The following is a 461,373-nucleotide window of genomic DNA, read 5'->3' on the forward strand; positions in this document are numbered from 1 at the left end:
TGGGTCGACTTCACCGTCGAACGCAACGAAGGCCGCCCGGACTCGAAGGTCTACCGCGTCACGGAAGCGGGCGAGGAAGTGCTGCGAGCCCGTCTCGTCGAGCCGTAGACACCCTCGCCGGAGTTCGGTGACCCCGAGTTCCTGATCCGCTACACCTTCGCGATCTTCCTGGGCAAGAAGGAGCAGATCCGCCTGGTGCGTGCCGAGTTGGCGGCCCGGCGTGCCCAGGCAGAGCGGTTCCACACCCGCGAGGTTCGCGAAGAGCCGTGGCTGCCGAGCGTGAACCGTGCCCGGATGGCACAGATCCTCGACCACGTCCACGACTACAAGGGCCGCACTCTGGACGCGCATGTGCGGTGGCTCGAAGAGGTCCTAGCGGAACTGACCTAGCCCTTCACGAGGTGAGCCGTCCGCGGTTTGATCAAAAGAGAGAAGTGCTCCTGACCTGAGGCTGGGCAAGTGCGACACGTTGGCGACCGTCCGCTCGTGATAGCCGTGTACCCGCGCCGCCTCAGCGCCGCGCCGCAGGCACGCCACCGGCACCTCGGGCATCTGTGCCCGCACCGGATCAGCTTGCTCTCGTCCGTCACGTCCGCGATGACCTTCGGTGACAACCCTCAAAACTCCAGGCACACAAGCTCACTGGTGTGATCCACAACTCATCGCGACATGGCGCAACGATCCGACACCACCGACCCCTCGACAGAGCCGTCGGCTGCACAGACCCGCAGAAGCAAGGGATCCGGCGAGTGAGGAGCATCGGTGTGACGTCAAGTTAGACCTCCGCGTTCAAGAAGTGAATATCCCGGACTTGTTGACACCTGGAAGCAAGTGCTGGCTTTATAAGTGCAGCGCCGAGGAACGCGGACGCTCCTCGGCGCCAACGGGCCGGTCTTTGGCCCTAGTTGCTCGCTTCAGACCACGAAGTGCCAACTGCCTGTCGCTTTCACCGGAAGGGGCGTCCTTGTCTACGGCTAGACGGGAGTGCCCCCCAGACTCTCTTCCTTGAACTTCAACGGCCTGGATACGTCGGATCGAGTTCAAGTATCGAAAGGACCACCGTGAAAAGCTTCCTCAGCCGACCGCGGCACAGGGGCGGGGTGTTAACGGCCCTGCTGGCTGCCGCACTGCTGTGCTTGTCGTGGCTGGTGGTGACGCCGTCGGCGTCAGCCGGTACCACCACCATCTGTGACAAGTCCGGCAGCACGACGGTGCCGGGCGGAAAGTACATCGTCCAGAACAACGAGTGGGGCGACTCGATCCCGCAGTGCATCGACGTCTCCGACAACGGCTTCAACGTCACCACCGGCGACCACAACCTGGCGGGCCATGGCGCGCCGGCGGCCTATCCGTCGATCTACGCAGGCTGCCACTGGGGCAGATGCTCCACCGGCAACGGCCTCCCGCAGCAGGTGTCCTCCTTCACCGACCCGCAGTCCAGCGTGAACTTCACCACTCCCAACAGCGGCCAGTGGGACGCCTCCTACGACATCTGGTTCGACACCAACCCCAACCCCACGGGCCAGAACAACGGTGAAGAGCTGATGATCTGGGCCAACCACGCCGGGCCACCGCAGCCGTTCGGCTCGAAAGTCGGCACCGTCCGGCTGGAAGGCGCCAACTGGGACGTGTGGTACGCCCGACAGGGCAGCAGCCCCGCCTGGAACACCGTCTCCTACGTCCGCCAGCAGCCCACCAACGCGACCACGGTGCACATCAAGGACTTCACCGACGACTCGATCGCACGCAACTACCTGCAGCCCTCCTGGTACATGACCAGCGTGCAGTTCGGCTTCGAGCCATGGGTCGGCGGCCCCGGCCTGGCCGTGAACTCCTTCTCCTACACCCCCAACGGCGACGGTACATCCGCCGCGCACACGGGACAGGCAAGCGGGCACTGACTGGACATCAGCGGCTCCGGCACGACCGACGGCACACCCGTCCAACTGCCGGGCCGCTACGGCGGCCGGAACCAGAATTGGACGTCGCCAACAACACGGTCACTAACCCGCAGTCGGGCAAGTGCCTGGACGCCGGTTGGTCCGGCAACGGTGCCTGTTCCAGATCTGGGACTGCTATGGCAGCGGAGCCCAGCCCAGCCAGGTCCGGTCGCTGAAGTAGCACCGAATGGGCACTCAATGGAGCCCTCCAGCACAGCCGGGCCCCACACCTGGCGCTGCGGCGCGGCGCGGGTGGCCACCGACAGGCCCACCGGGTCGGATCACGAGGAGGAAACATGTACGAGGACAACACCCCAGCCAACCCGATCAACCGCAGGAGCTTCATCGCGCGGGCCGGCGCCCTGGCACTGGTCACAGGGACAGCCGCGATAATGCTGCCCGAAATCGCCGACGGCGCCACGGCCATCACCACGAATCAAACCGGCACCAACAACGGCTACTACTATTCGTTCTGGACCAATGGCGGCGGATCGGTCTCCATGACCTTGGGGTCCGGCGGTAATTACCACACCTCATGGTCCAACTGCGGGAACTTCACTGCGGGTACAGGATGGAGCACTGGCGGACGCATGAGTGTGAACTACTCAGGCAGCTTCAGTCCGTCCGGTAACGCATACCTGTCTCTCTACGGGTGGACGACAAACCCACTCGTGGAATATTACATCGTTGACAACTGGGGCACTTATAGGCCCACGGGAACCTACAAGGGCACAGTCACCAGTGACGGCGGTACGTACGACATCTACGAGACGACTCAAATCAACCAGCCCTCCATCCAAGGAACGGCAACGTTCAATCAGTACTGGAGTGTCCGGCAGACGCAAAGGACCGGTGGAACTATAACTACCGGCAACCACTTTGACGCATGGGCCGGCCATGGAATGAACCTGGGCGGTTTCAATTACATGATGCTCTCAACAGAGGGATATCAAAGCAGCGGGAGCTCCAACATAACGGTGAACTGACTCCCCTCCGGCTGCCGCAGCGGCAGCCGCACCGCGACGCGCTGCCGCGGGAAGACAAGGAAGACGAGTTGGAAGACGAGCTGGAAGACGACCTGGTCGACTACGGCCCCGCGGTCTCCGCTGAGGATGCGGAGTGGACAGCTGGGGCATTGGTGCGGGTGACAGCTGTCTTCCTGGATGTCCTCTTGGATGCCCTCTTGGATGCCCTCTTGGATGCCCTCTTGGATGCCCTCTTGAGCGAGGTGCTTCAGGATGCGTGTGCGCTGGGCCAGGAGGAGACGTCGTCGGGTGGCTCGGGTTCGTCCGCGAGGCGGTCGTGTGCGGCATCACGGGTGGATGATGCCGATGCCGTGCTGCGGGACGCATGCCGGGCTGTCCAGGGTGCGTCCCGTAAGCGGTCGGCGGGATCAGATGCGGTCGGCGGCGATCAGCAGGTACTGGAAGCTGCCGTTCTTGTACGCGGTCAGGAACGTGTCCTCGATACCGGTGACCAGGGAGGACTTGGCGCGCAGCTCCCAGTACGGGATGGTCGCCGCGGTGAGGTCCACCACGCTGATCGGCACGAGCCGGTTGTTCGCCATCTCCTTGAAATAGGCGGAACGGGGGTGGATATCGCAGATGTAGTGGGCGTTGATCGTCGAGACCTCGCGGGAGGGCAGCCCGTAGGTGTCGTTGTAGCAACCGGTGATGGTGACGTACCGGCCGCCGCGTGCCAGGAGGCGGGCGTATTCGGCGAACAGCAGCGACAGGTCGACGTACATCGTGGACTCGTTGTTCCAGATGCCGCGGAACGAGCCGGTCTCGAAGCCGGTGTCGAGCATGTTCTTGAGGCGGAAGCGCACCTTGTCGTCCACGCCGTGCTTCTTGGCCTGCTCGTTGGCGAAGGCCACCTGGGTCTTGGAGATGGAGATCCCGTCGACGTGGCAGCCGAAGCGCTTGTTGGCGACCAGGCTGCCGCCGCCCCGGCCGCATCCGGAGTCCAGGAGACGGTCGTCGGCGGCGACGGCGCCGAGGTGGTCGGCGAGGAAGTCGGCCTGGGCGCACTCCAGGCGGTGCAGTTCGGCGATGATGCGCTCGTCGCGCGTGTCCTCGGGCCCGTCCAGGACCGACCAGTCGGCGTCGCCGATGCCGTAGTGGTGATGGTAGAAGCCGTCGACCTCTCCCAGACGGAGGTTGACGGGGTTCTTCTCGTGGTTCCAGTAGTCGGCCACCGACTCCTGGTAGGGACTGATGGTCGGGGCCGGGGCCGCGCTGACGCGGGGCGCTGTGGTGGTCATGCGGTTGCCTTGTCTCTCACCAGTAGTTGGGCAGGGAGTAGCGGTAGGTGTTGGTGCGGTGCCATTCGTGGTTGCCGGCGACCCAGGCGGCGAGACTGGTGGTGTAACGGGCCAGGGCCGGTTCCTCGGCGGCGAGGGCGGCGGATTCGTCCTCGAAGGCGTGCATGATCTCGTTGTGGATGTCGACGGCCTTCAGGTAGGCGTTCTTGAGGCCGTTGCGCTCCTCGGCGGCGATCACCACCGGGAGGTTGAGGTGGTGCTCGTCGTTGGCCATCTCTTTGGTGAAGGAGTACAGGTCGTTGACGAGTGTGGTGGCGTTGCAGGCCAGCGCCGTGACGCGCTGGACTTCAGGCCGGGAGTAGAGCGGCTCGGGCAGCTCGTAGCCGTCCACGGTGTCCACGATGGACAGACAGGGGCGGAAGTTGTTGAACTGACGCATCGTCAGGTACTGCCACACCGGCGGAGTGGTGTGGGTCTGCGCCCACGCGCCCTCGGCGAGATACCCCATGTGCAGGCGCGCCATGTCGTGGATGAACCGGGTGGCCTGACTGGGCGTGGCGACGTCCCGGAAGGCCCGCATGGCATCGGCGTAGGAGCGCAGCGAAGCGTCCGCGTCCAGCCCCTCGAACCACTGCTGCTGGTACGCGGCGGCGGTGTGCAGGGGGTCCAGGGCACTCTGCGCGATGATGAGCCGGCCGCCCAGGCCGATGGGGGATCCGCCGTAGTCCTCGCAGTAGCAGTCGTCGACGACGTTCTCCGCGACCAGCAGTTTGCCCGCGATGACCAGTCGCTCACGGTCGGCCGCCGCGGGGTGTTGCAGGACGACCGCACGGCCGACCTGGAAGCCGGCGAAGTCCCCGGCCCATTCGGGGGGAAACAGGGTGAGTTCGTGGGCCCAGGCTTCGAGTCGCCGGTCCACCTCGGCGACCTTGGCCGGGTCGGCCGGCACGGCGGGCGGGCAGTACAGGCCCGGAATCGGGTCACCGGCGCGGGGCGGGGTCGCGGGTGCGGACCGGCCCTGGCCCACGGGTGCGGACCGGCCGTGGCCCACGGGTGCGGACCGGCTCTGGCCCACGGCTGCGGACCGGCAGTGGTCTGCGGGCGGCGGAAGGAGGGCCCTTGCCGCTGACGTGCCCAGGCCGGTCGGGCCGCCGGGGAGCCACGCCACCTCCTTCGCCGGCTGTACGGGCGGCTCGGCCGCCGGTACAACCGGTTCCGCCGGTTCCGCCGGTTCCAGCGTCTCCGGCGGCGAGGCGAACAGATCCCCCTTCCCGCTCCCGGGACGTGCCGGATCGGACAGCAAGGCGCCCACCAGGCCCGCCGCCCCTTGGGCGGCCGGGGCGGCGAACACCCGGGACAGCATCGACACCGTCTCAGCCCTCCTTTACGCGCCGGACCGGGTGCTCAGTCACGCGACTCACGCGGGCGTACCTCGACGTTCTCCAGCATGCCGATCGCGTCCGGGACGAGTACGGCAGCGGAGTAGTAGGTGCTGACGAGGTAGGAGATGATGGCCTTGTCGTCGATTCCCATGAACCGTGCGTTGAGTCCGGGCTCGACCTCGTCGGGGATGCCGGTCTGGTGCAGGCCGATGACGCCCTCGTTGTCCTCGCCGGTGCGCATGGCGATGATGGACGAGGTCTGGTGTTCCGTGATCGGGATCTTGCCGCACGGCAGGATGGGTACGCCCCGCCAGGCGGGAATGTGGTGGCCGTCGACGTCGACGCTGCCGAAGTAGATGCCCCGCTTGTTGCACTCCTTGCCGAACGCGGCGATGGCGCGCGGGTGGGCGAAGATGTACTTGGTCCCACGGCGCATGCTGATCAGGTCGTCGAGGTCGTCCGGGGTGGGCGGGCCGGACTGTACGGGGCGGTCTTGGCGTTCCTGATCGGGTACGCGCCCTCGGCCGGATCGCTCACGGGGATTCGTTGGGGTGGGGCACTGGTGCGGGGTGTTGATCGCCATGTCCGGCGCCGTCGGCGATATCGGTGCGTAACGGTGCATAACAGTTGCATTCGCCAGCTTTCCGCGGCAGCACCTTGCTCAGGGAAACTGCCGCCATCAGCAGGGTCGTTCCCGCGACGACGGTGGCGCCTGCGCTTGCCGGAGACGAAGGCCCGCCTGCCGCGCCGGTTGGCCCCGGGGCGCCGGACCTGGCTCTCGGTGCCGTCGATGCGCAGGGTGATGTTCTCGGCGGCGGCGTAGGCAAACACGTCCTCCAGGGTGCGCAGTCGCAGGCCGAGCCGGTCGGGGACGGCACATCCGCGCTCCGCCAGGAGCGGACGGATCTCGCTGATGGCGCGGCCGATGGTGGAGGAGCCCACCTCGTAGATCACGCCGAGAGCCTCGTGGCTGAGGCCGGTGCGCAGGCGAACCAGGGTGGCCAGCAGCCGGTCGGTGAAGACGAGTTCGTACTTCGGCCCGGCACCGGCCTGCCGCCGGCGCGCGCCCTGGCGCCGTTCGTGCAGCGCGGACCCGCAGCGCGCTTCCCAGCATGGCGCGAGTTCTTCGATCAACTCGCCGAGATGGTGGCGCGCGACGCAGCAGAAGGCAGGATGGACTATGGCCGCGCGAGCCTGCTTGATCTTTCACACCTCAAGAACCCGCGCGGCCGTCGTCATGTCACGGCCCGCCCGGGAGGCTGGTCAGACGCTGCCCAGGGGTCGGTGCGGACCGCTGGGAAGTTCCATTTCGATCGTGTCGCCAGGGCGCACCACGCCGCCTTCCCTCACGATGCTCATGATTCCGGCTTTGCGCACGACGTTCCCCGCCTCGTCGCGGCCGACGACCTGCTTCAGCAGCCCGTCCTGGAAGTTGTCGATCTGCAGGCAGGGATTGCGGAGGCCGGTGACTTCCAGGACCGCCGAGTCGCCGACGCGCAGCAATGCGCCGACCGGAAGACCGAGCAGATCGATGCCGCGCGTGGTGATGTTCTCACCGAGTTCGCCGGGCGCCACGGCGAACCCTTCTTCGCCGACCTCGGCGAAGAGCTCTTCATGAATGAGGTGGACCTGGCGCAGATTCGGCTGGGTGGGATCCTGCGCGACGCGCGAGCGGTGCTTGACCGTCACACCGGCGTGCACGTCTCCCTCCACACCGAGCCCGGCGAGCAACCTGACGCTGTCCCGGTTCGGCTTGGTGAACGAGTACTCCCCGTTGCTGCTGACCGCCGTCACTCTCCCGCTCATACCTCGAAACCCCCTCGTCGGTAACCGTGATCAGCCACGAGCCTAGCCCTCGCTGCTCAAAGCACAGCATCCACAATCAATCCCGGGTGGGGTCATAAGCGGTCGGCTCCGGAAGTCCCTCGGAGGTTGACTTTGAAGCCAGTGGCATGCTTGTCGTCTGGTCAGACGTCGGGTGCAGCGAGGTGGTCCCCGCAGCGCAGTCGAGGGCGTCTTCGGGGATACCGGCGAAGGCGCCGGGGGCAGGATGGCGGCGTCCTGGTAGCGGTCGCTGCTGGCGTGATACGGGGCGAAGCCCCACCTGGTGGCAGTTCCGCCGTAGCACAGGCGCATCAGCGTGGCAGATCCGGCGTAGCGCAGGCGCATCAGCTCGGAGGTCTCGCCCCCGGGCAGTTCGCCGTCCAAGTAGACGAAGCCCCGCGGTGGCAGACTCGCAGCCGCGTCAGCTGGGGCCAGGTGGTACGGGCGTGCCCGCCGAGCTGCTGCTCCCGTGAGAGCCGGGTCGATTCCGAAGGTGTGGCCATAGCAGCCACCTTGCCCAAGGAACCCGGGAGACGATGCGGCAGGCTATCAGCCATCGTGATCCACTTCTCCCGATCGGCCCGCCTGCCTTGCCTGTTGCCTCGGCCCGCCCGATTGCCCCGACCGCCCAAGAGCGCGAGCGGCTGAAGAAGATGGCCTACGGCCGCAAAAACGAGCACCGGCTGCGCACGCGTGCACACATCGTGCTGCACGCGGCGCGCGGGTCGGAGCACACGATCAGACGAAGGCCGCCTCAGCATGCGGAGAATACCCAGGTCAGCTACCTAGTTCGCGTTGCATTTCGACACCGGACCCGCCGCAGTGCCGAGTGCCGGTGATAAGGCCAGCCAGCAAACTGGTCGAAGCCTTATGCGCCCACCGCGCCTTGCACGAATCGCCGAAGGTGCGCACGTACGGCGTCGGGCTGCTCCAACCAGGGTTCGTGCCCAGCACCCTTGATCCGCGTCAGCGGAAGATCGAGCCGGAGCGCGACGGATTCAAGTGCCGACACAGGGCGAGGATCATCGGCACCACCGAGGAGCTCTGCTCGCGCGGGCAGACACGCGCGCAGCTCGGCCAGATGCGCATCAAGCGGGTCCGCGCGTCCTTCCCTGCCAAGTTCGCCGTTCATAGCCCAGTTGATGGGGCGACGCCGCCGGGCGCCCTGCGCGGCCCAGCGCCACCCGAGTTCCGGATCGGCGTGGTCGGTGAACCAAGCCAGCGTGAGCAGCTCGACTTCCTGCTCCTCCGTGCGGTCCGGCGTCTCCTCCAATGCATGGAGCCGCTCCTGCTGTAATGCGGACATGCGGCGATCGCGCTCCGCCCGGTCCCTGGTGCGCCAATCACCGACGAACGGCCCGCACATCAGCAGCATCGCGGCAACTCGGTCAGGGTGCTTGAGGCAGAACCGGCTCGCCAGGTCGGTGCCGTAGGAGTGCCCAATCAGCACGGCCTTTGGCACGTCCCATGCGTCGAGCAGTTCGGCGAGATCGTCGACATGCCGGGCGAGGGAATGGCGTCCCTGCCAAGGGGACCGGCCTGTGCCACGCTGGTCGTACCGGTACACGGGCGCAAGGTCCCCGACCATGGCGGCGACATCGCCCAGGTAGTCCGGCAGCCCCGGACCGCCATGGAGCATGACCACGGGCAGCTTCCGGGTCGTGTCTCCCAGCGCTATCCAGCGCAACTGGGCCTCGTCGGTCATCGACGTGAGGCCCTGCGTCTCCATCAAGGTCACTGCGGAGAACTTACCGGTCTCACTGAAGCTCCGCCAAAGGTTGGAGAACAAGCTGAGTACCTACCCCTGTTCTGGAACCGGTGACGAGCTGGTGGACGACTCGTTGAGCCGACATGATCGATGGTGTGACGGATCTAGATGATCGATTCCAAGCGGTTTAGTGGTCGTAGGCGGTCAGTACGCGCATGACTGGTTGGCCGCGCATGAACCTGGCTCCCCTCATCAGGCCCCCTGGAGTCGATCATCTAGGCTGGCGCGGTGACTGATGAGCAGGAGCGGGTGCAGCCGTCGGGAGTGTGGGCCACGGCAGTGGGGGTGGCCAGGGTGCGGGCGCTGGAGACCGAGCGGGAGAACGCGCTGTTCCGCGACCCACTGGCACAAGCCTTCGCCACCGCCGGCGGCCTATGGCCCTCATCGCCGCCGCTGCCCGATGACGAGGCCGCGCGGCGCCGCCGGCTGGCCGTGTCGTTCTCCATCGTCATCAGGACGAAGTTCCTCGACGACCTGTTGCAGCGGGCCTCCGCGTCCGGGGTCCGGCAGGTCGTACTGCTCGGCGCCGGCATGGACAGCCGGGCCTTCCGGATGGACTGGCCCGAGGGCACCCGGCTGTTCGAGGTCGACACCGCCGCGCCACTGGACTTCAAGGATTCGGTGCTGCGCCAGGAGCAGGCCGTCGCACGCTGCGAGCGGATCACCGTCGAGGTGGATCTGCGTGAGGACTGGCCAGGCGCGCTGGCCGCCGCAGGGCACGACCCGGCGTTGCCGACCGTGTGGATCGCCGAAGGACTGCTGATCTATCTGCCCGAGGACGCGGTGGAGCTGCTGCTGGCCCGGATCAGCGCGCAGTCGGCGGCAGGCAGTCGGATGGGGCTGACGTTGGGCTCGCGCGGCGTGATCGAGCGCTTCGGCGCGGACGCCGTGCCGGGATCAGCGGCGTCCATGTGGGTCTCGGAGATGCCCGACGACCCGGTGGGCTGGCTGGCCGGGCACGGCTGGGAGGCCGACAGCCACACCCTGCGCGAGCGCGCTGCCGCCTACGGCCGCCCGATCAACACCCCGCCGGAGCGCGAGGAGCGGCCCGGCGGACTGATCTCGGCGGTCCGCCGGTAGAGCGTCTCCCGGTTCCCCAGATGATCGATTCCAAGGGGGCCTGATGAGTGGAGCCAGGTTCATGCACGGCCAGCCGGTCATACGCGCACTGACCGCCTACGACCACTCATGAGGAAAGCCGGTCGGCTGCCGGGGATTGGCGGCCAGCTCCCCGGCAAGGAGAGGCCCGCGGTGCCGGAGAGCGGAACTTGCGCGGCCAGGACCTGTCCGGCCGATCATGTCACTGCCCCGTGCCTGGGTCGTTGATGTGGGATGGGGCGGATGTGGGTTGAGGCGGGGTGATCTGACGGATGCGGAGTGGGAACGACTGCGGCCGTTCCTACCGGTCAGCAATGGACGTTGTGGCCGGTGGCGGGATCACCGTCAGGTGATTGACGGATCCCGCACCGCGTGCGGACCGGAGTGCAGTTGCGGGATCTGCCCGAACGGTTCGGGTTCGGTTCGGGCCCTGGAAGACCGTCTGTGAACGCCACCGGCCGTGCTCGGCCGACGGCACCTGGGAACGTCTGCTGCGGCAGGTCCAGGCCGTGGCCGACGCCGCGGGCGAGATCGACTGGGACGTCTCGGTCGCCTCCACCATCGTGCGAGCCCATCAGCACGCGGCTGGTGCCCGTACCGACCCTCCGCCGGTCCTTGCGTCAAAGGGGCGCGGGTGGTCAACAGGCTGAAGCAGTGCCGGGCCGTGGCACTCGCTATGACCTATGGCAAACGCGGCTGCATCTTCCTTGGCAATGCCACCACAGCATCCCCGGTCGTCTGGCCCCGCACGTGATCCGATCGTCCGACCAGACCTAATCCAGATCCAGATCCAGATCCAGATCCAGATCCAGCAGAGAAGGTACCGGGGCATGCAGTTCACCCGATGCCACCGCCAGGACCGCTTTTCCGGAGACACGGCGCCCGCGGAGGGCCTCGGCGGCCTCGTCGAAGCGGTCCCAGGATTCTTGCCAGCCGATCTCGACGGTGAGGACCCCCTCAGCGGCCAGCTCGGTGAGAACCGCCAGGTCCGCGCCGACGCCGCCCTCGATGACGAAGGAGGTCAGCGATTTGGCCGGGCCGACGGTCGCATACGGCGGAAAGACCGCCGGCTCCCCCGATGTCCAGCCGACGCTCTGCACACTGCCCCCGGGACTGAGCAGGTTCCATGCCGCGACCAGTTGAGGTCCGCCGACGCTGTCGATAACCACGTCGACCGGTCGCTGGAGTCCTTCCAGTCCGATCAGCACCTCGTCGGCGCCGGCCTCGGCCAACCCCTCCCCGCGGGCTGCCGAGCCCACGGACGCGATCACGTGGGCACCGGCCCGCGCCGCCAGCTGGACGGCGAACCGGCCAACCCCGCCGGAGGCCCCGGTGACCAACACTCGCTTGTCCGGTCCGAGCCCGGCAGCGCGCAGCGAGCGCAGTGCCGCCACACCGGCGACCGGCAGAGCCACCGCCTGCGCCAGGTCCAAGCTCTTCGGCACCTCGGCGAGCGCACCCACGTCGATCGCGACGCGTTCGGCGAACGCCCCCGAGGTCAGGGCCACCACCCGGGTGCCGACCGCCGGGCCGGTTCCATCGCCTGCGGCCTGAATGACCACTCCGGCGGCGTCCGAACCGAGCACCGCGCCCACAGGGATCCGCCCTGAGCGGGCGTCGTTGAGGTCGCCGTAGTTCAACGAGGCGTGGGAGACAGCCACCAGGACCTGGCCCGGCCCGGGCACGGGGTCGGGAACCTCGGCGAGGCGGACGGCGGTGGATGCGGACGGATCGACGACGAGAGCACGAACAGACATGTCTTCCCCCTTGGTTGACGACTTGTAACAGCAGCCATCATCGATAACCTTGCTGCTCATCGGAAGGAGGCACTTTCATGTCACGCAGTCACACCCGTGTTACCGAAGCGCTGAGGGACGAGGCCTGCCCGGTCACCGAGGTGCTCGACCGTGTGGCAGGCAAGTGGAGCATCGGGATCCTGATCGCCGCCGCCCACGGCCCGGTCCGCTTCACCGAACTCGAACGCTCCATCAACGGCATCAGCAGGCGGATGCTCACCCTCAACCTGCGCAGGCTGGAGCGGGACGGACTGCTCGTTCGCACCGTGTATCCGACCGTGCCGCCCAAGGTCGAGTACACCCTCACGCCCATGGCCCGAGAACTCCACGACTCGCTGACCGGGCTGGTGGGCTGGGCCGAGCGTCACCGGTCTGCCATCGCCGAAGCTCGCGCCGCCTACGACACCGCGACAGAGCAGAGACCCGACGCCGACTGAACGGGCCCTGGACGGCTCGCGCTTCTGCGAATCCGCAACAGTCGACCGGGGGCGATGAGCACGTCATCGGCATCGCGAGACCTGCGTGATCGGCCGGACTGGTCCTAGTGTCCTGAGTCGGAGATTCGTCGTTGGTCTGGTGTGAGTCGTCCTGGACCGAAGATTCCGCCTGTGGTGCTGTCTGATGCTGAGCGGGCGATGTTGCAGTCGTGGGTGCGTCGTCGTTCGAGTGCCCAGTCATTGGCACTGAGATCGCGGATCGTCCTGGAGAGTGCGGACGGACACGCGATCGCAGAGGTCGCCCGACGGCTGGGCATCACCACCGACACGGTCCGGGTCTGGCGCCGGCGTTTCCTGGAGCGTCGACTCGATGGCCTGTGCGACGAGCCACGACCCGGCGTCCCACGGAAGATCACCGATGCCGACGTCGAGCGCGTCATCGTGAAAACGCTGGAGGAGGCACCGAAGGACGCCACCCACTGGTCGACCGGTCGATGGCCGCAGCGACCGGGATGTCGCTGTAGGCGGTCTCGCGGATCTGGCGGGCCTTCGCTCTCCAGCCGCACTGGGCTGAGACGTTCACGCTGTCCAAGGACCCGTTGTTCATCGACAAGGTCCGTGATGTGGTCGGTCTGTATCTCGACCCGCCCGAGCGGGCCCTGGTTCTCTGCGTGGACGAGAAGTCGCAGATCCAAGCCCTGGACCGGTCCCAGCCGGTCCTGCCGATGATGCCCGGGTGCCCGAGCGCCGCAGCCACGACTACGTCCGCGCGGGCACCACCACCCTCTTCGCCGCCCTCGACACCGCAATCGGCAAGGCCATCGGCTCACTCCACCGCCGCCACCGCGCCGTGGAGTTCAAGAAGTTCCTGCTCAAGCTCGACAGGGAAGTGCCGGCAGACCTCGAGGTCCACTTGATCCTGGACAACTACGTCACCCACGGGGTTCTGGCCGTGAAGACATGGCTGGCCGCATATCCGCGCTTCCACCTGCACTTCACCCCGACCGGCTTGTCGTGGCCGAACCTGGTCGAGCGATGGTTCGCCGAACTCACCACGAAGAAGCTCCGCCGAGGCATCCACCGCTCCGTCCAGGCACTCGAACGCGACATCCGAGGCTGGCTCACCGGCTGGAACGAGCACCCCAGGCCCTTCGTCTGGACGAAGACAGCCGACGAGATCCTCGACAAGGTCGCCGCATACTGCCGACGAATCTCCGACTCAGGACTCTAGGAGCTGTCCGGCCGATCATGTGCGGAGCCAGATGACCAGCGCGGCTGCGGTGACTGTGTCCAGGAAGACGTAGCCGCGTTTTGTCATAGCGGGTGGCGACTGCCCGACAGCGGGTCGAGCGCGCCGCCGCCGAGGCGGCAGCGCACCACACGGACGCGCTGGACAGCGTGACCGAACTCATCACCGCGCTGGCCGATCACCGCAGTACCACCGCTGCCAGAAGCACGAACCACATCCCGCCCTTCGGCTCGTGTAGTTAGGGGCCGGTCGCGGTTCGTGACACAGGTCCGGTTCACCGCTTCTCCGAAGCATCGGCGGTCGCGGTTCAGGGCCGGCCGAGGCGGTGGCGGTTCCGCTCGAACCCAGGTGGGATTCCCGGTCGCGCCGTCGGCGGGCGGCGCGACCGGGACGCGGCTCAGCTGATCGGGCCGAAGATCTCGGTGCGGTCGAAGTCGGCGTCCATGCCGTCCAGCACCGCTCCCAGTTGCTTCTCCTCGTACGTGAAGTGCGTCTCCATGACCGCCTCGATCCCGTCCAGGTGGCGGTGTGCCACCTCCGGGTCGGTCGAGTCGGCCACCGCTTTCTGCAATCCACCGATGAGGTGCTCGATCATGTTGTGGTCCTGAGTCAGCTTCGCGACCACCGACGCCAGGTCGGGTCGCGCCCGCACCAGTTCCGGGAACAGCGAACCGTCCTCGGCGCGGTGGTGGCCGGACAGGGCAGCGCAGAACCCGTGGCAGAACAACAGCAAGTCGGTGGCGGCCTCGGCAGGGTCGCCGCCGTCCAGTCTCGCCCGCGCCAGCGCCAGCGCATTGCGCAGCGTGCCGTGCACCCGCCGCAGTTCTGCGCCCCAGGCGGTGACGCGGTCAGTCGGCAAGAACGCCCTCCCGTCGCAGCCAGGCCGCGCACGCGGTCGTCCAGGACGCAGTGTGCGGCTCGCGTGCAATGAACTTGTGTGGCTCGCCGCCGTATTCCACGCCGTCAGCCAGGCCGATGCCGTGGCTGCCGCCCGGGTAGACGTGCAACTCCACCGGTACCGCGGCGGCCGCCAGCGCCCGGGTCCACTCCAGGGCATTGGGCAGGCCCGGCGGGTCCTGAGCGGTGGCCCATACGAAGGTCGGGCACACCGACGCGTCCACGTGCTTGGCCGGGGACAGCTCGTCCTTGATGGGCAGCAGGTCGCCGAGCAGGTTCTCGACCACCGGCGGTGGCAGCAGGTCGAGGTCGGCCAGCGCGTAGGCCAGGATCGCGAAGTCCGGTCGGGGCGGGTCGGTGACGCCCTCCTCGATGGACAGGACCCGGCCGGTCATGAGCAGGCCGGCGAGTTGGCCGCCCGCGCTTGATCCGATGACGCCGACCCGGCCGATGTCGAGGCCGTGGTCGCCGCCTCGGATGTGGTCCAATGCGGCCCGGGCGTCTTCGAGCGGGGCCGGGAACCGGTCCGGCAGCAGCCGGTAGGACAGGACGAAGGCGTGGATGCCGAGGCCGGACAGCCAGCGCGCGTAGCCTTCGCCTTCGTGCGGTGGAAGTTCCCGGAAGCCGCCGCCGGGCAGGACGAGGACGGCGGGTCGGGGGCCGAAGAACCGGTCCTCGGCGGGGTAAAGCGTGATCTTCTGTGAAATTGGGGTGGGAATGGCCGTAGCCACCTTTCGATACGACGCCTCCATGCCTGACGATCCATCCGCCACCGGCACGCGACGCTGCCCGGGAGTATAATCGCGAAGATCGCTGGGGCCCGCTGTGGTCTCTGTGCCGCCATCACGGCCTTATGCCTGAAGCAAGGCACCAGGTCGGCGTCCTCGTCGGCCAGATGGGCGGCCGCGTCGCCGCCGCCGCCCTGACCGTCTTCAAGCAGGTGACGCGCCGACCTCCCTAGCCCAAGAGGCGGGACGCGGGACGCGAGCGAGTTCTTTACGCAGGGTTTCCCCTGGGCTGCTTCGTTTGGATCACCGAGACACCTGGTTGAGGCGGGTCACTGTGTCGTTGGGGAGGTGAACCGCCTCGCGCGTTCTTCTTCGAGCGTTGGGTAGTCGGTGTAGCCCTGTGCGCCGTGTGTGTAGAGGTGCTCCATGTTGATCGGTGTGGCGAGCGGATCGTTCGCGGCGATGCGCGCGGGCAGGTCGGGATGAGTGAGGAATGTGCGTCCGTAGGAGACCAGGTCCGCGTGGCCCTTTACGAGTACGCGTTCGCCCTGTTGTTGGGTGGTGGGCGCGCGGTTCTCGCCGACGTTGGCGATGAGCGTGCCGTTCCAGCGGGGGCGCAGATCTGCGAGGGCCGGGTAGTCGTCGTTGTCGGTGACGTGGAGGTAGGCCAGGCCGAGTGGGTCGAGTGCCTCGGCCAGCGCGCGGTAGAGGGGGGCAGGGTCGTGCTCGGACATGCCGAACTGTGGGTTGCCGGGGGAGAGCCGGAGCCCGAGCCGGTGCGCTCCCACGGCCTCGGCGACTGCGGTGACCAGTTCGATGGCGAAGAGGGTCTTGTCGCGCCCGTACGCGTCGTCGCGGCGGTTGGTGTTGTCGGCGAGGAACTGGTGGGTGAGATAGCTGTTGGCACCGTGGATCTCCACCCCGTCGAAGCCGGCCCGCAGGGCGTTGTGTGCGGCGGCCACGTGATCAGCGAACGCGGTACGGATGTCGTCCGTCGTCATCTCACGCGGTATGGGCGCCTCGGCCTTGCCGTCCTTGACGTGCACGGGGCCTGGGACCGGCACGGCCGACGGCCCTGCCGGGATGTCGCCGAGTAGCCGCGAGCGCGGGTGCCCCTGGCGTCCGCCGTGCATGAGCTGCGCGAAGATCCGTCCGCCGCGCGCGTGCACGGCCTCGGTGACCGCACGCCAGCCGACGACGTGGGCCTCGGTCTCCAGCCCCGGGATGCGCCAGCCGCTCTGGCCCCGGCGGTGCGGCCAGATTCCCTCCGTGATGAGGAGCCCGGCTCCCGCGCGCTGCGCGTAGTAGTCCGCGACCACCGGGAGCGGCGTGCCGTCCTCGTGTGCACGGAACCGGGTCATGGGGGCCATGACGATCCGGTTCGGGAGGGAGAGGCTGTCGGAGGAGTAGGGGGCGAGGAGAGGGGAAGTGGCCGTGTTCGTCATGCGGGAACCGTAGGATCTGACACCGATGTCAGATTCAACCCTGGGCCGAATGGGGGCTGGAGAACGCATGAAGATCGGCGAGCTGTCCCGGCGTACGGGAGTGAGCGTACGTTCCCTGCGCTACTACGAGCAGAAGCACATGCTCGCCTCCGAGCGCACGGCTGGAGGGCACCGGGAGTACCCGGAGGCGGCCGTTGACCGCGTGGTCCTGATTCAGCATCTGCTCGCCGCCGGGCTGTGCGGTGACAAGATCGCGAGCCTCCTTCCCTGCATGCGCGACCACGACGGAGGCCCGGCAGAGATGGCGACACCGTGGCTGGTCGAGCAGCTGAAGGCGGAGCGTCACCGGATCGACTGCTCGATCCAGGACCTGTATTACACACGCGAGGTCCTGGACGAGGTCATCGCGACGGCAGCGGGCTAGGTAGTTTCCGCTTGGATCAGCAGGTCGTTGGTCCGGGTGTGCCGTTGACTGACGCGCAGTGGGCGCGGATCGAGCCGTTGCTCCCGGACCGGGCGCCGAAGCGTGGTGGTCGGTGGAGAGATCACCGGGAGGTGATCGACGCGATCGCCTTCAAGTTCCAGACCGGAACGCCAGCGGAAACAGGACCGGGACGGGGCCCCGGGGAGGGCGGCGTCCGAGCAGGGCCAGGAGCAGGCGGATCAGCAGCATGGTCTTGCCCCCACCAGGGTCGCCGAGGACCACTAGGACCTGTCCGCCCGATCATGTACGGGGCGGACGGCCACTCGCAGTCTGCCGACGGCGAGGGCGATCAGTAGAACAAAGGCTGCGAAGGCGGTGAACGTGCGCATGTTGTTGAACAGTTCCCAGCGCCGCAGGATCTCCGCATGATCGGCCGGGGCCGAGGTGAGCGCCCACTGCTTGATCCGTCCGTTGATCGGCACGTTGCCGAATCGGGTTATCAGAAAGGACACGAGGGCCAGTAGACCTGCCACACCCGCGAGCAGTCGGGCGCGCCCCGCTGTCAGGGCGGCGAGCGTCAGGGAACTCAGGATCGACGCGCCCATCGCCGCTTGCATGGTGATGCCGTTCATCTTCATCAGTTCGGCGTGGAATGACAGCCGCATCTCAAGTGGTACGGCGTTGAAGGTAGGGACGAGATTAGCTGCGCCGTAGCCGAACGCGCCGGCGAGGAGGCCGGTGGAAAGCAGGGCAAAACCATGGACAAGTCTGATGCGCATGTTCGTCGGCTCCGGTGTATTGGCTTGGGGCGGATGAGTTGCCCGTGGGGTCGGCCCCGATAGACGATGAGCCGGGAGCCGAGGCTGGCTTCAAGGGTGGCCGGGTATCCGTCAGAAGTCCAAGATCCTTCATTTCTGGCACCTAGAACCATCTGTTCTGAACCATCGGCAGCTGGGGTATTCGCCACTGTGGCACCGGATCCAAGCCCTGGGACTTGCGTCCGGTCGATCACGTACGGAGCCAGATGCCGAGGGCCGCGACGGTCGCGGTACCGAGGAAGACGTAGCCGCGTTTGTCGTAGCGCGTGGCCACGGCCCGGGACTGCTTCAGCTTGTTGATCGCCCGTTCGACGGTGTTGCGCTTCTTGTACCGCTCTTCATCGAAGGCGGGCGGCCGTCCACCGCGTGAGCTTTTGCGCAGTCGGGCAGCCGGGCTGTCCGACTTCTCCGGGATGGTGTGCCGGATGCCGCGACGCCGCAGGTACTCACGGCATGGGCCGTTGCTGTACGCCTTGTCCGCCGCAAGGCTGTCGGGCTTCTTGCGCGGCCTGCCCAGCCCGATCCGAGGGACGCGGATCCTCTCCAGCACGGCCTGGAACTGCGTGCAGTCCGCCCGCTGTCGGCCGGTGACAATCTAAGGACAGCGGGCGGCAGTGGCCGTCCGCGCTCAGGTGGAGCTTGCTGGTCAGCCCACCACGCGAGCGGCCCAGGCCCTCACCTCGTGCACTGCCTTCACCATGCGGGCGAGCAGACTCTGCCACGGTGTTTCGCCCTGGTGTTCCGCCGCTTCGGCCCCCTTGGGCGCAAGATCCGGCGGCGGGGTGGTGCGGGCGCCGGCCGCGTGCTGATGAGCGCGCACGATCGTGGAATCCACCGAGATGTCCCAGTCGATCTCCCGTGCGGCATCGGCCGCGGCCTGCGCCTGGTGCAGAAGATGCTCCCAGGTGCCGTCTGCCGACCACAACCGGTGTGTGTGGCGTTCATAGACCGTCTTCCACGGTCCGAACCGCTCAGGCAGATCCCGCCATTGAACGCCTGTCCGTACCCGGTGCAAGATCCCGTCGATCACCTGCCGGTGATCCCGCCACCTGCCACAACGACCATTGCTGACCGGCAGGAGCGGCTGCAGCCGTTCCCACTCCGCGGCCGTCAGGTCACCCCGCCCCATGCCCACATCAACGATGCGACCACAGGGCGGTCACATGATCGCCCGGACAAGTCCTAGCCGTCGACGAAGGTGACCGTCTCGGCGAGCGGGGCCCGGTCGATGAACTCCTCCTGACACGCGGTCGGGTCCTCGAACCCGATGGACACGCCGCAGAACAGGATCAGTCCCGGTGGGGGCAACACGGCCTCCGCCACGCTCCGGCAGTACACCGACCACGCCATCTGCGGGCAGCTGTGCATCCCTTCGGCGCGGAGCAGCAGCATGACGGTCTGCAAGTACATGCCGAGGTCGGCCCATTGGGCCGGTCCCATGTCGCGGTCGATGTAGCAGAACAAGGCCGCGGGCGCACCGAAGCAGTCCCAGTTCGCGGCGACGGCTGCCTCACGTGAGCGTCGGTCCTCGCGTGGGATTCCGAGTGCGGTGTAGCGCTGCTCCGCGGCGGCGGCTCGACGCTCCCGGTACGGAGACTTCAGTTCGGGCGGGTACATCTGGTATTCCCGCTCGTCCCCGGTGTCGCCTGCGGCCACCCGCTCGGCGGTGCGCTTCTTGAGCCCGGCCAGCGGCCGGCCGGTCAGCGCGTAGATGTGCCAGGGCTGGAGGTTCGCCCCGGACGGTGATCGGGCCGCGGCGGACAACACACGTTCCAGTTGTTGCCGGGGGATCGGCTGCCCGCTGAACCGGCGTACCGCCCGTCGGCTCGCAACCGCTTCGTAGACGTCCAAGACAAGCTCCCTCGCGCATCGAGATTCGGCCCCGTCGGCCACGTGGTGTCGGGACCCTCTACGGTGGTGACGGTCGGCGACGGGGAGAGGTGACCGGTGAGCGCGCACGGCGATCTCGCGGAGGGCTTTGAGACGCACCGCAGCCGACTGCGCGCGGTTGCGCAGCGCATGCTCGGCTCGCACAGCGAGGCGGAGGACGCGGTCCAGGAAGCCTGGCTGCGGCTGGCGCGGACCGAGGCCGACGCCGTGCGCAATCTGGGCGGCTGGCTCACGACGACGGTCTCTCGTATCTGCCTCGACATGCTGCGGTCCCGCGCATCGAGGCGGGAGGACCCTGCGGGCCACCCGGTGCCCGATGAGGGCCCAGACCCCGCTGCGGATGGCCGCCCGGAACAGGAGGCGGTGCTGGCCGACTTGGTGGGCCGCGCCCTTCTGGTCGTACTGGACAGGCTGGGCCCCGCCGAGCGCGTCGCGTTCGTGCTGCACGACATGTTCGCCGTGCCGTTCGACGAGATCGCCCCCATCGTGGACCGCTCCCTCGCCGCTGCGAAGCAGCTCGCAAGCCGGGCCCGGCGCAAGGTCCGAGGCACTCCCTCCGTTTCCGGTGCGGAGCTCGCCCGACAGCGGCTCGTGATCGAGACGTTCCTGGCGGCCGCGCGGGCGGGTGACATCGACGCGGTCCTCGCGGTGCTGGCGCCCGACGTCGTACGGCGGGCAGACCGCGCGGCCCTTCCGGAGGGCAGGCCGGTCGAGGTACGCGGTGCACGGACCGTGGCGGAGGAAATCGTCGTCTTCGGACGGAACGCGCACGTCGCGGAGGCGGTACTCATCGACGGCGCCGTGGGGATCGCGGTCGCGCCGTACGGACGACTGCGACTCGCCCTCACCCTCACGACCGCCCGCGAAAGGATCACCGGGTACGAACTCATCGCCGACCCGAACCGACTTCAGCAACTTGATCTGGCCGTCCTCGACGAAGCCATCACCCTCGGCGGCTAACCAACAGCCACATCCCCCCGGCCCTCGGACTACTGGTGCTGGGGCCAGCCACGAGGGCTGACCGCCCAGGCGGTCCTCGGCCTCGGCGTCAGCGGGTTTTGAGTACTGGCCGGTCGGTGCCGTACGCCGCGGCCGTGGGAGCCGTGCCCGTGGTGACAAAGTCCCGGATCGCCGCCAGGTAGGCGTCGCGGTCGATCAGTCCGTCGCGGTCGGTGTCGAGGCCGTCGAAGGCCGTCGAAGGCCGTATCGGTGTCGATTTCGGCATTCCCAGCTGCCGTGCACAGGCGGGTGAACTCCTCGCGGTCCAAGCGTCCTTCGGCGTCGGCGTCGGCGTCGGCGTCGGCGTCGGCGTCGGCGTCGGCGATGTGGAACAGGAAGCCCGGAGCAGGCCGACAGGATCGTTCGAACGCATCGTGTCCCACCCAGGTGCGGTACTGCTCGAAGGTCACGCGACCGTCGTGGTCGGCATCCATGTCCGCAAAGACCGCCTCATGGGCAGCCCGCGAGGTCGTGACGACGGGTTGTGGGCACCGCGCCTCATGGCCGACGCCACGCGATCGCCGGTGCGAGATATTCCGCATGAGTAATGGCGCCATCGCCGTCGCCGTCGCCGTCGACGTCGACGTCCAGCATGGCGAAGATGCGATGCGGTGGTGAGTCGGACATGGGGTGGGCCACTGCGCTTCCTCCCAGCCGCTTCCATGGTTTTTCAGCCGTCAAGATACCCACGAAAAGCACAAAAAACGCCCATCCAGCAAGGGCAAGGAAAGATCGCTCACTGGGGATCAGTGGCGCCTTACCCGTTGCCCAGCAAGCACTACCGACGGCGTTGACGCGCTCAGGGCGTGGTGAAGAAAGCGCTCATGCCGTCGACGTTCGGCAGATAGCTGTCAGTGGCGGTGATGCGGCCGTGCCGGATGGTCAGCACGGTCGCGAGGTGTTCGTCGAGGCGACGTCCGCGGCGGGGTTCGGTCAGCCGCTTTCCCGGTAGTTCATGAACCAGTGGGTGTCGAAATAGCTTGCCATCGTGAACGGGTGGTGCGGGTCGATGAGGATGCGGCAGACGAACTCCGCGGCCTGGCAGTCGAAGGGGGCGTCCTTGTTGTCGAAGGACCGGACCACGACGGGCCAACGGTCGGGGTCGTCGCCGTCGGCCCTCCAGCAGTACAGGTCCTCGTGCTCCGTGCCCGCCCAGATGAGCAGCCCGTCCTTCCTGAGATCCGTCCACGGCTCCTGGTTCAGGTCCAGGTATCCGTCGAAGGCGCCCACGCCGAACGCTTCGACCATGCGCTTGTAGTCGTTCGGCAGCGCGGTGCCCAGGCTCGACTCCACCTCAGCCCAGTCCACGTCCGGCCGCTGGGCGGGCTGCGTCCAGCCGGTGATCCGTATGAGCCGCTCCATCTAGTCGACGTCCTCGTCCTCGTCCTCGTCCTGGTCCTCGTCCTGGTCCTGGTCCGAAGCGACCGCCAAAGGTTCTGGCACCTCCCTGTGAGCGACCACCAGGACCGGCCGCTCGACCCCTTCGGCGTCTCGCGCCGTACCTGTGCCGACCCACTGATCCCCGTATGCCCACGCCCGTATCTTCACCGCCCGGTCCCCGAAGGGAACGAGTAGGGCCGCACCCCTGGAATCGTCGACCGTCGGATCGGTGAAACCGCCGAGGACGAGAGTGCGCGGGGCGCCGTACCTGCTGGCGAGCAGGTCGGTCAGGGCCTGCGGGTCCAGGTCGCTGGGCAGGTACATGTAGCCGTCCCTGGGGCCGAGCTGGGCCAGCAGGTCGTTGACGGTCGCTTGCGTGAGATCCATGACGAACAGTGAAGCGCACCGCACTGACAACAGGCATCGTCCAACCTGAAGCTGCAGGTCATGGAGCTGGCATGAACCGAGGACGGGGTGCTCGCGCTGGCCGCGGCGTCTTGACTTCGCAGCATGGGGTGATCGCCCGTCAGCGTTTGACCTCGGCAGTCCTCAGCACGAGGAGGGCCCGCAGGAGTGAGGGGCCGTGGTCGCGTGCCGGACATTCATGCCGACCTTGCGTAATAAGCGCACCTCACCGCGCCCCGTGACCGCACGGCCTCCCTCGCCCCGGGCCGTCGCCGGGTGGATCCTCCGCCGCCCGGAAACCCTCGGCGAGGCCGAACAGCTCCAGCTCAAGACCGTCCGGGCCCACTGCCCCGAACTGGACGCCCTCACCCGGCACGTCCGCTCCTTCGCGACCATGCTCACCGAGCGCCAGGCGAACGCCTGCCGGACTGGCTCACCGCCGTCCGGCAGGACGACCTGCCCAGCCTCCGCACACTCGCCACCGGCATCGACCACGACCGCGACGCGGTCACCGCCGGCCTCACCCTGCCCTGGAGCTCAGGTGCGGTCGAAGGGCATGTCAACAACCGAATCGAGATGCTCAAGCGCCAGATGTTCGGCCGCGCAGGCTTCCAACTCCTCCGAAAGCGCGCCCTATTGGCGTGACGGATAGTGACTGCGGCACAAAACCGGCGGCGGCGGGACCTTAGTTGCCCGAGAACCAGTCGTGACCAGGGTTCAGGGCCGGTAGATGCACTCCGCCAGCGTCGCGTGCTTCTTCCATCCCAGCGTCTCGTACAGGGCGCGCCCTGCGTCGGTCGCGCCGAGAACGCCGAGGGCTGCGCCCTGCTCCAGGGCGCGGTCGGCGAGCGCACGCATCACGAAGTCGCCCAGCCCTCGCCGTCGATGAGCCTCCTCGGTCACCACTCGGTCCATGACCACGGCTTCCCCGAGGGCCGCCAGCTGCCCCTTGGCCGCCTGCTCACCCTGCGCATCCAGCACCCGGACGCAGGTGACGGCTCCCGTGGTCCTTACGGTCGCGGTGTACCCCTTGGGTGCGACCGGGTTCGTGGCCATCAGGTCAACGGCCATCAGATGTCCGGTCTCCCCCCAGGCCACCACCCACCCCTGGGACAGCCAGGGCTCGACCTCGTTCGGCTCCGCGGGCATCTTCATCCAGGTCCGCGGCACGGACACCGAGGCAGCGGCGCTGCGAACCCACGACTCCTCGGCCTCGGGCAGCACATGGCGTCCCACTTCGTCGGGGTTGCCGGCCACCTCGATATAGAACCCCCAGGGCTTCTTGACGGGCGGGGGCGTCCCCCGGGACACGGCCCAGCCCACCGCCCAAGTCCCGACTATGTCCGCAACCATCAAGACCTCCCGATGCTGTGACCGCACCAACGGCCGGGTAATAGGCAACATTCGGGAGGACACATTACGTCGTCGTGCAACCTGCGGCATCTGTTTTGCCGGAGGAACGCATCCTGAAGGGCAGTCGTGAGCCGAGAGAACATGGATCGAAGTGTGCTCGGCCTGCCCGTCTCTCCCCTGGCGCCAGACGGGCACACGAGCCGTGAGGACGCCTCTGCCCGCCTGTGGGCAACCAACCTCGTGAGAATCGGCAAAGCATCGTCGCCGCGGGCATCGACTGCGACGCCGTCATCGCCGGCCTGACCCTGCCCTGGAACTCGAGTCCCGGCGAAAGTGCCCTACTGGCTTGACGGAGCGCGGCTGCACTACAGAAGTTGAGCCAGAACCCGAGAACCGACAGCGCCTGGACACGAGATTGAGCAGCACCCGAAGCACTGCAGAAATCGAACAGTTCACGGCTTCGGGCAGCGCGGGTCCCTGTCGAGTTGGCAGGGGCCCGCGGCATGAACAGCAGAGGAGCGCCGGGACGTGCCTCTACGAGGGACATCCCGGCCAACACGGCCTACCGTCGACTGGTGGCCTGACGGCCCGGCCTCACTTCAGATGCCGGGCGAAGAACTGGGCCGCGGCGTTCCCCGCGAACTGCGGGACGCCGGTGTGCCCGCCCATGTTGGCGTGCAGGGACTTCTCCTTGGAGCCGAAGGCGTCGAACAGGTCCAGGGCCGCCTGCCGGTCGTTCCCTTCGTCGTCCCACTGCAGCAGGACGTGCAGCGGAATGGTGACCTGGCGGGCCTCCTCGAACATGGCGCGAGGCACGAAACTCCCGGCGAAGAGACCGGCGGCCACGATGCGCGGCTCGACCACCGCCAGCCGGACGCCGATGGAGATCACTCCCCCCGAGTAGCCGACCGGGCCGCCGATCTCGGGCAGCGCAAGGAGGGCGTCCAGGGCGGCCCGCCATTCCGGGACCGCCTTGTCGACCAGCGGGAGGATGAGGGCGTCGATGATCTCGTCGGTGACCGGCTCGCCGGCCTCCATCGCCCGGCGCAGGTCGGCGAGGGCCTGCTCGGCGGCGGCCCAACGGGGCCGGTCGCCGCTGCCAGGGAGCTCGATGGTGGCCGTGGCGAAGCCATCCGCCGCGGCGTGCCGGGCCCGCGCCACCAGTCGGGGGTACACCTTGCGCAGTCCGAGCGGCGGGGGGCCGAGCAGAATCAGCGGGACCTGTGCGGATGCGGATGCTGACGCGGGTGTCCACAGGACGCCGGGAATCTCGCCGAGGGTGAATTCGCGCTCGAGGAGACCGTCGTCGAGACGCTGTTCAGAAGTGAAGTGCATGGTCGTGCCTTTCGGGAGTGCACTGGAACGGCACTCCCGGACGACCTGTCTATCGTCCGACCGTGACCCCGGAGGGGAGCACCCATGTCGATACTGCGTTCACGGGTACCACCTCCTCGATCTCTCGCACGGCCTCCGGGAAAGTAGCAGTGGTCCCCGTGGTCCGCCAAACGGGTTTTTGCGGAGGCTCCGTGGCCGGATGCCACGGAGCCGGAACACTACGCAGAGCTGCTCGGGGCCACATCACGGCTACCCATGGCGAAGCCCTGCGACGGCGGGGGGCTGGGGGCGTTGTCGCTTCTCATGAACATCGAACACGACGCGCCGCCGACGCCTCCCCATCTGCCGACGCCTCCCCATCTCATGTACTGGTGCTGTCGGTCCTCGTGAACAAAGCCACCCGACCAGGATCTGAGCCGAAGCTCAGTAGTTGTCACCGGCAGAGCTGGACGACGTGGCGAATGGGACCGGTCGAAGCAGCCTGATTGTCACCTGAGGCACGCGGCTTGTCGCAAATGCTTATTCGGCAGCCTTTCTGTCACCAGTAACGAAGGTCGAGAGCCTGCCGCCTCCCGCTGGCACCCTGTCTCCCGCACATCGCGTAGAACCCCGAACCCCGCGCAGTCCGGAGCCAGCAGAAGCACAGCATCTTCCACTGGCTCACGACGCCCGCCGATCACCCCAGCTGTTGCGGTGTGTGCGGCCCCCGGAAAGAGGAGTCAGCGACAGCTCACTGGATCAGGTCGGTGTGCGGATGCTCCGGAGATGCCGGGCAGACATAGAGCTGGAGATTGTCGGCGCTGCCGACTTCGACCGCGGTCGGCTGCGCGGGGTTCTGGCCGGCAGCAAACGCGGGGGCTTGATCCTCGTACGGCGCCCAGCCGCACGTACCGCCGTCCCATTCGAAGGAGGCGATGGTCAGCAGCGGAACCATCTGAGCGTCGCAGACAGCGCAGAACCGGCGGTACGGGTCGGTGCGGCCCCACGGGGGCCAGCCGCCGACCTTCCAGCCGGGAGCGTCAGCCAGCTCACAGTCATAGAACTCCGCCGGATAGGCCGCGTACGAGCTGTCCACACCGACGTCAGCTGCCTGCCATCTGCTCCAGTCCCCCAGCACCTGCCGCACCTCCGCGCTCAGATCGAGGCTGTTGGGGTACTCGGTGATCTGCTCCGGCGCGAGCGAGCACGGCTCCGGCACGTAGCCGTCGTAGTCCGCCTCATACGGTTCCGGCGGTGTGGCGAGGATGTCGACGACCGCGGCGGCGGATCGCCAGAACAGAGCGGTCGACGGCTTGTAATCCGGTTCGTGGTCGTAGGGGCACCAGAGAACCTGGAGCAGATCGGCCTGGCCGGGCGGACGCAACAGGGGTATGTCCCGCAGATACAGCTGGGCCACGGGCAGCATGGGGACCGGGCTCTCCGCGGACCACGGGAGGCCGGTGTCGAGGCGCTCCATGGACACCGCGTCGTTCCGCTCCTTGATCGCCTCTTCCTCGGGCGTGTACTGAGGGCCGTGGGGATCACGATGCAGTCGGGCCCGCCTGCGCCGCTCCAGCCTTACTTCTACAGGTGACCTTGACATGCCGCTGCCCGGGTGCGAGCCGTCGCAGTGCGGCCATGGCTCATCAGCGGGCCACAGCAATGGACCCCCCACTGAACTCTCGAACACCGAAGGCGACCCGGCACGAGGATGCAGCCGAATCGCCGCTCGCGCCAACGGAGCCAACTCGGGAAAGACCGCGGCGACGTCAACCGGCCGCGGCGGAGTGGTACGAACAAAGCTCATACCAGCGATCCTGCCACCAGCCACCGACAAGTCCCCGGCCGGCACGAGCCGGTCGAAGACGATCGCGTCCGCAATCCGCGCATTGTGGCACCCCAGCAGGTGCGCGTCCGCACGTTCGGGCAGCAGCCTGAGGAACTCCTCACGGATCGGCGAGATGATGGACGCAGGCACGACAGACACGAACTCTCCCGATGGTCACAGAGCCCGGGAGCGCGGCGCATCGGCGCTGTGCCGTGCCGCCTTCCAGCTGGCCCATCCGCCGACTACGGCTCCGATGATGGCTGCCGCGAAGCCGATGATGGCGGCGTATAAGGCTGCCTTGCCCTGATCCATGATTCTCTCTGTGCTATCTATTCGTCGTTGCTGCGCATGGGTGCTGGCTCTGGGCCGGTCTACTCGACGGTCGGTGGTTCGAGGAGGACTTCGCGACTCGCGCGAGTGAAGGACGTCAGGTGGCTGCCCATTTCATTTCTGGCGGCAGACAAGTCGCGTAGGGCGTCGGCGCGCTGGATTGCGTTCCCGTTCACGGCGAGGAAGGCGACGGCCTTGTGTGCTTCAACGCCTGTCTGCGCGGCCTCGGACAGTTGGACGGCGGCCTCGTGCACCGATGCGGGGCCGAGCAGTCGGGTGTTGTAGCAGCTGATGTGAAGCAGGGCTCGCTCTTCTACTGCGGCTTCGATCAGTTGGTCGGTGGTTTCGTCCTCATGGATGGCGATCCGGAGTTTGGTGAGTGTCTGCGCGAGCTGACTGTAGGCGCGGAGCGTTTCGCCGAAGATCTGCCGACGCTCTCGGCGAACCCAATGGGCGTATTCATTCTTTGCTTGGTCGTCGACCTGTTTGCGCAGTGCGTCTGCTCCGATCTTGGCGCCCATCTTGCCGCCGAAGAAAGCCAGAACGGCGCTCGCGGCAGCCATGATGCCCACGATGAGCGCCGCTGTCCCCTCGTCCACCCGTCCCCCTGGTGTGGTGCGTGGCGGGAGACTATCGGCTTCATGCGGGTGAAGCGACTGCATCACGAAATGCCCCCGGCTTGGCGGGGGCTTCGTCACGTCAGTCGTCTGCGGGGTCGTCGACGTGCTTGAGTCGCTTGCGGGCTTTGACGAGGTCGGGCCCTGTGAGGGTGTCCCTGTGGGGGCGTGTAGACCTGGTAGCCCGCCAGCTGCGGCGCCGATGATGGCGGAGTAGAGGCAGCGTGCGCTTCGGCTGTGATTCTCCACCTCCTCATGTCAGAGGTGTTCAATGCCGTCGTGACCGAGAGCCTTTTGGAGCTGTGCGTCGGCTTGGATGCGGGCTTGGACTTCGGTTTTGCGGCCAGTGATCCAGGCTGAGGCAGTAGCTCCTAACGCTCCGAGGGCGGCGCCTCCGAGTCCTCCGACGAGTCCGACCAATCCCGCGTCCATAGTCCCCCTGTGGTGGTGCGTACCAGGAGGCTATCTGCCGATTTGAGTGCGGGCGGGTTGGGTGTGGGGCGGGCAGGCTGCAGGTACGTTTTCCAGCCAGGGTGCGGTCCGTCGTCTGCACCTGATGGCGTCGCCAGCGCTGTTGGCGTGGCTGGTCAGTCTCGGGGCTGGTGGCGCCGGGGCGCACTGGCTGCTCTCACTCGAAGTCTGCGAAGCCCCGCCCTCCCAGGCAGGGCTTCTTCGCCTCTGCGCGCCCCGTCTTGGCGACCGCGCGCCCTGCAGATAGGCGCGGGCGGTCGTCCGAGGCTCCACCCGCCCAAATCGTCCCTCGATCCGGGCCATGACGTGGTCGAACATCGCCCACCAACGGACAGGGTCTACGCCATGACCCGCGGCCACCGCACGATCCTCAGGAGTCCACACAACGCCCGATGATCACACGGTGGCCATCCCCGTCCGCACCCGTGTCCGTGTGCCGAAGTTGTCACCGACGACAGCAGCCGATCTGCTGGTCTGCCAGTGGCGGAGGCAGGGTGGTTGTCACCGGGTAAGCACGCTGCTTGTCGCCATCGGCTCGGGCAGCACGGCATAGTCACCGGCTGCAGCTGCCACGTTCACGTCACCGCCGGCGCAACTCACCGAACCAGCGCACGATCGCCGAGGTGGCCGCGACATTGGACCCCAGATGACGGGATCCGTGGTAGTCGACAGCGCCAAGATCAACGGCCGGGGCGTCCACGCCATTCCTGAGCAGAGCATCCTGGCAGTGCTCCGTGTTGGCGGTGTCGGCCTGCTCGTCACCAGTCGCCATATAGAGCCGGACCGGGGCGCGGGGGGCCCAGTCGGTGCATACGGCATCGGTTGCGTGCAGCGCCGCTGCCAGCGGCCCCGTCGGATGAGCGAGCAGCTCGCGGCCGTGCTCGGTCAGCAACTCGTCGACAGTGCCCGGGGTACCCCGCATCAGCTGCTCCCCGGTGTGCGCGCCATCGAAGAGCGCCTCCACGGTGCTGTCATACGGGGCTTGAAAGACCTGGCCAGGGCTGTCGTAGACGTGGTGGAGGCGGTTGAACGCCACCAAGGTGTAGGCCGCGTACAGCACACTGGACTTGGGTTCCAGCCTGCCTTCGAGCAAGGCGGGCAACTCCGTGCCACTGAAGTCGTAGGCGCCGCTGACCGGTGCCAGCGCGCCCAGCCTGAACCAGCGGTCCTCACCCGCCTGAAGAGCCCGGCCCAGCCCCAGTGCAGCCGAGGCGCCCTGCGAGAAGCCGGTGACCATGACCTTGCGCGCCAGCACATGTCCGGTGCGCGGCGCGAAGGCGCGGGCCGCCCGCAGCATGTCCAGGGATGCCGTGGTCTCGGAGCCGATGTCCATCCAAGGGTGCAAACCGGGCCCCTTGCCCATCCCCAGATAGTCGGGCGCGACACCCGCGGCACCCGCCGACGCATGCGCGATCACCGGCGCGGACAGGAAAGCGCCGCGTCGCATGGACGGGGAGTCGTCCTTGTGACTGCCCGTGCCGTGCGCGAAGGAGACCGCCTGCAACCGCCTCTCGCTGTTGCGCGGGAGCACGAGCAGCCCGCTCGCTGTGGTGGGCCGTCCGTGCGGATCGACGGTCCGGTAGACCAGCCGGTACGCGACCACGCCGTACCGGACGGTGCCGTCATCGAACCCGGCACCACCCAGCTCGGCGGCCACGGCCTGCGGGGTCTTGAGCGTGTACAGCTTCTCGGCGGAGACCAGCGTGCCCCGACCACGCTCCTCGTGCTGCGCCTGGGTATGGGTGGCGGGTGCAGTGGCGGCGGTGGCGGCGGCTGGCCCGCTCAGCATCAGGCCGCAGCAGACGGCTGCCCCTACTGCCCGGAGGCCGCCGCGGTACCGCGTTGCGGTGCGCGAGGATGGTGAGGCGGAGATGATCACAAGTTCCTCCAAACGTGGCTCGTCAAAAGCCAGTTCAGCCTCACGCGTTCCGAACTACGACGCACTGGCGCAGGCCCCCGGGTCCTCCTGGTGCCTACCCCCGTTCGCGTCACCGCCCGAAGACGGCCAGCACCATGCTCTGTTTGGGGAGGTGCAGCTGACCCCTCCGACCCCGCACGGGGTCTCTCCTTGATGCGCCTGCTGCGATCTTGGTGACAACAAGTCCGCCTGTGAGACAACCATCGTGCGGTCCAGTCCGCCGCAAGATCGCGAAGCCAGACTGGAGTACTAGACACTCCCTGGGCATCAAAAACATGCAACGGATCCAGAGAGAAGGTCGGCGGGAGGGGAGGCCCGCTCCCCCGCCGGCCTTCCTTAGCAAGCGCTATTTCCGCAGCTCAAGGGCATGCTAGACGACCAGTCCGGGGGCGTAGTCGACGCCGTGCCCGGGGGCGATGGGCCCGCTCGGTCGTGGCGTCAGTGCCCCTTACTCAGGTGTGTACGGATCGCTTCCGCCGTGCGCAGGGCGGCGGCTCGGAAGCGGGGGCCCAGGGCGTAGAAGTTCAGGTACCCGTGAATGAGGTCGTCCATCCGGTCCAGGGTCACTGTTGCTCCGGCCTTCTCGAGGGCGGTCGCGTACGCCTCCCCCTCGTCGCGCAGGGGATCGAAGCCGGCGACGGCGACATAGGCGGGAGCGATCCCGGGGGAAGCCTCCCCGAGCAGCGGGGACAGCCGGGGATCGGACCGGTCGGCGGAGGCCGGGGCATATTGGTTCTGGAACCACTCGATGTCGTCGTCGGTCAGCAGGAAGCCGTTCGCGAGCCGTTCGCGGGAGGGATGGCGCCGAGTGAGGTCGGTGGACGGATAGAACAGGAACTGGTGTGAGGGACGGGGGCCCTGTCGTTCCGTCACGGCCTGGGAAAGGGCTGCTGCGAGGTTGCCGCCGGCGCTGTCGCCGCCCACGGCGATCCGCTGGGGGTCGACGCCCAGCTCGGCGGCGTGGGCGTGGGCGTGGTCGAAGGCGGCGAGTGCGTCGTTGAAGGGGGCCGGGAATGGATGCTCCGGTGCCAGCCGGTAGTCGACGGCCAGTACGCGCACCCCGGCGTGGTGGGCAAGGAAGCGCGTGAGGGGAGCGTCTTCGGCACGACTGCCGAAGACCCAGCCGCCGCCGTGGAAGAACACCAGCAGCGGTGAGGGGTCGGGGCAGCCCGCGGGTGTGTGGAGGGTGGCGAGGATCTCGCCGTCCGGCGTATCGATCCGGATGTCGCGGTCGGTGACGGTGCCGTCGTGGGGCCCGGCGAGGATGTACTGATGGGTCCGGACGGCATCACGGGTCTTCCCCGGGGAGTCGCCGACCACCATGCGGTCGACGCCCAGCCGCTTGCCCAGCGCGATCAGGAGCTGGGCGTCGAGGGCGAGTTCCCGGCCGTCGATCCGCACGACAGGGCCGGCGATGCGGCGCTTGACACCCTCCGGCAGCCGGAACGCCAGGTGAATGACACCCTTGCGGAGCCGGGTCGCCGGGGAAGCGACTCCGGTGCGGCTCGATGGCTGGGGCATGGCCTAGCTCCTTCGATGGTGAACGGGCGTGCTCCCGGACGTACGGCTTCGCTCGCCCGCCCATCCTGGCGGACGGTCAGCCGACACGCCCGCCGACCTGGTGTAGCAGGAAGGGCGTGACCCCATAGAAGGCGGAAATGGGGATGCTGTGGCCGCTTGTCGGCGGCGGTCGAATCCTGGTTCTGGATCACTTTCAGTGCCAGGATCACGGCTGGGCACCGAAACCGCGATCGCGAACGGCCATGGGTGATGTGCTCTTTGGCCGAACGACAGGCAGCCTTTCCCGACTGGCGGGACTGGATACAACTACCACCCACCCCACACCGGAATCAGCGGCCACACCCCAGCCAGCCGCGTCACCAACCTCTCCGGTCAGCACAGCTAGAGCGAGGTCTAGATCAAATCCGGGAGTGCGCGGGCATGACGACCACCGAGGCTGCCATGCAGTCGCTGAGCATCGGCGAGGTGGCCGAGCGGACCGGACTGAGCGTGCATGCCTGCGCTTCCACGAGCGCGAGGGCCTGCTCGTCGGACCGGTCCGGCGCACGTCGGGCGGCCGACGGCGCTACACCTCCTTCGATGCGAGTGGCTGCTGATCTGCGTCAAGCTCCGCGAAACCGGCATGCCGCTCGCCGACCTCTAGAACTTCGCCGAACCGGTACGCCACGGACCGGGCAACGAGGCAGAACGCCTACGGCTGCTCGACGACCATCGATGGCGCGTCGACGCACAGATCCGGGCCCTCTATCGCACCGCCCGGCCCCCTCCCACGGTCGCATGCCCAACCAGCCACAACCAAAAAACAATCACGTGCAGAAGGGCCGATGCATCAGTCCCTCGGATGACGTGACATTCGCGGTGGTTCGTGCGGTGCACGGGCCCTGGTCAGCCGGGAAAGGATGAGGGCACGTACCCTTCGGAGCGAAGTAGGGGCCCACCAGTTCCAGTGGCCTGCCAGGCCCATGAGGGCCGGCACGAGCAGGCACCGTACGAGCGTGGCGTCGACGGCGATCGTGAGGGCCAGGCACACTCCGATTTCTTGCAGAACGGCCAGCGAGGAACCGGCCAGTGCGCCGAGGACGATGACGATGGCGAGCGCTCCGACCGTCACCAGTCGTCCGGTGCGCTGCAATCCGGTGACGACGGCCCGTTCGTTGTCCCCGGTGCGCAGATATTCCTCGCGGATGCGCGCCATCAGAAAGACCTCGTAGTCCATGGACAGGCCGAAGGCGATACAGAACACCACCGCCGGAATCAGCGGATCGACATGACCGGTGGCGGTGCCGCCCAGGAGGCGGGACAGATGTCCCTCCTGGAAGAGAGACACCATGGCGCCGAACGCCACTGTCAGGCTCAGCAGATTCATGACCACGGCCTTGACCGGGATGAGTACGCTCCCCGTGAAGAGGAACAGCAGCACCGCAACAGCGGTCATGATCAGCGCGGCAGCCCAGCCCAGGTACCGGGCAAGGGTGTGCTTCATGTCCACCAGCGCGGCCGTCTCCCCTGCCACCAGTACCGGGCCCGCCCCCTTTTGCGCTCTGACCGCGCCGACCAGCCGCTGAGCCGTCGCACTGTACGGTCCGGCTTGTGTGGTGAGGGCGTACCAGGTCCCGCGCCCCACGTTGCCGGCAGGCCGGGCGGGCGGCGCGGCGATCCGGTGGCCCTCGCGGAAATTCCCCTCGGCGCCCGTCACCAGGTCGGTGCCCACCAGCTTGGAGAGGCCCCGGCCCATGCGGTCGGCGGCCGGCGAGCCCGGCGGGATCTGGGGGGCCAGTGCCGTGAGTGTGGTCCCGTTCAGCAGCGGGAACTCGGCGCGCGCCCGCTCCGTTGCGAGGCGCGGAGCCGCATCGCGGGGCAGCCAGTCCTCGTCGATGAACCCCAAGCGCAGCCCGGAAGCAGGTACGGCGAGGAGTACGAGGAACACGGACACTGTGATCATTACGGCCAGTGGGCGCCGCAGCACCGCGCGGGCCAGCCGCTCCCAGAAGTCCGGAGCACCGGCACTTCGGGCTCGCCGCCGGCGCAGGCGCACGGGGCGGCGGCTCAGGCGGCGCCCGAAGAGCGCGAGCAGTGCCGGCTGGACCACCAGCGCGGCCACCCCGGCCAGGCAGACCACTGCCACGGCGCCGGCGCCCAGCGAGCGGTGGAAGGGGGTGGGCAAGAACAGCAGCGCGCAGAGGGACAGCGTCACCACGGTTACCGAAACCGCGACGGTGCGGCCCGCCGAGCGCACGGTGGCGCGCACCGCGTCCGGCACCTCCAGACCGCGGTCCAGCTCTTCTCGGAAGCGGCTGACCATGATCAGGCTGTAGTCCACCGCCAGTCCGAATCCCAGGGCGGTGAGGATGTTGAGTGCGAAGACGTTCACCGGATAGTGCCGCGCCAGCAGGTCCAGGGCGGCCATCGCGCCAGTGACGCTGACCAGTCCCATGGCGAGTGGTAGCGCACAGGCCAGCACCGAGCCGAACACCATCAGGAGCACGGCGGAGACCAGCGGAAGACCGATCATCTCGGAGCTGACGAGGCCGCGGCGGCTCTGCTCTTCGACGTACCGGTTGACGGACAGCCGTCCGGACGCCTCCACGGTCAACGGAGCCCGAACACCGGCGTACTTCCGGATCAGGCGCTGCGCGGTGCGCGTCATCTGCTGGTCGTCCCCTGCGACGGCGAGCATCAGCAAAGCGGCATGTCGGTCGGCCGACAGCAGGGACGGGGTGGGCGGGGACCAGGGGGCACGTACGAAGACGACACCGGGCTCGGCGGCCAGTTCGGCGACGAGGCGCCGACCGGCTGCCGAGGCCTGCCGATCGTTCACCGTTCCCGTCGAACGGGCCACGAACATCAGCTTCGGGGTTCCGGATCCGTAGCGCTGCGTCAGCAGTCGTTCCGCGCGGCTCGACTCCGCCGACTGGTCGAAGTATCCGCCGTCCACCAGGCGTCCGCGCACGTCGCCGGCGGCGATACCGGAACCGAGTACGGCCACCAGAGCCAGGGCCAGGATCAGCCATCGATACGTCACGGCCCAGTGTCGAGGGACCGCGGCGGGCCGCTCCCTCTTCTGCTCCCCGACCGCTTCTCTGCTCGCCATCACAGTCCGGCGCGCGCTGTCATCTCGTCCAGCTCATGCATCCACAGCTGCACCAGGCCGTCGCAGCCGCCGACCGTTCGGTCTGCGACGAAGCAGATCTGTGCGGTGTCGGCATAGCTGGAAAAACACGCTGCGAGCGCATGGCCGGCCGGGAGGAGATTCAGCGGTACGACGTCGGTGATGAGCCGGCCGCCGAGGCGGAGACGTTTCTCGGGTCCGGGAACGTGGGATGCCAGTACCGTTGTGCTCCGCGGGTGCAGATCGAGTTCGAGAAGCCAGCGGCCGAACCGGTCGGGGACCATCCGCCCCAGGGCGCCGGCGTGGGGATTGAACAGCATGGAACGGACCTTGCGCGTACGGGATTTCACGTACTCCAGTCGCTCCACGGGATCGTCCAGGCCGACGGGCAGCCGTACTCCCGCGCCCAGCACCAAGTTTCCTCTGTTGCCGGCGTTGTCCCGACGCCGCAGGGTGACCGGCACCATCATGCGCACCGGTTGCCGGCCGAGGGACTGGCCGCGTTCCTCAGCCCAGCTCTTGAGCGCGCCGGCCAGGGACGACAAGTACAGGTCGTTGGGGGTGGCTCCGTGTGCGGCGGCGATTTTCCGGAAACGGGCCAGCTCCACGCTGCCCCACGCATAGTGCGGCTTGCCTGTCAGCGGAAAGCCGTTCGGTACGAGACGAGCGGCCCGGCGCAGCCCGCTCAAGGCGCCGATGCCTTCGCGGAGGGCGGTTGTCAGTTCGGCTGCGGTGCCCCGGCGGGCTGTGGGGCTGCGCGGGGGGACACCTGGCTTCGGGGAGGCGGCGGGCTCGCTGAGAGTGCCACGGAAGAGTTCGCTGAGCAGCATGCCGTCGAAGTGCGCGTGATGCCCCCGCAGTACGACGGCGAACTCGTCGGGGGCGTAGCCGTGCAGGATCCACACTCCCCACAGACGTTCCGGCAAGGGGGCGGCGGCAACATCCCTCAGCGCGGCGCGCAGTCCGTCCAGCCCTGTCCCCTCGGCGACGGGCGTACGAAAGACATGGTCTGCGGCGGCGAACGGGGCCCCCGCTCCTCTGCCGGCCTCATCCGGTGGCGCTTGTGCGAGTTCCGGATAGCGGGCTGCCGCAAGGTCCACCAGGAGACACATTTCCTCGTGGTCGGGCACGTCCCCGGTGATGCGGCTGACGCCCCCCACCGCGACCGATGTGCCCGGGTGTGCCGCTGCGTAGTCGAAGAAAGCTCCCTTCCACTCCCTGACGCCGGCCTGCCGACCTGCTGTGGGAACCGGATCCCGTCCGGCAGCGGCTCGACGAAGGGCGTCTCGGAGACCCATCTCGGTCCTTCCTGAAAGAGGACGAGGACGTGAACATATGTGTCGGCAACATATCTGTCGGCCCGTCAAATATCGGCGTGCTCACTGGTATTCGACATCCGCCGCGCTCGGCGCCGGAAACATCCGGCACAGATTCAACAAAGGTCTAAAGAAGCTTGCCGCGACGCTTGGAGAGGACACTGAGAGTATGCAGGGAGTTTCCGGATCCCCCCAAAAGCGAGGGGCCGTCACCGACGAAGCGTTCACATATATCGATGTGAGCGGTGTACACCTCGTCCACGGCATCCAGCAGACGTCGGCGGATTTTGCAGGAATCCCTGCATATTTCATTGTGCATTGCACCCCAGGCGCGCAATCGGGTGATGAGCACGCGGTGATCGGCCGACCAGAGTCCGGAGAAGCCTTGGGCGGAATGCTGGGGCGGTGACATGGAGGGCCGCACGATGTGCTCATACGCGGACCGGGGAAAGGAAGTGGTCAGGCGCATGGCGGCGGCACTCGCATGCAGGAAGACGCGAGTGGCCTGAACTCCCGGCCCGCAGGAACGGGCGCGTGGTGCGGCCAGGGCGTCCTGCAAACCCACGATGGCCGCTTGGGTGAGTGTGAAAAACAGGCGGTGCCCGTGTATCCAGCGCTGCTGAGGGGGCGTATCCGACGTCAGTCCCGGTTCCGCGACGGGAGCCAGGCGGGCCGCGTCCAGTGCCTGGTGGAGTGCCGGTTCGGCGGTGGCTTCGGGCAACGAGGCCATTGTGCTCACCGTGGTGGCCAGCGCCCCCGAAAGCAGCCGGGCCGGCGCACCGGAGACCCGGGTGACACCGAAAAATGCGTCGTAATCGGCTTCCCGCAGGTCGGGCAGCGGGCATTGGACCGAGCGAACCGGGGGAGCCTCTCGAACGGATGAACGCCACAGCGACTCAAGTTCCTCGGGCAGCTGCTCCGGGTCGGGAAGCCGGAGTTCGACACAGCCAGGACGCATAAGCGACATAATAGACAAAGCACAATAAGGTCGCTACTTTTGCGCGATGGGTGCTGAGTTTGAAGCGGCGATAGAAACGGCCACCAGACAGCTGGTCGCCCATTGGCGGGCATTGGCAGCCCGAGAGGTGCCGGTGACGCCGCCGTGTGAACCCGGCTCGCTGCTCACCGCATTGCCGTCCGCGCCTCCCGAGCAAGCGGAGAGCCTCGAAGAGCTGCTGGCCGATACTTGGAAGGTCATCGTCCCCGGCCTGACCCATTGGCAGCATCCGGCGTTCCTGGGCTACTTCCCGACCAACAACTCCCCCGCGTCCGTGCTCGCCGAGTACGTCACCGCCGGGCTGGGCGTACAGGGCATGATGTGGTCGACGTCTCCGGCGGCCACGGAGCTGGAGCAAGTGGTCACGGACTGGTTGGCCCAGGCCCTCGGCCTGCCGGAAGTCTTCCACCATTCGGGTGGCCGCGGAGGCGGAGTCATCCAGGACTCCGCCTCATCGGCGGTACTCGTGGCCACTGCGGCGGCCCTTCAGAGAGCGTCGCAGGGGCGATGGCGTACGGCCGGAACCGAGGGCCGCTACCGGATGTACTGCACGGAACGAGCCCACTCCTCCGTCCCCAAGGGCAGCCGGCTCGCCGGTCTGGGCGAGCCGCAGCTCATCGCCACACTGCCGGGCACCGGCCGGATGGATCCCGACGCCCTCAGCGCGCGGATCGCCGCCGACCGTGCGGCCGGTTTCGTCCCTGCCATCGTCGTCGCTACGGTCGGCACCACCGATATGTGCGCCGTGGACCCCGTACCGGACATCGGGCAGCTGTGCCGGCGGGAGAACGTGTGGTTGCACGTGGATGCCGCCTACGCGGGCTCCGCGACACTATGCCCGGAGTACCGGCACCTCATTGACGGCATCGCCCTCGCCGACTCCTATGCCGTCAACGCCCACAAGTGGATGCGCACGGGGACCCCGTGCGACGTCATGTGGACCTCCGACCGTGCCGCACTCACCGATGCCATGAGCATCTCCCCCTCATACCTGCGGAATTCTGCGACCGACTCCGGTCAGGTCGTGGACTTCCGCGACTGGCAGGTGCCCCTCGGCCGCCCCATGCGTGCCCTCAAACTCTGGTACGTGATGCGGGCCCACGGCGTACAAGGTCTGCGCGATGCCATCCGCCACGACATCCGCCTGGCGGCCGAGCTGGCCCGCCTCATCACGGCCGAGCCCGGATTTCACCTGGAGGTGCACGAGCTGGGCCTGGTCGTCTTCCGTCGCGACACCGACGACGACACCCGCGACCTGCTCTCCCGCCTGCAGACCGACCCCACCCTCCTGTGCACCCCCACAAGCGTCAACGGCCGTCCCGCCGTGCGGGCCGCCTTCGGATCTCCGTACGTTGATGCGGACACACTGCACTACGTCTGGAAACGGATCCGCACCCACGCCCAGTACCTGGAGAACCCCGCAACCTCCCCTTCTTGACACGGCGCCCCGCAACGCCGCCTCAGCCCCGTCGATCACGTCGCAGAGAGCCGGTTTCGGTACCGGTGCCGATCTCGGGCACGGGGACGCCCTTGTCCTTGAGCGCCTGCGCGAACGTCAGCATGTCTTCGTCGATGACCTTGGGGCGTCCGCCGTGGTTGCCTTTCGCCGCGGCGATGGCTTGGCCTTCGAGAGTCTTCTCGCGGATGTAGTTGCCTTCGGTCTGGGCTGCGGCGGCCAGGACGGCAATGGCTGGGCCCGCCGGTCAGTCGATGCCTTCGATGATGCGGAAGTCGCGCTCGTAGCCGTCGGGGAGGGCCACCAGCGCCTTCTGGTATGCCTCGCTCTCGTATGCCGCGACGGCCTGTTCAAAGCTGTCGAACTCGATCAGAACGGCGCGTTGCGTGATTCCGGCCTCGTGGGCGACGACTCGACTGCCACGGGACAGGCTGCGCCCGCCCCCAGCCTGGACAGCGGGACCGGCCAGCTTGTCGTAGGCAGTCAGCCTCTCCGGGTCGGAAATGGCGGGATAGACACTGACCCATTTTGAACTTCACCCGCGCGGCCGCACGGATCGGTATCGCACAGCCCGCACTCAGCGCCCGGATGCGCCGATTGGAGGCGGAACTCGGTACGGCCCTGCTGGTCCGCAACACGCGTAGCGTCGTATTGACCACGGCCGGTGCGGCTTTGGCGGAGTCCGCGCCGCCCGCGCTGGCGGCGCTGGACCGGGCATGGGACACCGCCCGGAGCGCGGCGGCCGGTGAACTGGGCACGCTGCGCATCGGATACAGCCTCAGCGCCGGGGCCGAGACGGCACCGGCCCTGGTGGACAGGCTGATTCGCGGCAACAGCGGACTCGAGGTCGGCGCGGTCCCGATGGCGACACCGGAGATCTCCCCCGCGGTCGCCGACGGCCGCATCGATGCCGGGATCACCCGCGGTGAGCAGCCGGGCCGTGGCGTGCGCCGGTTCCTGCTGCGGCGTGCGCGCATCGGGGTCCAGCTGGCGCAGCACCATCCGCTGGCCGAACACCCGGAGATCGAGATCGCCGACGCGGCCGCGTATCCGCTGCGACTCCCGGACCGTGCGACCAACCCCGTGATCCACGATCAGCTGTCCGCACTGTTCCGAGACACCCGACCACACCCCCGGTTCCACACGCCCGCAGTCTCTTTCGACATGTCTCAGCGCGACCTGCGCGACGGGGTCACCCTCGCCCCGGCCGGAGAAGCCGCGGCCACGGCACAACCGGCCGGTCTCACCTGGCGACCGCTGCGGGGCGCGCCCAGCCTGACGATCCACCTGGTCCTCCCACGCGAGCAGTCGCCACTACACCGCCGCATCCGTGCCGTCGCCAAAACCCTGGCGCACGAGCTGCACTGGCTGCCGGGCTCGGGTAGCGCCGAGGTAAGCCCAAAAGCCGCCAGTACTTGATCTTGGCAGGTGTGGCGCCCGGTCCGCTCAACGCAGGCCGGCAGTCGGGAGTGCGTTGACGCGGTTCTCGTACTCGCGGCGAGCCTTGCGCTGGGCCGGGACTGCTGCGGTGCCGTCGAGGAGTTGGCGGTGGACCGCAGGCGCGGCGGTGATGCGCAAGGTGTAGCCCTGGCCGCGTCGTACGGTCACGCCCTGGACGAGCGTGGCGCGCTCGGCGGGGTCCAGGTCGGTGGCGCGGAGGAAGTCCGCGATCTTGCCCGGCATGTCGAGGACCTCCGACACCTGCCGGGCCAGCACGCTCACCCCCGGCAGCAGCACCCGGTGACGGCGCAGCCAGCCCACCGCCTGGTTGAACAGCGCCACCGGCCCCTCGGCGTGCGTCCACGCCCGCCCGTGCACGAACGTGCGAAACCGCCGGGACCACTCCGCGTCCTCGTACTCGCGGTACTCGTAGGCGTCCCGGATCTCCCACGCGTGCTCGTAGGCCGTCTTGGGCCGCTCGGTGTACCGCTTCACCACCGACGCGTCCTCGATGCCGAGCTGCGCGGCCAGATGCTCATCCACCGGCCACGGCGCATCGAGCGGATCGTCGGGGAGGAACCGATCGATGTAGCGCACGGTGCACATCTGTAGGGCGAAGCCAAGCTGGTGATGCTTTGAGCGCCGTAGCGCGATCAGATCCCGGTACCGATGTTCCCCGAGGCCGTTATCGCCTGATGCTCCGGTGCCATCGGATCTCGCCTTCTTGCCATTCGTCGGTGGGTGTGAGCCCGGCGGCAGCGGCGACGGTGGCGGATGCCCGATGTCCGGGGTGGATGTGGGCGATGACGGTCTGCACCGGCTGCCGACTGAGCCAGTCGACGAGTCCTCGGGCTGCTTCGCTGGCGATACCTCTTCCCTGCCAGGGGGTTCCCACCACCCAGGCGATCTCCGCGGTGAGTCGGTGGCCGGAGGGACCGACCGTCGCCTGGACCGTGCCCGTCAGGCAGTCATGGTCACGGAGCCGGATCACCCAGTTCAGCCAGGAGACGGCCGGGTCGGGGGAGCCGGCGGTCATGCGCTGGTAGCGCGAGCGCAGGGCTTGCGGGGTGTCCGGGGTGCCGCCGATGAAGGTGTGCAGGGCCGGGTCGGACAGCACTGCGGCCATCTCCTCGGCGTGCTCGACGTGCAGCGGCAGCAGGTCCAGCCGCCTGGTGCTGATGGCCTGGGCCGCGAGGGTGCTCACGCCGCGACCGCCTCGGGGCGTTCGACGAGCTGGCCGCGTTCGAAGCGGGCTCCGGCGCGGACGAGGGCGACGAGGTGGGGCGCGTTCACGGCCCGCCACCGCTGCTGGGCGGACTCGACGAGCTTGAAGACCATGGCCAGGGCGGCGGTGCGGGAGCCGGCGCCGCGGGTGACCTTGGTCCGTAGCCGGACGGTGGGGAAGGTCGACTCGATGGGGTTCGTGGTGCGCAGGTGGATCCAGTGCTCGGCCGGGACGTCATGGAGCGCCAGCAGTTGGTCCTGGTCGTCGATGATCACGCGGTGATGACCTGCCGGGGCTGGTGATAGCCGTTGCGGACCACCAGACGCCGCCCCTTGCCGTCGCGCTCATCGGCCACCTCGGCTATGTACGCGTTGACTTCGGCCTCCAGAGCGGCGGCCGGCATCCGCCGAGTGCCTTCCCGAACGACCTCATCCAACAGCGAACTGCCGCTTGGCGTGGTGCCGTCCCCGTTGACTACCGTGAGCACGGGCGTGCCTTCCCGACCGACGCTGCAACGTCGGCCTTGCTCGGTGACCTATCGATCGATCCATCGGGAAGGTACTCCTCCTTCCGTCAGGAGTGATCCACAGGTACTGAGCATTGCTCTCGCCGAGGAGTCCGGTGAGGTAGGGCCCGGCGAAGCCGACGAGGCCGCTGACCGCATTGATGCCGGCGATGGCCGTTGCCGCATGGGGACCAGACAGGACAGTGGTGCACTGGTTCCAGAAGGCGGGAACGACCGCCAGGACCCCCGCCACCGCCAGGGCCAAGGCGGCCAGGGTGAGAACCAAGAGGGGGCCGCGGTAGCGGGTGGCGAAGATCTTCCGGTCCTTAAGGTGGGCGATGGCCCGTTTGACTGCTGCCCGGCGCGTTTTGACGGATCTCCCTCAGCCGGATTACCGCCGCTGAATGGGACTCTTCGTCCCGGTCGGCGACGAGGTCATCGACCGCACCGTGGGATTCCCGACAACATCGGTACCGGCCTCGCCGCCAACCACACGCCAGGAGCAGGGGAACGCTGTCGCATCGCACCCCCACGCTGGGCCGGATCGGATTCATGGCCAGATACGTCCTACGTGACGGATTGGCCGGTTTTAAAGCCATGGAGTTGTCGGGGAGTTACGACGGGGACATGCTCACTGCTCGTATCAACCTGATCACTCATCCAGGAGCCGAGACGTGATACGCCGAACCGCTTTCCGCGCCCTCACCACGGTCGCCGTGACCGCGGCCGTCGCTCTGCCCCTCACCCAGGGAGCCCAGGCGGCCGCCCCGGATACGACCGCCCCGGCGACCGCTGCCACCGCCGCAACCGCTGCCCCGATCAACGCGGACGACGACAACCCCTTCCGCTGGATGGAACTGGACGGCCTGCGGGCCGACTTCCAGTTCATGTGTCCCGCGGGCCACTGTGCGGGCTTCTGGTCCCTGGTCCTGACGGACAACGCCGCGCAGCAGAAGTTCGAGGGCGGCAAGTTCTTCGTCTACGCCCCGGCCACGGGTGAGTTCAGCTTCTTCCTCGACACGGACATCGCCGTGCGCACGGTCGATCACTCCAGCCAGGTCCGCCTGGTCGACACCGACTTCATGCGCTCCCATCCGCGCGTCGAGGTCCGCTACGGCGACCCCGACGACCCGGACCGTGCCCGCGTCGTCGCCTCGGCAGCGACGCTGATGTAGCGAACCACCGGTCTCGCCCGCCCCGGGCAGCCAGCCCCGCCGACGGGCGACCTAGTCGCGCCCAGCCCGCCCGGCGGCCACCACGGTCATGACCGGCGACGACCGGACTGCCACCGCCGTCTCGCGCAATTACTGCATCTCCTTCCGCCTCGCGGCGGCGGCCTTCCTGCCGCGGACGCAGCGACGCAGCGACGCAGCGACGCAGCGGCGAGAACAGCGCGGCCAAGGCCCTGAACAGCAGCTCGCCGCAGACCCCTCCATTGCGTCGTTCTCTCGCATGCCCTCGCTTCATGGGATTTCACCTCAAGGGAGTTATTGATTTTCATGCATAAACGTCGGAAATTTCTCGCCTTCGCCACTGTGGGCGCGGTCATGTGCACCGCTGGATTCATGCCGTCGGTCAGCCAGGCTGCCAGCAGCAGCAGCGGCGACGGGGAAAAGAAGGGATCCTACGCCAAAACGCACGGCCTCACGGCGGATGACGTCAAGAACATCAACGCACTGAACGAAAAAGCTCTGACTCTGGGGCAACCTGGCAAGTTTCCGGTGGAATTGCCGCCGAGCGCCAGCGCGTTCTTCCGGTCCCCCGGCTTTGTCAACGATAGGGAAACCCCTCCCGCCGAGCCACTCAACAGGGTGCCTGATGCGTACCGGGCCTACGGAGGTAGGGCCACTACGGTCGTCAACAACTACATACGCAAGTGGCAGCAGGTCTATAGTCAGCGTGACGGCAAGCAACAGCAAATGACCGAAGAGCAGCGAGAGAAGCTGTCCTACGGTTGCGTCGGCGTGACCTGGGTCAATTCGGGCCCCTACCCGACGAACAAATTGGCGTTCGCGTTCTTCGATAAGAACAAGTACAAGAACGACCTGGAAAACACCAGCCCCCGCCCCAACGAAACGCGGGCGGAGTTTGAGGGACGCATCGCCAAGGACAGTTTCGACGAGAGGAAGGGTTTCAATCGGGCGCGTGATGTGGCGTCCATCATGAACAAGGCCCTGGAAAATGCCCATGACGAGGGGACTTACATCGACCACCTCAAGACAGAGCTCGCGAACAACGATGACGCTCTGCTCCACGAGGACAGGAGCTCGAACTTTTACTCGGCGCTGAGGAATGCACCGTCCTTCAAGGAAAGGGACGGAGGCAACTACGACCCGTCCAAGATGAAGGCGGTGATCTACTCGAAGCACTTCTGGAGCGGGCAGGACCAGCGAGGCTCCTCCGACAAGAGGAAGTACGGCGACCCGGATGCCTTCCGCCCCGACGAGAGTACGGGCCTGGTCGACATGTCGAAGGACGGAAATATTCCGCGCAGTCCCGCCAATCCTGGCGAAGGTTGGGTCAATTTCGACTACGGTTGGTTTGGGGCTCAAACAGAAGCGGATGCCGACAAAACCATATGGACCCACGCCGATCACTATCACGCGCCCAACAACGGCCTGGGCCCCATGCACGTATACGAGAGCAAGTTCCGGAACTGGTCTGCCGGGTACGCGGACTTCGACCGCGGAACCTACGTAATCACGTTCATACCCAAGAGCTGGAACACCGCTCCGGCCAAGGTGGAGCAAGGCTGGCCGTGACAGAACCGGGTAGGAGGACAGGGCCGCCCGGCCCTGTTCAGTCCTCCCCCGCCCACCACACACCGGCGGCCATCCCGGCTGTACTACGGCCTCTGGTGACTTCTGCCCGGTCAGCCCAAGCCTCTCGACGCGGACCGTCGGCGCGGCGACACCCTCAGCACAACCGACACCCGAGCAGACTTGCCCGGACAAGAACGACCACTGTCCCTGGAGGCCTGTTTACGGAGGTTTCGGCTCGCTGTACTTGATCACGAGGGCGGCCCTGCTCGGTAGCGCGACGTGTGCGACAACGTCAGTTTTCAACCGGGGCAGGGCCGTTAAGCTGGAATGGAGGATACGGTCTTATGCGGGCAGCCACCGCATTCGTCGCGGTCCTCACCCTCGCGGCCGCCCTGACCGGAACATTCGCTCAGGGCGTCCCCTGAACCCCCGTCAAGCCCGCAGCACCGCGCCGTGCGTGTCGTCCGGTCACACCGAGAAGCCCCTCACAGTTCCTTCGGTGAGGGGCTTCCGGGTGTATGAGGAGGTCAGTGGGCCTTGGCGTACGCTTCGCGGACCGCTGCCGGCACCCTGCCGCGATTGCTGACCTCAAAGCCGGCTTCCTTGGCCCATGCGCGGATGGCGGCGCTGTCGTCACGGCTGACGGCGGTGGCCTTGTGGGACTTGCGGGCCCTACCGGTCTTTCGCCCCGCCTTGGTGAAGGGAGCCATCGCCTCAAGCAGTTGGTCGTAGCTGTCGGGAGCCAGGTCAATCTCGTACTGCACACCGAGCGGCTGATCAACCGGTTGAAGATCTACCGGGCGGTGGCCACACGCTTCGATGAGAGGGCGTACGTCTATCACGGCACCGTGACCATGGCAGCACTTCGCCTTTGGCTTGCCTCCTGACCCAACGCAGAGCCTGTAGTGCTCAGCTTTGCCGGACGAGTCCGATTGCCTCAATCTCGATCATCCACTCAGGGGCGGCGAGGGAGGAGACCTCTACGAACGACTCCGCGAGGTGGGGCTTGTCCGGGAAGTGCTCCGCGCGCAACTTGGCGTAGATGTCCTGCTGCGCAATGTCGGTGACGAACACAGTCGCCTTCACCACGTCAGCGAGGCTGGAGCCCGCGTTCGTCAGGACCGTCGACAGATTTGCGAGCGCCTGACGGGCTTGCGCCTCGAAGTCCCCAGCCCCGACCGTGGCCCCCTGGGCGTCAATCGGGGCCTGTCCGGATGTGTAGACCAAGCTCCCGACCCGGATGCCGAGCGAGATACCGGCCGACTCGTACCAGTCGGGTTCCGCGGAGACACGTACACGCTCGGCGGCGGGCTGTATAACGGGCATACTGCTGACACTCCCTCAAAAAATGGCACACATTAAACCGGACGGACGCAAGCGTCACCCGGCATGACCCATGCACAACAGCAACGGGATGTCGCGATCCATTCCCGAAGGCCCGCAGACCCGCAGACCCGCTTCGGAACCAGGTCGGGCGCGGCACGGCTATTGCCCTTGTATGCCAGGGCGCGTCGTACCCCAGACATGATCCGTCGGACAGGCCCTGGCCCATTGTGGGTCGCGCGCCAATTCGCATGCCACAAGAAATACCCATCAACGCGCCGAGTCGGGCGGCTGCAAGCCCTGCGCGGGTAACCTGAACGCCCTTCACCTCGAATCAGGAGACGCAGCATTCGCGACCTGCCCCACAAGTCCGCGAAGTGCGAGCAATGAGCCGCCTACTCCGGCGCACTGCCGTCGGTGATGTCCGACGCCTTCCCGGCACAAGCCCGCGCCACCGGGCCGCGTTCAGCATGTGGACGAGTTGGCCGAGGCAGCGGTGGACGACGCAAGTTGCCGGCCTGCCGTGCCTCCCCGCAAACACGAGGGAACGTTCGCGAGGGCGGGTGCCTCCTGGCGGATGTACGTGGCTTCTCGTATCCGGCGAAGGGATCTCCTCATGAACAGCAGCGACCGCCCCATGCCCCCTCTGGAAGGGGCCGAACACCGATGGGTGACGGTCCGCGGGGCCCGGCTGCACATCGCCGAGTTCGGCACCGGCGAGCCCGTGGTACTGCTGCACGGCTTCCCGCAGCACTGGTACGCCTGGCGCGCACTGGTCCCGCTGCTCGCCGGCGATCACCGGCTGACCTGCGTCGATCTGCGCGGCTTCGGCTGGTCGGAGCAGACCGAGCGCGGTTATGACACGGACGGACTCGGCGATGACATCCTCGCGCTCCTTGACGAACTCGGCCTCGACCGGGTGACCCTGGTCGGGCACAACTGGGCTGCCGGGGTGGGCTTCCGGCTCTGTCAGCGGGCCCCGGAGCGCTTCCGCGCCTTCCTCGCGCTGAACATGGCGCACCCGTGGACACGTCACCGTGACGGCCTGCCGAATCTGTGGCGGATGTGGTTCACCGCCTTCATCGAGTACCCGGTACTCGGACGGCTGGTCCTGCGGCACTGGCCGGCCTTCACCCGGTATCTGCTGCGGCGCGCGGTCGCCGACCCGGCGGCGTGGCGGGACGCGGATCTCACGGAGTTCACCGCGGCCACACAGGTCTCGGCCCACGCCTGGCAGGCGATGTTCTGGCAGTACGTCATACGGGACATTCCGGCGGGCTTCCGAGGCACCCACCGCCGGCGGCGGCTGACCGTCCCGACGTTCGTCCTGGGCGGCGAACACGACCCGGTGATCCCGCCGGCCCTGCTGCGCGGCGGCGATCCCGATGCGGACGACCTGACCGTCAGGATCGTGCCGGGCGCCCGGCATCATCTGCACGAGGAGCAGCCCGCGCTGGTGGCCGAGGCCCTGCGGGAACTCATCGCGAGGACCAGATGACAGGTCAGCGCATGGCGGCGCGGCGCTCCACCGCACGGAAGAAGGCACGGGTGCGGCGCTTCCCGAGCAGCCTGCGGTAGACGTGCTGCACCGGGCCGAGGACGGCGGGGCGCGCCGCGCCGCACACCGCGAGCCGCGTCCCGGCACCGTCCGGCTCCGCGGCCATGCCCATCGTCACCAGGCGGGACTGCATCAGGCACCACCCGGAGCTGAGCCGCACATCGAACGGACCGCGCAGGCCGAGGACGTCCACGGCCTGCGCCGCCTTGCGCTCGCTGTCACCGGGCGGAACCCTGAACTCGCGGACGAAGGGGATCAGATGGGTCAGCTCGCCCTCCAGGTCGGCGATGACCGCCCACACCTGTTCGAAGGGCAGAGCGATCCGGGCCTCCGCGTACAGCGGGGCGCGCAGTCCGGCGGCCAGCACGCGCAGCCGGGCGACCGGGGCGGGGGCGGTCACCGCGTCCACGCCTTCCGGAAGGAGGAACGAGCCCTGCTCAGCCGTGACTTCACGGTGCCCTCGGGCACGCCGATCAGCGCGGCCATCGTCCGCTCGTCCAAGCCTTCCAGTTCCCGCAGCACCAGTACGGTGCGGTGCTGTACGGGCAGTCGGGCCAGCAAGTCCCGTACCTCCGTGGTCAGTTCGCTCCCGGCATGGGGTAGCAGGTCCCGCAGCCGGGCGATCTCCTGGGGTTCGGCGGGCGTCTCACTCGCGGTGCGTCGCGCCACCCGGGCGGCCTCCCGCACGGTGACCGCACGAACCCACCCGTAAAACGCCTGGGGATCCCGCAGCCCGCGCAGCCCGCGGAACACCGCGAGAAGGGATTCCTGCACGGCGTCCGCGGTGTCGCGCGGGGCGATCGAGGTGCACAACCGCGTGACGTACGGCGTCACCAGCTTCAGCAGGTCGTCCATGGCGAGGGCATCGCCACGCTGCGCGGCCCGTACGAGCGGTGCCGCCGCGTCCCAGGGCCGCACGTCGTCATCCATCGCCGGACACCGTACCGTGACGGTCTCCGAAGCGGGGCGGTGAGGGCCGACTTAGGTATTCGCCCCCTGTCAGGGCAGCAACGAGGACAACTGGGCACTGGCTCCCCTCAGCCACGGTCCTGCAAGGCGCCCCGGTCACGACCTCGTCCTCGCCGCCGCTCGCGATCACCGTCCGTCGCTCCGGTGCAATGAGCTTGAAGCCATGCTGATCTACTCGATGAGCGTCTCGGTGGACGGCTTTATCGCCGACCGCGATGGCGCGCTCGGGTGGACGGCCCCTGACGAGGAGCAGTTTCGTTTCCACCTCGCGCAGACCCGCGAGTTCGGCGGCTATCTGTGCGGCCGCAGGCTTTACGAGACCATGCTGCCCTGGGAGACGGATCCGTCGATGCGCGACAACGAGCTCGGGGCCGCGGTCGCCGACGTCTGGTGCGCTCTCCCGAAGGTCGTCTTCAGTCGCACGCTCGACAGCGTTCAGGGCAACGCCCCGCTCGCCGAGGCGTCGGTGGCCGAGGAGGCCGCTGCGGCGCTCGACGCGACCGACAAGGACGTCTCGATCGGCGGCGCCCGCCTGGCCGCGGCGCCGCCCCACTTCTCCGGCTCGGAGAATGCTCAGTCGATACAGAACTCGTTGCCCTCGATGTCCTGCATCGGGATGCACGAATCATTGCCGTCATACAGGGTCTGCACGTGTACCGCGCCGAGCGGGACCAGTCGTGCGCACTCGGCTTCGAGTGCGGCCAGTCGCTCTTCACCCACGAGCCCGGTGCCGACCCGCACATCGAGATGCACCCGGTTCTTGACGACCTTGCCTTCGGGGACCCGCTGGAAGAACAGGCGCGGGCCCACACCTGATGGATCACTACAGGCGAACCATGCATCCCGCTGCTCAGGCGGCTGCGAGCTCTTGAAATCGTCCCAAGTGGCAAACCCCTCCGGTGGCGGTGGTACGACGTACCCCAACACCTCGCACCAAAAGCGAGCGAGGCGCTCAGGTTCCGCACAGTCGAAGGTGACTTGGAACTGCTTGATCGATGACATCAGCGCACCATAACAGGGGGGGCTCTGTTGCCCATCTCCCGGTAGGACTCCGCACGTTGACGGGGGGGCGGCCCCTGCTAGCCGCTGCTGTGTCGTGCAGTCGCAGGGGGGGGAAGAGTGAACCAATGCCAGTGCCTCCAAAGGGCGGCCCCAGGATCCAATCCCGGCCAACCACCCTCGTGCCATGGATCAGTTACGGGACAGCCTTTAAAGGGTGTTGCCGCTGGCGGATCGGGTGCTGCTGGTGGCCGTCTCCTCCCGCACGAACCTCACGATGCGGCAGCGCGCGCCGCTCTTCGGGGTCTCCTGGCGCCCCATGAGTAGGTGTCCGAACCGTAGTCGTCGGACCTGCCGGCCTGCCCGTGGTAGACGACCCGGTCATCGTCGAGATCGAACCCTGTCTGGCTCACCGGGGAGGAGGTCGGCTCCGGAGAGTTGTCCACGTGGTGGCCCGCTGATCCGGCGGACCGCGATCCGGAACGGCTCCATCGCCGAGCATCTGGCAGGCATTCCCCCGATGGTTGCCCAACAGGGTGACGACTGAAGGTGAAGAGCGGCAAGTACCCTCAACACCCGCTTGTTTCACAGCGATTTCATCGGCCGCTCCTAGCGTCAGACCTGACGCGTCCGCGGCCATGGTGAACTGGATCGTGTTTCTGCCGCTGATCGCCGCTTCCCGGCGCTGACGCGACAGACGAGGGCGTGCACGACATCCGGTTCCGCGGGCAACTGACGAACCACCACACGCTTGACCACGGAGGCCAAGGAGACCAAGGAGAACACGGTGAGCGAGCACCGGCCCGCCCGCAGGAGTGTCCGAGGGCCGTCGGCGGTGGGTCCGCGGGCGTCGGCCGTCGGCCGTCGGCGGCGCGAGCATCCTCGCGACCGCCTCGGCGGCGAGCGCGTCCGATAACGGGTATTCCGTACAAGGCGCATGAGGAGCCCGGCGGACACATCATCCGCGAATCAATGTTCCGTCTCGACACCGACACCGACACCGACATCGACGGCATCGTCGTCCGTCTCCGGTAAGGCGTGGCCAAGCCGCTGCGTATGCCGGACGGGACAGGACCCAACCCCCACTCGAAGGAAAAGGAAAAGGACATACACATGCGCAGACGGAAAAGCTTTGGCGCGCTCGCCAGTGTGTTGGGTGTCTTACTGGCCATCACCGGCGCCACGGGGGCGGCCAGTGCTCAGCCCGAATCCGGCAAGCGCGTCTTCAACGCGATGCAGATCGTCTTCTCCCCCGACACCCCCGACGCGTTCTGCACCATCGGGGCGGTCGGCAACGACAAGTACGGCCGGAAGATCGCTATTTCGGCGGGACACTGCATATCCGACCCCACCCACAAGTACGCGGACCGCGAGATCCCCGAGGACATCGAACCCGTCTACGACCGGAACGACCTGGGTTTCGGACCCATCGGCCACGTGCGGTACTTCAAGGATCCGGAAGGCTCGACGACGGGGCACCCCACCAAGGACTACATGGTCATCGAGCTGCTGCCGGCGGTGACGCTCTCCTCGCAGGGCCCGTACCTGAAGGAAACGGGTGAGGTGGAAGTGCCCGGCGGGCACCCCAGCCCGAATGCCCCGACTCCGCCGCTGAACAACGAACGCCTCCTCGGAGCCGCCCTCAACAACGACAACGAGCTGGTGGTATCGGGCCAACTCGGCGTGCTCTACGGACGCATCACCAACAACTCCAAGGGCATCTACCAGTCCTGGGCCGGACACAAAGCCGGCGACTCGGGAGGCCCAGCGATCTGGCACGTGCCGGGCAGCGCCTACCCGTCGTCCGCGAACAGGTTCCAGGCGGCGGGCCCCTGGGCCGGCATCACCAAAGCCAGGGTCCTGGGCGTTCCCCCCTACGTCTACACCAGCTCGGCGAACATCCTCGCCGATCTGCGGGCACGGGACACCGCACACCCCGGCATCTTCGGCGCCGGCTTCCACGTCACCGACAATCCGTGAACGGCCCGCGGTTGCGGGCGGACACGATGCCGCCCGCAACCGCGCCCCGTCGGACGGCCGCCGGCCGTCCGACCGACCGACCCGGCCATCCTTGTGGGAAAGGGAACACACCGTGAGATCACTGCTGTCCGGGGCGCTTGTCCGGGCCAAGGCGGCCGCCGCCGCGACTGCGATGGCCGCGGCGCTGACCGTGTTCGCCGCACCGGTCGCGCACGCCGACGCTCCGGCGATCCCGAGCTTCACCGACGGCTACGGCCTGACCCAGGTGGCAGGCGCCAGCGAGGTGCACTCCGCAACCGACTTCACTATCACGGTGACCACCCCACAGCTGTCCGGCAGGCACAAGATCCGCATCTTCCTCCCCAGCGGATACGCCGCCGACCCCGGAAGGCGCTGGCCGGTGGCGTACTTCCTGCACGGCGGGGGCGGCACCGTGGACGACGCGGCCGCCGCTCCGGCCCTGCACTCCGACTCCATGATCACCGTGGTGCCGGACGGCGGTCTGAAGGGCTGGTACGCCAACTGGGCCATGCAGAACACCGCCTTGGGCGCGGCGCACTGGGAGACCTTCCACATCGCGCAGGTGGTGCCCTTCATCGACGCCAATCTGCGCACCATCGCCGACAAGTCCCACCGGGCCGTCGTCGGCCTGTCGATGGGCGGCTACGGCGCCCTGCACTACGCCGAGTTCCACCCCGACCTGTTCGGCCACGTCGCCTCCCTGTCGGGCGGCATCGACTTGGGCATGCCGGCTGTCCGCGCGGCCGTTGTGGCCACGGAACTCAACATCACGGGCGCGTGGTGCGCCGTCAGCACGTCCGGCACCGGCCGCTGCCCGGCTTACGGTCCCTACGTCGACAGCGACGCCATCTTCGGCTCCCCGTATCCCGTGCTGGGCGCCGATCGCCTCTGGAACGAGGTCGATCCCGCCGCCACGGCCAACCTGGCCAGGCTGGCCGGGCACGACATCACCCTCTACACCGGCAGCCAAGGACCCGTCGACCACTTCACCGAGATCGCCGCCAAGAACGTCAAGGCCCGCCTGGACCGGCTCGGCCTCCCCAGCCGCTTCGTCGACTACGGCAACGGCGCGACGATGGGTTCCACCTGCAACGGCGGCCACAACTACGGCTGCTGGGCCCCCGCCCTCGCCGACTACATCCCCCGTCTTGAATCCGCGTTCCGCACGACAAGCTGATCCCGGCCCCCCTCTGGTCTGTCGGCTTACTCGCGCTGGTCGAGGGCGGCCGCCCGCGGAGTAGATCGTTCGTCAGAAGCCGTGCGAGAACCTGCGATTCGTGGGCAGCTGTCGTCCTGTACACGGCCGAGGACAGGGCCGTGGGCTGCACGGCCTGCCGCCGGAGCCCAGCACCAGGCGTTCCCAGCGGGGCCGATCGGGCCGGCGTCGGTACGGGCGCGGCGACGGCGACGGCGATGCACTGGGATCCTGGGTGTGGGGGCTTGAAGCTGCCGCAGCGGAAGCTCCTACCGTTCTGACCAGGGCCGGAAAGACTGGCCCGGTGAAGCACTCGTAAGGGGAGGCGGCGATGGCCTGGCCGACTGCGGAGGTCGCCCGGATGTCGGGCGTGACGGCCCGGACACTGCGGCACTACGACGAGATCGGTCTGCTGCCGCCCGCCTGGATCGGTACCAACGGCCACCGCTACTACGAGGAAGCCGAGCTGCTGCGATTGCAGCAGATCCTCGTGTTGCGGGAGCTGGGCCTGGGGCTGCCCGAAATCGACAAGGTCCTGGCCTCGCAGGTCGACGAGGTGGAGGCCCTGCGGGGCCACCACCGTCGCCTGCTCGCCGAGCGCGACCGGCTCGACGCCCTGGCTTGCACCGTCGCCCGCACCATCACCGAACTGGAGCATTCCAGGAGGGACGCCAGACCCATGACCATCAACCGACCGGAGAACCTCTTCGAGGGGATCCAGCCCGCCCAGTACCAGGAGAGCCTGCAACACTTCCCGGATCTGGCCGAGGCGATTGACCGGCACACCGCGACGATGAGCGACGCCCAGATCGAGGCCGGACACCGCGAGCGCACGGCCCAGATGATCCGGCTGGCCGAGCTGATGGCCGCAGGCACCCCGGCCGACGCCGAACCCGTGCAGGCCGAGATCGACGCCCAGTACCAGGCATTCGCCCGGCTCCGCGCGGTATCCGCCGAGGAGTACCGCGCGATCGGGCGTTCCTGCCTGGAGAACGAGCCGTGGCGCGCGGCGTACGAGGCGATCGCGCCGGGTCTGGCCGCCTACCAGCGGGACGCCATCGAGGCGTACGCCACGACCCGGCTGACGTGAGTAGGGAGAGCAGCGGCAGGACCGGGAGGGTGAGTGCGTAGGCGGCGGTCCAGCGGGGGGAGCGCTGCCAGCGGGGGGGCGGGCCAGGCGTCGCGGGCGTTCCGCGCGCAAGGGCGGGCCGGGGAGCCGGTCCAGCTCTCGCCGTCGGGAATCTCGCCGTCCAGGCGTCCGCCCGGCGCGAGTTCGGCGCCGCGGCCCAGGACGGCGCCGGGCATCAGCATGCCGCGGTGGGCGACCCGCGCTCCGGCGCCGATCCGGACGGCTCCGATGTGCAGGATGTCGCCGTCCAGCCACCAGCCGGAGATGTCGGTGCAGCCGAGCGCCGTGAGGTGTAGCGATCTCGTGGAGGCCGAGACCGCGCCTACCGCCGTCAGCCGTCGGCGGTTGGCCCCTCCATATGTGCGCTGATCCATTGCAAGCTGCTGTCAGCCATTCCCTGCACGTACTTCTTGGCGTCGTGCTGGCCGCCCGGGATCTTCAACAGGCGCGTCTTGACGGGGCCGTGGCCGTACTGGGCGATGAACTTGTCCACCTTCGGCATCACGGTTCGTTCGAGGGTGCCGACCTGGAAGTCGAGGAAGACGTCGGGGCCCTTCTTGGCTATCAGTTTCTGGGCCAGCCTTTCCGGGTTGTTCGCTTGCTCCGCCGCTCCATAGCCCGCCCACAGTGGGGAGTCCGGCACGATGTCCGGTCCGGAAGCAATCACGGCCTTGAACTTTTCCGGGTACTTCAGTACGGCCTTCAACCCCGAGAAGCCACCGGAAGAGGAGCCCATGAAGGCCCAGCCGTCACGTGACTTGAGGGTGCGGAAATTGGCCTTCATCAGGTTGGGAACGTCCTCGGTCAGCCAGGTGCCCATCTTGGGCTGGCCGGGTATGTCGCTGCCGTCGTAATAGTTTTTGTCATTCGGGTTCAGCACCGGCATGGCGAGCAGGAAGGGCAGGCTCCTCCCCTCCTGCGACAGCTTGGCGATGGTCGCCTGGAGCTTGAGGTCGGTGCCCATCCAGTAGTTGTACGGGAAACCCTCGCCGCCGGGGAGCGCCACCATCACCGGGAAACCGCTCCTCGCGTACTTCGGCTCGCTGTACTGCTTCGGCGCCCACACCCACACCTTGCCGGTGAACCCGGACTTGGGGCCTTTGAGCGTCACCACGCCGACCGTGGTGCCATCGGGCAGGCGGTTTTGCACCCGGAAGTGGGCCTGGGGGCCGGTCGGCATCAGCGTTTTGGCCGGGTTGGCGGCGCCCCCGCCGTTCCCGCCGGATCCCGATGCCTGCTGCCCGTAGGTCACCTGGTCACTCTGGTCCGACTGACCATTGAAGTGGTTGATCACGGGCCACGCGACACCACCGAGAGCCGCCAGGACGGCGATCCCGAGGACAAAGAGTTTGGCCCGAGAGGCCCTCCGATGGCCGCGGGACCGGTGGACTCCCCTGGAAGCATGACTCATCGTGGCCCTCCGGATGCGGCTGCCCCGAAGGGCAGGACTGACGGTTCCCTTCTCCTTGAGGGGCGAATCCGCCGGAGGGTTCCAGCCCCGAAACATGAAATGAATCATGGCCAGATGTCGGCAGACGCCCGCTTGGTCCCCCTGCCCTGCGCGGTGCAGCCGGCCGCGGCACACCGACCCGCCTCCAGGCTTCGCGTACGGCGCGGTGCTGGAAGCTGTCCGCGCCGTGGCGCGCGGGCTGAGGCGGCGCGGAAGCGGCGCGCAGTCCGGATGCCCGGTCCTTCGCACGCTCCCTCACCGCTGGCTACCTAACGGTGAACGTTCCCTGAACAGTCACCGGACCAAGGCATCCCGACGGGCAGTCCGGCCCTCTGGCACACCGAACGGTAAGTCCCCCCAGGGAAGGTTCGTCCATGGTCAGCGCCACCACAGCAACCACCGCGTCGGCCCGGCGTACGGGCGACCGGCGGCTCGCCCGGAGCGGGACGCCGGGCCCGGACCCGGTGGGTCGGCCGGGTTACGCCCGGCCCGCCCTGCTGGCGATCCTCGCGGTGGCGGCGGTGCTGTTCACGTGGGACATCCAGCACAGCGGGTATCACGCGTTCTACTCGGAGACCGTGCGCAGCATGACCGAGAGCTGGAAGGGCTTCCTGTTCGGCTCGTTCGACCCCGGCAACTCGATCACGATCGACAAAGTGCCGGGCTTCCTGTGGCCGCAGGCACTGTCCGCGCGGATCTTCGGATTCCATCCGTGGGCGCTGACCCTGCCCCAGGTGATCGAGGGCGTACTCAGCGTCGCGGTCCTGCACCGTGCGGTGCGCCGCTGGGCAGGGGAGAACGCCGGCCTGCTCGCGGCGGGCGCCTTCGCCCTCACCCCGGCAGTCGCCGGGCTGTTCCGTACGGAGGTCGAGGACCCGGCGTTCACCCTTCTCGTGGTGCTGGCCGCTGACGCCACACTGCGCGCGGCACGCGAGGCCCGGCTGCGCCCGCTGCTGGCGGCCGGGATCTGGGTCGGCCTGAGCTTCCAGGCCAAGATGCTGGAGGCTTGGGCGGTACTCCCGGCGCTCGGCCTGCTGTACGTGATATCGGCCCCGGCAGTGCTGCGCCGCCGGCTGGCGCACCTGGCGGTGGCGGGCGCGGTGTGCGTGGCGGTGTCGGCGTCGTGGGTGCTGCTGGTGACGCTGACCCCGGCCAAGGACCGTCCGTACGTGGACGGTACGACGAACAACTCGGCGGTCAGCCAGGTGGTCGGCTACAACTTCGTCAGCCGCTTCTCCTCGCTCGGCATCAGTGCCAAGGACACCGGAAGCGTCTCCGTGCTGACGATGGCCGGGGCCGCTCCGGCGCATGCATCCAGCCGGTCCGGGCCCCATGCCACCGCCGCGCGCTGGGGCAAGATGTTCGGCCCGTCGCTGGCCTCGCAGGTCGGCTGGCTGTACCCGGCGGCGGCACTCGCCGTGGTGTGCGGTCTGGCGTGGCGGCGTGGCAGACCGCGTACGGACCCGTTGCGGGCGGGCTTCGTGCTGTGGGGAGTGTGGCTGACGACGTTCTTCCTGGTGTTGAGCGCCGGGGCGGTCGGCGGCCATACGTACTACATGGGTGTGGTGGCCGTGCCGCTGGCAGCGCTGTTCGGTGCCGGGATGGTGCAGTTCTGGCATGCCTGGCGCCGCGGTGGCCGGGCACGGGCATGGGCGCTGCCGACGGCGGTGGTGAGCACGGTGGCCTGGTCGGCCGGCGTCTCGGAGCTCTTCCCCTCGTTCCTGCCATGGCTGGCCCCGGCCGCGATCACACTCGGTGCGGGCGCGCTGGCGCTGCTGGCGCTGTCCCGCACCGGTGACGAAGGGACGCGGCGGCGGTTGGCGGTGCTGGGCCTCGGCGTGGGCATCGCGGCCATGCTGCTTCCGTCCGCCGCGTGGGCCTCGTCGGTCCTGAATCCTGCGTACGGCCACTCCGGTATGGGCTCGACCGGGCCGGTGGCCACCAGGCACCGCGCCATGCATCACCGGGCCTCCGCCGCCCCGGCCTCCTCCCGCCGGACGGCGGCCAAGACCCCGGACGGGACCTCGCTCAGCCGGAATCAGCGGCAACTCCTGGCGTACACCCGGGCCCACCAGGACGGCGCCACCTACCTTTTCGCGACGACCAGTTGGCGGGTCGCCTCCCCGTACGTCCTCCATGCGGGCGCCAACGTGCTCCCCATGGGCGGCTTCACCGGCGCCGTGCCCACGCCCACCGGCGCGGAGTTCCGCCACCTCATCGCCACCGGCCGGCTGCGTTACATCGTGCTCGGCGGACCGGCGACCGCCCCGGGCCGTTCCGTCGCCCGCTGGGTACGCGACCACTGCCCGCCCGTACCCCACCAGCCGTCACAGCTCTACCGCTGCTCGCCATCGTCCGCCGCGTCCCTCGCGCCCCAGGACCGGTAACCGGCGAAGAACGCCGCGGCCACGCGGTCGGTCACGACGGCCTCCTCTCCCGAACGGCGGCGATGATTTCGACAGCTTGACGCTGCGCGGGATGGCCTCACCGTGATCTACGTCCGCGACCACCTCGACTCCTCAGCCGGACAGGTGCCACTGGCACTCGGCGCCTACGGAGTCGGATCCATGGTCGTCGCGCTGATACTGCCACGCGCCCTCGACCGGATCTCCGAGGCGGCGGGGTGCTGGCGGTACGCCTGTGGCCGTCGCACAACGCGGGCCACGTCGCACACCTCCACACCACCTGGCCGACAGCGGGCGGGCACGTGCCGGTCCGCTGATCCACCTGGGCGGAACACCAGGCGAAGACAGCGGGTGTTGCAGTTACCTCGCGTACATCAAGCGGCATGGGGCGGATGCGGGAGGGTGGGGAGGGTGATCCATACGACGGCGCCGCCGTCGGGGTGGTTGAAGGCGCCGTACTCGCCGCCGGCGGCGCGCGCTGTGGCGGCGGTGATGGCCAGTCCGAGGCCGGTGCCGCTGGTGGCGCGGGAGCGGTCGGCCTGGGTGAAGCGGTCGAAGGCGTGCGGGAGGAAGGCGGGCGGGAAGCCGGGGCCGTGGTCGCGGACCTCGATGCGGACCTGGTCCCCGTCGGGGCGGGCGGTCGCTTCGACGGGGCCGCGGCCGTGCTGCTGGGCGTTGTGGATCAGGTTCGTGACCGCTCGCTCCAGGCGGTCGTGCGGGACGGCGGCGGTCAGCCCGGCGGGGCAGCCGATGGTGACGGCCTTGCCGGGATCGCCGTTGCGCAGGCGGGCGGCCACGCGCTGGAGAAGCCGGGCCAGGTCGGGCACCGTCACCCCGGCCGGGCTGGTCTCGCGGCGGTCGGTGCGGGCGAGCAGCAGCAGGTCCTCGGCGAGCTGGACGAGCCGTTCGGTTTCCTCATGGGCGGAGACGAGGGCGGCATGCAGTTCGGCGGCGTCGCGGGGACGGCGTAGGGCGAGCTCGATTTCGGTGCGCAGCAGGCTGAGCGGGGTGCGCAGTTCGTGGCTGGCGTCGGCGACGAAGAGCCGCTCGTGGTCGAGGGCGGTCTGGAGACGGGTGAGCATGTCGTTGAGGGTGGCGGCGAGGCGGGCGATCTCGTCGCGGCTGGGCGGTACGTCGAGGCGGTCATCGGGGGTGTCCTCGGTGACGGCGGCGGCCTGGGTGCGCATCCGTTCCACTGGGCGCAGGGCTGCGGCGGCGAGAAGGTAGGCGCCGAGGGTGGCGAGGACGAAGACGATGGGCAGGGCGGTGAGCAGTTCGCGCAGGAGGTCGTCGAGGGCCGCCTGCTGGGCCTGGTGGGCGATGCCGGTGGCGGTGCCGTATTCGCTCTGGGACTCTCGGAAGCGGCTGAGGGTGAGGTAGCCGGCGCCGACCAACACCAGGGCCATCACGGCGGCGAAGATCGCGGTGAGGCGGATGCGGAGCGGGATGCGGTTCATGGCGTACGGGTGGTGGTACGGCCGCCGTCGCGGCGGATCCGGTATCCGGCGCCGCGGACGGTCTCGACGGCCCGGGTGCCGTAGGGGCGGTCGATCTTGTCGCGCAGGGCTTTGATGTGGGCGTCGACCACGTTGGAGCCGGGGCAGGTGCCCAGGTCCCAGCAGTGCTCGACGAGCATGGCGCGGGTCAGCACGGTGCCGGGCCGGTGCATCAGCGCCTCCAGGAGGGCGTACTCCTTGCCGGTCAGGGGGATCTCCTCGTCGCCGCGCCGCACGGTCCGGGTGGCCGGGTCCAGTGACAGGTCGCCGACGGTCAGCACGGTGGGGCGTTCGATCGGGCCGCGGCGGATCAGGGCCCGTAGCCGGGCCATCAGCTCGTCCAGGCTGAAGGGTTTGGTGAGGTAGTCGTCGGCGCCGCCGTCCAGACCGTGCACCCGGTCGGTGACCGCGTCCTTGGCCGTGAGCATCAGCACGGGCAGCCAGATACCGCGTCGCCGGAGGGTCGCGCAGACCTCGCAGCCGTCCAGGCCCGGCAGCATCACGTCCAGCACCATCGCGTCGTAGGCGGCGACGTCGGTGAGGGCGAGGGCCTGTGGGCCGTCGGCGGCCGTGTCGACGGCATATCCCTCCTCGGTGAGGGCCCGGCGTAGCAGGTCCCGCATCTTGGGCTCGTCCTCGACCACCAGGATTCGCATCGCACCTTCCCTCGTCCGCCGCTGCCGCGCACGTCGCCGTGCCTTTCACGATCCCTGCCACTGATGAAGGTGGCATGAAGTCGCCCGAGCGGGTGGGTCTTCATGGCAGCTTCATCTGGGGCGGCTTCTCTGACCACATAGGCACTTCGACATCGACACGATTCGACGAGGAGTGGTCATGTCACCCCGTTCGATCACCAAGCCGGCCGCGGCGGCCACCGCAGCACTCCTCCTGGCAACGGGCGCCGGCCTGCTGACAGGCTGCGGCACCCAGCCGAAAAGCGACGCCGCTGGGGGCACGAGCGCGGTCGCGGCGCAGGCCGTCTCCCAGCACAGCAACCTTCAGCAGCCCGTGCAGACCACGCAGGCGGACTGGAAGCCCGTCGCCGATGCTCTCGGCCGCACCGGAATGCTGATGAAGGGCACCGTCTACCGTGTCCCGCTGCCCCGAAAGGACCTCAAGGTCACCACCCAGGGCGTCACCGTCAAGCCGGGCCTGTCCCTCGGCGGCTACGCGGCGTTCGTCAAGTACCGGCACACGACCATGCTCATGGGCGACCTTGTCGTCACCGAGCACGAACTGCCCAAGGTCACCGACGCTCTCCAGGCCGCCGGCATCCAGCAGACCGCCCTGCACAAGCACCTGCTCCAGCAGTCCCCGGCGATCTGGTGGACGCACATCCACGCCATGGGCGATCCGGTGAAACTCGCCAAGGGCCTCAAGTCCGCCCTCGCCGCGACCTCCCTCCCGCCCGCCTCGCCGCCCCCGGCCACCCAGCCGCCGATCGCCCTGGACACCGCCGGCATCGACAAGGCACTCGGCCGCAAGGGCACTGCCGACGGCGGTATCTACAAGTTCACCATCGCCCGCAAGAACACCGTCAACGACGGGGAGTACGTGCTCCCGCCCGCCCTCGGCCTGACCACCGGTATCAACTTCCAGCCCCTCGGCGGCAACAAGGCAGCCATCAACGGCGACTTCGTCATGACCGCGCCCGAGATACAGAACGTCATCCAGGCGCTCCGCAAGGGCAACATCGACATCGTCGAGCTCCACAACCACACCCTGAACGAGCACCCGCGCCTGTTCTACATGCACTTCTGGGCCACCGCCGACGGAGTCACCCTGGCCAGGGCACTGCGCCCGGCCCTGGACGCGACCACGCCGGCTCCCGCGTCCTGATCGGCTGAGGCCGGATCGGCCAACTACCTGTACGGAACAACCCGACCGTCCCGCCGCCGCTCGCCACCCACGGGCAGCGGCGGACCGCCCACGCCGCTTCGCCGCCGACCCAGGGAAGCCCGCACATGATCCGTCGTCTCAGCCCCCGCGCCCTGCTGGCCCTGACCGTGGGCCTGGTCCTCGCTGTCGTCGCCGTCGTGGTCGGCGTATTCCTCACCCGCGGGGACGGCCAGCCGCCCAAGGTGACGCTGCCGCTCCACCCGGTGAAGGAGATCGCCCTGCCGGGTGACAGCTCCCGCTTCGACTACGCGAGCCTCGATCCCGGCCGCGGGCTGCTGTTCATCGCCCACCTCGGCGCGAGCCAGGCCATCGAGGTGGATGTGCACGCGGGGCGCGTCGTACGGACCATCGACGGCCTGCCCGGCGTCCACGGCGTGCTGGTCGTCCCCGCCCTGCACCGGGTGTACGCCACCGCCACCGACGCCAACCAGGTGGTGGCTCTCGACGAGACCACGGGCACCGTCCTGCACCGGAGCCCCACCGGCGACTACCCCGACGGGCTGGCCTACGACCCGGTGCACGGCACGGTGTGGGCCACCAACGAATCCGGCGGCTCGGAGACCGTCGTCGACGCCGCCACCGGAGCGGCCCGCGGCACCGTGCCCGTCGGCGGCGAGGCCGGCAACGTCGCCTACGACCCCACCACCCGGCGGATGCTCGTCGACGTCCAGACCCGCAACGAACTCGCCGTCATCGATCCGGCCACCCTCCGCATCACCCGCCGCGTCCCCCTGCCCGGCTGCGACCACGACCACGGACTGATCCTCGCCCCCGCCGACCGGCTGGCCTTCGTCGCCTGCGACGGCAACGCCCGCCTGCTCACCGTCGACCTGACCACCTGGCACGTCACCGCAACCGACCAGGTCGGCGAGGATCCCGACGTACTCGCCTACGACCCCGCCGCCGGCCGCCTGTACGTCGCCGCGGAGTCCGGCTGGGTCACCACCGCCGACAACCACAACAGGCGCCTCACCATCACCGGCCGCGCCCACCTCGCCGACGGCGCCCACGTGGTCGCCGTCGACCCCACCACCCACCTCAGCTACTACCCCGTCCCGCACGGCTCCGCCGGACACCCCACCCTCCTCGTGTACCGGCCCGGACCATGACCCCTGTGACGCCGCTCCATCGCAGTGGCCGTTGACTGTGTCGTGGCCAGGACCAGGCGGTGGAGACGGCCGGAGAAGTTGTTGTTCATGCCGTACGTGAGGTGTCCGCCGTGGGCGACGTCCAGGGCGAGCACGGTGTCCCCCCGGCCGAGGCGCGCCATGTAGGCGGCCGCGTTGGCCTGGGCGCCGGAGTGCGGCTGGAGGGTGGCGTGCTCGGCGCCGAAGAGGACCTTGGCGCGTTCGATTGCGACGCTCTCGACGACGTCCGCGTGCGCGCATCCGGCGCAGCTTTTCGTCGCGAGGACGATGCCCTCACCCAGCCCCGCGGCCCGGCAGCGGTCCGGGAGTGCTGCATACCGTCCGGACTGCTCTCCCCGGCTCACTCGGCGATGCTCCAGCAGTTCTTGCGCGGCAGGTCCGACAGCAGCGCCAACACCATCGCGCTATACGGCTAGAACACGAGGTCGCGCTGATACCAGGTGCCTGGCTTGCCGCTGAGGTGAGCCGGGTCGGCCGGGCCGACAGGGACGAACCCGGCCTTGGTCAGCACCTTCTGGGACGCGGCATTCTGCCGGGCGGTGGCCGCCCGCAGTGTGCGCAGCCCGTGCTGGGCCGCCGCCAGCCGGCACAGCTCCCGGACGGTCGCGGTCGCCACGCCACGGCCGGCAACATGCTGGGCGACCCGATAGCCGAGTTCCGCAGTGTGGTCTTCGATGTCGACCAGATTGAACCTGCCGAGTACCGAACCGTCCTCGGCGACGAGCACGTGGAAGGCGCAGATGCCGGCCGCCTGCTCAAGCCAGCAAGGCGTTGTACCGGGCGGCGAACTGGTCGAAGAAGTCGTCGCCGCGGTCGGGGACCGAGGCAGCGAAGTAGGCGCGGTTCGCCAGCTCGAAGGCCAGGACCGCCGGGGCATGACCGGCATGCAGCCGCTTCAGCTCGGGCATTGCCCGACCTTACCCAGACAGCGCGCCGTGGCCACCTGAGTTTCCGCCAGTGGCAGACAAGCCCCAAGCCCAAGGCACATAACGATCTACGGCTGGAGTACCAAGAGCGAAATCGCCCCCCTTGTGACATCCGCCATAGGCGTTTGAGGTGGCAACTAAGGCAGATAGCAGATGAATCTCCTACGACATATGGGATTTGTCCGTCTTGGTTGAGGAACGGCCCATGGATGCCTGGATCGCTATCCGACCGGCCCCGCCGGTGGGGCCCGCCTCGGCGCGTAGGGACTTCTGACGGAGAAGCACCAATTCGCGGAAGATCCACACCATGGAAAGCATGTCCGCACGTCCGCGGCAAGTGGCATCCACTACTACTAGACACAATAGTATTGAGGTTTCTTGCCCTGCGCGGCGATGGTCCCAAGAATGACGACCCCACGGCATCTCCACGGCTCAGTGAGGTAATCGATGACAAAGCACCGCCGAAAGCGGAACTACCGGAAAATAACGATTGCCGCTTTTGCCGTAGGTGCCGTGGCCGTGCCCTCCGTCGCACTGGCGTGCCTGAACGGGCAGGGGGACGAAGACGGTCAGGCCGACGCTCGATCGAAGAGAGACTTCTCCCAAAGCCGGCACCAGCACCACCATTGGTCGGCGACGGACGCCTGGAGCCCGACGCCGACGGTGAAGCCGGCGCAGTCGACGAAGGCCCCCTCGCCGTCTTCGGACGCCTCGCACTCCGCACCCCCCTCCAAAGCCCCCTCTCCGTCCTCGCCCCCCTCGCATTCCGCACCCCCGACGAAGGCCCCCGTCCCGCCTTCACCCGCTTCGCCATCCGCACCCCCGGCTTCCGGGACCGCGGCCCGCATTCTGGAAATCGTCAACAGTGAGCGCAGCAAGGCCGGATGCTCACCGCTGACCCTGAATGCGAAGCTGAACAAGGCCGCGCAGGACCACAGCAAGGACATGGCGGGCCACAGCAATATGTCCCACACCGGTTCCGACGGCTCTTCTCCGGGCGACCGGATCACGCAGGCCGGCTACAACTGGACCGCCTACGGCGAGAATGTCGCCTACGGCTACTCCACTCCCGAGAGCGTGATGAGGGGCTGGATGTCCAGCCCCGGCCACAAGCGCAACATCCTCGACTGTTCGTTCAAGGAGATGGGCGTGGGGCTCGCACAGCCCGGCGATTACTGGACGCAGGATTTCGGCACGGCGGGATAGCGGAATTCCGGCGCGCCCCGTCCATCGGGGCGTTTCGTCGATCATGCGGTGAGCCAGATGAGGGTGCCGGCGGGCGGATAGCGACGAAGCAGCGGTCTGGGTTCTTCTCGTAGCAGTTCAGGGCCGTCGCCACCCGCTACGACAAGCGCGGGTACGTCCATCTTGGCACCGTCACCGCTGCCGCCCTCCTCATTTGGCTCCGGTCGTGATCGGAGCCAGAACGCGGGCGGGCCGGCTGGTCGCCCTTGCAGCGATGGTCTGTCGGCTCAGGAATCGAGCACGGCGGCAATGGCTTCGATCTCTACGAGCTGGCCGTCGTAGCCGAGCACGGTGACACCCATCAACGTGCTGGGCACGTCGTGGTCGCCGAACGCAGTCCGGACAACCCCCCACGCCGTCACCAGGTCCTCCCGGCGGTGAGAGGCAACGAGAACGCGTGTGCTGATGACATCCTGCAGTGACGCACCGGAGTCTGCCAGAGCGGTCCGCATATTCTCCACGGCCTTGGCCGCCTGCCCCGCGACGTCTCCGATTGCCGCAGTGGAGCCGTCCTCATTCAGCGGACATGCTCCGGCCAGGAAGATCAGCCGCGACTCGGCCGGGGCCGTGGCCGCGTAGGCGTACTCGGCAACATCGGACAGGGACGCAGAGCGAATCAACGTGACGGCACGCGGCACGGGCTTCCTTTCGCGGTAGATCCGGGACACTCACGACCTTCTCAAAGATCGACTCCGCGTTCGACCCAATTTCCTGTCCGCCAACTCCCGCGATGGCCACTGCCGTCGGCCGCCGAATCGATCGGCATCGTCAGCCCATCAGTACCCGTCACATGCTGATCCCCCTACCCAAACCCGACGAATCACGTGATCGAAGAGACGCCGCCTGGGCAGGCGGACCCCAACTCCCCCTCCATCAAACGTTTTTCAAGGAGATCCCGCTATGGCTGTTGTTGGTGAGCCCGGCTATCAATCGTCGCGGAATGGCTTTGGGTGCGGATCCTCTGAAGTGACGGTGGGGATCAGGCGGTGAGGCTGTAGTTCCGCTGGTCGGGGCCTGGGTCAAGGCGTTGATGTTCGCGGGCCGCGTGAAAGTTCCAGTAGTCCTCGAAGTCGCCGTTCGTGATCGGTGCGCGGAGTTGGTGGGAGCGCTGCTGGCTCCCGATGGAGCTCTCAGTGCGTGGGTCGAGTGCCATCACGTCGGCACCCCGGGCCTGGAGACCCGAACCGGGCCGGCCAGGGCCCGGCGGCGTCACTCTGGAGGGCCGCTGAGGATGCGGGAGACCAGGCGAGCCAGATCGCGGAGCAGACTGGTGGATGTCGCCTGCTTGGTCACCCGGAAGCGGAACTCCGACTTCCCCTCGGTGCGCTTGATCTCGATGTCTATCTTCGTCTGAAGCCAGGACACCAGGGCGCCCAACAGCACTGCGGAAACAACGGCATGCTCCACGCTCATCTGCTCGTCCGCGGGCGGATCGGCCAGGACGGCCGCCGTGAGCTGCGCTGTCTCGGCGTCACGGGACAGCTCGGCAAGGAGTCGGCGTGTGGCGGCATGGTCGTGCACGCCCTCCATCGCCGCGGCCACGGCCTCGGGCGACCGGCCACCCGCACGGAGCAGGGCCTCGATCAGGGCTTGGGCCTCGGAGGCGTCCAGGGGCGTCTGGATCGGGTCGGAACCGCCGAGGTCCTCGGCGATCTCCTGGAGGGAGAGCTGCACCACACGGTCGGTCAACTTGCCGAATTCCTTGACGGGTTCGAGCGGAGTGGTCACAGTCGGCTCCAATCGCCGGAGAGGGAAAGCGCAGCCCAGTGGTAGGGGTGGGCCTGCCAGTGGTGGTCTGGCCGCGCGAGCATGTTGCGTTGTGCCTGCCAAAAGGCGCGCCAGACCGGCTTGTGCGGGTCGGCGGCAAGACGCTGGTAGAAGTCCGCGAGGAAGCGTCGGGAGCTCGTCTCGTCGACGTTCCACAGCGCGGCCACTACGCTGCCGACGCCCGACCTCAGCAGCGCCTCCACCAGGTCTTCGACGTCGCCAGCGGCGAACTCGTCGTATCCGGTAGCGCAGGCACGCAGAGTGAGGAGGTCCAAGTCCAGTACATAGCGGGCAAAATCTCGGACCGTGATCAGGTGGTCGAGACGCGCGCGGACCGAGAGCTGGCCCGGGGTCTTGCTCGGGAGCTTCCCGTCATGGGAGACCAGGAGTCCGGAGTCCAGAGGCTCGCGCCGGTCGAAGTATCCGTGGCAGGTGAGGTGGGCGATCTGGGCTGTGGCCAGGCGCCGGAGGACCGTATGTCGGTCCGCAGCCGTTCCGGTCAGCCGGTCCACCGACCAGGAGGGGGCCGTCAGCAGGTCGGCGTCGTTTTCGAAACGCTCCGGGGCGGGATCCTCCCGCGCAGCCACGCCCGCGCAGAACACCGGCCGGGTTCCAGCTGTCGTGAATCGGGGCCTGCCACCGGCGACCAGAGCTTGGGGGTGTGGCACCCGGACAACGGCGTGGGCGGCGGCGAGCGGTCGGCCGTCCGGCATCGGGACAGCATGCAGTGGGATTCTCCGCATCGGCCCTTCCCCGGCGACGAGCAGGAGTTCCCGGTCGCGCACGTACGGCAGGAAGGCCGCGATCAGGGGCGTGAGCGAGTCAAGGAATGGGGTAGGTCGACGCCATGGCCGGCGCGGATGCAGTGGTGGCAGCGGCGGGAAGGTGTGCGGGTCGCCGTCGAAGGCGCGGTGCAGATCGGTGACCGCGTCAGTGAGCTGCTTGCGTCCGATGGGCACCCGGTTCACGCGGAGCGCCTCGGTGGCCGGGACGTACGTGAAGACCGTGGTCTGGTCCTCTCCGGGGAAGAACGCCAAAAACGCGCAGTGCTCGGCCGAATGCTCACTCCGCAGACGCTCGCGAACGGACGCGAACCCGGTGCGGCGTCCGGGCTGCGCGACCTCCTCGTGGATGTCGAAGGCCAGTTCTTCCGGGGACAGGGCGCTGGGCACGTGCAGCTCCCGCCCATGGTCGAGCAGCAGGTCTGCGAGGAGGTGGTGGAGGGCCCGGTGCTGCCGGACGGCCGCCCGCATGCTCTGCGGGTCCGCGACGCCGGTGTCCGCGTCCGCCTCTGCGGCGAGGCGGCGCAGGAGTGCTGTACGCGACTGCCACAGCAGATCGACGGCGAGTTGGCGGTCTGCGTGCGAACCGGCTGCAAGCGTCTCGGCCAGGTCGGCCGTCACTGCGTGGTACTGAAACTGCTCCGGATCCTCCTGCGTCTGCTGGCGAAGACGGCTGAGCAGTGTTGCTGCTTCCTGACGTCGCCCCTGTCGACGGTGCTGGAGGGCCAGGGCGCGATCAAAGAGCAGCGAGACGCGCCGGTACCCGGGAGAGGAAGGTGCTTTCGGGCCGGCGAAGCCGTCGAGAAAGATCTCAACGAGCGAGATCAGCAGGTCTGTCTCCGGGACGTCTTGGGTCAGCCGAGAGGCGAGCCGACTCAGGCCAGTGCCGAGCGACTGCAGATCGGGGGTGAGCGTAACGATGAAGCCCTGGAAGAGGTTCTCCACCATCTCCTCCCCGCTGCCGGACTCCAGGGCCGCGTCGCTCAGCCCGAACCGGGCCGCCGACTCGACGAGAGCCCAGCCGTCTTGGCCACCCACCAGCTCCAGCGCGCGCTGGTGGCAGGAGCGGGCCCCCGCTGCGTCGCCGGCCATGCGCAGAGCCTCACCGAGGTGGTTCAGCGCGTGGGCCAGCGCCACGTCCTCATCGGGACGCCGGGTCTGGATGAGGTCGATGACCCGGCGGTGTTCGCGCACTGCGTCGCGGTGCCTGCCCACTGCGGAGAAGGCATCGGCCAGCCCCGTCCGAGCGAGTGCCTCCACCAGATCGTCGCCGATCGGCTCGGCCAGTTGGCAGGCACTCGCGAAGGCGTGCCGCGCGCGGCCGTGCAGCCCGAGGCTCTGGTACAACGATCCGCGCTTGAGGTGGAGATGACCCGCGGCAAGGTAGGCCGAGCCGCCGTGCGGCAGCAGGTCCGGGCCCTCCGGGTCGGCGTCGACGGACTCCAAGATATCCAGCGCCTCGCGGTTGCGGTGCACACGTTGCAGCGCATAGGCGAGATGCACCCGCACCTCAGCGATGCGGGCCTGCTCGTCCCGGTCCGTGCAGGGCAGGGCATCTGTTTTCCGGGCACTGGCGAGCGCGGCCTCAAGGTCACCGCGGTCGAGGTGTTCCAGCACTATCTGTTCCAGGACCATGCGCGGTTTCGTGGGCGCGGCCGGGAAGACCTCGTCGATCCGGGAGCGCTGCCTGCGCCGGTGCGCGAGGAGTTCCCAGCTGCCCCGGCTCTCCTCCACCAGTCGCACTACCTGGAGTGCGGCCTGCTCGGCGGCCGGGCGCCCGGTCGCACGGAGCCGGTCCCTGCGGAGCAGGAGCGCCCCCCAGAGTTTGTCCCACGCGCACGCGCCGGCGTTGTTGAAGAGCAGGGACTCCGCCTGGAGGAGCGACGAGGCGGCGAGGAGTTCGTCGACCAGGCGCTCGGCGGGGTCTTTCATGCACCGCGCTCCCCGCGCCGCGGGCGATTCTCTTCCAGCAGTGACTGCAGATCGCTCCGTGCCCGGCGGACCAGGTCCAGAACGGGTGCTTCTGGCGCCCGCGCCTCCAACTCTCGTGTAGCTGCGTCCAATTCAGCGTCCCACCGGGAGTCCCCGGCCCCCACTCGTGCCACACAGAGCGCCCCGACCAGGACCTCCAGCGGCTTCGGATCGCTGGGGTCGGCGGCGTGCGCCCAGCGCACGGTCTCGAGCAACTCCTCGTCGGTGACCGGGCTCAGCACCATTGACTTGAGCTCGTACATGGCCGTCGCCAGGCGGCCCGCATCGCCAGGCTTCGCCCGGCCCTGCTCGATCGCCTCACGCAGCGCCTCGATCCTGCGCTCGACGAACCTGCGCTCCTGAGCCAACCGCATCTCGATATCGGACACTGCTCCCCCATCTCAGATCACCCAGCGGCCAATCGGGTCTGCTGACTCGGACGCCTCCAGGAAGCAAAGGGTTGCAGGAGGGCGCGAAGGAGGCAGTGGAGGCTGCCCGAACCCAGCAACTTGGCCAGCCGCTGCGGGAGTTCCACGTCATCGACGATGACCTCCGTGCCGCACACCGGGCCGAGGCCGGGGAGGCTCTCCCTGCGCAGACCATGACGATCAAGCCCTGGTGGAGACTCCGGTAAGAGCACATGCCACGGACTACTCGTGACCGCACTCACCGACGATCGTGGCCGGCTGCTCTGGGTCTCCGCGGCCCGGCCCGGACGCACCTCGGAGATCACCGCCTGCCGGCACGACCACCTCACCGCCCATCTGCGCGCGACCGGCCTCGGCGCCATCGCCGACCTGGGCTAAGACAGTCACCCGCTTGGTCACCGAGGCCGACGGCACCTGGAGCCGATACGCCCCCGGCGACCACACACGGTGATTGACTGGCCGATCAATCACCGCTGCGTGGGCCTTGCACGCTGGGTAAGACGGTCGACGGTCAGGCGACGGCCGGCTGAACCGTCAAGGTTCCTTCGGCGGTGTCGATCGTGGCCTGAGTGCCAAGTGGGATGGTCGGAGGGTGCGGGCCGTGTCCGGCAGGGAGTCCGCCGAGAACAGGAACACCCAGGCGCGTCAGCCGGTCGCGTAGGACGTCGGCGATGCCCCATCCACCCAGGGTTGGATCACCGGCATCCTGGTCGAAGCCGAGGAACTGGCCAAGTGCGACACCGCACAGCCCCTCCAGGACCCCAGTACGGGTCAGCTGGGTCAGTGCGCGGTCGACCTCTCCCAGCCCTGTGCCTCTTTGGTGTTCGAGAAAGAGGATCGCCCCCTCAAGGCTCGGCAGACCGGCTCCGGCCTCGGTGCGGATCGCATCAAGGTTGCCGCCGACCAAGACACCGGTCGCGGTTCCCTCGACGGTGACCGCCGCGCCGGCTTGGCCGGTGTCCCGGTGGATGATGACAGGGTCGGTGGTCATCAGCGCGCGGCGAAGCGCTTCGGCCGACGCCGGCCCGGACCATTCGTCGCTCCAGTTGGCGAACGGGCCATGCAGCGAGGCCAGACCGCATCGCGCCCACAGGGCGAGGTGGAGGTGGGTGATGTCGCTGAAGCCGACCAAGGGTTTTGGGTCGCGCCGCAAGGCATCGATGTCCAGATCGTCGACGATGCGGTAGGCGCCTTTGCCGCCCCGGGTGGCAATCACCGCGCGGACTCCCGCGTCACCGAACGCGGAGTTCAGGTCGAGAACGCGATCCTCATCTCGGCCAGCCATATACCCCCATTGGTCGAAGACGTGCTCGCCCAACTCGACCCGAAGCCCCCATGACGTCAGTAGCTCGACGCCACGGGCGACTCCCTCGCGGCTGGGAGGACTGGCTGGAGAGACGATCCGCACCCGATCCCCGGGCCGTAACCGCGGCGATTGCACGGTCTGATGACTGTCGCAGTTGTTCATGCCGGGGCCTTCCTCCAACCCGCCGAGCCGAAGGTGTGCCGTCTACATCAATCACTCACCGTCAACGCAGCCAGCCAGCCAGCCGTCAGCCGTCAGCCGTCAGCGAATACGCGACACCTGAACATGCGAGCTCACCAGTCTCGCCACCCAATAGGGTGCGCACATCGTTGTTTGACGGACCGCCAGGCCCCGGGGCCTGGCGCACCCCCTCGGCACCCGGCCGAGAGCACTGTAGTCCTCCCCCGGTATCGGCTGCACCACGGATACGGCACGCAGATCGTGATCATGCGGGAGGTGAGAGCCGGCCCCTGGCGACGGCCATCGACCCGGTCGGGAAGCTCGATCTGGAGGTCGTACCACCACGTGCCGGAGCGGTCCCGGCGCCGGCGGGTCACCGGCGCTGTAAGGCGCTGGCCGTCAGGGAGGGTGACCTCCGCCCGCGGGGCCGAGGCGCCTGGTGGGCCCTCGCATTCGCCGTCCATCACGGGGCCGAGGCTGTATCCACTGCCTCATCGTGGCCGACGCGCTTGAGCCCCGAGCGTGCGGTGACCGGGTCGCCGCACGTAGCCCAGAAGGGGTGGGGAAAGATGTGGTCGACGAGCTCCATCTCACGGGCTCGTAGCGCAGCCACCTGCGCTTTCTGTTCCTCCGTCCATCCCGGGGAGTCGGGCCGCGAGGACTCGCAGGAACGACCGCCCTCCTTGGTGTGCGTCAAGCCGGGTTAGGGACTCCACCGACCATGGCAGCCGCTTGTAGAGGGCGGACAGCTCTGGCCGGACCTTGCGCAGCTCCCTCCGCGCGTCCAGCAGATCGCGCGGGAAATCGAAAGCATTGGGTGTCTTGGCCACACCCAAGGAATACGCTCACACATTCGATTGCCTGGTCGTGGTGCTACCCGCGTCTGCTTGATTCCCGCGTGCCCTGTGTCATCGAACTTTGAGCGCGCGCCATCGGAGCTTGATCAATTCGCCGCCCGCCTGCTTACCCACCAGATCGCCGACTCCGGCTGGCACGAGCGCTGGAACTGCCTGCCGTTCCCGAACAGCATCCAGGTCAGCGACCGGGACGACTCCCCGAGCGTGTCGATGACCTTTCGAACTGCCGAGCCGTACCTCAACAGCACACCCCTCTGGTACTCCATGTCCGTGTCCGCTCACGAGCCCGTCGAGGACCAGGTCCGACAGTTCATCGAACAGATCACGACCACCGACCCCCGCGAGGCCGCACAACGCCACTGACGGGCCGACGATGACCCCTGACCGGGCCAGGTTCAGCCGCCCCTCCGAGATTCTGCAGAAGCCACCTCTATTGAGAACGCGGCCCAGCGGGATTTCCAACCGGCCTGACAGGTAGGCAGCCCACGGTGAGCTCCACGGACAACTTCGATGCGACGGGACAGACGGTATCGCCTGATTGGGGTGAGTTCATCGGGAGCGGCTGATTCCTCATGCCTGTCATGAAATATCTCGCTAGTCTGCGGACTCCATAGACGATCACCCGAAGCGGGAGAAGCGCGTGTCTAAGATCGCCCTGTTCGGCGCCACGGGAACCATCGGATCCCGCATCCTGGACGAGGCGCTCCGTCGCGGCCATCAGGTTACGGCCGCCGTACGTGACCCAGCGAAAGTCACCACGACCAGCCCTGCGCTGACCGTTATTTACGGTGACGTTCTCGACCCTGAGTCCGTCGCAGAGGTGGCGAAGGGACAGGACGTCGTAGTCAGCGCGGTCGGCGGCGGCGGCGGACCGGGCCACATCGCCACCATCCAGCCCGCCGCCGAGGCACTGGTCGAGGGCCTGCGCCTGCTGGGCGGGGAGATGCCCCGACTGATTGCGGTCGGCGGCGCCGGCTCGCTCCGCAAGCCCGACGGCATCCAGATCTGGGACACCGAGGGTCTCCCGATCCCGCTGCTGCAGATCATGCACGCCCACGGCGACGCGCTCGACTACTACCGCACCGTCTCCGACATCCGGTGGACCAACATCAGCCCGGCCGCGTCCATCGAGCCCGGCGAGCGCACCGGCACCTACCGCACCGCCCTCGACGACCTGATCGTCGCCGAAGACGGCAGCAGCCGGATCTCCACCGAGGACTATGCCGTCGCGCTCCTCGACGAGCTCGAGCAGCCCGCCCACCTCGGCGAGCGCTTCACCGTCGGCTACTGACCGCGGATCCGGCGTTGGTGCTCAAACATCGGTGACACGCGCTCAAAGTTCCCTACGTTCTTCTCCGGGACCGGGCGGCTGCGTGGTGGTGCCGCCGGGGTAGCCGGGCTCCTTCGTGATGCCGCGGTGGTCAGCGGGCGCTTGAGGCGGCGGGGCCCCGGGCAGCCGGGCCAGTGCACCCACCGCAGCGACTCCGCCTCTTCCGGCGGCAGTCGCCGACTTCCTCCGCCTCATCGAGTTGGACGAGCTCGACCAGGGCCAGTTGCACGACCGTCCTCGTTCGCGGCGGACCCCATCCCTTCGGGCTTGCCGTCCGCCCGCTGTTGTGCGCAGCAGGGGGGAGGGCCCGCCTCCGTGATCAGCGGCGGGAGCGGAGCGCCGCGAGAACGGCGTAGCTGCTCGCGAGCAGGTCGGTAGCGACCCGCCCGTACCAGGTGTTGGCTGCGGCGGTTCCCGTCGCACTGCATCTGGCAGTTGGTGGCCCGCAGGCCTGTGAGGCTGCCATGCCGAATGAGGACTTCGGCCTTCGTCGTTCTCAAACGACATGGCTTTCGAAGAAGTCGCCGATGGCTGAAAGCGGCGCCAGGCTCCCATCGGATCCGATCCTGGTGGCCGCGCCGGATCATCCGTCGGCGGCGACCTGGTCGGCCACGGAGAAGTCCGTTCCGCAGTCGGGGCAGGTAGCGTGGCCGAAGAGGTAGGTCATCGTGGCGGCGACGTCTTGCCGGCCGTCGGCGAGCGCCACGCCGTGGAGGCGTCGGCCGATTCCCTCCAGATCTGCGGGATGCGCCGGACGCAAGGAGGTCTTTTCGACATCGTCCTCCAAGGCGTAGTCGCCGCTGGTGGAGAAGTGGCCGTACTCGCCGATGGCGATGAACAAGCCGGTCTCACAGCCGGGGCAGGAGACCCCGTATCCCCCGTTCACAAGCCCCCACGCCAGGACTTCGCTCCATACCGGGATGCCTTCGAGGGCCAGAGCGGCTTCCAGCAGGTAGATGTACTCATCGCTGTCGGGAAGTGTTCGCAGGTGCTCGTTCGCCATTCGCAGCAGGGCTGCGACCTCGATCGCGTACGTGTTGCGGACATCGCCGGCCTCGTGCGGCTGTCCAGCGCCTGCCATGATCGCGCCGGCCAGGACCAGGGCATTCAGCCGCTCCTGCTGGTCGTCCCCCGCAGCGATGACCGTCAGCCAGGGCAGCGCTGCGAAGCTGGCCGAGTAGACGCTGCCCTGATGGCACAAGGCTGACCAGAGATCGTTCCAGAGCTCGGAACTCGGTTCCGATGCGATCCGATCCAGGAGCGCCGGTATGTCTTCCGCGGAGCCGTAGGCATGGCTGAGTTGCGACCAATCCGTCATACGAAGATCCAAGCAGGTCGCCGGAACAGCCGACCAAGCCCCTCGAAGTACGACCCGATCCAGTGAGAATCTTCCAGCGCGGATGAGATCGAGTGAGAATCCGCCACCTCGACAAGCGCTCCTGGGCGCCTGAGCCGTGACACGGTAGTTGGAACCGACAGACGTGGTGACCTGACCGTTATCGGCCTGCATGACACGCTTGTTGGAACCGTTTCGCCAAGTTTCTTGGAACCACGCGGTCAATTGTCATCCTTATTGGAACCGCTTTCGAAGCTCCCTCCCCGGCAGCGGAGACGGCCGCTCTCCTGGATGGCTGGTAAGAGCGAGGTTTGACCATGCGGCGTCTGACCTGCGCGTTCCCGTGTTTATCTCCTTGGCGCTGCCGTGCTGATCCTCGGTGTTCCCCGTGGTTCCCGCTCGGTCCGGCACCGCTGTGGCACGGTCTGGACGTGTCATCGGCCCGCGCCTGTCCCGGGCCCTCGTTCCGACTCGGCCTCTTCCGGCGGCAGATCAGCTTCCGGTTGCCCAGCGGCTTCTTGCGGCTGGGGCGAAGAAGAACAGCATCGAGTTGTGCTTCACCCCGACCTACGCCTGGTGGGCGAACCCGATCGAGGCCCACTTCGGACCGCTGAGGCAGTTCACCATCGCCAACTCCAACCACCCCAACCACACCGTGCAGACCAGGGCCCTGCACGCCTACCTGCATTGGCGCAACGCCGGCGCCCGTCACCGCGACGTCCTGGCTGCCGAACGCAAGGAACGCGCCCGCATCCGCAGTGAGAAAGACATCCGCTGGGGGGCGGACGCCCTCTCAAAGCCGTCGCCTGACCAACCCGGCGAACCTGTGCCGCCACGGCCCCGCAGTTGGCGGGGGCGAAGTACCGGAAGTGTGGTCCTGGTGCCGGATGGGGCCTCAACGACGAGAGTGGCGGATCTTCAATCGTCCGAATCCCATGGTCCCAGAGATTCGGATCTTCGGCCCGCCGGGGCGGAAACGCTGCGGGGCCTTGTAGCGCAGGTCCTTCCATCCAGTGTGCAATCCCTCAACGTCGACGACCGCGTCGCGAGGCACCGTGATCTTGGCCCTGCCGGTTCCGAGTTGCAGCTCGATGTCGATGACCGGATGCTCGATGATCGCCCGGGACAGATCCAGGCGTACCCTTCCGAACGCGGACGCGACCTTGAGGATCCGAGGTACCCGCCATGCACCTCGCCGCTGGATCCGTCCGCCAGCGGCGGCGATCGTTGACGCGGTGCCCGGGTGCGTCTCCGGGAGTGAGGCCAGGGCCGACGCGAGCTCGCTGTGCGCCTTGGCGGTGAGCACCTGGTGGAGGCGTTCGTCCAACACCTCGTGCGAGATGAGCCCTTCGGTGTACGCCTCCTGCAGGCGCTGCACGGCTGTATCGCGGTCATCTTCGCCGATCAGCGGCGGCGAGTCTTCCGGTAAGGAGGTCACCGTTTCAGCCTACTGCCCGTGCCGGCGACGCGAACGCGTAAAGGTCCATAGCAGAAAGCATCCGATGGGAAGGCCAACCGCTCGTCATCCTGGCCTTGATCGTCCAACCCGGCGAACCTATGGGGTCACAGCACTGGGGACCCCGGCGAGTCAGCTCAGCACCTTCTCGGCGCAACATAGCGATCAGCCTGCGGAAGTCGCGCGGTTGCAGCCCGCTGAACGGGGCTATCCGATGCGGTTCCGACGCCGTGATCACACCAACCACGTGCAGAGATCGTTCCACACCTATGGACCTCTGAAAGCCGCGAATCAGCCACAGCTGCTCTGCCGTGGCTCCACGGAACCCACCTGTTCCATGCGCCGGATCTCCCGCTCTGCCGCTTCCAAGTGCCCGAGGTCGAGGGCCATAGCGGCGCGCCCGGCGACGTAGAAGACGTCCTGGCGGATCCGACAGCCCAACCCCGGTTGGCGGCATAAGGCCAGGAACCGCACCTCGAGACTGAGTTCGATGCGGCCCATCTCGTCCCGGACGCGGACCGAGAGTGCGGCGTGCCGGAGGTCCTTGGCGTAGTCACGCGTCTGACGGTCGGCCTCGTCAGGCCGGGCTTCCACCGGACGATAGGGGTGATCGGCCCACTCCGTTTCAGCCCACCAGACGAGTTCGTCCAGGTACTCCGAGGCGACCACCAAATCCGGGGGCGAGGCGGAGAGGGCCGCGTCCGCGCCGACGACCAGCTGGTTGAAACGGCGTTGCGCGTCGTTGTCCCCCGCCACGCACATCGCGATGAAGCCCGACAACACGTCGAGCCTGCGCGACACCTCTGCCCGCTGCCAGATCTCATACAGTCCCGCCATCCACCGTTCCCTTTTCGCCGACCGCGTCTCCGCGCCCCGAACCCTATGACGCGCCCCCGTCAGCGGATCCAACGGTTTTCCGGACTCAGCGAACGCACATCATGCCGGCTCGGTGCGGCGCACGGTCTCCTCTCACAGCTCGTCTGTCCGCGAGCGGGGGCCTTTTGATCATTGCGGGACAGCCCTTGGCCCAATTGGCAGGAGGCGCACGGCTTAAGACCTGTAGTGTTCCCGGTTCGAGCCTGGAGCGGGTACATGACACCTTCTCACGTAAGGAGGTGACGGCCGCATCCTCACATGAGGATACGGCCCGAAAAGGGAGGGGCTCCGCTGAAAGGGGCAAGGCGGGCGTATGCGTTGCCTTGGCTGCCCGAAGTGGACCACGTATAGGGGCCGTTGTGCTTAACCCGCGTCCCGGCCAGGTCCGCTGAACTGAGTTCCCGGCGGGACACTGCGGGCGCTACCGTCACAACGTGCGATACATCCACTACTGCAAAGCGATCGACTTCATCCCGCTTCCGTCTGGCCGCGCCGTCCACTCGAACTCACCCAATCCGTACGGTCCTTCACACGTCACGGCTGATCACTCAAGTCCGTCACGGCGTGCGACGCGTCAGGGTCGTCGTATGACCGTCAACCCTGCTCAGAACACGGGACGCCGAGTTGCTGCCCAAGGCTGAATTCGCCTTCCCGGGGCCGTTACGCGACCGGCTCGTTGCTGCGATCCTCGACGGATCCAAGACCGCGACTACCGGACTGCTAACCGAGTACGAGCACGATGGGGAGCGATTGCCGTGCGACGGGCACTTGGCGACCCTCGTTTCACTGTGCACGACGCCACCCCGGTCGTTCTGGAGCGCTTCCGTGTTGTTGCCCGCCTTCACAGCTTGTGCTGATCAATCACTATTGCACCCCACCGTCGTTACTGAGTGATGAGGAGTCACAGCCGGGTGGTTACCAGCGGAGAACAACAACACATACAGGGCCAGCGAATCTGGGCGGTTCGCGCAGCGCGGCTGTTCGACGGGTACACATTGCGAGCGGGGCGCCCGCTTGTGCTCATCGAGGGTTCGCGCATTGCCGGTATCGATCTGACAGGAGCGGCCCCCTCTGCGGATCTGCCCGTTCTCGATCTCGGCGACGCCACGCTGTTGCCCGGGCTCATCGACTCCCACGTACACCTCGCCTTCGACCCCGACGACAAGTCGAAGCAGGCGATGGCGGACGAAGATGACCACACCACCCTGATGCGCATGCGCTTCCACGCCGGGCAGCAACTGCGGGCGGGCGTCACGACCGTACGGGACCTCGGCGATCGTCGCTTTCTCGCGCTGTCGCTCCGTGAGCGCTACATGGCAGGCATGGAGATGGGCCCGGAGGTTGTTGCCGCCGGGCCTCCCATCACGCGAACTGGCGGACACTGCTGGTTCTTGGGAGGCGAAGCCGACGGCATCGCGGCTGTGGAGGCCGCGGTCAGGGAGCGCGTCGCTCGCGGCGTCGACGTAGTCAAGGTCATGGCGACCGGTGGTGTGACCACTCCTGGATGGGGGCCGCATCAGTCGCAGTACACACGCGACGAACTGGCCGCGATGACCGGGGTCGCCCATGCGCATGGCAAGCCGGTCACCGCGCATGCGCACGGCCGGCAGGGGATGGCTGATGCCGTCGCAGCCGGCGTCGACGGCCTCGAGCACGCCTCCTTCTTCACCGAGGACGGCGTCGAGCCCGACTGGAAGACCGTTGAGGCCGTAGTGGAGGCAGGCATCTTCATCGGCGCCACCGAAGCATGGCTGCCGACAGGCTCGATGGTCGCACCACACATGGCCGAGCGAGTGGAGCAGCGCAGCGCCAACTTCGCACGGATGCACCGCGAAGGAGCACGGCTGGTCTGCTGCTCCGATGCCGGCGCCGGCCCCCGTAAGCCCCACGGCGTGCTCCCGTACGGGATCATCCACTTCGGCTCTCTCGGCCTCACCCACACCGAAGCCTTGGCTTCGGCCACCTCCCTTGCCGCACAGGCATGCGGACTGGACGATCGCAAAGGAAGGATCGCCGTCGGCTACGACGCCGACCTCATCGCAGTGGCCGACAACCCCCTGCACCGTCTGGAGACTCTGCTCGACATCCGCACCGTGATCCGGGCTGGAAGGACATTCAAGGGCTGATCCCACTCGCCTGCAACGAGATCCAGCGCCTGTTCACGACGCTCGTCGCCCAGCCCGTGAATGACGTGGCCCCACCAGCTCGATTGGTGCGGGCCTGGCGACGCCGCCACCAGGCCCGCACCCAGGGCCAGCCACTACCGTCGATATGCCTGCAGCCAGCCGACGAAGTACCTGCTCGTGACCCTCTGGCTGGTCAACGGCAATCACGCAACGTCGCTAGCAGCGCTCGTACCCGTGGTGGCAGCGGTGAAGCGGACCCGGGGGCGTGGCTGAGGGCCTGGGTCGTGGTGTCCAGCGCGTCGGGCCTGACGGCCAGCCAGATCAAGGCCTCGGCGCGTACGCCCAGGAGTGTCAGGTCGACCTCGGTCGCCAGGCGTACCACGCCCCCGCATACCAGCGCGTCCAGTCGGCGGCGGGCGGTGAGTGCGGTGGTGCGGACGGCGCGCATCAGGGAGTGGGCGAGTGGGCGGTCCATGAGTCCACGGCCGGCGTGGCGGGGAGGTCGCGTAGCAGCAGGTTGTTGCGTGCCTCGGGGCCGTTGAGATGGCGGACGGTGCTGATCTCGTCGCCGCCGCCGAGGAACCGCCGCCGAGGAACCGCCGCATACGGGGATGTCGGCCTCCACGACCACAACCAGGTCTTGAAGGCCGACGTCACACAGGACCCTGCATTACCCCCATGACGGCCGGGGGTGGTTCCGGGGCCCGGTGGATGAGCACCGTGCTACAGCTGTATCTCAGCTGTGGATCGGGCCCAGGGGGATGTCGGAGACCGTGAGGCTGACGGACTTCACGGAGCCGCCGGTCAGGATCGGGATGCCATTGGGGCCCGGGGCGAACGTGGCGGTCAGGCCGTTCACGGAGCCGCTGACGGAGAGACCACCCGCGACGCCGTCGAGGTCGTCGTCGGCTATCTCACGGGTCTCAATGCGGGGCGTGCTGCTCATGGTGTTGAGCGTCCTTCCTCTGTAGTGGTGGGTCGCAATGCGTGGCGCACTGCAACGGGAACCCACGGACGGTGCTGACGCTAACCACGGCCGATCAAATCGCGATGAAATATCGCTGGTGGGCATGGTGCGTGTAGCGACGTGGCGGAGGCTGCGGTGCTGAATCCTCGCGGGCATGCGGGGGACCGGGCTGCTCCTCCCGCACCGGCGTGCCCCAGGCGAGGAGCTTGTGGCATGAAAGCAGCAACACCACGCCGCACACCGCCACGTCAGTGCTCGCGTCGAGCACGCCTTCGCCCGCATCAAGACCTGGAAGATCCTCCGTGACTGCCGACCGAAAGGAGCCGGCCTTCACCACGCCGTCCAGGCGGTCGCCACCTGGAGGGATATCTCATCTGCTGCGGTCCGTATGCTGTGCCACATGAACGTGCTTTTTGTCACGAGTGTGGCGATTGTTACCGCTGATCCCCCTCGGAGCCGCAGGCTGTTCATTGATGCCCTCGGCCTCCCGTTGGAGGGTGAAGAGGATGGCTACTACTCCAGCGGGAGCATTCCGGGCAGCAAGCACTTCGGTGTGTGGCCACTCTCGCAGGCGGCAGAGGCGTGCTTCGGCACACCGAAGTGGCCCGCCGACCGAGTGGTTCCGCAGGCCTCCATCGAGTTCGAGGTGGCGGACGCGGAAGCTGTCGCAGCGGCAGGCGACGAGCTCCAGCGCGCGGGCTTCGAGCTGTTGCACCCGGCCCGCACAGAGCCGTGGGGGCAAACAGTGAGCAGGCTTCTCACGGAGGACGGCTTGATCGTCGGCATCTCCTACGCTCCCCCGCTGCATGGCGAAAAGCCTTCCTGAGCGTCAGGGCCAGCAGGACGCGACGGAGCGCAACGCGACACCGGTCGCCCGATGAGTTCCCCTGTGGCGAGGTACTGCCCGCATGAACATGTCGTGCGAGGCATCGGCCGCCTGCACAATCTCGCACTCGGAGCTGAGGAGCTGAGGAGCCGAGGAGCCGAGGAGCCGAGGAGCCGAGGAGCCGAGGAGCCGAGGAGCCGAGGAGCCGAGGAGCCGAGGAGCATAAGCCCGCCAGGGTGGCAGATGGCCTTGGCGGGACACCCCTTAGCGTAGCCCGCATGATCAGAATGGAGTGGGACGGCCTCACCGACCGCGAGCGCTTCAACGACTGGTATCTACAGGCGCGGGACCGGTTCTCGGACACGGCCCGGGACGCCGGCTGGAACAGCCTGTTCGAGGAGTTGGGGAAACATCCGGGGTGGGTCAACCTCCCCCGGCCCGGGAACCACAGCGGCTTCGCCCCGCTGCATCAGGCGGCCTGGCACGGCGCGGACTTCGCTGTCGTCTCCCGGCTGCTCGCGCACGGTGCCTGGCGCACACAGCGCACCCGGGACGGGCGGCGCGCCGTGGACATCGCGCGGGAGCAGGGGCACGCACATCTGCTGGAACTCCTGGAGCCGGTCGTGGTGCGGCGACTCCCCTCCCCTGCGGAGATGCTGGAGCACCACTTCCATGCGCTGCTGCGGGAAAGGACCGGCCGCTGCTTCGAGGAAATCGAACACCTGCTGCCGCCGCTGGCTCCCCTCACGGAGGGACCGGCCGTGGAGATCTTCTTCGGGGTGGTCGGCATGATGGGCGGCTTCACCTACCACCTCGAGGAGGACTACCTCGATGTGCACGGCCACTCGCGGATGGACGCCGACGACGGGGATTACTACCGGGTGACCCCTGAAGGCTGGTCCAGGGTCCAACGCTCCCCCGTACCGCCGTCTCCCCCACCCGCCCCGCAGCGCCCCGCGTCCTGACCTCCGGGCGGACCCGGACGTCGGGCCACCATGCCCGGCGGCCACGGGTCCAGCCGATGATGCGGTCGCCATCGATCCGCCGGCATAGGCGTGCCCGGCGGGTGAGTTGGTGGACCTGTTTGGTGTCGATGAGCACGGCGAAGTCAGGATCGACCGATTGACGGCGTACGGCGTCAAGAGGTCCGCCGCCGGGCGGTCCTGGTAGGTGCCGGCGGATACGGGGATGGGCCGGCGCTTTCCTTCCTCCGCCTCGCTGATGAAGGTGCCCGAGGTGAACGCGGTGGCGTGGGACCGAATTCCTGATCGAGGGTGCTGGATCGGGCTGGGTGGCGCTGTCCTCGCAGGTCAGCGCCACCGAGCCGGATAGTCGGTCCTGCTGCTCCTGATGGCTCATGCTCCACCGTCCGTGCACGCATCGCTCACGTATGACGGACGGCCGGCCAGGCATGTGGCACGCCATGGCCTGTGAGTGGGCGTCACAGGTTGGCAGCGGCGGGTGGCCACCCGGTCGGTGTTGCCCTTTGTGGCTCGCAAAGGCTTCGGACTCCGTGGGCGTTCCCGGCGGGCGACACGTGCGCTCTATCGGTGTGGCGCAGTCCGAGAACACCTTGGGAGCGGGGTGGCTCCCCAAGGGCCCCCAGGGCCTCAGGACCCCCAGGGCCAAGGGCTCCCGGAAGGGTCTCAGGCGGTCAAGCTCGCGCATGGCCGGCACGGATCCGTTCAAACGGCGCCGATTGCCTCGCGTGGAGCGGGAGTTCGCCGTAAATGAGGTGCGCGCATGCGCTGCCGTTGGCACGCTGCCCCGGTGAATCGCGAACACATCTCCCGCATCGCTCATACCGAGCACCCGATCAAGTCTCCGCTCGACGACGAGTCGGTCCGCCGCCTGCTGGAACGCGGCCTTACGAGGGGCGAGGACCGGGTGCTCGACCTCGGCTGCGGCACAGGGGAATGGCTCCTGCGCGCTCTGGCCATGCGGCCGGGCGTGCGCGCCGAGGGCGTGGACATCTCCGAGGACTCCCTGGCCCAGGCGGCCGCCGCGGCACACGACCTCGGCGTCCAGGACCGCCTCGTCCTGCATCACCGGAATGCCGAGGAGTTCGTGTCCGAGGAGCCGTTCGACGTAGTCCTCAGCTTCGGGGCCGCGCATGCCTTCGGCGGCCTGCTCCCCACCCTTGCCGCGGCCCGCAGACACCTGGCGCCCGGCGGGCGGGTCCTCATCGGCGACGGGTTCTGGGAGCACCCGCCGTCACAGGAGGCCGTCGAAATGCTCGGGAACTTCACCGACTTGGCGACCACCGTGGACCGTGTCGTCGCCGACGGCTGGACTCCCGTCGGCGGGCACGTCAGCACGCGTCAGGAGCTCGACGACTACGAATGGGCCTGCTGGGGTTCCCTGGCCGCATGGGCCCTGGACCACCCCGACCATCCGGACAGCGCACAGGCGCTCGAAACGGCCACGGTCCGGCGCGCCGAATGGCTGCGCGCCTACCGGGACACCTGGGGTTTCGTCTCCCTGGTCCTGCGCCCGACACCTGACTCCGCCTGAACCGGCCCGCGTGCCCCTGGATGTCGAGCTGATGCCAGGTGCCCGGCTTGGCCGCGAGACGGGCTGTGCCGCACATCACATCCGTCCCATGTCACGTGCAGACCGTCCGCTCCCATCTGGTGGGCGTCAGCAAGCGAGACGAGGAGGACGCAGCGATGAGCACACGGCAGGAAACCGGCACGGCGACCGCGCACCGCGTGGTGATTCTGGGGGCGGGTTACGCGGGGATGGCCGCGGCCGTCCAGATCGCGGCCCGGGTGAAGCAGCGCGAGGGCGTGGAGGTGACCGTGGTGAACGCACAGGAGCGGTTCGCCGAGCGCATGCGGCTGCACATGACGGCGACCGGGCAGCGGCTCGCCGAGCTGAGCATCCCGGAGCTGCTGGAGGGCACGGGCGCACGGTTCGTGCGCGGCTGGGTGACGACGGTGGACGCGGACGCGAGGACCGCGCGGATCGACGACGAGCGGGTCCTGGACTACGACACGCTGGTGTACGGGCTGGGCAGTGTGGCCGACACCGCGGCGGTGCCGGGGGTCGAGGACCACGCGTACGCCCTGAGCAGCGCCCAGGACGCCGAGTTGCTGGCCGATCGGCTGGCGCGGCTCGGCGGCGGCACGGTGCTGGTCGCGGGCAACGGGTTGACCGGCATCGAGTCCGCCGCGGAGATCGCCGAGCGGCACCCGGAATTGAACGTCGTACTGCTGGGCCGGACCGAGCCCGGTGCGGCCATGAACCCGAAGGCCAAGGCGTATGTGCGCGCCGCGCTCGACCGGCTGGGCGTTCAGGTGCGCGCCGGCGTCGAGGTGGTGAAGGTGCTGCCCGGCGCGGTGGAGCTGGCGGGCGGGGAGAGCGTCACTGCCGACGCGGTCCTGTGGACGAGCGGCACGCGCATCTCGCCGCTGGCGGCCGCCGCGGGGCTGGCCGTCGACGCGCACGGACGCATCCTCACCGACGCCGCGCTGCGGTCGGTGTCCCACCCCGAGGTGTACGCGATCGGCGACGCGGCCGCGATCCGCCAGGGCTACGGCGTCATGCACGGCACCTGCCAGGGCGGCATGCCCAGCGGGGTGCATGCCGCCCTGTCGATCGATCGGGTGCTCAAGGGCAAGCAGCCCAAGCCGTTCCGCTTCGGCTACTACCACACGCCGGTGAGCCTGGGACGGGGCGACGCAGTCGTGCAGTTCACCCGCCCCGACGACAGCCCGCGCCGGATCTGCCTGACCGGCCGCATGGCCGTACGGTACAAGGAGACGGTGACCGCCTCCCCCTGGCCGACGTACGGCCGTACGTCCACGTTGCCCGCTGTTCCAGGCGGGTGATCTGGTGTTGGAGTTCGTCGACGGCGGCGGGGGCACCCAGGCCGAACTCTCGCCAGACCTGCTCCCCCAGCTGGGTCTTGCCCGGATCGTGGTCGCCCCGCGGCTTGCGCCACGGGGCGAGCGCGGCCGATATTGCCGTATCCAGATCGATCTGACAGATCGTCTGCACCAGCAATATCGCCCCGGCCTGGGAGACACCCCACGAACATCGTCCTCGACGCGCACACGCGGGTAGGGCCCTAGACGCTTCTTCACCTGAGAAGTGCTCCAAATGCTCCATTCCCCGCAGCCAACGGGACCTCAGTGACCTCAGTAAGCCCTACTGTTACAGGGAAGGAGCACCTTCCGTATTTCTGATCAAGGCTCGGACAGCTCACCTGCGAAAGAGCGAGGTTGGGTCAGAATTCCACGATTGCTCGACCTGGCCACGGCGGCCGTCGTAGCCAGGACAATGTGCGTCAGCGCAGAAATCCCTCGTAATTGCGCTGCTGGAGCTGACTCTCGATCTGCTTCACGGTCTCCAATCCGACGCTCACGATGATGAGGATGCTCGTGCCGCCGAACGGGAAATTGCTGCCGTTGAACAGCACCAGTGCCGCTGTGGGCACAAGGGCGATCAGCCCCAGGTAGAGGGCTCCCGGCCAGGTGATCCGGTTGAGCACGTAGCCCAGGTAGTCAGCCGTTGGTCGGCCGGCTCGGATACCGGGGATGAACCCGCCGTGCTTCTTCATGTTGTCGGCAATTTCTTTGGGGGTGAAAGAGATGGCGACGTAGAAGAACGCGAAGAAAACGATCAGCAGGAAGTAAAGTATCAGATGGATCGGTTGGTCACCTCTGGCGAGATTGGTGGCGATCCACCGGGACCATCCTGACGATGAGTTACCGCCGAGATCAATCAGACTGGGGATGGAGAGCAGTGACGAGGCGAAGATGACGGGAACTACACCCGCCTGGTTCACCTTCAGCGGGATGTAGGTCGAAGTGCCGCCGTAGGAACGGCGGCCGATCATTCGTTTTGCGTACTGGACCGGGATCCGGCGCTGCGCCTGCTCGACGAAGACCACGAGGCACACCATGCAGAGGCCGACCGTGATCACGATGGCGAACTCGCCCCAGCCGTCCAGGATTTTTCCCGACTTCTTGATCCCCCACAGGTTGGCCGGGAAGCCGGCGGCGAGCGAGGTGAACATCAGGATTGACATGCCGTTGCCGATGCCGCGGTCGGTGATGAGCTCTCCGAGCCACATCACTACGGCGGTGCCGGCGGTCATGGTGATGACCATGACGGAGGTCCGGAAGATCGAAGTGTCCGGGATGATCTGGGTGCGAACCTGGCAGGTGGAAAAGAGCCCACCGCTTTGGACTTTGGCCACCAAGGCGGCGCCCTGGAGCACCGCCAGGCCCAGCGTCAGGTACCGGGTGTACTGGGTGATCTTCGCAGTGCCCGCCTGGCCCTCCTTCTTCAGCGCCTCCAGGCGCGGAATGACCACCGTCAGCAGTTGAAGGATGATGCTCGCCGTGATGTACGGCGTGATCCCCAGGGCGAAGATGGTGAGCTGCAGTAGCGCACCACCGCTGAACGTGTTGATCAGGCCGAAGAGGCCGCCGTTGCCGACCCCCTCCTTGATGCACTGCGTAACGCTTCGATAATCCACCCCGGGGACCGGGACGTTCTGCCCCAACCGATAGATGAGCAAGATTCCCAGTGTGAAGAGTATCTTCTTACGAAGGCCGGGCGCTTTAAAAATTCTGAGGACAGCGTTAGACATTTTTCGAAATCGTCCTTATTCTCGCAAGCTGAAAGGGCATTTGCGCCGATTGCCGACTGTCCTTGCCCGCCGAGTTGCTTCCATTCCGATGGCCGGAACACTCATTACGGCAGCTCGCTGGATACGGTCATTCGGCGCCTGAAGTAACCGGTACCACAGGGCGCATGGGTAAGAGTTAGGCCGAGGTCGAGGTCGAGCACGGCTGTCTCCGCGAACCGATCACCAGTTGATTCCGTCAATCTGGATGCGTCTCGATATTCCAGTTGCAGGCAGCTGTCGTCGCTGGCCAAGAGCAGGTTTCTGAGTGCAGCCAAGACTGACGTGAAGTCATGGAGATCGTGGCGCTGGGCACGTCTTTGACGGCGGAACCGCATGGTGATCTCTTGGGTGGCGCCTTCGCCGGCGGCGACCATCTCAGTGACTGGTGGCCTGTGAATTAAACAGCTCTGCGCGGTTGCTGTGGGGCCAACAGGCACCGTGGCAGCGCCGTTGTTGTGATGTGGAGATTCTGGTGATCGTATTCCGTCGTGCCGTCATGCCGTCATGCCGTCAGACAGTTGCTGCCGTAGGAGCCCAGCATGTAGATGTCGACGGGAAGTTGGTTCGGGTAGTGGCCTGACCCGCTGCGGCCCGGTGGCTTGGTCGCGGCGTGGGCAGTGGCCTGGTCGCGGCGTGGGCAACCGACACAGCGGGTAGCGCGGGTATCACCGGTGGCTCGCAGGTCTGCAGGTAAGCGGCGAGTTTCGAAGCATGCTTACGGCACTCCCGTTCTCTCTCCTCCATCCCGGGCGCGCGCTGTCAGTTCGACGTCAGGCTGTTTCCGTCGGCGGGTCGATCCCGCTCCAAGGTCCCCGGTCCTTGGTCTCGGTATTCCTGCCATTACCGTCCACTCCTGCGCCATAGCCCGAACCTTGGCCGGTGCTACTTGGTCGTTGAGGCGTGGGTCGGGATCGGGGCTGGCGCGATCGTGCAGGTGCGGGTGGGGATCGGGACCTGCACGGTCGTTGAGCTGTGGGCCGGAATGGGGACCGGCACGGCCGTACAGGTGTGGGTCGGGATGGGGACCGGCACGGTCGTGGAGGTGGGTTGGTGATGAGGAACGGTGGGCCCGCCCTGAGCGAAAGCGCTCGGCAGGACTTCCAGCCCGACTCCGAGCCCGGCGATCGTCAGCGCCGAGCCGGTGGCCATCCAGACCGTCCGAGCACGTCGACGGGCACGGACCCCGGCTTGCAGCCGCTGCCGGTGCTGGTCCTCAAAGGGGGTGTTTGCCTGGGTATCGCGCATCATCCGCGCGAGTTCGTGTTCGAAGTCTTCCATGATGTCTCCTTTCACTTCACCGGCTCGATGGCGTCACCCAGGAGCTGCCGCAACCGCGTCACGCCCCGTGACGTAAGGGATCGGACGGTGCCCACCGGACACCCCAGCGCCTCGGCAACCTGCACCTCGGACAGGTCCTGGTAATAGCGCAGCACCACCGCGGCGCGCTGACGCACCGGCAACAATGCCAAGGCGGCCTCCAACCGAGTCCGGTCCTCCACGGCATCGGCCACATCGCCGGCGTCGGGAAGCTCCGGCAACCGTTCCACCGGACGCTCGCCCCACCAGCGACGTCGCGCCGAGCGAGCCGCCGCACGTGCCAGCACCCGGCGCACATACGCCTCCGGCGCCTGCTCGGCCACCCTCGGCCACGCAAACCACAGCTTGACCAGCGCCTCCTGCAGCAGATCCTCGGCCCGATGCCGATCTCCACCCGTGAGCAGATGCGCCAGGTGAAGCAGTGCCGACCAACGAGCCGCGACGAACCGGTCGAACGCATCGGCCCGCAACTGCCCCATCAACGCCATCCCTCGCCTCGATCACTCGCCTACACCCCTACAAAGGCACTGACCCACGTCCCGCTATGCAGTTCCCGAGCGTGAGCTGCCTCACATGCCCACCTCAGCCCCGTGCGTAAGCTCCCACACCGAAGCGCACATGCCGTGGGCGTTCATCACCATGTCCCGCTGCCTGTCCCGACCCCACCGGCAGACGACCCAGCTTCGAGAGCCTGGCAATCAGAGGCGCCACTGACCTTGAATGACTGGAGTTACGGCGATTCGAGTACGAAGCCGATCTGAGCGATGAAGCCTGGTCCGTCAGCGACGGACCAGGAACCCGGCCGATTACCGCTGGACGACGTGCGTGTCCGCAGGGGTCTTGTTCGTATCGGCGGCACACTCAACTAGGGCCTGTCCGATGCGTCGGCCGGGCGGTCCGCCGTGACCAGCCACGATGTGCTGCGCAGCCGGACCGTGCCGTCCGTCGCCTCGTGGTCGTGCAGATGGTCCGTCAGGGTGCGGCGGGCGAGGACCCGTGCAGTCGGGTCGGCCTGCTCTATCAGGTGGCGACCGGGTCCCGTTCCCAGCAGGAACTCCGCCGCATCCTCGGCTCCGTGCCCCCATGCCCCGTACGCCTGCGCCTGCGCCTGCGCTTGGTTGACGGTGATGCCGGTGAATCCAGCCGCGGTGAGGACGTCGCGGATGCGGTCCGGCGCGGCCAGGGAGAACATGCCCTCCGCCCGGCCGGCAAGACGAACTCGCAGCCGCACTGAGGCACAACGCCCGGGACGCCCGCCGACCGTTCACCCTGCTCGGCCTCACATGATCACGATCTGCACATCACGAAACTCCGCCGAAACCCTGAGGAGATGCTCACGCGCACCATCAGGATCCGACGCACAGTTATGCAACAGTAAGCTGCACCCGATTATCCCAGCCTCATCCGCAACATTGGATTTTTCTCTTGCGGCACTACTCGGCCAACTGTAGCCTGCGGTACGCAAAGTTAAGGGCACGCCAAGTGGCATACCCATCGCGTGGAACGGTCAAGTCTCAGGCTGCTTCAAAATTGCTCTATGGCGTTCAGTGAAAAGCTGCCATGGGGCCTGCTAGCGGAAAGACTCTGCATCGCGCGCTTTCCGGGAAAACGGGGGGACGAAGGGATGCATTCCCTATTAACGAGAATATGGGAATGGTGTCGACTCGGGCACCTGATTCAGAGTGTCATCGCAAGCCTGACGGCGTTGTCGTGCGTCACTCTCCTCGCCGCCGCGTCCCGAGGGCGAAAACATGAGTCCGAGATGATCGGTTCGCCTGCCCTGCCCGGCAGGCGTGTGACACCGCCGGAGTCCCGCGGGGCTGCGCGTCGCCTGGGAAGTCGTGTACGGGCATGGGTTCTGATGAGCATTCAGGTCACTGCAACTCGCCCGGTCAAAGGGAGTCCCGTGACTGCCCGCGCACCCTCCTGACCATGCCACGCACGTGGCTCACGAGATGCCTGCCCGCCGTGCGGTCGCCAGGGTGCGGGCGATGGGCGGGTCGCGCCCAGGTCGACCGAGTAGACCGGAACGCGCCCACGGCCCACTCGGCGATCTCGATGGTTCCCGCGCATCGCTGGTGACGCGGCAGTGGTCTTCGCGTCAGGTGCCACCAGCAGCTGTACCAACTCGCAGCCTGACATCATCGAAATCCCTATGAACAACCTGCACCCTCTTCCGCCGTCCATCCGGTTTGCTCGCCCCGGAATCCCACGCACCCCGTGGGGGCAACTCATGGACACTCTCGGTTCCAAGCCTTTCGATCCACGCGATCAGGGCGCCAACCGAATCCGATAGTTCCGCTCGAAAGACATCGGGGGAATTCAGCAATGCCAGAATCCACCAACACGCCCGCACGCACGAACCGGCCGGCCGACACTTCCCGAGCGCGGGCGAACATCCAGATCTCCTTTGCTCCGGGAGCGGTAGATCTGCCGTCGCTCGTGCCGATCATGTACACCTTCATGTTCCGGAACATCGCCAGTGACGGCTTCGTCTTCAGCGATCCGCAGTCGCCGGGCGACATTTCCCGGAACTCGAAGCCGGGGTGCATCATCGCCGCCCCGTCCTTCCCGGCCGACACCCCCGGCATCGACGAGGACTACGTCTTCAACTGGGTGCGCGACGGGGCCATCACGGCCATGGAGGTGGTCAAGGCCGACATGCCCACCCGCCCGGGCGGGACGGTGCAGACGCTCAACGATTACGTGCAGTTCGCCGACCTCTGCCACTCCAACGCCCAGCCGCCGTTGACCAAGGGGCACGCCTGCTTCAACATCGCCGGCGACGCCCGCCCGTGGACCGAGCAGAACGACGGTCCGGCCTTGCAGACGATCACCATCCTGGCCGCCTACGACCAGCTCGACGTCGGCACCCAGAAGCGTGCAGTCGACCTGGTGAACTCGAACGTGGCTTACCTCCTCGGCGTCTACCAGGGCCCCACCACGAACCTGTGGGAGGAACACAGCGGGTACAGCTTCTTCGCCCGCTCCGCCCAGCTGCGCTGCTTCGAGGAGATCCAGGCCTCGACCATCGTCGGCATCGACAAGCCGACCGGACTGCGGCCCGCCATCAAGTGGCTGCGCAAGGCCCTTGAGGGCCACTGGGACGGGAGCACGTACGTGAGCATGCTGGCCGACCCCGGTGACGGGGCTCAGCCATCGCCCCAGAATCCGGTCGTCAGCGGTTACGACCCGAACATCGACATCGTCCAGTCGGCCGTCTACGGCGCGGTTCCCGTCACCGACACCAAGCTGCTGGCCACAGCGGCCCAACTGCGCTCGCAGTGGGAGGAGGGCGGCATCGCCTTCTACCCGATCAACAAGGCCGACAAGGAAGCGTTCGGTATCGGGCCGCTGTTCGGCCGCTACCCGGGCGACGTCTACAACGGTGACACCGCGCACCCGGAACTCGGCGGCCACCCCTGGGCCCTCTCCACGTGCAACGTCGCTGAGCTGCACTACAAGCTGGCTGCCACGATCAAGTCGAGCGGCAAGGTGCCCATGGACGACCTGTCCGCACCCTTCTTCGCCCAGTCCGGCATCGACGCGTCGACGGCCCCGGCGGCAGCCGCCGCCGCTCTGGTGGCGACCGGTGACGCCATGGTGCAGGCCGTCGTCTACCACAGTGACAACTTGGAGCTCTCCGAGCAGTTCGACGGCGCCACCGGCTTCGAGCGCAGTGTGCACAACCTGACGTGGAGCTATGCCGCCTACCTGTCCGCCATGCGGGCCCGGGCCGAGGCCGTGTGACCCATGGCCGACCGACTCGAATCGCCACCATCACACCGGCCCCGGCCGCGCCCGGCAGCGGAGGAGTGACTGCCCCATGTACGCGAAGTTCCCCGAGGGGGCGGCGAAGCGCACCGACCCCACCGCGGCGTCCGAGGTTCTCTACGACGCCGTCATCGTCGGCGGCGGGATCGCCGGCGCCCTCATCGCCTCGCGGCTGGGCGACGCCGGCAAGAGGGTACTGATACTCGAAGCGGGCCCGGCCGAGGACCTCACCCTGAGGGGCTACGAGAGCTACCTCGATCGCTTCTACTCGGCTACCAGCAAGGACAACCAGTCCCCCTACCCGGTCGCCGCCAACGCCCCGATGCCCCGCGGCACCGACGCACGGCGCATCGTCCCGGGCGCGCCCGACGCCTCGGCCTACATCGTCCAGAGCGGGCCCTTCGCCACCGACACCACCTATACCCGGGTCCTCGGCGGCACCACCATGCACTGGGAGGCCAAGACGCTGCGGATGCTCCCCGAGGACTTCCGGATGCACACGCTCTACGGCGAGGGGGCCGACTGGCCGCTCACCTACGAGGACCTCGCCCCGTACTACAACGAGGCCGAACGCGAGATCGGCGTCTCCGCCGACGTAAAGGACCAGGCCTACCTCGGGATGACCTTCGACGAGGACTACGTGTTCCCGATGAAGGGGCTGCCGCTGTCGTACCTGGACCGGATGGTCGCCAAGGACCTCGACGGGATGCCGGTCGAGCTCGACGGCGAGCGGCGCGAGCTGCGGGTCCGGCCGTTCCCGCAGGGGCGGAACGGGATACCGAACCCGGCCTTCGACGGTGGGAAGGGCTATGTGCCGCGAGGGGCGGTGAGCACGTACCAGGTGGAGGTCGGCGGGCGGTGCCAGGGCAACAACAACTGCGTGCCCATCTGCCCGGTGCAGGCCAAGTACCACGCCGGCAAGACCCTCGCGGTGGCCCTACAGAGCGGCCGGGTCGACCTGGTCGCCCAGGCAGTGGCCTACAAGGTGCACGTCGATGAGCAGACCCGCCGGGTGACCGAGATCGAGTACCGCCGCTACGACCGGCCCGACAGCCCCGGCTTCACCACCATGAGGGCCCGGGGCCGGCTGTTCATCCTGGCCGCCAACGCGGTGGAGAACCCCCGGCTGATGCTGGCCTCCGGCCTGCGCAGTTCGAGCGGCCTGATGGGGCGGAACTTCATGGACCACGCCTACCTGTTGGCGTGGGCCCTGCTACCCGAGGTGGCCGGCACCTTCCGGGGCACGAACTGCACGGGCGGCATCACCGACCTGCGCGGGGGCCGCTTCCGCCGCCGCCAGGCGGCATTCAGCGTCGACATCCACAACGACGGCTGGGGCTGGGCCCGGGGGGCGCCGATGACCGACCTGATCGACCTGGTCGACGCCGGTGGCCGCTACGGCGAGTCCCTCCGCCAGGGCCTGGTGGACCGGGTGTCCCGCCAGCTGCAGTTGGCGTTCATGGTCGAGGTCCCCGCCAACCCGAGCAACCGGATCACCGTGGACCCGGCCTACACCGACCACCTGGGGAACATGCGGCCCATCCTCACCTACGACATCCCCGACTACACGATGCGCGGGGTGGCGTACGCCAGGCAGCTGTCGCGACGGATCTTCGCCCGCCTCGGAGCCGAGGACCACACCGCGTACGACCCGAACTTCTGGGGCTACGCCGTCCACGCCGGCGAGGGGTACGAGATCCGAGGGGGCAACCATCTCGCCGGCACCCACACCATGGGCCGCGACCCGTCGACCTCGGTGGTCAACCCGGATCAGCGGTGCTGGGATCACGACAACCTCTACCTGGTCGGCGGAGGAAGCATGCCCACCGTGGGCACGTCGAACGTGACGCTCACCATCGCCGCCCTGAGCCTGCGCAGCAGCCGCGCCATGCTGGCCCAGCTCGACGCCGAGACCGCACCGATCACCGTCACCTCGACCGGCGCCGGCCGGCGCCAACCTCAGGAGGTGGCCCGGTGACCGCGTCGACCATCAACAACCGTGACGACCTGATCAGCTATCTGCACGTGGCGATGGCGCTCGAGCACGCGACCATCCCTCCCTACCTGACCGCGTACTACTCCATACAGTCCACCACCAACTCCGACGCCGCCCACATCATCCGAGTGGTCGCGGTGGAGGAGATGCTGCACCTGACCCTCGTCGCCAACATCCTCAACGCCATCGGCGGGAGGCCGGACCTGACCCGCCCCGGCTTCGTGCCGTCCTACCCGGCCTACCTGCCCGACGGGGAGGACGACTTCACCGTCGACCTGCGGCCCCTGTCCCCCGAGGCGGTGGAGACGTTCTGCAAGATCGAGCGGCCGGGCCAGGCCCCCCGTGCCGACGGACGGCTGCTGCGCACACCGGACAGCGGGAGTCCGGTACTGGCCTTCAGCCCCACGGCCGAGGGGATGCGCTTCTACAGCATCGGTGAGTTCTACGCAGAGATCATCGAAGGACTCGAGAAGGTGGCGGCCGACGACCCCAAGCTCTTCTCCGGAGATCCGGCCCTTCAGGTGGGGCCCGAGTACTTCTACTCCGGCGGCGGGGCGGTGATCGTCGTCTCCGACCTGGACTCGGCCTGCCGGGCGCTGCGCTTCATCGCCGCTCAGGGCGAGGGCCTCGATTCGGGCATCTACGACGCGGACGGGGAGCTGGCCCACTACTACCGGTTCCGGCAGTTGCAGCTCGGCCGCTACTACCAGATGGGCGACGCCCCCGACGCACCTTCGGGGCCGCCGCTCAGCGTCGCCTGGGACGATGTGTACAACGTGAAGGTGAGTGCCCGGCTGGCCGACTACCCGGCGGGTTCGGAACTCGCGGGTGTCGCCCGGGACTTCAACGCCGCCTACGGGGCCTTCCTCGCCCTGCTCACCAGAGCGTTCAACGGGCATCCGGGCCTCTTGCAGGACGCCGTCTGCGACATGTTCCGCCTGCGCGACGGGTTCAACCTGCTGGTACGCAACCCCCTGCCGGGCAGCGACGGTCTGCACGCCGCTCCTACCTTCGAGATCCCGGCCGCGTTCGGGGCCGATCCGGAGGCCGCACCGGCCGCCGGCGCGAGTGCCCGGGGGGTGACGCGGTGACCGCCCCGTCGTTCGAGGAGTTCCTCTCCCTGTCGGTCGACGTGACCGCCTTTGAGGAGACCGTTCTGCTCGGCACCGGTCTGGCCCGCCATTACCTGGCCAAAGTGCAGGCGGCCTGCGGCGACGAGGTCGTCACCGCCCTCTTGGACGCCCACCGGGCGGCCCGGGCGGACGCGGCCGTTGATGCCGACGGCCATGACCGGGCCCTGCCCGAACGGGCCTTGCCCGACCGGGCGCTGCTCGACCGCGCCCTGCGCCACCGGATCTTCAGCGACGACCGCCTCGGCCCGGTGGCCCGTAATGTGATCAAGCTCTGGTACGCCGGGATGTGGTACGCGCTGCCACCCGAGTGGACCGACTGCTACGGGGCCCACGCTGCGGGCGAAGCCTCCACGGTCACCGCCGCCTCCTACCAGGAGGGGCTGCTGTGGCGGGCCATCGGGGCCAATCCGCCGGGCGCAAAGGCCCCCGGTTACGGCTCCTGGGCTCAGCCACCCCGCATCGAGGACCGCTACCTGAATGGGGCGACGAAATGACCGACTTGGCGAACCGCCTCGGCCCGGACAAGGTGAAGCTCGGCGTCTGCTGCACCCTGTGGTGGAACGACGACTTCCCCGCCATCGACGCCGACATCTCCTTCGGCCAGGCCGTGAGCGAGATGGCGCTCGCCGGCTTCCAGGGCTGCAGCATCGGGCACAAGTACCCCTCGGACGCCGCCGCGCTCAAGGCCGCCCTCGACCTCCGCGGCCTACGGGTGTCCGAGCCCTGGACGAGCACGTACTTCACGATCGACAAGATGCGGCAGAAGACGATCGCCGCCTTCGAGGAGACACTGGCCCATATCAAGGCGCTGGGCGGGACCGAGTTGGTCGTGGCCGAGTTCGGAGCGTCGTCGCACCTGCTCCCCGTCGACGTGTTCGCCAACCGCCCGGTTTTCACCGATGCCCAGTGGGACGCCCTGACGTCGGGCCTGGACGAACTCGGCAAGATCGCGGGCTCGGCCGGGATGAAGCTCAGCTATCACCACCACATGGGTACCGGCGTCATGACCCGGGCCGATGTCGACCGGCTGATGGCCTCGACCGATCCGGCCCTGGTCCACCTCCTGCTCGACACCGCCCACATCGCCTTTGCCGGCGACGATCCACTGGACCTGGCCCGGGCTCACGCCGACCGCATCGGCCACGTCCACATGAAGAGCATCCGGCCCGAGGTCGTGAGCCGGGTGCGGGAAGAGGGCCTCTCGTTCCAGGAGGGCGTCGAACTCGGCGTCTTCACCGTGCCCGGAGACGGCGCGATCGACTTCCGGCCCATCCTCGAAGTGCTGGCCGACGCCGATTACCGGGGGTGGCTGGTCGTGGAGGCCGAGCAGGATCCGAACAAGGCCAACCCGCTCGAGTACGCCAAGAAGGCCCGCGCCTACCTCGCAGACGTCTTGGGCTGGTGACGATGAACGCGACATTCGGACGAGACGTCTTCTTCAGCTTCTTCATGTTCACGGCCGATCTCAGGCCGCAGGACTCGGATTACACCCGGATCCTGATCCGTCATCTGAAGGCCCTTACGGACATGGGCTACGACGGCTTCGACGTGCACATCGCCTCCCGGCCCACGACCGTCGATCACAAGCGCGAGGTCGACAGCTATATCGGCCTCAAGAAGGCATTCGACCAGGCAGGGCTACAGGAGGTGAAGTTCACCACCAACGTCGGGACCACGCGGACCTTCGACCCGACCTCACCGTATGAGGAACAGCGCAGACAGGCCCTGTCCTACCTCAAGTCACGCGTTGACATCACGCGGGTCCTGGGCGGCGACTCGATCATGTCAGGGCCCTTCCTCTACCCCTACGGCGTCTTTCCGGTCACGGACGCCAATGAACCGCTATGGAGCGACGCCCTCCAGGACTGGATGAAGCCGCGCTATCACGCGGCCCGTTCCGTCTTCGAAGAGCTGTCGGAGTACGCCGCGGCGCGCGGAGTGCAGCTCGCCATCGAGCCCGTCAAAAGCTGGGAGACGCCCCCGCCCAACATGGTCTCCGAGGTACTCGATTTCCTCGATGGCCTCCAGCACGCGCGGGGCGGCGTAACGATCGACACCGCGCAAGTCGTGATGGAAAGCCAGGGGCCTTCGGTCTTCAAAAACAATGTCGCGCGAGCCGTACGGCAGAACCGACTCTCCTACGTCCACATATCCGCACCCGATCGGGGTGCGGTGAAAGACAGCTGGATCCCGTGGGACATCATCCTGAACGAGATCGACCCGGTCTACCGCGGCCCGTACCTGATCGAAGTGTTCAACGCCATCCCGCCGTTCGACAGCTCCATGCGCATGGCGCGCCGGCGCTTCTGGCGGCCGGGCGAGGACGACCCGGTGCCGGGCGTTGACAGCGCTTACGACGTCGCGAGGGCTGCGTTGGCGGAACTGCGAGAGCACACCACATAACCTCGGAAAGGTCCCGCATGCTGGCTCAGGTGTCAGATCCCATCGTCATGGTCGTGAAGCAGGAAGGCGATGTCCGTATTCACACCTTCGTCGCCTCCTTCGCGTACAGCAACATCGCGAACGCCACGCACATCATCGAAACCAGAAACCAACTGGTCCTCGTGGATGGGCAGTTCCTCGTCCCGTACGCACGGGCATTCAGGGACTACGCCGACAGCCTGGGCAAGCCGATCGAAAGGCTGTACCTCTCGCACCGGCACCCTGACCACTGGTTCGGCTTGGGAGCCGCGTTCAGCGACATCGAGATCCACGCGTTGTCCGAAACCATGGACTTCATCCAGGAGCACGGGGAGGACTCGCGAAGTGACCACTGGAAGCTCGGCGATCTCGTTCCGGAGCACATAGTCGTTCCCAAGCAGGTCGTCAGCCCCGGTGTCGAGACGATCGACGGGGTCAGGTATGTCTTCGACCGCGTAACAGACACCGAAATCGACTATCACCTCACCATCAGGCTCCCTGAGCTGGGAGTGTATTTCGCTCAGGACCTGCTCTACAGCGGCACCCATCTGTACCTCACGAAACACCTGGACCACTGGATTCGGGTGCTGCAAGAAATGCTGGTGTCGGACTACGAGTTGTTCATGCCGGGCCACGGCCTGCCGGCCGACAAAAATGAGGTCGCCCGTAACGTCGAGTACCTGTCGACCGCTCGGCAGGCAATCGGCAACGGACTGGCGGACAACGCCTTCAAGGCTTTCATGCTCCAGCGGTATCCGGAACGTAAATGCCCGGGGATCTTCGACATCTACATGCCCCGGCTGTTCGGCAGTGCGAGCGACTACTGACAACGGAGGGGGTCACACCATGAGCGAGGGTTCCACCGTTGGGCGGTACCTGGTCGACCGGCTCCGTCAACTGGGGCTGGGGCATCTGTTTTCCATCGCGGGCGACTATTCGATCGAGTGGTTGAACCGGTACGTCACACCGAGCAGCATTGAAATCATCGAGGAAGTCAACGAGGTAAATGCCGGTTATGCGGCGGACGGGTACGCGAGGCTGAAGGGTATCGGGGCTCTCTGTGTCACCTACTCCGCGGGCGCATTGTGTGCCGTGAACGCGGTCGCCGGCGCTTACGTCGAGAAGGTGCCGCTCGTACTGATCAATGGCACACCGAGCATAAAGAAGACGCTCACCTTCGAGCAGACCGGCTTCAGTGCGCATCACTTCATCAGCGGCCGTGAAACAGATATGCAGTCGTTCGAACATATAACGGTCGCAACCATACGAGTTGACAACCCGGACCTTGCGCCGACGCTGATCGATTATGCACTGACCAGGTGCATAACCGAACGACGCCCTGTCTACATTGAGCTTCTCCAGGACATGGTCGACTTGGAGTGCGAGCCGCCGAGGGGCGTTCTGAAGCCGGCCAGGATCCTGTCGGACGAGACCAGCCTGGAACAGTCGGTCGCACAGATCTGCGCAAAGCTTGAAAGCGCCGAGAACCCGCTCATCTGGCTGGGTGTGGAGATCGACCGGTTCGGCCTTCAGGACAAGGCCATGAGCCTGGTACAGCAACTGAACGTCCCCTTCGTCACGGAACTCCTCAGCAAGGCCGTCCTCTCCGAAGATGACGCGCTGTTTGCCGGCGTGCTGGACGGCCAGGCATCATCGGCCGCCGTTACGGAGCTGGCCGCGACATCGGATTTTGTACTGGGCCTCGGCGTGTGGCTGACCGACATCAACTCGTTGGGCTGGGAACCGGACTACGACAAGACCGCATTTGCGTCGTTCGACGCGGTCAAGTTCGGAACCTTCTTCGGCGGACAGGTCGCGTTGGAGCACCTGATCGACGGCATACTGGCCGAAAAGGTGGTGCCCAAAACGCGGAAGCTGCCGGAGAATTCGACGCGGAGCGCGCCGACCGTGGGCTCGTCCGACGTGATCACGTACCAGGGGTTCTACAACTTCATCCAGCAGTACGTCGACAGGAACACCATCGTCGGCGCCGACGCGAGCATGAACTACTTCGGCAGCCTGCTGCTCGATGTGCCGGGGCCGGGCGGGTTTGTCGTTCAGTCGTCCTACTCATCGATCGGCTACAGCGCGCCGGCTGCGACGGGTATCTGCCTGGCAAAGCGGCCCGACCAAAGGGTCATGGTCTTCACGGGTGACGGCGGCTTCCAGATGACCGCCCAGTGCCTCTCGACGCAGACGCGTTTCAAGCTCAACCCGATCATCTTCGTCATCGACAACGGCGTCTACGCCGTGGAGCAGTGGCTCGCCGATGCATCGGTCTTCCATACCGACAAGCCGTTCTACAAACCCTGCATCCTGCACCGGTGGAATTACAGCCTGCTGTCCGAGGTGTTCGGTTGCCGGGGGTGGGAAGTCGGCACGTACGGAGAGCTGAGGGATGCCGTGACGGGTGCTCTGAAGAACGCGAGCAGCCCCTCCATCATCCAGGTCCACGTACCGAACAAATCAATTCCCGACAATGCGAAGTGGAAATCCCAGTAGCAGGACACGAGGAGAGAATAATGCCGACGAAGATCACTGCAATCTACGAGAACCCGAAATCCGCCGAGGCCTTCGAGGCCGGTCACCACGAGCAGATCGACCTGGCGCAGAAGATCCCCGGGGTCCAGCGGATCGAGAGCGCGAAGGTCTGGCCGAAGGAGGACGGCAGCGAGACGCCGGCTTATCGCGTACTCGACATGTACTTCGCCGACTACGATGCGGCCAGCAGGGCCGTAACGACCCAAGAGGCATCGGCGTTTGTCACCAAGGCCTTCGAGCTGGCGACGGGCGGTGTGCGGCTCCTCTTCACAGATATCGAGGAGGTCTGACCTCGATTCTTCCGAGGCCCGGCGTCCTCGCCGTCAGCGACTGACTGCCCGATATGTCCCGTGACTGGCCGGGCTGTCGCATGACGCTGCGGGGGCGTCGGGTCCACGGGCCCGAGTTTGCCACCCCCAAGGCCGGCAGCCGCTCCAGGCAGCCGGGACCGGGTAGGCACGGTCGCCGGCCCGGCCTTCGGGAAGCGACCCGGGCGGGGCGCGCGAGGCCCCGACCGCTCCCCCTTTCCCCGTCCTGATCAGGTCACCTGGAAGTTGGCCATCATCGCCATGTCCTCGTGTTCGAGGTTGTGGCAGTGCAGCATGTAGCGGCCCTTGTAGCCGGTGAACCGTACGAGGACTTCGACCACTTCATAGGGGCGGACGTCCACGGTGTCCTTCCAGCCGGCGTCCGCGTCCCTTGGTGGTCTGCCGCCGCGGGCGGTGACCTGGAACTGGGCCAGGTGCACATGGACGGGATGGTGGAAGTCGCTGCTGAAGCGCCAGCGTTCCACACTGCCCAGCCGCGGGGAGGCCAGCACCGCATCCGTGCTGAACGGCCGCCCGTTGACCGTCCACATCTGCCGCTCGTCCGAGCCGTCAGCGCCGTGCGTGCGGCGGAAGTCGAAGGAGCGCACCGGCAGTGTGCTGTTCGGGGAGAGGGCGGCGAACGAGGGTGACAGACGGGCCGGTATCCGGCTGTCGTCCTTCGCCCTGCGCACGACGTGGAAGCGCATGACGTCGCGCATGCGGCCCTCGGCCGCGGTGTTGTGCACGGTGACCGTGCTGCCGAGGGGAAAGGAGGAGAAGTCGACGACGACGTCGAAGCGTTCGCCGGGCGCCATGTTCACGGCGTCCAGCGGCTGGGGTGCGGCGAGCAGACCGCCATCGCTGCCGATCTGGACGAACCTCCCGTGCGTGCTGCCGCCGGGGTCGAGCCGCAGCCGGTAGCGGCGGGCGTTGGAGCCGTTCAGCAGCCGGAAGCGGTAGCGGGCGGCGGCCACCTCCATCAGGGGCCACGGGGCGCCGTTGACGAGCTGAACGTCCCCGAGCACCCCGTCCGGGAATGCGTCACGGTCGTGATGGGACGGGTAACGGAAGGAGCCGTCCGCGGCGAAGGACCGGTCGCACAGCATCAGGGGAACGTCCCGGTCCCCGTCCGGCAACGGCAGCCGGTCCTCCTCGGCGTCGCGAACGAGGAAGAAGCCGGCGAGGCCGCGCCAGACCTGCGGGGCGCTGAAGTCCATGCGGTGGTCGTGGTACCAGAGTGTCGCCGCCCGCTGCGGCAGCGGGTACTCGTAGCTGCGGTAACCCACGGCGGTCCGCCCGGGGTGGGCACCGGCCATGCCGTCGTGTGTCCGGCCGGGCGCACAGCGGGTCGGCAGCAGCAGGTCGGTGGGGTAGCCGTCGGACGCGGGCGGGGTGACGCCGCCGTGCAGATGCGTGACGGTCGGCACGGCAAGGCTGTTGAACATCTCGATGACGGTCCGGCGCCCGGACCTGGCGGCGAAGGTCGGGCCGGGGAAGATCCCGTCGTACCCCCACACCGTGGTCTTCCGGCCGGGCAGGATCTCCACCCGGCCCTCGCGCTGCTCGACTCGGTAGAAGTCGGCGCCGCGCTCGCTGCGCACCGGCCGGGCCACCGGCGGTACCGGCAGCGGCACGCCGAAGGGCCGGGGCAGCGAACCTGCACTGGCCAGGACGCGCCCGGTGGACGCCCCGGCAAGGCGGGACCAGCCGGCCGCGCCCACCGTGATCGCCGCACCGACGCTTGCCGACGCACCGGCGCCCCGCCGTTCCCGGTCATCGAGGACCGGCCCCGGCCGCGAGGGCCCGCTCGTACGCGGCGAAGCCGTCCTCGACGCCCAGGAAGACCTCGCCGAACGTCAGATAGCCCTCGGCGATGACCGGGGTGTCCCGCAGCGCCTCGATGAGGAAGTAGTACCCGCCCAGGTCATCCGTCTCCAGCACGGCGAAGTCCGAGATACGCCCGTGAAACGCCTCGGCGTCGAAGAACCGGGCCGTGACCCGGTCGGCATAGGCGGCGAAGACCGGCTCCAGGTGCGCGGCGCGCATCGCGTTGCGCTGCTCGCGCGACAGCGCCAGCCAGCGCGGAGTGACCGTGTACGTGAGCACGATGCCGTAGGTCATCAGAATCCCCCGAAGAGAGTTGCTAACACCGTTAACTTTCGGAGGAAGCTAAAGTTATAGGCGTTAACTTTGTCAAGGGGAAGGTGGGTGCACGACCGTGCCCAGCGCATCGGGAACCGCTGCCGGAGGACGTCGTCACCGCGTCCGCGAAGAGGCGCTGGCCGAGATCCTCCGCACCGGCCGCCGACTGCTGGTGGACGAGGGACCGTCCGCCGTCACACTGCGGGCGATCGCACGGGAAATGGGCATGACCGCACCCGGCCTCTACCGCTACTACGGCAGCCACCGCGACCTCATCCAGGCGCTGACCTCACACCTGTACGACGAGCTGGCCGCGGCCCTGGCGCAGGCGCGCGAACGCCATCCGGACTCCGAACCGGGCCGACGGCTGCGGGAGGTGTGCCGGGAACTGCGCCGCTGGGCCCTGGCCCATCCCCGCGAGTTCGGGCTGCTGTTCGCCAAACCGGTCACCGACGCCGACACCGCGCCCGGATCGGCCGCACACGACCCCAGCTGGCGCTTCGGCACCATCCTCCTGGACCTGATGGTCCAGCTCTGGCACCGCGGCGACATCCAGCCGCCCAACGACCTGGACCCCTCGTGGATCGTCCAATTGGAGGAGGTACGCGAGCACCTGGGGGGCGAACCCGTGCCGCTGGAGATCCTCTACGTCTTCGTCTCCTGCTGGGCCCGCCTGTACGGAGCCGTGGCCGTAGAGGTCTTCGGCCACCTCGACTTCGCCCTCACCGACCCCGAGCCACTCTTCGAGCACACCCTCCACGACGTCCTGACCGCCTTGGGAGAGTCGGGCACCGCCAGGCGCGCCACTCGGGCACATGATCGCTGATACCTCTCCGCGACAACGGGTTCGCACGCCCCACGGATTCACCGGCACCGGCATGTGGATCTGGATCTCACCGTCGAAGAACCGCTGGGCCATCATGCTGACCAACAAGCACTGCTGTTGTCAGGGTCGGCGAAACGGCTACGGGCCCCGGCACCACGGGCGATACCGTTCACCGGACTTCACATGATCTCTCGGCCCGCTTCGGAGCAGCCCGTGAGCAACGCTTACTCTCCCGTCCCGGAACTCAATGGCCTCAAGGAGTTCGACGAGCGCTGTGGAAGCGAGTACTACGCCAACGGATTCGAGCTCGTCGAGTTCGGCAGACCCAGCGGTGCCGAGACATACTCGGACGAGCAAGAGTTCATCGACAGCTTCGTGTGCTTCGCCCGCGCCAACAGATCCGGTTCGGACTATGCGTTCTGGCGCGTCGACCACGGTGCTGACCTGGCCACGTCGCCCGTGGTGGTCTTCGGAGACGAGGGCGGAATATGTGTCGTCGCCGGCAACCTCCGGGATCTGTTTCGGCAACTGGGATGTGACTGGTGGCAGTGGCCTTCTTTCAGCGGGGCAAGAAGGGACTCGGCGAACACCCGACACAGGCGGTGCGGAAAATGTTGGGTGATCGGGACCGGTGCCGCCGCACGATGGGGGCATGGATGACACGACCTTGGTATCCCGATTCCTCCGCGACGGCTTCGTGAAGTTGGAGGGCGCCGTCGCGCCGCGAGTGGCCGCGGACTGTGCACGGCTGCTGTGGCGAGAGACCGGCTGCGACCCGGATGATCCGGCGACGTGGACACAGCCCGTGCGATGGGTGGCCGGCATGGCACAGGGGCCGTTCGCCGCCGCACCCAACTCCCCTTCCCTGCAACGCGCGTACGACCTGCTCGTCGGCGCGGGACGCTGGGAGCCGCGCTACTCGCTGGGCACGTTCCCCCTGCGCTTCCCGCACGAGGAGGAACCGGACGACGCGGGCTGGCACATCGAGGGGAGCTATCTGCCGGAGGGTGAGAGCTGGTACTTCACAAATCTGCGCTCCCGGGGCCGGGCGTTGCTGATGCTGTTCCTGTTCAGCGAGGTCGGTGAGGAGGACGCCCCGACCCGGATCCGGGTCGGCTCACACCTCGACGTGCCGAAGGTGCTGGAGAAGTACGGGGAGGACGGGGCGAGCGGGCCGGCTCTTGCGCCCGATCTGGTGGCGGCGTCCGACCACCGGCCACTCGCCCTCGCCACCGGGTCCCCGGGCGACGTTTTCCTGTGCCATCCGTTCCTGGTGCACGCGGCGCAACCGCACCATGGGGTGCGGCCACGCTTCATGGCCCAGCCGCCGCTGATGCCGGCCGCACCGTACGAACTGGAGCGGGCCGACGGCGCGTACTCACCCGTGGAGATCGCGATCCGTCGGGGCCTGGGAAAGCACACTTCGGTCACCAGTCCTCGCTGAGCAACGCTCAACCAGGTGAAGTACCGACTGCCGCCTCGGGATGGGAAATGGACGACCCTTCTGTTGGGTGAGGCGGACGAGGGCGACGACACCGCCGAGACAGTGGGCAGCGTCCGGCTGAAACAGGCGTCACGGACATGTCCCAACTCACCTGTCAGTGCCGCTGGTTGACCGTTTCGTCAGGAGACGTAGGGGAGCATCTGGCGGGATTGCCCGTCCGGTTCCACGGCCAGGGCGTTGGCGAGGCCGCAGACAAGACGGTAGTAGCCGACCAGGACGAGGGTCTCGGTGACGACCTGGGCGCCGCAGAGTTGGTAGGCCCGCCGGATGGTCCCGCCGGTGCAGGTGGCGCCCTGGAGGAGTTCACGGCCTGCTGCCAGGAGCGCGGCTTCTTGTGGCGGGAAGGGGCCGGGTAGCGGCTTCCGCTGCCGTATGAGCAAGGCTTGCTCGCTGGTGATGCCCGCGGCCTGGCCGAGCGGGATATGGGCCTGGGTCACATAGGCGGATGCGGTGCTGGTCGCGGTGTCGAGGATCAGCAGTTCGCGTTGGCGTGGGGTGAGGTGGAGCCGGCCGAGGCCGGCGAGTCCGAGGCTGATGAGGCCGCCGGCGTAGGCGGGAGCGTTGCCGAAGGCGCGGAACAGGTTGAGCGGCGGCACTTGTTTCAGCGGCTCGGGGAGGTCCTCGGGGCGTGGGTAGGGCAGGCGCACGGCGGTCACCACCCGCTCGCGGGGCGGTCGGCGAAGGCCGTCCGCAGGCTGGTGATACGGGTGCCGAGGGCCCAGGGGACCTCGGAAGGGTCCACGTGAACGTCGATGAGGAAGGGGCCGTCGGATTCCAGGGCCTCGCTGAGGGCTTCCGTGAAGGAGTTCAGGTCTGCCGCGGTGCGGGCTTGGGCACCGAGTCCGCGGGCGACGGCCGCGGCGTCGATGGGCTGGTCGAACATCGAGCGGGAGCCGTGGCCGTAGATGCTGTCCTGGATGTTGACGACCATGGCGTTGCCGCCGTTGTTGAGCACGACCCAAATGACGGGAAGGCCGAGTTCGGCCGCGGTGTGCAGTTCCATCCCGCTCATCGCGAAAGCGGCGTCGCCGATGACCGCTACGACGGTGCGGTCCGGTTGGGCGAGCTTGCCGCCGATGGCGGCCCCGGTGCTGTATCCCATGGACGCGACGTTGAACGAGAAGTGGATCTGCCCGCCGGGGCGGGACCGGTGGTGTTGGCCGACCCAGCTGAGGCAGTTGCCGTTGTCGGTATAAAGAACGGTGTCCTCCGGCAGCCGCTCGCTCATCCGGCTCACGACGGCCGACGCGGAAAGGACCGCGTGGTCCTTCTGCAGGGCGGAGGCCGGAACGCGCACCAAGAGCCGGTCCTGTGCCCCGGTGAGCACAGCATCACGGACACGCGGCGCGGCGGGAACATCTGCCAGTTCGGCCAGCAGCGCGCGCAGCACGGTGTCGGCGTCCCCCGCGATGGGCAGGTCGAGGTCGCAACCGGCGCCCAGACGCAGCGGGTCGAGGTCGATCTGGATCACCTGGCGTCCCGTCACCAGCCGGGAGTCGAAGACGTTGGCGGCCGCCTCCCCGAGTCCGCTGCCGATGATCAGCAGCAGGTCCACTTCGGGGGAGAGCAGATAGTCGAACGCGGCGGGGGTGCCGCCGAGCCCGAACACTCCCAGCGCCCATGGGTGGTCTTCGGGGAAGACACCCTTGCCTTTCAGCGTGGTCGCGACCGGTATCCCTGCACTCTGGGCGAGCTGTTGCAGCGAGCCGGCCGCGCCGGACAGCTTCGCTCCCTGCCCGGCAAGGATGACGGGCCGCCGCGACCGTCGAAGCTTCTGCGCGAGCAACTGCACCGCGGCCGCATCCGGTGCCGTAGACGCCGCGTGGTAGAGCGGGGGCAGGGAGGCGTCGGTCACGGGGCTGTTCATCATGTCGGAGCTCACGCTCAGATGGGCTGCACCGGGACGCCCGCTCCATATGGTCCGCATCAGGTGGCGGAACAGCCACGGCAACTGGCCGGGATGGGCGAGCCGTGTCGACAGCTTGGTCGCGGTCCGGAACATCTCCACGGTATCGACGGACCAGTTCCCGCCGCTGCTGTCCTGTAGTCCACTCCGGCCGGACATCGAAGCCATGGTCTGCGCGGTGATCACCAGCAGCGGCATCGAGTCGCTCGTCGCGCTGGCTACGCCGGTCAGGGCGTGCATCGCGCCCGGTCCCGTCGTCGCACACACGACCGCCAGCCGGCCACTCGCCTGCGCGTACCCGTCCGCCATGAAGGCCGCCGCTTCTTCATGCCGTGCCAGGACCAACCGCAGCCCCGGGGAGTTCTCCAACTCCTCATACAACGACAGCAGCGGCCCGCCGGGGACACCGAAGACGTACTCCACTCCCTGGGCACACAACGCATCCACCAGCCAGCCGGACACCGACAACGCCTTCCCCGCCCCACCGCATCGCCCATCGGGCGTCAGACCCGGCATCACCCACCCCACCTCCCCCGGCAGCTCCCTGTGTTCAACACGGTGATCACATCCACGACAGGCTCCCTCGTAGTGCTTCGTCAGGCTGCTTCGGGCGTGTGGTCCGGCGTGCCGGAGTGGTGCATGCTGCCGCTCGAGAATCTCGGGGAGGTTGATCAACTGCGGGAGGACCTGGGCGAGTTCGTGGCCGAAGTGCTCCCATCACCAGAGCGCTGGAACCAGCGCGGGTGGTACCACCTCCCTCCACACAGCTGACACATCTCACCTACCAGGCCGGTCCGCAGCGGCTCGTCGGTGCACCACGGCACCGGAGCGGCGACCGAGCGGGCCCCCGCACCGCTCGGGAATCCACACCGGCGACCACGCACCCGCCGCAGCTGCCCTACGCTGCCGGGGCAGCAACGGGACACTTCAGGCCGGCAATCCGCAGCAGGTAGTTCCGCTTTCTACGACACTCGACGCGACCCGACCTGGCAACACCCGGCCCAGGGCGCACAGAATCGATACGACACATTCAGACAGTCCTACACATGACAGGGGCGTGTCTCCTACAGGCGTACGCCGACGGTGCTTCCGTACGCCGCGCAGCGCAGGGCGACACGTCGCACCCGCCCGCCCACCCGCGAGTGCGCCGCCCAGGTCGATCAGATGGCTCATGGTGACGGTGCTCCGTGTCCGCGCAGCAAGGTGGGCTGGGCGGGGATGCGGGGGACGGAGCCGTAGCGGCGGGTGCGGCGGGCGTACTGTTCGATCGCCTCCCACAGGGTGCGGCGGTCGACCGCGGGCCAGGGGGTGTCGAGGAAGAGCAGTTCGGCGTAAGTGACCTGCCATGGAAGGAAGTTGGAGGTGCGCTGGTCACCGCCGGTGCGCAGCAGCAGGTCGACGTCGGGCAGTTCGGGGACGTGCAGGTAGCGGGCGAAGGCGTGCTCGGAGACCGAGCTGGGGTCGATCCTTCCGGCGGCTGCTTCCTGGGCGAGTTTCGCTGCGGCTGCTGTGATCTCGGCGCGGCCACCGTAGTTCACGCACATGGTCAGGAGCAGCCCGGTGCGTTCGCGGGTGGCCCGCTCGGCCTGGAGGAGTGTCTCGATGACGTCGGCCGGCAGGCGGGAGCGGACCCCGGCCCAGCGCAAGCGGACGTCCAGCGTCTCGTCCACCATGCGGTGCATGGCCTGGGGGATTTCGTACATCAGCGTCTGTAGTTCGTCGGCGGGGCGTTTCCAGTTCTCGGTGGAGAACGCGTACACGGTCAGGTGTTTCAGGCCGATCTCCAGGGCGCCGTGGACGACGTCGATCAGTGCTTCGGTGCCCGCGCGGTGGCCGTCGGTGCGGGGCAGGCCGCGAGCGGTGGCCCAACGGCCGTTGCCGTCCATGACGATCGCGACGTGGCGCGGCATGGCTTCGGGCGGGAGCCGGGGCGGGCGGGCGCCGGACGGGTGGGGAGGCGGAGATGTGGTGGCCTGCTGCTGAACGGCGCGTGCGCGCGCCTCATCGGCCCGGCCGTGCCCTTCGGGTGCGTCGGCCGGTGCGGGTGGTGGCGGCGGGCTGGGCTGGATGGGGAAGGGGAAGAGGCCCCGGGCCAGTGCGGCCTTCGTCCGGGCGGGCAGCAGCAGGCGCAGCCGGGCGTTTCGCGGCAGGGCCGGGCGGCGGTGCAGCAGCGCGGCGGGGGCGTCGGCGGCGGCCTTGAGGCGGAGCCGGTACAGGTCGGTGTAGGTACCGAGGGTCACTGCGACTGCGGGGTGCAGTACGGGTGGGAGTGGGCTGTGATCCAGCCAGCTTCGGGCGCGGGCGGCCAGGCGGCGTACCAATTCCTCGAACGCCGGGGTGGTGTGCCGGGCCAGCAGGTCCGCCCGGTGTACGCCGGCCTCGTCCAGGGCTTCCTGCGGCAGCGGTACGTGACCGCGGCCCAGGTCGTCGGAGAGGTCGACGAGGGCGTCGGTGAGGTAGATCGCATCGACGGCGGTCTGCCACGCCACCGCCGCCTCCGGCACGCTCGCGGCGATCGCCTCCGGTTCGGCGGACAGGCCGGCGGCCCGCATCAGCAGTGAGCCCGCGCGCAGCACGAGCGGGGTGTTGATCAGGCTGTTGTAGCGCCGCCACTCCTGCCAGGTGGCGAACTGCCGTCCGTGAACGTCCTGGCGAAGCTCCTCGAACAGCGTGTGCAGGAACCCCGGAGGCAGGTTCCAGGTCAGCATGGTGTGGATCAGCGCCTGCCGTACCGGGTCGCTGCCGCGACCCTCGCGCAGGTCCGCGTCGAAGGCCGAGATCCATGCCTCCAGCCGTTCGGCCCGCCCCGGATCCGACTCATTGGTGGACCGGTTCTCCCTGTCAGGAGGGCCGGCTGCGTCGGCCAGGTCATCAACTGCCCGTACGGCGCCGTACAGCGCCCAGGTGGCGATCCGCAGCGGGGGCGGCAGCAGCAGCGAGACCGCGTACTCGATCTCGCCCGTCGCGCGGGTGGCGCGGCGGCACGCCTCGTAGCCGCGGAACAGGGCCGGGTCGTGAATGCCGCTGCGCCGGTAGACACCGGTGGGTGGCACCGCGAGGGAACTCACCTCAGGACTCCTCTGGGTTCGAAAGCGCCTGCTGGGGGATCCAGGCCAGGGCCAGGGCGCTGCCGACGGCGGTGAGCAGGAAGCCCAGCAGCAGGCCGCCGAGGTTGGCGGCGACCAGAGTGACCAGGGACAGCACGGCGGCCAGGACGCCGGAGAAGTAGCGCAGGGCCGGGTTGCGCCACGTCGTCACGCCGGAGACGACGAACACGGCGCCCAGGGTCCACGAGGCGGCGCCCGCGGTGCCGGTGAACCGCAGGAACCCCAGCCCCACCCAGGAAACGCAGATCAACTCCAGCCCGCCCAGCCCCAGCAGCAGCCCGGCCGCGAACGGGCGGTTCCGACGCCACCTGCGCCACCGGGGCCGCCAACCGGGTCGCAGCGCTGTGGTCATCGGGTCGCTCCCGGTTCGCAGCCGCCCTCTCCCCGGCGTAGCTCGATCGCGACACCCTGGGATGTGATCGTCCCGGCCGTGAAGGCGTGCGGCTGCACGGTCACCCCGCTGCCGCTGACGGTCTCGGCACCGACGGTGAACAGGCCCGTCGGCCGGTCCAGTGACACCTGCGGGGTGTTGAACTTCGCGCCGGAGAGCTTCACCGACCGGGCCGTGGCCATGCCTGCCTCCACCGTCAGGTCAGTGGCGGAGGCTCGCTTGATACGCACGACGGCCGTCACCGCGCCGGCGAGCGGCAGGTGGGCGGTGGAGGTCACGCAGGCGTCCTCCACGGTGGCTTTCTGCATGCCGGTGGCCAGCGTCGGCAGCAGCCCGCCGTGCCCGGAGGCACTCGGAGAGGCCGACACACCTGACCCGGACATCCGCTCGGCGTGGACCGTGACCGGCAGCTCCCCCGCGAACGCCACGGAGACGGCCCCCGCGGCGCTCCCGGCCAGCAGAACGGAGGCGCCTACGAGCAGAGGCGCCAGCGCCAAAGCGAATCGCAGGCGGCTGGTCCGGCCGGTAGGCGTCAGAGCGGAGGAGTCGCTGACGACGGCGTCCGGCCCAACGGCCGTCTCAGGCGGGAGCACCGATCCTCCCTTCACCGGCTGAGTGCACCACACCGGTTGTCATCGATGTCGCCGGAGGGCTGATCTCTCTGGACGGCCAACCCTGTGGTCCGGACCGGCTCTTTGGTCTCGGCCGTACCCCGCAGCATGATTTCGCCCAGCCGGGCCGGCACCGGCACGCTGACGCACAGGCCCCCAACGAGGCAGCCGCCGTCCCCTGCGTGACCAGACCCGTTACCCCTACCCCTGCGGTTGCCGGAGCAGCCGGGACCAAAGGCGACCGGAACCGACGCCAGCGGTGTCCTTCGTGCCCCATCCGGTGATCTTCAGCGTCCGTACCGTCCCGGCCGACGACCTGCGTACCCATGTCCACGCCCGCGTAACGTCGCCCGCCACATCCCTGTTACGGCCGCGTTGTGCATACAACCGTGAAGGATGATCTACCGTCGTCAGGTTGTCTGCCAGGGCGGCCCGTCCGGCCGCATGCGCTGCTGCCCATACCCTCCTTCGCTGCGGGGGTGGCAGGCCATGGGCATCGGGCCGGGGGAGATGACGATGCGGGCGTGCGGCCGATAGTGGTGTCCTGGCACGGCGCGCAGTTGCCAGCGGGCCGCGATGGTGGCCACGGCGGTCAGAAGCTGGTTCATCGTCAGGGTGTCGCCGATGCATTTGCGTACCCCCGCGCCGAAGGGGATGTCGGCGCAGCGGGCCAGGGTCTTCGCGCGGTCGGGCAGCCAGCGGTCGGGGTCGAAACGCAGCGGGTCGGGGTGAACGGCGGGATTGCGGTGCAACGCGTAGGTGCAGTAGGCAAGTTCGGTGCCGGCGGGGAGTTCGGCCGTGCCGAGGCGCACGGGGACGAGGGTGCGCCGGCCCAGCATCCAGGGGGCGGGGTGCAGCCGCAGCGTCTCCTTGACGACGCGCCGGGTGTACTCGAGCGCGGTGAGGTGCTCGGCCTGCACGGGGCGGCCCTGGATGACGGAGTCGATCTCTTGGTGCACTCGCCGTTCGATGTCCGAATGGCGCGCCAGCTCGTGGAAGACGTGGGGCAGCACCTCCTTCAGGCCGTGCGTCGCGGCCCAGATGAGGAACAGAATGTCGGCGATGATCTGCTGGTCGTCGAGCGGTTCGTCCGTGTCGGTGTAACGGGCTTGCAGGAGCTGAGACAAGACGCTGCCATCGGCCGCATCCTGACTGCGCTGGTGGGTGAGCGCCGCCGTGACCGCGGTGCGCAGGTCGGACAGCGCCCGCAGGAACCTGCCTGTGCCCGGCACGTGCTTGAGGTGGGCGAACTGCGGGAGAGCAAGGCGCCAGTACAGGCCACGGGTGGTCTGGGAACTCACGGCCGAGAGAGCGGCCGTCACCTGGTCGAGGGCCGGAGTGTCCCCGCACACTGCGCGGGCGTTGACCCGGTAGGCGAGGCCGGCCATCTCCTTGTCCAGCCGGATCGTCGCGCCAGGGCGCCAGCGGGCCATGGCCTCCTGGGCGGCCCGCCGCAGTGCAGGTGTTCCGGCGACGATGCGGTGAGGGTGGAAGGCCGGCTGCACGGCACGCCGGTGCCTGCGGTGTGATCCGAACAGCGTCAACCCGTCGAAGTCCATATCCATCACAAGGCTGATGCCGAACTGGGAGCCGATGCCGGCCGTGATCCTCGCCTGGGCGTAGTTGCGGGCATCGGTCACCAGCAACTGGTGGAGGAGTTCAGGCGAGTTGACCAGGTAGACGTCGGGCGTGAAGGCGGGGCCCCGCATCCGTACCAGAGGACCCAGCTCGTTGAGCGACGCCATGAAGTTGAGCGGGTCGGTCAGGAGTTTGAGGCCGTGCCCGAGCAGGGGCAGCGAACCCGGAGCGGTCGGGACGACGGGGGGAGGCACGGAAACAGCCACAGGCCCTCTCTCTGACTGATCGAATGATGGGCGCACACTGCAACCGATAATGTACTGATCGTGATGAGGGGTGCGGTTGGGTCATGCTCGTGTGATGTGCTTGTCGTGGGCTCGGGGTTCGGCGGGAGCGTCGCGGCACTGCGTCTGGCGGAGAAGGGCTACCGCGTCACGGTCGTCGAAGCCGGGCGCAGATGGCGGCCGGAGGACTTCGCCACCTCCCCGTGGCAGGCGCACCGCCTGCTGTGGGCGCCCTGGCTCGGCTGGCACGGCATCGCACGCCTACGGGTACGACGCCGGCTGGCCGCACTGATGGGTGTCGGGGTCGGCGGCGGATCCCTTGTCTACGCCGGCGTCCACTACCGGCCCGACGGGGCCGTTTTCCGCGAGGCTTCCTGGGATCCGTCCCTCGACTGGGAGCAGGAACTCGCCCCGTACTACGCGCTGGCGGAACGGATACTGGGCACCACACTCGTTCCCCGGCAGGCGGCAGGGGACGACGCACTGCGCGAAGTGGCCACAGCACTCGGGGTGCCCGGCGGCGTCCATGCCACCCGGGTCGGCATCCACTTCGGCCCCACCGGGCGTACGGTGCCGGACCCCTTCTTCGACGGCCGGGGCCCGGCACGGGCCGGCTGCACGGAATGCGGCCGGTGCACGCTCGGCTGCCGCGTCGGCGCCAAGAACTCCCTGGACCACAACTATCTGCACCTCGCCCAGCGAGCCGGAGCCGACATCCGGCCCCTGGCCGAGGCCCGCAGACTCATCCCGCAACCGGACGGCACCTGGCAGGTGCACACGCGCCACGGCACCGGTATCACCCGGTCCCACACCGTACTGACGGCGCATCAAGTCGTTCTCGCTGCCGGGGCCTGGGGCACCGCAGAACTCCTGCACCGCTCACGCCCGTACCTGCCGCACCTGTCCCCGGCGCTGGGCACCCGCACACGTACCAACCGCGAGGTGTTCGCCGCCGCGTCCACCGACAGCTTCGACGTCGGGCCCGGTGTGGCGATCAGCTCCGCGCTGCGACCGCGACCAGACCTCCTCGTCCAGCTGTGCCGGCTCGGGCCCGGAACCCATCCGGCCGCTCTGCTCGCACGGCCGGGCGGTCTTTCGTGGCGGGACTTCGGCCGACGTACCGCCATCCTCTTCGCCATGGAGCAGGGCGACTCCCACCTGACCAGCCGCTACCGCCACGGGAGACTGACCTTCCGTCCGGGAAGCCCGCAACCTGAACCCGTACGGCTGGCCGCTGCCGAGGCGGTCGCCCACCACTACGCCCGGCGCATCGGCGGCCGGTCGACACTCCTGTGGAACACCGCCCTGCAACTGCCGGTCACCGCCCACCTGATGGGCGGCTGCCCGATCGGCAGCCACCCGGTCACGAGCGTCGCCGACCTCTATCACCGCGTCCACGGCTACCCGACCCTGCATGTCATCGACGCCTCCGCCGTCCCCGGCAACCTTGGCGTGAACCCCGCACTCACCGTGACCGCGCTGGCGGAACGCGCGTGCGCGGCCTGGCCCGCCTCAGGCCGACCAGACCAACGCCCCGCCCAGGGCGAGCCGTACCAGCACGTACCGGACCCGACAACCGAGGCCGCCCCGTGAACCACACCCTCTTCACCAGCATGGCCACCAACCGCGCCGTTCTCCGCATCGCCCCCTATGTGCTGCCGCGCTGCGACCTGTTCATCCATCGCCTGACCCGAGGACGGCTGCTGCCGAGCAAACTCGTCCTGGACACGATCGTGCTGGGCACCACAGGTCACCGCACCGGGCGCCCACGCGCCACGCCCCTGGCCGCGCATCGGGCCGCGGACGGAACCTGGCTGGTCATCGGCAGCAACTTCGGCCGCCCCCACCACCCGGCCTGGAGCACCAACCTGCTCCACCAGCCCCAGGCCACCGTCACCGCCCAAGGACGCTCCTGGCAGGTTACGGCTCGCCGGCTCACCACCTGTGAAAAGGAACGACAACGCAACCGCATCCTGCTCGCCATCCCCTTTTACGACACCTACGCCGCCCGCACCAGCCGCGACATCCGGGTCTTCAGCCTTGCCCCGCTCACTGCCCCACCCGTCGACCGCCCCACTGACGGCACCGGCACCCCCTGCGCAACGTTCCCAGCTACGCCACCGACCGCGCTTGGCCGCGAGCCGGACGGACTCCGCCCTTGATACGCCACTGACTGAACCCGGCATACAGAGCCCAAGACCGGCCCGTCACGCGCCGGTTCTCGCACCCGCTGCCCCGGCATCCGGACAAGGCTGATGCCACCGGTCGGCTGCCCAAGGTCACGAACGGGCCGGCTGTCAGCCGGGCAATGCCGGGGAGCCGGACCGTCGTGTTCGCTCACGGTCACCGGCACTTGTGGTGGCGGCACTTGGGACTCGTTGTCGGAGCGCCCGGCATGGGGGTGGGAGTGGCGGCCGTCCTCTTGCCGGCCTTGCCGGTCCTGCTGGTCTTTCCGCCCTTCTTGGCGGGGGTGGCGGACGGGGAAGGTGCGGGGCCGCCCGGCTCGTTGGCACCATGGCCAAGGGAGACGGGGGTGGGGAAGGGGGCGTCGGGGAGGCCGACGAGGGCGTCGCTCATGTACTGGGTCCAGATTTCGGTGGGGATGTCGCCGCCGAACACCTTCTGCAGGCCGCCGACGCCCACCAGGGACTGGAGCTGGGGGTGGGCCGCGTCCTCGCGGAAGAGGACCACGGAGGTGGACAGTTGGGGGGTGTAGCCGACGAACCAGGCCGAGTGGTAGTCGTCGGTGGTACCGGTCTTGCCCGCGGCCGTCCTGCCGAGGGCCTGGGCCTTGGTACCGGTGCCCTTGGCTATGACGCCGCGGAGGACGTCGGTCACGTTGTCGGCGATGGCGTTCGGCAGCGCCCGTACGGGGGCGGGGGCGGCGAAGCCGGGGAGGGCGGAGCCGTTGTGGGTCACCTTGGTCACCGAGTAGGGGGTGGCCCGCATACCGGAGGCGGCGAAGGTCGAGTAGGCGCCTGCCATGCGAATGGCGCTCGGTGTCGAGGTACCGATGTAGAAGCCGGCACTGGGGGCGGCGAGGCTGTCGGGGCGCAGACCGAGGGCCTGCGACGTACTCACCACGTTGGGGTAGCCGACGTCCTCTCCCAGTTGCACGTACGGCGTGTTGACCGACTGCTCCATCGCCTTGCGCAACGAGATGTATCCCCAGCGCTTGGGGGTGTCGTTGTGCTGGTGGAGGAGGCCGGTGGGGTCCTTGTCGTCGGTGACGTAATTGCCCTGCTGGTCCTTGATCTTGATGCCGTCGTCACCGTTGAACTTGCTGGCCGGGGTGATCGGCGCCGGGGGCTCGCCGGGTTTCAGTACGGCTCGGTGCTGGAGCGCGGCGGCGAGGACGATGGGTTTGAACGTCGAGCCCACCGGGACGCCGGAGGTGTCGGCGTTGTCCGAGTAGTGGGCGTGCTCGTAGCCGGGGCCGCCGTAGACGGCGACGATCCTGCCGGTCGTGGGATCGACCGAGGAGGCTCCGACCTGGACGTCCCGGTCGACCGACCGGTGGGCGGGGTCGAGGCGTTGTGCACGGACCTTGGCGACGGCCCTGGCCAGTGCTGCGGTCCGTTTCCGGTCGAAGGTGGTGTGTATCTGGTAGCCGCCCCTGCTCAGGCCGGCGTCGGTGATGCTCGGGTTGTGTGCCTGGGCGTACGACCGGGCGAGCTGAACCAGGTAGCCGGTCTGACCCGGGAGACCCGAACCGAGGTTCCACTTCCTGGGTGTCGGGAATCCTGCGGCCGCGTACCGTGCGCGCCGCCCCGGCGTCAGCTTGCCGGTCTTCACCATCCGGTCGAGCACCCAGGACCAGCGCGCCTTGGCCGTTGCCCTGGCCGTGGGGTCGGAGTCCGCGTGCTGGAAGAGGCTCGGCTCATTGACCGCCGCGGCGAGGAAGGCTCCCTGGCTCGCATTGAGCTTCTGCACCGGAAGGCCGTAGTACGCGCGGGCCGCGGCCTGGATGCCGTTGGCCTGCCGGCCGAAGAAGCAGGTGTTCAGATAGCCCTGGAGGATCTGCTGCTTGGTCATGGCGGCACCGATCTTGGTGGAGATCAGCAGTTCCTTGAGCTTCCGCGAGACCGTCTGCGACTGGTCCAGGTAGGTGTTCTTGACGAACTGCTGGGTGATCGTCGACCCGGACTGCACCGTGCCGCCCTCGGCCATGTGGAAGACGGCACGGAGGATGCCCTGCGGGTCGATGCCCGGGTCGGTGTAGAAGGAGGCGTTCTCCGCAGCGATGAAGCCCCGCCGCACGTCGGCGGGGACCTGCGAGAGCGGGACGTTCTGCCGGTTGACGCTGCCGTCGGTCGCCAGGACCGTGCCGTCCGACCAGTAGTAGACGTTGTTCTGAAGGAGTGTTGTGGGGTTGGGGTCGGGGATGGTGACCGTGGCGTAGGCATAGCCGACGGCCGCCGCCGCACTGCCGAAGAAGAACAGGAAGAGCGCCAGCAGTTGGCGCACCGATGGCAGCCAGCGGCGCGGGCCCGTCCTGCCCTGGTGCGGGTAGTCGATCCACCGTCTCCCGCGTCTCTTCTCCGGCGCCGCTCCGCCGTTGGACTGCTGCGACGGTCGGCGCCGGCGTCCGCTCATGGGCTCGGATCACTGTCCTCTCAGAACAACTACTCAGTACAACTGCTCGGTACAACTGCGATGTCTCGTGTGGTGCGGGCTACCGGTAACCGTTGTGGGGCGGGGGCTGCCGGTAACCGTTGTGGGGTGGGGACTGCGCAAGGCCGTCGTACGGTGCCGGCTGGTGGAAGGGGTCGTACGGCACCTGCTGCGGCAGACGGTCGTAAGGCACCTGCGGCGGCAGACGGTCGTACGGTGCCGAGGGCGCAGAGCCGGGATCCTGCGGAGGCAGGCCGTGGCCGGGATCCTGCGCGCCCGCCGGGGCCCAGAGGCTGCCGTACCGCTCCATGCGCTGCCATCTCAGGCGGGAGCCCGAAACGGCGGTGAAGACGGACTGGATCACCACCAGGTACATCAGCTGCCGGTAGACGAACTGCTGCAACGGCAGGCTCCACAGCGGTCCTGGCCGTTCCCCGTCCAGGTGGAACGCGTACCGGCCCATCAGGAGTTGCAGCAGCAGGAAGGCCAGCCAGAGCCCGGTGATCCGGACCGGGTCGAGGAAGAGCAGCCCGTACACGGCGAAGATGTCGACGACGGGGGCGAGCAGCGGCAGCAGGACCTGGAAGAGGAGGAGGTAGACCAGGCCGCGTCGGCCGAGTTTCCCGGCGGCGCCGCGCTGCACCAAGGCGCCGCGGTGCTTCCACATCGCCTGGAGGGTGCCGTAGCACCAGCGGTACCGCTGCCGCCACAGGGCGTTCAGTGACGCCGGCGCCTCGGTCCAGGCCACCGCACCCTCCTCGTAGACCACACGCCAGCCGGCGCGGCACAGCGCCATGGTGAGGTCGGTGTCCTCGGCGAGGGTGACGTCGCTGACGCCGCCGAGGGCGAGCAGCGCCCGGCGGCGGAACGCGCCGACCGCCCCCGGGACCGTCGGCATGCACTCGGCGAGGTCGAACAGGCGGCGGTCGAGGTTGAAGCCGACCACGTACTCGATGTGCTGCCAACGGCCCAGCAGGCCACCGCGGTTGACGACCTTGGCGTTGCCCGAGACGGCGCCCACCCGGGGGTCGGCGAAGGGCTGCACGAGCGTGCGGACGGTGCCGGGTTCGAAGACCGTGTCGCCGTCGACCATGACCACCAGCTCGCACGAGGCGGCGGCGAGTCCCGTGTTGAGCGCGGCGGGCTTGCCCGCGTTCCGCTGCCGGATCACCCGCACCCCCGGCAGGCGGAGCGACTCCACCAGGTCGGCGGTGCCGTCGGTGGAACCGTCGTCCACCACGATGATCTCCACCGGATGGTCCGAGGCGAGCAGTGAGCGTACGGCCGCCTCGATCCCGGCGCTCTCGTTGTACGCGGGGACGATGACGCTGACCTGTGCGGTCACCGGCGGCCCCCAGGAGCGGCCACGGTCCCCCGTCCGCAGCCGCCGGTGCCGACGGGCCGCGATCAGCACGACCGCCGCGCGGAGCACACTGATCGCTCCGGCCACGCACATCAGCACGCCGAGCAGCCACACGGTCCAGTCGCCGGCCCGCAGCAGCCCGATGAGGGCCATGCCTTGCAGTTGGTCGCCGGGCCCGGCGCGCCGGAGCTCCCCGGCCATGCCGACCGAGGCGCCGACCGTGGCGAACCGGAAGCCCTGAGCCTTGAGCCGTGGAATCAGGGTGCTCAGCGCGGCGACGGTCTGCGACCGGTCACCGCCGCCGTCGTGCATCAGCACGATCTGCCCGGCGTGGCCGTGGGGTGTGGCATGGGCAAGGATGCGATCGGCACCGGGGCGCTGCCAGTCCTCGGCGTCCTGTGTGGAGAGCACCGTGACATAGCCTGCCGCGTCCGCCTGCTTGAGGACGGACCAGCCGGCATCGTCCAGCGCATCGTTCTCCGAGGAGTACGGCGGCCTGAGCAGTGCGGTGGTGACCCCCGCGGCACCGGCCACCGCCAGCTGCGTCTCCCGCAGCTCCAGGGAACGCTGCCAGGGGGCGAGGCGGGCCAGGTCGGGGTGGGTGAAGGTGTGGACACCGATCTCGTGGCCCTCGGCGACGATCCGGCGGACCAGCTCCGGGTGGGCCACGACCTGGGTTCCGACGACGAAGAACGTCGCGTGCACATGGTTGCGGTGCAGTACGTCCAGGACGCGCGGCGTCCAGACGGGGTCGGGGCCGTCATCGAAGGTGAGCGCGAGGGTGCGGTCCTTGACCCGGGCGGTGTGCGCGGAGGTGGCGGCGTCCGCGATCACCGGGCCGCCGTGGGTCACCTGACGGGGCACCGCGTTGCTCCGGCCCCGGGCACCGGTCACGGCGTCCGAGGTGATCCCGAACATGTGGTGGGTGTAGCCCTGGAGCAGGAGGGCCGTCGACAGGGTCACCGCGATCACACTCAGCAGGAGCCAGTGGGCGCGGGGTGTGATCTGTCGGGTGCGTCCGTGGCGGCGGGCAGGAGCGTTGCGGTGTCGGCGGTCGGTCACGTCAGAGCCTTGGATCACTTCACGGGCTTGTGGGACGTGCCGAGGGCGCGCCCCTTGGAGGAGGGGGTGGGGGCGACGGTCGGGGTAGGGGCGGCGGTCGGGGTGGGCGCAGCCGACTGCCCGGACGGGGCCGCAGGGGCGGTGGAGGCTGTCGGCCGGCCGGTGGGGCTGGGGGACTCGTGCACCGCTGCGCCGGAGCCCTTCCGCGCCGCGGTGGGGCTCGCGCTCCGTGCCGGGTGTCCGGTGCCGGACGAGGGGTCGGGTGCCGTCGCCCTGGGGCCGGCCGAGTGCGCGGAGTCCGCGTGCGGGACGAACGGGGAGCTGATGCCGGGACCGCCCAGCATCGCGCTGATCAGCACGGCGACATAGCCGCCGGCGGGGATCATCATCAGCCGGGCGGCGCGGAGCACGCGGCGCTGGCGTCGCCCCGAGGAATCGACGAAGACGGGCCGCGCCGACTCGCTCCGGCGCGTGTCAGGTTCCGGCACGGGGTGGCCGGGTGCGTCGAACACCGGGAGCGGCGCCGTGTCGAATACGGGGAGCTGCGCCGTGTCGCACACCGGGAGCTGCTCTGTGAGGACGTCACCGTACGGGGAGTCCCACGCCGTCGCGGTCTGCCCCGTCGGATACGTCCACTGCGCGGGCGGTACCCCGTCCCAGCCCGGCGAGGCCGTGTCGGTGGTGACTCCCCCTGCGTACTCGTCGCCATAGGGATAGCCGTACTGATGGCTGTAGGCATAGGCGTAGCCCGGCCCGCCCTGCGGATCCTCGCCGTACACCGCTCCGCTTCCGTCTGTCCACCGCACGAGTCGCGTCCCCTTGTCCTGGCCGACCGACGCGGTCGCCCACATGGAAAGAGCGCACTCGGCCGGAAGTGTTACACCTGGCACTCAAAGGACGGATGAATCCCCTGAGAGAGCGCGATCCCTGCCATGAGTTCACAGATCTGCCGATACCGGACTCGGACTCAGATCGACAGGTGGCCACACCGGAACCCGGGATCGGCGGACGCGGCGAGATCCGTGCTCCGCGCCCAACCACGCGCCGCACCACACGCCGCCGATGCTGTGCGCGTGGGACCGGTGCGGCGAGGTTCTCCGCGCCACACCGCAGGTCTTCTCGTTTCGACGGCGGCACGCCGGGGGCCGCGGCGACGTGTGAAGGAACACGGGTCGTTGTGACACTTCTGTGAGGGCGGACGCTGTTCACCATGAGGCCGTCCATGCGTCCGGAACGCGGCGGACGACACAGACCCGCAATGAACCCGGTGCGAACGAGGACAGTCTTGGGCCAGCTACGGCAACCCCGGCGCGCAAAGCCGTACGACGAGGAACTGGGCGCGGCGGTCACGCGGGCCCAGGACGGCGACGACGCCGCTTTCGCGCTGGCCTATCGAATCGTGCAACCGGGCCTGCTGGGCTATCTGCACGGGCTGGTCGGCGAGGACGCGGAGGACGTGGCCTCCGACGCCTGGCTGGAGATAGCCCGCGACCTCGGACGTTTCAAGGGCGACGGGCCCGGGTTCCGCGGCTGGACCGCGACCATAGCCCGGCACCGGGCACTGGACCACCTGCGCCGCCGGCGCGTGCGGCCCCGGGCGGGCGGGACCGAACAGGACGTCCTGAACCTGCCCGGCCCGCACAACACCCATGACCAGGCCCTGGAGTCCCTCTCCACCGAGCGGGCCCTGGAACTGGTCCGCGGGCTGCCGCGGGACCAGGCCGAGGCGGTACTCCTGCGGGTCGTCGTGGGTCTGGACGGTCCCGCCTCCGCACGCGTCCTCGGCAAGCGTCCGGGAGCGGTGCGTACGGCCGCCCACCGGGGCCTGAAGCGTCTGGCGTGCCAGCTGGGGGTCGGCGAGGTGGACGAGGGTGTGACGGATGAGGCGTCCCCAACGCTGGGGAAGTCGACATGAACGACGAGGACGACAGCGGGCGGCCAGAAGCGTCCGGCCTGCACCTCGGCGCATCGAAACGGCCGGACAGGAACGGAAGCGGACATGGGTGAACGGCTGAGCGACGACGGAGCGCCGGTCCGTCACTGGCATGGGGACCCTGACGGCGCCGTGTCCGGTACGTCGGACATATCTGACGCCGCCGCGCTGGAAACGGTGCTGGCCGACGCCATACGTCGAGACCGCCTCGATCCCGAGGGAGAGCAGCGGGCCCTGGCCGCCTTCCGGGCCGCCGCCCCTGGCGCGGGCGCACGCCGGCCACGTACCCGACGCCGGGACGACTGGCGGCCGCGCGCGGAGCGGAGCGTCCGGCGCCCGGTGCGGATGACTCTCAGTGTGGTGTTCGCCGGCCTCTCCCTGGGCGGTGTCGCGGTCGCAGCCATCGGGTCGGCCGGCCCGTCCGCCGACAGCGGCGGTACCGGCCGGGGGACCGCGCACCCCACTGCCATCGCCCCGGACCGGCCGGGCGGTACGGCCTCGTCGGCACCCTCCGGCCACGCCGGACACAGGGACCGCCCCTCCCCCGCCCAGGACACCGAGGCCCACTGCCGCGCCTACAAGCAGGTCGAAAGGCGCGGCAAAGCACTCGAGGCGACGGCCTGGCAGCGGCTCGTCGCGGCGGCCGGCGGAAAGGACAAGATCGCCGCGTACTGCTCCGAGCAGCTGAGGCGGGCGACGGCCACGCCAAGCGTGCCGGCCGGCACGAACAAACCCGGCAAGGGCGCCGCGAACGCCGGCAACGGGACAGCGGGGAACACCGGCTCCTCCGGCAACGACACCCCCGGCGCCAACCCCGGCGGCACGCACGACGCGACCGGGAACGACCAGGCAAACGGCGGGACGGGCAGCGGGAAGCACCCGTAGCCCCGCGCCGTGCCCCATCCCTGCCACGACCGCACCCGGAAGCGGCGGAGAGCCGCCCACACTGGTAGCGGTTCCGGTGTCGTGCCCCCTCCCCCATACGGCGCCATCCAGACCTTCCGCGAGGCGGTGCGCCCTCCGGATGCCCTCAATCGCCCCCCTGGTGGTGGTCACCAGCGTGGCCGCCGGCACCCGGGCACCCCGCTTCACCAGCAGCACGGCCGCGCTCACCAGGCCGCCCATCGCCATCAACAACTCGGGCTCAGGCAGACGGGCAGCCACCCATGCGCCGGCAGGGACAGTGCATGCAGACGCGACGACCAGGGGAACCATCGCAGTCAGCCGCACCCTGCGCCGGCCTCCGGCAAGCCCCGCCAAGCTGATGGCACCGGCAGCACGGTTGGCCAGCACCACCCCCTCGGCCGGGCCAAGAACCAGCACCAGCGCAGGAACTGCGACGAGCGCGAACCCCATACCTGTGAGCCACTGCACCGACGCGCCCAACAAGACAATGCCGCCCAGCAAGAGATCGGCTGCCCAACTGCTCGTCACAGACGGCTCCTTACGGGGGTCCTCAAGATTGATCCCGCACAGCTTTCCTTCCGTCAGGCCGCAATGATCAATGGCTGTGGCGGCGGCAGCGCAGTGGTTCCCGCAATACACGGGCAACAGGCGACAACGTGGCTCATGCGCAGCACCGCCAGCCGCGTCACCCTGCACCCATGACCGACGCCCGGCACCGGCCCCGCGGCCGCGCCCGCCGCCCGCCCCTTTCGCCGCGCACCGGCGTCAGGCCGCGGCTCTGGCCACGGCAACGGCCCAGGTGCGAGGTCCGCCGGCTGCTCGCCGCGCTCGGAACCGCCGATTCCGACGGCCCTGGCTCGCACGTGGATCTGGCCGCCGGGTACACCGAGCTAAGGGCAGTCGCGGGGCGCCCGGCACCGCTCGACCCGAGAGTCGCCCACGCCCTCCGCGTGAGCAAGCGCCGGAATCCTCTGCCGCAGCATGTGCATAGCGAAGATCCGCCCACGAGTTGCCGTGGCCTGGCGTATCTCGTCGTGCAGGTCATCCACCGCCGTTCGTGTCGCCGTCTTCCGGATGCGAGTCCGGTAGTCCGCTTCCCACGCACCGGTGACCGCGGACACCACACCGATCGAATGCAGTCCGCCGTCAACGCGGTCAACGAGAAACGGGCCATTGCCCACCAGCTGCTGAGAAAAATCTCCCGTGCGCACATACTCGGCGGACTGGTAGGAGACGATCCACACCAGTTCGTGCTCCTCGACATGCGCCACCAGCAGCTGCCCTGGCGACTCGCGCTCCAGCTGAGCCTCCACCAGCCGGACGGCGAATTCACGGTCGATCATTCAGGCAGCATCTCCCACCGGAGAGCGAACGACCAGCGGATTTCCTTCTCGCCTCGGGCCGGAGGGCTTCGCGATCACGAGCATGCCGAGGTCGCTGGGACCGCCCCGTCGGTGCTGCGGTCGCGTTCCGGACTGCGATCGAGAGCAACGAGCTTCTCCTCGGCTCGACCGTTTCTCCGCTCGGTGCTGCACCTGATGACGCTCGGCGCCGAGCTGCGCGAGAGAGGGACCCACACCGTCCCAGCAGCCCAGCGGACCTGCTTGCTCCCGGCCGTACGAGCCGTCCGTGATCGGCTGACGCCCTGGACCATGCTTCAGCGCTACTGGCGGGCATGGTCGACGACGCCACCGCCCGCCGATCTCCAGCACCTGATCAACGCCGTTTCCGCAGACAGCCCCCTCGAACTCTACTGCCCGTCCAACAAACCACCGCTAGAGATACCGAGAGCGGCTGATCGACTGGCAGGTGCTGCACACAGCGCTGATGCTGGGAGCGTGGGGTCTGTTCGTCAGGAGGCGGCAATGGGCCTTTACGTCAACCACGGCTCCAAGGGCTGGACCGAGCTGCGGGTCCACGGCGTGTCGGGCACCCCTCCGGAGTCCTCACTCGGTCATCCGTGCGTCGCTCGCGTCGCGGGGGACGAGCGGGCCGGCTTCTACCGACGTGAATGGGAAACCAGGCGAGTCTCCGAGGACACCAAGAAATTCCGCCGTGAGACCTACTCCTGGGGCGGGCTGACGTCAGGGGACAATCAACGGGCCCTATGGCTCCTTCTGTTGCCGTTCATGCTCCTCAACCTGGCCTTCTTCACTGACCGCGGCCATCAAGCCAGCGACACGACTTGGCATGTGGCCTTCCGAACCGTCGTCCAGCGGCTACTGGCCATTTCCCTCACCGGAGCCTATGTCCTCGGCGGGATCTCGGCCTCGGTCGACCTGGTCGGTTGGCAGTGCGGCAACGCGGCCCTCGGCCGCCCAGCCGGGGCGAAGGCTTGCGCCGGAGGTACGGGCTGGCTTCGGTGGCTGCAGTACGGCTGGCTCGACTCGCCCGGACGCCATCTCACTGTGACGGCCGTTTTCCCGATCGCTCTGATTGCACTGCTGTGGTATCTAGGCAACAAGACGTGGCGGGTCGCGGAGGCACAGCCGGTATCGCAGAGCCCCGGCACTCCCGACGTCCGAACACCGCTCGAAGACCGCCGCATGTGGAACGGGCGCGGGCCGGTACGCCGTCTGCGTGCCCTGCACATCGCGGGCGCGTTCGCCATCACGACGGTGTTCATCCTGGCCCCTCTGGTCGACCCTGCCCGGCGCGGCCTCAACGCCTTGACGGACAACAACCGTTGGGAGGCGGGGACGGCGTTCTTCCGCAGCCTGTGCCTGGTGGTGGCGCTGGTCTTGCTGGCGTTCGTCATCGTCATGGTGGCACTCCCCGGGACTGCGAGACGTATCCGTCCGAGCGCCCAGGATCGGGTCTCTTCCGAGCGTGATCTGTACGGGTTTCTGCCTTGGGGAGCGCTTGTCCTGGTCGTCGGTGCAGGGGTGGCGGCTTCGTGGGGTTCCAAGGGCGGTGAGAATTCGGCCGCGAGCCAGCTGCCGTGGGAAGTGGCGTGGATCCACGTACTGTTCATCGCCCAGGCTGCGATGCTGGTTCTCCTTTTCGTCTCCCAGCTTCTCTCCAGACTCCTGGCCTGCCCGCCCGCCACAGCATCTTCCCTCAAGGATCTCCCGCGGCAACCGTGGGGCGGCTTCGTTCTGACCGGCGTCGCGCTCCTCAGCTGGGCGCTCGCCGGTGCCCTGGCCTCAGGACTGATGATGCGCACGGCCGAAATTCTGGGTGCGCCCACGGTCGCTCAGCGCTGGGACAAGGCAGCGAAGCAGGCCCAACTGATCGTGCCGGATGCCTACTTCTGGACGGGCACAGCCGTGTCCCTCCTCGTCGCCGTTGCCATCGTCATCGCCGTGATCTCCTGGCTGGCGCAGCGTGGCGCCCGAGGTCACTTCGCCCACGAGGTCGACAGGGTGTACCGCCCCACCAGCGGAGATCCCCGCCGATGCAAGGAAATCGCCACGTCTTGGGCACTGGGGCAGTTGATCGAGCGCAGAGGACAGCGCGGCCTCGGGAGCTTCGTACTCGTAGCCGCGACTGTGGTCGTGGCGGGCACCATCGCGTTCGCGCTCGATTCCAAGCCGGTCACGGACCAGCAGTGGTTGGTCCTGCTGTCCAACCTCGTCCTGAGCGCCGGGTTCCTGGGGATGCTCTGGGCAGGCAAACAGGCGTACAGGAGCCCGCGCTTCCGCCGGACCGTGGGCATCCTGTGGGACATCGGTTCGTTCTGGCCGCGCGAGACCCACCCGCTGGCACCCCCCTGCTATGCCGAGCGCACCATCCCCGATCTTCTGAAGCGGGTGGAGTACTTGACCGCGAACCGGGGGCTGCTGGCGAGGAAGGGGCATGTGATCCTCTCCTGCCACTCCCAGGGTTCGGTGATCGGGGCGGCCCTGGTCTTGCAGACGACGACCGCAGCCGACAGTCGCGTCCGGCTGCTCACGTACGGCTGCCCGCTGACCCACATGTTCGTCCGGTTCTTCCCCGCATACTTCAACGCGAGCAGTCTCGAACGTATCGGTACCCTGCTGGTCGCGGGAGCGCCGGATGCCGACGCCGACCATTGGCCATGGCGCAATCTGTATCGTCTGTCAGACCCGATCGGCAGTTGGGTCCTCGCACCGGCCCAACTACCGAAAGCGGGCGAGCCGGTGAACCCGGTTCCGCCTCCCGTCGACCGACAGCTCCTCGACCCGTCTGGCTTCGCACGCCAGCCGGGCGACCCCTGCTATCCAGCAACCTTGGGGCACTCGAACTACTTTGCCGACCCCGCTTTCGACGAAACCGTGCGGGCCTTTTGCAAAGGCGCGATCCCCTGACCCCGGCACCGCTACGGTGAACGGCCGCTCCTGGGACCGCCCTTTCGACCAGCGGGGCGATGAAGGACTCGACCATCTCGTCGACCGGCTCGCCGGACGCCATCGCCCGGCGGAGGTCGGCGCGGGGCTGCTCATCGACGGCGCACGGGGCCGATCACCGTGCCCGGGCGCGTCGTGTTCGTTCCTTTCGGGAGTGTTCTTGAACGGCGCTCCCGGACGACCTATCGCCCGACCGTAACACCCCGGAGGGGACACCAACGCCAATGGTTCGGCCGAAGGCAACGGTGTATACGTGAAAACACGTCCCCGAAGGGACGGTTACCTCTACGGCTACGGGCTGCCGGCCTTCACGGAAGGTGTCGTCACGGCCGATCCCGGTTTGAAGGGCAAGGCCGGCTTCACGTACCAGGCCACCGCCTCATCCGGTGCGGTCGGCTCTCCCCCTACGACGCCCGTGGAAGCCGCGTTGCCGTGGGTGTCCTCGAAGCAGCTCATCTGGGCGGCCGCCCACTCCGTGGCCGAAGAGAAGGTGGCGGATGCGGGCAACAGCAACCCTGCCGACGATGTGGCGCTGGTGCAGGACGCACTGGAGAAGGTCATGGGTGTCGCCCCGGGCGACCCGCACGGCGTGTTCGAAGCTGAGACGCAGCAGCTCTACGACAGATTCCGCAAGGAGAAGCTGGGCTACTCCGGGGCGGAGGCCACAGGCGTCCCCGGAACGCAGTCGCTCGTCGAACTGGGAAGGCGGTCAGAGCTGTTCAACGTACGCGCAGGCTCGACGCCGGCGCTGGTGCTGCCCTGGATCGACATGAACCAGGTGGTGTGGGCCGCAACGCACAGCGTCCAGGAGCAAGAGGCGCAGCCAGCCGGGTCTGCCAGCGCCAAGGTCGATGTGGCCCTGGTGCAGGAGGGGCTGGAGAAGGTCATGCATACGGTGGTGGCCGATCCAACCGGAATCTTCGAGCAGGCCACGCAGTCCCTCTATGACGACTTTCGCCGTACTGTGCTGCATTTCGCCGAAGGCGATGCCACGGGGATACCCGGTGAAGCATCGCTGAAGGAACTCGGACAGCGCTCGGGACTGTTCCAGGTCCGTTTCGGTTCCACGCCTGCGGGCGGGCCGACGAGTGGCACCGGCGTCGACATGTCAGGGGAAATCAGCCCGAAGGAAGTGACGTTCAACCGGCATGTGAGCGGTGGCACCCTCGAGGAATGGATCACGCAGGGGTGTTCGGCGGCTGGAGTTCCCGCGAACAGCAACTGGATAAGGGGGTTCAAGACTGCCGCCGCTCGCGAGGCGTCCGGCAACCCGAATGTCTGCAACCTGTGGGACAGCAACGCCATAACTCCGCACGGCTTCAGCGAGGTCCATGACTTCGGAGACGGTCAACGACGCAGTGGGCCACCCCGGAAGATCAACGGCGCGCTGGCCCCATTCCAGTGCTCCCGAGGTATCGTGCAGCTGATTCCGCAGTCGTTCGCATCGCAGCACGTCCCCGGTACGTCGGTGAATATCTACGATCCGGTGGCATCGATAGCTGCCGCAATCGGGTGCCTTCGCAACAATCACGGCGTTGCTGCAGACGGCTCCAACCTCGCCTCGAAGGTCCAGCAGTTCGACCCCAACCGGCCGAGCAGGGGCTGGGCCTGCTGACCAGGCCGCTTTTCGGCCGGGCAACCGTCGACGGGTTGCGGGCCGATACCGCGGCGAACGCAGGCTCACCCAAACCAGCAGTTGCCAGGGGCACAAGCGAATCAGCCAACAACCGCAGCGCTCTTGGGTCACGAAAAGAGTTGGCGACATCCAGTCATACGACGCTATGGGCCCTTTCCATAGGGTCCATGTGCGCGCTTCACATTCAGGAGCTCCCCATGCTCAAAGGTATAGACGTATCCAGTAACAACTCGTCCTTCAGCATCAGCGGAATGGACTTCGTGATCGTCAAGGCCAGCGAAGGCCACACTTACCCCAACCCCGAGCAGAAGAAGCAAGCGGCGATCGCCCGGTCCGCCGGACTCGTCGTCGGCTTCTACCAGTTCCTGTGGCCGGGCAACGTGGACGCACAAGCACAGTACTTCGTCGAGCAGTGCGACAGCCGCGAAGGGGACATACTCGCCGTCGACTGGGAGACCACCAAGCCCGGCACCCGTGCATCCAGCGACGAGAAGGACGCCATTCTCCGCAAGATCAAGGCGCTGCGTCCCAACCACCGCGTGATCCTTTACTGCAACCGGGACTTCTGGCTCCACCATGACACGAGTTCCCACGCGGGCGACGGCCTGTGGATCGCCGACTACGACACCCCTCCCGGCCACCCCCACATCACCGCGCCCTGGCTCATCCACCAGTACACACAGCACCCCCTCGACACCAATGTCGCCCGATTCGACAGCCGTGCGGCGATGTCGAACTGGGCCAGCGGCACCGCGATCCACGCCCCGGCGTGACCCTGCCCTTCAACGAACGTTGCGTTGCCAGGTCCACGCGAGCCGCCCGAAGTGCCGGGCGGCTCCGGTGAAGTTGTGCGGGTTCGTCGGGTGGTGAACGCCGCTGTTCAGATCGACGCCCTCGCCATAACTCGGCACCGCTTCCACGGCGAGTGCCCGATCGGACACGAGAGGTAGATATGCCCATGCTGCTCATTACGGGCTCGTACCGCATCCTCGGCGACCGGCCCGACGGTGACACCGTCCACTTCACCCCGCGCGACCCGGGGTTCTGGTGTGAGGTCCCCGGCCAACACCGCGTCAAGCGGGACGAGCACGGCGGTGCCTCGATCCGGCTGGACGGAATCGACGCCGCCGAGACCCACTACAAGGGCGTCGGGCCCGACTTCGTCCACCAGCCACTGAACCTCGGCGCGCACGCCGCCCGGGATGAACTGCTGAACTGGCTGGGCTTCACCGACGTCACCCAGGACACCGAGGAGAAGGTCACTGCTTCGGCCCCCGAGACCGTGCCCGGCTACATCCTCACCACCGGCGCCGACGTTTACGGCCGGTGCGTTGCGCTGATCGGGCGCGGCGACCCGCCGAAGGTCGGCAACCCCCCGAAGCCCGCGAAGAGCGGCGCCCGGATCGACGTCGCCCTCGACATGCTGCACCAGACCGTCAACCACCACCTGCTGTCCCTGGGCCTGGTCTACCCCACCTTCTACAGCAGCCTGTTCAAGGAGCTGCGGGCGGACATGACCGCCACCGCGCAGCAGGCCAGGGCGGCCAAGGCTCCCAACAGCGTCTGGCTGTACGACGTGACCACCACCGGCGCGAAGATCGAGGGGCTCGCCTCTCTCACGGACGAGCTGGTGATCGTGCCCAAGCTGTTCCGCCGCCTGGCCGACTACGTCCGGCTCTTCGGCCCGCCGCTCGCTTGTCTCCCCGCCTACCTGGCCGGTGGCGCCGACGAGTTTCACGTCCCCGGACAGCGCGACAGCATCACCGGCCTCCATCACGTGGTCGAGGTCACCAACGGCACCTTCCGGATGACCCGTCCCATCGAAGACCTCGTGTTTGTCGAGAAGTAGACCGGAGAACGAGACGCACCATGAGTGCCGACACCAACTTCCAGGCACCGGCTGCACTTCTCGCCGTCGTAGCCTCGTTGGACGCCCGGGGCGCCGAAGGCACACCCGCGCAGTACCAGGACGGCCTGATCTGGCCCCTCCTCAAGGCTCATCCGCCATCTACCGCGCCCAACCGCCGCCACCAACTGATTGGCGACCAGGATCGCTAACGCGGTGACGTCGACCAGGTACGTGCACTGTTCTGCGCCAGAGCCCTCCCTCCATCGCGTAGCTCTTGTGGAATGCCGCCCAGCTCCGCACCAGGCAGGGGGGACGGGTTGATCGGTGGGCGTGTTCAGTCGGCCGCGACGGGGGTGAACCGGATGCTCCGCCAGCTCGCCCCGCCGCATCGCATTCACCTGCTGCCGGGTCCGCCCCAGTTCAGCCCACCGCCGTGACCTGCACCACCCAGACCACAACACCGCCCCCGCAGCCATCGTCACCGGACCACCACACCCCGGCAGCACCGCCGAGCCGTCCCGCCAACCCCCACACCAGATCATCCAGGCCTACACACCTCACGACCACAGCTGAACGGCACCTACTTATGCCCGACTGCTCACCTTGAGCAAGGCAATCGAACTCCCGACACCTCAGTCGATCCGAACCATCGCAGGTCAGAGCCTCACGTTGGTACACCTTGACTGAGAGGGGTCACGGGCAGTTCACAGCTATTGCTCCACCTGGCCGCTCAACTGTGCCCAGGTATAGCTGTCCATACTGTCGTGAGGGCCGATCCTGGAGAGTTCCGAGCCGTCGCGCCCCACTGCCACGATGAGCGGTCGTATCCCCCCGTGGCCTGTATACGGGGACTTCCAGACGACGATGAACCTGCCGTGTCCGGGCACCTCGATCCGTCGATCGCCGAGGAGGAGATGATCCACTTCGGCCGCCACCTGGAGCATGTTGGAACCGACCCACGGGGCCGTCCCGATGATGTCCGGATGACAAGACCCCCGCAGGCGATAGGCATAGCTCAGACCACCTGTGCCTTCGCCGACCTCGATCATGCCGACCTGCCCCGGCTGGCCCACCGCCAGCCTCCCGGCAGGCAGGTCACCGTCCGACGCACTGCCGCCGCCTGTGTACTGCCACGTCTCGCCGCAGCGCTCGATCAGTGCGGTGTGCGTCTCCGCTTTCGCGGACCTGGGACGCCGGACGAGCCAGACTGCGCCGACCCCCGCGTCCAGGTCGACGTCACCGGACACCAGGGTCATCCAGCGGTGAGGCAGCCAACCGGGCTGCGATACGTCGCCGTTGACCACGCGTCTGACCACCCTCGGCAGAATGATCTGCATCCAGCGGTGAATACGGCGAATCCGACGCAGCTCAGCGCGAGTGGACATGTTCACACGGTACCCAGGGGCGAAGCCCGCCGCGCCAGTGACGCCGAAGGCGTGGCCTTGACCGCTGCAGATCCCCATCCCTGGTACGACGACGGAGCACGACCTGCGAACGCATTCCTTCAGGTGAAGTGCAGTTAACGACACGGAACTGTTCCCCGAACCAACGACCCGCGCAAAGCTGATGGCCAGCAGATGAGCCCGGTATGTGTCGACGCCTACCGCGAATCTTTCGGGGTCGACGACGACCCGGGTGCCCTGGCTGAGGGTCCGCAGCGCCTCGATGTGGTAGCTGCCGGGCCGGCGGTCGATCTGCGCGTACCACACGTACAGATCCAGCTCGTTCAGACACAACCCGCCGTGGCACGCCCGACCACCGCGGATGTGGGTGCGGTCGATGTTCAGATCGTGGACGAAGTCCACATCCGCCATGCCCGCGAGGAGTTCAAGACATCGCTCCCCGGCTTCAGCGGGGACGGTGGGGCTGCGCGGCAGCCGCCGCACGGCCTCGGACATCCCGATGGGTGCGCTGGACAAGAACGTACCCACCCGCAATGGCCGAATGCCGACCCACTCCCCCAGAACTGTGCAGTAAGCGACAGGCTGCCCGAGACCTGCCGGAGCTACGCGTACGACCTGCTGCGGTGGTTCCGGGTCCTGTGGTCCCTGGAGTTGTGCAGAGGGCGATCCGGCCTGCGGCCGCGGTCGGAATTTCGCCGGTTCGTCATCTCCAGGTCGCCATTGGTGCCATGTCGCGCTCCCTGAGTATCAGTTCACTGGAGCGCCCCCCGCACACCGGACCTGAAAGAGGGACGCATGCTAAGACGCGGGCTTATCACGCTCGTTGCCGTCGGCCTTGCCATTTCGGTGGGGTCGGTGGGGTCGGTCGCCACGGCATCGGCAGCCGGCAGCCCGGTGACACTCGCCGTGTTCGGCGACTCGCCGTACGGCAGGTCGGCGTACGCGCCCGCGGGCCAGACCGCCGACACCTCGCAGTTCCAGAAAACCCCGGCGTTCATCGGCACCATCAACAGTGACCCGACGATCAGCGACGCCATCCACGTGGGCGACATCCACTCGGGCAAGGAGTTCTGCACCGAGGACTACGACGCCTCGATCGCGTCCGTGTGGAAGACCCTCACCAAGCCGCTCGTCTACACGCCGGGCGACAACGAGTGGGCCGACTGCCACAAGGCGTCGAGTCTCACCTCGCCCGGTCAGGGCGGCGGCTTCTACGACTCGGCCTCGGGCACGACCAACTACATCGGCACGAGCGGCCTGTCGACCAACACGGCGGACTGCGTCAGCTACCACTGTGGCAACCCGCTCGACAACCTGGCCAAAGTCCGGCAGAACTTCTTCGCGCAGCCCGGCCGCACCCTCGGCAGCGGGACACTGAAGGTGGTGTCCCAGGCCACCGCCTACGACCCGAGCCACCCGGGCGACGCCCAGTACGCCGAGAACGTGAGGTGGGCACAGAACGACATCGTCTTCGTGACCATCAACGTGCCCGGCGGCTCGAACAACGACGCCGACCCCTGGTACAAGGTGCCGACCGCGACTCAGGCGCAGACCGACGAGCGGACCAATCGGACCGCGGCCGACGTCCGCTGGCTCGATGCCGCCTTCGCCGACGCGGCGGTCCAGCACGCCAAGGCCGTGGTGATCACGTCGCAGGCCGACGTGTGGGACCTCGACGGCAAGACCAAGGACCACCTGACGAACTACGAGCCGGTCATCAGCGAGGTCGCGGCGAAGACGACCGAGTTCGGCCGTCCGGTGCTGATGCTCAACGGTGACTCGCACCTGTACCGCTCGGACAACCCGCTGTCGCCGACGGCGACGTGCACCGGCGAGACGGACCCGGCCACCGGGGCCGGCGTGTGCGCCCACGACCCGGGTGACAACGCTTGGAACGAGCACCCGTACTACAACGTCTCGAACTTCCACCGGATCGTCGTGCACGGCAGCACCACTCCGCTGGAATGGCTGAAACTGACAGCCGACCCGAACGCCAACTACGCCGTCACCGACACAACCTACGGCCCGTTCAGCTGGCAGCGGATGCCGCAGCCACAGCTGTAAAGCCCGCTGAGAACACACGACCGGCCAGGTGTCCGATGTGGACCCCCGGTCGGTCGCATGCTGCTGGAACGACGCCTGATCGATGGTGCTTGGCGCGCCGTGCCTGTGGGCCGCGTCCTTCGGTGCCAGCGTGCCGCACGACCTCGTCGCCGTGTTCGCGGGCGCTCTCAGCTCCACCGCGCCGGTCCTGCGTCGGGTGCTGCCCGAGAGCACGAGGGACCGGCTCCTGCGCGCTCCGGCGGGCTGGGCGTCGGCCCCACCCCCCTACGACGCACGAAGCCCGGCCTCCCTGGCAGGGAGGCCGGGCTTCGTGTTGTGCTCTGACATGCGGGATATCGCGGCTTCACACCCCGGAGCCAGAACGTGATGGTGCCCCCGACCCACGGGGTTGGGAGCACCAGGTTCGGTCCCGGCCGCCCCAGGCGAGTGGGCACCGTGCCGCCCGGTCGTCGAGGCCATGGGCGAGTCCACTGGGAAGTGGGCGAGTCCACTGGGAAATGTGAATGAGTAGTTCACCGACGTGTGGGGTTCCCCGCCAGCCTGTGACCGGCAGGGAACCTGATGGGTTGATCGAGTCGGGAAAAGGGTCAGCAGACCGGGGGGTCGGGGGTCCCCCACTCGCGCAATACCTGGTCCGGCTGCCATACCCAGCCGGCGGCTTCCGGGGCATTGAGGTTCCACCAGTTCCCGTCAGCCGTTTGACAGTTGATGGTGACTTGCTGGCCGTTCCGGCCTTTGCCCACGATCGCTCCGTCGGGGGCTGCCAGGATGTCGGCGTCTGCGATGAAGCGCCCGGGCACTCCTGCCGCGGCTTGGGCCGCCTGTGCCTGCGGGGACAGGAGCGCTCCTCCGAGGAAAGCGACGGACAGGCCAACCAGTGTCAGCTTTGAAGCGAGTTTACGCACTAGGTCTCCATGGCCGGAGGCGATATTCGCGAATACCGGAATATCGCATGGTCAATTCCCGGTGCACGCTAGTAGGCGGCGATGAAATTCCGGTGTAACGGCTGGTGCTTCCCATTTATGCATAGGGGCCTCTCCTAACGCCCTCTTGCACGGTTGGCCGTGGCTTGGTGCCCCGGTAGCTCGCTGACTGTGCATGACGGGGGCTGGGGCGCGTGAGCGCATCGTGGCGGAGTACCGGGCCGCTGGGCAGCCGGCCGCGGGCCGCAGGGACCTGGACAGTTCGCCTCCGGCAAGACCCAGCAGAACGCCGTGAACGGGTGGTGAAGCCGCCACACCACAAGTTCAAGAAGAACGCTCCCGCCTGATACGAGGCACGGCACGAACAGCAGCGCAAAGCCCACTCCTCACGACGCATCCGAATCGAGCACGGCAATGCACACATGAAGAACTGAAGGGCGCTTACCCAACACCACGGTGTCGGTTGAAAGCCAGTAGCCAGATGTCAACCCTGAGCCGCCATCAGCCATTGTCCTCTACCTGCTCGGCCTGGTGTTTTTCTAGCGCTACTACTGGCAGGGGATGAGGTTGAGTTGTGGCGAGCAGTGACCTCACATCGGACAGCCTGGTGACTCTTCCCGAGAAGGCCCACGGAGGCAGGCAGACCGCTGGTGCTGCGTCATGGCAGGATCCCCGCATGGATGACCGACGACGGACCGCGGCACGCAGGAGCATCGAGGGGCTGGCGTTCGGCGATGCCTTCGGGGAGCGCTTCTTCGGGCTGTTCCGCCCCGAGGCCGAGGCCCGCCGGCTGATCTCGGAGCGCATCGCACCGCCCGACCCGCACTGGCACTGGACGGACGACACCGCCATGGCGCTGGAGCTGCTCGCCGTCCTGGAGACACATGGCGAGGTGCGGTCGCAGACGCTCGCAGAGCGCTTCGCCGCACGCTACAAGGCCGACCCCGGCCGCGGTTACGGCTCCGGTATGCACGCCCTGCTGCCCCGCGTCGCCGCCACCCCCGGCGAATGGGAGACGCTGGCCACCACCCTCTTCGGCGGCGAGGGCAGCCTCGGCAACGGCGCGGCGATGCGGGTCGCCCCGCTGGGCGCCTGGTTCCACGACGACCTCGACCGCACCGCCGAACAGGCCGCCCGCTCCGCCCGGGTCACCCATGCCCACCCCGAGGGCGTCGCGGGCGCGGTGGCGGTGGCCGTGGCAGCCGCCCTATCGGCCCGCGGCGAGCCGCCGGCACCCGCCGCGGTCGCCGACCGCACCCCCGACGGCGCGGTACGACGGGGCCTGCTGGCCGCCGCCGGATTGCCGCCGGACACCGACCCTGTCGCCGCCGCGGCGGCCCTCGGCAACGGCCGCATGGTCCGCGCCGACGACACCGTCCCGTTCGCGCTGTGGTGCGCCGCCCGGCACCCCGACGACCTGCCGACCGCACTCTGGGCGACCGCAGCAGGCTTGGGCGATGTGGACACCACCTGCGCCATCACGGGCGGGGTGGTGTCGGCCCGGACGGGCACCGGCGGGCTGCCGCCGGAGTGGTCCGAGCGCCGGGAACCGCTGCCCCACTAACGCCTGCCCGAGTGCGCCGGCCACCGCCCCTCATGCCAGGACACCTCGATCGGCGGGCCGAAGCACGCGCGCCGGCCTGCTGACAGGCTGTGGCGCCCAGACGAGAAGCGACGCCGCCGGTACCAGTGCGGTCGCGGCGCCAGCCACCGCCCAGCACAACCACCTTCAGCAGCCCGTGCAGACCACCGCGGCGGACTGGAAACCGGGCGCCGGCACCCTCGGCCGCACCGGCACGCTGATGAAGGGCGCCGTCTCTCAGAAGCTTTCTGCTTACCAGTCAGCCGAGTTGTCCGATCGAGCAGCTGAGTTGCCTGATCGAGCAGCTGAGTTGTCCGATCGAGCCGGGTTCCGGATCGGGCGAACGGGCGGCGTCCGTACATGACCGGGCCCCCCTTCCTCGTGTCAGCCCAGCAGCCCGGCCAGCACCGCCGTTGTCGCGTTCAGCAACTGCTCGGAGGACGGGCCACCCGCGGCGGTGCGGGCGAGCAGGCCCTCGCGTGCGGCCAGGATCACCTCGGCGGCCTGCTCGGCGGAGGCCCCGGGCGGCACCAACTCCGGCAGGACCCGCTCCAGCAGGGCCGCCAGCGCCGCCGTCACCGTGCGGTCGTGTACGGCGACCCGCTCGGTGACGACTCGGTGCCCTGCTGCGAGAGCCGTCCCGACTTCGCCCGGATCGCGGACGGCGTCGACGCCGTCCGCGCGGCGGCCCGGGACGAGTTCCGCAAGGGCGCCGCCCATCTGAAGGTGTTGCTCTCCGGCGGGGTGGCCTCGCCGCACGACGAGATCGCGGCCGTCCAGTACAGCGAGGACGAGATACGCGCCGCAGTGGAGGAGGCGGAGAACCACAACCGGTACGTCACCGCGCACGCCTACCACCCGCGCGCCATCGATCGGGCCCTGCGGGCCGGCGTGCGCTGCGTCGAACACGGCAACCTGATCGACGACGCGACCATCGCCCTGCTGCTGGAGCGGGACGCCTTCCTGGTGCCCACCCTGATCGCCTACGAGCAGACGGCGAAGCTCGGCCGGCAGTCCGGCCTGCCGGAGTCGTCCTACCGCAAGCTCACCGAGGTCCGCGACCATGGGCTGGCCGCCCTGGAGAAGGCCCATCGCGCGGGCGTCAATCTGGTCCACGGCAGCGACTTGCTCGGGCCGCTGCACCCGGCCCAGTTGGAGGAGTTCACCCTGCGCGCCGAGGTCCAGCCCGCTGCGGATGTGATCCGTTCCGCCACGAGCACGGCGGCCCGCCTGCTGCGGATGGAGGGCGAGATCGGCACCCTCGCGCCGGGCGCGCACGCCGACCTGCTCGTCGTGGACGGCGACCCGCTGGCGGACCTGGCCGTCCTCACCCGCCCCGAGCGCCACCTGCGGCACGTGGTCAAAGCCGGTGCCGTCCTCTGAGAAGGCTTCCGCTCACCGGCCGGTGGGCCTGATCAGTCGGTTCTGGATCGGGTGATCGCGACAACGTCGGCGCATGAACACAGGGCCCCTCGGTAGCTCGGTTCACGACGCCACTCGAGCACCAGGGCCCCTGTTGTCGCACTCTTGCGCGTCCACGCCTCGCCACACATCCAACTCCCATGCGTCACCGCGCGATTGGCTCATGCTCAGCTTCGACGACGCGGCGGACAGAAGGGACCACACGCAAAGCTGCGGCTCCGAGGGTCGTTCACGCCCGTCACGACCGTGGGGCCTTCTCGCCGTGCACAGCTGTGTATTCGGCTGTGAGCCAAGGGCCGAGATCGTTGATGAGCATCCCGAGCACCGCCGGGTCGGGTGAGGGCGCACGGCCAATGGACGCGGCGACGCGCATCTGCTCGACGCGCTCTGGGTAGTAGCGGCCGAAGAGCTCGGCGGACTGGTCGAGGTCGCTGGTCCAGCCGCCCCATCGGGGCATGATCAGGGTGAATCCTGTGCGGACCGTACGACGGCCGACGAGCCGGCTGAGGGTCCGGCGATCGGCGTCCGTGGTGGCTTCGGCTGCTTTGGCACGCCAGTATGGAAGCACGCGAGCGAGGTCACCGTTGGTCTCCCGCGCGAGTACGACTGTGGGGCGGTAACGGGGCAGTTGTTCTGCGAGGTCAGGGCCCAGCAACGGGGTGCAGAGGCAGGCGATGAAGAATCCGCCGTCGTGACGTTCGACGTCGCTGAGCAGAACCCGCGTGCTGCTCAGCAGGATCCCGACGCCGTCGATCTGCGGGAATGCACGGTCGAGTACAACCTCGATCGCTTTGGCGTCAGCCCGATCGCCTTCGGTGGGCTCGTCGTGGAGGGCGAGCTGGAGGTCGAGGTCGGAGACTCCGGGCGTGGCGGTGCCACGGGGGATGCTGCCGTAGAGGTAGGCGCTGTGCAGGCGCGTTCCGCCGAACGTCTCGGTGATATGAGCGCGGGCGGCATCGACGACGGGGACGAACGCTGCCGGCACTCGGTCCAGTGCGCCTTCACGTGCGATCGTCCCGTCACGGTCCAAACCACGATCATTCATGCGCCCACTGTGCCTTGTGCCGCTGTGTGCTGCCGAGCGGATTTCCGAGACTGTGAGGCGTCCGCGAATCGCACTGCCCACCCATCCGCGAGCGGGCGGCGCAGCACCGGTCCGCCAGGATCGACAGACGCGACCTCGCCGCCCTCGTTCGTTCGCCAACCCGCAGGGTTGCGTCGCCGTCACTACTTCCTGATTGCCCATCAGCAGGGCATCGCGCGAAAGCCGTTTTACGAGAGGTTATGAGAACGAAGATCAAGGCCAAACCGGACACGATCCGACGGGGCCCGTGATCTCTCAGCACTACTCATGTATGAGAATCGCGTTTCACGCAGCTCTGGCCCCAGGTGGGGTTGGGTCGAAGCGGCCTGCCCCGGTCCCATTTCGTCTGCCGATATCGGATTCCGTAAGACGTGCGCCGCGCCGCCGAAGGAGTGGGGCCATGAACAAGCCATCGGCCGCCGGCATCGTGCCGGACGAGTTGCACCGGCAGCTGGGGGTGTCCGACGCCGTGGTCATCGGCCTGGGGTCGATGATCGGTGCCGGGATCTTTGCCGCGCTCGCTCCGGCGGCTCGCGCGGCCGGGTCCGGGTTGCTGCTCGGTCTGGCACTGGCGGCCGTGGTCGCGTACTGCAACGCGACATCGTCCGCCCGCCTTGCCGCGCGCTATCCAGCGTCGGGCGGCACCTATGTCTACGGCCGTGAGCGCCTGGGCGATTTCTGGGGCTACCTCGCGGGGTGGGGCTTCGTCGTCGGCAAGACCGCCTCCTGCGCGGCGATGGCGCTGACGGTCGGTTCGTACGTGTGGCCGGGCCAGGCCCACGCGGTAGCGGTCGCGGCGGTGGTGGCGCTGACCGCTGTGAACTACGCCGGGGTACAGAAGTCCGCGCTCGACTGCCGCAGTGGGCGCTGCCGGCCGCTGGCCGTCTCCCGGACTACGGGCGTCGTCGCCGAGGACTTCGCGGGCCAGTTCCTTGAGCGCCTGCCGGACCTCGGCCAGGGCCGGCTTCCCGGCCTCGGTCGGCTTGCAGACGCGCCGGGTGCGGGCGTCGACCACCCGCTGCTCGGAGGTCAGCAGCCCGTCGTCCTCCAGCCGGTGCGGCGTCGGGTACGAGATGCCGGGGCTGATCTCGTAGCCGTGGGTGGCGAGTTCCCCGGTCATCCATGCGCCGTGGATCTCTTCTTCGGCGGCGTGGTGCAGGGTCAGACGGAGCACCGCGCACCGCTGGAACCCTCCGTAGCGTGGCCCACCTCCGGCAGCGACGAACCCGCTCCGGTCCCCGCATGGACGTCCCCCTTCGCAGAGCCACGGCCCTCCACCCCCAAACGGTCCACAAGAGAAGCACTTAAAGATGCCGAACGCCTCGCCTACGGCCAAACTGGCCACTAAGCGCATTTTCTCCGGTGCGTTCTCCCCGCCTCCGAGCCCGAACCGGCGGCGGGGAGAAAACGTCGTGCGAAGCGCGGAGACGGCAACAAGACGGGAACCTGGTACTGGCGGAAGAGCGACGGCCCCCACCGGACGCCGCGGCATCCGCTCGCTGACGCGCCCGGTAGCCGGTCCACCTGGTACGCCTCCCCCGACAGCCGCCGCAGCAACACCCGGTGAGGTTCGGGGGCGGAGCCACGGAGCGGTGCACGGACTTCGTAGGCGGCTGAGAGTCTGGACCGGTGCTGACAGAGAGCCGATGCTGATGGAGAGCCGGTGCTGACAGAGAGCCAGTGCTGGCAGAGAGCCGGTGCTGGCAGAGAGCTGGTGCTGACAGAGAGCCGGTGCTGAGGCTGATAAGAGGATCCGGGAACGCGCCCCTTGCCGCAGGTGGGAAACTGCCGGCTGGTGGGGCGATCCGGCACTCGTGGTCGAGTGTGCGAACGTCACGGCGGCAGCGGTGCGGCACGGTCAGGGCCGAGGCCGTCCCGCCACACCGGCCGGAGTGCTCGGTGGCCCGGCCAAGTGCGTGGCAAGGTGGTGGCCCGGAGAGCGGAGTGTCAGATTCCGTAACCAGCCGTGAGGGCACGGAGTGAAGGGGTGTCAGGTGCGGGCACTGGACATCGCGGGGGCGTGGATCACTGAGCCAGACGTCTTCGGAGATCACCGGGGCACCTTCCACGAGTGGTTCCGCGCGGAACGGTTCCGTGAATGCACCGGCCATGACCTGAGGGTCCTCCAGGCCAACTGCTCGGTGTCCCGGCGCGGGGTGCTGCGCGGGGTGCACTTCACCGATGTGCCGCCGGGCCAGGGGAAGTTCGTCACCTGTGTGCGGGGGGCGGTGCTGGACGTGGTCGTGGACATCCGGCTGGGCTCGCCGACGTACGGGCGGTGGGTGGCGCAACGGCTCGACGACCGGACCCGGCGTGCCCTCTATGTCGCGGAGGGACTGGGCCACGCCTTCATGGCGCTGTCCGACGACGCGACCGTGGTGTATCTGTGCTCCGAGGGATACGCACCGGGGCGCCAGCACGGCATTCATCCGCTCGATCCCGAACTGGGCATCGACTGGCCGGCCGGGCTGAAACCGGTCCTGTCCGAGAAGGACGAGGGCGCCCCGTCGCTGGCCGAGGCGGAACGGGCCGGACTGCTCCCGTTCTTCGACCGGTGTCTGGCTCACTACGAACGACGCCCGGCTCGGTCGGAATCCCGGTCAGAGCGGCAGTGAGCCTACGGACCGGTGCCCGGCGGCCGCTGCCGCTCGGCGGCGAGCAGGGCAGGGAACGCCTCGGTGAGCGCGGCCCTCCAATGCCGGATCGGTTCGATCCCGGCAGCCCGCCAGGCCGCGTGGCCCAGCACGCCGTGGGCCGGCCTGGCGGCGGGGCGGGCCAGTTCCTGGCTGGTGATGCTCTCCACCCGCCCCGGGTCCGCGCCCAGCAGACGGAACGTTTCCTGGGCCAGGCTGTGCCACGTGGTCGCGCCGCGGCTGGTGCCGTGGTAGACGCCGGCCGGTGCGGTACCGCGCAGCGCGCCGAGACCGAGCCGTACGAGCAGGTCGGCGAGGTCGACGGTCCAAGTCGGTTGGCCTCGCTGGTCGTCCACGACCTGGACGTGGTCGCGTTCGCGCTCCATCCGGATCATGGTGCGGACGAAGTTGCGGCCGCCCGCGCCGAAGAGCCAGGCGGTGCGGACGACATAGCCGGTGTGCGGCAGACCCGCCAGCACGGCCTGTTCCCCGGCCAGCTTGCTGCGTCCGTAGGCGTTCCGTGGGCCGGGACGGTCGGTTTCGGCGCGGGGGCCCTCCGGGTCGCCGGAGAAGACGTAGTTCGTGGAGAGGTGGAGCAGCCGGGCACCGGACTCGGCGCAGGCTTCGGCGAGATGGCGTGGCCCGTCGCCGTTGACGCCGGCGGCGGCGTCCTCGTGGGTCTCGGCGTCGTCCACGGCGGTCCATGCGGCGCAGTTCACCACCATGTCAGGCCGGTGTGCATGCAACGCGGCGCGGACGGCGCGGGCCTGGGTGATGTCGAGATCGCGGCGGAGCAGCCCGGTGACTTCCGTACCCTCCAGCCGGGCGAGCCGGGCGCACACATCCCGCCCGAGCAATCCGCCGGCCCCGGTCACCAGCCAGCGGACTACCATGTCTGCTCCCACCAGTGGCGGTTGTCGCGGTACCAGGCCACGGTCTCGGCGAGGCCGGTGGCGAAGTCCGTGCGCGGGCGGTACCCCAGCTCTTCCCAGATCTTCGTGGAGTCGAGGGAGTACCGCCGGTCGTGGGCCTTGCGGTCGGCGACCTGCTCGACCAGCTCCCAGCCCGCCCCGCAGGCGGCCAGGAGCCGACCGGTCAGTTCCCGGTTGGTGAGTTCGGTGCCCCCGCCGACGTTGTAGATCTCGCCGGGGCGGCCGGCGGTCCGGACCAGTTCGACGGCGCGGACATGGTCGTCGACGTGCAGCCACTCGCGGACGTTCAGCCCGTCGCCGTAGAGCGGCACCTTCTGTCCCCGCAGCAGCCGGGTGACGAAGAGCGGGATGAGCTTCTCCGGGTACTGGTGGTGTCCGTAGGTGTTGGAGCAGCGGGTGATCCTGACGTCCAGGCCGTGGGTGCGGTGGTAGGCGAGGGCGGTCAGATCGGCGGCCGCCTTGGAGGCGGCGTAGGGCGAGTTGGGCAGGAGGGGCGCGGTCTCCGTCCAGGAGCCCGTGGTGAGGGAGCCGTAGACCTCGTCGGTGGAGATCTGGACGAAGGTCCGCACGCCCGCGCGCAGGGCGGCGTCCAGCAGGGTGTGTGTACCGAGGACGTTGGTCGTCATGAAGTCCGCGGCGTCGGCGATGGACCGGTCGACATGGGATTCCGCGGCGAAGTTGACCACGTACTGGTGATTGCCCATCAGCTCTGCGACGAGCCCGGCGTCGCAGATGTCCCCGGTGACGACGGTGCAGGCGGGATGGTCGCGGACGGCCGCCAGATTGTCCGTGTTGCCGGCGTAGGTCATCTTGTCCAGCACGGTGATGCGGGGTGTACCGGCCGCGTCACCGTGTCCCGGCTCGGCGGCGAGCAAGGTGCGCACGTAGTGGGAACCGATGAACCCGGCCGCTCCGGTGACGAGGATCGCCTCGGCGCTCATGAGCAGATCCTGGCCGAGCTGTGGTCGCCGAGGACGAACCGGTGGGCGCGTGGCGTCGTCGATGCCGGGGCGACGTCGACGGCGCGTCCGATGAGGGACGCCTCGATCCGCCGGACACCGCGGATCGAGGAGCCCGGGAGCACGATGGAGAACTCGATCTCGCTGTCGTGGACGTGGCAGTCCTCGGCGACCGAGGTGGACGGGCCGATGTAGGAGTCGGCGACGGTCGTGCCGCGGCCGATGATCGCCGGGCCGACGATGCGGGACCCGCGGATGCGGGCGCCCTCGGCGATGGACACCCGGCCGATGATCTCGCTGTCGCTGTCGACGGATCCGTCGGTACAGGGCTCGACCGTCTCCAGCACGGCACGGTTGACTTCCAGCATGTCCGTGACGTTCCCGGTGTCCTTCCAGTAGCCGGAGACGACCGTGGAGCGTACGTCCTTGCCGTTGTCCAGCAGCCATTGGAGGGCGTCGGTGATTTCCAGCTCGCCGCGCCGGGAAGGCTGGATGGCCCGTACGGCGGAATGGACCGCGGGAGTGAAGAGGTAGACCCCGACCAGCGCCAGGTCGCTCTTGGGCCGGGGCGGTTTCTCCTCCAGTCGGATGACCCTGCCGGAGCCATCCAGCTCGGCCACACCGAAGGCGGTGGGATCGGTCACGGCGGTGAGGAGGATCTGCGCGTCCGGGCGTTGCCGGCGGAAGGCGCCGACGAGGCCGGTGATGCCACCGATGATGAAGTTGTCACCCAGATACATCACGAAGTCGTCGTCCCCGAGGAAGTCCCGGGCGATGAGCACGGCGTGGGCGATCCCCAGCGGGGCGTCCTGGGGGATGTAGGTGACGTCGAGGCCGAACGCCGATCCGTCCCCGACGGCCTGCCGGATCTCCTGGCAGGTGGCACCGACGACGATGCCGACGTCAGTGATTCCGGCCTCGGCGATTGCCTCGAGACCGTAGAAGAGCACCGGTTTGTTGGCGACCGGGACCAGTTGCTTGGCGGACGTGTGGGTGATCGGCCGGAGCCGTACGCCCGCGCCTCCGGCCAGCACAAGAGCCTTCACGGCGGTGATCATATGGGCGGCTTGCCGTCAACCGGAATCATCGGCTCATCTTCGGCGAGCCTTCGGTCCGCGCGCGAGCCGACAATGCCGGTGGCAATATGCGTATTCATGAGCGCAAATACCCATATAGGCGATTTTACCGTCCGTACCCTGTCGCGCCGCCATCAGCGGATCCTGAACCGTGCGGAACACGTCCTCATAGGCCTGAGCCCGTTCAACGGCTACTACAAGCCGCGGCTCGTCCGGGACCTGGTGGCCTGGGGTCACCATCACTTCGACCGTACGGACGTGTTCATCCCTGGCTGGGAGACCGCCCATACGCTGACCGGCGCCGGCATGAGTCCCCGCGACGCGGTGCACCGCTCCCGCCGGGCTGCCAAGCGCCTCCGCAACGCCGCCGTCGACGCCCTGCGGTCCTGCGGCGACACCGAACCGCATACGCGCGTCCACACCTCCACGACGCTCGCCAGCCGGGGGGCGTACACCCGACTGCACGAACGGGTCCGCACGGAGTACGCGCGCGATCCGGTGGTCCGCGCCGCCTGCCGGGAGACCGCCCGCGAGGCCCTGCGGACGCACTGCGACGGACAGCCGTCCGAGCAGCAGGTCGACCTCGCCGTCAGCTATCCGCTCGCCGAACTCCCGCTGATCCTCGACAGCCCGGCGATCTTCGCGACGGAGTCGTCGGTCGTCGTCTACCACCGCGAACTGGGCCCCTTGACCCCGCTGATCCTGGGCCGCTCCCCGACCGTGTGGCCGGTCGCCGGACAGGGCTTCGCCGTCGTCACACCACCGCCGACCGCCCTCGAAAGGAGGGAAGGATGAGCCGCGTCGACGATTTCAGCCCACCCCTGCGCTACCCCTTCGCGCTGGGCCCGCACGGCACGCCGCCCCCGGTCATCGCATGGGCGCGCAAGCACCACCCGGTGTGCCCGGTGCTCCTGCCCAGTGGCCAACAGGTCTGGATGGTCACCCGGAAGGACGACATCACCCGGCTGCTCACCCAACCGGTCTTCTCCCGCGACCTGGTCTACCCCGGCGCGCCGCGCTTCGTCGGCGAGGACTTCACCGCCGTGCCCGGCGGCATCTTCAATCTGGACGGCGCCGACCACGCCCGGATCCGCCACATCCTCGCGCCGCACTTCACGCCCTCGGCGGCGGCCCGGCACACGGAGATGATCGCCCGGCACGCGGAGGGCCTGCTGGACGCCATGGAGACCGGGCTGAACCCCGCCGATCTCGTCGAGGCGTACGCGGCGCCGCTGCCGCTCAGGGTGAGCTGCGAAGTTCTCGGCATACCCCTGGAGCAGCGGGCCGCGTACCTGGACGCCTTCCGCACCCAGACGAGCCTGGTGGTCAGCGCCGCGGATGTCGCCGCCGCGACCGCCGCGACGCTGGATCTCACCGAGCAGATCATCAAGGCCAAACGAGCGGACGGCGACCACAACGGGCCCCTCGGGGCGCTGGTCGGGGCCGAGGCCGAAGGCGTCCTCAGCGACGAGGAGTTGCACGGCACCGCCAGCTATCTCCTCGTCACCGGGTCCGAGCCGCTGGTACCACCGCTGGCCACCGGGGCGGTGACCCTGATGCGCCACCCCGACCAGCTCAACGCCTGTGTCGCCGAAGAGGAGTTGTGGCCGCAGGCGGTGGACGAGGTGCTGCGCTACCACCACAACGGAGTCCTGGGCCTGCCCCGCGTGGCCACCGAGGACGTCACCCTGCACGGTGTGCGCATCGCGGCGGGCGACGGGGTCTGCGCACCGATGCTCGGCGCCACCTGGGACCCCAGGCACTACCGGCACCCGGAGAAGTTCGACATCCATCGCAGCGGAGACATGTCGGCGACCTTCGGCGCCGGACCGCACTTCTGCCTGGGAGGCGCGTTCGCACGGGTCTTCCTGACCACCGCCTACGCGGCCCTGTTCCGGCGCTTCCCCGACCTGTTCCTGGCCGTGCCCGAGGACGACCTGCCCTGGCAGGTGGACATTCAACTGATCCGGCCGGCCAGGGTGCCGGTCTGCTGGTGACGCGCCCGCAGGGCTCGCCGTCCCGCGGGGCGGCGGGCAGCGACAGCGGCCCGGTGACGGCCTCCCGTACGGACCGTTGCCCTGCCGCTCCGCCCGTGCGCTCAGGACGCCGCCGCGGCGAGCCGCCGGACGAACGCGTCCGGTCCCGGCATGGCGGCGATCTCCTCCCGCACCTCGGAGCACGCCTGGCGGATCTCCGCGTCACCCAGCGCCCGCTCCACGGCTTCGCGCAACTCGGCACGGCCGGGGCGGGTCTTCTCCAGGGCCGTGCCGACTCCTCGGCCGAGTACGGCCTGCGCGTTGATCGGCTGATCCGCGGCGTGTGGCATCACCACCTGAGGGATACCGAGGGCGAGCGCGGTGAACGTGCTGCCCGAGCCTCCGTGATGGACGACCGCGGCACAGCCCGGCAGAAGCGCGGTGAGCGGAACCCAGCCGACCGTCCGGACGCCAGGCGGAAGGGTACGCCCTGCCGGCGGTGTGGCGGAGCCGACGGCGAGGACGACCTCGGCGTCGATGCCGTCCAGGGCCTCCAGCACGGTGGCCAGGGTCTCGTCCATGCCCAGCTCCGGGAGAACCGATCCCCAGGTCACGCAGATCCGCGGGCGCCGGGGACGGACGAGCAGCCAGTCGGGTACCACCCCGCCGCCGTTGCACGGCACGAACCGCAGCGGCACACCGGGCTTGGCACCGGGCGGGTGCAGACTCGGCGGGCAGACGTTGGCGGTGAGCACGGGCGGGGCGGGCGGGTCCGGCAGCATTTTGGAGAGGTCGGGGTGGGGCATGCCGATGCCGATGTGGACGGAGGCGACACCCGCCTGGTCGGCCGCGGACTGTCCACCGCCGATGAAGGAGGTGAACACCAGCAGGTCCGGCGCCCAGTCACGGATGGCGCGCAGAATCCCGTCGGTCATCTGCCGACCCACCTCCAGCGCTTCGGAGACGTCGTCGTTCTGGCCGCCCTCGGCCTGGTCCTGGCCACCCTCCGGCCGCGGCGGACGCGTGAACCGCTGCCAGGCGGTCGACAGGTCGTGGGCCGCCGGCCGGGCGGCCATCGCACGCTCGGCGAGGCGGCGGTAGGCGTGGGCGGCGGTACCGTCCGAGACCTCAACGGCGGCCAGTCCCAGCCGGGTCGCCATGTCCAGGCTCGGGCCGGTCGCGGCCACCCGCACCTCATGGCCGGCGGACTGCGCCGCCCATGCCGTCGGTACAGCGGGCAACAGATGGCCGACTCCGGGTGCTGCCACGAAAAGGATGCGCACGGCGGGCTCCCCTGCGGAGGTGGGCGGCGGTGCCGAGGTGGTCGCGACTATACGGGCGAGGTACGGGTCGGCAACGCAGCCGCGCCCCCGCACCGGGGAGTTTCACCATGACGCCGACGACCTCGCCGCCCGAGCGGTTGCCGTCCCTGACCGGTCTGCGGTTCGTCGCCGCCTTCGGGGTGTACCTCTGCCACGCGGTCTTCCTCGGCCTGCGGGGCCGGGCATGGATACCGACCGAACTGCTGGGCCCGCTGGCGGTGTCGCTCTTCTTCATCCTCAGTGGTTTCGTGCTCACCCGGTTCGCCCGCCCCGGGGACACGGCGCGCGCTTTCTGGCGCCGACGGGTCGTCAAGATCTACCCGAACCACCTGACCGCCTTGGTGCTGTTCATGATCTATTTCCTGGTCATCGGCATGGCGGTGCAGCCGTCCGGCTCGGTCCTGTCGCTGGTACCGGGCATTCTCCTGGTGCATACCTGGCTGCCGAACTACACCCTGATCGGCAGCGGAAACATCGTCTCCTGGTCGCTGGCGTGCGAGGTCTTCTTCTATCTGCTGTTCCCGCTCCTGCTGACCCTGGTCCGCAAAATCCCACCACGGCGGCTGGCGGCCGCCGCGGTCTGCATGGCGGCGGCCGTGTGGACCGTACCGGTGGTCTCCTACGCGCTGCACGGCGCGCCGCTGCCCGGATTCCCCTGGCCGGTGCCCCGGGACCAGCTGTGGTTCGCCTACTTCCTGCCGCTCTGCCGTCTGCCGGAGTTCGTCCTCGGAATCATCCTGGCCACCGGTATGCGGTCCGGTGACCGTAAGCGGCGCACGGGTGTGTGGGCCTCGTCCGCACTGCTACTCGCCTCACTGGTCCTCGGCGCGACCGTGCTGCCGCCGGTCTTCCTCTTCGCCGCGGTCGGAGTGGTGCCGCTGACACTGCTGATCCGGGCCACCGCCTCGCTGGATCTGCGCGGCGCCCGGTCGCCGTTGCGGACGCCGGTGATGGTCTTCCTCGGCGAGATCTCGTACGCCTTCTACCTGGTCCACACCCTGGCGCTGCTGGTGGTCGACCACTTCACCGGTGCCGCCTGGTCCGGCCTGGCCACGGGCGTGCTGGGGCTGCCCGTGGCGCTGCTCATGGCATGGCTGCTGTACGCCCTGGTGGAGCAGCCCTGCATGCGGCGATTCGCGCGGCGGCGGAGACCCGCTCCCGGCTCCGCGCCTGCGCCGGCCACGGCGGAGTCCGAGGAGCCCGGGAAGGCGGTGTGAGTCGGGGGGCGAGGAGGACGCACGGCCCCGGGCCCTCTCGTCGATGCTCCGCGACGCCGTGTACACCGTCTCCCTGGCCGTCCTCGCCGCCGGAGGGTTCGAGGACCGCGCGGCCCGTGAGGCTGCTGACGGCCCGGCTGCCCGACGTGAGGGCCGCCTTCTCGTCCCACCGGCCCAGTAGCGCGCGTACGTATCGCCACCGACAGGACCGGGGCGCATCACCGAGCAACGGTCGGCGGAACCTCTGAAGCCGGCCAGGCGGTTCTTCGATCTGCCCGAGGAACGGCGGCTCGCGGTGGAGAGCATCCCGCCCGCCGCCGCGGACCGTGGTCCCCAGGCCCGGCACGCGCTGGGGCCGGGCCGGGATGAACCCTGCTCACGCTGCAAGGAACTCCGCCCACCGTGTGACACCGGTCTCGTGGACCCGCGTGCCGCACTCGGCCGCCAGGGTGGTGACGATGCCGAGCCCACGGCCGTGCTCGTCCATGGGCTGGGCGGACAACCGGCCGGTGGACACGGGCCCCGCGTCGGTGACCTCGACGCGCAGGGCGCTGCGCCCGCCGACCCCGAGCCGTGACAGCCGCAGCGCCGCCGGCGGCAGGGCGTGGACGACCGCGTTGGTGATCAGCTCCGAGATCACGAGGAGCGCGTCCTCGGCGAGGTCCGGGGTCAGGTCCCAGTCGGCCAGGACCGTACGCATCCGCCGGCGTACGACCGAGACGGCCTCGGGGATGTGTGGCAGCGGACAGACATGCTCGGCCACCTCCCGGAACACCACTTCAAGCTGTGCTGTCATGCCGCCTCCTCCGAGGCCCGCTACCGGCTGAACACCGGTCTTGAGGGCGACGCTATGGGCGACGGCGGAGGCGGTCAATGAACACCGGTCGGCATTACCGAACGCCTGTCTGCGGCAAGCCGTCCCTCCCGGCAGATGCCGACCGCGGGACTACGATGGCCTCATGGCCGGCCCGGTCCAGTCGATCGAACGGGCGGCGGCAATCCTGCGTCTGCTCGCCAGCGGGCCCCGTCGGCTCGGACTGGGTGAGGTGGCCGCCTCGCTCGGACTGGCGAAGGGCACCACCCACGGCATTCTGCGCACCCTGCAGAACATCGACTTCGTCGAGCAGGACCCGGCGACCGGGAAGTACCAGCTCGGGGCCGCGCTGCTGCACCTGGGCACCAGTTACCTCGATGTGAACGAGCTGCGGTCCCGCTCCATCAACTGGGCCGACGCCCTGGCCGCCCGCAGCGGGGAGGCGGTCCGCCTGGGCACGCCCCTGGAGGGCAAGGTGCTCATAGTCCACCATGTCTTCCGCCCCGACGACACCTTCCAGACCCTGGAAGTGGGCTCACTGCTCCCCCTGCACGCCTCCTCGCTCGGCAAGGTGCTGCTGGCCTTCGGCAGCGTGCCCCTGGAACCGGCCGTGGAGGCCGGGCTGGAGGCGTACACCCGGCACACCCTGGCCGCCCCGGAGAACCTCACCCTGGCGCTCACCGAGGTCCGGGAGCTCGGGTGGGCTGCCGAAGTACAAGAGATGATCACGGGCGAGGCCGGTATCGCCGCGCCGATCCGGGGCCACGGTGGACTCGTGGTGGGCGCCATCGGCGTCTCCGGCACGATCGAGCGGATCTGCGACTCCAAAGGGATCCCGCTGCCGGCCATGGTGACCCAGGTCCGGCACGCCGCGCGGGCGATCTCCAGAGATCTGGGGGCCGCCCGCTGGTGAGCCCCGCCGCCGTCCTTACCGCAACGGAAGGCTGATCATGGTTGAGCGGTATGTGATGTCCATCGACCAGGGCACCACCTCCACCCGATGCATCCTTTTCGACCACGGGGGTCGGCTGGTGTCGGTCGCCCAGCAGGAGCACGAGCAGCACTTCCCCCGGCCCGGATGGGTCGAGCACGACGCCGTCGAGATCTGGCACACCTTGCAGCGCGTGGTACCGCAGGCGCTCTCGCACGCCGATGTCAGCCCCGATGAGGTCGCCGCCATCGGGATCGCCAACCAGCGCGAGACGACCGTGCTGTGGGACCGGCGTACGGGCACCCCGCTGGGCAGGGCGATCGTCTGGCAGGACACCCGAACCGCCCCGCTGGTCGAGGACCTCAGAAACCGGCCCGGGGACGAGTTCTTCCTCCGGCGCTGCTGCCTGCCGCCCTCCACATACTTCTCCGCCCCCCGCATCCGCTGGCTGTTCGACCACGTCGACGGGCTGCGGCAGCGCGCCGAGGACGGCGAGGTGCTGTTCGGCACGATGGAGAGCTGGCTGATCTGGAACCTCACCGGCGGACCGGCCGGCGGCCTGCACATCACCGACGTCACCAACGCCAGCCGCACCATGCTGATGAACATCAGCACCCTCGACTGGGACGAGGAGCTGCTGGAGTTCTTCGGCGTCCCGCGCCAGATGCTCCCGGAGATCCACTCCTCGGCCGAGACCTATGGAGCCGCCCGCACCGTCCTGCCGGGCGTCCGTATCACCGCGGCACTCGGCGATCAGCAGGCGGCGCTGTTCGGACAGACCTGTTTCGCCCCCGGGGAGGCGAAGTGCACCTACGGAACCGGCAGCTTCCTGCTGCTCAACACCGGGACCGATCTCGTACGGTCCCGGCACGGACTGCTCACCACCGTCGCCTACAAGATCGAGGGCCAGCCCGCGGTCTATGCACTTGAAGGCCCGATCGCCGTCACCGGAGCGTTGGTCCAGTGGTTCCGCGACCGGCTGGGGCTGATCAGCACCGCCCCCGAGATCGAGACCCTCGCGCGCAGCGTCGAGGACAACGGAGGCTGCTACATCGTCCCGGCGTTCTCCGGCCTGTACGCGCCGCGCTGGCGCAGCGACGCCCGTGGTGTCATCGTCGGGCTCACCTCGTACATCACCAAGGGGCATCTGGCCCGAGCCGTACTGGAGGCCACCGGCTGGCAGACCCGGGAGGTGGTGGACGCCATGAACGCCGACTTCTCGCTTGCGTTGAAGGTGCTCAAGGTGGACGGCGGCATGACGTCCGACAACCTGCTCATGCAGTTCCTGGCCGACGCGCTCGACGTGCCCGTGGTGCGCCCCATGGCCGTCGAGACGGTTTCCCTGGGCGCCGCGTACGCCGCTGGGCTCGCCGCCGGCTACTGGCCCGACCTGGAGGTCCTGCGCCGCAACTGGCACCGGGCCGCTCAATGGCTGCCGGACATGTCCCCCGAGCGGCGGCAGTCGGAGTACGAGAACTGGAAGCGGGCGGTCGAGCGCTCGCTCGGCTGGATCGCGCCGCCGAGCCCGCCCTGACGGCGCGCCCTCGTACGCGCCGAAGTGCCCAGGCGCAGGGCCGCATCGCCTACGGCTGGGTCCGCAAGGGCGAGTGCAAGGGGCAGCCAGCTCCTTGGCAACCCACCGATCCGTAGGCGGTGTCGGCGTACGCCTGGGGTGTCGGCGTACGCCTTGACTTCCTCAGTTGCGTACGGATGAGTGGGGTCGGTTGGTGGTGTGTGGGGGGCAGGGGGCGTCCATTGCCGCTGCTTGTTCCTGGAGGGCCTGCATCAGGGTGCTGACCTGGGGGTGGTTTCGGCGGTGGATCGTGGCAACGCCGATGTGCCGGGTCGGAGTCGGCGGTGTGATCGGGATGGTGCGTAGTCCTGGGATCGGCGGGGTCTGCGCGATGGAGGGGATCAGCGAGATCCCCGTGCCCGCGGCGACGAGGGAGCGGGCGAAGAAGTAGTCGGTCGTGGTGCCGCGCACCTCGGGGTCGAAGCCGGCGTGTTCGGCGTAGCGGCGCAGGTAGGTCTCGGACTTGAGGCAGCCGAGTACCCAGGGCTCGGCGGCCAGTTCGGTGATGTCGAGCGCCCGGCGGCCGGCCAGGGGATGTGTCTCGGGCAGGACAACGTGCAGGGGGTCCTCCATGAGGGCCGTCCACACCAGGCTGGAACTCCGGCCGGGCCGGCCGGGCAGCGGGCCGTCGAAGTGGTAGGCGAGGGCGAGGTCTACGGCGCCTTGGCGGACCAGCGGCAGGCTGTCTTCGGGTTCGGCCTCCCGCACGTGGACGACGGTGTCGGGATGGGTGGTGGTGAGGCGGGCGAGTGCGCCGGGCAGCAGGAGCCTTCCTCCGCTGGTGAAGGTGGCGATGGTGAGCTGGGAGCGGCCGCTGCCGAGCCGGTCGACCTGCTGCTGGGCGTGTGCGAGTTCCGCGGCGACCGATTCGGCGGCCCCGACCATGATCCGGCCGGCCGGGGTGAGGGTGACGCCGCGGGTGCTGCGCGCCACGACCTGGGCGCCGAGGCTGCGTTCCAGGGCGGCGATGTGCTGGGAGATGGCGGAGGGGGTGAGGTGGAGTGCCTGCGCTGCCTGGTTGAAGCTGCCGTGTTCCGCCACCGTCCGCAGGACACGCAGTCGCTGTACATCGATCAACAGTATTCCTTAATGCGTATCCAGTAAGTGGGCACTTCTGCTGATGATGGCAGGTGTCCAGGATGGGGGCATGCACAAGATCTGCGTTATCGGCGGAAGCCGTTACTTCGGCAAGCTCCTGGTGAAGCTTCTGCAAGCGGCCGGCCACCAGGTCACGGTCATCAACCGCGGCTCGACCCCGCCGCCGGCCGGCGTCGAGCACGTCGTCGTCGACCGCAACGACGAGGCCGCCCTGAGCGCTGCGCTTGGCCCGGCCACCTTCGACGTGGTCATCGATCAGGTCTGCTACACCCCGGTACAGGCCGCGATCGCCGCCGGCGCTTTCCGCGGCCGCACCCCGCGCTACGTCATGACCTCCACCATCGAGGTCTACGACCCGGCAACCGCCGCGCTGGCCACCGTTCCGCACGGCACACCGGTGCCGGAGGAGAGTGTGGACCCGGCCACCTGGCTCGTGGCCATGGACCTGCCCTGGCACGACACGGCATACCTTCAGGCTCACTACGCCGAAGGCAAGCGCCAGGCCGAGGCCGTCTTCACCCAGCACCAGGGGTTCGACTTCGCCGCCGTGCGCAGCGCCCATGTGCTCGGTGGCGGCACGGCGGAGTTCACCGGCCGGCTGGCGCACTATGTCGAGCGCATCACCCACGGCAGGGAGATCGCCGTGCACTCCGAGGCGCTGCCCACGGTCTTCATCCACTACCAGGAGCTGGCGGACCTGCTGGGGTGGGCGGCCACCACCACCGACGCCATCGGCCCCGTCAACGCCTGCTCCGACGGCCCGCTCGACGTGTACGAGCTGGGGGCCGTGATCGCCGCACGGGCCGGCCGGGAGCCCGTCTACCGCAGTGTCGCCGCGGGCGAGCCGGCCTCGCCGTTCTCCTTCGACCGTCACTACGCCATGAGCAACGCCCGCGCGAAGAACCTGGGCTTCTCCTTCTCCCACACCACCGACTGGCTGCCCGGCGCCGTCGCCGAAGCACTCAACACCATCCCCGCCACCACCGCCTGAGGAGCAGTCACCCACCATGCAGTACCGCACGATGGGAAACACCACCGTCAGCGCCGTCGGCCTGGGCGCCATGCCGCTGTCCATCGAGCACCGCCCGGACGAACCACAGGCGATTGCCACCATCCACGCCGCGCTGGACGCCGGGATCACGCTCATCGACACGGCCGACAGCTACCACTGGCACGCCGGCGAAGCCGGTCACAACGAACTTCTGGTCGCCCGCGCCCTGGCCCGCTACGGCCGGGACACCTCTCATGTCCTCGTCGCCACCAAGGGCGGCCGTGGCCGCCCCGGCGACGGCAGCTGGACCGTCACCGCCACCCCCGCCCACCTCAAGAGCGCCGCCGAAGCATCCCGTAAACGCCTGGGCGTGGAGGCCATCGGCCTGTACCAGCTGCACAAGCCGGATCCGGCCGTGCCCTGGGCGGAGTCAGTGGGCGCGCTGCGCGAGCTCCTCGACGCCGGCACCATCCGCGCCGCCGGGATCTCCAACGTCACCACCGGCCAGATCCGCCAGGCCCACGCGATCCTCGGCAACGACCTCGTCTCCGTGCAGAACCAGTACTCGCCCGCCGTGCGCGACAGCGAGCCCGAGCTGCGGCTGAGTACGCAGCTGAGGCTGGCCTTCCTGCCCTGGAGTCCGCTGGGCGGCATCTCCCGCAGCTCCCTCGACGGACCGTCCGGTCCAACCTCTGCGAGCACCGCATTCCACCGCATCGCGGCCGCGCACGGCGCCAGCCCGCAGCAGATCGCCCTGGCCTGGCTGCTGACCCGTTCCCCGACGGTGATCCCGGTACCGGGCGCCAGCCGCCCGGCCTCCATCCAGGACTCCGCCAGAGCGGTGGAGCTCAAGCTCAGCGAGGAGGAGCAGGCACAGTTGGCAGACGCACTGCCACTGTCCGGCTGAGCCGGCCCACTCGTCGGCCGCTGTGACACATGAGCGCGGCGCTCGACCGCTAAAGGTGAGCACCGCCGCACGGCATGGGGCGGGCCGCGGATCCGGCCGTCGGCAGGACGGACTGCCTCCACGCTCGTCGAACGGCACCTGCCCGACCAGCCCCGCGAGCCACGACGATCCGGGGAGGCACCGCAGGTGTACTGATCACGAGCGCTGCACTCGCCCAAGCATCACGCTGCTACAAGTCGAGCTACCTACTCCACCGCGTACAGCAGCCTGTACTCAGCCCCGTCCGCCCTGAAGCGCAGACTGCGCTCACCAGGCGTATCCGTGATCCGCTGCTCCCCGAGCTCGCCATCCCCACCCGAGGCGCCGAGCTCCCCAAGAGAGACAGCAATCGTCCCCGTGAAGTCGCAGTCGTACTTGACGGTGAACATCCGGTCCCCCAGCACCGTTCCATTCCACACCGTGCCGCGGTCCTGGACAATGAGCCTCGGCTCATCGAAGCCGCTCCAGCCCTCAGTCGTGACGCACTTGAGCTTCTCCAGATACAGCCTGGCCATACCGTTCCCCTGTGATGGATCCTTCTCGACACTTCACATCCTGCCGAGCCCCGATAAACGATCACTAAATGGTCTCTGCGCGGCTACTGCCTCAGCGGCCCGGTCGCCGTGGCCAGACGCCCGGTTCGTAGGCCGAGGGCGGAAGTCGGATACGGGTCTGCGGGCGCCGGTAGGACTCTGGGGACGGCCTGGCCGACATCGGCGTGCTGCACGCAGCGCCACCGGGAGGCCCGCACGGAGAGCCAACCGCGTTTCGAAGCATGGAAGACGGCGCTCACCGTGGTGCGGTCGGTGAAACGTGTGTAGTAGTCGGGGACGGCAGCGCGAACCGGGGAAAGTCTGGTCCCCACAGGGAACAGCAGGGGCTTCTGGCCGGCAGTGGCGCCGGCCAGAGGCCCCTTGACGCGCGCAGCCTTCGTCAGCCGTCGGACTCCGCCGACGGGATGTAGGCACCCGGCACGTCCTTCGGTGCGTAGATCTTGGACTCGCCGGGGTAGGGCTTGGCCCAGTTGTGCGTCTGGTACCACGTGAGGTGGTTCATCTGCGCGGGGTTCGCGAAGTCGGGCACGGCGTGCGGGCCGGTCAGACGCTGGTGGGACTCCCATGTCTTCCACTGCGCCGCGAGCGTCTGCTTGTCCGCCGGCACCTTCGTCGTCGTCGGCGCGAGCACCGCCTTGCTGTCCTGCGGGGCCGGGGTGTCCGCGCCGCAGGGAGGCGGGGTGCTCAGGCCGTCGGTCAGTGAGATCCGGTTGGGCTGTGCCGTGAACGGGGTGTTGTCCGGCTTCCGGGTGAACGCCCCGTACATCGGCGTCGCCGCGCTGTCCTTCTGGTTCATCGGGTGGATCCCGAGGATCTGCTCGACGGTGCGGATCATCGTCATCTGCGAGTAGTAGTGGCTGTCGACCTTGCCGTGCTGGGCCCACGGGCTGATGATCTGGACCGGGGCACGGTGCCCGTCGACGTGGTCGATGCCGGCCTGGGAGTCGTCCTCGACGACGAAGATCGCAGAGTCCTTCCAGTACTTGCTGTGCGAGATCTCGTCGACCATCTTGCCGACCGCGAGGTCGTTGTCCGCGACCTCGGCGGCCGGGCTCGGCGGGCCGCCGGTGTGGTCGTTGGAGAACCAGAACATGTTCAGGTTCGCCGGGCCGTTCTTCTCGAATTCCTGCTTCCAGATCTGGTACTTGTACACGTCCGGGACGTCGAGGTCGAACAGCGGGAAGCCGGGCACCGACACCTTGTTGAGCGACGGGATCGCCGAACCCGTCTGCATCGGGTACGCGGTCTGCTGACCCGTCGCGTCCATGTTCTTGGCGTCGCAGTACAGGTTCTGCCACGTCGCACCGGCCGGCTTGCTCTCGACCGACTGGAACTCGCCGTAGTCCTTCACGGACTTGCCGACCGCCTGCGCACCGGACCATATGAAGCCGGTCTTCTGGTGGCCGAGGACGTCGTTCTCAGTGTCGTAGCTGCGCGCGTACTCACCGGCCGAGGACTCGGTGTACTCCGGATTGTCCGACTGCATCAGCCAGTTGTGGCCCTCGGCCGAGTTCGTGCCGATGTCGTAGAAGTTGTCGTAGAGCCCGAACTTCCTGGCCAGCGCGTGCTGGTTCGGCGTCACGTTCTCGCCGAACTGCGTGAACGTCGGGTCGCCGTCGCCCTGCGACAGGTCGCCGTAGACCTGGTCGTAGGTCCGGTTCTCCTTCACGAGCAGGAAGACGTGCTTGATCGTCGAGGGGTCGCCGAGCCGCACCGGGACCGGCAGCGGTTTGGCGTGGCTCTTGCCCGTGGCCGTCGTGACCGAGCCGGGCGTCCAGCCGTTCTGCTTGAAGACCTTGGCCGTCTGGGACCTGATGACGCGGTCGTCCGGCAGCGTGAACTGCGTCAGGCTCGACGTCGTGTCATGGGTGCCGTGTCCGCCGGTGGTGGAGGGGCGGCGGGCGTCGATACCACGGGTATGGGAGACGACCACGTGTTTGCCCACGGCGGCGATTCCGGAGGGGAAGTAGTCCGTCGGCAGCAGGCCGAGGTAACTGGCGGGCTCCTGCGGGGACTTGTAGCGGTAGACGGCGACCGCGTTGGCGCGGCCGAGCGTCACCAGCAGGTGGCCGTCGTCGGTGAGCGTCACCGCGTTCGGCTCGTAGCCGACCCGGGCCTCCGGCCACGGCTGGGTGGAGATGGTCTGCACGACCTTGTCCTTGCGGCTGTCGATGACCGACACATTGTTGTCGGCGGTGTTGGTGACGAACACCGCGCCCTTGGTCGCGTACACGGCGGTCGGGTGCAGACCGACGTCGATGGTGCCGACGGCGGCGTCGGGGTATCCCCTGCTCGAAGAGCTTGGGGAAGGGTCCGTCACGTCGATGACGCTGACCGTGCCGGTGGTGCTGGCTCCGGTGTGCGGGTTGGCCACCACCTGGGTGCCGTAGGAGTCGATCGTGGTGTCGCCGGGCTTCGCCGGGCGCCCGCCCTCGTTGCTGACGTACAACTTGCCACCGACCAGGGCGATTCCGCGGGGAGCGTTGCCAACTGGCCAGCTCTGCTTGAGGGTTCCGGTCGCCGCGTCGATGGCGACCACCCGGTTCTGGCCGTTGACCGCGGAATACACGGTGGAGCCGTCGGCGGAGAACACCGCAGCGCCCACGAGCGCGTGCTTGGTTCCGTCGACCGGGATGGAGACGGTCACCGGGCTGGAGAGGGTGCCGTCCGCGGCCACGGTGAACTTGGTGTAGCCGTCTGCCTGGCCCAGCCACAGCTGCTTGCCGTCGGGCGAGTACGTCGGGCCCTCCTGGCCGACGGCGCCGCTCTTGATCCGCAGGTCGTCCGCCGCGTTGGTGCCGACCTTCTGCTTCACCTGCCCGGTCGCGAGGTCCATGACGACCAGCGACGCGTCACCGTCGGCGACCGAGGCCGCGAGGTGGGTGCCGTCCGGGCTGACCGCGGACGACATGATCTTGCCGTCGTTGAGGACGGTGCGACTGCCGTACGGCTTGATGTACTGGTCGCTGGAGATGACCTGGCCGTCGGCGGTGACCTGGGCGACCTGCTGGGTGCCGAACTGGCACGTCGAGGCGACCGCGGTACCCGTGACCCCGAGGGCGACGGCGATGCCTGCCGTCACCAGCAAGGTCCGGCGGCCGACGCGTCTGCCGAAGAGGTTGACCTGCGCCTTCTCGTCAACCCGGCGCTGCCGTGTTACCTGCATGGAACTATCCCTTCGAGGTGGTGTCGAGCAGTTCGACGTTGCCGTCGAACTGCCACAGCGGATTCGGGGAGTCCCCGGTCGAAGTCCGCAGCAGGAAGTAGCCGTTCACTTCCTTCGGTCCGTCACCGTCGGCCACGAACCGACCGTCAGGGCCGACGTCGAGCTGGTAGATGGCCGTCCCCGCGACGGCGATGCCGGGCAGATGCCAGGTCACGACGCAGCGCCAGTCGTTGCCCGCCCCTTCCTGGGCGGCCTGGCCGTCGCTCTTGGTGCACGCCGCCGTGGTCCGCAGCTGCGCCTCCGTGACGGCGGGGCGGTGGAGCTGCCGGGTCTGGAGGCGATAGAGGTGGGCGAACGCCGTGGCGACGGACCGCTGGACCGTGCCCTGCTCGATCCCGGAACCCGCCGAGGGGGTCGCCACGGCGAGGGCCACAACGGTGAGAGCGGTCAGTCCGGCCAGTGGCAGGAGCCCGACGGTGAGCGCACGGCGCCCGGAACCGTCGTGGACGAGATTGGTGAAGTCCCGCCGCAGGAACAGCACATGGGCCAGCGCGGTCGCGAGCACGGCCCACACCAGGCTGACGACGATGCCGATCAGGAGCGGGCCGAGCTGCATGGGGCTGGTGAACAGACCGTTCCAGGCGATGAAGGCGTAGCTCGGCAGGGCGAGGCGTACGGCGACGGGCAGCGGCAGCATCTGGGCGAGCTGCATCGCGAGCGCGAGGAGGCCGGGCAGCAGCAGTCCCATCGGGGACCGCCCCAGCGCGATGGACCCGAGCAGTCCGACCGCGGCGAGGGCCAACGTCGGGGCGAGTACGCAAATCCAGGCGAGCAGGACCTTACCGGCGGCGTCCGCCGGCGCGAGCAGATGGCCGTCGAGGCCGACCAGCGGCTGGTTGCCGACCGCCACCACGCCGCCGGCCGCGCTGGAACAGCCCAGCCCGGTCACGAGCAGCAGCAGGACGGTAAGACTGGCCAGTGCCTTCGCCGCGAAGATCCGTCGGGGCGACCGGACGGCCACGAGGAGGTGGCGCCAGGTGCCGAGCCGGTCCTCGGAGGCGAACACGTCGCCGGCGACCACCGAGGTCAGCAGTGGGAGCGCCCAGGTGCCCGCGAATCCGAGCATCACCAGCGGACCGGCCCACCCGGTGGAGTGCATCCAGCGGCCGAAGAGCGTGTCGGAAGGGAGCGTGCTCTGCTGACTCACTGCGGCGACGAAGAGCGCCGGCGCGATCCAGCAGGCGAGGACGAGCAAGCGGATGCGCCCTTGCGAGACCAGCTTGACCAGCTCGAAGCGGTAGCTGCGCGACACCGAAACGCGCCGGGCACCGGCGACCTCGCGCGCGGCGACGGCCGCGGTCATCGGCCCGCCTCCTGCTGCTCGGTGAGAGCGAGGAACGCGGCCTCGAGCGGCGACACCACAGGTGCGAGCTCGCGCACCGCGACACCCGACTGCACGAGCCGCACCACCAGCTCATCCAGAGCCGGCAGCAGCGTGCGCACCACGAGCACCTCGGCGTCATGCCGTGCCCCGGCGTCGTCGACGACCCGGATACCGGCCGTGTCGGCGGCCAGCCGGCGCGCGGACTGCGGGTCGGAGGTGCGCAACCGGTAGTCGAGGTCACGGTTCTCGGCGGCCAGCTTGTTCAGCGGTCCGGAGAAGACCACCCGTCCGGTGGCGAGGAGGGTGACCTCGGAGCACAGTGCCTCGACGTCATCCATGCGGTGGCTCGAGAGCACGACGCTGGTTCCGTCGTTCGCGAGCCGGGTGAGGACACCGTGCACGTGTTTTTTGCCCGCCGGGTCGAGGCCGTTGGAAGGTTCGTCGAGCACGATCAGCCGGGGCTTGGTGAGCAGGGCGGCGGCGAGCCCGAGCCGCTGACGCATGCCGAGGGAGAAGCCGCGGACCCGGTCGTCGGCGACATCAGTGAGCCCGACCTGGTCGAGCACGTCGTCGATCCCCGCCGTCCGCGCGTCGTGGCCGCGGAGAGCGGCCAGTGCGGCGAGGTTCTGCCGGGCGGTGAGCGAGGGGTAGAGACCAGGCCCGTCCACGAAGCCGGCGACACCGTCGGGAGCGGCGAGCGCCCGCCCGACCGGCATGCCCAGGATCTTCAGGCTCCCGCTGTCGGCGACGGCCAGGCCCAGCAGCAGGCCGAGCAATGTCGTCTTGCCGGCGCCGTTGGGGCCGGCCAAGCCGTGGATCTGGCCCTGCGGAACCTCCAGATCGATGTCGTCGAGTGCGACGACGTCGCCGAAGCATTTCGTGATCCCGCGAGCCCGGACCGCGAGGACTGCGTCCATGAACCCCCTCCTTACAAACCGTCAAGGACCGTAGGGACGGCATGGAACGGGGGCAGGGAGACGAGCTGAACGTTCCGGGAACGGGGGACGGCAGGCGTCCCAAGCACTGACGCCCCGCCGCCGGTCCTTCGCCGGACCGGACGACACCGACCAGGCACCCGCCTGACAACAGCTCAGCTCAACTCAACTCCCGGGCCCGGCCAGGGACATGGGGCAGGCCCGCGCCAACTCGCCCACTGCGGCGTAGATATCTGTACCCCCTTTGAGGACCCGGCACTACTGACCGCGGCTCAGCCGGCAGTGCCGGGACGCCTCGGGGTTGCCGGTGCCGGCGGCTCGGAGGATTCCCGTCATCCCAGGTCAGGAGGCATGTCTTCGTCGCCAAGCACCCACAGGTAGTGATCGTTTGGTGAATCCGGCTTCAAAGCCTGAGCACAAGTTGCACACATCCCCTCTTCAGGCGGGCTCCGATGCTCTACATTGACCGTGCTTCACATGACACGAGGCGACAAATCATGATCTATAGGTCCAATGCTATGGACAGCCAACAGCCGCGCCCCCGGCGCCAGATGTGGGGGTGATCAATTCCTGGAGCCCGAGAGGGGCTCGGGTGCGGGGAGCACCCGAGGCAGCGCTGCAACAGCCGGAATGTCATTAGCGGGGGGCGGGGGCCTCCCGGGGGGAGGAACAGCGCGGCGCGGGGGGCGGGGGCTTCCCGAAGGGAGGAACAGTGTGGGGGGCACGCGCCTCCCAGGGGGAGGAACCGTGTGGAGCGAACACGTCGAGCCCACTGGCGACGTGGGGGGGTCTGTGCAACAGGGGGAATGGGTCAGCCCTTTTCTCTCGGCGGACGGGCATCCGGTGGACGGGGCAGTCAGCCCGCCCGCGATCGACTGGGAGCAGCGCTACCGCCGTACCGTGATCACCAGCGATACCGTGACCACCGCCTTCGTGGTGGCGGCGATCGGCAACTTCTTCGGGGTCCGGGACGCGGCCAACTGGCATGAGAAGTGGGGGATTCTCGCATTCTGCACCGAGCTGCTGGTGCTGGGGGCGCTTGCGGTGAGCCGGTCGTGGGCTCCGGCCGTGCTCGGCCAGGGCGCCGAGGAATTCCGCCGGCTCGGACGCTCACTGTTCATGGCGACCGTCGTACTGGCGCTCGGCGGGATCGCCCTCACCTCGCGCAACATCAAGCTCTGGATCTTCGTCGCGATACCCGCGATCGCGCTCATCACCATGACCGCGCGGTATCTGCTGCGCCTCTGGCTGCACAAACAGCGGAAGGAAGGACGGTGCCTGCGACCGGTGCTAGCTGCCGGGAGCCTGGTCACCGTGCGCGACCTGATCGCCCGGACCCGCAAGTTCCCGCACCTCGGCTGGCGGGTGGATGCGGTGTGCACGACGGACGGTCTCGGGCTCGACGAGGGTGACCAACTGGACGGAGTACCGGTCGTCGGTCGCCTGCCGGACGTCGCGAGCCACGTCCAGCGCGACGGTTACCGTGTCGTCGCGGTCACACCGGACCCGTACTGGTCACCGGAGCGGCTGCAACGGCTGGCCTGGAACCTCGAAGGCAGCGATGCCGAGATGGTCGTGGCCCCCGTGCTGATGGAGGTGGCCGGCCCGCGGCTGCACGTCGACGCGGTGCTCGGGATACCACTGCTGCGGGTCAGCATGCCGATCTTCACCGGGGGCCGCCGGGCGGTCAAAGAGGTCGTCGACCGGATGGGCGCGGCGGTCCTGCTGATGCTGTTCGCGCCGCTGATGGTGCTCGTCGGGCTACTGGTGCTGACGGACAGCCGGGGCGGGGCGTTCTACCGCCAGCGCAGGGTCGGCAAGGACGGCCGCGAGTTCACCATTCTCAAGTTCCGCACCATGGTCGTCGGGGCCCACGGGGCACGTGCCGCGCTGGCCGACCACAACGAGGGTGCGGGGCTGTTGTTCAAGGTTCGCCGGGATCCGCGGGTGACCCGGGTGGGAACGGTGCTGCGCCGGTACTCGCTCGACGAGCTCCCGCAGCTCTTCAACGTGCTCACCGGATCGATGTCGCTCGTCGGTCCGCGCCCTCCGTTGCCGGAGGAGTCCGCCGCGTACGGCCCGGACATCCGGCGACGACTGCTGGTCAAGCCCGGACTCACCGGCCTGTGGCAGATCAGCGGACGCAGCGACCTGCCGTGGGAGGAGGCCGTCCGCCTCGACCTGCGGTACGTGGAGGACTGGTCGCTCGCCCTCGACACGGTGATCTTGTGGAAGACGCTGCGTGCGGTGCTCCACGGGCAGGGGGCGTACTGATGCGCGGGGGGTGCCGTTTGGTCGGCGCACGGACGGCAGGCCGCAGGGGCCTGCCTGGGGGGAGGAACGAGTCGTGAGAGTAAGCGTCTTCGGGCTCGGTTACGTGGGCTGCGTGTCGGCCGCGTGCCTGGCCAGCATGGGTCACGAGGTCATCGGGGTGGACGTCAACCAGGTGAAGGTCGACCTGGTCAACGACGGCAAGGCCCCGGTGGTCGAGGAACGGATCGGCGAGCTCAGCGCCGAGGTCGTGCGGGCCGGAGCGTTGCGCGCCACCCGCGACGTCCGCGAGGCGATCATGGGCAGCGAGGTGTCGCTGGTCTGCGTGGGCACGCCGTCGGAGCCCAACGGCAGCCTGTGCACCACGTACTTGGAGCGGGTCACCGAGCAGATCGGCGCCGCGCTGGCGGAGCGGGGTGGGCGCAGCGGGCGGCACACCGTCGTGTTCCGCAGCACCATGCTGCCGGGCACCTGCCTGAACCTGCTGGTACCGATCCTGGAGAAGTACGTCGGCGGCACGACCGGGGTGGACTTCGGGGTCGCGGTCAACCCGGAGTTCCTGCGCGAGGGCACGAGCGTGCGGGACTTCTTCGACCCGCCCAAGACCGTCATCGGCGAACTCGACCCGGCAAGCGGCGACGTGGTGGCGGCGCTGTACGACGGCCTGCCCGGCGAGGTGTTCCGGGTGCCGGTCCCGACGGCCGAGGCCATCAAGTATGCGGACAACGCGTTCCACGGCCTCAAGATCGGCTTCGCGAACGAGCTGGGCGCGGTGTGCCAGGCGCTCGGGGTGGACTCGCACCAGGTGATCGACGTGTTCCTGGCCGACCGCAAGCTGAACATCAGCCCCGCCTACCTGCGGCCCGGCTTCGCCTTCGGCGGCTCCTGCCTGCCCAAGGACCTGCGCAGCCTGGTCCACGCGGCGCAGCGGGCCGACGTCTCGGTGCCCATCCTCGCCCATGTGCTGCCCTCCAACTCCGACCATCTGCAACGCGCGGTGGAGCTGGTCGAGCGCACCGGCAAACGCCGGGTGGGAATGTTCGGGCTGTCCTTCAAACCCGGCACCGACGACCTCCGTGAGAGCCCGCTCGTCGAGCTGGCGGAGCGGCTCTTCGGCAAGGGTTACGACCTCAAGATCTATGACGCCAACGTGAGCCTTTCCCGGCTGCTCGGCGCGAACCGCGAGTACATCGAGAACCGACTGCCGCACCTCGCGCAGCTGCTCGCGGACTCCGTCGACGAGGTGCTCAAGCATGCCGAGGTGTGCCTGGTCGGGACCAGAGATCCGGCCGTCCTTTCGGCGCTGCCCCATGGCGGCGCCGACGGGTCGCTGATCGTCGACCTCATCCGCCTTCCCGACGCCGAGTCGCGCCGGGCCGAACCGGGGTACGTGGGCCTTGCTTGGTGACACATCGTTTGATGACGCATCGTTGGATGACACATCGTTGGGTGACACATCGTTGGGTGACACAGCCGGCGGCGTCGGGTCGGACCGGCGCGCGCTGATCCTGGTGGAGAACCTGTCGGTGCCGTTCGACCGGCGGGTGTGGCAGGAGTGCACAACGCTGCGCGACGCGGGCTGGGAGGTGCACGTCATCTGTCCCCGGGGGGAGAAGCGGGACACGGAGCCGGAGGCGGTGATCGACGGGGTGCGGATCCACCGCTACCCGTTGCGCGCGGCCGCCGGAGGACCGGCCGGCTACCTGCGGGAGTACGGATCGGCGTTGTGGCATACGGCCCGGCTGGCCCGCAAGGTCGGCCCGGTCGACGTGGTCCACGCCTGCAACCCGCCCGACCTGCTGTTCCTGCCGGCACTGTGGCTGAAGCGGCGCGGCGCGCGGTTCGTCTTCGACCAGCACGACCTGGTACCCGAGCTGTACCTCTCCCGGTTCGACCGCGGCGAGGACCTGCTCTACCGCGCCGTGTGCGCGCTGGAACGGCGGACCTACCGGGCCGCGGACATCGTGCTCGCCACGAACGAGAGCTACCGGGACGTCGCGATGCGCCGTGGCGGCAAGCGGCCGGAGGACGTCTTCGTGGTGCGCAGCGCGCCCGCGATCGAGCGGTTCCAACCGGTGCCGCCCGAACCGGAGTTGAAGCGCGGCAAGCCTCATCTGCTGTGTTATCTCGGCGTCATGGGCCCTCAGGACGGCGTCGACTACGCCTTGCGGGCCCTTGCGGAGCTGCGCGACAAGCTCGGGCGGACCGACTGGCATGCGGTGTTCGTCGGCGCCGGCGACGCCTTCGACGCGATGGTGGAGCTGTCCCGGCAGCTCGGGCTAGGGGAGCAGGTGCAGTTCACCGGGCGCATTCCGGACGCCGACCTGGTGCGCTACCTGTCCACCGCGGACGTGTGCCTCTCCCCCGACCCGCGCAATCCGCTCAACGACGTGTCGACCATGAACAAGGTCCTGGAGTACATGGCGATGGGCCGGCCGATCGTCTCGTTCGACCTCCGGGAGGCGCGCGTCTCCGCCGGTGACGCCGCCGTCTACGCGCCCGCCAACGACGAGGCAGAGTTCGCCGAGCTCATCGCGCTGCTGCTCGACGATCCGGAGAAGCGGGCCCGGATGGGCAAGATCGGCCAGGAGCGGATCGGCGGGCCGCTCTCCTGGCGGAACTCGCAAGCGTCGCTGCTCGCCGCCTACGCCGCTGCCTGCCGTGACCATGCTCCGATGTCGGCACGTGGGCCGCTCCGTACGGGGAAGAGGCCGCGCCATTGAGTGAGGACACGATCCGGCTGGTCACGATCGGACGGATTCTCCGTCGGCGGTGGCGGCTTCTCGCCGTCCTCGCCGTGGCGGGCGCGCTCGTCGGCTACGGCGCCTCGGTGCTGCTGTTTCCGCCGCGGTACACGACGTCGGCATCGGTACTGCTGCCGGGGCAGTGGGAGGAGCGCGAGCTGCTGACTCAGGTGGACATCGCGACCAGTTCGGCGGTGGTCGACCGGGCGGCCGCCGCGCTCGGCTGGAGCGGGGTCAGCGGCGCCGAACTGCGGGATCAAGTGAGCGCCCAGGCCGCCGACGGAAACATCATCAAGATCTCGGGTACCGCCGACACCCCGGATCACGCGCAGCAGCTCTCCGAGCAGGTTGCCCAGCAACTCGTCACCTTCGCCACGCGGATCGCAGGCGGCAGCACCGACCCCGAAGCGGCTACGGGGACCGAGGCGCTGCGGAAGAAGGTGGCGGATACCAACCGCCGCATCACCGACCTGGCCAACGCAGCCGATCCGGGGAAGACCGTGGAGAGCGTGCAGGCCCGCACCGCGCTTGAGAAGCTGCGCACGTCGCTGCAAGAGGCCATGAAGAAGCTGGACGAGGCCGACCCGGCGGCCAACAAGGCCGGCATGGTCGTCATGGGATCGGCAGCCCGGCCGACCGGCGCGGCGCCGCCGACGAGGATGCAGCTCATCGTCGCCGGGGCCCTGCTGTTCTTCCTGCTCGCACTCATCGGCCATCTCGTCGCCGCACGGATGAATCGCCGGCTGTGCACCGAACCGGAGATCGCCGCGGCGCTGGGCTCGACACTGCTCGGCACCGTCGACGTGCCTGGTGAAGGGCGCGCGCACCGGCCGGAAGGCAGTGGCCCACGGGCCTGGATCCGCCGGCTCCTCGGCGTCGACACCCGATGGGACATACCGGCCCCGCAGAGGTCCGGCGACGAGGCCGGCAGGCGGATCCGCTACCGGCGGGTGTGCGCTCGCCTCCGGGACCAGCTGCCGGCCCCGCGGCGGTTGCTGGTCGTCGTACCGGACGGCGACGAGATCGCCCGCCGGGCCGCCGGGCAGCTGGTCGCCGAGGCCGAGAGCGATCCTTCCCCAAGCTCTTCGAGCAGGGGATACCCCAAGCTGCGGGTGGTGGAGGTTTCGGTCGACCGGCCGATGCTGCCGGACGGCGACACCGAGTCCGGTGTCCTGGTCGTCCTCAGCACGGGCAGCTGGACCGCGGAGGAGCTGACCGGCATCGCCGATGCCTGTGCGGACGGCAGGCATGAGGTCGTCGGCATCGTCGTCGCCGGCACGGTCCGGGCCCGTCCGACGCGGAATGCCGACCGTCCCCCGGACGAGGCCACTTTGGCACTCGCGGTGCGCGGCCCCGTGACGGGAGGTTCAGCGTGACGACGAGCACGACTTCGGAGTCGTCGGCCGCCACTCCGCTCCTTGACCTCCAGGCGCTGGTGGCGGCTGTGCGCAGACGCCGCCGCCTCTGGTGCTCCCTGGCGCTGCTGGGACTGCTGGCGGGCGCGGCGGTGGCGGTCCTGATGCCGCCGGCGCCGAGCGCGGTGACCAAGGTGCTGGTCGCGCACCAGGAGGACCAGCCGAACGACACCGGAACGCTGATCCGCACCGACGTCGAGGTGCTGGGGACCACGCGGATCGCCGACAAGGCCCTGCGATCCCTCAAGTCCCCGGAAAACGCCGACGACTTCATGCGGGAATACCGGGGCACCGGCCTGACCAACAACCTGCTGCAAATCGATGTGACGGGTGACAGCGACGCGGAAGCGGTGGCCCGGGCCAAGGCGCTGGCCGATGCGTTCGTCGCGGACCATGTGAGGCGGATGCGGGAGACCGCGAACGCCGATACCAAGGCCCTGCTCGACCGGCGTGACGACATGCAGAGCGAACTCGCCGAGGTCAACAAGGCGATCGGGGACCGGTCGCCGGGGAACGACCCCAAAGCGTCGGCGAGCGTCGAGTCGCTCTTCGCCCGCCGGGCCGAGCTCACCTCGCGGATCGCCGATTTCGACCAGCGCGCCGAGGATGCGCGCCTCGGCACGCCCCGGATCATCACCGACACACAGATCGTGGACGCCCCGCACGCGGTGCGGCAGTCCCTGCCCAAGGCCGCCGGCACCAACGCCGCGATCGGGCTCGTCCTCGGACTCGTCATAGGGCTCGCGCTGGCCGCGGTCGGCACGGTGGTGGCGGACCGCCCCGTGTTGCGCCGGGACATCGCGGCGAACCTGGGCGCCTCGGTCATCTCGGAGCTGCCCCGCCGGTCGGGCAGGCTGTGGCAGCGCCGACGGACCCGGGCGGCACGCGAACGGCTCACCGCGTCCCTGGCCCGCACCGTGCGCGACTCCGCGGAACCGGTGTCGCTGCTGGAACTGGGCTGTGCCCGCAGCGCGAGCGGGATCGCCCTGAACGTCGCCAGGGCGCTGGCGGCGGAGGGGCCGGTGATCGTCATCGATGGTCTGCCCGGCTCGCAGCTCGCAGGCCACCGCGCCAAGCCGGGAGGCCCGACCGTGGTCAGCGGCGAGCGTGCCGCGGCCGTTCCGGACGAGGGGCGCCGGCTCGGCGTCGGCTCGGTCGCGCCCGGCACGGCGTGGACCGACCTCCAGTACCTGGGCACCCAGACCGTGCTCGTCGTGCGTGCCGGGCACGGCAGCGCCGCATGGCTGCACACCGTGGCGCGGCAGCTCGCGGACCAGGACATTCCGGTGATCGGTGTGGTGCTGATCGACCCCGATCCGCGGGACCGGACCGACGGCACGCTGTGGGACGGGCTGCACATCGCGCTGCGGGGCCATGGCGAGCGGTCGGCCCGGCAGAAGGGGACAGGCCGGCGGCGGACGGAGCGGCTGCCCATGTGGGCCGCACAGGTCCCGGACAACGACCAGGAGGCGCGGTAGGACATGTGTGGCATCGCAGGCACGTACCGATGGCCGGACGGGAAGGTCGTGACCGACCGGCTCACCGATACCCTCGCCCACCGCGGTCCGGACGGGGCGGGTCGGTACAACCACCCCGCCGGTGACGGCGAAGTGCACCTGGGGCACCGTCGGCTGGCCATCATCGACCTGTCCGGGACCGGCGCCCAGCCGATGGTCTCGGGCGGCCTCGCCCTGACGTACAACGGCGAGCTGTACAACGCGCCCGAGCTGCGTGCCGAGCTGGCAGCCGCCGGGGTGCGTTTCCGCGGTACCTCCGACACCGAGGTGGTGCTGGAGTCCTGGCGGCGCTGGGGCACGGACTGTCTGCCCCGGCTGCGCGGCATGTTCGCGTTCGGGATCTTCGACGAGCGCACCGGTGAACTGGTGCTCGCCCGCGACCAGTTGGGCATCAAGCCGCTGTTCCTGCTCCGGCGCGGCGGCGGCCTGGTGTTCGCCTCCGAGCTCAAGGCGCTCGCCGCCGCGACCGGCGGGTTGCTGGAGGTGGACCATGCGGCACTGGTGGCTTCGCTGTTGTACTACTGGGTGCCGGACTCACGGTGCGCGTTCCGCGAAGCGGAGAAGTTGCCGCCGGGGAGCTGGCTGCGGATCCGGCCCGACGGCCGGGTGGAGCGCGGCCGGTTCTGGCAGTTGAAGGACGTCGCCGCCGAGGGCCGGGAGCGGGCCCGCAGCGGCGAGCGGCCGGACGTGGCCGCCATCGTCGAGGAGTCGACCCGGCGCCACCTGCTCTCCGACGTACCCGTGGCGACCTTCCTCTCCGGCGGCCTCGACTCCAGCTATCTGACCGCGCTGGCGGCCCGCCACCAGCCAGGGATCTCCGCTTACACGATCGGATTCCGCGCCGAGGACGCCAAGTTCGAGGCGATGCCGGACGACCTGCGCTACGCCCGGCGGGTGGCCGAGCGGTTCGGCGTCGACCTGCACGAGATCGAGATCGCTCCGAACGTCCTCGACCTGCTGCCGCGGATGACGTACCACCTGGACGAGCCGATCGGCGACCCCGCCGCGATCAACACCTTCCTGATCTGCTCGGCCGCCCGGGAGGCCGGGGTCAAGGTGATGCTCTCGGGGATGGGCGCCGACGAATTGTTCGCCGGGTACCGCAAGCACCTGGCCAACCTGCTCGCGCTGCGCTACCAGCGCGTCCCGCGGCCCCTGCGGCACGGCCTCTCCAGGGCCGTGGACCGGCTGCCGGTCGCCACGTCCCGCCGGGGGTACCGGTCGGTGCGCTTCGCGAAGCGGTTCCTCTCCTTCGCCGATCTGCCGGAGGAGACCGCGTTCCGGCGCAGCTACACCATGTACGACCAGGACGAGCTGCTCGCACTGGTCGATCCGGACCTGGCCGGGACCGTCGAGGACGTGCTGACCGAGCATGCGGACATCTACCGGGACAACGACCTCGACGACTTCGTCAACCGCATGTGCCTGGGCGACGCGCGGATGTTCCTGCCGGGCCTGAACCTCGCCTACACGGACCGGTCGAGCATGGCCGCGTCGACCGAGGTGCGGGTGCCGTACGTGGACGTCGAGGTGGTCAAGGCGGCGTTCGCCGTGCCCGGTGATCGCAAGATCGTCGGACGGCAGGGCAAGGCCGTCCTCAAGGAGGCGGCCACCTCGGTCCTGCCCCGGGAGATCGTGTACCGGCCCAAGGGCCTGTTCAGCGCCCCGCTGCGGGCCTGGATGAGCCGGGATCTGGCACCGCTGGTGCGCGAGGTGGTCAACGACGGCCTGCTCGTCCGCTCCGGGTTCCTGCGCCGCGACGCGCTGGCGCGGATGGTCGCCGAGGACGCCGCCGGGCAGCGGGACTTCTCCAAGCATCTGTGGCATGTGCTGACCCTTGAGTACTGGTATCGCGACGCGACCTCTGGGTCCGGCCAGAGCACTCGGTAAACCGGTTAGGAATCAGAGGAGTTCGGGTGAAACAGGTTGTACAGAACTACAAGAGCGGTGAGCTGGCGGTGCTCGACGTGCCGGTGCCGGGGTGCAAGCCGGGCGGTGTACTGGTCCGCAGCGCCTACTCGCTGATCTCCACCGGGACCGAGCTGATGAAGGTGTCCGAGGCCGGCATGTCGATGCTGGGCAAGGCCCGCTCCCGGCCGGACCAGGTGGCCAAGGTCATGCAGAGCGTGGCCACCAACGGGGTGCCCGCCACCTACCGCAAGGTGATGGGCAAGCTGGACTCCTACACGCCGCTGGGCTACTCGCTGTGCGGGGTGGTCGAGCAGGTCGGCACCGGGATCGACGAGGTGAAGGTCGGCGACCTCGTGGCCTGCGCCGGCAATGAGCACGCGTTGCACGCCGAGCTGAACTGGGTGCCGAAGAACCTCTACGCCCGGGTGCCGGACGGCCTCGCGCCGCGGCACGCGGCCTTCGGCACCGTCGGGTCGATCGCGATGCAGGGCGTGCGCCGCGGCGAGCCACAGCTCGGCGACGTGGCGCTGGTCATCGGCCTCGGCCTGATCGGTCAGCTGGTGGTGCAGCTCCTCGCCGCCTCGGGAGTCCGCGTCGTCGGCGCCGACCCCGACCCGGCACGCTGCGAACTCGCCGAACGCCTGGGCGCCGCGGCCTGCGGCGATCCCGCGTCCGCGGCCGTGGAAGCCGCCGTCGCCGAACTCACCGACGGTCATGGCGTGGACCAGGTGTACCTGGCCGCCGGCGGCGGCAGCAATCAGCCCGTCGAGCTGGCCGCCCGGCTCTGCCGGGACCGCGGCCGGGTCGTCGACATCGGCAAGTGCCGCCTGGACCTGCCGTGGAACGCGTACTACGAGAAGGAGCTCGACGTCCGGTTCTCGCGCTCGTACGGTCCCGGGCGCTACGACCCTTCGTACGAGCTCGAAGGGCGGGACTACCCGATCGGCTATGTGCGCTGGACCGAGCGCCGCAACCTGGCGTGTTTCCTCGATCTCCTCGCCCGCGGCCGCGTCGACGTGGAGCCCCTGGTCTCCCACGTCGCCGACTTCGACGACGCCGTCGAGACGTACCAGCGCCTGAAGGACGGCGACCTGAAGGCCGTGGCCGTGCTGTTCCGGTACCCCGAACGCGCGGGAGACGAGGGGGAAGCGGAGGCTCCTACGGTGGCCGTGCCCGCGGTGAAAGCACGCAGCGGCCCGGCGTCCACCCCGGCCAGGGCCGCCAAGTCGCCCCTGCGCCTCGCGTTCGTCGGCGCGGGAAACTATGCGACGTCGATGCTGCTGCCACACCTGGCACAGCGCGACGGCGTCGCATTGTCGACGGTCGTCACCACGACGGCGCTGTCCGCGGCCAACGCGAAGCGGAAGTTCGGCTTCGCCGAGGCGACCACCGACCTCGACGCCGTACTCGGCGACACGTCCATCGACGCGGTGTTCGTCGTCACCCGGCACAGCTCCCACGCCGAACTGACCCGACGGGCCCTGCTGGCCGGCAAGACCGTGTTCGTGGAGAAGCCCCTGGCCCTCACCGAGGACGAACTGGCCGGCGTGCTCGCGGCGGTGGAGGAGTCCGGCAACGACCGGCTACAGGTGGGCTTCAACCGCCGGTTCGCGCCGCTGCTGGAGGAGGCCAGGAAGCGGTTCGGCGCCCGGACCGGTCCGGCGCACCTCCGCTACCTGGTCAACGCGGGCCGGTTGCAGCACGGCAGCTGGTACCTCCGACAAGGCACCGAGGGCTCGCGGTTCGTCGGCGAGGGCGGACACTTCATCGACACGGCGAGCTGGCTGCTCGGGGCCGACCCGGTATCGGTGTACGCGGTCGCCACGTCCGGCAACGAGGACCTCCAGGTCGTGCTGCGCTACCCGGACGGGTCCACCGCCACCATCAGCTACGTCACCACCGGGCCGGCCGGCTTCCCCAAGGAGACGCTCGATCTGGTCGCGGACGGCCGTGCGCTGCGGCTCGACGACTTCGTCCGTGCCTCGGTGTTTTTGGATGGCACAGTCGGCCAGAAGCGCTGGGTCAGTTCGCGGCTGCCCAAGGCCCGGGACAAGGGCCAGAACGCCGAACTGGCCTCGTTCATCAAGGCCGTTCGGACCGGCGGGCCGATGCCGGTGCCGCTGGAGTCGCTGGTCGCCACCACGGCGGCCACCCTCGCCGTGCAGACCGGCCTGGCCGGCGGTGCGCCGGTGACGTTGGCGAGGACGCGATGACCATGAGCGCGGGCTGGTACCTGCGGCGGCTGTCCCGGATGGGACCGCGGGAGGTCGGCGGCCGGGTGGGCGACGCGGTGCGCAGGCGGCGGTGGCGGTCGGCGCGGCCGGACTGCCCGAGGGTGACCGGCGCCCGGTTCACCGCGGTACTGCCCGCCGGGACCATCGCCGCCATACCTCCCGACGCCGCGAAACGCCTCATCGCCGAGGCGGACCGGCTGATGGACGGGCACGCCGAGTATTTCGGGGTGGTCCGCGACGACCTGGCCGCACCGGACTGGTGGCGCGACCCGAAGACCGGGCGCCGGGCTCCGCGGGGCTACGCCTTCGACGTGCCGTACCGCAACGAGGACGCGGTCGGGGACATCAAGCAGATCTGGGAGCTGTCCCGGCATCAGTACCTCACCGTGCTCGCCGCCGCCTACGCGATCACCGGGAACGAGCGGTACGCCGGGCGGGTGGCCGAGCACCTGCGGTCGTGGTGGGCGGCCAACCCACCGCTGTGCGGCGTCCATTGGGTCAGCGGCATCGAGCTGGGCATCCGGCTGCTGTCCTGGGTGTGGATCCGCCGGTTGCTCGACGGCTGGCCGGGCGCGGCCGGGCTGTTCGAGGACAACCCGGTGGCGCTGAACCAGATCTGGCACCACCAGCGCTGGCTGGCCGCCTTCCCCAGCCGGGGATCTTCGGCGAACAACCACGTCATCGCCGAGGCCGCCGGGCAGTTCGCCGCGGCCTGCGCGTTCGGGTGGTTCCCCTCCTCGGCGCGCTGGCGGGCCGGCGCGCTGCGGTCGCTGGAGCGGCATCTGCGCAGCAACACCTTCCACTCCGGCCTCAACCGCGAGCTGGCCACCGAGTATCACGGCCTCGTGCTGGAACTCGGCCTGGCCGCGGTGGCCGAGGCGGACGCCGTCGGTGTGCCGGTCCCCGCGTCCGTCCGCCTTGTGCTGCTACGGATGACCGACGCGCTCGCGGCCATCGTGGACAACCGGCTGCGGCCGCCGCGCCAGGGGGACGCGGACGACGGGCACGGTCTGGTCCTGGACGGCGCGGGCACCGACCGCTGGGCCTCGCTGCTGGCCACCGGGGACGCCGTGTTCGGCCGGCTCGCCTGGTGGCCGACGGTGACCGGCACCGATGTGCGCACCGCGCTGCTGGCCGCGCTCATCCGGCCTTACGCGGCAAAGGGAACCGCACCGGCGGTGGCCCGCCCGGCAAGCCGACCGGGCCACTTCGCCGACGCGGGTATGACCATCCTGCGCGGTCCGGAGGAGATCTGGTGCCGCTGCGACGGTGGTCCGCACGGTTTCCTGTCCATCGCCGCGCATGCCCATGCGGACGCGCTGTCCGTGGAGGTCCGGCACGACGGGGTCGACGTGCTCGCCGACCCGGGGACGTACTGCTATCACGGGCAGCCCGAGTGGCGGCAGTACTTCCGGTCGACCCTCGCCCACAACACCCTGCAATGGGACGGCGGTGACCAGTCCGTCTCCGGCGGCCCGTTCCTGTGGACCCGGCATGCCCCCAGCCGCGTGCTGGTCGCGGACCCATCCGGTGAGGGTGTGGCCCGTTGGTGCGCCGAGCACGACGGCTACCGGCCCTCCGTGCACCGCCGCCGGGTGGAACTGACGGCCGCGAGCCAGGAGTTGAGGGTGGTCGACGAGGTGTGCGGCCCGCGCCGGGCCGTGCGGCTGGCGTTCCACCTCGGCCCGGCGATCGCCGCGGACCTGGCGGGGAACCGGGCACAGCTCACCTGGATCCGGGACGGCGAGGAACGCTCCGCGGTGCTCGACCTGCCCGGGCAGCTGACCTGGCGGGCGCACCGCGGCGAGACCGATCCTTCCCCAAGCTCTTCGAGCAGGGGATACCCCATGCTGGGCTGGTACTCCCCCGGCTTCGGGCGCAAGGAACCCACCACCACGCTGGTCGGCACCGGTTTCCCCGACGGCGCGGCGGGGTTCACCACCGTGCTCAGATTCCGCGGCTAGGGGGACGTGTGGTGAGGAAGTGGCGGAACTGGGTGTTACCGGTGGCGCTGCCGACGCTGGTCGTGCTGGCTGCGACCGGCTGTACGTGCCCGCCGGACGCCCCGGCGAAGGCGGCCGGTACGCCGTCCGTGTCGGGGGCGCCGTCCACGCCCGTGGCACGGGTGTGCGCCAAGCCCGCGGCCGGGCCGGTGAAGGCGCCGGCGGGTGCGGTGACGGTCGACCCCGCGGTGGTCGGTGACCTGGCGGCGAAGACCAAGAGCAGCCCCCCGAACACCACGTTCTGGCTTCGACCCGGCAAGCACAGGCTCGATCCGGACCGCTACGCCCAGGTCATTCCCAAGACGGGGGACCGCTACCTCGGTGCGCCGGGCGCGGTGCTCGACGGCCGGAAGAAGAACCAGTACGCGTTCGGCGGTACCGCCCGCAATGTCACCCTCCGCTACCTGACCGTGCGGGGTTTCGTCGCGCCGCAGAACGAGGGCGTGGTCAACCATGACTCGGCCGACGGGTGGGTGATCGAGTACGCGACGATCCAGCACAACTCCGGCGCCGGGCTGATGGCCGGTGCCCGCCAGCGGGTCCGCGCCAGCTGCCTGCGCGGCAACGGCCAGTACGGCATGAACGCGTACAAGAACAAAGGCCGTATCGGCGGCCTGGTGGTCGAGGGCAACGAGATCGTGGGCAACAACACCGGCGACTGGGAGCGGCGTAACCCGGGCTGCGGCTGCACCGGAGGCGTGAAGTTCTGGGCCGTCGACGGCGCCGACGTACGCGGCAACTGGGTGCACGACAACCGCGGAACAGGGTTGTGGGCGGACACCAACAACAACGACTTCCGCATCGAGAACAACGTGATCGAGGCCAACGACGGTGCCGCGCTGATCTACGAGACCAGCTACAACGCGGTCATCCGGAACAACGCGATCCGGCGGAACAACTGGGTCGAGGGCCGCAGGGCAGCCGACCGCGGCGACACCTTCCCGTTCGCGACCGTCTACCTGTCCGAGTCCGGCGGCGAACCACGGATCCCAGCCCGCACCGGCAAGATCGAGATCTACCGGAACGTGCTGGAGAACAACTGGTCCGGGATCACCCTGTGGGAAAACGCCGACCGGTTCTGCAACAGCCCGGCCAACACCTCCTCCGGTGACTGCACTTTGCTGGTGCGGGACACCGACCGCTGTGTGAAGCGGGCGATCGCCACCGCGCCGCTCTACGCCGACTGCCGGTGGAAGACCCAGCGGGTGGACATCCACGACAACCGCTTCGTGCTGGACACGTCCGTCGTCAAGTGCACGGAGAAGTGCGACCGCATGGCGGTGCTGGCCAACTACGGCACCTATCCGGACTGGTCGCCGTACCAGGGCGAACGGGTGGCCGAGGCGATCACCCGCGACCAGCACAACCGCTGGCACGACAACGTCTACCTCGGGCCGTGGAAGTTCATCGCCCACGACCCCAGCCGGGTACTCGACTTCGGGCAGTGGCAGGGCACACCGTACCGGCAGGACGCGGGCAGCACCTTCCGTGCACGGGACGGTGGTTGAGATGGGCGCGGACCACCCGCCGAAGATCGCCGGGACGGTCTGGGGGCTGCTGGTCCTCAACACGCTCGGCTCCGCCGGGGCGAAGACCATCATCCCGCTGCCCCGCTCCCTCATCCAGATGGTCACCATGGGCGCGCTGGTCGCCGCGTTCGCGCTGGCGCTCGCGGTCAATCTCCGGCTGCGCATCCGCGCCAGTGCTTACGTGTTCCTGCTCACCCTGCTCCTGGTGACGAGCGTGATCTCCAGCGCGCACCTGGAGTCCGGATTCGGCGCACTGTTCCGCTGCTTCCGGCTGGCTCTCTTCGTCGGCACGCTGTGGCTGCTCAGCCGCTGGTGGGACGGCGGCCTGACGTTCGTCCGGCACCACATCCGGATGTACTTCGCGGTGCTCGGGTCGGTGGCCGCCGGCCTGGTCGTCTCACCGGGCGCGGCCCTGCCCGACCTCTACGGCGGACGCCTCGTCGGCGCGTTGTGGCCCCTCACCCCGCCGCAGATCGGACAGTACGCCGCGGTGATCACCGGGCTCACCGTGCTGCTCGTACTGGGCCGCCGGACCGACAGGGCCGGCGCGGCGGTGGTCATCGTGCCGTCACTCGTCCTGCTCGCGTTGACCCATACCCGCACGGCCACGCTCGGCCTGCTCATCGGGCTGGCGTTGGCGATCGGCTCGCTCCTCCTGACCAGCGCCGCCGCCCGGCGGTTCTTCACCTGGGCGGTGCTGAGCGTCACGGTGGCCGCGGTGGGGTTCGCCTCCGCGCTCCAGGCGTGGTTCCTGCGCGGACAGAGCCAGGAGAACTTCTCCAACCTCACCGGTAGGGCCAAGGTCTGGGACGCCCTGCTGACTGCGCCCCGGTCGACCTCGGAGAAGGTGTTCGGCGTGGGCCTGGGCGACAAGTCGTTCGGCGGGCTGCCGATCGACAACAGCTGGCTGGCCGTTTACAACGAGCAGGGTCTGATCGGCGTCGCCCTCGTCGCGGCGATCATCATCGTGCTGGGCGGCGTCGCGCTGTTGCGGCCGCCGTCGCTGCCGAGGGCCTGCGCCATCTTCCTGATCAGCTACTGCGCGATCGCCTCGTACACCGAGGCCGGGCTTGGCGACGCCTCGCCGTATCTGCTGCATCTGGCCCTGGCCGCCGCACTGCTTGCGTCATCTGCCGCGGCCGCTTCCCCTTCGCCGCCCGAAGTCCCTGGGCGGCACATCCCGAGCTGGGCCCAGAGATCGGAGGTGACCTGAGCATGCATGTCCTCGTGGTGCACAACCGCTACGCCTCGGCGCAGCCAAGTGGGGAGAACAAGGTCGTCGACCAGGAGGTGGCGCTGCTGCGCGCGGCCGGCCACCGGGTCGAGGTGTTCGAGCGGCGCAGCGACGACATCGCCGCCCGGTCCCTCCTGGCCAAGGCCGCGGTGCCGCTCCTTGTGCCGTGGAACCCGGCGGTCCGCACGGAACTTGCCGCCCGGCTGCGCACCGAGCGGCCGGACATCGTCCACGTCCACAACGTCTTCCCGCTCCTGTCGCCGGCGGTGCTGGCCGCCTGCGCCGACGCCGGCGTGCCCGCCGTCGCCACGCTGCACAACTACACCCAGATCTGCCCGCCCGGCACGCTCCAGCGGGACGGCCGGCCGTGCACCGAGTGCGTAGGGTCCGCGCCGCTGCCCGCCGTCCGGCACGGCTGCTACCGGAGCTCCCGGCTGGCGACGGTACCGCTCGCGGTCAGCCTGTCGGTCAACCGGCGGCGGTGGTGGTCCGGCGTGGAGCGGTTCCTCTGCATCTCCGCGGCACAGCGCGACGTCCTGGTGCGGGCCGGCATGCCACCCGAGCGGCTGGCGGTGAAGCACAACTTCGTGCCCGACCCGGACACCCGCCGAGCGGGCGCAGGCGAGCATCTGCTCTATCTCGGCCGGCTCGCGGAGGCCAAGGGCGTACGGCTGCTCATGGCCGCGTGGGACGAGATCGCCGCGGACGGGGGTGTGGGCGTACCGCTCGCGATCGCCGGCGCGGGGCCACTGGAGCAAGAGGTGACCGCCTGGGCGGCGGGCCGGGACGACGTGCGCTACGTCGGCCTGTACGACACGGCTCAGTGCCGTCAGGCCGTCGCGCGGTCGGTCGCCGTGGTGGCTCCCTCGACGTGGCTGGAGGCGTTCGGCCTAGTGGTCGTGGAGGCGATGGCGGCGGGGGTCCCGACCGTCGCCGCCGGTCACGGCGCCTTCGTCGAACTCGTCGAGGACGGGGTGACCGGGCTGCTGCACCGGCCGGGCGAGCCCGCCTCGCTCGCGTCCTGCATACGCCGGATCGCGGCCGAGCCGGCCCGCAACCGGGAGATGGGCCAGGCGGCCCGGCGCCGTTACGAGCAGGGTTTCAGCCCGTCCGTCGGGCTGGAGCGCCTGGTGGAGGAGTACCGCACCGCGATCGCGGGTCGGACGGAATCAATGGGGGGCAGTAAATGACACGATGCCGACTCTGCGGCTCGGAGGCGATGGCGAGCGTCGTCGATCTCGGGGCGACGCCACCATGTGAGAGCTTTCTCGCCGCGGACCAACTGGACCAACCGGAACCGGCGTACCCGCTGCACCTGCGGGTCTGCACCGACTGCTGGCTGGCGCAGATCCCGCCGCTGATCACGCCGGAGGTGACGTTCACGCAGTACGCGTACTTCTCCTCCTACTCGACCTCCTGGGTGGAGCACGCGCGCACGTTCGTCGCCGACGCCGCAGCGCGCCTTGCTCTCGGCCCCGACGCCTTCGTGGTCGAGGTCGCGAGCAACGACGGGTACCTGCTGCGGCACATGGTGGACCGGGGGATCCGCTGCCTCGGCATCGAGCCGTCGGTGAACGTCGGCGCCGCGGCGCGGGACGCGGGTGTGCCCACGCTCACGGAGTTCCTGAGCCCGGACACCGGCTCGGCCGTCCGCACCGAGCACGGCCCGGCCGACCTGGTCGTGGCCAACAACGTGTACGCGCACATCCCCGACGTCGTCGGGTTCACCCGGGGGCTGCGCGCCCTGGTAGCCGACGACGGCTGGGTCTCCATCGAGGTGCAGCACCTGCTGACCCTGATCGAGGAGAACCAGTACGACACGATCTACCACGAGCACTTCCAGTACTACACGGTCGCGTCCGCGATCCGGGCGCTCGAGAGCGGCGGACTCGCGCTCGTGGACGTCGAGTTGCTGCCCACGCACGGTGGCTCCATCCGGCTGTGGGCCCGGCCGGTCGAGGTGTCCGGTGAGCCCTCGCAGCAGGTCGCGGACGTGCTGGCCAGGGAGAAGGCCGCCGGTCTTCAGGAGCTGTCCGGGTACGCGGAGTTCGCAGCCCGTGTGGCCAAGGTGCGCCGGGACCTGCTGAAGTTCCTCATCGAGGCGGCCGAGCAGGGCAAGTCCGTCGTCGGCTACGGCGCCCCCGGCAAGGGCAACACCCTGCTCAACCACTGCGGCATCCGGCCCGACCTGCTCGCGTACACGGTCGACCGCAACCCGTACAAGCACGGCAGGTTCACCCCGGGCACCCGTATCCCGATCCTGGCGCCCGAGCAGATCGCCGCCGACAAGCCGGACTACGTCCTCGTCCTGCCGTGGAACCTGCGGGCCGAACTCGTCGAGCAGCTGTCGTACGTGCACGAGTGGGGCGGCCGACTGGTCTTCCCCATCCCGGAACTGAGCATTGTCGAGGTCGCGTCGTGAAAGAGGTAGCAGCATGAAGGTCGTCCTGTTCTGCGGCGGCTACGGAATGCGGATGCGCAGCGGCGCCGCCGACGACGTCCCCAAGCCCATGGCGATGGTCGGGCCCCGGCCGCTGATCTGGCACGTCATGCGCTACTACGCGCACTTCGGGCACACGGAGTTCATCCTGTGCCTCGGCTACGGCGCCCACCACATCAAGAACTTCTTCCTCAACTACGAGGAGACGACGTCCAACGACTTCGTGCTGCGGGGCGGGCGGCCCGAGCTGCTGTCCACTGACATCTCCGACTGGACGATCACGTTCGCGCAGACGGGCGTCGAGTCGCCGATCGGGGAGCGGCTGCGCCGGGTGCGGCACCACCTGGAGGGCGACGAGATGTTCCTCGCCAACTACGCCGACGTGCTCACCGACGCCCCGCTGCCGGAGATGATCGAGAACTTCACCCGGCGCGAGGCCGGTGCGTCGATGATGGTGGTGCCGCCCCAATCCTCGTTCCACTGCGTGGAGTTGGGCGAGGACGGCCTCGTGGGCGGCATCACCGCGGTGAGTGAACTGCCGCTGTGGGAGAACGGCGGCTACTTCGTGCTCCGTCAGGAGGTCTTCGACCACATACCGGAGAACGGGGACCTGGTCGCCGACGGATGCGCCCAACTCGCCAAGCGCGGCCGGTTGGTGGCGCATCAGCACCGCGGATTCTGGAAGCCGACCGACACCGTGAAGGAGCGGGCCGCGCTCGACACCGCCTACGCCCGGGGCGACCGCCCGTGGGCCGTGTGGGAACGGGACCACGCCGGGGTGAGCGCGTGATCCGGCTCGGGGCCGGGCGCCTGGACCGGATCGTCGCGGTAGGCGCGCACTGCGACGACATCGCCATCGGCGCCGGCGGCACGATCCTGACGATGTGCCGCGCGAGGCCGGGTATCCGCATCGACGCGCTGGTGCTCTCCGGCGGCGGCAGCGCACGCGAGCAGGAGGAGCAGGCCGCGCTCGCCGCCTTCTGTCCGGGCGCCGAACTGCGCCTGACCGTACTGAAGTTGCCGGACGGCCGGATGCCCGTCCACTGGGAGGAGGCCAAGGCCGCGGTCGAGGAACTGCGCGAGCGGACCGAGCCGGATCTGATCCTGGCCCCGCGCACGGATGACGCGCACCAGGATCACCGCGGCCTGGCTCAGCTGATACCCACCGCATTCCGCGACCATCTCGTGCTCGGCTACGAGATCGTCAAATGGGACGGCGATCTCGGCCGTCCGGCGGCGTACCAGCCGCTCTCGCCGGAGATCGCCGAACAAAAGGTGCGGCTGCTACAGGAGCACTACCCCTCGCAGCGGCACCGGCCCTGGTACGACCGGGAAGCCTTCCTCGGTCTTGCACGGATCCGCGGCATCGAATGCCACGCGCGCTACGCCGAGGCGTTCGCCGTCACCAAACTCACTCTCAACCTGGGGGAATGAACCTTGCGCGTACTACTGACCGGACACCAGGGCTACTTGGGCACCGTGATGGCCCCGGTCCTTGCTGCCGCCGGGCACGAGGTCGTCGGTCTTGACGCCGGCCTGTTCGCCGACTGCGTTCTTGGCCCGGCGCCCGCGGACCCGCAGGGGCATCGGGTGGACCTGCGTGACGTCACGGCGGAACACGTGGCCGGGGTCGACGCCGTGATCCACCTGGCCGCGCTCTCCAACGACCCGCTGGGATCGCTGGCCCCGGAGCTCACCTACGACATCAACCACCACGCGTCGGTACGCCTTGCCCGGCTGGCACGCGACGCCGGGGTACGGCGCTTCCTGTACGCGTCCATCTGCTCGGTCTACGGCGCCGCCGGCGGTGACGACCTGGTGGCCGAGGACGCCCCGCTGCGCCCGGTGACGCCGTACGCGGAGTCCAAGGTGCGGGTGGAGGACGACCTGCACGCGCTGTCCGACGGCGACTTCACCCCGGTGTTCATGCGCAACGCCACCGCCTTCGGCTACTCGCCCCGGCTGCGCGCCGACATCGTGCTGAACAACCTGGTGGGCCACGCGCTGCTGTCCGGCGAGGTCCTCGTACTCTCGGACGGCACCCCGTGGCGCCCGCTGGTGCACGCCGCCGACATCGCACGGGCCTTCGCGGCTGCATTGACGGCCCCTCAGGAGGCTGTCCACGACCGGGCGTTCAACATCGGCAGCGAGACGAACAACGTCACGGTCGCCGAGATCGCCGAGCAGGTCGCCGAGGCGGTGTCCGGCGCGAAGGTGAAGATCACCGGGGAGAACGGTGCCGATCCGCGCTCGTACCGGGTGGACTTCTCCGCCTTCCGCACCGCGATCCCCGGCTTCGACTGCGAGTGGACGGTGAAGCGGGGAGCGCTTGAACTCGCCGACACCTACCGCAAGTTCGCTCTGACCCGGGAGGACTTCGAGCAGCGCTTCACACGCCTCGCCGTGCTGCGCGCGGCGTCCGACGCCGGCACCGTCGACGACACCCTGCGGTGGCGCCGGTGACCGAGCACGGCGAGGAGATGTACGCCCTGGTGGAGCGGCTGTACCCGCTCTGCCGGAGCATCACCGGCGACGGTGTGCGCGCCACCCTGGACATCGTCGGCGAGCACATCCCGCTGCACGTGCACGAGGTGCCGACCGGGACCCAGGTGCTCGACTGGACGGTGCCGCAGGAGTGGAACATCCGGGACGCGTACATCGCCGACCCCGCCGGCCACCGGGTCGTCGACTTCGCCGCGTCCAGCCTGCACGTGCTCGGCTACAGCGTGCCGGTGTCGGCGACCATGCCGCTCGCCGAGCTGCGAGAACACCTGCACACCCTGCCGGACCACCCGTCCTGGGTGCCGTACCGCACCAGCTACTACAAGCCGGAATGGGGGTTCTGCCTGGCCCAGGAGACCTTGGACGCGCTGCCGGACGGCGACTACGAGGTCCGCATCGACTCCACCCTCGCCGACGGCCACCTCACCTACGCCGAGCACGTGATCCCCGGGCAGGTACCCGACGAGGTGATCGTCTCCTGCCATGTCTGTCATCCGTCGCTGGCCAACGACAACCTGGCCGGCATCGCAGTGGCGACGTTCCTGGCCCGAACGCTGGCGGAGCAGACGCCGTACTACACCTACCGGTTCCTCTTCGCGCCCGGCACCATCGGGGCGATCACCTGGCTGGCCCGCAACACGGAGCGGATCGACCGGGTGCAGCACGGCCTGGTGCTGGCCTGCGCAGGCGACCCGGGCCGGTTGACGTACAAGCAGAGCAGGCGCGGCGACGCGGAGATCGACCGGGTGATGCGGCATGTGCTGGCCGCCTCCGAACGTCCGCACCAGGTCAACGAGTTCACTCCGTACGGCTACGACGAGCGGCAGTTCTGCTCGCCCGGATTCGATCTGGGTGTGGGCTCGCTCAGCCGGACCCCGTACGCCGGCTACCCCGAGTACCACACCTCGGCGGACAACCTGGACTTCGTCTCCCCGGAGGCGATGGCGGACACGCTCGCCGTCTGCCGCGAGGCATTCGCCGTGCTCGACCGCAACCGGCGGTACGTCAACCTGAGCCCCTGCGGCGAACCACAGCTGGGCCGACGCGGGTTGTACGACGCGCTCGGCGGCCGCAGCGACACCAAGCAGGCCCAGATGGCCATGCTCTGGGTGCTCAGCCTCTCCGACGGCGAGCACGGTCTGCTGGATGTCGCCGAGCGGTCCGGGCTGCCGTTCGACACCGTCGCCGTCGCGGCCGGCGCCCTGCACGGCGCCGGGCTGATCAAGGCATGACGCCGATGCGCACCGAGGGGGAGAATCCGCGGACAACGGCGCCACCGGCCGGATCCGCCAAGCGGGCCCTCGTCGGCCGGCTGTCCTGGGGACTGGCCGACCAGGCGGCCTCCAGCATCAGCAACTTCGCGGTGGGGATCTACGTGGCCCGCTCGCTGGGGGTGACCGCGTTCGGCGTGTTCAGCCTCGCCTGGGTGACGTACGGCGTGGTGCTCAACGTCTCCCGCGGGCTGGCCACCGACCCGCTCGTGGTGCGCTTCAGCGGCGTATCGGACGCGTCCTGGCGCGGGGCGGTGGCCCGGTCGTCGGGTACCGCGCTCGGCGTCGGTGCCGCCGGTGGCGCGGCGTGTCTGATGGTCGGCCTCGCGCTCGGCGGCCGCGTGGGGTCCGCGTTCGCCTGTCTCGGCGTCCTGCTGCCGGGGCTGCTGTTGCAGGACGCCTGGCGGTTCGCGTTCTTCGCCGCCGGCACCGGGCGGAAGGCGTTCGTCAACGACCTCGTGTGGGGCGTCGCGCTCGTCCCTGGCATGGTCGTGGCGGCCCGCGTGGGCAGCGTGGCCGCCTTCGTGCTCGCCTGGGGAGCCTCCGCCGCGGTGGCCGCCGCGTACGGCTGCTTCCAGTCCGGGATCAGGCCCCGGTTGACCGGAGCACGCGAGTGGCTTCGCGAGCACCGCGACCTCGGCCACCGGTATCTGGTCGAGAACGTCAGCCTCAGCGGCGCGAGCCAGCTGCGGGCGTACGGGCTCGGCGCGATCATCGGGGTCGGCGCGGTGGGCGCGGTGCGGGGCGCCGAGCTCCTGCTCGGCCCGTTCCTCGCCGTGCTGATGGGGCTTTCGCTGGTCACCGTCCCGGAGGCGGCACGGGTTCTCCGGCGGGCCCCGCACCGGCTCGGCACGTTCTGTCTCCTGTTGGGTGGCGGGCAGGCCGTCGGCGCGCTGCTCTGGGGCGGGGCGCTGCTGCTGGTGCCGGACCGGCTCGGCGAGTTCGTGCTCGGCGGCGTCTGGCACTCCTCCTCACAGCTCATCGTGCCGGTCGCCCTCGGCGTCGCGGGCGCCGGCCTCGGCACCGGCGCGGCGGCCGGGCTGCGTGCACTCGGCGCGGCCCGGCGCAGCCTGCGCTCCCAGCTGTTCGCCTCCGCTTGCTATGTCGGCGGCGGGCTCGGCGGGGCGGCCGTCGCCGGCACCGTCGGCTCGGCCTGGGGCGTCGCCACCGCGACCGTCAGCGGCTCGGCCGTGTGGTGGCTGCACCTGCGCTCCGCCCTGCACGAGCACCACCAAGACCCCATCCGCGAAGTGAGGACGCCATGACCGCCCAACCCAGGCTGAGCATCGGCCTGCCCGTGTACAACGGCGAGGAGTATCTGGCCGAGTCGCTGGACGCGCTGCTCGGCCAGACCTACGAGGACTTCGAGCTGGTCATCTCCGACAACGCCTCGACCGACGGGACCGAGGACATCTGCCGCACATACGCCGCGCAGGACGCGCGCATCCGGTACCTCCGGCTGCCCCGGAACGTCGGCGCCACGCCGAACCACAACCGGGTGTTCGCCGAGTGCCGCGGCGAGCTGTTCAAGTGGGCCTCGCACGACGACCTTTACGCCCGGGATCTGCTGCGTTGCTGCGTCCAGGCGCTGGACGAGCGGCCGGACGTGATCCTCGCGCACGCCGACCAGGCGGTGATCGACGGCGACGGCCAGGTGAAGGTCCCGTACGAGTACACGCTCGCCACCGACTCACCGCACCCGCCGGAGCGCTTCCGCAGCATGCTGTTCGAGCCCGGCGGTGACGACTTCTACGGGGTGATCCGGGCCGACGTGCTCCGCCGGGTGAAGCCGATGGACAGCTACCACCACGCGGACCGCACATTCGTCGCCGAGATCGCCCTGCACGGGCGCTTCCACCAGGTGCCGGAGCTGCTGTACTTCCGCCGCGACCACCCCACCCGCGCCGAGCGGGCGAACCCGTCCAAGCGCTCCCGGTGCGTCAACCTGGATCCGCGCCGGGCGGGCCCGCTGCACCCGACGCCCCGGCTGCTCGCCGAGTACCTCTGGGGCTTCGCCTCGGCGATCCGGCGGGCGCCGTTGTCCCCGGCCGACCGGCGCGCGTGCTACCGCCACCTGGCCGCATGGATGACCAGCCGGGTCCGGCCGGGCGCCGGCGAGCGGGTCGAGGACCGCGCCCCGGTCGACCCGGCCGGGCTCACGGTCTCCGTCGACGCCGTCGTCGCCGGTCGCGAAGGTCGCGAAGGGCGCGAAGGTCGCGAAGGGGGGCAGGCATGACGTCCGCGGACGAAACCCCGGTACGCGTCGGGGTGTTCGGCCTGCTCGGCTCCGGCAACCTCGGCAACGACGGATCGCTCGAAGCCGTGCTCGGCTACCTCCGCGCCCAACACCCGGAGGCGGTGGTGGACGCGCTGTGCGGCGGACCCGAGGTCGTGACGACCCGGTTCGGGATCCCCGCGACGCGGCTGCACTGGTACCGCGGGGAGTACCGGACCGCATCCCGTGCGAGCGCGATCGTGTCGAAGGGCCTGGGCAAACTCGTCGACGTCTTCCGCACCGCCGCCTGGGTGCGCCGGCACGACGTGGTGATCGTGCCGGGCATGGGCGTACTGGAGGCCACCCTGCCGCTGCGGCCGTGGGGCTTCCCGTACTCGCTGTTCCTGCTGTGCGCGAGCGGGCGGCTGTTCGGCACCCGGGTCGCGCTGGTCAGCGTCGGCGCCGCCGAGATCGGCAACCGGCCGACCCGGGCCCTGGTGCGCTGGTCGGCCCGGCTGGCCGCGTACCGGTCGTACCGGGACGCCCCGTCCCGCGAGGCGATGGGGGCGATGGGCGTGGACACTTCGCGCGACGAGGTCTACCCGGACCTCGCCTTCTCCCTGTCGACGCAGCAGGAATGGGGTAACCCCTGCTCGGAGCTTGTCGGAGAGCTTGGGGAAGCGCCCTCGGGCCCACCCGGCCCGGTCTGCGTCGGCGTCATGGACTTCCACGGCGGCAACGACGACCGCGCCCGGGCCGAGGAGATCCACCGGCGCTACCTCGACGGGACGATCCGGTTCGTCCGCACGCTGGTCGAGGAGGGCAGGCCGGTCCGGCTGCTCACCGGGGACGCGTGCGATGCGTCGGTGGTCGTCGCGATCCTCGACGCGGTCAACTCGCCGCTGGTCACCGCCGCCGAACCGGCCGCACTGGCCGACCTGATGAAGGAGATGGCAGCTGCCGACACCGTGGTGGCGGTCCGGTACCACAACCTGATCTGCGCGCTGAAGACCGGCACGCCGGTGCTCGCCCTCAGCTATGCGGCGAAGAGCGACGCGCTCATGGCGCAGATGGGGTTCGGCGCGTACTGCCACCCGGCGCGCGAGGTCGACGCCGACCGGCTGCTGGAGCAGTTCCGGGCGCTGGAGAAGCGATCGGCCGAGCTGCGGCAGACCCTCACCGAGCGGAACCTGGCCGCCGTCCGGCGCCTGGAGCACCAGTTCACCGCCCTGACCGCGGCCCTGTTCCCGGCGGCCGACCACGCCCACACCCACACCCTGCGGGAGGCTCCATGAAAGCGACCGAAGTCCCGGAGATCGCCGGTGCGTACCTGTTCGAGCCGACACCGTACGCCGACGAGCGCGGCTTGTTCTGCCGCACCTTCGACGCCGACGTGGTCCGCTCGGTGGGCCTAGACCCGGACGCCTTCGTCCAGGACAGCATGTCCCGCTCGGTCCGGGGCGTGCTGCGCGGCCTGCACCTGCGCTCCGGCGCCGGCGAGGCCAAGCTGGTGCGGTGCTCGTACGGGAGGATCTTCGACGTCGTCGTGGACCTGCGGACGGACTCCCCGACGTACCTGGGCCGGGCCTTCTTCAAGCTGTCCGACGAGACGCAGGCGACCGTCTACATCCCGGCGGGGTGCGCGCACGGCTTCCAGGCGCTGACCGAAACCGCCGACACCTCGTACCGGATCGACCGCCGGCACGATCCGGCCGAGGACGTGACGATCGCCTTCGACGACCCGGAGCTCGCCATTCCCTGGCCGCTGCCGGTAACCCTGACGTCCCAGCGGGACCGGGAGGCGCCGAGCCTCGCCGAGGTCCTGAAGCAAGTGGAAAGGTGAGGTCGACGTGAACATCGAAGAGACCGCAGACACCGGCGAGTTCCCCCTCCCCCGGTCGCGGCAGGCGAACGAGCGGCTGCACGCCCTGATCCCCGGGGGTGCGCACACCTACGCCAAGGGCGACGACCAGTACCCCGAGGACCTGGCCCCGGTCATCAGCCACGGCCGCGGTGCCCACGTATGGGACATCGACGGCAACCGCTACATCGAGTACGGCTCCGGCCTGCGGTCGGTCAGCCTCGGCCACGCCCACCCACGCGTGATCGAGGCGGTGCGGCGGGAACTCGACCGCGGCAGCAACTTCGTCCGGCCGTCCATCGTGGAGGTCGAGGCCGCGGAACGCTTCCTGGCCACGGTACCGACCGCCGAGATGGTGAAGTTCGCGAAGAACGGATCCGACGCCACCACCGCCGCGGTGCGCCTCGCCCGCGCGGCCACCGGGCGCCCGCGGGTGGCCCTCTGCGCCGACCACCCCTTCTTCTCCACCGACGACTGGTTCATCGGCACCACCCCGATGTCCGCCGGTATTCCGACGGCGACCACCGAGCTCACCGTGTCCTTCCCATACGGGGACCTGGCCGCCACGGAGGAACTGCTGACCCGGTACCAGGACGAAATCGCCTGCCTGATCCTCGAACCCGCCACCCACACCGAGCCTCCGCCCGGGTACCTCGCAGGGCTGCGCGAACTGGCCGACCGATACGGCTGCGTACTGGTCTTCGACGAGATGATCACCGGCCTCCGCTGGTCCGAGGCGGGCGCCCAGGGCCTCTACGGCGTCGCCCCCGACCTCTCCACGTTCGGCAAGGCGCTGGGCAACGGGTTCGCCGTATCCGCGCTGGCCGGACGCCGCGACCTGATGGAGCGGGGCGGGCTGCGTCACTCCCACGACCGGGTGTTCCTGCTGTCCACCACACACGGTGCGGAAACGCACTCCCTGGCAGCCGCGATGGCCGTGCAGAGCACCTACGCCGAGGAGGGCATCACCGCCCAACTGCACGCTCTCGGCGAGCAGTTGGCGGCCGGTGTCCGCGAGGCCGCGGCCGCCATGGGCGTCGGCGACCACATCGTCGTCCGGGGCCGGGCCAGCAACCTGGTCTTCGCCACCCTCGACGAGAACCGGCAGCCGTCGCAGCAGTACCGCACCCTGTTCCTGCGCCGACTCCTCGCCGGCGGGGTGCTGGCCCCGTCCTTCGTCGTGAGCAGCGCGCTCGACGACGCCGACATCGACCGCACCATCGATGCGGTGGCCCAGGCATGTGCGGTGTACCGGAAGGCACTGGACGCCGCCGACCCCACCCCCTGGCTGGCCGGACGACCGGTGAAGCCCGTATTCCGCCGCCTGGCGTGAAGAGACGGTGATGTGACGCGATGTGAGGGAGCGGCATCACATGACGTGATGTCAGCGAAGCTCCCCCCGACCGACGTTGGCCATCTGACCGACCCACAGGTCAGCCACCCGATCGACCAGCCACGCGGTCGTCGGTATCACCGCCAGCGCGGTGCACCAACCGCCGAGGACGTCGGTCGGGTAGTGCGCGCCCAGGGCAACCTGCGCCCAGCCCATGGCGCCGCCGGCAACCAGCGCCGCGCCGAGCACGAGTAACGTGCCGGCCGTCCTGCCGAGGCCGAGCCGGCCGGTCACGAGCAACGCCACCACGAGGGCAAACGCGGTGGCGAAGGCGGTGTGCCCACTCGGGTAGGACAGGTTGCCGTCACCGTGGATGGTACGTCCCACCAGGTGCTTGATCAGCGTCGTCGCCCCCACGGCGGCACCGACCCCGGCAACGGCGAGCACCACTGCGCGAAGACGCCGAAGCAGCAGACAGCCCGTCACGGCGACCACGACCAGCGTCACCGCTCCGGCGGGCTCCCCCAGGAAGTCCGTGGCCAGAGCGAGGTGCCGCCACGGCGGCCGCACACTGTCCGCCGTCGGACGGATGATCCACGTGTCCACCCTGCCGGGCCGGCTGTGGTCGGCATACATGACCCCGATCACGACGACCACCAGCGCGGCGAGGGCCGCGATCATCCCGAGCGATGAGCGCAGCGATGGAGGCAGCACCGCGGGCGCCCGTCGGCCGGTCACACGCCCACCAGGTCCGGTCGACCTGCGGTAGCGACCTTCTTGTCTGCCGTACGCAGCGTCGGGCGTTGCGGGCTTACGTCGCCACCCTGTACGGGCTGCGCGGCTGGACCGAGCAAGATGACAAACCCGTCAAGCACAAAAGGGGCTGGACCGACTCCCAGGTCCGCTCCGACCAGGCGATCCAACGCGAGCCCCCCCCCGTCGAATCCGACCAGCCTCTACTTGTCACCCTAACCAAAATCCGCTCCTGGAATCGGGGGGTGACGAACCGGGTCCGGCAGGTTCAGGTGCCGGACCCGGCTGTGTCAGCCATTCATGGCCGCCCAGAACTCCTCGAAGGACATCTGGCGGTCGCCGTTGGTGTCCAGCGAGTCGATCAGCTCCTGGGCCTGCGACTCGGTTATCTCCGCCCCCTCCAACTCCGCCACGACCTTCCGGTACTCGTCCGCAGTGACCTGGCCGTCCCCGTCGATGTCGTAGCGCTCGAAGACCTTGCGCGCCGCCGTCTCCACGATGTCTGCCATATGCTCCACCCTTCTGCGATCTTCGCTGACGGGCCCAGATTATCGGTCCACCCTCAGCAACGCGGACGCGCCCAACCTGCCTAGCTGTTGCGGACCGATCTCGTTGCGTACGGGCCCGCCAACACCCGGCCGGAGCCCGGAAAAAGAGGGGCAGGACTGAAGCGCCGGCCCGGTCCACCACCAGCTGCGCGCCCGGCGCGTGCTCCTCGGCCGCGAAAGGCCGCGAAAGGCCGCGAACTCCTCCCGCATCCCCTCGTAACCGGCGGCCACCATGCCGTAGACCGCTATGAATCCTCCCGAACTGCCGTACCGATCTTGTGCTTCCGGCAACCCGTCACATCGAACGAACCCATTCATCTAGGCCAGCCCCGCGTACGTCACGGTCCTTCCCGGCCCGAGTTCGCGCGCGACGCGTTCGGCCAGCTCCTCGCCCCGACGGTCCAGTTCCCTTCGCCGGGCGTCGTCCCTGTCCTCGTCGCGCTCCTTCAGGTACAGCTCCATGTTGGCGTCGAAGTCCGCCGACCACCCGTGCAGGTCATCGATCAGCTCGTCCGACAACCCAAGGGCGGCGGCCGGATCGTCCGGGGCGAAGTCTCCGAAGCCTTCCGCACGGAGCGGAAACCACTTGTACTCGCCCTCGACGACGATGTGGAGAGGATGCGGCGGATCGCCATGCGCGTCGAGGGTCCAGTGCAGGCGCTGACATCCCCAGCACGCGAACTTCGCCGCGTGGTGCTGCTCATCCCAGTAGCGCACCACCCACGCGGGTCCGAGATGCTTCGCCACCGCCTGGGCGAGCGTCAAGCCCTGCTTGACATGCTTGCGCAGCGGGGGGCGGGAGGCGAACCCGCCGGGCGGGCGGGCTGTGGACCAGGAGACCAGCCCGCGCGCCAAGTCCTCAGGGAGATCCACGTCGGGATCATCGACAGGAACGCTGCTGGTGTAGTGGTCGCCGCCCTCCTCGGACAACCCCGCATACAGCTCGTGCAAGGGAGACCGGGCACCCTGGGCGCGCACGAGGAGATGGCGGCGCTCGTCATCTTGGTTCACACTGATTCGCCCCCACGATCAAACCGTTGTCGCCCATTATGAGGGCCTCGCCGGTTCACCGACGCGCCTGCGCAGCGCGGCCCAACGCACCGGCATCACCATCGAGGCCCAGGCCGCCGGCCCCCAGGAGCCCCACCCCGCAGTCCACGGCGTGGCCATCGGCAACGACCTCACCGACACCGACGGTCACGCCCGCAGCGCCTACGCCGCCACCCCGGGCGAACTCGTCCTCGTCCGCCCCGACGGACACATCGGCATCCGCACCCCTCGAAGACGATCCAGGACAGCCCCGAAGCCGGACATCGCGCCGGAAGTGCGCGGCCGCACCGGCTGAGGATCAGGTACGGTCCAAGCCCCACGTCTGCAGGGCGTAGGGCCGCCCCTTCTCCTCACCCTTGATCAGCGGCACGTCGAGCAGGCTGAAGCCCGTTTGGGTGGCCACCGCGACGCTGGCGTCGTTTTCGGCCTCCAGCTCCACGATCACGCGCTCCACGCCCAGCTGCTCGAAGGCATACGCAGCCATGACCCGCACAGCCCGCGCCGCCAGCCCCTGTCCGCGGTGCGCCGGGCCGACCGCGTAGCCGAGCTCGGTGCCCTCGGGGGCGCGCCGCAGCATCACCTCGCCGAGTGGTGCGCCGCCGTCGACGGTGATGGCGAGCAGGATGGCCGTGCCCTCCGCCCGCAGCTGACGGTCCCGGGCCAGCCGTGCGCGGGCGGCAGCTTCGTCGAAAGGGGAGACGATCGGCGTCCAGTACGCGATGTCGGGGTGGTCGAACAGCTCGGGCATCGCGGCCAGGTCCGCCTCCGTCCAGTCGCGCAGGACGAGACCCTCCCCCGTGAGCTCGATCCGCGCGGGGAAGGATGACGTGGTGCTGCTCATGCTGGGTGGCCTCCCTGGTCTGTTCAGGACGAGGCAGGATAACCGGGGCAGTCATCGGCTCACCGGAAGTTTTCCGGGGAACTCAGGGTTGAAGGCGCGCTCGAACGCCCGCCGTAAAAAATACGGCGTCGGCCGACGCCGGACGCGCCGGACGCCCAGGACCGATGCTCACGGAGTTGCGGGCCCTACGCGGCAAGGAGTAACAGCAGCAAGGCAATTGGGTGCATCCTACAGGCGTATGCTCGCCCCATGGTTGAGCATCGCATGATCGACGTGAACGGTATCCGGCTGCACATCGCGGAGGAGGGCACGGGGCCGCTCGTCGTGCTGCTGCACGGCTTCCCCGAGTCCTGGCACTCCTGGCGCCACCAGTTCGCCCCGCTGGCCGCCGCCGGGTTCCGTGTGGTCGCCCCCGACCAGCGCGGATACGGCCGCAGCGACCACCCGGAGGACGTGGACGCGTACAGCATCCTCCACCTCGTCGGGGACGTCATAGGGCTGATCCACGCTCTGGGCGAGAAGCAGGCGTTCGTCGTCGGGCACGACTGGGGCGCACCGGTGGCCTGGCACACCGCGCTGCTGCGGCCCGATGTGGTCCGCGGGGTGGCCGGGCTGAGCGTGCCGCCGCCCTTCCGCGGTGTGCACCCGCCGCTCGCGGCCATGCAGGAGCGGTTCGGTGGACGGTTCTACTGGAACTACTTCAACCAGCCCGGGGTCGCCGACGCCGAGTTCGCCAAGGACGCCCGCACCGCCCTGCGCAAGCTGTTCTACTCCGCCTCCGGTGACGCCCCCGGCGCCGGACGCCCGGACCAGGCCCTGGTGGCCGACCCTGCGCGGGGCTGGCTCGCGGACATGACCGACCCCGAGGTACTGCCGGACTGGCTCACCGAGGAAGACCTGGACGAACTCACCGCGAGCTACACCAAGGGCTTCACCGGCGCCCTGAACTGGTACCGCAACCTGGACCGCAACTGGGAGCTGACCGCCGCCTTGCACGGTGCGGTCGTCAGCACGCCCGCGCTGTACATGTACGGCGACCGCGACCTGGTCCCGGCGTTCCCCGGTACGTCCGAACTCATCGCCAGGCTTCCGGAGTTGATGCCCAACCTGCGCCGGGAGCCGATCGTGCTGCCGGGCTGCGGCCACTGGACCCAGCAGGAGCGGCCGCAGGAGGTGAACGCCGCACTGGTCGAGTTCCTGACGGAACTGCGGGGCTGAGGTCGGTCCACCAGGCCGCTTCCAGGTCTGTCTCGCAGGTGGTCGAGCACCTCGGTGAAGGAGACAGCCGCTTGGTCATCGTGCTCGGCAAGCCGGCGCCCGGCAACCGCGATGGCCGGTTGCCGGTTGCCGGGCCTCCACCAGTCTCCGGCGCCAACTGCGCCTGCGGCACCGGCTGTTGCCGGCCGACGGCGGCTACCAGGGCAGGCGCATCCTGCTCCACGGACAGCCGACAGGCCAGGGCGCCCCACGCCTTTGGTTCATCCTTTTCTGCGGCAGGGAGAACGAACGTCAGCAGCAGACACCACTGCCTGAGGGAGCCACCGGCCACATGCGTGCGAGGACAGGGACTCCCCCACGTCGGGTCGCCTGAATCGGCGTTCAGCCCCGGACCGGCACAATCTTGTTGTCGGTGACGGCGTAACGGCCGTCGGTCCAGTACGGTGCCGCGCCGGATGAGGCCTCCTTGTCCTTGCCGGTAAGGGCATCCAGAACCGCCGGACCGTTCTGTTCCGTCTCGCCGTAGACCATGCCGTGCCAGGCACCGGTCACCTTGGGCGCCACCCGCCCCGAACTGTCCGGCAGCGCTCACAGCACCTTCGCGGTGTGCGGGTCCATACCGAAGGCTTCCGCTCCACCGCTCGCACAGACCACCACGGACCGCCGGTCGTACTGACACTGAGCCGGCGCACCGTGGCCCGACGGGGCCCGGAAACTCAGCTCTTTGCCCGAGGCGATCACGACGGCGGTGACGTTGCCGAAAGGCTTGCCCTTCAGTCCCTGCACCAGGACCAGTCCGGGCCCGGCGGCGACAGCCGTTCCGTCCTCTGTCGCCTTCGTCCATGCCGTGGCACCGTCCCGCACGGCCCGTGCCTGAAGGCTCTCGGGTGACCAGGAGCCCGTCGACACCAGGCCGACGACCTGGCCGGCGGCGACCGCCACGGGGGTGAAATGCCGCTCGCCCCAGACAACCTTGCGTGCGGCGAGGTCGATCGCCACGACACCCGCCTTGTCTTTGTCCTTCACCCTCACCACCGCAGTGGCGCCCTGGACACCGACCACGGCCGTGCTGATCGACGACCCCGCCAAGTCCGCGAACTCCTTGGGCAGCTCCACCACATGGCGCCACGCCGGTCGTACGGCGTCCGCGTCGGCGGCCACGATCTCGATCGCGCTGTGGGCGGGCGTGGTGCCCTGACCGCGGACCGTGATGCCGAAGCTCTGCACGACCAGGTGCCGGCCGCCCACAGTGACGGTCTGCGGCGCCACGATGTCGAGACGCCCCCCGTCGGCCCTGGCGTTGTACTCGGTCGACTCTCCCTCGGGCCTGAATGTCGCCCGCCCCCGTCCGGTTTCGGGGTCGATGGCGAGAAGCCTCTGTGACGTCGCGGCCCATGCTGTACCGCCCCGCAGTGTGACGTGCGGAGCGGCGAGGGTTTTCGTGGTGGAGTCCTCGACGTCGAGCAGCACCGCCTTGGGAAGCCGCGGCCCACTCGATGCGAACTTCGTCGCCGGATCGTACGCCTTGCGCTGCTTCTGCTGGTTCTGGCCGGTGGAAGTCTGCGGCTGCGATTGTGTGTCACCCCCGCATGCGGTGCCTCCCGCGACCAGCAATGTGACGACCGCCCCACCCGCTGCCGCCCGCATGAAGCGTATGTTCCGCACGCCGCTACGACTCATCCCCAGTAACCCTTCCCCGTGATCAACGCGCCTGCCGAGGAAGGACTCTCTTACCGGGGCCTACGGTTGCGCTCACTGTGCATCGGCCTGCCGACGCGCGAAGAACCCACGGGGCAGGCCCGCACCACGGCGCGACGCCGCAGCAACACGGTGGGTGACATTCAGGTAGCGCCAGTTCTCGTTGGCGCCACCCCTGTCACCTTTCGGTGCAGGTCGTTGGGGAGGGCCCCCCTTCAGGTCCGTAACCGGGCGAACGCGCTGAGTACCGAGAGTAAGCATCGGCTAGGGGTTCATGTCATGATCACGGCGGGCTCATCCCTCTCCGACAGGACCCGACCATGCGAACCATCAGCGTCATCACCGCCGTTCACGAAGGCGGCCACCACTTCATCGGTGACACCTATGAATCCCTTCGCGAACAAAAGCTCCCCGATGACTGGCAATGGGAATGGTGCGTGCAAGAGGACGGCACCTCGGGGATCCCCGCGAAGAACCTGCCCAGCGACCCCAGGATCACCTTCGGGACAGGACTGCGAGCGCGCATAGCGGTGACCCGCACACACGCCCTCGCCCGCGCGACGGGAGATCTGATCCGGACGCTGGACGCCGATGACGTACTGCTTCCGGGCGCGCTGGAGCGGGACATCGAGACCCTGGAACGTGTGCCGTGGTGCGTATCCGCCTGCATCGACCTCCACGAGGACGGGACCACGGCACCGGGTCCGTACGACCCTCCGGGCGGCCCCTTGGAACCCGCCCTCTTCTACCGCGAGGTGCTGGAGCGACGTCTGTCCGTCCAGGCGACCACATTCGCCGCTCACCGTCGCCTGGTGATGGCGCTCGGCGGCTGGCAGGCACTGTCCGGGGCCGAGACGGTTGCGCTGCTCCTTGCCGCCGAGGCCGTGGCACCCGGTGAATTCATAGCAGAGCCGAGCGTCTTCTACCGCAAGCATCCCGACCAGACGACCGCGTCCCATCGCTACTGGGAGCCGGCCGAAGCGGCCACGCGGACCGACGCGCTCGTCCAACGCGCCACCGCCCTGCGGGAGTCGGGCTGGAAGTGGCCGCAGGTACACCAGCACGGACGCGCGTCCCAGATGGAGGTGAGCGGGTAGCCCGTCGCCGAAGTGCGCGGGGGCTGCGAAGCCGCGCTCCGACCGACCTCGACGACCATGCGGGAACCACGCTTGCATGGCCATGCTTACCAATGCATACTCTTCCTGTGTCTAAGGTTCTCACTTCCCTCCCCGCCGGCGAGCGTGTCGGCATCGCCTTCTCCGGCGGACTCGACACCTCGGTCGCGGTCGCATGGATGCGCGACAGAGGCGCCGTCCCGTGCACCTACACCGCCGACATCGGTCAGTACGACGAGCCCGACATCGCCTCGGTGCCCGGCCGCGCGAAGACCTACGGTGCCGAGATCGCGCGCCTGGTCGACTGCCGCGCAGCGCTGGTCGAAGAGGGTCTGGCCGCGCTCACCTGCGGGGCGTTCCACATCCGCTCGGGTGGGCGCGCCTACTTCAACACCACGCCGCTCGGCCGCGCCGTCACGGGCACCCTCCTGGTGCGGGCGATGCTCGAGGACGACGTGCAGATCTGGGGCGACGGCTCGACGTTCAAGGGCAACGACATCGAGCGGTTCTACCGCTACGGCCTGCTGGCCAACCCGCATCTGCGGATCTACAAGCCCTGGCTGGACGCCGCCTTCGTGACCGAGCTCGGCGGCCGCAAGGAAATGTCCGAGTGGCTCCTCGCCCACGACCTGCCCTACCGCGACAGCGCGGAGAAGGCGTACTCCACCGACGCCAACATCTGGGGCGCCACGCACGAGGCCAAGACCCTCGAGCACCTGAACACGGGTGTCGAGACCGTCGAGCCGATCATGGGTGTGCGGTTCTGGGACCCGGCGGTGGAGATCGCCGCCGAGGACGTCACCATCGGCTTCGAGCAGGGCCGCCCGGTGACGATCAACGGCAAGGAGTTCACCTCCGCCGTCGACCTCGTGGTGGAGGCGAACGCCATCGGCGGCCGCCACGGCATGGGCATGTCGGACCAGATCGAGAACCGGATCATCGAGGCCAAGAGCCGCGGCATCTACGAGGCGCCCGGCATGGCCCTGCTGCACGCCGCGTACGAGCGATTGGTCAATGCGATCCACAACGAGGACACCCTCGCCCAGTACCACAACGAGGGCCGGCGCCTGGGCCGGCTGATGTACGAGGGCCGCTGGCTGGACCCGCAGGCGCTCATGGTCCGCGAGTCGTTGCAGCGGTGGGTCGGCGCTGCCGTCACCGGTGAGGTGACGCTGCGGCTGCGGCGCGGTGAGGACTACTCGATCCTCGACACAACCGGTCCTGCTTTCAGCTACCACCCGGACAAGCTGTCGATGGAGCGCACCGAGGACTCGGCGTTCGGCCCGGTGGACCGGATCGGCCAGCTCACCATGCGCAACCTCGACATCGCCGACTCGCGCGCCAAGCTGGAGCAGTACGCCGGCCTCGGCCTCATCGGCACCGGCAGCCCCGCCATCGGCGCCGCCCAGGCGGCCGCGACGGGGCTGATCAGCACCATGCCGGAGATGCCGGAGGGCGGCGCCGAGGCCATCGCCTCCCGCGGCGAAACCTCCGACGACGCGCTGCTGGACCGCGCCGCAATGGAATCCGGCACGGACTGATCGGCCCGGCGCAGCCGAACGCTCGTCATCCCGGGAAGGCACCACACGAAAGGCAGGCTCGGCCCCAAGGGCGTCGAGCCTGCCTTTCTGCTTGCCCGGTGCCGGTGTTCACGGTGACCCCGCGGGGGCCGACGTGGCAGCCATACCGGGCCTCGTCACCCCCGGGCAGCCGCGCTCGGCACCGGGAGCGGGTTGGCGGCGCAGGTGGTGTCGGTGGGCGGGATGGTTCCGTTGACGAGGTAGCCCTCGACCAGGTTGTCGACGCAGGCGTTGTGGTTCTGGAACTGTCCGTGGTCGCCGCCGCCGACGACCGTCACCAGGCGCGAGGTGGGCAGGGCCCGGTGGTCGCGCAGTGCGCCCTCGTAGTAAGTGGCGGGATCGTGTACGGAGTTCAGCATGAGGACGGGGGGCAGGTCGCGGCCGGTGACGTGGAGGCGCGGTGCGGTGGAGCGCGGCCAGGCGGCGCAGACCGCGGAGTAGGCCAACATGCGGGCCCCCACCAGCGGATGGTCGCGCGTGGCGCGGTCGCTCTGTGCGATCCAGTAGGCGGTGCTGCGGTTCCAGGGCGTGTCGTTGCAGGTGACGGAGAAGAAGTCCGCCGCGAAGCCCGCGTCCACGGGGTGCGCCAATGCCTTGGCGAGGGTCTGCTTGACGGCAGGTGGTGCGGTATCGGGGTGTTCGAGGACGGTCAGGGCGGTGGCGAGGTTCTTGAAGCCCGGGTCGGCCTGGTAGATGGCGTTGCCGGCGAGGGTGTCCAGGTGATCGGGGGTGATGGTCGTCCCGTCGAGGACCAGTGGGTGTGCGTGCAGCCCGGCCCGCAGACGCTCGAAGGATGCCCTGGTCTGCGCGGGCGTGCGCCCTTGGTGGTAGGCGCCGTCGTTCTTCGCCAGCCAGGGGAGGAAGTCCTCGTCGAATCGGCGTTGGAAGCTGAACGGTTGGCCTTCCATGAACGACTGCCAGGTGCCGGTGTAGTCGACGTTGCTGTCGAGGACCATACGCGCCACGCGGTGGGGGAACGCGGTCGCGTAGGAGGCACCGAGGACGGTGGCGTAGGACGGGCCGTAGTAGGAGATCGTGTCGGCCCCGAGAAGGGCTCGGTAGAGGTCCATGTCGTGGACGGCCTGCTCGGTGGTGATGTAGGGCAGCAGGTCGTGCGAGTGGCGTTGGCAGTCGCGGACGAAGGCGCGCGCTCGGGCGAACGTCGTGCGGAGGGTGTGGGCGGAGCGGTCGCGTTTGTCGCCGGAGAAGTAGGTGTCGACGGTCGACTGGTCGGCGCAGGTGACCTTGGTGCTGCTACCGACGCCCCGCTGGTCGAAACTGACGATGTCGTAGGTGGCGGCGAGGCCGGGTGCGTAATGTGCCAGATGTGCGGGCCGCTTGAGCCCGGAGGCTCCGGGGCCGCCGGCGGCCATCATCAGCACACCGCGCCGCTTGGCGGTATCGGTAGCCCGGTGCCGAGAGACTTCCACGGTCAGGCGGGGGCCCTGTTCCGGATGGTGCCAGTCTCGTGGCACGGCCATGGCCGCGCATTCCAGCGCACCGGAGGCACAGGGCTGCCAGTCGAGATGCTGGTTCAGATAGCGCGCCGGAGTACGCACCGCCCCTGAACCGGAGGGGTGTGCGGCCGTGACGCTGAGCGCGTTCGCGACGGGAAGGGCTCCTGCCGTGAGGAGTACGGCTGCGGCGACGGTCGCCCAGCGTATGGATTTTCCGGATATGGGCATTGGTTCCCCCTTGAGGAATATCGGTGCCCTCGATACTGGTTTGCGCAGACGCGGCGATCAATGAAGTCACCTTCCGTACCCGGGGTGGTACCAGTGCCACCCCGCCGCCGGCCTCCTTGCCGCCGCGGGTCTGACCTGTGCCGTCGCATGATCCGCCGCGGCTACGACTCGGCTGTCGCCTGGGCTGGTGGATGGGCGGGTGCGTGGGCGGGTGCGTGGGCGGACAGACCGTCGGCGCAGAGGCGCGCGCTCGCGTCTTCCTCGGGGAGCTGTCCGCGTTCATCTCCCCTCGAATCCCACAGAGTTGCGATGCGTGCGGCGGCGGCGCGGGCCGTGGCGAGGTCGTCGGCGGTGATGGCCACGCGGACGATGCCGGGGCCGGCCCATGGTGCGGTGTCGGTCATGTCGTCGGGCACGCACCGGCCGACCGCCATGGTTCGTCGAACGGCGGGAATTCACGCGACCGAGTGTCTGAAACGAGTGTCTGAAACACGAGCGTCTGACGGTCTCGCGTCTGGTCGGGCGGTGCCCCCCGTGCCGTACAGCGGCGCGCACATCTGTCATACGGCGGCGGGTGCCCGAGATCGCCGGTTGGCCCACGGACGACACCCGCGCCGCCTGCGGTGGCGCCCCGCGTTGCTCCATTCGGGTGAATGTCTACCCTGGAAGTGTAGGCAGCGCGACGACGGTGCCACCTTCGGCCGGTCTTCTCGGCCAGCGGGGACCTCCTCGGGGGTCGCGCAGACGAGAATGAGGTGTAGCCCATGCAAGCGCGACGTATGAGGCGCTCGTTGGCACTGGCAGCAGCTGGTGCCCTGCTGGCGGGCGGCGCGGCGGTCGGTACGGCGGGCGGGGCCACAGCGGCCCCCGCACCCTCGACCACCAGCATCTCGACGGTCAACCATCACTACAAGTGCCACTGGGAGAAGGGCCACTGGCGCTGGGTTCACGGTCACTGGGTCTGGTTCCCAGGTCACTGGAGCCCCTGGTACTGCAAGCACCACAACGATCACCACGATCACTACGATCACAACGAGGAGCACTGATCACGAGCTTGGTCTAGCTGTCGCAAGTGCGACGGTGAGGACTTCCGGCGCTATCCCTATGGGACAGGTCGGGGGCGGTGGCTGCATCGCAACCGGTCTGTATGGTCACGCACAGTCGTAGATGCCTCGTCGAGGAGGTGCACGGACATCTCCCGCTGGTCGCCGGCGGGAGGGTCCATGCCGAGCTGGTCGCGAGATACGGGGCGGTGCAGCTAGGGCCCGTCGAACACGTCACCTTCGGCGGCTCGTCGGGGTCGGTGTGCAGGGGCAATTCGCCCGTGCACCAGGGGCAAATGACGAGGACGTACACACCACGTGCGGCAGGCGCGGAGCGCCGGGCTCCGATGCACCTCTCGTCGAAACTTGTCCCTGAAGTGGCCGCATCGTGTCCGAAGCAGCGGATAACGTGCGTATGTGCAGATCGACGGGGCACAAGGACGACCGGGAACCGCGCTGCTGCTGACGGCCGCCCCGGCAGGCAAGGGTGCGCTCGTGGACACGAGCAGGGTGATTCCCGCGCTGGCGGCGGTGCGGCCTGCCGCGTGGACGGGCTCCGCTGCCACCACCACGCTCATCGAACTGGCCGATCCCACCGACCCGCAGGCCGTGCTGACCCGCATCCGGGGTGCCGCCGCCACCGAGGGCCCGTTGACCGTCGTGCTCGTCGGCCAGCTCCAGCTCGACCGCCGACAGCGGCAGATCCACCTCGCGCTGGCCCGCACCACACCCCAGACCGTCCGCTACACCGCCCTGCCATGGGCCTGGCTCGTCCAGGCGCTGCAACAACGCCGCCCTCGCGCCACCACGGTCCACGTTGACTTGATCGCCGATGCGGAGGTCTGGCAGCTGCTCGGCGACAAGCCACTCTCCTTCGGAGGCGCCCATGTGTACGGCGTCATCGCCCCACCGCCCCCGGGACGCCGACGCACCGCCCAGCCCCGCTACGCGCAGTCCCTGGCCCAGATCCTGCGCAGCGGCCACCACCCCGGCGACGAGGAGCTGCACCACGAGGCCCTCCGCCGTGCCGACATCGCACAGACCGCTCTCGTCCTCGGCCCCATGCCGACCGCAGTCGGCGCGAACGTCCCTCTGCCGCCCGGAAATCCAGCGGCAGTGACGATCCCCGCTCCTGCTCCTCCACCACCACAGCAGGCGCAGCAGGGCGTCCCGCCCGCCTGCCTGCCCAGCGATGCCGCCCTCCCCGCCGAGGGCGACCCGCATGAGCGGATCGCCGCCGCCTCGAAGGCCGGCCGGCACTACGAGGCCGCCGAGCTGGCGGCCGCCGCCGAGCGGTACGCCGTGCAGACGTACGGGGCCGACACCTTCGCCGCCGTGCACTGGGTCGAGGTCAGAGCCTTCTTGGCCTCCGTCGCCCAAGAGCCCGGTCGCAGCTGTGAGCTGTGGCTGCGAGCCGCCGAAACCCGCCTGAGCGTGCTCCACCAGGCAACCGACGCCTACGATGTCGAGACGAGCGTCGACGGGGCCCACCATCAGTGGATGCAGATGCGCGACGCCATCGCCGCCCGCGCCCTCGCACCCCGACTCATCGCCCTGCGCCGCCAGGTACCGGGACGGCAACCCGGCGCGCTGACCTCCATCCAGAGGATGCTGGAGCGGCTGAACAGCCTGCCCTCACCATGACCACCGCCCCCGGCGGTTGAGTGATGCAGCAGCTGGGTCGCTACGGGAGGCAAGTCAGCAGCGAAGCTGCTGATGCCAGGCGGGCTGGCGCCGGGTAGAGCACGGCAGCGGTGGAATGCCCCCCAGTCTGCGGACTCTCTACATCACCGGTATTGCCCTTAGGGCCTCTCGTCGGTCGTTGACGGACCCTCGGCGGGAAACACGATCGGGCTGAGCAGGTGGCGGGTGCGTTCTGCTGACGGCTTGTTTCCCAGCCGGGAGAGGAGCACGTCGCGCATCTCACCGATCAGCTCGGCGAGTTCGTCCGGGCTGAGCCAGAGCGCGTGCTGGCGGTAGCCCACCAGGTCGGCGGTCGGGTCGGCGCCGTCCCGGTCGAGGTAGGCATTGAACTCGGCCAGCAGCGTGGCCATGGCGATGGCGAACACGCGCCGGTGATCCTCCACCGACACCGACGCCGCGGTGTCGGCGTCGATCACCGCCCGCTCCCCGCGCAGCCGGTACCGGCGCTCGACGGCGCCGCGTACCCGCTCCTCACCCACCACTTCCAGGAGGCCGCCGTCGGCCAGCAGCCCGACGTGCCGGTAGACGGTGGCCTTCGACACGTCGGGCAGCAGCGCGCACACCTGGGACGTGGTGAGCGTCCGCCCGCCGGACATGGCGTGCACGATGCGCAGCCGTACCGGGTGCAGAAGCAGTTCGACCGTATCCATGGGTCTACATTCTCATGACTGATACTGTTCTCAAAGTTAAGAACAATGACTGTGACGTCGAACGAACGGGAGAGTGGACCATGCCGCACCCCTCACTACCGCTGGGACGCCGCTACGACATCGACGGGCGGCAGCTGATGCTGCACCACTCCGGTGGCAGCGGCCCGACCGTGGTGTTCCTGGCGGGAGTCGGACTGATGAGCCTGGACTACCTGAACATCCACAACCGTGTCGCCGAACTGACCGGGAGCGTGCTCTACGACCGCGCGGGCACCGGCTGGAGCGACCCGGTCGACCTGCCCCGTACGGCAGCCGAGGTCACCGATGAACTGCACGACCTGTTGCGCGCCGCCGCCGTACCCGGCCCGTACCTGCTGGCCGGTCACTCCCTGGGCGGGGCCTACGCGCGCCACTACGCGAGGCGCTTCCCCGGCGAGGTCGCCGGTCTGCTCCTGCTCGATCCGTTCCACGAGGACCTGGTCGTACGCGCACCCCGCCGCGCGCGGGAAAGACTGGAGCAGATGATGAAAGAAATGCGGGACCAGGAGCTGGTGGAGCTCACCGAGGAGCAGATACGGCAGTCCCGCGACCAGATGGCACCCCACTTCGCAGCCTGGCCGGAGCCCGTGCGCGGGCCGCTGATCGAACGTCACCTCGCCACCTGGCGGAGCGCCTCACAGGAGAACCAGAACCTCTACGACAAGGTCGCCGACGAGTTCCGGCGCGCACCCGGCACCCCCGACGTGCCACTGATCGTGCTCTCCGCCATGGGGCACGACGCCACGCAAGCCCACCTCTGGCCCGAAGACCTGCTCCGTGAGATCAACGAAGGCAAGCGCGCCCTGCACGCGGAACTGGCCGCGGAGGCCCCGCGCGGCGAACACCGCATCCTCGACGACGCAGGACATGGATGGCTTCATGAGGAACGCCCGGATGCCGTGCTCCAGGCGGTCAACGACCTTCTTCAGAAGGAGAGTTCGGCGACATGACCGCAGAGGCCCCGAGGGTGGCGGCGAGGTCGCCGCCCTACCGACGAATGAGATCACCCGTCGCTGCACGGCCGGATGATCCCCGTGCCGACCAGTCTCCAGGCCGCCCGTGCCACGGGGACGAATACCGAGAGCGAGCACCAGGAGCCACCCGTCATATGAGGCGCTCGGTCACGGCGCACGTGAGTACTTCTACGGATGTCCTGCCGTCACCACGTTCAGCAGGATGACCTCCGTGACGGAACACGAGAGTTGTCCCCAAGCTCCTCTACGACCCGCCCGCGATCACCGGGCCATGGAGAAGGTGATGAAGGCCGTCCTCATCGCGGCGGCCACAGCGGGTGCGCTCCTGCTGCTCTACATGGCACCCTTCGTCGTGGCCCTCTTCGCCGTGGCCCGGTGACCGTGGCTCCGTATTTTCGGTCGGCCTGTCCGGCCGATGATCGCCGTCGCCGCGGCGGCTACGTTCTTTTCGGTGTTCATGGTGACTCAACCTGTCGACACCGACTGCTCCGAGGGGAGCCGTCCGTAGATGCGTTCCGGAGTCAGCGGCAGCGCGCGGTAGCGGACGCCCGTGGCGTCCTGCACCGCGTTCGCGAGCGCGGGGGCCACCGGGTTGATACAGCACTCCGCCATCCCCTTCGCCCGCATGGGCCCCACCGAATCCGCCGAGCCCACCAGGAGGACCTCGGTACGGGGGATGTCGGCGTAGGTGGGGATGCGGTAGTTCCGGAAGTTCGGATTGACCATGACGCCGTTGTCGTCGAGGTGGTGGTTCTCGGTCAGCGCGAAGCCGATTCCCTGGGCGACACCGCCCTCGATCTGGCCCCGGACCTGCTCCGGGTTGATGATCACTCCGGCGTCCGCCGCCTGCACGCTGTGCAGGATCCGTATCTCGCCCGTCACGCGGTGCACGGCGACCCGGAACCCCTGCGTGTTGGAGGTGACGCTCCGGGGCGAGCCGTATGCCTTGCGTGCGGCGGTGAACCGGATGCCACGCGCCCGGGCCAGCGCGACGAGTTCGGCCAGCGACACCCGCCGGTCCCCGCAGACGACACCGTCGTCGTCCATCGTGCACATCACGACATGGACGCCCGTGTGTGCGGCGGCGAATTCCAGGATGCGATCGCGCACGGCATTGGCCGCCCGCAGGACCGCGTTGCCCGCCACGAAGAGACCCGCACTCGCGAAGGCACCGGTGTCGAATCCCGTGCGGTCGGTGTCGGACTGCACCAGACGGATCCGCGACGGCGTGGTGCCCAGCTGGCCGGCTGCGATCTGGACATGAGCGGTGGACGTTCCCTCTCCGAACTCGACGGTTCCGACGGCCAGTTCGTAGAGGAGATCGTCGCCCAGCGTGACCCATACCTCGGAGATGTGTTCCGTCGGGGGCGCGGTTTCGTGCAGGGAACTCGCCACGCCGGCTCCGACGAGCCACTCGGGGCCGGGAGGCGTCCGGTCGGCCGTACGGGCCAGAGCGTCGCCGACCAGGTCGATGCACTTGGCGAGTCCGTTCTCACCAAAGATCACGTCGTCCGGGCCGTCGTGCCTGGCGACCAGGGGCTCGCCCGGCCGCACGATGTTGCGTCGGCGCAGTTCCAGCGGGTCGATGTGCAGCGCTCGGGCCAGTTCGTCCATTGCCGACTCCACGGCGAACGCCGGCTGCGTCATCCCGTAACCTCGCAGCGCTCCGCTCGGCACGGTGTTCGTGTAGACGGAGTACGCGTCGTACTTCTTGTTGGGGCAGCGGTAGATCATGACGGCGGCTCCGCCCGCGTACAGCGTTTCGCCTCCGTGGTTGCCGTAGGCGCCCGTGTTCGACACATTGCGTACCTGGAAGGCGGTGAGCGTTCCGTCCGCCTTCGCACCGAGCCTGACCGTAAGGCTCATCGGATGCCGTGGCGAGGCCGTCGTGAACTCCTCCTCACGGGTGTACTCAAGACAGGTGGGCCGACCGGTGTCCAGGGTGGCAAGGGCGACCAGGTCCTCCGCGATCACCTCCTGCTTGCCGCCGAATCCGCCGCCCACGCGCTTGCAGAACACCCGCACCTGGTCCGGGCGCAGCGCGAAGAGGTGCTCCAGTTTGACCTTTGCGATCGACGGTGACTGCGAACTGGTGCGGACGTTCAGCCGGCCGTCCTCCATCCAGGCAATCGAGCCGTGGGTCTCCAGATGCGCGTGCTGCACCCGCGGTGAGAAGTACGTGCCTTCATGGATCACATCGGCCGCGGCGAACCCCGTGTCGACGTCGCCGATGTGCGAGTGGAATTCGACAAGGATGTTGCGGACGGGGTCGCGCACGAACGGATCGTCGGAGCCGTGCAGCTGGGGTGCGCCGTCGGCCATCGCCGCCTCCGGGTCGAACACCGCCGGCAGCACCTCGTACTCGACCACGAGACGCCGGCAGCCCTCTTCGGCCGCCCCGACCGTGTCGGCCAGGACCACGGCGACGCGCTGGCCGGCGAAGCGGACCGTGTCGTCGAGGATGTAGGTGTCGTCCGGGTCGACCAGGTGGTCGGTGTGGATCGCCGTGGAGAAGCGTCTGCGGGGTACGTCTTCCCAGGTGTAGACCCGGTGTACGCCGGGCACCGCGAGGGCGGCGCTCTTGTCGATCGAGAGGATCCGGGCGTGCGCGTGGGGTGAGTGCAGCACCTTGAGGTGCAGCAGGCCGTCGATCCGTGTGTCCATGGTGAACTCGGCGTGCCCCGTCACCACGTCGTGGCCCGCGGGCGCGCCGACGCTCGTCCCGACGGCCTTGCCCGGTGCCGCCGTCTCCACCGCGCTGACGCCCTTCACGGCGTCCTCGATCGCCCGGTATCCGGTGCAGCGGCAGAGGTTGCCCTTCAACGCCCGCGGCAGATCCGCCTTCTGATCCTCGGTGAAGGTCGCCGACGTCATGATCATCCCTGCGGTGCAGAATCCGCACTGGAACCCCGGGGCGTCCTCGAACTGCCGCTGCATGGGATGCGGGGCGCCGGGCCGCCCCAGGCCCTCGATCGTGGTCACCTCGCGGCCGTCCGCGCGGAACGCGGGGGTGATGCAGCTGTGTACCGGTGTGCCGTCCAGCCACACCGTGCAGGCGCCGCAGTCGCCCGCGTCGCACCCCTTCTTGACGCCGAAGTGGCCGAGTTCGCGCAGGAACGTGCGCAGACACTGACCGGGGGCCGGTTCCCGGTCGAATTCCCTGCCGTTCACGCGGTAATTCATGCCAGGTCCCCAGCGGTGAGTTCGCGGCAGATCTCTTCGGCGAAATGCCGTGTCAGATGCCGACGGTGGTCGGGGGTCCCATTGGGGTCCGCGAACCACACGTCGGCCGGCACGGCGTCGTCGATGCTCTGCCGCAGGGTTCGGACATCGGGCAGGGAGTCGAAGGCGATGCGGACCGGCCGCGTGGTCCCCGCGGTGATGGTGAGCAACAGGTCATGGGCTCCCCGTTGTTGCGTGCCGACGAGGAACACCGTCGAACGGCCGAGCCTGGTCAGCGTGAAGCGGCGGTGCGCCGTGCGTTTGCACAGCGCGTGTTCCGGAATGACGACGCGCCGAAGGATCTCCCCGGGGGCGAGTACGTTGCGGTGGTCGCCCGTGACGAAATCCAGGGCGTCGACGTAACGTACGGAGCCATCGGGCGCCCACAGTTCGTACTGCGCCTCCAGCGCAACCGTCAACGTGATCATCGGGCCGGCGGGCAAGGACATACAGATGTTTCCGCCGACGGTCGCCGCGTTCCAGACCTTGAACGAGGACAGGAATGCCTCACAGCTTTGCCGGAAGAGAATTTCGGCGGTCCAGTCCTCCGGCCAGGTAAAGGCATACAGGTCGCGAATGGTGCATGTGGCGCTGATCTCCAAGCCCTCGCCCGTCGGAACAAGAGCCTCCCAACGCATTGCCGTCAGGTCGATCAGCCGTCGCAGATCCGGCTGCTCCGTGGAATAGAGCCAGGTTCCGCCTGCGAGCCAGGCATCGCCCTCGTGCCAGTCCATGCCTGGCCGCTCGGACGGTCGCCGGATGACTTCAGTGATGGTGTTGAGGTCCATGAAACCGACCTACAGAAGAACGCACCTACGGAAGACGACTGTCCCGTGGGACTGTTGACTGTTGGTATGCATTTCCCGCTGACCGCGCAGATGTCGGCCGCCGTGCCGCACCGTTCCGGGCGACTGAGCCGCGACGACCAACGGGCACAAAAACTTTTGCCCCAGTCTATCGCAGCACGCGGATGACGATCCAACCGAGGGCCACCAAACGTAGCCGAGTCGCCCCGTACGGTAATTCTCGGAGTTCATCGCGCGGCCCGCCTCCCCCGACGCGACTGCGTAAACGGGCAGCAGCGGGTGATCGGCTCCATGGCCACTGGCCGAGGCCGCCGGAATGACTCACGTTTCAGAACCGGAATGACTCATGTTTCAGAAGAAGCTGAGAAATTCTCCTGCCAAGGTGATAGGCCCTGAGGTGCGGGCACGGGAAGGCCGTGCGCGCGTCGACTTCTCACGGCCGCCTTCCGGAGGACAACCCGATGAGTTTCAGCGTGATAAATGGTCTGCCCGCACACGTCCTGATCGTGCACTTCGTCGTCATCTTCGTGCCCCTGAGCGCACTGGCTGTCGTGGTCGCCGCGATCTGGCCAAGCACCGCCCGGCGCATGGGGGTTGTGCTGCCGCTGCTGGGACTGGTGACGCTGGCGAGCGTGCCGCTGGCCACGCAGGCCGGCGGGTGGCTGGAGCAGCACGTCGACAGCAACGCCCTGGTGCGCAGGCACACCGAACTCGGCGACGGACTGCTCCCCTGGGCCGCCGCGCTGTTCGTGCTGGCGACGGCGATCTGGTGGACGACCCGCCGGTCGGCCGCGGCGGAGCCGGCCCATCGGGGGCGCCCCCGGGCCACCTCTTCCCCGTCGATGATCCTCCGTGTCGCGGCGGCCGTACTGTGCGTCGGAGTGGCCGCGGGCGCCGTCGTGGACGTGTACCGGATCGGCGACTCCGGGGCGCGGGCCGCGTGGCACGACGGCTTCTCCCAGACCGCCAAGGGCGAACAGGGGGACAACGGCTGACACGGCCGACAAGCTACGGGCCGTTTGCCCGTACGGCCGGGTGCCGGCCACGCGCAACCTCGACGAGCTCGACCCGCGGGTGGAACTGGACGTGGTGCGCGGCGAGCAGCGCACCGGTCAGTGGTCCGCTGCGCCGGCCAACTCGTTCGGATTCGGCGGACACAACGTCAGCCTCGTCCTCACCACGTGACGGCGAGATTTTGACCGGCAGGCCGGGCGGCATGGGCACCAGGCCCGGTTCCGGCGACGCAGCTGATCGGCACAGCGGGGGCGGGAGGTTCGCCGTGCAGCGCGAGGAGGTCCGTGCGATCGAAGACGAAGGGCAGCTCCACGCAGCGGCAGGGCGAAACCAACGCTCCATCAGATGCGGTGAGTTGACGCAATATTGACCCATTCACGGGAGTGTGCTGACGCGGCCCGACCGTATGGTCGGCCGCATGCCCCCACGCACCCCCGGATCCCCGGCGCTCCCCGTACTCCCCTACCGCAAACCCACGCGCGGCCGGGACTACTGGGTTCTGGACGATGCCCTGCCCGATGTCGACGCCGTCCGGGCCCGCTGCCTCGCCAAGGACGACTGGATCGAAGGCTATCCGCACAAGTCCGAGAGCTGGCCCGGTCTGCGCACGATGCCCGGTCTCGAACCGGCTGAACTGGCCTGCGTCGAAAGGCTGGTCAGGAAGGCCACCGGCGCGCGTCGGCTGTGGCAGGAAACCGCCCCTGGCGGCGGCACCCTCAACCACAACTGCATCCAGGTCGTGGGCAAGGACGAGTGCGAGCCGCGACCGCACACCGATTCACGATCGCTGTGCCGCTATGCCGCTGTGCTCTATCTCAATCCCCACGTGCCCAAGGACTGCGGTACCAGCTTCTACCGCCAGAGCCTGTCGGATGGCCGGCTCGGCGGAAACATGGTGACCTCACCGCACAACAACCTGGTCGACGCTCTCGGAACGCGCTTCGTCCCGCCCCACTCCTTCACCGAAGACGTACGGGTGTCGCACCGCTACAACCGACTGCTGCTCTACACCGCCAACATGATGCACAGCGCCACCGGCTACTGGGGCAGGACCCTGGAGGACAAGCGGATGACTGCCGTCTTCTTCTGGATGGCATAACACCACTGCCGGACCTGCGGGACGCCGGCCCGGCATCGGTTCATGGCCTCACCTCTCAGCCGAGGTGCTCGTGTTCGCAGGCCGAGTCGATACCGTACGTGTCCCATGACGGGAACGGGCCGGCCGGCCCGGCGGCGGTCTCGCCGTCCTGCACGAGGCGGGCTGTGAGGCGTTCGGACGAGGTCGGGGGCGCTCGCTGCCGTCATCCGGAGGCGGGGGCATCCGGGTTCCCGCACGCCCGGGCGAGGTAGGTCGCGTCGATGGGCTCGGGATCGGGCAGGTCCCCGACGGCCTCCAACAGATGCGTCCGGTCGTAGGTGCGGCGGTGGGCGCTGAATTCGATCATCCGCGCGCCCTGTTGGGCGACCAGCGTCTCCAGCGGCGTGGGGTCGGGGATGTGCGGCACGACGCTCAGGGCGAGGCGAGGGTACCGGACCTGCAAGGTCTTCGGCACGACGTCGGCCGACGCGTTGTGCGGGTGGGTGACGTGAACGGTTCGTACGGCGGCGGGCCGGCCGGTGTGGGCCTTCGCCGTGCGGGCCATGGCTCGGGCGGCGTACTCCGCCTGTACCAGGTTCGCCGTTCCTTCAGGGTCCGCTGCGATCCGGATGTGTACGGTGCCCCCGCGGTGCCGGTCGCCCTTGACGAAGGCGATCAGGCTTGCGTTGCGTACGGCCCTGTTGCGCATGCCCGCGTCAACGAGCCGTAGCAGGGTGCTCAAGGGCTGGTCGGGCAGTCCGTCAGGGACGGGCCGGTCCGTGACGAGAAGGCCGGGGCGGAAGACGGTCACCGGACGGCCGGTGCGGGAACCCCAGGCGCGAACCAGGCGTTCGGCGGTGTACTTGCTTTCCTCGTAATACGTCTGGAAGCCGTGGTCCTCGCTGAGGTCTTCTTCGAGGATGTGGCCGGTGAGTCGGCGGCCTGCGACATACGCCGTGCTGACGTGCATCAGATGGGCATCAGGGGCATGGTCCGCGAGTTCCAGGACGTGCCGGGTCCCCACGACGTTGGAGAGGTGAAGGGGCGCCGGATCGCCCTCAAGCCTGATGTGGGCGGCGTTGTGCCACAGCTGGGTGAGACCGTCCGTGGCCCGTGCGCGCTGCTCGGTCGTCAGGCCGAGTCCCGGCAGTGTGATGTCCCCGCTCAGGTAGTGCAGTCGGTCCAGCGCACCGGCCGGCAGCGGCGGGCCGTGGAGCCAGGTGACGGCCGCTGTCAGCCGCGCCCGGAGCTCCGGCTCGCTGCGGCGGCCGATGACGGTGATCGGTTCGTCACCGCCCTCGGAAAGAAGTTCGCGCACGATGCGGCAGCCAAGGAATCCGGTGGCTCCGGTGAACAGGACGGGCACGACGTCTCCTTCACTGGAAGGGTGACAGGGCGGCCAACAGCCATGGCACGACAGGTACTTACCGCAGCGATGCCCGGCGGAAGCGCCAACGTACGCATCAACCGGACAGATTGGATTGATGTGTAAATATTTCTATTGGCGATCGGGCGGACGATTCGCGGACATTTCATTACGTTGGAATGGACCGCTTTCCGCGCGGATCGTCGTGCTCGGTGAGCCGCCTTCCAGGAAGGCCGTATCCATGAGCCAGCGCCCAGACCCCTCTCCCGACCGTGCCCTCGCGATCGTCGGCGTGTCCTGTCGCCTCCCGGGTGGAATCGCCGGAATGGCGGACCTGTGGGCCGCTCTGCGCGAGCAGAAGGACCTCGTCACCGAGATGTCCACGGACCGCTTCGACGAGGACCGCTTCGTGGACACCTCGATGCCGCGAGTCGGCAAGAGCTACACCGCCGCCGGGGGCTTCCTGGACGACATCGCGGGCTTCGACGCCACGTACTTCGGGATCTCCCCGAAGGAAGCGGCGCACATGGACCCGCAGCACCGGCTGCTGCTGGAGTTGACCGCGGAGGCACTGGACGACGGGGCGATCGACCCGGCGCTGCTGGCCGGCTCCGACACGGCCGTCTACATCGGCATCTCCGACGCCTCCTACGGCGCCCTCCAGATGCTCAAGCCATGGGCCATCAGCCCGTACACGATGTCGGGTGCGGCTTCGTCCATCGCGGCCAACCGGCTCTCCCACGCCTTCGATCTGCACGGCCCGAGCATGGCGGTGGACACCGCGTGCTCTTCCTCGCTCGTGGCTCTGGACCGTGCCTGCCACACGCTGTGGGAGGGAACGAGCCACACGGTGCTGTGCGGCGGAGCGAACATCCTGCTCTCGCCGTACCACTATGTCGGCTTCTCACAGGCGTCGATGCTCTCCGAACGTGGCAAGTGCGCCGCGTTCTCCGCGGACGCCGACGGGTTCGTCCGCGCGGAGGGCGGCGGCATGGTGCTGCTCAAGCGCCTCACCGACGCACTGGCCGACGGCGACCGCGTGCACGGTGTGATCCTGGGCAGTGCCAGCAACAGCGACGGCCGCACGCTGGGCCTGTCCCTGCCCAACCCGCAGGCGCAGGAGGACCTGTTGCGCCGGGTGTACGCGGACTTCGGGGTGCACCCGGACGAACTGGTCTACTTCGAAGCACATGGCACCGGAACCCTCGCAGGGGACCCGATGGAGGCCCGGGCCATCGGCCAGGCCCTGGGCATCCGGCGCATCACCGGCCCGTTGCCGATCGGTTCGGTCAAGTCAAACGTGGGCCACCTCGAACCCGCCTCCGGTATGGCGGGGCTGTGCAAAGCCCTGCTGGTTCTGCGGCACCGTACCGTTCCCGCCTCCCTGCACGCCGCGATGCCGAATCCGCACATCGACTTCACGGGACTGGGCATCGACCTGGTCACCGAGAACCGTGCCCTGAAGGGGGCGGCACGTCCGGTCGTCGGCGTCAACTCCTTCGGCTTCGGCGGCGCCAACGCGCACACCATCCTGACCGATTCCCCTCCCCGCCCCGTTCCACCACCGTGCACGCCACCCCCTGAAGGCTTGCCGGTCCTGGTGACGGCCCGCACCCCACAGGCGCTGACCGAGGCGACTTCCCGCATGGCGCATCATCTCGGGACGGCGGATCCGGAGGGCCTCTACGACCTCGCCTACACATCCTGCCTGCGCCGGGGCAAGCACGAGCACCGCACGGCCGTCCTCGCTCACACGCCGCAGGAGGCCGCGAGCAAGCTCACCCGGATCGCCGAGCACGGTTCCGGTCCCACCGCCCAGGCGGTGCACAGCGGCCGGGTGGCGTTCGTGTTCACCGGCAACGGTTCGCAGTGGCCCGGCATGGGCGCGGATCTGCTCGCCAACGACCCGGTCTTCCGCGCCACCGTCGCATCGGTGGACGCCGAACTGGCGCCCCGGCTGGGCTGGTCGGTGGCCGAGGAGATGGCTCGACCGCGCGAAGACTGGCGGCTCGCGGCGACCGAGGTGGCACAACCGCTTCTGTTTGCCGTGCAGTTGGGCGTCGTCGCCGTGCTGCGGTCCCAAGGGGTGGAGCCGGCGATGGTGCTCGGCCACAGCGTGGGCGAGGTGGCCGCCGCCCACACGGCCGGCGCCCTCACCCTGGCCCAGGCCGCCGAGGTCCTCGCGGTGCGCAGCGCGGCCCAGGCGGCCACGGCGGGATCCGGCCGGATGGCGGCTCTGGGCCTGGGCGCCGAGCAGGCGACGGAGGCGCTGAAGCCTTACGCGGGCAGGCTCGAGATCGCAGCCGTCAACAGCGGCAAGGACGTGACCGTCGCCGGAACGGCCGAGGCCGTCGCAGAGCTCGGCGACGAACTGGCCAAACGCCAGGTCTTCTGCCGCGACCTCGGCCTCGACTACGCCTTTCACAGCCGGGCCATGGACAGCCGGCGTGCGGTGATCACCGACGCGCTCACGGCGCTGGAACCCGGTCTCGGCGAGGTGCCGCTCTACTCCACGGTGACCGGCGCACGCATCGACGGCATGGATCTGGACGCCGCTTACTGGTGGCGCAACGTCCGCGAGCCGGTCCTGTTCGCCGAGGCCGTCGAGAACGCCCTGGACGACGGCGCAGACCTGTTCGTGGAGATCGGCCCCCACCCCGTCCTGCGTTCCCCTCTGCGCCGGATCACGGCCGACCGCCCGCGGACGACCACTGCCGTGGTGCCGACGCTGCATCGGGAAGCCGACGGGCCGGGGGACCTGGCCACCACCCGCGCCACGCTGATCGCCGCCGGGGCGGCCACCGACTGGAGCCGGTACTTCCCTCGCCCGGGCCAGGTCGTCGACCTGCCCGCCTATCCGTGGCAACGGGAACGGCACTGGGGCGGCGGCAAAGAATTGTGGACCCGTAACGGGCCGTTGGATCACCCGCTGCTCGGGGCCAGGATCGCTGCCCCCATGCCCCTGTGGTCCGGAGTCGTCGAACCGGTCCTGGTGCCGTGGCTCACCGATCACCGGGTGGCCGGCTCCGTCGTCATGCCCGCCACCGGATACCTGGAGATGGCGCTCGCCGCCGGCCGTCTCGCGCTCGGCGCACCGGTCGAGACGGAGTACTTGGACATCACCAGCGCGCTGGTGATCCCCTGGGACGATCCCTCCCGCGCATATGTACAGGTGTCGCTGAACCTCGACGACGGCACGCTGTCGGTCTCCAGCAGCGACGACCACGTCGGCGCAGCACGCACGCACGCCCGCGCCCGCGTCCGGCGACTCGTCGCATCCCGCCCGGACCCCGTCGACCTTGCCGCCGCCCGCGGGCGATGCCGGCATCCCGTAACCGCCGAGCAGCACTACAGCCGCTGCGCGGACGCCGGACTCGGATACGGTCCGGGATTCCAGGTCCTGACCGAACTCGCCGTCGGCGACCGCGAAGTCCTGGCCCATTACACCCACGGCGCCCCGGGAGCTCCGTGGACCGTCCACCCCGCGCTCCTCGACGGCGCGCTTCAGGCGGGCGTTCCGCTGCTGGCCGAGCGGCTGGCGGAGGGGCAGGCATATCTGCCGGCCGTCCTCGACTCCGTGCGCGTGTGGGCCACTCCCGCCCCGTCCGGCACCTTCGTGGTGAAGGAGCGGTCCCGCACCGCCGACGAGGTGTGCTGGGACATCGCCGTCACAGATCCCGACGGCACCGTGACAGTGCAGATGCAGGGCTGCCGCCTGCGGCGATTCACCGCCGCGCACCGCACCCCGCTCACCGTGCAGCACACGGTGCTCCGCGCGGCCCCGCCCGATGACGAGCCCTGTGCCCCGGTGCCGCTGCCTTCGCCCCCGCGGATCGCCTCGGCCTGCGCAGGGACCGTGGCCGACCTGTGCGCGGACATGCGGGCGTTGGGCTACGAGAAGTACCTGCCCGGGTTCGCCGAGAGGTTCCTCGAGGCCCTTGTCCGGACCGTCTCCGATCTCCTGCCGGATCCGATGGCTCCCTTCACCGAACAGGACCTGGTGTCCTGGGGGTTGGACGACCGGCACCGGCACCTGTGGACACTGCTGGAGCCGGCGTTGCGACGTCGCGGCACCCTCGTCACCGGCGAGGACGGGCGCTGCCGCCTCGCGGCACCGCACGTCACGGCGGTCCCGTCATCGCGCGGGGCCGGGCAGCCCGGCCCGGCCTGCGTCGTCGAGCAGGCGCTCGCCTCGCAGCAGATCCAGCGCCTGCCGGAGGTGCTGCGAGGGCGCCAGGATCCGATGGAACTGCTGGCCGACGACGCCGCGGTCCGGACCCTGGAGCAGTTCTACGACACCGCGCAGTACTGCCGGTTCCCCAACCGGCTCGCCCAGGCCCTGCTGCGTGAAATGGTCCGGGCCTGGCCGGCCGACCGGCCGCTGCGCGTACTGGAGGTCGGAGCGGGCACCGGCGGCACCACCGCGGCCCTGCTGCCCGTGCTGCCCGCGGACCGCACCCGCTACTGCTTCAGCGACGTCTCGCCGATCTTCTTCCCCCGTGCGAAAGCCCGGTTCAGCGCCTACGACTTCCTCGACTACCGCACCCTCGACCTGGACGCGGACCCCGCCGAGCAGGGATTCACCCCGCACGGCTTCGACATCGTGATCGCGGCCAACTCCCTCCACACGGCCCAGGACCTCAGATCCGCCCTCCACCGGGTCGCCGCCCTTCTGGCACCGCGCGGCGCCCTGCTCGCCGTCGAGTCGCACGACCCCGAGACCCTGGCCTCGATCTTCGGTACGTTGGAGAGTTTCTACAGTCACCGTGACACGGAGCTGCGGCCGCACTCGCTCCTGCTGCCGCGCGATCAGTGGCCCGCGCTGCTGGCGGACTGCGGCTTCGAGGACGTCGTCCAGGAAGGCTACGACCGGGCACCCGCCCGGGACTTCGGCTCCGTCCTGCTTGCCCGGGTCGCCGCCACCGGCTCCGACCGGAACACCGCTCCCCTCCCCCTGCGCCTGCCCGAGGACCGGTCGGGCACGACGTTCCTGGTCGCCGCGGAGACGCCGGACGCCCAGGCTCTCGCCGGCGCTCTCGTCAGCACCGTCACCGCCGCCGGTGCCACCGCCACACCACCGTTCGCCATGCCCGACACCGCAGCCGACTGGGATGCCCACCTGGCCACGGCCCGGCAGGACGCCGGCTCGGAAACCCTCGCCGTGGTGCTCGTCTTCGGTGAGGCGACCGAAGACGACCCGGACGCCGTGCTGGCACGTGCCGCCCGGCGTGCGGAGACGATACGCACCTGTACCGAGGCGTGCGACCGCCTGCCCGAAGCCCTCCGGCCCGAACTGTGGCTGGTGACCCACCCCTGCGACGTCGCGCCCCTGACGGCAGAAGACCCCCGGCCCGCGGACGCGGTGCTGTGGGGCCTGGGCCGCTGCGTGGCCAACGAGCTGCCCGGCCTCCACTGCCGACGCCTGTCCCTCCACCGCTCCGGCGTCGCCGGTGACGACGCACGGCGGCTGGCACAGGAGCTTTTCCGGCCCTCCGACGAGGACGAGATCGCCCTCACCGCACAGGGCAGGTTCGTCCTGCGCGAGCAGGCCCGGCCGGCAGCCGTGCCGGCCACGGAGGGCCTCGCCTTCGCCTTGCAGATCCGTGACGCGGGACTGTCCTACCGCCTCGCCTGGCAGGAGGTCGAGCCCCGCGAGCCCGGGCCCGGTGAGGTGCTCGTCGAGGTGCGGGCCGCCGCCCTCAACTACCGCGACATCATGCAGAGTGTCGGCCTGCTACCGGCCGAAGCCATCGAAGGGACGCCGTCCGAAGACGGCCCCGGGCTGGAATGCGCGGGCACCGTCGTGGCGTGCGGTCCGGGCGTGACGGCCCTGAAGGCCGGAGACCGGGTCGCCGGCTTGTCCGCCGCATCCCTCGCCTCGCACACCGTGGCGCACGCCGACGCCCTGTGGCCGGTGCCCGACGACATGGCCTGTACCGAGGCGGCGACCATGCCCGTGGCGCTCGCCACCGTTCACTACAGCCTCGTCACCCTGGCACGGCTCCAAGCAGGAGAAACGCTCCTCGTCCACGGAGCTGCCGGTGGTGTGGGACTGGCGGCCCTCCAGTACGCCACCGCATGCGGTGCGCACGTCATCGCCACCGCCGGCAGCGGCCTCAAGCGGGACTTCCTGCGCCAGCTCGGCGTCCGGCACGTCCTCGACTCCCGCTCCCTCGACTTCGTCGAGCAGGTCAAGGAGATCACGCGCGGTCAAGGGGTCGACATCGTGCTGAACTCCCTGGCGGGCGAGGCCATCACCCGCAGCCTCGAACTGCTCCGGCCCGGCGGCCGGTTCCTGGAACTCGGCAAACGGGACATCTACGAAAACAAGCCGCTGTTGCTGCGGCCCTTCCACAACAACATCGCCTTCTTCGGAGTGGACCTCACCAAGGCTCTCGACAGCCCCGCCCACCTGGAGAGTCTCCGCCATGACCTGAAGTCCTCCGCCCTGCGCGAGGCATGGCGGCCGCTGCCGCACAGCGTCTTCCCCGCCGCACGGGTCACCGACGCCTTCGCGCTCCTGCAACACTCCCGTCACATCGGCAAGGTGGTCGTCGCCTTCGACCCGCTCGACGAGCCACCGCTCGTCGAACCCCGGCCCCGTGCGCCTCGCCTGGATCCGGACGGCACGTACCTCATCAGCGGCGGCACGGGCGGCTTCGGAGCGGCGACCGCACACTGGCTCGCCGATCTCGGAGCCCGGCACCTGGCACTCGTCAGCCGCCGCGGTGCCGACGCTCCGGAGTGCGAAGCCTGCCTCGCCGCGCTACGGGAGCGCGGGATCAGCGCCACGGCACACCCGGCCGATGTCACCGACCTGGCGGCCATGGCGGACGTGGTGGCGAGGATCGACGCCACCGGACACCCGTTGCGCGGTGTCGTCCACAGCGCGATGCACCTCGACGACGAACTGTTCGTCGACCTCGATGCCGAGCGGATGGCCGCGGTCATGGCCCCCAAGATCGGCGGAGCAGTGGTGCTCGATACCCTCACACGGGACCGGAGATGCGACCTGTTCCTGCTGTACTCCTCCGGCACGGCCGTGAGCGGCAACGTCAAACAAGCCCCCTACGCAGCCGGGAACCTCTACCTCCACGCCCTGGTCCGAAGCCGCCGCAGAGCGGGCCTGCCCGGTCTCGCCATCGCATGGGGTGCACTCGCCGAGACCGGCTATGTCGCGCGGAACGAGCTGGTCTCCTCCCTGGCGAGCGTCGGCCTCCAGACGATCCGCCCGGCCGAGGCGTTCGCCCAGGCCGAGCGCCTGCTCCAGGCCGGCGCCGACGTGGCGGGCGTGGGCCGCTTCGACCACGCACGCGCCGCCATCCTGCTCCCGGTGATGGCGAGCCCCCGGCTGGCGGGACTCGTGCCGCCCGGGGCCGCGAGCGGTGCGCCCAGCAGGGAGGACCTGCTCCGCCAACTCGGCCGCATGACACAGGAAGAGGCGCTGAACTACATCACCGACACCTTGGCCACGATGCTCGCCGGCGTCCTCCAGATGGACGCCACCCAGATCGACCCGCACCACAGGGTCGACTCCTACGGCCTGGACTCGCTCATGGGCGCCGAGCTCCTCGTCCAGCTCCAGCAGCAGTACGACGTGCAGATCCCGCCGATGGAGCTGCTGCGCAACGCCAACAGCTCCATCGCCGACATCGCGCAGATGGTGTACCTACGGCTGGGACTGGCCCGCAGCACCGAAGCCCCCGCACTTCCGCCACCCCGAGCCGCCGAGGCCCAGGAGGCGCAGCCCGCGGCTCCCCTCCCCCACGAGCCGCGGCGCTAGCGCGTCGTCGGCTGGTGGAGCCAGGGCGCGCTGGTGGCCCAGAAGATGGCGTCGACGCCGAGGGTGTTCTTACCGAAGTCGGTGAACTCCTTCCGGGTGTACGGCTTCTTCGTCCTGGGGCTCTTGTACTGGAAGTCGGGCTCCTGCACGGCCATCGCCACGAGGGGCAGTTTCCCCCGGTACTTGTGGAAGAACGGGTACGAGTTCTGCATCTGCGCCGGACGGTCCGGCAGGATGTCCGGCCCGCCCAGGCCGATCCCGTGCGACGCGGCGAACTCGAAGGTGCGCTGCATGTAGTTGCGGCTGTTGTTCCACTCGCCCGGCCAGAAGTTGACGTACTGGATGAACGGCGTCCTGGTGAAGACCTTCTTGCCGTAGGCCATATTGGCCAGCTCGGCGGAGAAGTAGGCGTCGTCGCTGTACCCGGTGTGATCCTTCTCCTTGTCCACCTCGGTGGCGGTCTCCGGAAGGTTCACCCCGGCCAGGCGCCCGTCGAACCGCTGCGCCAGTGCCTTCAGCAGATGCTGGAAGCGGCCCCGCACCTCCGGGTTCCACTGCGCCGCGACCGTACCGGGCTGACCGGGGCCGAGACCGTTCTCGTTCTTCGTCGGGGCCGCGCCTCCCTGGTACTTCGGGTCGGACAGCAGGTAGCCCGGGAGCCTGGTCGGGGGTGCGAAGAACCGGTCCTGGACCTGGATGAACAGCTTCTTGTGACGGGCCCGCAGATACGTCAGCGCCTGGTCGACCGACGAGAAGTCGTACTGGTCCTTCTTCCTCTCAAGCGCCTTCCACGGCACCACCAGTTGCACACCGGCGATATCGGGACGGTCGATCAGCGGCTTCACATTCGCGTCGAAGTCCCCGATCGACGCGTACAAGTAGTTGGCCGGCGGCTTGGCACCGGCCGATGGGGCGGAGTCCTTGGCGGACGACGATTCGGAGGCCGAGGCGGCCGTCCAAGCTGCCGCGGACAGGGTGATCGTCATGAGCATTCCGGCACTGACTGCGATGCGTTTGGTCACCATGGATCCGACTGTGCGACACGGTTCTCAGAAAAATGTAAGAAGCCCGCGCCACTCCTCCCGAGCAGCCCCCGCGGCCCGCCGCACGCTCCTCGTCCCACGGGGTGAACCACTCGTCGTCGATCGCGAGCAGCCGGAACAGGTTCCGCAGGCCGTCGATGATGTCGAGATCGCCCTCGTCGCCGAAGCGGATGACGGGAAGCGTCGCGAGGTCGGCGCGGTCGTCGTGGTGCCACAGGGCGTAGAACGAACCCGAGCCGGTTGCCTGGGCGAACGGGGTGAGCCGGTCGAGATGGCCTCGGACCACGTGCGTGGTGCGCACGCTACCGGCCGGGACTGACATCGAACGCCGCCCCGTACGTTCACGGGGCGAGATGAGAAGTGCCGGCGGCCGAGAGCCGAACTGTCCGTTCCCGCATCAGCACGAACGGCCCGCCTCGCCCTGGACGAGCGACTCCGTCAGATGCTCCAGGCGCATGGCGAAGGCGGCGGCTTCACCCGGCGGCCACGTCGCCATCTCCTCGGCCAGGAAGGATTCCATCGCCCCGCGCAACGCCGTGACGGCCCGCTCGCCCTCAGCGGTGAGGACCAGCTCGGTGGCGCGGGCGTCAGCGGGGTCGGGACGACGGTCGATGAGCCCGGCCTCCTGCAACCTGGTCGCATACCGGGTGGCGACGGTGCGATCCATTCCGATCGCCTCGGCGAGCTTGGTGGCGGTGACGGGTCCCACGCGAGCGAGCCCGGACAACACCGGGTAGGTCGTGGCATCCACGCCCTGCACCCCGGAGGTCAACCGGCTGTAGAGCCCGGCACGGGTGGCCCGCAGGGTCAGCGCCCCAATGGCTGCGGCCACACGGGCGGCGGAAGTGCTGTTACGCGTCGTTTCCCTCACACCTCGATGATACGTGCAAAAAACACGGAGTTCCGCTAACCTCGAATGCGTGCAGAAAGCACGTTCATCGAGCACGCAAAGGATAGTCATGTCGCATTCGTCCTCGAACCCGCACCAGCCCGCCGTACGCCCCGAAGACGTCCTGCCCGAGGGCATCGACTCGACCGCGATCAACGGGCTGACCGTCCGCAAGGGGTCGGTGGCCGCATTCGTCGCCAACGCGCTACGGCTGGAGGACCTCACCGAGGGCACTCCCGAGCACGCAGCCGTCGTCACGCAGATGCGAGAACTCGCTCCCGCCCTGCGCACCATCGGCCTCCTCGACGTCTTCCGGCCCCGCTCCCCCGCAGTGGAGCGGATCCTCACCGAGGTCGCGTAACGCGGCGCGCCAGCGGCGCGGGGCGCCGGCGCCTGCGAGGCACCGGGAACACGCGAACGGCCGCCGTTGGAGCCGGCGGCCGTTCGCTGTGGGGAGGGGTGGAAGGAGTGGGCGGACGTGCGGGCTACGGGTAGTCCACCACGTAGGACTGCTGGTGGTCCGTGTTCGCCGGGCCGCCCTGGTCGTTGATGACGTGGTTGATCGTGCCCGTGCCGCCGAGCGAGACCGTCACCATGTGGTGGAGCTGCACGCCGTTCGCACGGGGTACCTGGAAGGCGCGGTCGGCGGCGACGGACTTGTTGACGTTGAAGTAGCAGTAGCTGCCCAGCCCGTACGCCTGGTGGTCGGTGACCTTGTCGGCCACCTTGTACGCGGCGTAACCCTTGGTGTCGCCGTCCGTCCAGGCCGCCTGGTCCGGCGGGTCGTAGGGCATCTCGTTCTGGAAGAAATACGTCCGGCCGTGATTGCCGTTCCAGACCACCTGGTCCTTCTGGTAGTGCTCGACGAACAGGCCGTACATCGTGACGTTGTCGCCGTTGACGGTCAGTCCGTTGTCCGCGGTGTTCTGCGTCCAGCCGATTCCGTCGCCGTGGTCGGCCCGCCAGATCCAGGTGTGGTCGCCGATGACGTCCGAGCTGTTGATGACGAGGCTCTTGGTCGCCGTGCCGACGCCCGCGCCGCCGACCCGGAAGTAGACGTCGTGCAGGGAGGAGGGGTTGCCGGAGTGGTCCGCCGAAGCGCCCTTCGGGCCCATCTCCATCAGCGTGTCCGAGCTCTTCTGACCGGCGTCGATCAGCAGACCCGCGATGTTCGCTCCGTCGACGTCGGCCACCGAGAGGGCGGTGACTCCGCCGTCCGGGACGAGGGTGGCCAGGCCCAGGCCGAGCACCACGGTATCCGGCTTCGTCACCTTGATCGTGTCGTCCAAGTGGTAGACACCGGGCGTGAACAGCAGGTGTTTGCCCTGCTTCAGCGCGCCGTTGATCTGGGACGCCGTCATGCCGGGCTTGGCGATGAAGAAGTCACTCAGCGGCAGTGAGGTGCCTTTCGGGGCGCCGCCGGACCAGGTGGTGCCCTTGGTGTCCGTGGCGGCGCCGGGGACGAAGACCTTGTACGCACCCGCATCGTCGATGTAGAGGAACGGCTTCTCCCGGGACTTGGGGGTCTTGTCCACCGTGGTGTACGGCGGCTGGGGGAAGGTGCCGGCCGGCGGGTTGGTCGCTCCGACGAACACCATGTTCCAGTTGGAGCCGTTCCAGCTGCCCCACTCGGTGTTGCGGGAGAGGTACTGCTGCTGTGAGCCGGAGGAGACCGAACCGTCGACCTTGGTGTCGGCGAGCAGGCCGCCGCTGGACCAGCCGTGGTTGCGCGGATCCAGCTGGAGGTTGCCCTTCACATGCATCCGGCGGAACGGCGCGGCCTGCGAGACGGCCCACCGGTCGGTACCGTTCACCGGGGTCACGGCCATGTTCTCGGCGTCGCGCCAGAAGTTCTGTGTCGCGTTGTCGCCGAACCAGTCGGCCTCGGCATGCACATCGCCGTTGATGTCGGTGTCGTCGGGCGACAGGCCGAGGCCGGCGATCTGCGTGGAGAAGCCGATGTTGGCGTCCACGTCGTACTTCCCCGGCTTGAACAGCAACGCGTGCCGTTCCTCGCCGAACTGGTTCTTCTCCTGCGCCTTGAAGACCGTGTCGAGCCGGGACTGGATCTGCTCCTTGGGCATCGACGGGTCGAAGATGTCCACGTTGGGGCCGAGGTCCGGGGCATCCGCTGCGGTGATGTGCTTCTGCGGTGTGCGGTGTTCGGGTCCTGCGCTCGCGCTCTGGGGGGAGAGGAGGGCCGCGGTGCCGGCCGCGAGGACGAGGGCGGCGGCAGCGGCGGTCAGGGCGCGGCGCCTGCGATGGCGCGGCCGGCCCGACTCGTCGCGGGTCATGTTCCGCTTCACGATGCCCCCGCTCAGCCCGTGTATCCGGCGAAGATCTTGGTGAACTGCCAGGGTTCCTGGTCCACGCCGGAGCAGGTGTCGTCGTTGGGGTAGGGGCCGGGGCACGGGCGGTCGCGGTTGGCCGACCAGTAGGTGAGGCGGGCGAGGTGGTGTTCCTGGGCGTAGGCGCGGATGGCCTCGAAGTTCTGCGGTGTGACCTGCTCGTTGGCGTCGGTGATGCCGTTCATCGACGAGATGCCGCTGTGCCGGTAGGCCGCGTCGTCGCGGTAGCCGTAGGCGTCCTTGACCGTGTTCTTCAGACCCTCGGCGGCCTTCTTCGTCAGCTCGCCCATGTCCTGACCGCCCGCGTCGCCGAAGTCGAACGGCATGATCGTCCAGCCGTCCACCGCCAGACCGGAGCCCGCGGCCCGCTTGATCATGCTGTCGTCCGGGCCGTCCTGGGCGCTGGGGAACGTGACGTACGTCGTCAGACCGGAGTGGTGCGCCTTCACCTGCTTCAGCGCGTCGATCGTCTTCTGCTGCACCTGGGGGTCGTCGTAGGCATCGCCCTCGATATCGATGTCGATCGCCTTCAGGCCGTAGGCGTCGATCACCTTCTGGTACGCGCCGGCCAGGGCCGAGGCGTCCGGGCAGGTCTGTTCCAGCTTGTTGCCGTTGGCCCCGCCGAAGGAGGGGACGACGTCGCCGCCCTTGGCACGGATCGCGTCCACGGTCCGCGCGTCGACGCCGCCGGTGAGCGGGCGGCTGCCGTCCCACTGCGGATCGCACGTACCGCCGCTGAGGACGAAGGCCAGGGTGAACCACTTGACGCCGGTGGCGTCCATCACCGTGGCGGGATCGGGCGGGTTGCCCCACCCGTTGTAGAGGTACGGGGCCACGGCCTGCGGCGCATCGGCCGCCTTGGGCCCGTCGGACGGTACGGCGCCGGCCGCCGCGGTCGTGCTGCCGCCGATGAGCGCAGCGGCGACCACGCCGATCGTGCTCCGGCGGGCGCCACGCATGTGCCGTGACCGCGATCTGCTTCCGTGCCGTGCTGGTGAACTCATGGGGGGGCTCCTGTGCGGTGGGGGGAGCAGGCGACACCCGGGGGCGGCTGCACTGCCGTCAGAAGTGCGTGTGCATCAGAAGTGCGTGTGCCCCGGAGAGCTGAAGGAGCGTTGAAGACCTGGACGTCAAGGCATGGTGGGGCCGCCCTCCGAAACGCGGTGCACAGTCGGTTCGGCCGACCGGGAATGGCGTCGGGACCGGAGCAGTTCAGGTTGGTCCAGACCTGTTGCACGGCTTGAGTTAACTGGGCGTAGGGAGGGGCGTCAAGACTGCTGGCATCACTTCAGAAAGTGAACACACTGGTCGGCGGCGACCGGGGCCGGTAAAGAAACAACCGTCGGCCCGTCAATTGCCTTGCCACGAAGGGCGAGCGGCGCAGGAACCGGGGGGTGGGCAGCAGAAGCGCTACCGGCAAGGCCGCGCGACGGGCGCCGGTGACTGCAACGCATTCACCAGGTCACCCTCGCCGGGCCCGCCGGACGGCTCGAGCAGACCACTCAGACGACCGACATCCAGGAGCAGATCTTCACGACCTGCGGCATTCCGATGCCGGCAAATTTGAGCGGCCTCACCACCGCCGAGTAGGCCCTGATCAGGTCAAACAGCCGACGGAGGCGTGGACACACGACCCCGTCGGCACCTCATGCCCGTTCCCGCAGGTCACAACCGCAATCCGTCATGATCGTGTGCCTGCCAACTGTCGAACTCGGGCGAACCCGGCGACCTGCCCGAACTGCTCGAAGCCGCCACCGAAATCGACCGCCCCACCGAGAACCCCTTCGTCTGACCGCCGGCCGGTGCCCGGCCCCTGGGCACCGGCCCCAGCTCCATACGTCATGTCGATCTGGAGGCTCTGGCGCAATGCCGGTGGTGCGGCCCGCTCTTGGCCCGGCGGCGGGCCGCAGGCGGATCAGCAACGTGACAGCACCCTCTGGGGCTACCAGGCGCAGGGTAGGTGCGTGATGTCCTGGGTGGCGCCGCGAGGGTGGTAGGTGGGTGGAGCGGTGGCGTGAAGGGTAGGGATCCGGGTGAGGAGCTCGGTGAGCAGTGCGGTGAGTTCGCGGCGAGCGAGGTGGGCACCCAGGCAGAAATGCGGGTTGGGAGTTCCGAAGCCCAGGTGCGGGTTGGGATTCCTCAGGATATCGAGGGTCTGGGGGGAGGAGAAGACGGTGTCGTCCATGTTCGCCGAGGCGTAGTAAAGGATGACTTTGTCGCCGATCTGAAAGATCTGGTCGCCGAGTTGGGTGGGGTGCCTGACGGTGCGCCGGACCCAGGAGACCGAACTGGCGTGCCGGACGAACTCCTCGATTGCGGTGGGCAAGCGGGCGGGCAGATCGCCGAGCAGCAGGCGATACTGGTCGGGATGGTCTGTGAGCTGGCTGAGCGCGTGGCACAGGGTGTTGCGGACGGTTTCATTGCCACCGCCGACCAGGGCGAGGAAGAAGGTGATGGCCTCGGTCTCGTTGAGGTACGCGCCAGCTCCCTGGCTGGTGGCCACGGCGGAGATCAGATCGTCGGTCGGGTGGGCGCGGCGGGTGCGGACGAGATCGGCGATCAGCCGGCCGACGGTGTCGAGAGCCTGGGCGAGTTGCCGGGGGTCGACTCGGCTGTCCATGTCGGTGGCCTGGAAGAGCAAGTCGACGGCATGGAGCACTACAGGCCGGTCTGCGTCGGGGATCCCGGTCATCGTACAAATGACCTGTATGGGAAGGGCTGGCGCGACGTCGCGGGCGAAGTCGCAGGGGCCGCGGTCGAGCAGGTCGTCGACGATCCTGCGCGCCTGGACGGCCATGTGCGCTTCCAACTGCTGGATCTTGGCGGGGGTGAACATGCGGGAGACGATCTTGCGTAGCCGGGCATGCCGGGGGTTGTCCAGGTTGATGATGGCCGCCTGGTCTTGGCGGATCTGAGGTGGCGGGGCCTCAAGGCTTACTGCTGTGGGCTCGCTGCTGAATGCCTGGGTGTCCCGTCCCGCGGCCAAAACATGGCTGTAGCGGGTCAGGGCGTAGAAGCCGTCGCCCACCTGCCAGGCGCCCGTCGCGGGACGGTGGAGGAAGACGGGCGCGTCCTGCGCGCGCAAGCGGGCGAAGACGGCGTCACGCTGATGAGGAGGTCGGGTCCAGAAGGCCGCGGACAACGGGTTGTCGGCGCCGTCGCACGGGAACGGGTCCCTACTCGGCGGAAGGTGGCCCTGCTGCGCAGTCATCGCTGGACCTCGCCTCCTGCGTGCAGTTCTCGGGTGATCCGGTCGACGTCCATCCGGCGGAAGAGGTTGTGGGTCAGGTCGGGGGCGGTTGCCGCCAAGGTGGCGACCGCCCGGAAGGGCCAGGGCGAGACGATGACCTCGCCACGGTTGTGCTCGACGGCGCGGATCGTGGCGTGGGCGATGTCGCGGGGGCTATTGGAGCCGCCGGTCCACCGGGGCAGACGGACCTCGGGCTTGCTGGAGGAGGTGTTACGGATGAAGCCGGGCAGGATGGAGGAGACCCCCACGTTGTGGGGGCGGAGCTCCTGCCGCAGGGCTCGGCTGTAACCGCGGAGCCCGAACTTGGCGCAGTTGTACAGGGCTGCGTAGGGGGATGCGTATTTCCCAGCCAGCGACAGCATGAACACCACGTGCCCTCTCCCGCGCGCGATCATCTGCTCGGTGGCCAGGTGAGCCAGGTGTACCGGGGCACGGAGGTTGACGTCGAGGAGGTAGTTGACCTCTTCCGGAGAGAATTCGGTCATCGCCCCGAAGGCCAGCATGGCGGCGTTGGCGATCAGGATGTCCACGAGCCCGGCCTCCTGGACGAGTTTGGCCGCGGCGGCCGGCGCGGACAGGTCGGCGGCGACGGCGGTGCCGCCGACTTCTGTGGCGAGCGCGGCCAAGTCGCTTTTCCTGCGGCCGGTGAGCACCATACGCGCTCCGGCGCCGGCCAGTTCGCGCGCAAGCGCCTGGCCGACAAGACCGGTCGCCCCGGTCAACAGGATTGTGGAACCGCTGATCTGCATAGCTACCCCTGAGTCTGCTTCAGCCAAGGTTCACGCCGGTGCTGGTCCGGCAGTCCGCGAGAGCCGCGAGCGATACGTCCAGCAGGTCGCGCATGGCGTCGTAGGTGGTGCAGGCCTTCCCGTTGGCCGCGGTCCTCGTAGCGGAACTCCTCCCCCAGGCAACCCAGGGTGTACTCGTAGTCCCTGTCGTTCAGCGTGTCGGTGGTCTTGGTCACTCGACCGACGTCCTCTTGCGCCGAGGCCATGAAGCTCTCCTACCTAGATGACATATCGTCAATAGGCCGATGGGCTGTTGGACGTGGCCCAGTAATGGGTGTGGGCGGCGAGCGCGGTGCCGGTGTGGTGCCAGGTGGCCGGCGAGCTGGCCGAGCCGTGAACAGACCACCGGACCGTGGGGCATGCGATGGCGGGCAGGCCGCTGCCTGCAGTGCCGCTTCCCCTGGTGTGTCGAAACACTGGTGTCCAATCGCCTCTCCGAGCCCGACTGCTGAACGGCATGGCAGGTGCGGGACTGGTTCACGCGCCGCTACTGAGGTGGTCTTCCAAGTGGGTCAGGATGGCCTCGCTCAGTGCCTCGACAGTGGGTGAGGTCCACACCACGATCCGGGGGATGGGGGTCTCCAGGTCACGTTCGAGGCGAATGCGCAGTTCCAGCCCCATCAACGAGTCCAGGCCGATCGACGACAGAGCAGTGTCCGGCCCGATCATGTCGACGTTGATCCGCAAGATGGCGGCGAGCTGCGCCACGACTTGGGCGCGCAGCAGTTCGTGCCGACGGTCAGGTGTGGGGGCCGAGCGGAGAGCTACCAGAGGGGAAGTCGGTTCGCCGGTCTCCCGCCCGCCGCCAGCGGCGCCGGCGATGACGTCGGAGAAGAAGGACATCTCGGCCAGGGTCGCGAAGGAGCCGAGCCAGTCGGTCAGTTCGGACGGGTTGTAGCACGTACGCCGGCGGCCGTAGGCGATGATGCGGTCCAGGGCCGCCACGCCTTCGGCAGGCGGGATGGAGGCGTAGCCGCGCTTTTCGAGGGTGAGGCCTCGGCCGACTTGGCTCCAGATCCCCCAGTTGATACAGCGGGTTTCGGGACGGCCTTGGGCGGTGCGCCAGGCCAGGAACTCATCCAGCCAGGCGCTGGCCGCCGCATAGGCGGCCTGACCGGGGGTGCCGAACACGGATGCGATGCTGGAGAACCCGATCCACCAGTCCAGAGGGTGGCCCGAGGTGGCCTGGTGCAGGTTCCAGGCTCCCCGTGCCTTGGGTTGCCAGACCCGGTGCAGCAGTTCGGGATCGAACCGCTCGACGGAAATGTCCTCGACCACCGCGGCTCCGTGCAGGACGCCGCGCAGTCGGTGGCCGCCGCCAGTGGCGGCCTCGACGAGCCTGCCCGCGGTCCGGTCATCGCTGATGTCGCCCAGAACGACGCTGACGCGGGTCTTTGCCGCCAGTCGGTCCAGTGTCTGCTGAGTCTCGGCGGAAGGCGCGCGGCGGCTGTTGAGGACGATGTGGCCGGCGCCGTGGTCAGCCAGGTGGTGTGCGATCACCAGGCCCAGGCCGCCCAGGCCGCCGGTGATGATGTAGCTGCCGTCCGGGGACGCGACGGGGACTTGGTCGGGGGGCGTCACGAGGTTGGCCTGGTCCTGCTGCGGCCAGGTCAGGATGAGCTTGCCGATGTGCTCGGCGTTCGCCATCGTGCGGAAGGCGGTGGACGCCTCGGTCAGCGCGAACTCGGCATACGGCAGCACCGGCAGCCGGCGCGCACGCAGGTCGGCGGCGACTTCGCCCACCATCTGCCGGATCAGGCCGGGCGCGAGCTGGGGCAGCAGCGCAAGGTCCACACTGTGGAAGGTGATGTTGCGGCGGAAGGGATACAACCCCAGCCGGGTGTCGGCGTAGATGTCCTTCTTGCCGAGCTCGACGAAGCGTCCCAGTGGGGCGAGCAGGTCCAAGGTCGCTTTCTGGGCCGCTCCGGTCAAGGAGTTGACCGCGATGTCCACACCCCGTCCGCCGGTCGCCTGGCGTGCCTCGTCGGCGAAGTCCAGGTTGCGGGAGTCGAAGACGGACTTCACGCCCAGGGAACGCAGGTAGGCGCGCTTGGCATCGGTGCCAGCGGTGGCCAGTACTCGAGCACCGCGTGCATGGGCCAGGTGCAGGGCAGCCAGGCCCACGCCGCCGGCCGCCGAGTGGATCAACACGGTGTCACCCGGCTGCACTCGTGCCAGGTGCACCAGGCTGTACCAGGCGGTCAGATAGGCCGTGAGCAGTCCGGCTGCGGCCTGGACGGGCATGTCGTCGGGGATGGCGAAGGCGTGGGCAGCCGGGACTGTGACGTACGAGCAGAATCCTCCGGCCTCCGCCCCCAGCACTGGCACGGCTACCCGGTCGCCCTTTCGGTACCCGGTGACGTCCCGGCCGACGGCGACCACGGTGCCGGCGCACTCGGTGCCGGCGCGTCGCATGCCGGGCGGTGCCACCGGCAAGGTGGCCTCGCCCAAGGCCGGGTCTTCGGACGGGTAGAGTCCCATCGCCATCAGCACATCGATGAAGTTCAACCCGCTGGCGTGGACCTGGACCTCGATCTCGTCGGGCCCGGGGTGCCGGCGCGGGCGGGGGACGAGCTCGAAGGAGTCCAGATCGCCGGGGCACCGCAGATCCAGGGCTATCCCGTCCTGGCCGAAACGGCCGGTGCCGGTCCGTCGATCGGTGTCTCGCATGGGAGCGCGTGAAAGCCGGGCCCGATAGCGCTGTCCCTGACGCCAGGCGACCTCGTCATCGACCACATCCCCCGCCAGAAGCTCGGCAGCCAGGTCGTCGGCGCCGGTCACCGTGTCGATGTCGACGCTGGTCGGGCAGAGTTCGGCATGTTCGTACCCAAGAACCCGCACCAGGGCGCGCAGCCCGGCGCTGTGGAGATACATCTGGTCGTCCGCCAGCACCTGCCGGGCGGCGCGTGTCACGACCCAAAGACGCGACACAGCGGCGGAGCCGGTGGAGAGGTGGCCGACCAGGGCCTTGACCAGAAGAGCGGTCCGGCCCACTCGTTGCTCGGCATGCTCCAGGGTGATGTCGTCGAGTACGGCCCGGCCCGGTCCGGGCAGCACCACGACGCCTTGCCATTCCCGGGCGGCGCCCAGCGCCCGTCCCACGCGCTCGGCGATGGCTTCGGCTGGTAGGCCGAGTGGCAGCACGAGGTTCTGGCAGGTCTGGCCACACACGTCCAACTGCTCTGCCAACGCCTGCGCGTCGTCTGCGGAGCTGTCGCCGGGCTCGGTGATCAGCAGCCACCGGCCCGGTGTCGGCACGGATGCCGCCGGCAGCGGCGCCGGGAGCCAGGTGACCTGCAACAGCCTGCTGTCGAACAACGTCGGCGAGTGGGTGGGATCGGAGCGGGTGAACCGTACTCCGGTCGCCTCGGCGAGGACGGTGCCCTCCGGATCCAGCCACTGCACCTGGCCGATGCATCCCGCGTCGTCGCTGTGGTCGAGCCGAGCCAGGCAGAATCGGCCTTGCCGAGCGGGGCCGTAGACGCGCACCGTTCCGAGCTCGGTCGGCAGGGCCAGGCCGCCACCGGGTTGGGTGGAATCGACCCACACGGCGGCCAGTGCCTGCAGGCAGGCGTCGAACAGAACCGGGTGCCAGAACATGCGTGCGGAGCTGCGGCGGGCTTCCTCCGGCAGCACGATCTCCGCCAGCATGGAAGGGGACCCGTCGGTGTGCAGACGGAGCGAGCGCAGTGCGGCGAATGCCGTGTCATGGTGGATGCCCCGCTTCCGCAGCCGGGTGTAGAACTCGGCCACCTCCAGGGGCCTGGTGTGCTCGGCACGGCAAGAGCCGAGATCCACCCGCGCGGGGTGAGAGTCGGGTTCGACATCGTCACCGAGCAGTTCCAGTCTGGCGGTGGCGTGGACGGTACGGGTGCCCGTGGCATCTTGGGTGCTCAGACTCCAGTCGGCCGCGTGGGCGGACCGGAAGCCGGTGTTCGCGGTGATCAGGGTGGGGGCGGTCAGCGGTAGCAGTGCCCGCAACTGCACCTCCCGCACCTGGATCCGCTGTGGGTCCACATCGCCGTACAGGGCACAGGCCGAGGCCAGTGCCGCCTCGCAGAAGCCGGTGCCCGGCAGCACGGCGACGTCCTCCACCTTGTGGTCGGCCAGCCAGGGCAGGGTCTGCGACTCCAGCGTCGTCTGCCACCAGTGCCGGTCGTCGCCGTCCAGGTCGTGCAGGTGCGTGCCCAGCAGAGGGTGTCCGTCGGCATCGCCGCCCTGATCGCCGCGGACCTGGGTGAACGGCAGCAGATAGGGGCGTCGTTGCCATGCGGTGGCCGGAACGTCGGCCAGCCGACCGTCGCCGTACCAGCGGGTCCAGTCCACCGAACCGCCGGCGCAATGGATCCGGGCCGTCTGCTCGGTGAAGCACCTCAGCTCATCCTGGTCGCGCAGCAGCGTCGGCAACACGGTCACCGCTTCGCCAGTAGCGGCTTCGGCGTTCTGCCGCAACGCGGAGCCCAGCAGTGGATGGGGAGAGACCTCGACGAACACTCGGTGGCCGTCCTCGATCGCGGCCTGCGCCGCGTCAGCGAACCGGACCGGCTGGCGCAGATTGTCCGCCCAATAGGCCGCGTCGAACCGGGGTACGGCGTACGGGTCAGCACCGACGGTGGTGTAGAAGGGCACCGCCGGTGGCATCGGCCTCAGGTCAGCCAGTGCGGCGCGGATGTCTTCGAGGATGGCATCGACGTGCGCCGAATGGGAAGCCACATCCACCGCTACCCGGGCCACGGTGACGCCCTCGCTCTCCCAGCGGCACACCAGCCTCTCCACTTGATCGTGGTCGCCGGTGATGACCGCAGCGGTCGGGGACGCGTGGACCCCGACATTCACCCCCGTCATCCCGGTCTCGGCGAGCACGGTCTCGACCTGCTGCGGGGGAAGCTGCACCGCCGCCATCGCGCCACCGCCGGCGGCTTGCGACATCAAAGCAGACCGACGGCAGACGATCTTCACACCGTCTTCGGCGGACAAACTGCCCGCCACCACCGCGGCCGCGACCTCCCCCACCGAATGACCGATGACCGCAGCCGGCTCCAGCCCATGTGCTCGCCACATGGCGGCCAGCGAGACCTGGAACGCGAACAGCACCGGCTGCACGCGCGCGAACCCCTCCACCACCCGCGGTGCGGCCAGCACATCACGGAGAACAAGACCCGTCTCCGCCTCGATGAGCGGCTCCAGCCTGGCAATCGACGAGGTGAACGCCTGATCACGGCCCAGCAGACCCATGCCCATGCGGGCCCACTGCGACCCCTGCCCGGAGAACACCCACACCGGGCTGCCGGAAGAGCTGGAACGCTGGGCCAGCCCGCTCACCACCTGGGCGCCTTCTCGCCCGTCGGCGAACGTCCGCAGGCTCTCGCCCAGCTCTGCACGTCCCCCGGCCACCACGGCCAGCCGGTACGGACCGTGGCTACGCCGCACTGCCAAGGTGTGCGCCACATCCGCCAGCGCCACCGACCGGCCGGTGTCCGCCAGCCAATCGGCCAGCCGTCCCGCCGAGGCAGCCAGCGCGGGCGCGGAAGCCGCCGACAGCAACGTCACCGTGGACCGCGCGCTGTCCTGGCCCTCGCGGTGCGCCCCCTGGCCCGCCCCGATGTCGCCGACTGATCGGTCCGCCGAGCCTGCCGGCGGCTGTTCGACGATGACCTGGGCGTTGGTGCCGCCGACGCCGTAACCGGACACGGCGGCCAGCCGCGGCCCGTCCGAAACCGGCCACGGCACCGGCTCCGTCGGCACGAACAGCCGAGTCCCCTCAGGCTGCATCCGCCCGTTCCACGCAGTGAAGTGCAACGTGGGGGGGACGACACCTTCGCGCACCGCCAAGATTGCCTTGAGCAGGCCCGCCACTCCCGACGCCGGCTCGGTGTGCCCGATGTTCGACTTGATCGACCCCAACGCGCACCGGCCCCGCCCCTGCCCGTAGACCGCAGCAGTCGAGGCGAACTCGACCGGGTCCCCCACGGGGGTACCCGGACCATGCGCCTCCACCATGCCCACGTCCCCCGCGGCCACACCCGCCGCGGCCAGTGCCTCGCGGAACACCAGCTCCTGCGCCACCGCCGACGGTGCCGTCAACCGGATCGAGCGTCCGTCATGGTTGACCGCCGAACCGCGGAGCACAGCCAGCACGCGGTCGCCATCGCGCCGGGCATCAGCCAACCGCTTCAGGATCACCACACCGCAGCCCTCGCCGCGGACGAATCCGTCCGCACCCGTATCGAACGAGCGGCACTTGCCAGTCGTCGACAGCATCCCCAAATACGCCTGACACAGCATCTGCTCCGGCGTCTGCACCAGCTGCGCCCCGCCCGCCAGCGCCAGATCCGTCTCACCGGCACGCAGGCTCTGACAGGCCAGGTGCGTGGCCACCAGGCTGGAGGAGCACGCGGTGTCGACCGCGATCGCAGGGCCGTGCAGATTCCACAGGAACGCCACTCGGCCCACCATCGTGCTGTGCATATCCGTCAACCCGTAGTAGGGATTGACCTCCCCGACCGAAGGCCGGCTCCGCAACAGGTAGTCGTCGGTGTAGACACCAGCGAACACCCCTGTTCGGGAGCCGTCCAGGTCGGCCAACGGGATGCCCGCATGCTCGAACGCCTCCCAGGCGACCTCCAGGAACAGCCGGTGCTGCGGATCAACCGCGGCAGCCTCCTCGACGCTGATCCCGAACGGCACCGGATCGAACGTGCTGATGTCGCCGTCCAGGTAGCAACCATGCCCCATTTGCTTCAATACCGCCGGATCGACGTCCCCCAACTCCCGTAGCGACCAGCGGCCTTCCGGCACCGTCCCGGAAGTGTCCCGGCCCGCCAGCAGCAACTGCCACAACGACTCCAGCGAGTCCACACCACCTGGAAAGCGGCAGCCAGCCCCGATCACTGCGATCGGCTCCACAGGAGCCGACAGGGCAGGGGACGCGGAAGCGGGAAAAACAGAAGTCATGCTGACTCTCCCATCGGACGCACAGTAGTCAACAAGCGGCAGCGGGTAGGAGCGCAGGGGTCGGCCGCGCAACACCGTCTGGGTGCCGTCGGCACCAATCTGTTTCTGCAACACGATGTTCGGTATCGGGCTCGCAATGGTGACCGCGGTGTTCGAGACAATCTCGTGCACTGTGGTGATGGGCACGCCGAATTCGGCCTGATGAGGGCTTCTCGTGGCCGACGGGCCGGTTCGAGTCGGTGACCCATCTGATCGCGCCAGTGCCTAAACCGGCCCTGTCGCGGTCTTGATCGCTTACGGTCGCGTGAGCTGGTTCGGCGTGCCCGTATCGTAGGCCACCTGCCTCCTGCCCGAGTTCGTCAAGCTGACCCACCCGACGAAGTCCAGATGCGCACCGTAGAGCTGGCCGACGACGGTCAGCTGCGCATTGTCCGAGAAACGAAGGGTCGGTACATGACAATTCCGGTATTGCCTGACACGTAGTAAACCCTTCGATGCACTCGTGCACCCAGGGCGCGCGGGGTGGCGATCTGCGCCCCAAAACGAGCTATCCAAAGCCGGGTTCTGCTAAACCCGAGTGTTCATGCGCGGGTAGCGGAGGTGGCGGATGCCGTCGGTGCTGGGGGCGCTGGAGGAGCGCGAGCGGGCGGCGCTGGTCCGGACGGAGGAACTGCGAGTGGAGATGGAGCGGGTGAAGGCCGCGCTGGCCGATGCGGAGGAGGCCGCGCGGCGCGCGGTCATCGCCCGTGAGGAGGTCACTGACGCCCTTGCCGGAGCGGCGGACGGCGCCATGACAGTGGATGGTCCGGCCGCCGGATGTGCGGGGGTATCGGTTGCGAAAATGGCGAAGACGTCCGGTAGCCGAGATTCACTCGCCGGGGTAGCGACTCGTCAGGATGCTTGACGGCGCGGAAGTGGGACCTTGCGCACGTCCCCTCCTGATCTCAGTGGGCCGTCGGCACGAGACCGAACAACCCGTTGCTCTGCGGCGATGGCCTTGGGATTGCGCCGCAGAACGCGCTCTCGCCGCGCATTGACGATGGCGGTCTGGACATCGACGTGCCCCTTGCGGATCAGCAACACCACGGTTTGGTGGTGGAGCAGATCCATCACCCGCAAGACCTGCTCGGGTGAGGTGTCCTTGCAGATGCCTGAGATGGAGTTGACCTTGTCCTTGAACGCCTTGTGCAGGGTCTGCTTCTGGACCTTGCAGGCGTCGGCAGCCTTCTGCCAGGTCCCCCCGGTGGCAAGCAGCTCAGCGATGAGCAACGCACGCTCCGCCTTGATCTCCTGCTCGATGACTCTTAGCCGTTCCAAGGCATCCAGGAGTTCCTCGACTCCGCCGTCACGAGGACGGCCAGCCAGTTCCCGAAGTCGCATCATGGCTTCGCGCAGGACTCTCGCGCCCAGAGGGAGCGACAATCGTCGCCGTATGAGTCCGGGCGGTCATCGAAGTGTGCCGGCCCCCGCCATCCCCGTTTTGCCATCTGTCGAAAATAGTCGACAGCCGCTGGCTCTCGGCAGAGCTGAATCCAGCCAGGCCGATGATGCCTCCGACACCGGGATATTTGAGGCCGACCTCGCACTTCACACGCGAGATCGACGGGCCCGCGTTCCGGAGCGACGTCGAAGCTAATTCAGCCAGAATTTCGCGGAAGGCTTGTCAAATGGCGCTCAGTGCGCTCCAAGGGCAGGAACTTCGAGTGTGCGCCTGCCAGTTAGCCTGTGCGCAGAGGGAGACCGGCTGTCGGCGCAAACGCCGACGGCCCCCGATGGCGCGGGAGCCGTCTCCACCTTCGTCCGATTAGGGAAGGTTTGCTTGGAAGCAACGATAAGGCACTGCGAGGGCATCAGGCAATACGGAATCACGTGGGCGTCGACTCATGGGAGGCGCCGGTGATGATCCCAACCAGCGCGTGGGCGAAAGCAGTTCTGATGGTGCCCGTGACGCTCCTGGTCGCCGTTCTGGGCATCGTGTGGCTGATCGGAATGCTGGTCCCGCCGGCCCGTGAGTATGCACTGGACATCGGCAAACAGACGGCCAGCATGATGCGGGCCCTGACCCGTTGAGCATCGGCCCGGGGCGGCGCCTGCCGTCCCGGGCCGATGCGTGCCGGTCGAGTTGATGACGGCTTCACCAAAGCGTCAGCGGCAGGCCCGCCAGTTCCACAGTGCAACGTGAACTCCGCCGGCTCACCGGCGCGACGTGTCCCGATCGCCATCTCCGGCAACAGCACCGTCGACCACTCCTGAAGCCGCATCCCGCTCGTCAGCGCCAGATCCGCCGCCCGATTGCGGTGCGGCGCCCCCAGCCGAGAAGAACTCCGCGACACCGAGGGCAGGCGAGCTGCACACTTCGCGCGGGATAAGCCCCGTCGGTCCGATGGCCTACACGACGCCGGCACTCTGCGCCCCGCTCCCGGCTCCCCCGGGGTGCCCGCACGACCACCCCGGGCAGTAATCCATTCTGAGATTCCTGATTCACGAGTCGATCGGCGGAAAAGCCAGCTGCTCGATAGCCATGCGGACGGGACCAACCAATCCGGACCGCGCTCGCAGCTGATCATCTTGGGCCGACCGAGGTTGACCTAGACAGACAACCTCATCCTGGCCGATGGGTCCTGCCGTGGTGCTGATACCGACGCGCCCTATTACCGACCCGGCTGCTCGAAGCTCGACGGCGCCATTCCGCTCCTCAGGTCCATCGCCACGGACCATCACGATCTGACACGCCGTCACCTAAGTCAGCATCGGGTCAGCATCAGCCCTGCCAGACCGGGCTTCACGCTACCGAACCTGCACATGATCGTAGGCCCACGAAAAGGCCAACTGACCTGCATGTTCGCCTCTCCACCTGGAGAGATCGTAGGGTCACTCCCCCACGGGCATGCAGGTGCAGTCCATGTCCCCGCTAATTCCCTAATTAGGAATTAGCGAAATCCGTAGCGTTCTTCGCACTCTCCAAGAAGAGTATCAACTCAGGTAGAACTTTACTCTATTGGCAAATTGATGATCTCGCTGGCGCCATGAAACCATCGCAAGATGGGACAGAGTTCGCGCCGAGAGGTCAGCAAACTGTCAGTATCGTTCCGCCGCACGCGACGTGTCTCGTCGGACACTGAGCGTTTCCCAATCTGCTGTGCCAGCCGTCTCCGCCAAGGGCTTCGGCACTGCCCCCAGCACAGCCGTAAGCGCTTCCCCGCCTACCTCGGGGCGGGCGTGTAACGCTGCAGTGGGAGCCAGAGGAACCGCGCGGCTCGGCGACGGCCCCGCACACAGCCCTCGCAGCGCCATGCCAACGAAGGCCAGACCACGACACGCAGGACCCGACCGGGCAGGCCACCAGCCCCGCACCCGAGCCACCCGGCATCGCGTCGCCCTGACCCGGCCTCACCGGAACGGGGACGGAGGGACAACGAACAGCTCGACAACTGCATCGGTTTGCGGAACAGCCCCGAGCATGCCCGTTGATTACACCGTCGCACCGGGAAACACCAAGATCCCCGACAGAGTCAAGGTTTGGCGACGCAGTAGTTGGGTCCGCCGTGGCCTGCGGCGACGGCGGGCGGTGTGCTGGCAAGCACGCTGTCGGCGTTCTGCTCGATGGTGCCCGGCGGTTGGGCAAGGCCGAGGTTGACCTTGATGGGGATGGTCGTGCTGAACGTTCCTGAGCTGCTGGTGGTCACCGAGGCTGTTACTGGGTCAAGGCCCGCGGCGATGACCGTGTTGGTGCCGTTTTGAGTTCCGGTGTCGAAGCCGGTGTCGATCAGCTGCACCGCGGTGCTTGCCGGGAAGTTCAGTCCGGTGACGGTGTCGGTCCAGGTGACGTTGGCACCGGACACGGAGCACGTGCCGGGATTGACGGTAATCGTGGGTGCCGGGTTCGGCGGTGGGGTCTCGAGTTCGAAGTCGGCGGCGAAGTCGTCCTGGGTGACGCCACCGGGCAGGAAGCAGGACACGATCGGGAACTTCCCGGCCCCGCTTCCGCCGTTTTGGGTCCAACCGGTCAGCTGCACGACGAAGCTGTCGCCGGGCGCGGACCAGGATGCGGTGGAAGAGGTCACCTGGCCGGTGAAGGTGGCGCCGGAGGCGGTGACCCCGAACTGCCAGTTGAACTTGATCTGGGTGTTGTCGTTCCAGGTGATCTGCCCGGTGCCGTTGGGCAGGTTGGAGCTGGTGCAACTGTTCGGGCCGGTCGCGGACCCGGAGCCGCCAGCGCCGGAATTGGGGTAGGTGGAGCCGCTCGACCCGGCGATCAGGGTGCCGCCGGAGTCCTTGGCAGTGCCGTCCGGTGATGTGCAGCTGCCGGTCGTGCCGCCCGGAATGCCCACGGGTTCCGTGCTCGCCTTGTTGCCGAGCCATCCCGACGCGCTCGCGGAGACGACCTGCAGGCTGTTGGTGATGGCCGGGTTGAAGGTCAGCCGCACGTCCAGCGTGCATTGGATGTGCACGCCCGGGGACACCGCGTGCGCGGCCGGCGCCAAGGCGACCATGTTGGTCATCCCCAGGCCGACGGCCGCGCCCAGGGCGACCAGGCGGAATCTCAGGGTACGTAGTCGGACTCGGAGTCCAAGCATGATGATCCTCCCGAGAGTTGTGGCTGTGCCGTGCGCCAGACCCTGTTGGTCAGGATTTTCAGGGGCCACAGTGCGGTTGCCGGGAACCATGACTCATGTGACTCATGTGCGTTGTCGACGAGAGCGAACTGACGGGCATCGGTGGCCGCCCAAAAGACGACCCACGGGATTGTTTGCACGGCCGAAACGTGACGCCAATACCCCGAGAGGGGCGGGAAGGAGCAGAGGAGAGACTGCGATCTAACCACTGCCGCATGGACGGTACCCCTGCGGCGGCCGGAGTCAGTGTGTGTCGAGAGGTGAAGCGGCACTGGTCGGCGTCTCCGACAACGTCGGCGGCATCCACCTGCTGTCCCACATCGCCGCAACACACCCTCTCGTGACCAAGGCGTGGGCCGATCCCGCGGCGTTCAGGATCTCCCAGACCGTGGGGGCGGCGATTTGGTGCCCGAGACGGGCCAACCTCCCCCTGGATCCACCTGTGCCCCCACCTCGGACTCTCCTGGGCCAACCGCAGGACGAGCGTCTTGACCGCTGCTCGGGCAGGCGGGCGCCCGGTGCACCGACGCGCGCTGTAGTCCCACTTCGCGCCAATGAACCCCTGTGGTGCCAGGCGAGCAGGGTGCCGGGGTGACCGGGAAGACCTCACGCCAGCGTCGTCGGGGTATCAGCGCGGACAGCACGCGAACCAGAACCGGTCGGCGGACTCGTAGCGGACCGGACCGGCCAACTGCCCGCGCAGCACAGCATTCTCATGCCGCCCCACCAGCAGTTCCGCGTCCTTCGCCCCCCCGCGGAGCAGTACCGACCGTATGGACACCAGCTTCCGAGCCACCTTGTACAGCAAGGACACGATCACGCGGACATGGTCCCAGTGCACCCACCGCACCCCACTCACCTGCGGCGACGACTTTTCGAGCGGGACAGGGTGGAGTGCACCATCAACGAGTTCGCCCACGGACACGGATGCGCCACTGCCGCTACCGAGGACAGCCGAAACCCCACCTGCAACACGTGTTCACAGCAATCGCCGTGAACATCGAGCGCCTCAGCAGCCTGCCACCGACCGAGGAGCCCCCCTCACCGCGACCGCCGACCGCCGACCGCCTTCCAGACCTTCCTGGACCAAGACGAGATCCCCCGGCCGAAGTCCTGGCGAACTCTCGGCAGCTGACCTCGACCACCCCAAGATCCCCGACAGAGCCGAGGAGGATCGCCGGGGCGCCGCGCCTGCTGGAATCAGCGGCTATGCCACGCAGGAGTGTCGATTTGCCGAATCCACAAGGTGCGTGGAAGCCAAGGGGGCGCCGGGCTGCTATCGCCCTGCACGCGTCCTGAAGCTGTTCGTCACGCCCCAGGAGCAGAGGTGGCGGTGTGACGGTGGGAACGCTCCGCGGAACGTGTGCGCCCTCATGCCGGCGCGAGGCAGCATCCCCCGTACTGGTCACAATCGTATTCCAGGTCGCCCAGCATTTCCCTGCAGTTTGGACAGATGGCACGAAACGCGGGGTTGGCACGAAAGAGCATCGTGTTCTTCATTTCGAAGACCGCCTTCACGGCATCCACGCCGTGTTCGCGCACTCCCTGCTGCAAGAACTCGAACCCGCCATACACTTGTCCGCACTCGCACTCAATGCGACTACAGCGGAAGGAATTGACTTCGATACCCAGTTCTGACCTGATCCTGGCCTTCTCCTCTTCCAATACCACTCTGATATTGGAAGACTTGAGGCGTTCCGACGTCCAGTACCAGGCCTTGACCGCCTCGGCCTGGCCTTGGGGCAGGTAGAACGATGCGGCCCTGCCGCTTCTGATGGTCTCCTTGACGATTTCCACGATGACGGAATCATCCGCTGAGATCGTCGCTCTCCCGTCGCCAACTACAGCGTCGATACTGGTCAACAACGACTGTTCCATGACTCTCTCCGCAAAGTTGGCCGCTCTCCCATACCTCAAGAATTAATATGCTTTGGGGCATGCCTTGCACGGAGGCGCACCGTCGATCCACTCAGTTGGAATACTCCATAGGCCCACTGGTACTCCAGTGCGACTTCGTGACCTTGGTTGGACGCAGGGAAGCGTCACACCTCCTCCTGGTCGTCCGGAGTTCACGGGCGCTTCAAGGTGACATTGCTTGCATCACGGTGTCGAGGGGTAATTCCGTGTCCGCCCGAGACGGGCGATCTCACGCCGCACAGGGTGCCACGACCGCGAACGACTCCTCGAAACTCGAAGCGTTCGCTCACCTAAATATTCGCCGTTCGTGCATGCCGCCTTCGCCCGACGCCGTGCTCCGACCAACGAACGCACGGAATAACAACGGCTAGCGCGACGAATTGAGTTGTCGGTGGCGGTCAGGCAGCAGGCGGGTTTGAGGAACGCTTCGCGCATGTCCGCTCGTCGTTCCCACCGCACGCGCAGCCGACGGAAGCGGTGCAGCCAGGCAGTTGGGGCGGCCGCGGTGAGGGGCCTGTCGTGGCAGGTTCTGTTCCGCGCGGCCTCCCGCCGAACCGGACATGACGGTTTCCCTGTCATCCGGCCCACCAGTGACTACGGCGTGAGTGGTCTGGCTGGCGGTTCCGAGTGGATGCGGTCGTGGCAGATGTCGCAGGCCACGACCGTTTTGCGTCGCCGGTGAAGCATGACGCGCGCCCAGTCGGAAGGCTGCCATCCGGCATGTGCGAGGTCGGCGAGAGTGCGGACGTCGTGCACTTGCACGTTGCCCTTGCCTCCGCAGATCTCGCGGGCCAGGAGTCTCGCGATGAGTTCCTTTTGCGGATAGTCCACCCGGACCGGCTCACGATCGGCGATTTCTGCCGCTCGCTGCCGTTGGAGAGGAATCCCACCGAACCGTGCCACCAGTGGTTTCCTGTTCTTCCGCTCGATACGGGTCAAGCTCCACGGCGCCATTCCGCTCCTAAGGTCCATCGCCACGAACCATCACGATCCGACATGCCGTCACCTAAGTCAGCATTGGGTCAGCATCAACCCTGCCAGATCGGGCTTCACGCTACCGAACCTGCACATGATCGTAGGGCCGCGAAATGCCCATCTGACCTGCACGTTTGCCGCTCCACCTGGGGAGATCGTAGAGTCACTCCCCCACGGGCATGCAGGTGTAGTCCATATCCCCGCAATTTCTTAATTAGGAATTGGCGAGAACTAAGCCGCAGTGGCCCATTTTTGACTGGCTGCCAGTGGGTCTACCTCCCGCACGACCTGCCGCCGAAGAGCGCAACGTACTAAAACTTCGCCGCCTGGCTTCTCCGGGTACGGCGTACGGGCTGTCTGCAGTCGTCGTGGCTGATCCCGCTGCAGAAACCCCGTGCCGATTTTTGACGCCGGTGCCTAGCGCAGCCAGGGCTGTCAGACGGCAGCGAGCGGGTCACGGGACCGTGGGTGCGCTGGATGCGGTTTTTGAGCTGCTCGACCGGACGTACACTCCGCCCATGGGTCGCACACGTGCCGTAAGGGAGTGCCAGCAGCAGGCCCCCTGTGCGCTGCGCCCCACCGTTGCGGGTTCGGCGGCCGTCGGCCCGGCGACCGCAGCCGACGCCGAGGCGCCGGAGAACGGTCGCGGGGCGTTGCACGGCCACGGCTAGCGATTCTCAGCTGCCCCTGCCCAGGGGCCATGCCTCCGGTTCGACGCACTTCCACGAACACCGCAGGACTTCGCCCGCCGGGCTGATCTTTGGCTTCCGGCTCTGATCGGACGTGTCCCGCCACCTGCTCCACAGCATCACCGCAGCTTCCGGCGCGCCGCCGGCGCTGCCGCCTGGCGACGGCCGCACAACCGGTCCGAGCCACCTTCGAAGGGATCATTGTGAAGCTGAGCGAGCTGCTTGCCGGGCACGACCACCACGTTGTCCGTGGCGACCCGGAGACGACGTGGATCACCGCGGGAACGACCTTCGACGCCGACCGGGTGACGCCGGGCTCGCTGTTCATCGCGGTGCCCCGCCGCCGTGAAGGCGGTTCCGGCTCCGTCGGGACGGCCCTCGCACATGGCGCGGCGGCGGTACTCGTCGACGGCGGGGAACCGGATCTTCCGGCGTCGGTGTGGTCGGCGGCGGCGGGGGTGTGTGCCGTGCGGGTGCCGGATACCCGGACGGCGGCCGCGGTCGTCGCCTCCCGCTATTTCGGCGAGCCGGGGCGGCAGATGGACATGGTGGCGATCACCGGCACCAACGGGAAAACGTCGGTGTCGTACATGGTCGAGTCGCTGCTGCGGCTCTCCGAGGGCGCGAAGGTGGGGGTCATCGGGACGGCCGGCAGCCGTATCGGCGACGAGCTGATCCCGATGCCGCCCTCGGTGCTGACCACGCCGGAGTCGCCGGACCTCCAGTACCTGCTGGGCTGCATGCGCGACCGCGGGGCCGGCAGCGTGGTGCTGGAGGCCACGTCAATGGCCCTGCTGACGCATCGGGTAGACCGCACCTTCATCGACGTCGGGGTCTTCACCAACCTGACGCAGGATCACCTGGACGATCACGGAACGATGGCGAACTACCGGGACGCCAAGCTGCGCCTGTTCCAGGGCCAGTGCCGGCACGCGGTGGTCAACGCCGACGACCCTGTGGGCGCCGGGATCCAGAGGTTGATGCCCGGCGCGGTGACCACGTATGCCCTTGACACCGAGGCGGACTACCGAGCCACCGACCTCACCGTCGACGCCTGCGGCACGCGCTTCACCTTGCACCACGACGGCCACAAGTATCCGGCGGCGATCCCCGTCCCGGGCCGGTTCTCGGTGGCCAACGTGCTGGCAGCTGTGGCGGCCTGCCACATTCTGGGACACGACATGGGCGGGCTGATCGCCGCGCTCGACCGGATGCCTCCTGTCCCGGGCCGGCTCGAACGCTTTCAGACCCCGCGCGGCACATCCGTGATCGTGGACTACGCCCACTCACCGGACTCCCTGGACAAGGTCCTGACCACCATCCGCGGCTTCGCCCCCGGCCAGGTCATCACCGTCTTCGGCTGCGGCGGGGACCGGGACACCACCAAGCGAGCCGACATGGGAAGGATCGCCGGGACCCACTCCGACCTGTGCATCCTCACCTCCGACAACCCCCGCAACGAAGACCCCCAGGCCATCCTGGACCAGATCGCCCCAGGCATCGCGGCGACCGGCACACCGTTTGAACGGTTCGCCGACCGCCGTCGGGCGATCGCCTTCGCCCTGTCCGTCGCGGACCCGGACGATATCGTCCTGATCGCCGGCAAAGGCAGCGAGCCGCACCAGATCGTCGGTGAGAAACTGCTGCCCTTCAGCGACATGGCAACAGTGCGCGAACTCGCCAGGGCATAGCGGCCCTTCCCGCCCCAGGCACGACCCAGCCCGCACCGCGGCACGACTGAGCCTGCCCGACAGATCACTCCACCTCACGTCGACCGGAACGATCTCGTCCCCCACGAGCATGAGCTGGTTCGTGCGCAGCTTGAGGTGCTCGGCGACCGTCCGCAGCCAGGCACCGCTGCCGCGAGCCGGTTTGCCAGGGATGTCCTCACGAGAGAGGTGGAGAGCGGGCGTGGGCAGCCCGGCCGCCCCCAGGGCGGCTCCGGCGTCGACCGGATCACTGGTGAGCAGTACGAAGGAGATGTCGCGGCCATCTAGCCACTGCAGCAACACTGCGATCCCGTCGTGGGCGCGCCCGTAGGCCCGCAGGACCGCCTTTTGGTCGAACACGACCGCGCGCACCGTGCTGCTCTCGTCCTTGCCTGCCCCTCCCCCAATTCCGTGATCATGATCTGATCCTCTTGCCATGACCTCAGCTGGTCTGCCCGCATACCTGCGGTTTCCGCTTCTCCGCCGAGCAACGCAGGTCTGGCGAGCATCAGCGAGGCCGGACGACCGGGAGGAGGCCGGTCAGACGTTGAGGTCCAAGCCCCGGACCGCTTGGCGATGCCATCGCGTCGGTGCGGCGATGGGCGATCGCGCCGTCGGGACGCTCGGGCATGGGTTGCGCTGCGTACCGACAGGGGCCGCGGCCCAGGTCTCGCGCTGCGCCACGAACAGGGCGGCGGCCAGGTCTATTGGCACGCCCCTAAAGGTTGTTCCGTAACTGGTGTGGCGGATGGTGCGTTGATCGGGCATGGGTGGGGTGATCTCAGCGGATGATCCGAAGTGGATCGAGCCGTTCTCTGGGCTGAGCCAGACGCAGTTCGAGCAGTTGGTGGCATGGGTCCGGCATCGTGGAGGCGATGGCCGGCGGGGGCGACCGTGGGTGGCGATTGTCGCTGGCAGACCGGGTGTGGCTGGTGGCGACCTACTGGCGCACAAACCTCACGTTGCGGCAGGTGGCGCCGCTGTTCGGGATTTCGAAGTCTGCTGCGGACCGGATCTTGGACCACCTCGCCCCGCTGCTGGCCATCTCTCCGGCTGGCCGGCCGCGCAAGGACTCCGTGTACATCGTGGACGGCACGCTGGTGCCGACCCGCGACCGCACGATCTCCGCCTCAAGCAAGAACTACCGATACTCGACAACCTGCAAGTCGTCATCGACGCCAACAGCCGCCTGGTGGTGGCCGTCGGACACCCGCTGCCTGGCAGCCGCAACGACTGCCGAGCCTTTACCGAGTCCGGAGTCGATCGGGCCTGCCGCGGCGCCCCTGTGATCGCCGATGGTGGCTATCGGGGCACCGTCGCGTTGATTCCGCATCGCCGTCGGCGCGGGCAAACCCACCTCGACCCAGTCCAGGAAGCAGAGAACAACGTCCACCGACGTGCTCGGGCCCGTGTCGAGCACGCATTGTCCCGGCTGAAGAACTGGAAGATCCTTCGAGACTGCCGCCTCAAAGCCTCTTTCCCTGGCCTCTACGTGCTCACCCGATGAGCTTGTGCAGTACCGGCGTACTGCCGTCGGCCGCGAAGAGGCCGGCAAGCGCGGCGTCGGGGAGGGACCGGGTCTTCCAGTAGGTGAGGGCGCCGACGAAACCGCCGACGATGACGGCGACCACCAGGACGAGGGCGGCGTGCTGTGAGAACAGCGGGGTGTCCCGCCCTCGTTCGCCGCCGCACGGGCCGGCACCGCATCAGCGGTGCCGGCCCGTTGGCCGTAGCCGGAAGGGCGGAAGTGTTCTCGCCGACCTCGACCAAGCTGGCGGGACACGGGCCCTACCGGCGGGACAGCGCCAGGACAGTGGTCACCAGGAGAGTGACAGCCGTGAAACCCACCCCCAGCGGGGTGCCCAGGGACGGGTGACGCCAGATCACGTAGACCACGATGCCTGTGCCGAGCAGTCCCAGCAGTACCAAGACGAGGATCAGCAGCGACCAGAAGGTACGCGCCGGCACGGTGTCCTGCTGCTGGTTGGTGGCATCGTTCGAAGTTGTTGCGGGCACGGCTATTCCTGTCTGTGTGCGTGCGAAAGCACTTCGGCAAATGGGTGGCTGAACCGTGGACCAGCGGGGAGTTAGCCGCGCAAGTCCGCTGTTCCCGCCCGCCCGGTGGCGCCCCCGGACGACAGGAAGCCCCGCGATGGCGCGGGGCTTCCTGCTCACAGACCATCAGCTGAGGCGAATCCATTCAATAAAGCCCGTGGATCTGCATGCGGATTCTTGGGCGTGCGCTGGGCCCGTCTGCTCTTCGCCAACTGTTGAATGAGCTGCCGGAGCCTGCTACGGCACCCGTGTTCGCCAGCACTTGAATCAGTGCGGCCCTACTGCTAAGCGGCCGGCCCGGAACCACGGCCGTCCTAGCCGCGCAAGTCCCCTTCTCGTGCCCTCTACACGACGCGGGGGTTAGCTGCGCAACCCCGTGCCGACCAGCGCGTTCGCATCCCACGCCCGCATACGCCGAAGGAGCCGGACGGATCGTCCGGTCCCTTCGGGCGCGCGCCGCGGTGCGGCTGGCGGTTCTACGGTCCCTGCCTTTCGGGCTCCGGGGCTGCTCGACCCCGCAGCTGGCGGGCCTTCTCCTGATAGCGGCGCCGGTCCCGCCACCACAACAGCCGGTCCCGGGAGTTCTGCGGAAAGACCGTGCCCAGTACCCCCATCAGCATGCTCGCCATGCTGATCCCGACCACCACCTGCCAGGGGGCGCCCGCCAGGGCCGCGGTGCCCGGAGGCACCGCCGTCAGTGCCATGGCGGCGCGCCCACGGATGCTCTCGGACTGGGTCACAGCGCCTCCCCGGACTCGCTGCGCAGCTGACGGGGCAGCCACACACGACCGGCCTTCTCCGCCCGCTTGATGTCCCGCCGCAACCGGTATCGGTGCTGGCGCACCGCGGCGGCGGTGGTCTTGAGCCGTTCGGCGATCTGGGAGTCGTCGTAGCCTGCGTGGGCAAGCAGCACGACCGCCTGGGACTCGGCAGAGCGCTTGTTGATCAGCTCGGACAGCGAGCCGCCGGCAACGCGTGCGTCGGGTCCGGGGAGGCGGCTGGGCGTTTGCAGCAGCTGAAGCAGTCCGTCGCTGCTGCGCATCGCCACCTCATGCTCCGCCAGGAGCAGCCGGGCGCGCCGCCATCGTAGGTAGACGCGGCGGAACTCCCACACGCACTGTCCGATGAAGTAGGTCGTCAGGGAGCAAGCGCCGTGACGCCCGGCATGCCGTGGGTTCCACCCCCCGCCCACGAGCCCGTTGTCGCGGAAGGACTTCAGCGCCCGCAGCAAGATCTCCACCGCTATCTCGTCGCGAGCCTCGGCGCTGTTGTGCAGCAGGCGGAGGTCCTCGTCGTGGACGTACAGCGCGATACCGCGTCGCTGGTGCTTCTGCTGGGAGAGGCGCGGCAGCTTTCCGCTGCGCAGCATGCCACGCAGCATCGGCAGGCTCTTACGGCACAGATCGTCTTCGAAGACGCGGTATGTAGGGCCGGCGAAGCCGTGATACGCGAGGTCAGCCACCCGCTCCACATCGCGACGAATCCGCTCCGCGCTGCCCCCCACTGCACCCTCGCTGATGTCCTCTTCTCTTGTGTCTTCCTGCAAAAACATAAAACCCCCTCGGATCTCGACTGCGGGCCGCCCCGAGCGGGCCAAGGCGCCCACCCGCAATGACCATGTGGCCTGGTTTTAGCGGCTCTCAGCCGTTGCTATGCAGCGCGGCACCGCGGAAGTAACACGCGACAGAAAAAATCTTTGTGAACGCGACCTTCTTGTGGGCGGTGGTCAGCGCCCGGGTGCTCCAGAAGCGGGAAGAGCTCGCGGAGAAGAAACGCACCGAGCGGGCGGGTCGGTGACCGCTTGCGACTGATGCCCGCGGCCGTGCTCGCCCTGGTCGAGCTGGTCGTGGGCACCTCGCCGCCTGGTGAACCGGGATCCTTGGGTGCGTGTTCAGAGGAAGGGGTGCCAGCCGGTTGCCTGGTAGGCGATGGCTCCTAACGCCGCAATCGCTGCCCCGCTGAGAATCTTGGAGAGGCGTCGGCGGAGCCGGGGCCTCTCCTGGAGGACCACCTTCAGACCACCGATCTTGATGTCGAGGTAGGGACGCGTCCGGTGGGCGGGAGGTCGTGCGCCGCTCATCGGGGGACCTCCGCGGAAATTTGGTCGGAGGACACCGGGCAGCGCGGCGCGCCCTGCTCCCCACGCGCTCCTCCTCGACGCTCAGCTTTGCGTGGCTCTGCTTTCCGTACACGCGGAAATGCTGTCCGTCTCCCCGTCCCAAGCTTGGACGGGCGAGCAGGGTGTGAACCTCGGGATGTATTGGGTGTTTTGCCGGAATCGCTGAAAGTGCTTCAAAACCCGGCCGGCGGCGTGTAACGACGCAGGTTACGAACTCTGCCCCCCGCACGTGCGGGGATGGGTCCGGGAATTGGCGGACCGTGGCGATCACATGGGGTTCTTGGGTCGCTTGTTCGGGCGGTAGCTGGGGCCGTGCGTGATGACCTGGTGGCTGGTGTTGATGAGTCGGTCAAGGAGCGATTCGGCGACAACGGGTTGGGGAAGAGGGGATACCAGTCGCTGGGCGCCCTGTTGCTGGTGATGATCAGAGACCGTCCCTGCCGCTCGCTGACCAGCTCGTAGAGGTCATCAGCCTGGGTGGCATTCAGCTGGCGCATCGCGAAGTCGTCGAGGATGAGGTCGTCGGGACGGACGAGTTCGCGGATCCGTTTCTCCCAGGTGCGGTCCGCGTGGCCGCCGGCCAGGTCAGCCAGGACACGGCTGGTCTTGGCGAAGCGGATGTGGGCGCCCTGCCGGATGGCGAGGTGGCCGAGGGCCTGGGCGATGTGGGTCTTGCCGACGGCAGCAGTTCGGGCCGTCGTGTGCGATGCCCGCTGTGGCTAAATCCCACACCCTCCGCAGGTGAACGGCCTCCGACCAGCACTCTTGGTCGGAGGCCGCTCCTGCTCCCGGTGTCCGTGATTGCCCGCCACTCCCCGTGGTTTCCCGCCCGATCGGGCACGCGAGGGCCACGGTAACTTCCCCGGTGCGAACTACCAGCGCGGTGGTCGCTGCATCACTGACGGGGCTTCCTGTTCGGCTTACGGCGTCACCACTGCGCATCCACAAAACAAAGTGATGAGCCCACCCAAGGCGGGCAAGGTTGCCGGCGGCCAGGACGGCAGCGCGCAGCGGATGTCCTGGCCGATCAGCCCTCTTCAGTCGTGGCGATCCGGCCGGCGTACCGCTGCGTCCAGGTGGCGTCGGTGTCGACGGTGATGACCACGTCGTAGTAGCCCTGCTGGGTCGGCCACATGACGACGTTCGTCTTGCCGCCGTCCACCGTGACGCTCCGGGTGCTGCCGAGGTAGTCGTGGGCGGTGAGTGTGTAGCGCACCGGCTTGGTGCCGCCGTTGTGCAGCGTGAGCTTCACCTGAGCCTCCTGATGGGTCCCCGCGCCCTTCAGCAGGGCGACCTCCACGCGCGGGAGGCCACCGTCTGTCTTTCCAGCGGGCGCGACCTGGCCGGCAAAGGAGCGCACAAAGCCGTCGTTGGAGTAGATCGAGAACGCGTACTTGCCGTCGGTGGCCTTGGTGCCCCAGGTGTACTTGCGCGGCTTGCGCGCGGTGACGGTGAACGGCGTGCTGGAGAACGCCTGGTACTTGTCGGGGAAGACCTGGAAGCTCACGGCCTTGTCCGTCGCGCCGCCGGTCAGGGTCATCGTGGCGGTGACCGTCCCCGCCGCGCGGTCTTCCGAGATCGTCGCGTGCGGATGGAAGCTCAGCGGGCGCGGCTTCATGTGGTCGGCGGCGATCGACACCGGCTGCTCGGCAAGCGGATCCGGGAAGGTGGCGGGCCCCGGCTTTGGGTGAGCGAAGTCGATCGCGCTGGTCAGGTCGCCCGCGATCGAGCGCCGCCAGTCGCTGATGTTGGGGCAACGGAACGGCTTGCCGAGGTGGGCCGCCCAGTTCTCGAGGAACTTGATCGTCGAGGTGTGGTCGAAGACCTCCGAGGCGACGTACCCGCCGCGGGTCCACGGTGAGACCAGCAGCATCGGCACCCGCGCACCGAGGCCGAGCGGGTAGTCGCCGGCGTACTCACGCGCCGTGCCCGGCTCAGGCCACGGCGGCAGCACGTGGTCGAACTTCCCGTCGTTCTCGTCGTAGTTGAGGATGAAGAGGGTGTGGTTCCAGATATCGGGGTTGCTCTGGAGGATGTCGAGCACCTTCTTGACGTAGCGCTCGCCGTGCAGGCTGTCCGCGTCCGGGTGCTCGGACCAGCCGTACGGCGCCACGATCCAGGAAACTGCCGGCAGCGGGTGTTCCGCGCCCGGCCGGCAGGCGTCATGGAAGTCTTTGAGGACCGCGTCGAGGTTTTCGTCGGAGTCGTCGTTCGGCGAGGTCGTGCCGGAGTAGTACGTGGCGTTGCCGCGCCAGATCAGCCCGGTGCCGGGCCGCAGCTTCGGGTCGTCGGCGCTCAGCCCCTCCGGGTCGAACCCCTTGAAGTACTTCAGCTCGTTGTCGCCGTAGTCGCCGACCCAGGTGCTGAGGTAACCCTGTCGCCCGTTGCCGCTGTTGTCGGAGTAGAGCCGCCAGTCGATGCCGGTCTGCTGGAGCTGCTCGGCCACCGTGATCCAGGGACGGGAGTAGTTGGACTCATCGGCGTTGCCCGTCTCGCTGTTGGCGGTACCGCTCCACAGGTACTTTCGGTTGGGGTCGGTCGGCCCGAACTCAGAGCAGAAGTTCTGGTCGGCGATGGTGTACTGGGCGGCGACCGAGTGGTAGAAGCCCATGTAGGCGTCGCTGTGGTAGTTCATGCAGCTTGCGCCGCTGTGCTGCACCCACAGGTCCCACTTGCGGTGGTCGACGTCGCCCCAGGCTCCGTGGTCGTTGCCCCAGGTACCGTCGTCGACCTGCGGGGTGACGATGTTTCCGTTGCCGTCCTTCTGCTGGAAGACGTTGGTGCCGTCCTGGAACCGCAGCGCCTGCTTGTCGTGGAAGCCGCGTATGCCGGGGAACGTGCCGAAGTAGTGGTCGAGGGACCGGTTCTCCTGCATCAGGATCACGACATGCTTCAGGTCGGATATGTCGCCCTTGAAGCCCTTTGGCAAGACGTACCCGGGCTTCGGAGCGGCGTCCGCGCCGCCCGCCCCGGCGGTCGCGCCGAGCACCAGCGTCCCAGCGGCGACTCCCGCGCCCTGGAGGAACCGACGGCGGGTGGCGCCGGTCGACGTCTCGTGTCTGTCGCCGAACTCGGACTCGGGCGTTGGGGTGGTCGGATCGGGGGCCATGGATGCTCCTCACGCGGGAACAGATAGTTAGGCATGGGTACTAGGGCCGTTCACGTAAGCCAGCCGACGCCAACCCCGTGTGAACACTGGCTGAGCGATGACGGGCAACAAACCGACGGTTGTGGGCAGCAGAGCCAGCTGGAACGGTGCGGGTGCTCGGACAACTAGGGTTCTGTCCGGGCGATCACGAGCGAAGCCAGGTAGCGCGCGCCCATTCCGGGGCTGACTCGACGCCAGCAGCCTGCTGCTGGCGTCGCTGCCGGGCACGGCAGCGAACGATCAGGGCGGCGCCGCTGGGTCATCGAGCGGACCATGTCCTGGCTGTCTGGCTACCGGCGCCTGAGCCCCCGCTACGAACGCCACCCCCGCAACTACCTGGCCTTTCTCGGACTCGCAGCCGCCCTCTGCTGCTACAAGCGATACGTCCGCCTCACCACATAGGACACGGTCTTACGGGTTCGCACCCAGACCACTCCAGGAATCAGCGAACCCGTCGGCTTCGAGTCGCCTCCGGTTACAGCGCCCGCCACGGTGCCTCCCTGCCCGACGCCCTCGTGCGGCCCGCCGCCGAGCGCGGGATGACGACGCTCGCGCTGACCGACCGGGACACCGTCGCGGGCACGGTCCGCTTCGCCACAGCCGCCGCGGCAGCCGGCATCCGCCCCGTCTTCGGCATCGACGTTGCCGTCGCCCCGCTCACCCCGCCGGACCCGACCGCCGTTCGTCAACGTACGCCCGTGCGCGGCGGCGCGCACGTGATGGAGCCGCCGCTGCGGATCACCCTGCTCGCGCAGAGCGCGGCTGGGTGGGCGCGGCTGTGCCGTCTGGTGTCCGCCGCGCACACCGAGGCCGACGGCACGGCGCCGGTCGTTTCCTGGCCGGTCCTGCGCGCATACGCCGACCAGGACCTGGTGGTGCTGCTCGGTCCCGCTACCGAGCCCGTACGGGCCCTGTCCGCGGGTCGCCTCGACGTCGCCGAACAGCTGCTCGCGCCGTGGCGGGAGCTGGCAGGTGAGCGACTGCGGCTGGAGACCGTGTATCTGGGACGGCAGGGCACCGGCGCGGGTTCGCTGCGGCTGGCCGCGCGCACCGTGGGCCTGCCCGACCAGCTCGGCGTACGTACGGTGTTGGCGAACGCGGTCCGCTACGCCGACCCCGACCAGCACCGGCTGGCCGACGTGCTCGATGCGGCCCGGCTGCTGCGGCCCGTCGACCGCCAGCACGTAGACGGCGGCGAGCGGTGGCTGAAGCACTCAACCGCCATGACCGCAGCCGCCGAGCAGATCGCCCGGGCCGTCAGCGACGATCCCACCCAGGCCCGGCGCCTGCTGGCCGAGACGGAGGCCACCGGCCACACCCGCGAGCGGACGACGGCATTGGCGCTGCAACGCAGTCTTCTGCCCCAGCGGATGCCCGTGCTCGGTGCCGTCGCGGCCGCCTCGCGCTACCTGCCGGCGAGTTGACGGCGACGCGCCGTGGCCCGCGCAGGGCATCCGGCACCCGCACGCGGACGCGCGGACGGGCAGGTCGAGTTCCTCGACCTGCCCGACGGCCTCCCCCTCGGCCGAGGCGGAGCACCCTTCGAAAAGGGCGAAGCGACACTGGACGACGGAGACCTGCTGGTCCTGTACACCGATGGCTCACCAACCGGGCAGGGTCAGGGCCCCGAGACGAACCCCGCATCGCTCCGTCGGGCGCTGTCCGGCGCCGGGCTCGACGACATCTGCGACACGATCATGGGCCACCTTCCACCGGCCCGTCGGCAGGACGATGTGGCGCTGCTCGTAGCTCGGGTACGCGGCCTTGAGCCGGACCGGCACGTCACCTGGGATCTGGCGGACGATCCCGCCGTCGTGAGCGAAGCACGTGCCCTCGCTATCGGGAAACTGAAGGAATGGGACCTGGAAGAGCTGGAATTCACCACAGAACTTCTGGTCAGCGAACTGGCCACCAACGCCATCCGTTATGGCAGCCCGCCGAACCAGCTGCGGCTCATCCGAGACCGCAACCTCATCTGCGAGGTTTCCGACAGCAGCAGCATCTCCCCCACATCCGCCGTGCCCTGGACACCGACGAAGGAGGACGCGGCCTCTACATGGTCCCCAACTCGCCCAACTCTGGGGCACCCGCTACCACGCCCGCAGTAAAACCATCTGGGCCGAACAGCCCCTCCCCGATGGCACGCCTGCCACTACCGCATAGCTCTGACGGCAACCATTCACATGGAAACGGTGGCCGCAGACTGTTCCCCCTACATCGACTGCCCACTGGCCACGGCGGCGGTTGAGCTCTCGGAGCAAACCCGCCCCGCTCGGGCGTGGAGACCGCCCTACACCGGACACCACTACGGACTTTAAGGCGAGTTTGGACATACTCCGAAAACGCATAAGAGGAAGTCGAATTCCCCCGAATGGCCCAGTGGGTTTACGGCCGAACGGCAAACGGGGCGATGGCGGGATCTCAACGAAATCCAGATGGTCCAGCCGCTTCGACGTGCGTGAGAGAGTGCGGCGTGAATGATGGAGCTGATCTTGTGAGGGTGCTGGTGCTGAAGTGGCACAAGGTGGCGTCAGCGTCCCATCAGCAGGACGTGAACATCGAGCATTGACGTCCGACATACGGAACGCGACCAAGGAGAAAGCGATGTCTCTTACCCTCGACGCTTACCGGCTGCTGGGCCGCTCCGGTCTGCGTGTCTCGCCGCTGGCGCTGGGCACCATGACCTTCGGTGCCGACTGGGGATGGGGTGCCGACACCGACGAGGCGCGCAAGCTGTTCGAGATCTACGTCGAGCGCGGCGGCAACTTCATCGACACTGCCAGCATGTACACCAATGGCAGCTCCGAGCGGCTGCTGGGCGAATTCACCCGCGAAAACCGCGAAAGCCTGGTACTGGCGACGAAATACACGAGCCTGCGCCGACCGGGCGACCCGAACTCCGGTGGCAATCACCGTAAGAGCATGTTCGCCTCAGTGGAATCGAGTCTGCGACAGCTGAATACGGATTACCTCGATCTGCTGTACCTGCATGTGTGGGACTTTCTGACCCCGGTCGAGGAGATCCTGCGCGGCCTGGACGACCTGGTCCGCCAGGGCAAGGTGCTGTACGTGGCGATCTCGGACGCGCCGGCCTGGCAGGTCTCGCGCATGCAGGCCATTGCCGATCTGCGCGGGTGGTCGCCGCTGGTGGCGCTGCAGATCGAATACAGCCTGATCGAGCGGACCGTGGAGCGCGACCTGGTTCCGATGGCGCGCGAAATGGGGCTGGGCGTGATCGCGTGGTCACCGCTGGCCGGCGGAGTCCTCACCGGCAAATATGGCCGCGCCGACCTGTCCGAGCAGCCCGTCGCCGCCTCGCGCGAGGGCACCCGCAAGGACCTCGCTCTCGCCCAGGGCCACCTCACCGAGCGCGGTCTGGCGATCGCCGATGTGGTGAAAGAGATCGCCGCCCAACTGGGCAAGACGCCGTCGCAGGTCGCCCTCGCCTGGACCCTGCACAACCCCGACGTGACGGCACCGATCGTCGGCGCCCGGACCTCGGCGCAGCTGGAGGACAACCTCGGTGCCCTGGACGTCGCATTCGATGCCGCTCACCTCGCCCGCCTGGACGAGGCAAGCGCCATCGACCTCGGCTTCCCCCACGAGTTCCTGGCCCGCAACCGCAGCGCCATGTTCGGCGGCCTGAGGGTCGAAACCCGCTGAGCCGCGAGTATGCGCGCAAGGGCACCGAGATCAGTGGCCCGGCCCGAGTGGCGTTCGCCGTGGCGTTGCTGGTGTGGCCGCCGGTCAGGCGGGGGGCTGGATCGACAGGAAGTGGTGGAAGACGTTGCCCGGATCCCAGTGGGCCTTGATCTGTTGGAGGCGTGGGTAGTTGTCCTTGTAGTAGAGGGTGTGCCAGGGCACGCGGGAGGTGTTCCATTTCGGGTCGGCCAGGTCGGAATCGGGGTAGTTGATGTAGGAGCCGTCGCTGACTTCGCCGGGCACCGGAACGCCGCCGGTTTCGGCGTACACGTCACGGTAGAAATCGCGGATCCAGGCCAGATGGGCTGCGTCGTCGGATTCCTCGGTCCAGGTCGTCAGGAAGATGACCTTCATGACCGCGTCGCGTTGGGCGATGGCGGTGGCCTTTGGCGGTACCGCGTTGGCCTGGCCGCCGTACCCGGCGAGCATCATGAGGCCGGTCGGGCTGGCGGTGGGGTCGGTCAGGTGCCGGTAGATCGTGGTGAGTTGGGTGTCGGTGTAGGAGCGGCGCAGGTAGCCGGCCTTGTTCTTGAACCGAGGGGTGATCGCGTCGCCGGTCTGACCGGTGCCCGGCCAGGTCGTCGGGTGTAGCCACGGCATCGTGGTCCGGGTGTCGGCCGGCGTGGTGCCGGTGCCCGCGGTCACCGCGGTCACCAGGTCGTTCACCAGGCCGTCGGCGCCTGGAATGTCGGCATCGACCCACACATTCATCATGAAGCTGCCCGCGCCGCGGTTCATCAGCTGGAGGACCGCGCACAGCGGCGCGTGCGGCGAGCCGGGTTGGCTGTTGCGTTCGTGCCAGGTGCCGTAGTTGCGCAGCAGCGTGGTGAAGGTCTGCTCGGTCATCTGCTGGTCCCACGCCCACACGAGCTGGCAGTCCAGTCGCCGGGGCGGGGCGGGGCGGGGCGGGCGGCAGGCGCGCGGCAGGCGGGCGGGGTCGGTGCCGGTGGCATCCGGTGTGCGCAGCCAGTACCGGGTGACCACGCCGAAGTTGCCGCCCTCGCCGCCGGCAGCCGGGTGTTCTCCTCGAAGATCTCCTCAGCGCGGCGGTAGGAGAGCCGGGCCCGGCCGGTCTCCGCGCACACATCGAGCGTCGGTGTTCCGGCCGGGGCCTTGCGGTCGGTGATTTACTGCGGCAGTTGCGACCGCGTCTCCGCGACCGAGCATCCGCCCGAATGCGGTTCTGCTGTGCGGACTCGAGGGGAGGGGACGGTCAGTGTCCGACGCCGACCAGGCCCGGCGCCAGCATGCTTACCTGGGTCATGCCCCCAGATCCTCCGTCACGGGCAAGCACTCGGCGAGCAGGTCGACGACGTCGCGCCAGGCGCGCTGCGCGTGCCGTGGGTGGTAGCCGACGCCGGGGACTGCGGGATGGTCGACCGGCGGGTGGTGGAAGGCGTGCAAGGCGCCGCCGTAGACCGTGAGGCGCCAGTCGACGCCCGCGGCCTGCATCTCGGCGGTGAATGCGTTCCGTTGCGCGGGCGGCATGATCGGGTCTTCCGACCCGACCCCGGCCCACACCGGGCAGCGAATGTGTGCCGCCTCGCCCGGTCGGCCCGTGGTCAGTGCGTTGAGTGTCCCGATCGCGCGCAGGCTGACGCCATCACGCCCGAGTTCCAGCCCGATGGCGCCCCCGGTGCCGTAGCCGACGGCGGCGATCCGGTCGGGGTCGGTCCGCGGTTCGGTGCGCAACACGTCGAGCGCCGCATGGCCGATGCCCCGCATCCGGTCGGGATCAGCGAGCAGTGGCATGCAACGGGCCAGCATCTCCTCGGGGTCACCCAAATAGCGCCCGCCGTGAAGGTCGAAGGCCAGCGCTACATATCCCAGCTCGGCGAGAGCATCGGCCCGGCGGCGCTCGACGTCGCTGAGCCCCATGCCCTCTGGTCCGAGCAGCACCGCGGGCCGGCGGTCGACACCGGCCGGGAGCGCGAGGTGCCCGATCATCGTCAAACCGTCGGCCGGGTACTCGACCGTACGCGTCGTAATCGTCGTCATGAGACTGGACTGTAGTGATCGTCGAGCCCGGTCCGGCCGGTGTTCTGCCGCTGGCAGAACAGCGCGGGTGTCCCTCTGAAATACGGCGAGGGCTCACAAGAACCGTCACAATCCCCGTTCACGCCTCGGGTTCGGATGCGGATCGACGCGCCCCTGGGGCAGCGCCATAGGCGGCCTGCTCCTGGCCGCCGGCACCGACGCCGGCCATCCCTTCGCGAACGACGGCGCCTACACAACGGCAGCGGTGGTTGGCATTGCCGCGATGGCGGTCACGACTATGGCCTGCCTCGCTCTCGCCCGCCTACGCTCGCCCGGGGCCGTCCTGACCGCAGCCTCGACCGGCGCGGTGCGGATGCCCTCCAGATGACCGACGTCGCCGTGGCTCGTGCCGTCTGTCGTTCGGCCAGGTCCTGCGAGCACGAACCTGGCCGGACCGGCTGGCCCGAATCGGGGCTGACCGGCGAGGACTCTGCAGCGCCCCGGTTATCCGTCGTTGGGTACGATCGATCTGAAGTGTGAATTCGAAGTCGTATGTGCTCTTCCAGGCACTGGAGGATTCCGTGGCCAAGGGCTACTGGGTCGGTTCCTACCGCTCGATTTCAGACCCTGAGCAGCTGGCTGCCTACAACGAGCTGGCCGGTCCGGCCGTCCAAGCCGGGGGCGGGCGGCTCCTCTCCCGCGGTGTTCGGGTCGTCGCCCACGACGCCGGAATCGCCGAGCGCACCGTGCTGATCGAGTTCGACAGTTTCGATCAGGCCGTTGCGGCCCGCGAGAGTAAGGCCTACCAGGAGGCGCTGGCCGCCCTCTCCGACGGCGTCGAGCGTGACTTCCGCATCATCGAAGGCATTGACTGACCGATGGGGTTAGAGCTTGTCCGGTCGATCATGTGCGGAGCCAGATGACGAGGGCTGCGGTCGTGACGGTGCCGAGGAAGACGTAGCCGCGCTTGTCGTAGCGGGTGGCCACGGCGCGGAACTGTTTGAGCCGGTTGATGGCTCGTTCGATACGGTTCAGGCGGCCTGGCCGAGACCGGCGGCGATCAGGTCCTGCTCGCGCAGCGGTGTGAAGTCGACGTCGAGTTCCGGGTCGTACGCCTCGGGCTGGATACCGAGTTCGTGGGTGCTGTACTCGCCGAACCGGTTGATGTGCTCGGTCAGGTACGGCGAGATGTGTGCCAGGTCCTCCGGATCGACCTCCCATCCCTCCTCCAGCAGCTGCCGCACGATCTCCGCGATGTCCAGGGCATTGTGGAAGATCACCACGTTCGTGAGCAGCGCGTTGAACTTCATCGCCTTCTCCTGCTCGACGGGGTCGTTGTCGGCGATGACGCCGCGGTTGCCGAAGCCGATCCACTGGGAGAACCGGTTGAACGACTCCACCTTGTTCGTCGCCGCGGTCACCCGCCGGCGCAGCGGCGCGTCCGAGAGGTAGCGCAGCAACTGGACAGTGCGGATCACGCGGCCGACCTCACGGAAGGCGGCATAGGTGGCGTTCTTCCGCGACCCGGAGCGCAACCGCTAGCGAGGTCCGGCCCGCCATGTCATGAACAGCCGGCGGCTCATGCCCGGAGCGCCTCCGCGGGCGGGGAGCGAACCAGGTGCCGTTGCACTTCGCGCAGATGGTGGCCGAAACATCTCCACGTAGGCGGAGATGCGCCGGTCTCGGCGTCGAAGTGCTCGCTGGGGCCCGGGGCCGCTCCGCGCAGGCGGAGATGTTCCGGTGATGGGCCTGGCTGCCTACACCACCGCCCGCGAGGTCGGCATGCACTCCGGACTGAACTGACTGACCTTCAGGAAAGTCAGCATGGGGTCAGCATGAGTCCGACCAGAGGTTGTCACACATGACTGAACACGCGACCCGCAGGGTGCTCCCGGAGTCACCGTTTTGAAGCACGGTCGGCCACTCAGGGCCGCACAGCCCGGCTGGCGGCGGACGCACCCGTCACTGATCCACTGACGACTCATAGCAGCAGGTCAGCGCACACGTCCGCGCGGTTTCAAAGATCCGTTCGGCAGCTCGGGGGCGGGCAGTCGATCGCCGTCGTAGCCCTTCACTTCGCCGAAGCGCGCACCATCCGCATCTTCCATCCACGCCGAACGGGCCTCGACGATATCCTGGTGCGACCGCCCCACGAAGTTCCACCACATGACGATTTCCTCGTCGAAGGGGGGACCGCCGAGCAGGACCGTCCGTGCGATGTCGTCCGCATCGTTCGTCAGCGTCAGCGCCTCGCTGCCCGGACAGGCGTAGCCCATCTCCGCGGGACGAACCAGGGCGTCGCCCAGACGTACGTCGCCGTGGTCGACCAAGAGGCCGTGCTCGAAGCCGGGGTCCACGGTGAGCGTGACCGCCGCGCGGGGCTGGAGGAGAATCTCGGCGCCGAGCAGGGGGGTGAAGGTCCGCACCGGGGAGACATCACCTGCGAGGGAGCCCAGGAAGACCCTGATCTCGGCCCCGTCGATCCGCACGGGCTCGGGGGCGTAGTGCTGGAAGTCCCGTTCGGCGTTGCGGTGTTCCTCCGGCAGCGCCACCCACAGCTGGACGCCGTGCAGGATGGTGGTCCGCGGCGTGGACACCTCGGAGTGGCAGATGCCGAATCCGCCCGTCATGAGGTTCAGCTCGCCCGGCCGTACGTAGGCGCGGCTGCCCAGGCTGTCACGGTGCTCGATCTCCCCGCTGAACAGCCAGCTCACCGTCTGTAGGCCGGTGTGCGGGTGCGGGGCCACGTCCATGCCGCCCGTCAGCGAGACGTCGTCGGGGCCGTAGTGATCGGCGAAGCACCACGCGCCGATCAGAGTCCGGGCGCGCTGCGGCAGTGTGCGTCGCACGGTCATCGCCCGGGGGCCGCCGAGGGGCACGTCGCGGGCGGTCAGTACGTCCACCCGTGCCGCCTCGGCCGGCAGCCCGCTGTCCACCGTGGCACCGCATCGCAGCTCCATCGGTTTCGTTTCGGTATTGCTCACGGTGGCCGCCTCCCAGCCCGAAACTTGTTCCAGCTTCAACGATAACGTCGGGCGGCGGCACTGGCAGGTGCGCACCGCGGACCGGCGTCAACCCCTTGATCTCGGTGGCCCCAGCCACTACTTTGCGGTAGACGTCGATCCATGACTACCGAAAGGAGGCGACCGGCGGATGTACACCAGCTCCGATCTTGGTCGCCTCGCCCAGTGCACGGTCTGGGTTCCGGGTCGGATCGCGCACGGCTGCTGAGCACGCCGTTCTGATGTGTCCATGGGTGGCACATGCCGCACATTCCGGGTTTCTCGTCACCGTCTTCCGGCACGTCCCTGTTGCGTGCCGTCGTGCGCCCGCTCCCCTCACGTGGCGCGTCTGAACACAGAAAGCTGCCTGAAATTGGCGAACATGGCGAACATGATGAATCGGCCGATCGCGTACCGAAATGTGGGCCTGACATGGTAGAAGCGCGGATCACGGTCAACGGGAAGGAAACGCCGATTTCACCGGCCGCGCCGCACATCACTGCGCTGGATTTCCTGCGCGAGCGTGGCCTCACCGGCACCAAGGAGGGATGCGCCGAGGGTGAATGCGGCGCCTGTTCGGTCCTGGTGGCCCGTCCCGGGGTGAACAAGCCCACCGACTGGGTGGCGGTCAACGCCTGCCTGGTCCCGGCCGCGTCGCTCGACGGTCAGGAGATCATCACCTCCGAAGGTCTGGCCACCGGCGGCGGTCCCGGCAAGCCGCCCACCCTGCACCCGGTGCAGGAGGAGATGGCGGTCCGCGGCGGCTCCCAGTGTGGCTACTGCACGCCGGGATTCATCTGCAGCATGGCCGCCGAGTACTACCGGCCCGACCGCTGCGCACACGCGGACTCGGACGTGGACTCGGACTCGGACTCGGACGACAGCACGGACGCCGAGCACGGTCCGAACGGTTTCGATCTGCACGCGCTGAGCGGAAACCTGTGCCGCTGCACCGGTTATCGCCCGATTCGCGATGCCGCGTTCGCCGTCGGTACGCCCGTCGACGAGGACCCGCTGGCGCAGCGTCGCGAGCAGTCCCCGCCCGCTCCGGTCGCCACCGAATACGCCCAGGACGGCGGGGTGTTCCTGCGGAGGGACACCCTGGCCGAAACGCTCCAGGTGCTGCGCGAGCGGCCCGACGCCGTGGTGGTCGCAGGCTCCACCGACTGGGGCGTCGAGGTCAACATCCGTTCCCGCCGGGCGGATTGCGTGGTCGCCATCGACCGGCTGCCCGAACTGCGGGAGCTGCGCGTCGAATCCGACCACATCGAGATCGGGGCGGCGTTGACGCTCACCGAGATCGAGCGTCGTCTCGACGGTGACGTCCCGCTGCTGGCAGAACTGTTCCCGCAGTTCGCGTCCCGGCTCATCCGTAACGGTGCGACCCTCGGCGGCAACCTGGGTACCGGCTCCCCCATCGGTGACAGCCCGCCGGCGCTGCTCGCGCTGGAGGCGTCGGTGGTGCTCGCCGACGCCGACGGCGAGCGCGAGGTCCCGCTGGCGGACTACTTCACCGGCTACCGGCAGAGCGTGCGCAGGCCCGGCGAGCTGATCCGCGCGGTGCGCATCCCGCTGCCGCTGTCGCCGGTCGTGGCCTTTCACAAGATCGCCAAGCGGCGTTTCGACGACATCTCCAGCGTGGCGGTCGCGTTCGCGCTGGACATCGAGGACGGGATCGTCCGCACGGCACGCATCGGCCTGGGAGGCGTGGCCGCCACCCCGATCCGCGCCCTCGCCACCGAAGCGGCTCTGGAGGGCAAGCCGTGGGCGGCGGAGACCGTCGAGGCGGCGGCCCAGGTGCTCCGGTCCCAGGGCACGCCGATGAACGATCACCGCGCCAGCGCCGAGTACCGCTCCGCGATGCTCGGCCAGAGCCTGCTGAAGCTGTACGCACAGACCACCGAGGCGGTGTCGTCATGAGCCATTTGTCCGAGCGTCCCGAAAAGCCCGTCGTCGGTCTCCCGATGCCGCACGAGAGCGCCAACCTGCACGTCACCGGCACCGCGCTCTACACCGACGACCTGGTCCATCGCACCAAGGACGTGCTGCACGCCTACCCGGTCCAGGTGATGAAGGCGCACGGCCGGATCACCGCCCTCCGCACCGGCCCCGCGCTCGCCGTACCGGGTGTGGTCCGCGTGCTGACCGGAGCCGACGTGCCCGGCGTCAACGATGCGGGGATGAAGCATGATGAACCGCTGTTCCCCGACGAGGTCATGTTCTACGGCCACGCGGTCGCCTGGGTGCTCGGCGAGACCCGGGAGGCGGCCCGGCTCGGTGCGGCGGCCATCGAGGTGGAACTCGACGAACTTCCCTCCGTGATCACGCTGCCGGACGCCATCGCGGCCGGCAGTTTTCACGGCGCTCGGCCCGTGATGCTGACCGGCGACGTCGATGCCGGTTTCGCCGACTCCGCGCAGGTGTTCACCGGCGAGTTGCAGTTCTCGGATCAGGAACACTTCTACCTTGAGACGCACGCGGCGCTGGCCTATGTCGACGAGGCCGAGCAGGTGTTCGTCCAGAGCAGCACCCAGCATCCTTCGGAGACGCAGGAAATCGTCGCGCATGTGCTCGGTCTGCACAGCCATGAGGTGACCGTGCAGTGTCTGCGGATGGGTGGCGGCTTCGGCGGCAAGGAGATGCAGCCGCACGGGTTCGCGGCCGTCGCCGCGCTCGGCGCCAAGCTGACCGGCCGGCCGGTCCGGCTGCGGCTCAACCGGACCCAGGATCTGACCATGTCCGGCAAGCGGCACGGGTTCCACGCCACGTGGAAGATCGGCTTCGACGCCGACGGCCGCATCCAGGCCCTGGACGCCACCTTGACCGCGGACGGCGGCTGGAGCCTGGACCTCTCCGAGCCGGTGGTGGCCCGTGCCCTGTGCCATATCGACAACACCTACTGGATTCCCCACGCGCGCATCGCCGGTCGCATCGCCAAGACCAACAAGGTCTCCAACACCGCCTTCCGCGGCTTCGGCGGGCCGCAGGGCATGCTGGTGATCGAGGACATCATGGGCCGGTGCGCGCCACTGCTCGGCCTGGATCCGATGGAGCTGCGGGAGCGCAACTTCTACCGGCAGGGCCAGTACACGCCGTACGGACAGCCGGTCGCTCACCCCGAACGGATCTCCGCCGTCTGGCAGCAGGTCAAGGACAACGCCGGCATCGCCGACCGCAAGCGCGAGATCGCGGCCTTCAACGCCGCGCACCCGCACACCAAGCGGGCACTTGCCATCACCGGCCTCAAGTTCGGCATCTCGTTCAACCTCACCGCCTTCAACCAGGGCGGCGCGCTGGTGCTGATCTACAAGGACGGCTCGGTCCTGATCAACCACGGCGGCACCGAAATGGGCCAGGGCCTGCACACCAAGATGCTCCAGGTGGCCGCGACCACGCTGGGCATCCCCCTGCACAAGGTGCGGCTGGCCCCGACGCGAACGGACAAGGTCCCCAACACCAGTGCCACCGCCGCCAGTGCCGGGGCGGATCTCAACGGTGCGGCGGTGAAGAACGCCTGCGAGCAGTTGCGCGAGCGGCTGCTACAGGTGGCCGCCGGCCGGCTGGGTTCGCATGCCTCGGACGTGCGCATCGTCGAGGGCGTCGCGCGCAGCCTGGGCAGCGACAAGGAACTGGCCTGGGACGACCTGGTGCGCACCGCGTACCTCCAGCGGGTTCAGCTGTCGGCGGCCGGTTTCTACCGGACCGAGGGTCTGCACTGGGACGCCAAGTCGTTCCGGGGCTCGCCGTTCAAGTACTTCGCCCATGGCGCCGCCGCGGCTGAGGTGGAGGTGGACGGTTTCACCGGCGCGTACCGCATCCGGCGGGTGGACATCGTGCACGATGTCGGCGACAGCCTCTCCCCGATGATCGACATCGGTCAGGTCGAGGGTGGCTTCGTGCAGGGCGCGGGCTGGCTGACGCTCGAGGACCTGCGCTGGGACGCCGGTGACGGGCCGCACCGCGGCCGGCTGCTGACCCAGGCCGCGAGCACGTACAAGCTGCCGAGCTTTTCGGAGATGCCCGAGGAGTTCAACGTCACGCTTCTGGAGAACGCCACCGAGGAGGGCGCGGTCTACGGGTCCAAGGCGGTGGGTGAGCCTCCGCTGATGCTGGCGTTCTCGGTGCGAGAAGCGTTGCGGCAGGCCGCTGCCGCGTTCGGGCCGGGCGAGGTCAGCGTCGAGTTGGCCTCGCCTGCGACGCCGGAAGCGGTGTACTGGGCGATCCAGGCGGCTCGCCAGGGCGGTGCCTCGCGGAAGAACGGTCATGCCCCGGGCGCGCTTGCCGCCAACGGCCATACCGCGGAGGCCAAGGTCCGTACCGACGCAGAAGCGTTGAGCGATGCCTGACATGACGTGGCTCACCGCGGTCGCACGGCTGCGAGCAGGCCGGGAGCCCGGCGTGCTGGTGACCGTCGCGACCGTGCGCGGCCATGCCCCGCGCGACGCCGGTGCGAAACTCGTCGTCGGGCAGACCGAGACATGGGGCTCGATCGGTGGCGGCAATGTCGAGGCCGTCGCGATCGATCGGGCCCGGGAGATGATCGCCGCGGCCAAGCCGGAGCCGGAGCTGATCGACTTCACCCTGAACGACAAGGTGACCAACCAGCATGGCGTGCAGTGCTGCGGCGGGACGGTTTCGGTGCTGCTCGAACCGCTGCCGGTGCCACGGGCGGTGGCGATCTTCGGCGTCGGGCACATCGGGCTGGAACTGGCGCGCATCCTGGCACGTCAGGACCTCGACCTCCATCTGATCGACAGCCGCTGCGACATGCTCGCGAAGGAGCGGCTCGACGTGCTGGCAGACGCGGTGGCGCAGGTGCACGTGCATCACACGCCGCTGCTGCCCGAGGAGGTGCTCGCGGAGTTGCCGCGCGGCACGCACATCCTGATCATGACCCATGACCACGCCGAGGACGCGGCTCTGTGCGACGCCGCCTTGCGCACACCCCATCTCGGCTTCATCGGGCTGATCGGGTCGGCGGCCAAGTGGGCGCGGTTCCGCAAACGCCTCGGCACCGAGGGCGGTCACGACGAGGCCACCGTCGATCGGATCAAGACCCCGATCGGGCTGGCCGACATCACCGGCAAGGAACCGGCGACCATTGCCGTGAGCGTCGCTGCCGATGTGCTGCGCCGCTTTGAGACCGAGGGGACCTGACTCTCCCACTGGGTCGGCTCAACCGGATCGACAGGGGCCCCGCGCTCAGGGCCGCTGCCGTCCCAACTCGCTGTTCATCCTGGCTCGGCTCGTCGCGAGGAGCTCCTGGGTCTGCCGCTCGATCTCTTCGGGATCCAGGCCCAGGGCTCGCCCCAAGTTCGTCGACCAGACCTCCGAACGCACACTGGCTTCGAAGTTGAGATCGGCGCGAATCGTGTCGCGCGCGGCCTGACGGTTCTGGCTGACCATGACGAACGTCGACAGGAAGATCGCCTCAAGGCTGACGATCATGGTGAGCAGCCCGAAGGGAAAAGGGTCGAAGACCGCGGCCTGACCGAAGATCCCTTCGTTGATCATGATCCAGCCGGCGAACCACACCATGTGCACATACACGAACACCATCGATCCCGCGAAAGCGGTGATCACGTCCGCAATGTGGTCCTGCACACCGCGCCCACGGGCGAAAAGCTCCTGCTCATGTGGGAGGCGGATGACGGGGCGAGGCCGAGGACCACCCGCCGAACTGCCGCGATGGGGCGTCATGCCCTCATCCTGCACGCGCCGGGGGCGGCAGCGGGGAAGAACGGTCTCCTCGGCGCGTTGACACGGGGGCGCGGGAATCAAGGACGCTGACATGTGACGCCGTGGCCGCAGTTGTATCTGGACCGCCCCACCCGACGACCCTGCCCCCACGCCTGACCGAGCGAGCCCCTAATATCATTTCGCGTTCTCCGACGGACGCTGACGCCCGCTGGGTCGTGCCCGCCGCCCAACGCCCGATACGACACGACGACGTCCACCGCATGGCGATGGAGTCGAGCATCGAGGAGAGGTACGTTCATGCGCGCCCGGAGCATAGCCGCAGCCACCGCAACAGTATTGGGGCTGGTGGCCGCTCGTGACCTTGTCCAGAAGAAGCACGCACTGCTCCGGAACTTCCCGGTGATCGGGCACGCCCGGTACCTGCTGGAGACGATCGGGCCGGAGCTGCGGCAGTACATCGTGACCTCCAACGACGAGGAACGCCCGTTCAGTCGTGACCAGCGCACCTGGATCTATGCGTCGGCGAAGGGGGAGAACAACTACTTCGGGTTCGGAACCGACAACGACGTCGAGCACATGCAGGGGCACGCGTACCTGAAGCAGCGCACATTCGCCGGCACGCTGCCCGACGCGCACGACCCACAGGCCCCACTGCCCTCGGCCAAGGTGCTGGGCGGGCCGCGCGGGCGCGCCAAGGCGTTCCGGCCGGCGAGCGTGGTGAACATCTCGGCGATGAGCTTCGGATCGCTCTCCGGCGCGGCGATCACGGCCCTCAACAAGGGAGCGGCGCTGGCGGGCGCCATGCAGAACACGGGAGAGGGCGGCCTCTCGCCGCACCACCGCAACGGCGGCGACCTCGTCCTTCAAATCGGTACGTCCTACTTCGGCTGCCGCAACGAGGACGGCAGCTTCAACATCGACAAGCTCAAGGATGTGGTCGCCGGCGCCCCGGTCAAGGCGATCGAGATCAAGCTCTCCCAGGGCGCCAAGCCAGGGCTGGGCGGGATGCTGCCGGGCGCGAAGGTGACCCCGGAGATCGCCGAGATCCGCGGCATCCCGCTCGGCGAGGACTGTGCCTCCCCGTCGCGGCACACCGCGTTCAGCGACGTCGACTCGATGCTCGACTTCGTCGAACTGCTCGCCACCGAGACCGGGCTGCCGGTCGGGATCAAGAGCGCGGTGGGAGAGATGGAGTTCTGGCAGGAACTGGCCACGCTGATGGCGCGTGGTGACCGTGGTGTCGACTTCGTGACCATCGACGGCGGCGAGGGCGGCACCGGGGCGGCACCGCTGACCTTCTCCGACTCGGTGTCGCTGCCCTTCCGGATGGGCTTCTCCCGGGTCTACGGCGCCTTCGCCGAGCTGGGGCTGACCGACGACCTGACCTTCATCGCCTCCGGCAAGCTCGGCCTGCCCGAGAACGCCGCCGTCGCCTTCGCTCTGGGTGCCGACATGATCAACGTGGCCCGTGAGGCGATGCTGTCGATCGGCTGCATCCAGGCGCAGAAGTGCCACACCGACAAGTGCCCCACGGGCATCGCCACCCAGAACCCGTGGCTGGCCCGTGGCCTCGACCCGACCTCGAAGGCCACCCGGGCCGCCGTCTACCTGCGCACCCTGCGCAAGGAGCTGATGAAGGTATCGGCGGCCGTCGGAGTCGCCCACCCGGCACTCATCACGGCCACTGACATCGAGATCATGAACGGCGACTACGAGGCACGTACCCTGGCCGGCGTCTACGGCTACAAGGACGGCTGGGGCGAGCTGGGCCCGCACCTCGCCGAGGAGATCACTGCACTGCTCACCACCAAGCCGACCTCCGTACAGAAGCCGGCCGTCTGACGCGCCGACCGCGGCAAGTCCGCACTGACTGCTCTACTCTCCTGCTCGGAGCACGCGCGTGGCACCAGCCGGTGTCGCCCGCGTCGTCCTTGCCCACGAACAGTCCCTGCTTAGGTGATCGCAACATGCCCGAAAAAGTGAGATTCCCCAGCGTCGTCGGCCCCGAACTGGCCGGAGTGATCGACCTGCCGGAGGGCGAGATCCGGGGCTGGGGGATCTTCGTACACGGATTCACACTCGGCAAGGACTCGCCGGCCGCCTCGCGCGTCAGCAAGCAGCTGGCACGCGAGGGGATCGGCATGCTGCGCTTCGACAACCTCGGAATCGGGGACTCCGACGGCGACTGGGGGGACGGTTCCTTCACCGTCAAGGTCCAGGACACGGTCCGTGCCGCAGCGCTGATGGCGGAGCGAGGGACGCCGGCAGACCTGCTGGTGGGGCACTCATGGGGAGGCGCCGCCGTCCTTGCCGCAGCGGCCGAGGCAACCGGCGTCCGCGCGGTTGCCACGATCGGGGCGCCCGCCGACCCCAGCCACGTCGAACGACAGTATGACGCGGTCGTGGATCGCGTTCTCAGTGACGGCTCGCACGAGTGGTTCGTCGGCGGGCGGACCCTGGTCCTCAAGCGCGCCTTCGTCGAAGACGTCCGCCGTGCTCACCTGCGCGACCGGATTCGCGAGTTGGACCTGCCGCTGCTCGTCCTGCATTCGCCGACCGACAACACCGTCGGCATCGACGATGCCGGGGAGATCTTCCGCGAGGCACGACACCCGCGAAGCTTCGTCTCACTCGAAGGAGCGGACCATCTCCTGACCGCACGGGGACAAGCGCAGCGAGCCGCCCACATCATCAGTGCCTGGGCCGATCAGTACATCCACGGGGGCGGGATCGCCGCCAGGTGATCAGCCGCCCGGTGATCAACGGAATCATTTCGTAATCACCCGAAGGCGTTCCAGAACGCGCAGTGGTGGCGGTGCTGTGCCGTGCGGGTGGGGACGATGTGGTCCGGCGCCAGGGACAGCACCGTCTGCCGGGGCCAGTACGGCGACGACGGGCCGTTCGGGTCGGCGGTGCGGGCGAAGCGGGTCCAGTAGTCGATCATGGCGTCGGCCAGCCGGTGCTGTGCCGCGGTCAGGTCGCGGGGGCGGCCGCCCAGGTCGAACAGGTAGGGCAGTTCGCTCGCGTGCGGTGCGCCGAGCGGGAACGGCGGCGTGCCCGGGGTGAGCGGCGGGGCGTGCTCGTCGGCGAACTCGTAGCGCCAGACCGGTACTTGGGCGGCGAGCCGGCCGTCCGTGCGCGCCGTCGGGCAGGCGAAGTCCGCGTCGCCGATGACCGCGCCGAACACCGGGCCGCCGCCGGTCCGGTGCACCGGGTACTCGCGGACGATCGCCTTCGCCTGCCCCGGGGCGGGGAAGAAGGTGGCCGCGACGTCGGGCCAGGTGTCGGGGGTGACGGGGTGGCCGGCCTGGACGATGCCGGCGGCCCAGCCGTTGCCCTCGTCGTGGTTGTTGCCGAGGAGTACGGGGACGTGGTGGAAGTGGCCGGCGGCGATCGCTGCCGCGGGGTCGCGAGGCAGCAACAGGGTTGCGTAAGCGGGCTGTTGATCGGTGTTCTGAGCCGCGAGGAGACGGGAGACGTGCACGCGCCGCAGGCAGGCCACCACGTCGTGGGCCGTGCCGCAGCCGACCTTTGCCGCGAGGGCCGTGCCCTCGGCGCGCGCCGTGGACAGGGGGACGGAGGACGGGGCGAACGGGCGATCGGGGCGGCCTGTGCAGGGGCCGCTTTCGACGATCGCCCGGTCGAACAGGCCCGTGGCGGCGGGTGAGGCGAGCTGGGCGCAGACGCTGTAGCCGCCCGCCGACTCGCCGGCCAGCGTCACGTTGTCCGCGTCGCCGCCGAAGGCACCGATCTCGGCACGGACCCAGCGCAGCGCCGCCTGCTGGTCGGCCAGACCGAAGGTGCCGGAGCCGGGCAGCCCGCCGTGCGCGAGGAAACCGAGGGCACCGAGGCGGTAGTTGACGGTGACCACCACGGCGTCGCCGCGGGTGGCCATGCGATGGGCGTCGTACGAGCTGCCCGCTCCGGTGGTGAAGCCGCCGCCGTGCAGCCACACGATGACCGGCCGGGGGTGTGCCGGGCGTGCGTCGTCGGGCGTGGTGACGTTCAGGTGGAGGCAGTCCTCGTCGGTGCTGCCGCCGGGTACCTCGCCGGCCGGCTGCGGGCAGGCGCTCGCGGGGCGGGTCGCGTCCCGTACCCCGGACCAGGGCGCCGCACTGCGGGGCGGCGCCCAGCGCAGCCTGCCGACCGGGGGCGCCGCGTAGGGGATGCCCTCGAAGGTGCGGTAGCCGTCGTGGGCAGCGCCCCGCACCGGGCCGTCGTGGGTGCGCACCGTCGTGGCGGCGGGCCGGACGGGCTTCGTCGTGACGGCGGCGGGCCGGACGGGCCCCGTCGGTGGTGCTGCGGAACAGGCCGTCGCGAGCACGGCGGTCAGGGTGCAGCACAGGGCGGTCAGGACGCGGTGCATGCTCATCGTCTCCCCTTGTCTCCCCATCCGGTCAGCTGCCGCCCATGCCGCCCTGCGCGGCGATCATGGTCATCGGCAGGGCGCGTACGGCCTTCTCCAGGCCGGGTGCGAGGGCGGCGAGAGAGCCCGTGCAGGCGTCGATACGGGCCGGGCAGGTTTTCTGGTCCTGCCGGGAAACGACCGGGCGGAGGTCGCCCGCCGCGGCCAGCGCCAGCAGCGCGGCGTCGGCGGCGGGGATGTCCCGCACGGGGCCGTCCCCGTGCAGCGCCGCGGACACGCGGGTGCGGAGTGCGGCGGGCACGGCGCGATCCGTCACGGTCAGCCGCCGTGTGCCGAAGCGGGTGCGGGGTGCCTGCACGGTGAGGAGTCCCGCCGTGGCGAGCCGGTCCTCCACCTCCCTCAGGGTCCGCTTGCGGTGGCGGCGCACGAGGTGCTTCCAGCCGTGCGCGGCGGCGGCGTCGCGCAGCACATCGTCCAGGACGGGGTCGCCGGTCGGTTCCGTGCCGGACACGGTGACCGTGCCGCCGTCCTCCCCCAGCCGGCCGCGCAACGCGAGGTCGACGAGGGCGGCGGCACGGACCAGCAGCTCCGTCCGGGAACGGTTGTAAGGGCCTTCGGCCGCGTCGTCGTGGGCGAGCAGATACATGCAGGAGGTCAGGTCGTCGTTCACACGTCGACGCTATGGCCGGGTACCCCTGCCACGGATCGGCCACGGGAACGGACCGCCACTGGGAACGCAGGAGGATCGCGGCCCGGACTCCTCCTTGAGGAGGAGGCGGCATCGGGGCCGTCAGGGGCGACGTGGCTCCACAAGGCCGTGGTCGTAGGCGGCGACGACGGCCTGGACGCGGTCGCGCAGGCCCAGTTTGCGCAGCACCGCGGTGACATGGTTCTTGACGGTGGCCTCCGACAGGCGCAGTCGCCCGGCGATCTCCGCGTTCGACAGCGCCTGCCCGATCAGGGTGAGTACCTCCCGCTCGCGGCCGGAGAGGTCTTGCAGGGAGGGCGGCGGTGCCGGATCGGGCGTGGTGCGCAGGAACCGGTCGAGGACGCGGCTCAGCACGGTCGGGGCCAGCAGCGCGTCGCCGCGCGCGGTGAGGCGGATCGCGTCGACGAGTTCGGCGGGGCGGATGTCTTTGAGCAGGAAGCCGCTGGCCCCGGCCCTCAGGGCGTCGACGACATGTGCGTCCACGTCCCAGGTGGTCAGTACGAGCACGCGGGCCCGGCTGTCGCACCCCGCGATCTGCCGGGTCGCCTCGATACCGTCCACGACGGGCATGCGTACGTCCATCAGCACCACGTCGGGCGCCAGTTCCCGCGTCAGCCGCACCGCCTCCCGGCCGTCGGACGCCTCACCGACCACCTCCAGGTCGTCCCTCGCATCGATGATCATGCGGAATCCGGTACGTACCAGGGCCTGGTCGTCGGCCACCACCACGCGCAGCGTCATGACGCGTCCTCCACCGGCAGCTGCGCCGCCACCTCGAACCCGCCTCCGGGCAGCGGACCGGCGCGCAGGCTGCCGCCCACGAGCCGTGCGCGCTCCTTCATCCCGACGAGCCCTCGCCCCGCTCCCGCCATGGCCGAACCACCTTGCCGCGTACGGCCGTTGTCGACCACTCCGATCTTCACGTACTCCCCTTCGACCGTCACGCGCACGCTCACCTCGTCGGCTCCGGCCGCGTGGCGCAGCGTGTTGGTGAGGGCTTCCTGGACGATCCGGTACGCCGCCAGGTCCACCGCGGCGGGCAGCCCGTCGGTGGCGCCTTCGCGGTGCACCTGCACGGTCAGCCCGGTCGCGCGCACGGTGTCGGCCAGCTCGTCCAAGCGTGCGAGCGAGGGCCCCGGCTCCCGCTGCTCCCCGGCTCCTGCCCCGGCCCCGGTCTCCTCCGCATCGGGCCGGAACGCACGGAGCAGCAGACGCAGTTCGCCGAGCGCCGAGCGGGCGCCGGTCTCGATGGCCCGTAGCGCCTGACGGGCCTGGTCGGGCCGTTCGGTGAACACGTCGTCGGCGGCACCCGCCTGAATGACCATCACCGACAGGGTGTGCGCCACGACGTCGTGCACCTCGCGTGCGATCCGCGCGCGCTCCTCCGCCACGGCCCGGCGCGCCTCCGCCCTCGCCCGTGCCCGCTGCGCCCTGCGCCACTGCCCCGCGGTCCACGCCAGGACCACCGTCAGCAGATAGACCGCCAGTCCCGCAGGGCCGCCCGCCCCGAACGCCGGCGGCGCCGGCAGGCACATCGCCGCGAGCGCCCACAACGACACCCGCCGCGGCCTGATGGCCGACAGCACGCACAGCGCGACCTGCGCCGCGAGCAGCGCCCCCGTCAAGGACACCGCGGGCAGCAGCGCCCACACCGCGAGCCCCGTCGCCGCGTTCGCGGCCAGTACGGCGACCGGGGCGCGCGCCTGCCACCTCAGGACGCAGACCTGCACGAGGACCAGGGCCACGGCCACGGGCAGTCGCCGGCCGTGCTCCGCACCGACGACGAGCACCGAGGTGCCGAGGACGGCAAGCACCAGACCGGCAGACTTCCCCCACAGCACCCGGGCCGCCCGGGGCGACAGCTCACCCTGCGCTTCCTCTGCGAAGGTGTTGTCCGGCTGTCTGCTGCTGCGGTCCACGCCCCGACCCTAGCCGCTACTGCCGAAGCGCAGCGGTGACCGCCCAGGTCCTGAACGACCCGTATGTACCCTCGCCTTGCCTGGTCCGGAAGCGGGCCGAATGCTGAGGGAGTCTTCGGACCTCACCCCCAGGGCCGGTCCACCTCCGGCCGCAAGCGAGACTTGACCGCACAGGGCAATCGATACGGGGAATACGGGGAATACACAGTGACGACCAAGGCGATACAGCCGCAGAGCACTCCTGGGGGCAACAATGACGCCTCTGCCCCCTACCGCTGCTTTCCAGCAGCGGAGTTACACCAGAACCTGGCGGCACACTCCGAGGAACAGCTCAAGCTTTTTCTGGAGTCCTGGGAGGATCTGCCCGTCGACTCCTACATGAAGGACGGGGCGGACTACCGTCGTCGACGGTACGGATCCTTCCGTTGGGCGGCCGGAGAACTCGTGGCGGACCCGGCGGGTGTCTTCCATCAGACGCAGGAGGTCAACTCCCTGCACGGCGGGGTGGACCGGGCCTTTCCCCCGTTGTCGGAGAGCGTGCGGGAATCCGCAGTGCTGGACACCCTCATTCACTTCTTCATGGCACGTCTTCCCGGCGAGTTCGACCCGGTCACCAGCGGTGTCGGAGTGCACCAGATCCGCATCACAGCGACGCACGACGCCGACGGCCTCCCGGCCCCTGAGGGAGTCCACGAAGACGGCCACCACTTCGTGGCCCAGGTCCTGATGCGCCGCACCGACGTCGACGGCGGCGAGTCGCAGATCTTCGACCGGAACCGCAGGCCGATCCACCGCACCACACTGCTCGACACGTTCGAGTCCCTCGTGATCGACGACCGCCGGGTCTTCCACGGCGTCTCCGCGATCCGCCCGGTGGACGGGGTTCGCCGAGGCATCCGCGACATGCTGCTGATCGACTACTTCCCCATCAGATCCCGGTAGGGCTGTGGTCGAGGCGAGCGGCGGAGGGCGGTGGGCACAGGGCCGGCAGAGTGTCGTAGTGCCAGGTGCCAGACGGCCACCAGGGCGCCGGTCAGCAGCGCGCTGTGCCACAGCAGGGCGTCCAGTCGGCCTGCCTCTAGGTAGCTGCCCGCGGCCACGGCCACCAGTGCGCACACGGCGCGGTCGACGATGCTTTCGACGGAGAGGAGGGTGGCGCGTGGTGCGCCGGGGGGAATGGCGTCGTTCACCAGCTTGCGCTGGAGCGGGTAGGTGAAGCCACAGACGGCGGCGAACAGACAGAGCAGCACGATGACGGTCCACGGGCCGCCAAGCGCGAGACCTGCCAGTGTCCCGGCCATCGCGAGGCTGAGCAGTGTCACCCATGACGCCGGCCGCAGCCGTGCGGTGAGCCACTGCGGGCGGGCCGAGGCCAGCGCCTCCGCGACGGTCATGGCAGCCAGTACGGCGCCGTGCGAGCTCTCACCGATGCCGTGGTCCAGCAGCACCGGCTGGAAGAGGTTGACCTGGCAGATGCGGGAGAGGGTGAAGACCGCCACGCCCTGCACCATGACCAGGGCGAGCCACGGGGTGGCGCGCAGGGTACGCAGCGCCGCGGTGGCGTCGCGCAGGGCCGTGGGGCGGCGGCGCGCTCCGGCCGTGGGTGGCGAGGTGGCCCGGCCCGGCAGGACCATGGCGCACACGACGGAGCCGGCGGCGCTGAGGGCGCTCAGTGCGTAGGGCGCACCGTGCGCGAGGTTCATGAGCGGGCCGACCAGCGGCCAGCACAGCACCTTCGCGCCCAGGCCCCACGCCCGCGCCTGTCCCTCGGCTTTCAGATAGTGCTCGCCCGCCCCCTGAGCACGCAGGCTGTCGTAGAGGTAGGCGCTGGCGGCGCCGGAGGTCAGGGAGCGACCGGCGGCGATCGCCAGGAAGTGCGCCAGGAAGCCGGTGTAGGTGGGAGCGAGGAGGGGGGCCAGGTTGGCCGCGGTCATCACCATGGCGCCGGCGCGCAGGCAGTTGCGGGCCCCGAGGCGGTCGGCCACCAGTCCGGTCGGGATCTCGAACAGGCAGAAGGCGATGTAGTAGATGCTCTGGATGCCGAAGATCTGTCCGTCGGAGAGGCCCGCCTGCCGCTGGTAGGCGTAGAAGACCGGCATCCACCACAGGAGGTTGAACAGCAGCTGGAAGGCGTTGTTCAGGCGGATGATCCGGCGGGCCCCGGGGGCCGAAGGCCGGGACGTACCGGCGTTGCCCGGGTGGGCACTGCTGCGGCTCACCGCGCGTAGGGGCGGATCTGGACCAGGTGGAAGGCGCCCTGATCGGTCATCAGCCACTCGATGTCGAGCGGACGGTCCACGTCCGGCGCACTGAAGTGTGACTGGAGCAGCCTCCCGGACAGGGCCAGGTCTGCCAGCCTCTCCCGTGTGGCGGCGGGCAGGTCCCTGTCGCACGAACCGAGCGCGACGGTGCGGCCACCGCCCTCGACCGTGTTGTAGAGGTACTGGAGGGGCAGCGCCGTACCGTCGACGACGGCCTCCGGGGATCCGGGCGAGCAGTTGAGGCAGACATTGCGGAAGTCCGCGCGCTTGGTCGGATTGCAGGTGACCAGCACTCCCCCGAGGTCGGCCGGCAGGTACGGCTGGACGATCACGCCCATGTAGGTGTCGTCGAGCGGGATGCCCGCCTGGTGACGCAGCCGGACGCTGCGCGGGGACAGCAGGGAGGCCCACACCTCGCGTACGGCGCCGATGAGTTGGTCCGCGCCGTGCACGGAGGTGACCGAGGTGTAGACGCCCGCCGCGGAGAAGCCGGGCAGGTCCTCGGCGTTGGCGGACGAGCGGACCACGAGACGGCGGCCCGCGGCCGGTCCGGTGGGCAGTGCCCGGAGGATGTGGCCGGCCACCTCGTCGGGAAGGGCGGTGGTACGGACGAGCTGCTGGAGCCGCAGGCAGAGCGGTTCCAGCGCCTCGGGGGCGCCGCCGTCGAGGGCTGCCTTGAGGCGGCTGATGCCCTCGCGCAGTGCCGGGGAGGACCGCACGAAGCGGTGCTGGAGGCCGAACGGCAGGGCTATGCCGTCCGGCGCGCTGACGGTGTCGGCCACGAAGTCGGCGGCCGCGGCCCGGAGTTCCCCGGGGGGCGCCGGGTGCGTGGTGCCGAGGCGGGCGGCCAGATGCCGGTAGAGGTCGGGGCGGGGCGGTCGCGGCTGTCCGTGGAAGGCGGTGAGGTCGGCGGTGCGGGCGTTCAGGACGTGGTGGAGCTCCCCGAGGTGGGCCGCCTTGGTGCCGTAGCGGTTCTGATCCGCGAGGCGCAGTCGGTGCAGCGGCCGTGCCGCGAGGTCGTCCAGCAGCGGCGTGCTCAGCCGGATGCGCTGCCGCTGCCGGGCCGATGTGGCCGATGTGGCCGGTACCGCCGCCGGGGCGAGCGGGACGAGGCTGATGTCGTCCTCGGTGACCCGGTAGCGGACCCAGCCGCCGTCCAGGCTCTCGGCCCCGATGAGCCGGTCCAGGTCGCGGACGATGGCGTTGGGGATGCCCCAGCCGGCGGCGAGGACGTTGGTGTGCGAGAGCGGGGTGGTCGTCGCGGTGTTGATGAAGCCCGCGACGCGCGGCACATCGTCCGGCAGGCACGGCATGGCCAGGATGTCGGACCCGCCGAGTGTGCCGGCCGCAGCCGCGTACTCCTGCGTCGTACGGAAGTGGCGCAGCCGGCCGGCGGCCTCGCCGGGGTTGAGCGGTGTGCGGGTGCGATGGCCGAAGAGCTGGTGGCTGAGGATCCGCGGCACCCGGATGTCGCTGATCGGGGCGAGGGCATGCTCCTGACCGTGGTTCGCCGGTTTCAGCAGCAACGGCATTCGGCCGTCGAGCCGTTGGCGGACGAGCGCGTAGAACTCCTCCAGCAACGGGCCGTCCATCGTGTCGGCCTCGGTCGTCTCCAGGACGAGGAAGGGCCGGGGGCCCTCGGTGTCCTGGTCGGTGTGCAGGGAGAGCACGCCCAGCAGGAAGCGGCGGTCGGGTGCCATGTAGACGGAGGCGTTGAAGGCGTCCAGGCAGGCGTCCAGCTCCGCCGGTGCCATGCCGAGGACGCGGGTGGCGATGTAGTCGACGTGGAAGGGGTGGACCGCGGTGTCGAGCAGGTGCCAGGTGTCCTCGGCGCGGTCCACCACGACCTTGAGGTACGGGTGGCCGGCCAGGGAGCCGGCGAGGCTCCGGAACAGCGGCAGGTCAAGGCGTTCGCCGACGGCCGTCCGGTCGGTGACGGGCGACGGTGGAGCCGCGGTCGGCGGGACCATGGTGATGCTCATGAGCGGGCCTCCGTGGCGCCGGCGAGGGGCAGGACCTTCGGCAGGGCGCGCACGAGGGTCTCGAAGTCGTGGAGCACGGTCCCCGGGTCGGCGGCGGACAGCAGGCAGAGCGCCGCCATCGTGTTGGCGCCCGCGGCCGGGTCGTACACGGGCACCGGAGCACCGTCGGGCAGCGAGTTCTCGGCCACCACGGTCAGCCGGCTGCCGGCACTGAGCGGCGCCGCGTCCCGTACCGTCGGGAAATCCCAGACGCGACGGTCCGGCCAGGCGTCACCGGCGGCGTCCACGGCGAGGACGACGAGCGAGCCGGCCGCACCGCGCGCCTCCTGGGAGGTGAGGACCTGGGCGGGCCAGACAACCGGCCTTCCCAGCAGCTGGTCGACGAGCATGCCGATGAGGTCCAGCCCGAAGACCTCCTCGATCTGGGGCACGGTCATCGCGCCGCCGAACCGTGCGGCGGTCTCGATCACCCACATCCGGCCGTCCGCACCGAGCTTGATCTCCGTGTGGGTCCCGCAGTTCTCCAGGCCGAGCGCGTCGACGGCGTCGCGGGCAAGGGCCACGATGCGCCGCTGGGTGTCGTCCGGCAGCGGTACGGGGGTGATGCCGGCGCGCTCGGTGAACGGCGCCACGGTCGGCATCCGGCCACTGAGGCACACCGGGCGGAACTCCCCGTCGGCGACGACGCCTTCGACGCTGACGTAGTCGCCCCAGCCGCTCTGGTCGAACCAGCCGTCTGCGGTGCCCGGGACGATCTCCTCGACGAGGAAGTTCCCGCCGGCTCCGGCCACATGGAGTTCGGCGTAGCCCAGCTCCGCGGATTCGGCCATGACGGCATGCGCCCGGTGCCAGGCCGCCGGTATCTCGTCGGCGGAACGGATGATCTGGTGCGCGGTGGAACCCGCGCTCCAGGCGGACTTCAGCAGGAGGGGGAGGCGGAGCGTGGCGGCCGCATCGCGGAGGTCCTGCTCGTCGGCCACCGGACGGAACCGCGGCTGGGCGATGCCGCGCTGCATCCAGGTGCGGCGCATCAGCCGCTTGTCGCGGGCGAGCGCACTGAAGCCGCCGGCCCCGGCGAGGCCGAGTTTCACGGCGGCCTCGGCGACCGCGACGACCGCGTACTCGGAGAAGGTGACGACGGCGTCGGCGCCGACGGCCTCGGCCCGGGAGACGATCAGGGACACCAGATCGTCCTGTTCCGTCCCGGCGGGGCTCAGCACCGAGGCGCACAGCCGCTCGGCAACCGGGGCCACGCTGGGGGGAAGCGTGCTGAGCGCCAGCAGGTGCACTGCCGACCGCGCGGCGACCCGTGACAGGGCATACCCCAAGGGCGGACCGCCCTTGGCATACACAAACAGCACCGTGCTCACTGGAATTCGACTCCTCTGAAGGTGGGTTGGGGCCGTACCACCGGTGGACCAGGGCGGCCGACGGCGCCGGATCCGCTGTCCGTGCGCCGTACTTCAAGAGAAGCAGCAGGACGGCACCGGATGCGCCGCTGCGGGCCTCACGCACTCAGGCAAACGCCAGAGTTGTGGAGTTCACCGTCCGCTCGTGAAGGTTCCGTGATGCTGTATGGCGGTGGGGAAGTGCGTTCTGACGGCCGGACACATACGTCCAGATCGGCCGAGAAGCGGGTATGCGGCCGGGGAGCTCCGGATACGCATTGCGTTGGCGCGGTATACGTGCCGTGATCGAATGCGTTGAACCCTTCGCCAAAGAGAGGCCGTTGTGGACGAGACCGGTCTGAAGTCGCTGCTCGAACACCTCCCGGTGTCCTGGTGGGAGGCCGACGGTGAACTGCGGGTGATCGACAGCGGCGGTGGCGCCTTCGGCGACAGGGGGACCGCACAGCGCTTTCTGGACACCGTGCGCCAGAAGCTGTCCGGCCCGTACGCCTCCGGAATCAGCCACTGGCAGGCACAGTTCGACGGCCGGCTCTTCGATGTGAACTGGTACGGCGGTGTGCCGCGGCAGGGCCGCTCCCGCGGGGTCGCCGTGGAGGTCGGCACCGGCTCGGCCACCACCCGTCGCTACGACGCCTTCGCCGACCTCGCGCCCGCCGCGGCCTTCATCCGGGACGCCGACGGCCGCCACCTGTGGGCGAACCACGCCTACGCCCACCTGTACGGCACCACCCCGGAGCACATCGTCGGCAAACACGTCGAGGAGGTGGACTCCCCCGTCGACGCGGCGCGGGTCCTCGCCCTCGACAAGGACGTGCTCACTCGCGGGAGGCCGGTGCGGCACACGGTCACCTATCACCGCCCGGACGGCAGCAGAGGGCAGGCGGCAGGTCATCGCTTCCCCGTACAGGAGGGCGCCGAGACCTGTGTGGCCGGAATCTACATCGACATCAGCGACTACACCCGCGCGCTCCACCAGCGCCGGGAGGCCGAGGAGAGCCTGTGCGCGCTGCGCGATCACAGCGGGCTGCCGTGCGCGCTGGTCTCCGCGGGCGGCCGGATACAGCAGGCGAGCGCGGCGGCCGCCGAACTTCTCCAGGTCCGGCTGTCCGACCTGGTCGGCCGCCGGGCCGACAGCGTGCTGGCGCCCGCCTCGGAATTAGCCGGTCTGCGGCGCGGCTGGCGCGATCTGATAGCCCGCCGCAGCCGACGGCTCCAGACCTCCGCCGTACTCCTCGACGCCCACGGCCGGCAACGCAGGGCCCAGCTGCACCTGACGACGGTGGGGCGGAGCGCAGCCCGCGCCACCAGCGTCTGGGCGGTCGTCACCCAGCAGGGGGTCGCCCACGAGTCCCATCCCACCCTGTCGGCCAGTCAGGTACGCATCCTGTCGCTCCTGGCGGTCGGCCGCAGCAACGCGGACATCTCCACCTCGCTGCACCTCTCCCGTCAGACGGTCGACTACCACCTCAGCCGTCTTCGGGACCTCCTGGACGCACCCAACAGGTGTGCGCTGGTCGCCCGCGCCTACTCACTCGGCATTCTCGTCCCGCAGACCTGGCCGCCTCGTCCGGCGAGTGTCACCCCCTCACTGCGGGCCACCTGACGGGCCGGGAATCCGGGCCACGCGCCCGGAGACGTGGTTCGCGATTGCAGAGTGTGAGGGAAAATAGGGATATGCGCTGGCGCTTCTGACGGATCTCCGTGGAGGAAGGAGCGGCGCCTGGTGCACTCCACTCGCTCCGCTCGTTCCGCCTCGGCTCTTCAATTCGTCCTTCGGATGCCGAGCGCGATCGCAAGGCGCCGGGATGTCTTCATAGCGGAGCTATGGGAACATTTCGGCAACGCCGCGAGCGTGCGTGCCAGGCGCCGCGACGCCGCGGAGATCCGTCAGAAGCGCCCTAGTCGGCGCGGCCCGTCGCCGCGACCGTCACGCCCAGCCCGATCATCGCGAAGCCGCCCGCCCCGCCGACCATCGAAAGGCGGCGGTCCGAGCGGGCGAACCAGGACCGGGCCGCCGAGGCGCCCAGGCCCCACAGAGTGTCGGTGATCATGCCGATGGTGACCGGGACCAGGCCCAACACCATCATCTGGAGCGGGACATGACCCGTGGAGTGGTCCACGAACTGCGGCAGCACCGCCGCGAAGAAGACGATGCCCTTCGGGTTCGTGACGCCTACGAAAATGCCGTCCAGGACCGTGCGCAGATCGCCGCGCCGCTCGCCCGCCGGTGCCTCCATGTCCGCTGCACGCATCTCCTTGCGGTGCCGGAATGCCTGCACGCCGAGGTAGACGAGATACACCGCTCCGGCCAGCTTCACACCCATGAGCACCGCAGCCGAGGTCTCCACCAGCGCCCCAAGTCCCCACGCCACAGCGACAACCAGGACGTATGAGCCGATGAGGTTGCCGACGACCGTGGCGAGTGCCGTGCGGCGGCCGTGCGCGAGGGCCCTGCCGATCACGAACAGCACGCTCGGCCCCGGTATCACGATCACCAAGAGCGACATCGCCGCGAACGCGAGAATGCTCTCCGTGGACACCATGTGCCCGTCACCTCCTGGAATGTTGCCCAGGGGTCATACAAACAGATGGCGGACGATCGGCACCAGGTTCATCCGCATGCCGGTATCACCGGCCATCTCGCCGATTCGGCCGGCACCCCTGGGTGACGGTCACCTGGACACACCCGAGCCGGGGCCCACCTGTCTGATCAAGCGGATCGAGGCGACGACACCGCCGACACAGAGGGTGAGGCCAAGCAGGGGCCTCACGCCCGGCGGCAGGTAGTCGGCATGGGCCGAGTTGTAGGCGAAGTGGGCCAGCATGAAGGGCCATACGAGCCGGGTGCGCCGGTAGACGAGGACGTATCCGCCCATCCAGATCAGACCGAGGGCGAGCGCACCGTATCCGTAGTAGAGGTGGAAGGGGACGCGCAGGGCGACCAGCACGGCCAACTGCGCCTGCCAGGACCAGCGCAGCCGTGTCATCACCGCCATGGGCAGGGCGAGCAGCAGGGTCTCCTCGACGAGGGCGCCGTGGAGGTTGGCCGGCAACTGCTCGCCGGCGCTGCTGCGACCCGTAGGGACGTATCCCGGAGAGGGGAAGAGCCGCATCACCTCGAAGCCGATCCACATACCGAGGTAGGCCACCGCCGCGGCGCCCAGGCTCCCGTACGGGAACCCGTTGCGGGGCCGCGCCGCCAGTCCCAGATCGCCGGCGCTGTAGCCCAGCCACCGGTGGGCGAGCAGCATCGAGGCCGCGGCGATGAGGAAGCCCGCCTTCATGCCTGGCAGGTACTGCACGGCCCAGTCGGGGAGGTCGAGGTGTCCCGTCAGCAGGATCTGGACGGCGACGGCACTCGCCAGCCCGAAAGCGAGCAGGAAGCCCGCAGCCACCAGACACCAGTCACGAGCGGCGGACGCCGCCTGCGGGCGCTGGAGGCGCGGGGCGGCCGGTGGCGAGCTACGAGGCATGGCGAATCGTCGTCCTCGGGTTCTTGCGGTGGGGGGACTCCCGTGAAGACGCACAGAGGGGGTCCGGGGTTGTCTGTGCGGGGCCGCTTCGGGTGCCCTCCCACTCCGTGGTTACCGCACGTACCACCTGGTCGGGCGGCGGCCAAGCACCGCGAGACGCGTCCCCCCGTGGTGCGTCGCCTCCCATCGCCACTGTGCGTTGCCGGATCCGTACGCCGATCTCCAGTCTGTTACCCCGGTCACAGACCCTCGCTCCCGGCATGCGAGACCTGGGCGGGCCGTGCCCCGGACACGACCGAAGGGCCGAAGGGCCGGTGGGGACCCTACCGGCGAGGAGGCTTCAGCCGCGGCGGCTGGTTCAGCCGGTGGCGCAGGGTGAACGCTGCCACAGTCGGCGTCGCGAGCGGGCGCGCGCTCGTGAGGGGCGGCGCGGGCCCTGTGCCCGCTCACTTCACGAAGTCGTCCACGACCTCGGGCGGCCAGATGCCGACCTTGAGCACGCCCATGGAGTAGGCACGGGAGACCAGCGCGGCGCGGTTGGGTACCTTCAGCTTCCGCAGCAGGCAGGTCACGTGGTACTCGACGCCCTGCCGGCTGAGGTAGAGCCGTGCCGCCAAGGGGACGGTGGAGACGCCGGCGGCGATGCCTTCGAGGATGCGCGCGTCCATCGCGGAGAGGATCTTCTTGCGTTTGGTCACCACGCGCGTCCCCTCGGCGTCCCCGGCCGAGGGCATCATGACCAGGATCGCGGTCGTGTCGGGCAGGCCACCGCGTACCGCGACCGCGGTGAGGGGAACGGTGAAGGCGGACTCCTCGCCGGGCCCCACGGCGATGACGGGCGTGACGAATCGCTGGTGCTTACCTTCCAGTAAATTGGAGAATTGGCGCACCAGCGGCTGCTGCACGCTCGGGTGCACCACGTCACGGAAATTGCGGCCGCATATGTCCTCGGACGAGCCGTTGAACTGCCGGAAGAACTCCTGGTTCGCCTGCTGGATGGTCAATGTTCTATCAAGGCTCGCCATGCACAGGCCCGGAGCTGAAGGTGCTGGACTCAGCAAGAGAGGGCTCCCTGTCGAAACTTGAGGGCGAAGTCAATTCGGAGGCTGGCAAGCGGCGTTGAACGCCGTCACCAGGGGCGTCATCGGCCCTGGGACCAGTGGTTCTCCAGTTGTTGAACATTGTGTATCCCCGCCCTTGCGGGGTCCTGGTCGAGCCGCTGGCGGCTCCTTGCCGTCGCCTGCCGTCGTTCCCGGGACCTTTGTCGGAATCCTTGCCGAACACCTGCCGCTTTCTTGCCAATCGGCGGGTCGCCAGCCGGGAAGGCGCTTTCTCTATGCAACGATCCACAGGAGCGGGGGGCCAGCCAGCTCGAATCCGTCCGTCAGTCAGCCATATCCGCGAGAGGCACGGGGACCGTAATGCCCGCACCACCGACCGCAAACGTGTCACCTGCAACGACCGGCCAGGCTGAGCTCTTACTGAGTGTTCTGGGGCCCATGTCGGCGCGATACAACGGGCAGGACCTGCCACTCGGTCCGCCACGCCGGCGCACGCTGCTCGCCCTGCTGCTCATACGCCTCGGCCGCGTGGTGCCCACCGAACTGCTGGTGGAGGAACTGTGGGGTGACGAACCACCCCGTCACGCCGTCGCCACACTCCAAAGCCATGTCTCGCATCTGCGCCGCGCCCTGCATACAGTGACGGAAATGGGCCAACTTTCGGTGCTGCGTCACCGGACGCCCGGTTATGTCCTCCATCTCGACCCCGAACAGGTCGATGCCTGCCGCTTCGAGCGGCTGGTCACCGACGGACGGCGGCTGCTGGAGCAGCGCGATCCGCGCACCGCGCAGGCCCGGCTCACCGAGGCGCTGGGGCTGTGGCACGGCTCGCCCTACGCGGAGTTCGACGGCCATCCGCCGCTCAGCGACGAGCGCTCCCGACTCGAACAGATCCGGCTCACCGCCGTGGAGTCCTGCGCGGAGGCCCGGCTGGCTCTCGGCGCGGCCGAAGAGGTCGCCGCCGCTCTGGACGGGGAGGCACGCCGTCATCCCACCCGGGAGCGGCTGGTCGGCCACCTCATGACGGCACTGTCCCAACTCGGGCGGCAGGCCGAGGCACTTGAGGTGTACGAGCGGACGCGTAGTCATCTGGTCGAGGAGTTCGGCGTGGACACCGCGGCGGAACTACGCCGGGTCAGAACCGCGATCCTGCGCCAGGAGCCGGGAGCGAGCGCCCCCTCGAAGAAGCTGCCTCCCACACCAGTTGAGTCCACCCGGGCGTCATATGTCCCGCTCGTGAGGAACGAGACCGGTGACGACGGAGTAGCGGACTCCGCGGAGTCCGCGGGCTTCGAGGGCTCCGGGGAGGGGAGGACGGCCGTCACGCCCCAGGGGCGCGGCCGGGCGGTGGCGACCGACGACGGCAACGGGACGGACGGCTCCACGGCGGCCGTCGAGCGCGAGGGGATCACAGGGACCGACGCGCGCCCGGAGTCGCGAACCGATGTGCCGCCGGGCGCGCGGGCGGACGCCGCCGGCACACCAGCAGGGACAGCCGCGTGGCGGCCGATACCCGGGCCGATCCCCGGGCCGGAACACGCGCCGTCAGCCGCCCCGGGGGCCGGCGAAACCCCGGAGTTCGAGTCGGGGTGGACGGCTGCCCCCTCGCCGTTCATCGGCCGCGGCCCGGACCTCGACCGCCTGACGACCGCCGCCGCGAGCGCGGTCGTGGGCCACGGCCATGTGGCCGGCGTCCTCGGCCCCCCAGGAGTCGGAAAGACCCGCCTGCTGCTGGAACTTGCGGCACGGCTGGAGAGCATGGACGCGCAGGAGAACGGCTCCAGGCTGGAGGTGATCTGGAGCCACTGCTTCCCCGGCGACGGCGTCCCCCCCTACTGGCTCTGGACCCAGATCCTGCGGCAGCTGTCCGCCACCCGGCCGGATGCCTTTCGCGAGGCGACGGAACCGTACGGCGCCCTGCTCGCCCCCCTGATGCCCGAGCGGTCGGCGGACCGGGTCGAAGGCACGAAATGGACCTCCGACTGGTCCCAGGCCCGCTTCCTCGCCCACGACGCGGTCTGCGAGGTGTTGCTCACCCTCGCCGGGCAACACCCGCTCGTGCTGCTCCTGGAAGACCTGCAATGGGCGGACACCGCCTCCCTCGACCTGCTCAGGCTGCTGAGCCCCCGCTGCCAGGGCCATCCGCTCGGCATCGTGCTCACGGCCCGGAAGTTCGAAACCGAGTCGGACGCCACGCTGCGCCGGATAGTCTCCGACGTCCTACGCGGCCCCAGGACCGCGACGCTGCGGCTCTGCGGGCTCCCCCGGCAGGCCGTCGGCGCCCTCGTCGAGGCACATGCAGGGTCCGGTGTGGACCCGGAGGTTGTCGAGGTGCTGCACCGGCGCAGCGAAGGCAACCCGTACTTCGTGATGCAGCTTCTCTCCCTCGTGGGGGACGCGCGTAGACTCCATCGCCCGGATGCGGTTGACGCGCTCCTGGCGCACATTCCCACCGGCGTGCGCGAGGCGCTGAACCAGCGGTTCGCCGCGCTGCCCGAACCGGTCCTGCGGGTGCTTCGACTGTGCGCCGTCATCGGCGCCGAGGTGGACACCGACCTGTTGCGCCGGACCGCCACCTGCGACGCATCGGTCAACGCGGGTCTTGAGTCGGCCATCCGTGCCGGCCTGCTCGGGGAGGACCCGCACCACCCGGGGCAGCTGCACTTCGCTCATGCCCTGGTCCAGGAGACGCTCTTCGACGAGCTTCCCCGTGCGGATCGCCGCCGTCTGCACGCCAAGGTCGCCGACGCACTGTACGCACGCAGGCGCGGGCACGTGGGGGACGAGGAGATCGAGCGGGTGGCACATCACAGCTGGCACGCCAAGAGTGCGCTGCCGGCCGCCGAGGTGCTGCCCCGGCTGCTGCTCGCCGCGGAACACGCCGAGCAGGCCATGGCGTACGAGCAGGTGGAGATCTGGCTGCGCCGCGCAGTGCACCTGGTCGGCTTCCTGCCCCCGGACGATCCCGCCACGGTGAGGCTGGAACAGAAACTGCACATCCAACTCGGCCAGGTACTCGCCACCACTCGCGGCTACGGCCACCCCGAGGCCGAGACGGCATTGACGCGCGGTCGCGCCCTCAGCACGGTCACGCATGCCCCCGAGGACCCGTCGGTGCTCTGGGCGCTGTGCGCGGCGTCCCTGGTCACCGGCCGCTACGACGCCTCACGGCAGCTGTCCGGCCTGCTGCGGGACCTCTCGTGGCAGACCCGGGAGCCCGTGGCGGTGCTCGGTGCGGCGTACGGCGAAGGCATCGTGCTGCATGTGCGCGGAATGCTGCCGCAGGCGCTCGCCGAATTGGAGCACGGCGTCGAAAGGGCAGATCATTTCGCCAACGAGGGGCATGCGCTGGCGCGTACCTTCCAGCACGACCCACGCGTCTCCTGCCGCTCCTACAACACCTTCACCCACTGGCTCCTCGGACACCGGCAGATCGCCGACGCGCGCCGACGCGAGCTGTTGAGCCTCACCGAGTACGAGAGCAGGCCGTCCGACCGCTCCTTCGCGCTGTACGTGGACGGGGTCGTGGCGGCTTGGGAGGGTGACACCCGCACCGCACTCGCCTCTAGCGACGAGGGCGTCCGTGTTGCGGGCGACCATGGGCTTCTCTACTGGAAGGCGATGCTGGGCGTCGTCAAAGGGTGGGGCCTGGTGCACGCAGGAGACCGCGACGAGGGTCTCGCCCTGATGCACACCTCGCTGGCCGAACTGGGCCAGTCCAGAACGTACTTACGCCACCCGCTCCATCTGGGCCTGTTGGGCCAGGCCCAACATCACAACGGGCAGATCGAGGAGGCGAGGACGACCTTCCGGATGCTGCTGGCCGCCGTGGAACAACGCCGCGAGCGCGTGTACCTCCACCCGGCACTGCCCGCGACTCCGCTGCTCCACGAACTGCTGGGCCACGGTGCCGACGAGGCGCTCGCGGACCGGGACCCAGGACGGGGCCAAGTCTAAGGATTTCCCGACGCCCGCCGTGACATCAAAGGGAGGTGCGACCGATCGCCCCGCACACAGGCGTGCTCGCCGAGCCCAGCCTGCCACCGGTGAAAGGGAATCCATGGAATCCGCCCGACGGCCGATCCTCTTCGTCAGCCTTCCGGAGAGCGGCCTGCTCAATCCGCTGCTCGTGCTGGCGGGTGAACTCTCCCGCCAGGGCGTGGAGGACCTCTGGTTCGCCACCGACGAGCCGCGCCGCAACGATGTGAAACGGATCGCGGAGGGCTCCCCTGTGGAGTTCGCCTCGCTGGGCGAAGTCGACTCCGAAATGTCGGCCGTGACGTGGAGCGACGAGGTCTACCGCGAGGTCACGCAGCCTTCGCGCTTCAAGGCGCACCGCGCGGTCGTCAGGCACACCTACCGGCCCGGCCTCCAGGCGGAGAAGTTCCGCCGTCTCCAAGCCGTCATCGACGAGGTCCAACCGGCGCTGATGGTCATCGACTGCATCAGCGGCTTCGCGGTCGACGCGGCCATCGCCCGGAACATCCCGTACGTACTGAGCGTGCCGTTCCTGCCGAGCAATGTGCTGACGGCGCATACGCACTTCGCGAAAAGCTACACCCCGCGGGGCTTCCCGGTCCCGCACACGGGTCTGTCGCGGCGGATGACGCTCGCGCAGCGCGTCGCCAACGAGCTGTTCAAGCTGCGGACCTTCGCGATGTTCCTCAACCCTCGGCTGGGCAAGGTCCTCGCGGAGGACAACCGGCGACGCAATGAACTCGGGCTGCCGAAGGCCAGTTTCATGGCCAGGATCGAGCACGCCGATCTGGTGCTGTGCAACTCCCTCGCCGAGCTGGACTACCCCTTCGACATCCCGGAAAAGATGCGGCTGGTGGGTGCCATGGTGCCGCCGCTGCCCGAGGCGCCGGACGACCAGGATCTCTCGCGGTGGCTGGACGCCCAGTCCTCCGTGGTCTACGTGGGGCTCGGGACGATCACCCGCCTGACGCGGGAGCAGGTCGGCTCCATGGTGGAGGTGGCCCGTCGGCTGGAGGACCGGCACCAGGTGCTGTGGAAGCTGCCCTCGGAACAGCAGCACCTGCTGCCGCCCCGGGAGTCGCTGCCGGGCAACCTCCGTGTCGAGAGCTGGGTTCCCTCGCAGATGGACGTGCTGGCCCATCCGCATGTGAAGGTGTTCTTCACCCACGGCGGCGGCAACGGCTTCAACGAGGGCATGTACTTCGGCAAGCCGCTCGTGGTGCGACCGCTGTGGGTGGACTGCTACGACCAGGCCGTCCGCGGCCAGGACTTCGGCCTCAGCCTGACCCTCGACCGGCCGCAGACCATCGACGTCAACGACGTCGTCGACAAGCTCACGAGGGTTCTCGGCACCCCGTCCTTCTATGAGAAGGCGGAGCGGCGGGCCGCCCTGATGCGCTCGGCGGGCGGGCGGGAGACCGCCGCCGGCCTGGTTCTCTCGCTCCCGGCCCTGGCGTAAGAGCCGCCCGGCACAACCACACACAGGGCAACACCGCCGACCTCCTCGGCGGTGTTGCCCTGTGGCCTTGTTACTTGGTTACTCGTATGCCGTTGTCACGCGTTGCCGAGGGAGTCGAGCCATTCCCGGACGATCCGCGCGGTCTCCGGGGCGTCGTCGCGGACCATGGAGAAGTGGTCCGCGTCCACGCTGCGGACGTCGACCGGGCTGCCGTGGTCCTCGCCGTAGATTCCGGTGTCGGTCCCGATGCCGAAGGTCTCCTTGGTGGCACGGATGATCAGTACGGGAACGGTCGTGTGCCGCACTTCGAGCTGGTTCAGCATGCCCATCCAGCGCGCCATCGCCGACAGCCTGGAGTTCGTCATCCGTACCGGCGAGACCTCGTCGACCATGAAGTGGCGTCGCATCAGGCCGGCGTAGTCGATGCTCTCGTTCTGCTCGTGCCGGAGGCTGAGGGTGTCCAGCAGCACGACGGCCTCGGGCCGGATGCCCCAGGTGTTCTCCAGCAGGGCCGCAGCCAGGTAGGCGAAGGCGCCGGCGGACGAGTGCCCGACCAGCACGAACGGGTTGCCGTCGCTCGCCCGCAGCGCGCTCTCCGCGATGACCCGCACCGCGGTCTCCGCAGTGGCCGGCAGACGCTCCCCCGTGGCAAAGCCGACCAGCGGCAGCGCGCTGACGTGCCGCTCACCTCGGAAGGACGCGGCGAGCCTGGCGTATTCGTGTACGCCACCGTTGGCGGTGGGTGTGCTCACACAGATCAGCCGCGGCGTGCCGGGGCCCTCGGCGAGGGTTGCCGGGAGCGGCAGATCCTCCAGTTCGGCGGTGTTCTCGAAGCTCGGACGCAGGGCGCCGAGGGCGGAGAGCATGCGCTGGGCCTCCGGGACCTTGCCGCTGTCCAGGGCGTCGAGGAACATCCGCTCCAGCGAGTCGGTCTCCGGTGCGGCGACCGGGAGGAAGCCCGCTTGCGACGCGGAGCCGTCCAGGGCCGACTGGGCGGCCAGGTCGGCGTAGAGCCGGGCCGCGAGGTCGGTGGGGTTCTTGCTGTCGAAGACCACGGTTGCCGACAGCCGTAGTCCGGTGACGGTGGAGAGCCGGTTGCGCAGTTCGACGGAGGTCAGGGAGTCGAAGCCCAGCTCGTAGAACTCCCTGCGGGCGTCGACGTTCTGGGATGAGGCGTGTCCGAGGACGGCGGCGGCCTCGGTCCGTACGACATCGGTCATCAGCTGCGTGCGCTCCTCGGGGCGCGCGGCCCGCAGCCGGTCGGCGAGGGACACGGCCGTCTCTCCCGTCGTGTTCACGGCCGTGCGGCGGGCGCCCTTGACCAGGCCGCGCAGCATCGACGGGACGGGGCCCTGGGCCCGCACCGGTCCGGAGACGCGGCCGACCGCGACGAGGTGGGTCGCGCTGCCGGCGGTAGCGGCGTCGAAGAGCGCCAGGCCGCGCTCGGGGCTCAGCGGTGCGGTCCCGTACGAGGCCATCCGCTGCATGTCCGCATCGGAGAGGGTGGCGGTCATACCGCCACCCTGGGTCCAGGCGCCCCAGGCCAGGGACTGCGCGGGCAGCCCCAGGCCCGCCCGGTGCCCGGCCAGCGCATCGAGGAACACGTTGCCCGCCGCGTAGTTGCCCTGTCCCAGAGAACCGAGCACTCCGGAGATGGACGAGTACAGGACGAACGCGGCCAGGTCGAGGTCCTTGGTGGCCTCGTGCAGATTCCAGGCCGCATCCACCTTCGGGCGCAGTACGGCCGACAGCCGCTCCGGCGTCAGCGAGGCGATCACACCGTCATCGAGAACACCGGCCGTGTGGATCACCGCGGTCAGCGGATGCGCGGCATCCACCGCACCCACGACGGCCTCCACCGCCGCCCGGTCCGCTACATCGCAGGCACGGACCGCTATCTCGGCGCCGTGGGCGGCCAGTTCGTCGCGCAGCTCCCCTACGCCGGATGCCTCGGGTCCGCTCCGGCTGACCAGCAGCAGATGCCGTACACCGCGCTCGACCACCAGATGCCGGGCCAACTCACGCCCCAGACCCCCGGTACCACCGGTGACCAGCACCGTGCCGTCCGCATCCCACTCCCGCGGCGACACGCCCGCGCCCTCGTTCGACTCGACCAACCGCCCCACCCGCACAGCGCCTTCGCGCACTACGAACTGAGCGTCCCCGGCAGCCAACAGACCCGGCAGACCCGCAAGCACCTCCGCCAGGTCTCCGGAGTCGGCCTCCAGGTCCACCAGCGCGATCCGCCCCGGACTCTCCGACTGCGCCGAGCGCACCAGACCCCACACCGCAGCCGCGGCCACATCGCGTACGGACTCGCCTCCGTCGGCGGAGACCGCGTTACGGGTGACGAACACCAAACGCGAAGCGCTCGTCCCCTCCCGGCCGGACCACTCCTGAAGCAGACCGAGCGTCCGGGCCGTCAACTCGTGCGCGGCAGCAGGCACATCACCACCCACACCGGACACGGGAACCACCACGAAATCCTCATCGCCGGAGAGGTCCGCCAGAGTGGCAACCGATGCGCCCACACCCAGCTCATCCGCACCCAGGGACACGCACCGCACCCCGGCAGGCGGCACCTCAGGACCCGACACCCACTCCAACGACAACAGTGCGTCGCGCTCCGCGCCACGTCGCGCCGTCAACGGTGCGTCTGTATGGGTGAGTTGGGTGCGCAGAACGAGTTCCTCGACGGACAGGACGGGGGCGCCTTCGGCGTCGACGGCCACAAGAGACAGCGTGTCCTCGCCGGTTTTGATCACCCGGGCCCGCAGGACCGAGGCGCCGCCCGCATGCAGCGACACACCGCGCCAGGCGAAGGGCAGGAACGTGTCCCCCGCAGCGCCGATCCCGGCCATCCGGCGCGACTGGAGCACCGCGTCCAGCAGCACCGGATGGAGCCCGAAGGCCCCGGCGTCCTCGGCGACCTGGTCCGGCAGCGCCACCTCCACGTAGGCACCGTCCTCGCACTGCCACACCGAACGCAGGCCCTGGAAGGCCGGGCCGTAACCCGTCGTGTCGTAGAAGCCCTCCAGGTCGACGGCCTCGGCGCCCTGCGGCGGCCAGACCGTGGACCCGAAGTCCACGATCCGTTCACCGCTGGTCAGCGTGCCGCCCGCGTGCTGCATCCACGGCTGGTCGGGGTCGCCGTCGGGGCGGGCATGGATGGAGATCGTGCGGGTGCCTGCCTCGTCGGCGGGTCCGACCAGCACCTGGACCTGGGTGCCGCTCTCCTCCGCGAGCACCAGCGGAGTCATCAGGACGAACTCGTCGACCCGGTCGCAGCCGACCTGATCGGCGGCGCGCATCGCCAGCTCCAGAAAGCCGGTGGCCGGGAAGAGGACGCTGCCGCCCATGGTGTGGTCGGTCAGCCACGGGTATGCCTGAAGCGACAGCCTGCCCGTCAGCACCACCTCACCGGACTCCGCGAGGGTGAGCGTCGCGCCCAGCAGCGGGTGCTCGGCGGACCGCAGACCCGCACCGACCACATCGCCGCTGAGCACGGCGGGACGAGGCCAGTAGCGCTCGTGCTGGAAGGGGTAGGTGGGCAGGTCGACGCGGCGGGCACCGGTGCCGGCGAAGATCCCGGACCAGTCCACCCCGACGCCCGCGACATGCAGCTGGGCGAGGGCGGTGAGCAGCGCGGTCTCCTCGGACCGGTCCTTACGCAGGGCCGGTACGGTGGTCGCGGTGCCGTCCAGGGTGTGCTGGGCCATCGCCGTCAGCACACCGTCAGGGCCCAACTCCAGGAAGACGGAGGCCCCTTCGGCGGCCAGGGCACTCACACCGTCGGCGAAGCGCACGGTCTCGCGCACATGCCGGACCCAGTACTCGGCCGAGCGGACGAGGTCCTCGGTGGCGAGTTCGCCGGTGAGGTTCGACACCAGCGCGATCCGCGGGGCTTCGTACGACAGTCCCTCGGCGACCCGTCGGAAGTCCTCCAGCATCGGCTCCATCAGCGGCGAGTGGAAGGCGTGGCTGACCGGCAGGCGCCGTGTCTTACGCCCCAGGCCGGTGAACTCCTCGGCGATCCGCAGGACTTCGCGCTCCTCCCCTGCGATCACCACCGCCTCCGGGCCGTTGACCGCCGCGATCGACACCCCGTCGACCAGCCGTGCAGCCACCTCGCTCTCTGCCGCCTGAACGGCGACCATCGCGCCGCCCGCCGGGAGGGCCTGCATCAGCCGCGCACGGGCCGCCACCAACGCACACGCATCCGCCAGCGAGAACACCCCGGCGACATGCGCCGCCGCGATCTCACCGATCGAGTGCCCGGCCACGAAATCCGGCCGCACACCCAGAGACTCAGACAGCCGGAACAACGCCACCTCGATGGCGAACAGCGCGGGCTGGGTGAACCCGGTCTCGTCCAGGCCCTCCGCCTCGCCGAACATCACATCCCGCAACCCGGCATCGAAGTGCGCCAGCACCCCGTCCAACGCCTCGGCGAACACCGGGAACCGACCGTACAACTCCCGGCCCATCCCGACGCGTTGAGCACCCTGCCCCGAGAACAGCACCGCCAGCTTCCCGGCCGTGTGCTCGGCGTGCCCGCGTGCCACCTCGACGGTTTCGCCGCCCTCGGACAGCAGCACCGCACGGTGCTCCAGATGCGCCCGGGTGGTCGCCAGTGAGAGGCCCAGGTCGAGAGGCGACCGGTCGGTCAGCGCGGAGATCCGGTCGAGCTGCGCGGTCAGTGCCTCCTCGGACTTCGCGGAGACCAGCCAGGGCACGGCCGACGGCGAGGTATGCGGCCCTTCCTCGTCCTCGGGCTCCTCGGCGGCCGGTGGCTGCTCAAGGATGATGTGGGCGTTGGTGCCGCTGATGGCGAAGGACGACACGCCGGCCCGCCACGGCCGGTCGGCCTTGGGCCACTCCTGAGGCTCCGTCAGCAGTTGCAGCGCACCGGACGACCAGTCCACATGTGACGACGGCGCCTCCACATGCAGCGTCCTGGGCAGGACGCCGTGCCGCATCGCCAGGATCATCTTGATCAGCCCGGCCGCGCCGGCCGCCGCCTGCGTGTGACCGAGGTTGGACTTGACCGACCCCAGCAGCAGCGGCCGCTCGGGGTCCCGGTCCCGGCCGTACGTGGCCAGCAGCGCCTGCGCCTCGATCGGATCACCGAGCGCGGTGCCGGTGCCATGGGCCTCGACCACGTCCACGTCCGAGGCCGACAGACCGGCGGCGGCCAGCGCCTGCCGGATCACCCGCTGCTGGGAGGGACCGCTGGGGGCCGTCAGGCCGTTGGAGGCGCCGTCCTGGTTGACGGCCGAGCCCCGGACGACCGCGAGGACCGGATGCCCGTTGCGGCGGGCGTCGGACAGGCGCTCCACGACCAGAACGCCCACGCCCTCGGACCATGCGGTGCCGTCGGCCGTGTCGGAGAACGCCTTGCACCGGCCGTCCGGCGCCAGCCCGCCCTGCCTGCTGAATCCGACGAAGCTCATCGGCGTCGATATCGCCGTCACCCCTCCGGCCAGCGCCAGCGAGCACTCCCCCACACGCAGCGCCTGGGCCGCCAGGTGCAGTGAGACCAGGGAGGAGGAGCATGCGGTGTCGACGGTGACGGCCGGGCCCTCCAGGCCGAAGGTGTACGAGACCCGGCCGGACAGGATGCTGGCGATGAGGCCGGTGCTGCCGTGGCCTTCGATGTCCTCGCGGGAGTTCATCACGGTGTTGATGTAGTCGATACCGCTCGTGCCCACGAAGACACCGGTCTCGGTGCCCCGCAGGGACACGGGGTCGATTCCGGCGCGCTCCAGGGCCTCCCAGGAGGACTCCAGCAGGATGCGCTGCTGGGGGTCCATCGTCACGGCCTCGCGGGGCGAGATGCCGAAGAAGCCCGCGTCGAACGAGGCGGCGTCGATGAAGCCGCCTTCGGCGGTGGCACTGCTGCCACTGCCGTCGCCGGCGAGCAGGTCGAGGTCCCAGCCGCGGTCCGTGGGGAAGGTCGAGATGCCGTCCCGGCCGTCCTTCAACAACTGCCAGAATTCTTCCGGCGACCGCACGCCACCCGGTAGTCGGCAGGACATGCCCACGATGGCTATCGGTTCCTGCTTGGCGGACTCGACTTCCCGAAGCCGTTGGCGGGTCTGGTGCAAGTCGTTCGTGACCCACTTGAGGTAGTCAACGAGCTTTTTGTCGTTCGGCTTGTCGTTCGGCATGCCGTGGAACCTTCCGTGGAAATAAGGGGCCGGACTCAGCGATCGCTGTGACGGCCGAGCTCGTTGTCGATGAAGGCGAAGATCTCGTCGGTGCTGGCGGCTTCGAGCCGCTCGGCGACCTCTGCGCCGTCCTCCTCCGCTGGGGCGTCCCGCCAGTCGTCAAGGATCTGCGCCAGACGGGCGGTGACGGCGGCCCTGGTTCGGGCGTCGGGCGCGCCGGCGGCGAGTGCGGAGTCGAGCCGTTCGAGTTCTGCCAGGAGGGCCGGTCCCGTGGCGGCCTCTTCCACGAGCTCCGAGACGAAGTGGTCGGCGAGCGCGGTGGGGTTGGGGTAGTCGAAGACGAGGGTGGCGCTCAGCCGCAGTCCGGTGAGGGCGGAGAGCCGGTTGCGCAGTTCGACGGAGGTCAGGGAGTCGAAGCCGAGTTCGTTGAACTCCCGCCGGGCGTCGACGTTCTTCGCCGAGGCGTGTCCGAGGACGGCGGCGGCCTCGGTGCGGACCAGGTCCGTCATCAGGCGCGGGCGCTCCTCGGGGCGCGCGGCCCGCAGCCGGTCGGCGAGGGACACGGCCGTCTCTCCCGTCGTGTTCACGGCCGTGCGGCGGGCGCCCTTGACCAGGCCGCGCAGCACCGACGGGACCGGGGCCGAGGCCCGCACCGGCCCGCCGACCCGGCCGACCGCGACGAGGTGGGCCGCGCTGCGCGCACAGGCGGCGTCGAACAGGGCCAGGCCGCGCTGCCGGCTCAGCGGTGCGGTGCCGTAGGAGGCCATCCGCTGCATATCCGTGTCGGAGAGGGTGGCGGTCATGCCGCCGTCCTGGGTCCAGGCGCCCCAGGCCAGGGACTGCGCGGGCAGCCCCTGCCCCATCCGGTGCCAGGCGAGCGCATCGAGGAACACGTTGCCTGCCGCGTAGTTGGCCTGTCCGGGAGCACCGAGCACCCCGGAGATGGACGAGTACAGCACGAACGCGGCCAGGTCGAGGTCCTTGGTGGCCTCGTGCAGATTCCAGGCCGCATCCACCTTCGGGCGCAGTACGGTCGACAGCCGCTCCGGTGTCAGCGAGGTGACCAGCCCGTCATCGAGGACACCGGCCGTGTGGATCACGGCGGTCAACGGGTGTTCGGCCGGTACGGCAGCGACGAGAGCGTGCACCGCCGCCCGGTCGGCCACGTCGCAGGCGCGCACGGTGACCTCCGCGCCGTGGGCGGCCAGTTCGTCGCTCAGTCCGGAGACGCCCGGCGCCTCGGGTCCGCTCCGGCTGACCAGCAGCAGATGCCGTACACCGCGCTCGACCACCAGATGCCGGGCCAACTCACGCCCCAGACCCCCGGTACCACCGGTGACCAGCACCGTGCCGTCCGCATCCCACTCCCGCGGCGACACGCCCGCGCCCTCGTTCGACTCGACCAACCGCCCCACCCGCACAGCACCTTCGCGCACTACGAACTGAGCGTCCCCGGCAGCCAACAGACCCGGCAGACCCGCAAGCACCTCCGCGAGATCGCCGGAGTCGGCCTCCAGGTCCACCAGCGCGATCCGCCCCGGACTCTCCGACTGCGCCGAGCGCACCAGACCCCACACCGCAGCCGCGGCCACATCGCGTACGGACTCGCCTTCGTCGGCGGAGACCGCGTTACGGGTGACGAACACCAAACGCGAGCCACTTGAGCCCTCGCGGCCGGACCACTCCTGAAGCAGACCGAGCGTCCGGGCCGTCAACTCGTGCGCGGCAGCAGGCACATCACCACCCACACCGGACACGGGAAGCACCACGAAATCCTCGTCCCCGGAGAGGTCCGCCAACGAGGCGACCGACGCGCCCACACCCAGTTCATCCGCGCCCAGGGACACGCACCGCACCCCGGCCGGCGGCACCTCAGGACCCGACACCCACTCCAACGACAACAGCTCATCGCGCTCCGCGCCGTGCCGTGCCGCCGCCTGGCCGGTGCCGGGGTCGCGGTAGGCCCGCATCACCATCGCCTCGGCGGACAGTACGGGTGCGCCTTCGGCGTCGACGGCCGCGATGGACATCGAGTCGTCGCCGGTCTTCACGACCCGGACCCGCAGGACCGAGGCGCCGCCCGCATGCAGCGAGACGCCTCGCCAGGCGAAGGGCAGGAACTGGTCGTCCGCGCTGCCGACCCCGGCGATGCGGTGCGACTGCAACACCGCGTCCAGCAGCGCCGGATGGAGCCCGAAGGCCCCGGCGTCCTCGGCCACGTGGTCCGGCAGGGCCACTTCCGCGTAGGCACCGTCCCCGCAGCTCCACACCGAACGCAGGCCCTGGAACGCGGGGCCGTAACCGGTCCCTTCGTAGAAGCCCTCCAGGTCGACGGCCACCGCGTCCTGCGGCGGCCACACGGTGGAACCGAAGTCCACGACGCGCTCGCCGCTGGTCAGCGTGCCGCCCGCGTGCTGCATCCACGGCTGGTCGGGGTCGTCTTCCGGGCGGGCATGGATGGAGATCGTGCGGGTGCCTGCCTCGTCGGCGGGTCCGACCAGCACCTGGACCTGGGTGCCGTTCTCCTCCGCGAGCACCAGCGGAGTCATCAGGACGAGGTCCTCTACGCGGTCGCAGCCGGCCTGGTCGGCGGCGTGCATCGCCAGCTCCAGAAAGCCGGTTCCCGGGAAGAAGACGTTGCCGCCGATGGCGTGGTCGGTCAGCCACGGATGCGTTTGCAGCGACAGCCTGCCCGTCAGCACCACCTCACCGGACTCCGCGAGGGTGAGCGTCGCACCCAGCAGCGGGTGCTCCGCGGACCGCAGACCCGCACCGGCCACATCTCCGCTGAGCACGGCAGGACGAGGCCAGTAGCGCTCGTGCTGGAAGGGGGAGGTGGGCAGGTCGACGCGGCGGGCACCGGTGCCGGCGAAGATCCCGGACCAGTCCACCCCGATGCCCGCGACATGCAGGTGGGCGAGGGCGGTGAGCAGCGCGGTCTCCTCGGGCCGGTCCTTGCGCAATACGGGGACAGCCACCTTCGTCTCGTCCAGAGTGTGCCGGGCCATCGCGGTCAGTACCCCGTCCGGGCCCAACTCCAGGAAGGCGCTGGCCCCTTCGGCCTCCAGGGCGCTCACACCGTCGGCGAAACGCACCGTCTCCCGTACATGCCGCACCCAATAGTCCGGCGAGCACACCAGCTCCTCGACCGCGAGCTCCCCGGTCACGTTCGAGACGAGCGGGATCTGCGGAGCCCCGTACGACAGCCCCTCGGCCACCCGCCGGAAGTCCTCCAGCATCGGCTCCATCAGCGGCGAGTGGAAGGCGTGGCTGACCGGCAGGCGCTGCGTCTTGCGTCCCCCTGCCGCCAGCTCCTCCGCGATACGGAGCACCGCGGTCTCGTCCCCGGCGAGCACCACCGCCTCCGGGCCGTTGACCGCCGCGATCGACACCCCGTCGACCAGCCGTGCGGCCACCTCGCTCTCCGACGCCTGTACGGCGACCATGGCACCGCCCGCCGGGAGGGCCTGCATCAGCCGCGCCCGAGCCGCCACCAACGCACACGCATCCGTCAGCGAGAACACCCCGGCGACATGCGCCGCCGCGATCTCACCGATCGAGTGCCCGCCCACGAAATCCGGCCGCACACCCAGAGACTCGGCCAGCCGGAACAACGCCACCTCAATGGCAAACAGCGCGGGCTGCGTGAACCCGGTCTCGTCCAACCCCTCCGCATCACCGAACATCACGTCCCGCAACCCGGCATCGAAGTGCGCCAGCACCTCGTCCAACGCCTCGGCGAACACCGGGAACCGGACATACAACTCCCGGCCCATACCCACCCGTTGAGCACCCTGCCCCGAGAACAGCACCGCCAGCGGGCGGCTCGTCTCCGCGCGGCCCCGGGCCGCCTCGGACAGCTCGCCGTCGGGGCACTGGGCCAGCAGCACCGCGCGGTGCTCGAACGCCGAACGGCCCGAGGCGAGCGAGAATCCCACGTCCACCGGTGACGCCGTGCCCCTGCGCGAGGAGATCCGCGCGAGCTGTGCCGCCAGCGCCTCCTCGGTCTTGGCGGACACCAGCCATGGCACCACCGCGGGCGCCAACCCCGGTTCCGCCACCGGCTCTTCGTCCGGTTCCGCCTGCTCCACGATCACATGGGCGTTGGTGCCGCTGATGCCGAACGAGGACACGCCGGCCCGCCACGGGCGGTCGGCCTTGGGCCACTCCTGAGGCTCCGTCAGCAGCTCCACCTCCCCCGACGTCCAGTCCACGTGGGAGGACGGCACATCGGCGTACAGCGTCTTGGGCAGGACACCGTGCCGCATCGCCAGGATCATCTTGATCAGCCCTGCCGCGCCGGCCGCCGCCTGGGTATGGCCGAGGTTGGACTTGACCGACCCCAGCAGCAGCGGCCGCTCGGGGTCGCGGTCCTGACCGTACGTGGCCAGCAGCGCCTGCGCCTCGATCGGATCACCGAGCGCGGTGCCGGTGCCATGGGCCTCGACCACGTCCACGTCCGAGGCCGACAGACCGGCGGCGGCCAGCGCCTGCCGGATCACCCGCTGCTGGGAGGGACCGCTGGGCGCGGTGAAGCCGTTGGAGGCGCCGTCCTGGTTGACGGCCGAGCCCCGTACGACCGCGAGGACGGGATGCCCGTTGCGGCGGGCGTCGGACAGGCGCTCCACGACCAGAACGCCCACGCCCTCCGACCACCCGGTGCCGTCGGCCGTGTCGGAGAACGCCTTGCACCGGCCGTCCGCCGCGAGCCCGCCCTGCCTGCTGAACTCCATCAGGGAACCGGGGGACGACATGACGTTCACCCCGCCGACCAGGGCCAGCGAGCACTCACCGGCCCGCAGGGCGTGGCTCGCCGTGTGCAGGGCCACGAGCGAGGACGAGCACGCCGTGTCGACGGTGACCGCCGGGCCCTCCAGGCCCAGCGTGTACGACAGCCTCCCGGAGGTGGCGCTGGCGGCGATTCCGGTGCCGATGTCGCCGGTGGCGTCGGCCAGGGAGCGTACGAGCAGGTAGGCGTAGTCCTGGCCGTTGGTGCCGATGAACACGCCGGTGCGGCTGCCGCGCAGGGTGGTCGGGTCGATGCCGGCGCGTTCGATGGCCTCCCAGGAGGTCTCCAGCAGGAGGCGCTGCTGCGGGTCCATGGTGACGGATTCGCGAGGTGAGATCCCGAAGAAGTCCGCGTCGAAGTCGCCCACGCCGTCGAGGAAGCCCCCTTCCTGGCTGACGGCGTTGCCGCGCCGGTCGACCCCGGCGTCCCGCAGGGCGTCCAGGTCCCAGCCGCGGTCCGTGGGGAACGCGCCGATGGCGTCCTTGCCCGCGGTCAGCAGCTCCCACAGGTCCTCGGGCGACTGGACACCGCCGGGGTAGCGGCAGGCCATCGCCACGATCGCGATCGGCTCCGTGGCCGCGGCGACGAGCTTGCGGTTCTGGCGGCGCAGGTTCTCGGCTTCCTTCAGCGAGGCGCGGAGGGCTGCGACGACGGTTTCACTGGATGTGGTCATGGTCCGCTCTTTCAGCGCTCTTGGGGGGAATTGCCGTCGAATGCCGCCTGCACCAGGTCGGCGATGTCCATCGCGTCGATCGACTCGTCGTAGGCGTCCGCTGCGGTCGCGGCGGCGGCCTCGGCGCCGGACGCAGCGGTCTGCTCGGCGGCGAGCTTCAGCAGGGGTTCGAGCACGCCGATCTCGCGCAGCTGGGCCACGGAGACGGAGGCGAGCAGGGCCCTGATGGCGGAGGAGTCCGGGTCGCCGTCGTCGGCTGTCCCCTCCCCCGGGTCCTCGTCGGGGACGAGCAGGCTCAGGAGGTGGTCTGCCAGGGCGGCGGGGTTGGGGTGGTCGAAGACGAGCGTGGCGGTCAGGTTCAGTCCGGTAGCGGCGCCGAGCTGGTTGCGCAGTTCGACGGCGCTGAGGGAGTCGAAGCCGAGGTCACGGAACGCCCGGTCGGCGCCTACGGCGTCGGCTGTGGGGTGTCCCAGTACGGCCGCGGCCCGGGTGCGCACCAGGTCCCGTACGGCCTCGGAGCGCTTGGCGGGCGGCAGGCCCGTCAGCTTCGCGCGCAGCGCGTCGCCCGTGGTGTCCTCGCCGGTGTCCCCCGCCGCCCGGTGCTCGGCGTCGACGGTCGGCGCGCCGAGCAGCGGGCTGGGCCGTACGGCGGTGAAGGAGCGGACGAACAGGTCGCGTTCGATGTCGGCGACGACCTCGGTGGGCCGCCCGTCCATGACGGCCCGGCGCAGCGCCACGACGGCGAGGTCCGGGTCCAGCGGGCGGATTCCGGTGCGCCGGGCCACGTCGGCCGCGCGCTGGTCGGCGGCCATTCCGCCGCCTCCCCATACACCCCAGGCGAGGGATGTCGCGGCCAGGCCCTGGGCCCGGCGCCGTTCGGCGAGCGCGTCCAGGAAGGCGTTGGCGGCGGCGTAGTTGGCCTGGCCCGCGTTGCCGACCGCTCCGGAGGACGAGGAGAACAGGGCGAACACCGCCAGGTCCAGGTCCTCGGTGAGGTCGTGCAGGGCCAGGGCCGAGGCGGCCTTGGCGCGGAAGACGTCCTCGAACCGGTCCGGGGTGAGGCTGTCCAGGACACCGTCGTCGATGACGCCGGCGGTGTGGACGACGCCGGTCAGGGGGGACGTCTCGGGGATGTCCGCCAGGACCTTCGCGAGCGCGTCGCGGTCGGCGGCGTCGCATGCGGTGAGGGTGACGTCCGCGCCGAGCGCGGTGAGTTCGGCCCGCAGTGCGTCCGCGCCGGGCGCGTCCGGGCCCCGGCGGCTCAGCAGCAGCAGGTGCTCTGCGCCCGCCCGTGCCAGTTCCCGTGCCACGCGGGCGCCCAGTGCTCCGGTGCCGCCGGTGATCAGGACGGTTCCGGTGGGGTTCCACTCCCGGGTGGTCCGCCCGGCCGGTACGGGGACCAGCCTGCGGCCGAGGACGGCGGAGGGCCGGATCGCGATCTGGTCCTCGCCGCCGGGGGCGGCGAGCACATCGGCGAGACGGGCGGCGGTGCGGTCGTCCAGAGCGGCGGGCAGGTCGATCAGACCACCCCAGCGCTGCGGGTACTCCAGGGCGGCCACCCGACCCAGTCCCCATACGGCGGCCTGGGCGGGTCCGGACACCGGCTCGCCGGGCGCAGCGGCGACCGCGCCGCGGGTGACGCACCACAGGGGTGCGGCAAGGTCCGCGTCGCCGAGCGCCTGGATCAAGGTGGTGGTGAGGGCCAGCGCCTCGGGGGCGTGCGCCGGGTGGGCGGGCTCCGAGTGGGCGGGCTCCGAGTGGGCGGGCTCCGTGGCGAGGGCGAGCAGGGAGACCACGGCGGTGAACTCGGTTCCGTCGGCGGCCTGTTGGCGCAGCAGGTCGGCCAGGGCGGCCCGGTCGCTGCCGGGCGCGGTGAGGCGTACGGTGTCCGGGCCCAGGGCCGCGACGACATCGGCGACCAATGGGTCCTGCTCATGCCCTGCCGGGATCACGGCGAGCCGGGTGCCCGCCGGGGTGTGGGAGGGCGTGCGGGTCAGCGGCTCGAAGGTGATCTGCTGCCGCCAGCCGTCGACCGTGCCGGACTCCTCGCGCCTGCGGCGCCAGTCCGCGAGCGCGGGGAGCACCGTGGACAGCGCGTCGCGCTCGACGTCGAGCGTCGTGGCGAGGTCCGCGAAGTCCGCCTCCCGCACCGCCGACCAGAAGCCGTCGTCCGCGGCGGTCGCCGGGGTGGGGTCGGTGGCGGGCTGGGCGGCCGGCCAGAACCGCTGGTGCTGGAAGGGGTAGGTGGGCAGGTCGGTGCGGCGGGGCGCGGTCCGGGGCCCGGTGAGTACGGCGGGCCAGTGCGGGCTCACTCCGTCGACGTGCAGCCGGGCGAGCGCGGTGACCACACACTCCTGCTCACCGCGGTCCCTGCGCAGCGCCGGTACGGTGACCGCCGGCGAGGGCAGGGTGTCCAGGGTCTCCTGGGCCATGGCGCACAGCGCGCCGTCGGGGCCCAGCTCCAGGAACGCGGTCACTCCGCGGTCGGCGAGGGTGCGGACACCGTCGCCGAAGCGGACGGCCTCGCGGACGTGGCGCACCCAGTAGTCGGGGGAGCACACCTGCCGCTCGGTCGCCGCCTCGCCGGTCACGTTGGACACGAGCGGGATCGTGGGGGCGTCGTAGCCGACGCTTTGGGCGACTCGTCGGAAGTCGTCGAGAACGGCGTCCATGTGCAGTGAGTGAAATGCATGGCTCACCCGCAAACGCCTAGTCTTGCGCCCGTCGGCGGTGAACTTCTCCGCCAGGTCGAGTACGGCGGCCTCGTCGCCGGAGAGGACCACCGAGCGCGGTCCGTTGACCGCGGCGATGGACACGCCGTCGGTCAGGCAGGCGCGGGTCTCCTCCTCGGTGGCCTGGACGGCCACCATGGCGCCGCCCGCGGGCAGGGCGTTCATCAGCCGCGCCCGTGCGGCCACCAGCCGGCACGCATCGTCCAGGGAGAAGACCCCGGCCACGTGCGCGGCCGCGATCTCGCCGATGGAGTGCCCGGCGACGAAGTCCGGGCGGATGCCCCAGGAGGCGACCAGACGGAACAGCGCGACCTCGATCGCGAACAGCGCGGGCTGGGTGTAGCCCGTCTCGTTCAGCCGCTCCGAGTCGCCGAACATGACCTCCCGCAGCGGGAGTTCCAGTTCCGCTTCCAGGCGTGCCGTCACCTCGTCCAGGGCCTCCGCGAACACCGGGAAGCGGGCGTGCAGTTCCCGTCCCATGCCCACGCGCTGCGATCCCTGGCCGGAGAACAGCACCGCGAGCCTGCCGCGGCGCTCCGCGACCCGGCCCCGCAGGACCTGGGGGGTGTCGAGCCCGCCGGCGAGCGCGGCCAGACCCGCGAGCAGTTCCTCGCGGTCTTCGGCGAGGACGGCGGCCCGGTGGGTGAAGGCCGACCGGGTGGTGGCGGTGGACAGCGCGAACTCGGCGACGGTGAGGCCGGGCCGACCGGCCACGTAGGCGTGCAGCTGCCGGGCCTGGGCCCGCAGCGCGTCCGGTACGGCGCCGGACACCGGCACCGGCAGCGGGCCGCCCGCCTCCTGCGGGCGCTCGGGCTCCTCCGCAACGGTCGGTGCGGGCTGCTCGATGATCACGTGGGAGTTGGTGCCGCTGGCGCCGAAGGCCGAGATTCCGGCCCGTCGCGGGCGGCCGGTACGCGGCCAGTCGGCCGCCTGCGCCAGCAGTTCGACGGCCCCGGCGCTCCAGTCGACATGTGCCGAGGGCTCGTCGATGTGCAGGCTCCTGGGCAGCATGCCGTGGCGCATCGCCAGCACCATCTTGATCACACCGGCGATGCCGGCGGCCGCCTGGGTGTGGCCGATGTTGGACTTCACCGAGCCCAGCAGCAAGGGCAGTTCGGGGTCACGGCCCTGCCCGTACGTGGCCAGCAGCGCCTGCGCCTCGATGGGGTCGCCCAGGGTGGTGCCGGTGCCGTGTGCCTCCACGGCGTCCACGTCGGCCGGCGCCAGCCCCGCGTTGGCCAGCGCCCGCTGGATGACGCGGCGCTGCGAGGGGCCGTTGGGCGCGGTGATGCCGTTGCTGGCGCCGTCCTGGTTGACGGCCGAGCCGCGCAGTACCGCGAGCACCTCGTGCCCGTTGCGGCGGGCGTCGGAGAGCCGTTCCAGGACGAGGACGCCCACGCCCTCGGACCAGCCGGTGCCGCCCGCGGCGGACGCGAACGGCCGGCAGCGCCCGTCCGGTGCCAGGGCTCCCATCTCGCCGAACTCGACGAAGTTCACCGGGCTGGACATCACCGTCACACCGCCGGTCAGGGCGATGGAGCATTCGCCGTTGCGCAGGGCCTGGGCGGCCAGGTGGAGCGCCACCAGGGACGACGAGCACGCCGTGTCGACGCTGACGGAGGGTCCTTCCAGGCCGAAGTGGTAGGCCACCCGGCCGGAGAGCAGGCTCGCCGACTGCGCGGTCTGCGCATGCCCCAGCTGGCCCGCTTCGGGCCGGTAGTCGCCCGAGCCGCCGCCGATGAACACGCCGGTGTCGCCGCCGCGCAGCCGGGCGGGGTCGATGCCGGTGCGCTCCAGGGCCTCCCAGGTGGCTTCCAGCAGGATGCGCTGCTGCGGGTCCATCACCATCGCCTCACGCGGCGCGATGCCGAAGAACCCGGGGTCGAAGTCGGCCACGTCGTAGAGGAATCCGCCCTGGCCGGTGACGGTCCGGCCGCGGCCGTCCCGGTCGCCGTGCAGCAGCCGGTCCAGGTCCCAGCCGCGGTCGGTGGGGAAGCCTCCGATGGCGTCCGCTTCGCCCATGACCAGCTGCCACAGGTCCTCGGGCGAGCGGATCCCACCCGGGTAGCGGCAGCTCATGCCGACGATGACGACCGGGTCCTCGGCGGTGTCGGCGTCCTTCGTCCGCACCACCGCGGGGAGTTCCTCCGCGTCCTTCCCGCCCTCGCCGAGGAGTTCGGCCCGCAGGTAACCGGCGAGCGCGTCGGCCGTGGGGTAGTCGAAGACGAGGGTGGCGGGCAGGGCCAGACCCGTCGCGACGGCGAGCTGGTTGCGCAGGTCGACCGCGGTCAGCGAGTCGAAGCCGAGGTCCGTGAACGCCTGGCCGGAGGGTACGGCGTCGGCGTCCGCGAACCCGAGCACGGCCGCCACGCGGTCGCGGACCAGGGCCAGCAGGTGCTCCGTGCGCTCCGCGTCCGGGCGGGCGGCGAGTTCGGCCCGCAGGCCGGACGCGGCATCCGCCGTTCCCGGCGCGCTGCCGTCCGACTCCGCCAGCGCCTCGCGGGCCTCGGGGAGTTCGGCGAACAGGGCGCTGTGCCGCCTGCGGGTGAAGGCGGGCGCGAACTCGTCCCACCGTACGTCGGCGACCGTCACCGAGGGGGTGTCGGTGCCCAGGGAGCGGGCGAGCGCGGTCAGGGCCCGCGCGGGGTCCATCGGGGGCAGCCCGTTGGCCCGCAGGTGTGCGGCCAGGCTGCCGGAGGTGGCGTCGGCCCAGCCGCCCCACGAGACCGCCGTGGCAGGCAGTCCTCGGGCACGCAACATACCTGCCAGGGCGTCGAGTTGGGCTCCGGCCGCGGCCTCGGTGCCCCGGCCTCCGGCACCCCAGGTCCCGGCGATCGAGGAGAAGAGGACGAACGCGCCCAGGGGGCGAGCGCCGGTCGCCGCCTCGGCCACGGCCGCCAGGCTCTCCACGTCCGCGTACAGCGCGGCCAGGGATGCGCCGGGGTCCGCGGTGGTGGCGGTTCCGTAGGCGTCGGCGTCGGACGGCCCGTCCGCGTAGATCACGGCGGTCAGCGGCTCCGGGAGCGCGGCGAGCGCGCTCAGCAGCGCCTCACCGTCGGCCGGTGCGCAGTCGAGCACCGTCAACGGCACGCCCAGGGCGTCGAGTTCGCCGATCAGCTGCGCCGTGTCCGGTGCGGTGCGGTCGGCCAGCACCAGGTGCTGGGCACCCTGTCCGGCGAGCCACCGGGCGCAGTGTCCGCCGGTGCCGGACGCGGGGCCGACGACCAGGACCGTGCCGGCCGGCTGCCACGGGGTCGCGGGGGTGTCGTCCGTGGCGCGCACCAGCCGTCGTCCGAAGGCGCCGGAGGGCCGCAGTGCCACCTGGTCCTCGTCGCCGGCGCCGGACAGTACGGCGCGAAGCCGTTCCGCCGTACGCCGGTCGTGCTCCTGCGGTACGTCGACCAGGCCGCCCCAGCGGTCCGGGTGGTCCAGGGCCGCGACCCTGCCGAGCCCCCACACCGCCGCCTGGGCGGGGCTGACTTCGCTCTCCGAGCGGTCCACCGGCACCGCGTCGCGGGTGACGCACCACAGCGGGGCGTCGATGCCCGCCTCGGCCAGTGCCCGCAGCGCCTCGTCGGGCCAGGCCGGTCCGAAGGGGAGGGCGAAGGCGTACGGGATTGCGAGGAGGGAGACCACGCCGGTGAACTCGGTTCCCCGTTCGGCGAGTTCGCCGAGCCGTCCGGCGAACGCACCGCGGTCGGCCGGATCGACTTCCGCGATGACGACCGCATCGCCGAGGGCTGCGAGTACGGCAGTGGTCCACTCGTCGTCGGCGGCTCCCGTCGGGACGAGCGCCAGCCACGTTCCGGCGAGGGTGCCGGGCGCGGTGCCGGTCAGCGGCTTGAAGGTCACGTGGTAGCGCCAGCCGTCGACGGTAGAGCGCTCCACGCGCTTGCGGCGCCAGGCGGACAGGGCGGGTACGAGGGCCGACAGTGCGGCGTCGTCCAGTTCGAGGCTGTCGGAGAGCGACGAGAGGTCCGCGCGCTCCACCGCGTCCCAGAACTCGGCGTCCACGGGGTCCTGCGCACCGGTCGTCGCCTCCGCGGCGGGTGCGCCGTCCGGCCAGTACCACTGGTGCTGGAAGGGGTAGGTGGGCAGGTCGACACGGCGGGCACCGGTGCCGGCGAAGATCCCGGACCAGTCCACCCCCACGCCTACGACGTGCAGCTGGGCGAGCGCGGTCAGCAGCGCGGTCTCCTCGGACCAGTCCTTGCGCAGGGCCGGTACGGCGGTCGCGGTGCCGTCCAGGGTGTGCTGGGCCATCGCGGTCAGCACCCCGTCCGGGCCCAGCTCCAGGAAGACGGAGGCTCCTTCGGCGGCCAGGGCGCTCACGCCGTCGGCGAAGCGCACGGTCTCGCGCACATGCCGGACCCAGTACTCGGCCGAGCGGACGAGGTCCTCGGTGGCGAGTTCGCCGGTGAGGTTCGACACCAGCGCGATCCGCGGGGCTTCGTACGACAGTCCCTCGGCGACCCGCCGGAAGTCCTCCAGCATTGGCTCCATCAGCGGCGAGTGGAAGGCGTGGCTGACCGGCAGGCGCCGTGTCTTACGACCCAGGCCGGTGAACTCCTTGGCGATCCGCAGGACTTCGCGCTGCTCCCCGGCGATCACCACCGCCTCCGGGCCGTTGACCGCCGCGATCGACACCCCGTCGACCAGCCGTGCGGCCGCCTCCTCCGCTGTTGCCTGGACGGCCACCATCGCGCCGCCCGCCGGGAGGGCCTGCATCAGCCGCGCACGGGCCGCCACCAGCGCACACGCATCCGCCAGCGAGAACACCCCGGCGACATGCGCCGCCGCGATCTCACCGATCGAGTGCCCGCCCACGAAATCCGGCCGCACACCCAGGGACTCGGCCAGCCGGAACAACGCCACCTCGATGGCGAACAGCGCGGGCTGCGTGAACCCCGTCTCGTCCAAGCCCTCCGCATCACCGAACATCACGTCCCGCAACCCGGCATCGAAGTGCGCCAGCACCCCGTCCAGCGCCTCGGCGAACACCGGGAACCGGACATACAACTCCCGGCCCATCCCGACGCGTTGAGCGCCCTGGCCCGAGAACAGCACCGCCAGCTTCCCGTCGGCCTCGTGGGCGACGCCGCGGGCGAGTTCCCGTACGCCCGCGCCGTCGGCCGCGAGGACCGCGCGGTGGGTGAAGGCCGCCCTGCCCGTGGTGAGGGAGTGGCCCACGTCGACCGGTGACCGGCCGGTCAGCGCCGAGACCCGCTCGATTCCTGCCTCCAGGGCGGCCTCGGACTTGCCCGACACCGGCCAGGGCACGAGGCCCGGCACCGTGGTGGGCTCCGGCGCCACGGACTCCTCGGCGTCCGGCGCCTGCTCGATGATGACGTGGGCGTTGGTGCCGCTGACGCCGAAGGCGGAGACACCGGCCCGCCGGGCGTGCCCGGTCTCGGGCCACTCCTGCTGTTCGGTGAGGAGCGAGACCGTGCCGGCCGTCCAGTCCACGTGCGCGGACGGCGAGTCGGTGTGCAGGGTCTTGGGCAGCACGCCGTGGCGCATCGCCAGCAGCACCTTGATGGTGCCGGCGACACCGGCGGCGGCCTGGGTGTGACCCAGGTTCGACTTCACGGCGCCGAGCAGCAGCGGCCGGTCCGTCGGCCGGTCCTGTCCGTAGGCGGCGATGAGGGCGTGCGCCTCGATGGGGTCGCCGAGGGTGGTGCCGGTGCCGTGGGCCTCGACCACATCGACGTCGGCGGGGGCGAGGTCGGCGTCGGCCAGGGCCTGGCGGATGGCGCGCTGCTGGGCCCGGCCGCTGGGCGCGGTCAGCCCGTTGGAGGCGCCGTCCTGGTTGACCGCGGTGCCGCGCACGATGCCCCAGACGTCGTGGCCGTTGCGGCGGGCGTCGGAGAGCCGTTCCAGGAGGAGGACGCCGACGCCCTCGGACCAGCTCGTACCGTCGGCCGCATCGGCGAACGGCTTGCACCGTCCGTCGGGGGCCAGCCCTCCCTGGACCGTGAACTCGGTGAAGGAGTCGGGGCTGGACATGACCGAGACGCCGCCGGCCAGGGCGAGGGTGCACTCGCCGCTGCGCAGGGCGCCCGCGGCCATGTGCAGGGCGACCAGCGCGGAGGAGCAGGCGGTGTCGACGGTGACGGCCGGGCCCTCCAGGCCGAAGGCGTAGGAGAGGCGGCCGGACATGACGCTGGCGGTGTTGCCGGTGGCGACATGGCCGCGGATGTCGGTGGTGCCGGTGCCCTGGCGCAGGAGTGTGGCGTAGTCCTGGCCGTTGGTGCCGACGAATACGCCGGTACGGCTGCCGCGCAGGGTGGTCGCGTCGATTCCGGCGCGTTCGAACGCCTCCCAGGAGGTCTCCAGCAGCAGGCGCTGCTGGGGGTCCATGGCCAGGGCCTCGCGGGGCGAGATGCCGAAGAAGGGGGCGTCGAAGAGGCCGACGCCGTCCAGGAATCCGCCTTCGAGGGTGGCGGAGGCGCCGCGGGCGAGCGCGTCGAGGTCCCAGCCGCGGTCCGCGGGGAATCCGCTGATCGCGTCCTCGCCGCTGCTCAGCAGCTGCCAGAGGTCCTCGGGGGACCGTATGCCGCCGGGGAAGCGGCAGTTCATGCCGACGATGACGATGGGATCGTCGTCCGCCGCGCGGCCGACGAAGGCCGGGGCACCGGACTCGGGCAGGGCGCCCAGGAGTTCGGCGAGCAGGAAGTCGGCGAGGGCGGTCGGGGTCGGGTAGTCGTAGACGAGGGTTGCGGGCAGTTTCAGGCCGGTGGTGGCCGTGAGGGTGTTGCGCAGTTCGACGGTGGTCAGCGAGTCGAAGCCGAGGTCACTGAAAGCGCGTTCGGCGCCGATGGCCGAGGTGCCGCTGTGCCCGAGGACCGCGGCCACCTGGGTGCGTACCAGGTCCAGGACGAAGCGCGGGCGCGCGGCCGGGGAGAGTCCGGCGAGCCGTTGGCGCAGGGCCGGTTCCCGCAGAGCGGCTTCCGGTGTCCCGGCGGGCGGCGTGACCTGCTGGAGTTCGGGCAGGTCGGCGACGAAGAGGCTGGGGCGGGTCGCGGTGAAGACCTCTGCGTAGCGCTGCCAGTCGATGTCCGCGAGGGTCAGCGCCGTGGCGTCGTGCTCGATCGCCCGGCGCAGTGCGGTGAGGGCGAGCCGGGGCGGCATGGGGGTGAAGCCGCCGCGGCGGACGCGGTCCTGGATGCCGGTGCCGTCGGCCGCCATACCGGTCTCGGCCCAGGGGCCCCAGGCCAGCGAGGTGGCGGGCAGGCCGTGGGCGCGGCGGTGTGCGGCGAAGGCGTCGAGGAAGGCGTTGCCGGCGGCGTAGTTGCCCTGGCCGGGTGCGCCGAGGGTGCCGGCGACGGAGGAGAAGAGCACGAAGGCGCTCAGGTCCTGCTCGCGGGTCGTCTCGTGCAGGTTGCGGGTGGCGGTGACCTTGGTGCGCAGGACGGAGGCGAACTGCTCGGGGGTGAGCGTGTCCAGGGTGCCGTCGTCGACGGTGCCGGCGGTGTGGAACACCGCGGTGAGCGGGTGCTCGTCGGGGATCGCGGCCAGTACGGCGGCGAGCGCGTCCCGGTCGGCGGTGTCGCACGCCGCGACGGTGACGCGAGCACCCAACTCGGCGATTTCAGCCGCCAGTTCACCGGCGCCGGGGGCGTCGGTGCCGCGCCGGCTGACCAGCAGCAGATGTTCGGCGCCCGCCTCGGCCAGCCAGCGGGCGACGTGGCCGCCGAGCGCACCGGTGCCGCCGGTGACGAGCACCGTTCCGGTGGGGCGGAACGTGGCTGCCTCGGGGGCCGGTGCGGCCCGGTGGTGCGCCAGGCGGCGGACGAAGGTCGCGGTGGTCCGTACGGCGAGCTGGTCCTCGTCGCCGCTGTCGGCGAGGACGGCGGCCAGGCGGCGCAGGGTGGCGCCGTCGAGCTCGTCGGGGAGATCGACGAGGCCGCCCCAGCGCTGCGGGTGCTCCAGTGCGGCGACCCTGCCCAGGCCCCAGACGGCGGCCTGGGCGGGGCGGGCCGGGTGTTCGGCGCGGTCCACGGCCACGGCGGTACGGGTCACGCACCACAGCGGGGCGTCGATACCTGCGTCGCCCAGGGCCTGGAGGGCGGTCGCCGTCAGCAGGAGGCCCTCGGTCGTGGCGTCATCGGCATCCTCTGCGCCTTCGCCGGCCGTTGCCAGCAGGGACAGTACGCCCGCGAACTCACCGTGTTCCGCGGCCAGTTCGCTCAGCCGCTCGGCCAGCTCCTGGCGCTGGGCGGTGCTCACCTCGACCCGTACGGCGTCGGCGCCCAGGGCCCCGGCGACCGCATCGGTCCAGGCCCGGTCGCCGTCGGCCGGTGCGAGCACCAGCCAGGTCCCGGCCGGGTGTCCGGCGGTGGCCGTGCCGGTGAGGGGCTTCCAGGTGGTCCGGTAGCGCCAGCCGTCGACGGTGGAGCGCTCCCGGCTCTTGCGCCGCCAGGAGGAGAGGGCGGGCACGACGGCGGTGAGGGTGTCGTCGTCCAGGTCCAGCGAGGAGCCCAGGGACGGAAGGTCCGCGCGCTCGACGGCCGACCAGAACTCCGCGTCCGCCGCGTCGGCGGGGTGTGCGGGTGCGGCGGCTCCGGCGGCCGCCTCGGGCCAGTAGCGCTCGCGCTGGAAGGGGTAGGTGGGCAGGTCGATCCGCCGGGCGCCGCCGCCCGCGAACACGGCGTCCCAGTCGACCCGCACCCCGTGGAGGTGGAGCCGGGCCAGTGCCGTGGTCAGTGCGGGGGCCTCGGGCCGGTCGCGGCGCAGTGCCGGGACGGCGGTGGCGGGGGTCTGCTCGCCGGTGCTCTCGCGTACCGCGCCGCTGAGTACGGCGTCCGGGCCGAGCTCGAAGAAGGTCGTCACACCGTGCTCGGTGAGGTGCCGTACGGCGTCGGCGAAGCGGACGGTGCCGCGGACCTGCCGGGTCCAGTACGGCGCCGAGCACAGGTCGTCGGCCAGGATCAGCTCTCCGGTGAGGGTGGAGACCAGCGGCAGCTCCGGCGCGTGGAAGGTGATGCCTTCGGCGGCGCGGGTGAAGTCGTCCAGCATCGCGTCCATATGCGGCGAGTGGAAGGCGTGGCTGACGCGCAGCTGCTTGGTGCGGCGGCCGAGTTCGTGGAAGTGGGCCGCCACGGCGTGTACCGCGTCCTCGTCGCCCGAGACGACCAGGGACGTGGGGGTGTTGACGGCGGCGACCGCGGCTCGTCCCTCGTACGGGGCGAGCACGGCGGCCGCCTCGTCCTCGGTGGCCTCGACGGAGGCCATGGCGCCGCCGGAGGGCAGGGCGGCCATCAGCCGGCCGCGAGCCGCTACGAGGGTGCAGGCGTCCTCCAGGGAGAGGACTCCTGCGGCGTGCGCGGCGGCGAGCTCGCCGATGGAGTGTCCCGCGACGTAGTCGGGGCGCAGGCCCCAGGACTCGGCGAGACGGAACAGCGCCACTTCGAGGGCGAACAGGGCCGGCTGGGTGTAGCCGGTGTCGTCGAGCAGTTCGGCCTCGGGGGTGCCGGGGTCGGCGAAGAGGATCTCCCGCAGCGGGCGGTCGAGTTCGAGGTCGAAGCGGGCCAGTACGGCGTCCAGGGCCTCGGCGTAGACCGGGTGGCGGTCGTAGAGCTCGCGTCCCATTCCGGGGCGCTGGCTGCCCTGGCCGGTGAAGAGGAAGGCGAGCCGGCCGCGGTCCGGGCGGCCGGTGAGCAGTCCGCCGTCGGGGGTCGCGTCGCGCAGCGCGGTCAGGGCGCGGGTGAGGGTGTCGGGGTCGTCGGTGACGACGGCCGCACGGTGCTCCAGGGCGGCCCGGGAGGTGGCGAGCGAGAACGCGAGGTCGGTGAGCGGAAGTTCGGGGTGGTCGGCGAGGTGGGTCAGGAGCCGTCCGGCCTGGGCGCGCAGGCCCGCTTCGGTGCGTCCGGACAGGGTCACGGGGACGGGTGTGGGGTCGGCCGGGCGGGCCGGTGCGGTGTCGGTGTCCTCCTCGGTCCGGTCCTCCGGGGCCTGTTCGAGGATGGTGTGGACGTTGGTGCCGCTGAGTCCGAAGGAGGAGACGCCCGCGCGACGCGGGTGCCCGGTGGCCGGCCAGGGCAGCGGCTCGGTGAGCAGCTGGATGGCGCCGGAGCTCCAGTCGACGTGACTGGAGGGCCGGTCGATGTGCAGGCTCCGCGGCACCGCGGCATGGCGCATGGCCATGACCATCTTGATGACGCTGGCGACACCGGACGCCATCTGGGTGTGGCCGATGTTGGATTTGACGGAGCCCAGGAGCAGCGGGTGCTCGGGGTCGCGGCCCTGGCCGTACGTGGCCAGCAGGGCCTGCGCCTCGATGGGGTCGCCGAGTGCCGTGCCGGTGCCGTGCCCGTCGATGACGTCGATGCCGTCGGGGTCCACCTCGGCGTTGGCCAGGGCCTGCCGGATGACGCGCTGCTGGGACGGGCCGTTGGGCGCGGTCAGTCCGTTGGAGGCGCCGTCCTGGTTGACGGCGGAGCCCCGGATGACGGCCAGGACCTGGTGCCCGTTGCGGCGGGCGTCGGAGAGCCGCTCGACGAGGACGAGGCCGACGCCTTCGGCCAGGCTCATGCCGTCGGCCTGGTCGGAGTACGCCTTGCAGCGGCCGTCGGCCGCCATCGCGCGCTGCCGGCTGAAGCCGACGAACGCGCCCGGCGTGGACATGATGCTGACACCGCCCGCGAGGGCCAGGGAGCTCTCGCCGTTGCGCAGGGACTGGCAGGCCAGGTGCAGCGCGACCAGGGAGGAGGAGCAGGCGGTGTCGAGGGAGACGGCCGGGCCCTCGAAGCCGTAGGTGTAGGAGAGCCGGCCGGACAGGACGCTGGAGATGGTGCCGGTGATCAGGTGTCCCTCGGCGCCGTCCGGGCCCGCGCCGAAGGCGCCGTAGTCCTGGTAGCTGGCGCCGATGAAGGTGCCGGTGCTGCTGCCGCGCAGGGTGGCGGGGTCGATCCCGGCGCGCTCCATCGCCTCCCAGGAGGTCTCCAGCAGCAGGCGCTGCTGGGGGTCCATGGCCAGGGCCTCGCGGGGCGAGATGCCGAAGAAGGAGGCGTCGAAGTCGGCGGCGTCATGCAGGAAGCCGCCCCGGGTCGAGTAGGTGTGGCCGGCCCGGTCGGGGTCGGGATCGTAGAGGCCCTCGGCGTCCCAGCCGCGGTCGGCGGGGAACTCTCCGGTGGCGTCGCCGCCCTCGGTGACCAGTCGCCACAGGTCCTCCGGTGAGCCGACGCCGCCGGGATAGCGGCAGCTCATGCCGATGATGGCGATGGGCTCGTCGGCGGCGGCGGTGTGCGTGGTCGTGGCGGCGGTGCCGGTGGCGGACCCGGCGAGGGACTCGCGCAGGAACGCGACGAGTGCGAGCGGGTTGGGGTAGTCGAAGACCATGGTGCTCGGCAGGGCGAGCCCGGTCACGGAGGCGATGCGGTTGCGCAGGTCGACGGCGGTCAGGGAGTCGAAGCCGACGTCGCGGAAGGCACGTTGTTCGGAGAGCACGTCGGGTGAGGCATGGCCGAGCGCGGTGGCCGCCTCGGTACGGACGAGATCCAGCAGGAGGCGGTCCTGCTCGACCGCGGCCAGCCCATCGAGCCGGGTGGCGAACTCGCTGCCGGAGTCGGTGACTTCGGCGCTCTCCTGCGCCAGCTGCCGCACCTCGGGCAGGTCCTCGAAGAGCCGGGTGGGCCGCGCGGCGGTGAAGACGGGGTAGTAGCGCCCCCAGTCCACGTCGGCGACGGCCAGGTGCGTTTCCTCGTCGTCGAGGGCCTGGCGCAGGCCGGTGAGGGCGAGTTGGGGATCCATGAAGACCAGCCCGCTGCGGCGGATCTGGCCGGGGTCGACGCGGCCGAGCTTGAGGTCGTCGGCCCAGATGCCCCAGGAGACGGCGGTGGCGCGGGCGCCGCGGGCGCGGCGGTGTTCGGCCAGGGCGTTGAGATAGGCGTTTCCGGCGACGTAGGCGGCGTGGGCGCCGCTGCCCCACATACCGGCGGTGGAGGAGTACAGGACGAAGGCGTCCAGGTCGTCGCCGAGGAGTTCGTCCAGGTGCCGGGCGCCGATGACCTTGGCGTCCATGACCTTCGCGAAGTCGTCCAGGGTCGTCTCGTCCAGCGGCGCCAGCTCGATGGTGACGGCGGTGTGCACGACGGTGCGTACGGTGCGGCCCTCGGCCCGAAGCGCGGCGAGCATCTGCGCGACCGCGTCGCGGTCGGTCAGGTCGCAGGCCACCGCTTCGGCCTGGCAGCCCAACTCGGCCAGTTCCTGGACGAGTTCCGCTGCGCCGGGTGCCGCCGGGCCGCGGCGGCTGGTGAGCACGATGTGCTCGGCGCCCTGCTGGGCGAGCCAGCGGGCCAGGTGCGGGGCGAGGGTGCCGGTGCCGCCGGTGACGAGGGTGGTGCCCCTCGGCGTCCAGGGGCGGGCCGGGGCGGGGTCCGCGGGGGCGGCGCGGACGACGCGGCGGGCGAAGACGCCCGAGGAGCGGACGGCGAGCTGGTCCTCGCCACTGCGGCCGGTCAGGACGGCAGCCAGGCGCTCGCCGGCCCGCCGGTCCAGCTCCTCGGGCAGGTCGACCAGGCCGCCCCAGCGCTGCGGGTGTTCGAGCGCGGCCGTCCAGCCGAGGCCGAGGATCTGGGCCTGGTCGGGGCGGGTGAGCCGGTCCGCGCGACCGGTGGAGACGGCGCCTTGGGTCAGGCACCACAGGGGTGCGTCGATTCCGGCGTCGCCGAGCGCCTGGACGAGCGCGACGGTCAGGGTCACCGCGCGACTGAGCGTCGGGTGGGTGGCGCTTGCCTCGTCTGCCGGGGCCGGCAGGGACACCACGCCCGTGAGGTCCGCCGCGCCGTCGAGGCCGGTCAGGCGCGCGGTCAGGGTGGCGCGGTCGGCGCAGCTGTCGTCCAGGACGAGGGTGCGCGTCCCGGCGCCGTGGGCGGCGAGGACACCGGTGAGGGTGTCGGTGTCGGCTCCTTCGGGGGCGACGACGAGCCAGGTGCCCGTCAGGGCCGCCGCGGGCAGGCCGGTCAGCGGCTTCCAGGTGGCGCGGTAGCGCCAGGAGTCCACGGTGGACAGCTCGCGGCGGCGCTTGCGCCAGTGCGAGAGGGCCGGGAGGACCGGGGCGAGGGAGGTGCGGTCCAGGCGCAGCCGGGAGGCGAGCGCCTCGACGTCCTCCTCCTCGACCGCCGTCCAGAACTCGGCGTCCGCGGGATCCGCTTCGGGCCGGTCCGGGGACCGCTCGGGGATCGCCCACAGGTGCTCGCGCTGGAAGGCGTACGTGGGCAGCGGCACCCGGCGGGCGCCGGTGCCGGCGAAGACGGCGGACCAGTCGGCGTCCGCGCCCCGGACGAAGGCTTCGGCCAGGGAGGCCAGGAAGCGGTCGGTGGCGCCGGTGTCGCGCCGGAGCGTGCCGAGCACCGCGGCGGCGGCCCCGGCTTCCTCGGCGGTCGCCTGGATGCCCATGGACAGGACGGGGTGGGAGCTGACCTCGATGAAGAAGTGGTGGCCCTGGGCGAGGAGTTCGCCGATGGCGGGCTGGAAGTGGACGGTCCGGCGCAGGTTGGTGAACCAGTACTCCGCGTCCATGACGGTGGTGTCCAGCCAGTCACCGGTGACGGTGGAGAAGAAGGGCACCTGCGCCGGGCGCGGGCGCACCGGTTCGAGGACGGTGCGCAGTTCGTCGCGCACCCGCTCGACCTGGGCGGAGTGCGAGGCGTAGTCCACGGCGATGCGCCGGGCACGGATGTCCTCGCCGACCAGTTCGGCCTGGAGGGCGTCCAGCGGCGCGGTGGCGCCGGAGACGACGGTGGACCGGGGGCCGTTGACGGCGGCGATCGACAGGTCCTCATAGGCGGCGAGGCGCTGTTCGACGTCGGCGGCGGGCAGCGGGACCGACAGCATGCCGCCGGTTCCGGCCAGCCCGCGGGCGATGGCCTGGCTGCGCAGCGCGACGACGCGGGCCGCGTCCTCCAGGGAGAGCGCCCCGGCGACGGCGGCCGCGGCGATCTCGCCCTGCGAGTGGCCGACCACGGCGTCCGGGGTGATGCCGTGGGAGGTCCACAGCGCGGCCAGGGAGACCATGACGGCGAAGGAGGCGGGCTGGACGACGTCGACGCGGTCCAGGGTCGGCGCGCCGTCGGCCTGGCGCAGCACGTCGAGCAGGGACCAGTCGACGAACTCCGAGAGGGCGGTGGCGCATTCGGTCAGGCGCGCGGCGAAGACCGGGGACTCCTCAAGGAGCCGCGCTCCCATGCCGGCCCACTGGGAGCCCTGGCCGGGGAAGACGAAGACGGTCCTGCCGTCGGTGTCGGCCGTGCCCTGGACGATGCCGGGTGCGGAGCCGCCGGTGGCGAGGGCGTCCAGGGCCGCGCGCCGGGATGCGTCGTCGGTGCCGACGACGACGGCGCGGTGGTCGAAGAGGGTGCGCGCGGCCACCAGGGTGTGGCCGACGTCGAGGGCATCGGGTGCCTCGCCGTCGAGGTGGGCGGCGAGCTGGGCCGCCTGGGCGCGCAGCGCGCCCGGGGTCCGGGCGGACAGCACCCAGGGGATGGCGTCCCCGGCCGGGGGCACCGGCCCCGCGGGGGTCGCCTCGTGCGGGCGGGGGGCCTCTTCGAGGAGGGTGTGGGCGTTGGTGCCGCTGATGCCGAAGGAGGAGACCGCGCAGCGGCGCGGGCGCTCGCCCTCGGGCCAGTCGGTGGGTTCGGTCAGCAGGGAGACGGTGCCGGGGGTCCAGTCGATGTGGCTGGAGGGGGTGTCGGCGTGCAGGGTGCGCGGCAGCTGTCCGTTGCGCAGGGCCAGGACCATCTTGATGACGCCGGCCACGCCGGCGGCCGACTGGGTGTGGCCGATGTTGGACTTCACCGAGCCCAGCAGCAGCGGACTGTCCGGGTCGCGGCCCGGTCCGTAGGTGGCGAGCAGGGCCTGGGCCTCGATGGGGTCGCCGAGGGCGGTGCCGGTGCCGTGGGCCTCGACGGCGTCGATGTCCGCCGGGGTCAGCCCCGAGTTGGCCAGGGCCTGGCGGATGACGCGCTGCTGGGAGGGGCCGTTGGGGGCGGACAGGCCGTTGGAGGCGCCGTCCTGGTTGATGGCCGAGCCGCGGACGACGGCGAGGATCTCGTGCCCGTTGCGCTGGGCGTCCGAGAGGCGCTCCAGGACGAGGACGCCCACGCCCTCGGCCAGGGTCATGCCGTCGGCGCCTTCGGAGAACGCCTTGCAGCGGCCGTCGCCTGCCAGGGCGCGCTGCCGGCTGAAGGCGACGAACGGGTTGGGGTTGGTCATCACGGTCGCGCCGCCGGCCAGGGCCAGGGAGCTCTCGCCGTTGCGCAGCGACTGGCAGGCCAGGTGCAGGGCGACCAGGGAGGAGGAGCAGGCGGTGTCGACGGTGACGGCCGGGCCTTCGAGGCCGAAGAGGTAGGCCAGGCGCCCGGAGAGCACGCTGGGGCTGGTGCCGGTCACCAGGTGACCGGCGGAGCCGTCCTCGACGCCGAGTCCGTACTCCTGGTAGGTGGAGCCGATGAAGGTGCCGGTCGTGGTGCCGTGGACGGTGGTGGGGTCGATGCCGGCGTGCTCGAACGCCTCCCAGGTGGTCTCCAGCAGCAGCCGCTGCTGGGGGTCCATCGACAGCGCCTCGCGCGGCGAGATGCCGAAGAAGGAGGCGTCGAACTCGCCCGCGTCGTGCAGGAATCCGCCCTGGGTGGAGTACGTCGTGCCGGGGTTGTCCGGGTCGGGGTGGAAGAGGCCGGTGTTCCAGCCGCGGTTGACGGGGAAGTCGCTGATGGCGTCGACGCCTTCGCTGACCAGGTCCCACAGCTGCCGCGGGGAACGGACGCCGCCGGGGAAGCGGCAGCTCATACCGACGATGGCGATGGGCTCGTCGAAGCCCCCCGACGGTACGGCCACGGGGGCGGCCGACTCCTGGGCGGTGCCCAGGAGTTGCTCGCGCAGGTGGCGGGCGAGGGCCACGGGGGTCGGGTAGTCGAAGACGAGGGTGGCGGGCAGGGCCAGGCCGGTGAGGGCGGCGAGCCGCTTGCGCAGTTCCACGGCGGTCAGCGAGTCGAAGCCGGCGTCGCGGAAGGCCCGCCGCTCCGCGATGGCATCCGCGGAGTCGTGGCCGAGGGCGATGGCCGCCTCGGCGCGCACCAGGTCGCCCAGCAGCCGCTCCTGCCCGTCCTGGTCCAGGCCCCGCAGGCGCGCGGCGAATTCGGGCGCGGCGCTTTCGTCCTCGGGGCGTATCAGGGCCTGGACCTCGGCCAGTTCGTCGAAGAGGGCGCTGGGGCGGGTGGAGGTGAAGACGGGGTGGTAGCGCTCCCAGTCGATGTCGGCGACGGTGACGGTGACGTCCCGGTGGACGACGGCGCGCCGCAGTTCGGCGAGGGCGGTCGCGGGCGCGAGGAAGCGCAGTCCGCGCTTGTGCAGTTCGTCGGTGACGGCCTCGTGGGTGGCCATACCGGCCTCTGCCCAGGGGCCCCAGGCGACGGAGGTGGCGGGCAGGCCGCGGGCGGCGCGGTGCTCGGCGAGGGCGTCGAGGTAGGCGTTGGCGGCGCTGTAGGCGCTCTGTCCGGCGCTGCCCCACACTCCGGCGATCGAGGAGACCAGGACGAAGAAGTCCAGGTCGTGGCCGTCCAGGAGGCTGTCGAGGTGGGCCGCGCCGAGCAGCTTGGCGGCCATCGCCTGTGCGGCGTCGGCCAGTGGGGTGTCGGCGAGGGCGGCCGCCTGGCCGACACCGGCCGCGTGCACGACGCCGGTCAGCGGGTGCTCGTCGGGTAGGGAGTCCAGCAGCGCGGCGAGTGCGGCGCGGTCGGCGGTGTCGCAGGCCGCGAGGGTGACGCGGGCACCCAACTCCTCGATTTCGGCGGCCAGTTCGGCGGCTCCGGGGGCTTCGGGGCCGCGGCGGCTGGTGAGCAGGAGGTGCTCGGCGCCGCTGCGGGCGAGCCAGCGGGCGGCCTCGGCGCCGAGCGCTCCGGTGCCGCCGGTGATGAGCACGGTGCCGCGTGCGGTGAACGCGTCGGCCGGGGGCAGTTCGGCCTGCGGGTGGCGCACCAGGCGTCGGCCGAACGCTCCGGTGGCGCGGACGGCGATCTGGTCCTCGCCGCCCTCGGCGGCCAGCGCGCTGACGAGGTGCTGGGTGGCGGGGGCGTCGAGGGCGGCCGGCAGGTCGATCAGGCCGCTCCACAGCTGCGGGTGCTCCAGGGCGGCGACCCGGCCCAGTCCCCAGACCGCGGCCTGGAGGGGGTGGGTGAGCGGGTCGTCGGCGCCGGTGGTGACGGCGCCCCGGGTCAGGGTCCACAGGGGCGCGGCGAGGCCGGTGTCGGCGAGCGCCTGGATCAGCACGAGGCTCAGCGCGAGCCCGGTGGACGGCTGGGCGCCGGTCTCGGCCCCGGCTTCGGCCCCGGCCTCGGCCCCGGACCGGTCGGCGAGCGGCAGCAGGGACAGCACACCGGTCAGGGGCCGGTCCTGGTCGCGTACGGCGGCGAGCCGGCCGGCGAGATGGGCGCGGTCGCGGCAGGCGTCGTCCAGGACGAGGGTCTCGAACTGGGCGCCGTGGCCGCGCAGCGCGTCGAGGATCTCGTCGCTGTCGATGCCGTCGGCGGTGACGAGCAGCCAGGTGCCGTCCAGTACGGGTGCGGCGGTTGCCTGCACGGGGCGCCAGGCCACGCGGTAGCGGGTGGAGTCCAGCAGCGCCTTCTCCTGCCGGTGCTGGCGCCAGGAGGACAGCGCGGGCAGCAGGGCGTACAGGGAGGCGTGCTGTTCGTCGCGCAGCCCGAGGAGGGCGGCCAGTTCCGTGGCGTCGCCGCGTTCGACGGCGCCCCACAGCTCGGCGTCCGCGGGGTCGGCGGCACCCTGCGCGAGGCGGGCCGGGGCCTGTTCGGGCCAGTAGCGCTCGTGCTGGAAGGCGTAGGTGGGCAGGTCGATGGTGCGGGCGCCGGTGCCGGCGAGGTATCCGGGCCAGTCGACGGTCGTGCCGCGGACGTGCAGGCGGGCCAGCGCGGTGGCCGCGCAGCGCTCCTCGCCGCGCCCGTGGCGCAGCAGCGGGACGATATGCGCCTCCGCGTCGTCGCCGAGGGCGTCCTGGGCGGCGGCCGACAGCACGCTGTCGGGGCCGAGTTCGAGGAAGGTGCCGGCGCCGCAGTCGTGCGCGGCGCGCAGGGTGTCGGCGAAGCGGACGGCGCCGCGGGCGTGCGCGACCCAGTAGTCGGCCGAGCGCAGTTCCGCTTCGGTGGCGGGCCGTCCGGTCAGGCCGGAGATGACGGTCACGTCCGGCGCGTGGTAGGTGAGTTCGGCGGCGGCCTCGCGCAGCCCGTCGAGCGCGGGTTCCATGAGCGGCGAGTGGAAGGCGTGGCTGACCGTCAGGCGCTTGGTCTTGCGGCCCCGGTCGGCGAAGTGGGCGGCGATCTCCTCGGCGGCGGCCAGTTCTCCGGCGACCACGACGCTGCGGGGGCCGTTGACGGCGGCCAGGGAGACCTCGTGGTCGCGCCCGGCGAGCAGCGGCGCGGTCTCGTCCTCGGTGGCCTCAAGGGAGATCATCGCGCCGCCGGCGGGCAGCGCCTGCATCAGCCGTCCGCGCGCGATCACCAGGCGGGCCGCGTCGGGCAGCGAGAGGACGCCCGCGACATGCGCGGCGGTGATCTCGCCGATGGAGTGGCCCAGCAGCACGTCGGGGCGGATGCCCCAGGTGCCGAGCAGCCGGTGGAGCGCGACCCCGATGGCGAACAGCGCGGGCTGGGTCCACTCGGTGCGGTCCAGCAGCGCCGCCTCGGGGCTGCCCTCCGGGGCGAACAGGATGTCCTTGAGGGGGCGGTCCAGGTGCGGGTCGAGGGCGGCGGTCACCTCGTCGAGGGCCTGGGCGAACACGGGGAAGCGGGCGGCGAGTTCCCGGCCGGCGCCGGGGCGCTGGCTGCCCTGCCCGGAGAACACCACGGCCAGTTTGCCCGCGCCGCCGACCTCGCCCTCGGTCAGCGCGGGGCCGGGCCGGTCGGCGGCCAGGTCGGCGAGGGCGCGCAGCAGTTCGTCGCGGTCGCCGGTGACGACGGCGCGCTGGTCGAAGGCCGAGCGGGTGGTGGCCAGGGAGAGCGCGACATCGGCCGGGTCCAGGGCGGGGCGCTCCTCCAGGAAGGACCGCAGGCGGGCGGCCTGGTCGCGCAGCGCGGCCCGGCTCTTGCCCGACAGCGTCCAGGGCACGACGGCCGGGGTGAGCGCCGGCTCCTCGCGCCGCTCGGCGACGGCCGCCGGCTCCTCGACGATGAGGTGCGCGTTGGTACCGCTGAATCCGAAGGAGGAGACGGCGGCGCGGCGCGGCCGGTCGGCCTGCGGCCAGGGTGTCTCCTCGGTGAGCAGGCGCACCGCCCCGGAGTCCCACTCCACGTGTGAGGACGGCTCGTCGGCGTGCAGGGTGCGGGGCAGCACGCCGTGGCGCATGGCCATGACCATCTTGATGACGCCGGCGACGCCGGCCGCGGCCTGGGTGTGGCCGATGTTGGACTTCACCGAGCCCAGCAGCAGCGGACTCCCCGCCTCGCGGTCCTGGCCGTAGGCGGCGAGCAGGGCCTGCGCCTCGATGGGGTCGCCGAGGGTGGTGCCGGTGCCGTGGCCCTCCACCGCGTCGATGTCCGTGGCGGACAGGCCGGCGGCGGACAGGGCCTGCCGGATCACCCGCTGCTGGGCGGGGCCGTTGGGGGCGGTCAGGCCGTTGGAGGCGCCGTCCTGGTTGACGGCGGAGCCCCGTACGACGGCCAGGACCCGGTGCCCGTTGCGGCGGGCGTCGGAGAGGCGTTCCAGGACGAGGACGCCCACGCCCTCGGACCAGCCGACGCCGTCGGCGCCGTCGGAGAACGCCTTGCAGCGCCCGTCCGGGGACAGGCCGCGCTGCCGGGAGAACTCGATGAGGGCACCCGGCGTCGACATGACCGTGACTCCGCCGGCCAGCGCGAGCGAGCACTCCCCCGCGCGCAGGGCCTGCATCGCCCAGTGCATGGCGACCAGCGAGGACGAGCAGGCGGTGTCGACGGTGACGGCGGGGCCTTCGAGGCCGAGGGTGTAGGAGATGCGCCCGGAGGCGACGCTCGGGGCGGTGCCGCTGCCCTGGTGGCCCTCGAACTGCCCGCCGGAGAGCACCGTGGCGTAGTCGTTGTACATCACGCCCGCGAACACGCCGGTCTGGCTGCCGCGCAGGGACACCGGGTCGATGCCCGCCCGCTCGACGGCCTCCCAGGACGCTTCGAGGAGGAGGCGCTGCTGGGAGTCGGTGGCCAGGGCCTCGCGGGGGCTCATGCCGAAGAAGGCGGGGTCGAAGTCGGCGGCGGTGTGCAGGAATCCGCCGAAACGGGAGTAGGAGGTGCCGGTGCGGTCCGGGTCCGGGTCGTAGAGCGCGTCCAGGTCCCAGCCCCGGTCGGTGGGCAGGCCCGAGATGGCGTCGGTGCCCTCGCTGACCAGCCGCCACAGGTCCTCGGGCGAGGCGACGCCGCCCGGGTAGCGGCAGCTCATGCCGACGATGACGATGGGGTCGTCGTCCGCGGCGGTGCGGGGCGCGTCGGCCGCGGCGGCGGCTTCGGAGCCCATGAGTCCGTCGAGGAGGTGCGCGGCGAGGGCATCGACGGTCGGGTGGTCGAAGATGACCGTCGCGGCGGTGCGCAGGCCGGTGGCCGCGCTGAGCCGGTTGCGCAGTTCCACGGCGGTCAGCGAGTCGAAGCCCAGCTCCCGCAGCGGGCGCCGCGGGTCGATGTCGGCGGTGCCGGCGTGGCCGAGCACGGCGGCCACCTGTCCGGCCACGAGGTCGAGCACGACCTCGCGGCGGTCGGTCTCCGCCAGCCGGGACAGCTGCTGGACGAGGGTGACGGCGGTCTCCGAGGCGGAGACCACCGAGCGGCGGGCCGGGGTACGGATCAGGCCGCGCCACAGCGGCGGAATCTCGCTCTGGACGCGCAGGACGGAAAGGTCGATGCGGGTCGGCAGCAGGACGGCGGCGTCCGTGGCGGTGGCCGCGTCGAAGAGGGCGATGCCCTGTTCCTCGGTGAGCGCGGGCGTGCCCATCCGGGCCAGGCGATCGAGGTCGTCGTCCGTCAGGCCGCCGGTCATTCCGGCGGTGGGCGCCCACGGGCCCCAGGCCAGGGAGAGGCCCGGCAGCCCCTGGGCACGGCGCAGTTGGGCGAGCGCATCGAGGAAGGCGTTGGCGGCGGCGTAGTTGCCCTGGCCCGCCGCGCCCACGGTGCCGGAGAGGGACGAGAAGACGACGAAGGCGGCCAGGTCCAGGTCCCGGGTGGCCTCGTGGAGGTGCCAGACGGCGTCGGCCTTGGGCCGCAGGACGGCACTGATCCGCTCGGGGGTGAGCGAGGCGATCACGCCGTCGTCGAGGCTGCCGGCGCTGTGCACGACGGCGGTGACGGGGTGCTCGGCGGGCACACCGGACAGCAGCCGCCGCACGGCGGCGCGGTCGGCCAGGTCGCATGCCGCGAGGGTCACCTGCGCGCCGTGCGCGGCCAGTTCGGCCATGAGTTCCCCGGCGCCGTCGGCGTCGGCGCCGCGGCGGCTGACGAGCAGCAGATGGCGTACGCCGCGCTCGGCGACCAGGTGCCGGGCCAGTACGCGGCCCAGGCCGCCGGTGGCTCCGGTGAGCACCACGGTGCCCTCCGGGTCCCACTCCGTGGCGGCCTGCGGCGCCTGGGCGCGGGCGAGTCGCGCGGTGAGCACGGCGGTGCCGCGGACGGCGGTCTGCGGCTCGTCCGAGGACAGGGCCAGGGCCCGCAGCAGCGGCTCCGTGGCGGGCTCGGTGGTGCCGGGGTCGAGGTCCAACAGCCCGAAGCGGCCGGGGTGTTCGCTCTGCGCGGCCCGTACGAGGCCCCAGACGGCGGCGGCCACCGGGTCGGATGCCTGCCGGGCGTCGGTGGCGAGGGCGCCACGGGTGACGAAGACCAGCCGGGAGGCGGCGTACCGCTCGTCCGTCAGCCAGGTCCGCAGGCGCTCCAGTACGTGGGCGGTGCGGGCGTGCACGGAGGTGACGACGTCGTCCTCGGTCGTGCCCGCGACGGGGGCGAGGACCACGTCCGGGGCGTGGGGGGCGGCGTCCGGGCCGGGCACCGCCGTGACCGTGAGGTCCGTCGGTGCAAGGGCCCGCTCCAGGCCGAAGAGGTCGGGGCCGAGGACGGCGGCCGAGGCGGGCGCCTCGTGGGCGGTCTGGCGCGCCTCGCTCCACCGCAGCTCGAACAGGGCGTCGCGGACGAGGGAGTGGGCCGCGTCGATCTGCTCGTCGGGCAGGGTGCGCAGGACCAGCGAGCCGATGGAGGCGACGGGGGCGCCGGTGGTGTCGGCGACGGCGAGGGCCACCGCATCGTCCCCGTCCGGGGTCAGCTTCACCCGGACCGTGCTCGCGCCGCTCGCGTGCAGGGTGACGTCCTGCCACGAGAAGGGCAGGCCGCCGCGGGCGTCCTCGCCCAGGTCAACGAAGGCCGCGGCGTGCAGCGCGGCGTCCAGCAGGGCCGGGTGGAGCCCGAATGCCGCGGACGACTCGGTGGACGCGGCGCCGTCGGAGTCGGGCAGCGCCACCTCGGCGTAGACGTCGTCGCCGCTGCGCCAGGCGGCGCGCAGGCCCTGGAAGAGGGGGCCGTATCCGAAGCCGGTGTCGGCCATGCGGGCGTAGAAGCCGTCGAGGTCCAGCGGGGTCGCGTCGGCGGGCGGCCAGACGGTGGCGTCGAATCCGGCGTGGTGCTCACCGGCGACGAGGGTGCCCGCGGCGTGCTGGGTCCAGGGCAGCTCCTCGGGCCCGTCGGGGCGGGAGTGAACGCTGACGGCGCGGCGGCCCGACGCGTCGGGGCTGCCCACCCACACCTGCACCTGGACGCCGCCCTCCTCGGGCAGCACCAGCGGGGCGGCGAGGGTGAGTTCCTCCACGCGGCCGCAGCCGGCCTCGTCCCCGGCGCGTACGGCCAGCTCCAGGAAGGCGGTGCCCGGCAGCAGCACCGTGCCGCGCACGGCGTGGTCGGCGAGCCAGGGGTGGGTACGCCGCGACAGCCGTCCGGTCAGCAGGAGCCCGTCGGAGTTGGCGACCGACACGGCCGCCGTCAGCAACGGGTGGTGTGCCGCGCCCAGACCGGCGGCACGCACGTCACCGCCCGTCGCGGGCAGGCTCTTGGGCCAGTAGCGGCGGCGCTGGAAGGCGTACGTGGGCAGGTCGGCGCGGCGGGCGCCGGTGCCCTGGAAGTAGGGCTCCCACTGGACGGCCACGCCGCGGGTGTGCAGACCCGCCAGCGCGGCGGTGAGCGTCTCGGCCTCGGGGCGGCCGGGGCGCAGCACGGCGAGCGTGGCGGAGACGCCGTCGGCGGCGGTGTCCGTGTCCGCGGCCAGGCAGGACTGGGCCATGGCGGACAGGACGCCGTCGGGGCCCAGTTCGAGGAAGGTGGCGGCGCCGTGGCCGTCGAGCCAGGCGAGGGCGTCGGCGAACCGTACGGCGTGGCGGGCGTGGTCCACCCAGTAGTCGGGGGAGGTCAGCTGCTCCACCGTGGCGAGGGTGCCCGTCAGGCCGGAGACGACCGGGATCACGGGTGCCTGCGGGGTGAGCCGGGAGACGGCCGTGCGGAACTCCGCCAGCATGGGTTCCATGAGCGGGGAGTGGAACGCGTGCGAGACACGCAGCCGCTTGGTCCTGCGGCCCAGCGCGTCGAAGTGCTCGGCGACGGCGGTGACGTCGTCGGCCTCACCGGCGATTACGACGGCGGCGGGCCCGTTGACCGCGGCGATCGAGAGGCGGTCGGGCCGGTCCTCCAGGAGGGGCAGGACCTCTTCCTCGGTGGCTTCGAGGGAGACCATGGCGCCGCCTTCGGGCAGCGCCTGCATGAGGCGGCCGCGGGCGAGCACCAAGGCCGCGGCGTCGGCCAGGGTGAAGACGCCGGCGACGTGCGCCGCGGCGATTTCGCCGATGGAGTGCCCGGCGAGGAAGTCCGGCGTGATGCCGAAGGACTCGGCGAGCCGGTACAGCGCGACCTCGATCGCGAACAGCGCGGGCTGGGCATAGCCGGTCTGGTCCAGCAGGGCGGCCTCGGGCGTGCCCTCGGCGGCGAACAGGACGTCCTTCAGGGGCCGTTCAAGACCCTCGTCGAAGTGGCCGAGGACCTCGTCGAGGGCGGTGGCGAAGACGGGGAAGCGGGCGGCCAGTTCACGCCCCATGCCCGGCCGCTGGGAGCCCTGGCCCGCGAAGAGGAAGGCGAGCTTGGACCGGGTACGGGCGGTGTCCTGCACCAGACCCGGGGCCGGTGTGCCGTCGGCGAGCGCGGTGAGGGCGGCGCGGGCGCCGTCCGGGCCGGCCGCGGTGAACGCGGCGCGGTGCTCCAGGCCGGAGCGGGCCGTGGCCAGGGAGTAGGCCACGTCCAGGGGCGCGAGGCCGGGGCGGGAGGTGAGGTGTTCGAGCAGTCGCGCCGCCTGGGCACGAAGCGCCTCGCGGGTGCGGCCGGAGACGAGCCACGGGACGGCGCCCGCCGCCAGAGGTTCCGCGACCGGCGCGGTGTCTTCCTGGCCCGCCTCGGGCGACGGGGCGGCCGGGGCCTCCTCCAGAATGGTGTGCGCATTGGTGCCGCTGAGCCCGAACGACGAAACACCGGCCCGGCGCGGCTGTTCGCCCTGCGGCCACGGAACGTGCTCGGTGAGCAGGCGTACGGCCCCCTGCGTCCAGTCGACGTGCGAGGACGGCGCGTCCACATGGAGCGTGCGCGGGAGCACGCCGTGCCGCATCGCCAGCACCATCTTGATGACGCCGGCCATACCGGCCGCCGCCTGGGTGTGGCCGAGGTTCGATTTGACGGACCCCAGCAGCAGCGGGCGGTCGTCGTCGCGGCCCTGGCCGTAGGTCGCCAGCAGCGCCTGGGCCTCGACCGGGTCGCCCAGGGTGGTGCCGGTGCCGTGTGCCTCGACGACGTCGACCTCATCGGCCGAGAGCCGCGCGCTGACCAGCGCCTGCTCGATCACCCGTCGCTGCGAGGGGCCGTTGGGTGCGGTCAGCCCGTTGGAGGCGCCGTCCTGGTTGACGGCGGAGCCGCGGATCACGGCCAGGATCTCGTGCCCGTTGCGACGGGCCTCCGAGAGGCGTTCCAGGACCAGGACGCCGACGCCCTCGGACCAGCCGGTGCCGTCGGCGGAGTCGGCGAAGGAGCGGCAGCGCCCGTCGGCGGAGAGCCCGCCCTGGCGGTTGAACTCCACGAAGGTGGTGGGGCTGGACATCACGGTGACGCCGGCGGCAAGCGCCAGGGAGCACTCGCCCTGGCGCAGGGAGTGGGCGGCCAGGTGCAGGGCCACGAGCGAGGACGAGCAGGCGGTGTCGACGGTGACCGCCGGGCCCACGGCGCCGAAGAAGTAGGCGAGTCGGCCCGAGATGACGCTGGTGGTGGTGCCCGTCAGGGCGAAGCCCTGGACGTCGTCGTCCGGGCCCACCCGGTATTCCTGGGGCATCGCCCCGACGAACATGCCCGTCCTGGTGCCCCGGACCGCCGCCGGGTCGATGCCGGCCCGCTCGAAGGCTTCCCAGGAGGACTCCAGCAGCAGTCGCTGCTGCGGGTCCATGGCGAGCGCCTCACGGGGCGAGATCCCGAAGAAGGAGGCGTCGAACTCGGCCGCGTCGTGCAGGAATCCGCCGGAGAATTCCCCCGCGTCCTCGGCCAGGAGCTCCCAGCCGCGGTCGGCGGGGGACTTGGTGATGCCGTCCCCGTCGGCGGCGAGCAGGGACCAGAGCTCCTCGGGACTGCGCACGCCGCCCGGGAAGCGGCAGCTCATGCCCACGATCGCGATCGGCTCGCGGGCCGCCGCCTCCAGCTCGCCCACCCGCTGCCGGGAGCGCCGCAGATCGGCACTTGCCCGCTTTAGGTAGTCGCGGAGCTTCTGTTCCTGGTCCATGTTCGCCACGTTCAACACAACCCATCTCAAGACCGGCGGACAGCAGAGGATTTCGATGTGGGCATCCGGCACTGAGGACGGCCGTTCCACAGCTACTGGGTGATCCGCGTGCCCTGCACGAGGCAGCTCGACTTTCCGCACGCCACTCGCCCAGTTTCGACGGTGTTTGTCATGGAATTCCCTAGATTCCTCACACGGCGAACTCCTCGGCGGCGGTGAGGTGTTCCCGCAGCAGTGCCAGTACGGCCTGGGCCTGGGAGCTGAGGAAGAAGTGACCGCCGGGGTAGACCCGGAGGTCGAACGCCCCCGTGGTGTGCGCGCGCCACCCCTCGGCCTCCTCCAGCGTGGTCTTGGGGTCGTCGTCACCGGTCAACGCGGTGATCGGCGCCTTGATCGCCGCTCCGGGATCGCAGCGGTAGGTCTCCACCGCGGTGTAGTCGCTGCGGATCGCCGGGAGGATCATGCGCAGCAGCTCCTCGTCGCCCAGCAGCGCGGCGTCCGTACCGGAGAGCAGCTTCAGTTCGGCGACGATCCCGTCGTCGTCACGCCGGTGCACGCTCTCCGCGCGGTAGCGCGAGGGTGCGCGCCGGCCGGAAGCGAAGAGGTGCGTCAGCTCGCCTCCGTCGGCCTCCAGCCGCCGGGCCACCTCGAAGGCGACCATCGCGCCCATGCTGTGCCCGAAGAACGCCGTCGGCCGCGACCGGAGCCGGCCTTGCAGGGCCGCGTACACCTGGTCGGCCATGGCCTCGATGCCGCTGGGGCTGGACTCGGTGCGCCGGTCCTGGCGGCCGGGGTACTGCACCGACAGCACCTCCGCCACGGATGACAGCTGTGCCGATACGGGGAAGAAGAAAGAGGCCGAACCGCCCGCGTGCGGAAAGCAGACGAGCTGGCGTCGATGGTGCGGCGCCGGGTGGTAGCTCCGGGCCCAGAGCCCTTCCGCCGTGGTCGTCGTCATGGTGCTGGCTCCTCCTCGCGATGGCGCCGGACCGGTCCGGCGGGATGCGGGCGCCGATCACCGGCCCCGGTATTCACACGCCCATTCGACAAGGAGGAATGCCGGAAAACACCTAGTATCCGCGCCGCGCAGGACGGCGGGCCCGCCGTGCCGGAGCCGTACGGGATACGCCCGGGGCACACATGGCGCGCCGGGGTATCCGTGGTGTCCGGCCCGACTACCAGCTGGCCGCCAGCAGCAGGTCCCCGTACTCCCGCTCGCGGGATGCCTGGCGCAGGTCGGAGTCGACCATCATGCGCATCAGTTCGGGGAAGTCGACGCTGGGCTCCCAGCCCAGCTGGGTGCGGGCGCGCTCGGCGTCCGCGCACAGGATCTCCACCTCGGCCGGGCGCACCAGCGAGGGGTCGATGCTGACGTAGTCCTCCCAGTTCAGGCCCACATGCTCGAAGGCGATGCGGACGGCGTCGCGGACCGAGTGCATCTCGCCGGTCCCGATCACATAGTCGCCCGGCTCGTCCTGTTGCAGCATCAGATGCATGGCACGGACGTAGTCGCCGGCGAAGCCCCAGTCGCGTACGGCGTCGAGGTTTCCCAGGGACAGCTTGTCCTGGTAGCCGAGCTTGATACGGGCCACCGCGAGGGAGATCTTCCGGGTCACGAACTCCGCACCACGGCGCGGGGATTCGTGGTTGAACAGCATCCCGGAGACCGCGTACATACCGAACGACTCACGGTAGTTGCGGGTGATGAAGTGCCCGTAGGTCTTCGCCACGCCGTAGGGGCTGCGCGGGCGGAAGATCGTGGTCTCGCGCTGCGGGGTCTCGGCGACCTTGCCGAACATCTCCGACGAGGACGCCTGGTAGAACCGGATCTGGCCGCCGCCGTCACTCCGGGAGCCGTTCAGCCCGCTGACCATGCGGATCGCCTCCAGCATGCGCAGGACGCCCATGCCGTTGATCTCGGTGACGAGTTCGGGCTGCTGCCAGGACATCGGTACGAAGGAGATCGCACCGAGGTTGTAGATCTCGTCGGGCTGCACCTTGTCGACGGCGGAGCACAGGCTGGACTGGTCCATCAAGTCGCCGTCGACGAAGGACAGTTCGGACACCAGCCGGCTGACCCTCGACTTCCTGGGGTTCGCCTGACCTCGTATCAGACCCCATACCTGGTACCCCTGGGCGAGCAGGTGCTCGGCCAGATAGGAGCCGTCCTGCCCGGTGATTCCGGTGATCAGCGCACGCTTGGACATCTCATTCCTCTTCTCCGCATAGAACAGACCGCCCAAACGCAGAGCCGAGTCGGCTGCTTGACCTCTTGGCCTTTTGGCTGCTTGGTCTCTTGGCGTCGAATGGCGTCGAATGGCGTCGGCCGGCATCGAATACGCCGCGTTCCGGACGCTGGGTCCTCGCACGCTTCCAAGCGGCCGGTCATGATGTCAAGAAATTCCGGGCACACTAGGGAATTCCCGAGTCCCCACCACCAGGTGTTCGTGGCCTGTTTCCCTGGGCGCAGCCGGATCCGGTGCGGCCCCGCGGGGCCCTGCCGCCGGGATCTAGGGGTTTTCCGGTGTGCGGTGCGCTGCACTGTCCGGGTGCTGCTATGTCTTCTGCGAATCCATCTGCGGCCGCACCGGCGCTCCGTCGCCCTGCTGGGGCTTTTGCAACTGGTGCAGATCCTGGCCACTTTGGCCCTGCCGACACTGGGCGCCGCGGTCATCGACAACGGCGTGGTCAGGGCCGACAGCGGCTACATCACCCGGACCGGCCTGGCCATGCTGGCCGTGGCGCTCGTGCAGATCGCGGCGTCCGTGGCCGCGGTGGCGCTGGGCGCCCGTACGGCCATGGCGATGGGCCGCGACCTGCGCTCGGCCGTCTTCCGCCGGGTGCTGGACTTCTCGGCCCGCGAGGTCGGGCGGTTCGGCACTCCGTCGCTGATGACGCGGACCGTCAACGATGTGCAGCAGGTGCAGGTGCTGGCCCTGTCCGCGTTCGGCGTCGTCGTGTCGGCGCCCCTGATGTGTCTGGGCAGCATCGCGCTCGCACTCCAGCAGGACGTCCCGCTCTCCCTGCTCCTGGTGGCGCTGATGGTGGCCGTCGGAATGTCCTTCGGCCTCATTCTCGGCCGCACCGATCCGTTCTACGCCCGTATGCAGAAACAGCTGGACCGCATCAACGGGCTGCTGCGCGAACGCATTACCGGAGTCCGCGTCGTACGGGCTTTTGTGCGCGACGCCCACGAAGGCGCGAGATTCGGCCGCACCAATTCCGAATTGCGTGACATCTCGCTGCGCGTCGGCCGGCTGCTGGCCACGGTCATCCCCCTGGTGCTGCTGGTCCTCAACGCCTTCATGGCAGCCGTGGTGTGGTTCGGCGCCCACCGCATCGACGCCGGGGCGATGCGGTTCGGTGCGCTCAGCGCGTTTCTGAGCTACCTGACGCTGATCACGATGTCGGTGGTGATGGTGACCTTCGTGTGCCTGGCGATGCCGCGGGCGAGGGTTTCGGCCGAGCGGATCCAGCAGGTGCTGGCGACCGAGCCGAGCGTGGCGGCGCCGAGTGAGCCCGTACGCGCGCTGCCCGCAGCCGGCCAACTGTCCTTGTACGGAGCCGGGTTCCGCTATCCGGGAGCGAAGGAGCCGGTGCTGCACGGCATCGATCTGAGCGTCCGGCCCGGCGAGACGGTGGCGATCCTCGGCAGCACCGGCAGCGGCAAGACCACCCTGCTCAACCTCGTGCTGCGGCACTTCGACGCCACCGACGGCGCCGTCCACGTGGGCGGCGTCGATGTCCGCACCCTGGACGCGGCGGTGCTGCGCCGCACCGTCGGCTTCGTACCGCAGCGGCCGTACCTCTTCTCCGGCACCGTCGCGAGCAATCTGCGCTTCGGCGACCCGGACGCCACCGACGACGAACTCTGGCACGCGCTGGAGATCGCCCAGGCGCGCGATTTCGTGCGGCTCCTGCCCGGCGGGCTGAACGCACCCCTCACCCAGGGCGGCACCAATGTGTCGGGCGGGCAACGGCAGCGCCTGGCGATCGCCCGCACCCTGCTGCGCAGGCCGGACATCTATCTCTTCGACGACTGCTTCTCCGCGCTGGACCACGCCACGGACGCCGCGCTGCGGGCCGCCCTGGAGCCGGAGATCTCCCGGGCGACGGTGGTCACCGTCGCCCAGCGCGTCAGCACCGTCCGCCGCGCGGGGCGCATCGTCGTCCTGGACGCGGGGCGGGTGGCCGCCACCGGAACGCACGAGGAGCTGCTGCGCACCAGTACGACGTACCGGGAGATCGCCCGGTCCCAGCTCACCGCGATCACCGGTGACCACGACGGCACCGGCACGGACGCCGCAGCCGCCACGACCCTTCAGGAGGCTGTCCATGGTCTCGACGGACAGCTCTAGCCACGAGTGGCGCGGCCCGGCCCGCCGCACGCTGGAACTGCTGCGCCCGCACCGTGCCCCGGTGACCGTGGCGGTCGCCCTCGGCATCGGCGGCGTCGTCCTCAACGCGTCGGGTCCGATGCTCCTCGGCAGGGCCACGGACCTCATCTTCGACGGCATCCGGCACACCCACGGATCCAGAGGCATCGACTTCGACGCGATCGCCCGTGTGCTGCTGACGGCGCTCGCGCTCTTCGCCGCCGCCTCCCTCCTCACCCTCCTCCAGGGGCGGCTGGTCACGGCCGTCGTCCAGCGTGTGGTCTTCGCACTGCGCCGTTCCGTGGAGGCCAAGCTCGCCCGCCTGCCGCTGCGGTACTTCGACCGCCACCCGGCGGGGGAGGTGCTCAGCCGGGTGACCAATGACGTCGACAACCTCCAGCAGACCCTCCAGCAGACCCTCAGCCAGCTGATCACGGCGGCGTTCTCCGTGCTGACCATGGTGGTGCTGATGTTCGCCCTCTCGCCGCCGCTGGCCCTGATCATGCTGGCCTGCGTACCGGTGTCGGCCGTGATCGCGGCCCGGATCAGCCGGCGCGCACAGCCGCGGTTCACCCAGCAGTGGTCCGCGACCGGAGCGCTCAGCGCCCATGTCGAGGAGGTCTACACCGGACATGCGCTGGTCAAGGGCTTCGGGCGGCGCGAGCAGGCCGAGCGGGTCTTCGACGAGCACAACGACGCCCTGTACCGCGCCGGTGCGAGGGCCCAGTGCGTCTCCGGCGCCATCGAACCGTCGATGATGTTCGTCTCCAACCTCGGCTATGTCGTCGTGGCGGTCGTCGGCGCGCTGCGCGTGGTCTCCGGGGCCCTGACCATCGGCGACGTCCAGGCGTTCATCCTCTACTCCCGGCAGTTCAGTCAGCCGATCGTCGAGGTCGCCGGCATCGCCGCCCGCCTCCAGTCCGCCCTCGCCTCCGCGAAGCGGGTCCACGACCTCCTGGACGCCGACGAACAAGGCCCCGACCCCGAGCGGCCCGCACGCCTCCCACAGGCCCGTGGACACGTCCGGTTCGACAAGGTCGGTTTCCGCTACTCCCCCGACCTCCCCCTCATCGAGGACCTCTGCCTCACCGTCGAACCCGGACAGACCGTGGCGGTCGTCGGTCCGACCGGCGCGGGCAAGACCACGCTGGGCAACCTCCTCATGCGGTTCTACGAAACCGACGCGGGGCGCATCCTCCTGGACGGCACCGACATCACCACCCTGACCCGCGAGGACCTGCGCTCCCATATCGGCCTGGTGCTCCAGGACGCCTGGCTGTTCTCCGGCACCATCGCCGAGAACATCGCCTACGGGCGCCCCGACGCGACGCGCGAGGAGATCGTGGCCGCCGCCCGCGCCACCTGCGCCGACCGCTTCATCCGCACCCTGCCGGACGGCTACGACACCGTCCTGGACGAGGAGTCGGCCAACGTCAGCGCGGGCGAGAAGCAGCTCATCACCATTGCCCGGGCCTTCCTGGCCCGGCCCTCGATCCTGCTCCTGGACGAGGCGACCAGCTCCGTCGACACCCGCACGGAAGTCCTCATCCAACGCGCGATGCACTCGCTGCGCGCGGGCCGCACCAGCTTCGTCATAGCCCACCGGCTGTCCACCATCCGCGATGCGGACCTCATCCTCGTCATGGAAGACGGCCGCATCGTCGAGCGCGGCACCCACGACCAGCTCCTGGCCGCCGAGGGGGCCTACGCCCGGCTGCATGCGACCGCGGGGCCCGATGCGACGGCGGGGCCCGATGCGACGGCGGGGCCCGATGCGACGGCGGGGCCCGATGCGACGGCGGCGCCGCGTACCTCTGGCATTTCCCCCAGTCTTTCCTGACCAGGATTACCGGCATGTTCGAGAACCAGCATCTGTCACGGCGCCGTCTGCTCGGACTGGCCGCCCTCGGCGGCGCCGCAGCCGCCGGAATGACCACGATCACCTCCGCCCCTCATGCCGCGGCCGCCGACCGGCGCAGTCCGCAGGCCCGCAGCGGCTCGTTCGTACCGGCCGTGGTGATCGGTACGGGATACGGCGCCGCGGTCTCCGCGCTGCGGCTCGGCGAGGCCGGAATTCCCACGCTCATGCTCGAAATGGGCCAGCTGTGGAACAAGCCCGCCGACGACGGCAACGTCTTCTGCGGAATGCTCTCGCCCGACCGCCGCTCCAGCTGGTTCAAGTCCCGCACCGAGGCCCCGCTCGGCTCGTTCCTGTGGCTGGATGTGATCAACCGCGACATCGACCCGTACGCGGGAGTGCTGGACAAGGTGCACTTCGACCAGATGTCGGTGTACGTGGGGCGGGGTGTCGGCGGCGGCTCGCTGGTCAACGGCGGGATGGCCGTCGTACCGAAGCGCTCGTACTTCGAGGAGGTCCTCCCGCGGGTGGACGCCGCCGAGATGTACGACCGGTACTTCCCGCGCGCCAACTCCATGCTCAAGGTGAACCACATCGACAAGGGGTGGTTCGAGGAGACGGAGTGGTACAAGTTCGCGCGGGTCTCGCGCGAGCAGGCGGGCAAGGCGGGCCTGGGCACCACCTTCGTCCCCAACGTCTACGACTTCGACTACATGCGGCGCGAGGCGAACGGTGAGTCGCCCAAGTCCGCGCTGGCGACCGAGGTCATCTACGGCAACAACCACGGCAAACAGAGCCTGGACAAGACCTACCTGGCCGCCGCGCTCGGCACCGGCAAGGTCACCATCGAGACCCTGCACCAGGTCAGGGCGATCCACCAGCAGCCGGACGGCAGCTACGTGCTGTCCGTGGACCAGATCGACACGGCCGGCCAGACCGTCGCCCACAAGGAGATCTCCTGCCGTCACCTGTTCCTCGGCGCCGGCAGCCTCGGCTCCACCGAACTGCTGGTGCGCGCCCGGGACACCGGCGCGCTGCCCGACCTCAACGCCGAGGTCGGCGCGGGCTGGGGCCCCAACGGCAACATCATGACCGGCCGGGCCAACCACGTCTGGAACCCCACCGGGGCCCACCAGTCCTCGATCCCCGCTCTGGGCATCGACGACTGGAACAACCCCACCGCCCCGGTCTTCGCCGAAATCGCCCCGATGCCCGCCGGGTTGGAGACCTGGGTCAGCCTCTATCTGGCGATCACCAAGAACCCCGAGCGCGGCACCTTCGTCTACGACAAGGCCACCGACCGGGCCGCGCTGCGCTGGACGCGGGACCAGAACACGCCCGCGGTCAACGCCGCCAGGTCGCTCTTCGACCGCATCAACAAGGCCAACGGCACGATGTACCGCTACGACCTGTTCGGGCCGCAGCTGAAGAACTTCTCCGACGACTTCTGCTACCACCCGCTCGGCGGCTGCGTCCTGGGCAAGGCCACCGACGGGTACGGCCGGGTCGCCGGCTACCACAACCTCTACGTCACGGACGGCGCGCTCATCCCGGGGTCCATCGGGGTCAACCCCTTCGTGACCATCACGGCGCTGGCCGAGCGGAACATCGAGCGGATCATCGCGGAGGACGTCAAGGCCGCCTAGCGGTGCCGCCACCCGCCTGTCGTCATCAGGCCGCACGAGCACACACGTCCGTACGCGGACCACGAGGAAGACAAGGAAGAGGCAGCGGATGTCGTTCAAGTACCCCGTGTCCAGGCCCACTCTGGACGGCCGGGAGCTGGAGTATGTGACCGGTGCCGTCGGGGACGGCTGGATCTCGTCCCAGGGCCCGATGGTCGCGCGGTTCGAGCGTGCCTTCGCGGACTACAACGGCGTCGCGCACGGCGTGTCCTGTTCGTCCGGGACGGCGGCGCTCACGCTGGCGCTGCGGGCGCTGGGTATCGGCCCGGGGGACGAGGTGATCGTTCCGGAGTTCACGATGGTCGCCTCGGCATGGGCGGTCACCTACACCGGTGCGACGCCCGTGTTCGTGGACTGCGGAGACGACCTCAATATCGATGTCACGCGTATCGAGGAGAAGATCACGGCGCGGACGAAGGCCGTGATGCCCGTCCACATCTATGGGCGGCGGTGCGATATGGACGCCGTGATGGATATCGCGCACCAGTACAACCTGCGGGTCGTGGAGGACAGTGCCGAGGCCCACGGTGTCCGCCCGGTCGGGGACATCGCGTGCTACTCGCTGTTCGCCAACAAAATCATCACGGCGGGCGAGGGCGGCATCTGCCTCACCGACGACCCCAGGCTGGCCGGGCAGCTGGCGCATCTGCGCGCCATGGCGTTCACCAAGGACCACAGTTTCCTGCACAAGAAGGTCGCCTACAACTTCCGGATGACGGCGATGCAGGCCGCCGTCGCGCTCGCCCAGGTCGAGCGGCTGGACGACATCCTCGCCACGCGGCGGGAGATCGAGCGGCGCTATGACGAGGGGCTCGCCGGAGTTCCCGGTATCACGCTGATGCCGCCGCGGGACGTGCTGTGGATGTACGACCTGCGGGCCGAACGCCGCGAGGAGCTACGGGAGTTCCTGGCCGGTGAGTCGATCGAGACCCGGCTGTTCTTCAAGCCGATGAGCCGGCAGCCCATGTACTTCCACCCCGACTGGCCCTCGCTCAAGGCGCATACGTTCGCCGAGGACGGGCTGTATCTGCCCACCCACACCGGACTGTCCGCCACCGACCAGGACTTCGTGATCGACCGGGTCCGCGCGTTCTACGGCGCGAGCTGACGGCCCGTTGGAAAGGGGACACCCACCCATGACGTACACAGACCCGGCCGCGCCCGAGACGGATCCGCCGGCCGTCGACTTTCCGCAGCGCAAGCCCGGCGTGCCGTTCCCGCCGCCCGACTACGCCGACTACCGCGACCGGAAGGGGCTCGTCCTCTCGCAGCTGTCCGACGGCAAACGGGTATGGCTGGTCACCCGGCACGAGGACGTACGCGCCGTACTGACCAGCCCGAGCATCAGCTCGAACCCCGAGCACAAGGGATTTCCCAACGTCGGGAACCTGGGTGTGCCCAAGCAGGACCAGATCCCGGGCTGGTTCGTGGGCATGGACTCCCCCGAGCACGACCGGTTCCGCAAGGCCCTCATCCCGGAGTTCACCGTCCGGCGGGTACGCGCGATGAAGCCCGCGATCGAACGCACGGTGGACGCCCAACTGGACGCCATGCTGGCCGCGGGCAACACCGCCGACCTCGTCGCCGACTTCGCCCTGCCCATCCCCTCCCTGGTGATCTCCGCACTGCTCGGCGTGCCGCCCGCCGACCGCGAGTTCTTCGAGTCCAGGACCCGCGTCCTGGTCTCCCTCCGCTCCTCCACCGACGACGACCGGATGGCCGCCGCCAAGGACCTCCTGCGGTACATCAACCGGCTCGTGGAGATCAAACAGAAGTGGGGCGGCGACGACCTCATCACCCGGCTGCTGGCCACCGGTGCCATCGCCCCCCACGAAATGTCCGGCGTGCTGATGCTCCTGCTCATCGCCGGCCACGAGACCACGGCCAACAACATCGCCCTCGGCGTGGTCACCCTGCTGGCGAACCCCCAATGGATCGGCGACGACCGGGCCGTGGAGGAGACCCTGCGCTTCCACTCCGTCGCCGACCTGGTGTCCCTGCGCGTCGCGGTCCAGGACGTGGAAATCGCCGGGCAGCTCATCAAGGCGGGCGAGGGAATCGTGCCGCTGGTCGCCGCCGCCAATCATGACGAGAACGCCTTCGAATGCCCCCACGCCTTCGACCCGTCCCGGTCCGCCCGCCACCATGTGGCCTTCGGCTACGGCGTACACCAATGCCTGGGACAGAACCTGGTGCGGATCGAGATGGAAGTCGCGTACCGGAAACTCTTCGAGCGCATCCCGAACCTCGAACTCGCCGTGCCCACCGACGGGTTGGACATCAAGTACGACGGCGTGCTCTACGGCCTGAACGAGCTGCCCGTCCGCTGGTAGCCGCGCCCGGCACCGCCGGGCGGCCCCCCATCCACCGCAGGAGACACCTCGCCATGCGTATCACCGTTGACCCCGACCGCTGCGTGGGAGCAGGCCAGTGCGCGCTCAACGCGCCCGCGCTCTTCGACCAGGACGACGACGGACTCGTCACCCTCCTCACCGAGCCCGGCGCCGACCAGTACGACAAGGCCCGGCTGGCCGGCGCCCTGTGCCCGTCCGGGGCGATCACCGTGCACGAGGGCTGAGACCCGCCCCGGGCAGGAGCTGGTGTCCGAACCCCGGCCTGTCCCCACAACTGACGAGAGTGCTTGACATCCGGGAGTGATGGTGCCCGTCCACACAGATGACTACGCGATCCAGCCGCCCGCCGACACCGCGCATGGAGGGGGTGGCTTCACACTGCCTGCTGTGTTCGAGGCCGCCGTGGAATCCGCCCCCGACGCAGTGGCCCTCGTCGACGGGCACCGTTCCTGGACCTGGGCGCAGTGGCGCGCAGACGTCGATGCGCTGGCCCGCGGGTTGCAGGAGTCGGGTATCGCACCCGGTGACGTGGTGGCGGTGCGGCTGCCGAACTGCGGGAGGTTTCCCACCCTGCACCTGGCCGTCGCGGCCGTCGGAGCGGTACTGCTGCCCATCCACCAGGGCACCCCGCTCCCGGAGGTCGACGCGCTGCTGACCCGGGCGGAACCCGCCCTTCTCGTCCTGTCGGCCGCCGGGAGCGACGGCCTGGCGACGGCCCGTTCGCTTCTGGAGAGCGTGCCGTCGCTGCGCGGCGTGCTGCTGGCCGGGGCGTCGGAGACGGGGAGTCGGGATCCGTCGGAGGTGGGGAGTCAGGATCCGGGCGTCGGGTCGCTGGACGGGCTGCTGGCGGCCTGGGCGGGCAGCGGGCCCCGGCCGGTGGACGTCACCCCCGATATGCCGCTCGTTCTCGTCCCCTCGTCCGGGACGGTCTCGGCACGGCCCAAACTGTGTGTGCACAGCCACGACGGTCTGCTGTCGAACACCGCAGCCGTCACCGCCGAGGCCGCCGACGCCTTCGACGGTCCGGTCCTCACGGCCTGCCCGATGACCCATCTGTTCGGCCTCCAGTCCCTGCACGCGGCGCTGTTCGCCGCCTGCACGCAGGTCCTGCTCACCGGCTGGGACGTGGACCGCTTCCTGGAACAGGCTCGGGAGCACGGCCCCCGTGTCGTGTTCGCCGTGCCCGCCCAACTGCGGGACGTCGTGACACGACTGGCCAGGACCGGCGAACCGGCGGGCTTCACGCCGTACCAGGTGCGTACCGCGGGGGCCGCCGTCGCGCCCGCGCTCGCCGTACGGGTACGCGCCGTCCTCGACTGCGAACTGGTCGTGGTGTGGGGGATGTCCGAGATCGGCACCGGCACCCGCACCCGGGCCCACCACCCCGACGGCTGTGTGGGAGAGCCGGTCAGCGGGGTGGACGTGCGCGTCGTCGACGAGCACGGCCAAGAGTGCGCGGCGGACGAGAGGGGTGAACTCCAGTACCGGGGGCCAGGGTTGTTCCGCGGCTATTTCCGCGAACCGGAGCTGACGCGCTCGGCCCTCACCGACGACGGCTGGCTGCGGACCGGCGATCTCGCGACCGTCGACGCGGACGGCGTGGTGGTGCTGCACGGCCGGGCGGCCGAGCTGATCAATACGGGGGGCCGGAAGTTCAGCGCCGGCGAGGTCGAGGGACTGCTCTCCGGCTTTACGGACCTGGGCCCGCTGGCCGTCGTCGGCGCACCGGACGACCGGCTCGGGGAGTACCCGTGCCTGGTCGTGACCGACCACGCGGACGGCACCATCGGCCTGAGCGAGGTGACCGCGTTCCTGCGCCGGCTGGGGCTCGCCGACCACAAGATCCCCCTCGAACTGGTCACCGTGCGCGAGCTTCCCTTCTCCCCTGCCGGGAAGCTCGACCGCGGGGCGCTCAAGCGGCTGCTCGCCAACCTTGCGGAGGTGTCCGTTCCGGCCCGTCTCGGCGCGGTCCCGCCCTACACGGCCGAGGAGGCGCTGGACCTCGTACGCGACTGCGTCGGCCGGGTGCTCCGTTACGGCGGCGCGGCCGTCCCCTTCCCCCCGGACAAGGACTTCTTCTCCCCGGACAAGGACTTCCGCCAGCTCGGCCTGGACTCCATCGGCGCGGTGCGGCTGCGGAATCTGCTGCGGGAGGAGACCGGGCTGCCGCTCCCGGCCACCCTGGCCTTCGACTCCCCCACTCCGCGAGCCGTCGCGCGCGTCCTGGCCGAGCAGGAGGAGCCGTCCCAGGACGAGCCGAGGGAGAACCCGGCGGACGGTGCCGACCCGGTGGCGATCGTGGGCATGGCCTGCCGGCTGCCGGGCGGAGCCGACTCCCCCGACGCCCTGTGGGAGCTGCTCGCCGACGGGACCGACGCGATGTCCCCCTTCCCCACGGACCGCGGCTGGGACCTGGACCGGCTGTTCGACGAGGATGCCGACCGCCCGGGTACCTCGTACGCCCGCGAAGGCGGCTTCCTGCACGACGCGGGCGACTTCGACGCGGGCTTCTTCGGCCTGTCGGACCAGGAGGCGACGGCGACCGATCCGCAGCAGCGGCTGCTTCTGGAGGCGGCCTGGGAGACCTTCGAGCGGGCGGGCATCGACCCGCAGTCCCTGAGGGGAAGCCGTACGGGCGTGTTCACGGGCGCGATGGACCGCGGCTATGGAACCAGCGCGTCCGCCGCGCCCAGCGCATGGGAGAGCATGCTCATCACCGGGACCGCCGGCAGCGCGGTCTCGGGGCGCATCGCCTACACCTACGGGCTCGAAGGCCCCGCGCTGACGGTCGACACCGCCTCCTCGTCCTCCCTCGTCGCCCTGCATCTGGCCTGCCGGTCGCTGCGCTCGGGCGAGACCGACCTGGCGCTGGCCGGCGGCGTCACCGTCATGGCGACCCCGGCGCCCTTCGCACACTTCTCCCGGCTGCGCGCGCTGTCCCCCGACTCCCGCTCCATGGCGTACGCGGACGCCGCGAACGGCTCGGCGTGGTCGGAGGGCGCGGGGCTGCTTCTGCTGGAGCGGCTGAGCGACGCCCGGCGCAACGGACACCGTGTCCTGGCGCTCGTACGGGGCTCCGCCGTGAATCAGGACGGCGCCTCCAACGGGCTCACCGCGCCGAGCGGACCCGCACAGCAGCGCGTCATCCGCCAGGCCCTGGCCGACGCCGGGCTGACGCCGCAGGACGTGGACGCCGTGGAGGGGCACGGCACCGGCACGCCGCTCGGCGACCCCATCGAGGCGCAGGCGCTGCTGGCCACGTACGGCCAACAGCGGCCTGTGGAACGGCCGTTGTGGCTGGGGTCGGTGAAGTCGAACTTCGGGCACACACAAGCCGCCGCCGGGGTCGTCGGCGTCATCAAGACGGTGCTCGCGCTGCGCCACGGCGTCCTGCCGCAGACGCTGCACGTGGACGCTCCCTCGGCCAAGGTGGACTGGTCCGCCGGTTCGGTACGGCTGCTGACCGAGGCGCGGCCCTGGCCACGGGAGAGCGGACGTACGCGCCGGGCGGGGGTGTCCTCGTTCGGGCTCACCGGCACCAACGCGCACGTGATCCTGGAGGAGGCGCCGGGAGAGGCGGCGGCAGGGGCGCGGGCCGAGGTTCCCGAGGAGGCGCGGTGCGCCTCCTCACCGGCTCGACTCCCGGAGCCGTCCGGCGACGCGGCCGCGCCCTGGGTGCTGTCCGCCCGGAGCCGGGCGGCGCTGCGCGCGCAGGCGCTCCGCCTGGCCGACCAGGTGGCCGCCGACCCCGGTCTACGGGCCCAGGATGTCGCCCATGCCCTGGCCACCTCCCGTACCCTGCACCGGCACCGGGCCGTCGTCAGCGGCTCCGACCGGGCACAAATGCTCGCCGCGGCAAAGCGGTTCGGGCTCGGTGAGCGGACCGCGGGCGTCACCCCGGACGATTCCGCGCCGGGCCTGCTGGCCTTCGTCTTCTCCGGGCAGGGCAGCCAGCGCAGCGGCATGGGGCGCGCGGCGGCCGAGGCGTTCCCGGTCTTCGGACGGGCGCTGGGCGAGGTGTGCGCCGCGCTGGACCCGCTGCTGACACGCCCACTGACCTCGGTGATGTGGGCGGCTCCCGGCTCCGAGGAGGCGGCCCGTCTCGACGACACCACCTACACGCAGCCCGCCCTGTTCGCCGTCCAGGTCGCCCTGTACCGGCTGTTCGAGTCCTGGGGCGTGGTGCCGGACCAGCTGGTGGGGCATTCGGTCGGCGAGATCTCCGCCGCCCATGTGGCAGGCGTGCTCGGCCTCCGGGACGCGTGCACCCTGGTGGCGGCCCGTAGCAGGCTGATGGGCGCGCTGCCGCCCGGCGGTGCGATGGTGGCGGTACGCATCACGGAACCCGAAGTGACCCCATGGCTCGCGGAGTTGACGGACGAGGTGTCGATCGCGGCCGTCAACGGTCCGCACTCCCTCGTGCTCGCGGGCGCCGAGGCCCCGCTCGTCGCCCTCACGGACCGGCTCGCCGCCGCCGGACACAAGACCCGGCGCCTCATGGTGAGCACCGCGCCCCACTCGCCGCTGATGGACCCCATGCTGGAGGAGTTCCGCGCGGTCGTCCGCACGCTGTCCTACGCCGCGCCCGCCGTTCCCCTCGTCTCCACCGTCACCGGCCGCCCGCTGACCGGCGAGGAGGCGCGCGACCCGGACCACTGGGTGCGGCATGTGCGGCAGTCCGTCCGCTTCAAGGACGCGATCGGCCGGCTCCGGGACGAACGCGTCACCGGGTTCCTGGAGCTGGGTGCCGAACCGGCACTCACACCGATGATCGACGAGTGCCTGGAGTCCGCCGACGGGCAGCCCGGGACCGCCCTGGTGCCGAGTCTGCGCGCCGGAGTGCCGGAGCGGGATGCCCTGCTCACCGCGGTCGCCCGGGTGCACGCCCAGGGCGTTCCCGTCGACTGGGACGCGGTGCTCCCCGGGGCCCGGCCCGTTGCCCTGCCGACGTATGCGTTCCAGCGGCGGCGGTTCTGGCTGGCGTCGGCTCCGGCGGGCTCGGCGGGGCCGACCGCCGACGGGGGCTTCGCGGGCGTCGCGGATACCGCGGACGGGACGGCGGCCGGTGAAGAGCCGCCGGGGCTGGAGGCCCGGCTGTCCGGTCTCGACGAGGCCGAACAGCACGCGCTCGTACTGGCCCTGGTCCTCGCCGAGACCTCGGCCGTGCTCGGCGGCCAGGAGACGCCTGGCGAGGAGCCGCACGGCGAGGAGGGCCACCGCACGTTCAAGGAGATGGGCATCAACTCGTTGAACGCCGTCGAACTGCGCAACCGCCTTATCGCAGCCACGGACCTGCGGCTTCCCGCCACGCTCGTCTACGACTACCCCACGCCGAAGGCCGTCGTCCGACTCGTACGCGAACGACTCGCGCGACCGGCCTCCCCCGCACGCGATGTGGCCTCCGTCGTGGCCGAGTTGGAGTCCCTGCTGACGGCCGGTGCGGAGGTCTCGGAGGAGACCGCGGCGCGGTTGAAAGCGGTGACGGCGGTGTCGACGGGGACGACGGGGTCGGGCAGCGGTACGGGCGCCGGCTCCGGCGGGGCTCTGGACCTGGTATCGGCCAGTGACGAGGAACTGTTCCGGCTGATGGACGCGGAGAGCTGACGGGCGCGGCCGGGCCCCGGCCCGGCGCGACCCACTTCGCGAACTCTAGGTAATTCCACACCATTTCGGGCCTTAAGGTCCCGATATGAACTGCCATTCCACGGCGGCGGTGCTGACCGCTCGCCACATCGCCGTATCGTTCGTGGCCGCCGTATCGGCAGTGGGGGTCACCGTGCCCCACGCCTCGGCCGCAGCCCTCGGCGCGCCCACCGAAGCGGGCCGCTACCCACCGCCGGCACCACGTGCCGTGCGCAGAATTCCGTTCACCGACGCCACGGTGACCCAGCACAAGAACGGCTCGTTCACCGTGTCCTGGAAGGCGCCCGGCGTCGGTTCGGTGCGGGTCTACGCCGGCAACAGGGCCGTGGCGCACGGCGGGGCCGAGGCTTCCGTCACCGTGCGCGGACTGCCCGCCGCCGACCGCCAGTGGTTCCGCTTCGTCCCCGACCAGGGCGCGCCGCTCACCCTCGCCGACCGCTCGCTGCACCTGGAGGGCGCCGCCCACCTCCGCGACGTGGGCGGCTGTCGCACCGCCGACGGCCGGTGGGTGAAAATGGGCGTCCTGTACCGCACCAACAATCTGCACGCGCTCACCGACGCCGACCTGGCCAAGCTCCAGCGCCTCGGCATCCGTACGGACTTCGACCTGCGCATGCCGGGCGAGCGCGCCAAAGCCCCGAACCGCGTGCCCACGGGCGCGCGCTATATCGTCGCCGATGCCTTTGACGCACATCTGCGGGACGGGCTGAGTCTGAGCGAGCGGGACCTGGAGCGGCTGCGCGAGGCGCTGCTCACCGGCTGACCGTCCTGTCGGTCGGCGGCCCGAAGGCCCTGACCGTCGGCACGAACGACGCCCCCCTTCCGGCACGTGGCCGGAAGGGGGGCGCTGAGTCTCTGCCGCGCAGGTCAGGACAGGCCGAGTTCGTTGTCGAGGAGGTCGAAGACCTCGTCGTCGGAGGCGGACTCGAAGTCGAAGTCCTCGTCGGACGGGGAACCGTCGTGCCCGGCTGCCGCTGCCGTGTCCCGCAGGGCGTCCCACTTGGCCCGGAGGACTTCCAGACGGCCGGCTATCTGTTCGTGCATCTCCTCCGTGAGGTCGAGTCCGCCGAAGGACTTCTCCATCCTTTCGAGTTCGCCCAGGAGCGCCTCCGGGCCGACGGTCGGCTCCGGTGCGATCCGGGCATGGAGGTGGGCGACGAGTTCTGCCGGCGTCGGGTAGTCGAAGAGCAGGGTCGCCGGCAGGCGGATTCCGGTGACGGCGCCCAGGCGGTTGCGGAGTTCGACCGCGGTGAGGGAGTCGAATCCGAGGTCCAGGAAGGCGCGGTCCTGGTCGATTTCCGTGGCTTCGGCGTGTCCGAGGACCCCCGCGATCTGGCTGCGTACGGCGCCCAGTACGACCTCGCGTCCTTCTGCCGCCGACAGCCCGGTCAGGCGCCCGGCGAAGGCGGCAGCGGTGTCGCCCTCCGTCGCGGCCGCCGCCGTGCGTCGACCCGGGGTCCGGATGAGGCCGCGCAGCAGTGGCTGGGGCTCGCCTTGTGCCCGTAGGGCCGCGAGGTCCAGGCGGACGGGGAGTGCCATGGGTTCGGCGCTGCCGAGCGCGGCGTCGAAGAGGGCCAGACCCTCCTCGACGGTCAGCGGCGGCATGCCCTGCCGGGCGATGCGCTGGACATCGGCGTCGCTCAAGGTGCCGGTCATACCACCGTCCTGCGACCAAGGGCCCCACGCCAGCGACACCGCCGGCAAACCCACCGCCCGACGGTGATACGCCAGCGCGTCCAGGAAAGCATTACCCGCCGCGTAATTGGCCTGACCCGCACTGCCGAAGGTGCCTGCCACGGACGAGAACACCACAAACGCATCCAGATCCAGACCCCTGGTCGCCTCGTGCAGGTTCCAGGCCGCATCCACCTTCGGACGCAGCACCGCCGACAGCCGCTCCGGCGTCAGCGACTCCACCACACCGTCATCCAGAACACCGGCCGTATGCACCACAGCACTGATCCGATGCCGAGCCACCAGATCGGCCACCGCCACCGCGTCAGTCACATCACAAGCCTCGACGGTGACCTGCGCGCCGCACTCGGCAAGTTCGGCAACGAGTGCATCGACACCCTCGGCGGCGGGACCACGGCGGCTGACCAGCAGCAGACTGCGCACCCCGTGCTCGCTCACCAAGTGCCGGGCGACACTACGACCCAGCCCACCGGTCCCGCCGGTGATCAGGACCGTACCGGACGGATCCCACGTCACCGTGTCCGAGGACTGCGCCCGGACCAGCCGGGCCGCCAGCACCTCACCACCACGCACCAACACCTGCGGTTCATCCGACGCCAACGCCCTTGGCACAAGCGGCACTTCAGCGTCTTGGTCCACGTCCACGTCCACCAGACCGAAGCGGCCCGGGTGCTCCAACAACGCCGACCGCACCAGGCCCCACACCGACGCACCCGCGAGATCCGTGCCGGACACCGCGCCACGCGTCACGAACACCAGGCGCGAGGCGGCGAACCGGTCGTCGGCCAGCCAGGACCGGATCAGGGCCAGTGCCCCTGTCGTGGCGGCATGGACGGATTCCACCGTTCCGGCGGTCCGGGTGGGCAGCGGGGCGAGCACGGTGTCGTGGACGCCCGTCGCCGCGAGGTCGTCGAGGTCCGCGTGGGGCTGGAGGGAGAGTGTGTCGAGGATGCCCTCGGTGTCCTTGCCGAGCAGGGCGAGGGAGTTCGCGCGCTCGTCCGTGAGGTGGAGGGTGGTCCAGTCGACCTGGAAAAGGGAATCGCGGTCACCGGTCTGCAACTGCCCGGCGGTGATCGGACGTGCGGTCAGGGATCGCACCGAGGCGACCGGCGCACCGGCGGTGTCCACGAGGGCTATCGACGTACCGCCTTCGGTGGGACGGATGCGTACCCTCACCCGGGAAGCGCCGGTGGCGTGGAGCGTCACCCCGTTCCAGGAGAAGGGGACCGCGGCTTCGTCCGTTCCCTCGCCGCCCAGGAGCGCTGCGTGCAGCGCGGCGTCGAAGAGTGCGGGGTGCAGGCCGTAGGCGTTGCCGTCCGTGCCTTCGGGGAGTGCGACCTCGGCGTAGATGTCCTCGCCGAGCTTCCAGGCCGCCCGCAGGCCCTGGAACACCGGGCCGTACGCGAATCCGGCGTCCGCGAACCGCTCGTAACAGCCCGCCGCGTCCAGGTGCTCGGCACCCTGCGGGGGCCATATCGCGGTATCGAACGGCACCGTCTCGGCCGCCGGGGCCAGGGCGCCGTCGGCGTGCAGCGTCCATGGGCCCTCGCCCTCGCGTGCATGGACCGAGACCGGCCGGCGGCCCGCCTCATCGGGCTCGCCCACCCATACCTGTACCTGGATCGCGGCGCCCGAGGCGGGCAGGACCAGTGGCGCGGCGAGCGTGAGTTCGTCCACCGCGGCGCAGTCCACCTCGTCGGCCGCCCGCAGCACCAGTTCCATGAGCGCCGTGCCGGGCACCAGTACGGAGCCCAGCACCACGTGATCCGCCAGCCACGGGTGCGAGGACAGGGACAGCCGCCCGGTGAGCAACCGCCCGCCGGAGCCCGCCAGTTCCACCGCAGCACCCAGCAGCGGGTGCCCGGCCGAGCCCAGGCCCGCGGACCGCACATCGCCTGCGCGCGCCGCCCCGCCCGACGGCCAGAACCGCTCGTGCTGGAATGCGTACGTCGGCAGGTCCACCCACCGCGCACCCGTACCGGCGAAGGCGGCGGACCAGTCGACCGGCGTGCCCTGGGCGTGCAGTCGTGCCAGGGCCGTGAGCAGTGCCGGTGCCTCGGGGCGGTTCTTGCGCAGTACGGGGGCCAGTACGGAGTCGTCGGCGGCGGATTCGGCGGCGAGCGCGGAGAGAGAGCCGTCGGGGCCGAGTTCCAGGAACGTCGTCACACCCTGCTCGCGGAGCGCGCCGACCCCGTCGGCGAACCGTACGGCCTCGCGTACGTGGCCGACCCAGTACTCGGCGCAGCACAGCTCTTCCGCGGTGGCGGGCCGGCCGGTGACGTTGGAGACCACGGGGATGCGCGGCGCGGCGTAGGTCATGCCGTCGGCGACGGCCCGGAAGTCGGCCAGCATCGGTTCCATGAGCGGGGAGTGGAAGGCGTGCGAGACCCGCAGTCGGGTGGTCTTGCGTCCCTCTTCCTCGAAGTGCGCCGCGAGGGCGAGTACCTCGTCCTCGGCGCCGGAGACCACGACCGACGACGGCCCGTTGACCGCCGCGAGCGAGACGCCTTCCGCCAGATGCGGAAGGACCTCGTCCTCGGTCGCCCGGATCGCCATCATCGCGCCGCCGGACGGCAGTTGCTGCATCAGCCGACCTCGGGCCGCCACCAGCGCACAGGCGTCCGGGAGGGAGAGGACGCCCGCCACATGGGCCGCGGCGATTTCTCCGATGGAGTGCCCCAGCAGGTGGTCCGGGCGTACGCCCCACGACTCCAGCAGGCGGAACAGGGCCACCTCGATGGCGAACAGCCCTGTCTGGGCGTACCCGGTCCGGTTCAGCAGTTCCGCGTCCTCGCCCCAGATGACGTCCCGCAGGGGACGGTCCAGGTGGGCGTCCAGGGCGGCGCACACCGCGTCGAGGGCCTCGGCGAACGCCGGGTAGCGACCGTACAACTCCCGTCCCATGCCCAGGCGTTGCGATCCCTGCCCCGAGAACAGGAAGGCCAGCTTGCCCGAGCGGGCTCGGTCCTGTGCGACTACGGCCGGCGCCTCGGTGTGGCCCTCGGCCAGGGCGGACAGCGAGTGCAGCAGGTCCGCTCGGTTCGCGGCGAGGATCACCGCGCGGTGCGGGAAGGCCGAACGGCCGGTCGCGAGGGAGTAGGCGACGTCAGTGATCCGCGGCCCCGGATCGCCGTCGAGTCGGGACAGCAGTCGTGCTGCCTGGGCCCGCAGCGCCGATGCGCTCCTGCCGGACAGCAGTACCGGCACCGGCGTCCCGGAATCGGCCGCCTCGTCCTCGGCGGCGTCCGGTGCGGTGTCGGGCGTGATCGATTCCGTTTCCGCCGCGACCGGTTCGGGCTGCTCCAGGATCACATGCGCGTTCGTCCCACTGATGCCGAAGGAGGAGACGCCCGCGCGGCGCGGCCCCTCGCCCTGCGGCCACTCGGCCTCGGAGGTCAGCAGCTCGACGGCACCGGCGCTCCAGTCGACATGCGACGACGGCTCGTCGACATGCAGCGTCCGAGGCAGCACACCGTGCCGCATCGCCAGCACCATCTTGATGACACCGGCAACACCCGAAGCCGCTTGCGCGTGACCGATGTTGGACTTCACGGAGCCGAGCAGCAACGGCCGGTCCTCCGGCCGCTCCTGGCCATACGTCGCGAGCAGCGCCTGGGCCTCGATCGGATCGCCCAGCGTCGTACCCGTACCGTGCGCCTCCACCGCGTCCACATCCGCCGCCGACAGCCCCGCACTCGCCAGCGCCTGCCGGATCACCCGCTGCTGGGCGGGACCGTTCGGCGCCGTCAGACCATTGGACGCACCGTCCTGGTTCACCGCACTGCCGCGCACCGTCGCGAGGATGCGGTGCCCGTTGCGGCGGGCGTCCGACAGACGCTCCAGCACCAGGATTCCGGCGCCTTCGGCCCAGCCGACGCCGTCGGCCGCATCGGCGAACGCCTTGCAGCGGCCGTCCGCCGACAGTCCGCCCTGGCGGGAGAACTCCACGAAGGTCAGCGGTGTGGACATCACCGTCACACCGCCCGCGAGCGCCAGCGAGCACTCGCCCGAGCGCAGCGACTGTGCTGCCAGGTGCAGGGCGACCAGGGACGACGAGCACGCCGTGTCCACCGTGACCGCCGGACCCTCGAAACCGAAGGTGTACGAGACCCGGCCCGAGGCCACACTGCCTGCGCTGCCGCTGCCCTGGTAGCCCTCGAACTCGCGCCCGGAGAGCAGCGTCGAGTAGTCGTGGTACATCACGCCGGCGAAGACACCCGTGCGGCTGCCGCGGAGCGTGGCCGGGTCCATACCGGCGCGCTCCAGCGCCTCCCAGGTCGTCTCCAGCAACAGCCGCTGCTGGGCGTCGGTGGTCAGGGCCTCGCGCGGGCTCATCCCGAAGAACTCGGGGTCGAACTCCGCCGCGTCGTGGAGGAATCCACCGGAACGGGTGGCGATGGCGCCCTCCCGCTCGGGGTCGTAGGTGTCGTCGATCTCCCAGCCCCGGTCGGTCGGGAAGGCGGAGACGGCGTCCACGCCGTCCGCCACCAGGCGCCACAGGTCCTCCGGCGAGGCGACGCCGCCGGGGAAGCGGCAGCTCATGCCGACGATCACGACCGGATCGTCCGCCAGGGACGGCAGGCCGGGCACCGGGAGGGGCGTCTCCGTCGCGGTCCCCGTCTCCGCGCCGAACAGTTCGTCCAAGAGGTGGGCGGCCAGGGCATCCACCGTCGGGTAGTCGAACACGGTCGTTGCCGGGAGCCGCAGCCCGGTGGCCTTGCCGAGCAGGTTACGGAGTTCGATCGCCGTCAGGGAGTCGAGGCCGAGGTCCTGGAAGGCCCGGTCAGGGGCGATCGTTTCCGGGCCGGCGTGGCCCAGGACCGTCGCGATCTGGGCCCGTACGACATCGAGCAGCGCCTCGCGCCGCTCCGCCGTGGACAGCCCGGCAAGGCGCTGCGCGATGCCGGATGCCGCGGCGGCGCCGGACCGGCGGGTCCTCGTCCGGATGAGGCCGCGCAGCAGTGGCTGGGGCTCGCCTTGTGCCCGCAGCGCCGCCAGGTCCAGGCGGACCGGGAGTGCCATGGGTTCGGCGCTGCCGAGCGCGGCGTCGAAGAGGGCCAGACCCTCCTCGACGGTCAGCGGCGGCATGCCCTGCCGGGCGATGCGCTGGACATCGGCGTCGCTCAAGGTGCCGGTCATACCACCGTCCTGCGACCAAGGGCCCCACGCCAGCGACACCGCCGGCAGACCCACCGCCCGACGGTGATACGCCAGCGCGTCCAGGAAAGCATTACCCGCCGCGTAATTGGCCTGACCCGCACTGCCGAAAGTGCCTGCCACGGACGAGAACACCACAAACGCATCCAGATCCAGACCCCTGGTCGCCTCGTGCAGGTTCCAGGCCGCATCCACCTTCGGACGCAACACCACCGCAAGCCGCTCCGGCGTCAGCGACTCCACCACACCGTCATCCAGAACACCGGCCGTATGCACCACAGCACTGATCCGATGCCGAGCCACCAGATCGGCCACCGCCACCGCATCGGTCACATCACAAGCCTCGATGACCACCTCGGCGCCACTGCCCCTGAGTTCGGCCACCAACTCCCCGGCACCCTCGGCCGCGGGACCACGGCGGCTGACCAGCAGCAGACTGCGCACCCCGTGCTCGCTCACCAAGTGCCGGGCGACACTACGGCCCAGCCCACCGGTCCCGCCGGTGATCAGGACCGTACCGGACGGATCCCACGTCACCGTGTGCGAGGACTGCGCCCGGACCAGCCGGGCCGCCAGCACCTCACCACCACGCACCAGCAGTTCGGGCTCGTCGGTCGCGAGCGCTTGCGCCGGTACGGTCGTATCGGCGTCGCCGTCCATGTCCACCAGGCCGAAGCGGCCCGGGTTCTCCGACTGTGCCGAGCGCACCAGGCCCCGGACGGCGGCCGCCGCAAGATCCGCGCCGAAGGCCGCGCCGCGGGTGACGAACACCAGTCGCGAGGTGGCGAACCGGTCGTCGGCCAGCCACGCCTGCACCATCTCCAGCGCCCAGACGGTCGCGGCGTGTACGGACTCCACCGTCCCGGCAGCGCCGGAAGGCGGCGCGACCAGGACCGTCCCGGGCACGGCCGCGCCCTCCAGGGAATCCAGATCCGCGTACGTCCGCAGCGGCTCGCCCTCCGGGCCGGTGCCCGGCTCGACGCGTTCGTCCGTGAGCGGTACGGGGACCCAGTCGGCCTTGAAGAGGGCGTCACGGTCGGCGGCCTGCACCTGCCCGGCCGAGAGCGGACGTATCACCAGCGACTCCACCGAGGCGACCGGCGCGCCGGACGTGTCCGCGATCGCGACCGACAGCGCGCCGCCCGCTTCGCGGATGCGGACGCGGAGGTGCGAGGCGCCGGTCGCGTGCAGCGACACTCCGGCCCAGGAGAACGGGACTCCGCCCGCTTCCGCGCCGCCCAGCGCCGACGCGTGCAGCGCGGCGTCGAAGAGCGCGGGGTGCAGACCGTATGCGTCGCCGTCGGTGCTCTCGGGGAGCTTCGCCTCGGCGTAGACGTCCCCACCGAGCTTCCAGGCCGCTTGCAGGCCGTGGAAGGCCGGGCCGTAGGTGAGCCCGGCATCGGCGAGTACGTCGTAGCAGTCCGCCACGTCCACGGGCTCCGCGCCCTTGGGCGGCCATACGGTGGCGTCGAAGGGGGGCACTTCGGCGCCCGAGGTCACCGCACCACTGGCGTGCAGCGTCCATGGGCCCTCGCCCTCACGTGCATGGACCGAGACCGGCCGGCGGCCCGCCTCATCGGGCTCGCCCACCGCTACCTGAACCTGGACCGCGGCGCCCGAGGCGGGCAGCACCAGCGGTGCGGCGAGCGTCAGCTCCTCCAGGAGGTCACAGCCGGCCTCGTCGGCCGCCCGCAGCACCAGTTCCACCAGCGCGGTGCCGGGCACGAGGACGGAGCCCAGCACCACATGGTCCGCCAGCCACGGGTGCGAGGACACCGACAGCCGGCCCGTGAACAACAGGCCGCCCGAGCCCGCCAGTTCCACCGCCGCGCCCAGCAGCGGATGCCCGGCCGAGCCCAGGCCCGCGGACCGCACATCGCCCGGACGTGCCACACCGCCCGACGGCCAGAACCGCTCGTGCTGGAACGCGTACGTCGGCAGATCCGCCCAGCGCGCACCCGAACCGGCGAACGGCACCGTCCAGTCCACGTGCGCACCCCGGACGTACAGCTGCGCCAGGGCGCCCAGCAGCGCCGTCTCCTCGGGCCGGTCCCTGCGCAGTACGGGCGCGAGCACGGCGTCGTCCGATGCCGACTCGCGGGCCATCGCCGACAGCACACCGTCCGGGCCGAGCTCCAGGAACCGCGTCACCCCTTCCGCCCGCAGCGCCTGTATCCCGTCCGCGAAGCGCACTGCCTCGCGGACGTGCCGGACCCAGTAGTCGGCGTGCGCGAGCTGTTCGGGTTCGGCGAGGCGGCCCGTCAGGTTGGAGACGACGGGGATCGTCGGCGTGCCGAAGGACAGCCGTGTCACCACCGCGCGGAATTCCTCCAGCATCGGTTCCATGAGCGGCGAGTGGAAGGCATGCGAGACCCGCAGTCGGGTGGTTTTGCGCCCCTCCCCCGCGAAGTGCGCCGCGATGGCCAGCACCGCGTCCTCGGCGCCCGAGATCACGACCGACGACGGGCCATTGACCGCCGCGAGCGAGACGCCTTCCGCCAGATGCGGAAGGACCTCGTCCTCGGTCGCCCGGATCGCCATCATCGCGCCGCCGGAGGGCAGTTGCTGCATCAGTCGGCCTCGGGCCGCCACCAGCGCACAGGCATCCGGGAGCGAGAAGACACCCGACACATGGGCCGCGGCGACCTCACCGATCGAATGCCCCGCCACGAAGTCCGGGCGCATGCCCCACGATTCCGCCAGCCGGTACAGCGCCACCTCGATCGCGAACAGCCCGGCCTGGGCGTACGCGGTCTGGTTCAGCAGCTCCGCGTCCTCGCCCCAGACCACGTCCCGCAGGGGGCGCTCCAGGTGCTCGTCCAAGGCCGCGCACACGGCGTCGAATGCGTCCGCGAACACCGGGTAGCGAGCGTACAACTCCCATCCCATTCCCAGCCGTTGTGATCCCTGGCCCGAGAACAGGAAGGCCGTCCTCCCCGCGCCGGACGCGCCCTCCGCCAGACCGGCGTCGGCCTCGCCCACCGCGAGTGCGGACAGGGCACGCACCAGTGCGTCGCGGTCCTGGCCCCACACCACCGCACGGTGGGCGAAGCTCGACCGCCCGGTCACCAGCGAGTGGCCGATGTCCCGCGCGCACAGCGCGTCACTGCCGGCGACCAGGGACAGCAGGCGCGCCGCCTGGCAGCGCAGGGCCGCTTCGTTCCGTGCGGAGAGCACCCATGCCAGCGCGCCGGGATCGGTCACCGTGGCGTCCGGTGCGGCGTCGGCCGCGTCCGGTCCGGGCTGCTCCAGGATCACATGCGCGTTCGTCCCGCTGACGCCGAAGGAGGAGACGCCCGCGCGGCGCGGCCCCTCGCCCTGCGGCCACTCGGCCTCGGAGGTCAGCAGCTCGACGGCACCGGCACTCCAGTCGACATGCGACGACGGTTCATCCACATGCAGCGTCCGAGGCAGCACACCGTGCCGCATCGCCAGCACCATCTTGATGACACCCGCCACACCCGAAGCCGCCTGCGCATGACCGATGTTGGATTTGACCGACCCCAGCAGCAACGGCCGGTCCTCAGGTCGCTCCTGGCCATACGTGGCGAGCAGCGCCTGGGCCTCGATCGGATCGCCCAGCGTCGTACCCGTACCGTGCGCCTCCACCGCGTCCACATCCGCCGCCGACAGCCCCGCACTCGCCAGCGCCTGCCGGATCACCCGCTGCTGGGCGGGGCCGTTCGGCGCCGTCAGACCATTGGACGCACCGTCCTGGTTCACCGCACTGCCGCGCACCACCGCGAGCACCCGGTGCCCGTTGCGGCGCGCGTCCGACAGACGCTCCAGTACGAGCATGCCGACGCCCTCGCCCCAGCCGACGCCGTCGGCCGCATCGGCGAACGCCTTGCAGCGGCCGTCCGCCGACAGTCCGCGTTGCCGCGAGAACTCGACGAACGTCGTCGGTGTGGACATCACCGTCACACCGCCCGCGACCGCGAGCGAGCACTCGCCCGAGCGCAGCGACTGCGCCGCCCAGTGCAGGGCGACCAGGGACGACGAGCATGCCGTGTCCACCGTGACCGCCGGACCCTCGAAACCGAAGGTGTACGAGACCCGGCCGGAGGCGATGCTGGCCGCGCTGCCGTTGCTGCGGTAGCCCTCGAACTGGTCGCCGACGAGGAGGTCGCCGTAGTCGGTGTACATCACGCCCGCGAAGACGCCCGTACGGCTGCCCCGCAGCGACGCCGGGTCGATGCCCGTGCGCTCGATGGCCTCCCAGGTCGTCTCCAGCAGCAGCCGCTGCTGGGCGTCGGTCGCCAGCGCCTCGCGCGGGCTCATCCCGAAGAAATCGGGGTCGAACTCCGCCGCCTCGTGGAGGAATCCACCGGAGCGGGTGTACGAGGTGCCGAGCGCCTCGGGGTCGGGGCTGTAGAGGCTCTCCACGTCCCATCCACGGTCGGTGGGGAAGTCGGACACCGCGTCCACGCCCTCCGACACCAGGCGCCACAGGTCCTCGGGCGAGCCGACGCCGCCCGGGTAGCGGCAGCTCATGCCGACGATCACGACCGGGTCGTCGGCGGCCCCCGCCGGTGACGGCACCGGCGCCGGCAGCTCGGCCTCCTCCTGCGCGCCGAACAGCTCGTCCAGCAGGAAGTCGACGAGCGCGTCCGCCGTGGGGTAGTCGAAGACGGCGGTGGCCGAAAGGCGCAGGCCGGTCGCGTTGTTGAGGCGGTTGCGGAGTTCGACCGCGGTCAGGGAGTCGAAGCCGAGGTCCTGGAAGACACGGGTGGACTCGATCGTCTCCGGGTTCGCGTGGCCCAGGACGACCGCGATCTGGGCCCGTACCAGGTCCAGGAGCACCTCGCGCCGCTCCACCGTTCCCCGTCCGCTCAGGCGTCCCACCAGGCCGGCTGCCGCGGCCGAGCCGCCGACCGCCGAGCGCCGGGCACGGGTCCTGATCAGGCCGCGCAACAGCGGTGGCACCTCGCCCTGGGCGCGCAGGGACGCCCAGTCGAAGCGTACGGGGAGCAGGTGGGCGTCACCGGCCGCCAGCGCGGCGTCGAAGAGGGCCACGCCCTGTGCGGGGGTGAGTTCGGGCATGCCCTGCCGGGCGATGCGCTGGAGGTCGACGTCGGTCAGGGTGCCGGTCATGCCGCCGTCCCGGGACCAGGGGCCCCATGCCAGCGACGCCGCCGGAAGACCCGCCGCCCGACGGTGGTGGGCCAGGGCATCCAGGAAGGCGTTGCCCGCCGCGTAGTTGGCCTGACCGGGGCTCCCGATCGTGCCTGCCACTGAGGAGAAGACCACGAACGCGTCCAGGTCCAGATCCCTGGTCGCCTCGTGCAGGTTCCAGGCCGCATCCACCTTCGGACGCAACACCGCCGACAGCCGCTCCGGTGTCAGCGACTCCACCACACCGTCATCCAGGACACCGGCCGTATGCACCACAGCGCTGATCCGGTGCCGGGCCACCAGGTCGGCCACGGCGGCCGCGTCGGTGACATCACAGGCTTCGACGGCCACTTCGGCACCGCTGTGCCGGAGCTCCGTCACCAGCTCTTCGGCACCTTCGGCGGCGGGCCCACGGCGGCTGACCAGCAGCAGGTTCCGTACCCCGTGTTCCACCACCAAGTGACGTGCCATCACACGGCCCAGACCACCCGTGCCACCGGTGACGAGCACCGTGCCGGACGGATCCCAGGTCACCGCGTGCGAGGACTGCGCCCGGGCCAGCCGCGCCGCCAGCACCTCACCACCGCGCACCAGCAGCTGCGGCTCATCCGACGCCAACACCCGTGGCACCAGCGCCAGTTCGGCATCGTCATCCAGATCCACCAGACCGAAGCGGCCCGGGTGCTCCGACAGCGCCGACCGCACCAGACCCCACACCGCCGCACCCGCGAGATCCGCACCGGACACCGCGCCACGCGTCACGAACACCAGGCGCGAGGCCGCGAACCGGTCATCGGCCAGCCACGACCGGGCCAGGTCCAGCGCCCGGGCGGCCGTTGCGTGCGTCGCCCCCACGACATCGTCCGCCACCACCTCGCCGGCACCGGCTTCCACCGGTACCAGCACCGCACCCGCCACACGACCGGACCGGGCCAGGGACGCCAGGTCCGGGTAGCCGTCGAACGGTGCGCCGGCAAGGGAGCCGAGCGTCGCCACGGTCACCGCGGCCCCGGCCGGGGGCAGGCGTACGGGGTTCCACTGCACGCGGAACAGCGCATCGCGGACGGCCGGGTCCGCGCCGCCCGCCAACTGGTCGGCGGAGACCGCCCGCAGGACGAGCGTGCCGATGGAGGCGACGGGCTCGCCGGTGGTGTCGGCGACATCCACGGAGACCGTGTCGCCGCTGTGCCGGACGACCCGGATCCGTACGGCCGAGGCGCCGGTGGCGTGCAGCGCGACGCTCTCCCAGGAGAACGGCACGACGCCGCGGTCCACTCCGTTGAACGCGACGACGTGCAGGGCGGCGTCGAGCAGCGCCGGATGGAGTCCGTACGCGGATGCCTCGCCTTCGGCCTCGGCGGGCAGGGCGACCTCGGCGAACACCTCGTCGCCTCGGCGCCAGGCGGTCCGCAGCCCCTGGAAGTGGGGACCGTAGTCGAAACCGTGTGCGGCGAAGTCCGGGTAGAGGCCGGACAGTTCGACGGGCGCGGCGTCGGCGGGCGGCCAGGACTCGGTGTGGAAGTCGTAGCCGGGTTCGGGCGTCGACTCCCCTTCCGCGAGGACGCCGGTGGCGTGCTGGACCCACGGGCGGTCGCCGTCGCCCTCCGCCCTGGAGCGGGCGGTCAGGGTGCGGCGGCCGGACGCGTCGGCGGGGCCCACCCGCAGCTGGAGCTGTACGCCGCCGTGCTCGGGCAGGACGAGCGGGGCGGCCAGGGTCAGTTCGTCGACGCGGTCGCAGCCCACCTCGTCGGCGGCGCGGAGGGCGAGTTCGGCGAAGGCCGTCCCCGGCAGCAGGACCGAGCCCATGACGACGTGCCCGGCCAGCCAGGGGTGGGTCTGGAGCGAGAGGCGGGTGGTGAACAACAGGCCCTCACCGTCCGGCAGTTCCACGGCGGCGCTCAGCAGCGGGTGCCCGGTCGCTTCGAGGCCGACGGCGCCCAGGTCACCGGTGCGGGTGTGGTCGGGGGTCGGCCAGAACCGCTGGTGCTGGAAGGCGTACGTGGGCAGGTCGACGGCGTGCGCGTCGCGGCCGGCGAGGAACGCGGTCCAGTCGATCTCGGTTCCGTGTACGTGCAGGTGCGTCAGGGCCGCGAGGAGGGTCGCCGCCTCGGAGCGGTCCTTGCGCAGCACGGGAGTGCACACGGCGTCGTCCGGTGCCGACTCCCTGGCCAAGGCCGACAGGACGCCGTCCGGGCCGAGTTCGAGGAACCGCGTCACCCCTTCCGCCCCCAGAGCCCGTATCCCGTCCGCGAAGCGCACCGCCGCGCGGACATGGGTCACCCAGTACTCGGGGGTGCGCAGCTGGTCCGGGGTGGCGAGTTGGCCGGTGACGTTCGATACGACGGCCAGCTCCGGCTCGCCGTAGGTCAGGCCCTCGGCGACGGCGCGGAAGTCGGCCAGCATCGGGTCCATGAGCGGGGAGTGGAAGGCGTGCGAGACCCGCAGCCTGGTGGTCTTGCGGCCCGCGCCCTCGAAGTGCGCGGCGATGGAGAGCACGGCGTGCTCGGCGCCGGAGACGACGACCGACGACGGGCCGTTGACGGCCGCGATCGAGACGCTGTCCGCCAGGTGCGGGAGGACTTCGTCCTCCGTCGCCCGGATCGCCGCCATCGCGCCGCCGGCGGGCAGCGCCTGCATCAGCCGTCCGCGTGCCGCCACCAGCGCGCAGGCATCGGCCAGCGAGAACACCCCGGCGACGTGCGCGGCGGCGATCTCGCCGACGGAATGCCCGGCCACGTAGTGCGGCCGTACGCCCCAGGACTCCACGAGCCGGAAGAGGGCCACCTCGATGGCGAACAGCCCCGCCTGGGCGTAGACGGTCCGGTTCAGCAGCTCCTCGTCCTCGCCCCGGACCACGTCCCGCAGGGGGCGGTCCAGATGCTCGTCCAAGGCCGCGCACACGGTGTCGAAGGCCTCTGCGAACACCGGGTAGCGGCCGGACAACTCCCGGCCCATTCCGATGCGTTGCGATCCCTGGCCGGAGAAGAGGACGGCGTCCCGGCCGGTGTGGGCGGTGCCGGTGTCCACGGCGGGGTCGGCCTCGCCCGCAGCCAGGGCGGTCAGGGCGCGCAGCGCGGCTTCGTGGTCGGCGGCGCGGACGGCCGCGCGGTGGGCGAAGGCCGTGCGGTGCGTCATCAGCGTGTACGCGGCGTCCGTGAGCCGGAGCGCGGGGTCGCGCTCCAGGTGGGAGTGCAGCCGGGCCGCCTGGGCGCGCAGGGCGCTCTCGCTCTTGGCGGAGAGCAGCAGCGGCGCCGTCCCGTCGGAGGCGGTGGGCGTCCGGTCGGGAGCGGTGGCCGGCGCGTCGGGCTCCGCGGCCGAGGGCTGTTCGACCAAGGGCTGTTCGGCTGCGGGCAGTTCCAGCACCACGTGCGCATTGGTGCCGCTGATGCCGAACGCGGAGACCGCGGCGCGCCGGGGGTGGCCGGTCTCGGGCCAGTCCGTGTGCTCGGTGAGCAGCTCGACCGCGCCCGCGGTCCAGTCGACATGCCCGGTGGGCTCGTCGACGTGCAGGGTGCGCGGCAGCATGCCGTGCCGCATCGCCAGCACCATCTTCATCACGCCCGCCACACCGGCGGCGGCCTGGGTGTGGCCGAGGTTGGACTTCACCGCGCCGAGCAGCAGCGGCCGCTCCGGCGGCCGCTCCTGGCCGTAGGTGGCCAGCAGCGCCTGGGCCTCGATCGGGTCACCGAGCGTGGTGCCCGTGCCGTGGGCCTCCACGGCGTCGACCTCGGAGGCGGCCACCCGGGCGTTCGCCAGGGCCTGCCGGATCACCCGCTGCTGGGACGGGCCGCTGGGTGCGCTCAGACCGTTGGACGCGCCGTCCTGGTTGACCGCCGAACCGCGGACGACGGCGAGCACCTGGTGGCCGTTTCGGCGGGCGTCGCTGAGCCGTTCCACGAGCAGCAGGCCGACGCCCTCGCTCCAGCCGGTGCCGTCGGCGGCCGCCGCGAACGGCTTGCAGCGGCCGTCGGGGGCCAGCCCGCGCTGCCGGGCGAACTCCACGAAGGAGGACGGGGTGGCCATCACCGTCACACCGCCCGCGACCGCCAGGGAGCATTCGCCCTGGCGCAGCGCCTGCGCGGCCATGTGCAGGGCCACCAGCGAGGAGGAGCACGCCGTGTCCACGGTGAGGGCCGGTCCCTCGAAGCCGAAGGTGTAGGAGACCCGGCCGGAGACGACGCTCATCGCGTTGCCGGTGAGCCGGTGTCCGCCGGCTTCGTCCTGTGCCGCGTCCAGGGCCGTGCCGTAGTCCTGGGTGTTGGTGCCCGCGAAGACACCGGTGCTGCTGCCCCGCAGGGATTCCGGGTCGATCCCCGCCTGTTCGAGCACCTCCCAGGTGGTTTCCAGGAGCAGCCGCTGCTGCGGGTCCATGGCGAGGGCCTCGCGCGGCGAGATGCCGAAGAAGTCCGCGTCGAAGTCGGCCGCGCCGTCCAGGAAGCCGCCGCCGCGGGCGTAGCTGGTGCCCTGGTGGTCGGGGTCGGGGTGGTAGAGCCGGTCCAGGTCCCAGCCCCGGTCGGCGGGCATGGGGGTGATGGCGTCGCCGCCCTCGGCCAGCAGCCGCCACAGGGCCTCGGGTGAGTGCACGCCGCCGGGGAAGCGGCAGGCCATGCCGATGATCGCCACCGGTTCGTCGAGGGCGGCGGTCGATGCCTGAACGACCGTGGCGGGTCCTGCGGCGCCCAGGACTTCGGAGCGCAGGCAGGCGGCGGCCGCAAGGGGGGGGGGGTGGTCGAACAGCAGGGTGGCGGGCAGCCGCAGGCCCGTCGCGGCGGAGAGCCGGTTGCGCAGGTCGACGGCCATCAGGGAGTCGAACCCCTGCTCGCGGAAGGCGCGTTGGGCATCGACGGTGTCCGGCGAGGGGTGTCCCAGTACCCTCGCGGCCTCTTCCCTGACCATGGTCAGGAATGCCTTTTCCTGTTCGGCGGGCGGCAGTGCGCCGATCCGGTCGCGCAGGGGGGAGCGTTCCCGGCGGGGGCCTTCTGCGGGGCCGAGCGCGCGGCGTGCCTCGGGCAGGTCGCCGATGAGGGGGCTGGGGCGGACGGCGGTCAGGGCGGGGGCGTATGCGCTCCAGTCGATGTCGGCCACGGTCACCTGTGTCATGCCCTGGGCGAGGGCCTGGCGCAGGGCGGCGAGCGCGGGGGCCGCGGCCATGGGCAGCAGTCCGTCGCGGCTCATCCGGTCGGCGGCGTCGCTGTCGGTGGCCATGCCGCCGCCTGCCCAGGGGCCCCAGGACACGGAGGTGGCCGGGAGCCCCTGGGCGAGACGGTGTTCGGCGAGGGCGTCCAAGTAGGCGTTGGCGGCGGCGTAGTTGGCCTGTCCGGCGTTGCCCAGGACGCCGACGATCGAGGAGAACAGCACGAAGTGGTCCAGGTCGAGGTCCTGGGTGAGTTCGTGCAGGTTCTGTGCGGCCCGCGCCTTGGGGCGCAGTACGGTCTCGAAGCGCTCGGGGGTGAGCGCGTCCAGTACGCCGTCGTCCAGTACGCCCGCGGCGTGGACGACGCCGGTCAGCGGCAGGTGCGGCGGGATGTCCGCGAGGACGGCCGCCAGCGCATCACGGTCGGCGGCGTCGCAGGCGGCGAGGGTGACCTTGACGCCCCGGTCGGTGAGGGCGGCCGCGAGTTCCGGTGCGCCGGGGGCCTGCGGGCCGCGGCGGCCGGTGAGCACGAGGTGTTCGGCTCCGGCGTCGGCCAGCCAGTGGGCGAGGTGCGCGCCGAGGGCACCGGTGCCGCCGGTGACCAGGACGGTGCCGTGGGTGCTCCACCGGTCGCCGGTGTCGCCGCCGGGTGTGATCCGTTCCAGGCGGCGGGCGAAGACCCCGGCGGGGCGGACGGCGACCTGGTCCTCCTCCCCGGCGAGGGTGCTCAGCAGCGCGGAGACGGCCCGTCCGTCCAGGTTGTCGGGCAGGTCGATGAGCCCGCCCCAGCTCTGCGGGGACTCCAGGGCGGCCACCCGGCCCAGGCCCCATGTCTGTGCCTGTAAGGGGCTCTTGAGCGCCTCGTGCCGGTCGACGGCGACGGCGCCGCGGGTCACGCACCACAGCGGTGCCTGGATGCCCGCGCCCTCCAGGGCGCGCAGCAGCGTGGTGGTGGCGGCCAGGCCGCGCGGTACGGAGGGCAGGAGCGGGTGGGGCCGCTCGTCGAGTGCCAGCAGACAGAGCACGCCGTCCACGGGGGTGTCGGGCCAGGCGTCGGGCTCGTGGTCGGCGGGCAGTTCGCGTACGTCGGTGTGCAGGCCCTGGTCGTTCAGCGCGTCCAGGAGGCGGGCGGTCCACGGGTCGTCGGTGCCGCCTTCGGGCAGGACGACGAGCCAGTGCCCGGTGGCGGTGGGGCCGCCCGAGGCGGTGCGCGGGGCCCAGTGGGTGCGGTAGCTGAAGCGGTCCGCGGCGGCCTGGGTCCTGCGCTGCCTGCGCCAGGAGGAGAGGGTGGGCAGGAAGCTGCCGAGGGAGTCCGCTTCGCTGCCGTCGATGGCCAGGACGGCCGACAGCTCCTGGAGGTCCTCGCGTTCGACGGCCGCCCAGAATCCGGCCTCGCCCGCTTCGGCGGCGGCCGCCTCCCCCTCGTCGTGGTCGGCCGGGTCCAGCCAGTACCACTGACGCTGGAAGGCGTAGGTGGGCAGGTCCGCGCGGGAGGTACCGGGCGCGCCCGGGAAGGCGGACCGGTCGACGGGGACACCGTGCACGAAGGCGGTGGCGACGCCCTCGGTGAGAGCGACGGTTTCGGGGCGGCCGGTGCGCAGCAGAGGGACGAGAACGGGCTCTTCGAGGGTGGTCAGACAGTCCTGGACCATGGGGGTGAGGACGCCGCCGGTGCCGATCTCCACGAAGGTGGTGACGCCCTCGGCCTCAAGGGTGCGCACGGCAGCACAGAAGCGGACGGTTTCGCGGACCTGCCGCACCCAGTAGTCGGGCGAGCGCAGTTCGTCTTCGGTGGCGAGCGCGCCGGTCACCGTGGACACCACGGGGATGCGGGGGGCGTGGAAGGTCAGACCGCGGGCGACGCGCCGGAAGTCCTCCAGCATGTCGTCCATGTGCGGGGAGTGGAAGGCGTGGCTGACCCGCAGCCGCTTGGTGCGGCGGCCCTGTGCCTCCCAGTGGGCCGCGATCTCGGTGACGGCCTGTTCGTCGCCCGAAATGACGGTGGAATCGGGCCCGTTGGCGGCCGCGAGGGCGACGTGGTCCTCGTGGCCGGCGAGACGCTCGCGGATCTCGTCCTCGGTGGCCTGGACCGCCACCATGGCGCCGCCTGCGGGCAGCGCCTGCATGAGGGTGCCGCGCGCGGCGACCAGCCGTGCGGCGTCGTGGAGGGTCAGCACGCCACTGACGTGGGCGGCGGTCAGCTCGCCGATGGAGTGTCCGGCGACGAACCGGGGTGCCACGCCCCAGGATTCGACGAGCCGGAACAGGGCGGTTTCCAGGGCGAAGAGCGCGGCCTGGGTGTAGGCGGTCTGGTCGAGCAGGGCGGCCTCGGCGCTGCCTTCCTCGGCGAAGACGATGTCGCGCAGCGGCCGGTCCAGGTGTGGGTCCAGTTCGGCGCACACCGCGTCGAAGGCCGTGGCGAACACGGGGTGCGCGGCGTGCAGTTCGCGCCCCATGCCCGGTCGCTGGGAGCCCTGCCCGGCGAAGAGGAACGCGCTGGCGGCCTTGACGGCGACGCCGCTGACCAGGCCGTTGGCGGTGCGGCCCGCGGCGAGGGCGTCCAGGCCGCGCAGGAACTCCTCCCGGTCGCCCGCGACGACTACCGCGCGGTGTTCCATGAGGGTCCGGGTGTCCGCGAGCGCATGGGCGACGGCGGCCGGTTCGAGGTCGGCGCGGTCCCGTAGGTGGCGGCCGAGGCGGTCGGCCTGGGCACGCAGGCCCGCTTCGGTGCGGGCGGACAGGATCCAGGGCAGCGCGCCCGGCCGGGCGGCCGGTTCGGGGGCCGGTTCGGCCTCGTGGGCGGGCGCCTGCTCCAGGATGACGTGGGCGTTGGTGCCGCTGATGCCGAAGGAGGAGACGGCGGCGCGACGGGGCCGGCCGGCGCTCGGCCAGGGCTCGGGCTCCGCGAGGAGCCTGGCGTTGCCCTCGCTCCAGTCGACGTGCCCGGTGGGCTCGTCCAGGTGCAGGGTCCTGGGCAGGTGCCCGTGCCGCATCGCCAGGACCATTTTCATCACGCCGGCGATACCGGCGGCGGCCTGGGTGTGCCCGATGTTGGACTTCATGGAGCCGATCCGCACGGGCCGGTCGGCGGGGCGCTGCTGCCCGTAGGTGGCCAGCAGGGCGTGCGCCTCGACGGGGTCGCCGAGGGTGGTGCCGGTGCCGTGCGCCTCCACGGCGTCGATGTCCGAGGCGGCGAGGCCCGCGCCGGTCAGCGCCTGGCGGATGACGCGTTGCTGCGAGGGGCCGTTGGGGGCGGTCAGGCCGTTGGACGCGCCGTCCTGGTTGACGGCCGAGCCCTTCAGCACGGCGAGGACGGGATGGCCGTTGCGTACGGCGTCACTGAGCCGCTCGACGAGCAGCAGTCCGACACCCTCGCTCCAGCCGGTGCCGTCGGCGGCGGCCGCGAACGGCTTGCAGCGGCCGTCGGGGGCAAGGCCGCGCTGGCGGGAGAACTCCACGAACATCTGCGGCGTGGACATCACGGTCGCGCCGCCCACCAGGGCCATGGCGCATTCGTCGCGCCGCAGCGCGTGCATCGCCAGATGCAGGGCGACCAGCGACGAGGAGCAGGCCGTGTCCACGGTCAGGGCAGGGCCTTCCAGCCCCAGGACATACGAAATCCGGCCGGAGGCGATGCTGATGTGATTGCCCGTCAGCAAGTGCCCGCCGACCTCGTCGGCACGCCGTCGGCCCTCGGCGTCGTACCCTCCGTGCCCGGTGCCGACAAAGACACCCGTTCGGCTGCCCGCGAGGGACTCCGGGTCGATACCGGCCCGCTCGACGGCTTCCCATGCGGTCTCCAGCAGCAGCCGCTGCTGGGGGTCCATGGCGAGCGCCTCGCGCGGGGAGATCCCGAAGAAGCCGGGGTCGAACTCGCCCGCGTCATGCAGGAATCCGCCCTCGCGCGCATAGCTGGTGCCCTGGTGGGCCGGGTCGGAGTGGTAGAGCGCGTCCAGGTCCCAGCCGCGGTTACGGGGGAAGGAGGAAACCGCGTCGACGCCGTCGCGCAGCAGCTCCCACAGCTCCTCGGGCGAACGGACGCCGCCGGGGAAGCGGCAGGCCATCGACACGATCGCGAGGGGCTCTCGCTGCTTCGCCTCGGTCTCGTCCAATTGCTGACGAGTCTCGTGAAGGTCCGCGATCGCGCGCTTGAGGTACTCGCGCAGCTTCTCCTCGTTCGACATCAGGACGCCAATCGCTCGGGGGTATGCCGGACCTGGGGCACAGAGCGCCGACACGCACGTCCGACCGTTTCCCCGCCATCCTTCGTCAAGGTGGACTGCGGGTTTCCCTAGTTGATGCTGCCGGAGCACGCGGCATTGCGGATGGCGCGGTCAACGAGCCTGCCCGCCCCGTACGCGCCCGAGCCATGTGTAGGGATTTCCTGGTCCGGAGACGGCTAGCGTCACCCCTCACCCGTCATGTCACGAAGCACACATAAGGGGCCCCCATGACCGCCGCCTCCCACGACCTGCCCTGCCTCAACCTCGAACCGCCCAAAATGCTGAAACTGAGCCCGCTGCTGCGCGCCTTGCAGGACCGGGGGCCGATCCACCGGGTGCGCACACCCGCCGGGGACGAGGCGTGGCTGGTGACCCGCCACGCCGAGCTCAAGCAGCTGCTGCACGACGAGCGCATCGGCCGCACGCACCCCGACCCGCCCTCCGCCGCCCAGTACGTACGCAGCCCCTTCCTGGACCTGCTGATCAGCGACGCCGACGCCGAGTCCGGGCGTCGGCAGCACGCCGAGACCCGCCGCCTGCTCACTCCGTTGTTCTCGGCCCGGCGCGTTCTGGAAATGCAGCCGAAGGTGGAGGAGGCCGCGGACACCCTGCTGGACGCGTTCATCGCCCAGGGGCCTCCCGGCGACCTGCACGGCGAGCTCACCGTGCCGTTCGCCCTCACGGTCCTCTGCGAGGTCATCGGCGTGCCGCCGCAGCGCCGCGCGGAGCTGACCACACTGCTGGCCGGTATCGCCAAGCTGGACGACCGCGAGGGCGCCGTACGGGCACAGGACGACCTGTTCGGGTACGTGGCAGGGCTGGTCGAGCACAAGCGGGCCGAGCCCGGCCCAGACATCATCTCCCGGCTGAACGACGGCGAGCTGACCGAGGACCGCGTGGCACACCTGGCCATGGGCCTGCTGTTCGCCGGGCTGGACAGCGTCGCGAGCATCATGGACAACGGGGTGGTGCTGCTGGCCGCCCACCCCGATCAGCGCGCGGCGGCGCTGGCCGACCCCGACGTGATGGCGCGTGCCGTGGAGGAGGTGCTGCGGACCGCCCGGGCCGGCGGGTCGGTCCTGCCGCCGCGCTACGCCAGCGAGGACATGGAATTCGGCGGGGTGACGATACGGGCCGGAGACCTGGTCCTGTTCGACCTCGGCCTGCCCAACTTCGACGAGCGGGCGTTCACAGGGCCGGAGGAATTCGACGCCGCCAGGACCCCCAATCCCCATCTGACCTTCGGCCACGGCATCTGGCACTGCATCGGCGCCCCCCTCGCGCGCCTGGAACTCAGGACGATGTTCACCAAGCTGTTCACCCGCCTGCCGGAACTGCGCCCGGAACTTCCGGTGGAGCAACTGCGCCTGAAGGAGGGCCAGCTGTCGGGCGGCTTCGCCGAGCTCCGGGTGGTCTGGTAGGGCCGATCGGGGCGCGCACAACCCCTCCCTGGGGGCTGCTCCGCGGGGAGGACCATCTCCGCGGAGCAGCCCGCCGGCGCCACTGCTCGGGAACGGCGCTGACGACGCGCACGTGAACCGAACACGCATCGCGTTCACCTGCGTGCCACCCGGTCATGCCTGGTACGTCAGGAGCGATGCGGGCACCTCGCTGCGCCCCTTCGGCCCATCGAACCGGGGCGACGTGCCCGAGCGGGCCGGGCAGTTGTCAGGTAGTGGACTGATTGGTCGGAGCCTTGCCGGAGAGCGCCGGACCGGGGGTGTCGGTGAGGGGTGCATCGGCCTGGGTCATCGGCTTGTTGGTCCGGTCCAGCCGTCGGGTTCGCGCGCTGACCAGTGCGGGGAGGGCGAGCGCGGAGGCCGCCGAGACGATGCCGGCGAGGATCAGGGTGGAGCGGGCGCCGAGGGTGTCGGACACCAGGCCGACGAGGGGGGCGCCGATGGGTGTTCCGCCGAGGAGCACCAGGAAGTAGACGGACATGACACGGCCGCGCAGATGTGGGTCGGCGTGCAGCTGGGTCAGGGAGTTGGCGGTCGTGGTCACGGTGGCAGCGGCGAGGCCGGTCGGGATCAGTAGGGCCAGGAACGTGCCGTAGCCGGGCATCAGGCCCAGCACGGCTTCCAGTGTCCCGAAGACGACCGTGGCGGTGATCAGGCGTGGTGCGGTGGGGGGCTGCCCGCGGCCGGCGCCGCGGAGCGCGCCGATGAGGCTGCCGATGGCGTAGGCGGCCGAGAGGTAGCCGAAGACGGCGGCGCCGGAGTGGAAGACCGTGATCGCCATGAGGGAGGTGGTGACCTGGAAGTTGAGGCCGAAGGTGCCGACGAAGCCGATGAGCGTGATGGGCAGAAGCAGGTCTGGGGTGGATCTGATGTGGCGGAAGGCGTCGCGGAGCCGTGTCCCGCCGTGCCGGGGCGGGCCTGGGCTGCTCAGTTCGGCGGGACGGATGCTGATCAGCCCGTACAGGACGGCCAGGTACGAGGCGGCATTGAGGAGGAATACCGGGCCGGTGCCGGCCGCGGCGACCGTCAGGCCCGCGATGGCCGGGCCGAGGGTGCGGGCGATGTTGAACTGGGCGGAGTTCAGGCTGACCGCGGCGGGCACCCGCTCTCGGGCGACCAGTTCGGAGATGAAGGCGTTGCGGGCGGGAGTGTCCATGGCGGTGGCGGTACCGAGGGCGAACGCCAGGGCGTACACGGAGGGCAGGTTCACCGCCTCGGTGACGGTCAGGACACCGAGCAGCAGCGATTGCACCGCCATGGCCGTCTGCGTGATCAGCAGCAGCCGTCGCTTGGGGAAGCGGTCGGCAAGGACGCCGCCGGTCAGGCCGAACAGGGTCTGGGGAAGGAACTGGAGGGCGGTCACGAGGCCGACGGCGCTGCCGCTGTTGCCGGTGAGGTGGAGGACCAGCAGGTCCTGGGCGGCGCGCTGCATCCAGGTGCCGATGTTGGAGGTCAGCTGTCCGATCAGGTAGCGGCGGAAGTTCCGGACGGTGAGCGTGGCGAGCACCGGGCTCGGAACCTCGTGACGACGTGCGCGGAGACAAACGGGCACGCGGACGCGGACGCGGCGGACGATGCTCATGATGCGTGGTGGACGGACGGGCTGGAGACGGACGCCGCCGCCACCCCGGCCGTCTCCACGTCGTCGACGTGGTGGAAGGTCGGATGGGGGTGCATGAGGAACTGATGGTGGGAGATGTTCCAGGCGTAGGCGCCGGCCATGGCGAACGCGACCCGGTCCCCGACGCGCAACCGTTCCACTGTGATCCCGCGGGCCAAAACGTCCTTGGGCGTGCACAGCTGCCCGACCAGCGTCACCGGTTCGTCACGCGCCTCGGGGCGCTCCCAGGGCCGTGACCAGACGTCGTCCGGGATCACCTCGAAGGGCTGGTCGTGCTGTTTGGCGGCGGGCGTACGCAGATGGTGGGTGCCGCCGCGCAGGACGGCGAATGCCTGGCCGTGACTGCGTTTGACGTCCAGGACCTCGGTGACGTACCAGCCGCAGTAGGCGGTGAGCGAACGGCCGGGCTCGATCCGCAGCGTCAGCCGGGGGTGGCGGGTCAGCCGCTCGCGCAGACCGGCGCCGAAGGCCGACCAGTCGAAGACCTGCTGTGGGCGGGCGTAGTCGACGCCCATCCCACCACCGATGTTGATCTCGGCCAGGTCGAGCCCCCTGGTGTCGGCCCAGTCGACCGCCCATGCCAAGACCTCGTCGGCCAGGCCCAGTTGGGCGGGTGCGTCCAGCCCGCTGGCCAGGTGGACGTGGAGGCCGCGCAGTCGGATGCGCCGGTCGGCGGCGATGACTGCCAGGCACTGGTCCAGCTGTGTGGGATCCAGACCGAAGGGGCTGGGCTGCCCGCCCATGGCGAGTGCGACCGGACCGAGTGTGACCGGCAGGTTGACGCGCAGAAGGATGTCGACGGTGCGGTCGCCCAGTGCGGTGGTGAGGAGGCGCAGTTCATGTGCGCTTTCGATGTGCAGGCGTTGTACGCCCGCGTTCAGCGCCTGCGCCAGCTCGGCCGGGGTTTTGCCGGGGCCGCCGAAGGCGATCGGCGTGTCGGGGAAGAGCCCGCGGACGTGGCGCAGTTCGCCGCCGGAGGCCACTTCGAAACCGTCGATGTGCCCGGCCAGTGCGTGCAGCAGCCGGGGGTCCGAGTTCGCCTTGGCCGCGTACAGCAGCTCGACACGATCCGGCAGGGCCGCCCGGATCGCGCGGACGTGCTCGCGCAGGCCCGGCAGGTCGTGGACATAGGCGGGCAGGTCGTCGTCGGTCATGCGGCGGACGTGGTCGAGCAGTGCGGGCCTCATCGGGCCACCTCCCGGGGAAAGTCCTCGCCGAGCGGGCTGGGCAGGGGGACGTAGCCGGCATGCCGGTCGGCCTGGCGGGCCCAGCGCAGCAGGAGGTTGGCCTTGGCGGGCAGCGGTACGCCGGACAGCAGGGCGCGCAGCCGCGGCGGTTCGCCGGCGGTGCGGGCGTAGGCGGCGAGATGGTCGCGGACCAGGCCCCACAGGGCGGGCTCCAGGGCGGGATCGCGGTCCGCCAGGGCGCCGAGGAGTTCGGCGGTGTGATTGACCAGCAGGCAGTACGCGACCCGGTTCCAGCCGCGCTCGGCATCGTAGGTGAGGGGCCCGCGGACGTCCTCGGGCAGGTCGGCGAGGGCGTTTTGATGGTGGCCGGGCAGCACCTTGGTGCCCTCCAGGTCGCGGAAGAGCATCTGCGCCGGGGTCCCGTCGGCGTGCACCCCGACCACAACGTTCTGGAGGTGGGGTTCGAGGACGATGCCGTGTTCGAAGTAGGCGGCCAGTACCGGCGGGAGCAGCAGCCGCAGGTAGGCGTCCCACCATGCCAGGACATCGCCGTCGCCGCGGGCGAGCAGGTGGGAGACGTGGGCGGTGCTGGTGGGGTACTCGTCCGCGATGGCGGCGGCGAGCAGGGGGGTCACCCCGGGTCGCAGGTGGGGGCGCAGCCCGGAGCGCACGATGACGGCGAGCCCCTCCAGCAATGCGGTGTCGCCGTCGGCGTCCAGGGTGCGGTAGCCGGGTTCGGCGAGCAGCGCACAACCGGGGAACCGGTCGGCGAGAGCGGTGAAGACGGGCTGGAGCAGCTGGTTGAGGGCAACGGCTCCGGGAAGTTCGTAACTGGCGTGTTTGCGCACGCAGTTGGTGAGACGGACATTCAGGCTGAACTTCAGGAAGGTGTCGGCGTCCGGCTGGTACAGCGTGCGCACCGACGCGGTCGGCACCAGTTCGGGCCCGCGCACGCCGGTGTCGACCACCTCGCCTGCGGCCAGCGCCGCCCGCAGCCGGTCGTTGGCCTGCAACAACCGGTACTGCCAGGGGTGTACCGGCAGTGTCAGGCAGCCCGGGTCGGCCGGCGGACACAGTGCGTCCAGGGCGTCCAGGGCGCCTTCCTCGCGCACGAGATGGCGGCGTACGGCCAGGTGCCGCAGGCGGAAGCGGGCGCCGGTCTCCGGTCCGTACGTCAGCCAGTCGTCCGGGTCCCCGGTGCGTGCCTTGGGTGTGGGGTGGAAGCGGTGGCCGAACACCAGGGACTGTTCCGAAAAGAGATAGGGGTCTGTCTGCTGCCGGGGCCGGTGGGACCGTTGTTCCAGGGCGGTGCGGATGGTCTCGCGGCTGTCGGCGACCTGGTCCAGGAACTCTTCGTTGGCGATGCCGGTGCGCAGTTCCAGTTCGTTCTGCACGTAGTCGGCCAGCTCCCGCCAGCCGACCGTGGCCCAGGCATCGGCCTCGAACCGCTGCACCGGGCCCTGGAAGCGGTGGGCGCCGATCAGTGAGATCCGGCGCAGCCGGGCGCGCAGCAGGAGGTGACGCCGGGGAAGGCGGAGCAGTAAGTGCCCCTGGTCGACGGTTACTTGGTGCTCGGGGGCGGATACCTCGCGGATCAGGCAGTTGAGCAGCGTGTGGGCGGTGACGGTGTCGGCGGTCTGCTCGGCCCGGTCGTCGGGCAGTGTGGTGGTGGCGGTGACGTCGGGTGTCGTGGTTGCGGTCATGCCGTAGCTCCCATGCGTACGAACTCGGTGCGTCAGCGGGTGAGTGTGTGAGTGGTCCGGGCGTGGGAACGTGCGCGCGCCAGGGGGTTGGGGACGGGAGCCCACAGCGCCTTGCCCGGGTTGTCGGCCAGGCGCATGGCGATGGTCGCCTTCAACGGAAGCGTGTCGGCGAAGAACGCGGCCGCGTCCCCGTCATCCGGGAGGTCTGCGTACACTCGTCGGCCGACGTCGGCCACCGCGGTCCACAGCGCCATGGGATCCGCCGCCCGGGTGCGGGCGAGGACATCGACCAGCTCGCTGAAGACGCCGCTGAGCAGGCCGCCGAACAGCTTGGTGCGCAGCGCCTCCACATCGTCGCCGGCGCGGGTGCCGGCCAGCGGCGGCAGCGTGAATCCGTACCGGGCCAGCCTGCGCGGGCTGATCCGTACGCCGTCCAGGTCCCGGTACAGCACCCGCACCGGCCGCCCGTTCCGCAGCACGACGAGCGTGTTCTGGCCGTGCGCCTCCAGGGCCACTCCCATGGACAGCAGCGTCAGCGCGGGCGGCAGGACGAGCCCGGCGAAGTCCGCCAGCCACCGCACCGGATCGCCCGCCACCACGGCCCCTCCCGTGGCGTGTACCGCGGTGAGCGGGACGGCGATCTCCCCGTCGTCGAGGTGGCACTCGGGGGACTCCCGGATCATCGTCGCCAGGCTCGCGGACGGCTGCCCGTCCACGCGCACCGCGCCCCCACCCAGCTCGTGCAGGACCCGCAGGCTGCCGCCGTACCCCGCCTTGTCGACGACCGCCGTGACCAGGTCCGAAAGGGGCGGGCCATCGGCGACCTCGGCGGGTGAGATGGTGCGCCGGTAGTTGGTGAGCTGCACGTCGAGCGCCGTTTTGATGTGGCGGCCCGGCAGATCGTCCAGTGGAGCGAGGGTGCGCAGCGACAGCAACGGCCGGGCCGGGATGGTGGGTTGCGCCACGGCCAGTTCGGGGTGGTGGACGAGGACGTGGTCCCGCTGCCATGGGTGTAGAGGCACCAGGACCGTATCGCCGTCACGCAGCTCCTGAGGCCACTGGCCGGAACCCTGCCAGCGTTCGGCCGGAACGGCGAGCAGGGCCACCTGCACGACGGGGTGGTGCTCGGGTGCGTAGGCGAGTACCTCGGCGACCGACATGCCGGTACGGGTGCGGCAGCACGGATGCTGCGGATGGCCGTCGACCACTGCCTGTTCGGCGTCGGTCGAATCGGCGAGCGGGCCGATTCCCCTGGCGTTGGCGGCGCGGGCCAGGGCCATATTGACCACGCTGTTGTCGAGCTCGGCCGCCAGCCGCTGCGCGGCGGGAGTCCGCAGCCCCAACTCTGCCAGCAGCTCCGTCGGTTCGCTGACCGGCCCGTCGGGCCCGGTCACGGTGAAGTCCTCCGGCACCTGGGCGAAGCGTCGCGAGCAGGAGTCGGCCGCGGAGAGCGGACCGCCGCGCTGCACGGAGACCTCTAAGGTGTCCGCCTCCCGGCGCCGGCCGGTCACCCCGGGCAGGGGTTCTCGCGCGAAGGCCCCCCACAGCCGCCCGAGCACGGCCGCGCGCGCTCCCGGCAGTGCAGCTGTGAACGGTTCCACCAGGTCCGGGCGCACACGGTGCAGTTCGTCGATCGTGCGCAGTTCGTCGGTCGTGCACACTTCGTTCGTTGTGCGCAGTTCGTCGGTCGTCGTCTGACGCATAATCACCGTCCGGGTCCGAAAGGGAGGGGGAGATCAGCGCATGCGCAGGGTTTCGTCATAGCTATTCCAGGGGGATGTGGGGGGAGTTGTGCCACTCGGAGCTCTTGTGGCCCGGTCTGCGCCTCGACACTACGGGACGGCGTTCAAGGGAATGGCCAGCAGACATACAGCGAGCACCTCGCGAATGATCGGGCAACGCCAATTCCTCTCTGATTCCGGGTGCCCTCGATACGTAGTTCATACTGGTCATGACAGAGGCGCTGGATCGAGTGACGCCGAATCCGACGGTGAATCCGAAGCGGTTTCAGGCGATCGAACGCGTCAATTCGTTGAGTCCATGGCCGGAATTCGTCGAATCCTGGCCGGGCTTGTTCCTCGGTCGGCCGGAGCCGGTTAACCGTCAGACCCACTGCACCTCAGGATTCTTAACTCTCCCTTACTGAATGCTGTCGGAGTGCTGGATGTTCCGGTAACCCCGTCCGGTCGCTGCGCCATTCGGCGAACGTCCGGTCCACCACCGAAGCGTGTGCCGGTAGCACAGCACCGTGCGGGCTCGGGAAAGATCAGTGACTCGGGGGAGGTTCCAGCGGTTGCGGCCGGACGTTTGCGAACCTGAAGGCATGCGTGTGCTGCTGATCGAAGACGACGACCGGGTGGCCGGACCGTTGATGGAGGGTCTGGACCGCTTCGGGTTCACCGTGGAACACGCCCGCAACGGCGCCGACGGACTGTCCGCACCGGAGCCGGCGATGGTGTTGCTGGACCTGGGGCTGCCCGACATGGACGGCTTGGACGTGTGCCGGGCTCTGCGCGCCCGGTCCCCGGTACCGATCATCATGATCACTGCCAGGGACGACGAGGTGGACCGGGTGCTGGGCCTGGAGCTGGGCGCGGACGACTATCTGTCCAAACCGTTCGGCGTGCGGGAACTGGTGGCCCGGATCCGCGCCGTCACCCGCCGCACCCTGGCCGCGGGCCCGGCGTCGGGCGGTGCGGAGCCGGGGCCGTCCCGCGGCCCGGCCGAGGCGGGGTCACCCGGTGCCCAGCGGATCGGACCGCTGACCATCGACCACCGCACCCGGCAGGTCCGTCTGCACCAATCGTCGATCGCGCTGGCCCCCAAGGAGTTCGACCTGCTCGTCTGCCTCGCCGAAGACCCCGGAGCCGTCTGCTCCCGCCAGCAGATCCTCGATACGGCCTGGGAACCCAACTACTTCGGCCCCACCAAGACGTTGGACGTCCATATCGCCGCGCTGCGCCGCAAACTCGGCGACTCCTCCTGGATCGAGAACATCCGCGGCATCGGCTTCCGCCTGGTCCCGCCGGCCGATCGCGACGGCGCCTCTCCCCCATCGCCCGGACACGACGGCGCCTCTCCCCCACCGCCCGGACACGACGGAGGCACCCGGTGACCCGTCGCCTCGTGTGCAGCTACCTCAGCCTCATGCTGCTCGTCCTCCTCGTCCTCGAAGTGCCGTTCGGCTTCGTCTACGGCCGCGGTGAGCTGTCCCGCTTCTCCAACACGGCGGAACAGGGCGCGATGACGCTCGCCGACGTCTGCGAGGAGAAGCTCGAACGGGGACTGGCGGCCGAGCTGCCGGATCTCGCCCGCAACTACAGCCGGCGGACCGGCAGCCGTGTGATCGTCGCCGACCGGAACGGCATCGTCCGCACGGACACCGACAACGCCCCGGCCGTCACCACCGTCGGCAAGGACCTGTCCGCCGAGCCCGATATCGCCACCGCACTGCACAACCGGCCCGCCATCGGGACCCGCGACGCCCCGGCCTCGGACGGCGAGGCCCTGTTCGTCACCGTCCCCGGCACCTCCGGCGCCGACAACACCGTCACCTGCGTCGTACGGACCCGCCACCCCCTCGGCGCACTCAACGAGAGGGTCCACGCCACCTGGGCGGTACTCGCCGCCGTCGGACTGGGGGTACTGGCCACCGTCGCCGTGATCGGCTTCGTGCTCGCCCGCTCGATCACCCGTCCCATCCGGGCCCTGGAACGCGCCACCGCACAACTCGCCGACGGCCGCCTCACCGATCCCCCGGCCACCGATCACGGACCGCCGGAACTGCGCCGGCTGTCTGCCTCCTTCACCCGTACCGCGACCCGGCTCCAGCACCTGCTCAGCGCCCAGCAGGCATTCGCCTCCGAGGCATCCCACCAGCTCAAGACCCCGCTGACCGCCCTGCGCCTGCGCCTGGAGAACTTCGAGCCGCACCTCGCCCCCAGCGCACAAGGCAGCCTCGACGAAGCACTCGCGGAAGTGGAACGGCTCAGCCGTATGGTCCAAGGGCTGCTCGCCCTCGCCCGACTGGAGAACTCCGCCATCACACCGGAGGCCACGGACCTCGACACCGTGGTCGCCGACCGCGCCGCCATCTGGACGGCCTTTGCCGGCGAACAAGGCGTCGACATCACCGTGACCGGGGCGAACGCCGGTCATGTCTGGGCGGTCCCGGGCGCGCTCGACGGGATCATCGACAACCTGCTCTCCAACGCGCTGCGCGCATCCCCACCGGGAACGGCCATCACTCTGACCACCGTCACCACCCCCGGCGACGGCGGCCGCACGCCACCGATGGCCGAGCTGCATGTCATCGACGAGGGCTCCGGCATGACCGAAAGCGAACGGCAGCGCGCCTTCGACCGGTTCTGGCGCGCCGCTGACGTCCACCACGATGGCACCGGCCTGGGTCTGCCCATGGTCCGGCAACTCGCACGGGCCTGCGGCGGCAGGGCCTCCCTGCACGCAGCACCTGGCGGCGGCCTCGACGCCGTGGTCCGCCTCCGCCCTGCCCAGCGGCGCGCCCCCGCCACCACTCGGCGGCCTTCAGAGGGTCTCTCCGCTACACCAACACCGCAGTCAGCGGTCCCGCGCCGGGCGAAGGAGTTTCGGTGAGGGAGAACCAGGTGTCGGACAACCCAGCCATGGGCGCCGACCCGTCAGACGCCTACAACGCCTGGGAGCCCATGGGGCATTCCGGCCGGGTCCTCACCGTTGCCGTCGTGCCGCTCGGTACCGGGCCGGATCGGTGACGGCCGGGAGTGGCCGGCCGATTCCTGCGAAGTCTCACAGGCGGTGAGACTAACCTGCGTCCTACAGGGTGTGCGACAAAGGAAGGGCTTGGGGCTCGTGTACGTGACCGTCTACCTGCTGCTGGTCGCACCGGCCCTACTGGCTGCGGCCGGCCCGCGCATGGCCCGCCGCCTCGCCCCGGCGGCCGCCGACCGCGCGGCCACCCTGGCAGCCGCCGACCCCGTCCCCCGCACGTTCGGCGCCCTGGCCGCCGTGACCGCACTCGCCCCGGCCAACGCCGACGCCGCCGCGGCACTCGGCCGGCTCCTGGAAGTCCTGCACCCGTGACCGGGCCCGTACCGTCCCCCTCCGGGAGAGGCCCGGCGTGGCTGACGCGCAACGTCAAGACCCTGTGTGGGATTTCCTTCCTCCAGGACACGGCCAGCGAACTGCTCTACCCGATCCTGCCGATCTTCCTCACCACGGTGCTCGGCGCGCCACCCGCCGTCGTCGGCGCGATCGAGGGCCTGGCCGAGGGCGCCGCCTCCGTCACCAAGGTCGCCGCCGGACGCCTGGCCGACCTCATCGCTCGCCGACCGTTGATCGCCACCGGCTACGGGCTCGCCGCACTCGGCAAGTTGCTGATCGCCCTGGCCACCGTCTGGCCGCTGGTGCTTGTCGCCCGCGTCGTCGACCGCCTCGGCAAGGGCATGCGCTCCGCACCCCGCGACGCCCTCCTCATCGACGGCATCCCCAACGGCCGGCGCGGCAAGGTGTTCGGACTGCACCGCGCCGCCGACACCGCCGGAGCCGTCGTCGGCCCACTGCTGGGCCTGGCCCTCTACGAGGCGTTCGACCACCATCTGCGCCCATTGTTCTGGATCGCACTCATCCCCGCCGTCGCCTCCGTGGCCCTGGTCAGCGCCGTCCGCGACCCCCGCACCAAAACCAGAACCTCCGCACCGGCGGAACCCCCACGCGCACCATGGCGCGCGCTGCCCGGCCGCTACTGGCGGACCCTCACGCTGCTGGCAGCCTTCAACCTGCTCAACTTCCCCGACGCCCTGCTCCTGCTCCGCGCACACGACCTCGGTCTGACCACAGCCGGAGTGATCGGCGCGTACGCCGTCTACAACTTCGCCTACGCCGCCCTGTCCTACCCCGCGGGCGCCCTGTCGGACCGGCTTTCGCGCCCGCTGGTGTTCGCCGCCGGGTTGGCATTCTTCGCCATCGGCTACCTCGGACTCGGCCTCCTCCACGCCCCCTGGCTCGTGTTCGCCGTACTGCCTCTCTACGGCGGCTTCAACGCCTGCACCGACGGAGTCGGCAAAGCCTGGATCTCCACCCTCGTCCCCGACAGCCAACAGGGCACCGCCCAGGGGCTCTACCAAGGCACCATCGGCGCCGCCGTCCTCATCGCCGGCCTCTGGGCCGGACTCGCCTGGGGCGCCGACGGCCACATCCCCCTCCTGGTCTCCGGTACGGGCGCCCTCGCCCTCGCCGCCACCCTGCCCGCCCTCGCCCGTGCCCCCATGGCAGCTCGGTGACCACCACACCGCAGCAACCGGCCCCCCACAGGCCGACCGCACCTCCGGTTAACGGGCACACTCCTGTGCCCGGGCCAGCAGCAGCTGCCGCTCCCGTTCGTTGCGGGTGAGTGCGGCGGCCCGTTCGAACTCCGCCCGCGCCTGGGCCGTGCGGCCCAGGCGTGCCAGCAGGTCACCGCGCACGCTGGGCAGCAAGTGGTAGTCCCGCAGGGCGGGTTCGGCCGCGAGGGCGTCGACGAGTTCCAGGGCCGGTCCGGGGCCCTCCGCCATGGAGACGGCGACCGCACGGTTCAGCTCCACGACGGGGGACGGCGAGCGGGCGGCGAGGAGGCCGTAGAGAGTGACGATGGCCGCCCAGTCCGTCTCCTCGTAGGAGTACGCGTGCGCATGGCACGCGGCGATCGCTGCCTGGAGGACGTACGGCCCCGGAGCGCCCGGGAGGACTTCCCCAGGCGACGTCGAGAACTTGGTGGAGGCCGCGTCGGCGCGGCCGAGGGCGGTGATGCCGCGGGCGATGAGCAGCCGGCTCCAACGGCGGCGGTTCTGATCCTTGAGGAGGACGGGCGCGCCGTCGGGGCCGGTGCGGGCGGGCGCGCGGGACGCCTGGAACTCCAACAGCGCGGCCAGACCGTGCACTTCGGGCTCCTTCGGCATCAGGCCCGCCAGCAGACGGGCCAGCCGCAGCGCGTCCTCGCACAGTCCGGGGCGCAGCCAGTCGTCGCCCGCGGTGGCGGCGTACCCCTCGTTGAAGATCAGGTAGATGACGTCGAGGACGGAGCCGAGGCGCGCCTCGCGGTCGGGGCCGTAGGGGACCTCGAAGGCGACGTTCTTCGCGGCCAGGGTGCGCTTGGCGCGGACGATGCGCTGGGCGATCGTCGGCTCCGGGGTGAGGAACGCGCGGGCGATCTCCGCGGTGGTCAGTCCGCCGAGCAGGCGCAGGGTGAGGGCGATGCGGGCCTGGTCCGACAGCACGGGGTGGCAGGCGGTGAAGACCAGGCGGAGCAGGTCGTCGTCGATGTCGCCCGGATCTGCGGGCTCCTCCGGAGGGACCGCGGCCTGAAGGTCGCGGCCGATCTCCGCCAGCTTGCGGGCGTAGTTCTCCCGGCGCCGTACCAGGTCCACGGCACGGTGCCGGGCGGTCGCCATCAGCCAGGCACCCGGGTTGTCCGGCACGCCGTCCCGCGGCCACCGCTCCAGCGCCGCGACCAGCGCGTCCTGCACGATCTCCTCCGCGATCCCGATGTCCCGCACGATCCGGGCGACACCGGCGATGACACGCGGCGACTCCAGCCTGAAGACGGTCTCCAGGGCGTGCGCGGCGGCCTCGCAGGAGCCGGTCTCCGACTGCTGGGCGGGGGTGGCGGCGTCCTGACCGGGCGGTATGGCGGCGGGCCGGTCCGGCGGGGTGGCGGTGGGTTGCGGTTCCACAACCCACCATGCAACACCCCTGCGCGGCGTTGCGCAAAGGAACGCTCAGCCCTCCGCGATCTCCCGCAGTTCGCAGGTCACCGTCCAGAACTCCTCATGCACCTTCAGGAACCGCTTGGTCCACTCCAGCGCCTCGGCCTTGTCCTTGCACTGCATGATCGCGTAGCCGCCGACGACCTCCTTGGACTCGGTGAACGGGCCGTCCGTGACGGAGATCTTTCCGCCTTCCCAGTGCACCCGAGCACCCTGCGCGGACGGCGTCAGCCCGGCGGTGTCCAGCATCACCCCCGCCTTGGTGATCTCCTCGATCAGCTCGCCCATCCGCTGCATCAGCTCGGGGCTGGGGCCCTCGGCGGGCGCGGTCTTCTCGTCGATCTGCACGAGCGACAGGTAGCGCGGCATGGTGACTCCTTCGCGGGGACCTGGGTCGGTCCTCCTGTGGGGGCGGGGCCTGTCCCCGCCTCTCACCCATTGCGTCGAACGGAGACCGCCCGCATCGACACACGCGCCGAATCTCTTCCAAGATTTTTTTCGTCCGTGCCATCTCCGCAGGTCAGCGCAGTGGCGGCGGTCGGGTTCGGCGTGGTCTTCGTAGCGCGACAAGGGCGTCATCCCCACCTACCCGGACCCGATGCCGAAGCGCGAGCCCGAGCCGACCCTGCGGTGGCGGAAACTCTCGCCCGAGCCCTCAGACCCGGTCCGCCGCGATCAGCAGGTAGTGGAAGCTGCCTTCTTTGTACGCCGTCAGGAACGGGTCCTCGACGCCCGTGGCCAGCGAGGACTCGGCGCGCAGCTCCCAGTAGGGGATGGTCGCGTCCGTGAGGTCGACGACGTTCATCGGGACCAGGCCGTTGGCCGCCATGGCCTTGAAGTAAGCGCTGCGCGGGTGGATGTTGCAGGTGTAGTGCTCGTCGATGCGGCTGACGGCCTTGGAGCGGCCGCCCGTCACATCGTTGGAGCAGCCCGTGATGACGACGTAACGGCCGCCGAAGGCCAGCTGGCGGGCGTGCTCGGCGAAGAGGTCGAACAGGTCCACGTACATGGTGGATTCGTTGTTCCAGATGCCCTGGAACGCGCCGGTCGGCAGGCCGGTGTCGAGCATGTTGCGGAAGTGGTAGCGCACCTTGTCGTCCACACCCCGCTTGCGTGCCTGGCCGTTGGCGAACTCGACCTGGGCCTCGGAGATGGAGACACCGTCGACCTGGCAGCCGAAGCGGGCGTTGGCCATGATGCTGGAACCGCCGCGGCCGCAGCCGGCGTCCAGCAGACGGTGGCCGGGGGCGATGGGGCCGAGATGGTCGAGCAGGACATCGGCCTGGGCCGATTCCAGGCGGTGGAGTTCGGCGATGATGCGCTCGTCGCGGGTGTCCTCGGGGCCGTCCAGGACGGCACGGTCGTAGTCACCGATCCCGTAGTGGTGGTGGTAGAGGCCGTCGACGTCGCCCAGGCGCAGGTTGACCGGGGCCTTCTCGGCGTTCCAGTAGTCCGCCACGGACTTCTGGTAGGCGGTGCGCAGAACGGGGACGGGGGTGGTGGTCATGCGGGTGGGGCTCCTTGCGATGGTGCAGTGTGCGGAAGTCAGGAAGGGGTGGAGGCGGAGGTGTAGCGCGGGCTCCCGCTGTGCCAGGCGCGGTTGCCGCCCAGCCAGGCCCACACCCCCGCCAGGAAACGGCGCAGCTGGGGTGAGCCGGTCACGGCCAGTGCCGCCGCCTCCGTCTCGAAGGTGCGGACCAGTTCGTCGTGGATCGCCGCGCTCCGCTCGACCGCCTCGCGCGGGGTGCAGCGCTCCTCGGCGGCGATCACGGTCGGCAGGTTGAACTCCACGCTGTCCGAGCGGTGTTCCTTCGCCATCGAGTACAGGTCGTTGACGAGCGTGGCGGCCGTCGATGCCATGGTCACGGCGCGGCGGACGCGCGGGTCGGCGTACTCGGCGGCGGGCAGTACGTAGCCGCCGACCATATCGGTCATCGCGACGCAAGGGACGAAGCTGTTGATCTGACGGTGCGCCAGGTACTCCCAGACGGCCGGCATCCGGCCCTGGGAGCGCCAGGATCCCTCCTGTCCGTAGCCCACGAACAGCACCGCGACCTCGTGGCTCAGCCGGGCCAGTTGGGACGAGTCCGCGTACCGGGCCATATGCGCGAAGCCGGAGCGCAGGGCGGTCCGCACCGGGTCGTCCTGCATGGCCTGCTCGACGGCGGGGACGTAGCGGAGCGGAGGGTGGGCGGGGTCGATGGCCGCGTAGGCGATGCCGAGGTGCGCGCCGAGCAGCGCCGGCGCGGATCCCATCGACTCGTCGTCGCAGTAGTAGTCGTCCGTGGCCCATTCCGCCAGGGCACACTTGCCTGCGGCCAGCAGCCGGTCCGGGTCGTCGGTGTCGGGGTGCGCCAGCATCATCAGGCGCCCGAAGTCCGCCGCGCGGACGCGGTCGAGGCGGCCGGCGTAGAGGCCGATCTCCTCGGCCCACGCCAGCAGGCGGGCGTTGACCTCCTCGGCGAGCGCCGGGTCGTCGCGGAGCGCGGGCGGGCAGTACAGCTCGGGGACGCCAGGGCCCTCAACACCCTTGCGTCCGACGGTGATTCGGGCAGCCGACGTACCGAGACCCGTCGGTCCGGTCGGCAGGGCGGCCCTCCTCGCCGGCCCTTCCGGGCGGGCGCCCGGGGGCTTGGACCCCTCCGGCTCGGGCCCCTCCGGGCGAACACCGGGGTGCTCGGCGAGCAGCGCGGCCACGAGCCGCGCCACGTCGTGACGGGCCGTGGGCGCCGCGATCCGGGACAGCAGTGACACGGACTCCCCCTTTACGACGGCGTGCCGAAGACCTCGACGTTCTCCAGAACGCCGAGCGCATCGGGCACGAGAACGGCCGCCGAGTAGTAGGTGCTGACCAGGTAGGAGATGATCGCCTGCTCGTTGATGCCCATGAAGCGGACGTTCAGGCCCGGCTCGTACTCGTCCGGGATCCCGGTCTGCCGCAGTCCGACGACGCCCTGCTCGCCCTCGCCCAGCCGCATCGCGAGGACCGCGGAGGTGCCCTGCTCGGAGACCGGGATCTTGCCGCAGGGAAGGATCGGGACGCCACGCCAGGCCGGCACCGGGTGTCCGCCGAGCTCGGCGGTGTCGAACGCGAGACCCCGCTTGTTGCACTCGCGGCCGAAGGCGGAGATCGCCCGCGGGTGGGCGAAGAACGCCTTCGTCCCGCGCCGCATGCTGAGCAGCTCGTCCATGTCGTCCGGCGTGGGCGGGCCGGAGTGGGTGGAGATGCGCTGGCTGTAGTCGGCGTTGTGCAGCAGCCCGAACTCGGGGTTGTTGACCAGCTCGAACTCCTGGCGCTCGCGCAGGGCCTCGATGGTCAGCCGCAGCTGCTGCTCGACCTGGTCCATCGGCTCGTTGTAGAGGTCCGCGACCCGGCTGTGCACCCGCAGGACCGTCTGTGCGACGCTCAACTCGTACTCGCGGGGCCGGAGTTCGTAGTCGACGAACGTGCCCGGCAGCACCGGCTCGCCGATGTGCCCTGAGGCGAGGGCGATGGCCGCCTCGCCCTTCTTGTTGTGCGGCCGCGCCGTATCGGCCCGGCGCTGCCTGACGTGGGCGCGCAGCCCCTCGTTCCGGCCCGCGACCTCCTCGTACGCGGCCCGGGGAAGCGCCAGCACCGTGCACGCCGTCATCGCCCGCGCCGTGAACTCCCACGTGCCCGGCTCCTCGGCGACCATCTGCCCGCCGAGGAACCCGCCATCGGACAGCACGCCGCGCCGGGTCTCCTCGCCGTACTGGCCGGGCACGAGCTTTTCGACCTTGCCGTGCGCGATCAGGTGGACGTGGTCGACGGACCGGCCCTGCCCGGCTATGACCTGGCCGGGTTCGTACTCCCGCTGCTCGCAGCGCTCGGCAAGGGCCCGCAGCACCGCCTCGTCGTCGAAGCCGCGCAGCAGCGGCAGTTCGCCCAGCTCGGCGGGGACGACCTTGACCGCGGCCCCCTCCTGGACGAAGGTCACCCGGCCGTCCCCGACCTCGTACGCCAGCCGCCGGTTGACCCGGTACGTGCCGCCCTTCACCTCCACCCAGGGCAGCATCCGCAGCAGCCACCGTGAGCTGAGGCCCTGCATCTGCGGCACGGTCTTGGTGGTGGTCGACAGGTTCCGCGCGGCGGCGATCCCGAGACTGAGCTGTGCCCGGCCTGCTGAATGGTCGGGCTGCTCCGGCTGCGACATCCTGGTCCTTCCGTATGGGCGCCTGCATCAAGAAGGAGCCCCGCGATGGGCCGGCTGGCCCATGAGGCTCCTGTGACGTGAGTGAATCAACGTCAGTGAATCAACGTCAGATGATGTTGGTCGAGACGACCGGAAGAAGACCGGCGCCTTTGCGCCAATAAACGAAGGGGGTGCGCCCGGCTCATCCGGCTTCTCCGGCCGACCGGAGGCGGTGGTTTTACCCGTTATGCCACGATGTGCGGCATTCCAAGCAGACGGATCCGGTGTAGCGCACGAGCCCTCCTACCCGGAAACCTTCCGAGCGAGGTGGCCGATAACCTCCGCTGAAACCGCCGGGCCCCACCACCTGCCGTTGTGACGGTCCCGAACCGCGCGGCCGCGGACAGTGATGATGCCGACTGTCCGCCGCCGCCCTGCCGGCCTCAGCGGACGTTCACCTTTGCCAGGTCAGAGGCCCTTTCGCGTACGGGATGGCGGTCGTGCGGGCCGGTCAGGCCGTACAGGACCGCACGGTAGTGCAGGACGCCGCGGTGCGCGGTCTTGATGTGTGCGGTGACCCGCGCCTCGGCGCCCGTGTCGACCACGGCGCCGCAGGTCACCCGGTGCCAGGCCGTCCCGGCGCTGCGGCCCTCCAGGCATACCCGCAGGTAGCCGGCAGCGTCGTCGTCCCCGTGCGCCGCGACCGTGAAGGTCTTGCCGACACGCGCCGTGTGCGGCGCCGTGATCTCCACACCCCCCTTGGCGAACGCCGGCCCGGCGGCCAGGGTGACCGAGGCCAGACCCAGCGCACCGATCACGGCCACCCGGCCGCCCCGCGCCTTCATCCCGGTCTTCTTCGTCCTGGTCATGGACTTCCCTCCCGTGGATCTCCCCCGCGGGATCTCCCCCACTCGGTGAGACCCGCCCCTTCGCGAAGGCGCCCGATGCGCCTCGCTGACCCACCAGATGAGTCAGCAGCCCCACCCGTTGCACCCCGCCCGGCGCCGTTACAGATCCATGACAAAGCCCGTCAACCATGCCCGATCCCGCCATCGGACCGCAGAAGGCACCAAGCCCGGCCACTTGCCCCCGTATCTGATTGTCCGTCAGAACATGTGTCGTACGTCACGCGCAAGCGTCGCCGGGCACTCCATATGATGCGACATCGGGAACAGGTCAAGGCTCTCCCGCCGGGGTTGACGCCGACCCGGCCGACAGCACTCTGCCCAGAACTCGGCAGAAAGTTTTACCCATGACCACCGCGAGGCTAGGGTGCCTCAAATGTTCCGCGCGGCCATACCCCTGCTACGTACTGTGGACCCGGCGCCCAATGGGCAGCAGGCTCCCGCCCCACGCCTCGATCCCCCATCCGGCGGGAGAGACGCGTTCTTCGACAACGCGAAGTACCTGGCGGTCGTCCTCGTCGCCATGGGGCATACGTGGGAGCCGCTGACCCACGGCGGCCGGGCGGCGATGGCGCTCTACATGACCGTCTACACCTTCCACATCCCCGCGTTCATTCTCATATCCGGCTATTTCTCCCGCGGGTTCGATTTCAGCCCGGCCAAGCTCAAGCGGCTCATCACCAGTGTCGCCGTGCCGTACCTGGTGTTCGAGATCCTCTACACCTTCTTCCAGCGCTGGTTGCAGGACGATCCGAACGAGCCGATCAGCCTCACCAACCCGTACTACCTGGACTGGTTCCTGGCAGCCCTCTTCGTCTGGCGGCTGACCACCCCGATCTGGAAGCTCGTACGGTGGCCCGTCCCGCTGGCCCTGGTGATCGCGGTGCTCGCGGCGACCTCACCCGACATCGGCAACGACTTCGCCATCAGGCGCGTTCTGCAGTTCCTGCCGTACTTTGTCATCGGACTGCACCTGACGCCGGCCCACTTCGACCTGCTGCGGCGGCGCGCGATCCGCATCGCGGCAGCGCCGGTCATGCTGGGCGCCGTTGTCTTCGCATACTGGGCGGCGGCGCACATGGACGTCTCATGGTTCCGGCAAAACGACCCCGTACAGAACTTCGGCATGCCGGCGTGGGTCTCCCCGGTCATGGAACTCGCGCTGTTCGGCTGCGCCATGGTGCTCACCGTGTGCTTCCTGGCCCTGGTGCCGCGGCGGCAGACATGGTTCACGAAGCTGGGCGCCGGCACGCTGTACGGCTATCTGCTGCACGGGTTCGTGATCAAGATGTCGCGCTGGTTCGGCTGGTACGACGCCTTCCCCTGGGTGCGCACGCCGGTCGGCGAGATCGCGGTGACGGTGCTGGCCGTCACGCTGATCACGCTGCTGTGCACGAGTCCGGTGCGGCGGGTGTTCCGGTACGTGATGGAGCCGAAAATGTCCTGGGCGTTCAAGAAGGACGCGGCCGCGTTGGCGCGGGCGCGGGAGGGCACGGCCGACGCCGTGCCCGCAAACTCACCCCGCTGACTGCCCCGGGCTTCCTTTGGGGCCCACCAGGGGACGCCCTGCGAGATGACCTACGAGATGACCTGCAAGATCCTCCGCGATTGAACGGAATCCGCCGCCCGGACGTATAGAGCCGTACAGAGAAGGGCGGCGGCTCCGGTTCTCGCAGGTCTGGTCTGCCGTGCCACCACCGGGCCCCGCACGGAAGGACCTTCGCGTTGTCACTCTCCACGCGCTTTCCTCGCCGGCCGAAGCGGCCGAAGCGGCCGGCTCCGGAGCGGATCCCGGACGACGCCGCCGCGGGTGACATCCCCACGAACGACACCTCCGCGGGTGACGACACCGCTGCCGGCGGCACCTGGCGCGACCGTCACCCGGCCACCGTGCGGACGCTCGCCCACGCCACCACGGCCCTCTCCGCCCTCCTCGTCCTCCTCGCCCTCCTCCTGCCGAATCAGCTCACGCTCCTGACGCCTGGTCAGTTCGCACGTATCCCGGTGGAGGGCATCTTCGGCGCCGCCCTGTTGCTCGTCCTTCCACCGAAGGCGAGGCGGGCGGCTGCTGCTGTCGCAGGGGCCGGTCTCGGCGTGCTGACCGTGCTGAACCTCCTCGACATCGGCTTCAACGAGGCGCTCGGCCGAGGGTTCAATCCGGTGTACGACTGGATACTGCTCGACGATGGCGAATCGTTCCTCCAGGACTCGATCGGCCCGACGAAGGCGACCGGTGTCGCGATCGGAGCCCTGGCCCTCGCCCTCGCCCTGCTCATCCTCATGACGCTGGCGGTCGTCCGGCTCGGCAATCTCATGGCGCGGCACGGCGCCGCCGCTACCCGTGCCGTCCTGGTGCTCGGGACCGTCTGGACCGCCTGCACAGCACTCGGCGTACAGGCGACGACCGGCGTGCCGGTGGCCGCGGAGAGCGCGGCCGGGCTCGTACAGAACCGTGCGCAGCAAGTGCGGGCGAGCCTGGCGGACGAGCAGGCGTTCGCGAAAGTGGCCGCCGCCGACACGTTCCGCGACACCCCGGGCAACCGGTTGCTGACCGGACTGCGCGGCAAGGACGTCATCTTCACGTTCATAGAGAGTTACGGGCGCAGCGCCATCGAGGACCCGTTGATGGCACCGGGGGTCGACGCGGCCCTCGCGGACGGAACCACACAGCTGCGCGCGGCCGGGTACGCCGCACGGAGCGGCTGGCTCACCTCGTCGACGTATGGCGGGAGCAGCTGGCTGGGCCATTCCACGTTCATGTCGGGCCTGTGGATCGACAACCAACAGCGCTACCGCACCCTCACCGCCGGCGACCACCTGACCCTCACCGGCGCCTTCGAACGCACCGGCGCCTGGCGCACGGTCGGCATCATGCCCGGCGTCACCAAGGGCTGGCCGGAGGGGTCCTTCTACGGCCTCGACCGCGTCTACAACTCCCGTGAACTCGGCTACAAAGGCCCGAAATTCAGCTGGTCGACGATGCCCGACCAATACGCCTTGTCGGCCTTCGAGCGCCTGGAACACGGCAGGAACCACCGCGCCGAGGAGCAGACCGGGCAGCGAGCCAACCCACCAGACTCAAAGCCGCTGATGTCGTTCGTCATCCTCACCTCCAGCCACAACCCCTGGGCGCCCCTCCCCAAGATGGTCGGCTGGGACAAGATCGGTGACGGCTCGGTCTACAACGCCATCAACAAGGCAGGGAAAAAGCCCGTGGACGTCTGGAAGGACACCGCCCGCATACGCACCGAATACGGCAGGTCCATCCAGTACTCGCTGCACAGCCTCATCTCGTACCTGAAGAAGTACGGCACCAAGAACACCGTCCTGGTCTTCCTCGGCGACCACCAGCCCCTCGCGAAGGTCTCCGGCGAGCACGCGAGCCGTGACGTCCCGGTCACGCTCGTCGCCCACGACCCGGCAGTGCTGAAGCGCATTTCCGGCTGGCACTGGACGCCCGGCCTCATGCCCGGCCCGAAGGCACCGGTCTGGCGCATGGACACCTTCCGCAACCGCTTCCTGACCGCTTACGGACCGCAGTCCGGTTCCGCCCCGTCCCGGCCCGCCCCATAACGCGTCCACCGGCATCGGGCCGGTTCTCGCACGAGAACAACATCACTCCCCCAGGGGAAGTTCAGATCAGCCCCCTTCCGTGAACCTCCGTGAACCTCCGCGAGCCTGCATGACCCCATGCTCGCGCAAAGGGTGGATCTGAAAGACTCCAACGGGCAGCATGCGACGTGGAAGTGGGACGCTTGAGGGACCGGGGGAAGCCGCTGTGGAACCGTGGTACTGCCTCGACGATCTGAACGATTGCCCGACCCGACCGCTGGGTTCAGAGAAACCGCCGCCGCGTCGTCGGCCTCCCGGGTCCAATGGGCTGACCTGGGCGGACATCCGGAGTGCCCGCTGTGCAGGGGGCGGCCGGTCACGGACACTGGAGTCATGCCGCGACGAGGAGGCATGGCATGCGGGTGGCGGTCGACCGGTGCGCACCGTCGCTGCGCTCACCGTGGTGGCGCGGGGCGGCGGCGCTCGCCTCAGGTGGCTTGGCGGTGCTCGTCTTCCCGCAGCCGTCGCTGTGGTGGCTGGCGTATGTGGCGCTTGTCCCGCTGGTCCTGCTCATCCGCACGGCGCCGACGCCCCGCCGGGCGGTGCTGGACGGCTGGCTCGGCGGCACCGGATGCGTGATCGCCGTCCAGCAGTGGCTGATCCCCAACCTCACCGTCTTCGTCCTGCCGATCGGCGCCCTGCTCGGGCTGGCGTGGATCCCGTTCGGCTGGCTGGTACGGCGGTTGCTGGGTGGCACACCCGGTCCCGGCAGGGCCGCGGCCGGAGTGCTGCTGCTGCCTGCGGCCTGGCTGCTGGGGGAGGTCGTCCGCTCCTGGCAGTACCTGGGCGGTCCATGGGGACTGCTGGGGGCGAGCCAGTGGCAGGTCCCGCCCGCCCTGCGGCTCGCCTCGGTCGGCGGGGTGTGGCTGGTGAGCTGTCTGCTGGTCGCGGTCAACACCGCCCTCGCGGCGCTGATCGCGCTGCCCAGGGCCCGCACGGTGGCGCTGGCCGCCCTGCTGGCCGTGGCCGTGCTGGTGGCCGGGGTCTGGCTCTGGGTGCCGCTGCCGCCGCACACGGGCAGCGTACGTATCGCGATCGTGCAGCCCGGGGTGATCGGCGGGCCGCTGGCCCGGTTCGACCGGGGGGTGCGACTGACCCGGCGGCTCGTCGGCCACCGTCCCGACCTGGTGGTATGGGGCGAGAGCAGCGTCGGCTTCGACCTGTCGGCACACCCCGGGCAGGCCGCCCGGCTCGCCGGCCTGTCCCGGCAGGTCGGGGCCGACATCCTGGTGAACGTGGACGCGCAGCGCGCGGACAAGCGCGGCATCTACAAGGCATCGGTGCTGGTGGGGCCGCACGGGCCGACTGGTGATCGGTACGACAAGATGCGGCTGGTGCCCTTCGGCGAGTACATCCCCTTCCGCTCGGTGCTGGGGTGGGCCACGAAGGTCGGCAGAGCCGCGAGGGCCAACCGGCGACGCGGCACCCACCAAGTGATCATGAATGTCGGCTCGTTCCGGATCGGACCGATGATCTCCTTCGAGACCGCATTCCCCGACATGAGCCGCCACCTCGCCGTACGCGGCGCGCAGGTGCTGGTGGTGCAGGAGTCCGTCTCGACGTTCCAGGGCAGCTGGGCGCCGGCCCAGCAGACATCGCTGGCGGCAGTGCGGGCGGCAGAGTCGGGACGACCGGTGGTGGACGCCACGCTGACCGGCATCAGCGCGGTGTACGACGCCGACGGCCATCAGGTCGGACCACGGCTGGGGACGACGGCGAGCACGGCGCGGATGTACACCGTGCCGCTGGCGGGCGGCCGGAGCCTGTATGACCGGTATGGCGACTGGGCGATCTGCGCCGCCCTCGGCCTGCTCGCCGTCGCGGGCGGCTACGAGGTCATCCGGGGCGCGGTGGCCCGGCGGCGTCGGCGCGTCAACCTGCCTGTATCCAAGGCGGATTGACGATCCGCCGACACAGCCGGTGCATATGCGGTGCGTACGCGGCCGCCACCAGGCAGTTCCCTCTTTGCGAGACCCTCCCACCGAGCCCCGGCACCCGGCACCCGGCACCCGGCACCCGGCACCCGGCACCCGGTGATCCGTAGCTTCGAACCGGGCGAAACCTGGTTCTACAACTATGAGACCTCGAAGATGTATGCCTCGGGCCCGTCCTGGGCTCACCCTGATTGCCATCCGACCGATCAGCCCACCCCCGGCCCCGCGGGACGTCCCGGAGGTCTGAGGCGACCGGCTGGGACAGGCGCATCACCCCTCCCCTCGAAAATCCAGTGGTCACGATGGCTGGGGGCATTAAGAATCCCTGTTCATGACCCTGCTGACCCACTGGCCGCTTGCGGGCCTGCGGTTGACCACACCGCGGCTGGAGCTACGGCTGCCGAACCTGGATGATCTCGCCGCGTTGGCTTCGCTGGCCGCCGATGGTGTGCACAACCCGGCGGTGCAGCCGTTCACCGTGGCATGGACCGACGTCGCACCCGAGCAGCGTGCTCGGAGTGTCCTGCAATACCACTGGCGCTGCTGGGGCGAGTGGCAGCCGGAGAACTGGGAGCTGAACCTGGCGGTGGTGAGAGACGGCACTGTCGTGGGTACGCAGGGCATCAGTGCCCGGGATTTTTCGGTCCGTCGTGAAGTAGGCACCGGCTCCTGGCTGGGCCGGGCCTATCACCGCCAGGGCCTGGGAACTGAGATGCGCGCGGCTGTCCTCCACCTGGCCTTCGCCGGACTCGGTGCACAGCACGCTGTTTCCGGGGCATACGCAGACAACGCAGCCTCACTGGAGGTTTCGCGCAAGCTCGGCTACCACGAGGACGGCATCGAACACCATGCCGTACGCGCCAAGCCCGCCGTGCTGCGCAGGCTCCGTCTCACTGCCGAACAGTGGCGACAACACCAACTGTTCCCGGTGAAGATGACGGGGCTGCCGGAGTGCCTGCCGTGGTTCGGCCTGGCGTGACCGTGCAGCGGCTGGGAGACCAACCTGAACACCCCGTCAAACCCATACGGACACAGCACAAGTTGGACCGACCGGCTATGCAGGCACTCACCTCGATGCCCGAGCAGGCTGTGGGTCAGGTGAGGGGACGAGCGCCCCACGCATTCCGGAGAGCCGACCGCACACCTTCCCCAAGAACGACCTGCGTCGTCCCGCATCCCAAGGACGAGCCCGCCCTTGCGCACCCTCGGGCCATCAGCTGAACCCTGGTGTACGGCCATGGAATTCGGTGTGCGGCTATCGGACCGGCCGCTAGAGTCGCCCGCGTGATCAGGGACATACGTATCTGCTTCCTCGGGGATTCCTTCGTCCAGGGAGTCGGCGACCCGGAACACCGGGGGTGGGTCGGCCGGGCGCTGGAAGCCACTGGCGGGGACATCACCGCCTTCAACCTGGGCATCAGGCGCAACACCTCCGAAGACATTCGGCGTCGCTGCTGGCAGGAAGTCCTGCCCCGCCTGGTCGGCGCGGACAACCGGCTCGTCGTTTCCTTCGGCAGCAACGACACCCTTGAGGAGAACGGCGCGGTACGGGTCGAGCTGGGGCGCTCGCTGGAGAATCTGACCTCGATCCTTGACGAGTGCGGACGGCAGGCCGTTGCCCCTCTGGTTGTCGGCCCTCCGCCGGTCATCGACGCGGGCGACGCCCACCTGCGGCGCACTGTGAAGCTCGCCGACGAGATGACCGCCCTCTGCCGGACACGCCATGTCCCGTTCATCGCGACCACTCTGGAACTGGCCAATGACCCCACCTGGCGCCGGGAAGCGCTGGCCGGTGACGGCGCGCACCCGGGCAGCGGTGGCTACCGCAGGCTGACCGACATCGTCCTCGCCGGTCAATGGCGCGATTGGATCACTCCGACGCGCCACTGACCGCACCTCGGCAACGCGGAACACGGCACGGGACGGCTATGCACTGCACTGCGCTGCACGGCACGGCACGGCACGGCACGGCAATGCACTGCACTGCACTGCCAAGTATGTCGCGCACTTCCGCGAGTTCGGCCTCAGCCGTCGTCTCCTCGCTGGGCGGACAGCTCGGCCGACCACCGATCCGCCCAATCCCGCAGGGGCTCGAGCGAGGGGCGAAGTGCGTTTCCCAGCTCGGTGAGGCGATAGACGCCGTCGGCGTCGGTGGTCACGATTCCCACGTCGGTCAGCTCGCGCAGCCGATCGGTCAGCACGCTGGAGGACATCGCGTCCGCCCGTCGGCGCAGCTCGCGAAAACCGGCTGGTTCCTGTTGCAGCTCCCAGATCACACGCAGCGTCCACCGGCGGCCCAGCAGGTCCAGCGCGGCCATCATCGGTCGGCCGGTGCTCGACCCACGCACGGGTCGGCCCGGCCTCGGTGCACGCTCGGCCGCTCCGGAATCGCTTGCGCTTCGCATACCGAACCATGGTAATGCTTCGAAATCCGAAGCGATGGAAGTGGGCATGAAAGCGGCGCCGGAGATGACCTACCGCGAAATCATCGACGACCCATGGGGACTCGGCAGCGACGGGGCGTACACACCCTCCCGGATATCGGGCGAATTTTTCTCTTGTCCCGAATTGGGCGGTTGTGTGTATCGTCCTCAGAGACAGTTCCCGCACAGGATGGAACTGGGAGACATGATGAAGAAGATCATCGCGATAGCGTTCATCGCCGCACTGTTCACCGCACTGTTCACCGCCGGAGCCACCGGCATCGCCTCCGCTACTGCCGCGTCGCCGGGCTCCCCTCCGGGCCGTGACATCGTCACCACAACGTTCCACTGTCCCGCCCCGCGCAACACCTTCACGATCAGGGCCGACCCGTGGGTGATGAGCCAGTACGAGTGGTATTACGGCGAGCAGGGCTGCACGTACACCACGTAGCCATTCGGCGGGCCCGACACCCGCCCCGACGCCCTGCTCGCCCGGATCGCGCACAAGCATGCCTCGCTCGGTGTCACCTCGGACCAGTACAAGATCGTCAACGAGCATCTGCTCGGCGGGCTGCCCCTGCCCGAGGGCACCACCGCCTACCTCTGCGGCCCCTGCCGTTCATGCGTACCCTGCGTGGCGATCTCCTCGACCGCGGGGGCCGAACACCTCGTAGTGGATCGCCGTGGTGGTACTGGGCCGTGCCGACGACCGGATTGCCCCGCAGGACGCTGAGGCCGGGCCGTGCTGGAGAGTCGTAGACCGATCAGCCGGGGCGCCGGTCCTGCGCCTGCTGGGGGTGGTTTGCGGTTCCAGAGGCCGGCCCGGACGAGCATGCCTCTCGCCAGCGCTCGGCCGACGTGACCAGGTCTTGGCCGACATGGGTGAGGAACCGGCCCATGCCGGTGAGTCGCATACCGGCGGGTGTGGTGGCGCCGAGTGTCCGGGCGCCCTGGTGGGCGGCCTCGGCAAGCAGCGCGTTGACGCTCGCGCTGGCGAGCATGGCCCGGAACCAGACGTCGTCGTCGATGACGTAGCGTTGGTGGCGCTTTCCGGGGTCGCGTTCGCGCCGGATGAGTTCCTGCTCTTCCAGGTAGTGCACGGCCAGGGAGATCGTTGCGGGGCTGACCCGGAGGCGCTCTACCAGTTCTGCCGCGGTGCGGCTGCCGGTGTCAGCGGCGTACAGGCAGCCCAGCACTCTGGCCGCCGTCTTCGGCAGTCCCGTCTGGACGAGCAGTGCGGTGAACTGTTCCTCGAAGCCGCGCACCGCCTGCCGGTCGCGTCCGTGGGCGTCGGTTTCGGCCGGCGGCGTCTGGTTCATGGCAGTTTTGCGGCGGCGGGCGCGCCGCTCGGTGGCCCGGTGCGCCTGGTCCGCCCGGTAGCCGGCGGGTCCGCCGTTGCGGTTGACCTCCCTGGTGACGGTCGAGGTCGGCCGGTCCAGGCCCCTGGCGATCTCGCCGTAGGCGAGCCCTTCGGCCAGTCCCTCCGCAATGGTCCGGCGTTCCTGGTGGCTGAGCCTGCCTCCTGGCATCGGTGTTCTCCCCGTCTCGGTCTGTCTCGATCCCGTCGTCGATCAGTGTGCGTTCACCTCCATCTCATTGCAACAGGCGAGGAACTGTGGTGCTTTCAGCATCAAGACCATTGCACCGATTGCACGCTCTCTACCTGCATAGACACGGAAATTCGCCGATGTGAGACTTGATTGAATATCGAACGCAACATAGCTTTCAACATGTACCGAACGTCGATTGCGGCGCGGCCGACACCGCCCGCGAACCCGAGAGGAACTACGTCATGAACAAGATCCAGGACGCTCTTGAGCAGGTAGTCGTCGAGGGCCTGCCCGGCATCGTTGCCGAGGTCCGCGACGGTGACCGAAGCTGGTTCGGCACCGCTGGGGTGGCCGACATCGAGACCGGGCGCGCACGCACCCAGGGCGAGCAGTTCTCCATCGGCAGCCTCACCAAGGCGTTCACCGCCACCGTGGCCTTCAAGCTCGTGGACGAACACCGGCTGCGTCTGGACGACACCGTGGAACAGTGGCTGCCCGGCCTGGTCCAGGGAAACGGCAACGACGGCAGCGCCATCACCGTCAGGCACCTGATGCAGCAGACCAGCGGCCTCGTCAACTACGCCTTCGACGACCCGGACATGATGGACCGTTACGTCACCACCGGTTACCTCACCCACCGCTTCGACAAGTGGACCCCCGAACAGCTGATACAGCTCGCCATGAAGTACCCGCCCTACTTCGCGCCGGGCACCGCCTTCCGCTACTCCAACGCCAACTACATGCTCCTCGGCCTGATCATCGAGCGGGCCAGCGGCTGCAACTTCGCCGAGGAACTCTCCCGGCTGATCCTCCACCCGCTCGGCCTGACGGGCACCTACCTTCCCGGCACCGAGACCACCATCAGCGGGCCACACCCCCGGCTCTACACGAAGCTGCCGGCCGGCGACCCCGACGCCAAGGTCTACGACGTGACCGAATGGGACCCGTCGCTGGGCTGGGCCGCCGGCGGCCTCGTCTCCACCACCGCCGACCTCGGCCGTTTCTTCAACGCCCTGCTCAGCGGCGAACTCTTCTCGCCCGCCCTGCAGGCCGAGATGTGGGCCACCGTCTCGACCGAAGGCGCAGGCTGGATCCCCAACACCAGGTACGGCATGGGCACCTTCGAGCAGACCCTGCCCAACGGCGTCACCGTCTTCGGCGGCGGCGGCGCACTCAACGGCTCCTGGACATACGTGATGGGCACCCGAGACGGCAAGCGCCTGGTCGTCTGCAACGTGAACGGCGACTGGGTCAACCCGATCGCCGCCTTCTTCAAGGTACTGGAAGCGGAATTTCCCCCCGCCGAAACCCAGTGACGCACCCGACCGCGTTCAGCGCCCCTCCGCTGGGCTTTCAGCCGTCCCGGATCGGTCCGCAGGCGGCCCAGGGGCGCCCTGAACCATTCCACAGAATTTGGCAATTACTCTCTGGCTGGCGCAGTAGTAGCAAGGCTCTGTCAGCGGTAGTGAGGCTTCGTCAGGAGTAGTAAAGCTCTGTCAGGTGGTGTCGCAGGGCCGCCCGGAACGTCAGGAGTGATGCCGCCCCACCAGGACGCGGGTGGCCGACCGCCGTACGACGATGCCCGCGCTCCCCCCGGCAACGGCGAACAGGGTGAGGCCGCTGATCCGGAACGCGCCCACCGGGTCGTGGGCGGCGAGGCCGGGGAGGAACAGCCACGAGACGGTTCCGGCGGTGCGGACGGCGGTGAGATCGACGCTCATCAGCCGCAGCCGGGCCGGCGGCGGGAACGAGGACAGGTGTGTGCCCAGGGCGACTTGGAGGAACGCCGTCACCGCGCCCAGGGCGGCGGAGAGGCCGAGGAGGACCGGCAGCGAGTCGGCCAGGGCGATCGCGGCGATCACCAGGCCGGAGACTGCCGAGGTGCCGCAGCAGAACGCGGGCAGGTTGGCGGGAAGTTGCATGTTCCCGGCGAATCCGTTGGCGAGGAAGGCCCCGGTCCCGATCGCCATGAGTACCGCACCGTACGCGGCGGCTCCCGCGTCCAGCCGCGCAGCCAGGAACGCGGGCAGGGCCATGCAGACGGTCTGGGCGAAGAACCCGGCACCGTGCACTCCGATGGCCACCGCCGTGTCCGGGCACGTCCGCAGCAGCACACTGGCCCGGGGACGAGTCCCGACTCCGGCCTTCTTCTCCTGCTCGCGAGACATGCCGAACGTGGCGCGGGCGAACAGCACGAGGAGCGCGACGGCCGACACCACGAAGGTGCCGCCGTCGAGCCAGAACAGGGAATGCCTGGGCACCAGGCGCAACAGGAGACCGCCGGCGCCGGGGCCGGCGACGCGGGCGATGCGGAGGGTGAGGTCCATCAGCCCGGTCACCGCTTGGACGTCATCTTCGTCCACCAGCTCGGGGACCAGCGCGCCGAGATTCGGATCGAACAGGGCTCCGCCGACGCCCAGCAGGACCACGCAGACCAGAACCCCGGGGGCGCCGAGGGTGTCCCAGGCGAGGGGCAGGGCCGTGGCCAGCGCGGCTCTGGCGGCGTCCACGACCGCGAGCCGCCGCAGTGTGGCGAAGCGGGCCACGATCCTGCGTCCGACCGTGCCCAGAACGATGTACGGCACGGACTCGGCAACTGCCACCAGGCCCATGGCCGCCGCGCCGTACTCCCGCCACGCAATCCACGTGATCGCTATGGCGTAGACGCGGTCACCGAAGACGGAGAGCATCTGGGCGCCCCACAGGAGCAGGACCGGCCCCTGACGCAGCAGCCGTACATAGCCCACGATCGCTCTCCGCCCAGGACGCACAAACCCGGCAGCAAATCCGGCTGCCGGGAGTGCATGACACCCTACGACGCGGATGCCTCCGTGCGGCGCAGACTCACTCGGTCTCGCTCGGAGGGGGTGTCAGGCGGATTCAGGCGGTGTCAGGCGGATTCAGGCGGTGTCGAGCGTTCTGCCCCGGGTTTCCGGAAGGAGCAGGAAGAGCAGCACCCCGGCGGTCGCTTCCAGGAGGAGAATCCAGTATCCGAGGGCCATTTCATACTGGTGCGCGATCGACCAGGTGGCGATGATGGGCACGCTTCCGCCGAAAATCGTGGTCGCCACGTTGTACGGAACGCCCACGCCCGAAGCCCGGACGCCGGTCGGGAACAGCTCGCTGAAGAGGGCCGACACATTGCCGTAGGTGAGGGCGAGCAGCAGGTTTCCGGTGACCGCCACGAGGAGATATCTGCCCGGGGTCGCGTCCTGGAGCAGAGAGAGCATGGGAACGGCGAGCAGAGCGAAGCCGAACGCCTCGGCCAGGATGAGCGGCTTGCGGCCGGTCATCCGGTCCGACAGGGAACCGACCAGCGGCAGTGCGCCCACGAACACCGCGAGCGACACCGCGTTCAGCATCAGTCCGGTCTTCAGCGGGAATCCGCAGACCAGATGTGCGTACGTGGGCAGGAAGACCTGCCAGACGAAGTACGTCGACTGACTGAATTGGACGACCATCACGAGCAGAACGCCCCGGCGGTGTTCGCGGATCGCGGTCCGCAGGGGCCTGGATTCGACTTTCCCCGCGGTCTGCAATGCGCTGAAGACCCGGCTTTCCGGGACCGCTCGGCGCAGGCGGAGCCCGTACAGGCACAGCACCGCGCCCAGCAGGAAGGGGATCCGCCATCCCCATGCGGCCAGCGCGTCCGCCGGCAGGACCGCGCTGATCAGTGCGGAGACCAGGGTCGCGCACAGTATCCCCAGTCCGGCGGTCACGTACTGGACGCTGCCGACGCTCGCTCGGCGGCCCGGCGGTGCGTGCTCGACCATGAACACGGAAGCCGCCTGGTATTCACCGGAATTCGATATGTTCTGGATCACTCTGCCCGAGACGAGGAATATAGGAGCGAGTACGCCGATCGAGTCATAGGCCGGTGACAGGCTTATCAGCAGCAGGCCGGCCGTCATGATGTACAGGGTGAGGGAGAGCAGCCGGCGGCGCCCGTAACGGTCCCCGTAGGGCGACAGCAGGGCGGCCGCGACCGGGCGGACGACGAAGGCCACGCCGACGACCGCGCCGTAGGTGTAGAGGAGCGCGGCCGCTTTGCTGTCGGCTGGGAAGAACTGCTGTGAGAAGACGGGGGCGAGCAGGGTGTAGAGCGTTGCGTCATAGAATTCTATGAGGTTTCCGACGGCCCCGGCCGTGACCGCTTTGCGGGACAACCGGTACTGTACCGGCGGTTCCTTTGCGAATACGCGAGAGGTATCCATCAGACTCCCGGGGCATGAATTGCGCGTAGCTCCGCAAGAATTCGGATCCGGAGAATCCTGGAGAATTCCTCCAGGATTACCGGGTGGGCCGACGGCTGCAACTCGGTGTGTTCACCACACGACCGGCAGGGCGGCGAGTCCGTAGGCCCGCGGGAGGGCCTTCCACGTCTGCTCCTCCTCGGCGGTAGCCAGACGCAGGGAGGGGAATCGGCTGAGCAGGGCCGCGATCCCCGTCTGGAGTTCCACGCGGTTCAGATGGGCCGCCACACAGCGGTGGATGCCGTGCCCGAAGGTCAGGTGCGGGTTGGGGGCGCGCTCCAGGTCGAGGTGCTCATGGCTTTGGGCGGAGCCGACGCCGTCGTGTGGAGCAGGGAAGACGGTGGCGTCCCGATTGGCGGAGTGGACCGAGACGACGACGGTCTCACCCGCCCGGATGGTGACCCCACCCAGGGTGACGTCTTCCCTGGCGACCCGCAGATGACCGTCCTTGAGCACCGTATGGACACGCAGCATCTCCTCGACCGCGACGGGTATCAGTGTGTGGTCACTGCGCAGTCGCTCGCACAGCTCCGGATTGCGCAGCAGGTCGCTGAGGGCCGAGGCGAGGAGGCTGGACAGGGCCACATGTGCCGAGAACACGAGCTGGAAGACCAGCACGGCCAGTTCCCGTTCGCTCACCGCACCCCGTTCGTCCCGTGCCGCGACAAGTGAGCTGATCACGTCGTCGCCGGGTGCGGCGCGCCGCACAGCGATCAGCTCGAAGACGTAGTGGAGCATCTGACGCCGGACGGCCCTGATGTGTTCGGCCGAGGACGCGCCGTTCACCGCGGCGTTCCAGGAGCGGATGCGGTCCACTTCCTGTTCCGGCAGTTTTTGCCATGCGCACACGACGGCCGCCGGGAGCGGGTCGGCGTAGCCGGACACCAGATCGGCCGACGGGCCGGTCTCGGCCATGGTGTCCAGCAGCCGGTCGGCGACCTGCCGGACCAGAGGACGTATGCGTTCGATCCGGCGGACCGTGAAGGCAGGTGCGAGGACATTGCGTATGCGTGGGTGGTCCGGCGGATCGAGTTGGCGGAGCACCGGGAAGTCCGCGTCGAAGGGCACCGTGTTCAGCCGCGGAGAGTCGGGATGCGCCTCACTGGACACACCGAACCGGGGATCGCCGAGGATGCGCCGCGCGTCCTGGTAACGCGTGGCCAGCCATATCTCGTGGCCGCTGAGGACCACGACACGCGCAAGCGGCCGGTTCTCGCGCAGCCAGGCCAGTTCGGACAGTACCTCGGACTCCGAGCCGTGGAAGGGGAAGGCGTTGGGGGGCGAGTCGTGGGTCATGACGCGCGCTCCTCTCGGGCCGCTTCAGGGTTTGTGGAACGACAGATCGTGCCCCTCGCCCAGCACCGCGCGACCGATCGTGGCCAGGATGTGGTCGTCGTTGTCGTGGCGCTGATAGAAGGTCAGGTCGCGCAGGATCCGCTCCACCGGGCTGGGGCGGACCAGGCAGCGGGCGCCGCAGGCACGGATGCAGTGCTGCACGGTCCGTTCGGCCAGATGCTCGATCACATGGCGGGCCCGGGCACCGGCGACACCGGCCTCCTCCCGGCTGCCGGCGTCCCACAGCCCGGCGACGTGCCGCAGCCACAGGCGTGCGGTGTCGACGTTGACCGCCATGCTGCCGACCCGCTGCCGCACATAGGCGTCGCCGCCCTTGCCCTGGCGTTTCAGGTAGGCGACGGCGTACTCGTAGGCGGCTTCGGCGGCGCCGAGGAAGCTCGCGGCGTAGTGCGGGACGAACGCGGTCTGCCATTGCCCGTCGATGTACGCACCGGGCTCGCCGATGAGGCAGTCGTGGGGGACGAACGTGTCGTCGAAGCGCACCACATGGCTCGCCGTGGCGCGCATGCCGACGGGATCCCACCACGAGGTGTCGACGGTCACGCTCGGATCGGACAGGTCGCAGGCGAGCATCAGCAGCCCGCCGTGGCTCCCCTGGGCATGGCGGGCGCCGCCCGGGCCCGCCGTGTCGACGAACAGGATCGCCCGCTGGGCTCCGGTGGCGCTCGTGGCGAACGCCTTGGTTCCCCGGATGATCCAGCCGCCCTCGACCGGAACGAGTGTGGTGCCGAACCGCCGGGTCTCCCCCGGTGTGGCGGCCTGCGGTTCACCGCTCCAGCCGACCCACTTCTCGCCGCGCTCCACCACACCGCCGAACCAGCGCCGCTTCTGCTCCGGCGTTCCCAGGCCGTCGATGAGCACCAGCGAGTTGGCGTGTCCCTCCCAGCAGCGGGCCAGTGACAGGTCCGCCTTGGCCAGCAGTGTGGTGATCTCCCACAGGGGCAAGGTGTCGCGCTGCTGGGGGCCGAACCCCAGGCCGCCGTGCTCGCGCGGCACGGCAGCGGCCAGCAGCCCGGCGGAGAACAGGTCGTCGAAGTCCTCGGCGGGGAAGGTGGCCGTGCGGTCGTACCCGTCCGCCCGGCCGCTGAAGATGTCGCGGGCCAGTTTCGCCGCGTCGTCGAGGGCTGCCTGGGCGTGCGGCTCCACGGCGGGACCGAGAGGTGTCGTCATGGGTGCGACGGCCCTACGGGACGGTGGAGGAAGCGGCGGTTCACCACACGGGCCGCCGCCCCCTGATCCTGCGGACGGGTCTCGTAGAGATCGATGGCCAGCACACCACGGTTGAGATACCCGCACACGACGGCCTCGCGAGAGCCGAGGTCCACGCCGAGGTGTGCTTCACCGTGAAAGCCGACGGCTGCGTCGGAATCGACCTCGTCGGCCATTGGCGTGGCGTGGAACGCATCCCATTTACGGAGGTCCGTGCCGTCGGCCTCGGTGATGTGCATCAGCAGCCGGCCGTCGTGTTCCGTGCTGCTGATGTGGACGATGCCGGATGTCGGCGCTGCGAAGGCTTCCCATTCGCCGGTCACCGGGCGGAGGTCGAGGCCGGGTTGCGGCCCGCGCGGCGAACGCCGTTCACGTTCGCGGCTGATGCCGTGTGCTGTCATGGCTGCTCCTTGATCCGGTGGAAGAACTCGCGCGTCCAGTAGTCGGCACGTCCGCTGTCGTCCGAGAAGACGTTGTAGCTGGTCATCACCAGGACGCCGGAATTGTGGTACGCGGCGAGGACCGTGCGCAGGAACCCGAAGTCATAGGCGGCCCGGAACGCCCAGGCCGCCGATCGCTCGTCCTCCTTCGTGTACACGACGGCCTCGACCGCGCCCCAGTCGCGGGGCTCGGGATCTCCCGTCCCGAAGGCCCGTACCACGACCGTCCCGTCGGGCTGCTCGGATACGTTGATCCCCAGAATTCCTCCTGCGGCGTCGCGTTCGGCATTCAGCCACTCGCCGAGCAGGACCGAGGGATCCGGGGCGTCCTGCCGGGGTGGTGCCTTCGATCCGGCGGAGGTTGAGGGCTGGGTTGTCATGGTGCCTCCTCACTTGCAGGGTCCGGGCAGGTTGACGGGAGGAGCGGGCGTACCGGCGGGAGGAGCGGGCGTCCTGACGGGAGGAGCGGGCGTACCGATGCGACCGGGAGTTGACGTCCCGTCAGGATTCGTAACTGGTCCTGCGCCTCCAGGAGCAGGACCTCCAGGCCGTCGACGGTACGCATGCCACGGGCGCGGGCGGCGGCCATCAGCGGTGTGGGCGCGTCGCCCCGGTAGGCCAGCTCCAGGATCACCGCGTCCGGGTCGGCGTCCGCGACGGGGAACGGGGCCCGCTCCACCAGCGGCGTGGCATGGACCAGCACCGAGTGTCCCCCGGCGGAGAATGCGGCCAGCGGTACGAACGGGAGGCCGAGCAGCTCGGCAGCCTTCCGGCCGCGGATCGGGTCCCGGTTGACCAGGGTCACCTGCGCACCCGCTCGGTGCAGCGCCACCGCGATGGACCGGCCCGCGCCACCGCATCCGATGACGGCCGCGGTACGGCCTGCCGGATCGATCCCCAACCGGGCGAGCGCGCGCAGGGCAACGGCGCTGTCGGTGTCGTCGCCGTAGCGGTGCCCCGCATCCAGGCGGAGGACGTTGACGGCGCCGCTGGAGCGGGCCAGCGGGCTCGTCGTGTCGGCCAGGTCCAGGGCGTCCTCCCGGTGCGGGGCGCTCACCGTGAGGCCGCGCAGCGGCAGTCCGGCCCGCTCGCCCAGTGGCGCCACCCGCCGCAGAAAGCGGGACAGCGAGGCGATGGGGAACGGCAGGTAGAGCGCGGGCAGTCCCAGCTCACGGAATGCGGCGTTCTGCAATCGCGGAAACAGGGAGCGGCCGGGGGCGCCGCGAGCGGCTCCGTACAGGCCGCGGAGGGCGGGCAGTTCGGGCAGGCCGTAGTCCGACTTCAGCTGCTCCACGCCGGGCGTCCCGTCCGCTCCCGGGGGGCCGGCGAGGCCGAAGGCCACCGGCGCGCCGAGCCAGGGCGCCAGGATGCGCGTCCAGGTGCCTTCGGGGCCGGACGCGAAGGCCGTGACGTCGCTCCGGCCGAGCCCGCTGAGCAGCAGGGGCATCGCTGCGGCGGAATCGGGATCGGCACAACGCGGTGCCAGGAGGTACAGCGCGGCGGGTTCGGCGGCCATCGCAGCGAACCGGGCCGGCAGGTCCGCGCCGCCGTCGGCCGTCCCCTGCCAGGAGATCCGGCGCCGCGGTGCGGGGATCGCGGAGAGCTGATGGCACGTCAGACAGTCGGGCCCTTGCAGGTCGTTGGGCCATTCGAGGTCGACGAGGTCGTACTGCGCGGCGGCGCCCAGGAGCCGGGACCGCCGCTCGGCCGGCTCTCCCTCGAACGCACCGCCCTGCCGGCGGGTGCGAAGGGTGTACGTCAGCGAGCCGGTGAAGTGCCGTCGCAGGTGCCGCGGATCGGGGTCGCCGACGAGATCGGCGCGTACCTCCAGATCGTCGGCGATGTCGTTGAGGGTCTGGAGGCGGGCGGTGCTCAGACCGGCCGGTGTGGTGACGACGGCGACGAGCCGGGCCCGCCGCCCGGCGGAGCCGTTCGCGCTCACCATCCGTGCCACTGTGTGAACTCCTCCAGCCCCGCCCGCTGCGGGACGAACCGATTGACCGGGGCGGCCTCGTCGGGGTACCCCACCGCCAGGGTGCAGACGATCAGCCGGTCGGTACCGATCCCCAGTTCCTTGCGCAGGATGTCGGCGTAACCGGCGACACTGGCCTGCGGGCAGCTGCCCAGGCCATGGGCGACCAGGCCGAGCATCACGTTCTGAAGGAAGAAGCCCATCTCCAGGAACGTGCCCGCCACGGCGGTCCTGGGCAGGTGGCAGATCAGCGCGACCGGCGCACCGTAGAAGCGAAGGTTGTCGCGCAGGAGCGCCCGGCGTGCCCTCGCGTCCGAGACGGCCGTGCCGCGGGCCCGGAGCACGCCCGAGCCTGCGTCGCGGGCCCGCCGCTCGACGTCCTCGCCGAGTTCCGGCGGACGACCGGGATACTCCAGGTGCGGCGCCTCTCCCCCGTCGAACGCCGCACACAACGCAGCCACCAGCGCCTCCAGAGCACTGCCGGACACCACCGTCGCCTGCCACAGCTGCGTGTTGCGGCTCGACGGGGCATGGCCGGCGGCCAGCAGCACCTCGGCCAGCAGGGCGCGCGGCACGGCGCGGTCCAGGAAGGCGCGCTTGCAGTGCCGGGAGGTCATCGCCGACAGAACGTCAGGAGGCGGCATCGGGCACCCCGCCGCCTGTCACGAGGAAGCCGGGTCCGAGGCGCTCGGCCAGCCGAGCGGTCACGGCGGTCTGGATACGGCGCGCGCAGCGGCGGTACGCATCGGCCGGCTTTCCGATCGGATCGGGGATGTCACCGGCCGCGTCGAGGCAGAAGGTGCGGTCGGCGGTGCCGGGTGCCATGGACAGCACGGCGTCGCGCTGGGCCGAGGTCATGCAGTAGATGGCGTCGCTGGCGTGGCAGAGCTGTGCGGTCACCGGGCGCGAACGGTGGGCTCGGGCCTCCCGTCGCCGGATCCCGAGCTCGGCGAGCGCGGAACGGGCGGCGCCGGTCATCGGTGCACCGTGACGGGCGACCGTGAGCCCCGCGCTGGAGACCCGTAGCGCGGACGCCGCACCCGCCGACGCGAGCTGCGCCCGCGCGAGGGCCGCCGCCATGGGCGACCGGCATGTGTTGCCACCGCAGACGAACAGCAGCAGCCCGGCCTCCGTTTTCGGCCGACGTGTCCGCCACCAGACGGCCATGGTGGGCTGGGACAGCGCCGCCACGGCACACACGATGCAGGCCAGGGCGACCAACTGCCCACTCCCGGGCGCCGGCAGCGCGACCAGCCAGACCAGGCCGTAGGACGCGACCAGCCCGGACATCAGGCTGGCGGCCCGGTTCGCCGGCACGCACCATGTGTATTCCCTGCGGTCGAGGTAGATCAACGTGCCGAAAACGAACAGGACTTCGTACGCGACGCCGATTGCTACGGCGTATGCCGCCTCGGTCGACCCGAGAAAGACGGTGAATCCCTGTCGCAACTCGGGTTGCCCGAGCAGTGCCGCGACGGCGAGCAGCAGTACCTGGACGACGGCGGACGTGGCGTGCTCCTCGGCGAAATAGCGCCGGTCGACCTCTGCCTTCCCCTTCTTGGCGACCCGGCTCATGATCTCGAAACGCCCTGTGTAGCCGGCCAGGTATACGGCGACGCTCAATCCCGCGGCGATCGTGAGGCGATAGTCGCTCACGTCGGCGAGGGATACCACAATGGCCAGCAGGCTGAAGCAGAGCGCGATCCACGAGGACGGTGCGATACGCCTCCGACGGATAGCGTCGATCACCGGCGACAGAACGAGGACGCCGCCGCGCATCAAGATCAGCATAAGGAGGATCGAGGCGCCGGTGAAGGTGAAATTTAGCGTGGTGGTGCCGATGATGAGCGCCGTGAAGAAGCCCGCCGCCCATGTTTCCCGTCCGCCCACGGCAATGACATGGCGGCCGGGAACGCGTCGTGTGCGCACGTCACGCCAGCGGCCCGTTACCCCCAGGAGAACGGGCATGACGGCCAGTTGACCGAGGGCGGCCGCGGGGAGCAGAACGACGCCATTGACAGATTCCGGAACTCCCGGTAACGCGCCACTCGTCAGTGCTTTCACCAGCATGGCGTACGGGATGTAGGAGACGAAGTACCCGAGCGTGAGCCAGATCAATGCGACCCCCTGGAGCGACGTCGCGGTTCAGCGTGCAATGACGCCGAACCGGGCACAAGGGCGCACGGATGTCGCATGGAACACGAGGGGCGCACGTACAGAGAATCGTCTACGCATTGACCACAACCGTAAGTTGCCGTCAAGAATGCCCCGTAAGCCAGTCGGCAACCAGTGTCGGCCATATTCCTCGGATTGCCCGCCATCGGCCCGATTTCACCGCATGCCGTATCGCATCGTGGGCAGCACATCTGCCGATTCCGTCGATGCCGATTCTGTCGATTCTGTCGATCGAGCCCACAGTCGCAGGGCAGGTGATCCTCATGAACGCTCAGCTTGACGACGTCGCCTCCTTATACCTCCGGCGCGAGGACGGCGGGCCCAACCTCTTCGAAGTCTGGGAGAAAGGCGAGGGCCGCGGAGACTCGGTGACACCCTCGACATACAGCGCCGAGTACCGCCGGTGGATGAGGAGCAGACTGCTCAAGGCACTCCGTCGCAACGGACCGAAGGCCGGCCTCCTCAGCCTGGGAAGCGGGAACGCCGTGATCGAGGCGGAGATCGCCCGCGAGGGATATCGCGTCCTCGCCGTCGACGCCATGCAGGAGGCGGTGGAACTGGCGCTGGTGAAAGGCGTCGACGCGCTGAGGGCCGATATCACCACATGGTCTCCCGACCGTTCATGGCCCGTGGTGTACATGGACGGTGTGCTCGGCCACCTCTACGACCCCACCCACGGATTGCTGCCCGCCCTGTCACGGGTCCGCTCATGGCTTGAGCAGGGCAGGGCCGAGGGCCGGGATTCCGGGCGGGCCGTCCTGATCGCCTCCAACGACGCCCCGAAGAACGGTGAGAGCGTCCAGCCGGCCCCCGGCGTCCCGGGATTCCACTGGCTGGCCGCCGAATACATGCGCGCACAGGCGCTGTCGGCCGACTTCGCTGCCGTGTCCGTCGAGACGTTCCGCTATCGACGCCCACTGTCCGGCGAGCGCGTCCGGTCGGTGATCCATGCCGAGGTGGCGTGACGGGTCTGGTACCGCGAGCCTCACGTAGGACGGCGGATCTCAGGATGCCAAGCATCTTCATGAGATCATCCAGCCGATGCCCCCTCCGGCATGGCGAGGTGGACGGCGGTGTGGATGCGGGTCGTTCGCCCCCTCCGGTCACCCGTCGGCCAACGCCGCCGCGGATCGTTCCAAAGAACCCAGCAGCCAGTCGATGTGGTCGGGCTCCAGGATCGCCGGCGGAGTCAGCCGGATCACCCTGCTGGCGTTGAGGGTGTAAGAGGTCAGCACCCGCTCCCGGAACATATGGGTCAGGAACAGCCCGGCCAGCGCTTCGGAGGCGAACTCGATTCCGAGGAGCAGTCCGCGTCCACGGACCTCCCGGATGATGTCCGGACCGGCGGCGGCGAGCGCCCCGGTCACCTGCGGCAGAAGCCGACCGCCGAGTTCTCCGGCCCGTTCGACGATGCGGTCCCGTTGCAGCACTTTGATGGTTGTGGCCGCGGCAACGGTGGCGAGGGGATTGCCGCCGTAGGTCGAGGAGTGGAGCAACGGGTCCTGGTTGAGCACTTCGTAGACCTCGGCCGATGCCAGTGTCGCCGCGACCGGAACAACCCCGCCGCTGAGCACCTTCCCCGTCGTCAGAACGTCCGGACACACGCCTTCCTCGTCACACCCCCACCAGGATCCGAGGCGGCCGAGTCCGGACTGGATCTCGTCCATGACGAGCAGCGCGCGGAACTCCGTGCACAGTTCTCTGACTTCCCGCAGGTAGCCCCGGGGAGGCATCCGTACCCCGCCCTCGGCCTGCACCGGTTCCAGGAGTACGCACGCTCGCGTCGTATCGCTTCCCAGAACGGCCTTCAGGGCGTCGGCATCACCGAACGGGACGAACTCCACACCGGGTAGCAGCGGTTCGAGACCGTTCCGGTACCGGTCGTTCCCCGTCGCGCTGAGCGCGCCCAACGTCTTGCCATGGAAACCGCGTTCGGCGGCGATCACTCTGCGGCAGCCGTTCGCCCGGGCGAGCTTCATCGCCAACTCGACGGATTCGGCCCCCGAGTTCACGAAAAAGGCATAGGGCAGGCCCGGGGGTGCCACCGAGCTCAGTAGCTGTGCCGCGGATGCCAGGTTGGGGTCGAGCAGTGCACGCGTCGACAGCGGGTGCCTGCCCAACTGCCCGGCGACGGCGTCGACGACATCCGGGTGGCGGTGGCCCAGGAGGAACACCCCGTACCCGCCGCAGTCGAGGTGGGGGGTGTCCTTCTCGTCGTAGACCAGAGCACCCGCCGACCGCACCTCCAGCGGCAGGCCGAGCAGCGAGGCGATCCGGGCATGACCACGGTTGACGTGATCACGGAGGTGGTCCAGTACGACTGCTCGGGCCCCGTCGGAATCCGCCGGGCTCACCGGACCGCCACCGATGCGTTGCGCGCCTCATATCCGTTGGCCTGTGCCCAACGGCGTACGGAGGCACGCAGGGTGAGCACTTGGTCGGGCAGGTCACCCACGTCACTGGGGAACGGACCGTGGGTGGACACATAAGGCGTCAGCTGCTCTGCAAGGGTCGTCAACAACCTGCGGGTTCGCACCGGAATGGCCTCAAGGAACACCGGCACGACGAGCCGTTCGTACAGATCCGCGTCCACGAAGCGTACGGGCGCAACGGGCCGGCCCAGTTCGCCCGCCGCGGCGTGGATCTCGGTGGCGACCGCGCCCAGTTCCAGGGCGCGTGATCCGGCCGTCAGCCACAGGTCCGTCGTGTCGGAGATCCCGTCGACCAGGTCGGCGATGTGCTTCGCCACGACATCCTGAGGCACGAAGTCGAGCAGCCGGGAAGGGTCCATGGGGACGAGGGGAAGCAGGCCGCGCATCATCGCTCCGAGCAGCTTGTGAAACCCCTGGTGTCTGGCGATGTGGCCGGTACGGGAGTCGCCGACGATGATCGAGGGCCGGACGATGACCGCACGCAGGCCGCTCGCCCGCACGAGCTGCTCCGCATGCGCCTTGGTCCTGGCGTAGGCCAGCGCCGGTGAGTCATCATCGGCACCCACCCCGGAGAATGCGGTACTGACGTACACCAGTCGCGCATCGGACTCCTGGGCCAGCTCGACGATCCTCGCAGTGCCCGCAACATTCGTCTCGACCAGAGCGGACTCGGCACCGAAGCTGGTATCGGCCGCGGCGTGCACGATCACATCGGTCACCGAGGAAAGTTCCTTGAATTCTCCACGGGACAGGCCCAGACGGGGCAGCCGGACGTCTCCGCGCAGAGATTTCAGCCCCGGCTCGCTCATCTCGGTCGTATGGGTGAGACATATAACGTTGTGCATGGCGAGCTTCGGCAGCAGGGCCCTGCCCAGCACTCCGGTCGCTCCGGTGAGGAGAACATTCAGTGACGGCCTTCCGGACGGCGGGTCCGGGGGCCGGGGCCCGTCCTCGATATGCCGCATGGGCACCCTTTCCTTCCATAGGGAGTTCTCGACGTGAGGACGGACATGCGGCTTCCTCCCGGGGCACTGAGAAGAAGAGATATTCATGGTTTACCTCCGCGCTTCCCGCCGGGACGGTTCGTCCACACAGCCGACAGCCGCGGCGGTAGGTCTGATGTGTGCACCCGGTGGGTTCAGGAACCGAGGAATACTCTATGGAGGGGTACGGCAGGCCACCACCGGAGACGGATCCGCTTTCCTCCGTGAGGAGGGACACGCGTGGATGTGTCATGCGCCGGCGAGCGTGAACTCAGCCGTGTGGCGGAAAGTCATGACTCCCAGCGGGCGGGTGACCTCGTACCGGACCTAGCATGGCGGTGCCGGAAGGCCCACAGTTTCCCCGCTCTGCCGTGGGGAGAGGTGTCTCCGCATCCGACAGGACGGAAACCGTCACCGACCACCATCCCAGCGGGAAATCTCCCTCCCGGTTCCTGTGGGTCCACCCGACCCGCGCCGGGCTGCCGAAGATCATGCCATCTGTGACCCGTGACCCGGGAAATTTGGGGGTGCAGTGCACCAGGTTCATATCGCTTTTCGTATTCCCTGCGCACAGCCGGAGAAGGCATTCGAGTCACTCTCGGATTTCGCCAGCTTCCCGCGGTATTCCCCCGTGGTGCACTCCGTCTCCCTTGACCGCGGTCCAGACGGGGACCGGATCTCCTCCTGGGAGGTCGCCTTCGCCGGCGGAATCCTCAAGTGGCGGGAACGGGACCGCCTGGACGAGCCGCGCCTGAGGATCGACTTCGAGCTGATCGACGGTGACCTGGTCGCCCTTGCGGGTCACTGGGCGGTTGCCCCGCTCCCGGAGGGGAGCGAGGTCCGGTTCGATGCCCGGTTCGACCTCGGGGTGCCCGGCATGGCGGACCTCCTGGAACCCGTCGCCGGCCGGGCCATGACGGACACCGTGACCAAGATGCTGCACGGAGTCTTCGGCCCGAGCGCAGAAGTCACGGAGTGCGAGGACCTGTCCTTGGCCCCTTTGGAGGCTGACGGTGGGCAGCTCTGAACACGCGGCTTCGGATTCCCGAGCCGGCTGGCGGGTCGCGGTGGCCAACAGCATCTCGGAGATCCCGCCGGATGTGTGGCGGAAGCTCGCGCCGTCCGACGACCCCATCTACGGGTACGCACTCTTCCAGGCCATGGAACGGACCCGACTCGGCCCGGATTCCTATCGATACCTCGTGGTCAGACAGGGAGAACGGGTCAGGGCCGTGCTGCCGACGTGTGTCTTCCGGTCACTGGCTCTCGAGGACGTTCTGGGGAACCAGGGACGCCAAGCGCTGCGGCCTCTGCGTCGCATCATGCGAAGACCGCTGCGCATCAAGATGCTGATATGCGGACACCTTCTGGGAGAAGGGAGAGTCCTGCGCAACGGGGACGGACTTCACGAGACCGCCCGACATCTTCTGGTGGACGCGGTGCGGGAACTGTCCGCATCGGTGGGCACCCGGTGGACCGTGTTCAAGGACTTCTCACAGACGGACCTGGAGTGGCTGGATCCAGCCCTGGGAAAAGCCGGATACTTTCGGGCTCCGGGGCTTCCCGATGCGTGGCTCGGCCTCCGTGCCGAGAGTTTTGACGAATTCATTTCCTCCCTGTCCAGGAATGGCCGGAGCGTCGCCCGACGTAACCTGGCGAAGTTTTCCGGTCACCAGGACGCGGCCATCGAGGTGCGCGAGCGATTCGATGATCTCGTGCCGGCCATGATGCCGCTCTATCAGGCGGTACTCGACCGTGCGGAGACCCGACTGGACGTCTGGACACCGGAGTTCATGGCGCTGCTGTCCACCGACCCGAGGATTCCGGCGAAGGCGGTCACCTGTTGGTACCAGGACCGTCTGGTGGGGTTTCTGATCTGCCTGTTCCGGGAGAAGAGCGGGGTGGCGATCCGTATCGGCCTGGACTACGACTGCTCGCGTGACCTACGGCTCTACCAGGTCACCTACTATCGCGGCATCGAAGAGGCGATCCGTATGGGTGTGGCCAGGCTGAACCTGACACAGACCGCCTATGAGGCGAAACGCAAAATGGGCTGCGATCTGGTCCCACTCGACCATGCCGTGACACATCGCAACCCGGTGTGCAGGGCGATCCTCAGGTATGCCTTGCCGATGGCAGTCAACCGGTCCGGAGATCAGGTGTGAGCCATGGGAAGCTCCTCCGCAGCTGACCTAACGCCCATCTCCTCGCCACGGTAATCACGGCGACGGACACGTCTATGTCGACGTCGACCGGGACACCGGTGCCTGGGGCCAGGTCTTCCAGTCGCCGAGGTGCTACCCCGCCCGGGACGGAACTCTCTGCAAACGGGAGTTCCGTCCCGGGCGGTGGAGGTCAGGAGCCGTAGCGCTCGGTCATTTCGGTGATCTTGTTGTCTGGGCCCACTACCACGTCGTAGTAGTTCTGGCCCATGCAGTACTCGTCGATCTTGTCCTTCGACTGACCGCTGTCGTACTGCTTGTGGTTCGGGTCCGCGCACTCCTTGACGTGGCCGATCCCGGAGAGGGTCTTGCCGGTGTTGGTCGCCGGTCGGACCTCGGGGCCGTCCTTGCCGACGACGGTCACCTTGGAGTTCATGTCGAAGGAGTACGTCTTCAAGGGGCCTTCAGGGTGGTAGAAGGCCCCTTCGTCCATCTTCGTGTTGCACAACATCTTGGCGTCGCGCGCGATGATGTTGGCCATCGCGCCTTCGACGTTGTGGACCCAGATGAGCTTGTGGCCCTTGGCGAGCGTCGGGCAGCCGTCCTTGCCCTTGTCGTCGCCCGCCGGCTTGGCGGTGGCGCTCTGAGACGGGGATGCAGAGGAACCGGGAGTGGCCATGTCGCCGTCGTCGGGCCCACAGGCGGTCAAGGCGAGCGCGCCGGAGACGACCAGCGCGACGCTGAGAACATGCCGATTGAACATTGCAATCCCCCATGATGTTGCCTGCCCGGCCTCGATGGCCGGGCAGAATACGTAAGTTGGCCCGCCCGGCGCGTAGTGCGCGGCGTTGACCTGGCCGAAGTGTATAGGCATGGGCATGGCGAATTTGTACTGCCGCCAGCCCATGACGGAGCACACGTGCCCCCATGGCGCGGCCCAGCTTCAGCCCTGGCGTCGGAGCTGTGCCGAAAGGTGGTGTTGCAGCGGCTGGCCGACCGCCGCGAGGTCGTGGACGTAATCGAGCGTGCCCTCATCGGTCAGGGTGTACCGGCGGCGGGTGGCGTTGACCTCTTTGGCGGTGGGAGTGAGAGCCAGCTGATGGGTGGTGAGGTCGGCCGTCCCGTCGGCCGCACTGCCGACCAAGATCTCCGCGATGCCCGTGGGCTGCGTGATCAATGCCTCCACACGGCCATCGGGCTGGAGCCGCCACCAGCCGCTCTCCCGCGCCGACGGCCGCAGCGGGTTACCGTCCGCGTCGATCAACCAGGCGCGCGCCTCGTAACGGAGGAAAGGGCGCCCGTCGTGGCTGAAGGTGACTTCCTGCGCGTAGGTGAACTCCTCGGCGAGCGTCGGGTATCCGCCACGGCCCCGGCCGACCCAGGTTCCCAGGAACCCGATCAGCGGCGCGAGCAGTGCGTGCGGCGCGGGCGCTGCGTCCGGCCGGAGGGCGTCCGGGTACGGGTGATTGCAGGCGGGGTCGAACATCATGCGCGCTCCTGGGTCGAGGCCGGTGCCGGGTGAAAGCCTAGGGGGCAGGCTGCGGACAAACCGTCACCGTGATCCGCCCCGAGGCACCCGGCTGTGTCCACACGCGGACCGTGCCCCGCCGTCCCGCCGGCACGGTACGCGGCCGAGCCACGGCCGGGCCCCGAACCGACACTCGCCATCCCACGGCCGTGGGCGGAGTGGACAGTTCGCTAACGCCGGGCCGCCCCGGGGAGCCGTAGACGAGGTGGAAGGTGCGCGCCACAGGGTCATAGCCCTGGTCACGTACCGTGCCGGCGACGGCGGGGGCGTAGGGGCGCGCGGTCTGCTCCTTGTTGGCCAGGAAGCGGCCGTCCGCACCGACGGCGCAGTACCCGCCTCCGTAGCACCACTCATAACCCGCCCAACCGGAGCTGTAGCGGTCCAGGGAGGCGAGGGCATCTCCGTAGAAGCGCGCCATATTGGGCAGCGAGCTGTCGCGCGGGCCCCACTCACCGATGACGACCGGTATGTGCTGGGCGCTCGGGTAACGGGTGACGGCGTTCTCGTAGGCTTCGATCCAGTGCGCCGAGGGGTCGTAGTCGCCGCCCGCTTCCATCGTGGCGTCGTAGAAGTGCGGTGCGTAGACGACCTTGGGGTCGTGGATGCGGCCGAGGCCGGTGGGCAGGCCCTCGCCGACGATCGGGGTCGGTTCGACGAACAGCCTGCTGTGGCGGTCGGCCGTGCGGATGGCGGCCGCGATCCGGTTGTACATCGGGGTGAGTTGCTCGGACTCGATGCGGTGGGCGGCCGTCGGAAGGTCCTCGCCCGCGCGGAGCCGTCCCATGGGCTCGTTGATCAGGTCGTACCCGAACACGGCGGGGTGGTGGGCCAGGCGCCGGGCAAGCACCTGCCACATGCGGGCCTGCGCCCGCTGGAGGTCACGGTCCTCGTAGAGGTGCTCGAAGGCGGCCTGCACGGCGGGTTCGAAGTACTCGGCGAACCAGTCCTCCGGGTGCGGGGTGAAGGGCAGCCCGTCGGTGCGGGTCGCCCACTCGGGAATGCCGCGATGGCCGAACTCCGGTCCGAAGACGTCCTGGTGGGCGTCGATGACGACCTGGATGCGCCAGCGGTGGGCCCAGTCCAGGATCCGTTCGATCTTCCGGAGACAGCGCGCGCTGTAGTGGCCGGGTCGCGGCTCCAGGTCGTCCCAGAAGACCAGCAGGCGCGCGAAGTCGAACCCCTGGTCATGCATGTCGCGAAAGTGCCGCTCGGTGACGGCGCTGAGCGCGTCGGCGCCGCGGTGCGTCTTGTCCTCGACGTTCCAGCCGCGCAAGGTGAGCGTGCGTCCGCGGTCGTCGGTGAGCGGTGGCGGTGACGGCGGCGGTGACGGCGGCCCGTCCGCCCGTGCCGTGGCCGGTAAGAGCACCGCCAGGACGGTGGCCAGGGCCGCTCCCGCCTTCACCATGAATCCGCGCCCAGCCATGGTCCCCCCTTCACACCGGCACGCCCTGTCGAACAGATGGCCGCCGGCGCTTCCGCCGAAACCAGGGACGGGTTGGGCAACCTCCGCCGCCCCGGAGGAGCCCGGTGGATCCGATCAGTGCCCCAGCCTCTCCAGGGCCGTTTCCGGGTAGCGCTCGCCCGCCACGGCTTCCTCGGGTACGGCCCGGCGCAGCAGATCGCGGTCGGCCTCGGTCAGAGCCAGTGACACGGCAGCGGCGTTCTCCTCCAGGTAGCGGCGGCGCTTGGTACCGGGGATGGGCACGATGTCCTCGCCCTGAGCCAGCAGCCAGGCCAGCGCGGCCTGGGCGGGCGAGCAGCCGATCCGCTCGGCGACATCCCGTACAGCCTCGACCAGCCCCAGGTTGCGCTGGATGTTCTCGTCGGCGAACCGGGGCCAGCGCCGGCGGTTGTCCTGCGCGGCCAGGTCGTCGCGGGAGGAGAGGGCACCGGTGAGCATGCCGCGCCCGAGCGGGGAGTAGGCGACGACGGCGATACCCAGTTCCCGGCAGGTGGCGAGCAGTTCGCCCTCCACCACGCTGCGGGTGAACAGGGAGTACTCCACCTGGACCGCGCTGACCGGGTGGACGGCATGGGCCTTGCGCAGCGTCGCGGGGCTGACCTCACTCAGTCCGATGTGGCGTACCAGCCCGGCGTCCACCAGCTCGGACAGGGCACCGACCGTCTCCTCGACGGGCGTGGCGGGGTCGCGGCGATGTGCGTAGTAGAGGTCGATGTGCTCGATGCCCAAGCGGCGCAGGGATGCCCGGCAGGCGAGGTGCACATATGCGGCGGAGGTGTCGACGTCGCCGACCCGGCCCGTGGTCGCGTCATGACGGAGCCCGAACTTCGTCGCCACCACCATCCGGTCCCGCTCGTGAGCGCGACGCCGCAGCCAGCGGCCGACCAACTCCTCGTTGCCACCCTGCCCGTAGGCATCGGCGGTGTCCAGGAGGGTGATGCCCATCTCCAGGGCACGGTCCAGAGTGTGCTGGGACTCCTCCTCGTCCGGAACGCCGTAGGCGATCGACATTCCCATGCAGCCCAGGCCGATCGCCGACACCTCGGGGCCGTCATCGCCCAGCTTGCGGTACTTCATCGAGCGTTCCTCTCTGTGGACCGGCCACTGGACCGATCAGTGGAGCGATCAGTGGACCGAACAGCGGTGTACGCGCGGGCGACATGCAGCAGCCACGCGACTTCTTCCGTGTAGCTCCCGCCCTTGGCGGACTCGGGACCGGGCTCCCCGGACGTCCGGACCGGCGCATGGTCGTCATGCCGTGCCCGCAGAGCCGACACCAGCGATCTGGCCTGCACCATGGCGTGCAGCCGGTCGCCCGACAGACCCGCGTCCTCGGCCGACTTCCGAGCGCCGGCGGCCACGGCCGGGGCCATGTACGGGCGCAGCGCGAGCAGACCGTCCTGGATCTCGATGACCATGCGGTAGAGGCGGTAGCTGATGTCGCCGGGCAGGAAGCGGGCAAGGCGGACGGCATGGTGCGGGTCGAGCGCGATGTCCGGCACGGCCGCGTACACGGCCCTCCACAGCGGATGCAGCCGCTGATAGATGACGAAGTTGCGGACCAGCCGGCGCCACTCCGAGACACCCGGTCCCCAGGACGGCATGGTGAGACCTGCCACCAGAAAGAAGATACCGATCCCGTTGGCCACCGGCGTCAACAGTTCCCAGTCCAGCGGGTCCAGTCCGCTCTGCACCGCGATCAGCGAGAGCAGGCGGTTGAGACAGTAGACGAGGCACGCGCTCGCGCCGATCGCCGTGCTGTACAGGCCCCTTCGCAGCCACTGCCGTCCGGCCACTCTCCCGTAGCGGCGGCACAGCCGGATGATCTCGATCATTCCGGCACCGAACGCGCTGACGTAGAGCAGCAGGTAGGCGGCGACCAGCGGGCGGTGCGCGTTCTCCAGCAGATAGTGCGCGCTGCGCTGTTGTGCACCCGTTCCTGCCACCGCCCACAGGACGATCATGGCGACTGCGCACAGGGCGGCGATGAGCAGCCGGACGAGAGCGCGCCGCCGGGCGGCCTCGGGCGGGTAGACCCAGTGGACGATGGCCGTGAGGAAGGCGGCGCTGGACGCGACGCCACCGAGGAGATGGATGCCCAGCGCCCCGATATCGGCCACCCCGAGGCGAGCGTCCACCGCCTGTGAGACGGAGGGCGTGGAGAGCAGGAAGGAGATCCCCTTGCAGGCGAACGCGAGGAGCAGCGCGAGCAGTGCCGGATCGCTTCTCTGATGACGCAGGTCGCGCAGTTTGTAGAGCAGCGCAAGTGCGCAGAGGACGGCGCACGCGGGGAAGACGACGGCCTTCACGGCGGTCACCAGACCTCCTGGCGGCCCGTGGGACGCTGCTGCGCCGAGCACCTACCGGGCATGGGGCCCCGGGCCCGGTTTGAGCGAGCTCTCGATCCGCGCGACCGTCTCGGCATCGGCGGACGGAACGCTCCACACCGACTCCACCGGAGGACGGGTAACGCGTTCGAGAATGAGGGAGGCCACGGTCTCCGCCTCCTGCTCCTCCGCGGTGGAGTAGCTGGTGCGCCCCAGCATCTCCCGTACTCGCCGTGGATCCAGATTCGGCATCAGATCGCGCATCGTCACCGTGTCGAATCCGGTGGAGTCGCAGTGGTTGCACAGCATGTGCGCGAGCTCATGGGCGATGATGTGGTCCTGGTGCAGACGGCTGGTGTCCGCCTCGACCACGATGACGTCGAAGGTGTCCGTCGCCAGCCACATACCGCAGGGAGTCTTCGCGCCCAGGGGAAGCGGTACGAGCTGGATCGGACGGCCTCTGTCCGTGCTGAGTTGTTCCATCAGCGTGGCGATGCCGCATCCGTCGGACAGGTCCAGGCGTGCCAGTACCGCCTCCGAGGCCCGTCGCAGCTGCTTGAGTTCCTTCTTGCGGGGCTGTTTGTCAGCCCTGGAGGTCGAGGCCACGGCCTGTGCCTGCTCCTTCCCCTCCGTTGGTCTCTTCGTCTCGCCCGATGAAGACACGCCCGGAGGAGCCATGGCGTGCCGCACAGGGCACCCGAGCACAGTAGCGCCTCTCCTAGGGGGAGGCAGTTGCCGGGATGCGCGTCAGTCGGCCACTCCCCGGTGAATTCGCGGCCACACAGCGGTGGTTGGCCCGCCGGGTACGCGGGCGTGGGGCGAACGGGTCGGTACGCGTGCAGGCGCACAAGGTGCCCGGCTGCGACAAGTGCAGCCCGCCTCCGGGCAGTTCGTCAGTGGACGATGCGGACCACGTTCCGGTCCGCTGCGTGGATCTTGCGCGACCGCTCCGGCGGAGCCGCCGTCGCCCGCCAGGGCGCGCCGCGCAGGGACGCGAGGCGCTCGGCCGGGATCCACACCCGATCGTTACGTGGAGTGATGCTCCGACACGGACCGTATCGATCCCTCGCTCGGGACAGGGCCCGGCAGGGTGTCCCGTCGGCTGGTCCTGGGGGACCATGGAAGCCGAAGCACTCCACGGAGAGGGCAGGTCGGACAACATCGCAGGCCGCAGACCGGAGTGAGCGGGCGCCTACGTGGTCCGTCGACGGGAAGGAGGCCCTGGTGAGCGCAGCCGAGGGGCCTCCGGCCGGTCCCGGTGAGCCTGCGGCCGGTCCCGGCGAGCCGACGGGCGGCCCCGGTGAGCTGCCGGGCGGGCCGCCGCAGCCGAGCGGGCTTCTGGACCTCCTCGGTGTCGCCGCGGTGCTGCTGGATGCCGAGGGGCGGATCGTGTTGTGGAGTCCCCAGGCCGAGGACCTGTACGGCTACACGGCCGCGGAGGCGCTGGGGCAGTACGCCGGGACACTGCTCGTCGGCGAAGAGCACTGGGATCTGGTGCTCGCGACGTTCGCCGAGGTCATGGAGACCGGCAAGAGCTGGGGCGGCACGTTCCCGGTCCGGCACAAGGACGGCACCGCGCGGCCGGTCGAACTGCGCAGCATGCGGCTGCTGGACGACCGGGGCGATTTCTACGCCCTCGGTCTCGCCACCGACGCCTCGACGCTGCGCGGGGTGGAGCGGGATGTCGCGCTCTCGACCCGGCTGATTTCCCAGTCCCCGATCGGGCTGGCGATGCTCGACACCGAACTGCGGTACGTGGCCGTCAATCCCGCTCTGGAGCGGATGCACGGCATTCCCGCGAAGGATCACCTGGGCCGCCACTACCGCGAGATCATGACCGCCGCGAAGTTCGAGGTGCCCGAGGCGGCGATGCGGCAGGTCCTGGAGACCGGGGTCCCGATGGTCGACCAGTCCACGATCGTCGGCCGCAGCCCCGCCGACCTGGACCAGAACCACATTCACGCCTGGTCGATCTCGCTGTACCGGCTGGAGGACCCCCAGGGGCGTGTGCTCGGAGTGGCCGATCTGGTGGTGGACGTCACCGACCGCTATCAGGCCGCCATGGAGGCGGCCGAGGCCCGGCAGCGGCTGGCCCTCATCGCGGACGGCTCCGCCCGGATCGGCACCACCCTGGAGGTGGACCAGACCGCCCATGAGCTGGCCGAGGTCACCGTCCCCGAGATCGCGGACGTGGCCACGGTCGATCTGCTCGACTCCGTACTGAACGAGCACCGCCCGGCCAGCAGCAGCGGTCCTGCGGTCTTCCGCGCCCTCGCGGTCGAGGCCGCCTACCCCACCGAAGCCGTCGAGGCCGTCGATCCTCCCGGCCAGATCGCCGCCTTCGACGCCGGCCGCCTGGCCACCGAATGTGTCCGCACGGGCCGCCCGATCCTGATCTCGCACGCCGGCGACGAGGACCTGGCACGGATGGCCCGCGACGAACGCGCCGCCACGCTGCTCGCCCGCGCGGGGGTGCACTCCCACATGCTGGTTCCGCTCACCGCCCGCGGCCAGATCCTCGGCTTCCTGGGCCTCAGCCGCGCCCGCAACCCGCTGCCCTTCACCGAGGACGACCTCGCCCTGGCCGCCGAGCTGGCCTCCCGTGCCGCCGTGTGCATCGACAACGCCCGCTCGCACCAGAGCGTGCGCAACGCCGCCGTGACGCTGCAACGCAGCCTGCTCCCCGACCACCCGCCCCATCTTCCCGGCCTCCAGATCGCCTCCCGGTACCGGCCCGCACAGGCCACCTACGAGATCGGCGGCGACTGGTACGACGTCCTCCCCCTCGACGGCGACAAGACCGCGCTCGTCGTCGGCGACGTCATGGGCAGCGGCATCGACGCGGCCGCCGCCATGGGCCGTCTGCGCACCGCCACCAGAGCCTTCGCCGACCTCGACCTCGCCCCCGACCAGGTCCTCCACCACCTCGACAAGATCACCTCACGGCTGGAGCACTACATCGCCACCTGCCTCTACGTCACCTACGACCCCCGCCGCGCCGAATGCCATATCGCCAACGCCGGCCACCTGCCCCCCGCCCTCGTACGCAGCGGCAAGCACCCCGAACTCCTCCAGCTGCCCACCGGCACCCCGCTCGGAGTCGGCGGCGCGCCCTTCGAGACCACCACCTTCGGCATCGGCCCCGGCGACCAACTGGTGCTGTACACCGACGGCCTGGTCGAAACCCGCCACCACCCCATCGACGAACGCCTCGAAACGCTCCGCCGACTGCTCGACACGCCCGACAGCACGCTGGAAGCAACCTGCGACCGGCTCCTGCGCGAACTCCGGCGCCCCGAGGACCCGGACGACGTCGCCCTGCTCATCGCCCGCACGCAACCCCTCGCGTCCTGCGCCTGACAGACGTCATCCCTTCCCGGACCGCGTCCGCCGGATGCCGGATGCCGGATGCCGGATGGATTCCGCGTGGCGCCGCGACGGAATTCCGGTGCCCGACCCGCAGCCGGCGGCACGCCTTGCCCGCACCTGGGCGCCGCAGGATAAAAATGAACCATGACCGGACATTCGGGGCGTTTCCGGCGTTGGCTGAGCCGCACACGGCCCTCGTCGGCCACGCGCAGCGTCGCCCGGGAAGTCTTCCTCCTCCAGCTGGTGCTCGTGGTGCTGCTCGTCGCGGCGGCGGTGGTGGCCATCGTCGTCCAGAGCCGACGGGACACCATGACCGATGCCCGGCACCGCACCCTCGCCGCCGCCGAGTCCTTCGCCCACTCCTGGGGGCTCCAGAAGGCGCTGAACAGCAACGATCCGACCGCGAAGCTCCAGCCGCTCGCCGAGGCGGCCCGGAGGGCCTCCGGCGTCGACGCCCTCATCGTGTACAAGCTCGACGGGATCACCCTCACCCACAGTGACCCGCGGCAGATCGGCAAGCACGTCATCGGCCCTTATGCCGACGCCGCCCGGGGCAAACCCTTCACCAGGACCTTCCAGGGTGCCCTCGGCCTCTCCGTGATCTCCGCGGCCCCCGTCAAGGACTCCTCGGGCAGGGTCATCGCCATCGTCTCCGCACCGGTCACGGTGGAGAAGGTGCAGAAGTCGGTCAACCAGCAGCTGCCCATCTTCCTGGGCACCGCGGTCGTGGCCCTGGCACTCGCCGGAGGCGGTGCGGGGCTGGTGAGCCGTCGGCTGAGCCGGCAGACCCACGGTCTGGGACCGGCCGAGATGACCCGGATGTACGAGCATCACGATGCGGTCCTGCACGCGGTGCGCGAGGGCGTCCTCATCGTCGGCCGCGACGGCCGGCTGCTGCTGGCCAATGACGAGGCGCGGCGGCTCCTGGACCTGCCGACGGACGCGGAGGGGCGCCAGGTCGGCGACCTGGGGCTGGACCACCGCACCGCCGAACTCCTGGCGTCGGACCGGATCGCCACCGACGAGGTGCACCTGGCCCAGGACCGGCTGCTGGCCCTCAACAAGCGTTCCACCAGCCCCTACGGAGCCCACCAGGGAAGCGTGGTGACCCTGCGCGACACCACCGAGCTGAGGTGGCTGTCCGGGCGCGCCGAGATGGCGCGGGAGCGGTTGCGGCTCCTCTACGACGCCGGGGTACGGATCGGCTCCACGCTGAATGTCGAGCGCACCGCCGAGGACCTGGCGCAGGTGGCGGTCCCCGGGTTCGCCGACATCGTCACCGTCGAGCTGCTGGACCCGGTCCTGAAGGGCGAGGAGCCGGCCGTGGCGGGTACGGAGATGCGCCGGACGGCCATCGCCGGTCTGGCGGCGGACCATCCGCTCCACCCCGTCGGCGAGCTGATGGGCTTCGCCCCGGGCGCCGCGGCGGCGGGGGGTGTGGACCAGGGCCGCTCCCGGGTGGAGCCGGACCTGGCCGGCACTGCCGACTGGCGGTCCCAGGACCCGGAGCGCGCCCGGCGCATCCTGGACCACGGGGTGCATTCCCTGGCGGTCGTACCCCTGCGCGCCCGGGGCGTGGTGCTGGGGCGGGTGGAGTTCTGGCGGTACGGAAGTTCCCCTCCGTTCGACGAAGAGGACCTGTCCTTCGCCGAGGAACTGGCGGGGAGGGCCGCGGTGGGCATCGACAACGCCCGGCGCTACACCCGGGAACGCACGATGGCGATGACGCTCCAGCGCAGCCTGATGCCCCGTGGCCTGCCCGACCAGGATGCCCTGGAGGTGGCGCACCGCTATCTTCCCGCCCAGGCGGGAGTGGGCGGGGACTGGTTCGACGTCATCCCGCTGCCCGGCGCCCGGGTGGCGCTGGTCATCGGCGATGTGGTCGGACACGGCCTGCACGCGGCGGCGACGATGGGCCGGCTGCGCATCGCCGTGCACAACTTCTCGGCGCTGGACCTCTCCCCCGACGAGCTGCTGCGCCACTTGGATGAGCTGGTGACCCACATCGACGTCCAGGACGAGGACGCCGCGGAGGCCACGGCGATCACCGGCGCCACCTGTCTGTACGTCGTGTACGACTCCGTCTCCGGGCAGGTCACCGCGGCCACCGCCGGCCATCTGCCGCCGGCCGTGGCCCACCCCGACGGGAGGGTGGAGTTCCTGCACCCGCCGGTCTCCCCTCCGCTGGGTCTGGGCACCGGCCTGCCCTTCGAGACCGCCGAGCTGACGCTGCCGGAGGGCTCCCGGCTGGTGCTCTACACCGACGGGCTGGTCGAGAGCCGCAGCCGCGACCTGGACGCGGGCCTGGAAGCACTGGGTGCGGCCCTCGCCGGACCGGACAGTGCGCCGGAGGACACCTGCGCCACCGTCATGCAGGCGCTGCTGCCCGCCAGGTCCGCCGACGACGTCGCGCTGCTGGTGGCCCGGACCCGGCGGCTGGACCCGGCACACGTCGCCGAGTGGGATGTCCCCCGCGACCCGGAGGCAGTGGGCACGGTCCGCAAGAACTGCGCCCGGCAGTTGGCGGACTGGGGGTTGCAGGACGTCGCCTTCGGCACCGAGCTCATCCTCAGCGAACTGGTCACCAACGCCATTCGCTACGGCGCCGAGCCCATCCACGTGCGGCTCCTGCACACCCGCACCCTGATCTGTGAGGTCTCCGACGGCAGCAGCACCTCCCCGCACATCCGCCAGGCGAAGGACACCGACGAAGAAGGCCGCGGCCTCTTCCTCGTCGCACAGTTCGCCGAGCAATGGGGCACCCGCTACTCCTCCAGGGGCAAGACGATCTGGGCGGCTCAGGCGGTCGGCCCCGACGACCAGTCCTAGGCGTACGCTGGTTTGGACCATTGCCGCAGAGAGCAGCGTCGGGCTGTGGCCGTGCTGGAGGCGTCGTGGCGACACATCATCGGGTCCGCGCAGGCGCTGTCCTCTGCTGTCTCGGCCTTGCGGTGCTCGGTCTCGGTGCCTGCCAGGAAGGAAGCACCACTCGGCCGGTCGAGCCCTCCCGGGCCGGGTCCGCCGCGGAAGCGGGCGGGACAACGGCACTGGTCAAGGCCGCGAAGCGCGAGGGCAGGCTCAATACGGTCGCGCTGCCGCGCCAGTGGGCCACCTACGGCCGGCTGATCGACGGCTTCGAGAGGAAGTACGACATCAAGGTCGTCGTCGACAATCCGTACGGCCACAGCGAGCAGGAGATCGACGCGGTGAAGCGCCACCGTGGCCAGAAGCGCGCCCCCGATGTGCTCGACCTCGGGGATTCCTTCGCCCAGTCCGCGGCGCGGCAGAACCTGCTGGCCCCCTACCGGGTCGCGCAGTTCGACCAGATCCCGCCGGAGCAGAAGGATCCCCAGGCCCGCTGGTACAACAACTACGGCGGCTACGTCTCCATCGGCTGCGACGCCGCCCGCGTCCACACCTGCCCCGAGTCCTTCGCGGATCTGCTCCAACCGGCGTACAAGGGCCTGGTCGCGATCCACGGCGAACCCACGATCGCGGGCTCGGCCTTCGCCGCCGTGTACGCGGCGGCGCTCGCCAACGGGGGGACCTTCGACAACATCCAGCCGGGCATCGACTTCTTCGCCCGGCTCGACAAGATGGGCAACTACAACCGGGCCGACCCCAATCCGGTCGCGATCGCCAAGGGCAGGACACCGGTCAGCATCGAATGGGACTACCTGAACCTTCAGCACATCGACCAGCTCCGCGGGACGGGCGTGCGCTGGAAGGTCTCCATTCCGTTCGACGGCAGCTTTTCGCAGTACTACGCACAGGCGATCAACAAGGATGCGCCCCACCCGGCCGCGGCGCGCCTGTGGGAGGAGTACCTGTTCAGTCCGGAAGGCCAGAACCTGCGCCTGGTGGACTACGCCCGCCCGGTCCTGATGGCCGCCATGACGAAGAACGGCACCCTCAACCAGGCCCTGGCCGCACGGCTGCCGACGGTCGAGGGCACACCGCAGTTCCCGACCGAGGCCCAGCTGAACAAGGCGCTGCGGACCGTCCAGGAGAACTGGGCCAAGGACGTCGGCGGCTGAACCGCCTTCGCCGACCCATCGGTCAGCCCTGACCGACATCGGGCGCGGACCGCACTTCGATCCGGTCCCCCGCCCGCTCCATCTCCAGCACGACGAGTTCGTTGCGTCCCCTCCGCCACAGATGGCTCGGCGCGTACAGGGTGACCTGCGGCCCGAGGGACCAGTACCGGCCGAGCGCGAACCCGTTGAGCCAGACCATGCCCTTGTCCCAGCCAGGGAAGGCGAGGAAGCCGTCCGCGGGGGTGTCGACATGGACCCGGGCCCGGTGGAAGGCGGGGCCGGCCGGGGTGTCCGTGCTGCCGAATTTCAGCGCCGAGAGGTCGTCCAGGGGCAGTCGGCGGATATCCCAGTCGCGCAGTTCCTCGCCGTCGAGGAGTACCTGGCCGCTGATTCCCTTGGGGTCGTTGAGGCCCTGGCCGAAATTGACCCGCCCGGTGGGGTCCACCAGGACGTCGAGGGTGCTGGACGCGCCGGCCACGGTGAAGTCGACGGAGTGGTGCGGCTGGTTGCGGTCGAAGGTGCCGATCCGCTTGCCGTCGCCGAACACCAGCGCGCGGTCGCCCAGCCCGGTGATCCTCAGGCCCTTGGTCCCCTGCGGCCCGCGCACCCGGGTGCGGTAGTGGATCAGTCCGTGCGGCTGTCCGAGGGCCTCCATATGGACGGGGGTGGTACGCCGCACCGGAGTGCCGCTCAGCGCGTCGAGGGCATCCCTCAGCGGCACCGATTCGCGGACGGTGATCTGCTGGGCCGGCATCCGGCGTGGTGTGGCCGGCAGGGAAGTGTTCGGCAGCTGGGTGTACTTGGCAAGCACCTTGCGCACCGCATGGAATTTCTCGGTGAGTTCGCCGGATTCGCTGATCGGGGAGTTGTAGTCGTAGCTGGTGACGGTGGGCTGGTAGGCGCCGCTGCCGCTCAGATTGGCACCCGCGTACCAGCCGAAGTTCGTACCGCCCACCGCCATATAGAAGTTGATGGACGCCCCTGCTTCGAGGATCTTCTCCACGTCGGCGGCGGTCTGAGCCGGATCGGTCGTGTGGTGGTGCTCTCCCCAGTGGTCGAACCAGCCGTCCCAGAACTCCGTGCAGAAGACGGGCTTGTCCGGCTGGAATGTGCGCAGTTCGGCGAAGGGGCCGGTGGGGTCCCCGTCGAAGTTCACGGTGGAGAGGAGGTCGGGAAGGCTGCCGTCCTTCAACGCTTGCTGGGTGGCTCCGTTGGAGCAGAACAGCAGGCTGTCGATGCCCTGCGCCCGCATGGTGTCCCGCAGATGTGCCAGGTACGCGTGGTCGTGGCCGTAACTGCCGTATTCGTTCTCGACCTGCATGGCGATGACGGGCCCGCCGCGGGTGGCCTGCAAGTCGACGAATCGGGGCAGCAGTTCGGCGAACCAGGCATCTACGGCTCGCTCGTACCTGGGGTCGGAACGGCGCAGCGGCGCGTCCTTGTCCTTGAGGAGCCAGGCGGGCAGGCCGCCGAAGTCCCACTCCGCGCAGATGTAGGGTCCCGGTCGCACGATCACCTTCAGCCCGACCTCGTCCGCGGTGCGGACGAATGCGGCGACGTCGCGCCATCCGGTGAAGTCGGCCTTCCTCTCGTACGGTTGGTGGAAGTTCCAGGCGACATAGGTCTCCACGGTGTTCAGGCCCATGGCCCGCATCCGCAGCAACCGGTCGCGCCAGTCCTTGGGGTGCGTCCTGAAGTAGTGGAAGGCCCCCGAGAGGATCCGGAACGGCTTGCCGTCCAGGAGGAATTCCTTCCCGCGGATGGTCAGTCCCCTCGGGCTTTCGGCCTGGGCGAGGGTCGCCCGGCCGCCGCCCAGGACCACGCCCGCGGACGCGGCGCCCACCGTGGCTGCGCTCAGAAATCTCCGTCGGCTGAACTGCGTCATGTCTGCTCTCCTCGGCTCGACCGGTCGGCGCCCAAAGCTCGAACATGTTCAGTAGTGCGCGTTTCTGTGCAGTGAGAGTGTTGTGGAGAACAGCAACGAACACAAGAGCTCGTGGCGCCAGTCGGTGAACCAGGTGAGGGAAGGGTGTTCTGACCCCGGGGCACATGTGACTGTCCGTGCCGGGCCGCCGCACTCAATGCGACGTCACGAATTACGCAAACACGCCCAGGCTCAAGCAATTTGATGGGCCGTCGACGGCTTGGGCAACGCATACCGCCCTATGTTTTTCCCCGAACTCTTCGGTAACTAAAGTCGAGTTGACTGTGCGTCATTTGAAGAGCCCGTGAAGATGCTGTACTAATTCCCCTGCGCATTCCAAGCGTGGCGACCAGGGGGACATCACTGATGTTCAGCGGTGTTCACCAGTGCTCGCTGCCGTTCGCGGTGCGCAGACAGAAGGCATGCGCGACGGAATTGAGGCGTAACACAGCGCGCATGCCAAATCACTACCGACAGGTAGGTCCGAACGGCTTTTTGTGAAAGCGCCCATCGGACACCCCGCATGGACTTCGTACCTTCCCCCACATCTCGAAAGAGTCCGTATATGCGTCTTCCCCGCGTCAAAACTCTGTGGAGAACGTTAACGGTGATCGCGTTCATCGCGGTCACCGCCGGGTTCCTGCTCAGCGGCGGCACCGCCCGAGCCGGTTCCGTAACCGGCACCGTGACCGGCGGTCAGGGCAACTACCGCAGCGTCAACGAAAGATCGTCGTCCAACCTCTCCGCTCACGTCGTCGGTCAGGCCACGGTCGGCAGCAAGGTCTCGATGACCTGCCGCGTCCAGGGCGACGCCGTGGAGAACGACCCCCGATGGATCTGGTCGGACTCCGGTTCCTTCTACATAGCCAACGCGTTCCTCAAAGGAAACACCGACAACCTGCCGACCTGCCCGTCCCGGCACACCAAGTCCAGTCGGCGCGTGGCCCTCACCATCGACATGCAGAAGCAGGTACAGGACGAGTGGTGCTGGGATGCCAGCGGCCTGACCATCGCCAAGTACTGGGGCTACAACCAGTACAACCAGCAGGACTTCTGCCGGCTTGCCGCCCAGAACAGCAACCTCAGCTGCGACAACCAGCCCGCCACGCTGGACGACCTGGCCAACGGACTGGGCAACGTCGGCCTGAGCAACACCGGATACGACCTCGACCGCAATGCCTCGTTCTCGGAGGTCGGCAAGGAGATCGACGGCAAACGTCCCTTCGCCGTCCGTATCGGATGGAATTCCGGCGGGGGCCATATGAACGTCATCTACGGCTACGACCCCTCGTCGCAGATGGTCGCGGTCGGCGATCCCTGGCAGTCGACGCAGACCTACACCTGGTGGAACTACAACGACTACGTCAACAACTCTTCGTTCCAGTGGACCCATTCCCGCATCGGGATACACAAGTGAGGCGGGCGGCAATGCGCGGCAAGACCCTTTCTCTGCAACGAAGTGCTCGTCGTCTCTCGCTTTCCCTCGGTGCGGCGGCGGCCCTGCTCTCCACGGCTTTCTGCGGCCAGGCCCAGGCGGCCGACAGCCCGAATGCCATCCCCCATTACCAGGGCGCACGGCAGGTGCTCCAGACCGCGCAAGTGCACAACGCCGTCTCCCGATTCCTCAGCGTGACGGCGAACGCCGGCGCCGACGGCGGCACGAGTGCGGCGGCGCCGATGGCGCACGGAGCCCGTAACGACCAGCAGGCGGTCAGCCTGAACGATCCGGTCGCGCTGTACGAACTCTCACCCGCGTTCGTCACCGGGAAGGCGAAGCCCACCACGGACAACGTGGCGCGCCTGTCATATCTGGCCTCCCGGGCGAACGACGCCAACGGGCACAAGGCCACGGTCCTGCTCGCCTCCACGGCCAAAGGCGGTGGCAGTTGGCATCTGACGGGCGTGCGCGACGGCGACAGGGAAGTCACCTACGGCCAGCAGACCACGGGCCGCGCAAAGGTCTTCACCGAGCCGCAGATCCACGCCTGGTACCGCCTGAAGAACAACATCGTGGAACCACTCAACCGGGAAGCGGCCTCCGGGCTGCGCGGCAAGCGGACGGTGACGCTCGCCGCGTACCAGAAGCTGGTACACAGCCGCTACGCGGACAAACTGCCGGGGTCCGCGTACGACCGCAAAGGACTCGCCGGCGGCTTCCGTCTGGCTTCCGCATCCACGCCGCCACGTCCGTCCTCGGCTCCCCTGCAACTCGGTGCCTCGGGATTGGTGGCGGTGGCGTTCGCCGGCGGCTTCATCGCGGTTCGGCGCCGCAATCGCAGGCGGTCACAGGCGAGTTGACCCGGCCTGACGGGCCACTGCCAGACCATTGACGGGCCACTGACGAGGCGCACTGACCCGGCCCCTCGTACGCATCCCCCATCGACGACGCCCGCCCGCGCCGCGGCGCTCACCGCCACCGGTGTGCGCCGCGGCCCGCAACCGATCCTGGACGAAGGTATCTGACCAGATGAAACACGCACGAAGGCGTCACAGCCGGCTACGCGCCCGGGTCGCCGGCACCACCGGAACACTGGCCGTCGTCCTGGGTGCCGGAGTCGCTCCGGCCGTCGCCGCCGGTAAGACCCCCGGTGCGCCCATCACCGCGGCGGCGGCCTTGAATGAGGCGCCGCAAGCCCCGGGCCAGCTGACTCTCCCCGCCCCGACCGGGCGCTATCGCGTCGGAACGGTCGACCTCCACCTGCGCGACTCGAAACGCATGGATCCGTGGGTGCCCGGACAGCAGCGCGAGTTGATGGTCTCGCTGTGGTACCCGGCCACGCACACTTCCCGCTATCCCGCCGCGCTCCTCCCCAACAGCCAGCAGGCCCTGCCGGGCGGGGTGACCCTGCCCACCACTGCCGGACACACCGGCGCCCCGGTCGAACACCGGGCCGGCAAGCTGCCGGTGCTGCTGTACTCACCCGGCGGGCGCGGGAACCGGGCGACCGGCACCGCACTGGTTCAGGACCTGGCCAGCCGCGGCTACCTGGTCGTCACCATCGACCACACCCACGACACCGGCGATGTGGTGTTCCCTGACGGGCGACATGAGGGGAGCATGCTGCCGCCAGGCACCAAATCGCGCGACTTGATCGACGTCCGGGCGGCGGACGCCCGCTTCGTCAACGACCAGCTGGCCGAGATCGCCCGCGGCCACAACCCGGATGTGGAACACAAGCCGCTCCCCCACGGGCTGACCCAGGCCGTGAGCACGAAACACATCGGGATGTTCGGCGCTTCCCTCGGCGGAGGGTCGGTGGCCGCTGCCATGCACGCGGACCCCAGGATCGACGCCGGCGCGAACCTGGACGGCCAGCTCTTCGGCTCGTCGGAATACCAGCGGCTCGACCGCCCCTACATGCTGTTCAGTTCCGAGCACCACAACCGCAACACCGACGGGAGCTGGGCGCGGCTCTGGGACCACCTGCACGGAGAGCGGCTCGACCTGAAGCTACGCGGCTCCGGGCACAACTCCTTCGTCGACAACCAGGTCCTTTTCCCCCAGGCACCGGGTGCATTCGGGCTGGCCCCGCCCCAACTGGAGCAGATACTCGGCACGATCGACCCCAACCGCTCCATCGAAGTCCAGCGCACGTACCTCGCCGCCTTCTTCGACAAACATCTGCACCATCAGCACAGCCACCTGCTCGACGGCCCCTCGCGCCATTACCCAGAGGTCGACTTCGTACGCTGAACCGACCGAACGTCTCCGTCGACCACTGCACACGCCCCACCTCGTCCGCCCCCGCCGACTCCCTTCCCCGCCGACTCCCTTCCCCGCCGTCCCCGTTGATACTGGAGCGTGTACCAGGAATGGGATTCATCGGCGGTGCCAGGGGCAGTGGTGTGGACGCAGTCGCGGGACACGGACGCCGGCGCGGACATCCGCGTGCTCCCGGACGGCTGCATGGACCTGATCTGGACCGGGCGCCGGCTGCTGGTCGCGGGCCCTGACACGGCGGCGCACATGGTTCCGGTGCGGGCCGGTGACGCCTATTCGGGGGTGCGGTTCGCTCCGGGTACGGGGCCGTGTGTGCTTGGCATTGCTGCACATGAGCTGCGTGATCGCCGCGTGCCGTTGGACGAGCTGTGGCCGCAGCGACAGGAACGCGAAGTGGCCGAGCGGATCTGGGGCGCGGCGGACCGCACGGCCGCGCTGGAAGCGGTGGCGGCGGGCGCTGTGGCGTCGTCGGCGCGGCGCGGGCGAACGCGGCGGGACCGAGTACCGGAGGCGGTGCTGTGGGGAGTGCGGCACAGGCTGACGGTGCGGGAGCTAGCGCGCGAACTCACGCTGAGCGAGCGGCAGTTGCATCGTCGCTGTCTGGAGGCGTTCGGCTACGGGCCGAAGACGCTCGACCGGGTCCTACGGCTGGCCCGGGCCCTCGACCGGGCCCGAGCCGGGCTGCCGTTCGCGCAGGTCGCGTCGCTTGCCGGGTATGCCGACCAAGCGCATCTCGCACGGGAGGTGCGGGCGCTGGCCGGCGTCCCGCTGGGGCGGCTGCTGGCGGACGAATCAGCCGGATAGGGCCTGTCCGACCCTGACCTATCGGACAGGCCCTAGCTCGGCGAACAGGTCCACGGCATTGCCGTCGGGGTCATGAAGGACGGCATAGCGCATGCCCCAGGCAGCGTTCCAGGGTGCTTTGTGGCCCGCATGGCCCGCGGCGACGATCGTTGCGTACGTCGCGTCGACCTCGGCGGGGTCGGCACATGCGAAGGCGAGCGCGGTGCGGTGGCCGCCTACGGGCGGCGTCCAGTCGGGGTCGAAGGACCGGACGGTCTCGACGGTGTCCCAGGCGAGGCGGAGCCCGCCGGGCAGGGTGACTTCTCCATGGGGTGCGCCGTCCGCCTCCAAGGGCACGTCCAGTCCGAGCCGACGGTAGAACGCGAGCGAGGCTGCCATGTCGGAGACAACGAGGCCGATCAGGTCGATCCGGGGTAGAGGAGTCATGAGCGCCACGTTAGAGCCGGGGCGCATGGCGGTCTTGAACGAATCGGACGCGGCGAGGACTGCCGCTGACCGCACCTCCGCGCCGACCATGAGCCGGACCCTGGCCCGGCTGCTACGGGCGTTCGGCGACGATTCCCCTCAGCCGCACTGCCAGGTGAACATCGCGCGGTCGAAGCGGCGCTCGGCCAGGTCTTCGGGGCGTATGAGCCAGTAGAGGACGCCGCAGTCGCCCCACATCATGTCGGCGTCGTCATCCGTGTCGAACTGGGCGAGCAGCAGCCAGCGGAGAGCCTCCTCCTTGATGCGGGGGTCATCCCACGGGGGACTGCCCAGGGCGCCGCGGGCGACCTCGGTCTCCACATCGTCCTGCACCGGGTTCGCGTGGCCGCCGATACGGTGCTCCGTGCCCTCGAAGTGGTCCCACAGCGCCTCCTGGAACTCCTCGCCCCACAACGGGTGGTCGTCGGGCAACTGCGCGAACTCCCGGAGCACCACCGGGTGCCAGAGGTACGGTGCCGTCATCTCCACCCGGGCCGTCAGCGGCACCTCGGGGTACGGTCGAATCCCCTCCGGCGCCGCCCGCGAGGCGACGGGGACGCCTGCCGGTATGTACAGCACGCGCGCTCCCGCCCAGCTGTCGGGCTCACCGGGGTCGACCACCGCACAGCCGTCGTCCAGTTGCCCGTCGAAAGAGAAGAAGGCCAGCGTGCCGTCTTCCGGCAAGGCCATGTCGAGGGCGGAGGTGGGGAGCAGGGCGCAGTCGAGTGAAGCGACGAAGGCAAGCGGGCCGTTGCCCTCCCATACGGGCCACCCCTCGTCCTCCGGCAGCTCCGGCAGACCGCCGAGCCGGCCGACGACCGCTTCCGTACCCGCTTCCGTACCCGTATCCGTACCCTTCTCCAGGCGCACGCTCGGCCGCAGGAGGGCGATCCACCGCTCGGCGATCTCGGCGGGCAGGTGATCACGGGAGAGCGTATGCAGCGCGTCGGTAGTGCTATCCGTAGTGCTCTGTGTCATGGGAACGATGATGCAGGAGCCCACTGACAACGTGGCCGTCCGTGCTGCCCTGCCGGCCGACAGCGCAGTCCACGGTGGCCGCGTGCACTACAGCCCTTCTGATAGATCTCCGTGGGAGAAGGAGCGGCGTCCGGTGCGTGCTCTCGGCGTGCCGCGCGGAAGTCCTCGTAGCGGCGCTACTTGGGCTTTCGTGCGGTGCGGCGAGAGGGAGTGCCGGGCGTCGCGACGCCGCGGAGATCCATCAGAACGGCCCTAGCCTGGTCGTCCGTGACAGAGACCCTTTCGGCAGCTGGCGGCGGACGCTGAGAGCCGGTTGCCCAGGCAGGCACAGAGGCCCGACCGGGGCGCCACCCCGCGCACGGACTGCGCGCGCACGGGGTGACGATCCGGCCGTGCTTCCGGCGGGCTGGCTGCCCGGCACCGCCGTGGGGTATTCCTCTCCCATGCCGATATCCGCACGCCGGGCCGCGGTGGCGGCCCTCACCGTCGTGGCCACCGCCCTCGCCGGATGCTCCTCCGTCCGGACCCACCCCGACGCGAAGGGCAGCTCCGCACACACCGGAGCGCCGGCCCCCTCCTCGACCTCCTCTCCGTCCGCCTCCGGTCCGGGCGGTTCGATACCCGCCGGCCCCGGTCCCCAGCCCGCCTACACCGTCCAGCCGCAGCCGTCCCCCGGCTCCTGTCACGTCCGTCACACCGCCGGCAAGCAGCCACTGCCCGACCCGAAGTGCACCCCCGGGGCGACGAATCCCAAGGTCACGGCGGCGACGCTGAAGACGACGATCTGCCGCAGCGGCTACACCAAGGGCATCCGGCCGCCGGTGAACATCACCAGCCGCGAGAAGAAGGCCAACGCCGCCTCGTACGGCTATACCGGCCCCCTGCACGACGCCGAGTACGACCACCTCATCAGCCTCCAGCTGGGCGGCGACCCCAACGACCCGCGCAACCTCTGGGTCGAGCCGCCGTCCCCGGGACACCGCCCCGGCGCCGGGCCCAACAACCCCAAGGACGTGGTGGAGAACCGCCTCAAGGCCGCGATCTGCTCAGGCAAGACCGAGCTGGCCAAGACCCAAGAGGCCATCGCACACGACTGGACGACCGCGGAATCGGTACTCGGCCTCAAGCAGTAGCCCGGTCGGCGTGAAACCCAGGTTCAGCGCTGTGCTTCAGGTCGGTGCATCCGTGGGATCGGTGGAAACACGAGGATGCCGAACGAGCCGAAGGGCTTCGGCCCTGACGTCGGCGTCGAGCTGTGCCGGTGTTCTGTCGCCGTATGCGAGCGTGTCGTACGCGTCGTCCAGTTCGGCGAGCCGTTCCGCCAGGGGCAGCTCGTGCCCGAAGTGCTGGTGGACACGGAAGGCCAGCTCACGTGGGGACAGCTCGCCGGCCAGCATCCGAGCGGCAAGTGCTCGTGCGGCGGCTCCCCGTCCGGCAACTCCGTCGAAGGGGTAGAAGGTGAGGCCCAATTCGAGGAGTGCTGGGGGAAGGAGCTCGGGGACGTCGTACATCGCCTCCGCTCGTGTGCACGCCGCCAAGGTCCGCAGAGCTGGACTGTCGAGGCCGTCGACGAGTGCGTCACAGGCACCCGTAACGATGTCGGTGGCGCTGATCTCGCCAATGCTCCAAAGGGCGGCGCGGTCCTGAAGCTCGCGGGCTGCTGATGCGGTCGACGGCATGTGTCCATGGTCTCGCGGGGTTGAGCAGGTCGAGCGGGTTTCCCTGCGGTACCTGCCCGGCCGCCTCTTCCGGGCTGACATCACGGAGTGGATCGTGTGATCCACATCGGTGAAACTGAGCACCATGACAAAGGATCAGACAGCGTGCGATCGGGCTCCGGCGCGGACAACTGGCGACGCGGCGGGGCGCGTTCACTGCCTGCCGGCGAGCCTGTGCGGAATCGACAAGAGGGCACCGGTGAGAACCGGTGCCCTCCGTCATACGAGCCTGCTACGGCTGCGGCCTAGCGTCTGTCCGATGGGTCAGGGTCGGAAAGGCCGCGGCGTCTGGTGCACTCCGCTTCGCTCCGTCTCGGCTCTTCATGGATTCCTCGGAAGCCGAGCTGCATCGCAAGGCGCCGGAGCGTCTCGATAGCGGAGCTATTGGGATGTTTCGGCAACGCCGCGTGGGGGCACCTCCCAGCGTTAGCTGGGGGAGTGCCGTGCCAGACGCCGCGAGGTGCCGTGCCAGGCGCCGCGGGCCCGGCCAGGACCCATCGGACAGGCCCTAGCCCAGCGTCTTCAGCGCCGCAGCGTCGTACGGCGTCAGCTCCTCGACGCGGCCTCCCAGGACCTTTGCCGCCCACTGCGGGTCCTGGAGCAGGGCGCGGCCGACGGCGACGAGGTCGAACTCGTCGCGCTCCAGGCGGTCCAGGAGGTTGTCGATGCCCTGGACCGGGGCGCCCTCGCCCGCGAAGGCGCGGAGGAAGTCGCCGTCGAGGCCGACCGAGCCGACGGTGATGGTGGGCCTGCCGGTGAGCTTCTTGGTCCAGCCCGCCAGGTTCAGGTCCGAGTCGTCGAACTCCGGGAGCCAGTAGCGGCGGGTGGAGGCGTGGAAGGCATCGACGCCGGCCGCGGCGAGCGGGTTCAGGATCGCCTCCAGCTCCTCCGGGGTCTCGGCGAGCCTCGCGTCGTACGCCTCCTGCTTCCACTGCGAGTAGCGGAAGATCACCGGGAAGTCCGGCGAGACGGTCGCGCGCACCGCGGCCACGATCTCGGCCGCGAACTTCGTACGGGCCACGGGGTCGCCGCCGTAGGCGTCGGTACGGCGGTTCGTGCCCGCCCACAGGAACTGGTCGAGGAGGTAGCCGTGGGCGCCGTGCAGTTCGACGCCGTCGAAGCCGATGCGCTCGGCGGCCGCGGCGGCCTCGGCGAAGGCGCCTATGACGTCGTCCAGGTCGCGCTGGGTCATCGCCTTGCCGGCGTTCTCGGTGCCGTCGACGCGGATGCCGGAGGGACCGACGGCGGGGGCGTCGGCGTAGGGCGGCTCGCCCTGCTTGCGCACCATGCCGATGTGCCACAGCTGCGGCACGATCGTGCCGCCCGCCGCGTGCACGTCCTCGGCGACCTTCGCCCACCCGGCCAGCTGCTCCTCACCATGGAAGCGGGGGACGCGGTCGCTCTGCCCGGCGGACTCGTGGCCGACGTATGTGCCCTCGGTGACGATCAGTCCGACGCCCGCGGCGGCGCGACGGGCGTAGTACGACCGCACGTCCTCACCGGGTATGCCGCCCGGGGAGAACATGCGCGTCATCGGCGCCATGGCGATGCGGTTGGGAACGGTCAGGCCGTTCAGCGCGACGGGCCGGGAGAGGATCTCGGCCGCGCGGGACGCGGCGGAGGATGCCGTGGCGGTCATGGAGGTGCTCCTTGTCAGCATCAGTAGGTATCGGAGTAGGTGCCGGTGCCGGCGTCGGTGCCAGTGGCGGTACCGCTGTAGGTATCGGTGTAGGTATGTGTGACGTGCATGGGAGGCATCGGGTGCATCGGGTGCATGGAGGGCCAACCGTCCTGGCGGGCGCGGCATTCCGCCTGTCCGGCGGGCTCCGTGTGATCCCGGACGCCCCCGCCTACGGAGCTGCCGGGTGCGCCAGCGCCATGTCGAAGCTGTCCGTACCGCGGCCCTCGACGGCCAGCGCCGACGCCACGGGCGGGTAGCCGCTGGCTATGAGCGAGTACTCGCCCGCGGTCAGGTCGGTGAAGGCGTATGCGCCGTCGGCATCCGTGATGGTGGTGCGCACCACGTTCCCGGAAGCGTCCACCAGCGTCAGCCGGGCATCGGGCAGCAGGCGGCCGCCCTCCCCGGCGCGTACGGTGCCCCGCACGTGCAGACCGGCAGGTTCTGTGGCGTGGGGAAGCCTGACGCCGTACGCGACCGGAGTGGCCGCCGCCGTCACCGTGGCGGCCTGCGGCTGATGGCCGTCGGCGGCCGCGATCAGGATGTACGGGCCGGCGGTCGGGGCATCCAGCGCGTACCGGCCGTCGGGGTCGGAGACCGTGCGGCCCACCTGCCGTCCGTCCGGTGAGACGAGGGCGAGCGCGACACCGCCGAGCACCTCGCCGTCGGCGTCCCGCACCAGTCCGTGGAAACCGGCCCCGGCCGGAAGAGCATCGGCCTGGAGGGCATCGGCCCGAAGAGCATCGGACTGGAGGACGTCGGCCTGGAGGGCGTCGGACTGGATCGCAGGATCCGTAACCGGACCGTCAACGGGCGTATCTGCAACCGGAGTTGAAGGGGTGTCCGCGTTCACGTCGCCCGCTTCGGCGACCCGGGGGCCGTGCTGTCCGCGCAGGCCGAGCCAGCCGATCACCGCGACCAGCGCGAAGGCGACGGCCCCGATGCCGAAGGTGAGGGTGAACCCGGATTCGGCGGGCAGCGGCGGAACGCCCGCCGGCAGGTGCTCGATGGTCTTGGACGCCAGGATCGTGGTGACCACGGCGCTGCCGATCGCGCTGCCGGTGGAGCGGGAGATCGAGTTGATGCCGTTGGCTATACCGCTCTGGTGGTGCGGGACGCTCGCCATGATGACTGCGGGCATGGCGGCGTAGCCGAAGCTGACGGCCGCGCCGGTCATGAGGCCGGCTCCGATCACCGATCCGGTGTGGGCGTGTTCGAGCGCCAGCCAGCCGAAGCCGACGGCTCCGAATACGGCGGCCATGGCGAGCACGAACCGGGGGCCGCGGTGACGGACGAGCCGGCCGCCGATGGGCGACGCGAGCAGGGAGACGATCGCGCCGGGCAGCAGGAACTCGACGGATGCGCGGAGGATGGAGGCGTCGAAGCCGAAGCCGGTGAGCGCCTTGGGCATCTGCACGAGGTAGGAGACGCCGAGGAAGTTCGCGAACATGCCGAAGCCGACGAGGATGCCGGCCAGGTTGGCCATGAGGACCGGGCGGTGCACGAACATCTGCATGTCGACGAGGGGCGCGCGGACCTTGAGCTCGACCAGGACCCAGACCGCGATCATGACGACCGCGCCGGCGAAGGCGCCCAGGGTGCGGCCGGAGGCCCAGCCCCACTCGTGGCCCTGGGAGATCGGCAGCAGAAGCAGCAGGAGGGCGATGCCGAGGGTCAGCGCGCCGAGGAAGTCGGTGCGTCCGCCGGTCTTGTGCCGGGTTGCCGGGACCAGGAAGACGACGGCGAGCAGGGCGAGCACCGCGAAGCCGGTCGCCATCCAGAAGGCGTTGCGGTAGTCGGCGTCGGCGCCGGAGGTGAGCAGGCCCGTGGCGACGAGCGCGAGCCCGCTGCCGAACGCCAGGGTGCCGCTGACCAGGGCCATGGCGCCGGGCAGCTTCTGCGGCCGTACCTCTTCGCGCAGGACGGAAAGGGCCAGCGGGAAGATCGCGGTGGCGGCGCCCTGGAGCACCCGGCCCAGGATCAGCAGCGGCAGCGAGCTCGCGACCGCGGCGATCACGGAGCCCGCGACCATGACGACGAGCACGGCCACCAGGGTGGGCTTCTTGCCGTGCTGGTCGCCGAAGCGGCCGAGCAGCGGGGTGAAGACGGCGGCGGACAGCAGTGTGGCGGTGGTCACCCAGCTCACATTGGCGGTCGAAGTGCCGAGGTCGCTCCGGATCAGGCCCAGGATCGGGACGGGCAGGGTCTGCATCATCGATACGACCATGGCCGCCAGGCTCAGGGCGAGGACGATGACCGTCTCGTTCCGTCGCCCGGCGGCGGAGTCGGGGGCGGATGCGGCGTGGCTCATGGCTGGCGGGACCTTCTCAATGCTTCAGATCGTAGATGTTTAATCACATCAAGTACTTCCACAGACGGTAGCTCCAGATACTTAAGACAGTCAAGTAAATAATTGATGACCTGAAGCATCTTGAGTACGCTCCGGCCATGAGCGCCACCGCCCCGTATGCACCCACCAAGCTCCAGCTGCTGGAACTACTCGCCGCCATAGGCACCACCCAATGGCGCGATTTCGCGGCCACCGCCGCCCACCACGGGCTCACCGCCATGCAGGCCAAGGTCCTCGCCCAGCTCGACGACCCGCTGCCGATGCGCGGCCTCGCCGCCCTGCTGGTGTGCGACGCATCGAACGTCACCGGGATCGTGGACCGCCTGGAGACCCGCGAGCTGGTCCGCCGGGAAGCCGACCCCGCGGACCGCCGCGTGAAGAACGTCGTCGCGACCGACGCGGGCCGCGAGATCATCCGCCGCGTGCGCGAGGAGATGCAGGAGACCCATAGCGCCCTCGACGCCCTGGGCGAAGCCGAGGGCGCCACGCTCTACGCCTTGCTGCGACGCCTGCGGCCGACGGGGGAGGCGGACGCCGGGCGGCGGTGCGGTGGAATTCGTGACCGACCGGCCCCACAGCAGCAGTGCGGGGCCCGCACACACCGCGGGCCCCGCACTTCGGATGAGAGTTGACACACCGTCAGTGACTGGCCGCCACCCCTAGATGATGCGCCGAGAGGTATCGATCACATACCTACGGGCGTGGACCAGGAACTGCCAGGACTACTTGACGAGTTTGCCGATGGCGTTGGCTTCTTCGACCTGACTGGCCAGGAAGTCCCACGACAGGTTGATGTAGCCGCCGTCGCCCCAGTTGGCGCCCCAGGAGTTCTCGACGCGGACGCCCTGGTCGTTGTAGCCGACGATGGTGATCTCGTGGCCACCGAGGACCGGGTCCTCGCTGCCGCCGGGCTGGTACGAGTAGTCGGCCGCCTGCTGCTGGGTGACGTCCTGGAAGCTCTGGTGGACCGGGAGGGAGATGGCGACCGGCTCGCCGTCGGCGAGGGCCTGCTTCACGTCGGCCTGGATCTGGTTGCCGGTGTGCAGCTTGGTGTGGCCCGACAGCTTCCAGTGCGCGGCATTCTGGCGCTCGGCGTCGGTCGGCTGGGAGGTGAAGTCGAAGTCGCCCTGGCTGTAGTCCGACTTCGAGTCGACGCCCTGCGACTCGGCGATGCTGAACGTGTCGTCCGGGGTACTGCCCTGGTCGTTGCCCTTGGCTATCTGGGCGTACGTGTACATCGGCGCCTGCGGGCCGCCGGATATGCCCTGCTGCTTCTCCTGGATGCTGTAGCCGGAGTAGTCGATGGCCCAGGACACACAGGAGCCCACCTGGCCCTGGTTGCCCGGGTCGATCGCGTACTGGCTCAGGTCCACGCTGTTCGGCACGCTCTTGGGCGCGCCGTCCTTGTGCGGCGAGAGGTCCGCGAGGCGGGAGACGATCGAGGTGTGCGAGGAGAGCGTGTTCACCTTGCCGCCGGACGGCAGCTGCGCGCCGAGGGCGAAGTGGTGGTGGTGCGCGGCGGCGGGGGCGTCGTGCGCACCCGAGGCCAGGGCGATGCCGCCGGACACGACGGCGAGGGCACCGCCGGCGGCCACGGCGATGACGGCGCGGGATCTCTTGTTGGTCTTCTTCTTGTGCGAGGGGATCATGTGGGGTGGTTCTCCTCAGGTACGGACGTTCTGCGACTCGGTGCGAGTCGCGGGCCGCCGGCCGGGGGTCGACCGACGGAGCTCGGACGGTCCAAATGACCGGTTGGCGGGGTGGCGGGGTACGCCTGGGAACCCGCGGTGTCGGGCGCGGGAGTACGGAGTTGCGGAGGCCGGTGCACCGGTACGTGGGCCGAGCGCCGTTGCTCGTACGGAACCGTTGCGACGGGTGTCGCGCCGCGGCGGCGGAAGCGGTCCCGCTGGGCCCGTATGTGGTGCTGACCTACTGACCTGAGTCCTCTTCAATGCCCTAGCGAAGCAAGGGAGTTCAACAGGTGTTCCGGCCGGCGGCACACGGCACGGCTGCCCGGCGGTGGGCCGAGAGGCGCGTGGCTATCGCGCGGGGCGGCAGGGCACCGGGACGGCATCAGGGGTGCCCGCGGCCAGGGGCCGGGGTGCGGCGGTGGGCGCGCCGGGGCTGTGCGATAGGGATCCAGGCGAGGTCCGCAACTGAGTCTCCTTGCGTACGGCAGCAGCCCGTGCCCGTCGGCCGCCGGGGCGGTCGTGGTGCTCGGGCGGCTCCCATGGGTGTGGGGGGTAAGGAGCCTGAAGCGCCGGACTGCCGAATTCGGAGGGTCCATCGATGAATTGCGGTGGAACTTCTGTTCGGCGGGCCGACTGGGGCAGGAAGTTATGCGGCTCACACGCCGGGCGTCAATGGCCGTACGTCATGGGGCGGCGCACAGTTGGAGATCAGTTGCGGCATAGTCGAGGTGAATGTGCCAAACGTTTGAAGTGTGCCGATGTGGGGTGGTGAGGGTAGGGATTGTTCGCTCCCGTCGGCGGGGCGGCACCGGAGGTGCGTGGGGTGGCGTCGGCCGCGGATTCCCTTCCGTGACCAGGCGAGATGCGGACGGAAGGAACGCGTGGGGCGGGATGGACGCCGCAGTCGGAAGAGGGCGGCATCGAGGGGCGGGACCGGCCCGAGGGAATGCCACGCCGGGTCATGGCGGCGCCCGCTTCCTTTTCTTTTTCTTTTCTCTTTCGTGGGGTTGGGCATGCGAATGACGGTGCCGACGCAGTGTTCGCCGCCAAGACATTTACGGGGTAAGGAAGTTGCCGCTCAGGGAACTCGCCCCCGGCGCGACTCGACGATCCGCAACAGGTCTGGCTGCGGCCAACGACTTCTCAAGCCTTCCCCAAAACCGACCCACGGGCCTGTTAGGTGAGGCTTACCTGCTTTACCGTCTGTGGTCGTCCCCGCACATGCTGACTGGAGTCCCCTCATGTCCAGCACGAACATCGCCCTGCTCGGTGCCATCGCCGGCTTCACCATCTATCTGGGCCTGCCGATAGGCCGGCTGCGCACACCGACTCCGCGCCTGAAGGCCGGGTTGAACGCCGTGGCCATCGGCATTCTGCTCTTCCTGGTGTGGGATGTACTGACGCATGCCTGGGAGCCGATCGACGAGGGGCTGAGCAAGCACCAGTGGGGGCCGGTCGCTTCGGGGGGAGCCGTGCTGGCCGCGGGGCTGGGGATCGGGCTGGTGGGGCTGGTGTACTACGACGGCTGGATCGCCCGTCGGCGGCAGGCTGCCGCCCAGCGACCCGCCGGTCCGGGTGCCGCGGCGGTGACCGAACTGGCGCCTGCGGTACGCAGCCAGGCCGGCTCGCTCGCGCTGATGATCGCCACCGGGATCGGCCTGCACAACTTCGCCGAGGGGCTGGCGATCGGCAACTCCGCCGCTCAGGGGGAACTCTCCCTCGCCGTGCTCCTGATCATCGGGTTCGGTCTGCACAACGCCACCGAGGGTTTCGGGATCGTCGCCCCGCTCGCCGCGGAAGGTGAACGTCCCTCCTGGGCGACCCTGCTCTGGCTCGGCCTGATCGGTGGCGGCCCCACCTTCCTCGGCACCGTCGTCGGCCAGCACCTGGTCAACGACACCCTGTCCATCGCCTTCCTCGGCCTGGCCGCCGGCTCGATCCTCTACGTCGTGATCGAGCTGCTGGCCGTCGCCCGCAAGGCCGGCCTCAAGAACCTCACCACCAGCTGCATCTTCCTCGGCCTGATCCTCGGCTTCGCCACCGACGCGGTGGTCACCGCGGCCGGAGCATGAGCACGGCGTTCGCCGCGACGTGAGGCGTTCGCCGCGCTGTTCCGACCGCCGTACGCGGCATGCGTTCACGCCCGCCCGTCGGGAGGTTCGATCTCCGCCCAGATCGTCTTCCCGGCGGCATGGTGGCGCGATCCCCAGCGCTCCGCGAGCTGGGCGACGAGGAACAGGCCGCGGCCGCCCTCGTCGAGGGTGCGGGCCCGCCGCAGGTGCGGGGCGGTGCTGCTGCCGTCGGAGACCTCGCAGATGAGCGCGGAGGTGCGGATCAGACGGAGTTGGACGGGTGGCCGGCCGTACCGGATCGCGTTGGTGACGAGTTCGCTGACCAGCACTTCGATGGTGAACGCGATGTCGTGCAGGCCCCAGTCCGCCAGCCTGTTCAGGGCCTGGACACGGGCACCGGCCACGGCGGCCGGGTCGGACGGCACGTCCCAGGTGGCGACCTTGCCGGTGTCGAGGGCTCCGGTGCGGGCGAGGAGGAGGGCGACATCGTCCGAGGGCTGTACGGGCAGCAGGGTCTGGATCAGGTTGTCGCAGGTGGTCTCCAGCGAGCGGCCGGGGCGTTCCAGGCTCCGGCGCAGCAGCCTGAGGCCACTGTCGAGGTCATGGTCGGTGCCGGCGATGAGGCCGTCGGTGTACAGCGCGAGAAGGCTGCCCTGGGGCAGTTCCCACTCGGCCGTTTCGAAGGGCAGACCGCCCACGCCCAGCGGCGGGCCGGGCGGCACGTCGATGAGGTCCGCCACGCCGTCGGGCGTGACCACCGCAGGCGGGGGGTGGCCCGCGCTCGCGGCGGTGCAGCGGCGCGAGACCGGGTCGTAGACCATGTACAGGCACGTGGCGATGAGATCGGTGGAGATCTCGGCGGTGATGCCGAAGCCGGGCTCGGGAACGGGCTCGGAACCGGACTCGGAGCCGGACTCCGCGGTGGTGTCCTCCTCCGCTGCCAGATGGGTGACCAAATCGTCGATGTGGACGAGGAGTTCGTCCGGGGGAAGGTCCACATCAGCCAGGGTGCGTACCGCCGTCCGCAGGCGTCCCATGGTGGCGGAGGCGCGCAGGCCGTGGCCCACGACGTCCCCGACGACCAGGGCGACCCGGGCGCCCGACAGCGGGATCACATCGAACCAGTCGCCGCCCACCCCTGCCCGGGTGCGGGCCGGAAGGTAGCGGTGGGCGACCTCGACGGCCTCCTGGGCGGGAAGCCGTTGCGGAAGCAGACTGCGTTGCAGGCCCAGCGCGGTGGTGCGTTCGAGGGTGAAGCGGCGGGCGTTGTCGACGGCCACGGCGGCGCGTGCGCCGATCTCCTCGGCGAGGAGCAGGTCATCCCCCTCGAAGGGCTCGCGGCGCCGGTGGCGGGCGAGGACGGATACGCCGAGGGCGATGCCGCGGGCGCGCAACGGGATGACCATGATCGAGTGGATCCCGAAGTCACGGACCACCGCCGACCGTTCGGGGTCTGCCCCCTGCCACAGCCTGATGGCCTCGTCCAAGGTGCGGTGCAGATAGGACCGGCCGGTGGCCAGACAGCGGACGGGGGGCGTGGACTCGGGGTAGTAGTCAACCTCTCCCGGCCGGATCACCGCCTCGGGTGCGCCGGGGAGGACGGACTGGTGCGCGGCGCGGCGCAGGGCGACGGTGCCCGTGACGGACGGCTTCGGCTCCATCCCGCGGAACAGTGAGTCCAGCAGGTCGATGGTGACGAAGTCGGCGAGCCGCCCCACCGCCACGTCGGCCATCTCCTGGGCGGTGCGCATCACGTCGAGGGTGCTGCCCACCTGTGTACTGACGTCGTTGAGCAGGGCGAGCCGCTGCCGTGCCCGGTGCTGTTCGGTGACGTCCAGCGCGGTGAGCTGTACGTGTCGCACCACCCCTGCCGGGGTCTTGAGCGGGGACACGGTGACGGACCAGGTCCTCTCGCGTGCTTCCGGCCGGGGTCTGCCGTGCACCTGGAACTGTTCGGGTTCCCCCGTCCCGAAGACCCGGCGCATGCCCTCCTCGATCGTCGTGCAGATGTGGGGAGGCAGGATGTCCGTGATCCGCAGGCCCCGCATCTGCTCCTCGGTGAGGCCCAGCTCACGGGCCGCGCCGGCGCTCGCTCGTACGGACCGCAGGTCGGAGTCGTAGATCGCCACGGGCAGATGGCTCTGCGCGAACGCCACTTCCGTCGTCGCTTCTTCCGTCGTCGCTTCTTCCGTCGTCGCCTCGTCCAGGTCCGGTGACGGTCCCGGTGGCAGCCGGTCGGGCGGCGCGGCCACGATGAGCTGCTGGGCGTTGCCTGCCGCGTCGTACGACGGGTACACGCGCAGCCACACCTCAACGCGTCGACCGTCTCGGTGCCGGAGCAGCGTCGTCCCGCTCCACCCGTCGAGAGCTGCGGGAAGGCCCTCCGCGCCGTCCCCCTCGTCCCCCTCGTCCGCGCCGATCAGCCGCGTCACGGGGCGTCCGACGACTTCCTGGCGGGGGTAGCCGAGCAGCCGCTCGGCGTCGGCACTCCATCCCGTGACGATCCCCCGCGCATCGACGACCGCTGTGGCCGAGACGGCCGGATCCGGGAGCTCGCCGGAGCCATTACCGGGGGCGGTGGCACCGTGCATGTCCATCCACCGCCCATCCCCTCGTCGCTCTCCTCCCCTCCCACTTCTACCCGGCTTCGCAGGCACACGCAGTTCGGGGCCAGGCCCCTACGGCCGGCGCTCCCGGTTACGGAGAGTGACGCGTCGGCTGAGCTTGCTCAGTGACGCTCGGAACGTCACCCCTTACCATGGCCCCTCCGGCGCGCACCTCGCTGCGAGGGCGCGACCCTTCTTCCGCAGGAGTGTGACGCTGTGCTGCGCACCATGTTCAAGTCCAAGATCCACCGGGCCACGGTGACCGAGGCCGATCTGCACTACGTCGGGTCGGTCACCATCGATGCCGCGCTGATGGAGGCCGCCGACCTGCTCCCCGGCGAGCTCGTCCACATCGTCGACATCGACAACGGGGCCCGCCTGGAGACCTACGTCATCGAGGGCGAGCGGGGCTCGGGCGTCATCGGTATCAACGGGGCTGCCGCGCATCTGGTCCACCCCGGTGACCTGGTCATCCTGATCAGCTATGCGCAGGTGGACGACGCGGAGGCCCGTACGCTGCGGCCGAAGGTCGTGCACGTCGACGCGGACAACCGCATCGTGGCCCTCGGTGCCGACGCGTCCGAGCCGGTGCCCGGCAGCGGTACGTCACGCAGCCCGAGGGCCGCGCTGATCTGAGCCCGGCCGCGCCCCGGCCGGCCGGTCGGCGCAGGTGCCCGGCTCGGCCATCCGCGTGATGCCCCCCGTCAGCCCCCCGTCATCCGTGTCCGTTGCCCGGGTCCGGTGGTGTGACGGCCCGGCGGCCCGGTCCGGGTGCGTGCCGCCGGTGCGGCCCGTACGAGCTGCTGTTGCCGACCATCAGACCGCGGGGTGCAATGAGGCTGCGGCCCGACGGTCGCAGCCAGCGGCGTAGGTGTGGTTCCTCCCCCGCTCGGCCCCGCTCCAGCCGGGGAGGCAGTGATGACGTTTCCTGATCCCGGTGCCCGTCCCGCGGGGCACACCCGCTGGATGCGGCTCGGCCTGGTGTTGGTGCCGACACTGCTGGTATCCGCGGTGCTCCTGGCGACGATCGGCCTGGGCATCCTCCCCGTCTCGCTCGCGGTGTCCGCCCAGTCCCTGGTGCTCTCGGGACAGAACCTCAAGATCTCCGCCGACCGGCTGCAAGGCACCGGGTTCACCCAGTACGTCGGGGTGGACCGGGCGACGAACAAGGCGCACCCGGAAGCCCTCTCCGGCATCGAGTCGGCCGACCTGTACAACCTGTGCCAGTCGGTGGTCGTCCACATCCCCGGCGCCGGCCAGGCCACGCTGCGGATCGGCGCGGGCGGGGGCAGCAAGCCGGCGCACGCGGACCATCTCGTCGTCCATACCGACGACCTCGCCGGCACCGCGGTGTTCCGGAACATCACCATCGGGCAGGATGCCTCGACCTTCAAAGGCGGCCCCGGTGCCCCGACGGGAACCTTCGGGCAGCGGGCCGACGCCGTACGCATCGATCATCTGCGGCAGACGACCCGAGCGGTGAGTGCGGCCACCTTCCGGCTCACCGACCTGCATCTGACCGTGAAGGCCGGAGACAAGTCCTGCTACTGAACGGCCTTCTCCCTCCCGTGGTCAAGCAGGTCTCTCCCGATGGTCAAGCGGGTCCCCACCGATGGGGCAAGCGGGTTCCTCCCGCTGGGACAAGCGGGTGAAAGCGTCCGTCCATTGGGGTCCCCTGGTGCATCTCTGTGTCACCAGTGGGTCCTGTCGTAGTTGGCGATGCGTACCGCCCGAGACTCTGGTATCGGGGCTGCTCGGCCCGCTGATGGACCGGCCCCCGCTTGTCTGACGGGGAGAAGGATGACGAGCAACGCCGAAAGTGCCACCCAGACCACCGTGCGCGCACGTATCACGGGCCGCACCCGATGGCGGCGCCTGACCGTGGTCATGGTGCCGACTCTGCTGGCGTCCGCAGCGCTGTGCACCGCGATGGCGCGAGGCGCGCTGGCCGCGTCGTTCGGGGTGTCGACCAACTCGTTCACGGTTTCCGGCAGGACCTTCGAGATCGGGGCCAGCACGCTCGCCGGGCGCGGGTTCGTGCAGTTCGGTGTGCTGGACCGCGGCGCGCATGCCACGTACCCGGAAGCGCTGTCCGGCATCCGCTCCGCGGATCTGTACAACCTGTGCCAGTCCGTCGTGCAGAACGTGCCCATCCTCGGGCCGGTCACCATGCGGCTGACCTCGGGCAGCAGCAGGGTTCCCGCGCACGCGGACCGGCTCGTCGCGGACAGCCACGACCTGCGGGGCGACGCGCTCTTCCGCAACATCAACATCGGCCAGGACGCCGCAACCGTGCGGGGTGTGCCCGGCGTGCGCGGCGCGCCCGGCGGCTTCGGCGAGCAGGCCGACACCGTACGCATCGACCGCCTGCGGCAGCAGACGCGATCGGTGAGTGCGGCCACGTTCCGGCTGCCGGGACTTCACCTGAGCGTGAGGCTCGGCTCCCACCCGTGTTTCTGATGCTGTGTCAGGTAAACCACCACACTCGGGGAGCTCGACGTGAGTAGTGCGCGGCTGCGCGCGGGAGGTAGCAGCAAGGCAGAGGCCGACGGGCGGCGGCCGGGGTGGTGGAACTCCTTCCACGACTGGCGGCGCAGCCGCCCGTTCTGGGCGGGACTGTGGACGCTGCTGGCCGGGATCGAGATCCTCTCCGTCCCGATCGCGCCGTTGCCGATCATGGTGCATGAAGGCATCGCCGGCGTGGCGGGGTCGCTCATGGGGATCTTCATGGTGGTCCTCGCGCTCAGCATGTGGCTGGCGCCCGGATACCGGGTGTTCGCGGGCATCGCGACGCTGGTGCTCGCCGTCGCCTCGCTGGTGCTCTCCAATTTCGGCGGCTTCCTGATCGGTTTTCTGCTCGGCATCACCGGCGGCGCGATGGCGGTGGCCTGGGTGCCGTATGAGCGTGCTCCAGCCCGACCGCGGATCTGGCCGGACTGGGGCCGCGGCAACGGGACAGGCCGCCCCGGAGGGCCGGGCGGTCCGGGAGGGTCAGGTGGTCCAGGTGGTCCAGGGGGTCCGGGTGGCCCTGGTGGTTCCGGTGGTTTCGGTGATCACGACGGTTCGAGCGGTTCCGGTGGGGCCGACGACGCTGGTGGGCCCGGCGGGTCCGGCGGGTCCGGCGGGTTCGGTGAAACGGGCGGGTCCGGCGGGTCCGGTGAAACGGGCGGGTCCGGTGAAACGGGCGGGTCCGGTGAAACGGGCGGCGGGGGAGGCGGGGCCGGAGGCCATCGGGTCGGCGGCCGACGAGCCCGCGCCAACTCGCGTACGGGCCGTATGAGTTCACGCACCCACCGCATGCGGGCGCTCGGGGTGCTTCCGGTCGGGGCTCTGCTGACCGGCGGACTGCAACCGGCCGCGGCGCACCTCCCTCGGATGATGCCGAGCCCCGCCGGTCCGCCCAACGTGCCCGGGGGTACGGCGGACGGCAACGCTCCCCCGCACCTGAGCGTCTGCTCCGTGCTCAACGGTCTGCTGGGCGGGGCAGGTCCCACCACGCGCGGCACCGGAAGCGGCATCTCGGTGGGCGCCAAGGCGGGCCATGCACCGGACGAAGAGCGTGCACCCGATCGGCACGCCACGGACCCGGGCGTCACAGTGGACGGACCGCTGGGCCTGCACGCGTCCGTCGGCCCGCAGCTGCCGAAACCGCGTACCGAGACGGACGACGCACACCTGCCCAGACGCGGCCCCGACTCCGCCGCGCCTGCGCCCGCTCCCCCGCACCCCTCCGGAGCGGGCCTTCTCGGCTCGGTGGCCGACCTGCTCGGCCTGCACGCCCCGCCCAGAGCATCCGAAGTACCCGACGCACGTGACGAGCACGACGCACGCAAGGACCACGAGGACCGCCCGGCTGCCCAGCAGGACCACACGACACCGCGCCCGGCCCCTTCCGTACCGCGCCCGACCCGGCCGGCCGACCCGCCGCAGCACGGCCGGTCCGGCCACGCCGCCGCGCCGGACACGTCGGGCACCTCGGACACCTCGGACACCTCGGACACCTCGGACACCTCGGACACCTCGGACACCTCGGACGAAGAGTCGAGCCGCTCGGGCGTCGCCGCCGGCAACGTCGTCTCGCCGTCCACGCTGCGTCTGAACATCCCGCCGCTGCCTGCCGACGGGCGGTTGGACAAGCCCTTGTCGCTGCTGCCCCTGCACATCAAACTGGGCACCCCGTCAGGCCGGGACGAGCGCTCGCGCTGGTGCCTTCCGCACCTCTCGATCTCTCTCGGCCTCGGTGTCGATGCCGCCGCGTACCGCGTACGCACCGCCGCCCAGCCGTTCCGGGTCCGCACCCCCCTGCTGGTGCTCACCGGCCTGACGTATCACGGCATCACCGAAGTACCCACGGCGTCCGGCCCCGAGCGGGTCCTGGTCTTCACCGTGTACCAGGCCGATATCGCGAGCCTGCGCCAGACCTCGCCTCTCCTGTCCCCCCGATGCGGCCGCAACCAGCCCCCGCCGCCCGATCCGCCCTTCTACGGCCTGCCCGGCCTCCCGCTGCCCCTGCTCGACATGGGCATTCCCGGTATCGGCCATGTGGACCCGTTCGCCCCCGGTCCCTGGCATCCCTGCCAGGGCGAGTTGGAGACGGACGGCGCCCCCTTCGGCACGGCAGTTGCCACCGGCCATCCCGTGGTCCTGCTGACCAAGGTCCTCAGCGGCAACCTCCTCGGCCTGCTCCCCATCACCTTCACCCCGAGCATGCCGCCCCCACTTCCGCCAGGGCTCACCCTGCCCATCCCGATCTTCTTCACGGACGTCACCGCGTACAACCAGTACCTCGGCGCCGACGAGTTGGACGTCCCCGGTCTCCACCAGACGGCGTCCCGCTGACTCCGCGGGAATACGGCGTGCCAGGCCGCGTGCGTTCGTGTGAGGTCTTGAAAGATGGAACCCCACCTCGTGACGGAAGAGCGGTTGCGGGCAGTTCTCGACGAGCTTGTCCGCAGGGAACCGCTCTTTCATCGAGCCGAGTTCGGAACAGCGAGGGCCGATTTCGAGGCCATGACAGCGCCGGACTTCTGGGAGACGGGTGCGTCGGGACGACGCTACAGCCGTGCGTATGTGCTCGACGTCCTGGAAGAGCGCCATAAGGCTCCGCCCGCTGAGGCGTGGGAGGCATCCGACTTCCACTGCCGGGAACTGGCCACAGATGTCTATCTGCTGACCTACACCCTGGCCTTCAACGGCCGGAGAACACGCCGGACGACGATCTGGCAGGAGCGCGCCGGCGGGTGGACGGCCCTCTACCACCAGGGAACCGTCATACGGGATTCCTGAGACACACCCTCAGCGGGCGGCCTCCCCGCCCGTCGCCGGATGGTCCCCCGCCCAGGCGAGCCGTCGCAGCCGCCGCCAGTCCATCGGGGGTTTCGCCCGCGGCACGCCGGGGCGGTGGCGGGGCAGGCGTACGCGGAGGGCGTGGGGCTGGATCGTGCAGCGGACGGGGGTTGGCAGGGTGAGGGCCTCGCCGTCGACGCCGGCCTGGATCTCGGGTTCGTCGGCGTCGACGACGACCTCCCGCGCGGTCAGCACGGTGAGGCCCGGACCGTGTCGGCCCGCCAGGATTCCGGCCGCCTGCGCCGCGTTGTCGACGGTGATGCCCAGGACCCCGAGGACGCCCGAATCCAGCTCATCCCGTCGTCCCAGTCCGGCCGGATCGCCCATGCGGTAGGGGTTGTTGCTGACGAGGACCGCCTGCGGCCCGTCGATGGCGGTGCCCGCGACGCGGACGGTCAGTCTCGGGCCGCGCTGGTGCGTCAGCAGGTCCGGCAGCATCTCCAGGGTGGTGTGCACCTTGTCGTTGCGGTAAGCGGGGCTCTGTACGACCGACGCGTAGGTTCCAAAGGACGCGTTGTTGACGAAGGCCCGCCCGTTGATGGAGCCGAGGTCGACGCGGAGTTCGACGCCGTCGGTGAGGGCGTCGAGGCAGCTCGCGGGATCGTCCCGGTCCAGGCCGAGGTCGAGAGCGAAGTGGTTGCGGGTCCCGGCGGAGATCACCATGAACGGGATGCCGTGTTCGGCGGCCACTGCGGCCACCATGGCCTGTGTGCCGTCCCCGCCCGCGACGCCCAGGAGGTCGGCGCCGTTGTGCACGGCGCTGCGGGCGAGCGCAACCACGTCCTCGTGGTGCGCGGTATCCAGCAGGTGCACCTCGGCGCCGAGTTCCTCCGCCCTTTCCTGCAACCGGAATCGGCCCACCTTTCCCCCACCCGAACGGGGATTCATGATCAGGAAGGGGCGCTGCGGGGGAGCCGTGCGGACTCCGGGCGCGCGGGCCCGCTGGGTGTCCTTGCCGAGCGCGGCTCCGCCGGCGGAGATCGCCAGTGCCCACAGGCCGAGCGAGACGAGTACCACCCACAGCAGACCGGCCCACACGTAGAGGAGGAGCACCACGATCGGGGCCATGGCGGCCAGGGTGCTCGCCAGCACTCTGAGGAGTCCGCGCCGCGTCAGCGCCCACCAGACGCCCGCCGCCGCGACGGCGAGTCCGGCCACCCCCAGGCCCAGGAGCGCGATGCTCCGGAGCCCGGCACACACCAGCAGGACCAGGGCCGCCGCGGCTCCGGCCGCCAGGGCCAGGACCGCGGTCCATCGCTGCGCCGTGCCGGGGCGAGTGCCGGTATCCGTATCCATGGCGGCTCCTGGCGGTCATGCGGTCCGGGCGGTCCCGGCATACATGTGGGGCGACACCTTGCGTGTCACCGCTGCGGCCTCCCGTCTGCCAATCCCACTGCCGGTGGTGACGCCTTTCATCACCCTGCGCGGGTGACCGGTGACCGGAGACCCGGTTCCCCGGGGGCGTCGGGGCACCTCCCGTAGACACCTCCCGTATGGCGATCATGGTTCGGAAGCCGTGAAGATGGAAGCAGACGTTCAGAGACGTTCACAGACGTTCACGACGCGAGACACCGTCCGACTCGGCCCGCCGCATCGTCCGGCGGTGTGCGGTGACCGGCGTGCGGCGGTGCCAGGGAGTCCGGATCCGGACGGTGGTGTCCATGCCCCGCAGCTCGGCCTCCGCAGCGGCGGACGGCGGTGGGGAGCCCCGTACCGCCCGTACGCGGACCACCGCCCCGGTTTCCGGCCACGGTGGCACGGCCGCGCACCTGGGGCCGACCGGTGACCCGCTGCTGGTCGCGAAGTTCTCCGTACCCTGCGTTCCGCGGAGCATCGTCCGACGGCAGCGGCTGCTGGAGCGGCTCACCGAGGGCGCCGCGGGCCCGCTGACCCTGATCACGGGCGCGGCGGGTACCGGGAAGACCACACTGGCCGCCGCTTGGGCGCGCGAGGGGGCGGCCCCGGGCCCGGTGGCGTGGCTGACGGTCGAGCAGGACGACCGGGCACCCGGGGTGTTCTGGGCCTACGTCCTGGAGGCATTGAGCCGTCACCAGATCGCGCTGTCCGATGAGGTGGGGCAGCCCGGCTCCGCCGACTTCGTCGACCGCTCCCTGCTCACAAGGCTCGCGGCGGCGCTGGCGCGCCTGTCCCGGCCTGTCGTGCTCGTGCTCGACGGCCTGGAGCAGCTGCCCGTACCGGCGGCGGCATCGGGCCTGGACTTCGTCCTGAACCATGCAGGACCGCAGCTGCGTCTGGTGCTGATCAGCCGCGTCGACCCGCTGCTTCCGCTGCACCGCTACCGCGCCGACGGCCGGATCCGGGAAATTCGCGGTCCCGACCTCGCGTTCACCCGGCAGGAGGCCACGAGGCTGCTGCGCGGACACGGTCTGGGGCGCTACGAGAACAGCGTCGATGCCCTCCTTGCGCGCACGGAGGGCTGGGCAGCGGGACTGCGGCTGTGCGCGCTGGAGATGCAACGGGCCGACGATCCGGCCGAGTTCGCCCGGTCGTTCGCCGCGTCCCAGAGCGCCGTCGCCGACTACCTGCTGACGGAGGTTCTCGACGCCCAGCCTGCCGCCACCCGGGAACTGCTGCTGTACAGCAGCATTCTCGACCGGGTGCACCCGGACCTGGCGAACGCGCTGACGGGACGCACGGACGCGGAGTGGATCCTGGCCCAACTCACCCGAGCCCACCTCTTCGTCGAACCGATCAACGGCACGCCGTGGTGCCGTTACCAGCCGCTGTTCGCCGAAGTGCTGCGCATGCACCTGCGCCATCACCGGCCCGGCCTCGAACCCCGGTTGCGTCGCCGGGCGGCGACCTGGCTCGCCGATACCGGGAGGCTCGCCGAGGCGGTGGAACAGGCCGCCGCGGCCGAGGACTGGCAGTGGGCCTGCGCGCGTATGGTGAGCCGCTCGGAGATCGGACAACTGCTCACCGGCCCGGAGGCACACCGGCTGGAGCGGGCCTTTTCGGGGATGCCCAGCGATCTTGCCGGAGCCGCGCCCGCGCTGGTCGCGGGTGCCTGTGCCCTCGCCCGGTACGACACCGCGGGCTGTGAGGCGTGGCTGGACCGGGCCGAGGAGGAGCTGCGCAAGCCCGGAGCGCGGCCCACCGGGGAAGCGCGGTTCGTGCTCTCCCTGCTCCGGCTTTTCGCGGAACCCGGGGCGTACGTCACCGAGCCCGATGCGTACGTCACGGAATCCGACGCGCACGTCACGGAATCCGATGCGCACAGCGGCAACAGCGTCGGCCACGCGGCGGAGCCGGTGGCGCAGCGGCGCCGCGAGCTCACCGAACAGGTGCCGCGCCAACTGGCCGAAACCCACCCGGAAATCGAGGCGCTGCGGCGGTACGGGCTGGCCTGCGCCCTCCAATTCGGCGCCCGTCCCGACGAAGCCCGGAAGGCGTTCGCGTACGCGGCGGAGGGCTGCTCCGGCGAGGTGGCCGAAGGCGTCCGGCACAGCTGCCTCGGCCGACTGGCCCTGTTGGAGGCGCAGTTCGGTTCGCTGAGCCAAGCCGAGGGGCACGCCCTGCTCTCTCTGGAGGTCGCCGGACACCGCTCCGTTGCGCCGACCCGCCGGTCCGGGATCGGTCACCTCGCGCTGGCCGCCGTCGCTCTCGAACGGGCCGAACTCCGCGATGCCCGCCGTCATCTCGCCCTCGCGTGCCGGTCCCCGGACGCCGGACACGACCCGGTCACCGACACCGAAATCGCCCTGACCCGTGCCCGGCTGGACCTCGCACACGGCCAGTGGCACGCTGCGCTCACGGCCGTCACGGCAGCCGACGCGTCTCCGCGGCCCCGTGCGCCGTGGTCGGCTCAGCGCATGGCTCTCGTGCGTGCGGCGGCCGAGCTGGCCCGGGGCGAGCCCGGGGCGGCGATCGCCGTCCTGGAGGAGTCCGGCCCTGGCGGCTCGGCGCACACCCTCGCCCTGGCTCGGGCCCGGCTCGCTGCCGGAGACCTCGACCGGGCCCTGAGCCTCCTCGCGCCCCTGGACCGCCGGCCGGGCGCGGGAACCGCGGAACGGGTCCACCTCCGCCTGCTTCGGGCCCGCGCCGCGGCCCTGACCCACGACACCGAGGCGGCATGCCGTCTGCTCCACGATGCGCTGGCCGCCGCTCGGCCCGAGAGAATGCGTCTGCCCTTCACCGACGCGGGCCCCTGGGTGTGGCGTCTGCTGGAAGGGCGGCCCGACCTGGCCGCCGGGCATGCATGGCTGCTGCCCGGCCCCGCGTGCGTCAACGGCGCGTTCCGTACCGGCGGCCGTCCACCGGCGCCCGTCGTGGTGGAACGGCTGACCGACCGTGAGCGTGAGGTGCTCCAGCGTGCTGCGGAGCTGATGTCGACCGAGGAGATCGGCGAAGCGATGTATCTGTCGGTCAACACGGTCAAGACGCATCTGCGGAGCATCTACCGCAAGCTCGCGGTCTCCCGCCGCAGTGATGCCGTACGGTGCGCGCGAGAGCTTCATCTGCTCCGGCCCACGAGCGGCGACGGAGAGGTCACCTCGTCCGGGTGATGCGGCCGGGCCCGGTAGCCGTCCAGCATCGCAGGGAAACGACGCACCGACGTCGGGGAGGCGCGCCCATGCGATACGAGTTCCGCGTCACGGGCCGTCTGTCGACGGTGATGGCCGAGGCGTTTCCCGAGCTGGAGAGGGTGCTCGCCCCGGAGCAGACGGTCCTCTTCGGCCAGGTCACGGACGAGGCCCACCTCTACGGGCTGCTCATCCGCTTCCAGGGCCTGGGCCTGCGGGTTCTTGAGATGCGCCAACTGCCGGAACCGTGACGGACCCCGTCTTGAGCACCCCTTGCGCACCGCGGGAGCGGGCCGCCCGTTACGGGTGATGCCGTTCGGCCCGGGGCGGGTGACGGTGTAACGGGGGTCTGTGCGAAGGAGCACGCGATGGACTTGTCGTCCTCGGCCGCCTCCGAAGGCGCTCAGGGACCGCTGAGCGCCGCTGAGCAGGCGGAATACGGGCGTCTTCGCCGGGCTGCCGCTGTGCGGCACCGCCGGCTGCGGTACGCCGTCACCTCCCTGCTGCTGGTTCTGGCCTTCGTCCTCGCCCCGCTCGGCGTCGTCGCCGCCTGGCTGGACTCCCAGATCTCCGATACCGGTCGGTACGTCCAGACCGTGGCGCCCCTCGCACGGAATCCGGCGGTCCAGGACGCCGTGACCAACCGTGTGACGACCAAGGTGGTGAGCTATATCAACACCGCGGATGTCACCGCCGCGCTCAAGCGCGCCCTGAAGAAGACCGGCGCCCCACCGGTCGTGGTCGACAAGGCGGATCTGCTCGCCGGGGCGTTGAAATCCGGCACCACCAGCGCGGTCCACGCGGTGGCGAACAAGGTGGTGACCAGCGACCAGTTCGCGGACGTATGGAATGCCGCCAACCGCAGGGCGCACGCGGCCGTGGTCAACGTCCTCACCGGAAAGGGCGGCAGCGCCGTCGAGGCCAAGGGGAACACCATCAGCCTCAACATCGGCACCGCGATCGACCAGGTGCAGAAGAAACTGGTCGATGAGGGATTCAAGCGGGCCGACAAGATCCCCGACATCAACAAGTCCGTCGTGCTGGTGAAGACGGACAAGCTGAACAAGGCCCAGAACGCCATGCGTCTGCTCGGCATCGTCGGGGTCTGGCTTCCCGTGCTGGTCGTCGGGCTGGCGGCGCTGGCCGTGTGGTCGGGGCCCGCGCACCGGGTCGCCATGATGAGCGCGGCCGTCGGCGTCGGAGTGATGATGGTCGTCCTGCTCGTCGCGCTCGCCTTCGCCCGAGCGACGTACCTGGATTCCGTGGGGCCCAGAGTGCAGTCGCCGCAGGCCGCGGCCGCCATCTACGACGACCTGGTGCGGTTCCTCCAGCAGAGCGCCCGTACGGTGCTGGTCCTCTCGGTGATCATCCTGGTCGCCGGCTACCTCTACGGGCCCGGGCGCGGCGCCCGCTGGATACGCTCCGTCACCGTCCGCGGTACCGAATCCGCCGGGCGGGGCCTGGCCCGGGTGGGTCTGCGCACGGGCGGCCCGGGCCGCTGGCTCGACGGTCACCGCGGCTGGACGACGGGGATCGTCATCGGTGCGGGGGTTCTGGCGCTGTTCCTGTGGAACTTCCCGACCCCGGGCGTCGTGGCCCTGGTTCTCGGGATCGTGGTGTTCGTCCTGCTGCTCCTCGGCATCCTCACCGCCGCCGGAACCGCTCCGGTGCCCCCGGGATCCGGTCCCGGTCCCCCTGCCGTCGACGGCGGCTGACCACCCGATGCGGCACGTCACGCACTGCATGCCGGGCCGATTCCGGGGATCCTGGAGCGGTGGCAGGTCACGGCGCGGAGCATGACGCCAACGAGCGGGACGGCAACAAGGGGCCGGAGCCGGCCGCGACCCGGAAGACCGACTACGCCGGCGCGGTCTACGGATCGCTGCTCGCCGCTTCCGTGGTGGCCGGGGCGGGAACCCTCGGTACCTTCCCACGGCTCGTGCTCGTACTGCTCCTGCTCGGCACCGGATTGGTGTTCTGGGCCGCGCACGTCTACGCCCGGCTCGTCGGGGACCGGCTGGTGCATCAGGCCCTGAGCCGGCAGGAGGTCCGCCGGGTCTGTGCCGACGAGTGGCCGATCGTCCAGGCTGCCGTCCCGCCGGCCGCCGCCGTGGCGGTGAGTCCCGTCCTGGGGCTCGGGCCGGAGGGGGCGGCGTGGCTGGCGCTCGGTGTGGCGGTCGTCGAGCAGGTGGGGTGGGCCACCGTCGCGGTGGTCCGGGCCCATGCCCCGCGCCGCCTGGTGCTGGCCGCGGGCGCGGTCAATCTTCTGCTCGGCTTGTTCATCGTGGTGCTGAAGGCCGGGCTGCACCACTGACCGCCGCTCGCCGGCTCCGGCCACCGCGCCCAGTCGGGCGACGCGTCACCACGCAACCGGATAAATCGCCCTTCACCCGCCTATTCTGAGCCGTCATGACGGCCGATCACACACCGTCCGGCACATCGGAACCTGCGGAGGTGCACGCGATGGGGCGCTGGCGGCCTCTGGCCATTCTCGGCACGGCCCAGTTCCTGATGGTGCTCGACACCTCGGTGATGAACGTATCGATCGGCCAGCTGGTCGAGGACTTCGATACCGAGGTCACCGCGATTCAGGCCGTCATCACCCTCTACACCCTGGTCATGGCCGCTTTCATGATCACAGGGGGCAAGCTCGGCGACATGTTCGGGCGCCGGCGCATGTTCGCCGTCGGACTGGCCGTGTACGGAACGGGCTCCGCACTCACCGCCGTGGCCCCCGTCCTGTGGGTGCTCACACTCGGCTGGTCGGTGATCGAGGGACTCGGTGCGGCGCTGGTACTCCCGGCCCTGGCCGCGCTCGTGGCCGGTGCCTACAAGGGCCGGGACCGGGCCGTCGCCTACGGGGTCATCGGCGGGCTGGCAGGGGCGGGCATCGCGGTGGGCCCGCTGCTCGGCGGCTGGCTGACGACGTATCTGACGTGGCGGCTGGTCTTCGCCGGCGAAGTCGTCCTGGTGGTGGCCATGCTCTGCCTCATCCGGTGGGTCGAGGACCACCCGCGGCCGCAGCCGCGGCCCCGGCTCGACACCGTCGGCGCCGTGCTCTCCGCCATCGGCCTGGCCATGGTGGTCCTGGGCGTCCTTCAGAGCAGCTCCTGGGGATGGGTGAAACCCCGGAACTCCCCGATCACCATCTTCGGCTTCTCCCTCACCCTCTTCTTCATCGCGGCGGGCGCCCTCGTCCTCTGGCTGTTCCGGACCTGGGAGCGGCGGCAGGAGAGCCGCGGGCGGAATCCGCTGGTGCGGTTCTCCCTGTTCGCCAACCCGCCGCTGCGCTCCGGCCTGAGCATGCTCCTCGCCCAGAACCTCATCCTGCTCGGCCTGTTCTTCACCATCCCCCTCTATCTCCAGGTCGTGCAGGGCCTCAACGCGTTCCAGACCGGTCTGCGGCTGCTGCCGGTGTCGCTCACCATGCTGCTGTCCGCCATGAGCGGCCCCCTCCTCGGCCGGTTCGCCGGGCCGCGCACGGTCGTACGGACCGGCCTGCTGGTGCTGTTCATCGCCATCGTGTGGCTGCTCGCCACCATCAAGCCCCGTATCGACGACCTGTCCTTCGCCCTGGCGATGGCCGTGCTGGGACTCGGTATGGGGCTCCTCGCCTCGCAGCTGGGCAACGTGGCGCAGTCCAGCGTCGGGGAGTCCGAACGCAGTGAGGCGGGCGGCCTCCAGTACACCGCCCAGAACCTGGGATCCTCGCTCGGCACCGCCCTCATCGGCGCCATCCTGATCGGCGCCCTGGTCACCGCATTCACCCACGAGATCGCCGACCACCCCAAGATCTCCGACCAGGTACGCGAGCAGGCCGGTATCGCCATGGAAGCCGGGGTCAGCTTCGTGAGCACCGACGAGATCCGAGCCGCGGCCGAGCGCGCCTCGCTGCCGCCGGCCGAGGCCGACGCGGTCGTCGACTCCTACGCCCAGGCCCAGCTCAACAGCCTCAAAACCGCCATCCTGACGGCCGCCGCCATCACGCTCGTCAGCTTCGTGTTCACCCGCAACCTCCCGGCGGAACGGCTCACCAGGACGGCGGCCCGCTGAGGTCCGCGCGAGCGCCTGGGCTCACCCGCAGCGGGTGATGTTCCTGCCCCCGCGGTGGCCGAGCCTGGAGGGGCGACCACGAGGGCCAGGAGGCAGTCATGGGCAACCTGTACTTGGCGTACGACTATCCGGTGCTGGGCGCGTTCTGGACCGTGATGTGGATCTTCCTGTGGATTCTGTGGCTGATGGTGCTCTTCCGCGTCATCGCCGACATCTTCCGTGACCACACACTGCACGGATGGGCAAAGGCCGGCTGGCTGCTTTTCGTCATCATCCTTCCCTTCCTGGGCGTCCTGATCTATGTACTGGCGCGCGGCAAGGACATGGGCAAACGCGAAGCACAGCTCGCCAAGCAGCATCAGGAGGAGTTCGACACCTACATCCGGGAAACGGCGGCACCCAGCGGCGGCGCGAGCCAGGCAGACGAACTGGCCAAGCTTGCGGACCTCAAGGCAAAGGGCGATATCTCGGAGGACGAGTTCCAGCGGGCCAAGGAAAAGATCCTGCACTGACGGCCGGTCACGAAGCCCCGCACGACGCGGCGTGGGCCTCCTGCGGGTTTCTCCGTCATCGGCCATACACCGGTCAGCGTTGGTAAGTGCCCACCAGCACGCCGCTCGCCAACTCCCTTGCCTTCACCGCGCGATGCACCGCATCGGCCGTCGGCCGTTCCCGCAAGGTGAGCGGCTGCGACACGGCCCACAGGCGGAAGAAGTAGCGGTGCGTCCCGTGCCCGGAGGGAGGCATCGGACCGCCCCAGCCCACCCGGCCGAATCCGTTGGGCCACTCCTTGCCGCCGGGCGGTGGCTCCCCCTCCGCCGCACCGGAACTCCGCGGATCGATACCGGTGACCAGCCAGTGCAGGAACGACCCGCCCGGGGCATCAGGGTCCTCGCAGAGCAGGACCAACTCCGACGTACCGTCCGGCACCGCCGACCAGATCAGCGGTGGCGAGACGTCGTCGCCCTCCCCCGTGTGGCGTCGAGGGATCTCCGCGTGGTCGGCGAACGCCACGCTCCTGGCTCAATTCCCGTCATACGCCCGGCCCTACCCGCAACGGCCCGGTCGGGACCGGCCCCCGCGGGCAGAACCCCCGATTGGCTCAGTACGCCGGCCAACCAGCCGGGAAGCGCAAGACGGACCTACAGGGAGCAGCGCATGCCGCACCGGATGCCGACGAGGATCCTGCTGGAGGGACGTCCCGGAGCGGGCAAAACGACCGTTGTCCGCCGGTTGGCCGCACTCCTGCGCACCCGTGGGGTGGTCGGCTTCACCACGGCGGAAATCCGGCAAGGCGCGGCCCGGGTCGGTTTCGCACTGGAATCACTGGAGAGCGGCCGCCAGGCCGTACTCGCCCATGTCGAGTTCCCGGGGCCACCGCGGGTGGGCCGGTACGGCGTCGACCTGGGTGTCATGGAGCGGGTCGCCCTGCCTCCGCTCAGATCGGCGGCGGCGCATCCGGTTCCCGGAGACCTCGTGCTGATCGACGAGCTCGGGCGTATGGAGCTGGCGTGCACCGGGTTCCAGGACGCGGTCCGGCGCCTGTTCGCGTCCGACATCGACATCGTCGCCACGGCCCACGCCAAGAACGACCCGTTCACCGACGCCCTCAAGCGGCGCGCCGACATCGAACTCGTCCAGGTGACCCGCGCGAACCGCGACGCCCTCCCCGGGGTTCTGGCGGCCCGGCTGGAGAGTCCATGACGGCCTTCATCTCACCGGGTGCGCCTTCCGCGAGTGCCCCGGTGGCGCGTCCATGCCCGTTCAGACCGTGCTGACCGGGGCCGTCAACTCCTCGTGGGATTCCGGCACTACGGCGTGTGCCTGCGTACTGATGAGGTCTCCGGGCTCCAGTGCCCCACTTCCGGAGAGGTCCACGTGCACACGAAGGCCGTAGGCACCCCTCGGATCGAGGTCGGGCACGTCGACGCTGAAGGGGATCCGGCCATGCGGGGCGAGGGGGACGTCCGTCTGGACATGCGCGGCCACCACGGTGGAGGGGGCGTCGGCGAGGGAGACGTCGCGGACCTCTACCAAGACCCTGGCGGCCTGGGTGGCGGGCGCGTCGGCGGGCAGGGACACGATGCCCCGGACGGTGTGCGTCATGCGGTGCTGCCGGCCAAGGTCTGCGACACCGTCGCTCGTTCCGGTCCGCGTTCGTCGATCCGTGCCAGGAGCGCCGCGACCTCCGCGCTGATGGGCAGCCCGGCCCGCTGCTCCACGAACAGCCATTGCCCCGCCGGATTGACCTCGAAGAACACGTACTGCCCGTCCGGACGCCGGCGCAGATCGATGGCGCCGTAGACCAGACCGAGCCGGCGCATGAACCGCAGCAGCGCGTCGGTGAGGGCCGGGGGGAGAGTCACCGGCCGTACCCGGGCTTCGTCGACCACCGTTCTCATGTCGACGGGATAGCTGGTCGCCGAGGCGTCGATCTCGGCGGCGAAGACCCGCTCCCCCACCACCGTCACCCGCAGGTCGGCTCCCGGTACGAACTCCTGGAAGATCACCGGGGCGTAGCGGACGGCGTCCAGGTGCGCCAGGTCCGCCGGCCGTACGAGCCTGGTTTCCCGCCAGGCTTCCGCATGGGCGAGGAAGGACTTGAAGACCGTGCGCCCGACGCCGACGTCCTGGATGAACCGGCGTGCCCGCTCCGGCTGATTGGTGACCAGGGTGCGCGGCAGCGTCAGGCCCACGCGGCGGGCCGTCTCCCACTGGTACGGCTTGTGATGGGCGATGGCGTCGAGTGACGGTGGGTTGATCCAGGAACAGCCGAGCCCGTGGAACAGCCCATGCAGCGCCTGGCTTGTCTCACTGGCCGCGAAGCCCTGGTCCCGGGCCGTGCGCAGGGTCCGGTCGACGGTGAAGGGACGTACCCGTCGCC

The 461,373-nt window shown here is 69.7% G+C and carries 327 protein-coding genes and 33 pseudogenes (2 of these 360 cut by a window edge); 174 read left to right on the plus strand and 186 right to left on the minus strand.

Annotation, left to right across the window (positions count from 1 at the left end; genetic code table 11):
- From SNA_RS41440 to SNA_RS40050, 4 genes and pseudogenes are all read left to right on the plus strand, one after another.
- Positions 1–108 carry the final stretch of a PadR family transcriptional regulator gene (locus SNA_RS41440; RefSeq protein WP_044366563.1) on the plus strand. Its footprint begins 123 nt before the window's first position, so the window shows 108 of its 231 coding nt (coding positions 124–231); the start codon falls outside the window, past its left edge; it ends in the stop codon at positions 106–108.
- Positions 109–144: 36 nt separating this feature from the next.
- A complete protein-coding gene (locus tag SNA_RS20150) occupies positions 145–390 on the plus strand; it encodes a hypothetical protein (protein ID WP_275042023.1) in 246 nt (81 codons plus the stop codon).
- 710 nt (positions 391–1,100) lie between these two features.
- Positions 1,101–1,901, plus strand: coding sequence for a GH12 family glycosyl hydrolase domain-containing protein (locus tag SNA_RS20155; protein WP_051877373.1), 801 nt, complete (start codon positions 1,101–1,103; stop codon positions 1,899–1,901).
- A 335-nt stretch (positions 1,902–2,236) separates the two neighbouring features.
- Positions 2,237–2,923 (plus strand): annotated as a pseudogene (locus SNA_RS40050) (glycoside hydrolase family 11 protein); the annotation flags it as partial.
- A 410-nt stretch (positions 2,924–3,333) separates the two neighbouring features.
- On the opposite strand, the gene SNA_RS20160 reads toward SNA_RS40050, so the two are convergent.
- The 6 genes and pseudogenes from SNA_RS20160 to SNA_RS20185 form a co-directional block, all read right to left on the minus strand.
- On the minus strand, positions 3,334–4,203 hold the full coding sequence (locus tag SNA_RS20160) for a geranyl diphosphate 2-C-methyltransferase (RefSeq protein ID WP_030067580.1): 870 nt from the start codon (positions 4,201–4,203) through the stop codon (positions 3,334–3,336).
- 16 nt (positions 4,204–4,219) lie between these two features.
- A complete protein-coding gene (locus tag SNA_RS20165; RefSeq protein WP_275042024.1) occupies positions 4,220–5,440 on the minus strand; it encodes a family 2 encapsulin nanocompartment cargo protein terpene cyclase in 1,221 nt (406 codons plus the stop codon).
- 167 nt (positions 5,441–5,607) lie between these two features.
- Positions 5,608–6,063: pseudogene (locus SNA_RS20170) on the minus strand (Crp/Fnr family transcriptional regulator); the annotation flags it as partial.
- Positions 6,027–6,719 (minus strand): helix-turn-helix domain-containing protein, encoded by a 693-nt coding sequence (locus SNA_RS40055; RefSeq protein ID WP_051877374.1) that lies wholly within the window; start codon positions 6,717–6,719, stop codon positions 6,027–6,029. The gene SNA_RS40055 and the pseudogene SNA_RS20170, both read right to left, overlap by 37 nt.
- A gap of 129 nt (positions 6,720–6,848) precedes the next feature.
- A complete protein-coding gene (locus SNA_RS20180; protein WP_078970047.1) occupies positions 6,849–7,391 on the minus strand; it encodes an MOSC domain-containing protein in 543 nt (180 codons plus the stop codon).
- Between the two features lie 886 nt (positions 7,392–8,277).
- Entirely contained in the window at positions 8,278–9,138 is an 861-nt protein-coding gene (locus SNA_RS20185) for an alpha/beta fold hydrolase (protein ID WP_241779789.1), read from the minus strand.
- 267 nt (positions 9,139–9,405) lie between these two features.
- On the opposite strand from SNA_RS20185, the gene SNA_RS20190 reads away from it, so the two are divergent.
- Positions 9,406–10,257 carry a class I SAM-dependent methyltransferase gene (locus tag SNA_RS20190; protein ID WP_104532022.1) on the plus strand — a complete coding sequence of 284 codons (852 nt, stop codon included), beginning with the start codon at positions 9,406–9,408 and terminating at the stop codon, positions 10,255–10,257.
- Positions 10,258–10,474: 217 nt separating this feature from the next.
- A pseudogene (locus SNA_RS44065) lies at positions 10,475–10,889 on the plus strand (transposase); the annotation flags it as partial.
- A 159-nt stretch (positions 10,890–11,048) separates the two neighbouring features.
- Here SNA_RS44065 and SNA_RS20195 read toward each other — a convergent pair.
- Positions 11,049–12,032, minus strand: coding sequence for a zinc-binding dehydrogenase (locus SNA_RS20195; protein WP_051877375.1), 984 nt, complete (start codon positions 12,030–12,032; stop codon positions 11,049–11,051).
- Positions 12,033–12,109: 77 nt separating this feature from the next.
- Between SNA_RS20195 and SNA_RS20200 the strand changes: the two genes are divergently transcribed.
- The 3 genes and pseudogenes from SNA_RS20200 to SNA_RS42560 all read left to right on the plus strand — a co-directional run bounded on the left by SNA_RS20200 (position 12,110) and on the right by SNA_RS42560 (position 13,999).
- Positions 12,110–12,508 carry a winged helix-turn-helix transcriptional regulator gene (locus SNA_RS20200; protein WP_030067588.1) on the plus strand — a complete coding sequence of 133 codons (399 nt, stop codon included), beginning with the start codon at positions 12,110–12,112 and terminating at the stop codon, positions 12,506–12,508.
- A gap of 198 nt (positions 12,509–12,706) precedes the next feature.
- Positions 12,707–13,739 (plus strand): annotated as a pseudogene (locus SNA_RS20205) (IS630 family transposase).
- Positions 13,740–13,831: 92 nt separating this feature from the next.
- Entirely contained in the window at positions 13,832–13,999 is a 168-nt protein-coding gene (locus SNA_RS42560; RefSeq protein ID WP_157880006.1) for a hypothetical protein, read from the plus strand.
- A 155-nt stretch (positions 14,000–14,154) separates the two neighbouring features.
- Here the strand turns inward: SNA_RS42560 and SNA_RS20210 are convergent, their stop codons facing one another.
- The 3 genes from SNA_RS20210 to SNA_RS20220 all read right to left on the minus strand — a co-directional run bounded on the left by SNA_RS20210 (position 14,155) and on the right by SNA_RS20220 (position 16,827).
- On the minus strand, positions 14,155–14,616 hold the full coding sequence (locus SNA_RS20210) for a hemerythrin domain-containing protein (RefSeq protein ID WP_044366103.1): 462 nt from the start codon (positions 14,614–14,616) through the stop codon (positions 14,155–14,157).
- Positions 14,606–15,385, minus strand: coding sequence for an alpha/beta hydrolase (locus tag SNA_RS44070; RefSeq protein ID WP_241779753.1), 780 nt, complete (start codon positions 15,383–15,385; stop codon positions 14,606–14,608). The genes SNA_RS20210 and SNA_RS44070 overlap by 11 nt, the downstream gene beginning before the upstream one ends.
- Positions 15,386–15,711: 326 nt before the next feature.
- Positions 15,712–16,827, minus strand: coding sequence for an alkene reductase (locus tag SNA_RS20220; protein ID WP_037791253.1), 1,116 nt, complete (start codon positions 16,825–16,827; stop codon positions 15,712–15,714).
- Between the two features lie 67 nt (positions 16,828–16,894).
- On the opposite strand from SNA_RS20220, the gene SNA_RS20225 reads away from it, so the two are divergent.
- Positions 16,895–17,251 carry a MerR family transcriptional regulator gene (locus SNA_RS20225; RefSeq protein ID WP_044366106.1) on the plus strand — a complete coding sequence of 119 codons (357 nt, stop codon included), beginning with the start codon at positions 16,895–16,897 and terminating at the stop codon, positions 17,249–17,251.
- A gap of 38 nt (positions 17,252–17,289) precedes the next feature.
- Positions 17,290–17,607: a transposase gene (locus tag SNA_RS45270; RefSeq protein WP_420823503.1), complete on the plus strand. Its 318-nt coding sequence runs from the start codon at positions 17,290–17,292 to the stop codon at positions 17,605–17,607.
- On the opposite strand, the gene SNA_RS20230 is transcribed toward SNA_RS45270, so the two are convergent.
- The 3 genes and pseudogenes from SNA_RS20230 to SNA_RS20245 form a co-directional block, all read right to left on the minus strand.
- Positions 17,533–18,030, minus strand: coding sequence for an anthrone oxygenase family protein (locus SNA_RS20230; protein WP_030063406.1), 498 nt, complete (start codon positions 18,028–18,030; stop codon positions 17,533–17,535). The genes SNA_RS45270 and SNA_RS20230 overlap by 75 nt on opposite strands.
- A 229-nt stretch (positions 18,031–18,259) precedes the next feature.
- Positions 18,260–19,198, minus strand: a pseudogene (locus tag SNA_RS40075) (IS5 family transposase).
- 53 nt (positions 19,199–19,251) lie between these two features.
- Entirely contained in the window at positions 19,252–19,920 is a 669-nt protein-coding gene (locus SNA_RS20245) for a nitroreductase (protein WP_030063411.1), read from the minus strand.
- Between the two features lie 96 nt (positions 19,921–20,016).
- Between SNA_RS20245 and SNA_RS20250 the strand changes: the two genes are divergently transcribed.
- Complete coding sequence (locus tag SNA_RS20250) at positions 20,017–20,919, plus strand: sigma-70 family RNA polymerase sigma factor (RefSeq protein WP_030063412.1); 903 nt, start codon at positions 20,017–20,019, stop codon at positions 20,917–20,919.
- 88 nt (positions 20,920–21,007) lie between these two features.
- Here SNA_RS20250 and SNA_RS44075 read toward each other — a convergent pair whose 3' ends face one another.
- The 3 genes from SNA_RS44075 to SNA_RS44085 all read right to left on the minus strand — a co-directional run bounded on the left by SNA_RS44075 (position 21,008) and on the right by SNA_RS44085 (position 22,725).
- Positions 21,008–21,184 (minus strand): hypothetical protein, encoded by a 177-nt coding sequence (locus SNA_RS44075; RefSeq protein ID WP_157880007.1) that lies wholly within the window; start codon positions 21,182–21,184, stop codon positions 21,008–21,010.
- A 707-nt stretch (positions 21,185–21,891) separates the two neighbouring features.
- Complete coding sequence (locus SNA_RS44080; protein ID WP_241779755.1) at positions 21,892–22,320, minus strand: SMI1/KNR4 family protein; 429 nt, start codon at positions 22,318–22,320, stop codon at positions 21,892–21,894.
- Complete coding sequence (locus tag SNA_RS44085; RefSeq protein ID WP_241779756.1) at positions 22,321–22,725, minus strand: hypothetical protein; 405 nt, start codon at positions 22,723–22,725, stop codon at positions 22,321–22,323.
- A gap of 294 nt (positions 22,726–23,019) precedes the next feature.
- On the opposite strand from SNA_RS44085, the gene SNA_RS40085 reads away from it, so the two are divergent.
- Positions 23,020–23,388: a transposase gene (locus SNA_RS40085; RefSeq protein WP_206742965.1), complete on the plus strand. Its 369-nt coding sequence runs from the start codon at positions 23,020–23,022 to the stop codon at positions 23,386–23,388.
- A gap of 72 nt (positions 23,389–23,460) precedes the next feature.
- Here the strand turns inward: SNA_RS40085 and SNA_RS20265 are convergent, their stop codons facing one another.
- The 7 genes from SNA_RS20265 to SNA_RS20290 form a co-directional block, all read right to left on the minus strand.
- Positions 23,461–24,096, minus strand: a complete 636-nt coding sequence (locus SNA_RS20265) for a GNAT family N-acetyltransferase (RefSeq protein ID WP_030063413.1) — start codon at positions 24,094–24,096, stop codon at positions 23,461–23,463.
- 594 nt (positions 24,097–24,690) lie between these two features.
- Complete coding sequence (locus SNA_RS20270; RefSeq protein ID WP_030063414.1) at positions 24,691–25,431, minus strand: hypothetical protein; 741 nt, start codon at positions 25,429–25,431, stop codon at positions 24,691–24,693.
- A 730-nt stretch (positions 25,432–26,161) separates the two neighbouring features.
- The gene (locus SNA_RS20275; protein ID WP_030063415.1) at positions 26,162–27,217 is read right to left on the minus strand and encodes a hypothetical protein; all 1,056 of its coding nucleotides are present in this window, start codon (positions 27,215–27,217) and stop codon (positions 26,162–26,164) included.
- Positions 27,218–27,412: 195 nt separating this feature from the next.
- Entirely contained in the window at positions 27,413–27,550 is a 138-nt protein-coding gene (locus SNA_RS42570) for a hypothetical protein (RefSeq protein WP_157880009.1), read from the minus strand.
- Positions 27,551–27,609: 59 nt separating this feature from the next.
- Complete coding sequence (locus tag SNA_RS20280; protein WP_030063416.1) at positions 27,610–28,167, minus strand: hypothetical protein; 558 nt, start codon at positions 28,165–28,167, stop codon at positions 27,610–27,612.
- Positions 28,168–29,236: 1,069 nt separating this feature from the next.
- A complete protein-coding gene (locus tag SNA_RS20285; RefSeq protein ID WP_198535097.1) occupies positions 29,237–30,445 on the minus strand; it encodes an alpha/beta hydrolase family protein in 1,209 nt (402 codons plus the stop codon).
- 567 nt (positions 30,446–31,012) lie between these two features.
- On the minus strand, positions 31,013–32,095 hold the full coding sequence (locus tag SNA_RS20290) for an alpha/beta hydrolase (protein ID WP_037788549.1): 1,083 nt from the start codon (positions 32,093–32,095) through the stop codon (positions 31,013–31,015).
- Positions 32,096–32,359: 264 nt separating this feature from the next.
- On the opposite strand from SNA_RS20290, the pseudogene SNA_RS41455 reads away from it, so the two are divergent.
- Positions 32,360–32,480: pseudogene (locus SNA_RS41455) on the plus strand (IS481 family transposase); the annotation flags it as partial.
- A 35-nt stretch (positions 32,481–32,515) separates the two neighbouring features.
- Positions 32,516–32,840 (plus strand): annotated as a pseudogene (locus SNA_RS44095) (MerR family transcriptional regulator); the annotation flags it as partial.
- Positions 32,841–32,924: 84 nt separating this feature from the next.
- Here SNA_RS44095 and SNA_RS20295 read toward each other — a convergent pair.
- From SNA_RS20295 to SNA_RS42575, 3 genes are all read right to left on the minus strand, one after another.
- On the minus strand, positions 32,925–35,117 hold the full coding sequence (locus SNA_RS20295; protein WP_052808947.1) for an MMPL family transporter: 2,193 nt from the start codon (positions 35,115–35,117) through the stop codon (positions 32,925–32,927).
- Between the two features lie 68 nt (positions 35,118–35,185).
- Positions 35,186–36,334, minus strand: a complete 1,149-nt coding sequence (locus SNA_RS20300) for a WS/DGAT domain-containing protein (protein ID WP_198535098.1) — start codon at positions 36,332–36,334, stop codon at positions 35,186–35,188.
- Positions 36,335–36,647: 313 nt separating this feature from the next.
- A complete protein-coding gene (locus SNA_RS42575; RefSeq protein ID WP_157880010.1) occupies positions 36,648–37,478 on the minus strand; it encodes a hypothetical protein in 831 nt (276 codons plus the stop codon).
- Positions 37,479–37,524: 46 nt separating this feature from the next.
- Between SNA_RS42575 and SNA_RS20305 the strand changes: the two genes are divergently transcribed.
- The gene (locus tag SNA_RS20305) at positions 37,525–38,955 is read left to right on the plus strand and encodes a pyridoxal phosphate-dependent decarboxylase family protein (protein ID WP_063752414.1); all 1,431 of its coding nucleotides are present in this window, start codon (positions 37,525–37,527) and stop codon (positions 38,953–38,955) included.
- Between the two features lie 265 nt (positions 38,956–39,220).
- Here the strand turns inward: SNA_RS20305 and SNA_RS40105 are convergent, their stop codons facing one another.
- Entirely contained in the window at positions 39,221–39,478 is a 258-nt protein-coding gene (locus tag SNA_RS40105; protein WP_078970123.1) for a DUF1330 domain-containing protein, read from the minus strand.
- Between the two features lie 23 nt (positions 39,479–39,501).
- Here SNA_RS40105 and SNA_RS20315 point away from each other — a divergent pair, with 23 nt between their 5' ends.
- Positions 39,502–40,392 carry a LysR family transcriptional regulator gene (locus SNA_RS20315; protein ID WP_241779757.1) on the plus strand — a complete coding sequence of 297 codons (891 nt, stop codon included), beginning with the start codon at positions 39,502–39,504 and terminating at the stop codon, positions 40,390–40,392.
- Positions 40,393–40,596: 204 nt separating this feature from the next.
- Here the strand turns inward: SNA_RS20315 and SNA_RS45275 are convergent.
- The 4 genes and pseudogenes from SNA_RS45275 to SNA_RS44760 form a co-directional block, all read right to left on the minus strand.
- Positions 40,597–41,076, minus strand: a pseudogene (locus SNA_RS45275) (DUF4158 domain-containing protein); the annotation flags it as partial.
- Positions 41,077–41,098: 22 nt separating this feature from the next.
- Positions 41,099–41,617, minus strand: coding sequence for a GNAT family N-acetyltransferase (locus tag SNA_RS20325; protein WP_030063432.1), 519 nt, complete (start codon positions 41,615–41,617; stop codon positions 41,099–41,101).
- Positions 41,614–41,910, minus strand: a pseudogene (locus tag SNA_RS44105) (transposase); the annotation flags it as partial. The gene SNA_RS20325 and the pseudogene SNA_RS44105, both read right to left, overlap by 4 nt.
- On the minus strand, positions 41,910–42,041 hold the full coding sequence (locus SNA_RS44760; RefSeq protein ID WP_275042018.1) for a hypothetical protein: 132 nt from the start codon (positions 42,039–42,041) through the stop codon (positions 41,910–41,912). The pseudogene SNA_RS44105 and the gene SNA_RS44760, both read right to left, overlap by 1 nt.
- 776 nt (positions 42,042–42,817) lie before the next feature.
- On the opposite strand from SNA_RS44760, the gene SNA_RS20335 reads away from it, so the two are divergent.
- Entirely contained in the window at positions 42,818–43,318 is a 501-nt protein-coding gene (locus tag SNA_RS20335; RefSeq protein WP_030063435.1) for a hypothetical protein, read from the plus strand.
- Positions 43,319–43,642: 324 nt separating this feature from the next.
- Positions 43,643–44,905 (plus strand): protein-glutamine gamma-glutamyltransferase, encoded by a 1,263-nt coding sequence (locus tag SNA_RS20340; RefSeq protein ID WP_030063436.1) that lies wholly within the window; start codon positions 43,643–43,645, stop codon positions 44,903–44,905.
- A gap of 527 nt (positions 44,906–45,432) precedes the next feature.
- Here SNA_RS20340 and SNA_RS20345 read toward each other — a convergent pair.
- Positions 45,433–45,669: a histone-like nucleoid-structuring protein Lsr2 gene (locus SNA_RS20345; protein WP_051877080.1), complete on the minus strand. Its 237-nt coding sequence runs from the start codon at positions 45,667–45,669 to the stop codon at positions 45,433–45,435.
- Between the two features lie 3 nt (positions 45,670–45,672).
- Between SNA_RS20345 and SNA_RS44110 the strand changes: the two are divergent.
- Positions 45,673–45,792: pseudogene (locus SNA_RS44110) on the plus strand (IS5/IS1182 family transposase); the annotation flags it as partial.
- Between the two features lie 22 nt (positions 45,793–45,814).
- Here SNA_RS44110 and SNA_RS20350 read toward each other — a convergent pair.
- Complete coding sequence (locus SNA_RS20350; protein WP_030063438.1) at positions 45,815–46,231, minus strand: RidA family protein; 417 nt, start codon at positions 46,229–46,231, stop codon at positions 45,815–45,817.
- 613 nt (positions 46,232–46,844) lie between these two features.
- Here SNA_RS20350 and SNA_RS20355 point away from each other — a divergent pair.
- Positions 46,845–47,726 carry an alpha/beta fold hydrolase gene (locus tag SNA_RS20355; RefSeq protein ID WP_044366110.1) on the plus strand — a complete coding sequence of 294 codons (882 nt, stop codon included), beginning with the start codon at positions 46,845–46,847 and terminating at the stop codon, positions 47,724–47,726.
- Positions 47,727–47,730: 4 nt separating this feature from the next.
- On the opposite strand, the gene SNA_RS20360 is transcribed toward SNA_RS20355, so the two are convergent.
- Together SNA_RS20360 and SNA_RS20365 are read right to left on the minus strand one after the other, a co-directional pair.
- The gene (locus SNA_RS20360; protein ID WP_157880011.1) at positions 47,731–48,186 is read right to left on the minus strand and encodes a hypothetical protein; all 456 of its coding nucleotides are present in this window, start codon (positions 48,184–48,186) and stop codon (positions 47,731–47,733) included.
- Positions 48,183–48,716, minus strand: coding sequence for an RNA polymerase sigma factor (locus tag SNA_RS20365; protein WP_044366111.1), 534 nt, complete (start codon positions 48,714–48,716; stop codon positions 48,183–48,185). The genes SNA_RS20360 and SNA_RS20365 overlap by 4 nt, the downstream gene beginning before the upstream one ends.
- A gap of 202 nt (positions 48,717–48,918) precedes the next feature.
- On the opposite strand from SNA_RS20365, the pseudogene SNA_RS40115 reads away from it, so the two are divergent.
- A pseudogene (locus SNA_RS40115) lies at positions 48,919–49,173 on the plus strand (dihydrofolate reductase family protein); the annotation flags it as partial.
- 155 nt (positions 49,174–49,328) lie between these two features.
- On the opposite strand, the gene SNA_RS20370 reads toward SNA_RS40115, so the two are convergent.
- On the minus strand, positions 49,329–49,757 hold the full coding sequence (locus SNA_RS20370; protein WP_030063443.1) for a VOC family protein: 429 nt from the start codon (positions 49,755–49,757) through the stop codon (positions 49,329–49,331).
- Between the two features lie 217 nt (positions 49,758–49,974).
- Between SNA_RS20370 and SNA_RS41470 the strand changes: the two are divergent.
- The 4 genes and pseudogenes from SNA_RS41470 to SNA_RS20385 all read left to right on the plus strand — a co-directional run.
- A pseudogene (locus SNA_RS41470) lies at positions 49,975–50,064 on the plus strand (helix-turn-helix domain-containing protein); the annotation flags it as partial.
- 803 nt (positions 50,065–50,867) lie between these two features.
- Entirely contained in the window at positions 50,868–51,734 is an 867-nt protein-coding gene (locus tag SNA_RS20375) for a hypothetical protein (RefSeq protein ID WP_044366114.1), read from the plus strand.
- A 172-nt stretch (positions 51,735–51,906) separates the two neighbouring features.
- A complete protein-coding gene (locus SNA_RS20380) occupies positions 51,907–52,932 on the plus strand; it encodes an alpha/beta hydrolase (protein ID WP_104532043.1) in 1,026 nt (341 codons plus the stop codon).
- A gap of 349 nt (positions 52,933–53,281) precedes the next feature.
- Positions 53,282–54,040 (plus strand): MerR family transcriptional regulator, encoded by a 759-nt coding sequence (locus SNA_RS20385; protein ID WP_030063446.1) that lies wholly within the window; start codon positions 53,282–53,284, stop codon positions 54,038–54,040.
- Here SNA_RS20385 and SNA_RS44115 read toward each other — a convergent pair.
- Both SNA_RS44115 and SNA_RS20395 read right to left on the minus strand, forming a co-directional pair.
- A complete protein-coding gene (locus tag SNA_RS44115; protein WP_030063447.1) occupies positions 53,992–54,453 on the minus strand; it encodes a hypothetical protein in 462 nt (153 codons plus the stop codon). The two genes, SNA_RS20385 and SNA_RS44115, sit on opposite strands and share 49 nt — an antisense overlap.
- On the minus strand, positions 54,411–55,490 hold the full coding sequence (locus SNA_RS20395; protein ID WP_037788551.1) for an alpha/beta hydrolase: 1,080 nt from the start codon (positions 55,488–55,490) through the stop codon (positions 54,411–54,413). Before SNA_RS20395 ends, SNA_RS44115 begins: the two co-directional genes overlap by 43 nt.
- 413 nt (positions 55,491–55,903) lie before the next feature.
- On the opposite strand from SNA_RS20395, the gene SNA_RS20400 reads away from it, so the two are divergent.
- Positions 55,904–57,916 carry an ArnT family glycosyltransferase gene (locus tag SNA_RS20400; RefSeq protein ID WP_078970055.1) on the plus strand — a complete coding sequence of 671 codons (2,013 nt, stop codon included), beginning with the start codon at positions 55,904–55,906 and terminating at the stop codon, positions 57,914–57,916.
- Positions 57,917–58,308: 392 nt separating this feature from the next.
- Here the strand turns inward: SNA_RS20400 and SNA_RS20405 are convergent, their stop codons facing one another.
- On the minus strand, positions 58,309–59,391 hold the full coding sequence (locus SNA_RS20405) for a sensor histidine kinase (RefSeq protein ID WP_051877084.1): 1,083 nt from the start codon (positions 59,389–59,391) through the stop codon (positions 58,309–58,311).
- Positions 59,388–60,086, minus strand: a complete 699-nt coding sequence (locus SNA_RS20410) for a response regulator transcription factor (RefSeq protein WP_044366123.1) — start codon at positions 60,084–60,086, stop codon at positions 59,388–59,390. Before SNA_RS20410 ends, SNA_RS20405 begins: the two co-directional genes overlap by 4 nt.
- Positions 60,087–60,264: 178 nt before the next feature.
- Here SNA_RS20410 and SNA_RS20415 point away from each other — a divergent pair, with 178 nt between their 5' ends.
- Both SNA_RS20415 and SNA_RS20420 read left to right on the plus strand, forming a co-directional pair.
- Complete coding sequence (locus SNA_RS20415; protein ID WP_078970056.1) at positions 60,265–61,269, plus strand: DUF1259 domain-containing protein; 1,005 nt, start codon at positions 60,265–60,267, stop codon at positions 61,267–61,269.
- A gap of 125 nt (positions 61,270–61,394) precedes the next feature.
- The gene (locus SNA_RS20420; RefSeq protein WP_052808948.1) at positions 61,395–62,438 is read left to right on the plus strand and encodes a YncE family protein; all 1,044 of its coding nucleotides are present in this window, start codon (positions 61,395–61,397) and stop codon (positions 62,436–62,438) included.
- Between the two features lie 50 nt (positions 62,439–62,488).
- Here SNA_RS20420 and SNA_RS44125 read toward each other — a convergent pair.
- Positions 62,489–62,719, minus strand: a pseudogene (locus SNA_RS44125) (serine hydroxymethyltransferase); the annotation flags it as partial.
- A 170-nt stretch (positions 62,720–62,889) separates the two neighbouring features.
- Positions 62,890–63,385, minus strand: a pseudogene (locus SNA_RS20430) (GNAT family N-acetyltransferase).
- A 465-nt stretch (positions 63,386–63,850) separates the two neighbouring features.
- On the opposite strand from SNA_RS20430, the gene SNA_RS38870 reads away from it, so the two are divergent.
- The gene (locus SNA_RS38870) at positions 63,851–64,609 is read left to right on the plus strand and encodes a CAP domain-containing protein (protein ID WP_030063458.1); all 759 of its coding nucleotides are present in this window, start codon (positions 63,851–63,853) and stop codon (positions 64,607–64,609) included.
- 266 nt (positions 64,610–64,875) lie between these two features.
- Here SNA_RS38870 and SNA_RS20440 read toward each other — a convergent pair whose 3' ends face one another.
- The 5 genes from SNA_RS20440 to SNA_RS20455 all read right to left on the minus strand — a co-directional run bounded on the left by SNA_RS20440 (position 64,876) and on the right by SNA_RS20455 (position 69,557).
- A complete protein-coding gene (locus tag SNA_RS20440; RefSeq protein ID WP_030063459.1) occupies positions 64,876–65,286 on the minus strand; it encodes a RidA family protein in 411 nt (136 codons plus the stop codon).
- 341 nt (positions 65,287–65,627) lie between these two features.
- Positions 65,628–65,801 (minus strand): hypothetical protein, encoded by a 174-nt coding sequence (locus SNA_RS42580; protein ID WP_157880012.1) that lies wholly within the window; start codon positions 65,799–65,801, stop codon positions 65,628–65,630.
- Positions 65,802–65,857: 56 nt separating this feature from the next.
- Positions 65,858–66,376 (minus strand): hypothetical protein, encoded by a 519-nt coding sequence (locus SNA_RS20445; protein ID WP_030063461.1) that lies wholly within the window; start codon positions 66,374–66,376, stop codon positions 65,858–65,860.
- Entirely contained in the window at positions 66,373–69,129 is a 2,757-nt protein-coding gene (locus tag SNA_RS20450; RefSeq protein WP_030063463.1) for a CHAT domain-containing protein, read from the minus strand. Before SNA_RS20450 ends, SNA_RS20445 begins: the two co-directional genes overlap by 4 nt.
- Entirely contained in the window at positions 69,126–69,557 is a 432-nt protein-coding gene (locus SNA_RS20455; protein ID WP_030063464.1) for a hypothetical protein, read from the minus strand. Before SNA_RS20455 ends, SNA_RS20450 begins: the two co-directional genes overlap by 4 nt.
- Positions 69,558–69,824: 267 nt before the next feature.
- On the opposite strand from SNA_RS20455, the gene SNA_RS41475 reads away from it, so the two are divergent.
- On the plus strand, positions 69,825–69,974 hold the full coding sequence (locus tag SNA_RS41475; RefSeq protein ID WP_241779759.1) for a hypothetical protein: 150 nt from the start codon (positions 69,825–69,827) through the stop codon (positions 69,972–69,974).
- Between the two features lie 133 nt (positions 69,975–70,107).
- Here the strand turns inward: SNA_RS41475 and SNA_RS20465 are convergent, their stop codons facing one another.
- The gene (locus SNA_RS20465) at positions 70,108–71,064 is read right to left on the minus strand and encodes a S66 peptidase family protein (protein WP_030063466.1); all 957 of its coding nucleotides are present in this window, start codon (positions 71,062–71,064) and stop codon (positions 70,108–70,110) included.
- 923 nt (positions 71,065–71,987) lie between these two features.
- On the opposite strand from SNA_RS20465, the gene SNA_RS20470 reads away from it, so the two are divergent.
- On the plus strand, positions 71,988–72,302 hold the full coding sequence (locus SNA_RS20470) for a hypothetical protein (RefSeq protein WP_051877086.1): 315 nt from the start codon (positions 71,988–71,990) through the stop codon (positions 72,300–72,302).
- Positions 72,303–72,579: 277 nt separating this feature from the next.
- The gene (locus tag SNA_RS20475) at positions 72,580–73,230 is read left to right on the plus strand and encodes an NAD(P)-dependent oxidoreductase (RefSeq protein ID WP_030063469.1); all 651 of its coding nucleotides are present in this window, start codon (positions 72,580–72,582) and stop codon (positions 73,228–73,230) included.
- A 622-nt stretch (positions 73,231–73,852) separates the two neighbouring features.
- Here the strand turns inward: SNA_RS20475 and SNA_RS20480 are convergent.
- Positions 73,853–74,599 (minus strand): hypothetical protein, encoded by a 747-nt coding sequence (locus SNA_RS20480; protein WP_157880013.1) that lies wholly within the window; start codon positions 74,597–74,599, stop codon positions 73,853–73,855.
- 535 nt (positions 74,600–75,134) lie between these two features.
- Between SNA_RS20480 and SNA_RS44135 the strand changes: the two are divergent.
- Positions 75,135–75,415, plus strand: a pseudogene (locus SNA_RS44135) (IS630 family transposase); the annotation flags it as partial.
- Positions 75,416–75,500: 85 nt separating this feature from the next.
- On the opposite strand, the gene SNA_RS20485 reads toward SNA_RS44135, so the two are convergent.
- The 3 genes and pseudogenes from SNA_RS20485 to SNA_RS20490 all read right to left on the minus strand — a co-directional run bounded on the left by SNA_RS20485 (position 75,501) and on the right by SNA_RS20490 (position 76,898).
- Entirely contained in the window at positions 75,501–76,043 is a 543-nt protein-coding gene (locus tag SNA_RS20485; protein ID WP_030063473.1) for a DUF1707 SHOCT-like domain-containing protein, read from the minus strand.
- 139 nt (positions 76,044–76,182) lie between these two features.
- Positions 76,183–76,308, minus strand: a pseudogene (locus tag SNA_RS44140) (IS5/IS1182 family transposase); the annotation flags it as partial.
- 44 nt (positions 76,309–76,352) lie between these two features.
- Entirely contained in the window at positions 76,353–76,898 is a 546-nt protein-coding gene (locus SNA_RS20490) for a hypothetical protein (RefSeq protein WP_030063475.1), read from the minus strand.
- 950 nt (positions 76,899–77,848) lie between these two features.
- Between SNA_RS20490 and SNA_RS20495 the strand changes: the two genes are divergently transcribed.
- Together SNA_RS20495 and SNA_RS44150 are read left to right on the plus strand one after the other, a co-directional pair.
- Positions 77,849–79,063 (plus strand): metal-dependent hydrolase family protein, encoded by a 1,215-nt coding sequence (locus SNA_RS20495; protein WP_104532024.1) that lies wholly within the window; start codon positions 77,849–77,851, stop codon positions 79,061–79,063.
- A pseudogene (locus tag SNA_RS44150) lies at positions 79,060–79,213 on the plus strand (IS701 family transposase); the annotation flags it as partial. The gene SNA_RS20495 and the pseudogene SNA_RS44150, both read left to right, overlap by 4 nt.
- Before the next feature lie 43 nt (positions 79,214–79,256).
- Here the strand turns inward: SNA_RS44150 and SNA_RS20500 are convergent.
- The 4 genes from SNA_RS20500 to SNA_RS42585 all read right to left on the minus strand — a co-directional run bounded on the left by SNA_RS20500 (position 79,257) and on the right by SNA_RS42585 (position 80,367).
- A complete protein-coding gene (locus tag SNA_RS20500; protein WP_157880014.1) occupies positions 79,257–79,538 on the minus strand; it encodes a hypothetical protein in 282 nt (93 codons plus the stop codon).
- On the minus strand, positions 79,511–79,720 hold the full coding sequence (locus SNA_RS43330; protein WP_044366130.1) for a hypothetical protein: 210 nt from the start codon (positions 79,718–79,720) through the stop codon (positions 79,511–79,513). Before SNA_RS43330 ends, SNA_RS20500 begins: the two co-directional genes overlap by 28 nt.
- Positions 79,721–79,799: 79 nt before the next feature.
- Positions 79,800–80,009: a hypothetical protein gene (locus tag SNA_RS20510; protein WP_030063478.1), complete on the minus strand. Its 210-nt coding sequence runs from the start codon at positions 80,007–80,009 to the stop codon at positions 79,800–79,802.
- 94 nt (positions 80,010–80,103) lie between these two features.
- Positions 80,104–80,367, minus strand: coding sequence for a hypothetical protein (locus SNA_RS42585; protein ID WP_157880015.1), 264 nt, complete (start codon positions 80,365–80,367; stop codon positions 80,104–80,106).
- 63 nt (positions 80,368–80,430) lie between these two features.
- Here SNA_RS42585 and SNA_RS20515 point away from each other — a divergent pair, with 63 nt between their 5' ends.
- The 4 genes from SNA_RS20515 (at position 80,431) to SNA_RS20530 (ending at position 84,689) form a co-directional block, all read left to right on the plus strand.
- Complete coding sequence (locus tag SNA_RS20515) at positions 80,431–80,856, plus strand: VOC family protein (protein ID WP_030063480.1); 426 nt, start codon at positions 80,431–80,433, stop codon at positions 80,854–80,856.
- A 278-nt stretch (positions 80,857–81,134) separates the two neighbouring features.
- Positions 81,135–81,821 (plus strand): ankyrin repeat domain-containing protein, encoded by a 687-nt coding sequence (locus SNA_RS20520; protein ID WP_030063482.1) that lies wholly within the window; start codon positions 81,135–81,137, stop codon positions 81,819–81,821.
- Positions 81,822–82,626: 805 nt separating this feature from the next.
- The gene (locus SNA_RS20525) at positions 82,627–83,370 is read left to right on the plus strand and encodes an SAM-dependent methyltransferase (protein WP_030063484.1); all 744 of its coding nucleotides are present in this window, start codon (positions 82,627–82,629) and stop codon (positions 83,368–83,370) included.
- Between the two features lie 155 nt (positions 83,371–83,525).
- Complete coding sequence (locus SNA_RS20530) at positions 83,526–84,689, plus strand: NAD(P)/FAD-dependent oxidoreductase (RefSeq protein ID WP_044366584.1); 1,164 nt, start codon at positions 83,526–83,528, stop codon at positions 84,687–84,689.
- Positions 84,690–84,756: 67 nt separating this feature from the next.
- Here the strand turns inward: SNA_RS20530 and SNA_RS44155 are convergent.
- From SNA_RS44155 to SNA_RS20550, 6 genes and pseudogenes are all read right to left on the minus strand, one after another.
- Positions 84,757–84,944: pseudogene (locus SNA_RS44155) on the minus strand (IS1380 family transposase); the annotation flags it as partial.
- A 203-nt stretch (positions 84,945–85,147) separates the two neighbouring features.
- Complete coding sequence (gene secY / locus SNA_RS20535) at positions 85,148–86,458, minus strand: preprotein translocase subunit SecY (protein WP_044366135.1); 1,311 nt, start codon at positions 86,456–86,458, stop codon at positions 85,148–85,150.
- 104 nt (positions 86,459–86,562) lie between these two features.
- Entirely contained in the window at positions 86,563–86,871 is a 309-nt protein-coding gene (locus SNA_RS42590) for a hypothetical protein (protein ID WP_157880016.1), read from the minus strand.
- A gap of 508 nt (positions 86,872–87,379) precedes the next feature.
- On the minus strand, positions 87,380–87,775 hold the full coding sequence (locus SNA_RS38425) for a hypothetical protein (protein ID WP_051877087.1): 396 nt from the start codon (positions 87,773–87,775) through the stop codon (positions 87,380–87,382).
- Between the two features lie 11 nt (positions 87,776–87,786).
- Positions 87,787–88,293, minus strand: coding sequence for a SigE family RNA polymerase sigma factor (locus SNA_RS20545; protein ID WP_044366588.1), 507 nt, complete (start codon positions 88,291–88,293; stop codon positions 87,787–87,789).
- Between the two features lie 386 nt (positions 88,294–88,679).
- Positions 88,680–89,009, minus strand: a pseudogene (locus tag SNA_RS20550) (class I SAM-dependent methyltransferase); the annotation flags it as partial.
- Positions 89,010–90,277: 1,268 nt separating this feature from the next.
- Between SNA_RS20550 and SNA_RS20555 the strand changes: the two are divergent.
- The 9 genes from SNA_RS20555 to SNA_RS20595 all read left to right on the plus strand — a co-directional run bounded on the left by SNA_RS20555 (position 90,278) and on the right by SNA_RS20595 (position 99,969).
- Positions 90,278–91,564, plus strand: coding sequence for a glycoside hydrolase family 15 protein (locus SNA_RS20555; protein ID WP_030063492.1), 1,287 nt, complete (start codon positions 90,278–90,280; stop codon positions 91,562–91,564).
- Positions 91,565–91,640: 76 nt separating this feature from the next.
- A complete protein-coding gene (locus SNA_RS20560; protein WP_044366136.1) occupies positions 91,641–93,566 on the plus strand; it encodes a GMC family oxidoreductase in 1,926 nt (641 codons plus the stop codon).
- Positions 93,563–94,675 (plus strand): ferritin-like domain-containing protein, encoded by a 1,113-nt coding sequence (locus tag SNA_RS20565; RefSeq protein ID WP_030063496.1) that lies wholly within the window; start codon positions 93,563–93,565, stop codon positions 94,673–94,675. Before SNA_RS20560 ends, SNA_RS20565 begins: the two co-directional genes overlap by 4 nt.
- Positions 94,672–95,211 (plus strand): hypothetical protein, encoded by a 540-nt coding sequence (locus SNA_RS20570; RefSeq protein WP_037788553.1) that lies wholly within the window; start codon positions 94,672–94,674, stop codon positions 95,209–95,211. Before SNA_RS20565 ends, SNA_RS20570 begins: the two co-directional genes overlap by 4 nt.
- Positions 95,208–96,122, plus strand: a complete 915-nt coding sequence (gene iolE, locus SNA_RS20575; protein ID WP_030063499.1) for a myo-inosose-2 dehydratase — start codon at positions 95,208–95,210, stop codon at positions 96,120–96,122. Before SNA_RS20570 ends, iolE begins: the two co-directional genes overlap by 4 nt.
- A gap of 2 nt (positions 96,123–96,124) precedes the next feature.
- Entirely contained in the window at positions 96,125–97,120 is a 996-nt protein-coding gene (locus SNA_RS20580) for a sugar phosphate isomerase/epimerase family protein (RefSeq protein WP_030063501.1), read from the plus strand.
- Positions 97,121–97,149: 29 nt separating this feature from the next.
- Positions 97,150–97,965 (plus strand): MBL fold metallo-hydrolase, encoded by an 816-nt coding sequence (locus SNA_RS20585; protein WP_198535100.1) that lies wholly within the window; start codon positions 97,150–97,152, stop codon positions 97,963–97,965.
- A gap of 19 nt (positions 97,966–97,984) precedes the next feature.
- On the plus strand, positions 97,985–99,640 hold the full coding sequence (locus SNA_RS20590) for an alpha-keto acid decarboxylase family protein (protein ID WP_030063505.1): 1,656 nt from the start codon (positions 97,985–97,987) through the stop codon (positions 99,638–99,640).
- Between the two features lie 20 nt (positions 99,641–99,660).
- A complete protein-coding gene (locus SNA_RS20595) occupies positions 99,661–99,969 on the plus strand; it encodes an EthD family reductase (protein ID WP_030063507.1) in 309 nt (102 codons plus the stop codon).
- 248 nt (positions 99,970–100,217) lie between these two features.
- On the opposite strand, the gene SNA_RS20600 is transcribed toward SNA_RS20595, so the two are convergent.
- Entirely contained in the window at positions 100,218–101,708 is a 1,491-nt protein-coding gene (locus SNA_RS20600) for a multicopper oxidase family protein (protein WP_241779760.1), read from the minus strand.
- Between the two features lie 52 nt (positions 101,709–101,760).
- The gene (locus SNA_RS20605; protein ID WP_037788554.1) at positions 101,761–102,108 is read right to left on the minus strand and encodes a darcynin family protein; all 348 of its coding nucleotides are present in this window, start codon (positions 102,106–102,108) and stop codon (positions 101,761–101,763) included.
- A 97-nt stretch (positions 102,109–102,205) separates the two neighbouring features.
- Here SNA_RS20605 and SNA_RS20610 point away from each other — a divergent pair, with 97 nt between their 5' ends.
- From SNA_RS20610 to SNA_RS20615, 3 genes are all read left to right on the plus strand, one after another.
- A complete protein-coding gene (locus SNA_RS20610) occupies positions 102,206–102,955 on the plus strand; it encodes a TetR/AcrR family transcriptional regulator (RefSeq protein WP_044366141.1) in 750 nt (249 codons plus the stop codon).
- Between the two features lie 213 nt (positions 102,956–103,168).
- The gene (locus SNA_RS42595; protein ID WP_051877089.1) at positions 103,169–103,615 is read left to right on the plus strand and encodes a hypothetical protein; all 447 of its coding nucleotides are present in this window, start codon (positions 103,169–103,171) and stop codon (positions 103,613–103,615) included.
- Positions 103,608–104,399: a phytanoyl-CoA dioxygenase family protein gene (locus SNA_RS20615; protein ID WP_030063513.1), complete on the plus strand. Its 792-nt coding sequence runs from the start codon at positions 103,608–103,610 to the stop codon at positions 104,397–104,399. Before SNA_RS42595 ends, SNA_RS20615 begins: the two co-directional genes overlap by 8 nt.
- 179 nt (positions 104,400–104,578) lie before the next feature.
- Here the strand turns inward: SNA_RS20615 and SNA_RS38430 are convergent, their stop codons facing one another.
- The 6 genes from SNA_RS38430 to SNA_RS20645 all read right to left on the minus strand — a co-directional run bounded on the left by SNA_RS38430 (position 104,579) and on the right by SNA_RS20645 (position 112,306).
- Entirely contained in the window at positions 104,579–105,106 is a 528-nt protein-coding gene (locus tag SNA_RS38430) for a carboxymuconolactone decarboxylase family protein (RefSeq protein WP_206742966.1), read from the minus strand.
- Positions 105,107–105,111: 5 nt separating this feature from the next.
- Positions 105,112–106,827 carry a thiamine pyrophosphate-binding protein gene (locus SNA_RS20625; protein ID WP_030063516.1) on the minus strand — a complete coding sequence of 572 codons (1,716 nt, stop codon included), beginning with the start codon at positions 106,825–106,827 and terminating at the stop codon, positions 105,112–105,114.
- A gap of 707 nt (positions 106,828–107,534) precedes the next feature.
- The gene (gene uppS, locus SNA_RS20630) at positions 107,535–109,433 is read right to left on the minus strand and encodes a polyprenyl diphosphate synthase (RefSeq protein WP_051877090.1); all 1,899 of its coding nucleotides are present in this window, start codon (positions 109,431–109,433) and stop codon (positions 107,535–107,537) included.
- A gap of 1 nt (position 109,434) precedes the next feature.
- Complete coding sequence (locus tag SNA_RS20635; protein ID WP_030063518.1) at positions 109,435–109,824, minus strand: DUF6114 domain-containing protein; 390 nt, start codon at positions 109,822–109,824, stop codon at positions 109,435–109,437.
- A complete protein-coding gene (locus SNA_RS20640) occupies positions 109,821–110,456 on the minus strand; it encodes a DUF6230 family protein (RefSeq protein ID WP_044366144.1) in 636 nt (211 codons plus the stop codon). Before SNA_RS20640 ends, SNA_RS20635 begins: the two co-directional genes overlap by 4 nt.
- A 428-nt stretch (positions 110,457–110,884) precedes the next feature.
- Positions 110,885–112,306 carry a cytochrome P450 gene (locus tag SNA_RS20645; RefSeq protein WP_051877091.1) on the minus strand — a complete coding sequence of 474 codons (1,422 nt, stop codon included), beginning with the start codon at positions 112,304–112,306 and terminating at the stop codon, positions 110,885–110,887.
- Positions 112,307–112,423: 117 nt separating this feature from the next.
- Here SNA_RS20645 and SNA_RS20650 point away from each other — a divergent pair, with 117 nt between their 5' ends.
- Positions 112,424–113,929, plus strand: a complete 1,506-nt coding sequence (locus tag SNA_RS20650; protein WP_198535101.1) for a GMC family oxidoreductase N-terminal domain-containing protein — start codon at positions 112,424–112,426, stop codon at positions 113,927–113,929.
- Positions 113,926–114,498, plus strand: a complete 573-nt coding sequence (locus tag SNA_RS20655; protein WP_063752416.1) for a nitroreductase/quinone reductase family protein — start codon at positions 113,926–113,928, stop codon at positions 114,496–114,498. The genes SNA_RS20650 and SNA_RS20655 overlap by 4 nt, the downstream gene beginning before the upstream one ends.
- A gap of 181 nt (positions 114,499–114,679) precedes the next feature.
- Here the strand turns inward: SNA_RS20655 and SNA_RS20660 are convergent, their stop codons facing one another.
- From SNA_RS20660 to SNA_RS20670, 3 genes are all read right to left on the minus strand, one after another.
- Positions 114,680–116,932, minus strand: coding sequence for a transglycosylase domain-containing protein (locus SNA_RS20660; RefSeq protein WP_078970060.1), 2,253 nt, complete (start codon positions 116,930–116,932; stop codon positions 114,680–114,682).
- A gap of 79 nt (positions 116,933–117,011) precedes the next feature.
- Positions 117,012–119,375: a bifunctional polysaccharide deacetylase/glycosyltransferase family 2 protein gene (locus tag SNA_RS20665; RefSeq protein ID WP_241779761.1), complete on the minus strand. Its 2,364-nt coding sequence runs from the start codon at positions 119,373–119,375 to the stop codon at positions 117,012–117,014.
- Positions 119,376–119,389: 14 nt separating this feature from the next.
- The gene (locus tag SNA_RS20670) at positions 119,390–120,226 is read right to left on the minus strand and encodes a hypothetical protein (RefSeq protein WP_157880018.1); all 837 of its coding nucleotides are present in this window, start codon (positions 120,224–120,226) and stop codon (positions 119,390–119,392) included.
- Between the two features lie 434 nt (positions 120,227–120,660).
- On the opposite strand from SNA_RS20670, the gene SNA_RS20675 reads away from it, so the two are divergent.
- Both SNA_RS20675 and SNA_RS20680 read left to right on the plus strand, forming a co-directional pair.
- Positions 120,661–121,290 (plus strand): RNA polymerase sigma factor, encoded by a 630-nt coding sequence (locus SNA_RS20675; protein WP_030063530.1) that lies wholly within the window; start codon positions 120,661–120,663, stop codon positions 121,288–121,290.
- An 84-nt stretch (positions 121,291–121,374) separates the two neighbouring features.
- Complete coding sequence (locus tag SNA_RS20680; protein WP_051877094.1) at positions 121,375–122,193, plus strand: hypothetical protein; 819 nt, start codon at positions 121,375–121,377, stop codon at positions 122,191–122,193.
- An 18-nt stretch (positions 122,194–122,211) separates the two neighbouring features.
- Here SNA_RS20680 and SNA_RS45280 read toward each other — a convergent pair.
- Together SNA_RS45280 and SNA_RS20685 are read right to left on the minus strand one after the other, a co-directional pair.
- Positions 122,212–122,664 (minus strand): annotated as a pseudogene (locus SNA_RS45280) (TSUP family transporter); the annotation flags it as partial.
- A gap of 440 nt (positions 122,665–123,104) precedes the next feature.
- The gene (locus tag SNA_RS20685; protein WP_051877095.1) at positions 123,105–123,557 is read right to left on the minus strand and encodes a YrhB domain-containing protein; all 453 of its coding nucleotides are present in this window, start codon (positions 123,555–123,557) and stop codon (positions 123,105–123,107) included.
- A 309-nt stretch (positions 123,558–123,866) separates the two neighbouring features.
- On the opposite strand from SNA_RS20685, the gene SNA_RS20690 reads away from it, so the two are divergent.
- From SNA_RS20690 to SNA_RS20700, 3 genes are all read left to right on the plus strand, one after another.
- The gene (locus SNA_RS20690; protein ID WP_157880019.1) at positions 123,867–126,485 is read left to right on the plus strand and encodes a hypothetical protein; all 2,619 of its coding nucleotides are present in this window, start codon (positions 123,867–123,869) and stop codon (positions 126,483–126,485) included.
- Positions 126,486–126,777: 292 nt separating this feature from the next.
- Entirely contained in the window at positions 126,778–128,139 is a 1,362-nt protein-coding gene (locus tag SNA_RS45030) for a hypothetical protein (RefSeq protein ID WP_051877096.1), read from the plus strand.
- A gap of 218 nt (positions 128,140–128,357) precedes the next feature.
- Positions 128,358–128,933 (plus strand): glycoside hydrolase family 25 protein, encoded by a 576-nt coding sequence (locus tag SNA_RS20700; RefSeq protein WP_030063536.1) that lies wholly within the window; start codon positions 128,358–128,360, stop codon positions 128,931–128,933.
- A 9-nt stretch (positions 128,934–128,942) separates the two neighbouring features.
- Here the strand turns inward: SNA_RS20700 and SNA_RS42600 are convergent, their stop codons facing one another.
- Positions 128,943–129,101: a hypothetical protein gene (locus SNA_RS42600; protein WP_157880020.1), complete on the minus strand. Its 159-nt coding sequence runs from the start codon at positions 129,099–129,101 to the stop codon at positions 128,943–128,945.
- Between the two features lie 17 nt (positions 129,102–129,118).
- On the opposite strand from SNA_RS42600, the gene SNA_RS20705 reads away from it, so the two are divergent.
- The gene (locus SNA_RS20705) at positions 129,119–130,009 is read left to right on the plus strand and encodes a nuclease (protein WP_338059812.1); all 891 of its coding nucleotides are present in this window, start codon (positions 129,119–129,121) and stop codon (positions 130,007–130,009) included.
- Between the two features lie 20 nt (positions 130,010–130,029).
- Positions 130,030–130,218 carry a hypothetical protein gene (locus tag SNA_RS20710; protein WP_030063539.1) on the plus strand — a complete coding sequence of 63 codons (189 nt, stop codon included), beginning with the start codon at positions 130,030–130,032 and terminating at the stop codon, positions 130,216–130,218.
- A 501-nt stretch (positions 130,219–130,719) separates the two neighbouring features.
- Here the strand turns inward: SNA_RS20710 and SNA_RS44175 are convergent.
- Positions 130,720–131,928: a hypothetical protein gene (locus SNA_RS44175; protein WP_241779762.1), complete on the minus strand. Its 1,209-nt coding sequence runs from the start codon at positions 131,926–131,928 to the stop codon at positions 130,720–130,722.
- A 279-nt stretch (positions 131,929–132,207) separates the two neighbouring features.
- On the opposite strand from SNA_RS44175, the gene SNA_RS20720 reads away from it, so the two are divergent.
- Both SNA_RS20720 and SNA_RS41975 read left to right on the plus strand, forming a co-directional pair.
- Positions 132,208–133,476, plus strand: coding sequence for a hypothetical protein (locus SNA_RS20720; protein ID WP_063894093.1), 1,269 nt, complete (start codon positions 132,208–132,210; stop codon positions 133,474–133,476).
- 88 nt (positions 133,477–133,564) lie between these two features.
- A pseudogene (locus SNA_RS41975) lies at positions 133,565–133,720 on the plus strand (DUF317 domain-containing protein); the annotation flags it as partial.
- Positions 133,721–134,063: 343 nt separating this feature from the next.
- On the opposite strand, the gene SNA_RS42605 reads toward SNA_RS41975, so the two are convergent.
- Positions 134,064–134,381, minus strand: coding sequence for an SH3 domain-containing protein (locus SNA_RS42605; protein WP_157880021.1), 318 nt, complete (start codon positions 134,379–134,381; stop codon positions 134,064–134,066).
- Between the two features lie 694 nt (positions 134,382–135,075).
- Here SNA_RS42605 and SNA_RS20730 point away from each other — a divergent pair.
- The gene (locus SNA_RS20730) at positions 135,076–135,963 is read left to right on the plus strand and encodes an ADP-ribosylglycohydrolase family protein (protein ID WP_044366150.1); all 888 of its coding nucleotides are present in this window, start codon (positions 135,076–135,078) and stop codon (positions 135,961–135,963) included.
- Between the two features lie 402 nt (positions 135,964–136,365).
- Here SNA_RS20730 and SNA_RS20735 read toward each other — a convergent pair whose 3' ends face one another.
- The gene (locus SNA_RS20735; RefSeq protein ID WP_030063545.1) at positions 136,366–136,560 is read right to left on the minus strand and encodes a hypothetical protein; all 195 of its coding nucleotides are present in this window, start codon (positions 136,558–136,560) and stop codon (positions 136,366–136,368) included.
- Between the two features lie 9 nt (positions 136,561–136,569).
- On the opposite strand from SNA_RS20735, the gene SNA_RS20740 reads away from it, so the two are divergent.
- On the plus strand, positions 136,570–137,364 hold the full coding sequence (locus SNA_RS20740; protein ID WP_241779763.1) for a metal-dependent hydrolase family protein: 795 nt from the start codon (positions 136,570–136,572) through the stop codon (positions 137,362–137,364).
- 277 nt (positions 137,365–137,641) lie between these two features.
- Here SNA_RS20740 and SNA_RS20745 read toward each other — a convergent pair whose 3' ends face one another.
- On the minus strand, positions 137,642–138,448 hold the full coding sequence (locus tag SNA_RS20745) for a nucleotidyltransferase domain-containing protein (protein ID WP_030063547.1): 807 nt from the start codon (positions 138,446–138,448) through the stop codon (positions 137,642–137,644).
- Positions 138,449–138,887: 439 nt separating this feature from the next.
- Here SNA_RS20745 and SNA_RS20750 point away from each other — a divergent pair.
- Positions 138,888–139,337, plus strand: a pseudogene (locus tag SNA_RS20750) (amino acid permease); the annotation flags it as partial.
- 159 nt (positions 139,338–139,496) lie between these two features.
- Here the strand turns inward: SNA_RS20750 and SNA_RS45035 are convergent.
- A pseudogene (locus tag SNA_RS45035) lies at positions 139,497–139,979 on the minus strand (helix-turn-helix transcriptional regulator); the annotation flags it as partial.
- 502 nt (positions 139,980–140,481) lie between these two features.
- Between SNA_RS45035 and rfbC the strand changes: the two are divergent.
- Positions 140,482–141,102: a dTDP-4-dehydrorhamnose 3,5-epimerase gene (gene rfbC / locus SNA_RS20755; protein WP_030063550.1), complete on the plus strand. Its 621-nt coding sequence runs from the start codon at positions 140,482–140,484 to the stop codon at positions 141,100–141,102.
- A 2-nt stretch (positions 141,103–141,104) separates the two neighbouring features.
- Here rfbC and rfbD read toward each other — a convergent pair whose 3' ends face one another.
- From rfbD to SNA_RS20770, 3 genes are read right to left on the minus strand one after another with little or no spacing between them, the layout of a single operon-like run.
- Entirely contained in the window at positions 141,105–142,013 is a 909-nt protein-coding gene (rfbD, locus tag SNA_RS20760; RefSeq protein WP_030063551.1) for a dTDP-4-dehydrorhamnose reductase, read from the minus strand.
- On the minus strand, positions 142,007–142,993 hold the full coding sequence (gene rfbB / locus SNA_RS20765; RefSeq protein ID WP_030063553.1) for a dTDP-glucose 4,6-dehydratase: 987 nt from the start codon (positions 142,991–142,993) through the stop codon (positions 142,007–142,009). Before rfbB ends, rfbD begins: the two co-directional genes overlap by 7 nt.
- A complete protein-coding gene (locus SNA_RS20770; RefSeq protein ID WP_030063554.1) occupies positions 142,990–144,057 on the minus strand; it encodes a glucose-1-phosphate thymidylyltransferase in 1,068 nt (355 codons plus the stop codon). The genes rfbB and SNA_RS20770 overlap by 4 nt, the downstream gene beginning before the upstream one ends.
- A 108-nt stretch (positions 144,058–144,165) precedes the next feature.
- On the opposite strand from SNA_RS20770, the gene SNA_RS38445 reads away from it, so the two are divergent.
- Together SNA_RS38445 and SNA_RS20780 are read left to right on the plus strand one after the other, a co-directional pair.
- Positions 144,166–144,882 (plus strand): tRNA-dependent cyclodipeptide synthase, encoded by a 717-nt coding sequence (locus tag SNA_RS38445; protein WP_030063555.1) that lies wholly within the window; start codon positions 144,166–144,168, stop codon positions 144,880–144,882.
- On the plus strand, positions 144,879–146,084 hold the full coding sequence (locus SNA_RS20780; protein ID WP_030063556.1) for a cytochrome P450: 1,206 nt from the start codon (positions 144,879–144,881) through the stop codon (positions 146,082–146,084). Before SNA_RS38445 ends, SNA_RS20780 begins: the two co-directional genes overlap by 4 nt.
- A gap of 101 nt (positions 146,085–146,185) precedes the next feature.
- On the opposite strand, the gene SNA_RS44765 is transcribed toward SNA_RS20780, so the two are convergent.
- Positions 146,186–147,331 (minus strand): nucleotide disphospho-sugar-binding domain-containing protein, encoded by a 1,146-nt coding sequence (locus SNA_RS44765; RefSeq protein ID WP_157880022.1) that lies wholly within the window; start codon positions 147,329–147,331, stop codon positions 146,186–146,188.
- 122 nt (positions 147,332–147,453) lie between these two features.
- On the opposite strand from SNA_RS44765, the gene SNA_RS20790 reads away from it, so the two are divergent.
- Entirely contained in the window at positions 147,454–148,602 is a 1,149-nt protein-coding gene (locus SNA_RS20790; RefSeq protein ID WP_037788559.1) for an acyltransferase family protein, read from the plus strand.
- 376 nt (positions 148,603–148,978) lie between these two features.
- Here the strand turns inward: SNA_RS20790 and SNA_RS20795 are convergent, their stop codons facing one another.
- Positions 148,979–149,398, minus strand: a complete 420-nt coding sequence (locus SNA_RS20795; RefSeq protein WP_030063559.1) for an ATP-binding protein — start codon at positions 149,396–149,398, stop codon at positions 148,979–148,981.
- A 163-nt stretch (positions 149,399–149,561) separates the two neighbouring features.
- Here SNA_RS20795 and SNA_RS20800 point away from each other — a divergent pair, with 163 nt between their 5' ends.
- Positions 149,562–150,329, plus strand: a complete 768-nt coding sequence (locus SNA_RS20800; protein ID WP_030063560.1) for an IclR family transcriptional regulator — start codon at positions 149,562–149,564, stop codon at positions 150,327–150,329.
- A 37-nt stretch (positions 150,330–150,366) separates the two neighbouring features.
- Entirely contained in the window at positions 150,367–151,881 is a 1,515-nt protein-coding gene (glpK, locus tag SNA_RS20805) for a glycerol kinase GlpK (RefSeq protein WP_044366153.1), read from the plus strand.
- 162 nt (positions 151,882–152,043) lie between these two features.
- On the opposite strand, the gene SNA_RS20810 is transcribed toward glpK, so the two are convergent.
- Positions 152,044–152,997, minus strand: coding sequence for a LysR family transcriptional regulator (locus SNA_RS20810; RefSeq protein ID WP_044366155.1), 954 nt, complete (start codon positions 152,995–152,997; stop codon positions 152,044–152,046).
- Positions 152,998–153,067: 70 nt separating this feature from the next.
- On the opposite strand from SNA_RS20810, the gene SNA_RS20815 reads away from it, so the two are divergent.
- Positions 153,068–154,009, plus strand: a complete 942-nt coding sequence (locus SNA_RS20815; protein ID WP_044366157.1) for an NAD-dependent epimerase/dehydratase family protein — start codon at positions 153,068–153,070, stop codon at positions 154,007–154,009.
- Between the two features lie 16 nt (positions 154,010–154,025).
- Entirely contained in the window at positions 154,026–154,916 is an 891-nt protein-coding gene (locus SNA_RS20820) for an aldo/keto reductase (protein WP_030063567.1), read from the plus strand.
- Positions 154,917–155,161: 245 nt separating this feature from the next.
- Here the strand turns inward: SNA_RS20820 and SNA_RS20825 are convergent, their stop codons facing one another.
- The 4 genes from SNA_RS20825 to SNA_RS20840 form a co-directional block, all read right to left on the minus strand.
- Positions 155,162–155,470 (minus strand): hypothetical protein, encoded by a 309-nt coding sequence (locus SNA_RS20825; protein ID WP_030063568.1) that lies wholly within the window; start codon positions 155,468–155,470, stop codon positions 155,162–155,164.
- A gap of 418 nt (positions 155,471–155,888) precedes the next feature.
- Positions 155,889–158,675: an alkaline phosphatase family protein gene (locus SNA_RS20830; RefSeq protein ID WP_044366158.1), complete on the minus strand. Its 2,787-nt coding sequence runs from the start codon at positions 158,673–158,675 to the stop codon at positions 155,889–155,891.
- A gap of 4 nt (positions 158,676–158,679) precedes the next feature.
- A complete protein-coding gene (locus SNA_RS20835) occupies positions 158,680–160,038 on the minus strand; it encodes an ABC transporter permease (RefSeq protein ID WP_044366160.1) in 1,359 nt (452 codons plus the stop codon).
- On the minus strand, positions 160,035–160,976 hold the full coding sequence (locus SNA_RS20840) for an ABC transporter ATP-binding protein (protein WP_030063575.1): 942 nt from the start codon (positions 160,974–160,976) through the stop codon (positions 160,035–160,037). The genes SNA_RS20835 and SNA_RS20840 overlap by 4 nt, the downstream gene beginning before the upstream one ends.
- 810 nt (positions 160,977–161,786) lie before the next feature.
- Between SNA_RS20840 and SNA_RS20845 the strand changes: the two genes are divergently transcribed.
- The 21 genes from SNA_RS20845 to SNA_RS20945 all read left to right on the plus strand — a co-directional run bounded on the left by SNA_RS20845 (position 161,787) and on the right by SNA_RS20945 (position 189,474).
- On the plus strand, positions 161,787–163,268 hold the full coding sequence (locus tag SNA_RS20845) for a sugar transferase (RefSeq protein ID WP_030063576.1): 1,482 nt from the start codon (positions 161,787–161,789) through the stop codon (positions 163,266–163,268).
- A gap of 73 nt (positions 163,269–163,341) precedes the next feature.
- The gene (locus SNA_RS20850; RefSeq protein WP_030063577.1) at positions 163,342–164,673 is read left to right on the plus strand and encodes a nucleotide sugar dehydrogenase; all 1,332 of its coding nucleotides are present in this window, start codon (positions 163,342–163,344) and stop codon (positions 164,671–164,673) included.
- 52 nt (positions 164,674–164,725) lie between these two features.
- Positions 164,726–165,988, plus strand: coding sequence for a glycosyltransferase family 4 protein (locus SNA_RS20855; RefSeq protein WP_044366162.1), 1,263 nt, complete (start codon positions 164,726–164,728; stop codon positions 165,986–165,988).
- Positions 165,985–167,385, plus strand: a complete 1,401-nt coding sequence (locus SNA_RS20860; protein ID WP_044366164.1) for a Wzz/FepE/Etk N-terminal domain-containing protein — start codon at positions 165,985–165,987, stop codon at positions 167,383–167,385. The genes SNA_RS20855 and SNA_RS20860 overlap by 4 nt, the downstream gene beginning before the upstream one ends.
- Positions 167,382–168,902, plus strand: coding sequence for a Wzz/FepE/Etk N-terminal domain-containing protein (locus tag SNA_RS20865; RefSeq protein ID WP_044366165.1), 1,521 nt, complete (start codon positions 167,382–167,384; stop codon positions 168,900–168,902). The genes SNA_RS20860 and SNA_RS20865 overlap by 4 nt, the downstream gene beginning before the upstream one ends.
- Before the next feature lie 3 nt (positions 168,903–168,905).
- A complete protein-coding gene (gene asnB, locus SNA_RS20870) occupies positions 168,906–170,831 on the plus strand; it encodes an asparagine synthase (glutamine-hydrolyzing) (RefSeq protein WP_044366167.1) in 1,926 nt (641 codons plus the stop codon).
- Between the two features lie 26 nt (positions 170,832–170,857).
- Positions 170,858–173,065 carry a bi-domain-containing oxidoreductase gene (locus SNA_RS20875; RefSeq protein WP_044366169.1) on the plus strand — a complete coding sequence of 736 codons (2,208 nt, stop codon included), beginning with the start codon at positions 170,858–170,860 and terminating at the stop codon, positions 173,063–173,065.
- Positions 173,062–175,050 carry an alginate lyase family protein gene (locus SNA_RS20880; RefSeq protein ID WP_030063585.1) on the plus strand — a complete coding sequence of 663 codons (1,989 nt, stop codon included), beginning with the start codon at positions 173,062–173,064 and terminating at the stop codon, positions 175,048–175,050. The genes SNA_RS20875 and SNA_RS20880 overlap by 4 nt, the downstream gene beginning before the upstream one ends.
- An 11-nt stretch (positions 175,051–175,061) precedes the next feature.
- Positions 175,062–176,597: a right-handed parallel beta-helix repeat-containing protein gene (locus SNA_RS20885; RefSeq protein WP_078970064.1), complete on the plus strand. Its 1,536-nt coding sequence runs from the start codon at positions 175,062–175,064 to the stop codon at positions 176,595–176,597.
- Position 176,598: 1 nt separating this feature from the next.
- Positions 176,599–177,831: a membrane protein gene (locus SNA_RS20890; protein ID WP_030063587.1), complete on the plus strand. Its 1,233-nt coding sequence runs from the start codon at positions 176,599–176,601 to the stop codon at positions 177,829–177,831.
- Positions 177,832–177,833: 2 nt separating this feature from the next.
- Positions 177,834–179,042 carry a glycosyltransferase gene (locus tag SNA_RS20895; RefSeq protein WP_030063589.1) on the plus strand — a complete coding sequence of 403 codons (1,209 nt, stop codon included), beginning with the start codon at positions 177,834–177,836 and terminating at the stop codon, positions 179,040–179,042.
- The gene (locus SNA_RS20900) at positions 179,039–180,274 is read left to right on the plus strand and encodes a class I SAM-dependent methyltransferase (protein ID WP_044366173.1); all 1,236 of its coding nucleotides are present in this window, start codon (positions 179,039–179,041) and stop codon (positions 180,272–180,274) included. Before SNA_RS20895 ends, SNA_RS20900 begins: the two co-directional genes overlap by 4 nt.
- Before the next feature lie 13 nt (positions 180,275–180,287).
- Positions 180,288–181,082 carry a sugar phosphate nucleotidyltransferase gene (locus SNA_RS20905; RefSeq protein ID WP_030063592.1) on the plus strand — a complete coding sequence of 265 codons (795 nt, stop codon included), beginning with the start codon at positions 180,288–180,290 and terminating at the stop codon, positions 181,080–181,082.
- Positions 181,079–181,726, plus strand: a complete 648-nt coding sequence (locus tag SNA_RS20910; protein ID WP_030063593.1) for a PIG-L deacetylase family protein — start codon at positions 181,079–181,081, stop codon at positions 181,724–181,726. Before SNA_RS20905 ends, SNA_RS20910 begins: the two co-directional genes overlap by 4 nt.
- A gap of 3 nt (positions 181,727–181,729) precedes the next feature.
- A complete protein-coding gene (locus tag SNA_RS20915; protein WP_044366176.1) occupies positions 181,730–182,755 on the plus strand; it encodes an NAD-dependent epimerase/dehydratase family protein in 1,026 nt (341 codons plus the stop codon).
- The gene (locus SNA_RS20920; protein WP_030063595.1) at positions 182,743–184,026 is read left to right on the plus strand and encodes a DUF4910 domain-containing protein; all 1,284 of its coding nucleotides are present in this window, start codon (positions 182,743–182,745) and stop codon (positions 184,024–184,026) included. The genes SNA_RS20915 and SNA_RS20920 overlap by 13 nt, the downstream gene beginning before the upstream one ends.
- Entirely contained in the window at positions 184,023–185,330 is a 1,308-nt protein-coding gene (locus SNA_RS20925; RefSeq protein WP_044366178.1) for an MATE family efflux transporter, read from the plus strand. Before SNA_RS20920 ends, SNA_RS20925 begins: the two co-directional genes overlap by 4 nt.
- Positions 185,327–186,301 (plus strand): glycosyltransferase family 2 protein, encoded by a 975-nt coding sequence (locus SNA_RS20930; protein WP_030063600.1) that lies wholly within the window; start codon positions 185,327–185,329, stop codon positions 186,299–186,301. The genes SNA_RS20925 and SNA_RS20930 overlap by 4 nt, the downstream gene beginning before the upstream one ends.
- The gene (locus SNA_RS20935; RefSeq protein WP_030063601.1) at positions 186,298–187,575 is read left to right on the plus strand and encodes a polysaccharide pyruvyl transferase family protein; all 1,278 of its coding nucleotides are present in this window, start codon (positions 186,298–186,300) and stop codon (positions 187,573–187,575) included. The genes SNA_RS20930 and SNA_RS20935 overlap by 4 nt, the downstream gene beginning before the upstream one ends.
- Entirely contained in the window at positions 187,572–188,123 is a 552-nt protein-coding gene (locus SNA_RS20940; protein ID WP_030063603.1) for a dTDP-4-dehydrorhamnose 3,5-epimerase family protein, read from the plus strand. The genes SNA_RS20935 and SNA_RS20940 overlap by 4 nt, the downstream gene beginning before the upstream one ends.
- A 7-nt stretch (positions 188,124–188,130) precedes the next feature.
- Complete coding sequence (locus SNA_RS20945) at positions 188,131–189,474, plus strand: glutamate-1-semialdehyde 2,1-aminomutase (RefSeq protein WP_198535104.1); 1,344 nt, start codon at positions 188,131–188,133, stop codon at positions 189,472–189,474.
- 51 nt (positions 189,475–189,525) lie between these two features.
- On the opposite strand, the gene SNA_RS20950 is transcribed toward SNA_RS20945, so the two are convergent.
- The 3 genes from SNA_RS20950 to SNA_RS20960 form a co-directional block, all read right to left on the minus strand.
- Complete coding sequence (locus tag SNA_RS20950; protein ID WP_030063607.1) at positions 189,526–190,212, minus strand: phosphatase PAP2 family protein; 687 nt, start codon at positions 190,210–190,212, stop codon at positions 189,526–189,528.
- A 305-nt stretch (positions 190,213–190,517) separates the two neighbouring features.
- Complete coding sequence (locus SNA_RS20955; RefSeq protein WP_030063608.1) at positions 190,518–190,736, minus strand: EF-hand domain-containing protein; 219 nt, start codon at positions 190,734–190,736, stop codon at positions 190,518–190,520.
- Between the two features lie 357 nt (positions 190,737–191,093).
- Complete coding sequence (locus SNA_RS20960; protein ID WP_241779764.1) at positions 191,094–191,726, minus strand: hypothetical protein; 633 nt, start codon at positions 191,724–191,726, stop codon at positions 191,094–191,096.
- A gap of 211 nt (positions 191,727–191,937) precedes the next feature.
- Here SNA_RS20960 and SNA_RS20965 point away from each other — a divergent pair, with 211 nt between their 5' ends.
- Positions 191,938–192,120, plus strand: a complete 183-nt coding sequence (locus tag SNA_RS20965) for a hypothetical protein (protein WP_030063611.1) — start codon at positions 191,938–191,940, stop codon at positions 192,118–192,120.
- A gap of 3 nt (positions 192,121–192,123) precedes the next feature.
- Here SNA_RS20965 and SNA_RS20970 read toward each other — a convergent pair whose 3' ends face one another.
- Positions 192,124–192,666 carry a GNAT family N-acetyltransferase gene (locus SNA_RS20970; RefSeq protein WP_030063613.1) on the minus strand — a complete coding sequence of 181 codons (543 nt, stop codon included), beginning with the start codon at positions 192,664–192,666 and terminating at the stop codon, positions 192,124–192,126.
- Positions 192,667–192,915: 249 nt separating this feature from the next.
- Between SNA_RS20970 and SNA_RS20975 the strand changes: the two genes are divergently transcribed.
- Positions 192,916–193,884, plus strand: coding sequence for an alpha/beta fold hydrolase (locus SNA_RS20975; protein ID WP_030063614.1), 969 nt, complete (start codon positions 192,916–192,918; stop codon positions 193,882–193,884).
- Between the two features lie 381 nt (positions 193,885–194,265).
- Here the strand turns inward: SNA_RS20975 and SNA_RS20980 are convergent, their stop codons facing one another.
- Both SNA_RS20980 and SNA_RS20985 read right to left on the minus strand, forming a co-directional pair.
- Positions 194,266–194,448, minus strand: coding sequence for a hypothetical protein (locus tag SNA_RS20980; protein WP_030063615.1), 183 nt, complete (start codon positions 194,446–194,448; stop codon positions 194,266–194,268).
- Positions 194,449–194,472: 24 nt separating this feature from the next.
- Positions 194,473–195,531, minus strand: a complete 1,059-nt coding sequence (locus SNA_RS20985) for a PQQ-binding-like beta-propeller repeat protein (protein WP_157880023.1) — start codon at positions 195,529–195,531, stop codon at positions 194,473–194,475.
- A gap of 371 nt (positions 195,532–195,902) precedes the next feature.
- Here SNA_RS20985 and SNA_RS20990 point away from each other — a divergent pair, with 371 nt between their 5' ends.
- Positions 195,903–196,679, plus strand: a complete 777-nt coding sequence (locus tag SNA_RS20990) for a glycosyltransferase family 2 protein (RefSeq protein WP_044366183.1) — start codon at positions 195,903–195,905, stop codon at positions 196,677–196,679.
- A gap of 107 nt (positions 196,680–196,786) precedes the next feature.
- Positions 196,787–198,238 (plus strand): argininosuccinate synthase, encoded by a 1,452-nt coding sequence (argG, locus tag SNA_RS20995; RefSeq protein ID WP_044366185.1) that lies wholly within the window; start codon positions 196,787–196,789, stop codon positions 198,236–198,238.
- A gap of 155 nt (positions 198,239–198,393) precedes the next feature.
- Here the strand turns inward: argG and SNA_RS21000 are convergent, their stop codons facing one another.
- Positions 198,394–199,962: an alpha/beta hydrolase gene (locus tag SNA_RS21000; protein WP_044366186.1), complete on the minus strand. Its 1,569-nt coding sequence runs from the start codon at positions 199,960–199,962 to the stop codon at positions 198,394–198,396.
- A gap of 161 nt (positions 199,963–200,123) precedes the next feature.
- Complete coding sequence (locus SNA_RS21005) at positions 200,124–200,378, minus strand: hypothetical protein (RefSeq protein WP_030063623.1); 255 nt, start codon at positions 200,376–200,378, stop codon at positions 200,124–200,126.
- 348 nt (positions 200,379–200,726) lie between these two features.
- Between SNA_RS21005 and SNA_RS21010 the strand changes: the two genes are divergently transcribed.
- The gene (locus tag SNA_RS21010; protein ID WP_157880025.1) at positions 200,727–201,008 is read left to right on the plus strand and encodes a hypothetical protein; all 282 of its coding nucleotides are present in this window, start codon (positions 200,727–200,729) and stop codon (positions 201,006–201,008) included.
- A gap of 414 nt (positions 201,009–201,422) precedes the next feature.
- A complete protein-coding gene (locus SNA_RS21015; RefSeq protein ID WP_044366190.1) occupies positions 201,423–202,649 on the plus strand; it encodes a hypothetical protein in 1,227 nt (408 codons plus the stop codon).
- Between the two features lie 158 nt (positions 202,650–202,807).
- On the opposite strand, the gene SNA_RS21020 is transcribed toward SNA_RS21015, so the two are convergent.
- Positions 202,808–203,359 carry a helix-turn-helix domain-containing protein gene (locus tag SNA_RS21020; protein ID WP_030063629.1) on the minus strand — a complete coding sequence of 184 codons (552 nt, stop codon included), beginning with the start codon at positions 203,357–203,359 and terminating at the stop codon, positions 202,808–202,810.
- Positions 203,360–203,439: 80 nt separating this feature from the next.
- Here SNA_RS21020 and SNA_RS21025 point away from each other — a divergent pair, with 80 nt between their 5' ends.
- Positions 203,440–204,348, plus strand: a complete 909-nt coding sequence (locus SNA_RS21025) for an alpha/beta fold hydrolase (RefSeq protein ID WP_030063630.1) — start codon at positions 203,440–203,442, stop codon at positions 204,346–204,348.
- Between the two features lie 489 nt (positions 204,349–204,837).
- Here SNA_RS21025 and SNA_RS21030 read toward each other — a convergent pair whose 3' ends face one another.
- Both SNA_RS21030 and SNA_RS21035 read right to left on the minus strand, forming a co-directional pair.
- Complete coding sequence (locus tag SNA_RS21030) at positions 204,838–207,555, minus strand: molybdopterin-dependent oxidoreductase (RefSeq protein ID WP_030063631.1); 2,718 nt, start codon at positions 207,553–207,555, stop codon at positions 204,838–204,840.
- Positions 207,552–208,382, minus strand: a complete 831-nt coding sequence (locus SNA_RS21035) for an FAD binding domain-containing protein (RefSeq protein WP_030063632.1) — start codon at positions 208,380–208,382, stop codon at positions 207,552–207,554. Before SNA_RS21035 ends, SNA_RS21030 begins: the two co-directional genes overlap by 4 nt.
- Before the next feature lie 479 nt (positions 208,383–208,861).
- Here SNA_RS21035 and SNA_RS21040 point away from each other — a divergent pair, with 479 nt between their 5' ends.
- From SNA_RS21040 to SNA_RS21045, 3 genes are all read left to right on the plus strand, one after another.
- The gene (locus SNA_RS21040; protein WP_030063633.1) at positions 208,862–209,395 is read left to right on the plus strand and encodes a DUF2231 domain-containing protein; all 534 of its coding nucleotides are present in this window, start codon (positions 208,862–208,864) and stop codon (positions 209,393–209,395) included.
- A 40-nt stretch (positions 209,396–209,435) separates the two neighbouring features.
- Complete coding sequence (locus tag SNA_RS41510) at positions 209,436–209,585, plus strand: hypothetical protein (protein WP_420823496.1); 150 nt, start codon at positions 209,436–209,438, stop codon at positions 209,583–209,585.
- A 247-nt stretch (positions 209,586–209,832) separates the two neighbouring features.
- Complete coding sequence (locus SNA_RS21045; RefSeq protein ID WP_030063634.1) at positions 209,833–210,513, plus strand: DUF6445 family protein; 681 nt, start codon at positions 209,833–209,835, stop codon at positions 210,511–210,513.
- 202 nt (positions 210,514–210,715) lie between these two features.
- Here SNA_RS21045 and SNA_RS21050 read toward each other — a convergent pair whose 3' ends face one another.
- Positions 210,716–211,858 (minus strand): SDR family oxidoreductase, encoded by a 1,143-nt coding sequence (locus tag SNA_RS21050; protein WP_044366192.1) that lies wholly within the window; start codon positions 211,856–211,858, stop codon positions 210,716–210,718.
- 241 nt (positions 211,859–212,099) lie between these two features.
- Between SNA_RS21050 and SNA_RS21055 the strand changes: the two genes are divergently transcribed.
- Positions 212,100–219,641 carry a type I polyketide synthase gene (locus SNA_RS21055; protein WP_044366194.1) on the plus strand — a complete coding sequence of 2,514 codons (7,542 nt, stop codon included), beginning with the start codon at positions 212,100–212,102 and terminating at the stop codon, positions 219,639–219,641.
- Here the strand turns inward: SNA_RS21055 and SNA_RS21060 are convergent.
- Entirely contained in the window at positions 219,638–220,627 is a 990-nt protein-coding gene (locus tag SNA_RS21060) for a hypothetical protein (RefSeq protein ID WP_241779765.1), read from the minus strand. The genes SNA_RS21055 and SNA_RS21060 overlap by 4 nt on opposite strands.
- Here SNA_RS21060 and SNA_RS42610 point away from each other — a divergent pair.
- Positions 220,626–221,003 carry a hypothetical protein gene (locus SNA_RS42610; protein ID WP_157880026.1) on the plus strand — a complete coding sequence of 126 codons (378 nt, stop codon included), beginning with the start codon at positions 220,626–220,628 and terminating at the stop codon, positions 221,001–221,003. The genes SNA_RS21060 and SNA_RS42610 overlap by 2 nt on opposite strands.
- 78 nt (positions 221,004–221,081) lie before the next feature.
- Here SNA_RS42610 and SNA_RS21065 read toward each other — a convergent pair whose 3' ends face one another.
- Positions 221,082–221,555 carry a MarR family winged helix-turn-helix transcriptional regulator gene (locus tag SNA_RS21065; RefSeq protein ID WP_241779766.1) on the minus strand — a complete coding sequence of 158 codons (474 nt, stop codon included), beginning with the start codon at positions 221,553–221,555 and terminating at the stop codon, positions 221,082–221,084.
- 88 nt (positions 221,556–221,643) lie between these two features.
- Between SNA_RS21065 and SNA_RS21070 the strand changes: the two genes are divergently transcribed.
- The gene (locus tag SNA_RS21070) at positions 221,644–221,934 is read left to right on the plus strand and encodes a hypothetical protein (RefSeq protein ID WP_030063644.1); all 291 of its coding nucleotides are present in this window, start codon (positions 221,644–221,646) and stop codon (positions 221,932–221,934) included.
- A 124-nt stretch (positions 221,935–222,058) separates the two neighbouring features.
- On the opposite strand, the gene SNA_RS21075 is transcribed toward SNA_RS21070, so the two are convergent.
- From SNA_RS21075 to SNA_RS21100, 5 genes and pseudogenes are all read right to left on the minus strand, one after another.
- Positions 222,059–223,867 (minus strand): hypothetical protein, encoded by a 1,809-nt coding sequence (locus SNA_RS21075; protein ID WP_030063645.1) that lies wholly within the window; start codon positions 223,865–223,867, stop codon positions 222,059–222,061.
- Between the two features lie 23 nt (positions 223,868–223,890).
- A pseudogene (locus tag SNA_RS21080) lies at positions 223,891–224,811 on the minus strand (chitinase); the annotation flags it as partial.
- 1,052 nt (positions 224,812–225,863) lie between these two features.
- Positions 225,864–227,132 (minus strand): cytochrome P450, encoded by a 1,269-nt coding sequence (locus tag SNA_RS21085; protein ID WP_044366200.1) that lies wholly within the window; start codon positions 227,130–227,132, stop codon positions 225,864–225,866.
- Positions 227,129–227,920 carry an SDR family NAD(P)-dependent oxidoreductase gene (locus tag SNA_RS21090; protein WP_030063649.1) on the minus strand — a complete coding sequence of 264 codons (792 nt, stop codon included), beginning with the start codon at positions 227,918–227,920 and terminating at the stop codon, positions 227,129–227,131. The genes SNA_RS21085 and SNA_RS21090 overlap by 4 nt, the downstream gene beginning before the upstream one ends.
- Before the next feature lie 516 nt (positions 227,921–228,436).
- A complete protein-coding gene (locus SNA_RS21100; RefSeq protein WP_078970068.1) occupies positions 228,437–234,913 on the minus strand; it encodes a type I polyketide synthase in 6,477 nt (2,158 codons plus the stop codon).
- 607 nt (positions 234,914–235,520) lie between these two features.
- Here SNA_RS21100 and SNA_RS38450 point away from each other — a divergent pair.
- Complete coding sequence (locus SNA_RS38450; protein WP_030073781.1) at positions 235,521–235,817, plus strand: hypothetical protein; 297 nt, start codon at positions 235,521–235,523, stop codon at positions 235,815–235,817.
- Here the strand turns inward: SNA_RS38450 and SNA_RS21110 are convergent.
- The gene (locus SNA_RS21110; RefSeq protein WP_198535105.1) at positions 235,805–236,335 is read right to left on the minus strand and encodes a hypothetical protein; all 531 of its coding nucleotides are present in this window, start codon (positions 236,333–236,335) and stop codon (positions 235,805–235,807) included. The genes SNA_RS38450 and SNA_RS21110 overlap by 13 nt on opposite strands.
- A 513-nt stretch (positions 236,336–236,848) precedes the next feature.
- Between SNA_RS21110 and SNA_RS44770 the strand changes: the two genes are divergently transcribed.
- A complete protein-coding gene (locus tag SNA_RS44770) occupies positions 236,849–236,983 on the plus strand; it encodes a hypothetical protein (RefSeq protein WP_275042019.1) in 135 nt (44 codons plus the stop codon).
- 1,442 nt (positions 236,984–238,425) lie between these two features.
- On the opposite strand, the gene SNA_RS21120 is transcribed toward SNA_RS44770, so the two are convergent.
- The 5 genes and pseudogenes from SNA_RS21120 to SNA_RS21135 all read right to left on the minus strand — a co-directional run bounded on the left by SNA_RS21120 (position 238,426) and on the right by SNA_RS21135 (position 242,385).
- Positions 238,426–239,415, minus strand: a complete 990-nt coding sequence (locus SNA_RS21120; RefSeq protein ID WP_157880028.1) for a hypothetical protein — start codon at positions 239,413–239,415, stop codon at positions 238,426–238,428.
- Between the two features lie 474 nt (positions 239,416–239,889).
- Positions 239,890–240,349: pseudogene (locus SNA_RS21125) on the minus strand (integrase core domain-containing protein); the annotation flags it as partial.
- Between the two features lie 551 nt (positions 240,350–240,900).
- Entirely contained in the window at positions 240,901–241,407 is a 507-nt protein-coding gene (locus SNA_RS21130; protein WP_030064285.1) for a hypothetical protein, read from the minus strand.
- Between the two features lie 408 nt (positions 241,408–241,815).
- A pseudogene (locus SNA_RS45285) lies at positions 241,816–241,935 on the minus strand (IS5/IS1182 family transposase); the annotation flags it as partial.
- Positions 241,936–242,040: 105 nt separating this feature from the next.
- Positions 242,041–242,385 (minus strand): HNH endonuclease, encoded by a 345-nt coding sequence (locus tag SNA_RS21135; protein WP_198535106.1) that lies wholly within the window; start codon positions 242,383–242,385, stop codon positions 242,041–242,043.
- Between the two features lie 554 nt (positions 242,386–242,939).
- On the opposite strand from SNA_RS21135, the gene SNA_RS42615 reads away from it, so the two are divergent.
- From SNA_RS42615 to SNA_RS40200, 3 genes and pseudogenes are all read left to right on the plus strand, one after another.
- The gene (locus tag SNA_RS42615) at positions 242,940–243,092 is read left to right on the plus strand and encodes a hypothetical protein (protein ID WP_157880030.1); all 153 of its coding nucleotides are present in this window, start codon (positions 242,940–242,942) and stop codon (positions 243,090–243,092) included.
- 221 nt (positions 243,093–243,313) lie between these two features.
- Positions 243,314–244,801, plus strand: a complete 1,488-nt coding sequence (locus tag SNA_RS21140; RefSeq protein WP_030064287.1) for a UDP-N-acetylmuramoyl-L-alanyl-D-glutamate--2,6-diaminopimelate ligase — start codon at positions 243,314–243,316, stop codon at positions 244,799–244,801.
- 784 nt (positions 244,802–245,585) lie between these two features.
- Positions 245,586–246,326, plus strand: a pseudogene (locus SNA_RS40200) (transposase).
- On the opposite strand, the gene SNA_RS44775 reads toward SNA_RS40200, so the two are convergent.
- From SNA_RS44775 to SNA_RS21170, 7 genes and pseudogenes are all read right to left on the minus strand, one after another.
- Positions 246,316–246,450: a hypothetical protein gene (locus SNA_RS44775; RefSeq protein ID WP_275042020.1), complete on the minus strand. Its 135-nt coding sequence runs from the start codon at positions 246,448–246,450 to the stop codon at positions 246,316–246,318. The pseudogene SNA_RS40200 and the gene SNA_RS44775 overlap by 11 nt on opposite strands.
- A gap of 157 nt (positions 246,451–246,607) precedes the next feature.
- Complete coding sequence (locus tag SNA_RS21155) at positions 246,608–246,835, minus strand: hypothetical protein (RefSeq protein ID WP_030064290.1); 228 nt, start codon at positions 246,833–246,835, stop codon at positions 246,608–246,610.
- Positions 246,836–247,350: 515 nt separating this feature from the next.
- The gene (locus tag SNA_RS21160; RefSeq protein WP_030064291.1) at positions 247,351–247,614 is read right to left on the minus strand and encodes a hypothetical protein; all 264 of its coding nucleotides are present in this window, start codon (positions 247,612–247,614) and stop codon (positions 247,351–247,353) included.
- Positions 247,611–248,426 carry an RNA polymerase sigma factor gene (locus SNA_RS21165; RefSeq protein ID WP_157880031.1) on the minus strand — a complete coding sequence of 272 codons (816 nt, stop codon included), beginning with the start codon at positions 248,424–248,426 and terminating at the stop codon, positions 247,611–247,613. The genes SNA_RS21160 and SNA_RS21165 overlap by 4 nt, the downstream gene beginning before the upstream one ends.
- Before the next feature lie 339 nt (positions 248,427–248,765).
- Positions 248,766–248,954: a hypothetical protein gene (locus SNA_RS42620; protein ID WP_157880032.1), complete on the minus strand. Its 189-nt coding sequence runs from the start codon at positions 248,952–248,954 to the stop codon at positions 248,766–248,768.
- Positions 248,955–249,260: 306 nt separating this feature from the next.
- Positions 249,261–249,673: pseudogene (locus SNA_RS40205) on the minus strand (ATP-binding protein); the annotation flags it as partial.
- 347 nt (positions 249,674–250,020) lie between these two features.
- The gene (locus tag SNA_RS21170; RefSeq protein ID WP_030064293.1) at positions 250,021–252,102 is read right to left on the minus strand and encodes an alkaline phosphatase family protein; all 2,082 of its coding nucleotides are present in this window, start codon (positions 252,100–252,102) and stop codon (positions 250,021–250,023) included.
- A 270-nt stretch (positions 252,103–252,372) separates the two neighbouring features.
- Between SNA_RS21170 and SNA_RS40210 the strand changes: the two are divergent.
- From SNA_RS40210 to SNA_RS21185, 4 genes and pseudogenes are all read left to right on the plus strand, one after another.
- Positions 252,373–252,543: pseudogene (locus SNA_RS40210) on the plus strand (transposase); the annotation flags it as partial.
- Positions 252,540–253,454, plus strand: a pseudogene (locus SNA_RS21175) (PHP domain-containing protein); the annotation flags it as partial. The pseudogenes SNA_RS40210 and SNA_RS21175, both read left to right, overlap by 4 nt.
- Before the next feature lie 123 nt (positions 253,455–253,577).
- The gene (locus tag SNA_RS21180; protein ID WP_044366208.1) at positions 253,578–254,249 is read left to right on the plus strand and encodes a PP2C family protein-serine/threonine phosphatase; all 672 of its coding nucleotides are present in this window, start codon (positions 253,578–253,580) and stop codon (positions 254,247–254,249) included.
- A 496-nt stretch (positions 254,250–254,745) separates the two neighbouring features.
- Positions 254,746–255,804 carry an aldo/keto reductase gene (locus tag SNA_RS21185; RefSeq protein WP_030064297.1) on the plus strand — a complete coding sequence of 353 codons (1,059 nt, stop codon included), beginning with the start codon at positions 254,746–254,748 and terminating at the stop codon, positions 255,802–255,804.
- Positions 255,805–255,888: 84 nt separating this feature from the next.
- Here SNA_RS21185 and SNA_RS21190 read toward each other — a convergent pair whose 3' ends face one another.
- The gene (locus SNA_RS21190) at positions 255,889–256,827 is read right to left on the minus strand and encodes an FAD-binding oxidoreductase (protein ID WP_051877175.1); all 939 of its coding nucleotides are present in this window, start codon (positions 256,825–256,827) and stop codon (positions 255,889–255,891) included.
- A 276-nt stretch (positions 256,828–257,103) separates the two neighbouring features.
- Positions 257,104–257,841 (minus strand): dienelactone hydrolase family protein, encoded by a 738-nt coding sequence (locus SNA_RS21195; protein WP_030064299.1) that lies wholly within the window; start codon positions 257,839–257,841, stop codon positions 257,104–257,106.
- A gap of 560 nt (positions 257,842–258,401) precedes the next feature.
- Here SNA_RS21195 and SNA_RS21200 point away from each other — a divergent pair.
- Positions 258,402–258,695 carry a DUF1330 domain-containing protein gene (locus tag SNA_RS21200; protein ID WP_030064300.1) on the plus strand — a complete coding sequence of 98 codons (294 nt, stop codon included), beginning with the start codon at positions 258,402–258,404 and terminating at the stop codon, positions 258,693–258,695.
- Positions 258,696–258,723: 28 nt separating this feature from the next.
- On the opposite strand, the pseudogene SNA_RS21205 reads toward SNA_RS21200, so the two are convergent.
- The 3 genes and pseudogenes from SNA_RS21205 to SNA_RS21215 form a co-directional block, all read right to left on the minus strand.
- Positions 258,724–258,852: pseudogene (locus SNA_RS21205) on the minus strand (IS5/IS1182 family transposase); the annotation flags it as partial.
- Entirely contained in the window at positions 258,852–259,355 is a 504-nt protein-coding gene (locus SNA_RS40220) for a Tn3 family transposase (RefSeq protein WP_078970071.1), read from the minus strand. The pseudogene SNA_RS21205 and the gene SNA_RS40220, both read right to left, overlap by 1 nt.
- A gap of 459 nt (positions 259,356–259,814) precedes the next feature.
- On the minus strand, positions 259,815–260,804 hold the full coding sequence (locus SNA_RS21215; protein WP_030064302.1) for a pirin family protein: 990 nt from the start codon (positions 260,802–260,804) through the stop codon (positions 259,815–259,817).
- 450 nt (positions 260,805–261,254) lie between these two features.
- Here SNA_RS21215 and SNA_RS21220 point away from each other — a divergent pair, with 450 nt between their 5' ends.
- Genes SNA_RS21220 through xdhC form a run of 3 tightly spaced genes read left to right on the plus strand, consistent with a single transcriptional unit; the run spans position 261,255 to position 265,979 of the window.
- Positions 261,255–262,742, plus strand: a complete 1,488-nt coding sequence (locus SNA_RS21220; protein ID WP_030064303.1) for a xanthine dehydrogenase small subunit — start codon at positions 261,255–261,257, stop codon at positions 262,740–262,742.
- Entirely contained in the window at positions 262,739–265,168 is a 2,430-nt protein-coding gene (xdhB, locus tag SNA_RS21225) for a xanthine dehydrogenase molybdopterin binding subunit (RefSeq protein WP_030064304.1), read from the plus strand. The genes SNA_RS21220 and xdhB overlap by 4 nt, the downstream gene beginning before the upstream one ends.
- Position 265,169: 1 nt before the next feature.
- Positions 265,170–265,979, plus strand: a complete 810-nt coding sequence (xdhC, locus tag SNA_RS21230; protein WP_030064305.1) for a xanthine dehydrogenase accessory protein XdhC — start codon at positions 265,170–265,172, stop codon at positions 265,977–265,979.
- A gap of 45 nt (positions 265,980–266,024) precedes the next feature.
- Here xdhC and SNA_RS21235 read toward each other — a convergent pair whose 3' ends face one another.
- Complete coding sequence (locus SNA_RS21235; RefSeq protein WP_241779768.1) at positions 266,025–266,405, minus strand: DUF1003 domain-containing protein; 381 nt, start codon at positions 266,403–266,405, stop codon at positions 266,025–266,027.
- Positions 266,406–266,819: 414 nt separating this feature from the next.
- Here SNA_RS21235 and SNA_RS21240 point away from each other — a divergent pair, with 414 nt between their 5' ends.
- Together SNA_RS21240 and SNA_RS21245 are read left to right on the plus strand one after the other, a co-directional pair.
- Positions 266,820–268,364 (plus strand): FMN-binding glutamate synthase family protein, encoded by a 1,545-nt coding sequence (locus SNA_RS21240; protein ID WP_030064307.1) that lies wholly within the window; start codon positions 266,820–266,822, stop codon positions 268,362–268,364.
- A gap of 137 nt (positions 268,365–268,501) precedes the next feature.
- Positions 268,502–269,266 carry an alpha/beta hydrolase family protein gene (locus SNA_RS21245; RefSeq protein WP_241779769.1) on the plus strand — a complete coding sequence of 255 codons (765 nt, stop codon included), beginning with the start codon at positions 268,502–268,504 and terminating at the stop codon, positions 269,264–269,266.
- 35 nt (positions 269,267–269,301) lie between these two features.
- On the opposite strand, the gene SNA_RS21250 is transcribed toward SNA_RS21245, so the two are convergent.
- The 4 genes from SNA_RS21250 to SNA_RS21265 all read right to left on the minus strand — a co-directional run bounded on the left by SNA_RS21250 (position 269,302) and on the right by SNA_RS21265 (position 273,516).
- A complete protein-coding gene (locus SNA_RS21250; protein ID WP_030064309.1) occupies positions 269,302–270,894 on the minus strand; it encodes a carboxylesterase/lipase family protein in 1,593 nt (530 codons plus the stop codon).
- A 25-nt stretch (positions 270,895–270,919) separates the two neighbouring features.
- Positions 270,920–271,558 carry a GOLPH3/VPS74 family protein gene (locus SNA_RS21255; RefSeq protein ID WP_044366210.1) on the minus strand — a complete coding sequence of 213 codons (639 nt, stop codon included), beginning with the start codon at positions 271,556–271,558 and terminating at the stop codon, positions 270,920–270,922.
- Between the two features lie 120 nt (positions 271,559–271,678).
- The gene (locus SNA_RS21260) at positions 271,679–272,338 is read right to left on the minus strand and encodes a response regulator (protein WP_030064311.1); all 660 of its coding nucleotides are present in this window, start codon (positions 272,336–272,338) and stop codon (positions 271,679–271,681) included.
- Complete coding sequence (locus tag SNA_RS21265) at positions 272,335–273,516, minus strand: sensor histidine kinase (protein ID WP_198535107.1); 1,182 nt, start codon at positions 273,514–273,516, stop codon at positions 272,335–272,337. Before SNA_RS21265 ends, SNA_RS21260 begins: the two co-directional genes overlap by 4 nt.
- 207 nt (positions 273,517–273,723) lie before the next feature.
- On the opposite strand from SNA_RS21265, the gene SNA_RS21270 reads away from it, so the two are divergent.
- Positions 273,724–274,458 (plus strand): 2OG-Fe dioxygenase family protein, encoded by a 735-nt coding sequence (locus SNA_RS21270; RefSeq protein ID WP_030064314.1) that lies wholly within the window; start codon positions 273,724–273,726, stop codon positions 274,456–274,458.
- On the opposite strand, the gene SNA_RS21275 is transcribed toward SNA_RS21270, so the two are convergent.
- The 3 genes from SNA_RS21275 to SNA_RS21285 are packed head-to-tail and all read right to left on the minus strand — an operon-like array spanning position 274,434 to position 279,129.
- Positions 274,434–275,735, minus strand: a complete 1,302-nt coding sequence (locus SNA_RS21275; RefSeq protein ID WP_037788840.1) for an MFS transporter — start codon at positions 275,733–275,735, stop codon at positions 274,434–274,436. The genes SNA_RS21270 and SNA_RS21275 overlap by 25 nt on opposite strands.
- Positions 275,732–277,759 carry a PEP/pyruvate-binding domain-containing protein gene (locus tag SNA_RS21280; RefSeq protein WP_030064316.1) on the minus strand — a complete coding sequence of 676 codons (2,028 nt, stop codon included), beginning with the start codon at positions 277,757–277,759 and terminating at the stop codon, positions 275,732–275,734. The genes SNA_RS21275 and SNA_RS21280 overlap by 4 nt, the downstream gene beginning before the upstream one ends.
- Positions 277,756–279,129, minus strand: a complete 1,374-nt coding sequence (locus SNA_RS21285) for an ATP-grasp domain-containing protein (protein ID WP_030064317.1) — start codon at positions 279,127–279,129, stop codon at positions 277,756–277,758. The genes SNA_RS21280 and SNA_RS21285 overlap by 4 nt, the downstream gene beginning before the upstream one ends.
- 361 nt (positions 279,130–279,490) lie before the next feature.
- Between SNA_RS21285 and SNA_RS21290 the strand changes: the two genes are divergently transcribed.
- Positions 279,491–280,771, plus strand: coding sequence for a helix-turn-helix transcriptional regulator (locus SNA_RS21290; RefSeq protein ID WP_044366212.1), 1,281 nt, complete (start codon positions 279,491–279,493; stop codon positions 280,769–280,771).
- Between the two features lie 295 nt (positions 280,772–281,066).
- Here SNA_RS21290 and SNA_RS21295 read toward each other — a convergent pair whose 3' ends face one another.
- The 3 genes from SNA_RS21295 to SNA_RS21305 all read right to left on the minus strand — a co-directional run bounded on the left by SNA_RS21295 (position 281,067) and on the right by SNA_RS21305 (position 283,666).
- Positions 281,067–281,711 (minus strand): LysE family translocator, encoded by a 645-nt coding sequence (locus tag SNA_RS21295; RefSeq protein WP_030064320.1) that lies wholly within the window; start codon positions 281,709–281,711, stop codon positions 281,067–281,069.
- A 129-nt stretch (positions 281,712–281,840) separates the two neighbouring features.
- Entirely contained in the window at positions 281,841–282,641 is an 801-nt protein-coding gene (locus tag SNA_RS21300) for a CPBP family intramembrane glutamic endopeptidase (protein ID WP_157880033.1), read from the minus strand.
- Between the two features lie 446 nt (positions 282,642–283,087).
- Positions 283,088–283,666, minus strand: coding sequence for a LuxR C-terminal-related transcriptional regulator (locus SNA_RS21305; RefSeq protein WP_030064322.1), 579 nt, complete (start codon positions 283,664–283,666; stop codon positions 283,088–283,090).
- A 474-nt stretch (positions 283,667–284,140) separates the two neighbouring features.
- Here SNA_RS21305 and SNA_RS21310 point away from each other — a divergent pair, with 474 nt between their 5' ends.
- Both SNA_RS21310 and SNA_RS21315 read left to right on the plus strand, forming a co-directional pair.
- Positions 284,141–287,659, plus strand: coding sequence for an ATP-binding protein (locus tag SNA_RS21310; protein ID WP_241779770.1), 3,519 nt, complete (start codon positions 284,141–284,143; stop codon positions 287,657–287,659).
- A 103-nt stretch (positions 287,660–287,762) separates the two neighbouring features.
- Positions 287,763–289,139, plus strand: coding sequence for a glycosyltransferase (locus tag SNA_RS21315; RefSeq protein WP_030064323.1), 1,377 nt, complete (start codon positions 287,763–287,765; stop codon positions 289,137–289,139).
- Between the two features lie 95 nt (positions 289,140–289,234).
- On the opposite strand, the gene SNA_RS21320 is transcribed toward SNA_RS21315, so the two are convergent.
- The 5 genes from SNA_RS21320 to SNA_RS21340 all read right to left on the minus strand — a co-directional run bounded on the left by SNA_RS21320 (position 289,235) and on the right by SNA_RS21340 (position 331,513).
- Positions 289,235–295,309, minus strand: a complete 6,075-nt coding sequence (locus SNA_RS21320; RefSeq protein ID WP_044366219.1) for a type I polyketide synthase — start codon at positions 295,307–295,309, stop codon at positions 289,235–289,237.
- A gap of 35 nt (positions 295,310–295,344) precedes the next feature.
- A complete protein-coding gene (locus SNA_RS21325; protein WP_052808953.1) occupies positions 295,345–300,771 on the minus strand; it encodes a type I polyketide synthase in 5,427 nt (1,808 codons plus the stop codon).
- Between the two features lie 11 nt (positions 300,772–300,782).
- Entirely contained in the window at positions 300,783–329,306 is a 28,524-nt protein-coding gene (locus tag SNA_RS21330; protein ID WP_044366220.1) for a type I polyketide synthase, read from the minus strand.
- 190 nt (positions 329,307–329,496) lie between these two features.
- A complete protein-coding gene (locus SNA_RS21335; RefSeq protein WP_030068749.1) occupies positions 329,497–330,264 on the minus strand; it encodes a thioesterase II family protein in 768 nt (255 codons plus the stop codon).
- Positions 330,265–330,481: 217 nt separating this feature from the next.
- Entirely contained in the window at positions 330,482–331,513 is a 1,032-nt protein-coding gene (locus SNA_RS21340; RefSeq protein WP_030068750.1) for a GDP-mannose 4,6-dehydratase, read from the minus strand.
- A 342-nt stretch (positions 331,514–331,855) separates the two neighbouring features.
- Between SNA_RS21340 and SNA_RS21345 the strand changes: the two genes are divergently transcribed.
- From SNA_RS21345 to SNA_RS21380, 8 genes are all read left to right on the plus strand, one after another.
- Positions 331,856–333,664 (plus strand): ABC transporter ATP-binding protein, encoded by a 1,809-nt coding sequence (locus SNA_RS21345; protein ID WP_037792216.1) that lies wholly within the window; start codon positions 331,856–331,858, stop codon positions 333,662–333,664.
- A complete protein-coding gene (locus tag SNA_RS21350) occupies positions 333,642–335,522 on the plus strand; it encodes an ABC transporter ATP-binding protein (protein ID WP_063894095.1) in 1,881 nt (626 codons plus the stop codon). The genes SNA_RS21345 and SNA_RS21350 overlap by 23 nt, the downstream gene beginning before the upstream one ends.
- 14 nt (positions 335,523–335,536) lie before the next feature.
- Positions 335,537–337,186 carry a GMC oxidoreductase gene (locus SNA_RS21355; protein WP_044366224.1) on the plus strand — a complete coding sequence of 550 codons (1,650 nt, stop codon included), beginning with the start codon at positions 335,537–335,539 and terminating at the stop codon, positions 337,184–337,186.
- 88 nt (positions 337,187–337,274) lie between these two features.
- Positions 337,275–338,333 (plus strand): DegT/DnrJ/EryC1/StrS family aminotransferase, encoded by a 1,059-nt coding sequence (locus SNA_RS21360; protein ID WP_030068753.1) that lies wholly within the window; start codon positions 337,275–337,277, stop codon positions 338,331–338,333.
- Positions 338,334–338,361: 28 nt separating this feature from the next.
- Positions 338,362–339,558: a cytochrome P450 gene (locus SNA_RS21365; RefSeq protein WP_030068754.1), complete on the plus strand. Its 1,197-nt coding sequence runs from the start codon at positions 338,362–338,364 to the stop codon at positions 339,556–339,558.
- A 53-nt stretch (positions 339,559–339,611) separates the two neighbouring features.
- Positions 339,612–339,803, plus strand: coding sequence for a ferredoxin (locus SNA_RS21370; RefSeq protein WP_030068755.1), 192 nt, complete (start codon positions 339,612–339,614; stop codon positions 339,801–339,803).
- A 79-nt stretch (positions 339,804–339,882) separates the two neighbouring features.
- Entirely contained in the window at positions 339,883–345,183 is a 5,301-nt protein-coding gene (locus tag SNA_RS21375) for a type I polyketide synthase (RefSeq protein WP_044366227.1), read from the plus strand.
- 85 nt (positions 345,184–345,268) lie between these two features.
- Positions 345,269–345,985 carry a tyrosine-protein phosphatase gene (locus SNA_RS21380; RefSeq protein WP_078970073.1) on the plus strand — a complete coding sequence of 239 codons (717 nt, stop codon included), beginning with the start codon at positions 345,269–345,271 and terminating at the stop codon, positions 345,983–345,985.
- A 104-nt stretch (positions 345,986–346,089) separates the two neighbouring features.
- On the opposite strand, the gene SNA_RS21385 is transcribed toward SNA_RS21380, so the two are convergent.
- On the minus strand, positions 346,090–366,507 hold the full coding sequence (locus SNA_RS21385) for a type I polyketide synthase (RefSeq protein WP_063894096.1): 20,418 nt from the start codon (positions 366,505–366,507) through the stop codon (positions 346,090–346,092).
- 266 nt (positions 366,508–366,773) lie between these two features.
- Here SNA_RS21385 and SNA_RS21390 point away from each other — a divergent pair, with 266 nt between their 5' ends.
- Entirely contained in the window at positions 366,774–367,967 is a 1,194-nt protein-coding gene (locus tag SNA_RS21390; RefSeq protein WP_030065385.1) for a cytochrome P450, read from the plus strand.
- A gap of 247 nt (positions 367,968–368,214) precedes the next feature.
- Here the strand turns inward: SNA_RS21390 and SNA_RS21395 are convergent, their stop codons facing one another.
- From SNA_RS21395 to SNA_RS21410, 4 genes are all read right to left on the minus strand, one after another.
- On the minus strand, positions 368,215–369,513 hold the full coding sequence (locus tag SNA_RS21395) for an MFS transporter (RefSeq protein WP_078970074.1): 1,299 nt from the start codon (positions 369,511–369,513) through the stop codon (positions 368,215–368,217).
- 71 nt (positions 369,514–369,584) lie between these two features.
- Positions 369,585–370,814: a type III PLP-dependent enzyme gene (locus SNA_RS21400; RefSeq protein WP_044366229.1), complete on the minus strand. Its 1,230-nt coding sequence runs from the start codon at positions 370,812–370,814 to the stop codon at positions 369,585–369,587.
- On the minus strand, positions 370,811–372,517 hold the full coding sequence (locus SNA_RS21405) for an IucA/IucC family protein (RefSeq protein WP_030065379.1): 1,707 nt from the start codon (positions 372,515–372,517) through the stop codon (positions 370,811–370,813). The genes SNA_RS21400 and SNA_RS21405 overlap by 4 nt, the downstream gene beginning before the upstream one ends.
- A gap of 32 nt (positions 372,518–372,549) precedes the next feature.
- The gene (locus SNA_RS21410) at positions 372,550–374,220 is read right to left on the minus strand and encodes an IucA/IucC family protein (protein ID WP_078970075.1); all 1,671 of its coding nucleotides are present in this window, start codon (positions 374,218–374,220) and stop codon (positions 372,550–372,552) included.
- 620 nt (positions 374,221–374,840) lie between these two features.
- On the opposite strand from SNA_RS21410, the gene SNA_RS21415 reads away from it, so the two are divergent.
- The 5 genes from SNA_RS21415 to SNA_RS21430 all read left to right on the plus strand — a co-directional run bounded on the left by SNA_RS21415 (position 374,841) and on the right by SNA_RS21430 (position 378,795).
- Positions 374,841–375,632 carry a response regulator transcription factor gene (locus tag SNA_RS21415; RefSeq protein ID WP_044366231.1) on the plus strand — a complete coding sequence of 264 codons (792 nt, stop codon included), beginning with the start codon at positions 374,841–374,843 and terminating at the stop codon, positions 375,630–375,632.
- The gene (locus SNA_RS21420; protein ID WP_078970076.1) at positions 375,629–377,131 is read left to right on the plus strand and encodes a sensor histidine kinase; all 1,503 of its coding nucleotides are present in this window, start codon (positions 375,629–375,631) and stop codon (positions 377,129–377,131) included. Before SNA_RS21415 ends, SNA_RS21420 begins: the two co-directional genes overlap by 4 nt.
- A complete protein-coding gene (locus SNA_RS42625; protein WP_157880034.1) occupies positions 377,128–377,268 on the plus strand; it encodes a hypothetical protein in 141 nt (46 codons plus the stop codon). The genes SNA_RS21420 and SNA_RS42625 overlap by 4 nt, the downstream gene beginning before the upstream one ends.
- An 88-nt stretch (positions 377,269–377,356) precedes the next feature.
- Positions 377,357–377,596 carry a hypothetical protein gene (locus SNA_RS21425; RefSeq protein ID WP_157880035.1) on the plus strand — a complete coding sequence of 80 codons (240 nt, stop codon included), beginning with the start codon at positions 377,357–377,359 and terminating at the stop codon, positions 377,594–377,596.
- Positions 377,593–378,795: an MFS transporter gene (locus SNA_RS21430; RefSeq protein ID WP_044366235.1), complete on the plus strand. Its 1,203-nt coding sequence runs from the start codon at positions 377,593–377,595 to the stop codon at positions 378,793–378,795. The genes SNA_RS21425 and SNA_RS21430 overlap by 4 nt, the downstream gene beginning before the upstream one ends.
- Positions 378,796–378,843: 48 nt before the next feature.
- Here SNA_RS21430 and SNA_RS21435 read toward each other — a convergent pair whose 3' ends face one another.
- From SNA_RS21435 to SNA_RS21460, 6 genes are all read right to left on the minus strand, one after another.
- A complete protein-coding gene (locus tag SNA_RS21435; protein ID WP_044366619.1) occupies positions 378,844–380,103 on the minus strand; it encodes an RNA polymerase sigma factor in 1,260 nt (419 codons plus the stop codon).
- Positions 380,104–380,268: 165 nt separating this feature from the next.
- Positions 380,269–380,625, minus strand: a complete 357-nt coding sequence (locus SNA_RS21440; RefSeq protein ID WP_030065370.1) for a YciI family protein — start codon at positions 380,623–380,625, stop codon at positions 380,269–380,271.
- Between the two features lie 286 nt (positions 380,626–380,911).
- On the minus strand, positions 380,912–381,763 hold the full coding sequence (locus SNA_RS21445) for a geranyl diphosphate 2-C-methyltransferase (RefSeq protein ID WP_030065369.1): 852 nt from the start codon (positions 381,761–381,763) through the stop codon (positions 380,912–380,914).
- Positions 381,764–381,801: 38 nt separating this feature from the next.
- Positions 381,802–383,010 carry a family 2 encapsulin nanocompartment cargo protein terpene cyclase gene (locus tag SNA_RS21450; protein ID WP_044366241.1) on the minus strand — a complete coding sequence of 403 codons (1,209 nt, stop codon included), beginning with the start codon at positions 383,008–383,010 and terminating at the stop codon, positions 381,802–381,804.
- Between the two features lie 11 nt (positions 383,011–383,021).
- The gene (locus SNA_RS21455; protein WP_030065367.1) at positions 383,022–384,431 is read right to left on the minus strand and encodes a family 2B encapsulin nanocompartment shell protein; all 1,410 of its coding nucleotides are present in this window, start codon (positions 384,429–384,431) and stop codon (positions 383,022–383,024) included.
- Positions 384,432–384,853: 422 nt separating this feature from the next.
- Positions 384,854–385,279, minus strand: a complete 426-nt coding sequence (locus tag SNA_RS21460; RefSeq protein ID WP_030065365.1) for a hypothetical protein — start codon at positions 385,277–385,279, stop codon at positions 384,854–384,856.
- 412 nt (positions 385,280–385,691) lie between these two features.
- On the opposite strand from SNA_RS21460, the gene SNA_RS21465 reads away from it, so the two are divergent.
- The 6 genes and pseudogenes from SNA_RS21465 to SNA_RS21485 all read left to right on the plus strand — a co-directional run bounded on the left by SNA_RS21465 (position 385,692) and on the right by SNA_RS21485 (position 392,751).
- Entirely contained in the window at positions 385,692–386,843 is a 1,152-nt protein-coding gene (locus tag SNA_RS21465; RefSeq protein WP_051877224.1) for an acyltransferase family protein, read from the plus strand.
- Between the two features lie 197 nt (positions 386,844–387,040).
- Positions 387,041–388,888 (plus strand): alkaline phosphatase family protein, encoded by a 1,848-nt coding sequence (locus SNA_RS21470; protein ID WP_044366242.1) that lies wholly within the window; start codon positions 387,041–387,043, stop codon positions 388,886–388,888.
- 395 nt (positions 388,889–389,283) lie between these two features.
- Positions 389,284–390,828 carry an apolipoprotein N-acyltransferase gene (gene lnt / locus SNA_RS21475; RefSeq protein ID WP_044366244.1) on the plus strand — a complete coding sequence of 515 codons (1,545 nt, stop codon included), beginning with the start codon at positions 389,284–389,286 and terminating at the stop codon, positions 390,826–390,828.
- A gap of 120 nt (positions 390,829–390,948) precedes the next feature.
- Positions 390,949–391,095 (plus strand): annotated as a pseudogene (locus SNA_RS45440) (UBP-type zinc finger domain-containing protein); the annotation flags it as partial.
- A gap of 97 nt (positions 391,096–391,192) precedes the next feature.
- Positions 391,193–391,840 carry a GNAT family N-acetyltransferase gene (locus tag SNA_RS21480; RefSeq protein WP_078970079.1) on the plus strand — a complete coding sequence of 216 codons (648 nt, stop codon included), beginning with the start codon at positions 391,193–391,195 and terminating at the stop codon, positions 391,838–391,840.
- A 305-nt stretch (positions 391,841–392,145) separates the two neighbouring features.
- Positions 392,146–392,751 (plus strand): GDSL-type esterase/lipase family protein, encoded by a 606-nt coding sequence (locus SNA_RS21485; protein WP_030065357.1) that lies wholly within the window; start codon positions 392,146–392,148, stop codon positions 392,749–392,751.
- A 134-nt stretch (positions 392,752–392,885) separates the two neighbouring features.
- Here SNA_RS21485 and SNA_RS21490 read toward each other — a convergent pair whose 3' ends face one another.
- Positions 392,886–393,182 carry a winged helix-turn-helix transcriptional regulator gene (locus SNA_RS21490; RefSeq protein ID WP_044366246.1) on the minus strand — a complete coding sequence of 99 codons (297 nt, stop codon included), beginning with the start codon at positions 393,180–393,182 and terminating at the stop codon, positions 392,886–392,888.
- A 10-nt stretch (positions 393,183–393,192) separates the two neighbouring features.
- Between SNA_RS21490 and SNA_RS42630 the strand changes: the two genes are divergently transcribed.
- A complete protein-coding gene (locus SNA_RS42630; protein WP_198535108.1) occupies positions 393,193–393,735 on the plus strand; it encodes a hypothetical protein in 543 nt (180 codons plus the stop codon).
- A gap of 313 nt (positions 393,736–394,048) precedes the next feature.
- Here the strand turns inward: SNA_RS42630 and SNA_RS21500 are convergent, their stop codons facing one another.
- Entirely contained in the window at positions 394,049–394,813 is a 765-nt protein-coding gene (locus tag SNA_RS21500) for a GbsR/MarR family transcriptional regulator (protein WP_044366248.1), read from the minus strand.
- A 263-nt stretch (positions 394,814–395,076) separates the two neighbouring features.
- On the opposite strand from SNA_RS21500, the gene SNA_RS21505 reads away from it, so the two are divergent.
- Complete coding sequence (locus tag SNA_RS21505; RefSeq protein ID WP_044366250.1) at positions 395,077–396,150, plus strand: serine hydrolase domain-containing protein; 1,074 nt, start codon at positions 395,077–395,079, stop codon at positions 396,148–396,150.
- A 210-nt stretch (positions 396,151–396,360) separates the two neighbouring features.
- On the opposite strand, the gene SNA_RS21510 is transcribed toward SNA_RS21505, so the two are convergent.
- The 9 genes from SNA_RS21510 to SNA_RS40230 form a co-directional block, all read right to left on the minus strand.
- Positions 396,361–397,581: an MFS transporter gene (locus tag SNA_RS21510; RefSeq protein WP_051877221.1), complete on the minus strand. Its 1,221-nt coding sequence runs from the start codon at positions 397,579–397,581 to the stop codon at positions 396,361–396,363.
- A gap of 153 nt (positions 397,582–397,734) precedes the next feature.
- Positions 397,735–399,000: an MFS transporter gene (locus tag SNA_RS21515; RefSeq protein WP_051877220.1), complete on the minus strand. Its 1,266-nt coding sequence runs from the start codon at positions 398,998–399,000 to the stop codon at positions 397,735–397,737.
- Positions 399,001–399,159: 159 nt separating this feature from the next.
- Positions 399,160–400,383 (minus strand): cytochrome P450, encoded by a 1,224-nt coding sequence (locus SNA_RS21520; RefSeq protein ID WP_030065347.1) that lies wholly within the window; start codon positions 400,381–400,383, stop codon positions 399,160–399,162.
- Positions 400,384–400,407: 24 nt separating this feature from the next.
- Complete coding sequence (locus tag SNA_RS21525) at positions 400,408–401,613, minus strand: acyl-CoA dehydrogenase family protein (RefSeq protein WP_044366254.1); 1,206 nt, start codon at positions 401,611–401,613, stop codon at positions 400,408–400,410.
- Complete coding sequence (locus SNA_RS21530; RefSeq protein WP_030065346.1) at positions 401,610–402,053, minus strand: hypothetical protein; 444 nt, start codon at positions 402,051–402,053, stop codon at positions 401,610–401,612. The genes SNA_RS21525 and SNA_RS21530 overlap by 4 nt, the downstream gene beginning before the upstream one ends.
- The gene (locus SNA_RS21535) at positions 402,050–402,472 is read right to left on the minus strand and encodes a hypothetical protein (protein WP_030065345.1); all 423 of its coding nucleotides are present in this window, start codon (positions 402,470–402,472) and stop codon (positions 402,050–402,052) included. The genes SNA_RS21530 and SNA_RS21535 overlap by 4 nt, the downstream gene beginning before the upstream one ends.
- Entirely contained in the window at positions 402,469–404,037 is a 1,569-nt protein-coding gene (locus SNA_RS21540; protein WP_157880037.1) for a type I 3-dehydroquinate dehydratase, read from the minus strand. Before SNA_RS21540 ends, SNA_RS21535 begins: the two co-directional genes overlap by 4 nt.
- Positions 404,031–404,708 carry a nitroreductase gene (locus SNA_RS21545; RefSeq protein ID WP_044366257.1) on the minus strand — a complete coding sequence of 226 codons (678 nt, stop codon included), beginning with the start codon at positions 404,706–404,708 and terminating at the stop codon, positions 404,031–404,033. The genes SNA_RS21540 and SNA_RS21545 overlap by 7 nt, the downstream gene beginning before the upstream one ends.
- Entirely contained in the window at positions 404,695–406,182 is a 1,488-nt protein-coding gene (locus SNA_RS40230; protein ID WP_051877218.1) for an arsenate reductase/protein-tyrosine-phosphatase family protein, read from the minus strand. Before SNA_RS40230 ends, SNA_RS21545 begins: the two co-directional genes overlap by 14 nt.
- Positions 406,183–406,502: 320 nt before the next feature.
- Between SNA_RS40230 and SNA_RS21560 the strand changes: the two genes are divergently transcribed.
- Positions 406,503–407,204: a class I SAM-dependent methyltransferase gene (locus SNA_RS21560; protein ID WP_030065342.1), complete on the plus strand. Its 702-nt coding sequence runs from the start codon at positions 406,503–406,505 to the stop codon at positions 407,202–407,204.
- A gap of 138 nt (positions 407,205–407,342) precedes the next feature.
- Here SNA_RS21560 and SNA_RS21565 read toward each other — a convergent pair whose 3' ends face one another.
- A complete protein-coding gene (locus SNA_RS21565) occupies positions 407,343–408,593 on the minus strand; it encodes an aspartate aminotransferase family protein (protein ID WP_078970081.1) in 1,251 nt (416 codons plus the stop codon).
- The gene (locus tag SNA_RS21570) at positions 408,590–409,636 is read right to left on the minus strand and encodes an SDR family oxidoreductase (protein ID WP_051877217.1); all 1,047 of its coding nucleotides are present in this window, start codon (positions 409,634–409,636) and stop codon (positions 408,590–408,592) included. The genes SNA_RS21565 and SNA_RS21570 overlap by 4 nt, the downstream gene beginning before the upstream one ends.
- Before the next feature lie 550 nt (positions 409,637–410,186).
- Here SNA_RS21570 and SNA_RS21575 point away from each other — a divergent pair.
- Together SNA_RS21575 and SNA_RS21580 are read left to right on the plus strand one after the other, a co-directional pair.
- Positions 410,187–410,681, plus strand: coding sequence for a type II toxin-antitoxin system RatA family toxin (locus tag SNA_RS21575; protein WP_044366262.1), 495 nt, complete (start codon positions 410,187–410,189; stop codon positions 410,679–410,681).
- Positions 410,668–411,819, plus strand: coding sequence for a GNAT family N-acetyltransferase (locus tag SNA_RS21580; protein WP_051877216.1), 1,152 nt, complete (start codon positions 410,668–410,670; stop codon positions 411,817–411,819). Before SNA_RS21575 ends, SNA_RS21580 begins: the two co-directional genes overlap by 14 nt.
- A gap of 190 nt (positions 411,820–412,009) precedes the next feature.
- Here the strand turns inward: SNA_RS21580 and SNA_RS21585 are convergent, their stop codons facing one another.
- From SNA_RS21585 to SNA_RS21610, 6 genes are all read right to left on the minus strand, one after another.
- The gene (locus tag SNA_RS21585; RefSeq protein ID WP_157880038.1) at positions 412,010–412,696 is read right to left on the minus strand and encodes a hypothetical protein; all 687 of its coding nucleotides are present in this window, start codon (positions 412,694–412,696) and stop codon (positions 412,010–412,012) included.
- A gap of 63 nt (positions 412,697–412,759) precedes the next feature.
- Entirely contained in the window at positions 412,760–413,302 is a 543-nt protein-coding gene (locus SNA_RS21590) for a nitrobindin family protein (RefSeq protein ID WP_030065333.1), read from the minus strand.
- Between the two features lie 40 nt (positions 413,303–413,342).
- The gene (locus SNA_RS21595) at positions 413,343–414,767 is read right to left on the minus strand and encodes a cellulase family glycosylhydrolase (protein WP_241779771.1); all 1,425 of its coding nucleotides are present in this window, start codon (positions 414,765–414,767) and stop codon (positions 413,343–413,345) included.
- Between the two features lie 114 nt (positions 414,768–414,881).
- Positions 414,882–415,883 carry an aldo/keto reductase gene (locus tag SNA_RS21600; RefSeq protein ID WP_030065329.1) on the minus strand — a complete coding sequence of 334 codons (1,002 nt, stop codon included), beginning with the start codon at positions 415,881–415,883 and terminating at the stop codon, positions 414,882–414,884.
- Positions 415,880–417,124 carry an MAB_1171c family putative transporter gene (locus tag SNA_RS21605; protein WP_051877215.1) on the minus strand — a complete coding sequence of 415 codons (1,245 nt, stop codon included), beginning with the start codon at positions 417,122–417,124 and terminating at the stop codon, positions 415,880–415,882. The genes SNA_RS21600 and SNA_RS21605 overlap by 4 nt, the downstream gene beginning before the upstream one ends.
- 42 nt (positions 417,125–417,166) lie before the next feature.
- Positions 417,167–417,739 carry an ImmA/IrrE family metallo-endopeptidase gene (locus SNA_RS21610; protein ID WP_037789149.1) on the minus strand — a complete coding sequence of 191 codons (573 nt, stop codon included), beginning with the start codon at positions 417,737–417,739 and terminating at the stop codon, positions 417,167–417,169.
- A gap of 618 nt (positions 417,740–418,357) precedes the next feature.
- Between SNA_RS21610 and SNA_RS21615 the strand changes: the two genes are divergently transcribed.
- The 3 genes from SNA_RS21615 to SNA_RS21625 all read left to right on the plus strand — a co-directional run bounded on the left by SNA_RS21615 (position 418,358) and on the right by SNA_RS21625 (position 424,539).
- The gene (locus SNA_RS21615; protein ID WP_078970083.1) at positions 418,358–420,493 is read left to right on the plus strand and encodes a SpoIIE family protein phosphatase; all 2,136 of its coding nucleotides are present in this window, start codon (positions 418,358–418,360) and stop codon (positions 420,491–420,493) included.
- Positions 420,494–420,646: 153 nt separating this feature from the next.
- Positions 420,647–423,331 (plus strand): SpoIIE family protein phosphatase, encoded by a 2,685-nt coding sequence (locus SNA_RS21620; protein WP_044366265.1) that lies wholly within the window; start codon positions 420,647–420,649, stop codon positions 423,329–423,331.
- Between the two features lie 65 nt (positions 423,332–423,396).
- Positions 423,397–424,539 carry an ABC transporter substrate-binding protein gene (locus SNA_RS21625; protein WP_030065317.1) on the plus strand — a complete coding sequence of 381 codons (1,143 nt, stop codon included), beginning with the start codon at positions 423,397–423,399 and terminating at the stop codon, positions 424,537–424,539.
- A 22-nt stretch (positions 424,540–424,561) separates the two neighbouring features.
- Here SNA_RS21625 and SNA_RS21630 read toward each other — a convergent pair whose 3' ends face one another.
- Positions 424,562–426,424: a glycoside hydrolase family 35 protein gene (locus tag SNA_RS21630; protein WP_030065315.1), complete on the minus strand. Its 1,863-nt coding sequence runs from the start codon at positions 426,422–426,424 to the stop codon at positions 424,562–424,564.
- A gap of 646 nt (positions 426,425–427,070) precedes the next feature.
- Between SNA_RS21630 and SNA_RS21635 the strand changes: the two genes are divergently transcribed.
- The 4 genes from SNA_RS21635 (at position 427,071) to SNA_RS21650 (ending at position 430,988) form a co-directional block, all read left to right on the plus strand.
- Entirely contained in the window at positions 427,071–427,880 is an 810-nt protein-coding gene (locus tag SNA_RS21635; RefSeq protein WP_241779772.1) for a papain-like cysteine protease family protein, read from the plus strand.
- An 11-nt stretch (positions 427,881–427,891) separates the two neighbouring features.
- Complete coding sequence (locus SNA_RS21640; protein WP_030065311.1) at positions 427,892–428,761, plus strand: hypothetical protein; 870 nt, start codon at positions 427,892–427,894, stop codon at positions 428,759–428,761.
- Between the two features lie 169 nt (positions 428,762–428,930).
- On the plus strand, positions 428,931–430,157 hold the full coding sequence (locus SNA_RS21645) for an alpha/beta hydrolase family protein (protein WP_030065309.1): 1,227 nt from the start codon (positions 428,931–428,933) through the stop codon (positions 430,155–430,157).
- 135 nt (positions 430,158–430,292) lie between these two features.
- Complete coding sequence (locus SNA_RS21650; protein ID WP_044366269.1) at positions 430,293–430,988, plus strand: helix-turn-helix transcriptional regulator; 696 nt, start codon at positions 430,293–430,295, stop codon at positions 430,986–430,988.
- Between the two features lie 18 nt (positions 430,989–431,006).
- Here SNA_RS21650 and SNA_RS21655 read toward each other — a convergent pair whose 3' ends face one another.
- Positions 431,007–431,414: a VOC family protein gene (locus tag SNA_RS21655; RefSeq protein WP_030065307.1), complete on the minus strand. Its 408-nt coding sequence runs from the start codon at positions 431,412–431,414 to the stop codon at positions 431,007–431,009.
- A gap of 138 nt (positions 431,415–431,552) precedes the next feature.
- The gene (locus SNA_RS21660) at positions 431,553–432,431 is read right to left on the minus strand and encodes a YwqG family protein (protein WP_030065306.1); all 879 of its coding nucleotides are present in this window, start codon (positions 432,429–432,431) and stop codon (positions 431,553–431,555) included.
- A 443-nt stretch (positions 432,432–432,874) separates the two neighbouring features.
- Between SNA_RS21660 and SNA_RS21665 the strand changes: the two genes are divergently transcribed.
- On the plus strand, positions 432,875–433,564 hold the full coding sequence (locus SNA_RS21665) for a hypothetical protein (protein ID WP_030065304.1): 690 nt from the start codon (positions 432,875–432,877) through the stop codon (positions 433,562–433,564).
- Positions 433,565–433,600: 36 nt separating this feature from the next.
- Here the strand turns inward: SNA_RS21665 and SNA_RS21670 are convergent, their stop codons facing one another.
- The 3 genes from SNA_RS21670 to SNA_RS21680 form a co-directional block, all read right to left on the minus strand.
- The gene (locus SNA_RS21670; protein ID WP_044366634.1) at positions 433,601–434,110 is read right to left on the minus strand and encodes a hypothetical protein; all 510 of its coding nucleotides are present in this window, start codon (positions 434,108–434,110) and stop codon (positions 433,601–433,603) included.
- A gap of 547 nt (positions 434,111–434,657) precedes the next feature.
- A complete protein-coding gene (locus SNA_RS21675; protein ID WP_044366271.1) occupies positions 434,658–435,788 on the minus strand; it encodes an NADH:flavin oxidoreductase in 1,131 nt (376 codons plus the stop codon).
- Between the two features lie 211 nt (positions 435,789–435,999).
- Positions 436,000–438,138 (minus strand): MFS transporter, encoded by a 2,139-nt coding sequence (locus SNA_RS21680; RefSeq protein ID WP_078970084.1) that lies wholly within the window; start codon positions 438,136–438,138, stop codon positions 436,000–436,002.
- A gap of 137 nt (positions 438,139–438,275) precedes the next feature.
- Here SNA_RS21680 and SNA_RS21685 point away from each other — a divergent pair.
- Positions 438,276–438,713: pseudogene (locus tag SNA_RS21685) on the plus strand (MarR family winged helix-turn-helix transcriptional regulator); the annotation flags it as partial.
- A gap of 186 nt (positions 438,714–438,899) precedes the next feature.
- On the opposite strand, the gene SNA_RS21690 reads toward SNA_RS21685, so the two are convergent.
- On the minus strand, positions 438,900–439,826 hold the full coding sequence (locus tag SNA_RS21690) for a C1 family peptidase (RefSeq protein WP_030065287.1): 927 nt from the start codon (positions 439,824–439,826) through the stop codon (positions 438,900–438,902).
- Between the two features lie 1,283 nt (positions 439,827–441,109).
- Here SNA_RS21690 and SNA_RS21695 point away from each other — a divergent pair.
- Positions 441,110–441,940, plus strand: a complete 831-nt coding sequence (locus tag SNA_RS21695; protein ID WP_044366274.1) for a ZIP family metal transporter — start codon at positions 441,110–441,112, stop codon at positions 441,938–441,940.
- Between the two features lie 65 nt (positions 441,941–442,005).
- On the opposite strand, the gene SNA_RS21700 is transcribed toward SNA_RS21695, so the two are convergent.
- Positions 442,006–444,537 carry a SpoIIE family protein phosphatase gene (locus SNA_RS21700; RefSeq protein ID WP_030065281.1) on the minus strand — a complete coding sequence of 844 codons (2,532 nt, stop codon included), beginning with the start codon at positions 444,535–444,537 and terminating at the stop codon, positions 442,006–442,008.
- 225 nt (positions 444,538–444,762) lie between these two features.
- On the opposite strand from SNA_RS21700, the gene panD reads away from it, so the two are divergent.
- From panD to SNA_RS21735, 5 genes are all read left to right on the plus strand, one after another.
- Positions 444,763–445,182, plus strand: coding sequence for an aspartate 1-decarboxylase (panD, locus tag SNA_RS21705; RefSeq protein WP_030065279.1), 420 nt, complete (start codon positions 444,763–444,765; stop codon positions 445,180–445,182).
- Between the two features lie 282 nt (positions 445,183–445,464).
- Positions 445,465–446,097, plus strand: a complete 633-nt coding sequence (locus SNA_RS21710; protein ID WP_030065278.1) for a DUF6230 family protein — start codon at positions 445,465–445,467, stop codon at positions 446,095–446,097.
- A 249-nt stretch (positions 446,098–446,346) separates the two neighbouring features.
- Positions 446,347–447,006, plus strand: a complete 660-nt coding sequence (locus tag SNA_RS21715) for a DUF6230 family protein (protein ID WP_044366276.1) — start codon at positions 446,347–446,349, stop codon at positions 447,004–447,006.
- A gap of 39 nt (positions 447,007–447,045) precedes the next feature.
- Positions 447,046–449,385, plus strand: coding sequence for a DUF6114 domain-containing protein (locus tag SNA_RS43340; RefSeq protein ID WP_198535122.1), 2,340 nt, complete (start codon positions 447,046–447,048; stop codon positions 449,383–449,385).
- A 171-nt stretch (positions 449,386–449,556) separates the two neighbouring features.
- Positions 449,557–449,832: a DUF4440 domain-containing protein gene (locus tag SNA_RS21735; RefSeq protein WP_198535110.1), complete on the plus strand. Its 276-nt coding sequence runs from the start codon at positions 449,557–449,559 to the stop codon at positions 449,830–449,832.
- Between the two features lie 9 nt (positions 449,833–449,841).
- On the opposite strand, the gene SNA_RS21740 is transcribed toward SNA_RS21735, so the two are convergent.
- Positions 449,842–451,188, minus strand: coding sequence for a diacylglycerol/lipid kinase family protein (locus SNA_RS21740; RefSeq protein ID WP_044366285.1), 1,347 nt, complete (start codon positions 451,186–451,188; stop codon positions 449,842–449,844).
- 365 nt (positions 451,189–451,553) lie between these two features.
- On the opposite strand from SNA_RS21740, the gene SNA_RS21745 reads away from it, so the two are divergent.
- The 6 genes from SNA_RS21745 to SNA_RS21770 all read left to right on the plus strand — a co-directional run bounded on the left by SNA_RS21745 (position 451,554) and on the right by SNA_RS21770 (position 459,001).
- Positions 451,554–454,418, plus strand: coding sequence for a winged helix-turn-helix domain-containing protein (locus SNA_RS21745; RefSeq protein ID WP_078970086.1), 2,865 nt, complete (start codon positions 451,554–451,556; stop codon positions 454,416–454,418).
- A 68-nt stretch (positions 454,419–454,486) separates the two neighbouring features.
- Positions 454,487–454,687, plus strand: coding sequence for a hypothetical protein (locus SNA_RS21750; RefSeq protein ID WP_030065263.1), 201 nt, complete (start codon positions 454,487–454,489; stop codon positions 454,685–454,687).
- A 117-nt stretch (positions 454,688–454,804) separates the two neighbouring features.
- Positions 454,805–456,151 (plus strand): hypothetical protein, encoded by a 1,347-nt coding sequence (locus SNA_RS21755; protein WP_030065262.1) that lies wholly within the window; start codon positions 454,805–454,807, stop codon positions 456,149–456,151.
- A gap of 59 nt (positions 456,152–456,210) precedes the next feature.
- Positions 456,211–456,750, plus strand: coding sequence for a hypothetical protein (locus SNA_RS21760; RefSeq protein WP_044366287.1), 540 nt, complete (start codon positions 456,211–456,213; stop codon positions 456,748–456,750).
- A 149-nt stretch (positions 456,751–456,899) separates the two neighbouring features.
- Complete coding sequence (locus tag SNA_RS21765) at positions 456,900–458,489, plus strand: MFS transporter (protein WP_030065258.1); 1,590 nt, start codon at positions 456,900–456,902, stop codon at positions 458,487–458,489.
- Positions 458,490–458,587: 98 nt separating this feature from the next.
- Positions 458,588–459,001, plus strand: coding sequence for an SHOCT domain-containing protein (locus tag SNA_RS21770; protein ID WP_030065256.1), 414 nt, complete (start codon positions 458,588–458,590; stop codon positions 458,999–459,001).
- A 73-nt stretch (positions 459,002–459,074) separates the two neighbouring features.
- Here the strand turns inward: SNA_RS21770 and SNA_RS21775 are convergent, their stop codons facing one another.
- Positions 459,075–459,503: a YbhB/YbcL family Raf kinase inhibitor-like protein gene (locus SNA_RS21775; protein ID WP_030065254.1), complete on the minus strand. Its 429-nt coding sequence runs from the start codon at positions 459,501–459,503 to the stop codon at positions 459,075–459,077.
- A 144-nt stretch (positions 459,504–459,647) separates the two neighbouring features.
- On the opposite strand from SNA_RS21775, the gene SNA_RS21780 reads away from it, so the two are divergent.
- Entirely contained in the window at positions 459,648–460,193 is a 546-nt protein-coding gene (locus SNA_RS21780; protein ID WP_241779774.1) for a nucleoside-triphosphatase, read from the plus strand.
- Positions 460,194–460,253: 60 nt separating this feature from the next.
- Here SNA_RS21780 and SNA_RS21785 read toward each other — a convergent pair whose 3' ends face one another.
- Complete coding sequence (locus SNA_RS21785) at positions 460,254–460,595, minus strand: YbaY family lipoprotein (RefSeq protein ID WP_030065250.1); 342 nt, start codon at positions 460,593–460,595, stop codon at positions 460,254–460,256.
- On the minus strand, positions 460,592–461,373 hold the 3' portion of the coding sequence (locus tag SNA_RS21790) for an MvdC/MvdD family ATP grasp protein (protein WP_051877211.1). The gene runs 211 nt beyond the window's last position; only the last 782 of its 993 coding nucleotides appear in the window; its start codon lies beyond the right edge, outside the window — the gene reads right to left on this strand; its stop codon occupies positions 460,592–460,594. Before SNA_RS21790 ends, SNA_RS21785 begins: the two co-directional genes overlap by 4 nt.

Origin of the sequence: Streptomyces natalensis ATCC 27448 (assembly GCF_000935125.1) — a bacterium.
Lineage (GTDB): Bacteria > Actinomycetota > Actinomycetes > Streptomycetales > Streptomycetaceae > Streptomyces > Streptomyces natalensis.

Excerpts from the sequence above, each read along its gene's own strand:
- SNA_RS44080 (WP_241779755.1), bottom strand. The coding sequence starts at position 22,320 with ATGGAGCGGCTCATACGGATCACCGGCTGGACGCAGCCCGCCCAGCGG.
- SNA_RS20970 (WP_030063613.1), bottom strand. The coding sequence starts at position 192,666 with ATGAGCAGCACCACGTCATCCTTCCCCGCGCGGATCGAGCTCACGGGG.
- SNA_RS20925 (WP_044366178.1), top strand. The coding sequence starts at position 184,023 with ATGACGCCGATGCGCACCGAGGGGGAGAATCCGCGGACAACGGCGCCA.
- SNA_RS21300 (WP_157880033.1), bottom strand. The coding sequence starts at position 282,641 with ATGCCTCGTAGCTCGCCACCGGCCGCCCCGCGCCTCCAGCGCCCGCAG.
- SNA_RS21075 (WP_030063645.1), bottom strand. The coding sequence starts at position 223,867 with ATGACCCGCGACGAGTCGGGCCGGCCGCGCCATCGCAGGCGCCGCGCC.
- SNA_RS21370 (WP_030068755.1), top strand. The coding sequence starts at position 339,612 with ATGCGTATCACCGTTGACCCCGACCGCTGCGTGGGAGCAGGCCAGTGC.
- SNA_RS20840 (WP_030063575.1), bottom strand. The coding sequence starts at position 160,976 with ATGGACGCAGTCCTCGCGGTCCGGGCTCGCGGGATCACGAAATGCTTC.
- SNA_RS20380 (WP_104532043.1), top strand. The coding sequence starts at position 51,907 with ATGGCCGCGGCGCTGACCGTGTTCGCCGCACCGGTCGCGCACGCCGAC.
- SNA_RS20935 (WP_030063601.1), top strand. The coding sequence starts at position 186,298 with ATGACGTCCGCGGACGAAACCCCGGTACGCGTCGGGGTGTTCGGCCTG.
- SNA_RS20510 (WP_030063478.1), bottom strand. The coding sequence starts at position 80,009 with ATGAGCAGCACGCCCCGCATTGAGACCCGTGAGATAGCCGACGACGAC.
- SNA_RS20985 (WP_157880023.1), bottom strand. The coding sequence starts at position 195,531 with ATGCGGGCGGCAGCGGGTGGGGCGGTCGTCACATTGCTGGTCGCGGGA.
- SNA_RS20905 (WP_030063592.1), top strand. The coding sequence starts at position 180,288 with ATGAAGGTCGTCCTGTTCTGCGGCGGCTACGGAATGCGGATGCGCAGC.
- SNA_RS20270 (WP_030063414.1), bottom strand. The coding sequence starts at position 25,431 with ATGCACTTCACTTCTGAACAGCGTCTCGACGACGGTCTCCTCGAGCGC.
- SNA_RS44760 (WP_275042018.1), bottom strand. The coding sequence starts at position 42,041 with ATGCCGGCCGCCGCTCTGGAGGCCGAAGTCAACGCGTACATAGCCGAG.
- SNA_RS38425 (WP_051877087.1), bottom strand. The coding sequence starts at position 87,775 with ATGGAAGACTTCGAACACGAACTCGCGCGGATGATGCGCGATACCCAG.
- SNA_RS20410 (WP_044366123.1), bottom strand. The coding sequence starts at position 60,086 with ATGCGAATCCTGGTGGTCGAGGACGAGCCCAAGATGCGGGACCTGCTA.
- SNA_RS21060 (WP_241779765.1), bottom strand. The coding sequence starts at position 220,627 with ATGACGATCACCCTGTCCGCGGCAGCTTGGACGGCCGCCTCGGCCTCC.
- SNA_RS21440 (WP_030065370.1), bottom strand. The coding sequence starts at position 380,625 with ATGCCGCGCTACCTGTCGCTCGTGCAGATCGACGAGAAGACCGCGCCC.
- SNA_RS20990 (WP_044366183.1), top strand. The coding sequence starts at position 195,903 with ATGCGAACCATCAGCGTCATCACCGCCGTTCACGAAGGCGGCCACCAC.
- SNA_RS20200 (WP_030067588.1), top strand. The coding sequence starts at position 12,110 with ATGTCACGCAGTCACACCCGTGTTACCGAAGCGCTGAGGGACGAGGCC.
- SNA_RS21675 (WP_044366271.1), bottom strand. The coding sequence starts at position 435,788 with ATGACCGCCACGGCATCCTCCGCCGCGTCCCGCGCGGCCGAGATCCTC.
- SNA_RS20355 (WP_044366110.1), top strand. The coding sequence starts at position 46,845 with ATGAACAGCAGCGACCGCCCCATGCCCCCTCTGGAAGGGGCCGAACAC.
- lnt (WP_044366244.1), top strand. The coding sequence starts at position 389,284 with ATGCGGGTGGCGGTCGACCGGTGCGCACCGTCGCTGCGCTCACCGTGG.
- SNA_RS20230 (WP_030063406.1), bottom strand. The coding sequence starts at position 18,030 with ATGCGCATCAGACTTGTCCATGGTTTTGCCCTGCTTTCCACCGGCCTC.
- SNA_RS21490 (WP_044366246.1), bottom strand. The coding sequence starts at position 393,182 with ATGATGGCCGCGCTGGACCTGCTGGGCCGCCGGTGGACGCTGCGTGTG.
- SNA_RS20415 (WP_078970056.1), top strand. The coding sequence starts at position 60,265 with ATGTCACCCCGTTCGATCACCAAGCCGGCCGCGGCGGCCACCGCAGCA.
- SNA_RS21665 (WP_030065304.1), top strand. The coding sequence starts at position 432,875 with ATGCCGATATCCGCACGCCGGGCCGCGGTGGCGGCCCTCACCGTCGTG.
- SNA_RS20690 (WP_157880019.1), top strand. The coding sequence starts at position 123,867 with ATGCTTCAGCGCTACTGGCGGGCATGGTCGACGACGCCACCGCCCGCC.
- SNA_RS20400 (WP_078970055.1), top strand. The coding sequence starts at position 55,904 with ATGGTCAGCGCCACCACAGCAACCACCGCGTCGGCCCGGCGTACGGGC.
- SNA_RS21465 (WP_051877224.1), top strand. The coding sequence starts at position 385,692 with ATGTTCCGCGCGGCCATACCCCTGCTACGTACTGTGGACCCGGCGCCC.
- SNA_RS21620 (WP_044366265.1), top strand. The coding sequence starts at position 420,647 with ATGACCGGACATTCGGGGCGTTTCCGGCGTTGGCTGAGCCGCACACGG.
- SNA_RS21390 (WP_030065385.1), top strand. The coding sequence starts at position 366,774 with ATGACCGCCGCCTCCCACGACCTGCCCTGCCTCAACCTCGAACCGCCC.
- SNA_RS21545 (WP_044366257.1), bottom strand. The coding sequence starts at position 404,708 with ATGCCGCCTCCTGACGTTCTGTCGGCGATGACCTCCCGGCACTGCAAG.
- SNA_RS21640 (WP_030065311.1), top strand. The coding sequence starts at position 427,892 with ATGCGCGGCAAGACCCTTTCTCTGCAACGAAGTGCTCGTCGTCTCTCG.
- rfbD (WP_030063551.1), bottom strand. The coding sequence starts at position 142,013 with ATGGTAGTCCGCTGGCTGGTGACCGGGGCCGGCGGATTGCTCGGGCGG.
- SNA_RS21540 (WP_157880037.1), bottom strand. The coding sequence starts at position 404,037 with ATGGTGAGCGCGAACGGCTCCGCCGGGCGGCGGGCCCGGCTCGTCGCC.
- SNA_RS20820 (WP_030063567.1), top strand. The coding sequence starts at position 154,026 with ATGCAGTACCGCACGATGGGAAACACCACCGTCAGCGCCGTCGGCCTG.
- SNA_RS44075 (WP_157880007.1), bottom strand. The coding sequence starts at position 21,184 with ATGCCGAAATCGACACCGATACGGCCTTCGACGGCCTTCGACGGCCTC.
- SNA_RS20815 (WP_044366157.1), top strand. The coding sequence starts at position 153,068 with ATGCACAAGATCTGCGTTATCGGCGGAAGCCGTTACTTCGGCAAGCTC.
- SNA_RS20385 (WP_030063446.1), top strand. The coding sequence starts at position 53,282 with ATGGCCTGGCCGACTGCGGAGGTCGCCCGGATGTCGGGCGTGACGGCC.
- secY (WP_044366135.1), bottom strand. The coding sequence starts at position 86,458 with ATGTCTAACGCTGTCCTCAGAATTTTTAAAGCGCCCGGCCTTCGTAAG.
- SNA_RS21310 (WP_241779770.1), top strand. The coding sequence starts at position 284,141 with ATGTCGGCGCGATACAACGGGCAGGACCTGCCACTCGGTCCGCCACGC.
- SNA_RS21090 (WP_030063649.1), bottom strand. The coding sequence starts at position 227,920 with ATGCAGATCAGCGGTTCCACAATCCTGTTGACCGGGGCGACCGGTCTT.
- SNA_RS21295 (WP_030064320.1), bottom strand. The coding sequence starts at position 281,711 with ATGGTGTCCACGGAGAGCATTCTCGCGTTCGCGGCGATGTCGCTCTTG.
- SNA_RS21785 (WP_030065250.1), bottom strand. The coding sequence starts at position 460,595 with ATGACGCACACCGTCCGGGGCATCGTGTCCCTGCCCGCCGACGCGCCC.
- SNA_RS21535 (WP_030065345.1), bottom strand. The coding sequence starts at position 402,472 with ATGACAACCCAGCCCTCAACCTCCGCCGGATCGAAGGCACCACCCCGG.
- SNA_RS20710 (WP_030063539.1), top strand. The coding sequence starts at position 130,030 with ATGAGTGCCGACACCAACTTCCAGGCACCGGCTGCACTTCTCGCCGTC.
- SNA_RS21100 (WP_078970068.1), bottom strand. The coding sequence starts at position 234,913 with ATGACTTCTGTTTTTCCCGCTTCCGCGTCCCCTGCCCTGTCGGCTCCT.
- SNA_RS20350 (WP_030063438.1), bottom strand. The coding sequence starts at position 46,231 with ATGCCCGTTATACAGCCCGCCGCCGAGCGTGTACGTGTCTCCGCGGAA.
- SNA_RS20490 (WP_030063475.1), bottom strand. The coding sequence starts at position 76,898 with ATGGCGGGACTGTATGAGATCTGGCAGCGGGCAGAGGTGTCGCGCAGG.
- SNA_RS21030 (WP_030063631.1), bottom strand. The coding sequence starts at position 207,555 with ATGAATTACCGCGTGAACGGCAGGGAATTCGACCGGGAACCGGCCCCC.
- SNA_RS20635 (WP_030063518.1), bottom strand. The coding sequence starts at position 109,824 with ATGACCACAGCGCTGCGACCCGGTTGGCGGCCCCGGTGGCGCAGGTGG.
- SNA_RS21375 (WP_044366227.1), top strand. The coding sequence starts at position 339,883 with ATGGTGCCCGTCCACACAGATGACTACGCGATCCAGCCGCCCGCCGAC.
- SNA_RS20340 (WP_030063436.1), top strand. The coding sequence starts at position 43,643 with ATGCATAAACGTCGGAAATTTCTCGCCTTCGCCACTGTGGGCGCGGTC.
- SNA_RS21020 (WP_030063629.1), bottom strand. The coding sequence starts at position 203,359 with ATGGATACGGTCGAACTGCTTCTGCACCCGGTACGGCTGCGCATCGTG.
- SNA_RS20795 (WP_030063559.1), bottom strand. The coding sequence starts at position 149,398 with ATGACAGCACAGCTTGAAGTGGTGTTCCGGGAGGTGGCCGAGCATGTC.
- SNA_RS42620 (WP_157880032.1), bottom strand. The coding sequence starts at position 248,954 with ATGAGCGGCGCACGACCTCCCGCCCACCGGACGCGTCCCTACCTCGAC.
- SNA_RS21350 (WP_063894095.1), top strand. The coding sequence starts at position 333,642 with ATGGTCTCGACGGACAGCTCTAGCCACGAGTGGCGCGGCCCGGCCCGC.
- SNA_RS21415 (WP_044366231.1), top strand. The coding sequence starts at position 374,841 with ATGCGTGTGCTGCTGATCGAAGACGACGACCGGGTGGCCGGACCGTTG.
- SNA_RS20900 (WP_044366173.1), top strand. The coding sequence starts at position 179,039 with ATGACACGATGCCGACTCTGCGGCTCGGAGGCGATGGCGAGCGTCGTC.
- SNA_RS20605 (WP_037788554.1), bottom strand. The coding sequence starts at position 102,108 with ATGACCTACGGCATCGTGCTCACGTACACGGTCACTCCGCGCTGGCTG.
- SNA_RS21560 (WP_030065342.1), top strand. The coding sequence starts at position 406,503 with ATGAACGCTCAGCTTGACGACGTCGCCTCCTTATACCTCCGGCGCGAG.
- SNA_RS38870 (WP_030063458.1), top strand. The coding sequence starts at position 63,851 with ATGACAAAGCACCGCCGAAAGCGGAACTACCGGAAAATAACGATTGCC.
- xdhB (WP_030064304.1), top strand. The coding sequence starts at position 262,739 with ATGAGCCATTTGTCCGAGCGTCCCGAAAAGCCCGTCGTCGGTCTCCCG.
- SNA_RS20500 (WP_157880014.1), bottom strand. The coding sequence starts at position 79,538 with ATGGACCGCCCACTCGCCCACTCCCTGATGCGCGCCGTCCGCACCACC.
- SNA_RS44770 (WP_275042019.1), top strand. The coding sequence starts at position 236,849 with ATGGTGCCCGTGACGCTCCTGGTCGCCGTTCTGGGCATCGTGTGGCTG.
- SNA_RS21220 (WP_030064303.1), top strand. The coding sequence starts at position 261,255 with ATGGTAGAAGCGCGGATCACGGTCAACGGGAAGGAAACGCCGATTTCA.
- SNA_RS21365 (WP_030068754.1), top strand. The coding sequence starts at position 338,362 with ATGACGTACACAGACCCGGCCGCGCCCGAGACGGATCCGCCGGCCGTC.
- SNA_RS21185 (WP_030064297.1), top strand. The coding sequence starts at position 254,746 with ATGTCTCTTACCCTCGACGCTTACCGGCTGCTGGGCCGCTCCGGTCTG.
- SNA_RS21170 (WP_030064293.1), bottom strand. The coding sequence starts at position 252,102 with ATGGCCCCCGATCCGACCACCCCAACGCCCGAGTCCGAGTTCGGCGAC.
- SNA_RS20580 (WP_030063501.1), top strand. The coding sequence starts at position 96,125 with ATGAACGCGACATTCGGACGAGACGTCTTCTTCAGCTTCTTCATGTTC.
- SNA_RS38450 (WP_030073781.1), top strand. The coding sequence starts at position 235,521 with ATGCCGTCGGTGCTGGGGGCGCTGGAGGAGCGCGAGCGGGCGGCGCTG.
- SNA_RS20615 (WP_030063513.1), top strand. The coding sequence starts at position 103,608 with ATGGATGACACGACCTTGGTATCCCGATTCCTCCGCGACGGCTTCGTG.
- SNA_RS20745 (WP_030063547.1), bottom strand. The coding sequence starts at position 138,448 with ATGAATGATCGTGGTTTGGACCGTGACGGGACGATCGCACGTGAAGGC.
- SNA_RS20420 (WP_052808948.1), top strand. The coding sequence starts at position 61,395 with ATGATCCGTCGTCTCAGCCCCCGCGCCCTGCTGGCCCTGACCGTGGGC.
- SNA_RS20405 (WP_051877084.1), bottom strand. The coding sequence starts at position 59,391 with ATGAACCGCATCCCGCTCCGCATCCGCCTCACCGCGATCTTCGCCGCC.
- SNA_RS20790 (WP_037788559.1), top strand. The coding sequence starts at position 147,454 with ATGACGCCGACGACCTCGCCGCCCGAGCGGTTGCCGTCCCTGACCGGT.
- SNA_RS21010 (WP_157880025.1), top strand. The coding sequence starts at position 200,727 with ATGCAAGCGCGACGTATGAGGCGCTCGTTGGCACTGGCAGCAGCTGGT.
- SNA_RS20670 (WP_157880018.1), bottom strand. The coding sequence starts at position 120,226 with ATGTGGGCGACCGCGTCGGTCGGCCAGGACAAGGGGACGCGACTCGTG.
- SNA_RS20395 (WP_037788551.1), bottom strand. The coding sequence starts at position 55,490 with ATGAGTCATGCTTCCAGGGGAGTCCACCGGTCCCGCGGCCATCGGAGG.
- SNA_RS21340 (WP_030068750.1), bottom strand. The coding sequence starts at position 331,513 with ATGTCCAAGCGTGCGCTGATCACCGGAATCACCGGGCAGGACGGCTCC.
- SNA_RS21695 (WP_044366274.1), top strand. The coding sequence starts at position 441,110 with ATGTCCAGCACGAACATCGCCCTGCTCGGTGCCATCGCCGGCTTCACC.
- SNA_RS20940 (WP_030063603.1), top strand. The coding sequence starts at position 187,572 with ATGAAAGCGACCGAAGTCCCGGAGATCGCCGGTGCGTACCTGTTCGAG.
- SNA_RS21460 (WP_030065365.1), bottom strand. The coding sequence starts at position 385,279 with ATGACCAGGACGAAGAAGACCGGGATGAAGGCGCGGGGCGGCCGGGTG.
- glpK (WP_044366153.1), top strand. The coding sequence starts at position 150,367 with ATGGTTGAGCGGTATGTGATGTCCATCGACCAGGGCACCACCTCCACC.
- SNA_RS20660 (WP_078970060.1), bottom strand. The coding sequence starts at position 116,932 with ATGAGCGGACGCCGGCGCCGACCGTCGCAGCAGTCCAACGGCGGAGCG.
- SNA_RS20185 (WP_241779789.1), bottom strand. The coding sequence starts at position 9,138 with ATGGAGACGCAGGGCCTCACGTCGATGACCGACGAGGCCCAGTTGCGC.
- SNA_RS21530 (WP_030065346.1), bottom strand. The coding sequence starts at position 402,053 with ATGACAGCACACGGCATCAGCCGCGAACGTGAACGGCGTTCGCCGCGC.
- SNA_RS21355 (WP_044366224.1), top strand. The coding sequence starts at position 335,537 with ATGTTCGAGAACCAGCATCTGTCACGGCGCCGTCTGCTCGGACTGGCC.
- SNA_RS21385 (WP_063894096.1), bottom strand. The coding sequence starts at position 366,507 with ATGTCGAACGAGGAGAAGCTGCGCGAGTACCTCAAGCGCGCGATCGCG.
- SNA_RS20880 (WP_030063585.1), top strand. The coding sequence starts at position 173,062 with ATGACCATGAGCGCGGGCTGGTACCTGCGGCGGCTGTCCCGGATGGGA.
- SNA_RS21500 (WP_044366248.1), bottom strand. The coding sequence starts at position 394,813 with ATGCCAGGAGGCAGGCTCAGCCACCAGGAACGCCGGACCATTGCGGAG.
- SNA_RS21655 (WP_030065307.1), bottom strand. The coding sequence starts at position 431,414 with ATGACTCCTCTACCCCGGATCGACCTGATCGGCCTCGTTGTCTCCGAC.
- SNA_RS20560 (WP_044366136.1), top strand. The coding sequence starts at position 91,641 with ATGTACGCGAAGTTCCCCGAGGGGGCGGCGAAGCGCACCGACCCCACC.
- SNA_RS21520 (WP_030065347.1), bottom strand. The coding sequence starts at position 400,383 with ATGACCCACGACTCGCCCCCCAACGCCTTCCCCTTCCACGGCTCGGAG.
- SNA_RS21025 (WP_030063630.1), top strand. The coding sequence starts at position 203,440 with ATGCCGCACCCCTCACTACCGCTGGGACGCCGCTACGACATCGACGGG.
- SNA_RS20685 (WP_051877095.1), bottom strand. The coding sequence starts at position 123,557 with ATGATCGACCGTGAATTCGCCGTCCGGCTGGTGGAGGCTCAGCTGGAG.
- SNA_RS20955 (WP_030063608.1), bottom strand. The coding sequence starts at position 190,736 with ATGGCAGACATCGTGGAGACGGCGGCGCGCAAGGTCTTCGAGCGCTAC.
- SNA_RS21570 (WP_051877217.1), bottom strand. The coding sequence starts at position 409,636 with ATGCGGCATATCGAGGACGGGCCCCGGCCCCCGGACCCGCCGTCCGGA.
- SNA_RS20515 (WP_030063480.1), top strand. The coding sequence starts at position 80,431 with ATGAACGTGCTTTTTGTCACGAGTGTGGCGATTGTTACCGCTGATCCC.
- SNA_RS21680 (WP_078970084.1), bottom strand. The coding sequence starts at position 438,138 with ATGAGCCACGCCGCATCCGCCCCCGACTCCGCCGCCGGGCGACGGAAC.
- SNA_RS20730 (WP_044366150.1), top strand. The coding sequence starts at position 135,076 with ATGGATGACCGACGACGGACCGCGGCACGCAGGAGCATCGAGGGGCTG.
- SNA_RS20220 (WP_037791253.1), bottom strand. The coding sequence starts at position 16,827 with ATGACGAACACGGCCACTTCCCCTCTCCTCGCCCCCTACTCCTCCGAC.
- SNA_RS21480 (WP_078970079.1), top strand. The coding sequence starts at position 391,193 with ATGACCCTGCTGACCCACTGGCCGCTTGCGGGCCTGCGGTTGACCACA.
- SNA_RS42615 (WP_157880030.1), top strand. The coding sequence starts at position 242,940 with ATGGGTCGCACACGTGCCGTAAGGGAGTGCCAGCAGCAGGCCCCCTGT.
- SNA_RS20520 (WP_030063482.1), top strand. The coding sequence starts at position 81,135 with ATGATCAGAATGGAGTGGGACGGCCTCACCGACCGCGAGCGCTTCAAC.
- SNA_RS21780 (WP_241779774.1), top strand. The coding sequence starts at position 459,648 with ATGCCGCACCGGATGCCGACGAGGATCCTGCTGGAGGGACGTCCCGGA.
- SNA_RS20830 (WP_044366158.1), bottom strand. The coding sequence starts at position 158,675 with ATGCAGGTAACACGGCAGCGCCGGGTTGACGAGAAGGCGCAGGTCAAC.
- SNA_RS21195 (WP_030064299.1), bottom strand. The coding sequence starts at position 257,841 with ATGACGACGATTACGACGCGTACGGTCGAGTACCCGGCCGACGGTTTG.
- SNA_RS20285 (WP_198535097.1), bottom strand. The coding sequence starts at position 30,445 with ATGCTGAGCGGGCCAGCCGCCGCCACCGCCGCCACTGCACCCGCCACC.
- SNA_RS20555 (WP_030063492.1), top strand. The coding sequence starts at position 90,278 with ATGTTCCGGAACATCGCCAGTGACGGCTTCGTCTTCAGCGATCCGCAG.
- SNA_RS21000 (WP_044366186.1), bottom strand. The coding sequence starts at position 199,962 with ATGCCCATATCCGGAAAATCCATACGCTGGGCGACCGTCGCCGCAGCC.
- SNA_RS20975 (WP_030063614.1), top strand. The coding sequence starts at position 192,916 with ATGGTTGAGCATCGCATGATCGACGTGAACGGTATCCGGCTGCACATC.
- SNA_RS21590 (WP_030065333.1), bottom strand. The coding sequence starts at position 413,302 with ATGTTCGACCCCGCCTGCAATCACCCGTACCCGGACGCCCTCCGGCCG.
- SNA_RS20195 (WP_051877375.1), bottom strand. The coding sequence starts at position 12,032 with ATGTCTGTTCGTGCTCTCGTCGTCGATCCGTCCGCATCCACCGCCGTC.
- SNA_RS21660 (WP_030065306.1), bottom strand. The coding sequence starts at position 432,431 with ATGACACAGAGCACTACGGATAGCACTACCGACGCGCTGCATACGCTC.
- SNA_RS21315 (WP_030064323.1), top strand. The coding sequence starts at position 287,763 with ATGGAATCCGCCCGACGGCCGATCCTCTTCGTCAGCCTTCCGGAGAGC.
- SNA_RS20375 (WP_044366114.1), top strand. The coding sequence starts at position 50,868 with ATGCGCAGACGGAAAAGCTTTGGCGCGCTCGCCAGTGTGTTGGGTGTC.
- SNA_RS20720 (WP_063894093.1), top strand. The coding sequence starts at position 132,208 with ATGCTAAGACGCGGGCTTATCACGCTCGTTGCCGTCGGCCTTGCCATT.
- SNA_RS21070 (WP_030063644.1), top strand. The coding sequence starts at position 221,644 with ATGTCGCATTCGTCCTCGAACCCGCACCAGCCCGCCGTACGCCCCGAA.
- SNA_RS20450 (WP_030063463.1), bottom strand. The coding sequence starts at position 69,129 with ATGAAAGACCCCGCCGAGCGCCTGGTCGACGAACTCCTCGCCGCCTCG.
- SNA_RS21085 (WP_044366200.1), bottom strand. The coding sequence starts at position 227,132 with ATGACTGCGCAGCAGGGCCACCTTCCGCCGAGTAGGGACCCGTTCCCG.
- SNA_RS21325 (WP_052808953.1), bottom strand. The coding sequence starts at position 300,771 with ATGACCACATCCAGTGAAACCGTCGTCGCAGCCCTCCGCGCCTCGCTG.
- SNA_RS42610 (WP_157880026.1), top strand. The coding sequence starts at position 220,626 with ATGAGCATTCCGGCACTGACTGCGATGCGTTTGGTCACCATGGATCCG.
- SNA_RS20365 (WP_044366111.1), bottom strand. The coding sequence starts at position 48,716 with ATGGATGACGACGTGCGGCCCTGGGACGCGGCGGCACCGCTCGTACGG.
- SNA_RS21710 (WP_030065278.1), top strand. The coding sequence starts at position 445,465 with ATGACGTTTCCTGATCCCGGTGCCCGTCCCGCGGGGCACACCCGCTGG.
- SNA_RS21380 (WP_078970073.1), top strand. The coding sequence starts at position 345,269 with ATGAACTGCCATTCCACGGCGGCGGTGCTGACCGCTCGCCACATCGCC.
- SNA_RS20780 (WP_030063556.1), top strand. The coding sequence starts at position 144,879 with ATGAGCCGCGTCGACGATTTCAGCCCACCCCTGCGCTACCCCTTCGCG.
- iolE (WP_030063499.1), top strand. The coding sequence starts at position 95,208 with ATGACCGACTTGGCGAACCGCCTCGGCCCGGACAAGGTGAAGCTCGGC.
- SNA_RS20225 (WP_044366106.1), top strand. The coding sequence starts at position 16,895 with ATGAAGATCGGCGAGCTGTCCCGGCGTACGGGAGTGAGCGTACGTTCC.
- SNA_RS21700 (WP_030065281.1), bottom strand. The coding sequence starts at position 444,537 with ATGGACATGCACGGTGCCACCGCCCCCGGTAATGGCTCCGGCGAGCTC.
- SNA_RS20595 (WP_030063507.1), top strand. The coding sequence starts at position 99,661 with ATGCCGACGAAGATCACTGCAATCTACGAGAACCCGAAATCCGCCGAG.
- SNA_RS21600 (WP_030065329.1), bottom strand. The coding sequence starts at position 415,883 with ATGAAGTACCGCAAGCTGGGCGATGACGGCCCCGAGGTGTCGGCGATC.
- SNA_RS21410 (WP_078970075.1), bottom strand. The coding sequence starts at position 374,220 with ATGCGTCAGACGACGACCGACGAACTGCGCACAACGAACGAAGTGTGC.
- SNA_RS42570 (WP_157880009.1), bottom strand. The coding sequence starts at position 27,550 with ATGGATCAGGGCAAGGCAGCCTTATACGCCGCCATCATCGGCTTCGCG.
- SNA_RS21320 (WP_044366219.1), bottom strand. The coding sequence starts at position 295,309 with ATGCCGAACGACAAGCCGAACGACAAAAAGCTCGTTGACTACCTCAAG.
- SNA_RS21670 (WP_044366634.1), bottom strand. The coding sequence starts at position 434,110 with ATGCCGTCGACCGCATCAGCAGCCCGCGAGCTTCAGGACCGCGCCGCC.
- SNA_RS20530 (WP_044366584.1), top strand. The coding sequence starts at position 83,526 with ATGAGCACACGGCAGGAAACCGGCACGGCGACCGCGCACCGCGTGGTG.
- SNA_RS42580 (WP_157880012.1), bottom strand. The coding sequence starts at position 65,801 with ATGGCACTCGACCCACGCACTGAGAGCTCCATCGGGAGCCAGCAGCGC.
- SNA_RS21035 (WP_030063632.1), bottom strand. The coding sequence starts at position 208,382 with ATGGACCTCAACACCATCACTGAAGTCATCCGGCGACCGTCCGAGCGG.
- SNA_RS21040 (WP_030063633.1), top strand. The coding sequence starts at position 208,862 with ATGAGTTTCAGCGTGATAAATGGTCTGCCCGCACACGTCCTGATCGTG.
- SNA_RS20265 (WP_030063413.1), bottom strand. The coding sequence starts at position 24,096 with ATGGTTGCGGACATAGTCGGGACTTGGGCGGTGGGCTGGGCCGTGTCC.
- SNA_RS38445 (WP_030063555.1), top strand. The coding sequence starts at position 144,166 with ATGAGCGCAAATACCCATATAGGCGATTTTACCGTCCGTACCCTGTCG.
- SNA_RS21260 (WP_030064311.1), bottom strand. The coding sequence starts at position 272,338 with ATGACGCTGCGCGTGGTGGTGGCCGACGACCAGGCCCTGGTACGTACC.
- SNA_RS21715 (WP_044366276.1), top strand. The coding sequence starts at position 446,347 with ATGACGAGCAACGCCGAAAGTGCCACCCAGACCACCGTGCGCGCACGT.
- SNA_RS21765 (WP_030065258.1), top strand. The coding sequence starts at position 456,900 with ATGGGGCGCTGGCGGCCTCTGGCCATTCTCGGCACGGCCCAGTTCCTG.
- SNA_RS20680 (WP_051877094.1), top strand. The coding sequence starts at position 121,375 with ATGGGTGAACGGCTGAGCGACGACGGAGCGCCGGTCCGTCACTGGCAT.
- SNA_RS20890 (WP_030063587.1), top strand. The coding sequence starts at position 176,599 with ATGGGCGCGGACCACCCGCCGAAGATCGCCGGGACGGTCTGGGGGCTG.
- SNA_RS21645 (WP_030065309.1), top strand. The coding sequence starts at position 428,931 with ATGAAACACGCACGAAGGCGTCACAGCCGGCTACGCGCCCGGGTCGCC.
- SNA_RS20465 (WP_030063466.1), bottom strand. The coding sequence starts at position 71,064 with ATGAACAACTGCGACAGTCATCAGACCGTGCAATCGCCGCGGTTACGG.
- SNA_RS21335 (WP_030068749.1), bottom strand. The coding sequence starts at position 330,264 with ATGACGACGACCACGGCGGAAGGGCTCTGGGCCCGGAGCTACCACCCG.
- SNA_RS42590 (WP_157880016.1), bottom strand. The coding sequence starts at position 86,871 with ATGGTCGCCGCCGGCGAAGGCGCCACCCAAGAGATCACCATGCGGTTC.
- SNA_RS20180 (WP_078970047.1), bottom strand. The coding sequence starts at position 7,391 with ATGAGCGGGAGAGTGACGGCGGTCAGCAGCAACGGGGAGTACTCGTTC.
- SNA_RS21240 (WP_030064307.1), top strand. The coding sequence starts at position 266,820 with ATGCGCGCCCGGAGCATAGCCGCAGCCACCGCAACAGTATTGGGGCTG.
- SNA_RS21445 (WP_030065369.1), bottom strand. The coding sequence starts at position 381,763 with ATGACCACCACCCCCGTCCCCGTTCTGCGCACCGCCTACCAGAAGTCC.
- SNA_RS20290 (WP_037788549.1), bottom strand. The coding sequence starts at position 32,095 with ATGCCCCAGCCATCGAGCCGCACCGGAGTCGCTTCCCCGGCGACCCGG.
- SNA_RS21130 (WP_030064285.1), bottom strand. The coding sequence starts at position 241,407 with ATGGAACAGTCGTTGTTGACCAGTATCGACGCTGTAGTTGGCGACGGG.
- SNA_RS20275 (WP_030063415.1), bottom strand. The coding sequence starts at position 27,217 with ATGAGCTTTGTTCGTACCACTCCGCCGCGGCCGGTTGACGTCGCCGCG.
- SNA_RS21595 (WP_241779771.1), bottom strand. The coding sequence starts at position 414,767 with ATGGCTGGGCGCGGATTCATGGTGAAGGCGGGAGCGGCCCTGGCCACC.
- asnB (WP_044366167.1), top strand. The coding sequence starts at position 168,906 with ATGTGTGGCATCGCAGGCACGTACCGATGGCCGGACGGGAAGGTCGTG.
- SNA_RS21045 (WP_030063634.1), top strand. The coding sequence starts at position 209,833 with ATGCCCCCACGCACCCCCGGATCCCCGGCGCTCCCCGTACTCCCCTAC.
- SNA_RS21330 (WP_044366220.1), bottom strand. The coding sequence starts at position 329,306 with ATGGACCAGGAACAGAAGCTCCGCGACTACCTAAAGCGGGCAAGTGCC.
- SNA_RS20700 (WP_030063536.1), top strand. The coding sequence starts at position 128,358 with ATGCTCAAAGGTATAGACGTATCCAGTAACAACTCGTCCTTCAGCATC.
- SNA_RS20305 (WP_063752414.1), top strand. The coding sequence starts at position 37,525 with ATGGGTGCTGAGTTTGAAGCGGCGATAGAAACGGCCACCAGACAGCTG.
- SNA_RS20370 (WP_030063443.1), bottom strand. The coding sequence starts at position 49,757 with ATGTCATCGATCAAGCAGTTCCAAGTCACCTTCGACTGTGCGGAACCT.
- SNA_RS21585 (WP_157880038.1), bottom strand. The coding sequence starts at position 412,696 with ATGCCCATGCCTATACACTTCGGCCAGGTCAACGCCGCGCACTACGCG.
- SNA_RS20545 (WP_044366588.1), bottom strand. The coding sequence starts at position 88,293 with ATGGGGCAGTTGCGGGCCGATGCGTTCGACCGGTTCGTCGCGGCTCGT.
- SNA_RS21055 (WP_044366194.1), top strand. The coding sequence starts at position 212,100 with ATGAGCCAGCGCCCAGACCCCTCTCCCGACCGTGCCCTCGCGATCGTC.
- SNA_RS21755 (WP_030065262.1), top strand. The coding sequence starts at position 454,805 with ATGGACTTGTCGTCCTCGGCCGCCTCCGAAGGCGCTCAGGGACCGCTG.
- SNA_RS20895 (WP_030063589.1), top strand. The coding sequence starts at position 177,834 with ATGCATGTCCTCGTGGTGCACAACCGCTACGCCTCGGCGCAGCCAAGT.
- SNA_RS44085 (WP_241779756.1), bottom strand. The coding sequence starts at position 22,725 with ATGGATCTCACGCAAGCGACCGTCAACGACCTGCTGGCCCAGCTCGGC.
- SNA_RS21405 (WP_030065379.1), bottom strand. The coding sequence starts at position 372,517 with ATGACCGCAACCACGACACCCGACGTCACCGCCACCACCACACTGCCC.
- SNA_RS21400 (WP_044366229.1), bottom strand. The coding sequence starts at position 370,814 with ATGAGGCCCGCACTGCTCGACCACGTCCGCCGCATGACCGACGACGAC.
- SNA_RS42575 (WP_157880010.1), bottom strand. The coding sequence starts at position 37,478 with ATGCGTCCTGGCTGTGTCGAACTCCGGCTTCCCGACCCGGAGCAGCTG.
- xdhC (WP_030064305.1), top strand. The coding sequence starts at position 265,170 with ATGACGTGGCTCACCGCGGTCGCACGGCTGCGAGCAGGCCGGGAGCCC.
- SNA_RS21630 (WP_030065315.1), bottom strand. The coding sequence starts at position 426,424 with ATGACGCAGTTCAGCCGACGGAGATTTCTGAGCGCAGCCACGGTGGGC.
- SNA_RS20825 (WP_030063568.1), bottom strand. The coding sequence starts at position 155,470 with ATGGCCAGGCTGTATCTGGAGAAGCTCAAGTGCGTCACGACTGAGGGC.
- SNA_RS21740 (WP_044366285.1), bottom strand. The coding sequence starts at position 451,188 with ATGGATACGGATACCGGCACTCGCCCCGGCACGGCGCAGCGATGGACC.
- rfbB (WP_030063553.1), bottom strand. The coding sequence starts at position 142,993 with ATGAGCGCCGAGGCGATCCTCGTCACCGGAGCGGCCGGGTTCATCGGT.
- SNA_RS20160 (WP_030067580.1), bottom strand. The coding sequence starts at position 4,203 with ATGACCACCACAGCGCCCCGCGTCAGCGCGGCCCCGGCCCCGACCATC.
- SNA_RS21750 (WP_030065263.1), top strand. The coding sequence starts at position 454,487 with ATGCGATACGAGTTCCGCGTCACGGGCCGTCTGTCGACGGTGATGGCC.
- SNA_RS21525 (WP_044366254.1), bottom strand. The coding sequence starts at position 401,613 with ATGACGACACCTCTCGGTCCCGCCGTGGAGCCGCACGCCCAGGCAGCC.
- SNA_RS20590 (WP_030063505.1), top strand. The coding sequence starts at position 97,985 with ATGAGCGAGGGTTCCACCGTTGGGCGGTACCTGGTCGACCGGCTCCGT.
- SNA_RS21505 (WP_044366250.1), top strand. The coding sequence starts at position 395,077 with ATGAACAAGATCCAGGACGCTCTTGAGCAGGTAGTCGTCGAGGGCCTG.
- SNA_RS21305 (WP_030064322.1), bottom strand. The coding sequence starts at position 283,666 with ATGGCGAGCCTTGATAGAACATTGACCATCCAGCAGGCGAACCAGGAG.
- SNA_RS21770 (WP_030065256.1), top strand. The coding sequence starts at position 458,588 with ATGGGCAACCTGTACTTGGCGTACGACTATCCGGTGCTGGGCGCGTTC.
- SNA_RS20930 (WP_030063600.1), top strand. The coding sequence starts at position 185,327 with ATGACCGCCCAACCCAGGCTGAGCATCGGCCTGCCCGTGTACAACGGC.
- SNA_RS20705 (WP_338059812.1), top strand. The coding sequence starts at position 129,119 with ATGCTGCTCATTACGGGCTCGTACCGCATCCTCGGCGACCGGCCCGAC.
- SNA_RS21745 (WP_078970086.1), top strand. The coding sequence starts at position 451,554 with ATGCCCCGCAGCTCGGCCTCCGCAGCGGCGGACGGCGGTGGGGAGCCC.
- SNA_RS21735 (WP_198535110.1), top strand. The coding sequence starts at position 449,557 with ATGACAGCGCCGGACTTCTGGGAGACGGGTGCGTCGGGACGACGCTAC.
- SNA_RS21455 (WP_030065367.1), bottom strand. The coding sequence starts at position 384,431 with ATGTCGCAGCCGGAGCAGCCCGACCATTCAGCAGGCCGGGCACAGCTC.
- SNA_RS21120 (WP_157880028.1), bottom strand. The coding sequence starts at position 239,415 with ATGACCAACATGGTCGCCTTGGCGCCGGCCGCGCACGCGGTGTCCCCG.
- SNA_RS21690 (WP_030065287.1), bottom strand. The coding sequence starts at position 439,826 with ATGATCCCCTCGCACAAGAAGAAGACCAACAAGAGATCCCGCGCCGTC.
- SNA_RS44115 (WP_030063447.1), bottom strand. The coding sequence starts at position 54,453 with ATGGATCAGCGCACATATGGAGGGGCCAACCGCCGACGGCTGACGGCG.
- SNA_RS20800 (WP_030063560.1), top strand. The coding sequence starts at position 149,562 with ATGGCCGGCCCGGTCCAGTCGATCGAACGGGCGGCGGCAATCCTGCGT.
- SNA_RS21165 (WP_157880031.1), bottom strand. The coding sequence starts at position 248,426 with ATGTTTTTGCAGGAAGACACAAGAGAAGAGGACATCAGCGAGGGTGCA.
- SNA_RS21250 (WP_030064309.1), bottom strand. The coding sequence starts at position 270,894 with ATGAGCATGCACCGCGTCCTGACCGCCCTGTGCTGCACCCTGACCGCC.
- SNA_RS21280 (WP_030064316.1), bottom strand. The coding sequence starts at position 277,759 with ATGAGCATCACCATGGTCCCGCCGACCGCGGCTCCACCGTCGCCCGTC.
- SNA_RS20835 (WP_044366160.1), bottom strand. The coding sequence starts at position 160,038 with ATGACCGCGGCCGTCGCCGCGCGCGAGGTCGCCGGTGCCCGGCGCGTT.
- SNA_RS21360 (WP_030068753.1), top strand. The coding sequence starts at position 337,275 with ATGTCGTTCAAGTACCCCGTGTCCAGGCCCACTCTGGACGGCCGGGAG.